This is a genomic window from Phreatobacter stygius (assembly GCF_005144885.1).
GTDB classification, from domain to species: Bacteria; Pseudomonadota; Alphaproteobacteria; order Rhizobiales; family Phreatobacteraceae; genus Phreatobacter; species Phreatobacter stygius.
In genome coordinates this window covers 55,378-508,394 of sequence record NZ_CP039690.1, presented here as the reverse complement: position 1 = coordinate 508,394, position 453,017 = coordinate 55,378, and the positions used below count along the sequence as shown (strand labels likewise).

At 67.0% G+C, this 453,017-nt stretch carries 418 protein-coding genes, 1 tRNA gene, 4 pseudogenes and 1 riboswitch (2 of these 424 only partly in view); of the genes and pseudogenes, 228 read left to right on the top strand and 195 right to left on the bottom strand.

The window, feature by feature from the left end:
• Positions 1 to 1,782, top strand: the 3' portion of a protein-coding gene (locus E8M01_RS02405; protein WP_170181740.1) for an FG-GAP-like repeat-containing protein. Its footprint begins 603 nt before the window's first position; 1,782 of the gene's 2,385 nt are visible here — the last part of the coding sequence; its start codon lies beyond the left edge, outside the window; the stop codon is at positions 1,780 to 1,782.
• Between the two features lie 426 nt (positions 1,783 to 2,208).
• Positions 2,209 to 2,862, top strand: a complete 654-nt coding sequence (locus E8M01_RS02400; RefSeq protein WP_170181739.1) for a D-glycero-alpha-D-manno-heptose-1,7-bisphosphate 7-phosphatase — start codon at positions 2,209 to 2,211, stop codon at positions 2,860 to 2,862.
• Between the two features lie 13 nt (positions 2,863 to 2,875).
• Here the strand turns inward: E8M01_RS02400 and E8M01_RS02395 are convergent, their stop codons facing one another.
• From E8M01_RS02395 to E8M01_RS02345, 11 genes are all read right to left on the bottom strand, one after another.
• Positions 2,876 to 3,538 carry a class I SAM-dependent methyltransferase gene (locus E8M01_RS02395; RefSeq protein ID WP_136958648.1) on the bottom strand — a complete coding sequence of 221 codons (663 nt, stop codon included), beginning with the start codon at positions 3,536 to 3,538 and terminating at the stop codon, positions 2,876 to 2,878.
• A 22-nt stretch (positions 3,539 to 3,560) separates the two neighbouring features.
• Positions 3,561 to 4,580: a phosphotransferase gene (locus tag E8M01_RS02390; RefSeq protein WP_136958647.1), complete on the bottom strand. Its 1,020-nt coding sequence runs from the start codon at positions 4,578 to 4,580 to the stop codon at positions 3,561 to 3,563.
• Positions 4,577 to 5,197: a hypothetical protein gene (locus tag E8M01_RS02385; RefSeq protein WP_246088571.1), complete on the bottom strand. Its 621-nt coding sequence runs from the start codon at positions 5,195 to 5,197 to the stop codon at positions 4,577 to 4,579. Before E8M01_RS02385 ends, E8M01_RS02390 begins: the two co-directional genes overlap by 4 nt.
• A gap of 14 nt (positions 5,198 to 5,211) precedes the next feature.
• A complete protein-coding gene (locus E8M01_RS02380; protein ID WP_136958646.1) occupies positions 5,212 to 6,252 on the bottom strand; it encodes a zinc-binding dehydrogenase in 1,041 nt (346 codons plus the stop codon).
• 26 nt (positions 6,253 to 6,278) lie between these two features.
• Entirely contained in the window at positions 6,279 to 7,202 is a 924-nt protein-coding gene (locus tag E8M01_RS02375; RefSeq protein WP_136958645.1) for a transketolase family protein, read from the bottom strand.
• Entirely contained in the window at positions 7,199 to 8,038 is an 840-nt protein-coding gene (locus tag E8M01_RS02370) for a transketolase (protein WP_136958644.1), read from the bottom strand. The genes E8M01_RS02375 and E8M01_RS02370 overlap by 4 nt, the downstream gene beginning before the upstream one ends.
• A 41-nt stretch (positions 8,039 to 8,079) precedes the next feature.
• Positions 8,080 to 9,075 carry a GDP-mannose 4,6-dehydratase gene (locus E8M01_RS02365; RefSeq protein ID WP_136958643.1) on the bottom strand — a complete coding sequence of 332 codons (996 nt, stop codon included), beginning with the start codon at positions 9,073 to 9,075 and terminating at the stop codon, positions 8,080 to 8,082.
• Positions 9,076 to 9,081: 6 nt separating this feature from the next.
• A complete protein-coding gene (locus tag E8M01_RS02360; RefSeq protein ID WP_136958642.1) occupies positions 9,082 to 9,687 on the bottom strand; it encodes an SIS domain-containing protein in 606 nt (201 codons plus the stop codon).
• Entirely contained in the window at positions 9,687 to 10,622 is a 936-nt protein-coding gene (locus E8M01_RS02355) for an NAD-dependent epimerase/dehydratase family protein (protein WP_136958641.1), read from the bottom strand. Before E8M01_RS02355 ends, E8M01_RS02360 begins: the two co-directional genes overlap by 1 nt.
• A gap of 81 nt (positions 10,623 to 10,703) precedes the next feature.
• Positions 10,704 to 11,450, bottom strand: coding sequence for a nucleotidyltransferase family protein (locus E8M01_RS02350; RefSeq protein ID WP_136958640.1), 747 nt, complete (start codon positions 11,448 to 11,450; stop codon positions 10,704 to 10,706).
• 25 nt (positions 11,451 to 11,475) lie between these two features.
• A complete protein-coding gene (locus tag E8M01_RS02345) occupies positions 11,476 to 12,960 on the bottom strand; it encodes a PfkB family carbohydrate kinase (protein WP_136964409.1) in 1,485 nt (494 codons plus the stop codon).
• A 448-nt stretch (positions 12,961 to 13,408) separates the two neighbouring features.
• Between E8M01_RS02345 and E8M01_RS02340 the strand changes: the two genes are divergently transcribed.
• The 3 genes from E8M01_RS02340 to E8M01_RS02330 all read left to right on the top strand — a co-directional run bounded on the left by E8M01_RS02340 (position 13,409) and on the right by E8M01_RS02330 (position 16,980).
• Positions 13,409 to 14,479 carry a glycosyltransferase family 2 protein gene (locus E8M01_RS02340; RefSeq protein WP_136958639.1) on the top strand — a complete coding sequence of 357 codons (1,071 nt, stop codon included), beginning with the start codon at positions 13,409 to 13,411 and terminating at the stop codon, positions 14,477 to 14,479.
• 133 nt (positions 14,480 to 14,612) lie between these two features.
• Positions 14,613 to 15,755 carry a TylF/MycF/NovP-related O-methyltransferase gene (locus tag E8M01_RS02335; protein ID WP_136958638.1) on the top strand — a complete coding sequence of 381 codons (1,143 nt, stop codon included), beginning with the start codon at positions 14,613 to 14,615 and terminating at the stop codon, positions 15,753 to 15,755.
• A 433-nt stretch (positions 15,756 to 16,188) separates the two neighbouring features.
• Positions 16,189 to 16,980 (top strand): class I SAM-dependent methyltransferase, encoded by a 792-nt coding sequence (locus tag E8M01_RS02330; protein ID WP_136958637.1) that lies wholly within the window; start codon positions 16,189 to 16,191, stop codon positions 16,978 to 16,980.
• A 21-nt stretch (positions 16,981 to 17,001) separates the two neighbouring features.
• Here the strand turns inward: E8M01_RS02330 and E8M01_RS02325 are convergent, their stop codons facing one another.
• From E8M01_RS02325 to E8M01_RS02310, 4 genes are all read right to left on the bottom strand, one after another.
• Positions 17,002 to 18,096, bottom strand: a complete 1,095-nt coding sequence (locus tag E8M01_RS02325) for an ABC transporter ATP-binding protein (RefSeq protein WP_136958636.1) — start codon at positions 18,094 to 18,096, stop codon at positions 17,002 to 17,004.
• Positions 18,097 to 18,108: 12 nt separating this feature from the next.
• Positions 18,109 to 18,975, bottom strand: a complete 867-nt coding sequence (locus E8M01_RS02320; RefSeq protein ID WP_136958635.1) for an ABC transporter permease — start codon at positions 18,973 to 18,975, stop codon at positions 18,109 to 18,111.
• A gap of 91 nt (positions 18,976 to 19,066) precedes the next feature.
• On the bottom strand, positions 19,067 to 20,272 hold the full coding sequence (locus E8M01_RS02315) for a methyltransferase domain-containing protein (RefSeq protein WP_136958634.1): 1,206 nt from the start codon (positions 20,270 to 20,272) through the stop codon (positions 19,067 to 19,069).
• Positions 20,273 to 20,413: 141 nt separating this feature from the next.
• A complete protein-coding gene (locus E8M01_RS02310; protein WP_170181738.1) occupies positions 20,414 to 20,923 on the bottom strand; it encodes a WbuC family cupin fold metalloprotein in 510 nt (169 codons plus the stop codon).
• 523 nt (positions 20,924 to 21,446) lie between these two features.
• Here E8M01_RS02310 and E8M01_RS02305 point away from each other — a divergent pair.
• The 4 genes from E8M01_RS02305 to E8M01_RS02290 all read left to right on the top strand — a co-directional run bounded on the left by E8M01_RS02305 (position 21,447) and on the right by E8M01_RS02290 (position 26,432).
• The gene (locus E8M01_RS02305; protein WP_136958632.1) at positions 21,447 to 23,399 is read left to right on the top strand and encodes a hypothetical protein; all 1,953 of its coding nucleotides are present in this window, start codon (positions 21,447 to 21,449) and stop codon (positions 23,397 to 23,399) included.
• Positions 23,400 to 23,548: 149 nt separating this feature from the next.
• Positions 23,549 to 24,427: a sugar nucleotide-binding protein gene (locus E8M01_RS02300; protein WP_170181737.1), complete on the top strand. Its 879-nt coding sequence runs from the start codon at positions 23,549 to 23,551 to the stop codon at positions 24,425 to 24,427.
• Between the two features lie 16 nt (positions 24,428 to 24,443).
• Complete coding sequence (locus tag E8M01_RS02295) at positions 24,444 to 25,709, top strand: class I SAM-dependent methyltransferase (RefSeq protein WP_136958630.1); 1,266 nt, start codon at positions 24,444 to 24,446, stop codon at positions 25,707 to 25,709.
• Positions 25,710 to 25,751: 42 nt separating this feature from the next.
• A complete protein-coding gene (locus tag E8M01_RS02290; RefSeq protein WP_136958629.1) occupies positions 25,752 to 26,432 on the top strand; it encodes a class I SAM-dependent methyltransferase in 681 nt (226 codons plus the stop codon).
• 489 nt (positions 26,433 to 26,921) lie between these two features.
• Here the strand turns inward: E8M01_RS02290 and E8M01_RS02285 are convergent, their stop codons facing one another.
• Positions 26,922 to 28,121: an IS256 family transposase gene (locus E8M01_RS02285; protein WP_136958628.1), complete on the bottom strand. Its 1,200-nt coding sequence runs from the start codon at positions 28,119 to 28,121 to the stop codon at positions 26,922 to 26,924.
• A 218-nt stretch (positions 28,122 to 28,339) separates the two neighbouring features.
• Between E8M01_RS02285 and E8M01_RS02280 the strand changes: the two genes are divergently transcribed.
• Positions 28,340 to 30,061, top strand: coding sequence for a type I secretion system permease/ATPase (locus E8M01_RS02280; RefSeq protein WP_170181736.1), 1,722 nt, complete (start codon positions 28,340 to 28,342; stop codon positions 30,059 to 30,061).
• Complete coding sequence (locus E8M01_RS02275; protein ID WP_246088569.1) at positions 30,058 to 31,395, top strand: HlyD family type I secretion periplasmic adaptor subunit; 1,338 nt, start codon at positions 30,058 to 30,060, stop codon at positions 31,393 to 31,395. Before E8M01_RS02280 ends, E8M01_RS02275 begins: the two co-directional genes overlap by 4 nt.
• Positions 31,396 to 31,420: 25 nt before the next feature.
• Here E8M01_RS02275 and E8M01_RS02270 read toward each other — a convergent pair whose 3' ends face one another.
• On the bottom strand, positions 31,421 to 33,373 hold the full coding sequence (locus E8M01_RS02270) for an SDR family NAD(P)-dependent oxidoreductase (RefSeq protein WP_170181735.1): 1,953 nt from the start codon (positions 33,371 to 33,373) through the stop codon (positions 31,421 to 31,423).
• 342 nt (positions 33,374 to 33,715) lie between these two features.
• Positions 33,716 to 34,051: a hypothetical protein gene (locus tag E8M01_RS02265; protein ID WP_136958625.1), complete on the bottom strand. Its 336-nt coding sequence runs from the start codon at positions 34,049 to 34,051 to the stop codon at positions 33,716 to 33,718.
• A 166-nt stretch (positions 34,052 to 34,217) separates the two neighbouring features.
• Here E8M01_RS02265 and E8M01_RS02260 point away from each other — a divergent pair, with 166 nt between their 5' ends.
• From E8M01_RS02260 to E8M01_RS02225, 8 genes are all read left to right on the top strand, one after another.
• Entirely contained in the window at positions 34,218 to 35,354 is a 1,137-nt protein-coding gene (locus E8M01_RS02260; protein ID WP_170181734.1) for a glycosyltransferase, read from the top strand.
• Between the two features lie 164 nt (positions 35,355 to 35,518).
• Entirely contained in the window at positions 35,519 to 36,331 is an 813-nt protein-coding gene (locus E8M01_RS02255; RefSeq protein ID WP_136958623.1) for an ABC transporter permease, read from the top strand.
• Positions 36,332 to 36,382: 51 nt separating this feature from the next.
• Positions 36,383 to 37,387 (top strand): ABC transporter substrate-binding protein, encoded by a 1,005-nt coding sequence (locus E8M01_RS02250; RefSeq protein ID WP_136958622.1) that lies wholly within the window; start codon positions 36,383 to 36,385, stop codon positions 37,385 to 37,387.
• Positions 37,388 to 37,626: 239 nt separating this feature from the next.
• Positions 37,627 to 38,442 carry an ABC transporter ATP-binding protein gene (locus E8M01_RS02245; protein ID WP_136958621.1) on the top strand — a complete coding sequence of 272 codons (816 nt, stop codon included), beginning with the start codon at positions 37,627 to 37,629 and terminating at the stop codon, positions 38,440 to 38,442.
• Position 38,443: 1 nt separating this feature from the next.
• A complete protein-coding gene (locus E8M01_RS02240) occupies positions 38,444 to 39,850 on the top strand; it encodes an enolase (protein WP_136958620.1) in 1,407 nt (468 codons plus the stop codon).
• The gene (locus tag E8M01_RS02235) at positions 39,847 to 40,998 is read left to right on the top strand and encodes a Gfo/Idh/MocA family protein (RefSeq protein WP_136958619.1); all 1,152 of its coding nucleotides are present in this window, start codon (positions 39,847 to 39,849) and stop codon (positions 40,996 to 40,998) included. The genes E8M01_RS02240 and E8M01_RS02235 overlap by 4 nt, the downstream gene beginning before the upstream one ends.
• Before the next feature lie 23 nt (positions 40,999 to 41,021).
• Entirely contained in the window at positions 41,022 to 42,203 is a 1,182-nt protein-coding gene (locus E8M01_RS02230) for a dihydrodipicolinate synthase family protein (protein ID WP_136958618.1), read from the top strand.
• 130 nt (positions 42,204 to 42,333) lie between these two features.
• Positions 42,334 to 43,200 carry a sugar phosphate isomerase/epimerase family protein gene (locus E8M01_RS02225; RefSeq protein WP_136958617.1) on the top strand — a complete coding sequence of 289 codons (867 nt, stop codon included), beginning with the start codon at positions 42,334 to 42,336 and terminating at the stop codon, positions 43,198 to 43,200.
• 310 nt (positions 43,201 to 43,510) lie between these two features.
• Here E8M01_RS02225 and E8M01_RS02220 read toward each other — a convergent pair whose 3' ends face one another.
• Positions 43,511 to 43,795 carry a GIY-YIG nuclease family protein gene (locus E8M01_RS02220; RefSeq protein WP_136958616.1) on the bottom strand — a complete coding sequence of 95 codons (285 nt, stop codon included), beginning with the start codon at positions 43,793 to 43,795 and terminating at the stop codon, positions 43,511 to 43,513.
• Positions 43,796 to 44,292: 497 nt separating this feature from the next.
• Here E8M01_RS02220 and E8M01_RS02215 point away from each other — a divergent pair, with 497 nt between their 5' ends.
• Positions 44,293 to 44,625 (top strand): GYD domain-containing protein, encoded by a 333-nt coding sequence (locus E8M01_RS02215; protein ID WP_136958615.1) that lies wholly within the window; start codon positions 44,293 to 44,295, stop codon positions 44,623 to 44,625.
• Between the two features lie 129 nt (positions 44,626 to 44,754).
• Here E8M01_RS02215 and E8M01_RS02210 read toward each other — a convergent pair whose 3' ends face one another.
• From E8M01_RS02210 to E8M01_RS02195, 4 genes are all read right to left on the bottom strand, one after another.
• Positions 44,755 to 45,411, bottom strand: coding sequence for an outer membrane protein (locus tag E8M01_RS02210; RefSeq protein WP_170181733.1), 657 nt, complete (start codon positions 45,409 to 45,411; stop codon positions 44,755 to 44,757).
• 554 nt (positions 45,412 to 45,965) lie between these two features.
• Positions 45,966 to 46,634: a TetR/AcrR family transcriptional regulator gene (locus tag E8M01_RS02205; protein ID WP_136958613.1), complete on the bottom strand. Its 669-nt coding sequence runs from the start codon at positions 46,632 to 46,634 to the stop codon at positions 45,966 to 45,968.
• 103 nt (positions 46,635 to 46,737) lie between these two features.
• On the bottom strand, positions 46,738 to 47,568 hold the full coding sequence (locus tag E8M01_RS02200; RefSeq protein WP_136958612.1) for a sugar phosphate isomerase/epimerase family protein: 831 nt from the start codon (positions 47,566 to 47,568) through the stop codon (positions 46,738 to 46,740).
• A gap of 79 nt (positions 47,569 to 47,647) precedes the next feature.
• Positions 47,648 to 48,631, bottom strand: a complete 984-nt coding sequence (locus E8M01_RS02195) for a Bug family tripartite tricarboxylate transporter substrate binding protein (protein WP_246088568.1) — start codon at positions 48,629 to 48,631, stop codon at positions 47,648 to 47,650.
• A 143-nt stretch (positions 48,632 to 48,774) separates the two neighbouring features.
• Here E8M01_RS02195 and E8M01_RS02190 point away from each other — a divergent pair, with 143 nt between their 5' ends.
• From E8M01_RS02190 to E8M01_RS02180, 3 genes are all read left to right on the top strand, one after another.
• A complete protein-coding gene (locus tag E8M01_RS02190) occupies positions 48,775 to 50,385 on the top strand; it encodes an LA2681 family HEPN domain-containing protein (RefSeq protein WP_136958611.1) in 1,611 nt (536 codons plus the stop codon).
• A 147-nt stretch (positions 50,386 to 50,532) separates the two neighbouring features.
• Positions 50,533 to 51,903 carry a DNA cytosine methyltransferase gene (locus tag E8M01_RS02185; protein ID WP_246088567.1) on the top strand — a complete coding sequence of 457 codons (1,371 nt, stop codon included), beginning with the start codon at positions 50,533 to 50,535 and terminating at the stop codon, positions 51,901 to 51,903.
• Positions 51,900 to 52,346, top strand: coding sequence for a very short patch repair endonuclease (locus tag E8M01_RS02180; protein ID WP_136958610.1), 447 nt, complete (start codon positions 51,900 to 51,902; stop codon positions 52,344 to 52,346). The genes E8M01_RS02185 and E8M01_RS02180 overlap by 4 nt, the downstream gene beginning before the upstream one ends.
• Here E8M01_RS02180 and E8M01_RS02175 read toward each other — a convergent pair.
• From E8M01_RS02175 to E8M01_RS02160, 4 genes are all read right to left on the bottom strand, one after another.
• Positions 52,293 to 53,141 carry a hypothetical protein gene (locus E8M01_RS02175; RefSeq protein WP_136958609.1) on the bottom strand — a complete coding sequence of 283 codons (849 nt, stop codon included), beginning with the start codon at positions 53,139 to 53,141 and terminating at the stop codon, positions 52,293 to 52,295. The genes E8M01_RS02180 and E8M01_RS02175 overlap by 54 nt on opposite strands.
• 174 nt (positions 53,142 to 53,315) lie before the next feature.
• Positions 53,316 to 53,858, bottom strand: coding sequence for a translation initiation factor 2 (locus E8M01_RS02170; RefSeq protein WP_136958608.1), 543 nt, complete (start codon positions 53,856 to 53,858; stop codon positions 53,316 to 53,318).
• Between the two features lie 356 nt (positions 53,859 to 54,214).
• Positions 54,215 to 55,021, bottom strand: coding sequence for a class I SAM-dependent methyltransferase (locus E8M01_RS02165; RefSeq protein ID WP_136958607.1), 807 nt, complete (start codon positions 55,019 to 55,021; stop codon positions 54,215 to 54,217).
• A gap of 81 nt (positions 55,022 to 55,102) precedes the next feature.
• Positions 55,103 to 55,438, bottom strand: coding sequence for a hypothetical protein (locus E8M01_RS02160; protein ID WP_136958606.1), 336 nt, complete (start codon positions 55,436 to 55,438; stop codon positions 55,103 to 55,105).
• Positions 55,439 to 55,677: 239 nt separating this feature from the next.
• Here E8M01_RS02160 and E8M01_RS02155 point away from each other — a divergent pair, with 239 nt between their 5' ends.
• A complete protein-coding gene (locus E8M01_RS02155; protein ID WP_136958605.1) occupies positions 55,678 to 55,947 on the top strand; it encodes a hypothetical protein in 270 nt (89 codons plus the stop codon).
• Positions 55,948 to 56,306: 359 nt separating this feature from the next.
• Here the strand turns inward: E8M01_RS02155 and E8M01_RS02150 are convergent, their stop codons facing one another.
• The 3 genes from E8M01_RS02150 to pdxR form a co-directional block, all read right to left on the bottom strand.
• Entirely contained in the window at positions 56,307 to 58,466 is a 2,160-nt protein-coding gene (locus E8M01_RS02150) for a xanthine dehydrogenase family protein molybdopterin-binding subunit (protein ID WP_136958604.1), read from the bottom strand.
• Between the two features lie 13 nt (positions 58,467 to 58,479).
• The gene (locus E8M01_RS02145; RefSeq protein WP_136958603.1) at positions 58,480 to 58,932 is read right to left on the bottom strand and encodes a (2Fe-2S)-binding protein; all 453 of its coding nucleotides are present in this window, start codon (positions 58,930 to 58,932) and stop codon (positions 58,480 to 58,482) included.
• Positions 58,933 to 59,233: 301 nt separating this feature from the next.
• Positions 59,234 to 60,715 (bottom strand): MocR-like pyridoxine biosynthesis transcription factor PdxR, encoded by a 1,482-nt coding sequence (gene pdxR, locus E8M01_RS02140; protein WP_136958602.1) that lies wholly within the window; start codon positions 60,713 to 60,715, stop codon positions 59,234 to 59,236.
• A gap of 100 nt (positions 60,716 to 60,815) precedes the next feature.
• Here pdxR and E8M01_RS02135 point away from each other — a divergent pair, with 100 nt between their 5' ends.
• Both E8M01_RS02135 and E8M01_RS02130 read left to right on the top strand, forming a co-directional pair.
• Positions 60,816 to 61,256 (top strand): ester cyclase, encoded by a 441-nt coding sequence (locus tag E8M01_RS02135; protein WP_136958601.1) that lies wholly within the window; start codon positions 60,816 to 60,818, stop codon positions 61,254 to 61,256.
• Positions 61,253 to 61,645: a DUF6463 family protein gene (locus E8M01_RS02130; protein WP_170181732.1), complete on the top strand. Its 393-nt coding sequence runs from the start codon at positions 61,253 to 61,255 to the stop codon at positions 61,643 to 61,645. Before E8M01_RS02135 ends, E8M01_RS02130 begins: the two co-directional genes overlap by 4 nt.
• A gap of 144 nt (positions 61,646 to 61,789) precedes the next feature.
• Here E8M01_RS02130 and galE read toward each other — a convergent pair whose 3' ends face one another.
• Entirely contained in the window at positions 61,790 to 62,776 is a 987-nt protein-coding gene (gene galE, locus E8M01_RS02125; protein ID WP_136958600.1) for a UDP-glucose 4-epimerase GalE, read from the bottom strand.
• 67 nt (positions 62,777 to 62,843) lie between these two features.
• On the bottom strand, positions 62,844 to 64,223 hold the full coding sequence (locus E8M01_RS02120; protein WP_136958599.1) for a UDP-glucose dehydrogenase family protein: 1,380 nt from the start codon (positions 64,221 to 64,223) through the stop codon (positions 62,844 to 62,846).
• 483 nt (positions 64,224 to 64,706) lie between these two features.
• On the opposite strand from E8M01_RS02120, the gene E8M01_RS02115 reads away from it, so the two are divergent.
• Entirely contained in the window at positions 64,707 to 65,906 is a 1,200-nt protein-coding gene (locus E8M01_RS02115) for an IS4 family transposase (RefSeq protein ID WP_136958598.1), read from the top strand.
• 37 nt (positions 65,907 to 65,943) lie between these two features.
• On the opposite strand, the gene E8M01_RS02110 is transcribed toward E8M01_RS02115, so the two are convergent.
• Complete coding sequence (locus E8M01_RS02110) at positions 65,944 to 66,927, bottom strand: Gfo/Idh/MocA family protein (protein ID WP_136958597.1); 984 nt, start codon at positions 66,925 to 66,927, stop codon at positions 65,944 to 65,946.
• A 269-nt stretch (positions 66,928 to 67,196) separates the two neighbouring features.
• Between E8M01_RS02110 and E8M01_RS02105 the strand changes: the two genes are divergently transcribed.
• Both E8M01_RS02105 and murJ read left to right on the top strand, forming a co-directional pair.
• Entirely contained in the window at positions 67,197 to 67,919 is a 723-nt protein-coding gene (locus E8M01_RS02105; protein ID WP_136958596.1) for a transaldolase, read from the top strand.
• A 106-nt stretch (positions 67,920 to 68,025) separates the two neighbouring features.
• Complete coding sequence (gene murJ / locus E8M01_RS02100; protein ID WP_136958595.1) at positions 68,026 to 69,579, top strand: murein biosynthesis integral membrane protein MurJ; 1,554 nt, start codon at positions 68,026 to 68,028, stop codon at positions 69,577 to 69,579.
• A gap of 148 nt (positions 69,580 to 69,727) precedes the next feature.
• Here murJ and E8M01_RS02095 read toward each other — a convergent pair whose 3' ends face one another.
• Positions 69,728 to 70,744 (bottom strand): hypothetical protein, encoded by a 1,017-nt coding sequence (locus E8M01_RS02095; protein WP_136958594.1) that lies wholly within the window; start codon positions 70,742 to 70,744, stop codon positions 69,728 to 69,730.
• Between the two features lie 122 nt (positions 70,745 to 70,866).
• Between E8M01_RS02095 and E8M01_RS02090 the strand changes: the two genes are divergently transcribed.
• Positions 70,867 to 73,449, top strand: a complete 2,583-nt coding sequence (locus tag E8M01_RS02090) for a YadA family autotransporter adhesin (protein WP_136958593.1) — start codon at positions 70,867 to 70,869, stop codon at positions 73,447 to 73,449.
• A gap of 168 nt (positions 73,450 to 73,617) precedes the next feature.
• Complete coding sequence (locus E8M01_RS02085; RefSeq protein ID WP_170181731.1) at positions 73,618 to 73,986, top strand: hypothetical protein; 369 nt, start codon at positions 73,618 to 73,620, stop codon at positions 73,984 to 73,986.
• Between the two features lie 105 nt (positions 73,987 to 74,091).
• Here E8M01_RS02085 and E8M01_RS02080 read toward each other — a convergent pair whose 3' ends face one another.
• On the bottom strand, positions 74,092 to 75,102 hold the full coding sequence (locus E8M01_RS02080) for a S1C family serine protease (RefSeq protein WP_136958592.1): 1,011 nt from the start codon (positions 75,100 to 75,102) through the stop codon (positions 74,092 to 74,094).
• Between the two features lie 170 nt (positions 75,103 to 75,272).
• On the opposite strand from E8M01_RS02080, the gene E8M01_RS02075 reads away from it, so the two are divergent.
• A complete protein-coding gene (locus E8M01_RS02075) occupies positions 75,273 to 77,591 on the top strand; it encodes a xanthine dehydrogenase family protein molybdopterin-binding subunit (protein ID WP_136958591.1) in 2,319 nt (772 codons plus the stop codon).
• A gap of 241 nt (positions 77,592 to 77,832) precedes the next feature.
• On the opposite strand, the gene E8M01_RS02070 is transcribed toward E8M01_RS02075, so the two are convergent.
• On the bottom strand, positions 77,833 to 78,729 hold the full coding sequence (locus tag E8M01_RS02070) for a LysR substrate-binding domain-containing protein (RefSeq protein ID WP_136958590.1): 897 nt from the start codon (positions 78,727 to 78,729) through the stop codon (positions 77,833 to 77,835).
• A 149-nt stretch (positions 78,730 to 78,878) separates the two neighbouring features.
• On the opposite strand from E8M01_RS02070, the gene E8M01_RS02065 reads away from it, so the two are divergent.
• Both E8M01_RS02065 and E8M01_RS02060 read left to right on the top strand, forming a co-directional pair.
• Positions 78,879 to 79,580, top strand: a complete 702-nt coding sequence (locus E8M01_RS02065) for an SDR family oxidoreductase (protein ID WP_136958589.1) — start codon at positions 78,879 to 78,881, stop codon at positions 79,578 to 79,580.
• Positions 79,581 to 79,955: 375 nt separating this feature from the next.
• Entirely contained in the window at positions 79,956 to 81,434 is a 1,479-nt protein-coding gene (locus E8M01_RS02060) for a sensor histidine kinase (protein WP_136958588.1), read from the top strand.
• Here the strand turns inward: E8M01_RS02060 and E8M01_RS02055 are convergent.
• Positions 81,431 to 82,126, bottom strand: a complete 696-nt coding sequence (locus tag E8M01_RS02055; protein WP_136958587.1) for a response regulator — start codon at positions 82,124 to 82,126, stop codon at positions 81,431 to 81,433. The two genes, E8M01_RS02060 and E8M01_RS02055, sit on opposite strands and share 4 nt — an antisense overlap.
• 422 nt (positions 82,127 to 82,548) lie before the next feature.
• Here E8M01_RS02055 and E8M01_RS35735 point away from each other — a divergent pair, with 422 nt between their 5' ends.
• Positions 82,549 to 89,913, top strand: coding sequence for a hypothetical protein (locus tag E8M01_RS35735; RefSeq protein WP_136958586.1), 7,365 nt, complete (start codon positions 82,549 to 82,551; stop codon positions 89,911 to 89,913).
• A gap of 358 nt (positions 89,914 to 90,271) precedes the next feature.
• On the opposite strand, the gene E8M01_RS02045 is transcribed toward E8M01_RS35735, so the two are convergent.
• Positions 90,272 to 90,676: a DoxX family protein gene (locus tag E8M01_RS02045; RefSeq protein ID WP_136958585.1), complete on the bottom strand. Its 405-nt coding sequence runs from the start codon at positions 90,674 to 90,676 to the stop codon at positions 90,272 to 90,274.
• Positions 90,677 to 90,808: 132 nt separating this feature from the next.
• Complete coding sequence (locus tag E8M01_RS02040) at positions 90,809 to 91,279, bottom strand: SRPBCC family protein (RefSeq protein ID WP_136958584.1); 471 nt, start codon at positions 91,277 to 91,279, stop codon at positions 90,809 to 90,811.
• A 173-nt stretch (positions 91,280 to 91,452) separates the two neighbouring features.
• Here E8M01_RS02040 and E8M01_RS02035 point away from each other — a divergent pair, with 173 nt between their 5' ends.
• The 5 genes from E8M01_RS02035 to E8M01_RS02015 all read left to right on the top strand — a co-directional run bounded on the left by E8M01_RS02035 (position 91,453) and on the right by E8M01_RS02015 (position 97,168).
• Positions 91,453 to 92,409 carry a DMT family transporter gene (locus E8M01_RS02035; RefSeq protein WP_136958583.1) on the top strand — a complete coding sequence of 319 codons (957 nt, stop codon included), beginning with the start codon at positions 91,453 to 91,455 and terminating at the stop codon, positions 92,407 to 92,409.
• Positions 92,410 to 92,435: 26 nt separating this feature from the next.
• Complete coding sequence (locus E8M01_RS02030; protein WP_136958582.1) at positions 92,436 to 92,858, top strand: hypothetical protein; 423 nt, start codon at positions 92,436 to 92,438, stop codon at positions 92,856 to 92,858.
• 115 nt (positions 92,859 to 92,973) lie between these two features.
• Positions 92,974 to 93,357: a hypothetical protein gene (locus tag E8M01_RS02025; protein ID WP_136958581.1), complete on the top strand. Its 384-nt coding sequence runs from the start codon at positions 92,974 to 92,976 to the stop codon at positions 93,355 to 93,357.
• A 92-nt stretch (positions 93,358 to 93,449) separates the two neighbouring features.
• Positions 93,450 to 95,690, top strand: a complete 2,241-nt coding sequence (locus E8M01_RS02020; RefSeq protein ID WP_136958580.1) for a TonB-dependent receptor — start codon at positions 93,450 to 93,452, stop codon at positions 95,688 to 95,690.
• 80 nt (positions 95,691 to 95,770) lie between these two features.
• On the top strand, positions 95,771 to 97,168 hold the full coding sequence (locus E8M01_RS02015; protein WP_246088566.1) for a PepSY-associated TM helix domain-containing protein: 1,398 nt from the start codon (positions 95,771 to 95,773) through the stop codon (positions 97,166 to 97,168).
• Positions 97,169 to 97,455: 287 nt separating this feature from the next.
• Here E8M01_RS02015 and E8M01_RS02010 read toward each other — a convergent pair whose 3' ends face one another.
• Positions 97,456 to 97,707 (bottom strand): hypothetical protein, encoded by a 252-nt coding sequence (locus tag E8M01_RS02010; protein WP_136958578.1) that lies wholly within the window; start codon positions 97,705 to 97,707, stop codon positions 97,456 to 97,458.
• Positions 97,708 to 97,731: 24 nt separating this feature from the next.
• The gene (locus E8M01_RS02005; RefSeq protein ID WP_136958577.1) at positions 97,732 to 97,896 is read right to left on the bottom strand and encodes a DUF3309 family protein; all 165 of its coding nucleotides are present in this window, start codon (positions 97,894 to 97,896) and stop codon (positions 97,732 to 97,734) included.
• 191 nt (positions 97,897 to 98,087) lie between these two features.
• On the opposite strand from E8M01_RS02005, the gene E8M01_RS02000 reads away from it, so the two are divergent.
• Positions 98,088 to 98,789 (top strand): CGNR zinc finger domain-containing protein, encoded by a 702-nt coding sequence (locus E8M01_RS02000; RefSeq protein ID WP_136958576.1) that lies wholly within the window; start codon positions 98,088 to 98,090, stop codon positions 98,787 to 98,789.
• 42 nt (positions 98,790 to 98,831) lie between these two features.
• Here the strand turns inward: E8M01_RS02000 and E8M01_RS01995 are convergent, their stop codons facing one another.
• Complete coding sequence (locus tag E8M01_RS01995; protein ID WP_136958575.1) at positions 98,832 to 99,473, bottom strand: TetR/AcrR family transcriptional regulator; 642 nt, start codon at positions 99,471 to 99,473, stop codon at positions 98,832 to 98,834.
• A 144-nt stretch (positions 99,474 to 99,617) separates the two neighbouring features.
• Here E8M01_RS01995 and E8M01_RS01990 point away from each other — a divergent pair, with 144 nt between their 5' ends.
• From E8M01_RS01990 to E8M01_RS01960, 7 genes are all read left to right on the top strand, one after another.
• Positions 99,618 to 100,802: an ABC transporter substrate-binding protein gene (locus E8M01_RS01990; protein ID WP_136958574.1), complete on the top strand. Its 1,185-nt coding sequence runs from the start codon at positions 99,618 to 99,620 to the stop codon at positions 100,800 to 100,802.
• A gap of 92 nt (positions 100,803 to 100,894) precedes the next feature.
• Positions 100,895 to 101,773, top strand: a complete 879-nt coding sequence (locus tag E8M01_RS01985) for a branched-chain amino acid ABC transporter permease (RefSeq protein WP_136958573.1) — start codon at positions 100,895 to 100,897, stop codon at positions 101,771 to 101,773.
• A gap of 4 nt (positions 101,774 to 101,777) precedes the next feature.
• Positions 101,778 to 102,848 carry a branched-chain amino acid ABC transporter permease gene (locus E8M01_RS01980; protein ID WP_136958572.1) on the top strand — a complete coding sequence of 357 codons (1,071 nt, stop codon included), beginning with the start codon at positions 101,778 to 101,780 and terminating at the stop codon, positions 102,846 to 102,848.
• A complete protein-coding gene (locus tag E8M01_RS01975) occupies positions 102,845 to 103,603 on the top strand; it encodes an ABC transporter ATP-binding protein (protein ID WP_425467696.1) in 759 nt (252 codons plus the stop codon). The genes E8M01_RS01980 and E8M01_RS01975 overlap by 4 nt, the downstream gene beginning before the upstream one ends.
• A gap of 12 nt (positions 103,604 to 103,615) precedes the next feature.
• The gene (locus E8M01_RS01970) at positions 103,616 to 104,389 is read left to right on the top strand and encodes an ABC transporter ATP-binding protein (protein WP_136958570.1); all 774 of its coding nucleotides are present in this window, start codon (positions 103,616 to 103,618) and stop codon (positions 104,387 to 104,389) included.
• A gap of 16 nt (positions 104,390 to 104,405) precedes the next feature.
• The gene (locus E8M01_RS01965) at positions 104,406 to 106,286 is read left to right on the top strand and encodes an AMP-dependent synthetase/ligase (RefSeq protein ID WP_136958569.1); all 1,881 of its coding nucleotides are present in this window, start codon (positions 104,406 to 104,408) and stop codon (positions 106,284 to 106,286) included.
• Positions 106,283 to 107,128, top strand: coding sequence for an SDR family oxidoreductase (locus E8M01_RS01960; protein ID WP_136958568.1), 846 nt, complete (start codon positions 106,283 to 106,285; stop codon positions 107,126 to 107,128). Before E8M01_RS01965 ends, E8M01_RS01960 begins: the two co-directional genes overlap by 4 nt.
• 50 nt (positions 107,129 to 107,178) lie before the next feature.
• On the opposite strand, the gene E8M01_RS01955 is transcribed toward E8M01_RS01960, so the two are convergent.
• Positions 107,179 to 107,415 carry an Lrp/AsnC ligand binding domain-containing protein gene (locus tag E8M01_RS01955; protein WP_136958567.1) on the bottom strand — a complete coding sequence of 79 codons (237 nt, stop codon included), beginning with the start codon at positions 107,413 to 107,415 and terminating at the stop codon, positions 107,179 to 107,181.
• A 110-nt stretch (positions 107,416 to 107,525) separates the two neighbouring features.
• A riboswitch (TPP riboswitch) is annotated at positions 107,526 to 107,631 on the top strand.
• A gap of 23 nt (positions 107,632 to 107,654) precedes the next feature.
• Here E8M01_RS01955 and thiM point away from each other — a divergent pair.
• The 3 genes from thiM to E8M01_RS01940 are packed head-to-tail and all read left to right on the top strand — an operon-like array spanning position 107,655 to position 110,317.
• Positions 107,655 to 108,407: a hydroxyethylthiazole kinase gene (gene thiM, locus E8M01_RS01950; RefSeq protein ID WP_136958566.1), complete on the top strand. Its 753-nt coding sequence runs from the start codon at positions 107,655 to 107,657 to the stop codon at positions 108,405 to 108,407.
• A 40-nt stretch (positions 108,408 to 108,447) separates the two neighbouring features.
• Positions 108,448 to 109,245 carry a bifunctional hydroxymethylpyrimidine kinase/phosphomethylpyrimidine kinase gene (gene thiD, locus E8M01_RS01945; protein ID WP_136958565.1) on the top strand — a complete coding sequence of 266 codons (798 nt, stop codon included), beginning with the start codon at positions 108,448 to 108,450 and terminating at the stop codon, positions 109,243 to 109,245.
• A gap of 4 nt (positions 109,246 to 109,249) precedes the next feature.
• Positions 109,250 to 110,317, top strand: a complete 1,068-nt coding sequence (locus E8M01_RS01940) for a TRAP transporter substrate-binding protein (protein ID WP_170181730.1) — start codon at positions 109,250 to 109,252, stop codon at positions 110,315 to 110,317.
• 515 nt (positions 110,318 to 110,832) lie between these two features.
• On the opposite strand, the pseudogene E8M01_RS01935 reads toward E8M01_RS01940, so the two are convergent.
• The 4 genes and pseudogenes from E8M01_RS01935 to E8M01_RS01920 all read right to left on the bottom strand — a co-directional run bounded on the left by E8M01_RS01935 (position 110,833) and on the right by E8M01_RS01920 (position 116,051).
• Positions 110,833 to 111,488: pseudogene (locus tag E8M01_RS01935) on the bottom strand (dihydrofolate reductase family protein).
• Positions 111,489 to 111,641: 153 nt separating this feature from the next.
• Entirely contained in the window at positions 111,642 to 114,101 is a 2,460-nt protein-coding gene (locus tag E8M01_RS01930) for a spermidine synthase family protein (RefSeq protein ID WP_136958563.1), read from the bottom strand.
• A gap of 178 nt (positions 114,102 to 114,279) precedes the next feature.
• Positions 114,280 to 115,242: a hypothetical protein gene (locus E8M01_RS01925; protein WP_136958562.1), complete on the bottom strand. Its 963-nt coding sequence runs from the start codon at positions 115,240 to 115,242 to the stop codon at positions 114,280 to 114,282.
• Positions 115,243 to 115,400: 158 nt separating this feature from the next.
• Positions 115,401 to 116,051 (bottom strand): CGNR zinc finger domain-containing protein, encoded by a 651-nt coding sequence (locus E8M01_RS01920; RefSeq protein ID WP_246088889.1) that lies wholly within the window; start codon positions 116,049 to 116,051, stop codon positions 115,401 to 115,403.
• A 124-nt stretch (positions 116,052 to 116,175) separates the two neighbouring features.
• Here E8M01_RS01920 and E8M01_RS01915 point away from each other — a divergent pair, with 124 nt between their 5' ends.
• The 4 genes from E8M01_RS01915 to E8M01_RS01900 all read left to right on the top strand — a co-directional run bounded on the left by E8M01_RS01915 (position 116,176) and on the right by E8M01_RS01900 (position 118,737).
• Positions 116,176 to 116,622 (top strand): VOC family protein, encoded by a 447-nt coding sequence (locus tag E8M01_RS01915; RefSeq protein ID WP_136958560.1) that lies wholly within the window; start codon positions 116,176 to 116,178, stop codon positions 116,620 to 116,622.
• Positions 116,623 to 116,683: 61 nt separating this feature from the next.
• Entirely contained in the window at positions 116,684 to 117,043 is a 360-nt protein-coding gene (locus E8M01_RS01910; RefSeq protein ID WP_136958559.1) for a hypothetical protein, read from the top strand.
• 198 nt (positions 117,044 to 117,241) lie between these two features.
• Positions 117,242 to 118,066 carry an MBL fold metallo-hydrolase gene (locus tag E8M01_RS01905; protein WP_136958558.1) on the top strand — a complete coding sequence of 275 codons (825 nt, stop codon included), beginning with the start codon at positions 117,242 to 117,244 and terminating at the stop codon, positions 118,064 to 118,066.
• Positions 118,067 to 118,185: 119 nt separating this feature from the next.
• Positions 118,186 to 118,737 carry an NAD(P)-dependent oxidoreductase gene (locus E8M01_RS01900; protein WP_215908845.1) on the top strand — a complete coding sequence of 184 codons (552 nt, stop codon included), beginning with the start codon at positions 118,186 to 118,188 and terminating at the stop codon, positions 118,735 to 118,737.
• Between the two features lie 513 nt (positions 118,738 to 119,250).
• On the opposite strand, the gene E8M01_RS01890 is transcribed toward E8M01_RS01900, so the two are convergent.
• The 4 genes from E8M01_RS01890 to E8M01_RS01875 all read right to left on the bottom strand — a co-directional run bounded on the left by E8M01_RS01890 (position 119,251) and on the right by E8M01_RS01875 (position 121,772).
• On the bottom strand, positions 119,251 to 119,724 hold the full coding sequence (locus tag E8M01_RS01890) for an SRPBCC family protein (RefSeq protein WP_136958557.1): 474 nt from the start codon (positions 119,722 to 119,724) through the stop codon (positions 119,251 to 119,253).
• Positions 119,721 to 120,059: an ArsR/SmtB family transcription factor gene (locus tag E8M01_RS01885; RefSeq protein ID WP_136958556.1), complete on the bottom strand. Its 339-nt coding sequence runs from the start codon at positions 120,057 to 120,059 to the stop codon at positions 119,721 to 119,723. The genes E8M01_RS01890 and E8M01_RS01885 overlap by 4 nt, the downstream gene beginning before the upstream one ends.
• Entirely contained in the window at positions 120,049 to 120,738 is a 690-nt protein-coding gene (locus E8M01_RS01880; protein ID WP_136958555.1) for a glutathione S-transferase family protein, read from the bottom strand. Before E8M01_RS01880 ends, E8M01_RS01885 begins: the two co-directional genes overlap by 11 nt.
• Positions 120,739 to 121,277: 539 nt before the next feature.
• A complete protein-coding gene (locus E8M01_RS01875; RefSeq protein WP_246088565.1) occupies positions 121,278 to 121,772 on the bottom strand; it encodes a P-loop NTPase family protein in 495 nt (164 codons plus the stop codon).
• Between the two features lie 257 nt (positions 121,773 to 122,029).
• On the opposite strand from E8M01_RS01875, the gene E8M01_RS01870 reads away from it, so the two are divergent.
• The 3 genes from E8M01_RS01870 (at position 122,030) to E8M01_RS01860 (ending at position 124,146) form a co-directional block, all read left to right on the top strand.
• Positions 122,030 to 123,019, top strand: a complete 990-nt coding sequence (locus tag E8M01_RS01870) for an AraC family transcriptional regulator (RefSeq protein ID WP_136958554.1) — start codon at positions 122,030 to 122,032, stop codon at positions 123,017 to 123,019.
• A gap of 129 nt (positions 123,020 to 123,148) precedes the next feature.
• Entirely contained in the window at positions 123,149 to 123,532 is a 384-nt protein-coding gene (locus tag E8M01_RS01865) for a rhodanese-like domain-containing protein (RefSeq protein ID WP_136964403.1), read from the top strand.
• Positions 123,533 to 123,786: 254 nt separating this feature from the next.
• Positions 123,787 to 124,146, top strand: coding sequence for an SPW repeat protein (locus tag E8M01_RS01860; protein ID WP_136958553.1), 360 nt, complete (start codon positions 123,787 to 123,789; stop codon positions 124,144 to 124,146).
• Positions 124,147 to 124,300: 154 nt separating this feature from the next.
• On the opposite strand, the gene E8M01_RS01855 is transcribed toward E8M01_RS01860, so the two are convergent.
• Complete coding sequence (locus tag E8M01_RS01855) at positions 124,301 to 125,887, bottom strand: ABC transporter substrate-binding protein (RefSeq protein ID WP_215908844.1); 1,587 nt, start codon at positions 125,885 to 125,887, stop codon at positions 124,301 to 124,303.
• Between the two features lie 817 nt (positions 125,888 to 126,704).
• The gene (locus E8M01_RS01850; RefSeq protein ID WP_136958552.1) at positions 126,705 to 127,529 is read right to left on the bottom strand and encodes an AraC family transcriptional regulator; all 825 of its coding nucleotides are present in this window, start codon (positions 127,527 to 127,529) and stop codon (positions 126,705 to 126,707) included.
• Between the two features lie 105 nt (positions 127,530 to 127,634).
• Between E8M01_RS01850 and E8M01_RS01845 the strand changes: the two genes are divergently transcribed.
• From E8M01_RS01845 to E8M01_RS01835, 3 genes are all read left to right on the top strand, one after another.
• A complete protein-coding gene (locus E8M01_RS01845) occupies positions 127,635 to 128,813 on the top strand; it encodes an amidohydrolase (protein ID WP_136958551.1) in 1,179 nt (392 codons plus the stop codon).
• Positions 128,810 to 129,940, top strand: coding sequence for an aminotransferase class I/II-fold pyridoxal phosphate-dependent enzyme (locus E8M01_RS01840; RefSeq protein ID WP_136958550.1), 1,131 nt, complete (start codon positions 128,810 to 128,812; stop codon positions 129,938 to 129,940). The genes E8M01_RS01845 and E8M01_RS01840 overlap by 4 nt, the downstream gene beginning before the upstream one ends.
• Positions 129,941 to 130,009: 69 nt before the next feature.
• Positions 130,010 to 130,618: an SGNH/GDSL hydrolase family protein gene (locus tag E8M01_RS01835; RefSeq protein ID WP_425467761.1), complete on the top strand. Its 609-nt coding sequence runs from the start codon at positions 130,010 to 130,012 to the stop codon at positions 130,616 to 130,618.
• Positions 130,619 to 130,630: 12 nt separating this feature from the next.
• Here E8M01_RS01835 and E8M01_RS01830 read toward each other — a convergent pair whose 3' ends face one another.
• The 3 genes from E8M01_RS01830 to E8M01_RS01820 all read right to left on the bottom strand — a co-directional run bounded on the left by E8M01_RS01830 (position 130,631) and on the right by E8M01_RS01820 (position 134,244).
• Positions 130,631 to 131,887 (bottom strand): DUF2778 domain-containing protein, encoded by a 1,257-nt coding sequence (locus tag E8M01_RS01830; protein WP_246088564.1) that lies wholly within the window; start codon positions 131,885 to 131,887, stop codon positions 130,631 to 130,633.
• Between the two features lie 480 nt (positions 131,888 to 132,367).
• Entirely contained in the window at positions 132,368 to 133,345 is a 978-nt protein-coding gene (locus E8M01_RS01825) for a peptidyl-alpha-hydroxyglycine alpha-amidating lyase family protein (protein ID WP_136958549.1), read from the bottom strand.
• Between the two features lie 14 nt (positions 133,346 to 133,359).
• Positions 133,360 to 134,244 carry a prephenate dehydrogenase/arogenate dehydrogenase family protein gene (locus E8M01_RS01820; protein ID WP_136958548.1) on the bottom strand — a complete coding sequence of 295 codons (885 nt, stop codon included), beginning with the start codon at positions 134,242 to 134,244 and terminating at the stop codon, positions 133,360 to 133,362.
• 614 nt (positions 134,245 to 134,858) lie between these two features.
• Here E8M01_RS01820 and E8M01_RS01815 point away from each other — a divergent pair.
• A complete protein-coding gene (locus tag E8M01_RS01815) occupies positions 134,859 to 135,839 on the top strand; it encodes an IS110 family RNA-guided transposase (protein WP_136958299.1) in 981 nt (326 codons plus the stop codon).
• A gap of 105 nt (positions 135,840 to 135,944) precedes the next feature.
• Here E8M01_RS01815 and E8M01_RS01810 read toward each other — a convergent pair whose 3' ends face one another.
• The 3 genes from E8M01_RS01810 to E8M01_RS35730 form a co-directional block, all read right to left on the bottom strand.
• Positions 135,945 to 137,201, bottom strand: a complete 1,257-nt coding sequence (locus E8M01_RS01810; protein WP_136958547.1) for an aminopeptidase — start codon at positions 137,199 to 137,201, stop codon at positions 135,945 to 135,947.
• Between the two features lie 293 nt (positions 137,202 to 137,494).
• A complete protein-coding gene (locus tag E8M01_RS01805) occupies positions 137,495 to 138,331 on the bottom strand; it encodes an EamA family transporter (protein ID WP_136958546.1) in 837 nt (278 codons plus the stop codon).
• Between the two features lie 172 nt (positions 138,332 to 138,503).
• The gene (locus tag E8M01_RS35730; protein ID WP_281287833.1) at positions 138,504 to 138,629 is read right to left on the bottom strand and encodes a hypothetical protein; all 126 of its coding nucleotides are present in this window, start codon (positions 138,627 to 138,629) and stop codon (positions 138,504 to 138,506) included.
• Here E8M01_RS35730 and E8M01_RS01800 point away from each other — a divergent pair.
• The 3 genes from E8M01_RS01800 (at position 138,619) to E8M01_RS01790 (ending at position 141,152) form a co-directional block, all read left to right on the top strand.
• Entirely contained in the window at positions 138,619 to 138,981 is a 363-nt protein-coding gene (locus E8M01_RS01800) for a hypothetical protein (protein WP_211596692.1), read from the top strand. The two genes, E8M01_RS35730 and E8M01_RS01800, sit on opposite strands and share 11 nt — an antisense overlap.
• 115 nt (positions 138,982 to 139,096) lie before the next feature.
• Positions 139,097 to 140,326 (top strand): serine hydrolase domain-containing protein, encoded by a 1,230-nt coding sequence (locus E8M01_RS01795; RefSeq protein WP_136964400.1) that lies wholly within the window; start codon positions 139,097 to 139,099, stop codon positions 140,324 to 140,326.
• Positions 140,327 to 140,447: 121 nt separating this feature from the next.
• Positions 140,448 to 141,152, top strand: coding sequence for a glutathione S-transferase N-terminal domain-containing protein (locus E8M01_RS01790; RefSeq protein ID WP_136958545.1), 705 nt, complete (start codon positions 140,448 to 140,450; stop codon positions 141,150 to 141,152).
• Between the two features lie 83 nt (positions 141,153 to 141,235).
• Here E8M01_RS01790 and E8M01_RS01785 read toward each other — a convergent pair whose 3' ends face one another.
• The 5 genes from E8M01_RS01785 to E8M01_RS01765 form a co-directional block, all read right to left on the bottom strand.
• The gene (locus tag E8M01_RS01785) at positions 141,236 to 141,739 is read right to left on the bottom strand and encodes a YciE/YciF ferroxidase family protein (protein ID WP_136958544.1); all 504 of its coding nucleotides are present in this window, start codon (positions 141,737 to 141,739) and stop codon (positions 141,236 to 141,238) included.
• 82 nt (positions 141,740 to 141,821) lie between these two features.
• The gene (locus E8M01_RS01780; protein WP_136958543.1) at positions 141,822 to 142,052 is read right to left on the bottom strand and encodes a hypothetical protein; all 231 of its coding nucleotides are present in this window, start codon (positions 142,050 to 142,052) and stop codon (positions 141,822 to 141,824) included.
• Between the two features lie 235 nt (positions 142,053 to 142,287).
• The gene (locus E8M01_RS01775) at positions 142,288 to 143,541 is read right to left on the bottom strand and encodes an RNA polymerase sigma factor (RefSeq protein ID WP_136964399.1); all 1,254 of its coding nucleotides are present in this window, start codon (positions 143,539 to 143,541) and stop codon (positions 142,288 to 142,290) included.
• Positions 143,541 to 143,897, bottom strand: coding sequence for a YciI family protein (locus E8M01_RS01770; RefSeq protein ID WP_136958542.1), 357 nt, complete (start codon positions 143,895 to 143,897; stop codon positions 143,541 to 143,543). Before E8M01_RS01770 ends, E8M01_RS01775 begins: the two co-directional genes overlap by 1 nt.
• A 355-nt stretch (positions 143,898 to 144,252) precedes the next feature.
• Positions 144,253 to 144,687 carry an Lrp/AsnC family transcriptional regulator gene (locus E8M01_RS01765; RefSeq protein WP_136958541.1) on the bottom strand — a complete coding sequence of 145 codons (435 nt, stop codon included), beginning with the start codon at positions 144,685 to 144,687 and terminating at the stop codon, positions 144,253 to 144,255.
• Positions 144,688 to 144,828: 141 nt separating this feature from the next.
• Here E8M01_RS01765 and E8M01_RS01760 point away from each other — a divergent pair, with 141 nt between their 5' ends.
• The 7 genes from E8M01_RS01760 (at position 144,829) to E8M01_RS01730 (ending at position 150,161) form a co-directional block, all read left to right on the top strand.
• Complete coding sequence (locus E8M01_RS01760) at positions 144,829 to 145,740, top strand: DMT family transporter (protein WP_136958540.1); 912 nt, start codon at positions 144,829 to 144,831, stop codon at positions 145,738 to 145,740.
• Between the two features lie 88 nt (positions 145,741 to 145,828).
• A complete protein-coding gene (locus tag E8M01_RS01755) occupies positions 145,829 to 146,638 on the top strand; it encodes an AraC family transcriptional regulator (protein WP_136958539.1) in 810 nt (269 codons plus the stop codon).
• Positions 146,639 to 146,725: 87 nt separating this feature from the next.
• Positions 146,726 to 147,613, top strand: coding sequence for a DMT family transporter (locus E8M01_RS01750; protein WP_136958538.1), 888 nt, complete (start codon positions 146,726 to 146,728; stop codon positions 147,611 to 147,613).
• 97 nt (positions 147,614 to 147,710) lie between these two features.
• The gene (locus E8M01_RS01745; protein WP_136958537.1) at positions 147,711 to 148,049 is read left to right on the top strand and encodes an ArsR/SmtB family transcription factor; all 339 of its coding nucleotides are present in this window, start codon (positions 147,711 to 147,713) and stop codon (positions 148,047 to 148,049) included.
• Positions 148,039 to 148,560: an SRPBCC domain-containing protein gene (locus E8M01_RS01740; protein WP_136958536.1), complete on the top strand. Its 522-nt coding sequence runs from the start codon at positions 148,039 to 148,041 to the stop codon at positions 148,558 to 148,560. Before E8M01_RS01745 ends, E8M01_RS01740 begins: the two co-directional genes overlap by 11 nt.
• Positions 148,561 to 148,618: 58 nt before the next feature.
• Positions 148,619 to 149,437: an alpha/beta fold hydrolase gene (locus E8M01_RS01735; protein WP_170181728.1), complete on the top strand. Its 819-nt coding sequence runs from the start codon at positions 148,619 to 148,621 to the stop codon at positions 149,435 to 149,437.
• Between the two features lie 109 nt (positions 149,438 to 149,546).
• On the top strand, positions 149,547 to 150,161 hold the full coding sequence (locus tag E8M01_RS01730; protein WP_136958534.1) for a helix-turn-helix domain-containing protein: 615 nt from the start codon (positions 149,547 to 149,549) through the stop codon (positions 150,159 to 150,161).
• A 336-nt stretch (positions 150,162 to 150,497) separates the two neighbouring features.
• Here the strand turns inward: E8M01_RS01730 and E8M01_RS01720 are convergent, their stop codons facing one another.
• On the bottom strand, positions 150,498 to 151,061 hold the full coding sequence (locus E8M01_RS01720) for a type II toxin-antitoxin system VapC family toxin (protein ID WP_136958532.1): 564 nt from the start codon (positions 151,059 to 151,061) through the stop codon (positions 150,498 to 150,500).
• A gap of 1 nt (position 151,062) precedes the next feature.
• Positions 151,063 to 151,695, bottom strand: coding sequence for a hypothetical protein (locus E8M01_RS35430; protein WP_246088563.1), 633 nt, complete (start codon positions 151,693 to 151,695; stop codon positions 151,063 to 151,065).
• Between the two features lie 470 nt (positions 151,696 to 152,165).
• Here E8M01_RS35430 and E8M01_RS01710 point away from each other — a divergent pair, with 470 nt between their 5' ends.
• Complete coding sequence (locus E8M01_RS01710; RefSeq protein ID WP_136958531.1) at positions 152,166 to 155,030, top strand: autotransporter outer membrane beta-barrel domain-containing protein; 2,865 nt, start codon at positions 152,166 to 152,168, stop codon at positions 155,028 to 155,030.
• 275 nt (positions 155,031 to 155,305) lie between these two features.
• Here E8M01_RS01710 and E8M01_RS01705 read toward each other — a convergent pair whose 3' ends face one another.
• Together E8M01_RS01705 and E8M01_RS01700 are read right to left on the bottom strand one after the other, a co-directional pair.
• A complete protein-coding gene (locus E8M01_RS01705; protein WP_136958530.1) occupies positions 155,306 to 156,151 on the bottom strand; it encodes a fumarylacetoacetate hydrolase family protein in 846 nt (281 codons plus the stop codon).
• Positions 156,152 to 156,268: 117 nt separating this feature from the next.
• Positions 156,269 to 157,423 (bottom strand): MGDG synthase family glycosyltransferase, encoded by a 1,155-nt coding sequence (locus tag E8M01_RS01700; RefSeq protein WP_136958529.1) that lies wholly within the window; start codon positions 157,421 to 157,423, stop codon positions 156,269 to 156,271.
• 190 nt (positions 157,424 to 157,613) lie between these two features.
• Here E8M01_RS01700 and E8M01_RS01695 point away from each other — a divergent pair, with 190 nt between their 5' ends.
• Both E8M01_RS01695 and E8M01_RS01690 read left to right on the top strand, forming a co-directional pair.
• A complete protein-coding gene (locus E8M01_RS01695) occupies positions 157,614 to 158,588 on the top strand; it encodes a threonine ammonia-lyase (RefSeq protein ID WP_136958528.1) in 975 nt (324 codons plus the stop codon).
• Between the two features lie 37 nt (positions 158,589 to 158,625).
• Positions 158,626 to 159,360, top strand: coding sequence for an aspartate dehydrogenase domain-containing protein (locus tag E8M01_RS01690; RefSeq protein WP_136958527.1), 735 nt, complete (start codon positions 158,626 to 158,628; stop codon positions 159,358 to 159,360).
• A gap of 46 nt (positions 159,361 to 159,406) precedes the next feature.
• Here the strand turns inward: E8M01_RS01690 and E8M01_RS01685 are convergent, their stop codons facing one another.
• Positions 159,407 to 160,306 carry a LysR family transcriptional regulator gene (locus E8M01_RS01685; RefSeq protein ID WP_136958526.1) on the bottom strand — a complete coding sequence of 300 codons (900 nt, stop codon included), beginning with the start codon at positions 160,304 to 160,306 and terminating at the stop codon, positions 159,407 to 159,409.
• 103 nt (positions 160,307 to 160,409) lie between these two features.
• Here E8M01_RS01685 and E8M01_RS01680 point away from each other — a divergent pair, with 103 nt between their 5' ends.
• The gene (locus tag E8M01_RS01680; RefSeq protein WP_136958525.1) at positions 160,410 to 161,399 is read left to right on the top strand and encodes a zinc-dependent alcohol dehydrogenase family protein; all 990 of its coding nucleotides are present in this window, start codon (positions 160,410 to 160,412) and stop codon (positions 161,397 to 161,399) included.
• A gap of 62 nt (positions 161,400 to 161,461) precedes the next feature.
• Here the strand turns inward: E8M01_RS01680 and E8M01_RS01675 are convergent, their stop codons facing one another.
• From E8M01_RS01675 to E8M01_RS01630, 10 genes are all read right to left on the bottom strand, one after another.
• Positions 161,462 to 164,851 (bottom strand): molybdopterin-dependent oxidoreductase, encoded by a 3,390-nt coding sequence (locus tag E8M01_RS01675; RefSeq protein ID WP_136958524.1) that lies wholly within the window; start codon positions 164,849 to 164,851, stop codon positions 161,462 to 161,464.
• A 30-nt stretch (positions 164,852 to 164,881) separates the two neighbouring features.
• Entirely contained in the window at positions 164,882 to 165,229 is a 348-nt protein-coding gene (locus E8M01_RS01670; protein ID WP_136958523.1) for a TIGR04076 family protein, read from the bottom strand.
• A 17-nt stretch (positions 165,230 to 165,246) separates the two neighbouring features.
• Entirely contained in the window at positions 165,247 to 166,299 is a 1,053-nt protein-coding gene (locus tag E8M01_RS01665) for an aldo/keto reductase (protein WP_136958522.1), read from the bottom strand.
• Positions 166,300 to 166,313: 14 nt separating this feature from the next.
• Positions 166,314 to 167,591: an ABC transporter substrate-binding protein gene (locus E8M01_RS01660; RefSeq protein WP_136958521.1), complete on the bottom strand. Its 1,278-nt coding sequence runs from the start codon at positions 167,589 to 167,591 to the stop codon at positions 166,314 to 166,316.
• Positions 167,588 to 168,565, bottom strand: coding sequence for a branched-chain amino acid ABC transporter permease (locus E8M01_RS01655; protein ID WP_136958520.1), 978 nt, complete (start codon positions 168,563 to 168,565; stop codon positions 167,588 to 167,590). The genes E8M01_RS01660 and E8M01_RS01655 overlap by 4 nt, the downstream gene beginning before the upstream one ends.
• Entirely contained in the window at positions 168,562 to 169,461 is a 900-nt protein-coding gene (locus E8M01_RS01650) for a branched-chain amino acid ABC transporter permease (RefSeq protein ID WP_246088562.1), read from the bottom strand. The genes E8M01_RS01655 and E8M01_RS01650 overlap by 4 nt, the downstream gene beginning before the upstream one ends.
• On the bottom strand, positions 169,458 to 170,225 hold the full coding sequence (locus tag E8M01_RS01645) for an ABC transporter ATP-binding protein (protein ID WP_246088561.1): 768 nt from the start codon (positions 170,223 to 170,225) through the stop codon (positions 169,458 to 169,460). The genes E8M01_RS01650 and E8M01_RS01645 overlap by 4 nt, the downstream gene beginning before the upstream one ends.
• Positions 170,222 to 170,977: an ABC transporter ATP-binding protein gene (locus tag E8M01_RS01640; protein ID WP_136958519.1), complete on the bottom strand. Its 756-nt coding sequence runs from the start codon at positions 170,975 to 170,977 to the stop codon at positions 170,222 to 170,224. Before E8M01_RS01640 ends, E8M01_RS01645 begins: the two co-directional genes overlap by 4 nt.
• Before the next feature lie 317 nt (positions 170,978 to 171,294).
• Positions 171,295 to 172,011, bottom strand: a complete 717-nt coding sequence (locus tag E8M01_RS01635; RefSeq protein WP_170181727.1) for a GntR family transcriptional regulator — start codon at positions 172,009 to 172,011, stop codon at positions 171,295 to 171,297.
• A 101-nt stretch (positions 172,012 to 172,112) separates the two neighbouring features.
• Positions 172,113 to 173,120: a protein phosphatase CheZ gene (locus tag E8M01_RS01630; RefSeq protein ID WP_136958517.1), complete on the bottom strand. Its 1,008-nt coding sequence runs from the start codon at positions 173,118 to 173,120 to the stop codon at positions 172,113 to 172,115.
• A gap of 137 nt (positions 173,121 to 173,257) precedes the next feature.
• Here E8M01_RS01630 and E8M01_RS01625 point away from each other — a divergent pair, with 137 nt between their 5' ends.
• Positions 173,258 to 174,409 (top strand): MFS transporter, encoded by a 1,152-nt coding sequence (locus tag E8M01_RS01625; RefSeq protein ID WP_170181726.1) that lies wholly within the window; start codon positions 173,258 to 173,260, stop codon positions 174,407 to 174,409.
• Here E8M01_RS01625 and dgcA read toward each other — a convergent pair.
• Positions 174,379 to 175,362 carry an N-acetyl-D-Glu racemase DgcA gene (gene dgcA, locus E8M01_RS01620; RefSeq protein ID WP_136958515.1) on the bottom strand — a complete coding sequence of 328 codons (984 nt, stop codon included), beginning with the start codon at positions 175,360 to 175,362 and terminating at the stop codon, positions 174,379 to 174,381. The genes E8M01_RS01625 and dgcA overlap by 31 nt on opposite strands.
• A 1-nt stretch (position 175,363) precedes the next feature.
• Complete coding sequence (gene dgcN / locus E8M01_RS01615; protein WP_136958514.1) at positions 175,364 to 176,419, bottom strand: N-acetyltransferase DgcN; 1,056 nt, start codon at positions 176,417 to 176,419, stop codon at positions 175,364 to 175,366.
• Between the two features lie 140 nt (positions 176,420 to 176,559).
• On the opposite strand from dgcN, the gene E8M01_RS01610 reads away from it, so the two are divergent.
• The 4 genes from E8M01_RS01610 (at position 176,560) to E8M01_RS01595 (ending at position 180,540) form a co-directional block, all read left to right on the top strand.
• A complete protein-coding gene (locus tag E8M01_RS01610; RefSeq protein ID WP_246088560.1) occupies positions 176,560 to 177,714 on the top strand; it encodes an MlaE family ABC transporter permease in 1,155 nt (384 codons plus the stop codon).
• Position 177,715: 1 nt separating this feature from the next.
• The gene (locus E8M01_RS01605; RefSeq protein ID WP_136958513.1) at positions 177,716 to 178,483 is read left to right on the top strand and encodes an ABC transporter ATP-binding protein; all 768 of its coding nucleotides are present in this window, start codon (positions 177,716 to 177,718) and stop codon (positions 178,481 to 178,483) included.
• A gap of 19 nt (positions 178,484 to 178,502) precedes the next feature.
• A complete protein-coding gene (locus E8M01_RS01600; protein ID WP_136958512.1) occupies positions 178,503 to 179,759 on the top strand; it encodes an MlaD family protein in 1,257 nt (418 codons plus the stop codon).
• A 217-nt stretch (positions 179,760 to 179,976) separates the two neighbouring features.
• Entirely contained in the window at positions 179,977 to 180,540 is a 564-nt protein-coding gene (locus tag E8M01_RS01595) for an ABC-type transport auxiliary lipoprotein family protein (RefSeq protein WP_136958511.1), read from the top strand.
• A 114-nt stretch (positions 180,541 to 180,654) separates the two neighbouring features.
• Here the strand turns inward: E8M01_RS01595 and E8M01_RS01590 are convergent, their stop codons facing one another.
• Together E8M01_RS01590 and E8M01_RS01585 are read right to left on the bottom strand one after the other, a co-directional pair.
• Entirely contained in the window at positions 180,655 to 181,764 is a 1,110-nt protein-coding gene (locus E8M01_RS01590) for an NHL repeat-containing protein (protein ID WP_136958510.1), read from the bottom strand.
• A 249-nt stretch (positions 181,765 to 182,013) separates the two neighbouring features.
• Positions 182,014 to 188,406: an apolipoprotein A-IV repeat region-like domain-containing protein gene (locus tag E8M01_RS01585; protein WP_136958509.1), complete on the bottom strand. Its 6,393-nt coding sequence runs from the start codon at positions 188,404 to 188,406 to the stop codon at positions 182,014 to 182,016.
• A gap of 1,324 nt (positions 188,407 to 189,730) precedes the next feature.
• Between E8M01_RS01585 and E8M01_RS01580 the strand changes: the two genes are divergently transcribed.
• From E8M01_RS01580 to E8M01_RS01535, 10 genes are all read left to right on the top strand, one after another.
• Positions 189,731 to 190,363, top strand: a complete 633-nt coding sequence (locus tag E8M01_RS01580; RefSeq protein WP_136958508.1) for a LysE family translocator — start codon at positions 189,731 to 189,733, stop codon at positions 190,361 to 190,363.
• A gap of 98 nt (positions 190,364 to 190,461) precedes the next feature.
• Entirely contained in the window at positions 190,462 to 190,740 is a 279-nt protein-coding gene (locus E8M01_RS01575) for a hypothetical protein (RefSeq protein WP_136958507.1), read from the top strand.
• A gap of 152 nt (positions 190,741 to 190,892) precedes the next feature.
• On the top strand, positions 190,893 to 191,249 hold the full coding sequence (locus E8M01_RS01570) for an Hpt domain-containing protein (protein WP_211596691.1): 357 nt from the start codon (positions 190,893 to 190,895) through the stop codon (positions 191,247 to 191,249).
• A 131-nt stretch (positions 191,250 to 191,380) separates the two neighbouring features.
• Entirely contained in the window at positions 191,381 to 191,701 is a 321-nt protein-coding gene (locus E8M01_RS01565; protein WP_136958506.1) for a 2Fe-2S iron-sulfur cluster-binding protein, read from the top strand.
• Between the two features lie 82 nt (positions 191,702 to 191,783).
• Positions 191,784 to 192,821 carry an NAD(P)/FAD-dependent oxidoreductase gene (locus E8M01_RS01560; RefSeq protein WP_136958505.1) on the top strand — a complete coding sequence of 346 codons (1,038 nt, stop codon included), beginning with the start codon at positions 191,784 to 191,786 and terminating at the stop codon, positions 192,819 to 192,821.
• A 699-nt stretch (positions 192,822 to 193,520) separates the two neighbouring features.
• Positions 193,521 to 194,390 (top strand): DMT family transporter, encoded by an 870-nt coding sequence (locus tag E8M01_RS01555; protein WP_170181724.1) that lies wholly within the window; start codon positions 193,521 to 193,523, stop codon positions 194,388 to 194,390.
• Positions 194,391 to 194,684: 294 nt separating this feature from the next.
• A complete protein-coding gene (locus E8M01_RS01550; RefSeq protein ID WP_136958503.1) occupies positions 194,685 to 195,209 on the top strand; it encodes a SixA phosphatase family protein in 525 nt (174 codons plus the stop codon).
• A gap of 1 nt (position 195,210) precedes the next feature.
• On the top strand, positions 195,211 to 196,650 hold the full coding sequence (locus E8M01_RS01545) for a YcjX family GTP-binding protein (RefSeq protein ID WP_136958502.1): 1,440 nt from the start codon (positions 195,211 to 195,213) through the stop codon (positions 196,648 to 196,650).
• Positions 196,647 to 197,657 carry a YcjF family protein gene (locus E8M01_RS01540; protein ID WP_136958501.1) on the top strand — a complete coding sequence of 337 codons (1,011 nt, stop codon included), beginning with the start codon at positions 196,647 to 196,649 and terminating at the stop codon, positions 197,655 to 197,657. The genes E8M01_RS01545 and E8M01_RS01540 overlap by 4 nt, the downstream gene beginning before the upstream one ends.
• Before the next feature lie 104 nt (positions 197,658 to 197,761).
• Positions 197,762 to 198,196, top strand: a complete 435-nt coding sequence (locus E8M01_RS01535) for a universal stress protein (protein ID WP_136958500.1) — start codon at positions 197,762 to 197,764, stop codon at positions 198,194 to 198,196.
• 64 nt (positions 198,197 to 198,260) lie between these two features.
• On the opposite strand, the gene E8M01_RS01530 is transcribed toward E8M01_RS01535, so the two are convergent.
• Positions 198,261 to 199,682 (bottom strand): APC family permease, encoded by a 1,422-nt coding sequence (locus tag E8M01_RS01530; RefSeq protein ID WP_136958499.1) that lies wholly within the window; start codon positions 199,680 to 199,682, stop codon positions 198,261 to 198,263.
• A 321-nt stretch (positions 199,683 to 200,003) separates the two neighbouring features.
• Between E8M01_RS01530 and E8M01_RS01525 the strand changes: the two genes are divergently transcribed.
• From E8M01_RS01525 to E8M01_RS01505, 5 genes are all read left to right on the top strand, one after another.
• Positions 200,004 to 200,234 (top strand): hypothetical protein, encoded by a 231-nt coding sequence (locus tag E8M01_RS01525; RefSeq protein WP_136958498.1) that lies wholly within the window; start codon positions 200,004 to 200,006, stop codon positions 200,232 to 200,234.
• A gap of 228 nt (positions 200,235 to 200,462) precedes the next feature.
• The gene (locus tag E8M01_RS01520) at positions 200,463 to 200,924 is read left to right on the top strand and encodes a VOC family protein (RefSeq protein WP_136958497.1); all 462 of its coding nucleotides are present in this window, start codon (positions 200,463 to 200,465) and stop codon (positions 200,922 to 200,924) included.
• 30 nt (positions 200,925 to 200,954) lie between these two features.
• Positions 200,955 to 201,494 carry a putative glycolipid-binding domain-containing protein gene (locus tag E8M01_RS01515; RefSeq protein WP_136958496.1) on the top strand — a complete coding sequence of 180 codons (540 nt, stop codon included), beginning with the start codon at positions 200,955 to 200,957 and terminating at the stop codon, positions 201,492 to 201,494.
• Positions 201,495 to 201,623: 129 nt separating this feature from the next.
• A complete protein-coding gene (locus E8M01_RS01510; RefSeq protein ID WP_136958495.1) occupies positions 201,624 to 202,235 on the top strand; it encodes a TetR/AcrR family transcriptional regulator in 612 nt (203 codons plus the stop codon).
• 60 nt (positions 202,236 to 202,295) lie between these two features.
• Positions 202,296 to 203,441, top strand: coding sequence for an MFS transporter (locus E8M01_RS01505; protein WP_425467760.1), 1,146 nt, complete (start codon positions 202,296 to 202,298; stop codon positions 203,439 to 203,441).
• Between the two features lie 189 nt (positions 203,442 to 203,630).
• Here the strand turns inward: E8M01_RS01505 and E8M01_RS01500 are convergent, their stop codons facing one another.
• The 4 genes from E8M01_RS01500 to E8M01_RS01485 all read right to left on the bottom strand — a co-directional run bounded on the left by E8M01_RS01500 (position 203,631) and on the right by E8M01_RS01485 (position 206,642).
• Complete coding sequence (locus tag E8M01_RS01500; protein WP_136958493.1) at positions 203,631 to 204,245, bottom strand: hypothetical protein; 615 nt, start codon at positions 204,243 to 204,245, stop codon at positions 203,631 to 203,633.
• Between the two features lie 353 nt (positions 204,246 to 204,598).
• Positions 204,599 to 205,774, bottom strand: coding sequence for a vWA domain-containing protein (locus tag E8M01_RS01495; RefSeq protein WP_136958492.1), 1,176 nt, complete (start codon positions 205,772 to 205,774; stop codon positions 204,599 to 204,601).
• A 53-nt stretch (positions 205,775 to 205,827) separates the two neighbouring features.
• Complete coding sequence (locus E8M01_RS01490; RefSeq protein WP_136958491.1) at positions 205,828 to 206,067, bottom strand: helix-turn-helix domain-containing protein; 240 nt, start codon at positions 206,065 to 206,067, stop codon at positions 205,828 to 205,830.
• A complete protein-coding gene (locus E8M01_RS01485) occupies positions 206,067 to 206,642 on the bottom strand; it encodes a DUF2975 domain-containing protein (protein WP_136958490.1) in 576 nt (191 codons plus the stop codon). Before E8M01_RS01485 ends, E8M01_RS01490 begins: the two co-directional genes overlap by 1 nt.
• Positions 206,643 to 206,716: 74 nt before the next feature.
• Here E8M01_RS01485 and E8M01_RS01480 point away from each other — a divergent pair, with 74 nt between their 5' ends.
• Complete coding sequence (locus E8M01_RS01480; RefSeq protein WP_246088559.1) at positions 206,717 to 207,385, top strand: hypothetical protein; 669 nt, start codon at positions 206,717 to 206,719, stop codon at positions 207,383 to 207,385.
• A gap of 253 nt (positions 207,386 to 207,638) precedes the next feature.
• On the opposite strand, the gene E8M01_RS01475 is transcribed toward E8M01_RS01480, so the two are convergent.
• Genes E8M01_RS01475 through E8M01_RS01465 form a run of 4 tightly spaced genes read right to left on the bottom strand, consistent with a single transcriptional unit; the run spans position 207,639 to position 209,491 of the window.
• A complete protein-coding gene (locus E8M01_RS01475) occupies positions 207,639 to 207,851 on the bottom strand; it encodes a hypothetical protein (protein ID WP_136958489.1) in 213 nt (70 codons plus the stop codon).
• Between the two features lie 21 nt (positions 207,852 to 207,872).
• Positions 207,873 to 208,046, bottom strand: a complete 174-nt coding sequence (locus E8M01_RS34935; protein ID WP_170181723.1) for a hypothetical protein — start codon at positions 208,044 to 208,046, stop codon at positions 207,873 to 207,875.
• A 45-nt stretch (positions 208,047 to 208,091) separates the two neighbouring features.
• Positions 208,092 to 208,643, bottom strand: coding sequence for a hypothetical protein (locus E8M01_RS01470; protein ID WP_136958488.1), 552 nt, complete (start codon positions 208,641 to 208,643; stop codon positions 208,092 to 208,094).
• Positions 208,643 to 209,491, bottom strand: coding sequence for an AAA family ATPase (locus E8M01_RS01465; RefSeq protein WP_136958487.1), 849 nt, complete (start codon positions 209,489 to 209,491; stop codon positions 208,643 to 208,645). The genes E8M01_RS01470 and E8M01_RS01465 overlap by 1 nt, the downstream gene beginning before the upstream one ends.
• 265 nt (positions 209,492 to 209,756) lie before the next feature.
• Here E8M01_RS01465 and E8M01_RS01460 point away from each other — a divergent pair, with 265 nt between their 5' ends.
• The 3 genes from E8M01_RS01460 to E8M01_RS01450 are packed head-to-tail and all read left to right on the top strand — an operon-like array spanning position 209,757 to position 214,655.
• The gene (locus E8M01_RS01460; protein ID WP_136958486.1) at positions 209,757 to 211,121 is read left to right on the top strand and encodes a flagellar hook protein FlgE; all 1,365 of its coding nucleotides are present in this window, start codon (positions 209,757 to 209,759) and stop codon (positions 211,119 to 211,121) included.
• 39 nt (positions 211,122 to 211,160) lie between these two features.
• On the top strand, positions 211,161 to 213,062 hold the full coding sequence (gene flgK / locus E8M01_RS01455) for a flagellar hook-associated protein FlgK (RefSeq protein ID WP_136958485.1): 1,902 nt from the start codon (positions 211,161 to 211,163) through the stop codon (positions 213,060 to 213,062).
• Positions 213,063 to 213,071: 9 nt separating this feature from the next.
• Positions 213,072 to 214,655: a hypothetical protein gene (locus tag E8M01_RS01450; RefSeq protein ID WP_136958484.1), complete on the top strand. Its 1,584-nt coding sequence runs from the start codon at positions 213,072 to 213,074 to the stop codon at positions 214,653 to 214,655.
• A gap of 87 nt (positions 214,656 to 214,742) precedes the next feature.
• Here E8M01_RS01450 and flaF read toward each other — a convergent pair whose 3' ends face one another.
• The 4 genes from flaF to E8M01_RS01430 all read right to left on the bottom strand — a co-directional run bounded on the left by flaF (position 214,743) and on the right by E8M01_RS01430 (position 217,794).
• On the bottom strand, positions 214,743 to 215,114 hold the full coding sequence (flaF, locus tag E8M01_RS01445) for a flagellar biosynthesis regulator FlaF (RefSeq protein WP_136958483.1): 372 nt from the start codon (positions 215,112 to 215,114) through the stop codon (positions 214,743 to 214,745).
• Complete coding sequence (gene flbT, locus E8M01_RS01440) at positions 215,077 to 215,490, bottom strand: flagellar biosynthesis repressor FlbT (protein WP_136958482.1); 414 nt, start codon at positions 215,488 to 215,490, stop codon at positions 215,077 to 215,079. Before flbT ends, flaF begins: the two co-directional genes overlap by 38 nt.
• A gap of 164 nt (positions 215,491 to 215,654) precedes the next feature.
• Complete coding sequence (locus tag E8M01_RS01435) at positions 215,655 to 216,902, bottom strand: flagellin N-terminal helical domain-containing protein (RefSeq protein WP_136958481.1); 1,248 nt, start codon at positions 216,900 to 216,902, stop codon at positions 215,655 to 215,657.
• 475 nt (positions 216,903 to 217,377) lie between these two features.
• A complete protein-coding gene (locus E8M01_RS01430) occupies positions 217,378 to 217,794 on the bottom strand; it encodes a hypothetical protein (RefSeq protein ID WP_136958480.1) in 417 nt (138 codons plus the stop codon).
• Between the two features lie 283 nt (positions 217,795 to 218,077).
• Here E8M01_RS01430 and E8M01_RS01425 point away from each other — a divergent pair, with 283 nt between their 5' ends.
• The 3 genes from E8M01_RS01425 to E8M01_RS01415 all read left to right on the top strand — a co-directional run bounded on the left by E8M01_RS01425 (position 218,078) and on the right by E8M01_RS01415 (position 222,978).
• Positions 218,078 to 219,616 carry a flagellin N-terminal helical domain-containing protein gene (locus tag E8M01_RS01425; RefSeq protein WP_170181722.1) on the top strand — a complete coding sequence of 513 codons (1,539 nt, stop codon included), beginning with the start codon at positions 218,078 to 218,080 and terminating at the stop codon, positions 219,614 to 219,616.
• Between the two features lie 205 nt (positions 219,617 to 219,821).
• Complete coding sequence (locus E8M01_RS01420) at positions 219,822 to 221,336, top strand: flagellin N-terminal helical domain-containing protein (protein ID WP_136958478.1); 1,515 nt, start codon at positions 219,822 to 219,824, stop codon at positions 221,334 to 221,336.
• Positions 221,337 to 221,547: 211 nt separating this feature from the next.
• Positions 221,548 to 222,978 (top strand): flagellin N-terminal helical domain-containing protein, encoded by a 1,431-nt coding sequence (locus tag E8M01_RS01415; protein WP_170181721.1) that lies wholly within the window; start codon positions 221,548 to 221,550, stop codon positions 222,976 to 222,978.
• Between the two features lie 311 nt (positions 222,979 to 223,289).
• Here the strand turns inward: E8M01_RS01415 and E8M01_RS01410 are convergent, their stop codons facing one another.
• From E8M01_RS01410 to E8M01_RS01395, 4 genes are all read right to left on the bottom strand, one after another.
• On the bottom strand, positions 223,290 to 223,736 hold the full coding sequence (locus E8M01_RS01410; protein WP_136958476.1) for a flagellar protein FlaG: 447 nt from the start codon (positions 223,734 to 223,736) through the stop codon (positions 223,290 to 223,292).
• A gap of 221 nt (positions 223,737 to 223,957) precedes the next feature.
• Positions 223,958 to 224,437, bottom strand: a complete 480-nt coding sequence (locus E8M01_RS01405; RefSeq protein WP_136958475.1) for a hypothetical protein — start codon at positions 224,435 to 224,437, stop codon at positions 223,958 to 223,960.
• Between the two features lie 83 nt (positions 224,438 to 224,520).
• Positions 224,521 to 224,856 carry a rod-binding protein gene (locus E8M01_RS01400; protein WP_136958474.1) on the bottom strand — a complete coding sequence of 112 codons (336 nt, stop codon included), beginning with the start codon at positions 224,854 to 224,856 and terminating at the stop codon, positions 224,521 to 224,523.
• Positions 224,856 to 225,959 carry a flagellar basal body P-ring protein FlgI gene (locus tag E8M01_RS01395; protein WP_136958473.1) on the bottom strand — a complete coding sequence of 368 codons (1,104 nt, stop codon included), beginning with the start codon at positions 225,957 to 225,959 and terminating at the stop codon, positions 224,856 to 224,858. The genes E8M01_RS01400 and E8M01_RS01395 overlap by 1 nt, the downstream gene beginning before the upstream one ends.
• A 121-nt stretch (positions 225,960 to 226,080) precedes the next feature.
• Here E8M01_RS01395 and E8M01_RS01390 point away from each other — a divergent pair, with 121 nt between their 5' ends.
• Both E8M01_RS01390 and dksA read left to right on the top strand, forming a co-directional pair.
• On the top strand, positions 226,081 to 226,644 hold the full coding sequence (locus E8M01_RS01390) for a flagellar assembly protein FliX (protein ID WP_136958472.1): 564 nt from the start codon (positions 226,081 to 226,083) through the stop codon (positions 226,642 to 226,644).
• A gap of 176 nt (positions 226,645 to 226,820) precedes the next feature.
• Complete coding sequence (dksA, locus tag E8M01_RS01385) at positions 226,821 to 227,237, top strand: RNA polymerase-binding protein DksA (RefSeq protein ID WP_136964393.1); 417 nt, start codon at positions 226,821 to 226,823, stop codon at positions 227,235 to 227,237.
• Between the two features lie 85 nt (positions 227,238 to 227,322).
• Here dksA and bioB read toward each other — a convergent pair whose 3' ends face one another.
• The 4 genes from bioB to hpf all read right to left on the bottom strand — a co-directional run bounded on the left by bioB (position 227,323) and on the right by hpf (position 230,548).
• Positions 227,323 to 228,354 carry a biotin synthase BioB gene (bioB, locus tag E8M01_RS01380; RefSeq protein ID WP_136958471.1) on the bottom strand — a complete coding sequence of 344 codons (1,032 nt, stop codon included), beginning with the start codon at positions 228,352 to 228,354 and terminating at the stop codon, positions 227,323 to 227,325.
• Positions 228,351 to 228,929: a biotin transporter BioY gene (locus tag E8M01_RS01375; protein ID WP_246088558.1), complete on the bottom strand. Its 579-nt coding sequence runs from the start codon at positions 228,927 to 228,929 to the stop codon at positions 228,351 to 228,353. The genes bioB and E8M01_RS01375 overlap by 4 nt, the downstream gene beginning before the upstream one ends.
• Positions 228,930 to 229,042: 113 nt before the next feature.
• Positions 229,043 to 229,711, bottom strand: a complete 669-nt coding sequence (locus E8M01_RS01370; RefSeq protein WP_136958470.1) for a GntR family transcriptional regulator — start codon at positions 229,709 to 229,711, stop codon at positions 229,043 to 229,045.
• A gap of 471 nt (positions 229,712 to 230,182) precedes the next feature.
• On the bottom strand, positions 230,183 to 230,548 hold the full coding sequence (gene hpf, locus E8M01_RS01365) for a ribosome hibernation-promoting factor, HPF/YfiA family (RefSeq protein WP_136958469.1): 366 nt from the start codon (positions 230,546 to 230,548) through the stop codon (positions 230,183 to 230,185).
• Between the two features lie 281 nt (positions 230,549 to 230,829).
• On the opposite strand from hpf, the gene E8M01_RS01360 reads away from it, so the two are divergent.
• The 7 genes from E8M01_RS01360 to E8M01_RS01330 all read left to right on the top strand — a co-directional run bounded on the left by E8M01_RS01360 (position 230,830) and on the right by E8M01_RS01330 (position 236,348).
• Positions 230,830 to 231,144 (top strand): ArsR/SmtB family transcription factor, encoded by a 315-nt coding sequence (locus E8M01_RS01360; protein WP_211596690.1) that lies wholly within the window; start codon positions 230,830 to 230,832, stop codon positions 231,142 to 231,144.
• Positions 231,141 to 231,545 (top strand): SRPBCC family protein, encoded by a 405-nt coding sequence (locus E8M01_RS01355; protein ID WP_136958468.1) that lies wholly within the window; start codon positions 231,141 to 231,143, stop codon positions 231,543 to 231,545. Before E8M01_RS01360 ends, E8M01_RS01355 begins: the two co-directional genes overlap by 4 nt.
• Before the next feature lie 41 nt (positions 231,546 to 231,586).
• The gene (locus E8M01_RS01350) at positions 231,587 to 232,213 is read left to right on the top strand and encodes an ATP-dependent Clp protease proteolytic subunit (RefSeq protein ID WP_136958467.1); all 627 of its coding nucleotides are present in this window, start codon (positions 231,587 to 231,589) and stop codon (positions 232,211 to 232,213) included.
• A gap of 146 nt (positions 232,214 to 232,359) precedes the next feature.
• Positions 232,360 to 232,842 carry a Rid family hydrolase gene (locus E8M01_RS01345; protein WP_215908842.1) on the top strand — a complete coding sequence of 161 codons (483 nt, stop codon included), beginning with the start codon at positions 232,360 to 232,362 and terminating at the stop codon, positions 232,840 to 232,842.
• A gap of 100 nt (positions 232,843 to 232,942) precedes the next feature.
• A complete protein-coding gene (locus tag E8M01_RS01340; RefSeq protein WP_246088557.1) occupies positions 232,943 to 233,587 on the top strand; it encodes a LysE family translocator in 645 nt (214 codons plus the stop codon).
• 50 nt (positions 233,588 to 233,637) lie between these two features.
• Positions 233,638 to 235,191: an IMP dehydrogenase gene (locus E8M01_RS01335; protein WP_136958466.1), complete on the top strand. Its 1,554-nt coding sequence runs from the start codon at positions 233,638 to 233,640 to the stop codon at positions 235,189 to 235,191.
• 89 nt (positions 235,192 to 235,280) lie between these two features.
• Positions 235,281 to 236,348 (top strand): aminoglycoside phosphotransferase, encoded by a 1,068-nt coding sequence (locus E8M01_RS01330; protein ID WP_136958465.1) that lies wholly within the window; start codon positions 235,281 to 235,283, stop codon positions 236,346 to 236,348.
• 62 nt (positions 236,349 to 236,410) lie between these two features.
• Here E8M01_RS01330 and E8M01_RS01325 read toward each other — a convergent pair whose 3' ends face one another.
• The 6 genes from E8M01_RS01325 to flgF all read right to left on the bottom strand — a co-directional run bounded on the left by E8M01_RS01325 (position 236,411) and on the right by flgF (position 241,912).
• Positions 236,411 to 237,142 carry a hypothetical protein gene (locus E8M01_RS01325; RefSeq protein ID WP_136958464.1) on the bottom strand — a complete coding sequence of 244 codons (732 nt, stop codon included), beginning with the start codon at positions 237,140 to 237,142 and terminating at the stop codon, positions 236,411 to 236,413.
• A gap of 126 nt (positions 237,143 to 237,268) precedes the next feature.
• Complete coding sequence (locus E8M01_RS01320) at positions 237,269 to 238,255, bottom strand: MBL fold metallo-hydrolase (RefSeq protein ID WP_246088556.1); 987 nt, start codon at positions 238,253 to 238,255, stop codon at positions 237,269 to 237,271.
• 243 nt (positions 238,256 to 238,498) lie between these two features.
• Positions 238,499 to 239,263 carry a flagellar basal body L-ring protein FlgH gene (gene flgH, locus E8M01_RS01315; protein ID WP_246088555.1) on the bottom strand — a complete coding sequence of 255 codons (765 nt, stop codon included), beginning with the start codon at positions 239,261 to 239,263 and terminating at the stop codon, positions 238,499 to 238,501.
• Between the two features lie 26 nt (positions 239,264 to 239,289).
• Positions 239,290 to 240,324, bottom strand: coding sequence for a flagellar basal body P-ring formation chaperone FlgA (gene flgA / locus E8M01_RS01310; protein WP_136958462.1), 1,035 nt, complete (start codon positions 240,322 to 240,324; stop codon positions 239,290 to 239,292).
• 7 nt (positions 240,325 to 240,331) lie between these two features.
• The gene (flgG, locus tag E8M01_RS01305) at positions 240,332 to 241,120 is read right to left on the bottom strand and encodes a flagellar basal-body rod protein FlgG (protein ID WP_136958461.1); all 789 of its coding nucleotides are present in this window, start codon (positions 241,118 to 241,120) and stop codon (positions 240,332 to 240,334) included.
• A gap of 12 nt (positions 241,121 to 241,132) precedes the next feature.
• The gene (gene flgF / locus E8M01_RS01300) at positions 241,133 to 241,912 is read right to left on the bottom strand and encodes a flagellar basal-body rod protein FlgF (protein WP_136958460.1); all 780 of its coding nucleotides are present in this window, start codon (positions 241,910 to 241,912) and stop codon (positions 241,133 to 241,135) included.
• 321 nt (positions 241,913 to 242,233) lie between these two features.
• On the opposite strand from flgF, the gene fliL reads away from it, so the two are divergent.
• The 5 genes from fliL (at position 242,234) to E8M01_RS01270 (ending at position 248,903) form a co-directional block, all read left to right on the top strand.
• Positions 242,234 to 242,737 carry a flagellar basal body-associated protein FliL gene (gene fliL, locus E8M01_RS01295; RefSeq protein WP_136958459.1) on the top strand — a complete coding sequence of 168 codons (504 nt, stop codon included), beginning with the start codon at positions 242,234 to 242,236 and terminating at the stop codon, positions 242,735 to 242,737.
• Positions 242,738 to 242,746: 9 nt separating this feature from the next.
• The gene (fliM, locus tag E8M01_RS01290; protein ID WP_136958458.1) at positions 242,747 to 243,904 is read left to right on the top strand and encodes a flagellar motor switch protein FliM; all 1,158 of its coding nucleotides are present in this window, start codon (positions 242,747 to 242,749) and stop codon (positions 243,902 to 243,904) included.
• Positions 243,904 to 244,395, top strand: coding sequence for a DUF6468 domain-containing protein (locus E8M01_RS01285; protein ID WP_136958457.1), 492 nt, complete (start codon positions 243,904 to 243,906; stop codon positions 244,393 to 244,395). Before fliM ends, E8M01_RS01285 begins: the two co-directional genes overlap by 1 nt.
• A gap of 10 nt (positions 244,396 to 244,405) precedes the next feature.
• Positions 244,406 to 245,143 carry a MotE family protein gene (locus tag E8M01_RS01280; protein WP_136958456.1) on the top strand — a complete coding sequence of 246 codons (738 nt, stop codon included), beginning with the start codon at positions 244,406 to 244,408 and terminating at the stop codon, positions 245,141 to 245,143.
• A gap of 127 nt (positions 245,144 to 245,270) precedes the next feature.
• Positions 245,271 to 248,903, top strand: a complete 3,633-nt coding sequence (locus tag E8M01_RS01270; protein ID WP_170181720.1) for a tetratricopeptide repeat protein — start codon at positions 245,271 to 245,273, stop codon at positions 248,901 to 248,903.
• On the opposite strand, the gene E8M01_RS01265 is transcribed toward E8M01_RS01270, so the two are convergent.
• Positions 248,900 to 249,610 (bottom strand): DUF2306 domain-containing protein, encoded by a 711-nt coding sequence (locus E8M01_RS01265; RefSeq protein ID WP_170181719.1) that lies wholly within the window; start codon positions 249,608 to 249,610, stop codon positions 248,900 to 248,902. The genes E8M01_RS01270 and E8M01_RS01265 overlap by 4 nt on opposite strands.
• Between E8M01_RS01265 and E8M01_RS34930 the strand changes: the two genes are divergently transcribed.
• Positions 249,609 to 250,061 carry a hypothetical protein gene (locus E8M01_RS34930; RefSeq protein ID WP_170181718.1) on the top strand — a complete coding sequence of 151 codons (453 nt, stop codon included), beginning with the start codon at positions 249,609 to 249,611 and terminating at the stop codon, positions 250,059 to 250,061. The genes E8M01_RS01265 and E8M01_RS34930 overlap by 2 nt on opposite strands.
• A 494-nt stretch (positions 250,062 to 250,555) precedes the next feature.
• Here the strand turns inward: E8M01_RS34930 and fliP are convergent, their stop codons facing one another.
• Both fliP and E8M01_RS01250 read right to left on the bottom strand, forming a co-directional pair.
• Positions 250,556 to 251,356 (bottom strand): flagellar type III secretion system pore protein FliP, encoded by an 801-nt coding sequence (gene fliP, locus E8M01_RS01255; RefSeq protein ID WP_136958451.1) that lies wholly within the window; start codon positions 251,354 to 251,356, stop codon positions 250,556 to 250,558.
• A 112-nt stretch (positions 251,357 to 251,468) separates the two neighbouring features.
• On the bottom strand, positions 251,469 to 252,776 hold the full coding sequence (locus tag E8M01_RS01250) for a flagellar biosynthetic protein FliO (protein WP_211596689.1): 1,308 nt from the start codon (positions 252,774 to 252,776) through the stop codon (positions 251,469 to 251,471).
• Between the two features lie 205 nt (positions 252,777 to 252,981).
• Between E8M01_RS01250 and flgB the strand changes: the two genes are divergently transcribed.
• The 7 genes from flgB (at position 252,982) to E8M01_RS01215 (ending at position 257,337) form a co-directional block, all read left to right on the top strand.
• Entirely contained in the window at positions 252,982 to 253,386 is a 405-nt protein-coding gene (gene flgB / locus E8M01_RS01245) for a flagellar basal body rod protein FlgB (protein ID WP_136958450.1), read from the top strand.
• A gap of 119 nt (positions 253,387 to 253,505) precedes the next feature.
• The gene (gene flgC, locus E8M01_RS01240) at positions 253,506 to 253,916 is read left to right on the top strand and encodes a flagellar basal body rod protein FlgC (RefSeq protein WP_136964386.1); all 411 of its coding nucleotides are present in this window, start codon (positions 253,506 to 253,508) and stop codon (positions 253,914 to 253,916) included.
• 2 nt (positions 253,917 to 253,918) lie between these two features.
• A complete protein-coding gene (fliE, locus tag E8M01_RS01235; protein WP_136958449.1) occupies positions 253,919 to 254,230 on the top strand; it encodes a flagellar hook-basal body complex protein FliE in 312 nt (103 codons plus the stop codon).
• A gap of 12 nt (positions 254,231 to 254,242) precedes the next feature.
• The gene (fliQ, locus tag E8M01_RS01230) at positions 254,243 to 254,509 is read left to right on the top strand and encodes a flagellar biosynthesis protein FliQ (protein WP_136958448.1); all 267 of its coding nucleotides are present in this window, start codon (positions 254,243 to 254,245) and stop codon (positions 254,507 to 254,509) included.
• A gap of 55 nt (positions 254,510 to 254,564) precedes the next feature.
• Positions 254,565 to 255,332 (top strand): flagellar biosynthetic protein FliR, encoded by a 768-nt coding sequence (gene fliR / locus E8M01_RS01225; RefSeq protein ID WP_136958447.1) that lies wholly within the window; start codon positions 254,565 to 254,567, stop codon positions 255,330 to 255,332.
• A gap of 3 nt (positions 255,333 to 255,335) precedes the next feature.
• Positions 255,336 to 256,406, top strand: a complete 1,071-nt coding sequence (gene flhB, locus E8M01_RS01220) for a flagellar biosynthesis protein FlhB (protein ID WP_136958446.1) — start codon at positions 255,336 to 255,338, stop codon at positions 256,404 to 256,406.
• A 217-nt stretch (positions 256,407 to 256,623) separates the two neighbouring features.
• Positions 256,624 to 257,337: an aspartate/glutamate racemase family protein gene (locus E8M01_RS01215; RefSeq protein ID WP_136958445.1), complete on the top strand. Its 714-nt coding sequence runs from the start codon at positions 256,624 to 256,626 to the stop codon at positions 257,335 to 257,337.
• A 3-nt stretch (positions 257,338 to 257,340) separates the two neighbouring features.
• Here the strand turns inward: E8M01_RS01215 and E8M01_RS01210 are convergent, their stop codons facing one another.
• Complete coding sequence (locus E8M01_RS01210) at positions 257,341 to 258,372, bottom strand: LLM class flavin-dependent oxidoreductase (RefSeq protein ID WP_136958444.1); 1,032 nt, start codon at positions 258,370 to 258,372, stop codon at positions 257,341 to 257,343.
• A 304-nt stretch (positions 258,373 to 258,676) separates the two neighbouring features.
• Here E8M01_RS01210 and cckA point away from each other — a divergent pair, with 304 nt between their 5' ends.
• Positions 258,677 to 261,331, top strand: coding sequence for a cell cycle histidine kinase CckA (cckA, locus tag E8M01_RS01205; protein ID WP_136958443.1), 2,655 nt, complete (start codon positions 258,677 to 258,679; stop codon positions 261,329 to 261,331).
• 70 nt (positions 261,332 to 261,401) lie between these two features.
• Here cckA and E8M01_RS01200 read toward each other — a convergent pair whose 3' ends face one another.
• The 3 genes from E8M01_RS01200 to E8M01_RS01190 all read right to left on the bottom strand — a co-directional run bounded on the left by E8M01_RS01200 (position 261,402) and on the right by E8M01_RS01190 (position 263,497).
• Positions 261,402 to 261,722 carry a hypothetical protein gene (locus E8M01_RS01200; protein ID WP_136958442.1) on the bottom strand — a complete coding sequence of 107 codons (321 nt, stop codon included), beginning with the start codon at positions 261,720 to 261,722 and terminating at the stop codon, positions 261,402 to 261,404.
• 65 nt (positions 261,723 to 261,787) lie between these two features.
• The gene (locus E8M01_RS01195) at positions 261,788 to 262,351 is read right to left on the bottom strand and encodes a hypothetical protein (protein WP_136958441.1); all 564 of its coding nucleotides are present in this window, start codon (positions 262,349 to 262,351) and stop codon (positions 261,788 to 261,790) included.
• 150 nt (positions 262,352 to 262,501) lie between these two features.
• On the bottom strand, positions 262,502 to 263,497 hold the full coding sequence (locus tag E8M01_RS01190) for an aldo/keto reductase (RefSeq protein WP_136958440.1): 996 nt from the start codon (positions 263,495 to 263,497) through the stop codon (positions 262,502 to 262,504).
• Between the two features lie 127 nt (positions 263,498 to 263,624).
• On the opposite strand from E8M01_RS01190, the gene E8M01_RS01185 reads away from it, so the two are divergent.
• The gene (locus tag E8M01_RS01185) at positions 263,625 to 264,524 is read left to right on the top strand and encodes a LysR family transcriptional regulator (RefSeq protein ID WP_136958439.1); all 900 of its coding nucleotides are present in this window, start codon (positions 263,625 to 263,627) and stop codon (positions 264,522 to 264,524) included.
• 151 nt (positions 264,525 to 264,675) lie between these two features.
• On the opposite strand, the gene E8M01_RS01180 is transcribed toward E8M01_RS01185, so the two are convergent.
• The 8 genes from E8M01_RS01180 to E8M01_RS01145 all read right to left on the bottom strand — a co-directional run bounded on the left by E8M01_RS01180 (position 264,676) and on the right by E8M01_RS01145 (position 274,578).
• On the bottom strand, positions 264,676 to 266,304 hold the full coding sequence (locus E8M01_RS01180) for a fumarate hydratase (RefSeq protein ID WP_136958438.1): 1,629 nt from the start codon (positions 266,302 to 266,304) through the stop codon (positions 264,676 to 264,678).
• An 83-nt stretch (positions 266,305 to 266,387) separates the two neighbouring features.
• Positions 266,388 to 267,314, bottom strand: a complete 927-nt coding sequence (locus E8M01_RS01175) for a 2-hydroxyacid dehydrogenase (RefSeq protein WP_136958437.1) — start codon at positions 267,312 to 267,314, stop codon at positions 266,388 to 266,390.
• A gap of 226 nt (positions 267,315 to 267,540) precedes the next feature.
• Complete coding sequence (locus tag E8M01_RS01170) at positions 267,541 to 268,869, bottom strand: NAD(P)/FAD-dependent oxidoreductase (protein ID WP_136958436.1); 1,329 nt, start codon at positions 268,867 to 268,869, stop codon at positions 267,541 to 267,543.
• A 51-nt stretch (positions 268,870 to 268,920) separates the two neighbouring features.
• On the bottom strand, positions 268,921 to 269,988 hold the full coding sequence (locus E8M01_RS01165) for an ABC transporter ATP-binding protein (protein WP_136958435.1): 1,068 nt from the start codon (positions 269,986 to 269,988) through the stop codon (positions 268,921 to 268,923).
• Complete coding sequence (locus tag E8M01_RS01160) at positions 269,985 to 271,037, bottom strand: ABC transporter ATP-binding protein (RefSeq protein ID WP_136958434.1); 1,053 nt, start codon at positions 271,035 to 271,037, stop codon at positions 269,985 to 269,987. Before E8M01_RS01160 ends, E8M01_RS01165 begins: the two co-directional genes overlap by 4 nt.
• Positions 271,034 to 271,909, bottom strand: coding sequence for an ABC transporter permease (locus E8M01_RS01155; RefSeq protein WP_136958433.1), 876 nt, complete (start codon positions 271,907 to 271,909; stop codon positions 271,034 to 271,036). The genes E8M01_RS01160 and E8M01_RS01155 overlap by 4 nt, the downstream gene beginning before the upstream one ends.
• A 23-nt stretch (positions 271,910 to 271,932) precedes the next feature.
• The gene (locus E8M01_RS01150; RefSeq protein WP_136958432.1) at positions 271,933 to 272,883 is read right to left on the bottom strand and encodes an ABC transporter permease; all 951 of its coding nucleotides are present in this window, start codon (positions 272,881 to 272,883) and stop codon (positions 271,933 to 271,935) included.
• A 27-nt stretch (positions 272,884 to 272,910) separates the two neighbouring features.
• The gene (locus E8M01_RS01145; RefSeq protein WP_136958431.1) at positions 272,911 to 274,578 is read right to left on the bottom strand and encodes a peptide ABC transporter substrate-binding protein; all 1,668 of its coding nucleotides are present in this window, start codon (positions 274,576 to 274,578) and stop codon (positions 272,911 to 272,913) included.
• A gap of 250 nt (positions 274,579 to 274,828) precedes the next feature.
• Between E8M01_RS01145 and E8M01_RS01140 the strand changes: the two genes are divergently transcribed.
• Together E8M01_RS01140 and E8M01_RS01135 are read left to right on the top strand one after the other, a co-directional pair.
• Positions 274,829 to 275,467, top strand: a complete 639-nt coding sequence (locus E8M01_RS01140) for a helix-turn-helix domain-containing protein (RefSeq protein WP_136958430.1) — start codon at positions 274,829 to 274,831, stop codon at positions 275,465 to 275,467.
• 445 nt (positions 275,468 to 275,912) lie between these two features.
• Positions 275,913 to 276,164, top strand: coding sequence for a hypothetical protein (locus E8M01_RS01135; protein ID WP_136958429.1), 252 nt, complete (start codon positions 275,913 to 275,915; stop codon positions 276,162 to 276,164).
• A gap of 165 nt (positions 276,165 to 276,329) precedes the next feature.
• On the opposite strand, the gene E8M01_RS01130 is transcribed toward E8M01_RS01135, so the two are convergent.
• Both E8M01_RS01130 and E8M01_RS01125 read right to left on the bottom strand, forming a co-directional pair.
• Positions 276,330 to 277,721 (bottom strand): DNA-processing protein DprA, encoded by a 1,392-nt coding sequence (locus E8M01_RS01130; protein ID WP_136958428.1) that lies wholly within the window; start codon positions 277,719 to 277,721, stop codon positions 276,330 to 276,332.
• Positions 277,718 to 279,946 (bottom strand): RecQ family ATP-dependent DNA helicase, encoded by a 2,229-nt coding sequence (locus tag E8M01_RS01125; protein ID WP_246088554.1) that lies wholly within the window; start codon positions 279,944 to 279,946, stop codon positions 277,718 to 277,720. The genes E8M01_RS01130 and E8M01_RS01125 overlap by 4 nt, the downstream gene beginning before the upstream one ends.
• A gap of 176 nt (positions 279,947 to 280,122) precedes the next feature.
• Between E8M01_RS01125 and E8M01_RS01120 the strand changes: the two genes are divergently transcribed.
• From E8M01_RS01120 to E8M01_RS01090, 7 genes are all read left to right on the top strand, one after another.
• Complete coding sequence (locus E8M01_RS01120) at positions 280,123 to 281,304, top strand: GGDEF domain-containing protein (RefSeq protein WP_136958427.1); 1,182 nt, start codon at positions 280,123 to 280,125, stop codon at positions 281,302 to 281,304.
• Positions 281,305 to 281,480: 176 nt separating this feature from the next.
• Positions 281,481 to 282,656: a GGDEF domain-containing protein gene (locus tag E8M01_RS01115; RefSeq protein WP_170181717.1), complete on the top strand. Its 1,176-nt coding sequence runs from the start codon at positions 281,481 to 281,483 to the stop codon at positions 282,654 to 282,656.
• A gap of 278 nt (positions 282,657 to 282,934) precedes the next feature.
• Complete coding sequence (locus tag E8M01_RS01110) at positions 282,935 to 283,459, top strand: hypothetical protein (RefSeq protein ID WP_136958425.1); 525 nt, start codon at positions 282,935 to 282,937, stop codon at positions 283,457 to 283,459.
• Between the two features lie 59 nt (positions 283,460 to 283,518).
• Positions 283,519 to 284,400, top strand: coding sequence for a DUF4097 family beta strand repeat-containing protein (locus tag E8M01_RS01105; protein ID WP_136958424.1), 882 nt, complete (start codon positions 283,519 to 283,521; stop codon positions 284,398 to 284,400).
• Between the two features lie 113 nt (positions 284,401 to 284,513).
• The gene (locus E8M01_RS01100; protein ID WP_136958423.1) at positions 284,514 to 285,464 is read left to right on the top strand and encodes an alpha/beta fold hydrolase; all 951 of its coding nucleotides are present in this window, start codon (positions 284,514 to 284,516) and stop codon (positions 285,462 to 285,464) included.
• A gap of 71 nt (positions 285,465 to 285,535) precedes the next feature.
• A complete protein-coding gene (locus E8M01_RS01095; RefSeq protein ID WP_136958422.1) occupies positions 285,536 to 286,333 on the top strand; it encodes an ABC transporter ATP-binding protein in 798 nt (265 codons plus the stop codon).
• Positions 286,334 to 286,342: 9 nt separating this feature from the next.
• Positions 286,343 to 287,104: an ABC transporter permease gene (locus tag E8M01_RS01090; protein ID WP_136958421.1), complete on the top strand. Its 762-nt coding sequence runs from the start codon at positions 286,343 to 286,345 to the stop codon at positions 287,102 to 287,104.
• Between the two features lie 23 nt (positions 287,105 to 287,127).
• On the opposite strand, the gene E8M01_RS35950 is transcribed toward E8M01_RS01090, so the two are convergent.
• Complete coding sequence (locus E8M01_RS35950; RefSeq protein WP_136958420.1) at positions 287,128 to 287,358, bottom strand: hypothetical protein; 231 nt, start codon at positions 287,356 to 287,358, stop codon at positions 287,128 to 287,130.
• 69 nt (positions 287,359 to 287,427) lie between these two features.
• On the opposite strand from E8M01_RS35950, the gene E8M01_RS01080 reads away from it, so the two are divergent.
• Positions 287,428 to 288,036, top strand: coding sequence for a glutathione S-transferase family protein (locus tag E8M01_RS01080; protein ID WP_136958419.1), 609 nt, complete (start codon positions 287,428 to 287,430; stop codon positions 288,034 to 288,036).
• Positions 288,037 to 288,077: 41 nt separating this feature from the next.
• Here the strand turns inward: E8M01_RS01080 and hpaH are convergent, their stop codons facing one another.
• The 3 genes from hpaH to E8M01_RS01065 form a co-directional block, all read right to left on the bottom strand.
• Entirely contained in the window at positions 288,078 to 288,860 is a 783-nt protein-coding gene (hpaH, locus tag E8M01_RS01075; RefSeq protein ID WP_136958418.1) for a 2-oxo-hept-4-ene-1,7-dioate hydratase, read from the bottom strand.
• A gap of 65 nt (positions 288,861 to 288,925) precedes the next feature.
• Positions 288,926 to 289,306: a carboxymuconolactone decarboxylase family protein gene (locus tag E8M01_RS01070; protein WP_170181716.1), complete on the bottom strand. Its 381-nt coding sequence runs from the start codon at positions 289,304 to 289,306 to the stop codon at positions 288,926 to 288,928.
• 32 nt (positions 289,307 to 289,338) lie between these two features.
• Positions 289,339 to 290,310, bottom strand: coding sequence for a Bug family tripartite tricarboxylate transporter substrate binding protein (locus E8M01_RS01065; RefSeq protein ID WP_136958416.1), 972 nt, complete (start codon positions 290,308 to 290,310; stop codon positions 289,339 to 289,341).
• A 167-nt stretch (positions 290,311 to 290,477) separates the two neighbouring features.
• Between E8M01_RS01065 and E8M01_RS01060 the strand changes: the two genes are divergently transcribed.
• Positions 290,478 to 291,383 carry an amidohydrolase family protein gene (locus E8M01_RS01060; protein WP_136958415.1) on the top strand — a complete coding sequence of 302 codons (906 nt, stop codon included), beginning with the start codon at positions 290,478 to 290,480 and terminating at the stop codon, positions 291,381 to 291,383.
• 4 nt (positions 291,384 to 291,387) lie between these two features.
• Positions 291,388 to 292,077, top strand: coding sequence for a GntR family transcriptional regulator (locus E8M01_RS01055; protein WP_246088553.1), 690 nt, complete (start codon positions 291,388 to 291,390; stop codon positions 292,075 to 292,077).
• Between the two features lie 22 nt (positions 292,078 to 292,099).
• On the opposite strand, the gene E8M01_RS01050 is transcribed toward E8M01_RS01055, so the two are convergent.
• Entirely contained in the window at positions 292,100 to 293,080 is a 981-nt protein-coding gene (locus tag E8M01_RS01050) for a quinone oxidoreductase family protein (protein WP_136958413.1), read from the bottom strand.
• Positions 293,081 to 293,233: 153 nt separating this feature from the next.
• Between E8M01_RS01050 and E8M01_RS01045 the strand changes: the two genes are divergently transcribed.
• Positions 293,234 to 293,545: an ArsR/SmtB family transcription factor gene (locus E8M01_RS01045; RefSeq protein WP_136958412.1), complete on the top strand. Its 312-nt coding sequence runs from the start codon at positions 293,234 to 293,236 to the stop codon at positions 293,543 to 293,545.
• 34 nt (positions 293,546 to 293,579) lie between these two features.
• On the opposite strand, the gene E8M01_RS01040 is transcribed toward E8M01_RS01045, so the two are convergent.
• The 5 genes from E8M01_RS01040 to E8M01_RS01020 all read right to left on the bottom strand — a co-directional run bounded on the left by E8M01_RS01040 (position 293,580) and on the right by E8M01_RS01020 (position 299,111).
• Positions 293,580 to 294,743 carry an amidohydrolase gene (locus E8M01_RS01040; RefSeq protein ID WP_136958411.1) on the bottom strand — a complete coding sequence of 388 codons (1,164 nt, stop codon included), beginning with the start codon at positions 294,741 to 294,743 and terminating at the stop codon, positions 293,580 to 293,582.
• Positions 294,744 to 294,785: 42 nt separating this feature from the next.
• The gene (locus tag E8M01_RS01035) at positions 294,786 to 295,778 is read right to left on the bottom strand and encodes a Bug family tripartite tricarboxylate transporter substrate binding protein (protein WP_136958410.1); all 993 of its coding nucleotides are present in this window, start codon (positions 295,776 to 295,778) and stop codon (positions 294,786 to 294,788) included.
• Between the two features lie 29 nt (positions 295,779 to 295,807).
• Entirely contained in the window at positions 295,808 to 296,581 is a 774-nt protein-coding gene (locus tag E8M01_RS01030) for a LamB/YcsF family protein (RefSeq protein WP_211596688.1), read from the bottom strand.
• Between the two features lie 72 nt (positions 296,582 to 296,653).
• Positions 296,654 to 297,892, bottom strand: coding sequence for a Zn-dependent hydrolase (locus tag E8M01_RS01025; protein ID WP_136958409.1), 1,239 nt, complete (start codon positions 297,890 to 297,892; stop codon positions 296,654 to 296,656).
• 31 nt (positions 297,893 to 297,923) lie between these two features.
• Positions 297,924 to 299,111, bottom strand: coding sequence for a diaminopropionate ammonia-lyase (locus E8M01_RS01020; protein WP_136958408.1), 1,188 nt, complete (start codon positions 299,109 to 299,111; stop codon positions 297,924 to 297,926).
• Positions 299,112 to 299,217: 106 nt separating this feature from the next.
• On the opposite strand from E8M01_RS01020, the gene E8M01_RS01015 reads away from it, so the two are divergent.
• From E8M01_RS01015 to E8M01_RS01005, 3 genes are all read left to right on the top strand, one after another.
• Positions 299,218 to 299,706 (top strand): Lrp/AsnC family transcriptional regulator, encoded by a 489-nt coding sequence (locus E8M01_RS01015; protein WP_211596687.1) that lies wholly within the window; start codon positions 299,218 to 299,220, stop codon positions 299,704 to 299,706.
• A 117-nt stretch (positions 299,707 to 299,823) separates the two neighbouring features.
• Positions 299,824 to 300,123 (top strand): hypothetical protein, encoded by a 300-nt coding sequence (locus tag E8M01_RS01010; protein ID WP_136958406.1) that lies wholly within the window; start codon positions 299,824 to 299,826, stop codon positions 300,121 to 300,123.
• The gene (locus tag E8M01_RS01005) at positions 300,120 to 300,566 is read left to right on the top strand and encodes a PIN domain-containing protein (protein WP_136958405.1); all 447 of its coding nucleotides are present in this window, start codon (positions 300,120 to 300,122) and stop codon (positions 300,564 to 300,566) included. The genes E8M01_RS01010 and E8M01_RS01005 overlap by 4 nt, the downstream gene beginning before the upstream one ends.
• 113 nt (positions 300,567 to 300,679) lie before the next feature.
• On the opposite strand, the gene E8M01_RS01000 is transcribed toward E8M01_RS01005, so the two are convergent.
• Positions 300,680 to 302,182 carry a flavin-containing monooxygenase gene (locus E8M01_RS01000; protein WP_136958404.1) on the bottom strand — a complete coding sequence of 501 codons (1,503 nt, stop codon included), beginning with the start codon at positions 302,180 to 302,182 and terminating at the stop codon, positions 300,680 to 300,682.
• 201 nt (positions 302,183 to 302,383) lie between these two features.
• Between E8M01_RS01000 and E8M01_RS00995 the strand changes: the two genes are divergently transcribed.
• Positions 302,384 to 302,863 (top strand): methyltransferase family protein, encoded by a 480-nt coding sequence (locus tag E8M01_RS00995; RefSeq protein ID WP_136958403.1) that lies wholly within the window; start codon positions 302,384 to 302,386, stop codon positions 302,861 to 302,863.
• A 9-nt stretch (positions 302,864 to 302,872) separates the two neighbouring features.
• Here E8M01_RS00995 and E8M01_RS00990 read toward each other — a convergent pair whose 3' ends face one another.
• Positions 302,873 to 303,913, bottom strand: a complete 1,041-nt coding sequence (locus tag E8M01_RS00990; protein WP_136958402.1) for a DmpA family aminopeptidase — start codon at positions 303,911 to 303,913, stop codon at positions 302,873 to 302,875.
• A gap of 236 nt (positions 303,914 to 304,149) precedes the next feature.
• Here E8M01_RS00990 and E8M01_RS00985 point away from each other — a divergent pair, with 236 nt between their 5' ends.
• A complete protein-coding gene (locus tag E8M01_RS00985; protein WP_136958401.1) occupies positions 304,150 to 304,701 on the top strand; it encodes an NADPH-dependent FMN reductase in 552 nt (183 codons plus the stop codon).
• A 25-nt stretch (positions 304,702 to 304,726) separates the two neighbouring features.
• Here E8M01_RS00985 and E8M01_RS35725 read toward each other — a convergent pair whose 3' ends face one another.
• Both E8M01_RS35725 and E8M01_RS35305 read right to left on the bottom strand, forming a co-directional pair.
• On the bottom strand, positions 304,727 to 309,304 hold the full coding sequence (locus E8M01_RS35725) for an autotransporter domain-containing protein (protein WP_211596686.1): 4,578 nt from the start codon (positions 309,302 to 309,304) through the stop codon (positions 304,727 to 304,729).
• A 137-nt stretch (positions 309,305 to 309,441) separates the two neighbouring features.
• Positions 309,442 to 310,551, bottom strand: a complete 1,110-nt coding sequence (locus tag E8M01_RS35305) for a helix-turn-helix domain-containing protein (protein WP_215908841.1) — start codon at positions 310,549 to 310,551, stop codon at positions 309,442 to 309,444.
• 222 nt (positions 310,552 to 310,773) lie between these two features.
• Between E8M01_RS35305 and E8M01_RS00955 the strand changes: the two genes are divergently transcribed.
• Positions 310,774 to 312,456 carry a c-type cytochrome gene (locus E8M01_RS00955; RefSeq protein ID WP_136958400.1) on the top strand — a complete coding sequence of 561 codons (1,683 nt, stop codon included), beginning with the start codon at positions 310,774 to 310,776 and terminating at the stop codon, positions 312,454 to 312,456.
• Here the strand turns inward: E8M01_RS00955 and E8M01_RS00950 are convergent.
• From E8M01_RS00950 to E8M01_RS00930, 5 genes are read right to left on the bottom strand one after another with little or no spacing between them, the layout of a single operon-like run.
• Positions 312,451 to 313,440, bottom strand: a complete 990-nt coding sequence (locus E8M01_RS00950) for a hypothetical protein (RefSeq protein WP_136958399.1) — start codon at positions 313,438 to 313,440, stop codon at positions 312,451 to 312,453. The genes E8M01_RS00955 and E8M01_RS00950 overlap by 6 nt on opposite strands.
• Positions 313,437 to 314,588 (bottom strand): GNAT family N-acetyltransferase, encoded by a 1,152-nt coding sequence (locus tag E8M01_RS00945; RefSeq protein ID WP_136958398.1) that lies wholly within the window; start codon positions 314,586 to 314,588, stop codon positions 313,437 to 313,439. The genes E8M01_RS00950 and E8M01_RS00945 overlap by 4 nt, the downstream gene beginning before the upstream one ends.
• Complete coding sequence (locus E8M01_RS00940; RefSeq protein WP_136958397.1) at positions 314,585 to 315,787, bottom strand: hypothetical protein; 1,203 nt, start codon at positions 315,785 to 315,787, stop codon at positions 314,585 to 314,587. The genes E8M01_RS00945 and E8M01_RS00940 overlap by 4 nt, the downstream gene beginning before the upstream one ends.
• A complete protein-coding gene (locus tag E8M01_RS00935; protein ID WP_136958396.1) occupies positions 315,787 to 316,665 on the bottom strand; it encodes a ThiF family adenylyltransferase in 879 nt (292 codons plus the stop codon). The genes E8M01_RS00940 and E8M01_RS00935 overlap by 1 nt, the downstream gene beginning before the upstream one ends.
• Positions 316,662 to 317,621: a hypothetical protein gene (locus E8M01_RS00930; RefSeq protein WP_136964381.1), complete on the bottom strand. Its 960-nt coding sequence runs from the start codon at positions 317,619 to 317,621 to the stop codon at positions 316,662 to 316,664. The genes E8M01_RS00935 and E8M01_RS00930 overlap by 4 nt, the downstream gene beginning before the upstream one ends.
• Positions 317,622 to 317,954: 333 nt before the next feature.
• Between E8M01_RS00930 and E8M01_RS00925 the strand changes: the two genes are divergently transcribed.
• Positions 317,955 to 319,328, top strand: coding sequence for a serine hydrolase (locus E8M01_RS00925; RefSeq protein WP_136958395.1), 1,374 nt, complete (start codon positions 317,955 to 317,957; stop codon positions 319,326 to 319,328).
• On the opposite strand, the pseudogene E8M01_RS00920 reads toward E8M01_RS00925, so the two are convergent.
• A pseudogene (locus tag E8M01_RS00920) lies at positions 319,325 to 319,605 on the bottom strand (CobW C-terminal domain-containing protein). The gene E8M01_RS00925 and the pseudogene E8M01_RS00920 sit on opposite strands and share 4 nt — an antisense overlap.
• 238 nt (positions 319,606 to 319,843) lie before the next feature.
• On the bottom strand, positions 319,844 to 320,095 hold the full coding sequence (locus tag E8M01_RS00915; RefSeq protein WP_136958393.1) for a hypothetical protein: 252 nt from the start codon (positions 320,093 to 320,095) through the stop codon (positions 319,844 to 319,846).
• A gap of 135 nt (positions 320,096 to 320,230) precedes the next feature.
• Here E8M01_RS00915 and gcvA point away from each other — a divergent pair, with 135 nt between their 5' ends.
• Positions 320,231 to 321,169 carry a transcriptional regulator GcvA gene (gene gcvA / locus E8M01_RS00910; RefSeq protein ID WP_136958392.1) on the top strand — a complete coding sequence of 313 codons (939 nt, stop codon included), beginning with the start codon at positions 320,231 to 320,233 and terminating at the stop codon, positions 321,167 to 321,169.
• Positions 321,170 to 321,175: 6 nt separating this feature from the next.
• Here gcvA and E8M01_RS00905 read toward each other — a convergent pair whose 3' ends face one another.
• Both E8M01_RS00905 and E8M01_RS00900 read right to left on the bottom strand, forming a co-directional pair.
• A complete protein-coding gene (locus E8M01_RS00905; RefSeq protein ID WP_136958391.1) occupies positions 321,176 to 322,120 on the bottom strand; it encodes a CobW family GTP-binding protein in 945 nt (314 codons plus the stop codon).
• Positions 322,121 to 322,123: 3 nt separating this feature from the next.
• The gene (locus E8M01_RS00900) at positions 322,124 to 323,662 is read right to left on the bottom strand and encodes an amidohydrolase family protein (protein WP_136958390.1); all 1,539 of its coding nucleotides are present in this window, start codon (positions 323,660 to 323,662) and stop codon (positions 322,124 to 322,126) included.
• Between the two features lie 201 nt (positions 323,663 to 323,863).
• On the opposite strand from E8M01_RS00900, the gene E8M01_RS00895 reads away from it, so the two are divergent.
• Together E8M01_RS00895 and E8M01_RS00890 are read left to right on the top strand one after the other, a co-directional pair.
• Positions 323,864 to 325,012: an Acg family FMN-binding oxidoreductase gene (locus E8M01_RS00895; RefSeq protein ID WP_136958389.1), complete on the top strand. Its 1,149-nt coding sequence runs from the start codon at positions 323,864 to 323,866 to the stop codon at positions 325,010 to 325,012.
• Entirely contained in the window at positions 325,009 to 325,464 is a 456-nt protein-coding gene (locus E8M01_RS00890; protein WP_136958388.1) for a MarR family winged helix-turn-helix transcriptional regulator, read from the top strand. Before E8M01_RS00895 ends, E8M01_RS00890 begins: the two co-directional genes overlap by 4 nt.
• A 105-nt stretch (positions 325,465 to 325,569) precedes the next feature.
• On the opposite strand, the gene E8M01_RS00885 is transcribed toward E8M01_RS00890, so the two are convergent.
• The gene (locus E8M01_RS00885) at positions 325,570 to 326,799 is read right to left on the bottom strand and encodes a glycosyltransferase (protein WP_136958387.1); all 1,230 of its coding nucleotides are present in this window, start codon (positions 326,797 to 326,799) and stop codon (positions 325,570 to 325,572) included.
• 373 nt (positions 326,800 to 327,172) lie between these two features.
• Between E8M01_RS00885 and E8M01_RS00880 the strand changes: the two genes are divergently transcribed.
• A complete protein-coding gene (locus tag E8M01_RS00880) occupies positions 327,173 to 328,270 on the top strand; it encodes a DNA alkylation repair protein (protein WP_136964380.1) in 1,098 nt (365 codons plus the stop codon).
• On the opposite strand, the gene E8M01_RS00875 is transcribed toward E8M01_RS00880, so the two are convergent.
• Positions 328,254 to 329,171 (bottom strand): AraC family transcriptional regulator, encoded by a 918-nt coding sequence (locus E8M01_RS00875; protein ID WP_136958386.1) that lies wholly within the window; start codon positions 329,169 to 329,171, stop codon positions 328,254 to 328,256. The genes E8M01_RS00880 and E8M01_RS00875 overlap by 17 nt on opposite strands.
• Before the next feature lie 48 nt (positions 329,172 to 329,219).
• Between E8M01_RS00875 and E8M01_RS00870 the strand changes: the two genes are divergently transcribed.
• The 5 genes and pseudogenes from E8M01_RS00870 to E8M01_RS35945 form a co-directional block, all read left to right on the top strand.
• Positions 329,220 to 329,834 (top strand): LysE family translocator, encoded by a 615-nt coding sequence (locus E8M01_RS00870; RefSeq protein ID WP_211596685.1) that lies wholly within the window; start codon positions 329,220 to 329,222, stop codon positions 329,832 to 329,834.
• Positions 329,835 to 330,044: 210 nt separating this feature from the next.
• Entirely contained in the window at positions 330,045 to 331,322 is a 1,278-nt protein-coding gene (locus tag E8M01_RS00865; RefSeq protein WP_215908839.1) for a M48 family metallopeptidase, read from the top strand.
• Between the two features lie 35 nt (positions 331,323 to 331,357).
• Positions 331,358 to 331,864, top strand: coding sequence for a DUF2975 domain-containing protein (locus tag E8M01_RS00860; protein WP_170181714.1), 507 nt, complete (start codon positions 331,358 to 331,360; stop codon positions 331,862 to 331,864).
• The gene (locus E8M01_RS00855; protein ID WP_136958383.1) at positions 331,865 to 332,107 is read left to right on the top strand and encodes a helix-turn-helix domain-containing protein; all 243 of its coding nucleotides are present in this window, start codon (positions 331,865 to 331,867) and stop codon (positions 332,105 to 332,107) included.
• A gap of 200 nt (positions 332,108 to 332,307) precedes the next feature.
• Positions 332,308 to 332,469 (top strand): annotated as a pseudogene (locus E8M01_RS35945) (DUF1330 domain-containing protein); the annotation flags it as partial.
• Between the two features lie 28 nt (positions 332,470 to 332,497).
• Here E8M01_RS35945 and E8M01_RS00845 read toward each other — a convergent pair.
• Positions 332,498 to 332,812: a cupin domain-containing protein gene (locus E8M01_RS00845; RefSeq protein WP_136958382.1), complete on the bottom strand. Its 315-nt coding sequence runs from the start codon at positions 332,810 to 332,812 to the stop codon at positions 332,498 to 332,500.
• A 131-nt stretch (positions 332,813 to 332,943) separates the two neighbouring features.
• On the opposite strand from E8M01_RS00845, the gene E8M01_RS00840 reads away from it, so the two are divergent.
• The 14 genes from E8M01_RS00840 to E8M01_RS00775 all read left to right on the top strand — a co-directional run bounded on the left by E8M01_RS00840 (position 332,944) and on the right by E8M01_RS00775 (position 347,527).
• Positions 332,944 to 333,993, top strand: a complete 1,050-nt coding sequence (locus E8M01_RS00840) for a LacI family DNA-binding transcriptional regulator (protein ID WP_136958381.1) — start codon at positions 332,944 to 332,946, stop codon at positions 333,991 to 333,993.
• 202 nt (positions 333,994 to 334,195) lie between these two features.
• Positions 334,196 to 335,677: an FAD-binding oxidoreductase gene (locus tag E8M01_RS00835; RefSeq protein ID WP_136958380.1), complete on the top strand. Its 1,482-nt coding sequence runs from the start codon at positions 334,196 to 334,198 to the stop codon at positions 335,675 to 335,677.
• Positions 335,670 to 337,187 carry a xylulokinase gene (xylB, locus tag E8M01_RS00830; protein ID WP_136958379.1) on the top strand — a complete coding sequence of 506 codons (1,518 nt, stop codon included), beginning with the start codon at positions 335,670 to 335,672 and terminating at the stop codon, positions 337,185 to 337,187. The genes E8M01_RS00835 and xylB overlap by 8 nt, the downstream gene beginning before the upstream one ends.
• Before the next feature lie 2 nt (positions 337,188 to 337,189).
• Positions 337,190 to 338,260 carry an ABC transporter ATP-binding protein gene (locus E8M01_RS00825; protein WP_136958378.1) on the top strand — a complete coding sequence of 357 codons (1,071 nt, stop codon included), beginning with the start codon at positions 337,190 to 337,192 and terminating at the stop codon, positions 338,258 to 338,260.
• 26 nt (positions 338,261 to 338,286) lie between these two features.
• Positions 338,287 to 339,603, top strand: a complete 1,317-nt coding sequence (locus tag E8M01_RS00820) for an ABC transporter substrate-binding protein (protein WP_215908838.1) — start codon at positions 338,287 to 338,289, stop codon at positions 339,601 to 339,603.
• Between the two features lie 55 nt (positions 339,604 to 339,658).
• Complete coding sequence (locus E8M01_RS00815; RefSeq protein WP_136958376.1) at positions 339,659 to 340,519, top strand: carbohydrate ABC transporter permease; 861 nt, start codon at positions 339,659 to 339,661, stop codon at positions 340,517 to 340,519.
• 5 nt (positions 340,520 to 340,524) lie between these two features.
• Positions 340,525 to 341,352 carry a carbohydrate ABC transporter permease gene (locus E8M01_RS00810; protein WP_136958375.1) on the top strand — a complete coding sequence of 276 codons (828 nt, stop codon included), beginning with the start codon at positions 340,525 to 340,527 and terminating at the stop codon, positions 341,350 to 341,352.
• A 7-nt stretch (positions 341,353 to 341,359) separates the two neighbouring features.
• Entirely contained in the window at positions 341,360 to 342,136 is a 777-nt protein-coding gene (locus E8M01_RS00805) for an SDR family NAD(P)-dependent oxidoreductase (RefSeq protein WP_136958374.1), read from the top strand.
• Positions 342,133 to 343,215, top strand: a complete 1,083-nt coding sequence (locus E8M01_RS00800) for a glycerol dehydrogenase (protein ID WP_136958373.1) — start codon at positions 342,133 to 342,135, stop codon at positions 343,213 to 343,215. Before E8M01_RS00805 ends, E8M01_RS00800 begins: the two co-directional genes overlap by 4 nt.
• A gap of 135 nt (positions 343,216 to 343,350) precedes the next feature.
• On the top strand, positions 343,351 to 343,887 hold the full coding sequence (locus E8M01_RS00795; protein ID WP_136958372.1) for a hypothetical protein: 537 nt from the start codon (positions 343,351 to 343,353) through the stop codon (positions 343,885 to 343,887).
• 104 nt (positions 343,888 to 343,991) lie between these two features.
• Positions 343,992 to 345,593 carry a sensor histidine kinase gene (locus E8M01_RS00790; RefSeq protein WP_170181713.1) on the top strand — a complete coding sequence of 534 codons (1,602 nt, stop codon included), beginning with the start codon at positions 343,992 to 343,994 and terminating at the stop codon, positions 345,591 to 345,593.
• Entirely contained in the window at positions 345,590 to 346,204 is a 615-nt protein-coding gene (locus E8M01_RS00785) for a response regulator transcription factor (protein ID WP_136958370.1), read from the top strand. The genes E8M01_RS00790 and E8M01_RS00785 overlap by 4 nt, the downstream gene beginning before the upstream one ends.
• A 109-nt stretch (positions 346,205 to 346,313) precedes the next feature.
• Positions 346,314 to 346,814 (top strand): GlcG/HbpS family heme-binding protein, encoded by a 501-nt coding sequence (locus E8M01_RS00780; protein WP_136958369.1) that lies wholly within the window; start codon positions 346,314 to 346,316, stop codon positions 346,812 to 346,814.
• 26 nt (positions 346,815 to 346,840) lie between these two features.
• Positions 346,841 to 347,527 (top strand): ankyrin repeat domain-containing protein, encoded by a 687-nt coding sequence (locus tag E8M01_RS00775; protein ID WP_136958368.1) that lies wholly within the window; start codon positions 346,841 to 346,843, stop codon positions 347,525 to 347,527.
• A 403-nt stretch (positions 347,528 to 347,930) separates the two neighbouring features.
• Here E8M01_RS00775 and E8M01_RS00770 read toward each other — a convergent pair whose 3' ends face one another.
• The 3 genes from E8M01_RS00770 to E8M01_RS00760 all read right to left on the bottom strand — a co-directional run bounded on the left by E8M01_RS00770 (position 347,931) and on the right by E8M01_RS00760 (position 353,512).
• The gene (locus E8M01_RS00770) at positions 347,931 to 351,116 is read right to left on the bottom strand and encodes an efflux RND transporter permease subunit (protein WP_136958367.1); all 3,186 of its coding nucleotides are present in this window, start codon (positions 351,114 to 351,116) and stop codon (positions 347,931 to 347,933) included.
• 110 nt (positions 351,117 to 351,226) lie between these two features.
• Entirely contained in the window at positions 351,227 to 352,381 is a 1,155-nt protein-coding gene (locus E8M01_RS00765; protein WP_136964378.1) for an efflux RND transporter periplasmic adaptor subunit, read from the bottom strand.
• A 288-nt stretch (positions 352,382 to 352,669) separates the two neighbouring features.
• On the bottom strand, positions 352,670 to 353,512 hold the full coding sequence (locus E8M01_RS00760) for an alpha/beta hydrolase (protein WP_136958366.1): 843 nt from the start codon (positions 353,510 to 353,512) through the stop codon (positions 352,670 to 352,672).
• Between the two features lie 209 nt (positions 353,513 to 353,721).
• Between E8M01_RS00760 and E8M01_RS00755 the strand changes: the two genes are divergently transcribed.
• A complete protein-coding gene (locus tag E8M01_RS00755; RefSeq protein WP_136958365.1) occupies positions 353,722 to 354,651 on the top strand; it encodes a LysR family transcriptional regulator in 930 nt (309 codons plus the stop codon).
• Between the two features lie 14 nt (positions 354,652 to 354,665).
• On the opposite strand, the gene E8M01_RS00750 is transcribed toward E8M01_RS00755, so the two are convergent.
• The gene (locus E8M01_RS00750) at positions 354,666 to 355,583 is read right to left on the bottom strand and encodes a DMT family transporter (protein WP_170181712.1); all 918 of its coding nucleotides are present in this window, start codon (positions 355,581 to 355,583) and stop codon (positions 354,666 to 354,668) included.
• Between the two features lie 296 nt (positions 355,584 to 355,879).
• On the opposite strand from E8M01_RS00750, the gene E8M01_RS00745 reads away from it, so the two are divergent.
• The 4 genes from E8M01_RS00745 (at position 355,880) to E8M01_RS00730 (ending at position 361,975) form a co-directional block, all read left to right on the top strand.
• Entirely contained in the window at positions 355,880 to 356,500 is a 621-nt protein-coding gene (locus E8M01_RS00745) for a hypothetical protein (RefSeq protein WP_136958363.1), read from the top strand.
• A gap of 156 nt (positions 356,501 to 356,656) precedes the next feature.
• Positions 356,657 to 357,736 carry a recombinase RecA gene (gene recA / locus E8M01_RS00740; protein WP_136958362.1) on the top strand — a complete coding sequence of 360 codons (1,080 nt, stop codon included), beginning with the start codon at positions 356,657 to 356,659 and terminating at the stop codon, positions 357,734 to 357,736.
• A gap of 241 nt (positions 357,737 to 357,977) precedes the next feature.
• Positions 357,978 to 360,635 carry an alanine--tRNA ligase gene (gene alaS / locus E8M01_RS00735; RefSeq protein ID WP_136958361.1) on the top strand — a complete coding sequence of 886 codons (2,658 nt, stop codon included), beginning with the start codon at positions 357,978 to 357,980 and terminating at the stop codon, positions 360,633 to 360,635.
• A 158-nt stretch (positions 360,636 to 360,793) separates the two neighbouring features.
• Complete coding sequence (locus E8M01_RS00730) at positions 360,794 to 361,975, top strand: cyclic nucleotide-gated ion channel (RefSeq protein WP_136958360.1); 1,182 nt, start codon at positions 360,794 to 360,796, stop codon at positions 361,973 to 361,975.
• 217 nt (positions 361,976 to 362,192) lie between these two features.
• On the opposite strand, the gene E8M01_RS00725 is transcribed toward E8M01_RS00730, so the two are convergent.
• The 4 genes from E8M01_RS00725 to E8M01_RS00710 form a co-directional block, all read right to left on the bottom strand.
• Positions 362,193 to 362,636: a GNAT family N-acetyltransferase gene (locus tag E8M01_RS00725; RefSeq protein ID WP_136958359.1), complete on the bottom strand. Its 444-nt coding sequence runs from the start codon at positions 362,634 to 362,636 to the stop codon at positions 362,193 to 362,195.
• A gap of 100 nt (positions 362,637 to 362,736) precedes the next feature.
• Positions 362,737 to 364,788 (bottom strand): prolyl oligopeptidase family serine peptidase, encoded by a 2,052-nt coding sequence (locus E8M01_RS00720; protein WP_246088552.1) that lies wholly within the window; start codon positions 364,786 to 364,788, stop codon positions 362,737 to 362,739.
• Positions 364,789 to 364,911: 123 nt separating this feature from the next.
• Entirely contained in the window at positions 364,912 to 365,415 is a 504-nt protein-coding gene (locus tag E8M01_RS00715; RefSeq protein ID WP_136958358.1) for a DUF3455 domain-containing protein, read from the bottom strand.
• 138 nt (positions 365,416 to 365,553) lie between these two features.
• A complete protein-coding gene (locus E8M01_RS00710) occupies positions 365,554 to 366,774 on the bottom strand; it encodes an NADP-dependent isocitrate dehydrogenase (RefSeq protein ID WP_136958357.1) in 1,221 nt (406 codons plus the stop codon).
• Positions 366,775 to 366,982: 208 nt separating this feature from the next.
• Here E8M01_RS00710 and E8M01_RS00705 point away from each other — a divergent pair, with 208 nt between their 5' ends.
• A complete protein-coding gene (locus E8M01_RS00705) occupies positions 366,983 to 368,182 on the top strand; it encodes a TrmH family RNA methyltransferase (RefSeq protein WP_136958356.1) in 1,200 nt (399 codons plus the stop codon).
• 319 nt (positions 368,183 to 368,501) lie between these two features.
• Positions 368,502 to 369,701 (top strand): Tad domain-containing protein, encoded by a 1,200-nt coding sequence (locus tag E8M01_RS00700; protein ID WP_170181711.1) that lies wholly within the window; start codon positions 368,502 to 368,504, stop codon positions 369,699 to 369,701.
• A gap of 140 nt (positions 369,702 to 369,841) precedes the next feature.
• Here the strand turns inward: E8M01_RS00700 and E8M01_RS00695 are convergent, their stop codons facing one another.
• Positions 369,842 to 370,162 carry a DUF1476 domain-containing protein gene (locus E8M01_RS00695; protein WP_136958354.1) on the bottom strand — a complete coding sequence of 107 codons (321 nt, stop codon included), beginning with the start codon at positions 370,160 to 370,162 and terminating at the stop codon, positions 369,842 to 369,844.
• A 266-nt stretch (positions 370,163 to 370,428) separates the two neighbouring features.
• Between E8M01_RS00695 and purC the strand changes: the two genes are divergently transcribed.
• From purC to E8M01_RS00640, 11 genes are all read left to right on the top strand, one after another.
• Positions 370,429 to 371,217, top strand: coding sequence for a phosphoribosylaminoimidazolesuccinocarboxamide synthase (purC, locus tag E8M01_RS00690; protein WP_136958353.1), 789 nt, complete (start codon positions 370,429 to 370,431; stop codon positions 371,215 to 371,217).
• A gap of 150 nt (positions 371,218 to 371,367) precedes the next feature.
• On the top strand, positions 371,368 to 371,994 hold the full coding sequence (locus E8M01_RS00685; protein WP_136958352.1) for a hypothetical protein: 627 nt from the start codon (positions 371,368 to 371,370) through the stop codon (positions 371,992 to 371,994).
• A gap of 115 nt (positions 371,995 to 372,109) precedes the next feature.
• Positions 372,110 to 372,658, top strand: a complete 549-nt coding sequence (locus E8M01_RS00680; protein WP_136958351.1) for a hypothetical protein — start codon at positions 372,110 to 372,112, stop codon at positions 372,656 to 372,658.
• A 115-nt stretch (positions 372,659 to 372,773) separates the two neighbouring features.
• Entirely contained in the window at positions 372,774 to 373,013 is a 240-nt protein-coding gene (purS, locus tag E8M01_RS00675) for a phosphoribosylformylglycinamidine synthase subunit PurS (protein ID WP_136958350.1), read from the top strand.
• Between the two features lie 81 nt (positions 373,014 to 373,094).
• Positions 373,095 to 373,793 carry a hypothetical protein gene (locus tag E8M01_RS00670; protein ID WP_136958349.1) on the top strand — a complete coding sequence of 233 codons (699 nt, stop codon included), beginning with the start codon at positions 373,095 to 373,097 and terminating at the stop codon, positions 373,791 to 373,793.
• A gap of 48 nt (positions 373,794 to 373,841) precedes the next feature.
• Complete coding sequence (gene purQ / locus E8M01_RS00665) at positions 373,842 to 374,540, top strand: phosphoribosylformylglycinamidine synthase subunit PurQ (protein ID WP_136958348.1); 699 nt, start codon at positions 373,842 to 373,844, stop codon at positions 374,538 to 374,540.
• A 202-nt stretch (positions 374,541 to 374,742) separates the two neighbouring features.
• The gene (gene purL, locus E8M01_RS00660) at positions 374,743 to 376,989 is read left to right on the top strand and encodes a phosphoribosylformylglycinamidine synthase subunit PurL (RefSeq protein WP_136958347.1); all 2,247 of its coding nucleotides are present in this window, start codon (positions 374,743 to 374,745) and stop codon (positions 376,987 to 376,989) included.
• 14 nt (positions 376,990 to 377,003) lie between these two features.
• Positions 377,004 to 377,237: a BolA family protein gene (locus E8M01_RS00655; protein ID WP_136958346.1), complete on the top strand. Its 234-nt coding sequence runs from the start codon at positions 377,004 to 377,006 to the stop codon at positions 377,235 to 377,237.
• 34 nt (positions 377,238 to 377,271) lie between these two features.
• Entirely contained in the window at positions 377,272 to 377,628 is a 357-nt protein-coding gene (gene grxD, locus E8M01_RS00650) for a Grx4 family monothiol glutaredoxin (protein WP_136958345.1), read from the top strand.
• A 275-nt stretch (positions 377,629 to 377,903) separates the two neighbouring features.
• Positions 377,904 to 379,100 carry a hypothetical protein gene (locus E8M01_RS00645; protein WP_136958344.1) on the top strand — a complete coding sequence of 399 codons (1,197 nt, stop codon included), beginning with the start codon at positions 377,904 to 377,906 and terminating at the stop codon, positions 379,098 to 379,100.
• A gap of 120 nt (positions 379,101 to 379,220) precedes the next feature.
• Positions 379,221 to 379,835: a glutathione S-transferase family protein gene (locus E8M01_RS00640; protein WP_136958343.1), complete on the top strand. Its 615-nt coding sequence runs from the start codon at positions 379,221 to 379,223 to the stop codon at positions 379,833 to 379,835.
• A 408-nt stretch (positions 379,836 to 380,243) separates the two neighbouring features.
• On the opposite strand, the gene rpsD is transcribed toward E8M01_RS00640, so the two are convergent.
• Both rpsD and murI read right to left on the bottom strand, forming a co-directional pair.
• The gene (rpsD, locus tag E8M01_RS00635; RefSeq protein WP_136958342.1) at positions 380,244 to 380,861 is read right to left on the bottom strand and encodes a 30S ribosomal protein S4; all 618 of its coding nucleotides are present in this window, start codon (positions 380,859 to 380,861) and stop codon (positions 380,244 to 380,246) included.
• A 169-nt stretch (positions 380,862 to 381,030) separates the two neighbouring features.
• Positions 381,031 to 381,873, bottom strand: coding sequence for a glutamate racemase (gene murI, locus E8M01_RS00630; RefSeq protein WP_136964376.1), 843 nt, complete (start codon positions 381,871 to 381,873; stop codon positions 381,031 to 381,033).
• 273 nt (positions 381,874 to 382,146) lie between these two features.
• Between murI and E8M01_RS00625 the strand changes: the two genes are divergently transcribed.
• Positions 382,147 to 382,926, top strand: coding sequence for an HpcH/HpaI aldolase family protein (locus E8M01_RS00625; RefSeq protein ID WP_136958341.1), 780 nt, complete (start codon positions 382,147 to 382,149; stop codon positions 382,924 to 382,926).
• Positions 382,927 to 382,945: 19 nt separating this feature from the next.
• Here E8M01_RS00625 and E8M01_RS00620 read toward each other — a convergent pair whose 3' ends face one another.
• From E8M01_RS00620 to rpe, 5 genes are all read right to left on the bottom strand, one after another.
• Positions 382,946 to 383,500, bottom strand: a complete 555-nt coding sequence (locus E8M01_RS00620; protein ID WP_136958340.1) for an RBBP9/YdeN family alpha/beta hydrolase — start codon at positions 383,498 to 383,500, stop codon at positions 382,946 to 382,948.
• Between the two features lie 4 nt (positions 383,501 to 383,504).
• Positions 383,505 to 384,812 (bottom strand): adenylosuccinate lyase, encoded by a 1,308-nt coding sequence (gene purB / locus E8M01_RS00615; RefSeq protein WP_136958339.1) that lies wholly within the window; start codon positions 384,810 to 384,812, stop codon positions 383,505 to 383,507.
• An 80-nt stretch (positions 384,813 to 384,892) separates the two neighbouring features.
• A complete protein-coding gene (locus tag E8M01_RS00610) occupies positions 384,893 to 385,597 on the bottom strand; it encodes a DUF2259 domain-containing protein (RefSeq protein ID WP_136958338.1) in 705 nt (234 codons plus the stop codon).
• A gap of 52 nt (positions 385,598 to 385,649) precedes the next feature.
• The gene (locus E8M01_RS00605; RefSeq protein ID WP_136958337.1) at positions 385,650 to 386,267 is read right to left on the bottom strand and encodes a hypothetical protein; all 618 of its coding nucleotides are present in this window, start codon (positions 386,265 to 386,267) and stop codon (positions 385,650 to 385,652) included.
• Between the two features lie 182 nt (positions 386,268 to 386,449).
• The gene (gene rpe, locus E8M01_RS00600) at positions 386,450 to 387,133 is read right to left on the bottom strand and encodes a ribulose-phosphate 3-epimerase (RefSeq protein ID WP_136958336.1); all 684 of its coding nucleotides are present in this window, start codon (positions 387,131 to 387,133) and stop codon (positions 386,450 to 386,452) included.
• 127 nt (positions 387,134 to 387,260) lie between these two features.
• On the opposite strand from rpe, the gene E8M01_RS00595 reads away from it, so the two are divergent.
• Both E8M01_RS00595 and E8M01_RS00590 read left to right on the top strand, forming a co-directional pair.
• Positions 387,261 to 388,508: an NAD(P)/FAD-dependent oxidoreductase gene (locus tag E8M01_RS00595; RefSeq protein WP_136958335.1), complete on the top strand. Its 1,248-nt coding sequence runs from the start codon at positions 387,261 to 387,263 to the stop codon at positions 388,506 to 388,508.
• A 92-nt stretch (positions 388,509 to 388,600) separates the two neighbouring features.
• Positions 388,601 to 389,296: a DJ-1/PfpI family protein gene (locus E8M01_RS00590; protein WP_136958334.1), complete on the top strand. Its 696-nt coding sequence runs from the start codon at positions 388,601 to 388,603 to the stop codon at positions 389,294 to 389,296.
• On the opposite strand, the gene E8M01_RS00585 is transcribed toward E8M01_RS00590, so the two are convergent.
• The gene (locus E8M01_RS00585) at positions 389,286 to 389,546 is read right to left on the bottom strand and encodes a hypothetical protein (protein ID WP_136958333.1); all 261 of its coding nucleotides are present in this window, start codon (positions 389,544 to 389,546) and stop codon (positions 389,286 to 389,288) included. The two genes, E8M01_RS00590 and E8M01_RS00585, sit on opposite strands and share 11 nt — an antisense overlap.
• A gap of 184 nt (positions 389,547 to 389,730) precedes the next feature.
• Here E8M01_RS00585 and E8M01_RS00580 point away from each other — a divergent pair, with 184 nt between their 5' ends.
• Positions 389,731 to 390,357 (top strand): LysE family translocator, encoded by a 627-nt coding sequence (locus tag E8M01_RS00580; protein WP_136958332.1) that lies wholly within the window; start codon positions 389,731 to 389,733, stop codon positions 390,355 to 390,357.
• Positions 390,358 to 390,392: 35 nt separating this feature from the next.
• Here the strand turns inward: E8M01_RS00580 and E8M01_RS00575 are convergent, their stop codons facing one another.
• Positions 390,393 to 391,067: a DsbA family protein gene (locus E8M01_RS00575; protein ID WP_136958331.1), complete on the bottom strand. Its 675-nt coding sequence runs from the start codon at positions 391,065 to 391,067 to the stop codon at positions 390,393 to 390,395.
• Entirely contained in the window at positions 391,064 to 392,062 is a 999-nt protein-coding gene (locus E8M01_RS00570) for a P1 family peptidase (protein ID WP_136964375.1), read from the bottom strand. The genes E8M01_RS00575 and E8M01_RS00570 overlap by 4 nt, the downstream gene beginning before the upstream one ends.
• Positions 392,063 to 392,235: 173 nt before the next feature.
• Between E8M01_RS00570 and E8M01_RS00565 the strand changes: the two genes are divergently transcribed.
• Entirely contained in the window at positions 392,236 to 392,967 is a 732-nt protein-coding gene (locus E8M01_RS00565; protein WP_136958330.1) for a cytochrome c biogenesis CcdA family protein, read from the top strand.
• Positions 392,968 to 393,103: 136 nt separating this feature from the next.
• Here E8M01_RS00565 and E8M01_RS00560 read toward each other — a convergent pair whose 3' ends face one another.
• From E8M01_RS00560 to E8M01_RS00535, 6 genes are all read right to left on the bottom strand, one after another.
• Positions 393,104 to 394,222: a branched-chain amino acid ABC transporter substrate-binding protein gene (locus tag E8M01_RS00560; RefSeq protein ID WP_136958329.1), complete on the bottom strand. Its 1,119-nt coding sequence runs from the start codon at positions 394,220 to 394,222 to the stop codon at positions 393,104 to 393,106.
• A gap of 130 nt (positions 394,223 to 394,352) precedes the next feature.
• The gene (locus tag E8M01_RS00555; protein WP_136958328.1) at positions 394,353 to 394,730 is read right to left on the bottom strand and encodes a DUF6867 family protein; all 378 of its coding nucleotides are present in this window, start codon (positions 394,728 to 394,730) and stop codon (positions 394,353 to 394,355) included.
• The gene (locus E8M01_RS00550; RefSeq protein ID WP_136958327.1) at positions 394,730 to 395,452 is read right to left on the bottom strand and encodes an ABC transporter ATP-binding protein; all 723 of its coding nucleotides are present in this window, start codon (positions 395,450 to 395,452) and stop codon (positions 394,730 to 394,732) included. The genes E8M01_RS00555 and E8M01_RS00550 overlap by 1 nt, the downstream gene beginning before the upstream one ends.
• Positions 395,449 to 396,306 (bottom strand): ABC transporter ATP-binding protein, encoded by an 858-nt coding sequence (locus E8M01_RS00545; protein WP_246088551.1) that lies wholly within the window; start codon positions 396,304 to 396,306, stop codon positions 395,449 to 395,451. The genes E8M01_RS00550 and E8M01_RS00545 overlap by 4 nt, the downstream gene beginning before the upstream one ends.
• An 8-nt stretch (positions 396,307 to 396,314) precedes the next feature.
• Complete coding sequence (gene livM / locus E8M01_RS00540; RefSeq protein WP_136958325.1) at positions 396,315 to 397,724, bottom strand: high-affinity branched-chain amino acid ABC transporter permease LivM; 1,410 nt, start codon at positions 397,722 to 397,724, stop codon at positions 396,315 to 396,317.
• Positions 397,725 to 397,728: 4 nt separating this feature from the next.
• Positions 397,729 to 398,646: an ABC transporter permease subunit gene (locus tag E8M01_RS00535; protein ID WP_136958324.1), complete on the bottom strand. Its 918-nt coding sequence runs from the start codon at positions 398,644 to 398,646 to the stop codon at positions 397,729 to 397,731.
• Positions 398,647 to 399,005: 359 nt separating this feature from the next.
• Between E8M01_RS00535 and E8M01_RS00530 the strand changes: the two genes are divergently transcribed.
• The 3 genes from E8M01_RS00530 to E8M01_RS00520 all read left to right on the top strand — a co-directional run bounded on the left by E8M01_RS00530 (position 399,006) and on the right by E8M01_RS00520 (position 400,916).
• Positions 399,006 to 399,509 carry a flavin reductase gene (locus tag E8M01_RS00530; protein WP_246088550.1) on the top strand — a complete coding sequence of 168 codons (504 nt, stop codon included), beginning with the start codon at positions 399,006 to 399,008 and terminating at the stop codon, positions 399,507 to 399,509.
• A gap of 157 nt (positions 399,510 to 399,666) precedes the next feature.
• Positions 399,667 to 399,948: a PepSY domain-containing protein gene (locus E8M01_RS00525; protein ID WP_136958323.1), complete on the top strand. Its 282-nt coding sequence runs from the start codon at positions 399,667 to 399,669 to the stop codon at positions 399,946 to 399,948.
• A 425-nt stretch (positions 399,949 to 400,373) separates the two neighbouring features.
• Positions 400,374 to 400,916 (top strand): hypothetical protein, encoded by a 543-nt coding sequence (locus E8M01_RS00520; protein WP_136958322.1) that lies wholly within the window; start codon positions 400,374 to 400,376, stop codon positions 400,914 to 400,916.
• A 23-nt stretch (positions 400,917 to 400,939) separates the two neighbouring features.
• On the opposite strand, the gene E8M01_RS00515 is transcribed toward E8M01_RS00520, so the two are convergent.
• From E8M01_RS00515 to pcaD, 3 genes are all read right to left on the bottom strand, one after another.
• Positions 400,940 to 401,524: a carboxymuconolactone decarboxylase family protein gene (locus E8M01_RS00515; protein WP_136958321.1), complete on the bottom strand. Its 585-nt coding sequence runs from the start codon at positions 401,522 to 401,524 to the stop codon at positions 400,940 to 400,942.
• Positions 401,525 to 401,659: 135 nt separating this feature from the next.
• Entirely contained in the window at positions 401,660 to 402,046 is a 387-nt protein-coding gene (pcaC, locus tag E8M01_RS00510) for a 4-carboxymuconolactone decarboxylase (RefSeq protein ID WP_136958320.1), read from the bottom strand.
• 14 nt (positions 402,047 to 402,060) lie between these two features.
• Positions 402,061 to 402,840, bottom strand: a complete 780-nt coding sequence (pcaD, locus tag E8M01_RS00505; protein ID WP_136958319.1) for a 3-oxoadipate enol-lactonase — start codon at positions 402,838 to 402,840, stop codon at positions 402,061 to 402,063.
• A 254-nt stretch (positions 402,841 to 403,094) separates the two neighbouring features.
• On the opposite strand from pcaD, the gene E8M01_RS00500 reads away from it, so the two are divergent.
• From E8M01_RS00500 to E8M01_RS00395, 22 genes and pseudogenes are all read left to right on the top strand, one after another.
• Positions 403,095 to 403,589, top strand: coding sequence for a (2Fe-2S)-binding protein (locus tag E8M01_RS00500; protein WP_136958318.1), 495 nt, complete (start codon positions 403,095 to 403,097; stop codon positions 403,587 to 403,589).
• 67 nt (positions 403,590 to 403,656) lie between these two features.
• On the top strand, positions 403,657 to 406,026 hold the full coding sequence (locus E8M01_RS00495; RefSeq protein WP_136958317.1) for a xanthine dehydrogenase family protein molybdopterin-binding subunit: 2,370 nt from the start codon (positions 403,657 to 403,659) through the stop codon (positions 406,024 to 406,026).
• A 17-nt stretch (positions 406,027 to 406,043) separates the two neighbouring features.
• A complete protein-coding gene (locus tag E8M01_RS00490; protein ID WP_136958316.1) occupies positions 406,044 to 406,838 on the top strand; it encodes an FAD binding domain-containing protein in 795 nt (264 codons plus the stop codon).
• Positions 406,839 to 407,098: 260 nt separating this feature from the next.
• Positions 407,099 to 407,947 carry a DUF3108 domain-containing protein gene (locus E8M01_RS00485; RefSeq protein WP_170181710.1) on the top strand — a complete coding sequence of 283 codons (849 nt, stop codon included), beginning with the start codon at positions 407,099 to 407,101 and terminating at the stop codon, positions 407,945 to 407,947.
• 55 nt (positions 407,948 to 408,002) lie between these two features.
• The gene (locus E8M01_RS00480) at positions 408,003 to 408,920 is read left to right on the top strand and encodes an AAA family ATPase (protein ID WP_136958314.1); all 918 of its coding nucleotides are present in this window, start codon (positions 408,003 to 408,005) and stop codon (positions 408,918 to 408,920) included.
• Complete coding sequence (locus E8M01_RS00475) at positions 408,917 to 409,423, top strand: hypothetical protein (protein WP_136958313.1); 507 nt, start codon at positions 408,917 to 408,919, stop codon at positions 409,421 to 409,423. Before E8M01_RS00480 ends, E8M01_RS00475 begins: the two co-directional genes overlap by 4 nt.
• A gap of 10 nt (positions 409,424 to 409,433) precedes the next feature.
• The gene (locus E8M01_RS00470) at positions 409,434 to 410,624 is read left to right on the top strand and encodes a vWA domain-containing protein (RefSeq protein ID WP_136958312.1); all 1,191 of its coding nucleotides are present in this window, start codon (positions 409,434 to 409,436) and stop codon (positions 410,622 to 410,624) included.
• Between the two features lie 163 nt (positions 410,625 to 410,787).
• Positions 410,788 to 411,972, top strand: a complete 1,185-nt coding sequence (locus tag E8M01_RS00465) for an FAD-dependent oxidoreductase (RefSeq protein WP_136958311.1) — start codon at positions 410,788 to 410,790, stop codon at positions 411,970 to 411,972.
• Positions 411,973 to 412,287: 315 nt separating this feature from the next.
• Positions 412,288 to 412,638, top strand: coding sequence for a GIY-YIG nuclease family protein (locus tag E8M01_RS00460; RefSeq protein ID WP_425467694.1), 351 nt, complete (start codon positions 412,288 to 412,290; stop codon positions 412,636 to 412,638).
• A 42-nt stretch (positions 412,639 to 412,680) separates the two neighbouring features.
• A complete protein-coding gene (locus E8M01_RS00455) occupies positions 412,681 to 413,880 on the top strand; it encodes an IS256 family transposase (protein ID WP_136958310.1) in 1,200 nt (399 codons plus the stop codon).
• A gap of 576 nt (positions 413,881 to 414,456) precedes the next feature.
• Positions 414,457 to 414,719, top strand: a pseudogene (locus E8M01_RS00450) (GIY-YIG nuclease family protein).
• A gap of 275 nt (positions 414,720 to 414,994) precedes the next feature.
• The gene (locus tag E8M01_RS00445) at positions 414,995 to 415,318 is read left to right on the top strand and encodes an XdhC family protein (RefSeq protein ID WP_136958309.1); all 324 of its coding nucleotides are present in this window, start codon (positions 414,995 to 414,997) and stop codon (positions 415,316 to 415,318) included.
• Positions 415,318 to 415,995 (top strand): XdhC family protein, encoded by a 678-nt coding sequence (locus E8M01_RS00440; RefSeq protein WP_136958308.1) that lies wholly within the window; start codon positions 415,318 to 415,320, stop codon positions 415,993 to 415,995. The genes E8M01_RS00445 and E8M01_RS00440 overlap by 1 nt, the downstream gene beginning before the upstream one ends.
• Positions 415,996 to 416,019: 24 nt before the next feature.
• Positions 416,020 to 417,630: an NTP transferase domain-containing protein gene (locus tag E8M01_RS00435; protein WP_136958307.1), complete on the top strand. Its 1,611-nt coding sequence runs from the start codon at positions 416,020 to 416,022 to the stop codon at positions 417,628 to 417,630.
• A gap of 307 nt (positions 417,631 to 417,937) precedes the next feature.
• On the top strand, positions 417,938 to 419,041 hold the full coding sequence (locus E8M01_RS00430) for a glycosyltransferase (RefSeq protein ID WP_136958306.1): 1,104 nt from the start codon (positions 417,938 to 417,940) through the stop codon (positions 419,039 to 419,041).
• Positions 419,007 to 420,596: a glycosyltransferase family 39 protein gene (locus tag E8M01_RS00425; RefSeq protein WP_136958305.1), complete on the top strand. Its 1,590-nt coding sequence runs from the start codon at positions 419,007 to 419,009 to the stop codon at positions 420,594 to 420,596. Before E8M01_RS00430 ends, E8M01_RS00425 begins: the two co-directional genes overlap by 35 nt.
• A 387-nt stretch (positions 420,597 to 420,983) precedes the next feature.
• Entirely contained in the window at positions 420,984 to 421,283 is a 300-nt protein-coding gene (locus E8M01_RS00420; protein ID WP_136958304.1) for an usg protein, read from the top strand.
• Between the two features lie 123 nt (positions 421,284 to 421,406).
• Entirely contained in the window at positions 421,407 to 421,982 is a 576-nt protein-coding gene (locus tag E8M01_RS00415) for an exopolysaccharide biosynthesis protein (protein WP_170181709.1), read from the top strand.
• Positions 421,983 to 422,024: 42 nt separating this feature from the next.
• Entirely contained in the window at positions 422,025 to 422,642 is a 618-nt protein-coding gene (locus E8M01_RS00410) for an exopolysaccharide biosynthesis protein (protein WP_170181708.1), read from the top strand.
• 68 nt (positions 422,643 to 422,710) lie between these two features.
• On the top strand, positions 422,711 to 422,959 hold the full coding sequence (locus E8M01_RS00405) for a zinc-finger domain-containing protein (protein WP_136958301.1): 249 nt from the start codon (positions 422,711 to 422,713) through the stop codon (positions 422,957 to 422,959).
• A 10-nt stretch (positions 422,960 to 422,969) separates the two neighbouring features.
• Positions 422,970 to 424,166 carry an FAD-dependent monooxygenase gene (locus E8M01_RS00400; RefSeq protein ID WP_136958300.1) on the top strand — a complete coding sequence of 399 codons (1,197 nt, stop codon included), beginning with the start codon at positions 422,970 to 422,972 and terminating at the stop codon, positions 424,164 to 424,166.
• Between the two features lie 426 nt (positions 424,167 to 424,592).
• The gene (locus tag E8M01_RS00395) at positions 424,593 to 425,573 is read left to right on the top strand and encodes an IS110 family RNA-guided transposase (RefSeq protein WP_136958299.1); all 981 of its coding nucleotides are present in this window, start codon (positions 424,593 to 424,595) and stop codon (positions 425,571 to 425,573) included.
• Positions 425,574 to 425,673: 100 nt separating this feature from the next.
• Here the strand turns inward: E8M01_RS00395 and E8M01_RS00390 are convergent, their stop codons facing one another.
• The 3 genes from E8M01_RS00390 to E8M01_RS00380 all read right to left on the bottom strand — a co-directional run bounded on the left by E8M01_RS00390 (position 425,674) and on the right by E8M01_RS00380 (position 428,640).
• A complete protein-coding gene (locus tag E8M01_RS00390) occupies positions 425,674 to 426,228 on the bottom strand; it encodes a DUF3617 domain-containing protein (RefSeq protein WP_136958298.1) in 555 nt (184 codons plus the stop codon).
• Positions 426,229 to 426,396: 168 nt separating this feature from the next.
• Positions 426,397 to 427,599: a GGDEF domain-containing protein gene (locus E8M01_RS00385; RefSeq protein WP_136958297.1), complete on the bottom strand. Its 1,203-nt coding sequence runs from the start codon at positions 427,597 to 427,599 to the stop codon at positions 426,397 to 426,399.
• Between the two features lie 123 nt (positions 427,600 to 427,722).
• On the bottom strand, positions 427,723 to 428,640 hold the full coding sequence (locus E8M01_RS00380; protein WP_136958296.1) for a LysR family transcriptional regulator: 918 nt from the start codon (positions 428,638 to 428,640) through the stop codon (positions 427,723 to 427,725).
• 123 nt (positions 428,641 to 428,763) lie between these two features.
• Here E8M01_RS00380 and wrbA point away from each other — a divergent pair, with 123 nt between their 5' ends.
• The 3 genes from wrbA to E8M01_RS00365 all read left to right on the top strand — a co-directional run bounded on the left by wrbA (position 428,764) and on the right by E8M01_RS00365 (position 431,164).
• The gene (wrbA, locus tag E8M01_RS00375; protein WP_136958295.1) at positions 428,764 to 429,360 is read left to right on the top strand and encodes an NAD(P)H:quinone oxidoreductase; all 597 of its coding nucleotides are present in this window, start codon (positions 428,764 to 428,766) and stop codon (positions 429,358 to 429,360) included.
• A gap of 227 nt (positions 429,361 to 429,587) precedes the next feature.
• Complete coding sequence (locus tag E8M01_RS00370; RefSeq protein ID WP_136958294.1) at positions 429,588 to 430,517, top strand: ring-cleaving dioxygenase; 930 nt, start codon at positions 429,588 to 429,590, stop codon at positions 430,515 to 430,517.
• Positions 430,517 to 431,164 (top strand): alpha/beta hydrolase, encoded by a 648-nt coding sequence (locus E8M01_RS00365; protein ID WP_136958293.1) that lies wholly within the window; start codon positions 430,517 to 430,519, stop codon positions 431,162 to 431,164. The genes E8M01_RS00370 and E8M01_RS00365 overlap by 1 nt, the downstream gene beginning before the upstream one ends.
• Before the next feature lie 34 nt (positions 431,165 to 431,198).
• Here the strand turns inward: E8M01_RS00365 and E8M01_RS00360 are convergent, their stop codons facing one another.
• Complete coding sequence (locus E8M01_RS00360; RefSeq protein WP_136958292.1) at positions 431,199 to 432,248, bottom strand: LLM class oxidoreductase; 1,050 nt, start codon at positions 432,246 to 432,248, stop codon at positions 431,199 to 431,201.
• A gap of 357 nt (positions 432,249 to 432,605) precedes the next feature.
• On the opposite strand from E8M01_RS00360, the gene E8M01_RS00355 reads away from it, so the two are divergent.
• Positions 432,606 to 433,160 carry a DUF4287 domain-containing protein gene (locus tag E8M01_RS00355; protein WP_136958291.1) on the top strand — a complete coding sequence of 185 codons (555 nt, stop codon included), beginning with the start codon at positions 432,606 to 432,608 and terminating at the stop codon, positions 433,158 to 433,160.
• Here the strand turns inward: E8M01_RS00355 and E8M01_RS00350 are convergent.
• Complete coding sequence (locus tag E8M01_RS00350; protein WP_136958290.1) at positions 433,142 to 434,695, bottom strand: MFS transporter; 1,554 nt, start codon at positions 434,693 to 434,695, stop codon at positions 433,142 to 433,144. The two genes, E8M01_RS00355 and E8M01_RS00350, sit on opposite strands and share 19 nt — an antisense overlap.
• A gap of 219 nt (positions 434,696 to 434,914) precedes the next feature.
• Here E8M01_RS00350 and E8M01_RS00345 point away from each other — a divergent pair, with 219 nt between their 5' ends.
• Entirely contained in the window at positions 434,915 to 435,772 is an 858-nt protein-coding gene (locus E8M01_RS00345) for a LysR family transcriptional regulator (RefSeq protein ID WP_170181707.1), read from the top strand.
• A 162-nt stretch (positions 435,773 to 435,934) separates the two neighbouring features.
• Here the strand turns inward: E8M01_RS00345 and E8M01_RS00340 are convergent.
• Together E8M01_RS00340 and E8M01_RS00335 are read right to left on the bottom strand one after the other, a co-directional pair.
• Positions 435,935 to 436,019: transfer RNA gene (locus E8M01_RS00340), tRNA-Leu, on the bottom strand.
• A 79-nt stretch (positions 436,020 to 436,098) separates the two neighbouring features.
• On the bottom strand, positions 436,099 to 439,650 hold the full coding sequence (locus E8M01_RS00335) for a S8 family peptidase (protein WP_246088885.1): 3,552 nt from the start codon (positions 439,648 to 439,650) through the stop codon (positions 436,099 to 436,101).
• Between the two features lie 1,048 nt (positions 439,651 to 440,698).
• On the opposite strand from E8M01_RS00335, the gene E8M01_RS00330 reads away from it, so the two are divergent.
• A complete protein-coding gene (locus E8M01_RS00330; RefSeq protein ID WP_170181705.1) occupies positions 440,699 to 443,737 on the top strand; it encodes an autotransporter outer membrane beta-barrel domain-containing protein in 3,039 nt (1,012 codons plus the stop codon).
• Between the two features lie 184 nt (positions 443,738 to 443,921).
• On the opposite strand, the gene E8M01_RS00325 is transcribed toward E8M01_RS00330, so the two are convergent.
• Positions 443,922 to 444,146 carry a hypothetical protein gene (locus E8M01_RS00325; RefSeq protein ID WP_136958286.1) on the bottom strand — a complete coding sequence of 75 codons (225 nt, stop codon included), beginning with the start codon at positions 444,144 to 444,146 and terminating at the stop codon, positions 443,922 to 443,924.
• Between the two features lie 178 nt (positions 444,147 to 444,324).
• Here E8M01_RS00325 and E8M01_RS34925 point away from each other — a divergent pair, with 178 nt between their 5' ends.
• The 3 genes from E8M01_RS34925 (at position 444,325) to E8M01_RS00315 (ending at position 445,676) form a co-directional block, all read left to right on the top strand.
• On the top strand, positions 444,325 to 444,489 hold the full coding sequence (locus E8M01_RS34925; RefSeq protein WP_170181704.1) for a hypothetical protein: 165 nt from the start codon (positions 444,325 to 444,327) through the stop codon (positions 444,487 to 444,489).
• A 59-nt stretch (positions 444,490 to 444,548) separates the two neighbouring features.
• Positions 444,549 to 444,902, top strand: coding sequence for a barstar family protein (locus tag E8M01_RS34920; RefSeq protein WP_170181703.1), 354 nt, complete (start codon positions 444,549 to 444,551; stop codon positions 444,900 to 444,902).
• 81 nt (positions 444,903 to 444,983) lie between these two features.
• On the top strand, positions 444,984 to 445,676 hold the full coding sequence (locus E8M01_RS00315; RefSeq protein ID WP_136958284.1) for a B3/B4 domain-containing protein: 693 nt from the start codon (positions 444,984 to 444,986) through the stop codon (positions 445,674 to 445,676).
• Between the two features lie 58 nt (positions 445,677 to 445,734).
• Here the strand turns inward: E8M01_RS00315 and gpt are convergent, their stop codons facing one another.
• From gpt to E8M01_RS00290, 5 genes are all read right to left on the bottom strand, one after another.
• Entirely contained in the window at positions 445,735 to 446,229 is a 495-nt protein-coding gene (gene gpt, locus E8M01_RS00310) for a xanthine phosphoribosyltransferase (RefSeq protein ID WP_136958283.1), read from the bottom strand.
• Positions 446,230 to 446,341: 112 nt separating this feature from the next.
• Complete coding sequence (locus E8M01_RS00305; RefSeq protein WP_136958282.1) at positions 446,342 to 447,106, bottom strand: competence/damage-inducible protein A; 765 nt, start codon at positions 447,104 to 447,106, stop codon at positions 446,342 to 446,344.
• Between the two features lie 85 nt (positions 447,107 to 447,191).
• Positions 447,192 to 448,019 carry a transglutaminase family protein gene (locus E8M01_RS00300; RefSeq protein WP_136958281.1) on the bottom strand — a complete coding sequence of 276 codons (828 nt, stop codon included), beginning with the start codon at positions 448,017 to 448,019 and terminating at the stop codon, positions 447,192 to 447,194.
• A gap of 120 nt (positions 448,020 to 448,139) precedes the next feature.
• Positions 448,140 to 449,084 (bottom strand): alpha-E domain-containing protein, encoded by a 945-nt coding sequence (locus E8M01_RS00295; RefSeq protein WP_136958280.1) that lies wholly within the window; start codon positions 449,082 to 449,084, stop codon positions 448,140 to 448,142.
• A gap of 9 nt (positions 449,085 to 449,093) precedes the next feature.
• Positions 449,094 to 450,521: a circularly permuted type 2 ATP-grasp protein gene (locus E8M01_RS00290; protein WP_136958279.1), complete on the bottom strand. Its 1,428-nt coding sequence runs from the start codon at positions 450,519 to 450,521 to the stop codon at positions 449,094 to 449,096.
• A gap of 195 nt (positions 450,522 to 450,716) precedes the next feature.
• Between E8M01_RS00290 and E8M01_RS00285 the strand changes: the two genes are divergently transcribed.
• The gene (locus tag E8M01_RS00285; RefSeq protein ID WP_136958278.1) at positions 450,717 to 451,472 is read left to right on the top strand and encodes a proteasome-type protease; all 756 of its coding nucleotides are present in this window, start codon (positions 450,717 to 450,719) and stop codon (positions 451,470 to 451,472) included.
• Positions 451,473 to 451,763: 291 nt separating this feature from the next.
• On the opposite strand, the gene E8M01_RS00280 is transcribed toward E8M01_RS00285, so the two are convergent.
• On the bottom strand, positions 451,764 to 453,017 hold the 3' portion of the coding sequence (locus tag E8M01_RS00280; RefSeq protein ID WP_170181702.1) for a glycoside hydrolase family 3 N-terminal domain-containing protein. The gene runs 990 nt beyond the window's last position; 1,254 of the gene's 2,244 nt are visible here — the last part of the coding sequence; its start codon lies beyond the right edge, outside the window; it ends in the stop codon at positions 451,764 to 451,766.

Below are 453,017 nucleotides of genomic sequence, written 5' to 3'. Positions count from 1 at the left end.
GTCATGACCTACCGCGCCTATCCCGGCGCGCCGCTGACCGGCTACACCAACGAGAGCTATGGCTTCGCCCAGACGCTGATGATGTATGACATCGCGGCGATCCAGGCCATGTATGGCGCCAATTTCACCACCAATGCCGGCAACTCGACCTATACGTTCTCGCCGACATCGGGCGAAATGTTCATCAACGGCGTCGGCCAGGGTGCGCCCGGCGGCAACCGCGTCTTCCTGACGATCTGGGACGGCAACGGCACCGACACCTTCGACTTTTCCAACTACACGAGCAACGAAACCATCGACCTGACACCCGGCGGCTGGTCGGTTCTGTCGTCGGCGCAACTCGCCGGTCTCGGCAACGGCCACGTGGCCCGCGGCAACGTGTTCAATGCGCTGCAGTATAATGGCGATGTCCGGTCCTTGATCGAGAATGCGATCGGTGGTTCGGGCAATGACACGATCACGGGGAATGCGGCGGATAATGTTTTGGATGGGAGGGCGGGGAATGACACACTGTATGGTGGGCTAGGAAACGACACGTTGTACGGAGGGCTCGGCAACGACGTCCTTGCTGGCGGCGCCGATAATCCTGTCCTAGCGGTCGCTGGAACGCCAGCGCAGGCCGGCCGGATGGGCGCCGAGTGGAACCCCCTGGGTACGGGCGATTTCAACGGAGACGGCGTTGGGGATCTGCTCTGGATCAGTTCTGGCGAGGCTGCGCTATGGACCTTTGCCAACGGGGCCCTGTCTCAGTTCAATCCTATAGGCGGGCGGATGGGAGCGGAATGGACCGCCATCGGCACCGGCGATTTCAACGGTGATGGCAAGGCTGACATCGTCTGGACGACCTCTGGCCAGATCGCGATCTGGCAGATGAATGGCGCCAGCCTTCAAGTCTTCGCTCTGTCGGCCGGTAAAATGGGGGCTGAATGGAGCGTCGCCGGCATCGGCGATTTCAATGGCGACGGAAAGTCCGACATCTTCTGGACCACCGGCTCTGGCGACGGCGCGATCTGGTTGATGAACGGAACCAGCTTGCAAGGCTTCGGCGCGACAACCAGCCGGATGACGTCGGCTTGGCATGTGGCAGCTATCGGCGACTTCTATGGCAACGGTCGCGACGATGTGGTTTGGCAGAATACATCCGGGACGATCGCGATGTGGGCGATGAACGGCGCCACCGTCGCAACGGCCACGGCGAGTTTTGGCCAAATGGGTGCCGAGTGGCGCTTGGCGGGCTCCGGTGACTTCAACAAAGACGGCAAGGATGACCTCGTCTGGGTCGACACCTCGAACAATGTTCAGATTTTGCAGATGAACGGGGCGCAGATCACCCAGTTTACCTCGCTGGCGTCGCAGCTCGGTGCGACATGGAATTTGAAGAGTGTCAGTGATCAGAATGGGGATGGGGTCTCGGATCTTCTCTGGACCGACACGACCGGGCGAACGGCAGTCTGGACGTTCGCCGCTGCTGGCGACATCATGACCGGTGGCCCCGGTTCCGATACCTTCGTCTTCAATGCGCTGAACGAAACTGGCAAGAAAATTACGGATTTCCAGGCGGGCGCCGGCGGTGACGTTCTGCAGTTGCACGGTCTTCTGGCTGCCACCGGCTATGCTGGTACGGATGGCCTGAACGACGGTGTTGTCAAATTTGCGCAGTCAGGCGCGGACACCCTGGTTCAAATCGACACCGATCCCACTAATCAACATCATTGGGTCACGGCTGTGACGCTTCAAAATGTCGTCGCAGCGACAATCATCCACAACAACATCATCGCATAGTCGTTGGGTTTTCTGTCTCGCCGAAAAAATGGGCCAGGGTTGCCCGGCTCGCAATGCGCCCGAGTGCTTCCGCTTGCCCCTGTCCCGTCGTCCCCGTCAGAGATCGTCTGACGAAGGACATCGTTCAAAACTGGCCTCTCTCTTTCGTCGGGATCGTCAAGCTACTCGACGCAACGAAGCTTTCTGGCAAGGCCATAGGTACCATTCGCGGCTAGGAACGCTTCGCGAATATTGCCATGCTCAGCGTGATTTTCAGTCCCTTGAGGGCTGGCATCGGACCGCAGCAGCGATTTCTAAGCGGGCTCCGTGCTACGCCGCCCGCCATCTGGTGTGTGCATTGCAAAGTCGGTTGACCTTCAGCGGGATCTGGCACACCAGCTTTGGCCGATCCATTTTTGCATTCCAATTCAAGGCACGGACACGCAATTGCATCCGCTCGAAAGCATCGGACTCTGGGCGCAGCAGCTCACTCCTGACTTGAAGCCGAATCGTCCTGCGCTCTTTCTGGATCGGGACGGTGTCGTGGTCGAGGAGGTGCACTTCCTGCGGCGCATCGAAGATGTGCGGCTCAGCTTCGGCGTTGCCGAGGCAATCGCGAGGGTTAATGCTGGCGGTATTCCGGTGGTGATTGTCACAAACCAATCCGGGATCGCCCGAGGCCATTTCGGATGGGAAGAGTTTGCCACCGTACAGGCGGAAATCATCAGACAGCTTGCCACGCGGGGCGCCAGACTTGATGCTGTCCTCGCCTGCGCCTACCACGGCAGCGGGATCCCACCATTCGATGTCGATGAATGCGACTGGCGCAAGCCGGGTCCCGGAATGCTTTTTGCGGCGCGCGATCGCATGGAGCTCGATCTTGCGCGGTCGGTGATCATTGGCGACCGTCTCTCCGACCTTGAAGCCGGGCGAAACGCCGGACTGCGATCCGGCACGCTGGTGCTGACAGGATATGGCGCGGAGAATGTCCGCGCCCTCGAAGACTGTCGCTTCGATTGGGCGCGGAATGGCTATGAGACCGCGATTGCCGAAGGCCCTGCCGCGGCGATCGAAGCCGCGCTGAGGCAAATGTCCGCCTAGCGGCAGGCGGGTGTTACTCGAACGTAATGAACTCGTGATCGCCGGTATATCCGGTCTTGCCGAAGATCCACTCCCATTCCTGTGGCGTGTGGAACGCGCGGCAGGTGAGCTGCCAATACATCAGGTTCATCTTCTCGCGCTCGTTGCGATAGGCCTCGACGCACAAATATTTGGCGCCACGGCTGACGCGTTCCATCTCGCCGAGGGCCGAGAAGAGGTCGTAAACGTACAGATTGTGCAGCGTATTGATCGAGATGACGAGGTCGAAATGACCGTCCGGGAAGGGAAGCTTCGCGGCGGTTCCCTCGACGATCTTGTCCTTCACGCTTTCCATCGCGTGTTCGATGGCGTAGCCGGAGACGTCGATCCCGTGGACTTCCACGCCGGGCACGGATTCCGTGAAGTCGTGCAGCAGGAAGCCCTTGCCGGCGCCGACATCGAGGATGCGCATGCCGGGCTTGATGCCATAGGCAGCCACCATGGCGTCGGCGACCTTCCGCCAGCGGCCGTCATAGCGGTATCCGCCATAGCCGGTCTGGCGGCTGCCGTCCCAATAGTCGTGGCCCCACTCCAGCGCGAGTTCGGAGACCTCTGCCTTGTCTCGCTCGGTCACCCGGGCAAGGTAGTCGCGCTTGGTAGACTTGTGGACCAGACTTACGAACTCTCGATACGACATGGTTCCTCACTGGGGTCGTTGATCAAAGCTGGGTGGCGACGAGGTCGAGCTGGCGGCGCGCGTTGTCGATCTGCTGTTGCGCGCGGATGGCGCGGTCCCCTTCATCCGCGAAGGCTCGCCGGCTGGCGCCGATCGGCAGAAACTCATTGAGGATGATGCACACCCACTTCAACCGGTAGGCGGGCAGCAGGGTGCGGCAGCGCCACAGGTCATCCCGGACAAGGCCGAGCGGGCCTGCTATCGCGGCGACGAAGGCATCGAAGGCGGCCGGCGGTACGGGAACTTCCGGCTGGCAGAAGAAATCGCAGACGAGTTTGGCGGGGTCGTCACGGCCGGCATATTCGAAATCGATAAAGCCTGCCCTGCCGGCCTCATCCAGCAGAGCATTGTGAAAACCGAAATCCGAGGGTGACACGCATACCGAGGCGATCGATGCATCAAGGGCTATGCCCTCCGCTTTCGCGCCTTCGCTTATGGCGCTACTCGCGCGCTGCCAAAGGGGGTGCAGCCGGTTCGCGACCAAAGAGGCGGCCTCGGCGGCGAATGGCGCATGCTCGTCGATCCCGTCCAGTCGGGCCACCCGCCGGTCGACGGTCGCCAGGTGATCGGCCATCGAAAAGCAAGCTTCCGATCCCGGAGCAAGGCGCTCCGGTTGGCACGGCTCGCCGTTAATGGCGATCACGAAGTCGGCGGCCTTGGCGACAACAGCCGCATCGATTTCGTCGGCCGCGATCTTCCGTCCTGGAACAAAGTCGTACAACGCAGCGTGGCGCGCCTTGTCGCGGGTCAGCGGACGGGGCACGTTCCGCACGCCGCGTTCCCAGACATAGTTCAGGAAGCTCCACTCGGCTCCCAGCCGGTCGCGCGGGTCCCGTGGGTCGGAATGGTAGAGCTTGAGGACAACGCAGCTCCCGTCTTCCATGGAGACGTGAAAGACGCGGTTGTTCCGGCCTCCGGCGAGACGGCGCAAAGCGGTCGGCCTGGTCAATCCCGCAGCGCTTGCCAAGGTCTCGGCGAGGCCGGCGAGTTCCTCATCGGTCACTTCGCAGGCCCCAGCACCGCCGTCGCGACTTCGTCCCAGCCGCGATAATTCTCGACGCCTGCATAGCTCGCCATTCGGCCGGAATGTGCGCCTTCGGGATCGAAGAGAATGCGCCGTGCGGTGGCGGGAAAGCCCGGCATGGTCAGGATTTCCGGAAGATCGTCGATGAAAACGTCGATCCCAAGCGCGGCCGCGCGCGCGACCTTCTCTTCCTTGGTCGGCTCGAAGAATATTCGGTCGTCGGGGATCCGCCCTGAACCGGAGAGCCCCCTGGCTGCGAGGAAGCCGTGTGCGGCGGCATGCATGTCGTATTTCGGTCCGAGAATCGGATGCCGCGTCTTGTGGCTGACCACGAAGAGCTCGTGCCGCTCGGCGAGCGCGCGCGAGACGAAGGTTTCGCAACCGGGATAGGTGGACGCCAGGTCCATCCTCGTGCCGTAGACATAGCCCTGCAGTTCGGTGAACTCGTCCTTGCGGCCGGCTCCGTTGAGATAGTCGCGAACGGCGGTCTTTCCTGTCCCCAGCCCCTGTGGAACGAGGTCGCGCTCCAGGGCTGCGGCGTGAAAGACGCCGTCATAGCATGCGATCGTGTTGTCGAAGTCGATGCCGATGCGCAAGAGAGTTCCCCCGCTCACCGCTTCCTCATGTCGATGAGCGGCCTACCGATCCGCCCGGCGCGCAGGTCGTCAAGGGCTTCGTTGACCTGTTCCAGACTGTAGGGAGCAGACAGGAGGTCGCGAACCGGGTAGCGCGTTCCGCTGATGAGCCGGCCGTAGCGGGCATAGTCGCGATCGGGAACGCTGTCGCCACCCCAGGTGCCCAAAAGGCTCTTGCCTTGGTTGAAGACCGAAGGGTTGATGGTCAGCGCAGCATCGTGGCGAGCATTGCCGATGACCACCGCCTTGCCGCCCTGCATGCGCGTGACGCCGATGGCCGTCTTCATGACATCCGGCGAGCCGGTCGCTTCCACGGCCAAGTCGACACCATGAGGTGTGATTGCCTTGATCTGCTGGGCGACGTCGCCCTCGTTCGGGTCGATCACGTGCGTAGCGCCGAACGCGCGCGCGAGATCACGGCGTGCCGCCTTCAGGTCCACGCCGATCACCGGCGAGGCACCGGCGATCGCAGCCGCCATGACAGCATTGAGGCCAATGCCGCCAGTGCCGAAGACGACGACGGAGTCGCCAGCCTTGACATTGAGGACATTATAGACCGAGCCCATTCCGGTTGGCGCGGCACAGCCGAGCAGGACCGCGACATCCATTGGCAGGCCGTCCGGCAGGTGCGTCAAGCGGTTCTCCGAGACCACGGCATGGCGCTGGAACGTGGTGACGCCGCCGGCATTGACCGGTTTGCCGTCCCAGTCATAAACGGCGCCTCCGGCTTCGATGCCGGACCCCTTGATCCAGGACAGCACGACCTGATCGCCGGGCTTGACCTTGGTCACGGCCGACCCGATCTCGATCACAGTGCCGGTGCCTTCGTGGCCGAGACAATGGGGCACCCACTTGTCTTCGCCCTTGTCACCGGCAACTTCCATCAGCTGCGTGCCACAGGCTCCGGAATAGGCGACCTCTACCAGCACCTGGCCGGGCTTGAGCGGTGGTGTCTCGATGGTTGCAATGACCAACGGTTCGCCGGTCTTCACGAGCAGGGCGGCTTCAGTCTTCATCTTATCCTCGCAACACGATCGGCCGTTCAGGCCAATCGCTCCATGATGCGGTGTGCGATCTGGTGACCGGTGAGGCCAAGCTGCTCGCGCGCATATTCCTGTTCGCCGGAACGCTTGAAGAACGCGTCGGGTGTGCCGACGCGCATCAGCTTGCGGGTGTCTTGGCCGTTGTCGATGGCCCATTCCGCCACCGCCGAACCGAAACCGCCGATCAGGCTGTGCTCTTCGATGGTCACGACGAGCTTGAAGCGGGCAAGCGCCTCTTCCAGGCAAGCCTCGTCGAGAGGCTTCACCGTGTGGAAGCTGACAACGCGCGTCGAACGCCCGGCATCGCCGAGCATCTTGGCCGCTTCCACGGCCTCCGCCAGCATGTTTCCGGTCGACAGAAGGCAGATCTCATCGCCCTCGCTGATGGTGATCGCCTTGCCGATCTCGAAGTCGACCAGCGGCCCCTTATGAATTGTCGGCTCACCCTTCTTGCCCATGCGGATATAGGCCGGCTTGTCCTGCTTGGCGACCGCGCGAATGGCCGCGCGAACCTCCCACTGATCCCCGGGGCAAATGACCTTCATGTTCGGCAGGGCACGCAGGAAGGCGATGTCTTCGCAAGCGTGGTGCGTGGGGCCAAGGCCGGCATAGGCAAGGCCGGCGCCGACGGCCACGATGGTCACGGGAACGTCGTGGTAACAAACATCGGTGCGTATCTGCTCCAGGCAGCGCGTCGTCACGAACGGCGTGATCGTGTAGGTGAACGGCCTGAGGCCGTTCATCGCCAAGCCGGCTGCAAGGCCCGTCATATTGGCTTCGGCCACGCCACAATTGAAGAAGCGGTCGGGCTGAGCGGCACGGAACTTGTCGAACAGCTTGTTGCCGATATCGCCGGAAAGCATGACGACGCGCGGATCGTCCATGCCCAGCTTGGTCAGTTCATCGGCGAAGGCGTTTCTCATATGAGACCAAGCTCCTTGTGCGCGGCTTCAACCTCGGCGGCGGTCGGGGCGCGATAATGCCAGTTGTTGTCGTCCTCCATGAAGGAGACGCCCTTGCCCTTGACGGTGTGGGCGACGATCGCGACAGGTTTGCCCGAACCGTTCGGAATATTGCTCAGCAGCTTGGCGAGCAGGCCGACGTCGTGACCGTCGATTTCGATCGCATCCCAGCCGAAGCTTTCCCACTTCTCGCGCAATGGCGCCAGCTGCAGGGTTTCGTTCGAGCGGGCCGTCGCTTGCCATTTGTTGTAGTCGACGATCACGCACAAATTCTCGAGCTTCTGGGCCGCCGCAAACATGGCCGCTTCCCAGACCGAGCCTTCATTGCATTCGCCGTCCGACAGCAGCGCATAGACACGATAGGGCTGCGCCTTGTTGATGCGCCCGGAAAGCGCAATGCCGCATCCGATGGGCAGGCCATGACCGAGCGAACCGGTCGCTGCCTCGATGCCGGGCAGGAGGTTGGCCGGCGGGTGCTCGGCCAGCTGGCCCCCGTCCTGGTTGTAGGTGTCGAGCTTCTCGACGGGAAAAAAGCCGCGGAATGCGAGCGTGGTATAGATCGCCATCGCCGCGTGACCCTTGGACAGGATGAAGCGGTCGCGGGTCGGATCATTGGGCTTGGACGGCTCGATGCGCAGCGCATGCCAATATGCCGCTGCAAGGACATCGCAGCACGAGAGCGAGGAAGCGAGATGAGCGGACTGAGCCTGATGGCTCATCAGCACCACGCGTCCGCGCAGTTCCGCGGCTTTGCGCCGCAGCATCTCGGCATTAGGTTCCCTGAGCACCATATTCATTTTCTGTTCCCCAATCCTGGGCGAAATCGGCAGGTATTGCCTTACGGCTTGTGCACATAGGCGGCGGGCAGCCCCGGTAGATCGGAACGGAAGCGCTCTGCCCAGGCAATGACGTCGTCCAGTCCCTGGCTGAGCGAGATCCGGTCCTGCCAGCCGAGCCCGGTTCTCAGCTTGAAGCTGTCCAGCATATAGGCCTGGTCCTTTCCAGGCCGGTCGGGACCGATCTCGACATATTCCGTAAAGGATTTGCCGAGACGGCCAAGGATCATCTCAACGAGCTGACGGATCGTGACCAACTCATATCCCGAAATGTGGTAGGTTTCCCCCACGTTTCCGGTCAGCGCGATCTTCAGCGTGGCATCCGATACATCGCGCATGTGGATGAACACGCGAACGGATTTGCCGCCACCGTCGAGCTTCAGCTGCTGCCCGGTCATCGCGGCATAGATCGTCCGCGGAATGATCCGATAGAGCTGCTGGCCGGGCCCGTAGACATTGGCCGCCCGGGTGGAAACGGCCGGCAGTTGATAGGTGTCGACGAAGGTCTTGAGCGACATATCGCCGGCCGCACGCGAAACCGCATAGGGCGTGGAGGGGTTGAACGGCGTGTCCTCGCGAACCCATCCCTCGGTCGAGCCGTAAACTTCCGGCGTCGTCACGTGGACGTAGCGATCCAGGAAATCGAGACCGCGCAGCAGGACATGCAGGCGAACCGTGGAGACGACATTGGTCATCATCCAGTCGTCGGGTCGGTCCCAGCTTTGGCCCACCATGCTCTGGGCGGCGAAGTTCACGACATGGGTGAAGCGTTCACGCCGCATCAGGGCTCCCAGCTTGTCCAGGTCGTGATTGATGTCGATCTGATCGAAGCGCACCGAGCCGCGGCGCTTCTCCCATTTGTAGGGCAGCATCGCGAGATGCGGCTCCGCGGACCGGCTGGTCGCGACCACATCATATCCCTGCTCCGCGAGATAGTCGCAGAAGCTGGCGCCCGAAAACGAATTCGAGCCGAGAACCAGGAGTTTTGGATCTGCCATGGTCGCCTACAGTCCCAGGTCGTCGCGCCAAGAATAAAGGTGCTGCATGAGCATGTGGCCCAGAATCATCTGGGCATCCTCGGCGAGTTGCATGTCATTGGTCTCGAAATGGACACTGACGTCGGCCAATTCCTTCGCCTTGCCGCCTGAGAAGCCGACAAGGGCATAGGAGCGCATGCCGATCCGCTTGGCCTCTTCCAGCGCCACCAGGATGTTGTTGGAATTGCCGCTTCCGGAAATGGCGATCAGCACATCCCCCGGGTTGGCCTGCACCGCGAGTTGATAGGCGAAGATCTGATCGTAACCCTCATCATTGGCGATGCATGTGACGATCGCAGGGTTCGCCAGAAGGGAGTGCACGCGAAGGCCGGAGCCCTTGCGCTTCGAGATCGGGTACATGAAGTCGTTGGCAAGGTGTACGGCGCTGCCGCCAGCGCCGCCGTTGCCGATCAAGAACACCTGCCGTCCCGTCTTCCAGCAATCCACGAGGTCGTCGGCAAGCGCCACGGCCCCGGTCCAGTCCTGCTTGGAGAGCAATTCCCCGAGACGCGCCGAATAGGCCTGGAAATGGCCCGCATGCGCGGCCTTGCCAGCCTGCCGCAGGTCCAACATCACAGGATCTCCTGCTGCATCCATTTCATGCGATGGAAACTTGGCGAATCCTGCCAGGCGCCCTGGCGCCAAAGGCCGACCAACTCCTTGATGGCGTCCTCGACCGTTTTCTTGGGCCGGAAGCCCGTGGCCAGCAATCGGTCGGAATTGACCCGGTAGGATCGCGGATCATTCGACGGCGTCACCACGATCTCGGCATCGACGTGCTTGGCGACCATCTCCGCGATCTCTCGGATGGTGATATTCTCGAAGCCGGCATTGAAGATGCCGAGATGCTCGGGGTGGTCGAGCAGGAAGATGTAGAGGTCGGTGATATCGTCCATATGGACGTTCGGCCGCGTCTGCTCGCCGCCGAAAACAGTGATTTTGCCGTTCTTCAGCGCCAGCATCGTGAGCATGTTGACGGAGACATCGTTGCGCATGGTCGGCGAGAAACCGCAGACGGTCGCCGGTCGCACGATCTGCACCACCATTTCTTCCTTGTAGGAAAGAAGGATGCGTTCCGCGCACATTTTGGTCTTGTTGTATTCGCTGATCGGAACGAGCTCCAGGTCTTCGGTGACCTGCTCTTCGTCCTTCACACCATAGACGCTGCCGGATGAGGCATAAATGAAGCGTTTGACGCCCTGGCGGACCGCCATATCGGCCAACCGCATGGTCGCGAGGCAGCTGACTTCCCACGTGAGCTTCGGATTAAGGTCACCGGCCGGGTCGTTCGCGATGGACGAGAGGTGAATAATTGCGTCGATGCCGGTGAGGTCATATTCCTCAGGGTTGCAGACGTCTCCTTTGACAACTGTAAGCATCGGATGGGGGCGAAGATTGTTCCCGAACCACTGGATGTCGAAAGCCACAACTTCGTGGCCCTTTTCGAGCAATTTTGGCACGAGAACAGTGCCCTTGTAACCGCATGCACCCGTCACGAACAGTTTCATAAGCACCTACTCCCAAGGCAACTCAAACGCGCCGCCGAGCGACAGCAGTAGAGATATGCCCACGGTCGAACTCGCTCGTTTTCAATTCGATGTCAACCAACCGGGGCCGGATTTATCGGCCGCGTCCCGATGTGGCCGATACTCTCTCTCTGCGGCCTTGAGGCTCGCGGGCGAGCCTATATCACGGTGATATCCTGAGGTCTCCACGGCCAGAGTCTCGCCGATGAATCTGGGGATGACTTCCGTGGAAAAGTCGACGATCGGCTTGCCCAGGCTCGCGATGAACTCGGCTATCTCGGGCTCGCAGATATAAACAGCCGCGTTGGCCAAATTGCCCGGAGGATCCGGAACTTTCTCGTGGAACGCTTGAAGCACGCAGGCGGCATCCAGCTCCAATACTCCGCAGGATCTCGGGTCGTCGGTCCTGAAGGCCAGCATGCTCATGGCGCACCCCTTCGGCCGATCCTCGTGACGGCGCCGGAACGTTGAAACGTCGAAGTCGGTGAGATTGTCCGCGTGGGCGAGCAGGAAAGGCGCGCCGTTCAGCCAGTCGCGATTCGCGAGGACCGTGCCGCCGGTCCCCAGGAGCTCCTCCTCGTGGACCAGATCGATCCGAGAGCGCCAAGGCGAGGCGGCTACATAGTCGCGCACCGGCAAGGCGAGCCAATGCGTGTTGATGAGCACGCGCTCGATTCCACCAGCAAAGAGATGCTCCAGCCAATAGCCGAGCAAGGGCTTGCCGTGCACAGGAACGAGGCACTTGGGCACGGTGAGGGTGAGTGGTCTCAGCCGTGTCCCGAGGCCGGCTGCAAGGAGCAATGCCCGCATCTTCCGTCTACTCCTCTGGATGCCGCTACTCGATATCGGGCTGGTCGAGTTCAATGAGAATGTCGCTGGCCTTCAAGGGCGAGTTTCCGACGCGGGAGATCTGGCAGGCGGCAGCTATGCCGCCCAGATAGGCGCTGCGCCAAATGTCTGCCCCGGTGCAAAGCGCGATGGAGGCTGCGGTGAAAAGGCTGTCGCCGGCTCCCGCGACATCCTTCGGGGCCTTATTCATCGCAGGGAGCCTGTCCGTTAGCGGCTGGCCGTCCTCGCCGCGGCCGAGAATCAGCATGCCCTCGCCGCCGAGCGTAATGATGACGCTCTCGGCCATCGCCTTTTCGTGCAGGTCCTGCGCGAGGAAAGCGAGGCCCGAGTTCGAGTCGTGGAGCGCCAGGCGCGCTTCGCGCTCGGTGGGCGTGACCAGCGCCATGCCGCGGAAGCGGGAGATGTCCGACATCTGCGACGATGCCTGGCTGTCGGCGGTCATGGGAATGCCGCGCTCTCTCGCCAGCTTGGTGACCTGGTCGACGAAGCGCTGGGGCAGGCAGCCGTAGTTGAAGTCGGAGAACATGATGAGGTCGGTATCGTTCAAGACTGCCGTCAACTGATCCAGCATCGTATCGCTGATCTCCGCGCTCACCGCGTGCTGCCGCAAATGGTTGACCCTCAACAGGGTCTTGTTATGGGCACGATAGCGCTGCTTGCGGGTCGTCGGTCTGGTCTCGTCTCGAAAAGCATGGACCTCGACATTCATGTCTTTCAAGGCTGCGCAGGCATAGTCCGCGGCGTCATCCGCGCCGAACACACTGAAGAAGCGGGTCTGCGCCCCGAGATTTCGCGCGTGTGCCGCAACGACACCGGCTCCGCCGACGAAAGTCTTGGTTTCGAGCGGCGTCACGACGATCGTCGGGTCCTCCTGGGACATGCCCAGCGGCTCGCAGGTAATGTAGTCGTCGATGATGATGTCGCCGATGACAGTGACGCGAACTTTCTCAAAATCTCCGAGCAGCCTGTGGAGGTCAGCCATTTCGAAGCGATGTCGGGCGTGAAAGTTCGGCGGCTTGTGAATGGTCGAAAAGACGGTATCGGTGTATTCTTTCTGCAGTAACTCCATCGAGGCGAACCGCATTTCGCCTGACGAGAAGATGAGCTTGCCGCCATAGCCCACGACAGCCTTGGCCTCGGGATTATTCAGTTGCTCGAATTCCTTGCCCTTGACCACGAAATCAGGCTTCAGGCGGGAAATGAACTGTGTTGGGCTTTCCGACAGGAGCACGGCATTCTGTACAAACGACAGCGCCAGAATACTCTCGATGCGCATCTCCCCGGGAACGGTCACTCCTGACGTGCCGTCCGGGTTGAGGCCTACGACAAGCACGTCGGCGAGATCCGACGCAAAGCGCAATAGCCGCAGATGTCCAGGATGAAGGATGTTGAAATTGCCGGAAACGAACGCCACGCGGCTGCCGTTCGGGACATTCAACCTGATTCGATCGGCGCTGGACTGCAATCGCATCACTCCGAATTGGCGAGAGGCCGGGCTATCGTCGGCCACGAACTCGTATTGCAGGTGCCTTCAAGAAGGGACCCGGTTGATTGGCTGCCCAATAGACGCTCTCCCTGTCAGCAACAAGGGGCTGGTCGATGGAAGATGCTCGTTCGGAGCCGCCCGCCCGACGTGCAGCGGTATTCAGGTCCGCTAGTCGTCCAGACTGCCAATATTCTGGCATTTTCTCGAGCCTGCGTGGATTGCCGAGTCGCTTCGATCGCTTATCCACGTTGCTAAGTCTCGGCCAGTCATCTACTAAGGCACCAATTAGGCATTGGCGGTCGTGGCGTACCTCACAGATCGTTTGCTGCGAAGCAGGCTGCGACGAAGTTTGTCGGTGGAACAGCGCAATGCGGGCTGAACGCGGGCTCGGTTTCACCGCTCGGTCGGTCGGACTATCGACGAGTGCGGTCCTATGACATCCGTAAGCGCGGAAGATGCTATCATCCTCTCGGTCGTCATTCCTAATTTCAACCACGGCGCCCATATCGGCGCGGCCGTTCGGGCTGCTGCGGAGCAAGTACCGCCTCCCGATGAGATCATAGTCGTCGATGATGGCTCGACTGATGACAGTCTTGGTGTCCTCGAGCGCCTGCGCAATAGTTACCCCCAGCTTCGCATCGTCGCCCTGCCGGAAAATGGCGGCGCCATCCGGGCCCTCAATCGCGGTTTGCAGGAGGCTCGCGGAGCCTGTGTCTATTTTGGCGCCGCCGACGACCTGACCAAGCCGGGCCTTTTCAAGGCCACGCTTGATCTGCTTGCGAGCTTCCCGGGCGCAGCCTTCGCCTGCGCCGAGGGTGAGGTCGTCGATATGGACACCGGGGAGATCAGCTGCCGCCCGCCGGTGCGTCCGTCGCTTCACCCGAAACATTTCACGCCCGCCGAGGTGGCGGGCCTTTTCGAGCGGTTTGACAACTGGATCGTGACCGGGGCTGCCGTGGTGCGTCGGGATCGAATCGTTGAGGCAGGCGGCTTCGACCCCGCGCTTGGCCCGATGGCAGACGGCTATGCGTTACGGCGGCTGGCCTTCCTCCATGGCTGTTGCTTTGCCCCCGTCACGGGCGTGATTTGGCAGATTCGCGCGACCGGACTGTCGCGAGGGCAGGCCGCCGATGCGGAGGGGGCCCTGAGGGGGCTCATCCTCGCACGCGAAATGATGCGCGCTGACCCTGCTTTCCCGGATTGGTATCCGGAGTCATTCGAACGGCGCTGGCGCTTCGCGGTTAGCCGCCTGGCTGTGCAGGCGCGGCCAATGAACTCAGAGGTGCTGGTGCAGATGGGCGGCCGCGGTCCCATCGGGCGGGTGGTCCTTGCCGCGGCCGCCTCCCTCAGTGGCCCGCTCGGCCGATTGGTCGCCCTCGCCTGGCTCACTCTCAGAGAGCGGCCGACCTCGTTCACCGGGCTCGCGACGACGTGGCTGTCCCGGCGGGGCTTTGCGCCGCGGTTGGGACGTCTGGCGTCGAGCGCGAAGCCGCGCATACCGTGACTCGCTTCACGCTGGCCCGGCCCAAGACCCGAAGCGCATTTGCGCCTCGCCGATCTGTCCAGGCCGGTCCCCTCGATCATGTCCGTGCGGCGACGCGCATTGGCCATCTCTCAACGACAGTTCAAGGTCCATCATGACCAACACTTCCAGCACTTCGGCAGACGACGACAGGATCCTCCACGAGGTCGCGGCTCTCCTGAGCGAGGGAAAGCCGGTCCCCATCGACATGGAGGAGCGCAGCCTGCGAATTCATCTGCGCGCCCACCCCACGCGTTCGGACCTTCTGCAGCGCCTTTGCGCTGTGCTTGCCGAGCAAGGAAGGCTGGTGCCGATCGATCTCGAGGAGCGTGCGCTGCTGGCGCTGATGGAGCTTGAGCCCGATCGGGCCGATCTGAAGGAGCGTCTCCGCATCGTCCAGGTGGGCCTCGGCAAGAAGCCGCCGCCGCCGCCCATCCTTGGTCTGGCCGGCGAAGAGGCTTCGCAGACCGATGTCGACTTCCAGTCCGAGGCGGAAAACTATGACCAGCGCTCGAAGTTCGGCGATTTCGACCCGGACTTCGCTCCCATCCTCGAGAGCGCGCGACGCTACACCATGACGTCGGTCGAGCGCATGTACGCGCTCTACAAGGCGATAGAATATATCGAAAGCGCCGCCATACCTGGTGCGATCGTGGAGTGTGGAGTTTGGCGCGGCGGCAGCATCATGGTTGCCCTGGCGGCCCTCAAGGCGCTCGGTCGCACCGAGCGCGACATCTATTTGTTCGACACTTTTGAAGGCTTGCCTCAGCCCGACGCGGCGAAGGATGTCGACATGTTCGGCAACCGCGCAATCGATGGCTGGCTGCCCCATTCTCGCGGTGAGACGCAGAGCAATTGGGCCTATGCGAGCCTCGACGACGTCCGCGCCAACGTTGCGCGGACAGGGTATCCGATGGAGCGGATCCATTTCGTCAAAGGCATGGTCGAGGATACCCTGCCGGCCGCGGCGCCGGAATCCATCGCGCTCCTACGTCTCGACACCGACTGGTACGCATCGACGCGGCACGAGATGATCCATCTTTTCCCGCGCTTGTGTGCAGGTGGCGTCCTGATCATCGATGACTACGGGCATTTCCTCGGGGCGCGGCAAGCCATCGACGAGTACATCGCCGAACAAAAGGTGCCGTTGTTGCTCAATCGCATCGACTATTCAGGGCGCTTGGGGATCAAAATAGCTTCGGAGGAAAGGCCTGTGCCGTCGAAATGGTCGTGGTTTCTCGGGAGAAGTGGTGGCTGACAATGGATTTTCCACGAGAGGTCCAGCCAATTTTGCGAATTTCGCCTTCCTCGTCGCGAGTTGGCGAAGAGCTATCGGGGTCTCGCGCTCTGCCCGCGTAAGAAGATGATCTTGTCGCTGAAGCCGGGGCGGGGTACGGTCTTCGGCGCTAGGTTTGCGGGGCGGAGTTCATCCGTGGTCTCTGATCTCCAACCGTAGCTGCTGCGGCCATTGTTGGCGGCGATGCCGGCCAGTTGGCGATCTTTTCGGAGTGGGCCCCCACCTCTCCAGGAACATGCTGGCAGTCGAGCAATCGAGGGCGATCGATAGCAGGCCCTCCGGGGATGTGTTATCAGCGCCCGCCCACGCCTGCCGCGATCGATACTGTGTTCGCCACCCACTCGCAATAAACGGAGTTATTACTATGGGAATTAGCATGGGGAGCGTTCACGTAATGGAGCGCTACGGATTGCTTTCAGCAGGGCGAAAGGTGCTGGATTACGGCAGCTCTAACCTTTACACCGCCACTGCGGAAGAAGTCGCGGCTTTCGTTCGGCGTCACAATCCCCGGCCGCGCGCCGACCTCGACACGTGGGCGGAACGATTTGCAGCGGGCTCGCTTGCCGATGCCTCCGGGAGCGCGCTCAACCAGTCCTTCGTCGGCGAGATGTTCGAGGAGGCCGGCATGGGTTACGACGCGATCGACATCGCGGTTGGGTATAAGACCACAGTCGTCGACCTGAACACCAGCCGCCTGCCCGAAAATATGGTCGGCGCCTACGACACGGTGCTCAATTTCGGTACGAGCGAGCACATTCTCAACCAGATGAACGTGTTTGCGACGATTCACGCCGCGACGAAGGAGGGCGGGCTGATCATGCACTCCGTGCCTAGCGTCGGCTTCGTCGATCACGGCTACTATTGCTATACGAGCCGATTTTTCTTCGATCTGGCGGGCTATAACCAATATGAAGTTGTCGATATGTGGTTTGATGGGCCGGTTTCAAACGAAAACATCTTCGCATCGGCCCGCCAGTATCAATCCTATTTTCCAGCCCTCACCAAGCGCCTCGAATTGATCGGGCAGGTCGAGCGCGAAACGGTGCTTGATCGGACAGGGATCCCGGTGATCGCCCTCCAGATCGTCTACCGGAAGCAAAAGAATGTCCCCTTCATGGGCACCGTGGAAACCAGCACTAGCGTGGGCTCCGTCCCCGCGGAGGTGCTCGGAAGCTACAACAGATGACAGGCGCCGTGGCGGCGCTGGTCAGTTTGGCAACGATGCCGTCTGCCGCGCCGCCTCGCGAGCAAGCGCACGAATGTCTTCGCCGATGTCATCGGCGGAGGCGGCGAGGATCGCGTCAAGGCGGTTTCTCAGGTCGAGGCGCGAAGGATCGTTTGCCAGAATAGCGAGAATCATTCGCACTTCGATCTGCGGCGCAACCGATCTACCCTGCATGGTAAGCACACTTACATAACGTTGCCACATGCCGGCATCATCGGGCGCGATGGTCAGAGCATGACGAAGTCCCTGTTCCTCCAGTTCCAGAGGCGGCCTCTCGCCACGACGCGCCATGTCGGTCGCCATCTCGTACGCACGTTTCAGTCCGTTCAAGTCGTCGGTCCGAGCGGCCTCGATCACCGAGGCGCGATAGGACGCTACGAGTGTCTCGGCCGGACCATCTGAGATAACGCGCCCGTGCTCCAACAGCAGACAGCGAGTGCACATGCTGGCTAGAAGCGCTTCAGAATGCGACGCGATGACGAGGATCGACGAACGGGTGATGAGCTCGTTCATCTTGCGCTCGGCCTTCTGCGCGAACTGCGCGTCGCCGGTCGCCAGGCCCTCATCGAGGAGAAGGATCTCGGGCTCGACCGCCGTGGCAATCGAGAAACCAAGGCGGGTCATCATGCCAGAAGAATAGATGCGCACCGGCAGGTCGATATAGTCGCCGAGTTCAGCGAAATCGATGATCTCATCCATTTTTGCAGCGATCTGGCGTCTGGTCAGGCCGAGATGCAGTCCGCACGTGATGAGGTTCTCGCGACCGGTGCCATCGATGTTGAGACCAGGAGTGGCGTTGAAAAGGGTTGATATCGTGCCGATGCTGGTGATCCGGCCGCGGGTCGGCGGATAGACTCCGGCTAGTAGCCGCAGCATGGTCGACTTGCCCGCACCGTTGTGACCCATCAGGCCGAGCCTGTCGCCTTCGCGCAATTCGAAGGATATGTCGCGAAGCGCCGTCACCATGCCGCGCTCGAGGTCGATCTGACCGCCCGTCCGTGACAAGCCTGCGCGGCGTCCTCGCGCCAGCGATACGCGGAACTCTACCCAAGCGCCTTCAACCGTCAGACGTGCCACGGGGATGTCCCTTCAGTACCAATAGGGTATGCGGTCGCGATGCCGACCGTAGGCCCATAGCGTCACTGCTGAGCCGGCAGCAAGCGTGCTCGCGACCCACACCCAGCTCACCAAAGGGGGCGTGATGCCGAGCAACGGTTCCCGTACGATGCGGACCATGTGAAACAAAGGATTCAACTCGGCAGCGAAGGCCAGTTGGGGGCCCAGCATTTCCTTGGGCCAGAAGACCGGCGTCACGAACAGCGCTATCTGCATCGCAGTCCCGGTGGCCGGGGCGAGATCCCGCCAGCGAAGGCACAGAAGCCCGGAAAGCAGGCTCATCCACACACCGTTCGCCGTCAGCAGCAGCAGCCCTGGAATCGCGAGGAGAGACGGCCACCCCGGCGAGTGTAGCGTGCCCACCATCACGAGGACATAGAGAAGAAAATGATGTGCGAACAAGAGCAACGCGCGCCAGACATGAGCGAAGGCGAAGGCAAAGAATGGGAAGCGCATGGATAGTGCAGTCGACTGGCCTGCGACCAGTATGCCCGTGCCTTCGGTGACAAACGATGCGATCAGGGCCCAGACGATCAGGCTTACAGTGACATAACGAAAATACTGCAAGGGATCTTGACGCAAAATCGTGCTCCAGACCACGCCCATCGTCAGTACGAACGCGGCAAGCCCGAGCGTGTGCCAGAATGGCCCGATCCAGGTGCGCCGGAAGCGCCAGACCACGTCGATCCACCCTGCATGCAGCCACACAGGCGCAAGCCGCACCGCCTCGGCTAGATCACGCAACGCGATGGCGAACGGGCCGCCGGGGGCCGGCGATACGAGCACCTTTTTGTCCGGACCCCTTTTCGTCTCGAGGTCGGGCATTGTGGGGATCGTCATATCGCTTTGTTCCTCAATGCTCCGGCGCCCCGATTGCCCGACTCAGGATCCGGCAACTGGGGCAAGACTGGCGGTGAAGGCTCGTTAGCCGCTACAACCCACCAGCGAAGACCGAACGCGGGCTGGCCCGGAAAATGGATCGGAACGTGCCGCCTGCGTGAACAAAAGCTTCATTGCGCGCTATGACAGCGTCCTCGTTGTTGATCGAAAGAGCAAGCAGCGCGAGGTTGATCCCCTTGTCCACGAGGGCCGCCGATGGAAGGATAGGCAGCCGCCCTCCGGGCAGAAATTTACCCTGCTTTTGTGGCGTGTCGTCCGCGACGAAATCGATGAGGTCAGCCACGCCCATATAGTTGGCGAACGCGCAGGCAAGGTGTCCGGCGCCGAAAAGTGCGATCGGCCCTCTCTCTGCCCTGAACCGCTCCAACGAGGCGCGCAGGGTGTGCCGTGCAGGCTGGTAGGCCTGGGCATAGCTCTCAAGCAGCCCAACCTGCGCGCGCGCAGCCGGGCTTTTGCGGATCGGGCCCGGGGTTCCCGTCTTGCGCGCGAGCTGCACAAGAGAGTTTTCGAACGGCAATTGATACACATCCGTGCGGATCGGCTCCAAGCCACCGATCGATAGCATTGGCTCGAACGTCTCCGGCGTCAAATAAAGCGAATGCTCCTCCCAGAGCATGCAGTAGTCGTGAAGCCTGAGGCTGGTGGTGCAGTCGGGTACTTCCACCATGACAATCCCGCCCGGCTTCACCAGCGCGGCGATACCCTGGATAAACGAACGCGGGTCCTCGGCATGCTCCATGATGTGCCTGACAATCAGGACATCGGCCGCACCCCGCCGCGCGGCGATTGTCGCCATGCGGTCCGGTGTCGTGAGCTTCTGCACGGTTTCGATATTGGCAGCCGGATTGGCGACGCCGAGATCCTCGTCGAGCTTCACGCGCCAGGTGTTCAGGAAGCCCTTCCGCCGGAAGCGCTCGACGGTGGTGTCATCCTTCGACGTCAGGGCTCCGATCACGCTGTTGGTGTTGACGCCGGGCAAAGCCAGGATCTGCTCGACCACGCCATCGAGGTGCTCTTCCGGCTCGCGCGCGAATAGCCAATCATAGGGCGGTACGAGCGCGTCGTGGGGAACAGGCTCCATGCTTTGGATCGTGCCGCAGTCTTCGCACTGTCCCAGCGCAAGACGGAAATCACGCTCCGGCGCATTCGATTCTTGAAGGAAGAATGTCGAGACGGGGTGACAACCGACGTCAAGCTGTTCCCGGACAGCCCCCGACGCACAAATCAGACAAGCCACGCTTAGCCTTCCAAATCTCTATCCGTTAACACCTGAATTCGACGGTGGGCGCGATGTATCGCATCTGGCGCGTCGGTGAAAGCTTCGATTTTGTATACCGTGCAGCCCGGCGTCGTCGGCTGCCTATGGTCGATGGGCGAATCAGATCGCTGGTTTGGCCAGATTGGCAAGGAAGGCGTGGCCGGCTACCGGATCCGTCTCGGGCGGCGCCCATGTCGCCGCTTCGGTCGCGGCGGGATCGAAGGGACCAATGGTCGTCTCGATGAAGGTCAGCCATTCCGACCTGAATCTCAGAGTATGGAACACCCTGTCGGGCATACGATAGAAAAAGCTGCCCCCGTCGGCGGCCGGCGACATGTTGATCGTCCGGGTCACATTTCCAGCTTCGTCGAACAGCAGAGCATCGCAAGCACCCTCCACAATGCCAAGGGTCTCGACCTTTCCGAAGTGCCGGTGAGGTCGCACGTAGGAACTGCGGTGCATGACGATCAACATTTCTTGCTGGGCTGAAGCTGCGTCCGCGTGGAAGCACAGTCGGCAGCGGCGCCGTGGCGACCTCGCGGCATTCTCGCGCAATAGCGTTATGGTGGCGCTGTCGACCGCAAGGAAGTCGCCATTGGAGTAGAAAACCTCCTGTGAAATCTGCTTCAAGCTCGTTTCCTTGTATTCGCTACACTTTGCATTTGTGATCTCCGGCTCTCGCAGCGGTAAATATACTCGCAATCCCGCGCCAATAAACATATTCCATCAGCTGACGTTGAATTCCCGCTACCGCGCCCGATGAGCATTTCGGGATCTGCGAGGGTGCCTATAAGACGGGCGTGCGCTTGGCAGGTGGGGCGCCGGGGCAGTGTGGTCTTGACCCGCGAGCAACCACCACGATACATCCCGTGTCGTCCTCAGAATTCCTCTGGCTCCGAAACGGCTGGTACTGAGCACCTGTGGGGCGCCCTAGAGAGGGCAGAGTGGGCCTCGATCAATTTGGGATTTCATCGTGAGCCTTGGAGCGCTGGACGTCTAGTCGGCGAAAGGGGCGCGGGTTTGACGAGCGCTTCCGCCCTATCTGTTGCCTTGTCTCAGGGCTTCGTGGTGGGCGGCATTGGAGCCGACGGGGCTGCAGCGCCGTCACGTGTTTAATTGCGGGATTGGGTTCCCTCAAGTCTGGACCAAAAATTTGACTGAACGATTGAAGGTTAAATTCCTCGCCGCGATTTGGGGCGCCAGATACATTGAGGAGTTCGCAAGGGTTTCGATCCCGTCCTATCTCGCCGAGGGTAATCTTCCTTACGTGGCGTCCGAGACGGATCTGGAAATCCTGATCATGACGTCGAGAGATAGCCGGGCGACATTCGACGAAGAGCCGGCTTTTTCCAGGCTTAGCGAGCTTTGTAACATTCGTTATATTTTTATCGACGACCTGATTTCGATCGGCGTCTATGGAGTGACTTTAACGCTGGCATTTGCCCGCGGCATACTCGACAGCGGTTCGGAGCAAACGAACACGCATTTCATCTTCATGAATTCCGATTTCGTCCTTTCCGACGGCGCCCTGCGCAAATTGGTGGGCGAACTCCAGAAGGGCAGGCGGTGCGTCATGGCGCCGTCCCTGAGGGCGGGCACGGAGAGCGTTCTCCCTGAATTGAGCGCAGCGATCGATCCGAAAGACGGCGTGCTTCGCATGTCGTCGCGGCAATTGGTCAAGCTCGCGTTTGACCATCTCCATCCAACAGTGATGGCCAAGACCGTCACGCAGGAATTGGTGACCTGCAAGACGCACAACCAGATCTATTGGCAGGTGGACCGCTCAACGCTTTTGGCCCGCTACCACTTGATTTTCATGTTGGCGATCAAGCCGGAAGTGCCATTGGGGAGCATCAATTCGTACTGCGATTACGGGTTTGTTCCAGAGTTGGTGCCGAGCGGAGAGTTCACCATTTTGGACGACTCCGACGACTTTTTCATGCTCGAGCTCCAATCGGTCGCGCAAGAAAGGGAGTTGCTTACCGGCGGTTCGTCAACGCCGCGGGAGATCGCGTCGGAGCTGTCGGTCTGGACGACGCGAGAGCATCGGCGTTTCGCCGAGGTTGATGTTCTGTTTCATGCGGAAGACCTGCCGGCCGACCTCGCGAGCGCTCGCACCGGGCTTTCTGATTTCATGGGGGTGATGCAGCGCGAGATGAGCACTACGCCGCTGGACCATGTCGATCACTTCTACTGGGTGTTCGGGGTTCAAGCGTGGGCGTCTCTCAGGTTCGGGGGGAACGCTGACAGCGACCTGCCTCTGGAGATTGCCAGACGATCTGAGCTGAGTGCTCCCTCCGCTGAGACCACAGCGGTCGCTCCGAAAGGCAGTCTCGTCGGCCGGACGAGAAGGGTTGCTGCCAGCCTGTATGCCAGCATGCTTGGACGGGCGCGGATGCTCGCGCAGCGTCGGCCGAATGTACCGATATGGCATTATCTGTGGCTCGATTGCCGGCTGGTGCTCGATTGGCTCGGCGGGGTATCGACGAGACCCGGCCAGCGCAACCTGCTGATCTGCAGTGAAGCTGGTTCTCTCGCCTCCTACTTTAGCAAATTGCCGACGTTCGACGTCGACCTGGGACTGGAGGCCTGGCTCGCTGAGAGCGGCGACGCCGGTACGGGCGGGCCCACCCATCCGGATGGGAGCTACGACAACGTTCTCATTCACATGTATCGATCGAATGTCCGCGAGATGCGAAAGATGCTGGAGAAGGCCGAGCGTCTGATCAAGCGCGACGGCACGCTGTCCGTCTATGTCGACCATGTGCAATCCGAGATCGATCCCAGCAATTTTTCTATCGAACTGGCTCAGTATGTGGATCAACTGCTGCCATCGGACTGGGTCGGCTATCGTGTATCGGCGCGGTTCGCTGGCGGTGCAACGAAGCGGCGGCTTCGGCTTGTGGAGAGGCGCCTTTTTCGGTACCTGTGGCCCTCATCCGTCTGGCGGCTGCCGCTTGTCGCGGCCGCTGTCCTGTCATGGTTCGGCGTCGCCGCCATGATGTCGGTCAGCAATCTGCGCAACAGGAATCTGACGAAGAAATGCCCACAATTCTGCAGCAGTTTTCTCGCATCTTTCAGTCGTCCCAGTAGACAGCCTCGCTAAATGAAGTTGCGGCGGCAGGCCGGCGTCCTGTGGCGCTGTCAGGGGGGCGATCACGAGCGCGATTTTGGTCGCGATGTGGCCCCGATGACATGCGGCTCAAACGTCAGGCGCGATTTCGACTCTCGTACCCAAGACAGGTTTGCCCACAGATGACGGATGAGGCGGGATTTCTGGTTGTCGGAGGAGACAGTCTCGTTGGCGGCGGCGTGACCGCTGCGCTCAGGCGCCGGGGACATTCTTTCTTCACGACGACACGTCGGCACAGCAACCTGACGGTCGGCCGGACCTTTCTCGATTTCGAGAGCACGGAACCGTTCAAGGCCCCGGACGGGGTCGGTTACGCCTTCGTTATCGCGGCTGCGACGAACTACGATCGTTGCGAGACGGACCCTATGGCACGGGTGATCAATGTCGAGCTCATTCCTCGCACGGTGGCTTCGTTGCTCGAGCAGGGCCTCTTTGTGACGTTCATCTCGACCAATTCGGTCTTTGGTGGCGAGCGCCCATGGCCCGGGGAAGACGATGCTCACGCGCCTCAGATCGCATACGCGCAGCAGAAATCGGACGGGGAGCTGGCGGTTCGCGCCGCCGCCGAACGACTGGGTGCCACGGATCGACTCAACATCGTGCGTCTGACGAAGATCATGAATGGGGCGGTGTCGCCGCTGCCGGCCTGGTTCGACGCCTGGCGGCGTGGCGAGCCTGTCCAGCCCTTTTCGGACTTGATCTTCGCGCCAATCTCCGTGCGGTTCGTTGGCGAAGCGCTCGTCACTATTGGCGAGAGGCGCGTATCGGGCAACCTGCACCTTTCGGGCGCGGAGAATGTCGACTATGTCACTTTCGCACATGCTCTTGCGCGTCGCGCCGGCGTCGATGCGGCGTTGATTTCGCCCTCGTCCGCGGCGGAGAAGGGCATCCACATCGCGTTCAAGCCGCGCTACAGCGGCCTTGGGATGACGAGGACGACACAACTGACCGGTATTGAGCCGCAAAAGCTCGACGATCTCATTGCAGATCTAGGCGACTAATCCGAGGACACCGATTATGACCGCGATTGTTACCCGTCGGACGAGCTGCCGTCTGTGCGATTCAAAGAACGTGGAACGAGTTGTCAATCTCGAGCCGATCCCGCTGTCGGAAAACTACACCACTGATCCCAGTGTTGCGGCGCAAGCTCCCAGATTTCCCATCGATGTCTACATGTGCGCCGATTGTGGCCACGTGCAGCAGCTGGACGTCATCGACCCGAAATTTCTCTGGGATTCCTATACATATTACTCCGGCGAAGCGAAGGGGATGCCCGAGCATTTCGGGCAGATGTCGGACAAGTTCATCCGCAAGGCCGAGCCGCCTGCGGGCGCGCTCGTCATCGATATCGGGAGCAATGACGGTTCGCTCTTGAAGCCTTTCAAGAATGCGGGCTACCGCGTCCTCGGCATCGACCCGGCCAAGGACGCCGCCCAGCGCGCGAACGATGCCGGCATTCCAACGATCACGTCGCTGATGACGCTCGATCTTGCAAAAAAAATCCGCGAAGAACATGGGCCGGCGCATATCATTTGTGCCTTCAATGTCTTCGCTCACGCCGACGATCTTGGCGAGATAGCGGAGTGCGTGCGCATCATGCTTGCGCCGGACGGCCTCTTCTTTTTCGAGGCGCAGTACCTTATGGATATTATCGATGGCGTGCTTATCGCTACGATCTTCCATGAGCACATGAGCCATCACTCTGTGAAACCCATGGTGCGGTTTCTTGACCAACATGGCCTGGAGCTGGTTGCCGCAGAGCGTGCACGGATCCAGCATGGCTCTCTGATCGGCACCGTGCAGCTCAAGGGTGGAGGCCGGCCGGTCGAGGCCTCGGTGCAGCAACTGGTGGCACTGGAGGATGAGCGCCGGTTGGACGATCTTGATGTCCTGCGTGCGTTCGACGCCAAGTTGAAGCAGTTGCGCGAACAAACCGCCGGCCTCGCATCCAAGTGGCGAAACGAGGGGAAGACGATTGCAGGATACGGAGCCGCGCGCAGTGGCCCCACCCTTATTGCACAGCTTGGCCTGGCCGGAACAATCGACTTCATTGTCGATGATCATCCGCAGAAGGTTGGAAAGCTTGCGTCTGGTGATGGCATCCCGATCGTTCCGACTGCAGAACTTCTAAAGCGTATGCCCGATTATGCAGTGATCCTTGCTTGGGTGCATTCGCAGAAGATCATCGAAAGTAACCAAGAATACCTAAACAATGGCGGACATTTCGTCGTCCTTTGTCCGGAGACGCGAGTCGTCGGCAGGGATGGAGATATCAAGCTCTAGATCAGAGCGCTGCTGCCACAAGAGTGTCGGAGATTCCACGAGATGGATAAAGCCAAGACCAAAGAAGCTCAATACCAGGTTATTGTCGAGGCGGCGACAGAGCGTGGTGTTGAGTCTATGGGGTTACGTAGCAGCGAGAGCTGGTATGAAGACCCGAAGCATATCGTGTTTCGCTTTTCGCGCTATAAATTCGTTTCGAAAATGCTGGCTGGTCGAAAGCATGCGCTTGAGGTTGGCTGTGGTGACGCGTTCGGCACGCGCATCGTGCAGGCGGAGGTCGATAAGCTTACGGGCATCGACTTCGATCCGGTGTTTATTGACGACGTCAAGTCGCGCATGGTGCCACGATGGACATTCGACGTGTTCGTCCACGATATGCTCGACGGCCCGGTTCCCGGTGAATTCGACGCAGTCTATGCCCTCGACGTGCTGGAGCATATCGAGCCAGAACAGGAGGAACTCTTCCTGCACAACTCTTTTGCGCCGCTCGATGTCGAAGGCGTCGGGATAATCGGGCTTCCGTCGCTGGAAAGCCAAGTCTATGCCTCTACACAGTCGAAAGCGGGGCATGTTAACTGCAAGACTGCGCCTGACCTAAAGCGCCTAATGCAAAAATATTTCTATAACGTATTCATGTTCAGCATGAATGACGAAGTGGTGCATACGGGTTTTCACAAGATGGCGCACTATATTTTTGCTGTCGGCGCTGGTAGGCGCAGGTAAGAGGAGCGCTCGATCGTATCGAGCCACACCTGCAATGCCTGATTTCGTGACCGTTGCTGTATGTTGACATCTGGAGTCGTCGACAGCCTCCAGGTTGTTGACGATTTTCCGTCAAATCGACAAAAATCAGAAAGAATAGGCCTGCGCGGTGGCGAGGCGCAGTTTTTTTGGGTCCGTGGGCATCATTTGACGCCGCCATTGAAATTTATCCGCTGCGTAGTAGTTCTGCTTGGCGGGGGCCGAGCGAATGCCGGGGCGGTCACATATTGCTCCGCCAGACGTAGGCGGTTCGGGTATCCGGTTGATATCGCGGAAGTTTTTTGCGGCGATTTCCTGTGAATTTGCCGATTGATCGTCTCGGCCACGACAGCTCCTTCTGCCTGTCGAACTAGGGCTATGGAGTCCTCGGCGACATCCCACCGGGGTCATGTCCCGTAGCGTGGTGTAGCTGGCGCAAGGCCCCACGATCACCGGCATAGGCCGGGCTGGTCAGGCTGCCACGGCTGGCAGGCCGACACTAGGATCATCGCTCAGGCCGGCCATGGTTTCCAGGGTCATGTAGCGGGCCCGCTGGACGGCCCATTCATCGTTCTGTTCGAGCAGGATCGCGCCGACGAGCCGGGCGATGGCGGCCTCGTTGGGGAAGATGCCGACCACCTCGGTCCTGCGCTTGATCTCGCCGTTGACGCGCTCCAGCGGATTGGTGCTGTGGAGCTTCGCCCGATGCTGCGTCGGGAAGGTCATATAGGCCAGCACGTCGGTCTCGGCGGTATCCATCAGAGCCGCCAGTTTCGGCACCGTTGGCCTGAGCTGGTCGGCGACCCGGCGCCATTGCTGGCTGGCGGCCGTTGCATTGTCTTGGGCGAAAGCGGTGGCGATGAAGGCTGAGACAACGCGCCGCCCGCTGCGGCCGGCATGGGCGAGCGCATTCCTCATGAAGTGCACGCGGCAGCGCTGCCAGGTCGCGGTGAGCACCTTGGAGACCGCCGCCTTGATGCCTTCGTGGCTGTCGGAGACGACGAGTTTTACGCCGCGCAGGCCGCGTCTGGCCAGTTTGCGCAAGAACGCCGTCCAGAAGGTCTCTGCCTCGGAGGGGCCGATATCCATGCCCAGCACCTCGCGCCGACCGTCGCCGCTTACACCGACCGCCACGATCACCGCCACCGAGACGATCCGGCCGGCCTGGCGGACCTTCACATAGGTCGCGTCGATCCACAGATAGGGCCAGTCGCCCTCGATCGGCCGGTCGAGGAAGGCATGGACGCGCTGGTCGATTTCCTCGCAGAGCCGGCTGACTTGGCTCTTCGAGATGCCGCTCATGCCCATCGCCTTGACCAGGTCATCGACCGAGCGGGTCGAGATACCCTGGATGTAAGCCTCTTGGATCACCGCGGTCAGCGCCTTCTCGGCCAGCCGGCGCGGCTCCAGAAAGCCCGGAAAGTAGGAGCCTTTGCGTAGCCTCGGGATGCGCAGCTCGACCGTGCCGGCGCGGGTCTCCCAATCCCGCTCGCGATAGCCATTGCGCTGGGCCAGGCGGTCCGGGCTCTTCTCGCCGAAGCCGGCGCCGGCAAGGCCGCTGACCTCGAGCTCCATCAGCCGCCCGGCGGCAAAGCCGATCATCTCGCGCAGCAAATCGGCGTCGGGGCTCTTCTCCAGCAGCCCGCGCAGGTTCATCATCTCGTCGGTCATCGGTGGATCTCTCGGTTCGGGGTTGGTCGTCGCAACCCAAACCTAACCGGCAACCGCCGATGACCACCCGTCAGTTACACCACCAATCGGGACACGACATCCCATCGGTGCCACTTGTGTGCATATTAGTGCCGGAAACATTCTCAAGGCTTCGCCGTCGCAGCCCCGCAACGCCACGCCAGCAGAAGGCCGGAGAGATCGAGAGCTTGAGCGCCGGGATGCCCTTGTTTCATCGCACCGCCACCACGACGGCAGATCCTGTTGGCGAAGCCCTGCGGGCCTGCCGTGGTCCGCTCTGGGCGGCGGCGCTGTTCTCCGGCGTGCTCAACGTGCTGATGCTCGCCGGCGCGCTCTACATGCTGCAGGTCTATGACCGGGTGCTGGGCAGCCGCAGCGTGCAGACCCTGGTCGGGCTCACCGTGCTGCTCGCCGGCGTCTTCCTGGTGCAGGCGGTGCTCGATGTCATCCGGCAGCGCCTGCTCACCCGGGTCGGTGTCGCGGTCGACCGCCGGCTGGCGGACCGGATCTACCAGATGATCCTGGCGATCCCGCTGAAGGCGGGGGCGGGGGCCGATGCGCTGCAGCCGAGCCGTGATCTCGACACCGTGCGCGCCTTCGTCTCAGGGCTCGGCCCGACGGCCTTTTTCGATCTGCCCTGGATGCCGGTCTTCGTCATCCTCTGCTTCCTGCTGCATCCGCTCATCGGCTGGGCCGTGCTCGGCGGCTGCGTGGTGCTGTTTGCCATGACCTGGCTCACCGAGCGCGCCACCCGCGCGCCGACGCAAACCTTTTCGCGCGAGGCGGCGGCGCGCGCGGCGATGGCCGAAACCTCCAGGCGCAATGCCGAAGCCGTCGCCGCCATGGGCATGCAGGCGGCGCTGTCAGGCCGTTATGCCGCGATCAATGGCCGCTACCTCGCCGCCAACGAGGCGGCGACCGATGCCGTCACGCTTTACGGCACGGTGTCGCGCACCTTCCGCATGGCCATGCAGTCGGGCATTCTCGGGCTCGGCGCCTTCCTGGTGCTGTCAGACCAGGCGACGGCCGGCGTGATGATCGCCTCGTCCATCCTCATGGGGCGGGCGCTGGCGCCGATCGAACTCGCGGTCGGCCATTGGAAGGCCTTCATCGCCGCGCGCCAAGCCTGGGCTCGGCTGCGCCATGCGATGCGGGCGCTGCCGCCCGCCGCCTTGCCCATGCCGCTCGCGTCGCCCAGGCAAATGTTGACGCTCGATCAGGTGTTCACCGGCGCTCCCGCTACACAGAACCCGATCATCCAGGGCATCTCGCTGTCGCTGCTCGCCGGCCAGGCGCTGGGTGTCATCGGGCCGTCGGCCTCGGGCAAGTCGACCCTGGCGCGCACGCTCGCCGGCGTCTGGGCGCCGCTGCGCGGCTCGATCCGGCTCGACGGCTCGGAACTGTCGCAATGGTCGGCCGAGGCGCGCGGCGATTTCATTGGCTATCTGCCCCAGGATATTGGCCTGTTCGACGGCACCATCGCCGAGAACATCGCGCGTTTCCGGCCCGGCGCCGATCCGGAGCAAGTGGTCGCGGCGGCACGCGTCGCCGGCGCCGACGGCATGATCCGCGGCCTGCCGGAAGGCTACGAGACCCGGATCGGTGATGGCGGCACGGCCTTGTCCGGCGGCCAGCGGCAACGGGTGGCGCTGGCCCGCGCGGTGTTCGGCGATCCCTTCCTCGTGTTGCTCGACGAGCCCAATGCCAATCTCGACATGGAGGGCGAGGCGGCCGTCACCCAGGCGATCCGTCATGTCCGCGAGCGCGGCGGCATCGCCATCGTCATTGCCCACAGGCCGAGCGCCATCGCGGCGGTGGATGTCGTCGCCGTGATGCGCGAGGGCCGGCTTGCCGCCTTCGGCCCGCGCGACGAGGTTTTGAAGCGGGTGCTGGCGCCGCCGCCGAAGGGGGCGAGATCATGACCGACGAGACGCAGAGACCCGGCGCGATGGATCATCGTCAGGCCACGCCGGAGACATCCATGCGCCGGCTGGTCATCGCCGGGCTGGTCATCGTCGTCGCGCTGGTCGGCGGCGTCGGCACCTGGGCCGCCACCGTGCCGCTCTCCGGAGCGGTGGTGGCCAGCGGCACCATTGTCGCCGATACCAATGTCAAGACGGTGCAGCATCCGACCGGCGGGGTGATCGGCGAGATCCACGTGCGCGACAGCGCGCGGGTCGGCGAAGGCGATCTGCTGGTCCGGCTCGACGATACGGTGACCCGGGCCAATCTGCAGGTCGTGGTCAAGCAGCTCAACGAGATGCAGGCGCGGCTGGCGCGATTGGAGGCCGAACGCGACGGCCTGCGCGAATTCGCCGTGCCGGCCGATCTGGCGGCCATCATGGGCCTGCCCGATGTGGCGCGTGCTGTCGCCAGCGAGAAGAGCCTGTTTCTGGCGCGGCTCGAGACCCGCGACGGCCAGGCCCGGCAGATGCGCGAGCGGATCGGCCAGATCCGCGAAGAGATCGCCGGCATCAGCGCCCAGGAGAAGGCCCGCCGCCGCCAGGTCGAGCTGATCGACCGCGAGGTCGCCGATGTCGGCGATCTCTACCGGCGCAACCTCGTGCCGCGCACCCGCATGGTCGAGCTGGAACGCGAGCAGGCGCGGCTCACCGGCGACGTCGGCCAGTTCGTCGCCGAGCGCGCCCGGGCCGAGGCGCGCATCACCGAGACCGAATTGCTGATCCTGCAGATCGGCCAGGATCTGCGCCGCGAGGTGTCGACCGAGCTGCGTGACGTGCAGGGGCGCATCGGCGAGTTCGTCGAGCGCCGGATCCAGGCGGAAGACACGCTGAAGCGGATCGAGATCCGCGCACCGCAAAGCGGCCTGGTGCATCAGCTCAACTATCACACCGTCGGCGGCGTCATTCCGCCGGGCCAGCCGATCATGCAGATCGTGCCCGGTGACGACCTCCTGGTCATCGAAATCCGCATCCAGCCGCAAGACATCGAAAAGGTCGCCATTGGCCAGCCGGCCCATATCCGCTTCAGCGCCTTGCCCCATGGCACCACGCCCGAAGTGCAGGGCAAGGTGACGCGCGTGTCGGCCGATGTCGTGCGTGAGCAGCAGACCAACGCGGTCTATTTCACCGCCCGCGTCGCGGTGCTGGATGGTGAGCTCGCCAAGATCGGCACCCATCGGCTGGTCTCGGGCATGCCAGCGGAAGTCTTTGTCCGCACCCAGGACCGCACGGCACTCGCCTATCTGATGAAACCGATCGCCGATCAGCTCAACCGCGCCTTCCGGGAGAATTGACGCGGGTGGCGAAGAGCGGTCGGGCTCAGACGGCCTGGCCGCGCGCCTGGCCAATCGCGATGACGTTTTTCGGCTTGCGGATCTCCGGTACCAGATCGGCCACCAGGTCGCGTACGGTCTCGTCGTCGCCCTGTTCGGCAGCGCTGGCGAGTTCTGCGATGATGGCATGCAGGCGCGGCAGCGGGATCGATTGGGATTCGGCGGCGACGATGCCGCGCACGCCAATATCGAATTGCGGCTCGCGATCTTCGAACAGGAATTCGGCCATGCGCTCGCCCGGCCGCTTGCCGGTATAGACGATCTGCATGCCGTGGTCGGGCTCGAAACCGGCGAGCCGGATCATCCGCCGGGCGAGATCATCGATCCTCACCGGCTGGCCCATGTTCAGCACCAGCACCGCGGACTGGCAGCCGGTGCCCTGGGCAGTGGTGACGCGCGCGGCCGTCCACAAGAGATCGGTCGCCTCGCGCTTGGTCATGAAATAGCGCACCATCGCCGGATCGGTGACCGTCACCGGGCCGCCCGCCTCGATCTGCGCGCGGAAGCGGGGCACCACCGAGCCGGCCGTGCCGATGACATTGCCGAAGCGCACCGCGACGAGCCGGGTGGCATGTCGCACATGTCCGCCGACCAGGGCCGGCGCCGCGTCGATCGACTGGGTGTAGAGTTCGGCGATCCGCTTGGTGGCGCCGAGGATCGAGGCCGGCTTGGTGGCCTTGTCGGTGGAGATCAGCACGAAGACGCCGACGCCCGCGGCGATCGCCGCATCCGCCGTGTTGACCGTGCCGAGCACATTGGTGCGCACCGCTTCGGCCACCTCGCGCTCCAGATGCGGCACGTGTTTCAGCGCCGCGGCATGGAACACCACGTCGGGAGCGAAGGCCTGGATCAGTTCGGCAATGCGCGCGCGGTCGCGGATGTCGCAAAGGCGGCCTTCGACCACCTCCGCCTTGTCTTCCAGCGTCAATTCGGCGCGCTCGAGCACGGCGTGCAGCGCCGCTTCCGAATGGTCGATCACCAGCACCCGGGCGGCGCCGATCTCGGCGCTGCGCAGCGCCAGCTCCGCGCCGATCGAGCCGCCGCCGCCGGTCACCACCACCCTCTTGCCCTGGACATAGGCCTGCAGCGGTTCCTCATCGACCTCGACCAGGGGCCGGATCAGGAGGTCGTCGTCGATCACCGCATGCAGTTTTGCCGGGCGCGCCATATCGGTCGAATGGGCGATGTCGAGCCGGATCGCCGGGATGCCGAGGCGCCGGAACGTGCCGACCACCTCTTCGATCTGGCGGACCTCCTTCAGCGCCTCCGGCGCGATCAGCGCTCGCTGGATGGCGATGCCGCGCTCGGCCGCGTCCCGGACGATGCCCTCCACGCTGTCGATCAGACCCCAGACCGGCACGCCGCGGACCACCTGGTGGACCTCCTGCGGCACCGTCGTGACGATGCCGAAAATGCGGATCGGGCCGGCAAGACCCGCTTCGGCGAGCTTGATGACGCCCTCGGCATCCGAGGCACGGCCGATCGCAATGGCCGCCAGCATGTCGGCATTGTGGACATTGGCGCGGCGCCAGTTGCGGAAGGCGCGGTAGGCGACGCGGGGACCGCCGAGCAGGATGATCTGCACCGACCAATAGATCGCCAGTGTCCGGCCGCCGAAAAATTTGTTGGCGTCGATATAGCGCGGCGAGATCATGTAGTCGGCGATCAGCAGCGTCGCGGTCAGGATCGAGACCGCCTTGAAGATGCCGAACAGGTCGAAAAGCGAGGCAAAGCGCCAGCGCGACGCGTAGAGCGAACAGATATAATAGACGAAAAGCGCGAAGGCGGCGAAGGCCAGCCCGGCGAATATCTCGAATCGACGCCCGAAATCAGGGATATGGGGTTCACCGCGCAGCGAGATGGCAAGAGCCAACGCCAGAAAGGTCACGCCGAAATCATGCAGCGCAACCCAATAGGTCTTGAACGGAATCTTCTTCAAATGACTGTTCACGGCGCTGAGGGTTTTGCGTGGGATGGCTTGGCGGAGTTCGATCCCGTGACATCGGCAGGCAAGCTGCACAAGCGCTACGACAAACCATCGTTTCCCCGGCCGGTCAAGTTTCCCGGGGCGGCTGGTCGTGGGAATTCCACGCTCGAATGGCCGCCCCATGCCTTCATGCCACAGGCACCCCGGGCGCGCCGGCCAGCGGATTCACACATTTCGAAACGGTAGTATTTCCAATGCCTTGCACGACAGAGCCGCGCGCAAGGCATTGAAAGGCCGCATGTTCTCGAGATGTGTGAATGTCGTAGCGCGCGCCGGGGAGTTGATGGTTCGGGATCAGGCTTGGGCCGCGCGCAGCGCACCGATCAGCGACCGTTCGAGTGTGGAAGCGACCTGGGCCTGTGACGCTTTCTCGGCGAACTCGGTGAGCATCTGCGCCGGCAGCCGGGGCGCCAGCGTCGACACCAGCTGGATCAGGTCCTCGAGGGTGGCGGCGAAATGGTCCTGCAGGTCCAGGCCCATGCCTGGTTCGCGCTTCATTCTGTCCGCCAGTTCCTGCGCGACGATGCGGGCCGATTCATCCAGGCCGGCGCCGGTCACGATGACGCTGTTAACGCAGAGCCGGACGAAGTAGGGAAGGCAACGTTCAACTTCTTCGGCGATTGTTGGCATAGGATTTCTTAAAATCGGGGCGCCCTTCGCCCGGGCCGCCTTGGCGATGCCGGCGAACCGGCGATTTGTCTCACTGGCTGAGGATAAAGGCAAGGAACATGGCGAAGGCGTGGCTCGATGGAACCTCTCCACAGGCGGCGGGGGTCTCGGGTTCCGGGACGCAGCCATGAGCGCGCCCAGGATTCTCGTCATCATCAACGAGGATTGGTTCTTCCGGTCGCATTTCCTGCCCTGGGGTGTGGCGGCGCGCGCGGCCGGCTTCGACGTCACGCTGCTTGCGGCGCGCGGCCCGGCTTCCGAACGGATCGAGGCCGAGGGCATTCATGTCGTCGCGGCCAAGGCGGCGCGCGCCGGGCTCGCGCCGAAAAACCTGGTGCCGGCGGCACGCCAGGCGATCGGGCTGATCGATCCCGGGCGGCCGACCATCGTCCATGCCTTCGGCCTGCATGGCATGGCGATCGCGGCACTCGCGCGCACCCTGTCCGGCCGATTTCCGACCGTGGTCAGCGTGACCGGCCTCGGCTTTCTCGCGGCGAACGGCCGGAAGCTCGCCGCCGGCGCGCTGGCTTTTGCCGCTCGCGCGGCGCTCGACGGGCCCGCCACGGTCTGGCTGACCGAGAACCCGTCGGACGGACCGGCCATGGGACTGTCGCGCGCGATCAAGGCGGGGCGGGTCGTCCAGCTCGGCGGCGCCGGCGTCGATGTCACCGCCTTCAGCCCGCGCGCGCCGCTGGCGCGGCCGCCGATGAAGCTGGCGCTGGTGGCGCGGATGATCCGCTCCAAGGGTGTCGACTTGGCGGTGGCGGCGGTGGCGCAAGCACGCGGCCAGGGTCTCGACGTGACGCTGACGCTGATCGGCGCCGGCGACCCGCGCAACCCGCGCGCCTATACGGCCGACGAGCTCGCGGGTTTTGCCGCGACGCCGGGCGTCACCATGCTCGGCGCGCGCGACGACGTCGCCAGGATCCTTGCCGAACACCACGCCTTCATTCTGCCGTCGCGTGGCGGCGAGGGGTTGCCGAAGGCGCTTTTGGAGGCGGCGGCGGGCGGGCTGCCGGCTGTTGTCACCGATGTCCCCGGTTGCCGTGAATTCGTCCGTGATGGCGAGACCGGCCTGGTTGTCCGGGCCGATGACGTCGCGGCTCTGGCGGAAGCCTTGCGGCGGCTCGCTTCGGCCGACGTCGACGCCATGGGCCTGAAGGCGCGCGCCCGCGTGGTCGACGGCTATTCGGTCGAGACGGTGGCCGAGACCGTTGTCGCGGCTTACCGGCGGCTTGTCGCCAAGGCCGGCGGCAGGGGGTGAGCCGCGCGTCCCATTGACAGCTTGCCCGGCCGGCGCCGGTGGCGTGACCGGAGCGGGTTTCGACCGCCGCCGCGGCTTGACAGCTTGCGCCTCCCGCAGGTAAGTAACTGGTGAGTTACACAAGAGCCCCGCCTCAGAGGGCCCGATGTCACCGGGAGCGGACGATGGCGGACACAGGCAAGCCGAACGCCTGGACCAGGGCGCTGAAGCGCGCCTCATGGCTCCGCCCCTTCGCGCTGCTCGTCATGCTGCTGGTGCTGTGGGACCTGGTGATCCGGCTCCTGGATATCCCGCCCTATCTGGTGCCGGCGCCCTGGGAGGTGGTGAAAACCTTCCGCACCGAAGGCGCCATGCTGATCGCCCAGTCCGTTCCCACGACGATCGCGACCCTTGGCGGCTTCGTGCTGTCGGCGCTGTTCGGCATTCCCACCGCCATGCTGATCGCCGGCTCGCGCACGGTCGAATCCTATTTTTATCCCCTGCTGGTGTTCTCCCAGTCGATCCCGAAGGTGGCGATCGCGCCCTTGTTCGTCGTCTGGTTCGGTTTCGGCATTGCGCCGAAGATCATCACCGCCTTCCTGCTCGGGTTCTTCCCCGTGGTGGTCGCCGGCGTCCAGGGCTTCAAGTCGCTCGACACCGAAATGCGCGACCTGGCGCGCTCGATGAAATGTTCGCGCTGGCAAATGTTCACCATGGTCAGCCTGCCGAACGCGCTGCCCGCCATCTTTTCCGGCCTGAAGGTCTCGGTGACGCTCGCCGTGGTCGGCGCGGTGGTCGGCGAATTCGTCGGCTCGAATTCCGGCATCGGTTTCGTGCTGCAGCGCTCGATCGGCAATTTCGAACTGCCGACCATGTTCGCGGCCCTCGTGCTGCTGGCGGTGATCGGCGTCATCCTGTTCTGGATCGTCGACCTCATCGAGCGCCTGGCTTTGCCCTGGCACGCGAGCCGGCGGCAGGACTTCCAGTTCACCGCCTGATCAAGCAAAGGCGGCCGCTCGAACGGTCCGCCAAACCGAGGGAGGAAGACCATGCATCGCCGTCATTTTCTCACAGGCCTCGCCGCCTCCGGCCTGGTCGCCAGCCCGGCGCTCGGGCAGTCGAGCCGCCCCGCCGACAAGGTGCAGTTCCTGCTCAACTGGTATCTCTACGGCGAACACGCGCCGTTCTTCCTCGGCAAGAAGCTCGGCCTGTTCGCCGCCGAAGGCATCGATCTCGAGATCATGGAAGGCCGCGGCTCGGCGGTGACGCTGCAGGCGGTCGCCGCCAGATCCGCGCTGTTCGGATATTCCGACATGTCGGCCATCGTGCGCGGCGCGGTGCGCGGCGCGCCGGTCATTTCCACCGGCGTGCTGCTGCAGAAGAACCCGGCCAGCGCCATGGGTTTTGCCGAAAAGAACATTCGCACCGCCGCCGACCTGAAGGGCAAGACGGTCGCCACCACGCCGGGCGATGCGCTCTCGCAGGTCTGGCCGGCCTTCCTGAAAAAGGCGGGCCTCACCGAGGCCGACGTCAAGATCGTCGCCGGCGACGCCCAGACCAAGCTCAATGCTGTCATTTCCGGCCAGGCCGACGTGCTGCTCGGTTATTCCCACGACCAGTCGATGAAGATCAAGGATGTCACCGGCAAGTCGGTCTATCCGATCATGTTCGCCGATTACGGGCTGAATTCGGTGGCGACCGGGGTCATCACCCATCGCGACACGCTGACCGCGAACCCGGACCTGGTGCGCCGCTTCATGAAGGCCGCGACGCTTGCAGCGGAGGCTGCCGAAAAGGCCCCGGCGGCAGCGGCCGAGGCCATGCTGGAGGCCGATCCGAAGGCCGGCAAGAAGGACACGCTGACCGAGGGCTTCACCATTTCGGCCGGGCTCTATCGCCTGACCCCGGACCAAAGGCCGTTCCAGACCCAGCCGAAGGCGGTCGCCGACACGGTCGATATCCTGGTCGAGTTCGGCGGTGTCGATCCGGTGGCGAAAACCCGGGTGCAGTCGTTCTACACCACCGATTTCCTGCCCGGGAGGGCGACGAATTAGAGAGGGGTGCGAGTGGCTTGCGCGGGGCTCGGTCGTCCTTCGAGGCTCGCGCAAGGGCGCTCGCACCTCAGGATGAGGGCGGTGAAGATCTGCACGTCCCTTGCTCATGAGGCGTCGCGTTCAGCGCGCATCCGGCGCCGCCCCTGCTGCAAAACACAACCTTCCTCATCCTAAGGTGCGAGCTCTTGCGAGCCTCGAAGGACGGCCAACCGAACTGCAAATCCCATGTGGACCTCGCGATGACCGCACCCAAGCTCCGCCTTGTCGATGAAGCGAAAACCGCCGGGCCGCCGGCGATCGCGATCGAAAAGCTGACCAAGACCTATCGCACGGCGGATGGCGACGTGCCCTCGCTGACCCCGATCGACCTCGACATCCGCGACGGCGAATTCGTCGCGGTGGTCGGTCCGTCGGGTTGTGGCAAGTCGACGCTTCTGAAGCTGATCGCCGGCCTGATCCAGCCATCCAGCGGCGGCGTCACGGTGGCCGGCAAGCCGGTGGTCGAACCGCCCGACGATGTCGGCATCGTGTTCCAGAACCCGGTGCTGCTCGCCTGGCGCAGCGTCATCCGCAACATCATGATGCCGGTGGAGGTCAGGCGCCTCGACCACGCGAGCCATCTCGCCCGCGCCCAAGCGCTGATCAAGACCGCCGGCCTCACCGGTTTCGAGAACAAATATCCCTGGCAGTTGTCGGGTGGCATGCAGCAGCGCGCGGCGATCTGCCGGGCGCTGGTCCATGATCCGAAGATCGTGCTGATGGACGAACCTTTTGGCGCGCTCGATGCGCTGACCCGCGAACGGATGAACCTGCAGCTGCAACGCATTCATCATGAGACCAGAAAGACCATTCTGCTGATCACCCATTCGATCCCGGAATCGGTGTTCCTGGCCGACCGGGTGGTGGTCATGACCGACCGGCCCGGTGCGATCGCGGCGATCTATGACGTGCCGCTGCCGCGCCCGCGCACCCTCGACATGATGGGCGCGCCTGTTTTCACCGAGCTCGCCAGACAGGTGCGTTCGCACTTCTACTCCCAGGGCAATATCGACTGACATGACGGCGCCGCTGATCCGCCTCCACGACATCGAAGCCTTCGAGCGCTGGACGCCGTTCGCCCGGCCGTTCCGTTTCGGCGCGGTGACGGTGGAGGGTGCGTGGCAGGCCTTCGTCAGGCTTGGCGTCGAGGTCGAAGGCGGCGCCCGGGCGACCGGCGCTTCGGCCGAGCTGATGCCGCCGAAATGGTTCGACAAACGAGCCGAGCGCAGCGCCGCCGCAACCGTCGCGGACCTGCGCGCCAGCCTCGCCCATGCGGTTTCGACCGGCTCGGAACCACGCCCGCCCGACACCGCCTTTGGCCTTCATGCCGCCCATCACGGCGCCCAGGGCGCCTGGGCGCACGCCTCCGACATTACCGCGCTCAGCGCCGGTTTCGGCGTGGCGCTGATCGACAAGGCCATTCTCGACGGGCTCGCCAAGGCGCTCGGCGCAAGCTTCGTCGAAATGCTCAACGGCAATGCCGTCGGGCTCGACACCAGGCTGACGCCGGATCTCGACCAGGCGGCGATCCACCGGATGCTCGCCGGCCTGAAACCGCACCCGTCGATCGCCATCCGCCACACCATCGGGCTGAACGACGAGATCGACGGGGAGGGCGGGCTGGCCGCCGAGCTCGACGCGTCGGACCTGCGCTTCTTCAAGATCAAACTGTCAGGCGATCCGGCGGCCGACCATCTCAGGCTCTCGGCCATAGCCGGCCTGATCGACCGTCGCGGCATCGATTACCAGGTCACGGTCGACGCCAATGAACAATATGCCCCGGCCGACCTGCTGGCCTTGTTCGCGCTGATCGAGGCCGACCCCAAGCTCGGCCGGTTCATCGGACGGCTGCTCCTGGTCGAACAGCCCTTTGACCGGCGGATCACCTTCGACAGTCCGCTCGACCCCCGGCTCGCCGCCCGCACCGTCATCATCGACGAGGCCGATGACGCTTATGACGCTTTCCCGCGCGCGCTGGCGCTCGGTTATCGCGGCGTCTCCGCGAAATCCTGCAAGGGCCTCTACAAGGCGCTGCTCAATGCCGCCCGCGTCGCGGTCGCGAATGCGCAAGCCGATGCGGCCGGCGCGCCCTTCGTGCTGTCGGCCGAAGACCTCACCTGCCAGCCGGGCCTCGCCGTGCAGCAGGACACCGCCCTGGTCGCGGCGCTCGGCCTGGGTCATGTCGAGCGCAACGGCCACCATTATGTCGATGGTTTCGGCCAGGCGCCGGCAAGCGAAGCCGAAGCCTTCCTGGCGGCTCACCCCGATCTCTACACGCGGGACCAAGGCCGCATCCGGCTCGCCGCCGCGCGCGGCCGGCTCGCCACCTCCTCGCTGTTCGGCCCGGGCTTCGCTTCCGGCGCCATGCCCGATTGGGCGTCTCTTTCACCACTTGCGAATTCAACTGAAGGACTACCCTCATGAGCACAAAGACCCTTGGTGTCGTGATGAACGGCGTCACCGGCCGCATGGGCACCAACCAGCACCTGGTGCGCTCGGTCGCCGCCATCCGGGCTGAGGGCGGCGTCACCATGTCCGATGGCTCGAAGGTGCAGCTCGACCCGATCCTGATCGGGCGCAATGCCGACAAGGTGGCGGCACTTGCCAAGGCCAATGGCGTGGAGCGCTGGGGCACCGATCTCGACGCGGCAATAGCCGATCCGAAAAACCAGATCTTCTTCGATGCGGCGACCACCCAGATGCGTCCGACGCTCTTGGAACAGGCGATCAATGCCGGCAAACATATCTATTGCGAGAAGCCGATCTCGACCAACCTGCCCGAGGCGCTGCGCATTTGCCGGCTCGCCCGCGACAAGGGCGTGAAGAACGGCACGGTGCAGGACAAGCTGTTCCTGCCCGGCCTGCAGAAGCTGAAAATGCTCCGGGATTCCGGCTTTTTCGGCCAGATGCTCTCGGTGCGCGGCGAGTTCGGCTACTGGGTGTTCGAAGGCGACTGGCAGGAGGCGCAGCGACCCTCGTGGAACTACCGCAACGAGGACGGCGGCGGCATGATCCTCGATATGGTCTGCCACTGGCGTTACGTGCTCGACAACCTGTTCGGCCAGGTGAAGTCGGTCTCCTGCCTCGGCGCCACCCATATCCCCGAGCGTGTCGACGAAAACGGGCGGCGCTACAAGGCGACCGCCGACGATGCGGCCTATGCCACCTTCGAGCTCGAAGGCGGCGTGATTGCGCATATGAACATGTCCTGGGCCACCCGCGTCTATCGCGACGACCTGGTCACCTTCAATGTCGACGGCACGCTTGGGTCGGCGGTCGCCGGGCTGCATGACTGCATGATCCAGCCGCGCGCCGCCACGCCCCGCCCGGTGTGGAACCCCGACCAGAAACAGGCCATCGACTTCCGCTCGACCTGGCAGAAGGTTCCCGACAACGTCCAGTACGACAACGGCTTCAAGGTCCAGTGGGAAATGTTCATTCGCCACGTGGTCGAGGACACGCCCTATTCCTACACGCTGGTGGAAGGCGCCAAGGGCGTGCAGCTGGTCGAATGCGCCTTGCAGAGCTGGAAGGAACGCCGCTGGGTCGACGTTCCCGCCCTGACCATTTGAACGCGAAAGAGGGAGACACGACCATGCTGGACAAACCGCACAGCCAGGCATCCGTTGTTCTGCCGACGGCCAGCCGCGGGCTCGAGCATTACAAGCTCTCGGCGCCGAAAAGCTTCCCGCGCACGGCGACGCCGCTCAACCGGGTGGCACTGGCCGCCGCCCACATGGTTGCCGATCCGCTCGCCGAGGTCGATCCCTGGCTGGGCGTTGCCATCGACTGGGACCGGACCATGGCCTATCGCGACTATCTCTGGGGCCTCGGCCTCGGCGTCGCCGAGGCCATGGACACCGCCCAGCGCGGCATGGGGCTCGACTGGCCGATGGCGCTGGAATTGATCCAGCGCTCGGTCAGGGCGGCGAAAGCCACCCCCGGCGCGGTGGTGTTTTCGGGTGCCGGCACCGATCATCTCGATCCGGCCGAGGCCGGTTCGCTCGACGACGTGATCAGGGCTTACGAAACCCAGTTCGAGGCCATCGAGGCGGCCGGCGGGCGGATCATCATGATGGCCTCGCGGGCGCTCGCCCGGGTCGCCAAGGGCCCGGCTGATTATGCCAGGGTTTATGACCGGATCCTCGGTCAGTCGGCTGAGCCGGTGATCATCCACTGGCTCGGCGACATGTTCGATCCGGCCCTGTCGGGTTATTGGGGCACCGCCGATCTCGACGCCGCCATGGATACGGCGGTCGGCGTGATCAATGCCAATGCGGCAAGAATAGACGGCGTCAAGGTCTCGCTCCTCGACAAGGACAAGGAGATCGCCATGCGCCGGCGCCTGGACAAACGGGTGCTGATGTATACCGGCGACGACTTCAATTATGCCGAGCTGATCGCCGGCGATGCACAAGGCTATTCCCACGCGCTGCTCGGCATTTTCGACGCCATCGCGCCGGCCGCCGCCGGTGCGTTGTCGGCACTCGCCGATGATGATCTCGAGACCTTCCACGCGATCTTCGCGCCGACCGTGCCGCTGTCGCGCCATATCTTCAAGGCGCCGACCCGCTTCTACAAGACCGGCGTGGTGTTTGTTGCCTATCTGAACGGGCACCAGGACCATTTCACCATGGTCGGCGGCCAGGAGAGCACACGCTCGACCCAGCATCTGGCTGAACTGTTCCGGCTCGCCGACAAGGCCGGCATCCTGCGCGATCCCGAACGGGCGGCCGCCCGCATGGCGGCGGTCATGGCGGTCAGGGGTGTCGGGTGAGCCCACCCTTCCCATGACCGAGCCTGTCCCGGCCATCCACGTCTTCTTGTCATGGCTCTCGAAATCGTGGATGCCCGGCCCAAGGCCGGGCATGACGCGATGAGGAGAGCCCCATTTTCCGGCGGCCTTCATGCGTGACTTTTCAGGCGATCACTCGCAGCTCTCCCTCAACACCGCGACGGTGCGCAAACAAGGCAATCTCCTCGACATCATCGAAGCTTGCGCCCGCCACCAGATCCGCGCGATCGCGCCCTGGCGCGACCAGGTGGCGCTGGTCGGGCTCGACGCCGCGGTGACGGCCGCAAAAGACGCCGGGCTGAAGCTCTCGGGTTATTGCCGGGGCGGCATGTTCCCGGCCGACGGCGCGCGCCGGCAGGAGGCGCGCGACGACAACCGCCGGGCGGTCGACGAGGCCAAGGCCTTCGGCGCGCCCTGCCTGGTGCTGGTGGTCGGCGGCCTGCCGCAATTTTCGCGCGCCGGTTCGGCCGTCTCGAAGGATCTCGGCGCGGCGCGCGCCCAGGTCGAGGACGGCATTGGCGAATTGCTCGACTATGCGCGTGGCGTCGGCATGCCGCTCGCCATCGAACCTTTGCATCCGATCTATGCCGCCGACCGGGCCTGCGTGAACACGCTTGCCCATGCGCTCGACATTTGCGACCGGCTCGATCCTGACATGACCGGCGCGCTGGGCGTGGCGGCGGATGTCTATCACGTCTGGTGGGACCCGAACCTCTATCGCGACATCAGGCGGGCAGGCGACAAGCGCCTGCTCGCCTTCCATGTCTGCGACTGGCTGGTGCCGACCCGCGACCTGCTGACCGACCGCGGCATGATGGGTGACGGGGTGATCGACATCCCCGCGATCCGCCGGGCGGTCGAGGCCGAGGGCTTTTCAGGCTTCTCCGAGGTCGAGATCTTCTCCGAACTCGACTGGTGGCAGCGCCCGATGGACGAGGTGCTGGAGACCTGTATCGCCAGGCACAAGACGGCGGTGTGAGGGGGCGAGTGGGAAATGGGGAATTGTGATGCCCGGTGCGCTCCTGAACCACCGACGTCACCCCCGGCCGAGCGCAGCGAGGGGAAGGGGGTCCAGGAGCCATCAGGCCGGGCCCTCGGCGCATGCGGTCAGATGGTCTCGCGGGCGCTGACGGCCGGGCTCTGCAACCCCTGGACCCCCTTCCCGTCGCTTCGCTCCGCCGGGGGTGACGTAGTGGTTCAGGTGCGCTCGGCCGGGGGTGACGTAGTGGTTCAGGTGGGCTTTGGCGAGGCCACGGCGAACCTCCTCGTGCAGCGCCATTCCACCCGCGCTACCCATTCAGCCTTTCGTACAAATCCTCCCAGTGCGGATTGTCCCGTTCGATCAGCTTGAGCTTCCAGGCCCGATTCCAGCCCTTGATCTGTTTCTCCCGGCCGATCGCCTCGACGATGCTGTCGTGCGGCTCCATCCAGACCAGCTTCACGACGCCGTATTTTCGCGTGAAGGCGGCGCCCGTGCCGGTGCGGTGCTGATAGGAGCGCCGCGCAATGTCGTTGGTCACGCCGACATAAAGCGTGCCGTTCCGGTCGCTGGCCATCATGTACACGTAATACATGGCCGGACGTGCCTCCGCCGCTGGCTGATCCGCCGGACATCATCCGGGTTCAGGTTGGGTGGAAGCAAGCTGGTTTTAGGCGCTCGCGGGTGGCTCGCGCCGAGCGAATCGACCCGCACCGACGTCCCCCCCCGGCGAGCCCAGGCGGAAGCCCTTGCTTCTGCCTGGGGCGAGGAAAGGGGGCCAGGAGTTGCAGAGCTCGTCCCTTGCCGTTGGGAAACCACCTCGCCCACTTGCGCCGAGAGCGCCGGTGAGGCCGCCCTGGACCCCCTTCCCGTCGCTTCGCTCCGCCGGGGGTGACGTCAGTGGTTCAGGTGCGTTCCGGTGCCGTCAGGCCCCCGCCATACCCCTAATTCGCATTTGATCAATGTAGATCTCGCGCGCACAGTAACCGGGCGCCGCAGCCGGGGAACATTGCCATCAAGACATGGCCGACGCCCAGCCCCCGCCCGGCGGCTTTCCACTGACACGCCGAACGGTAACCAGGGAGATTGAACATGGCACTCTACATGTATCAGGCTGCCTACACCGCAGAATCGATTGCCGCCCAGCTCAAGAATCCGCAGAACCGCGTCGAGGCCGTCGGCCGGGCGGTGTGCGAGGCCGTCGGAGGCAAGTTCATCGGCGGCTGGTATTGCTTCGGCGACTATGACATCACCCTCGTCGCCGACGTGCCGGACAATCAGAGCATGGCCGCCATCGCTCTGGGCATTGCCGCGGGGGGCGCCCTCAAGTCGGCGAAGACCACCGTGCTGATGTCCGGGGCCGAGGCGGTGGCCGGCATGAAGAAGGCGGAGGCGGTGGTCAAGATCTACAAACCCGCCCGATAGGCAGGCTGGCGGGCCGCGTTGGCGGTGGCCCTCGCGGCTCCGATTGGGCAATGGCATCGGCCGCGCGCTCGTCTTTCGCACCCCTTCGTCATGCCCGGGCTTGTCCCGGGCACCCACGTCTTATCCCCATCACAGCCGATATTTCACGCCGATCCGGAACGTGTGCGTCGAGACCGTCGTATTCAGGTTGACGCGCACGAGCGGGGCCACCGCCGGCGCCGGCACCGGCAGGCTGACCAGATCATTGAAGTGGCCACGCGTCTGGGCATAGCTGTAATCCGCCGTGACCGACCAGTTGCCGGCGAGCCGGTATTCGGCGCCAGCGCCGACAAAGGCGCCCCATAAGCGACCGGCCTTGGCGCCGAAATCGTGCCGGAAAAGATCGTTCCAAAAAGGCGCCACCTGGTACCAGATCGCCGTATCCGGAGCATTCTGCATGCTCTGGATGCCGCCTGTGACAAACAGCAAGATCCGGTCGGTGGCCAGGAAGCCGGCGCGCGCCCCGAAATAGGGGATATTGCCGGCAAGCCGCGAGCGGCTGAAGTCGATGCCGGCGATCGGGCCGCCGACAAAGCTGCCGAACTGGACATCGTAGCCGGCGCTAAACCCGAGGGTTCCGCCTGTCACGGCGCTCTGATTCTGATGCTGATGCCCTGACAATAGAGGGTCGACATAGATGAGGCGACTGCCGGTCGCGCCGACATCCCGCCGGACACCGGCCGTGACGCCCACCCACGGTCCGGTCCAGGACAACGGCTCGGCCGTTGCGGCGAGCGGGCTCGCCATGGCCGCGACCAGCGTCGTGACCCCGAGCAACCTCTTCCCCATGCGCATGCAAGCCCCCCGGCCCATTTCCTCTTGTGCGCGCTTATACAACGGCGCGTGGTTTGCGGGCAGTCGGATGATCGCCAGGGTAGCAATGCGGGATCGATATCTCAGGATCTCGGGAGGCCGAAGGGGACCTGTGCTTTCCGAGGTCGAGATTGTCTCAGGGCTCGACCGGTGGCAGCGGCTGATGGCGCGGTGTTTCGGACCTGCAACGCCGGGCGCAAGACGCTGGTGTGAGGGGCGCCTCCCTCGCCACTTCGTCATGCCCGGGCTTGTCCCGGGTAGCCACGCATCTCGTCGTCTCCGTCATCAAGTCGTGGATGGCCGGCCCAAAGGCCGGCCATGACGGATGGGGCGGGCCGAAGCCGGCGTGGCGCCACCCCGTCATGCCCGGCTTGTCCCAGATATCCTCGCATTCGACGGCCTTGCCTCGTCCTATCAAGGCGCCGGGTCAGCGGCCTAAGCGCCCAAGATCAAACACTTGGCCGCCACACCGGAATCAATCTCTCAACTCACGCCTTCACGCCGCGCAGCACGAAATCGACCACATGCGCCCGTCGCTCGGAAATCACATCCGGCTTTTCGAAGTCCGTGTCGAAGATCACCGACAGCGTGTAGATGTTGGAGAAGAAGAAATAACAGACCCCGGTAATGGTGATCCAGAGCTGCAGGGCATCCAGCCCCGGGCGGATCGTGCCCTTGTCGACGCCGGCCTTCAGGATGCCGTCGATGGCCGCGATGATCGGCGAGTTCATGGTGTTCACCCGGTCCGATTTCTTCAGCACCTTGGCGCGCTGGCGGTTTTCGGTGGCGAGCAGGTTGATGAAGGTGCGGTCGCGCACGAAACTGTCGAAGGTGAATTCGACAAAACGGGCCAGCGCATCGAGCGGCTCCAGCCGCTCCAGGTCGAGCCGGTGCTCGGCCGAGCGGGCCTGGTCATAGACCGCCTCGAGGACCGCCAGGTAGAGCTGCTCCTTCGACGAAAAATAGTGGTAGATCATGCGCTTGTTGATGCGCGCACGGTCCGCGATGTCGTCGGTCTTGGCGCCCTCGAACCCCTTGTTGGCGAATTCCCGGGTGGCGACATTGAGGATGCGGGCGCGCGTGCCGGCGCTGTCGCGCTTGCGCACCAGCCTGGGCGCCGCCGCGGCCTCGTCGGGCTTCACGTCGTCCTCGCGCATGCTGTCGGCCCTTCCTGGGTGTCGTCCGGCTTGAGCCGCCTTGCGGACCTGTCCGATTGCCGATTCGAGCGATCTCGCACAGTGGCACGGAGCAGGCGAAGCGTCATGCCATGGCTTCGAAAAGGCCCCTGACATAGCCGGCGGCGCGCGCCGCGCAGGCCGGGCCGTCGGGCTGGTAGATGAACGGCTCGATGGCGATGTCGCCGGCATAACCGGTGTCGGCCAGCGCCCGCAGCACGGCGAAAAACCGGTCGTCGCCTTCGCCCGGGCCCCGGCGGTTGCGGTCGTTCAGCTGGATATGGCCAATATGGCCCGTGGGCATCCAGCGCCGGATGAGATCGGCCACCGGTTCGGCCTCTTCCTGGCCCGCGGCGGAGGCATCGATCATGGTTTTGAAGGCGGGATTGCCGATCGCTTCCACCATCTCGACCGCCTCGGCCACCGTGGTGATGAAGCTGTTGTCGGGCCGCGCCAGCGGCTCCAGGCAATAGGTGAGGCCGCGGCTGGCGCAGGCCGGCGCGATCTCGGCGAAGATCTCGCGGGCAAAGGCGAAGGCCTCTTCCGCCGGCTGGCCGGGAACGGGCTTGCGTTGCGCCGGCGAGCCATGCACCAGCACCCGGCCACCGAGCGCTGCGCAGAGGTCGACGAGGCCCAGCATGACATCCAGCGTGCGCCGGCGGACGGCGGCGTCGGGTGAGGTGATGGAGAGCCCCTCGGGCGTCACCAGGAGCCAATGCAGGCCGGTGACGACAAGGCCATGGTCTTCGACGATGGTCCGCAGCCGCGTGGCCTCGGCCGGGGTGATCAGCTGCGGTTCGGCCGACAGGGTGAAGGGCGCGATTTCCAAGCCATCATAACCGACTTGGTTTGCGAAGGCGCATTGCTGGGCGAGATCCATCGGCCGCAGCACTTCGTTGCACAGGGATAGCCGCATGGGTGGTCTCGAATGTTCCGGTCGTGGCAACGGCCCGCTGCGGTGCAAGGCCCCCACCTTGCACCGCCGGCGGCTCCCCTCACTCGACCTTGATATTGGCGTCGCGGATGATCTGGCCCCATTTGGCGACATCGGCCGCATGGGTCGCGCGCAGCGCCGCGGGCGAACGCTGGGCGGCGGTGGGCGGCTCGGCGCCGAGCTGCAGGAAGCTCTGCCGCGCTCCCGGATCGTCGATCGCCTTCTGGATCGCCGCATTCAGCGCATTGACGATCTCGGCCGGGGTGGCCTTGGGCGCGAAGACCGAATTCCACACCACCATTTCGACGCCCGGCAAACCGGCTTCGGCTGACGTCGGCACATTCGGCAGCACCGCCGAGCGGGTCGGCGCCAGCACGGCGAGCGGCTTCACCGCGCCGGCCTGGATCTGGCCCATCAGGCTGGTGACCTGGTCGCAGAGATAGCCGATCTGGCCGGCCACCAGGTCCTGCAGCGCCGGCCCGGTGCCGCGATAGGGCACCAGCGTCGGCGTCACGCCGACCCGGTTGTTGTAGAGCACGCAGGCGAGATGCGAGGTCGAGCCGATGCCGGCATTGCCATTGTTGACGCTCTGGGCATTGGCCTTCAGATGCGCTGAGAAGTCCTGCAGCGTGGTGCCCGGGCTGCGGTTCGAGGCGACCAGCATGATCGGCGCCGAGGCGACGATGCCGACCGGCTCGAAATCGGTCAGCGGATCGAAGCCGAGGCGCGGATAGAGCGCCGGCGAGAAGCTCATGGTGCTCATCGGCCCCATCAGGATGGTGTAGCCGTCGGGCGCCGCGCGCGCCACGCGGGTGGCGCCGGTGGTGCCGGCGGCGCCTGCGACATTCTCGATCACCACCTGCTGGCCGAGCGTCTGCGACATGCGCTCGGCGACGATGCGCGCGACAATGTCGGTGGGCCCGCCGGGGGCAAAGGGCACGACCATGGTGATCGGCCGGTTCGGGAAGGTCTGCGCCCGGCTCTCGATCGTGCCGGCAAACAGGGTGGTAACGGCAGCGGCAAACGCCAGCCTGATCAGTGTCACGGGATCCTCCCATCGGATAACGCGGGCTTGACGCCCATCGGTCTCGCGAGGCGGGCCTGGGTGTGACGGCGGCCCGTTCTCACGCTTGGTAAGGACGATAGTCAGGAGGGGCGGGGAGCGTCAACCAAGTAAGTAACTGGTGAGTGGGTAAGGCGGGCGAGGGGATCGATATATCCCTGTCTCTGCGCAATTTCATCAAATTCGATCTGGACATCCCAGGGTTGCATATCGCAGGCTGTAAGCCGCTCATGGGAGCTGTCACTTTGAACTCTGATGAAATGAGCGATCTGGACAGGGAGATCAAGAGTCTTGCGCAGCAGATTGATAGCGCGCCTAAACTAAGTGATACTACAGTTCTAAAAGAATTGGATGAGCGTTGTGTGCGCATTTTGTCGATTGCCGACAGCCGCAACGCCTCAAGAATATGGTATTATCGCAGCAATATTTACAGTTCTCTTCAGAATTTAACTGACCCGCGAAGCTGGAAATGGCGACAACCTGATCGCGAGCGCCAGATCCTCTATCTTCGGCGCGCGCGTGCCGAACTCGGCTTTTCGGAGCTCTCCTCTTTGATTCGCGCGCAAATAACGACCAATCTTGCCAATAGCCTCAACAGCCTTGGCCGAGGCGTCGAGGCCATCGAAATCTACGAGATGGCCCTTGATCATCATCCAGATTTCGCGATGGCACTCGCCAACCGTGGCCGGGCTCTGATCGACTTGGCGCGGTGCCTTCGCGACTCTGGCTATGTCGCTCCAATTCTGCTCGCGGCCCATCACGATTTGACGGCGGCAGCTTCGCCGCAGGCCGTCTGGGACGGCCTTTACCCAGGCATGCGGGACAACTTCATTGTCAAGATACGCGAGATAGAAGCCGTCATGGACGTTTCGGCGGTACGCGCGGAGACCAGACTGGAAGGCCATAATTTGGGACGGTCGAATCGTGAGAAAGCATACAGGCGGTGGGCGCTAGACAATCGGTTGTTCTTGAGCCCGTTAAATGTTTTGGGCCCGCACACGATTGCGGCGACCGACCATTTCGGTCTTCCGGGTTATCGGGCCCCGAGAAACGACCCACCTCAGTTCGTGGCTTGGTATAATCAGCTTATGCAAGAGTACGTAGCCGCGCGGTTGTTCTTCTTTGAATCCACCGAGTTGCCAGCCAATCATTTTGCCGATCGCGAACTGGCGCTGGTTGATACGCTAGACAGCCCAGCCTTCGGTTTGTCACTCGAAAAGATGCGATCTGCGTTTCGCATCGCCTATAGTCTGCTCGATAAGGTCGCAGGCTTTATCAATGCGTATTTCCAGCTCGGTTTGAATCCGGAGCGCGTTAATCTTCGCGGCGTTTGGCTAAATCGAAACGGCAGGTCAATCCGATCCGAGTTTCTAGAGCGCCCGAACCTCGCCCTGCGGGGGCTATATTGGCTTGCTCTGGACGTCGTCGGCGAAAGGCCGACCGACGTGGACGCGATCACGCCGGAGGCATCCGAGCTGCACCGCCTTCGGAACGCACTGGAGCACCGCTGTCTTGTTCTTCGCGAGATCGACACCGCTCAGCGGTTCGGCGTCGTCGAGACCGAAACCGTCGAGGTGTTTCTTAGGCAAACGCTGAAGATGATGAAGCTGGCTCGCGCATCTTTGTTGTACCTCTCATTTGCCGTTCATCAGGAAGAGGAGGCGCGCGCGGAGGTGGATCAGCGTTCGGCTTTTGCTATCGACCTACCAGCATATAACGGCCGGCTTCAGATTTGATGGAGGGGTTTCGTTGGGGAAAATGGGGAATGCGGTATGTGTCACCGTAATTACAGAAGTCAGCTAAAGATACGGCATGAGCGTGGAAGGTCGGCACGGTGAATGCCCCTTCCCGGCCCAAAGTCGTTGTTCGCGTCGGACATTTTAATGCTGGCGGCGACCCGATGGGGCGCGCGGGTAGTGGAAAAAGATCGCCATCCTGAAATTCTCCTCTTCCATAGCCGGGAACAATATGGGAACATTTTCCTTAGCCTTCTCATACTCGATCCTCTCGCCCACAGTGGCGAAATCGATTCGGAACGGCTGACGAAGCAGAACGAAACGGGAAGGGACGGAATGAAAGTCGCGGGGCTCTTCGCGGGAATTGGCGGTCTTGAATCGGGATTGGCAGCGGCCGGCCATGAGTCGCTGATGCTCTGCGAGATCTGGGCGCCTGCCCGCGCGGTCTTGTCGGCTAGATTTCCAGACGTGCCGATCGAGACGGATGTTGTCGACCTCAAGGCGCTGCCCACGGAGACCGAAGTCGTCGTCGGCGGATTCCCCTGCCAGGACCTGAGCCAGGCGGGTATGACGGCCGGTATCGCCGGCAAGCGCTCAGGCCTCGTCGGTCATGTTTTCAGGCTGTTGGACCAACGCCCAGTGCCTTGGGTCGTGCTCGAGAACGTCTCCTTCATGCTCCACCTCGACAAGGGACGAGGGTTGCGAACGCTGATCGAGGCATTCGAGGAGCGGGGCTACCGGTGGGCCTATCGGGTGGTGAATTCTCTGGCCTTCCTGCCGCAGCGGCGGGAGCGCGTTCTCTTCGTCGCGACGACGACCGATGTCGATCCGGCCGCGGTTCTGTTCTCGAGCGATGCGGCAGCTCACGACCCCGATACGACGCTCTCGACGCATGCGCACGGCTTCTACTGGACGGAGGGCATCCGCGGCCTCGGCTGGGCGCCGGATGCGATCCCGACGCTCAAGAACGGCTCGACGGTCGGCATCGCTTCGCCGCCGGCGATCATGCTTCCGAGCGGCGAAGTGGTGACGCCCGACATTCGCGATGCCGAGCGGCTACAGGGATTCGAGGCCGGTTGGACAGAGCCGGCGACGACTGTCGGACGCGCTTCCTTGCGGTGGTCGCTCGTCGGCAATGCTGTGACGGTACCTGTCGCGAAGTGGCTCGGCGAACAGCTGGCGAACCCTGGCTCCTACGACGCGCATCGTGATCGCGATCTCGCAAGCGACGGGCGTTGGCCGAAGGCCGCACGCTTCGATGGCGATCGGCGGCGGGGAGTGGAGATCGGCAAGTTCCCCGTCTGGCGAGAACGCCCTGCGCTCGTGGAGTTCTTGCGTTTCGACGGGAAACCGCTGTCCGAGCGCGCCACGCGAGGATTTCTCTCGCGGACGGACCGAAGCACGCTCCGCTTCCTGCCCGATTTCCTGGAGCGGTTGCGCCGACACCTCGATTACATGGAAGGTGGAGGTGGCCTCTTTGCGCCGAGCTATGAGCTCTCGGCCGTCGCGGCCGAATGAGGCTGCCGAAGCCCGGCGATCCGAAACGCCGTGCGCTCATGGCGCGGGTTCGTCAACAGGGTACCGCGGCCGAACTTACTGTCGCCGCCGCACTCAGAAGCGCGGGACACGCCTACCGCCTCAATGTCAGGTCGCTTCCGGGATCGCCCGACTTCGCCAACCGCAAGCGGAAATGGGCGATCTTCGTCCACGGTTGCTTCTGGCATCAGCACACCGGATGCAAACGCGCGACGATTCCCAAAGCGAACGAAGCGTTCTGGCGGGACAAGTTCGGGGCCAACCGTCGTCGCGACGCCAGGGCGCTCCGGGCGCTGCGTGGCGTCGGATTTCGAGTCGCGATCGTCTGGGAGTGCGAGATCGCCGATGGCGAGGCGCTGGCCGCCAGACTGTCAAAGATCCTTGAATCGCGTCGCGTAGATATGCCCAAGCCGGTCGATCATTGAGGCGTAATGATAGATGTCACCGGGCTGCGGTGCCGGGGGCGCCCCGATGAGCTCCACTGGGGAGCCATCGTTCACACAATCGACGACAACGATCGATAAGGCATCATAGCCGGTCTCGCCGGTCTTCGACCGCTTGGGCAATTGACGGATCTTGTCGACGGCGAGGCTCGCGTCACGCGGCTGGTTGTGTGTGCTCCATTCGGGATCGGCCGCGCGGTTCTTCTTGTTGAGATCCGGGCTGAGATAGCGGCTCGCGATGTTGACCATGGCGAAGCCCGCGGCGATCGCCTGATCCGTCGCACCGTGCACAGTCAGATGCGAAGAGTTGAGTTCGTCGTAGAGACGGGGCAGGGCACGCTGGTGGGCGGTCATGCAAGCCTTGGCCTCGAGGGCCATGAGGACACTGCCGACCGGAGCTTGGTGCAACACCGGCAGCCCGGCGAGCTCCGTTCGTTCCTTTTCGGTGAGCTCGATCCCGTAGCCCTCTGCCATCGAGTGCAAGGTCCGATCTGAAGGCTTGCCGCCGGCGCCCGAAGCCGCGCACAGGACGAGATCCAGATTCTTCTTCCTATCGTGCACGAAGTCGCGCATCTCGTGATTGATACCGAAATGCACACGGCCGGTCTCGACGTGGCGGCGTAGTAGCGGGGCGGTTCGCAACAGATCGAAGACGATGCCCCAGCAGGCCACCTTGGAATGATGATCGCTGCGGGAATGGTATTGCCAGCGATTGCCGTAACGATCTTCACGTGTCGTCTTCGATAGTGTGCGGATGAGGATTTCCGGGCCGTACATGTCATTCCTGGTGGATGAATCGCCGATGCCTACCGACACAGCATTAAGGCCAAGATCAAAGTAAGTCGACGAACGGCGATGAGCTTGCGTCGTCTCCGGATTGACCACTACGCCGCAATCGGCGGCTGAGACAATCCAGCAGGCCCTGATTTCGCTGTCTAAGGGGGCTCGCTTTCACGGCCGCTGGCCGACAGGCACCGGCGCTGTCGTGGCCGCAACTATCGTCGGCGTCGCCGGCCCAGCCGCAGCGAAGGCGCCCGGCAACCCCGCCACCGGAACCCTCGCACGGGGCCTCGCCCTCTGCCGCTCGCGAGCAGGCACCTGCACCGCCGGCACCGGAATGATCGCCGCCAGCCTCCCGATCACCGGGTTGGGCGTGTGATCCAGCGCCGCGCCCGAGACGGCGTCGACGCCCATGCCGACGAGGCCGCCGAGCAGCAGGTTGCCGGCGAAGCTGGTGCCGCCTTCGCGCGAAACGGTTGTCTTGACGTCGATAATGGCCGGCTGGAAGCCGTCGCGGGTGAAGGTGACCTGGAATTCCTTGTTGCGGTCCATCGGCATGGTGCAGGGCGCGGTGCAGCTGTGGCCGAGCGAGGTGGTGACGACGGCGCCGCTGGGTTCGCTGGTGAAATGGACCTGATTGGTTGTGCCGCGGATGGCTGTGGCACAGCCGCCAAGCATCGTCGCGCCGAGCGCGACGGCCAAGAGTTTACGCATGAACACTTCCCCCCAAGCGTGCGTCTTTCGCGCTCCGCTACCGGAAGGTTAGCAAAGGATGAAGGGGGTGCGTCAAGAGGAAACGGGGAGGGCGGTTGTGCGTAGAACCGGGATTGACGTTGTGGGATTGGGGGCGGGGATGTACGTGCGCTCCTATGTTTCTGCTGAGCAGGGCGCGGGGGCTTCACCCGCGCTCTCGGCGCATGTCGTGGATATGATTTCGCAGGGTTGAAGTAGCATTCTGCAACTCCTGGACCCCCTTCCCGTCGCTTCGCTCCGCCGGGGGTGACGTAGTGGTGCACCAGCCCGGCCGGGTTCCCTTCACGGCTCGGGCCTCTTCACGGCGCCGCTTCCCGTCACGGCGCGGTTCCCTTCACCGCACGGGCCACCGCCACGTAGGAGCGGGCGCCGTCGGTTTCACCGTCGAGATAGGCCGCGCGGACCGCTTCGTGGAGCCTGGCATAGGCCGGCGCGTCGAGGGTCGCGACATAGTCGGCGACCGGCCCGTCCTTGCCGGTATAGGGCGCCCAATAATCGTCGAAAGAGGCGAAATCCATGCGGATGGTCAGTTCGGTGGCGCGGATGTCGGCGAAGCCGGCCTGGTGCCAGGCGGCGAGCAGTTCGCCCTGCCGGGTCATCGGGCGGGTCAGGTGGTGGGCGCGCCTGACCGCCGCGGCGGGATCGAGGGCGGCCGCGGTGTCGTAGAACATGCGGTTGGCGACGAAGCCGCCACGGGCGTCCCAGACGGCGGCCGCAACCGTGGCGCCGGGACGGGCGACGCGGCGCATCTCGGCGACCGCCCGGTCCGGCGTGGCGACGAAGTGCAGCATCAGCAGCGATAGGACCCGGTCGAAGGCGGCATCGGGAAAGGGCAGGGCGCAGGCGTCGGCCACCTGGAAGGAGAGCCGGGGATCGACATTCAGCCGCGCGGCGTGCGCGACATAGGGCGCGGCATAATCGACCCCGCAGATCTCGCCAAGGCCCGCTTGGCCCGCCAGCAGAAAGGCCAGGCTGCCGGTGCCGCAGCCGACATCCAGCACCCGCTCGCCGCCGGCGGTGCCGGCAAAGGCCAGGAAGGGCACCGCGAGCCGGCGGCTCCACCGGCCCATCAGCAGCTCATAACCGTCGCCATCGCTGGCTTGGAAGGTCGATGCAGGCTCCATGGCGCACCCGTCGATCCGAGGGGACGGATGGTACCATGAAGCGCGGCATCGGGTCATTGGCGGGCCCGCACCTCGTGGCCGTCAGCGCACTTCGCCCGGCGCCACCCAGAAGGTCCTGCCGTCATGGGTCACCTTGATGGCGCGGTCCGGGCCGGCCTCGACATAGGTGACGCGGGTGCCGGCGGCGATGGGCTGGCAGCGGACATAGAGGAAGCCGCGCGCCTCCTCCTGGTCGGCGGCGCTGATAGTCGGGCCCTTGGAGAGCTGCAGGCTGCGCCAGGCCATCATTTGCGCCACCGGCGCGGCGGTCGGGCAGCCATAGACGCCGGCGCCGATCTCGCCCTGGCGCTCCTGGGCGAGCGCCGGAACGGCGGCGAGGGCCGTGAGGCCAAGGGCGGCGAGAAGAGGGGTTTTCATCGAAGTCATGCCTTTTCGTCTGGTCGCGTGTCGGTCGGCGGCGCGGCCGCCGGGCGGGCTGTGTGCCGGGCGAAATCGGCAAAAAGGTGACGTAAGGGAATGTCGGGTATTTTTGAGCGGCCGCGAAGGCCGCGTTACCCCCTTCGCGCCCAAGATTGCCCATGCCTCTTGTGGTAAAATTGCCCGGTCCGGGGCGTTCTCGGCTCCGGTTTTTTAAGCAAACCAAGGGGAGGACGGGCATGACGACAGTGGTCGGGACCCACGCGGTGGGCAATATGGACACCTGGCTCGGCGGCGGGGAGAGCCGCAAGGCGGTGTTCGCGACATTCTGCTCGCGCTACCGGATTTTCCGGCACAGCGACGCCAGCAAGGTCTCGATCGTCTGGGAGGATGTCGACCTCGCCAAGATGCAGGCGACACTCGGCGCGGCCGAAACCGCGGCGGCCAAGGCCAAACATACCGTCATCGACCCGGTCGAGATCTATATCGAGATCGAAGGCAGCGCCTGATCCCGCGGCGGGCGTCCTGTCCAGGCCTGACCGCGCCCGCCCACCATGGCGGGCGCCGCCTCGTGATGGGCTAACGCACCTCGCCGGGCGCCGCCCAGAAGCTGCGGCCGATGGCGAATGGACTGATCCGGCCCAGGCCTGACCTCGCATGCCCAGCACTTCGTCCTGGCCGGGCTTGTACCGGCCATCCACGCATGTTTTGGGCCGAAGCAAGTCGTGGATGGCCGGGACAAGCCCGGCCAGGACGATGAGCGCTCCGCTAGCCCCGCCGGGGAGAGGCGAAGGTGCCGGGTCTCGTGCCAAGCAGCGCCCCGGTGGAGAGCCGGTGCCGCCGGCTCCACGCCGGCGACACCTTCAGCTCACGCCCCGGATTTCAAGAGCCCCGGATCGATCGGCAAGGTGCGGATGCGTTTGGCCGTGGCGGCGAAGATGGCATTGGTCACCGCCGGGCTGACGGCCGAGGTCGCCACCTCGCCGAGCCCGCCGGGGGCTTCGGTATTTTTCACCACATGGGTCTCGATGACCGGCACCTCGTCGATGCGCATCGGCCGGTAGCTGTCGAAATTGCCCTGTTCCACCCGGCCGTCCTTCAGCGTGATGGCGCCGTAAAGCGCGGCGGTGAGGCCGAACAGCGCGCCGCCCTGGACCTGGGCTTCCAGCGTGTCGGGATTGACCACGATGCCGCAATCGACGGCCGCGACGATGCGGTGCACCCGCACCTGGCCGTCGGGCGCCACCTCGACCTCGGCGACCAGCGCGAGATAACTGCCGAAGGCGAATTGCAGGGAGATGCCGCGGCCGCGCCTGGCCGGCAGAGCCGAACCCCAGCCGGCCTTTTCAGCCGCCAGGTTCAACACGGCCAGCGCCCGTGGATTGTGGCCGAGCAGGGCGCGGCGATAGGCCACCGGGTCCTGTTTCGCCGCGGCCGCCAGCTCGTCGATGAAGCTTTCGACCACGAAGACATTGTGGGTGGGGCCAACGCCACGCCACCAGGAGGTGGGAATGCCCGGCGGTTCGACCCGGACATAATCGACATGGATATTGGGGAAGGCATAGGGCGGCTCGGCCGCGCCCTCCACCGCGTCGGGGTCGAGGCCATTGACGAAGGCGGCCGGCACGTAGCGCGCCATGATGGATGAGCCGGAGACCCGGTGGGTCCAGGCCACCGGCTTGCCCTGGGCGTCCAGGCCGGCGGCCAGCCGGTCGTAATAATAGGGCCGGTACATGTCGTGCTGGATGTCTTCCTCGCGGCTCCAGACCACTTTCACCGGCCCTCGCACTGCCAAAGCGATCTTCACGGCGAGAATGGTGCCGTCGACATCGAGCCGGCGGCCGAAACCGCCGCCGAGCAGGTGGTTGTGCACGGTGATCCTGGCCGGCGGCAGGCCGGTGACGGCGGCCGCGGCGGCCACGGTGAAGGTCGGCACCTGCGTGCCGACCCAGATGTCGCAGGCGTCGGGGCGGACATGCACGGTGCAGTTCATCGGCTCCATCGTGGCATGCGCCAGGAAGGGCAATTGATAGATCGCCTCGATGCGTTGCGCGGCGCCGGCCAGCGCCTTGGCCGCATCGCCTTCGTTGCGCGCCACCGCGCCCGGCTGTTTCGAGGCCTCGTCGAGCTGGCGGATGATGTCGGCGCTGGAGAGCCTGGCATTCGGCCCGTCGTCCCACTGGATGGCGGCGGCCGCGAGCCCCTTCTTGGCGGCGCCCATATGGTCGGCGACGACAGCCACGGCCTCGTCGATGATGACGACCTGGCGCACGCCTTTGACCGCGCGGGCAGCGGCCTGGTTCACCGTTTTCGGCTTGCCGCCGAAGACCGGCGAGACGGCGATCGCCGCGATGCCCATGCCGGGCAGCTTGACGTCGATGCCGAAGGCGGCGCGGCCGGTGACCTTGTCGGGCGCATCCACGCGTTTCGCCGGCGTGCCGATCAAGGTGAAGTCTTTCGGCTGTTTCAAGGTGACGCTGGCCGGCGCCGGCACCGGCAGGGCCGCGGCGGCGGCCGCCAGTTCGCCATAACCGAGCCGGCGCGAGCCGCCGTCCGAGACGACGCCATGGCTGGCCTTGCAGGTCGCGGGGTCGACGCCCCATTCCTTGGCGGCGGCCGCGATCAGCAGGCCGCGGGCGGTGGCGCCGGCCTGGCGCAAGGGCGTCCAGAAGCCGCGGATCGAGGTGGAGCCGCCGGTCATCTGGGCGCCGAGCAAGGCATTGGCGTAGAGCTTGTCGTCGGGCGGGGCATGGGCGACGGTGACCTCGTCGAGATCGACCTCCAGCTCCTCGGCGATCAGCATGGCGAGCGAGGTATAGGTGCCCTGGCCCATCTCGATCATCGGCATGACCAGGGTGATGCCGCCCTGGTTGTCGATGCGGATGAAGGCATCGGGGGTGAAGTTCCGCTGGGGCTGGGCCAAGGCCGGGCCGAGGCCCGTGGGCAGGACGACGGCGACGACCAGGCCGGCGCCGGTTTTCAGGAGGGCGCGGCGGTCGAGAGCAGGGGCGAGTGTTGCGTTCGACATGGTGCTCTCCCCCTTAAGCGGCGGCTTGGTGAATGGCGGCGCGGATGCGCTGATAGGTGCCGCAGCGGCAGACATTGCTGGACATGGCGGCGTCGATCGCGGCATCGTCCGGTTTCGGCGTCTCGGCGAGCAGGGCCGCCGCCGCCATCAGCTGGCCCGACTGGCAATAACCGCATTGCACCACTTCGAGATCGAGCCAGGCTTTCTGGAGGGCTTTGCCCTGGGATGTCTCGCTCAAGGCCTCGATGGTGGTGACCTTGGCGGTGCCCAGGCTCTCCACCGGGGTGACGCAGGAGCGCGTCGCAACCCCGTCGACATGCACGGTGCAGGCGCCGCAGAGCGCCGCGCCGCAGCCGAATTTGGTGCCGGTCAGTCCAAGCACGTCGCGCAGCACCCAGAGCAGCGGCGTGTCGCCGTCGACATCGACGCTGTGGGCGGTTCCGTTGATGGTGAGGGTGATCGCCATGGCTGCCTCGCGGAGGTGTGGAGATTGGAAGCGCTCCAACATAGGACCATGATCGCCCGATGGCAGCGGGCGCCGGGTGATGCTCGCGAAGAGTTGTAGGGGCGGGGCGTTGCGGGGCGAGCTACGTCACCCCCGGCGAGCGAAGCGAGGGAAGGGGTCCAGCAGCCAACAAGGCGGCCCGCCCAGTGCATGTTCGTCGAGCTGGTTTCTCGACGTTGGGGGCAGGTGCCCTGCAACTCCTGGACCCCCTTCCCGTCGCCCGGGGGTGACGTCGGTGGTTCAGGTGCGAGCCTCGTCCGGCTCACTGCCGCGGCGCCGCCTCCAGCACACGGGCGAGGCCGGCGGCGGCGGCGCGGATCATGGCCGGCGGGGTGGTGGCGAAACCGAGGATCAGGCCGGGCGTTGCAGGCCCCTTGCGATCCTGGCGCCAGACCGACAGCGGGCGGGTCTCGATGCCGGCCGCGGCGGCGCGGCGGGTTATCGCGACATCGTCGCCATGGCGGAGGAGCCGGGCGGCAATATCGAGCCCGGCCTCGATCGGCGGCACGGCGACGAGGCCCGTCCAATAGTCGCGCGCCGCGGCGTTCAGGGCCTCGGCGCGTTCGCCATAGATGACCCGCATGCGCCTGACATGGCGGCCGAAATGGCCTTCGGTGATGAAATCGGCCAGCACGACCTGGGTCATCAGCGGCGCGTGGCGGGCGGTCAGCGAAAGCGCCGCGGCGAAGGGCTCGCGCAGCCGATCGGGCAGCACAACGAAGGCGAGCCGGAGGCCCGGAAACATCAGCTTGCTGAAGGTGCCGGCATAGATGACCTTGTCGGCGCGATCGAGGCTCTTCAGCGCGGCGAGCGGCCGGCCGGCGAAACGGTATTCGCCGTCATAATCATCCTCGAAGACGATGGCGCCGGTCTCGGCCGCCCAGGCGATGAGGCGCATGCGGCGGGCGAGGCTGAGCGGCACGCCGAGCGGCGCCTGGCGCGCCGGCGTGACATGGACGAAACGGGCAGACGGCGCGCGGGCGAGCGCGTCAGCGACATCCAGGCCTTCGGCATCGACGGAAACCGGCACCAGCACCGCACCGGCGGCGGCCAGCACCTGGGCGGCGGCGGGGTAGCCGGGGTCCTCGACGACGGCCTGGTCGCCGGGATCCAGCGTCAGGCGGGCGGCGAGATCCAGCGCTTGCTGGACGCTGCCGACCACCACGACATCGTCGGGCCCGCAGGCAAAACCGCGGCTTGCCGCGACATGGGCGGCAATCGCCTCGCGCAGCGGCCGGTAACCGCGCGGGTCGCCATCGGCCAGCAGGCCGCGCTGGTTGAGCCGCGACCGCCTGGCGGCAAGCCGGGTCCAGAGGCCCAAGGGAAAGGCTTCGAGATCCGGCTGGCCGGCGCGAAAGGCCTGGGTCCCGGCCGCCGGCGGGACCATGGGAAAGCGCGGGCGGGCCAGCGCCTCGCCGCGGGCCGACAGCCCCGGGTCGAGCGCCGGCACCGGCTGCGGCCGGCGGGCGCGCGGCGGTTCGGCGAGCCTTGCCGCCACCACCGTGCCGCGGCCAACCTGGCCCCGGACATACCCCTCGTCGGCGAGCTGGCCATAGGCCGCGACCACCGTGCCGCGCGAAACGCCGTGAAGGCGGGCCAGGTCCCGGCTTGCCGGCAGAAGCGCGCCGGCGATGAGCCGTCCGTCGAGAATGGCCCGGCGGATCTCCCGGGTGAGCCAGTCCTGGCGGGTGAGGCCGGCGCCGGGCGGCGCCAGCACCAGCATGCGGTCATCGGCCTGGCGCATGGACGGCTCCGGATTGGTCCAGTCAAAAATCTCTAAATGGATCTTCCTGACGAGCCAATATGGCCGATGATCCCGATGTCAGCCAGCCGGAGAACCACCCATGCAGACCGAACGAATGGCCCTGTTGAACGCCCATGTCGCCGCCGAGAATGCCCATCGCATGGCGGAAACGCTCGCCACCCTGCACCAGGACTGCCTGTTCGAGGACATGGCGACGGGCCAGGTGTTCCATGGCCGGGCTGGCGCGGAGGCCCATTACCGCCAGTGGTGGGACGCTTTCGGCCTGACCTTTTCGCGCGGCGCGGAAGACCGCGGCCATTGGACCGAGGACGGCAGCTATGTCGGGCAAGGCCGGTTCGAGGGCCGGCATGTCGGCACTTTCCTCGGCATTCCGCCGACCGGCAAGCTGGTCAGCTACCGGTTCTGCGTCTTTGTCGGGTTCCGCGACGGGCTGATGGCCGGCGAGCGGTTCTATTACGACCTCGCCGGCCTGTTGCGGCAGGTCGATGCCGCGGACTGGCGCCCGGAGGCGGCGGCATGATCCGCTGGAGCGCCCGGGCGATGATCGCGCTCGGCCTCCTGCATCTCGGTGTGCTCGGCCTCGATGCCGCGGCCGACATGCCGGGCTGGCTGAGGCTCGGGCTCTGGACGCTTGAGCACTGGCAGCCGCCGGCCGGCCAGCCGCGCCCGGTCCTCGACAGCAACCTGTCGTTCTGGACGACCGTCGGCAGTTTCGCCGTGCCGCTTTTGATCCTGGCGCAACTGGTGCTCTGGCTCGACCGGCGCGGCCTGCCGGTGCCGGCCTTCATTGGCTGGTCGCTGGCGGCCTGGCTGACGGTCGCCGCCCTGGTGATCGAGCCGAGCGGCTTTCCGGTCGGGGTGGCGGCGGCAGGCTGCCTGATTGTCGGGAGTGACCGGCAGGGGCGGTGAGGGGGTGCATCGACGGCGTCGAGCGTCCTACGTCATCCCCGGCGGAGCCCAGGCAGAAGCCCCTGCTTCTGCCTGGGCTCCGCCGGGGATGACGCACGCTGCTTCAGGCGCGCGCCGCGTTGGGCTCGCGGGGCCTTTGGCCCGCTATTTCGGGCCGTTGGCGAGCCGCCGCTCCCAGGCATAGGCGTGCTCGACGATCTCGCCGAGGTTTTCATGCGCGGGCACCCAGGCCAGCGTCGCCTTGACGCGCGAGGGATCGGCGACCACGGCCGCGGCATCGCCCGGCCGGCGCGGCGCATAATCGGTGCGGAACTGCACGCGGGTGACCTCGCGCACGGTGTCGATCACCTCCTGCACCGAATAGCCCCGGCCATAGCCACAATTGGCCACCATGCTGGTTCCGCCGGCCCTGAGATAGGCGAGCGCCGCGGAATGGGCGCGGACCAGGTCGGTGACGTGGATATAGTCGCGCACGCAGGTGCCGTCGGGGGTCGGATAATCCGTGCCGAAGACGTCCATCTTGTCGCGCAGGCCCAGGGCGGTCTGCACCGCCACCTTGATCAGATGGGTGGCGTTCGGCGTCGACTGGCCGGTGCGGCCTTTCGGGTCGGCGCCGGCGACGTTGAAATAACGCAGCACGACATAACGGATGTCATGGGCTGCCGCCGCGTCGCGCAGCATCCATTCGGTGATCAGCTTGGAGGTGCCATAGGGGCTTTCCGGCCGGGTCGCCGCGTCCTCGTTGACCGGCATGACCTCGGGCGTGCCATAGACCGCGGCGGTCGAGGAAAAGATGAAGTTCTTCACCCCGGTCGCCACCGCGGCGGCCATCACCGCGCGGGTCTTCACCGTGTTGGCGAGGTAATAACCGAGCGGGTCGGCAACCGAATCCGGCACGACGATGCGCGCGGCGAAATGGATGATGGCGTCGGCGCCGTGATGGCGGATCACCCGCTCGACGAAGTCCTGGTCGCCCATGTCGCCGACCACCAGGGTGGCGCGCTTGTCGACCGCCCAGGCAAAACCGGTGGACAGATTGTCGAGGACGATGACCGGCTCGCCGGCATCCAGCAGTTCGAGGACCATGTGGCTGCCGATATAACCGGCGCCGCCGGTGACGAGCACTGTCATGCGTTACTCCCGCTTGGCCACCCAGCCTGTCGTGGCGGCCCTTCCATCACCCGATAGCCATGAGAGGTCAAGAAACCGCCAAGAGCTTTTGTTGCATTGCAGCGAATGGCTGGTGCCCGGTCAGGGGCATGGCCTCGGGGCTGTCGCCGCGGCCGACCGAGACATAACGCAGCCCTGATCGTTCGGCCGCCAGCGGGTCGAACAGGTTGCGCAGGTCGACCAGCAAAGGGTTTTTCAGCACGCGGCCCAGCGCGCCGAGGTCGAGCGTGCTGAACTCGGCCCATTCGGTGACCAGCACGGCGAGATCGGCGCCTTCGGCCGCCTCGAGCGCGCTTGCCGCCATCACGACACCGGGCAGCAGCGGCGCGGCGTGGGCCATGCCGGCCGGGTCATAGGCGCGGATGCTGGCGCCGGCCTTGATCAGCCGCGGCAGGATGATGAGCGAAGCCGCCGAGCGCATGTCGTCGGTGTCGGGCTTGAAGGTGAGGCCGAGCACCGCAATGGACTTGCCCTGGACCGAGCCGCCGGCGGCGCGGATGATCTTGCGCACCATCTCGCCCTTGCGGGCATCGTTGACCGCAACCGCGGTCTCGACCGAACGCAGGGGCACGCCATGGTCCTGGGCGGTCTTCATCAAGGCCAGCATGTCCTTGGGGAAACAGGAACCGCCGAAACCCGGGCCGGCTTTGAGGAATTTCGCGCCGATGCGGCTGTCGAGCCCGATGCCGCGGGAGACATCCTCGACATCCGCGCCGACCTCCTCGCAGAGATTGGCGATCTCGTTGATGTAGGTGATCTTCAAGGCCAGGAAGCAGTTGGCGGCATATTTGATCAGTTCGGCGGTGCGCCGGTTGGTCGTCACCAGCGGGCTGCCGGCATCGGTGATCGGCGCGTAGAGCGCGGCCATGAGACCGAGCGCCCCGTCGTCCTCGCCGCCGACGACGATGCGGTCGGGCCGCATGAAATCGGCGATGGCGACGCCCTCGCGCAGGAATTCCGGATTGGACACGACGGCGACCCGCGCGTCAGGCGCGACCTCGCGGATGATCGCCTCGACCTCGTCGCCGGTGCCGACCGGCACGGTGGATTTGGTGACGACCAGTGTGAAGCCGGCCAAAGCCTGGGCGATCTCGGCGGCGACAGCATAGACGCTTGCAAGATCGGCATGGCCGTCGGCGGGGCGCGGCGGCGTGCCGACGCAAATGAACACGGCCTGCGACGTGGCGACCGCCGGGGCGAGGCTGGTTTCGAAGCTCAAGCGGCCGGCGGCGGCCGTCTCGGCGACCAGGCGGTCGAGCCCGGCCTCGTAGATCGGCATGACGCCACGCCTCAGCGCCGCGATCTTCGGCCCGTCGCGGTCGACCACCACGACGTCATGGCCAATGGCGGCCAGGCAGGCCCCGGTGACCAGACCGACATAACCGGCTCCGACAATGGTGATCTTCATGGCATCCGACCCCCGGCGCTGCCAGCGCTTCGCGGCGAGTCGGCCCGAAGGCTGGTCCGAAAGTCAGTGGCAGCAAGCCATGACAGGCAAACGACAGGGGGAGACGACGGTCCACTGACCCTCTCCCAGAGGGAGAGGGTGGCAGCGTCAGCTGCCGGGTGAGGGGGCGTCCATATCAGGATGGGGCTGTATGCGGCGTGAGCGTCGGCAGCAGGCCTTGGACCTTACGCCCCTCACCCGGCGCCTGACGGCGCCACCCTCTCCCTCTGGGCTACGACATTCACACATCGTGGGTTGCGAGGAGGATGCGGCTCTGATTCCTTGATCCGCAGCTAGCGGGAGGAAGCAGATGCAGGAGCATGGGCTGGGGCGGTTTGGCGACCGCCGGCTGGAAAAAGGGGGGTCTTTTTGCACCGCCGGCTGGTCGAGTGGGGTGGTCGTGGCATTCGGATTCGGCCGCTGGGCGGCAACCGGCGAGGCGAGATGCGCCTGACCCGTTTGCTGCGCAATCCGGCGGTGACGGTCGAAGAGATGGCGGCGACGGCGCAAGAGCGCACGGCGGAACGGTGTATCGGCCGGCCGGTGCTGGCGATCCAGGACACCACCAGCATCAAGTCGAGCGGCGGCGGTGGGCTTATGTTGCATGCGATGATCGCGGTGGATGCCGAGGACGGCGCCATCCTGGGGTTGGCGCATGCTCAATTCATGAGCCGCGACAAAGGCTTGCGTGGGGAGCGGAAATCCCGCCCATTGGCGGCGAAAGAGAGCCGGCGCTGGCTGGAAGGGGGCGAAGACGCGGCCAGGATCGGGGCGCTGGCTCGTAGCGTGACGGTGATCGCCGATCGCGAGGGCGATATCTTCGAGGCCTTTGCACGACGCCCGAAGGACATCGAGCTTCTGGTCAGGGCGGCCCAAGATCGCAGCCTCGGCGATGGCGGTCGGCTGTTTGCCACCGTGGATGCCTTGCCTGAGGCCGGCCGGACCCTGCTGGACCTGCCGGCCAAGCCCGGCCGCAAGGCGCGCCAGGCGCGACTGGCGGTCCGCTTCATGGCGGCGCAATTGGCACGTCCCAAGGCCGGCACACCAGGACTTGAGGCCCTGCCGGCGAGCGTCGGCATGACGCTGGTCGATATCCGCGAAGTCGATCCACCGGCGGGCGAGCCGGCGGTTCACTGGCGGCTCTTGATCTCGCGCGCGGTCCGCGACATCACCGAAGCCCTGGCGGTGGCCGAGCTCTACCGGCGTCGTTGGGCCATCGAGCAGTTGTTCCGCACCCTGAAGACCCAGGGCTACGACATCGAAGGCCTGCGCATCGCCGAGGATGTGCCCCGTCTCAAGCTGGTCATGGCAGCGCTGGTGGCCGCGGTCAGCGTCCAGCAACTCGTCCATGCTCGTGACGGCGCATCGCCTCAGACCCCGCTCAGGCCGCTCACCGATGCCTTCCAGCCGGAAGATCAGCCCTTGCTCGAGGCGCTCTCGGCCAAGCTGGAGGGCAAGACCCAGCGGCAGAAGAATCCACACCCCAAGGGCTCGCTCGCCTTTGCCGCCTGGGTTTGCGCAAGGCTCGGTGGCTGGACCGGATATTACGGCAAGCCTGGCCCGATGGTCATGCTACAGGGCTGGCTATCCTTCTACGATGCCAAGCAGGGATGGGACGCTCTCGCCCAGGCAAAAGATGTGTGAATCTAGTAGCCCTCTGGGAGAGGGTTAGTGGCGCCCCTTACCCCCTGAGCCCCGCAACCCGCTTGGGCTGCGACGCCGGGCGCTCGCCGAGGCAGCGCATGGCGATGTCGAGGCTGGCAAGGCCGTCGGCGCCGCCGACAACCGGCGCGGACTTGCTGCGCACGGCCTCAACAAAAGCGACCAGTTCGGCGCGCAGCGGCTCGGCATAAGCCACCGACAGGTGGCGCATGGAATAGCTGCCGTCGGGTTTGTAGTCGAAACACTCGGTGACCTGGCGGGTGATCAGGTCGCCGGTGATATATTTGTTGCGGGTGGCGACATGCACGGTGCGCGCCTTGAACGGCGTCAGCCAGTTCGTATTGATATGGGCGAGCACGCCGGACGCGGTGCGGAACTGCAACAGCGCGATGTCCTCGCGCGCCGCATGGATCGAATTGGTCTGCGGCTGGATCTCGGCGATTTCCGAACCGGTGAACCAGCGGATCAGGTCGATGTCGTGCACGGCGAGATCGATGACCACGCCGATATCCGACATGCGCGGCGGGAACGGCCCGACCCGGGTGATCTGGATCGACAGGATGTCCTCGCCGGCGAGCGCCTCCTTGATCGACTGGACCGCCGGGTTGAACCGCTCGACATGGCCGACCATCAAGGTCACGCCGGCCTTCGCCGCCGCGTCGATGATGCGGGTGCCTTCCTCGACCAACTGGGCGATCGGCTTTTCGACCAGCACATGGACGCCGCGGGCAATGGCTTGAAGCGCGATCGGCGTGTGCAGCTGGGTGGGAGCGGCAATGGTCAGCGCGTCGATGCCGGCATCGAGCAGGGCATCCAGGCTCGCAAAACCGCCGCAGCCGAGCCGGCTGGTGACGAATTCGACCTGTTCGACATCGGGATCGGCGACGCCGACCAGGGTGACGCCGGTGAGTTCGGAGAAGACCCGGGCGTGGTTCTTGCCCATCACGCCGCAGCCGATAACGCCTACGCGCAGCGATGCCCCGCCGTCCTGGATCTTGGTCATGCTGGTCGATTCCTTCGAAGATTCGCTTGCCGGGCAACGGCCTTCTGGCGGCACCCGTATACAGTTCGAGGCCAAGCCAGCGCAAATGGCCGGCCATCACGCTCGGTTACCGATTGCGTCCATCCAGATACAAATGGGCTGGCGGCCGATGACCGGCGGATTGCAATGGCCTCTGAGTGCGCCGCTCCGAACCCATCCAGCTTTCCGCGTTGGACAGGCGCGGCCCCGTTCCTTAAACACGTCGCCAACGACATCTCAAGGAGGCGGTCATGCCGGTGCTGGCGGATCTCAAGGTGAAACTCTACACCGACGGGGCGGAAAAGGCCTCGATCCTGGAAATGGTGCAGAAGCCGTGGATCCAGGGCTTCACCACCAACCCCTCGCTCCTGAAAAAGGCCGGCGTGGTCGATTATGCGGCCTATGCCAAAGACCTGGTGGCGGCGGTGCCGAACCATCACATTTCCTTCGAAGTGTTCTCCGACGACCTGAAGGAAATGGAAGCCCAGGCCCGCGTCATCGCCACCTGGGGCAAGAATGTCTATGTCAAGCTGCCGGTGACCAATACGGCGGGCGTGCCGCTCTACGACGTCATCCATAAGCTGTCGCACGAGGGCGTGAAGATCAATTTCACCGCGCTCTATACCGAAGCCCAGGTGAAGGCCTCGGTCGATGCGCTGCGCGGCGGCGCGCCGTCGATCATCTCGGTGTTCGCCGGCCGTCTCGGCGACGCCGGCCACGACTATATGCCGGTCATGAAATATGCGGTCGGGCTTGCCCGCGGCACCGACACGATCGAGGTCATCTGGGCCTCCACCCGCGAGGTCTGGAACGTGCTGGAGGCCGACCGCATCGGCTGCCACATCATCACCGCGCCGGCAGATATCCTGAAGAAGCTCGAAGGCCTCGGCCGGGCGCCGGAGGACATCTCGCTCGACACCGTCAAGGGGTTCCGCACGGACGCGCTGGCCGCGGGCCTGACGCTGCAGGTCTAGTCTCGCGCGGAGAGGTCGGTCGTCCTTCGAGCCTCGAAGGACGACCGACCTTGCTGCCCGCCGCCCCGATCCGAAACGATCTTCCTCCAACACACCGGAACCGTCCTTGATCAGGAGCATCTTCTCGGTCTCGGCCCTGACGCTGGTGAGCCGCGTCATCGGTTTCGTTCGCGACCTGATGCTCGCCAATTTTCTCGGCGCCAGCGCGATCTCCGACGCCTTCAACGTGGCGTTCCGGATCCCCAACCATTTCCGCTCGATCTTTGCCGAAGGCGCCTTCAACGCCGCCTTCGTGCCGGCTTTCGCCAAGGTCGCGGCGCAGCGCGGGCAGGACGCGGCGCTGGTCTTCGCCGACCGGATCTTCGCCTATCTGATGCTAGCGCAGCTGGTGCTTTTGGGGGCAGCCCTGGTGTTCATGCCCGCGGTGGTGTCGCTGCTGGCGCCGGGTTTCGTCGGCGACCCCGCGCGTTTCGGGCTTGCCGTCGAGCTGACCCGCATCACCTTTCCCTACCTCGCCTTCATCTCGCTGGTGGTGCTGCTCGGCGGCGTCCTGAACGCGGTCGGGCGGTTCGCGGCGCCGGCGGCGACCGCCATCCTGCTCAATCTCGCGATGATCGGCACGCTCCTGCTGTCGGGTTATTTCCCGACCGCCGGCCACGCGGTCGCCTGGGGCGTCCTGATCTCCGGCGTGCTGCAGTTCCTGCTGGTCGCGGCGGATGCCTTGCGCGCCAACGTCATGCTGGAATTCCGGCTGCCCAAGGTGACACCCGAGGTCAAGCAGTTCTGGACCACTTTCGTGCCGGCGGCGGCCGGTTCCGCCGGCAGCCAGATCGCCGTCTTCGCCGACACGATCATCGCGAGCTTCCTGGTCGAGGGCGCGATCACCTGGCTCTATTTCGCCGACCGGATGAACCAGCTGCCGATCGGCGTCATCGCGGTGGCGGTCGGCACCGTGCTCCTGTCGGAAATGAGCCGGCGGATCGCCGCCGGCGACGAGGCCGGCGCGCGCCACGCGCAGCTGCGCGCCATCGAGCTGACCCTGGTGTTCACGCTGCCGGCGGTCGCCGCCTTCATGATCCTGCCGGAAACGCTGATGGGCGCCCTGTTCGTCCACGGCAAGTTCACCGCCGCCGACGCCCTGCAATCGGCCCGCGCGCTCTCGGCCTATGCCTTCGGGCTCGCCGCCTTCGTGCTGATCCGCGCCTTCACGGTGACCTTCCATTCGCGCGGCGACACCCGCACGCCGGTCATTGCCATGGTCGTCGCCATCCTGATCAATATCGGGCTGAAGCTCGTGCTGATGCAGCCGCTCGGCCATGTCGGCCTGGCGCTGGCCACCGGCGTGGGGGCCTGGATCAATCTCATCCTGCTCGGCTGGTTCGCCAGGCGGCAGGGCCTGATCGGCCTGGACGACCGGGCCAAACGTGTGCTGCCGCGCCTGTTCATCGCCTTCGCCACGCTCTCAGCCGTGCTGCTCGGCGGCTCCTATGGCCTGAAAAGCCTGATCGGCACCGGCGGCGGCGCCGACCGCATCGCGCTGGTCGTGCTCATGGCGCTCGGCGCGCTCGCTTATGGCGGTGCGCTGATCGTGCTGTTCGGCCGCGAGTTCATCCCCGAGCTGAAGCGGTTGAGAAGGGGCGTGGGCGCCACCGAGGGGTAGGGGCAATTGGGCGATCGGCCGGGCTGACCTTCACCACTCCTCGGCGGGGAGAGGTGAAGGGGTGGTTCTGGTGCGAGCGCGTCGGCCGCGCTGAATGAGTGCGGCGTCGTCTATGGCGGCGCGCTGGTCGCGCTGTTCGGCAAGGACGTCATGGTCGGCCTGAAGCGACTGCGGCGTGGGGCGCAGGGCCGGCAGTTCGGGCGCGCTCGGCCAGAGCCTCGCGGCCGCAATCGGCCAGCATCAGAAACATCATCGCGAAGAAGCTCCTTGCCGCATCGGCGAGCACCGGACGGAAAACGATGAGCTCGTCGCCTGCGCCGACGCGCGCGATGAAACCCTGTGCCTCGGCGTCGCGCAGCAATTTGCGCATGTGGGGACGGGACACCGAGACGCGCCGGGCCAGCGCCGAGATGGAAGCGGTGACCGGACGGCTCGGCGGCACGGTGTCGTCCGCCTCGCCGGACGTGATGAGGCTGGTCAGGAGCACCATGCCGCCGCTGCGCTCGGCGAACAGCCCGAGCTCCGGCGCATGGGTGAGGAACCGGAAGCCTGCGCTGAAACGTGCGTGCATGGCGCCAAGCAGCGCGGCGACATAGGCCGGATCGTCGAGAGCGGCGACCAACCGGGGCCCGTCGGCAAAAAGCGGCGCCATGGCCCCGAAGTTGAACCTCCAGCGCTCCTGCATCAGCTGGACGAGCTTGTCGGTGGCGATGAGCCTTTGTCGCCGGCGATCCGTCTTGGCCGGATCGGGCGCCAGGTAGCCGGCAATCCGCATCAGCTGCAGCATCACTGCGGCGCGGCCTCGGCTGCAGATCTGTTGGGCGACCGCGATCTCCTTCATCGCGGTGGGCGTGATGCCGGAGGCAGGGTCGGCGGGGTCGCGCGTCATATGCAGATGCAGCGCGAAATAGCTGAAGAGCATGCGGCTGCGGTCGTCCACCAGCCAGTTGAGCAGGTGGCTTCCCCGATGAAGCCGGACGATGCCATCAGCCGATTGGCGCATGGCCTGGGCAAAGCCCGGATGGGCTGCGAGAGCCAGTCTCGCCTCGGCATTGGCGGCAGTCGAGACGATGGCCGGTCGTTCCTGCCTGGATGACGTCATGCCGTTCAAAATTGCCTGTCTGCCGAGGCGAGCGTCGCCGGATTTGTCGGGCGGCGCCAGCATGGCACGCTGCCTGCGGAAATTAGAACCAAATTTCTCCAGTTGTCTTGTCCGATCGGCGGTTTAGCTTCGCCCACAATCGTCGGCGGCGCGGTCTGCCGCGGCATCAGCCAGGGACCCCGGCCGTGTCCGTCGTTGTTCGCCCACGTCTTGTCGCTCTTCTGCTGTCCGGGGCCGCCGTCGGTCTGGCCTGGGCGCCGCAACGGGCCGCGGCGCAGTTCGTCTGCGCCGACGCGACCGCCTATGCCGGCGGGTCGACCGCGACGGCCATCTCTTCGGTTGCCTGCGGAACCAATAATATCGCATCCGGCAGCGCCGCCCTTGTCATCGGCACCAGCAGCCAGGCGACGGGCAGCAACAGCATAGCTCTCGGCGCCGGCGCCGCGGCGAGCGCCCAGAACAGCAGCGCCATCGGCTATCTCAGCACGGCCAGCGGTGTCAGCGGCCTGGCCTTCGGGGCGAACAGCCAGGCGAGCCAGGACTACAGCATGGCCTTCGGGGCGAGCAGCGTGGCGAGCGGCACCTATGGCTCGGCCTTCGGGACGAACAGCCGAGCGAGCGGCGCCTATGGCACGGCCGTCGGCTACCGCTCCGCCGCGACCGCCGTCACCAGCAGCGCCTTTGGTTACAACAGCCAGGCGAGCGGCTCCGACAGTTCCGCCATCGGCGCCGGGTCGGTCTCGACTGGCAGCGATGGCAGCGCCTTCGGCCATTCCAGCGTGGCGAGCGGCGCTGGAAGTTCCGCCATCGGTGCTTATGCGACCGCCTCGGGCACCACCAGCGGCGCCTTCGGCTATTCCAGCACGGTAACCGGGGACAACGGCACCGCCGTCGGCGCCTTCGCGTCGGTGTCCGGTACCAACGGCACGTCCATCGGCGCCTACGCTTCGGCGACCGGTAACAACAGCAGCGCCATCGGCTATGAGAGCACGGCCGGCGGCATCAACAGCAACGCCATCGGCTATTCCAGCACGGCCAGCGGAAACAACAGCATAGCGGTCGGCACCGATGCGTCGGCTACCGGCTCTTCCAGCCAGGCCTTCGGCACCTATGCATGGGCGAGCGGCAGCGTCAGTCTGGCGGTGGGCTACAACAGCGTGGCGTCGAACTCCCATACGGCCGCGGTCGGTTCCTGGGCGCAGGCGACCGGCGCCTATGGCAACGCCTTCGGCACCATGGCGACGGCGTCCGGCCACATGAGCCTGGCGGTGGGCTATAACAGCCTCGCGGCGGGCGCCAATGCGATGGCGATCGGCGCCTCCGCGTCGTCGCCCGGCACCAACAGCAGCGCCCTCGGCTACGCCAGCGCCGCGATCGGCGCCAACAGCGTCGCCCTCGGTGCAAATTCCAGGACGACCGGCAGCAGCAGTGTCGCCCTCGGCGCAGGCTCGGTCGCCGCGGAGGCGAACACGATCTCGGTCGGCTCGACCGGCAATGAGCGGCGCATCGTCAATGTCGCCGCCGGCACGCTCTCGGCGACCAGCACCGATGCGGTCAATGGCAGCCAGCTTTATGCCGCCAACAGCGCCCTGGCGCAGATGCTGGGCGTCTCGCTCACCGGCGGCGGCACCTTCGGCACGCCGGGCTACACGATCGGCGGCACCAGCTACACGAACCTTTCCACGGCCTTCGCGGCTGTTGATTCGACCCTGTCGAGCCACGGCACCTCGATCTCCAGCCTGCAGAGCACGGTGAGTTCCCTGACGGCGCTCGCCGCCTATGTGCGGGTCAATTCCTCGGCAGCAGCGGCCGTTGCCTCGGGCAGTGAGGCGGTGGCGATGGGTGGCGGCGCGCGCGCGGCCGGCAATGCCGCCACCGCGGTCGGCGCCAACAGCACGGCGAGCGGCGTCAATGCCTCCGCCTTCGGTGCTTCGGCCTCGGCATCCGGCCTCAACGCCACCGCGCTCGGCACCGGCGCGACGGCCTCTGGCGGGGCGGCCTTCGCCGGCGGCTCCGGCGCCCTTGCCAGCGGCGACCATGCGCTGGCGCTGGGCACCGGCGCCCAGGCAACCGAGGCCGGCGCCGTCGCCATCGGCCTTTCCGCTTCGTCGACGGGTACCAACGCCATCGCCATCGGCGCCGGCGCCTCGGCCACGGGTTCGGTCGCGGTCGGCGTGCAGGCGAGCGCGGCCAATGGCGGTTCCGCTTATGGCGACTATGCGACGGCCACCGCCACCGGCGCGACGGCGATCGGCCGCAGCGCCTCGGCGGCGGTGACCAACGGCACGGCGCTCGGTTCCGGCGCGAGCGTGACCGCGGCCAATGCCGTGGCGCTCGGCGCCGGCTCCGTCGCCAGCGCGGCGAATACGGTCTCGGTCGGCTCCTCCGGCAATGAGCGGCGCATCACCCATGTGGCCGCCGGGGTTACCGCCACCGATGCGGTGAATGTCAGCCAGCTCAATGCCGCGACCTCGGGCCTCCAGTCGCAGATCAGCGGCATGCAGGATCAGATCGCCACCAACCGGACCGAAGCACGGCGCGGCATCGCCGCGGCCTCGGCATTGGCCGTTGCCATGACGCCTTCGGCGCCCGGCAAGACCACCATCACCATGAATGTCGGCTTCTTCCGTGGCGAGACCGGCATCGGGCTTGCCGTGGCCCATCGGCTCAATCTCGATTTACCCTACAAGACGATCATCCATGGCAGCTACGCCAATGGCGGCGGCAACACCCATATCGGCCGCGTCGGCGCCGCCCTCGAATTCTGATCCCGGAGAGCTCCCATGGACGCCAGGACACTTTGGAAAAACAGGACACTTTGGAAAAACAGGACGCCTCGGAAAAACGGGATACCTTGGAAAAAGTGGCTAACGGCTGCCGGCTGCGCCCTCGCTCTTGCCGGTTTCGCCGCCGGGCCCGCCGTCGCTCAGCAGGCCATGCCGCCGCTGCAAGCGCCGCAGCCGGGCTTCCCGCCTCCGGTGCCCGTCGCCCAGCAACCGACGCCGCAGGTCCAGCCCAATCCCCAATGGGGGCAGATGCCGCGCATGCAGCTCGAGCGCCAGTTCGCCGGGCCGCTGCGCGACACCGTCATCCAGCGCTGGCGCGATCCGGCCGACGGCTCGATCTGCTACATCTATCTGCCGATCACCGCCGCGCATTCGCCGCCGGTCGGCGGCGGCTTCGTCCAATATGGGTCGAACACGATCGGCACGATCAGCTGCACGCCGGGGCCGGCCCCGCGCAGCGCCGTGGCGCCGGCGCGGCAGAATACAGCTGCGGCCGCGCGACCGGCGACGCAGCGCTGAGCTGAAGTGGCTCAGGCGCGGCGTGGGTGCGCCCGTGGGGCAGGGGCAACGAGCCCTCTCCGAAAGGGAGAGAGTTGATTTGTCGGTGCTTTTTGCGATCCGCCCCTACCGCTTCCGCTCGGTCGGGGTGACGCTGGCATAACCGATCTTGCCGCCGCGCAGATAGGTGACCTCGAGCGGCCGACCGATACGCGCCGAGACCATCAGCCGGATCACGTCGTCGGCGCCGGTCACCGGCGTGCCGTCGAGAAACAGCACCACGTCGCCGTCGCGCAGGCCCGCCTTGGCCGCCGGGCCGCCAGTGTCGACGGAAGCGATCATCGCGCCGCTCTCGACCGCGAGATTGAGCGCCAGCGCGACGCGGCGCGGGATCGCCACCTGCTGGGCGCCGACGCCGAGATAGGCGCGCCGGACATGGCCGTGGCGGATCAGCTCGCCGAGCACGACCTGCGCCGTGTTGGAGGCGACCGCGAAACAGATGCCCTGGGCGCCCATGATGACGGCGGTGTTGATGCCGACGACCTCACCGGTCGAGGCGACCAGCGGCCCGCCGGAATTGCCCGGGTTGAGCGCCGCGTCGGTCTGGATGACGTCGTCGATCAGCCGGCCGGTCTGGGCCCTGAGCGACCGGCCGAGCGCCGAGATGACGCCGGTCGTGACCGTCGATTCGAACCCTAAGGGGTTGCCGATGGCGACCACCAGCTGGCCGCGCTTCAAGGCCTTGGAATCGCCGAGCCGGGCGGCCGGCAGCAGAGCCGGGTCGTCGACCCGGACCAAGGCGAGGTCGGTGTCGGGATCGTCGCCGACCAGGCGCGCCGACAATTCGCGGCCGTCCTGGGTCGCGACCTTGATGGCGCGGGCGCCGCCGGCGACATGGCTGTTGGTGAGCAAAAGGCCGTCGGGCGCGATGATGACGCCCGAACCGGTGCCGGGGCGGCGACCATCCCGGCCGGTGACGGTCAGCTTGACCACCGCCGGGCCGACATCGTCGACCACCTTGATCACGGCATTGGAATAGGCGTCGAGCAGGGCGCCGTCGTCGATCGCGGCGGCAGGTGGTGACGAAACGCCCGGAGCGTCGTCGTCGAGGACGAAACGAGGGGAAACAGCGAGCATCGGGGCTCTCCTGAAGGGGTTGCGCAATCACATAGGAAAGCCGGGGCGCGGTTGCGAGAGGGGCCGGGGGCGAGGAGGACCACGCGTGCATTGCGCCGTTGCGTCAGGCAGGCCTTGCGCGATGCAGCATTGCCGTTCCATCCTGGACGCCTACCTCCCGGAGCTTATTCATGACGCCGACGAAATTCGGAATGGGTCAGGCGCTGACCCGCCTCGAGGATGCGCCGCTGCTGAAAGGCGAGGGGCGTTATGTCGCCGACCTCGTGCCGGAAGGCGCCCTGGTCGGTTATGTCGTGCGTGCGCCTTATGCCTTTGCCGATTTCACCATCACCGATACCTCGGCCGCGCGCGCCATGAAGGGCGTCAAGGCGATCTTCACGGCCGAGGACCTGACCGAGATCGGCCTGCTGCCGCTGATGTCGGTCGTGCCGACCAAGAACCGCAAGCCGATCGTCGCGCCGCCCTGGGAGGTGCTCTGCTCGAAGACCGTGCGCCATGGCGGCGACGGCATCGCCTTCGTGGTCGCCGATACGCTGGAGCGGGCGAAGGACGCGGCCGAGGCGATCGAGGTCGACTATAGTCCGCGGGCGCCGGCGATCGACGCGGTCGACGCCTTGAAGCCGGGTGCGCCGCAGGTCTGGCCGGACATCCCGGGCAATCTGGCGGCCGAAGTGGTGCTGGGCGACGAGGCGGCAACGGAAAAGGCCTTCGCCAAGGCGGCGCGCACGGTCAGCCTGACCATCGTCAACAACCGCCTGGTCACCAATTACATGGAGACCCGCGGCTGCCTGGTCGAATATGACGCCAAGGCCAAGAGCTATACGCTGACCATGGGCAGCCAGGGTTCGCATGGCGTGCAGGCGATCCTGGCCGACAAGATCTTCAAGATCCCGAAGGACCGGATCCGGGTCATCACGCCTGACGTCGGCGGCGGCTTCGGCACCAAGACCTTCATGTTCCGCGAATATCCCCTGTGCATGCTGGCGGCGCAGAAGCTGAAAAAGCCGGTCGCCTGGGTGCAGGACCGCGCCGAACATTTCATGGCCTGCTCGCAGGGCCGCGACAATGTCTCGACCGCCACCGCAGCGCTCGACAAGCGCGGCAAGATCCTGGCCGTCAAGGTCGACACCATTGCCGACATGGGCGCCTATCTCTCGCAATATTCGACCTTCATCCCCTATGTCGGGGCGCTGATGCTGGCTGGCGTCTACGCCATTCCGGCCATGTATGTGCACCTGACCTATGCCTATACCAACACCGTGCCGGTGGACGCCTATCGGGGCGCCGGCCGGCCGGAAGCGGCCTATCTGATCGAGCGGCTGATGGATCGGATCGCACTGGAAACCGGCCTGACGCCGGCCGAGGTGCGCCGGCGCAATTTCATCACGCCCGACCAGTTCCCGTGGAAGACGCCGGTTGGCCGGACCTATGATTCCGGCGAGTTCGACGGCCACATGACACGCGCCATGGACGTCGCCGGCTGGGACACCATCAAGGACCGGGTCAAGGCCGCGAAGAAGGCCGGCAAGGTGCGTGGCATCGGCATGGCCACCTATATCGAGGCCTGCGGCGGCGGAAACCCGGAAAATGCCTGGCTGACGCTGGAAAAGGACGGCGGCGTGACGCTCTTGATCGGCACCCAGTCGAACGGCCAGGGCCACAAGACCGCTTATGCCCAGCTCACCTCCCAGCATCTCGATATTCCGATCGACCGGATCACCGTGATCCAGGGCGACACCGCGCTGATCCCGACCGGCACCGGCACCGGCGGCTCGCGTTCGCTGCCGGTCGGCGGCGCCGCCGTCGATGTCGGCGCGCGCAAGCTCGTCGACGTCATCAAGGAGCTGGCGGCGGCCGAGATGGAGGTTGGCATCGGCGACCTCGAAATCTCGGGCGGCGAGGTGCGGGTGGTCGGCACCGACAAGGCGCTCGCCTATGACAAGATCGCCAATCTGCCCGGCGCCGGGGACAAGCTGAAGACCCACGGCACCTGGACGCCGCCGGAACCGACCTTTCCGAACGGCACCCATATCGCCGAGGTCGAGATCGATCCGGAGACCGGCCAAACGCAAGTCATCGCCTATACGGTGGTCGACGATTTCGGCGTGACCATCAACCCGACCATGCTGGCCGGCCAGGTCCATGGCGGCATCGTCCAGGGCATCGGCCAGGCGCTCCTGGAGCGCACGGTCTATGACAAGGAGAGCGGCCAGCTCCTGACCGCCTCGTTCATGGACTATGCCATGCCGCGCGCCGACCATATCCCGAACTTCCACTTCGAGACCCGCAACGTGCCCTGCGTGACCAATCTCCTCGGGGTCAAAGGCGCCGGCGAGGCCGGCACCATCGGCGCCTGTCCGGCGGTCATGAACGCGATGGTCGATGCGCTCTGGCGCGCCTATGGCATCAAGGAGATCGACATGCCGGCAACCCCTCAGCTGGTCTGGTCGACCATCCAGGACGCGACGGCCAAGACCCGGGCTGCCTGAGGGGGTTGGCGAGGCTAAATCAACCCTCTCCCTTTGGGAGAGGGTGCCCGCGTCAGCGGGCGGGTGCGGGGCGTAAGCGCCCCGAACTGACGCCACGGTGGGGCGAGCATGTCGCCTTATCCGGAGATGGACGACCCCTCACCCGGCGCCTGACGGCGCCACCCTCTCCCTTTGGGAGAGGGTTGATTCGGTTGCGCTTTTCGCGCCGGAAACGATCCTGGAGATCGATCGTGACAATGGCCTATTCTTCCATTTCCGCCGCATCGCCCCGGCATTCCGCGATCAGCCAGCGGCGAAAGCTCGCGACCTCCGGCCGCATGCGGGCAAGGCGCGGCACCAGCAGATAGAAGGCGCGTTCCGAGGCGACCCGGATATCCATGCCGAAAGGCGCGACGAGCCGGCCGAAGTGCAGGTCGTCGGCGACGAGGGCTGCCGGCGCCAGCGCCACGCCCTGGCCGTCGAGCGCCGCCGCCAAAGCGAGAGCGGTCTGGTTGAAGCGGCGCCCGACCGCGCGCGGCGCCGGGGCATTCGCAAGCTCCAGCCACAGCGGCCATGAATCATGGGCGTCGTGCAGCAGCATGGCGTCGGCGAGAGCGTCCGTGGTCGCCAATGTCGCGCCGACGACCGGGCTGCAGACCGGAAAGAGATCGTCGGCGAGCAGGCGCTCGACCTCCAGCGTCCGGTCGAATGGCGGGGCGGCGAGACGCACGGCCATGTCGGGCAGGCCCGCGGCGCCGAGCCGCTCGGTCACCTCCGAGGCCAGGACGCGCACCTCGACGTCGGGGGCGATGGCGGCGAAACGCCCGAGCCGTGGAATGAGCCAGCGGGCGGCGAAGGACGGCGTCACCGTCACCGTCACGCCGCGCCGCTCGTGCTGCCGCGCCGGCTCGATCGCGGCCATCGCGCCGCCGATCAGCACGAAGGCGCGCCGGATCTGCGGATGGAAGGCGCGTCCCGCCGGGGTCAGCGCAAGGCCTCTCGGCTCGCGCTCGAACAGCGCCACGCCGAGGCTTGCCTCCAGCGCGCGCACCTGTTGCGCCACGGCGCCATGGGTCACGCCGAGCTCTTCCGCGGCAAGGCGGATATTGAGATGGCGCGCGGCGGCATCGAAGGCGCGCAGGGTAGCGAGAGGCGGCATTCGCGACATGGCTTAAGCCTGTAGCAGTGCTACAGTCTCGCTGCACGAGGAATCCATGGTGCGGGCGGCCGCCGGCGGCTAAGACCCAAGGGCATAACGACCAGAAAACATCACGCCCAGAAAACACAACGACCAGGACAGGATCGGCCATGACAAAAAAGGTTGCCATCGTCACCGCGGGCGGCAGCGGCATGGGGGCTGCGACCGCGCGCCGCCTCGCCAGGGATGGTTTCGAGGTCGCGATCCTCTCGTCATCGGGCAAGGGCGAGGCGTTGGCCAAGGAGTTGGGCGGCATCGGCGTCACCGGGTCCAACCAGTCGAACGACGATCTGAAGCGCCTGGTCGAGGCCACCGTCGACCGCTGGGGGCGTGTCGACGTTCTGGTCAACAGTGCCGGCCACGGGCCGCGCGCGCCGATCCTCGACCTGTCGGATGAAGACTGGCACCGGGGCATGGAGGTCTATTTCCTGAGCGCGGTCCGACCGACCCGGCTGGTGACACCGATCATGCAGGCCCAGGGCGGCGGCTCCATCGTCAATATCTCGACCGCCTGGGCCTTCGAGCCGGATGCCATGTTCCCGACCTCGGCGGTGTCGCGAGCTGGCCTTGCCGCCTTCACCAAGATCTTCGTCGACACCTATGCGGCGGACAATATCCGCATGAACAACGTGCTGCCCGGCTGGATCGACAGCCTGCCGGCCACCGAGGAGCGGCGCCGGGGCGTGCCGCTGCAACGTTATGGCAAAAGCGACGAGATCGCCGGCACCATCGCTTTCCTGGTCTCGGCGGATGCCGGCTATATCACCGGCCAGAACATTCGCGTCGATGGCGGCATCACCCGGGCGATCTGAACGCTCGGGCGCTGCGGACCTTTGGGCGCGGGGACAGGGTGCGAGCGTTGTCTTGCCCATTTGCCTGGCTTGCGTGATCTCGACGCGCGTTGCCTGGCACCAGCAGACCTTGGGGTCGGCCGGAACCGCGACTTACGGTTCCGGTCGCATCGACCTTGGTCTGAGCCGACCGGGCGGCGGGTGCGCGCCGGGCCGAGCCCGGCCGGCCGAGGCGGCGGAAGCCTCAAGCGTTGGCGGGGCGCCGAATGTTTTCCAAAACTCGGGTTCAAGGACTGGCGTCGGCCGCCTAGAAGAGCGAGTATCGAATACGAGAGACTATGTCGCCTCGTCTCGTATTCGCGATTTCCGAATTCTGCGGCTTTTGGCGGATCTCACATGAGCGAGCCGAGAGATGCTGACATCGCCAACGAAACCGCATCGGGAGGCGGCGGTTCGGCGCGCAGTTCTGATCGGGCCGAGTACGGACTTTGGTCGCTCCTGAAGGCCGCCCTCCAACCCTGGAATGCGCTCGGTCTGGAGCATCAGTTCCTGATTGCCGCCACTCTGGCTGTCGGCCTGTCGATGGCGAGCCTGGGCTATTGGGTGGAACAGCGTGTCCGGTCGAGCTGGGTGCAGGGCATGGCGCAGATCGGGGCCCTGTCGGTGCAGGGCTATCTGGCGCGCCACGTTCAGATGCTCGACACGTCGCGTGTCCTTCCGCAAGAGAGCCGCGACGAGATCCAGTCCCTGCTGTCCCGCACCAGCCTGGGCACCGGCGTCGCCATCATCAAGATCTGGGGGCTCGACGGCAGCCTGATCTTCAGCACCCGGGCGTCCGATACGCATTCGGAGCTCGGCGCCAGAACCATCGAGCGGGTCAAGGCCGGCCAGGTCGTGGTTCATCCCTATTATGATGAAGTCACCGGCAGTTCCAGCTATATTGGAATCTATGCGCCATTGCGCAAAGAGGTCACGGGAGAGATCATCGCCATTGGCGAGTTCTATGAATATAGTAATTTTCTCGATCAAGAAATCAAGGACGTCAAATACGCTACGTGGCTCGTCATATTTCTTGCTTCATTCGTCATCGTGATTTTGTTGCAACTGATGATCAAGCGGGCGAGTTACCTTATCAGTGCCCAGCAGGATCTGCTCAGGGCAAATCTGGCGCGTGCGGGCGCGCTGGCGGAGCGCAACAATATCCTGCGGCGCGCCGCCGATCGCGCACGGCTGAACGCCACGGTCCTGAACGAAGCCTATCTCGCCAGCATCGGCGCGGACATTCACGACGGCCCGATCCAGATGCTGAGCCTGATGATGCTGAAATTGCCCGATACCGGCGTTCAGGCGGAAGAGCCGGGCGCGGCGGGCCGTACCACAGCCAGCGTCCGGGCGGATCTCGAGCCCCTGATTCAGCAGACGCTGGCCGACCTGCGCAACCTGTCGGCCGGCCTGGTGCTTCCCGAAGTCGAAAATCTGTCTGCCGCGGAGACGGTCCGGCTGGCGATCACGCGTCACGAGCATCAGACCGGCACGACGGTGATGCGTGATGTCGCGGACATGCCGCTGAATGTGCCGCGCGCGATCCGGGTCTGCGCCTATCGGATCGTGCAGGAGGGACTGACCAATGCCTACAAGCATGCCGGCGGCCACGGTCAAAGGGTCTCGGCGCGGCTCCAGGCCGGCATGCTCGAGATCGTGGTCGGCGACAGCGGCTCGGCGCCGCCGCCGCGGCCCTTGTCGTCGCCGGCGGCCGCCAAGCTCGGGTTGCGCGGCATGAAGAACCGCATCAAGGCGCTGCGCGGCAGCCTCGTCGTCCGCAGGCTGGCGGGCGGTGGAACCGAGATCCTGGCGAGCTTGCCGGTGCGGGTCTAGTCAGCGGCGTGATCCTGCCCGTGCGCCGGCGGCAGGTTGCCGTTGTCGAGGGCCGCGGGACGGAGCTTCTGCGCCGCGATGACAACCTCGACGCGGTTGCGGGCGTGCAGCTTGAGCATCAGGTTGGTCATATAGGCCTTGACCGTCTTCTCGCTGAGCGACAGGGCGGAGGCGATCTCCCGGTTCTGCTTGCCGCAAAGCAGCAGCTTGACGATCTGGTCCTCGCGGACGCTGAACTTGTTGTTCTGGTGCGCGGTCTTTTCCACCGCCCGGGTCTGCAAGGCGCCGATCACTTTCGCGGCGAAATAGGGCGTGATGAAAATCTCGCCCCGGCAGGCCGCGGCAATCGCCTCCATCAGGTCGTCGGCGGAACTGCCCTTCAGGACATAACCCCTGGCGCCGGCGTCCAGCGCCTTGAGGGCATGGTCGGTGCTGGTCGATGCCGTGAAGACGATGATCTTCATCTCGGGCGCGGCCTTGGCGGCCTCGGCGATGGCCTGGTAGGCGTCGCCCGGCATATTGAGATCGACGATCATGGCGTCGGGCCGGCTGGTGGCGATGATCGTGCGGATGTCGTCTGCGGACGAGCCGGTTGCGGCAAGCGAAAAACCATCGCGGCGGTGTATCAGGGCGGCAATGCCTTCCCGCAGAAGAGGGTGGTCGTCGACGACCGCAATTGCGATCTCCACCATCGTCTTCCCTCACTCACTGGCTTACGCGAAACAACGATATGCTGGCGCAAATGGCGGTATCTGTAAACCTCCTCCTGAATCGAATATGAACCCGGAACGACAAATGTGAATGATCGGATGGGCTTAGCTGGCGCGCCCGATGGCCGCCGAATTGTTCGATGGGCGCGCAGACGGGCGGTAATCGCCTGAAGGCTTGCGCATCGAAGCGCCAAGTCCCCGGCACGGCGTCCCCGGCGCGGCGCCCCTCTCGGCGGGATCGGCTCGGGATCCCGGGCGATCATGCGCGCGGACCGGCAGGGCTCACGACATTTTTGCCCGAGGGCGGTGCAGCCCTTGCGCTGGGTGAGAAGACCTGGCGCGCCGGAGTGCCCTAGCGTCACCGGCAATCAATGGGCGGTGGACGCGGACAGGGCATACCGGGCGTGGGTTCGAAGCGTGGGAAATCTCGGGGGGGCCGCGGCAAGCCGGCCCCGTCGACAGCGGCTGGCCGGGCACTCGGCCCGCTGACGGTCGCCCTTGGCTCGGCCGTCCTGCTCGGTGCCGCCCCGGCTTTCGCGCAGACCACCGGCGGCACTGGCGGCTCCGGCGCGGGAGGGCGTTATGACGCTGGAGCGACCGGTGGAGCTTACACGCTCGGCGGCGCCGGCGGGACACCGGGCGCGGCGGGCGTCACCGGAAACGGCGCCAACTGGTATGCCCCCGGCGCCGTAGTCCTGTTTCTCGGCAGCGGCGGCGGCGGTGGCGGCGGTGCCGGCGGCGGCATCGGCGGCACCGGCGGCTTCACCAATGCCGGATCGCCGAGCCCGGGCGCCCCGGATGTCATCATTCCCGGCGGCACGGCCGGCAATGCCGGCGGCGACAGCGTGCAGTTTGCGCCGGGCGGTGGCGGTGGCGGCAATGGCGGGTGGCATGGCTCGGTCATCAGCGGCGGCGCCGCCGACCTGTGGTCACCGACGGTCGCCGGCAATGGCGGCACTGGCGGGCGCGGCGGCCATATCGCCGGTACCAGCGCATCCACCGGAGCCACGGGCGGCGGCGGTGGCGGCGGTGGTGGCGCCGGTGGTTATGGCCTCGTCGGCGGCGCGGGGGCGGTGGTCACCTCGACCACGATCGTGCAGGGCGGCAATGGCGGCACCGGCGGCAATGGCGGCAACGCCTCGAACACTCAGCCGGAGGCGGCGTTCAGGATCGTCGGGGGCAATGGCGGCACCGGCGGCGACGGCGGCATCGGCGTCTATGGCTCCAATTTCACCTTCGTCAACAGTGGCACCGTTCAGGGGGGCAATGGCGGCAGTGGCGGCGCCGGCGGGTCCGGCCAATCGTCGCTCTATTCGTCCGTCGCCGGCGCCCAGGGGCAGGGCGGCGAGGGCGTCTATGGCTCCAACCTGACCATCATCACGTCAGGCGCGATCAATGGCGGTTATGGCAGCACCGGCCAGGCCAATGCGGTGACTTTTGCCGGCGGCAACAATGCGCTGGAACTGCGGAACGGCTACTCGTTCTCCGGCCAGGTCGCCGGCGACGGCAATGACCAGCTCCGGCTCGGCGGCGCCGACAACGGGCAGTTCAATTCGAACGCGATCGGCTCGCAATTCACCGGCTTCAGCTCGGTGCAGGTCAACGGCACGGGGACCTGGTTCGTCTACGGCACCAATTCGCTGGCCTGGTCGGTCAATGCGGGCGGCGGCCTGCAGACGGCGACCGGCCTCACGCTCAACCTCACCAACACCTTGAACAATAGCGGCACGGTCACGACCCAGGTGGCGAGCTCGATCTCGGTCACGGGCATCACCACCAATGCCGGCTCGATCCAGAATGGCGGCTCCTTTTCCGGCCGCATCGCCAATAGCGGTACGGTCACCAATAACGGCACCATGAATTCGCAGGTGAATTCCAACAGCGGGACGATCACCAATTCGCGCGACTGGACCGGCAACATCCTGGGCAATACCGGCACCATCACCAACAATTCCGGCTGGACCGGCAATGCCGTCAACAGTGCCGGCGGCACGCTGATCAATGCCGGAACGATGACCGGCACCGTCGGCAATAGCGGCACTTTCGACAATAGCGGCTGGGTCCAGGGCCGGCTCACCCAGTCGGCCGGCACGAGCACCAATAGCGGCACGCTCAGCGGCGGCGTCACCGTCACCGGCGGCAGCTTCACCCAGACCGCCGGCGGGGTCGGCGGCGGCCTGATCAACAGCGCCACGGTCAACACCAATGGAGGCTTCATCAACGGCGCGATCGCCAACAATGCCGGCGGCACGTTTAATGTCGGCGGCACGGTGACCAGCGACCAGACCTTCGCCAACGCCGCCGGGGCAACGCTCGCGGTTGGCGCAGCCGGCAATTACACGGTCGCCGGCCTCGTCACCAATAACGGCACCACCACGGTTGCCGCGGGCGGCGTGCTGACCGGCAATGCCGGCATCCGGAATGTCGGCACGCTGACCTCGAGCGGCACGGTGGCCGGCGGGCTGATCAATACCGGCACGGTCAATGCCAATGGCGGCGCGATCAACGGCGTCATCGCCAACAATGCCGGGACATTCAATGTCGGCGGCACGGTGACCAGCGACAACACCTTCACCAATGCCGCGGGGGCGACGCTGGCGGTCGGCGCGACCGGCAATTACACGGTGTCGGGGCTGGTCACCAATAACGGCACCACGACGGTCGCTTCGGGCGGCGCGCTGACCGGCAGCGCCGGCATCCGGAATGTCGGCACGCTGACCTCGAGCGGCACGGTCGCCGGCGGGTTGACCAATACCGGCACGGTCAATGCCAATGGCGGCGCCGTCAACGGTGTCATCGCCAACAATGCCGGGACGTTTAATGTCGGCGGCACGGTGACCAGCAACAACACCTTCACCAATGCCTCCGGCGCGACGCTCGCCGTCGGCGCTGCCGGCAATTACACGGTGTCTGGCCTCGTCACCAACAACGGCACGACGACGGTCGCCGCGGGCGGCACGCTGACCGGCAGCGCCGGCATCAGCAATTCGGGCATGCTGACCTCGAGCGGGATGGTCGCCGGCGGGTTGACCAATATCGGCACGGTCAACGCCAATGGCGGCGCGATCAACGGTGTCATCGCCAACAATGCCGGCACCTTCAGCGTCGGCGGCACGGTCACCAGCAACAACACGTTCACCAATGCCGTGGGCGCGACGCTCGCGGTGGGCGCGGCCGGCGCCTACACCGTGTCGGGGCTCGTCACCAACAATGGCACCACGACGGTCGCTTCGGGCGGCGCGCTGACCGGCAGCGCCGGCATCGGCAATACGGGAACGCTCACCACCAGCGGCACGCTGTCGGGCGGGTTGACCAATAGCGGCACGGTCAATGCCAATGGCGGCGCCATCAACGGCGCCATCGTCAACAGCGCGAGCTTCATCGTCGGCGGCACGGTGACCAGCGCCAACGGTTTCACCAACGCTATCGGGGCCACGCTGACGGTCAATGCCGGCGGCCATTACACGATCGGGTCGCTCAACAATGCCGGCACGGTCGTCAATAACGGCACGCTGACCGATGACCTCGACAATACCGGCAGTTTCACCAACAACCTGACGACCAATGCGATCGTCAACACCAATACCGGCACGATCACCAACAGCGTCACCGGCACCTGGACCGGCCAGGTCACCAGCAACGCCAATATCATCACCAATGCCGGGTCCTGGACCGGCAACATCCTGGCCAATACGGGCACGATCACCAACCAGGCCGGGGCGACCTGGACCGGCAACGCCACCAACAGCGCCGGCACGCTGACCAATGACGGCACCTGGACCGGGGCGGTGTCGAACGCGGCGAATTTCACCAACAGCGCCACCGGCACGGTGTCCGGGCTGTTCAGCAATATGGCGGGCACCGCGACCAATGCCGGGCAGCTGAACGGCGGGGCCAGCGTCTCCGGCGGCACGTTGACCAACAGCAATCTGATCGCCGGCACGGTGACCGTGTCGGGCACCGGCAGGGTTGCCAACAACGCCACGATATCCGGCGCGGTCAACAACGCCGCGACCTTCGACAACAATGCCGGCGGCACGGTGTCGGGGCTTTTGGCCAATACGGCGGGCACCACGACCAATGCCGGTGAGCTCAACGGCGGCGCCAGCGTCTCCGGCGGCACGCTGACCAACACCAACCTGATCGCCGGCACGGTGACCGTGTCGGGTACCGGCACGGTCGCCAACAACGCCACGATATCGGGCGCGGTCAACAACGCCGCGACTTTCGACAACAATGCCGGCGGCACGGTGTCGGGGCTTTTGACCAACACGGCGGGCACCACGACCAATGCCGGGCAACTCAACGGCGGCGCCAGCGTCTCCGGCGGCACGCTGACCAATAACAACCTGGTCGCCGGCACGGTGACCGTGTCGGGCACCGGCACGCTCACCAACAACGCTACGATTTCGGGCACCGTCGCCAATGCCGCGACCTTCGACAACAGGGCCGGCGGAACGGTGTCGGGGCTTTTGACCAACACGGCCGGCACCGCGACCAATGCCGGCCAGTTGAACGGCGGCGCCAGCATTTCCGGCGGCACGCTGACCAACACCAACCTGATCGCCGGCACCGTCACCGTGTCGGGCACCGGCACGGTCGGCAACAGCGCCACGATCACGGGAGCGGTGAACAATGCCGCGACCTTCGACAACCATGCCGGCGGCACGGTCTCCGGGCTCGTCACCACCAGCGCAGGCATCACCACCAATGCCGGCCAGCTCAACGGCGGTCTCGCCATCACCGGCGGCACCTTCACCCAGACCGGCGGCTCGGTGTCGGGCGGGCTGACCAATAGCGGCACGGTCAACGCCATCGGCGGGTCGATCGACGGCGTGATCGTCAACAGCGCCGCGTTTCATGTCTCGGGCACGGTGACCAGCGCCAACAGCTTCACCAACAATGCCCTGGGCACGCTGACGATCAATGCCGGCGGCAACTACACGACCGGCGGCCTCGCCAATGCCGGGACGGTGATCAATAACGGCACGCTGGCGGGCGCTCTCGGCAATAGCGGCAGCTTCACCAATACCCTGACGACCAACGCGATCGTCGACACCAATAGCGGGACGATCAGCAATTCGACCACGGGCACCTGGACCGGCCAGGTGACCGCCAATGCCAACAGCATCACCAATGCCGGGTCGTGGAACGGCAATGTCCTGGCCAATGCCGGCACGATCACCAACCAGGCCGGCGCGACCTGGACCGGCAATGCCGGCAATGGCGCCGGCACGCTCGCCAATGACGGAACCTGGACCGGTAGCGTGTCGAACGCCGGGACCTTCACCAATGGCGCCACCGGCACGGTGTCGGGACTTTTCACCAATACGGCGGGCACCGCGAGCAATGCCGGCCAATTGAATGGCGGCGTGACCGTCACCGGCGGCATGCTGACCAATTCCAGCCTGATTGCCGGTACGGCGACGGTGTCGGGCACCGGCACGCTCACCAACAACGCGACGATATCGGGCGCGGTCAACAATGCCGCCAGCTTCGACAACAAGGCCGGCGGCTCGGTCTCCGGGCTGGTGACCAACAGCGCGGGAACGGCGACCAATGCCGGCGCCCTCGGCGGCGGGGTGGTCGTCACGGGCGGCACCTTCACCCAGACCGGCGGTTCGGTCGCCGGCGGCCTGACCAACAGTGCCACCGTCCAGGCCAATGGCGGCGCCATCAATGGCGCGATCGTCAACAGCGCCGGCCTGTTCGCCATTGGCGGCCTGGTGACCAGCAACGCGACCTTCGCCAATGCATCGGCCGCGACCTTGGCGATCGCCGCCGCCGGGGCCTATGCGGTCACCGGGCTTGTCACCAATAACGGCAATGTCACGATCGCCGCCGGCGGCCTGCTGACCGGTGCTGCCGGCTTCAACAATGCGGGCACGCTGACGTCGAGCGGAACGCTGGCCGCTGGCCTGACCAATAGCGGCTCCGTCTACGCCGTCGACGGCGCCATCAACGGGGCGATCGTCAACAGCGCCGGCCTGTTCCAGGTCACCGGCACCGTCACCAGCAACGATGCCTTTGCCAATGCCTCGGGCGCCACGCTCAGCGTCGCCGCCGGTGGCCACTACACGGTCGGCGGAGCCTTCACGAGCAATGGCCTGGTCACGGTCAACGGGACGCTGATCGCGTCGAGCGGGCTCGACATCAACAATGGCGGGGTGATCGGCGGCGCCGGCACGCTGCCGACGACACGGGTGAACGCCGGCGGGATTCTCGCTCCCGGCAATTCCATCGGCACGATCACGGTATCGGGCAATCTCAGCTTTGCCGCCGGCGGCGGTTATCGCGTCGAGGTTTCGCCCACCAGTGCCGACCGGACCAATGTCACCGGCACCGCGACACTGGCCGGCACGGCGACCTTCCTGCCTCAGGCCGGCTCCTACACGATCAACGCACGCTACCTCATTCTCAATGCCGGCAGCGGCATCTCGGGCACGTTCAATGCGGCCGATTTCACCAGCGGTTTCGGGCTGACCATCAAGCCGAAGCTGATCTATGACGCCAATAACGTCTATCTGGAACTTGCCCCCAATTCGATCTCGCCGTTCCTGCCGGGTCATGCGGCGGGCAATTCGCGCAATGTCGCGGGCGCGATCGATACGGCGTTTGGCTCAGGCCTTGCCCCGGCACCCTTCGTCGGCCTGTTCAACCTGTCGGCGGCGGGCCTTGCCGCCGGCCTGTCGCAGCTTTCCGGGCAGATCGGCACCAGCGCGGCGGTGGCCGGCGCGCAGGACATGGGGCAGTTCCTCGACCTGATGCTCGACCCGTCGGTGGAGAGCCGGGCCGAGGCCGCGCCGAGCGCCAGCGGGCCGGCGCTGGCCTTCGCGGCGAGCCAGGCGGCGAGCTCGTTTGCGCTGATGACGGCCTATGCGAGCTTGCCGGGCCGCGGCCCGGCGCGGCCCGAGGACCGGCGCTGGTCGAGCTGGGGCACGGCCTATGCGGCGGCCGGTTCGTTCGCCGGCAATGCCGGGCTCGGCACCTCCGATCTCAGCGCCCGCACGGCAGGCGTCGCCGCCGGCGCCGACTATCGGCTCGATGGCGGCACGCTGCTCGGCTTCGCGATCTCCGGGTCTTCGCTGAACTACAACCTCGGCGGCGGCTTCGGCTCGGGCAAGGGCGAGGCCTTCAAGGCCGGCTTCTATGGCTCGACCCGGTTCGGCGACGGCTATGTCTCGGCATCCGCCGCTTATGGCCACTATGCGCTGTCGACCAGCCGCTCGGTGCCGCTCACCGGTGTCAGCGGCGACCTCACCGGCCATGTCGGCGCCGACAGTTTTGCCGGCCGGCTCGAAGCCGGCTACCGCATCGCGGCGACCGCCTCGGCCGGCATCACGCCGTTTGCCGCGCTGCAGGCGCAAAGCTTCCGCCTGGCCGGCTATAGCGAGACCGGCACGGCGGGCGCCAGCGCCTTCGCGCTGAGCTATGGCGCGCGCCGCTTCAACACGATCCGCAGCGAACTCGGCCTGCGTTTCGACACGCGCCTGGCGGTTTCGGAGCAGTCGATCCTGCTGCTGCGCGGCCACCTCGCCTGGCGCCACGAATTCTCCGGCGCGCCGGCGCTCAACGCGAGCTTCGACAGCCTGCCCGGCACCGGCTTCGTGGTCAGCGGCGTGGCCCTGCCGCGCGACGTGCTGGCGGCCTCGATCGGTTCGGAATGGCGCTTCGCCAATGGCTGGTCGGTCAGAGCCAAATTCTCCGGCGAATTCGCCAACCGGTCGCTGTCCTATGGCGGCAGCGGGACGCTGCGCTTCGTCTGGTGAGGCGACGGTCAATCCACAGGGCCGGGCTCAACTATAGTGTTATCGTATCAAGCTGAAACGCCCTGCACAAAGCTCCGTCGTCCTTCGAGGCTCGCTTCGCTCGCACCTCAGGATGAGGGTAGTAAGTGAATTGCACCAATCGCGCTGACGAAACCTGCACCTCTTCGAGCATTTGGCGCCGTCATTGCCGCGATATCCCACATTCCTCATCCTGAGGTGCGAGCGAAGCGAGCCTCGAAGGACGACAAACCTTTGTGCAGAGCGCTTCAACCTGCAGCCATTACGCATCAGGACGACCCGCGCGCGTCGCACGCGGGCCGTTTTGTTCGAAGCAAATGGCCCGGCTGCCGCCAGGCCGTCATGCATTGCGCGAACGCTGGGCGTCGAGGCTGATCGGCCCAGGACCGGCGAAGGTCAGGTAGAAGAAGACGAAACAGTAGAGGATGGCCAGGTTGCCGGCGTTCTGGATCGGAAAGAACGAGCGCGGGTGATGGCCGATGAAATAGGCGAAGGCCATTTCGCCGGCGACGATGAACGCGACCGGCCGGGTGAACAGGCCGAGGATCAAAAGGATGCCGCCGACGATCTCGAGCGCGCCGGCAAACCAGATCAGCGAGAACAGCGACGGGGCGCTCGGCGGCGCCATCGGGAAGCCGAGCAGCTTGACCAGGCCGTGCTGCAGGAACAACAGGCCGACGACGATCCGGAGCAGGCTCAGGACAGTGGGGGCCCAGGAATTGAGGGTCGAGGTCAGTCGGTCCATGGTCGATCTCTTGGGTTGGTTTCCGGTTTGACTTTGATTTGTCTGGCTCGACGCAGAATCGATCGCCATTGGCGATCTCTCGAAGACCTTAGCCTGAGCCCGAGCGAAAGCAACGCGACGGCCAAGAGCCGTTCAGCCGTTGAGGAAGGCGGCGAGTTTGTCCAGGGTCGAGCGGCAGTCCGCCTCATTGTCTTCGGGCCTGATGCCGCGCGGAATATTGTCGCAGCGAATGGTCACCCGGGTGCCGCCGGCCTCGGGCGTGAGCTGCGTCTCGACGATCATCTCGCCGGCAAATGACGGGTCCGGTGAAACGAACTCGACCGCCCAGACCACCTGCTCGCCCGGAACCAGCCTGGCAAAGCGGCCCTGGAACCGGTCGGTGGTGTCAGAGGTCTTGCCGCGCACGGCCGGCTCACCCCCGGAATAGACCAGCGACATGCTGAAGGCGCCGCCTTCACGCGGATCGAAGACGTGGACCACGCCGGTCATGGTGCCCGGCGGCAGCCAGCGCGCCAGCGCCTCCGGGTCGAGATAGGCCCGGTACACCGCCTCGCGCGGCGCGTTGATCAGTCTCGACACCGTTGTGCTCGCCAGATCGCCCATGGGCGGAGGATAGCAGGCGGGCCGGCAATGTCCCAGCGGGGCCGCGCGCGAAGCGTTGGCGGGATCAAAGCGAAAAATAGTCTCCGCAGGGCAATGCTGCGGATAAAACGCTCCTCATCGCCGAGCGAACATGGTTGAAGGAGGTCCGCTCACCGATCGGCCTTCCCCCCGCCATGCCTGTTCTCTCCCGCGCCGTCACGGGAATTCTGCTCAAAGTCCTGTCGACCATGGCGTTTACCTGCATGTCGACGCTCGTGCGCGTGGCGGGCAAGGAGGTGCCGGTCGGCCAGGTGGTGTTCTGCCGGTCGTTTTTCGCGCTGATCCCGCTGTTCATCATGCTGGCCTGGCGCGACGAGATCATGGATGCGTTCCGGGTCACCAGCGTCTCCTCGCATATCAAGCGCGGCGTCATCGGCGCCACCGGCATGTTTTCCGGTTTCGTCGGGCTGACCTTGCTGCCGCTCGCCGATTCCACCGCGATCAGCTATGCGGCGCCCCTGATGGTGGTGCCCTTGGCCGCCATCATCCTGGGCGAGCGGGTGCGCATCTATCGCTGGTCGGCGGTCGCCATCGGTTTCATCGGCGTGGTGGTCATCCTCTGGCCGCATCTCGACATCGAGGCGCTCCGCGCCATGTCGGATGGCCAGACGGTCGGCGCCATGTTCGCGCTCGGCGGCGCGGTCTGCGCGGCCTTTGCCACCATCCAGGTGCGCAAGCTGGTCTCGACCGAGACGACCGCGGCCATCGTCTTCACCTTCATGATGCTCTGCGCCGTGCTGGCGCTTTTGACCTGGCCGCTGGCCCATGTGCTGCCGATCGGCCAATGGATCGTGCCCAGCGTCTGGCAGGCGGTCATCCTGGTGGCGGTCGGCGTGTTCGGCGGGCTCGGCCAGATCCTGCTGACGGTGAGCTATCGCCACGCCGATACCTCGCTGATCGCGCCGTTCGAATATTTCTCGATGATCTGGGCCATCGTCATCGGCTATTTCGTGTTCCGCGACGTGCCCAGCGTCTATGTGCTGGCCGGCGGCGCGATCGTCGTCGCCTCGGGCATTTTCGTCATCTGGCGCGAGCACCAATTGGGGCTGGAACGGGCGCGCCAGCGCAAGGTCTCGACGCCGCAGGGATAGGGGTGTCGGAGGCTGGGGAGCAGTGCATGATCGGCCGTGGCATCGCCGGCGTCTTCATCGTGGCGACGGCCAGCCTCCTGGCCGCGTGTTCGCCCTGGGCGTCCGAGGCGGTGCTGCTGCGCAAGCCGTCGCCCGACGGCCAGCGCGAGGCCGTGCTGATGACTTGTCGCAACCCGAGCGACCCCTCCGCCCAGCGCCTGGTCGGGGCGGTGTTCAGGCGCGAGGCGGGCCAGGCGCCGGGCTGCAACGACCTCGCCGCCCCGGCGACCGCCAGCTGGTTCGATGCCTCCATGCAAGCGCTGCCGCCGGCAACCGGGGAAACCGTCGAATGGGTGGAGGGCCGCGCGGTGTTCACCCTGCGGCGCCGGATCATCATCAGCCAGACCCGGTTTCCCGGCGAGATGACCGCGCTCGAGGTGCAGGCGCTGGACCTGCCCGAGATCAGGTGATCGAGCCGCGCAGGGCCGGCGGGACCGCGATGCGGCGCCGCCGATCGCGCGCCTTGGCCCAGTGCCGCATTGCACGCAGACCAAAGCTCGGCTAGGACGCCCTTTGGGGGCAGGGATGACGGACTGGAAAGCCATCAGGCGGTTTTTGGTCGCGAATATCGCGATCTACGCGCTTGTCGCTCACAGTTTCCTCATGGCGCTGGCAGTGGTGCCGCGCCCGCTCGTCCAGGGCGATCTGTTTGCCGGCCCATTGATCCTCTGTTCGTCGCATGCCGACGCCGAGGCTCCCGCGCCGGCCGATCATCATCATCATCCGCCAACCCATTGCGCGCTCTGCGGCCTCGGGCATTGCGGTTTCGCCCAGCCCGGCGGCGGAGCGATCTTGCCTCCGGCCGCCGCCTTTTCCGGCTTGGTCGTGCTGGCGGCGGCCTCCGACCCGTTCAAGCCGCCGTCGCTGCCCGGCAATCACCGCGCCCGCGCGCCCCCGATCTTCATCTGAAACGACGCCAAGGCCGACGCCGGTGCCTGTCCCCTCGCGGGCGGGGGCTCGCGTCTGCCGCATCGCCACGTCTTCAGTGAAGAGATCCCGTCATGCATCTGTCTTTGCCGCCGGCTCGCGCGGCGCGGCGCTTTCGCGTCGCGACCTTGCTCGCGACCTTGTTCGCCCCATCAGCCATGATTCCAGCACTAGCCCAGGACCGCCCGAACCCCGTCCAGGCCGGCACCGGCCGCGACGCGGCGGCCAGCGGCGTCATCGAGCTGCAGACCATTACGGTCGAGGGCGCGGCCGATCCGTCGCATCTCGACGTCAGGAACGGCGCGGGCAGCCTTGTCGGCCTGACGCCGCGCGAGACGCCCGCCACGGTCAATATCGTCACCCAGAACGACATGCAGGAGAAAGGGCTTCGAAGCCTGGTCGAGACCTTCAACAGCGTGCCCGGCGTCACCGCCGGAAACCTGCCGGGCGAACCGGCCGTGATCTCGATGCGCGGCTTCTCGCGCGCCGCCACCGGTTATTCCATCGACGGCATGCGGGCGGTCGACCCGCTGGTGGTTTCGCGCAATTACGACACCTTCAATTTCGAGCGTGTCGAGATTCTCAAGGGCCCGGCATCGGTGATCCACGGCACCGGGGCGCTGGCCGGTTCGGTCAACCTGGTGACCAAACAGCCAAGGCTCGGAGACACTGGCGCCGAAGGCATGATGAGCTATGGCAGTTTCAATTCGCTGCGCGCCGGCATCGGCTTCAACACGCCGGTCGGGCCCAATGCAGCGGTGCGAACCACGCTCAGTTACGGCCAGTCCGACGGCTATATCAACGACACCCCGTCGCGCAATCTCGGCTTCACCTCGAGCGGCATCTTCACGCCGACCGACCGGCTGACCTTTTCCGGCTCGGTCAATTATTTCCACGACGAATTCAGAACGCCCTATCAGGGCATGCCGCTGATCGGGCGTTCGGTGGCGCGCAATCCCTCGGATCTGGTTTCGGCGCCCAACGGGCTCGTTATCGACAGGTCGCTGCGCAACCAGAACTACAATGTCCATGACGGCTTGATGCGGTCGGATACGCTGTGGCTGCGCGGCGGTGTCGAATACCGGCTGACCGACAACTGGACGATCAAGAACGAGGTGGGGTTGTTCCGGGCGGATCGCTACTGGGCGAATTCGGAGGACTTCACCTTCAACGCCGGCACCGGATGGCTCGATCGCAGCACGACCAAGATTACCCACGCCCATCAATTCTGGTCGGACCGTGTGGCCGCCGCGTTTGACGGTCAGGTCGGCGGCTTTCGCAACCGCTTCGCCGCAGGCTTCGAATATATCGATACGACCTTGGGTTCGCAGCGGCGGTTCGGCACGACCAGTTCGGTCGATCCGTTCAATCCGAACCGCGGACTGTTCCCGGCCGACACCGCGGCAAACTTCGCCACCCGGCAGAATTATGACAGCCACCTCAGGACGATCGCCGGCTTTGCCGAGAACGCCATCAATCTGACGCCGGACTGGCTGGCGCTTGCCAGCATCCGCTACGAGACGATGCGGCTGGACCGCCGGATCGACGATCTGAACACGGGCGTCACCACCCGCTTCAACAACAGCTTCCAGAACCTCTCCTGGCGGATCGGCACGGTCTATGATCTGACCAGCGGCACGGCGCTGTTCGCCCAGTACAACGAGGCGGCGGTGCCGGTCGCGACATTGCTGTTGAGCAATACGGTCAATGGCCGTTTCGAGCTCTCGACCGGACGTTCGCTCGAAGCCGGCATCAAATCGACCTTGTGGAACGGCCGTATCGTCGCGACCGCCTCGGTCTACCAGATCGAGCAGAACAATATCCTGACCCGCGATGCGGCCAACCCGGCGCTGACCGTGCAGGGTGGCAGCCAGCGGTCGCGTGGCATCGAGCTCGATGTTTCGGTGGCACTGACCGATCAGTGGAAGCTGGCGGCCAATGCGTCGTTCATCGACGCGCGCTTCACCGAACTGAGGAGTGTGGCGCGCGACCTCACCGGCAACCGGCCGACCAATGTGCCGGCGCAGTCGTTCACGGTCTCGACCAGCTACCGCTTCGAGACCGTGCCGCTGACGGTCGGCGCCTCGGCCCAGCATGTCGGATCATTCTATACCGACACCGCCAATACGATCCTGGTCAAAGGCCGCACGCTGTTCGACGCCTGGCTCGCTTATGACGTCGGGCGCGGCACCTTGCGGGTGCGCGGCCGCAACCTGACCAATGAATTTTATGCCGACTGGTCCGGCTATAGCGCCACCCAGGTCTATATCGGCGCGCCGCGCAGCGTCGACGTTTCCTACACCGTCAAATTCTGAGGACCGGATCGGGGCGGCCGGCGCGCAATCGCCAGCCAGCCGCCTCATCCGTCCGACGCCGATCTCGGGATCCCATGGCCATGACGCAAGCTGTCTCGTCGTCCGCCGCCCTCTACCGCACCGTCTGGCGCTGGCATTTCTATGCCGGGCTCGTCGTCGCGCCGTTCATGCTGATCCTGGCGGTGACCGGGGCGATCTATCTGTTCAACGACGAGATCAACGATATCGTCTACCGGCAGCAGCGCCTCGTGCCGCCATCCACCCAATCGGTGCCGCTCAGCCAGATGATCACCGCCGCGCTGGCCGACGATCCCGAAGCCAGGGCGACACGGATCGATACCCCGCGCGAAGCCGGCCGCAGCGCCGAGGTCTTCGTCACGCCGGCGACCGGCGCGCCCCGGCGGGTGTTCGTCGATCCCGGCACCGGGCAGGTGCTCGGTTCCTATGTCTATGCGCGAACCCTGGTGGGCTTCGCCGACCTTGCCCATGGCTCGCTGCTGCTCGGCGATTTCGGCGACGGCATCGTCGAACTGGCGGCCTGCTGGGGCTTCATCCTGATGGTGACCGGGCTCTATCTCTGGTGGCCGCGCGGCCAGCGCCGGCTCGGCGGCGTGGTCTTTCCGCGCTGGCGCCTCGGCGGACGGCGCTTCTGGAAAGACTGGCACGCGGTCATCGGCATGTGGACGGCGCTGCTGGTCATGTTCCTGATCCTCACCGGGCTGCCCTGGGCAACCGTCTGGGGCGATCTCCTGCGCCGCGGCACCGATCTCGCCGGCATCGGCTATCCCGTCAGCCATCGCCTGCACGGAGCGCTGCCCGGCAGCGCGGCCACCGTCAAGCAGGCAAGCACCGGCGCCGCGCCATGGACGATCGCCCATGCGCCGATGCCGCAGTCGGACCCGCACGCGCATCACGGCGGCCATGGCGCGCCCGCCGAGGCGGCGACAACCGCTGCCATCGGCATCGACGCCGCAGTGGCCATTCTCGCCCGCGAAGGCATGATGAGCCCTTACCGGCTGAGCCTGCCGCGGGATGCCAGGGGCGCCTTCGTCGCCTTCACCTATCCGGACCAGCCGGAGACCCAGCGCACGATCTCGATCGACCAATATTCCGGCCGGATCCTCGGCGATGTCGGCTTTGCCGATTATGGCTGGGCGGCGAAAGCGGTCGAGCTCGGCGTCCAGATCCACATGGGCAATTATTTCGGGCGGCTCAACCAGATCGTCATGCTGATCCCGTGCCTCGGCATCATCGTCCTGTCGGTGACCGGCCCGATCATGTGGTGGCGACGGCGGCCCAAGGGCAAGCTCGGCGCGCCCCGGGCGCTGGCGCCCGCCGGCATGCGCAGCGTCGCCCTGATCATCCTGGCACTCGGCCTGGTGTTTCCGCTTGCCGGCGCATCGCTGATCGTCGTGCTGACCGGCGAGCGGCTGGTCGGCTGGATCGCCGCGAGGCCACGATGGTCGGGAGCCGCCTGACCTGTCCGGCACGATGACACGCGTCGCATTCCGGGGCGAGTGGACACCAGGGATTGTTGAGGATCGTCTCCACGGCGCGTCTCGCTGAGACCGGCGACCGGCGGCACAAGGCCAAGCCATAGGGCAGGGGCCTGGTCGCCACGCCGCGATGGGCGAGCTCCTACGGTTCCTGCGCAACGGGCGGCGGCGATCAGCTCGCGCCGCAGTTCGAGGGGCCTGTCAGTTCCAGGGACCTGTCAGTTCCAGGGACCTGTCAGTTCCAGGGACTTGTCAGTTCCAGGGACTTGTCAGTTCCAGGGACTTGGCGGGCCATAAGAGCTTGGCACCTGCTGGCGGTCGATCAGCATGCGGTCGCGCGCCGACACCGCCGGGCGACGACCCCAGGAATCACGGCGGCTCCACGCCTCACGCCGCCAGCCACGCCGCCGGCGCGGCGAGCGCTCGTCATTGCGATAGCCGGGATATTGGGCGGCGGCCGGCGAGGCCACGGCCAGGGCCGCCGCCGCAAGGGCCAAAAACAGGGAACGCCGGTCAAACATCTGATGCTCCACGGGATCGAGGGCCTAGAGCCGGCCCGTCAGGACCAGGATCAGCACGATGATCAGCACGAGGCCGATGCCGCCGCCGCCATAAACGCCGGTACCGTAGAACGAACCGCCGCCCAGGCCGCTGAAGCCGCCCAGGAGCGCGATGATCAGAAGGATCAGCAGGATTGTTCCGACACTCATGGCGCGTTTCCTCGAGGGGTTGTCTCACCTGAAACACCTGATCATGGCTTCCGGTTCCATTCCTGCCTGCGAATTCAACGGCTTGGAGGGAGGCGGCCAGACCCGGTTCGGCGCCCGGGCCCGCGCCGGGGGCCGAGCGAGCGCCATCGGACGAGTTGCTAACTCTCTAGCGGGTTAGTAAGTTCTGCCCCATGCCAGTGCTCCCGACCCCATCGGCGGAACCTTCGGCCCGCCGCGGCGCGGATGCGAAGCTCTGCCTGGACTTCGTCAACACGGTCGCCTGGCGAAACTCCGGCAAGCCCGAGGAGCGGCTGCCATCGGCCGAGGCCCTGGTGGAGTGGTGCGCCAAGGCCGGCGTCCTCGATGCCGCGGGCGCGGCGGCCGCGGCGCGCAATCTTAGCGGTTCGCCGGACAAGGCCAGCGCGGTGCATCTGACCGCGCTGACCTTTCGCGAAGCGGCCTATGGGCTGTTCCGTGCGCGCGTCGACGGCCGGCCGGCGCCGCCGGCCGATGTCCAGGCGCTCAACGCGGTGATCGCCCTGATGCCGCAACGCCTGGCCCTGGTGCCGGACCGGGATGGCCTGGGCTGGCGCGACGCGACCCGGCCGGCGACGGCGCTGGATATTCTGGCACCCCTGGTCTGGTCGGCCGCCGACCTCTTGAGCGGGCCGCGCGCCGAGCGGGTCAAGCAGTGCGAAGACCCGAAAGGCTGTGGCTGGCTGTTCGTCGATGACAGCCGCACGGGAACCCGGCGCTGGTGCTCGATGGGCGACTGCGGCAACCGCGCCAAGGCGCGCCGGCACTATCACCGGGCCCGCGACGAAGAGGTCGCCGGAGGCGGCCGCGCCGCTCGCACGGAAAAGCCGGCCGGAACAAAGCGCGCCGCGCGCTGACACGACAGTGACGCCGGATCGGCCGGCTGCAGGCGTGCCGCGTCACGGCCGGGGCTGCGGCTCCAGCCCGGCGAAGACCTGCGCGACCACGGCCTTGGCCAGTTCGGCAGGGGCAAGCTCGCCATCCGCCCGGTGCCAGCGGCCGATGCCGTTGAGGCTGCCGAGCATGGTGAATGTCGCGATCTTCGGATCGCAGGGGCGGATCGAGCCGTCCTTGACGGCGTCTGCGACCAGCGCACGGATCCGCGCGTCGATCCTGCGGCGATGGAAATCGATGCTCTCGCGGCTCGGCTGGCTGAGCCCGTTGATCGAGACCCGGACGGCGCATTTGCCGAAGTCCTGGGTCATGATCTCGGCATAGGCCTGAAGCGCGTTGCGCAGCCGTTCGGCGCCGCTGCGGGTGGTCGTCTCGGCGGCCTTCAGGGTTGCCTCGATCATCTCGAAGCCGACCTCGAAACAGCCGACGAGCACCTCTTCCTTGTTCTTGAAGTAATAGTAGATGGTCGGCTTGGTGACGCCGAGCTGGCTCGCCACGTCGCTCATCTGCGTCTCGTTATAGCCCTTGTGGCAAAACAGCCGGGCGGCCTCGCGCAGCACCGCCTCCTTCTTCTGCCGGCGCTCGCGGTCCTTGTCCTCGGCGGACAGGAAGGGCGAGGCCCGCATCGGCAATGTCGACGTCCCCACGAAACAGCTCCTCGGACCGCGGCAGGCAGCGCGCCTGCCTAGCGGCTCCTCTGTCGAATGGCTACCCTTCTTAGCTTAACTTACCCGCTAGTAAAGAGACTGATCCATTGGTAGGTTTCAAAAAAATAACAGAGGGAGGACGTCATGACATCACGTTTGGCGACATCACGCTTGGCACGAACCGCGCTTGTCGCCGCCTTGGCATTGGCCGCCGGTCCCGCCGCGGCGCAGACCGCCGGCGTGACCGAAACCGAGATCCTGCTCGGCTCCTCGGTCGATCTCACCGGCCCGGTCGCGGCCATCGGCGTGCCCATGAAGGCCGGTTTCGAAATCGCCGCCGAAATGATCAACGAGGCGGGCGGCATTCATGGCCGCCGGGTCCGGGTGATCGTCGAGGACAATGGCTACGACCCCCGCCGGGCCATCCTGGCGGTGCAGAAGCTGGCGACCCGCGACCGCGTCTTCGGCATTATTGGCCTGCTCGGCTCGGCGATTACCCAGGTGGCCTTGCCGATCACCGCCGAGCGCGGCCTGCCGATGCTGTTTCCCGGCGCGCCGATCCGGGTGGTCTATGACCCGCCGCAACGCCTGGCGTTCGGCCTGGTCACCGGCTACGACATCCAGATGAGCGCGGCGACGAGCTATGCCCATGATGTGCTGGGCAGGCGGCGCTTCTGCATGATGTACCAGGATGACGAGTCCGGTGAGCAGGCGCTTGTCGGCGTCGAGCGCAAGCTTGCCGAGCTGAAGCTCGCCCTGGTCGAGAAGACCACCTACAAGCGCGGCGCGACCGATTTCAGCGCGCAGTTCGCCAGGATGCGCGCCGCCAATTGCGACGTCGTCATGCTGGGCACCATCACCCGCGAGACGGCCGGTGCTGCCCTCGAGCGCGAAAAGATCGGCTGGGACGTGCCGCTGTTCGCGCCGCAGGGCGGCGTGTCGCGGTCGGTGATCGCGCTCGGCGGCAAGGCGGTGGAGGGGCTTTACGGCTTCACCCCGTCGCTGCCGATCCCGCTGGTGGCGGATGATCCGAAGATCGCCGAGGCGATCCGGCGGTTCAAGGAGCGGACCGGACGGACCGACAATCCCGACGACTTCTTCCTGGTCAGCTATGCCGCGATGATGCTGTTCGCCGAAGGTGCGCGCAATGCCGGCCGGCAATTGACCGTCGACAGTTTCGTCGCGGGCATGGAGCAGGTGCGCGACGTCTCGGTCGGGCCCGGCTTCGGACGCATGACCTTCACGCCGCAGCAGCGCCTCGGCTCCAGCGCGACCTTCGCGCTGCAGGTGCGCAACGGCGCCTGGACCTTGATCCGGCAGATGAACTGACCGGCGGCCGAGACTTGAAGTCCGGCCCGGCATGGGCCGGGCTCCCACCATGCCATCCCCAGCCCCTTGATCCAACCGGCAGGCGGTGCCCCTTGGCCCAGTTCCTCCAGCAGATCGTGTCCGGCGTCTCGGTCGGATGCGTCTATGCGCTCATCGCGCTCGCCTTCGTGCTGATCTACAAGGCCACCGAAACCGTCAATTTCGCCGTTGGCGAGATGATGATGATCGGCGCCTTTCTCGGCTTCACCTTCGTCTCGATCTATGCGCTGCCGCTCTGGCTGGCGGCGATCGTAGCGATCGCCGCGACCGCGGGCCTTGCGGCCGTGCTGGAGCGCGTCTTCCTCAGGCCGATGGTCGGCGAGCCGGCCTTTGCGGTGCTGGTCGTCACCATTGGGCTCGGCCTGTGCATCCGCTCGGTGGCGCTGATGGTTCCGGCCTGGTCGGGCGAGACGGTCAGGATCACCACGCCGCTCAGCGGATCGGTGCTCCGGGTCGGATCCATCGTCATCTCCGCCGATCACCTGGCGGTCGTGGCGGCGACGGCGGCCATCGTCGGCGGCTTCTTCGTGTTCTTCCGGCGGACCCGCGCCGGTCTTGCCATGCAGGCGGTGTCGCAGAGCCAGCTGGCGGCGACCTATATGGGTGTCAGGACCCGCTCGATCTCGACCCTGGTCTGGGCGATCGCCGGGGCGATCACCGCCATTGCCGGCCTGCTGCTGGCGCCCATCGCCTTCATCCACGTCAATATGGGCCTGCTCGGCCTGAAGGCCGTCCCGGCCGCCATCATCGGCGGCTTCTCCAGCCTGCCCGGGGCGGTGGTCGGCGGCATCACGCTCGGCATCTGCGAAAGCCTGGCGGGCTTTTACCTGCCCGAGGGCTTCAGCGACATCGCCGGCTACATCCTGGTCCTGGTGGTGCTGGCGCTGCGCCCCGAGGGACTGTTCGGCGAAAAGATCCAGAAGCGGGTGTGAGCCAATGCGTTATGTCCTCAGGACCAGCTATCGCCAGGACACGCGCCTGTTCAAGGACGGACTGCCGCAATATGGCTGGTATCTCGCGATGCTGGCATGCGCGCTGGCCGCACCGGCCTTCCTCGGCATCCACCACGTCAGCCAGCTCACCTTCGTCCTGATCTTCGCGATCGCCGGCATCGGCTTCCAGATCATGCTCGGCTTCTGCGGCCTGATATCGCTGGGGCAGGCGGGGTTCCTGGCGATCGGCGCCTATGCCTGCGTGTTCCTGGAGCGCCGGGGCGTGCCCTTCGTCCTGGCGCTGCCGGCCGCGGCGCTGATCTCGGCCGCCGCCGGCGCGGCGCTGGGCGTGCCGGTGCTCAGGCTCAAGGGGCTCTACCTCGCGATGGCGACCATGTCGCTCGGCTTCATCATCGAGGAGGCCGCCGCCCGCTGGACGACGGTGACCGGCGGCAATGCCGGCATGATGGTTCCGCCGATCTCGGTGTTCGGTTATCGGCTCGGCAGCGACGTTCCGCTCTATTTCCTCTGCCTCGGCCTGTTGCTGGCATCGCTCTGGGTCGCCGCCAACCTGCTGCGCTCGCCGACCGGACGGGCCATGGTGGCGGTGCGCGACAGCCAGATCGCCGCCCAGTCGATGGGTGTCGAGGCGGCGCGCGTCAAGACCAAGGCCTTCGCGCTCAGCGCCTTCTTCACCGGCATCGCCGGCGCGCTGATGGCGCACAAGCTGAGCTTCATCAGCCCCGACCAGTTCACCCTGGCCATTTCCATCGAGCTCTTGATCATGATCCTGATCGGCGGCATCGGTTCGCTGCGCGGCGTGGTGTTCGGCGCCATCTTCCTGGTGGCCATGCCGGAGCTTTTGGCCGAGCTCGAACAGCTGCTGCCCGGCGGCAACCTGCCGGCGCTCAGGCCGCTCGCCTTCGGCCTGCTGCTCATCCTGGTCATGCTGTTCGAGCCGCGCGGCATCAACGGGCTGGTCGAGAAGGCGGTGGACTATGTCAAGCTGGTCCCGCTCTATCGCAAGGGCATGTTCGCCCGGCAGCGCAGCTTCGCCAAATCGGAGCGCTGGTGATGCTGCTGGAAGCGCGCAATCTGTCTGTCGCCTTCGGCGGCATCAAGGCTGTCGACGAGGTGAGTTTCGGCGTCGCGCCCGGCGAAATCTTCACCATCATCGGGCCGAACGGGGCCGGCAAGACGACGATCTTCAATCTGGTCAGCCGGATCTACAATCCGACCGGCGGCGACATCTTCTATGGCGGCCAGGCGATCACCCGCGTCGCGCCGCAAGCGGTCGCAAGGCTCGGCATCGCCCGGACGTTCCAGAACATCGAGCTGTTCGACCATGCTTCCGTGGTCGACAACATCCTGGTCGGCTGCCACGTGAAGGTCCGCAGCGGCATCCTGTCGGAACTGCTGTTCACACCGGGCGTGCGGCGCCAGGAGATGGAGTTCCGCCGCAAGGTCGAGGAGATCATCGAGTTCCTCGAGCTGGAACACCACCGCGACGCGCCGATCGCCTCGCTGTCCTACGGCATTCGCAAGGTGGTGGAGATCGGTCGCGCCCTGGCGCTCGGGCCGAAGCTCCTGCTGCTCGACGAGCCGTCCTCGGGCCTCAACCCGGAAGAGACCGAGGACATGGTGCACTGGATCCGCGACATCCGCGACGATCTCGGCGTCACCGTGATCATGGTCGAGCACGACATGACGCTGGTCCGGCGCGTCTCCGACCGTGTGCTGGCGCTGGAATCGGGCCGCGTGCTGGCGCTCGGCGATGCCGACCAGGTGATCTCCGACCCGCGGGTCGTGCGCGCCTATCTCGGCGACTGAGGGAGACCGACGATGACCTCAACCCTGCTGTCGCTGTCCAATGTCGAAACCTTCTACGGCCGCATCATGGCCGTCCGTGGGGTCAGCCTGGCGGTGCCGGAAGGCGCCATCGTGACCATTCTCGGATCGAACGGGGCGGGCAAGTCGACCATCCTCAAGACGATCTCCGGCATCATGGCGCCGCGCAAGGGCACGATCACCTTCCAGGACCAGCCGATCACCGGGCTTGAAGGCGCCGACGTGGTTCGCCGCGGCATTTCCCATGTGCCCGAGGGCCGCGAGATCTTCCCGTTCATGACGGTCCAGGAGAACATCCTGATGGGCGCCTACTTGCGCCACGACCGCGACGCGGTGGAGCGCGAGATCGCCGCCTGGTTCGAGACCTTTCCGATCCTCGGCGAACGGGCGCGCCAGCCGGCCGGGCTGTTGTCCGGCGGCCAGCAGCAGATGCTCGCCATCGCGCGCGCCATGATGAGCAAGCCCTCGCTGCTGTTGATGGACGAACCCTCGCTCGGCCTGTCGCCGCTGCTCACCAAGCAGATCTTCGCCATCATCGGCGACATCAACCGGCGGTTCGGCACGACCATCCTGCTGGTCGAGCAGAACGCCCGGCAGGCGCTGGCGACCGCCCATTTCGCCTATGTGCTGGAGCTCGGCCGCATCGTGCTGGAGGGCCCGGCGGCCGAGCTCATGGAGAACGCCGACGTCAAGGAGTTCTATCTCGGGCTCGCCGACCAGGGCGTGCGCGGCGAGCGGCGCTGGAAGCGCAAGAAGATGTGGCATTGAGCGGAGCGCGGCGACGATGAACGCAGTGGTGCACGAGAAACCGTCGGTGGCATTCGACGATCCCGCCTGGACCGCGGCGCCGCCGTTCCTGCGCAATTTCACCGACCTGTTCCTGGCTCGCGCCCAGGCCTCGGCGGATCGCCCGGCGCTCTACGAGAAACGCCTGGGGCTGTGGCAGGAAACCAGCTGGCGGGGTTATGCGGCGCGGGCGGCGGAGATCGGCCATGGGCTTCTGGCGCTCGGCCTCGGCAAGGGCGAGGTGGTCAGCGTGCTGGCGCAGAATTCGGTCGACTGGGTCACCGTCGACATGGGCACGCTCGGCCTCGGCGGCATCTGCAGCGGCATCTATCCGACCGATTCCCCGGCCCAGGTCGGCTACCTCCTGAAGGATTCCCGCACCCGGGTGGTGTTCGTCGAGGACGAGGAGCAGCTGGACAAGGTTCTGACCGGGCGGCCGGACTGCCCGGAGCTCGAGACCATCGTGGTCTCGGACATGAAGGGCCTGTCGCATTTCAGCGATCCGATGGTCATGTCGTTCGAGGCCTTCCTGGCGCTCGGGCGCGATCATCGGGCGGCCCATCCCGGCGCCTGGCACGAGGCCGCGGCCAGGCAGTCACCCGACGATCCCGCGATCATCGTCTACACCTCGGGCACGACCGGGCCGGCCAAGGGCGCGCTGGTGACCCACCGCAGCCTCCTGTTCATCTGCTACAGCGTGCGCCAGTGCTTCACCCGGGCCGAGGGCCATACGCTGCTGTCGTTCCTGCCGCTCTGCCACATGGCCGAGCGCATCTGCGGCTCCTACCTCCAGATCATGTGCGGCAACGTGCTCTACTTCGCCGAGAGCATGGAGACCGTGCCGGAGAACCTGCGCGAGGTGCAGCCGCATTTCGTGCTCGCCGTGCCGCGGATCTGGGAGAAGCTGCATTCGCAGGTGGTGGTCGGGCTGAAGGACGGCGTGAGGCTGCAGCGCTGGCTCTATCGGGTGCCGCTCGCCGCCGGCGAACGGATCGCGCTGGCCGCCGAGGCCGGCCGGCCCGCCGGGCGCGGCGACCGGCTGGTCTTCGCGGCCGGCGAATGGCTGATCCTGCGCAACCTGAAGCGGATGATGGGGCTGTCGCGGGCACGCAGCCTGCTGACCGGCGCGGCGCCGATCTCGCCCGACCTGATCCGCTGGTATCGCAGCATGGGCTTCAGGATGCAGGAGGCTTATGGCCAGACCGAATCGACCTGTTTCCTGACCGTGACGCCGGCCGATGTCGCCCGTCCCGGCACCGTCGGCAAGGCCATCCCGGGCTGCGAGATCAAGCTGTCGCCGGAAGGCGAGATCATCGCCCGCGGCCCCAACATCTTCCGCGAATATCTGAACAAGCCGGACAAGACCGCCGAGGCCATCGTCGATGGCTGGCTGCGCACCGGCGATGTCGGCCGCTTCGACGATCAGGGCCTGCTCAGGATCGTCGACCGGCTGAAGGACATCATCATCACCGCCGGCGGCAAGAACATCACCCCGTCGGAAATCGAAAACCAGCTGAAGTTCAGCTCCTATATTTCCGATGCCGTGGTCATCGGCGACCGCAAGCCCTATCTGACCTGCCTGGTCATGCTCGACCACGACAATGTCGCCAAGTTCGCCCAGGACAAGAGCATTCCGTTCTCGAACTTCGCCAGCCTGACGCGGGCGCCCGAGGTGGTTGCCCTGATCGAGGCCGAGATCGCCCGCGTCAACGGCCAGTTCGCCCGGGTCGAGCAGGTCAAGCAGTTCCGCATCATCGACCGCGTGCTGACGCCCGAGGACGAGGAGATCACCCCGACGATGAAGCTCAAGCGCAAGTTCGTGCACGAGAAATTCGCCGAGCTCATTGCCGGCATGTACCAGACGGCCAAACCCCAATGACCGAGCACGCAGCGGTTCACGGCGACCTGCTGCCGCGCGATCTGTTCGCGCGCCGGACGGTGTTCGTCACCGGCGGCGGCAGCGGCATCAATTTCGGCATCGCCCAGGCCTTCGCGCGGCACGGCGCGGCGGTCGCCATTTGCGGCCGCTCGCCGGAGCGGCTGGACGGCGCCCGGGTCGCCCTCGAAGCGCTCGGCGGAAAGGTCTTCGCCAGGACCGCCGATGTGCGCGATGCCGGCCAGCTGAAGGCCGCCATCGACGGCGCCGGCGAGACGCTCGGCGATATCGGCGTGCTGGTCTGCGGGGCGGCCGGCAATTTTCTCAGCCCCGCCGAGACGCTGTCACCGAACGGCTTTCGCACCGTCGTCGACATCGACCTCTGCGGCTCGTTCAATGCCGCGCGCCTGGCCTTCGACCAGTTGAAGCGCAGCCGCGGCTCGGTGGTCTTCATCACCGCGCCGATGGCCCACATGGCGCATGCCTATCAGGCCCATGTCGGCGCCGCCAAGGCGGGCGTCGAGATGCTGATGAAAAACCTGGCGCTGGAATGGGGGCCTTTCGGCATCCGGTCGAACAGCGTCGTTCCGGGCCTGGTCGGCGACACCGAAGGGCTGCGGCGCATTTCCGCCCCGGGCGACCATGCGCGTTATCTCGACCACATCCCGCTGCGGCGCATGGGCCTGGTCGAGGATGTCGCCCAGGCGGCGGTCTTCCTGGCCTCGCCTTTGGCGACCTATATCACCGGCACGTCGCTTGCGGTCGACGGCGGCCAGGGGCTGCCGGGCTCGGCCTTCTTCAACGCCAACGGCGCCGACCTCCTGGCCGCCAACCCGCGCGCCTGACCCAAGCCCGCGGCGATGCATGGCCTTCGCCGACCGGCGATCCCGCGGCTTCAGAACGCCTTGAAGGTGATGATCGTGTGGGTGTCCTGGATGCCCGGAATGATCTGCACCTTCTCATTGACGAAATGGCCGATGTCGACGCCGGTCTCGACATAAAACTTCACCAGCAGGTCGAAATTGCCGGCGGTCGAATAGATCTCGGACGCGATCTCGCGGTCGGCGAGCTGGGCGGCGACCTCGTAGGACTTGCCGAGCTGGCATTTGATCTGGACGAAAAAGGGGATCATGGCGTGCCTCGTTGCGGTCAGGGAGATTCCATGACGGACGGGATGTTCGCAAGGGCGCTGTGCGTGGTCCACCCTTGCACCCGGGTTCTGCTTGGCCTACCACGTCGGGAGTTGTCTCGTCGGGGTGCCCTCAAAGGGCTGAGAGACCGTTCAACGGTCAACCCGTCGTACCTGAACCGGGTCATGCCGGCGGAGGAAACCGAGATGGATATCAGGCTCGCCTTGAACGGGGGGCGGTGATGGCCGCAGCCGCACTGGCCTGGAATGCCGCAGCCCTGATCGACAAGATCCGGGCGCGCCGCCCGCGCATCCACTGCATCACCAATGGGGTTGCCCAGGGCTTCACCGCCAATGCCCTGCTGGCGATCGGTGCGGTGCCCTCGATGACCACCTCGCCGGAGGAGATCGGCGCCTTTGTCGGCGGCGCCGACGCGCTCCTGGTCAATCTCGGCACGCTCGACGAGGGCCGGCGCCAGGTGATCCGGCTGGCGATCGGGGCGGCCAAAGCCAAGGCGCTGCCCTGGGTGCTCGACCCGGTGTTCATCGAACGCTCGCCGAGCCGGGCCCTGTTCGCCCGCGAGATCGCGGCGGCCGGGCCGACCGTCATCCGCGGCAACGAGGCCGAGATCGCCGCCTTGAGCCAGGGCCGGCCGGTCGACGCTTTTGCGCTGGGCTTGAAGACCGTCGTCGCGGCGACCGGCGCGACCGACCATGTGATGGACGGCGCGCGCGTGGCCGGCACGCCCAACGGCCATCCGCTGATGGCCAAGGTGACCGCCATGGGCTGCGCCGGGGCGGCGATCATCGCGGCCTTCCTGGCGGTCGCCGAGGATCCGTTCGAGGCCTGCGCCTGCGGCCTGGTGGCGGTCGGCGTCGCCGGCGAGATCGCGGCGGAACAGGCAGCCGGCCCCGGCAGTTTTGCCGTCGCCTATCTCGATGCGCTGCACGGGCTGGAGTCCGGCAAGCTCGCCACCCGCGCGCGGGTCGTCTGACGCGCCGGAGCGAAGACCACTGTCCAAGGGAGGATCGGCCATGACGGCGATCGCGGTGACCATTGCGGGTTCGGATTCCGGCGGCAGCGCCGGCATCCAGGCCGACCTCAAGACCTTTTCCGCGCTCGGCGTCTATGGCGCCAGCGTGATCACCGCGCTGACCGCCCAGAACACCATGGGCGTGCAGGGCATTTTCGACGTGCCAGCGGATTTCATCGCGGCCCAGATCGATTCGGTGTTTTCCGATCTCGCCGTCAGGGCGGTGAAGATCGGCATGCTGTCGCAGCCGCAGGTGATCGAAACGGTCGCCGCCGGGCTGAAGCGCCACAACGCGGTGAATGTCGTGCTCGACCCGGTGATGGTGGCGGCCTCCGGCCATCGCCTGCTCAACCCCCAGGCGATCAGCGCGCTGAGCACCGTGCTGATCCCCGAGGTCATGCTGATCACGCCCAATCTCCTGGAGGCGGCCGCCCTGCTCGACCAGCCGGTCGCCATGGGCGAGGACGACATGCTGGCGCAAGGCCGGATGCTGATCGCCCGCGGCGCGCGCGCCGTGCTGATGAAGGGCGGCCACGGCACCGGGCCGACCAGTGTCGATCTCCTGGTGCTGCCCGACCGGGTGGCGCGGCTGGAAGCGCCGCGGATCGTCACCAAGAACAGCCACGGCACCGGCTGCACGCTGTCGTCGGCGATCGCCGCCGGCCTCGCCAAGGGTCTCGAACTCGGCCATGCCGTGGCCGAGGCCAAGGATTTCGTCACCAAGGCGATCGCCGCGGCCGACCGCCTCGAGGTTGGCCATGGCCATGGTCCAACCCATCATTTCCACGCCTGGTGGTGATCCGATGACCGTCGACCGCCGCCTGACCCTTGCCGCCGCCGCCGGGCTGATCGCCGCACCAACGCCAGCGCGCGCGCAAGCCGCGCGGCGCTGGCGCATGGTGACCTCCTGGCCGAAAAACCTGCCCGGCCCCGGCTTCTCCGCCCAGCGCATCGCCGAGCGCATCGCCACCCTGTCGGCTGGCCGCATCGAGGTTCAGGTCTTCGCGGCGGGCGAGCTGGTGCCGGCCTTCGCGGTGCAGGAGGCGGTCGGCAATGCCACCGTCGAGCTCGGCCATACCGCCTCGTTCTTCGGCATTGGCCGCGAGCCGGCCTCGGCCTTCTTCACCGCCATTCCCTTCGGCTTCACGCCGCCCGAACATGCTGCCTGGATCCTGCAGGGCGGCGGCCAGGAGCTCTGGGACGAGACCTCCCGGCGCTTCGGCTTCAAGCCGCTGATGGGTGGCAATACCGGGGTGTCGATGGGCGGCTGGTTCCGCCGCGAGCTGCACTCGGCCGAGGACGTCAAGGGCCTCAAGATCCGTATGGTGGGCTTGGGCGCCGAACTGTTCCAGCGGCTCGGTGCGACCGCGCTGGCCGTGCCGCCGGCCGATATCTATCCGGCGCTGGAGCGCGGTGTGGTCGATGCCGCCGAGTTCACCTCGCCCGGCGCCGATCTCCAGCTGGGGCTGTGGCGCATCGCGCCGTTCTATTACACGCCGGGTTTCAACAAGCCGAACGGTTCCAGCGAATTCCTGGTCAACAGGACGCTCTGGGACGGGCTCGAGCCCGAGCTCAAGGCGGTGGTCGAGGCCGCCTGCCTCGCCGAGCTGACGGTGGCGCTGGCCGAGATCGAGCGGCTCAACATGGAGGCGCTGGCGCTGATGGTGACGAGCCACGGCGTCAAGCTGCGCGGCTTCCCGGCCGACATGCTGGCGCTCGCCCGCCGCCACGCCGGCGACCTCGTGCGCGATCTTGGCACCCGCAGCCCGATGGCCCGCAAGGTGGCGGACAGCTACACCGCCTTCCAGGCGCGCATCACGCCCTGGACGCGGGTGTCGCTGCATGCGGCGCTGGGGGCAAGGGAGGCGTAGGGCGAGGCGGCGAGGACGAGCCCCTCGTCCTGCCGGCGATGCCATTTGTGGGGCGCCCGGTCGGGTCTGCGCGAACCTGAAGCGCACATGCCGCGCCCGGGTGGTTCGCGCTGCTGCCAAACCACTCTTCCCAATCACGTTTTCCGGGTCGGGCTGCGCGGCTTCGGAAGAGTAGGGCTCTCCGGACGGTCCGGTTCGCGCAACTGGCCAATTTTATCACGCCGCAGCAATATGTTAGGGCTGTGAGAGTCGCTCCTTCACGGGGGCGTGGATCGAAACACGCCGAAACGAATGGTTTTCGACGACAGGTCCAGTCGCTCCCTCACGGGGGCGTGGATCGAAACGTCTACGGGGCCGGGGACTGGAAGCTCGGCCACAGTCGCTCCCTTGCGGGGGCGTGGATCGAGACGCGATGGAGCGGAGAAACAGGGCTTGGTCGCGGGCTCGCTCCCTCGCGGGGGGAATCAAAACTTTCGTCCTCGTGGAGTTCGCAGAACGCGCCCTCTTCCGCCGCCTCACGCGCCATCCGCCGTCCGCTTCAGCACGACATGGGTGGCGTTGGCCGTCAGCACGTGTTCGGCGCAATGATAACCGAGCTTGCCGGCGTCGAGGCCGGCGAACAGGCTTTCGCCGGACCCGAGCAGGATCGGCGCGATGGCCAGGTGCAGCTCGTCGATGAGCCCGGCGCTCAGATATTGCCTTGTTGTCTCGACCCCGCCGCCGAGGCGCACGTCGCGGCCGCCGGCCGCGGCCCTGGCCTGGCGGAGCGCGGACTGGATGCCATCGGTGACGAAATGGAAGGTGGTGCCGCCGGCCATGGCGATCGGCGCGCGCGGATGATGGGTGAGCACAAAGACCGGCACGTGATAAGGCGGGTTGTCGCCCCACCAGCCTTTCCAGCTGTCGTCAGGCCAGTCGCCGCGGATCGGGCCGAACATGTTCCGCCGAGGATCCAGGCGCCGATAGTGTCGAAGCCGCGCGCCGCGAAGCGGTCGTCGAGATCGGTGGTGCCGCCGTCGGTGCCGAACATTTGCCGGAACGTGCGGGTTTCGAGCGCCCATGCGTGCAACGCCATGCCGCCGACCCCTAAGGGATTGGCGAGGTCCTGGCCGGGGCCGGCGCCATAACCGTCAAGCGAGATGGTGAAACTTTCGACACGCAGCCTGGTCACCGGCGGGCTCTCCTGGGCTCATCCAAAGTGATTGCAAAAAGCAACTGGTTGTTCTTTTTTGCTTGATTTTGACTTCGGCCGCAAGCCGTCTTTCGGCAGCAGGTCATGGATGCGCTAGCGTGCCCGCGTCGTGCCACGCCGCGCTTCGGCCGGTCAGGACAAGGATGGTTGCCCCTGGCGTGTTGGGGCAGCGTCCTTCCGCGCCGCCCGCACACATCTGACGAGAAGCAGGGCCGGCCCGGGCAGCAGCAGGTAGCAGACCGCGCCTGCCCGGAGCGTCGTATCGATGCCGAACTCGATGCTGGTCAACACGGCGACGCTCGCGGCGAGCACACCCGCCGCGCCGTTGATGCCCCAGAACCACGGGGTTGGCCTCTGGTCGATCATCGAGACCAGCCGCATGCCGGTGGGAAAGCCGAAGCCCATGAGGAAGCCGGCGGGTGCCAGAACCAGAACGGCCAGCCCGGCCCGTGACATCAGGCTTGCGCTCTCCAGATGGAGCAGGGCCCCGGGCAGCCAGGACGGCAGGGCGAGGAGATAGGCGCCTGTCAGCGCCGACCAGCCGATCAGCCGCAGGCTGCCGTCGAGCCGAAGGCGCTCGGATGCCAGGCTGCCGAGGCCGGTCGACAGGATCAGGCTGAACAGGACGACGCTGAGGGCATAGACCGGGTGGCCGAGGAAGACGCTGATGCGCTGGAGCAGGGCGATTTCGACCATCATGAAGCCGATGCCGATCAGCGCAAAATAGGCTGTTCCAGCGATGGTCAGCGTCGACGCCGCCCGGCTCACGGTGGACCGAAGCGGGATGATGATCGTCGCCGCGACCAGCACCGCCGAGATGACGATCAGCATGGCGAGCGTCAGGGTGGCGCTCAGGTTGCCGCCATAGACGCCCGGTCTGGACGCCACCGCCAGGATGTCCTGATCCAGCAGGCGATCGAGCCGCAATTGGTTGAAGAAGAACGGGCGAGCGTCGGTCGGCGCGCTCAGGTCCAGATAAGACGACTGCGTGGCGCGTTGCAGGCTGTCGCCGTCGGGCGCCGAGACGATGCTCTCGAGCAGCGGTGAGGCTGCTGGCGCCCGCGGGTCCAGCAGGACGGAAAAGGCGTAGGTCGCCGCGGCCGTCCTCAGGGCCTCCAGGGCCTGGTCCGACAGGGATGAACGCGACATGACAAGGGTCGCAACCAGGCCCGACGAGGCCATGAACATATGCCGCTTCGGCTCGGCCACACCGAGCGCTTGAAGGGTGGCAACCGCGAGGCTCACCATGCGGCCGGTCTCGTTGACCTCGCCGGGGGCATGCCAGCGGCTGACGGTAAACACGCCCTCAGGCGTCAGGCGCTCAAGGAAGATCCGCCAGGCCTCGACGGTATAGAGACCGTTCTCCGACAAGGTGAAGGCGCCGGCGCCGGTCGCGGCCCAGGTGTCGATCAGGCTCATCTGGATGATGTCGAAGGTGCGATCGGTGCGGGCGAACCAGCTGCGCGCCTCGTCGATCTCGAAGCCGATGCCGGGCAGGCGGCCGATGGCCGTGTAATTCGCGAAACGCCGCGTCAGCAGGTCGATGAAGATCGGGTTGATCTCCACCCCGACGACCTCGGAGAGACCGAACAGGCGCGCCGACAGCATGTCCCTGCCGCCGCCGACGCCGATCACCGCCCCGGTCCGCAGGGCAGGCAGCGCATAGGCGAGGTTGGTCACGTCGTAGCGCAGGAACGCAACTTCGTTGAGATTGCCGGTGAAGCGATAGACCGCCGTTCCGGCGCCGCCGTCGATGTTCATCCAGCGCTGGTCGATCTGGTGCGACGCGAACCGGGGGGACGGCCCCCAGAGCACCGGTGTCGCCGTCTCGCTTTGGCCGACCGTTATGCGCGAGAACGAGTTCCATTGCTCGTAGGCGGTCAACGCCGGCTGCTCGATGCCATCCTTGACGATCGTCGGCCGGATGCTTTCCGTTGCGCTGTTGGCGGCGGCGAGCGCCGCCAGGCAGCCCAGCACCACCCTGCGGTGGCGGAACAGCCTGGCCGCGATCGGTCGCCCAGGCGGAACCCCCTCGCGGCCCGGTCCGGCGAAAAACAGGCCCCCCACCGCGCCGAGGACGGCAATCCAGAGCACCGCCGAGGGACCGCTGACCAGATTGAGCAGGACCAGGGCGCCGAGACAGCCGAGAGCGGCGCCGAGCAGATCCACGCCATAGACGACGCCGATCGGATAGGGGCTGCGCGTCAGCGCCAGGCTGACGACGATGCCGGAGAAAAAGAACGGCAGCGAAAGCGCGACGGCGAACTCGGCCCAGACCACGAAGGACATGACCGAGGCGGGCAAGCTGGTGACGATGGTCAGTTGCACCAGCAGCGCAAAGACGGTCGCCAGGGCGAAGCTGAGCGACGCGACGCTCAGGTGATGGGACAATTGCTCGGGACGATAGGTCTCGGAGCGAAGGTAGACCCAGACAGCTCCGGCGGTGAGGCCGAACATCGCGATGCTGATGACGAAAAACGCCAGGTGATACCAGGACGTGACGGAGATGATCCGGGTTTCGACGATCTGCAGCATCAGGGTCGCTGCGGTGATCAGGCCGAGGCCCGCATAGAAGAGCAGCCGTTGCGCCATCGTCTGCAATCGCCGCCTCCATGTCACGGGGAGATCCGACGCGGAAGAACTGTCCCATAAATCGGCGGCGGCGTCAGCTTGGGCCGGGAGGCTGCCGCCGGGTCGGCTTCCTGAATGCCGGGATGACCAGGCCTCGGGCCCCGGCAGGCGCCGATCTGTCCATCGACGCGCGATCCGATTATTGGCTGCGCCGCGCCGGCCGCTCGGGCGTGAAGGCGCTGCCGTTCCAGGACAGACGCCGGCGACAGGGGTCGGCGCCCGATCGTCCACATGCGCTGCCGTGCAGGTCCAGGACCAGCACATTGCGTCCACTGTCCTGGGCGATCGACCAGCCGCGGACGTTGTCGTTATATGCGCGCCGATATGCCTCGCCATCCGACATGAAGATCATCAGCGTGCAACCGGCGGAACCACAATAAAACGACGCCGCTGCTGGACATTCAACGGCGCTGAAATCCAGAACGTAGTCCGGCCTGCCGTCGCCGTTGAAATCCGCCGTCCTCTGAAAGCCCGGCCTGAACCTGGCGCCGGCGCCGCAGTCCCGTCGGATTTCCGCGCGCGCCTGGGCAACCTGCGCGGGCGCCTGTGCCGTTGCGCCGGACGTGGCGCCTGACGGCGCGGCCTGAGCGGCGGCGGCCGGTTGTGGAACGGCTGCGACGTGATCGGGGAGCCGCTGCCCCGTCCTGCTGCACCGGATCGACGAGAGCCGCCACCGGGCGTCGCCAAAGGAGGCAATGTCGGCGATCTTCCAGCCATTGCCGACGCGGACAAAGTCATAACGGATATGGTTCGCCTTGCCGAAATTGGTGAAGCGCGCGTCGACACTCGCCTTATCCCCGTCGATCCGCTGTTCGAGCCTCAGCGTTCGCGCCACCTCGGCCTGGTCGAAATCCTGGCCATTGATGTGAAGCCCGAAGCCAATGCATTCGACACCCTCGCTGGCATCATCGGACGTGAACAGCCGCACCAGGGCCGGCTGGAAATAGCGCGCGCGGTTTTCGGGCGCCCGCAACCTTCCGATCGAGCTTCTGGCGCCGCCGCCGGCATAGATGCCACGGACGATGTCCTCGGGCGTCTCGGCGCGGGCCGCACCGGCGAAAATCAGCATCTGCGCGAGCACGACGGCCAGGACAATGCGCATGCGCGACCTCCAGGCCTTGCGCCAGTGGACCACCACCGGCGTCATTGCGTGATGGCAATGTCGATTGCGCCGTCATGCCGACTGCGCGCATGGGCTGCAATGGTAGATCAGGCCGGGTGGTCCCTCCATCACTCTTCCGGGGTAGAGGCGGCGGCCGCTTACGTGGACGCTGCCTTGACCGCGCGCTTGGCCTGGTAGGCGCGGCGCACGCGCTCGCGATTGCCGCAGGTTTCCGTCGAACACCAGATGCGCGAGCGGTTGTTGGTGTGGTCGATGAAGATCGCGTCGCAGTCGCTGGCCTGGCACTCGCCGAGCTTCGCGGTGTCGTCGGAGACGAGCAGGGCGGCGGTGGTCCAGAGCACCGGCCAGAGCGGTTCCTCCAGGTCCACGCCGGCCAGATCGAAGACGACCCGGTTGCCGCCGCTCTCGGTGCCGGCTCCTGCGGCCCTTAGGCGCAAGGCCGGGGCGAGCGGCAGACGCGACAGTTTGTCGTTCATCCGCGGGATCAGCGGCGCCGGATTGTCGCCGCTGCGCAACGCATGGGCGAGCATCCGGATATCGGCGCGCAGGGCCAGCGCATCGCGCCAGACGGCCTCGGCCGCCGCCGCCGATCGCCGCGCCTTGGCCGCCAGCCGGTCGTGCGCGGCTTCCGTCAGCGACCCGCGCGCCAGGCTCCAGCGCAGGATCGCCGCGTAATCGACGAACAGATCCTGTTCGCGTGCGGTGCCAGGCATATCGACCGAATTGATGAAGTCGAGACAGAGCGCGCCGCCGACGAAACGGTGCGGCCACGCGGCGGAGCTGGACATCGCCTTCACAGGAACCTCTTGCATTTTTCCGGCGTTGAGCTAATGGGTGTAGGCATTAGATACTAATGGCTACACACATTAGATATCTATCATCGCCGGTTTCGCCAACCAAGGAGTTTTCGCAATGACGGTTTCCCGAGCTTCGACCACGACGCCACGCGGGGTTTGCACGGTCGCCTATATGGCGGCGGACCACGACGGCGCGAAGAAATGGTATGCCGAGGTGGTCGGCGTCGCGCCCTATTTGGACAAGCCCGGTTATGCCGAATTCCGCTTCGGCGACTACCAGCACGAGCTCGGCATCATCGACGCCAAGTTCATCGGGGTGTTGGGCGGCGGCGAGGCCGCCGCTGCGCCGGTGCCGGGCGGCGCCATTGCCTATTGGCATGTCGACGACCTGCAAGCGACGCTCGACCGGCTGATCGCCATGGGCGCCAGGCCGTTCCATCCGCCGCGCGATTTCGGCGAGGGCTTCATCGGCGCCACCGTCATCGATCCCTTCGGCAATGTCTTCGGCATCATGCACAACCCGCATTACCTCGGCGTGCTCGCAAAGGCCGCCGGCAAGTAGGCGCCATGGGCCCGGTCCTCAGGGCCGGGCCCGTTTCCTTATCTTCGAGATGGAGAGCCCAATGACCAGCGAGACCCCAACCGGCGCCGTCGCGGTCGCGCGCCTCTGGCGCGGCCGGACCCGCCGCGATCGCGCGGACGCCTACGAGACCTATCTCTACGACGAAGGAGTGGCCGAGCTCGGACGACGCGCGCTCGGCGTCCAGATGTTGCGCCGGGAGGCCGGCGACGAGACCGAGTTCGTGGTCATGTCGTTCTGGGAAAGCGTCGCGGCGATGTCGCGTTTCGCCGGCGCCGATCCGACCCGGATCCGCCATCTCGACCGCGATGCCGAATACCTGATCGGCCTGCCGGACGCGGTCGAGGTGTTCGAGGTCAAATCGAGCAGCCTGCCCGGCGCGTTTCTGCGGCAGCGGGGATAGCGCCCGCTCGTCGGAACGCGGCGCAATGCCTTCAAGGTGATGAAATGATGCCGGTGCAGCCATTGTTCACCACAAGTGAAGAGTGACTGCGCCGGATCCTATATTGTCTCGCCACCGCCAAGGAATAACCTTCGCCCATCTCACGGGGCACCGGTTTCGAGCAAGCCGCCTGCGCCCCGTCACCCGGGGGCCAAGACCATGCCGAAGTTTCTCTGCAAAGCCTGCGGCGTCCAGCATCCGGAGAGCGCCACGCCGCCGGAGCATTGCTTCATCTGCGAGGACGACCGGCAATTCGTGCCGAAGGCCGGCCAGGAATGGGTCACGGCGGATGAGCTGGCGGTCGGCCGCTTCAACGCCTTCCGCAAGGTGGCGCCCGGGCTCTACGGCATCGTCACCATGCCGCAATTCGCCATTGGCCAGCGCGCCTTCCTGGCAATCACGCCGCATGGCAACGTGTTGTGGGACTGCATCAGCTTCCTGGACGCGGCGACAGCAGAGATCATCCGCGCCTTCGGCGGGATCCAGGCGGTGGCCATTTCCCACCCGCATTTCTACAGCGCCATGGCAACCTGGGGCCGGGCTTTCGATTGCCCGGTGCTGGTGCACGAGGCCGACCGGCAGTGGGTGGTGGAACCCGATCCCTGCCTGACCTTCTGGAAGGGCGAGACCATGGACGTGCTGCCCGGTGTTTCGCTGCACCGGATCGGCGGTCATTTCCCCGGCAGCACGGTGATGCATCTTCAGGAGCAGCGCCGCCTGCTGGCCGGCGACACGGTGCTGGTCACCTGGGACCGGCGGCACGTGTCGTTCATGTGGTCCTATCCGAATTACGCGCCGCTGCCGGCGGCCGAGGTCGAACGCATCGGCGGCCGTCTGCAGGCGCTCGATTTCGACGGCCTGCATTCGGCCTTCTGGGGCCGCGGCGACATCGAGCAGGACGCCAAGGCGGCAATCGAGCGCTCGGTCCAGCGGCACATCAACGGCCCCGGGGTGGCCATGGACCATCACGGCGATCTGGCCTGATCACACCCCGGCCAGGGTCGCCTTTCCGCCATCGCGGTGAACCGTCGCGGGCCAAGCGCCCGCAGGATGTGCCGCGCCGTTTTTCAACTCTTCAAAGGGAAAGTTTTTGGATCATGCGCTTGACAGTATTCGGAGGGACCGGCGGCGTCGGGTCCCGGGTGGTCGCGGAGGCGCTGTCGCGCGGCCATGAGGTGATCGCGGTCGCCCGCAAACCGGCGGGTCTCGCAGCGCTGCCGGCCGGCGCCGAGGGCCGTGTCGGCGACGCCTCCAGCGTTGACGACGTGGTGCGGCTGAGCCAGGGCCAGGACCTGGTGATCAGCGCGACCCGGCCGCAACCGGGCCACGAGAACGAGCTGGTTCAGGCGACCAAGGGCCTGCTGGCGGGCCTTGCCCAGACCGGCGTCCGGCTGCTGGCGGTTGGCGGCGCGGCGAGCCTCACCGTGCCGGGCGGCGGCGGCGCGACCGTCGTCGACGATCCCGATTTTCCGGCCAGCATCCGGGCTCTGGCGCTGGCCTGCGCCCGGCAACTCGAAACCTACCGGGCGGAGACCAAGGTCGACTGGGCCTATCTCAGTCCGCCGGCGCTGTTGGAACCCGGCACGCGCACCGGCCGCTATCGCCTGGGCGCGGACGAATTGCTGGTCGATGCCGCCGGTCATTCGGCGATCTAGATGGAAGATCTCGCGGTGGCGCTGCTCGACGAGGCGGAACGGCCGAGACATCACCGCGCGCGGTTCACCGTGGCCTATTGAGGGACGCCGGCGGCCTGCGCGACCGGCCCGTCCCGTCAGTTCATTCGGGGTTCACCTGAGATCGCCCTAGTGGGACCGGGCGACGCAGTGAATCGAAGGAACCGACATGAGCGAAAACACACTGTCCCGCAGGGGCTGGTTGCTGGCCGCGGTGGGCGGCCTGGCGGTCGTGACCGTCGGCGCCGTGGACGCGGAAGCGCGCGGTGGCCACGGCCATGGCCACGGACGCGGACATGGCCGCGGGCATGGCCAGGGCCATCGGCATGGCCACCGGCACGGATGGGGTGGCGGCTGGGTGCCGCCGGGACATCGGCGCCGGCACCGTCACGGCCCGCCGCCCGGCCGCGGCTGGCGGCGCTGGTCCAGCTGGTAAGGCATGATTGACAGCCGGCGGGCCGATGGTCCGCCGGCTTTGCCGCTTCAGGCCGCCGCTCAGGCCGAGGGCAGGTCCTGCGCCAGGTCCAGCGCGAGCCGGTCGAGCCCTTCGCCGGTGCCGCGCCGGCGCTCGTCCAGGTCGTGGTGGCCGTCGAGATAAGCGAGCTGCTCGGTCAGCCTGAGATGCGTCACGGCGCCCTCCGCCTCGAACTCCACCGTCACCAGCGAAGCCGAGAGATGACGGCCGCCGGCCTCGATCGTGTAGGCGAAGATGATGCGCGCCTCGGGCACGATTTCGAGGAAGGTCTTGTCGACCAGCTGGACCTTGCCGTCGGGCAGGACGGCGCGGTGGATCTCGCGGCCGCCGGGCCGGAAATCCAGGCTGTATTCGGTGGTTCCGGTCTCGGCGTGGCAGTCGGACCAGCGGCGCTTCGCCTCGGGATCGGCCCAGGCCCGGAACACCCGCGCGGGCGGCGCCGGGAAACGCCGGTCGAGGACGAAGCTGGTATGGGCGGCGGAACGCCTGGTCATGCGGTGTCTCCCTCGAGATAGGCTTCCAGCCGGTCGAACTGGCGGTTCCATTGCGCCTTGCGTTGCGCGACCCAGGCCTCCAGGCCGCTGAAGGCGTCGGGCATCATGCGATAGGTCCTGATCCGCCCGACCTTGTCGGATCCGACGATGCCGCCGGCCTCCAGCACGGCGAGGTGCTTCAGCGCCGAGGGCAAGGCAATGGCGAGCGGCCGCGCCAGCTCGGACACCGATGCCGGCCCGTGGCCGAGCTGGTCGATCATGGCGCGCCGGCTGCCGTCGGCGAGCGCGACGAACAGCCGGTCGAGCCGGGCTGCCGGCTGTGGCTCAGGCCGCATCGGACCTATCCTCCAGGAAGCGGGCCGGCATGGCGTGCCGGAGCGGGAAATAGGCAAAATAGGGCCGCGCCCCGGCAATGGCCCGGCGCACGGAGGGCCTGGCCATCAGCCGCTCGAAATAGCCGGCGAGCGTCGCCAGGCCGGGCGGAAACGGCAAGACGATGGCGGCATAGAACAGCGCCGGCGCGGCGGCGCAGTCGGCGAGCGTGAAGCTGTCGCCGGCGGCCCAGGTCCGGCCGCCGAGCCGGTCGTCGATCATGGCATAGGCCATGGTGAGCGCGGCGAGCGCTTCGGCCTCGGCGCGGGCATCGCGCTCGGCTTCGGGCCGGAGCTGCTGGGCGATGAAATGTTGCATCGGGGTCATGACATGGCAGTCGAACAGCCGGTCCCAGAGCCGGACCTCAAGTTGCGCCTCCGGCTCCTCGGGCAGCAGGCGGAGCTTGCCCGGATGCCGCCGGTCGAGATGTTCGATCATGATCGAGGTCTCGGGCACGATCCGGCCGGCATCCTCCAGAAGTGGGATCTTGGCGGTCGGCCACAGCGCCTGGAAGGCCGCCCTGGCCTCGGGGTCGCCGAGATCGACCAGGCGCGTCTCGAAGGCCGCGCCGTTCTCGTCGAGCGCGATCAACACCTTCCAGCAATAGGCCGACAAGGGATGGGAATGCAGCGTCAGGGTCATGGCACGTCTCAATAGTTTCCGTTTGAGCTAAGTGTCATGGTCCGCGTGGCGACGCAAGCAAAAACTTTCCGTTTGAGCTAAGTGTTGAAGGGAGAGTCCGGGGGGAAGCGTCAGGTTGGTCAGTCGCCCTTCGAGGCGCCGGACGAGAACCACCATCTTCACCTCGCCCCGCCGGGGCGGGCATTCACACAAGTCATAGGCAGGCCGGAGTTCGTCGACGCTGGAGCGCCACATGAAGACCACGGGCGGATAGCAAGTGGCTGATCGCGAAGGGATTGATCCGCCCCAGGCCCGACCTCGCAAGCCTCGCACGATGAGCGCCGTGAGATCGAGGCTGGCGCCGGGGCGAGGTGGAGGTGGTGGTTCTCGTGCGACGCCTCGAAAGATGCAGGGCCCATCCGTTTGCACCGGCCATCGTGAGATGTGTGCATCCGATAGCCCCGGCGGGGAGAGGCGAACGAATGGTGGCCCCGGCAGGGGACGTTTCGCGTGCCTCCCTAAATCGGTGAGGGAGTCGTTGAGGGGGCGTCGTATCGCGGTCAGCTTGCCTGAGCGAATGCGTCGAGATCCTCGATCGTCTTCAGTCGTGTGACCGATTTACCCTTCGCCTCGTGGTCGTCGCACAGCTTGCGCAAGCCGGGCATCCAATCGCGATCCATTGTCCAGATGATTTCGAAAAGTGGGCCTGTCGGCGGCACCTCGTTGATGCCACCGGGCGGATGGTCCAGCTTGCCGCTGGCCCAGGCGATCTGGCGTTCGGCCGCGCGCCAGAAATGAACCCAGAGGGGCAGATCGACCAGGATGATCTCGGTCGAACGCTCGATGCGGGCCGGAATCGATGCCAAGGCGCCGCCGCCATCGATCACCCAGTCATCGCCCTGGATGAACTCCGCGTGTTGCTTTTCATAGACATCGCCTGGCGTCACCGACCAATCGGCTTGCCAATAGAGCCGGTCGATCTCGACATGCCGTAGCCCCCGCTTCTTCGCGAGGTTTCGGGCAAGCGTCGACTTTCCGCCGGCGGTGTTGCCCAAAATGCTGATCCGAGGCACCGCCGTGACCCTCCCTGTGTCGGGGCTGAATTTCGCAGGCTGCCAGGCACGACCTCCGCAGCCGACCTCGGCCGAGAGTAGCAGTTTCGCGGCGGCGGCTGCCACCTCGCCTGGAGGCCCGCTCCCGATGCACAGGACGCACACAACGCGAACCGGTTGCCGTACGGCAAGCGCCGTGATCCATTCGGGCCTGTCGGAACAGGGCTGCCCGGATTCCGGCGCGACCATCCTGGATGCCCATGGCCCCCGTTCTGACCTGGTCGACCGACAGCCTGCCGGCGCGCGACCGCTTCGATGTCTGGCGCGAGGAGCGCGGCCGGCGGCTCTCCGGCGTCACCATCGAATTGCCGCCCGAGCGCCGCGCCGCCTTCAGTGGCGAGATCGCCACCCGGCCGCTCGACCGGGCGGTGCTCGCCGAGATGCGCGCCTCGGCCTATGTCGTCAGCCGTACGCCAGCCGACATCGCCCGCGTCGCCACCGACAGCCTGGTGATCTCGCATCAGCTCGCCGGCCCCGGCTGGTGCGAGACGCGCAACCGCCGGTCCTATGTCGAGGCCGGGACGATGAGCGTCGGCTATTCGGAGGTGCCCTATGCCGCAACCCCGAGCACGCAATCGCGCTTCCACTGCCGCGTCCTGCAAATCCCGCTGTCGGCCGATGCGCGGCTGGCCCGCCGGTCGCGCGGCTTGCTCAGGACCCCGCTGGTGGCGGGCCATCGTTATACGATGCTGCTGGCCTCGGCGTTCCAATGCCTGGTCGACGACGCTCCCGGCCTCGCGGCCGGCGAGGCCGGCCAGGCGGTGGACGATCTCGCCGAACTCGCCCTGCTGGCGGCCGGTGCCCCGGGGGCGGGCGCGCCCGAGAGCCGCGGGGTACTGAAAGGCGCCTATCTGCGGGCGGCGCGGCGGGTCATCCGCGACGGCCTTCACCGCCCCGATCTGTCCGCCGACACGGTGGCGGCGGCGCTCGGCGTCTCGGTCCGCCAGGTCCATGTCCTGTTCGAGCCGACGGGCGAAAGCCTGCACCGGACGGTCATCGCCATGCGGATCGCCGAGACCTGCCGGCTGCTGGCGGCAGCGCCCGACCGGCCGGTCGCGGCGATCGCCTTTGCCTGCGGTTTCGACAGCCTGGCGACCTTCTACCGCACCTTCAGGACGATCACCGGCAGCGCGCCGAACGACTATCGCAGGGCGATATCGGACGGCCCGCCGGCGCAGGCCGGCGACTGACGAGGCGCGGCGGCGATCCGGCCGGCATGACGCAGCGGAATTGATTTAAAACATCCGAAATCATTCGCTTTCGATTCGCCCATGACTGATCCGGCCTGTAGTCTCCGGCGCGCAATCAGGGAGATGACGATGGCGATCAGTGTAAAGGACATGATGGCGGCCGCGAATGCCGTAGTCCCGAAGATCACGCCCGACGAGGTTCGCCGATTGGTCTCGGACGAGAATGCGGTTGTTGTCGACGTCCGCGATGCAAACGAGGTGCAGGCCAGCGGAAAAGTGCCGGGTGCCCTCAATATTTCCCGGGGCATGCTGGAATTTCGCGCCGATGCCGAAACGCCCTACCACAACCCGGCGCTCGCCAAGGACCGGCCGGTGGTTCTCTATTGCGCCTCCGGCGGCCGCTCGGCGCTCAGCGGCAAGCTCTTGAAGGACATGGGCTACGAGAAGGTCTTCAACCTCGGCGGCTTCAAGGACTGGGCCGAGGCTGGCGGAGACGTCGAGAAGGTCGGCTGACGGCGTCCTGTCCGACACCCCGGCGCACCCGGCCGGCGGGACCGTTCCCGCCGGCTGATGCCGGTCCCGAGTGACCGTCCGCCGTCGTGATTTGCAGCCACGGCACGGTCAAAACGGGCGGCGACGGCCTCGCCCTGCGTCAGCTTGCTGCAACCCCTTGAATTTTCCCCAGAGTAATCCCAGGTCAAATAGAACCGCGTGCCTTGCGCGCGGGCATCATTGTTGTGGTTGATCTTCAGTCATGGAGGTAGGTCATGGCAAACACCTTGATGGAAGGCCGGCCCCCGGATTGGGCGAATCTCGGGTTGGCAGTTGCTCTGTTCATCTCGCCCTGGGTCGTCGGCTTCGCAACGATGGCCCCACCGACCTGGAACGCCTGGATCGTCGGCATCGCACTTGGTGCCATGGCGCTCGCGGCGCTCTCGGCCTTCGCCGCATGGGAGGAATGGGTGAATCTCGCGCTCGGCCTCTGGCTGATCGCGGCCCCCTGGGTCCTCGGCTTTGCGACGAACGTCAATGCCCAGTGGACACACCTGATCATCGGCGCGCTCGCCGCCGCGGTGTCGGCATGGGCATTGTGGGATAATCGCCAGCATCCGCATGCGCATGCCTGACGGCTTGCAGCATGTCAGCGGATCAAACCTGACGGATGAGTCCGGCTAAGGATTCATCCGTCTCTTGTCGTGATGCCGGCGGGCAATGGACGTCAACGCACCGTCTTCGATGCTGAGGACGATGCGTTTTGGCGTGACGCGCTTGCCGCTCTTCTCAGCGCTCGATGTTCCAGATCACGGGGAAGCCGAAGTCGATGACCCCTTTGAGCTCGGAGCGCCAAACGGCCGGGCTGCGGAACTGACCGGCGATCGGGAAGGTGGCGTCTTCGGTCGCGAGCTTCTGCAACTCGGCGGCCAGTGCCTTGCGCTTGTCCGGATCGCTCTCGGATTCGAAGCGCTCGAGAACCGGCGTGATCCTTTGGTCACAATAGCCCCAAGGCTGGCTGCCAGTGCAATTGTAGCCGATGCCCATATTGGATAGCGGGTCGGACATATCGAAGCCGGTATAGACCACCGGAATGACGCTCCATCCACCTTGGTCGAGCGGGTTTCGCTGAAACCAACGCTGGGCGATGGCGGCCCACTCCAGGCCCTGCACATCAACATTGAAGCCCGCCTGTTTCATGCGCTCGATGAGGACGCTGCCAAACGGGTTGAGCAGCGGACTGTCCAGCGGGTGCAGCAGGACGATCCGCTCGTTCTTGTAGCCGGCCTCGGCCAACAAAGCCTTGGCCTTCTCGATGCTCGGACTGCCGATGACGTTGCGGCCGGCCGTGCTCTCGAAGGGCGCGCCGCACATCAGCATGGACGTGCAGTCGGGCCGGCCGAGTTCGTTGCCAAAGCCTGCGCCGGCCAATATCTCGTTCCGATCAAGACACTGTTGGATCGCGCGTCGAATGAGAACGTTGTCCATGGGCGCCTGGAAATGATTGATCGACACCGCGTAGATCAATTCGGCACGGCCGCCGGCCTTGGCGAAGGTCAGATTGCGGTCGCGCTGCATGCGCGGGATCAGATCGACGGGAGCATATTCGAGATAGTCGACCTCACCGCGCGTCAGCGCCGCGTAGCGCACCGCGACTTCGGGCAGGGTCAGCATCTCGACGCGGTCGAGCTTCGGAATCTTGCCGCCGGCAAGGCCGTCAGCCGGCTCATTGCGGGGCACGTATTTCTCGTTTCGCCGGAAGGCTGCACGGTCGCCGGGCACCCACTCGTTGCGCAGGAAAATGAACGGGCCGGATCCGACGATCTCGGATACCTGTTGGGTCGGCGGCGTCGCACCGGCGATGCGGGCCGGCATGATCATCGGCACGTGCACGGACGGCTTGCCGAGCGCTTCGAGCACACCGCCGAATGGACGCGACAACGTCAACTTGAAGCCTTTCGGGCCGTCGGCAACGAGTTCCGCGGTCGCAGCGATCAGGCGGCGGCCGATCGGGTCGCGCGCGCCCCACCGTTTCAGCGAGGCAATCACGTCCTCCGAAGTCACCGGGGTGCCGTCATGGAATGCGAGCCCGTCGCGCAGTTTGAACGACCAGGAGAGCTTGTCGGCGCTGACCTCCCAACCTTCGAGCATCTGAGGCCGGTACTGGCCCTGGCCGTCCAGGGCAACCAGCGTGTCAAAGACGAGGTAACCGAAGTTACGCGTCACAAATGACGGTCCGGCAATGGGGTCGAGGTTTTGAAGGCCGACATTCACGACAAAGCGGAAGGGACGCTGCTGCGACTGCGCGCGGCCCAGATGCGGCGCAGCCATCACGGCGGCGGCCGCAGCGATGGCCTGTCGGCGGGACATGATCATGTTGGTGCTCCTCGATCACAGATGACTAGGGGTAGCGGACACAGTGAGAGCCCATGAGTGCTGGACGAGAGGCGCAATACAGACAGGCAACTGTGCTCAATCTTGCCGGGACCGCGGGATTGGACCCAGTGCATTGACGATTGCGGCTGCGCCTGACTGTATTGCTTGGCAATATCATCGTTTCGAATATGCTAGGGGCGGTGCTCAGAGACCGCAAGTCCAAAACACTGCGCCTGTCGGCTCATGCCTCACGCATCAGAGCCTGTCTGAATGGAGCCAACCGATCAGTCCTTGGCGGGCGTTGAGATGAGCTTGCCACGGACTGGCCAGCCACCTGACCGGCCTCCCTCTACCGCCCCAGCAGCACTTCGCTCACCTCGTCGGAAAACCGCTTCCGCTTGCCCGCGATCACCGCGCCGTCCGCGTCCTCTTCATCCGGCGTCGCGCGGGGGATGCCGTGGTCGAGGAGGGCGCGGGCGCAGCCGGCGATTATGGCGGGTGCCGGCGACGGTCAATCGGGTGTGTGCTTCGTATGGTGCTGCAGTCAGGTCGGCCGTCCTTCGAGGGTCGCTTCGCTCCCACCTCAGGATGAGGGCTGTAGAGATTTGCAGCGGCGGCGGTGCCGGATGCGCAACATGCCCAGCGCCTCATGAGCACCGCTGATGCAATGCACTTTCCCGTCCTCTTCCTGAGGTGCGAGCTCTTGCGAGCCTCGAAGGATGGCTAAACGACGTGCAGAGGCACATCGTTCGGCAGCTTGAACCAAGCCTCGAAGGACGGCTGACCGATGGGCAGTGCTCGTCAAAATCTTCAGCCGTTATCCGGCTTTCCTGAACATGCCCGGCGTCATGCCATGCATGGCGCGGAAGGTGCGCGAGAGATGGCTCTGGTCGGCGAAGCCCGCTTCGGCGGCGGCCTGGGCCAGGCTCGCGCCCTGTTCGATCAGGTGGTTGGCGTGGCGCAGCCGGCGGTCGCGGATGAAGGCCGCCGGGGTCAGGCCGGCGACCTTCTTGAAATCCCGGATGACCTGGAAGCGGGTGACGCCGGCAGCCAGCGCCAGCCGCTGCAGGTCGAGATCGGCGGCGAGGTTCCGCTCGATGACCTCTTGGTAGAGCGCCAGCCTGCGGCGCGAGCCGGAGCTCTCGACAGGCTCCGGCCGGCCATCGCCCTGGCCGTGACGCAGGATCAACTGGCGCAAGGCTGTCAGCATGGAGGTTTCGGCGCTGGCGGCGGCTGCCGCGGTCGAGCCCTGGTGGGCCAGCGCGAGCGCGCGGGCGAGCCCGGCATCGGCGATCACCTCGCGGGCGAACAGCGGCGGGCCGTGCTGGCCGAGTTCGCCGGCAACCTCGGTCATCAGCTGTAACGAGGGGTAAAACGTGCGGTAGGCCCAGCCGTCGTCGGCACCGGCCTCGCCGTCATGCCATTCCTCGGGATTGACCACGAGAACGGTGCCGGCCGGCGCGACCAGGTTTACTCTTCCGACGCTGACGCGCTCGCAGCCCCCGGTGATCAGCGCGATGACATAGGTCGGGTGGGTGTGGCGGTCATAGCGGTGCTGGCGGAAGCGCGCCTTGAGCAGGCCAAGGTCGCGGAAGCGCGGATGGCGCCAGAACTCCGTCGTTTCCTTTGGCCTGTCGGTCATCACCCTGGTCAATCTGGTTCAAGACGGCCGCAGGTCAAGTCGCCTAGGTTTGCGGCGAGCAGTTCCAAAAGCGCCCGGGCCGAGTGGGCCCGGCAGGAGACGACCATGCGCCATAATGACCCCGTCGCCGCCGTCACGCCAGAGGTGATCGCCTGGCGCCACGAGATCCACGCCAACCCCGAGCTCGGCTTTCGGGAACACGAGACGGCGCGTTTCGTCGCCGGGCAATTGCGTAGTTTCGGCCTGGAGGTGCATGAGGGCATTGGCGGCACCGGCGTGGTCGGCGTCCTGCGCAGCGGTTCGGGCCCACGCGCCATCGGGCTGCGCGCCGAACTCGACGCCCTGCCGGTGACCGAACGGACCGGCCTGACCTATGCCTCGAAAACCGATGGCGTCATGCATGCCTGCGGCCATGACGGCCATAGCGCCATGCTGCTCGGCGCGGCCAAACTGTTGAGCCAGTCGCCTGATTTCGACGGCACGGTCTATTTCCTGTTCCAGCCGGCGGAGGAAAACGAAGGCGGCAGCATGCGCATGATCGAGGACGGTCTGTTCCGGCGCTTTCCGGTGGAAACGGTTTATGCCGTGCACAATTGGCCGGGGCTCGCCTTCGGCACGATCGCCACGCGTGTCGGGCCCCAAATGGCGGCGGTCGACAATTTCGAATTGCGGTTCTCCGGCACCGGCGCCCATGTCGCCATGCCGCATCTCGGCGACGATCCGATCCTGGCGGCCGGCGCCTTCATCGGCGCGGTGCAGCGCATCGTCAGCCGGGCGGTCGATCCGCAGGTGCCGCTGGTGGTCAGCCTGACCCAGATCCATGGCGGCAATGTCGGCAATATCGTGCCGGGCGAGGTCTGGCTGCAGGGCACCTGCCGGTTCTTCGATCCGGCCTTGTCGGACACGTGCGAGAGGCTGATCGGCGAGATCGCTGAGGGCATCGCCGCCGCCCATGGCGTGACGAGCCGGCTCGACTACAAGCGCGGCTACCCGCCGCTGATCAACACGGCCGGGGCGGTGGCTGTCGCGGCGCAAGCGGCGGGCGCCGCGGTCGGCAGCGAGCAGGTCTCGACCGCATTCAGCCCGAGCCTCGGCTGCGAAGACTTCGCCTATATGATCGGCGCGGCCGGCGGCGCCTATGCCTGGATCGGCGCCGGCGCGGTCGGGCCGGGCGAGGGGCTGCACGGCGACCGCTATGTATTCAACGACGGCATCGTGCCGATCGTCCTGCGCTACTGGACGAGCCTGGTCGAGACCGCCCTGCCGAAGGCGCCGGCGGCATGAGCGGCCGCGCGGACCGGAGGGTCATCGAAAGCCGTCGCGACGGCCGCATCATCATGGATGGCGCCGACATCCTGATGCTCGGGTCGAACGACTATCTCGGCCTCTCCACCGATCAGCGGGTGCTGGCGGCAACCCATGAGGCGCTCGGGCGTTTTGGCACCGGCACCGGCATCTATCCGGTCTTCGCCACCACGCCGCTGCACGAGGCGCTCTGCGAAAGGCTCGCCGCCTTCCTCGGCGTCGAGGCGGTGGCGCTGTTCTCGTCGGGCGGGTCGGCCAATGCCGGCGTGCTGGCGACGCTCGCCGAGGCCGGCGACGTCATCATCTCCGACCGGCTCAATCACGCCAGCATCATCGACGGCTGCCGGCTGAGCCGCGCCGACGTCTTGCCTTATGCCAACCGCGACGTCGAGGACCTCCGCGCCGCGCTGAAAAAGGCGGGACCTGCCCGGCGCAAGCTCATCGTCACCGACGGCATTTTCAGCATGGAAGGCGGCGCCGCGCCCTTGGCCGAGATCCATGCGCTGGCCCTGGAGCATGACGCCCTGCTGGTGGTCGACGAGGCCCATGCGCTGGGTGTCGTCGGTCCCGAAGGCCGGGGCACGGCGCCCTTGCGCGGGCTCGGCAATGGCGCGCCCGGCCTGGTGCTCACCGGCTCGCTGTCCAAGGCGATGGGCGGCGCCAGCGGCGGTTTCGTCGCCGGCCCGCTTGCGCTGATCGAGCAACTCCGGCAGCGGAGCCGGAGCTGGATCTTCACCATGGGGCTGACCACGGCCAATGCGGCGACCGCGCTGGCGGCGCTCGAAATCTGCCGGACCGATCCGGCACCACGCGAGCGGCTCTGGGCCAATCTCGACCACCTCAGGGCCGCCTTCCGCTTTTACGGCCTTGCCTGTTTCGACAGCGACAGCGCGATCACCGCGCTGAAGGTTGGCGACGAGGCGCAGGCGCGACAGGTCTCCGACGCGCTGCTGCTGGCCGGTGTCTATGCGCCGGCGGTGGGCTTTCCGATCGTGGCGCGCGGCGAGGCGCGGCTTCGCATCCAGGTCAGTGCGGCCCATGCGACGGCCGATCTCGACGAGGCGGCCGCGGCGCTCGCCATCGTCATGGCCGGTGGCACGCCATGAGCCCCGACCTCTCCACCACGCGGGCCGCCGGACGATGAAACAGATCCTGGTCTATGGCGACAGCGTGACCTGGGGCATCATCCCGGCACGCGCAACCGGCTGGCCTTCGACAAGCGCTGGCCCATGGTGCTGGAGCGCGCGCTGACCGCTCGAGGGAGCGAAGTCCGGGTGATCGAGAACTGCCTCAATGGCCGGAAAACCGTCTGGGACGATCCGTTCCGGCCGGGCCGCAATGGCGCTGGGGGACTGGCCGAGGCGATCGAACTCAACGCGCCGCTCGCGCTGGTCGTCATCGCGCTCGGCACCAACGACTTCCAGGCGACCCACGACATCAGCGCCTGGATGTCGGCGCAGGGTGTCGGCCGGCTCGTCGACATCGTCAGGCAGGCGCCGATCGAACCCGGGCTGCCGCGGCCTGATATCCTGATCGTGGCGCCGCCGCGCATCGAAGAACCGAAAGGCGACAACATCTTCAAGTTTGTCGGCGCCGCACGGCGCTCGGAGGGGTTTGCCGGCCTGCTCCAGGCGGCGGCGGAAGCCAAGGCGGCCCATTTCTTCGACATGAACGGCGTCACCAGCGCGAGCCTGGTCGATGGCATCCATCTCGACGAGGACCAGCACATGGCGGTGGGCGAGGCGATGGCACCTGATGTCAGGAGGGTGCTGGAGATGGGGTGAGTGGCGTTGCCCTCAGCGCAGGCTCGCCACCACGATCAGGCGGCGGACCTCGCCCCGGAGATAGGCCTTCAGGAACCGGTCATAGTCCTTGAACGAGATGCAGCCGTTCGAGTCGCCGCGGGGTCCCAGCAAGTAGGTGTGGGCGAGCAGGCCGGCGCGGCCATGGATGGCGGCGCTGCCGCCGACCGGATTGAGGCGCAGCGCGCGGACGCCGTGGAACAGCCGTTCGCGTTCGGTCAGGGCATAGGTATGCGGCGGCGTCGGGCCGTGCATCCGGACATGGGCGTGGCGCGGATCGTCCATCTTGTCGCCGAGGCCGGAATGGGCCTCCAGCCGCTCGCCGTTCGGCAGGTAGACCGTGCGTGCGCTGATGTCGTAGATCGCGGTGCCCTGGGCGACCACCGGGCCCGGACCCGGCATGGCGCGGCCGAGCAGCCCGCCGCCGGAGGGACGCTCGAGCGCGGCGTCGCCGGTCGCGGCATAGGCCAGTTGCGGCCCCGACGCGGGTTGCGCGCCGAACAGCCGTTCGAAGAAGTTGCGGTTGTCGACCGGGGCCGCCGGGGCGGCGGCTGCCGCCGCCCGGGTGCGGCGCGATCCGAGCGGTGCCGCCATGCGCGGCGGTTCGGGCGCGGCCGGCGTCCTGAGCTCGGGCGGACGCGGGATCGGCATGGGCGCGCCGAGCACGACGTTCGGCCGCTGCGCCGGCGCCGGCACCGGCCGGGCGGTTTCGGGTGCCACGGGTTCGGCGGGCAGCGCCGCGACGATGGTGGGCGCATGGGCGAGTTCGGGCTCGTCGAACAGGGCGGGCAAGCTGGCCACCGCGGTCGGCGCGGGCGTGGCCGGCCGCATATGGGCCTGCAGGGGCAGGTTCTGGCCGATCGGGCGCGGCGGCGGCCCGAAGGCGGCGGCGGAATCGAGCAGCGGATCATGGCGGCGGATGGCGGCAAAGCCGAGCGAAGCGGTGGCCAGCGTCACGCCCGGATCCATCAGCGGGTCGTAGCGAACCACCGCCGTCCGCGCCGGCGCGGGCGGCGCGACACGATCGAGACCGGCCGACAGCAGGCCGGGCTGCCCAAGGTTCAAAAGGGGGACGCCGGAGGAGAGAAGCGTCGGCTGGCCGGGGTGGCGGAGGGAAACGGCAGCAATGCCGGCGACACCGGCGAGGCCCATGGCGACGGCCAGCAGCACCATGCCGGGCAAGCGGCGGCGCGGTCCGTGGCGGCTAGAGCGCGAAGCCAGGCCAGGGGACTGACGGGTGGTGTTACGCATACGCCGCGCTCTCGGGATACTCGGATACTCTTTCCCCGACCGGCACGCGCCGACCGTCGTTCCGCCGCGCTCGTCGACACGAACAGGGCGAACCGTCCCGCCGGACCGATCCTGGGTACAGGGAAGCCCTAATGACGTTCAGCTTCCATAAGACGCAGGCCTGGTTAATCCGGGGTGAATCAAAATCGTCTTTTTTGCCGACAATTGCGCTCCCGCTGCCACGCCTTCGCCCTGACGGCCTGGACAGGCCGGGGGCCAATCATCCGAAGATCGCGGCGCTTTTTGGGCTTGCCTGTGCCCGGGCTGCATCACAGGGCCGGCAGGTGGTGGTGGTGTGCCGCCCCCTTCCGGCGACCATCGGGCAAGCGCTTCGACAGGTTCAAGGCGCTGCGCGCCCATGTCCGGGGATGGGTAAGCTTCGAATGGCATTGCAGGTCGGGCAGTCGATGAGCGAGGCGCAGAAACGTCGATCAAAAGTCGCTAGGCGTTGACCGCCGCCGCCACCCGCGCGAATTTCTGGAAGCGGCGCAGTGCCGGCGGCTTGGGCTGATCCGGGAAAACCGCAAGCCAGTCTGTCGCCGCGACCTCGCCGACATAGAGGTCGCCGAGCGAGTCCAGCGCAATGCTGTGCGGCGAGACGAACTGGCCCGGTTCCAGCCCCGCGCCGGCGCCGCGATCGAGCCTCGAGACGAGCTTGCCGGACTGGTCGAGAATGCTGACGCGCGGCCCGAGATTGGGGGTCAGCCGGTTGACCGGCTGATAGGGCGCGAGCTCGCCGACGATGCAATGCGGGCAGGGGCCTGTGGTGATCGCCAAGCCGCTCGGCCGGTGCATGTTGTTGATCTGCGTCTCGTAGCGGCCATTGCCGTCGAACACCTGGACGCGGTGGTTCTCGCGGTCGGCGACATAGACCCAGCCGTCGGCGTCGCAGCAGATATTGTGGGGCAGGTTGAACTCGCCGGGGCCGCTGCCCGGCTGCCCCCAGGACAGGAGGTGGCGGCCGTCGGGCGCGAATTTATGGATCGCGGCATTGCCGTAACCGTCGGAGACGTAGATCTCGCCTTTGGGCGACAGCGCCGAATGGGTGCAGCGGCAGAATGGCCGGCCGCTCATGAAAGGCGCGGGCCGCTTCGGCTCGCCGATCGTCAGCAGGAGCTTGCCGTCGAGGCTGAACTTGCGGAGCGTGTGGTCGCCATTGTCGGTCAGGTAGAGGCAGTCGTCGGCACCGATATGGGCGCCGTGGGCATTGGAGAAGATGTCCTGGCCCCAGCTGTCGACGAGGCTGCCTTGGCGGTCGAGCACGACGACGGGATGGTCGCCCCGGTTGAACAGATAGACCCGGTCGCGCCGGTCGATGGCGATGCCGGCGACATCGCCGAGGCGGATCTCGTCCGGCAGCCTGGCCCAATCGGCTTGCGCTGCGAAGCTGAGCCCACCGGTCCCGAAGATCTCGCCCATGCCCGCCCCCAGCCTCACGCCGTGCCGTCCGCTGCGGCTTCGGCCTTGTTCAGCCAATGGTGGCGGCTGGGTCCGGTCGCTGTCAAAGCCGGGCTGCCCCGCGTCGCGTCCCCGGGCGACGGGCCGGCAGGCGCGCCGAGCTCGGCATCGAGTTCGGCGACCAGGTCGGAAAAGCGCCGACGCAGCGCCGCGGCGTAAGGATTGGACTGTTCGATCGCCTGGAACACTTCCGGGGCGTCATGGCGGACCATGTCGACCGCCTGCATGATCAGGTCGAAGGAACGGGTGGTCATGGCCGACGGCAGCGGCTCCATGCGCACCAGCACCTTGGCGATGAGATGGGTCAGGCCCTGGGCAACGGCCAGCTCGCGGTCATGGGCTTCCGGCGTCGTCTCGATGACGGTCAGGCCGAGCACGTCCGACAGGAAGGCGGTGACCTCGCCGCCGCGCCGGCCGCGGACCGGGCAGACAGCGATCTTCAGCCCGGCGATGCCGTGACGCGCGCTCTGCGGCCCGAACAGCGGATGGGTCGCGACGATGTCGACGTCGCCGGGCAGGCCCTCGGCCATGATGGCGGCCGGCAAGGTCTTCACCGACCCGACATCGAGCACCAGCGCGCCCGGCTGCAAATGCGGGCGGATGGCGGCGACGGTCTCGGCGATGCGGCTGACCGGCATGGCGAGCACGACGATCGGGCAGCCGGCGGCCGCGGCGAGGCCGCCGAGGCGGACATCAGGATGTTCGGCCGAGGCCCCCGGCGGCAGGGCCGGGTCATAAGCCGTCAGGTCGAGATGCGGCCTGAGATGGCGCGCCATCAATTGGCCGAAGGCGCCGAAGCCGATCAGGCCGAGGCTCCGGCGGCGCGGCGGGGGAAACGAAATTTCGGGATGTCGCGACATGGTCTGACCTCGGGAGAAAACTGCGAGGTCAGGGGCCTTCCGTCTGGATCAACCGCTGGCGACGCAGCGGTTGAAGGATGACGATACACCTCCCGCTACAAGGGCGGGGCGTAATAGAGACCGGTGGTGCGCGGGGTGTTCATCATGGGCCTGCTCATAAGCCAGGTCCGGCCGGCCGGTCAATGGCGGGAGGGGAAGTGGCGAATGGCGAGTGGCGAATGGCGAATAGGGCATGATGCGAAACGCTGCGCGCAAACCCTCTCCCGCGCCTTCGCGGGAGAGGGTGGCCGCGGAGCGGCCGGGTGAGGGTGGTTGCGTCGGTGCTGGACGTGCATTCCCGATCGAAATGAAGGGCCGGCCCTCTTCAGACCCTCACCCGGCGCCTCATAGCATCGAGCGAACGCGAGATGCGTTCGCACTCGCTATGCGCCGCCACCCTTGCATGTTTGCGGGACCGACTCAGCGCAGGCTGAGAGGTGCGTCGAGGCCGGTGGCCACCGGCCTCGACGCGGATGTCCGGGACCGTTTCACCCTTTGGCTCAGCACCGCGGGAGAGCATGGTCCGGCCGTCCTCTGGCTCTTGTCCTGAACAGATGCTGGGGAGGAAGTCCCGTATGCAAGGCAAGGAAGCGTCCAAACAAGAGACCGAAGGCAAGTCTACCGTGGGAATCGACGTCAGCAAGAGCTGGCTCGACATCCACGTTCTGCCCGGCGGGGAGACCCACCGTTTTGCCAATGCCGAGTTGGGCATCCGGCAGTTGAAGCGCTGGCTTCAGCGCTTTGATCTGGCGCTGGTCGTGGTCGAGGCGACCGGCAAGTGGCACCGCCAGGTTCGCCGAAGCCTGCATGCCTCGGGCGTGCCGGTTGCCGTGGTCGATCCTTATCGCGTGCGCATGTTCGCGCGTGCCACGGGCACCTTGGCCAAGACCGACCGGCTCGATGCCCGCGTGTTGGCCCTGTTCGCGCGGGCCATGAACCCGGCCCAGCGACCGCCGGCACCGGAAGCCCTCGATGCGCTCAATGAGTTGGTCAGCGCCCGCGATGCGGCCGTCGACGAACAGACAGCCCTCAAGAACCAGCGGCACGCGGTCACCGACAAGTTCCTGATCCGCCATCTCGCTCACCGTCTCACCCGGATCGCCAAGGCTATCGAAGCCATCGCCGGCGAGATCGCCAAACGCATCGCGGCCGATCCATGCCTGGCCAGACGCCACGACATTCTGATCTCGATCCCTTCGTTCGGCCCGGCGGTCGCCACGACCCTGGTGGCCGCCCTGACCGAGCTGGGGACCTGCAACATCAAACAGATCAGCCTGTTGGCGGGACTAGCCCCGATCGCCGATGATTCGGGTGAACGACAGGGCGTCCGCGTCATCTGGGGCGGACGCTCCCGGGTGCGCCGCGTTCTCTACCTGGCGGCGCTCTCGGCCACGCGCTGCAACGCCGACATGAAAAGTTTCCACGACCGCCTGATCGCCAAGGGCAAGAAGCCCAAATGCGCCCTCATCGCCGTGGCTCGAAAGCTCGTCGTCCTCGCCAACACCCTTATCGCTCAGGACCGCACTTGGGCCACTCACGCTCCAAAACAGGCTTGACCCGAAACACAGATGCTCTCCCGCAATCGGGCGAGGGTTTACGCGCGCGGCGCTCGCGGCTTCATCCCCATTCGCCATTCGCCATTCGCTAATCGCCACTCCCCGTCACGCCCATTCGCCCGTGCGGAACACCGGCACGCGGCGGCCGTCGCTGTGGACGCCGTCGATGTCGATCTCGCCCGAGCCGATCATCCAGTCGATGTGGATGAGGCTCTTGTTGCCGCCCTGGGCGGCGATCTGGCCGGGTGTCAGCCGGGCGCCGTCGACGAAACATTTCGAATAGCACTGGCCGAGCGCGATGTGGCAGGCGGCGTTTTCGTCGAACAGGGTGTTGAAGAACAGGAGCCCGCTTTTCGAGATCGGCGAGGAATGCGGCACCAGCGCCACTTCGCCGAGCCCGCGCGCGCCCTCGTCGGTGTCGAGCACCTTGTTCAGCACGGCTTCGCCGCGTGCCGCCTTGGCCTCGACGATGCGGCCGGCCTCGAAACGCACGGCGATCTGATCGATCAGCGTGCCCTGGTAGGACAGGGGCTTGGTGCTCGACACTTGGCCGTCGACCCGGCGGGCATGGGGCGTGGTGAAGACCTCTTCGGTCGGGATGTTCGGGTTGCAGGTGATGCCGTTCCTGGCGGTCGAGGCGCCGCCCTGCCATTCGTGGCCGTCGGCAAGGCCGACCGTCAGGTCGGTTCCCGGCCCGGTGAAATGCAGGGCGTGGAAACGCTGGCCGTTGAGCCATTGGGTGCGCTTGCGCAAGGCCGCATTATGGGCGGTCCAGGCGGCGACCGGATCGGCATTGTCGACCCGCGAGGCGGCAAAGATCGCGTCGGCGAGCCTGGTCACCGCGACCGCCTCGTCCTCGCCGGGGAAAACCTGGGCGGCCCAGGCGGCGCTCGGATAAGCGACGATGTTCCAGTTGATGTCGAAGCCGACGATCTTTTCGAGCGCCGGCTGATAGGCGAGCGAATTGGCCTTGTTGGCGCGTGCCACCTTGGCCGGGTCCTCGCCCGACAGCAGCATCGGATTGTCGCCGACAATGGCGAGCCGGGCGGTGTTGGCGGAAAAGGCCTTGGCGACACCGTCATAGAGCCAGCCGGCGGCGCGGTCGAAACTCTGGTCCCGGCCGTAACGATACCGCGCCAGCGTCACCTGTTCGTCGGAGATCAGCGGCGTGACCAGGCCGGCGCCGGCCCGGTAGGCATGTTCGGCAATGCGCCGGACCAGCGGCAGCGCCGCCACCGGCGCGGTCAGGAACAGGTCCTGGCCGGCCTCCAGCTGCAGGCCGACCTTGACCGCCACTTCGGCGAGCCTGTCGAGTTTCACCGGGTCGACCGATGCGGGGATGTCGTGCTGCTGCGTGGTCATGGGAATAGGCCTGCCGGATGGGGGATCGTCGGCCTATTTAGAGCATGATGGCCGGCGACGGAAACATCCGCGCGCCGCGTGCCCGCCCGTCCAAACCCGCATTGCGCGGGTTGCCTCAGAACCGGGCGGCCGCCGCCACATTGACGCGCCAGCGCCGGGCGAGCGGCCTGACGGCCGGCCCGGTCCTTGCCATTGATACCCGCGATCGCCGGCTCCCTGATGAACCCGAACCGCACGGAGGCTGTGATGCTGGAGACGACCGGCGGCCGTAGACCCGACGTGGCGGCCCGTCGTCAGCCCAACCGCAAGAGCGGCACCGCCGCGGCGGCGAGCAGCACGGCGACGATGCGGGTCGGCGTGAACGGTTCCTTCAGCCAGATCACCGCGATCAGGATGGCGAAGACGGCGCTGGTGTCGCGTAGCGCCGAGGCGGCGGCGATCGGCGCATGGCTCCAGACCCAGAGGATCAGGAGGTAGGACACCATGGCGGCGATCGCGACCGGTGCCGCCACCGCCCATTGCCCGTTGAGCTGTTGCCATGGCGGACCGGCATGGCGCCGCCGCCAGCACATGGCGGCGGCATTGGTCACCGACACGGCAAAGCCATAGGCCCAGGGCGAGCCCGCCGCGCGCACGCCTTGGGCGTCGCATATGATATAGGCGGCGGTGCCGAGGCCGGCCGCGAGCGTCCAGGCCAGCGCCCGTCCGGTGACCGCCTTGTCGCGCGCCGCGTCATAGCTGAGAGCTGCGAGGGACAGGGTGATGACCAGGATGCCGGCAAGCGCTGCGGGACCGATCCGGTCGCCCGCCAGTCCGGCCGCGAGCGGCACGACGAGCAGCACCGCCAGCGCGCGCACGATCGGATAGACGATGCCGAAGCCGCCGAGCTCGTAGGCGCGCAACAGCGCCTGGACGGTCAGGATGTTCATCACGGTCGAGGCGGCAATCCAGCCCCAGGCGGCCTGGGCCGGCAGGCCGGTCCAGACTAGGCCGGGCACCACCAGGATGGCGCCCAGGAGCATCTGCGCGGTCATCGCCTGGGCCGGATTGCGGCTGGACTTGATCGCGGCGTTCCAGCCGGCATGCAAGAGAGCGCTCGAGAGGGCGGCTATGACATGGGCAAATTCCATGGCTCAGCCGGCTGCTTGCCGGTCGAACCCGGCAGGTGAGGGCGTCGTTCCCAGGCCGTCGATGATCGCGCTCGTTGCCATGCCGATATGCTCGCAGATCCACTATATGAGATTTATTTTCCCTCATGCGGGATTCAACGTCAAGCCAGGCAGCGTGGTCGCCGACGCTGACCTATTCGTACCAGACCTTATCCGGCGCCAACCCTTCGACCAGCCGCAACGAGCGGTTCGACCCATTGTATTTCGAGGGTTCGCCGAGCTCCTGGTCGGCCGGCTCGAAGTCGTCGATGGTGTTCATCAATTCGAACCTCAACGCGCATCAGATCGCGCTCGAGCTGGCTCCAACCGACCGCGACGCGCTGACGCTGCGCTATTCGATCGTCAAGGCCAACGAATTGCGCAGTCCGATCCAGTTCGGCCAAGGTACGCGCCTGGAGGTGTCCAATGGCGTGCCGATCCTGGTCGCCGGGGTCACCAACAAGCATCTCGCCGATGATGTCTTCGTCGAATATACGCGCCAGGTGAACCCCAACACCTATCTGACCGCGGGCTTCAGCGTGTCCTTTCCCGGAGCGGGGATCGCCTCGATCGTGCCGTCCAAAACGCCGGCCTGGACAGGAGGTTTCGTCAATGTCGTCGTCAGCTATTGAAAGAAGATCCGCCGCCCGCGCTTTCGGCCGCCGGCTCGCGGTTGCCGGCATCGTCGCAACGGGGATCGCCGGCGCGCCGCCGCTGGCCGTGGCACAGGCCCCGCAGGAGCGGCAGATGTTGTCGGCCGAAAACTCGGACCCCGGCAGACTGGAGTGGATGGTGGGGTCGCCGCCGCCGGCCGACAAGATCATCCGTTTTTCCGATCCGGACTTCTTCAATTTCCCCCGGTCGCGCTGGGTCGTCTGCCACAATCGCCAGCTGATGCCGACGCTCGGCGTCAGCCGGGGCCTGGGCGCGCCGGTGCCGCTGGCGCGCCGGATCGACTGGACGATCGACGCGGTCAGGTTCACCCCGATCGGCGGTAGCCGCGAGATGACCTGGGCGCAGTCGCTCGAGGCCAATTACACCGACGGCATTGCCATCCTGCGCGACGGCGTGTTGGTCTTTGAGCGCTATTTCGGCTGCCTCGGCGAGGCCGGCCAGCACGCCGCCATGTCGGTGACCAAATCGCTGACCGGGCTGCTCGGCGAGATGCTGGTGGCCGAAGGCGTGATCGACGAGCGCGCCAGGGTCGACGCGATCGTGCCGGAGCTTGCCGGCAGCGGCTTCGGCGATGCGACGGTGAGGCAGGTGCTGGAGATGACCACCGGGCTTCGCTACAGCGAGGACTATGCCGACCCGCAGGCCGATGTCTGGCTGCATGCGGCGGCGGGCAATCCCTTGCCGAAACCATCAGGCTATGCCGGGCCGCGCAGCTATTTCGACTTCCTCCGCACGGTGCGCAAGGAGGGCGAGCACGGCGCGGCCTTCGGCTACCGGACCGTCAATACCGATACGCTTGGCTGGATCATTGCACGGGCGACCGGCAAATCGGTGGCGGCGCTTCTGTCGGAGCGGATCTGGAGCCGGATGGGGGCCGAGCAGGACGGCTATATTTCAGTGGATTCGATCGGCACGCCGTTCGCCGGCGGCGGCTTCAGCGCGGGCCTGCGCGACATGGCGCGGATCGGCCAGCTCATGCTGGACAATGGGGTGATCAACGGCCAGCGCCTGGTGCCGGAGGCGGCGATCACCCGGATTCGCGCCGGCGGCGACCGGGCCGCCTTCGAGAAGGCCGGCTATGCGCTGCTCAAGGGCTGGAGCTATCGCGGCATGTGGTGGATCACCCACAATGCCCACGGCGCCTTCATGGCGCGCGGCGTGCACGGCCAGTCGATCTATGTCGATCCCGCCGCGCGCATGGTCATCGCACGCTTCTCCTCGCATCCCCTGGCCGGCAATGCTGCCAATGACCCGATCACGCTGCCGGCCTTCGAGGCGGTGGCGAACCACCTGATGCGCTGACGGCGGGACCTGCCCGCCGGTCACATCCTCGTCAGTTGCGGGCCTCAGCCACGCGCGCGGATTGCACCTTGGCGGAGCCTCGCTATCGTCCCGGCCTCAGTTCACGCTCCAGGAGCCCGGGATGCCCGACCTTTCCGCCTTTCCGATCGCCACGCGCTGGCCGGCCGCCCATCCCGACCGGCTGCAGCTCTATTCGCTGCCGACGCCGAACGGCGTCAAGGTGTCGATCATGCTCGAGGAGATCGGCCTGCCTTACGAGCCGCATCTCGTCGATATCGGCAAGAATGAAAGCTGGACGCCGGAATTCCTGGCGCTGAACCCGAACGGCAAGATCCCGGCGATCATCGATCCCGACGGGCCCGGCGACAAACCGCTGGCCCTGTTCGAATCCGGCGCGATCCTCATCTATCTCGCCGAGAAGACCGGCAAGCTGCTGCCTGATGATGCCGCCCGGCGCTACGAGACCATCCAATGGGTGTTCTTCCAGATGGCGGCGGTCGGGCCGATGTTCGGCCAGGTCGGCTTCTTCCACAAGTTCGCCGGCCGGGACTATGCCGACAAGCGGCCGCTGGAGCGCTATGTCAACGAATCCAAGCGCCTGCTCGGCGTGCTCGAGACCCGGCTCGAAGGCCGGCAATGGATCATGGGCGACGACTATACGATCGCCGATATTTCCATGCTCGGCTGGGTGCGCAACCTGGTCGGCTTCTACGGCGCCGGCGAGCTCGTCGCCTATGACAGCTTCAAGCGGGTGCCGGCCTGGCTGGACCGCGGCCTTGCGCGGCCGGCGGTGCAGCGTGGGCTGGATAGTCCGAAGCGGGGCTGATCGCGGCCCGGGCTCTTTGGCGCCCGCCTCCGTGCCGAGGCGGGCTGCCTGTCAGGACGACGCCGCGCCCGGTGCCGGGCGGCTCAGGCGGCTGTTGCCGTGGCGCTCTTGTTGATCGAGGTTGCCGCGAGCTTGGTCAGGGCCATGTCGGTCTTCTCTTCCTCGGCCAAAGTGGCGCCGAAGAGCTTGGCCGCGTCGCTCTTGCCGAGCTGGTTCGCCCAGGCCTTGAGCGTACCGTAGCGGGCGATCTCGTAATGCTCGACCGCCTGGGCCGCAGCCACCAGGCCGGCATCGAGCGCCGGGCTGTCGTCATAGTCTTCGATGACCGCCTTGCCCTCCTCGATAATGCCGAGGATCGCGTCGCAGGTCTTGCCGCGCGGCGTCTGCCCGACGATCTCGAACACCTGCTCGAGGCGCTCGACATGGCCTTCGGTCTCGTCGCGGTGCTTTTCGAAGGCCGCCTTCAACTGCGTCGAGCGGGCCGCCTTGGCCATTTTGGGCAAGGCCTTGAGGATCTGTTTTTCGGCGTAATAGACGTCCTTCAACAGATCGAGAAACATGTCGTCCAGCGCGTGAATCTTTGCCATGGCGTCCTCCTGTGCAGGCTGAGGAGGAACGTCGGCCGTGCGGTGAAGTTCCGGCCGGTCGACAGGCTGGCGCGGCCAAGGCTCAGCTGGTGGTTCTCGCCGCGCTGCGGGCGGTCTCGGTGACCGCGGTGACATCGTGATTGCCGAGATCGATCTGCCGCACGATGGCCTCGGCAACGGCTTCGCGGGTCACATGGTCGTCCAGCGGTACGGCCAGTTCGGCGCAGACGCTCATATGGATCACCTGCATCATGGCGAGCACGTCGGGTGAATAGGAACCGTCCGCCTCGAGGTGAGCAAAGAGCTTGGTCATGTGAGGCCTCGGATGAAAAGAAGCTCGCCAGCATGCACGCCGCCAAGACTTCGGTACGCCGGCACGGCCTGTCAAGGTTTGCCGCTTCGCCCGCGCTCCCGCGATTTTTTGCATCGCCGGCGCATGGTGCGGGAACCACCCGCCGACGACTGCGTTGAAGCTGCAAGTCGCGTGGCTGATTGCCCCCCAACCCGGCTGTCGCGACCAGGCCGCCCGCTTTGCCGGGCGGCCTTTTTTATGTCCCGCCGTTGCACAAACGGTCGCGCTGGCCCTGCAGGTACAGGCGGACCGCCGGATCGGCGGCTAGGCCAATGGCGAGCGTCAGCGCCGCCTTGGCGTCGCCGCACCGGCCGGCGCGCGCGCAGAGATGGCCGCGCGCCGCCCAATAGGGTTGATAGTCGGCCATGCGCGGGTCGCCCGCCAGGCGATCGATCTCTTCGAGCGCCGCGGCGGGACCGTCGAGCTCGGCACGCGCCACGGCGCGGTTGAGGGCCACCACCGGCGACGGCGCCAGGGCGAACAGAAGGTCGTAGAGCGCCACGATGGCGCCCCAGCTCGCAACGCCGTGCAGGCGCCGTGCCGCGTGGGCCGACTGGATCGCCGCCTCGATCTGGTAGCGCCCGCTCGGGCCACCGGCATTGGCCTCGGCCAGCAGCATCTCGGCCTCTCGGACCCGGGCGATATCCCAGAGCCTGGTGTCCTGCGCGTCCAGCGGCACATAGGCGCCGCCAGTATCGCGCCGGGCCGGCCGCCGCGCCTCGGCTTGCAGCATCAGCGCCAGCATGCCCTTGGCCTCGGGTTGTTCAGGCAAAAGCGCGACGAGCACCCGGCCGAGCCAGATCGCTTCGTCGGCAAGTTGCGGTGTGCCGGGTTCGCCGGTCTCGGCCCAGCCCTTGGCATAGGCCGCATAAACGGCCTCCAGCACGGCATCGAGCCGGCCCGGCAGTTCCTCCTTGTCGGGGATGGCGAAGGCGATGCCGGCCTCGCGGAGCCTGGCCTTGGCGCGGACCAGCCGCTGACCCATGGTTGCCGGCGGCATCAGGAAGGCCGAAGCGATCGCGGCGGCGGTCAAGCCGAGAATGGTCTGCAGGATCAGCGGGGTGCGAATGCCCGGCTCGATCGCCGGATGGGCGCAGGCGAACATCAGCGCCAGGCGCCGGTCGGGGATGTCGCCCAGGCTTGCCGCAGCGGCTTCGATCTCGTCGGCGATCAGCATCAGATGTGGCGCGTGGACCGCGCTGGTCCGCCGGCGGCGCAAGGCATCGGCGCCGCGCCGGCGCGCCACGGTCAACAGCCAGGCATCGGGATTGGCCGGCACGCCGTCGGCGGGCCATTGCTGCAGTGCTGTCGCGAAGGCCTCCGCCAGCGCGTCCTCGGCGCCGGCGACATCGCGGGTGCGGGTGCTGAGAAAGGCGACGAGGCGGCCATAGCTCGCGCGTGCCGCCCGCTCGACGGCGCGGCGCGCCGGGTCGTCGGCCCGGACCGGCATCACGGGTAGCAATGGTCGATGATCTCACGGATCTCGATGCTGCCCCAGGTCGCCGCCGGACAGCGTGCGGCCCAGGTCCGCGCCATGTCGATATCGGCAGCCTCGATGATGAAATAACCACCGAACTGTTCGCGGGTCTCGGCATAGGGGCCGTCATGGACCTTCATCTCGCCGCCCTCCATGCGGATGGTGCAGGCTCGGTCGGTGCGTGCCAGCGGGGCGGTCGCGACGAAGGCCCCGGCCTTGGTGAGCGCCGCCTGGTAGGCGAACATCTGTTCCATGAACGGCCGCATCTCGTCCGGCGTGAACTTGGACCCCACGGCTTCGTCGGCGTAAAGCATCAGCAGATAGCGCATGTCGCTCGTCCTCGTGATGATGCCGGCACTGGTCACCCGGCGTCACGATGTCGGGTGAGCAAGGCATGATTTCGACAGGGCCTGCGAGAAAATCCGGGAACCGGCATGTTTTGTTCGAAGCACCTGGATGGTGTTGCACGGAGGTCAGCCGTCCTTCGAGGCTCGCTACGCTCGCTCCTCAGGATGAGGACTGTTGGGGATTTGCACGACTGTCGCTTATGAGACACGGTCCTCGTCGCGCAACTAGCACTGTCGCTGCTGCCATACACCACGTTCCTCATCCTGAGGTGCGAGCGCCCTTGCGCGAGCCTCGACGGACGGCCGACCGCAGCGCGAGGGACAGTATTCTCGTACCCTAAAGCGGCGGCAGGCGCCGCTTGACCGGCTGGGCCTTGACGATCGCCGTGCTGGTCTCGGCCTTGTCGGTGATGCGGTCGAGGATCCGGTCGAGCTCTTCGATCGACCGCAGGTGCAGCCGGGCGATGAAGCAGTCGTCGCCGGTCACCTTGTCGCATTCGGTGAATTCGGGGATCTCCCGGATCAGCTTCTGGACCGTGTGCAGCTTGCCCGGCAGCGGCTTGATGCGGACGATCGCCTGCAGGGTGTAGCCGAGCGCCTGCGGATCGATATCGACGGTGAAGGCGCGGATCACGCCGCGTTCTTCCAGCCGGCGCAGGCGGTCGGAAGCGCTCGGCGAGGACAACTCGACCCGTTGCGCCAGCTCCTTCAGCGAGATGCGGGCGTCATCGGCCAGGATTTCGACGATGCGCCGGTCGAGATCATCGAGCATGATTTTTCCAAAGGCCGATCGTCAAAACCGTCTCATATTGTAATGTCGATTTCGCCGATGACCTTATAAAGCCCATATAGATCCGGCAAGTCGCCAATTATGCTGCAGCCTCCGATGGATTTTGGACGCGACGAGGCTGCCATGACCGAGAAGCTGCGCGGCACCGCCGAGATGACCGCCGCCATGGCGATTTCCGGCACGATCGGATGGTTCGTCGTGGTCTCCGGCTTGCCGGTCATGGACGTCGTGTTCTGGCGCTGCGTGTTCGGCGCGGCGACCTTGCTGGTGGTCTGCGCCGCCATGGGACTGCTCCGGCGCGACATCATCACACCAGGCCAGGCGGGCCTCGCCGCGCTCGGCGGCCTCGCCATCGTCGCCAACTGGCTCCTGCTGTTCGCCGCCTATCCGCATGCCTCGATCTCGATCGCGACAGCGGTCTACAACACCCAGCCCTTCATGCTGGTCGGCCTCGGCGTGCTGGTCTTCGGCGAGCGGCCGACCGTCACCCAGCTCGGCTGGCTCGGCATCGCCTTTGCCGGAATGCTGGCGATCGTACAGGCCAAGCCCTCGGCCGCCGCGATCGGCGCGGATTATCTCACCGGCATCCTGCTGGCGCTCGGCGCCGCGTTCTTTTATGCGGTGGCGGCAATCGTCGCCAAGCGCCTCAAGGGGGTTCCGCCACACCTGATCACCTTGATCCAGGTGTCGGTCGGGATGGTCATGCTGCTGCCGCTCGCCAATCTGGCCGAACTGCCGGCGGGTGCCGCCACCTGGGGCGCGCTCGGCACGCTCGGCATCGTGCATACCGGCGTGGTCTTCGTGCTGCTTTACGGCGCGATCCAGAAGCTGCCGACCAACCTGACCGGCGCCCTGTCCTTCATCTATCCGGTGGTCGCGGTGCTGGTCGACCTGATCGCTTTCGGCCATCACCTGCAATGGCTGCAGGTCGCCGGCGCCAGCGCCATCCTGCTCGCCGCCGCGGGCATGACGCTCGGCTGGTCGCCGTTCAGCCGGCGGGTGCCGGGACAGGCCTGCGATTCAGCCGCCGGATAGGCGCGACCGGCCCTTTATTCGGTCGCAAAAGCCTGCGAGTTTCGCCGCTGGCCGCGGCGACAATGCGCGGCGTTTCGGGCGGCAGGCAATGACACGAGGCCGATTCAGGATGCTTCGCTGCGAGGGCGCCGGCGTCGAGGCGGTCGAGGCCGCGACGCGCCATGCCTTTCCCCGGCATTCGCACGAGCAATATGGCATTGGCCTGATCCACCAGGGCGGCCACAGATCCTATAGCGGCCGGGGCATGGTCGAGGCAGGCTCCGGCGACATCATCACGGTCAATCCCGGCGAGGTGCATGACGGCGCGCCGATCGGCGATGCCGGCCGGTCGTGGCGCATGCTCTATTTCGATCCGGCGGTCATTCGCCGGGCCGCCTCTGATATCAGCGAGGGCAGGGCGGAGGCTTGCGAGTTCGACCGGCCGGTGCTGCGCGATGCCGGGCTCGCCGCCGCCTTCGGGCATCTGTTCACCGCCATGACGGCCGGCGAGGACGATGCCGCCGGGATCGACCGGGAGGCGCTGCTGCTCGGGCTGCTCGCCGGGCTCATGGGCGAAGCGGCGGGCGGCGCGCCGCGTTCGGTGCCCGGGACGATCGAGCGGGCCCGTCGCCGGATCGACGATGCGCCGACCAGGCCGGTCAGCCTTGCCGACCTCGCCCGCGAAAGCGGGCTCAGCCGGTTCCAGGTCCTGCGCGGTTTCACCCGGGCCACCGGGCTGACGCCGCATGCCTATCTGGTGCAGCGCCGGATCGACCTGGCGCGCCGGCTGATCGCCGGCGGCACGGCGCTGGCGGAAGCCGCAGCCGCCAGCGGCTTCGCCGACCAGAGCCACATGACCCGCGTCTTCGTGCGGACCTATGGCGTCTCGCCCGGCGGTTATGCCGGCGCGCTGAGCTGAGCCGTCCTCAGCGCCCTGCAATCCCGTTCAAGACCAGCCGGGCCCGACCGGCTCATCTGCCGCCTTTCCGATGGAGACGGGCGGATCATGTCGCGGCAGGTTCAAGGTTATGTGTTTCTGGCGCTCGCCATGGTGCTGGTCGGCAGCACGGTGGTCGCCAGCAAGGTGATCGCGACGGGATTGCCGCCATTCACCGCGACCGCGCTGAGGTTCGCCGTGGCGCTGCCGGTCTTCGTCGCCCTGATGTCCGTCACCCGGACCCCTTGGCCGAAGCTCGACCGGCGCGACTGGCTGATCCTGCTCTTGCAGGCCAGTGCCGGCAGCGTCGGTTACACGGTGCTGCTGATCTGGGGCCTCGGGCTGACCTCGGCGACCGATGCCGGCGTGGTCACCGGCACCCTGCCGATCGTCGCCGCGGCGATCTCGATCGGGGTTCTCGGCGAGCGGCCGGACCGGCGATTGCTCGCCGCCATCGGGCTCGCCGCGATCGGGGTCTTGTCGATCACCGGCGCCGCGCCGGATGGCGGCGGCCATTCGCTGCTCGGCAATGCCCTGATCTTCGCCGCGGTGGTCGGCGAGGGCCTGTTCATCCTGCTCAACAAGCGCCTGCGCGCGGCGATCTCGCCACTTGCCCTGTCGGCGCTGCTGACCGGCATCGGCCTGGCGCTGTCGAGCGTCCCGGCGCTGATCGAACAGCCCTGGATGATGCCGGTCGCGCCGGAAGCGCTCGCCGCCGTCGCCTATTACGGGCTGGTGCCGACGGTTGGCGGATTTCTGCTCTGGTATGCCGGCGCTGCCCGGGTGAGCGGCGTCGAAGCCTCGCTGTTCACCGCGCTCGCGCCGGTCTCGGCGGTGCTGCTCGCCGTCGTCCTGCTCAATGAGACGATTGGCCTGGCGCAGGTCATCGGCATCGGCTGCGTGCTGGCGGCGGTCCTGACCATCGGCCTGCCGCGGCGAACCCAGGCATCGGTTTGAGACCGCATCAGCCTGACCGCGGCGGCTTGACAGGATCGGCCCTGCATTATATCGCTTATTAGCAATATAGCTTATCGGCAATATGAGATTTGCGGCCATGGAACAGCTTGATCGCGTCTTCGGAGCGCTCGCCGATCCGACGCGCCGCGCCATCCTGGCGCGCCTCGCCACCGGCGAGGCGACGGTCAACGAACTGGTCGCGCCTTTCGCATTGAGCCAGCCGACCATCTCGAAACATCTGAAGGTGCTGGAGACAGCCGGGCTGGTGTCGCGCGGCCGCAGCGCCCAGTTCCGGCCGGTGCGCCTGAATGCCGAGCCGCTGGCGGGCGCGGCCGAGTTTCTCGGCGAGTACCGGCGCTTCTGGGAACAGAGCCTCGACCGGCTCGAGGCCTACGCCAAGGAGCTCAAGCGCCAGGAGGACGGCGATGCCGGCTGAGACGATGGCGGACGAACCCGCAGCCGCACGCGAAGTCGTCATCACCAGGGTGTTCGACGTGCCCGCGCGCTTCCTGTTCGAGGCCTATAGCAAGGCCGAGCACCTGACCCAGTGGTTCGGCCCGGTCGGCTGGCCGCTGACCTTGTGCGAGATCGATTTCCGGGTCGGCGGGCGGTTCCGCTTCGCCATGACCGGGCCGAGCGGCAAGCAGAACACGCCCTTCGGCGGCGAATATCTCGAGATCGTGCCGAACCGGAAGATTGCCTATGACAACGGTTTCGAGCGCCCCAACGCCGGACGGATGATCGTCACCGTCAGCTTCGACGAGAAGGACGAGCGCACGACGCTGACCATCCATACGCTGTTCGACACGGTGGCGATGAAGAACGCCCATGTCGGCGGCGGCTATGTCCAGGGCACCGGTTCCGGCCTCGACCAGCTCGCCGTCGTGGCGGCCGCCATGCGGGTGCGGGCGAGCCTTCGGGACCGGCCTCTGGCCGCCGGCGGCTGATCGGCGCCGGCGCGCCACCGGCCGCCGGTTCCTCCTTGGACAGCAAAAGGGGTTTGCGATGACGGAAACGGCAGGCGGCAGCGGTTACGCGACGGTCGACGGCCTGAAGATCTATTATGAGCTGCATGGCGGCGCGCCGACCGGCGGCCGGACGCCAATGGTGCTCCTGCCCGGCGGGCTGATGGCGATCGATACCGCGCTTGTCGAAGATCTCATCCCGCGTTTCGCCAGGAGCCGGCCGGTCGTCGCCATCGAGCCGCAAGGCCACGGCCATACCGGGGATCGCGGCGGCCCCGTCACGATCGATCGGATGGTCGAGGACACCGCCGGCGTCCTGGCCCATCTCGGCGTCGGCCAGGCCGACTTCGTCGGCCATAGCCTGGGCGGGCTGATCGCGATCGGCCTGGCGATCCATCACCCGGCCAGAGTGCGCAGCGTCACAACGCTCGGCGCCTTCACCATGCTGGAGGGCATGCTGCCCGAACTGGTGAAGCTGCAGCGCGACCCGAGCCACCAGCCCTCGGCCGAGCTGATCCCGCTTTTGCCGACGGAAGCCGATTTCGCCGCCTGGCAGGAAAACTTCCGGCGCCATGCGCCGGATCCGACCGCCTGGGAGGCGGTGGTGGTCAAGCTCAACGCCATGCTGGCGGAGTGGCAGGGCTGGACCGCGGCCGAGCTCCGCGGCATTCGCGCGCGCTTCCTGGTCGCGATCGGCGACAACGACTTCACCCGGGTCGAGCACGCCGCCGAAATGGCGCGGCTGATCCCCGGTGCGCAGCTCGCCGTACTGCCCGGCACGACGCATATGAACATCATCACGCGCGGCGCTTGGCTCGAGCCGATGATCGACGCGCGGCTGGCCCATGACGCTGGCTGACGGCGATCGCCCGGGACGCGCATCTTGCACCGCAGCGACGCGCGCCGTAGGGTACTTTTCGCCGAACGATCGTTCGGAACAACGACCGAGAGCCTGATTTCCGAACGCCATGGCCGACCGCGATCCGAAAAAAGTCGAGCTGGATGCCGGCGCTCATGTGTTGTCAGGCAATCTCGGCCGGACGGTCCAGCGCCTGCGCAAGGCCTATAACCTGTCGCTTTCGGAATTGTCCGAGCAGTCCGGCGTGGCCAAGTCGATCATCAGCCAGATCGAGCGCAACGAGACCAATCCGACGCTGGCGACGATCTGGCGGCTGAGCCAGGCGCTCGACGTGTCGATCGAGCGGGTGCTGGCGACCGCAACCGAAGAGCCGTTCCTGGAAAAGCTGTCGAAGGGCGACACGCCGCTGCTCGTCTCCGACGACGGCAAGTGCCGGCTGTCGATCACCGGCTGGATCAAGACGGTGGAATGGCTGCAATGGTACGATTTCCATTGCGATCCGGGCGGCGTGCTGGAGAGCGAAGGCCATCAGCGCGGCTCGGTGGAAAGCCTGTCGGTGCTGGAAGGCGAATTCGTCGTCGAGGTCGGCGACCGGGTCGAGACGGTGAGGGCGGGAGAGAGCGTGCGCTACCGCTGCGACGGCCGCCATGTCATCCGCAATGTCGGCACCGAAACCGCCCATGCCACCATGGTCTGCATCCTCAAAGCCGCCGTGATGGATTGAGGCGGGCAGGGGGCTGACCCTCCCGGAGGGCTGTGGCATTCACAAGTCATCAGCAAGCCCGGGTCCGCCGACGCTGAAGCCCCACATGAAGGCCACCGGCGGATCGCAAGTGGCTGATCGCGAATGGATCGATCCGACCGAGGCCTGACCTCGCAAGCCTTGCACTTCGTCTTGGCCGGGCTTGTCCCGGCCATCCACGCATGTCTTGGGCCGAAGCAAGTCGTGGATGGCCGGGACAAGCCCGGCCAAGACGATGAGTGCTGCGGGCGCGAGATCTGTCTTCCCCGCCGCCGCCGCCGCCGCCCCGCCGCTCCCGGCCTGCGAGCGCCAACCAAGCTACAGCTTGCGATAGAACAGCACGCGTCCAGGGAGCAATTGCTGCAGCATGTCGAAATCTCCGACATTTGCGGTCAGCACCGTGAAGCCGAGCTTCTGTGCCTGAAGAAAGAGCACGCAGTCCTGCAGGGCGCGAAGCTTGTGATCGGTGGCATAACCCTGAAGCCGGCACAGCATGCCGGATAGCAGCGCCGCCTTGCCGAGCACGTCGGGGTCGGGAGCGAAAACCCGATGCGGAGGCATTGCCTCGATCTGCGCGCGAATCGCGTGGATCACCGTGGGCGTGCGCCGGTCGGCGGGATTGAGCACACCCACCGTATGCATCAATTCCTGTATGGCGACGGTCGAGTGATTGATCTGCCGCGCGTCGATCAGATCCTCGACGATCGCCGGCGACCGGCCTTGCATCTGATCGATGTAGACGCAGGTGTCCAGCAGCAGTGCCTGGCCGCCGACCGCGTCCTCATGGGCGAAAGCCAGTTCGCGGTCAGGGCGGCGGGTGAGCGCCTTCTCGGGATCGAACCGAGCCCAGCGGCGAGCTCCATCGAAGTCAAAACCCGCCACGTCAGAATCCGAGTTTCAGGTCCGGATCGACCTTGCCTCTCGACGCCCTGAAGACCTCGGCGAATTTGTCGTCGAGAGCAATGCTGGCCAGGGCGAATTCGATCAGATCGGTATCCGTTTCGATGCCCGTCTGCTTCTTCGCCTGAGCGACCAATTCGGTGCTGACCCTGCCGCCGATCCGGCCACTCTTGTCGCCCAGCAGCCCGGACTGCCCGGCAGCCTTCATGACGGCCTCGAAACGTGCCTTGCTGGCCGGCGAGCGTGCCGGTTTGGCCGGGCGTTCGCCAATGGCGACTTCACTGCCGCGCATCTGCTTGGCGCTGCCTGCGTCGGACTTGGCCGCCTTCGGACCGGCCTTGCTCCTTTTTGGGTTCGCCATCGCTGGGGCCCTCGGTTGGACAAAAAAACAGATCTGTTCAACATGGGCGTCGGCGCCGGCAGAATCAAGGCGGTCTCGGCCGCCGCGCGGATCGCGCGATACGCGGGATATCGCGCGCTCGCGCCATGTCCCGGCTGCCGCCCGCGCCCTTACTCGACCGGCCGGCGCGCCAGGCCCGGGGGAGCTGCTGCCAGGATCAGCGCGACGCTCGCCAGCAAGGCTATCGAGATCACGGCGAGCACGGCCGGCGCGCAACAATGTCCCAAGAGCGGCAGCAGGCCGATCGGAACGAAGGCGGAGATGATCCGGCCGACGCCTCATGCGCTGGAGGAGGCGGAAGTGCGCAGGTTGGTCGGGAAGAGCACGGCGCCGTAGAGGCCGACGCGATCACCGTCAACCGGCGCGGGGTTGGCGCCGGCGGCCGACACCGGTTTCGGACCTGTCGCTCGCCTGACGGGAGCGCGTCGCGGCCGGCAGAACCCTTGGGACCGACCGCGCCAACAATGGCAAGGGAGACACACCGTTGACCATTCTTGGCCACTGGAGCGGCGATGCGAATTGTCTTGTTGATCGCGCTGGAGAATTGACCATTCTGGCCGGGTTGAACCATCGGCCCGGGGCGTTTGACACCGGCGGGCCGCCGGCTCGGGTATGACGCAGGGCAGGTGGGGGCACCATTGGCATTTCCGGCATCGCGTCGCTCGACGCCGCACGCGTATCCCTTGATGGCGCGCGCACTGTTGTTCGCCACCACCGCCTTGACCGCACTCGCCGCGGCGCAGCCGTCGCGGGGCCAGGACGCCACCTGGCGGCAGAGCCCGGGGTCCAGTCAACTCACCGACGCGCCCAACTGGTCGAGCGGTGCGGTGCCGACAGGCACGGCGTCTTTCGGCCCGTCGGACACGACCGCGCTGACCCTGTCGAACAACATGACCATTGGCGGCTGGACCTTGGATGCCGGCGCTCCGGCCTATGTCGTCACCCTCGGCGCCAACCTGAATTTCACCGGCGCCGGAATCGTCGTCGATGGCGGCGACCTCGCCATCATCAACACCAACCGCATCGTTTTCCAAGGCAGCAGCAGCGCCGGCGGCGCCGGCATCGCCAACAATAGCGTCAGCGGCATGGCATTCTTCGACAGCAGCAGCGCCGGCGGCGCCGTCATCGCCAACAACGGCGGCATGACATTCTTCGACATCAGCTCGGCCGGCAGCGCGACCATCACCAGCACCAGCAACGGCAATCTCAATTTCTTCGACGGCAGCACGGCCGGCAACGCCACCATCGTCAACACCAACAACAGCGTTATTAGCTTCGTTTTCCACGGCAGCAGCAGCGCCGGCGGCGCCACCATCACCAACGCTGGCTACCTCGCTTTCCGCGACAGCAGCACCGCCGGCAGCGCCGCCATCACCAACACCAGCAGCCTGAATTTCTTCGGCACCAGCACGGCCGGCGGCGCCACCATCACCAACACCGGCGGTCTGTCGTTCTTCAACACCAGCAGCGCCGGCAGCGCCGCCATCACCAACAGCAGCCAGTTCTTTTTCTTGGGCGCAAGCACGGCCGGCAGCGCCGCCATCACCAACACCAGCCAGTTCTTTTTCTTCGGCGCAAGCACGGCCGGCAGTGCCGCCATCGCCAACAACGGCGAGCTCGCGTTCGCCGCCACCAGCACGGCTGGCAGCGCTACCATCACCAACACCGGCAGCCTGAATTTCTTCGACACCGGCACGGCCGGCAGCGCCACCATCGTCAACACCAACAAGAGCGTTACAGGCTTCGTTTTCCACCACAGCAGCAGCGCCGGCAGCGCCACCATCACCAACGCTGGCTACCTCGCTTTCCGCGACAGCAGCACGGCCGGCAGCGCCGCCATCGCCAACACCAGCGCGCTCGCGTTCGCCGCCACCAGCACGGCCGGCAACGCCGTCATCACCGGTGCGGGCTCGTTGTCTTTCGTTGATGGCAGCAGCACCGGGCATGCCGACATCACCAGCGGCGGTACAGTCACTCTCGCAACCACCAACACGACCGGCGCGGCAACCGTGACGATCCAGAGCGGCGGTTCACTCGGTGGTACCGGCGCGGTCGGCAACACCACGATCCAGTCGGGCGGCACGCTGGCGCCGGGCCAGCTCATCGTCAATGGCAGCCTGACGCTGAACGGCGGCGCGACCTATGCCTATGCAGTGGGAAGCCTGACGTCGGCCTCGGGCAGCGCGTCGCTCGCCGGAACGCTGCAACTCACCGGCAGCAGCGCCGGCTTCCAGAACCGGACCTATACCGTGCTGACCGCCGTGGGCGGCGTGTCCGGCACCTTCACGCTGGTCAGCCTCCCCGGCGTGAGCGGCCATATCCATCACGGCGCCAATGACGTGACGCTGGTGATCGACGCCTACAAGGCGGCGAACTGGCTCGCCGGCCAGGGCGGCCGCAACCCGGCCAATGTCGCCGCCGGGCTCGATGCCGGCATCGCGGCGGCCGGCGGCACGCCGCCGGCGGTCTTCAATGCGCTGCTCGGCCAATCGGGCGCCGGCCTCGTCGCCATGCTGAACGGGCTGTCGGGCGAGGCCGCCACCGGCACCCAGGCCAGCGCCATGTCGGTGTCGAGCCTGTTCCTCAACCTGATGCTCGACCCGATGGCCGGCGCCCGTGGCGCGACCGCTTCGGCGCCCGCTTCCTCGCTGATCGAGATGGCCGACCTGTCCGTCGGCCGTGCTCCGGCGGCCCAGGGCGGCGCCGGCTGGTCGGTCTGGACCAAGGCCTTCGGCCAAGCCGGCCGCACGGCCTCCGACGCCGGCCTTGGCGCCGCCGGCACGGCGTCGTCGGTGTTCGGCATTGCCGCCGGCGCCGACAAGCGGATCTCGGCCGATACGCTTGTCGGTTTTGCGCTGGCCGGCGGCGGCGCGTCCTTCGGCTTGGGTTCGCGCGGGCAGGGCAGTGGCGATTATTTCCAGGCCGGCCTCTACACCTCCACCCGGCTCGGCGAGGGCTATCTCTCGGCGGCGCTGGCCTATGGCTGGAACCGCTATGAGGTGTCCCGTTCGGTGAGTCTCGGCGGCGTTTCGGAGACCTATAGCTCGGCGCCGGTCGCCCATACCTTCGGCGGCCGGATCGAGGCCGGCCGGCGCTTCGGCACCCGGGCCTTTGCCTGGACGCCTTATGCCGCGCTCGAGGCGATCGGCTATTCGGCTTCAGGCTATCGCGAAGGTTTCGCCGCGCCGGCCACCGGCGTCTTTGCGCTCACCTATGGCGCCAGGACGACCGGGACCGTGCGCACGGAACTCGGGCTGCGCGCCGACAGCCTGACGCCGCTCGCGCCGGGCGCCGATCTCCTGACCTTCGGCCGGCTCGCCTACGGCTATCAGGCGAACACCCAGCGCTCGGTCGACGCAGCGTTCCAGACGCTCGCCAATTCCGGCTTCGCGGTGTTTGGCGCGCGCGCCTCGACCCATACGGCGCTGGCGACGCTCGGCATCGAGGCCAGGTTTGCCGGCGGCATGCGGGTGTCCGCTTCGCTCGACGGCGAGCTTGGCGACCGACACCGCTCCGTGCGGGCCAATCTCGGCTTGCGGCATAGCTGGTAGGGCGGGGGAGGCGGTGAAGGCCGCTTCCGTCGCTGCGCCGGCTGCCGGCGCGCGTTGTGGTTCGCGGGCGCATTCTTGCTTCGGCGGTCAGGCGGGCGGAGCCGTTTCATGGCTGAATAGTCCTATTTTTCAATCGGTTAGCGACCATTCTCCAGACGTTGATTCCGATTCAACGACTTCATGCGCTGAATCCATTGGAACCATCCGGCGCACAAAAAAACCCCGGCGCGAGCCGGGGTTCTTCATGTTCCGATTCAACGCGGGCGACGCTGACGTCACTTCCAGGCGATGACGTTCTGGGTCTGCACGCCGAGGCCCTCGATGCCAACCGTCATGGTGTCGCCGGCTTTCAGGAATTTCGGCGGCTTCATGCCGAGACCGACACCGGGCGGCGTGCCCGTGGTGATGACGTCGCCGGGTTCCAGCACCATGAATTCCGAGACGTAGGAGACGATGGTCCTGACGTCGAAGATCATGGTCTTGGTCGAGCCGGTCTGCATGCGCTCGCCGTTGACGTCGAGCCACATGCCGAGCTTCTGCACGTCGGCGACCTCGTCGACGGTGACCAGCCAGGGGCCGAGCGGACCGAAGGTCTCGCAGCCCTTGCCCTTCATCCACTGGCCGCCGCGCTCGATCTGATAGGCGCGCTCGGAGACGTCGTTGCAGATGCAGAAGCCGGCGACCACGGAGAGGGCATCCTGCTTGGAGACGTAGCGGGCGCGCTCGCCGATGACGATGGCGAGCTCGACCTCCCAGTCGGTCTTGACCGAACCCTTGGGCAGCATCACGTCGTCGTCCGGACCGACGATGCAGGACGGCGCCTTGTTGAACAGGATCGGTTCGGTCGGGATCGCCGCGCCGGTCTCGGCGGCATGGTCGGCATAGTTGAGGCCAACGGCGATGAAATTGCCGACGCCGCCGACGCAGGCGCCGATGCGCGGCCGCCCCGAGGCCACAGGAAGTTTCTGCCAATCCGCCTTGGCGATCTTGGCCAGTCCCTTGTTCGACAACGCCTCGCCGGCAATGTCGGGCACGATCTCCGAGAGGTCGCGGATCTTGCCTTCGGGGTCGACCAGGCCAGGCTTTTCTTTACCCATGGGTCCGAAGCGTACCAGTTTCACGACGTTGCCTCCCATACTTGATGCCGTCGGCGCGGATGATGACGAGCTCGCCGGATTGCGCAAGCGCGGCATCGCATCGGGGCCGTGCGCCAAAGCCCGTTGCCTCGCCGTTCCTGCTCAAGCTTTGGGCAGATCGGCCAGAATCGAGGCGACGATGTCGCGGGTCGCCTGGTCGCGGCCGAGCCCGCGCGCCTTGGCGGCCATCCCGGCGAGCCGCTGGCCGTCGCTGCCGAGCAGGGCCGCGGCCTGGCCGGCGAGGGCTTTCGGGTCCGGCTCGAACAGGCCGGCGCCGGCCTCGACGACATGGTCGACATTGGCCGCTTCCTGGCCGGGAATGAAACCATAGATCAGCATCGGCAGGCCGCGCACGCTGGCTTCCGCGATCGAGCCGGGGCCGGCCTTGGTGACCAGGAGGTCGCTCGCATGCATCAGGTCGGACATGCGGTCGACGAAACCGAGCGGCACGACCAGGACCGGCCAGGAGCGGCCGGCAAGGCGCGCCCGAAGCCTGTCGTTCTTGGCCGTGATGACAGCGATTTGAGCCGTGGCGCGGCCGCCGGTCGTCGCCAGCGCGGCGGCCATGGCCTCGACGATCGCCTCGATCGGACCGATGCCGCCGCCGCCGCCCATGACCAGCACCACCGGCAAGGCCGGGTCGAGGCCGAAGCTCAGCCGCGCGTCGGCGCGCGCCGGCGGCGCGAGGGCAAATTCGGCACGGATCGGCAAGCCATGGGTGTGCAGCCGGTGCTGCGGCAGGCCGCGGGCCAGCGCCACCGCTACCGCCTTGGCGGTCGGCAGGTAGATCGCGGCATTGCCGGGATGCAGCCAGAGCGGGTGAATGCCGCCGAGATCGGTGACCACGGTGACATAGCGGGTCGCCGGGGCGAGCCGGGCCAGCACCGGGATCATCAGGTCGTTGACCAGCGGGTGCACCGAGACGACCAGGTCCGGCTTGCAGTCGCGGATCAGCCGTTCGAGCTTGCTCTGCGACATGTACCGGACCAGGGCCGAGGACGAGCCGCCGACGGCGCGCCGGGCGGTGACCTTCCACATGGCCTGCCACAGGCGCGGCGCGCGGTTGACCAGCGTGTCATAGGTGCGCGGCAGGCGGCTGAACGGGAAGCTGATGTGATCGGTCAGGAGATCGACAATGGTGACGCGGGCCTGCGGGTCCTGGCGCAGGAATTCCGCCTCCAGCGCCCGCGCGCTGGCCAGATGCCCGCCACCGGTCCGGCTCATCAGGATCAGGATGTTGCGCGGTAAGGCGGCCATAGTGGCAGGGCCCTCACAGGCGGGCGTCGGCGTCGGATCGGGTTGCAGCACGGGTGGCCTCCGGCCCCGCTTCTAGCCTGGACGAGTTGATATGGCGAGGCCGGCCAAACCGACCGGCCGATGTCGTTAGGCACTTGCGGCGCCCCGGCAAGGGACATCATATGGGGGAAACCCAATCCGGAGAGCCGCCATGCCCGCCCTGCCGACCGCAGCCGATGTCGCCGATGCCGCGCGCCTGATCGCGCCGGTGGCCCGCCGCACGCCGCTTCTGAGCTTGCCGGAGCTCGACGCCATCACCGGCGCGCGGGTGTTCCTCAAGGCCGAGCCGCTGCAGCGCACCGGCTCGTTCAAGTTCCGCGGCGCCTATAACCGGCTGGCCCGGCTGACCGACCAGGAGCGCAGGGCCGGGGTGGTCGCCATGTCGTCCGGCAATCATGCGCAGGGGGTTGCCACCGCCGCCCAGCTCCTGGGCATGCCGGCGGTCATCGTGATGCCCAAGGACAGCCCGGCCCTGAAGCGCGAACGCACCGCCGCGGCCGGCGCCGAGATCGTGCTCTATGACCGCGAGAAGGAGGACCGGGTGGCGATCGCCCGGCAGCTCGCCGCCGATCGCGGCGCGACGCTGGTGCCGCCCTATGACGATTTCTACATCATGGCCGGGCAGGGCACGGTCGGGCGCGAGATCATCGAGGAACTGACCGCGCAGGGCTTGCTGCCGGATACCGTGCTGGTCTGCTGCTCGGGCGGCGGGCTGCTCGCCGGGGTGGCGCTGGCGGTGCACGACCGCGCCCCCAAGGCCAAGCTCTACAGCGTCGAGCCCGAGGATTTCGACGATCATGCGCGCTCGTTCGAGGCCGGCAAGCGGGTCGCCAATGTCAAGCTCGGCGGCTCGCTGTGCGACGGGCTGCTGGCCCAGACGCCGGGCGAGCTGACCTTCGCGGTCAATCAGCCGCATGTCGCCGGCGGCGTCACCGTGTCGGAGGACGAGGTGAAGCGCGCGGTCAATTTCGCCTTCCGCGAGCTGAAGCTGGTGGTCGAGCCGTCGGGTGCGGTGCCGCTGGCGGCGCTCTTGTCCGGGCGGCTGGATGTCCGCGGCCAGGTGGTCGCCGCGGTGGTGTCCGGCGGCAATGTCGATCCGGCCCTGTTCGCCAAACTGGTGGCGTGAGGCAAAGGCGCGGTACCCCCGGCGGTGACGTCGATCGATGGAAGCCAGACGCATTGGTGTCATCGGGGCTGGACGCATAGCGCGTCCGGTGCTCGCTTATCTCAGGACCTCGGCCCAATGGCGCCTGGGCCGGTGCCTGGTGCGTGAGGCGCGAGCCGCCGGGGTGCCCGAGGCGACCGCGGATCCGGAGCGGTTTTTCGCCGATCCGGCCGATCTGATCATCGAGGCCGCCGGTCCGGAGGCGCTGCGCCTTTATGGGGCGCGGGCGCTCGCCCTGGCCGATGTCTGGACGGTCAGCGCCAGCGCGCTCGCCGCGGCCGAGCTGTTCGCCAGCCTGGAGACCGCCGGCCGCACCCATGGTCACCGGCTGCGCTTGCTGCCGGGCGCGCTCGGCGGCCTCGACGGCGTCGCGGCGGCCGCGATCGACCCTGAGGCGCGTCTCCATGTCACGGCGTCGCGCCCGGGCATGGCGGGCGCGGCCGGTGAGGTTTTCGCCGGCCGGCTGGACGACGCCGTGCTGCGTCATGCCAACGAGATCAATATTGCCGTCGCGGCGGCGCTCGCCGGCCCGGGCGTCGGGAACGCCACGGTCAGGCTCGACGATCCCGGGCCGGGCGGCGCCCATGTGCTCGGGCTGTCGGTCGACAGCCGGTTCGGACGGTTCTCGGCCAGGGCCGAGATCGAGCCGGATCCGGCCAAGCACATGCACCCGGTGGCGGCCTGCATCATCGCGGCGCTCGAACGCGAAACGGCGACGATCTGGGCGGGTTAGACCGGAATTCGCGCAAGCTCGCTACGGCGGACCGCGGCCGCGCCGTTCAGGTCATGAACCTGGGCAAGGCCGCCGCCAGCGCATCGACGGCAAGGCGAACCTTCAGCGGCAGGTGCGGCGTCTGCGGCCATAGCGCATAACCGTCGTAGAGAAATTCCGGCTGGTCCGGCAGGACCACGACAAGCGCGCCGGCCTGGATGCGCTCGCGCACCAGCCAGGAGGGCAGCCAGGCGAGCCCCATGCCGGCGGCCGCCACATCGGCGATGGCATCGAGGTCGTCGAGCCGCAGCCGGTTCACCGGCGTGACCTCCAGCGGAGGCTGGCCCGGGCGCGGAAACAGCCAGGGGCGAATGCGGCCCGACCGGCGGTAGATGATGGCGTGGTGCTGGGGGAGATCCTCGACCTGCCCCGGCCGGCCATGCATGCCGAGATAGGCCGGCGCGGCGCAGACGACCATGCGCTGGCGCGCGACGCGCCGCGCGATCACCCCGGCCTTGTCGTCGAGATCACCGGTCCGGATGGCGAGATCATAGCCATCCTCGGCCAGATCGACGATGCGATCGCTGAACGACAGGTCCAGTTCCAGCGCCGGATATTGCCGCGCCAGCTCCAGCAGGACGGGGGTGACGCAGTGCCGGCCGAAATGCACGGGCATGGTGACGCGCAGCTTGCCGCGCGGTTCGGACAGCTGGTCGGTCGCCAGCGCATCCGCGGCCTCGGCCTCGGCGAGCACCACCCGGCAGCGGTCATAATAGGCGCGGCCGACATCGGTCAGGTTCTGGCGCCGGGTGGTCCGGTTGATCAGGCGCATGCCCAGGCGCTCTTCGAGAAACCGGACATGTTTGCCGACCATCGGCCCGGAGAGATCGAGTGCTGCGGCAGCCGCTGCGAACGAGCCGAGATCGATGGCCTTGACGAATACGGCCATGCTGGTCAGGCGATCCATATTCAAAACCCCTGGTTTCGACTGTCGAAGCTCTGAGGCCATTTATCTGATCTATGCCAGCCCCCATAGCTTATTCAGTTCAATTCATTTGGAGTTGTCGCCAATGGCGCGGGTTGTTCGCTTTCACCGGCATGGCGGTCCCGAGGTTCTGCGCATCGAGACCGTCGATCTTGCCCGGCCCGGCCGGGGCGAGGTGCGGATCCGCGTCAAGGCGCTGGGCCTCAACCGGGCCGAGGCCCTGCTGCGCTCGGGCTCTTACATCGAGACGCCGGTTCTGCCATCAGGTCTTGGCCTGGAGGCGGCGGGCCTCGTCGAGACGGTCGGTGAAGGCGTCGCCGGTTTCGCGCCGGGCGAGGCGGTCAGCATCGTGCCGCCGAGGTCGATGGTCCGTTGGCCTGCCTATGGCGATCTCGCGACGTTTCCGGCTGAACTGGTCGTCAGGCATCCGCCATCGCTCAGCTTTGAAGCCGCGGCCGCGGTCTGGATGCCCTATCTCACCGCTTATGGTGCGCTGATCGACATCGCCAGGCTCGGCGCGCAAGACCGTGTCGTCATCACCGCGGCATCGAGCAGCGTCGGGCTTGCCGCGATCCAGATCGCCAACAGGGTGGGCGCGACCACCATCGCGGTGACCCGGACATCGGCCAAGGCGCAGGCTTTGCGCGAGGCTGGCGCCGCGTATGTCATTGCCTCCGCGGAAGAAGACCTGGGGGGCCGGCTGACCGACATCGCGGGCCCCGAGGGCGTGCGCGTGGCGTTCGACCCGATCGGCGGCCCGATATTCGAGCCGCTGACGGCCGCGATGTCACGTGGCGGCGTGCTCATCGAATATGGTGGCCTGAGTCCCGAGCCGACACCCTTTCCGCTGTTCGCGGTGCTGGCCAAGAGCCTGACCTTGCGCGGCTATCTCGTCCACGAGATCACCGGCGATCCGGCGCGGCTGGAAGCCGCCAAGGCGTTCATCCTCGACGGGCTCGCGTCGGGTTCGCTCCGGCCGGTCATCGCCAGGACCTTTGCCTTCGAGGAGATCGTCGAGGCGCATCGTTTCCTGGAATCGAACGACCAGTTCGGCAAGATCGTCGTGACGGTCTGACCGGTCACGCGGCTTGCCGGTTGAGGGGTGGCGATGCGATGGGGCGAGCCGGCCGGTCCGCGTCAGGCGTCGAGGACGAGATCGGAAGCCGGCACCGCCTGGCATGACAGGCAGACACCCTCGTCGAGATCGGCGATGGCCACCTGGTGGGTCACCGCGCCGTCGAGCACGGTCAGCGCGCAGCTCTCGCATTGGCCGACGCGGCAGCCGGATGGCAGCGACAGGCCGAGCTCCTCGGCAAAGGCGAGCAGGTCGCCGCGTTCGGGCGACCAGATGGCCGTGCGCCCGGAGCGGGCGAAGGTGACGGCGAAGCGGCCGGCGTCGCCCACCGCCGTGGGGCGCGGCGGCGGCGACACGAACACTTCGCTGAAAATCTCGAAGGCCGGCACGCCGCGGCCGATCAACCCTTGGGTGATCTCGGCGATCATGCCGCCTGGCCCGCAGAGATAGAAGCGGGCGCGCCGCTCGATCAGGTCCTGGTCGATGCTCATGGCGTCGATCCGGCCGGCGGCGTCGCAAACATCATCCGGGCCCGGTTGGCTGAAATGGGTGACGAGACGGAGCGAGGGCAAGGCGCCCGCCAGCGTCGCGATCTCGGCGTGAAAGACGTGAAGCGCTGCGTTCCGGCTGCCATAGTGCAGCACCACCTCCGGCGCCGACGGCGCGCCTTGCAGCGCCCGGAGATAGCCGAGAAACGGCGTGATGCCGATGCCGGCCGCGATCAGCACGACGGAAAAGTCGGCGGCGGCCGGGATGATGAAATCGCCTGACGGCGCCCGCATGTCGATCCGGCTGCCGGCTGCTAGCGATGCGGCCGAGAAGGACGAGAAAAGCCCGGCCTGCCCGGCGCCGCGGATCGGCTTGATGGCGATGCGATAGCGCTCGGTGCCGTCGGGCCCGCTGGCGCCGCAGAGCGAATAGGAGCGCTCGACCGGGCCGCTGCCGGGAATGTCGAGCCCGACCGAAACGTGCTGGCCCGGCCGGAACGGCGGCAGCTGGCCGCCGCCGTCGCCGGCAAGTGCCAGTTCCACCACGCCGCCAGGTCCGTCCTGCCGCGCGACGACGCTGAGGGATCGCCGGCCGCGCCAGGGCGAGACGCGCGCGGTTTCCACCGGCCTGATGTCGCAGGCGAACGATTTGAGCGAGGGGGCGCCGCTCACCGGATCGGCATGATCGGCATCGATCAGCCGGTTGAAATTGCTGCCCTCATCCGAGAAGGGGTCGTAACCCGGCAAGCCGAGATCGGGCATCGAGCGCCACCAGCCGAAATCGGCGACCGCGACGTCGCGGGCGAGCGACCGGTCGATGGTCGCCCTGAAGCGAACGCTGGCCGAGCGCGTCGACACCTGGACCCAGTCGCCCTCGGCGATCGCCCTGGCCTCGGCGATGTTGTCGGCGAGCGCGACCATGGGCTCGCGCGCCCGCCGGCGCAGCGATGCCGCCTGGCGGTGCTGGCTATGGCAATAATAGGGGCTCTTGGCGCAGGTCAGGACGAAGGGACGTTCGATACCGGCCGCGAGGGGGGCGTTGACGGGATCGTCGAAATCCGGCAGCGGCGCCTGGCCGTTGCGCAGCATCTTCTCGGAATAGAGTTCGACCCGCGCCGTTTCGGTCGCGAAACCGCGGATGCCCTGGGGCCCGGCGTCGGCATGTTTGCGATAGCGGGTCTCGACCGGGCGCCGGATGCCGGCGGGATTGGCGCGGAGCGCCTCGAGTGTCAGGCCGAGCGGGGCGAGGCGGTGCCGCCAGCCCGCCTCGATGTCGCCGTCGAACATGCGATCGGCAAAACCGAGCCGGCGGGCGAGGTCGCAGACGATCTCGGCATCCGAACGGGACTGGCCGACAGGCGGGATCATGGCGGCACGAAGCTGGATGAGTTCCTGCGCCTCCTGGGTCACCTCGAAGCCGAGCTTCAGGCCCTCGCGTTCCCAGGGGCTGCCGACGGGCAGGAGAATGTCGGCTTGCTGGGCGGTCGGATTGTCGAAGAGATCGCAGTGGACGGCGAAATCGAGCGCCTGCAGGGCGTTACGGCCCATCATGGCGTCGCCGCGCGACAGCAGCATGTTGGCGCCGAAGGTCATCAGCGCGCGGACGCGATAAGGCCGGGCTTCGAGGATGGCGGTATAGAGCTCGCGCGCGGTGACCATGCCGAGCGCCGCCGGCCCGATCGGCCGATCCTTGGCGCCGAGCGCCTTCATGCGCTGGCTTTCGGCCAGCAGCGCCGGCTCGCTGATCGGATTGGCGGCGAGCGGGGTCGGTACGACATTGCCGCCCTTGGCGTCGAAACTGCCGGTCAAGGCATAAAGCGTCGCCATGGCGCGCGAGGTCTGGGTGGAGTTGGCGTGCTGGCCGATACCGGTCCAGGCGAAATGGGAGACGGCCCGGGCCTCTGCCATCGCATCCGCCAGGGCGACGATCTTGTCGGCGTCGACGCCGGTGATGCCGGCGACCCGTTCGACCGGAAATTCGGCGCAGCGCGCGGCATAGAGGTCGAAGGCCGGGCGGCAGGACATGCCGGCGACCTCGAAGGCACCCTCGAGCGCCAGGTCTTTCGCCCAGGCAGCTTCGGGGTCGCGCCGGCGATCATAGGCCACCACCTGGCCCGCCGCCTGGTCGAAGGCTGCAAAATGCGCGCTGTCGGCCGTCGGGTCGACATCGCGCATCCGGAGGAACCGTCCGGTGTCGGCGCGCACCAGCAGCGGCCCATTGGTCCAGGCGCGGACGAAATTCCGGTCGAAGCCGCCGGAGGCGATGACGAGGTGCGCAAGCCCCAGCGCCAGCGCGGCATCGGTGCCCGGGCGCACCGCCAGCCAATGATCGGCCTGGCCGGCATGGCCAGTCCGGCGCGGATCGATGACCGCGAGCCGGGCGCCGCGGCGCTGCGCCTCGGCGAGTTCGCCGGCCTCCGCCAGCCAGACGCTCGCGGGATTGTGGCCCCAGAGGATGATCAGGTCGGTATTGGCGTAGTCCGGCAGCGGCAAGGGGACGCCGAAGGTGAAGCCGTGGGCGACATCCTTCTGCCAGTTGCAGATCTCGGTGGCGGTGCAGACATTGGGGCTGCCGAACAGCTGGATGAAGCGTTCGATCCATTCCAGGCTGTCGACGATCGGGGTGGCGCTCGGCGAGGTCACGGCGAAGGCGACGGCCTCGGCGCCATGGCGCTGCTTGATGTCACCGAGCCGCGTCGCGATCTCGCCGAGCGCCGCGTCCCAGGAGATCGGCACCCAGCCGGGATCGGCCGAGCCCTTGGGCGTGGTGCGCCGGAGCGGCTGGGTCAGCCGCCGCGACGAATGGGCGAGCTCCGGCGCCGCCCGGCCCTTGGCGCAGACCGCACGTCCGGTCGGATGGCCGGGCAGCGGCGCGACCTTGATCAGCCGGCCGTTGTCGACGGTATTGAGCGTTCCGCAGCGCGAGCGGCAAAGCGTGCAATAGCCGGGGATCTCGACTGCCATGGGCTGCCGCCGTTCCAGTGATGGCCCAATCTACATCGGATCGAGCGGCACCTTGGTATATTCGCTATGCCGATAGGTCTTGGGGGCCAGCCGCGTAATGCGGAAGGCTGCGCCGCAATTGGGGTCGGTGCAGCCGATATCGCCATCCGTCGACATCCAGTCGCAGCGCTGGGTCGGCCGCTGCTTGGCCATCAGGAAGGGCAAGACGGCCAGCATGGCGTAATAACCGAAGGTTGGCCTGTCCTGAGGAAACTCCATGACGCCGCCGCGCAGGAAGAAATAGTCGCCTTCCTTGTGCCGGCAGACCATTGGCCGCGACGTGTCGCGGTGGACGACCTCCACCTTGAGGTCGAAGAGCTCGAAGGCATCGTCGCTCATGGCTGTCTCCGGCGCCGTCAGCGGGCACCGACCCCCTTGGTGTTCTGGTTGGTCCACATGATGCTGCTGTGCCGGCCGCCCGGCACGCGCTCGAGGCTGTAGCAATCGCCCTCCGGGCCGGAGGCCTTGGCGACCACCGTAGCGATCGCCGCCTTGTCGGCGTCGTCGAGATCAAGCGATGCCACCGCCACGAGATCGGCCAGGTGCGCCGCGGTGCGCGCGCCGACAATGGCGGTCGCCACCTGCGGCTTGTCCAACACATAGCGTGTCGCCACCGCCGACAGGCTGACGCCGTGTTTGGCGCCGATCGCGGCGAGCGTGCGCAACATGTCCTGGAACAGCGACCAGGAGCCGAACTCGTCGATGATCAACCGGTATTTGACCAGCGACCGGTTGGCCAATGGCGGCTCCGGCTCGGCGGCGCCGAGCCAGCGCTCCGACAGGAAGCCGCCGGCGATCACCCCGTAACACTGCAGCGCCATGCCGTGCTTCTCGGCGAGATCAGCCATGCCATGTTCGGGCCGGCGGTCGAGCACGGAATATTGCAGCTGGTTGCTGGCCACCGTCACGCCGCTGGCGATGATCTCCTCCAGCCGCGGGCAGTCGAAATTGGTGGTGCCGACCTGCCAGATCTTGCCCTTGGCCTGCATATCGCTCAGCCAGCCCATGGCCTCGACATATCCCGGCACGTCATAGTCCCACCAATGGAACTGGACGAGATCGAGCCGTTCGACGCCGAGGCGGGCGAGCGCCCGGTCGACCAGGAAGGCGATGTCGGCATATTTCAGCACCGGCAGCAGGTCGCGGTCCGGCACCACCTTGGTCTGCACCGTCAGGAGCCGGGCGAGGTCCGGATGGCGCTTGCGAAACGCGCCGATCAGTTCCTCGACGCCGACATAGTGGTCGGCGCAGTCGAAATTGGTGAACCCGGCCTCGACGAAACGCCGCATGTCGTCGATGGCCTGGTCCTTCTCGACCGCGTCGCCATGACGCTCGGCCAATTGCCAATTGCCCTTGGTGATGCGCGAGACGTCGTAGCCTGGCGCCAGTTCGATACGTTCCGCGGCCACCTGATCACTCCTGCTCAAAAGCCGATACGCTTGAAGAAGGCGGCCATCTCGTCGAGCGCGATGACACGCTCGGTGACCAGCCGGCCGCCTTCGATCTTCCAGATCAGCGCCGGGCCGGAGACGTCGCCGTTCTTGTCGAACTGGAACGGCCCGGTGGCGCCGACATAACGGATGCGGGTGCCGGCCTTCAGGAGCTCCAGGGCGCGGCGGATGCCGTCGACGCCGGGCAGAACCTCGGTGCCGGCGGGATCGGTGACCTGGCGCATCTGGTCGCGGATCGCGGTGCCGTCGAGGGTCGCCGCCGCCTGCATGGCGAGCGCGGTGACGACGACGGAATCATAGACGGTGTGCAGGCCGGGTCCGACCGGCGGACGGCCGAACTTGGCCTGATAGGCGGCGTTGAAGGCATCGACCGAGGGGCCGGCGACCTGGGCATTGTCGATGCCGGCGGCGCGGCCGAGGAAACGCTCGCCGACCGCCTTGATGAAGTCGTCCGAGCGCAGCGTGTTGTGCAGGATCATGGTCTGCGGCCCGCCGAGCGAGATCCATTCGCGGGCAATGGTGGCGCCGTCCTGCGACAGTGCGAGCAGCACCAGGGCGTCGGGTTTCAGGGCCAATGCCTGGTTGACCTCGGCGCGGTAGGACGGCTGGTTCTCGTTATAGGCGAAGGCGCCGGCGACGCTGCCGCCCATGGCCTCGAACGCCTTCTTGAAGTCGTTCTGCAAGGTCAGGCCGAAATCATTGTTCACATAGATGACCGCGACCCTCTTGTAGCTGCGGTCGGTCGCCGCCACCGCATGGGCGACGCCCATCACCCGCGAGGTCGGGATGGTGCGGAAGAAATAGCCGTCGGTCCGGCCCTGCTCGGCCATGGCGGTGAGGGTTGGGGTCACCGCGCAGCACGAGACCAGGGGAATGCGGGCGGCCGTCGTGACCGAGGAGACGATCGGCAGCGCGATGCCGCTGCCGACCACGCCGACGATCGCCGGCACCTTCTGGACGTCGACCAGGAAGCGCGCGGCCTCCAGGCCGACGGTCGGCTGGCCGGTATCGTCGCGCAGGATGAGCTCGACCGGGCAGCCCTTGATGCCGCCGGCGGCATTGACGTGTTCGATCGCCAGTTGCGCGGTGTCGGCGATCGGCTTGCCGATCGGCCCCTGCGGGCCGGTCAGCGGAATGATCGCGCCGATGCGGACCGGGCAGCTGACGGCCGGGGCCTGGGCCTGGGCCGGCCCGGCGGCAAGGCCCGCCAGCAGCAAGGCGGACAGGGCCAATGTCAGTTTCGTCTTCATGTCCGTCTCCCGTTCTGTTTCAGGCTGCGAAGTTTCCGGCGGGTGAGCGCGCCGGGGCGCGCATCCGAGCCGATCAGGCCATTGGGCCTGAGGATCAAAGTGCCGATCAGCAAGGTGCCGATCATGATGGCCTGGATGGCGCCGCCCTGGGTCTGCAGGCGGGTCGGCAGGAATGATACCACCGCGACGCCGGACAGGCTCCACAGCGCCCAGACCAGGAAGGCGCCGACAATGGCGCCGCGATTGCTGCCGCTGCCGCCGACGATCAGCATGGCCCAGACCTGGAAGGTCATGATCGGCAGGAAGTCGAAGGGGCTGACATAACCGATGAACGAGGCATAAAGCGCGCCGGCGAGCCCCATGAAGGCCGCGCCGATGACGAAGGCGGTGAGCCGGAAAGCCTCGACCGACTTGCCGAGCGAAGCCGCAGCGGTCTCGTCGTCGCGGATGGCGCGCAGCACCCGTCCCCAGGGCGAGCGCACCAGGCGTTCGAGCGCGACATAGGACAGGATCATCGCGCCGCCCGCCATGGCGAGATAGATGGCGGCGAAGCTGAGCGGCGGCAGGAAGGCGAAGGGCCGCGGCACGCCCGGCATGCCGCGGCCGCCGCCGGTGACGGGGTCGAGGTTCATCAGCAGGAGCTGGATGGTGGCGGCGATGCCGAAGGTGGCGAGCGCCAGATAGTCGGTGCGCAGCCGGATCGTCGCGAGCCCGATGACGGTGGCGATCACGACGGTCGCCGCCATGCTGGCGATGAGCGCGAGCGGGAAGGGCAACTGGATGCCGCTGACGAATTCCGGATTGGCCGGCACGGTCAGGATCGCCTGGGTATAGGCGCCGACCGCGATGAAGCCGACGACGCCGGCATTGAACTGGCCGCACTGGCCCCATTGCAGGTTGAGCCCGAGCGTCGCGATGGCGAAGATCGAGGCAATGGTCGCGAAGAAGATGAAATAGGAGAGCAGCCCGGTCATCGGCTTTGCCCGAACAGGCCCTGGGGCCGGATGAAGAAACAGGCGAGCATGATCAGGAACGGCACGATGGCCTTGTAGGCGGTGGGCAGGACCAGGGTGGAGAGGTTTTCGGCAATGCCGACGAACAGCCCGCCGATGACCGCGCCTGGAATGCTGCCGACGCCGCCGAGCACGGCGGCGGTGAACAGCGGCAAGAGCAGGTTCGCGCCCATTTCGGGACGCAGTTGCACGGTGAGGCCGAACAGCGTGCCGCCGAGCGCGCCGAGCACGCCGGTGATCAGCCAGGTGACACGGATCGCCGCCTTCGGACTGATCGCGCAGGTCTGCGCCAAGCCTGGGTTTTCGGCGACCGCCCGCATGGCGAGGCCGTGGCGGGTATGGTTGAGCACCCACCAGAGCGCGCCGAGCGCCAAAACGGCGGCGGCCAGCACCACCACCTGGTCGGGCATCAGCCTGATGTCGCCGGGCAGCAGGATCGCCATCTGCAGTTCGCGCGAATAATATTCCGGCTGCGGCCCGAAGATCAGCAGCACCAGGTTGCGCACCACCAGCGCCAGCCCGAAAGAGGCGAAGATCAGCACCAGCGGCCCGGCGCTGCGCCGGCGCAGCGGCGCGAACACCAGGGCATCGCCGACAAGCGCGGCAAGCCCGGTCGCGGCCAGCGAGACCAGCAGCGCCAGGCCGATATAGGCGCCGAACGAGAAGGGGTCGATCGGCACTCCGGTTCCGCCCATGGCGAGCACCACGGCCAGCGTCGCATAGGCGCCAACGGTGAGCAGTTCGGCATAGGCGAAATTGGCGAAGCGCAGGATGGCGAGGCCCAGCGTGATGCCGATCGCGCCGAGCGACAGGATGGCGCCGGTCATGATGCCGTCGACGATGAGCTGGGCGATCACGCGGCAACCCTCCCGCCCATGAAGACCCTGCGCAGATCCGGATCATTGGCCAGCGCCTGCGCCGGCCCGGCCATGGCGACCCGGCCTTCGACCAGCACGATGCCGCGGTCGGCGGCGGCGAGGCCGGCCTTGACGTTCTGCTCGACCATCAGCACGGCGACGCCTTCGGCGGCGATCGCCCGCACCGCGGCGAAGATCTCGGTGGTGATCTTCGGCGACAGGCCGGCGCTCGGCTCGTCCAGCAACAGCACGCGCGGATGCATGATCAGCGCGCGGGCGATCGCCAGCATCTGGCGCTGGCCGCCGGACAGTTCGCCGCCATAGGCGCGGCGGCGCTGAACCAGGTCGGGAAAGCGGTGATAGGCCGCGCCAATGCGCTCGCGGACCAGCGAACCACGCAGCCGGTGGGCACCGGCCCTGAGGTTCTCGTCCACCGTCAGGCCGGTGAAGACGTTTTGCAACTGCGGCACATAGCCGAGGCCGGCGGCGGCGAGGTCCTCGGCGGCGACACCGGCGACCGAAACCCCCGACAGCGTGACCTGGCCTGAGAAAATGCCGACGAGGCCGGCGATCGCCTTCATCAGTGTCGACTTGCCGGCGCCGTTCGGGCCGAGCAGCGCCACCACCTCGCCCGAGGCCACCGTCAGCGCCGCGCCGCGCACGATCGGCAGGTCGCGGTGATAACCGGCGGAGAGGGCTTCGACGCTGAGCGCCGGCGCGCTTGGTTCGGCCATGGTCTTTGTGGGCACGGTCTCGGTGGTCATGGCGCGTCGCCGAGATAGGCGTCGATGACGCGTGGATCGGAGCGCACGGTCGCCGCGTCGCCGGTTGTCAGCACGCGGCCCTGGGCCATCACCACGACGGGATCGCAGATGCGGGTCACCAGGTCGATATTGTGCTCGATGATGACGAAGCCGATGCCGCGCCGGTGGATGTCCTGGATCCGCTCGACGATCACCTGCAGGAGCGCCGGATTGACCCCGGCCGCCGGTTCGTCGAGCAGGATCATCTTCGGGTCACCCATCAGCACGCGCGCCAGTTCGAGCAGTTTCTGCTGGCCGCCCGACAGGATACGTGCCGGCTGGTCGGCGAGCGCGCCGAGCGTGACGAAATCGAGCAGTTCGCGGGCGCGTTCGCGCAACGCCAGCTCGCGCCGGCGCACCCGGCCGGGGACGATCCAGTTGTCGTAGAAGCGCTCGCCCGGCCGCTCGTCGGGCACGACCATCAGGTTTTCCAGGACGCTCAGCTCGCCGAAGGGCCGGGGGATCTGGAAGGTACGGGCGAGGCCACGATGGAACATGGCGTGGGCCGGCAAGCCGTCGACGCGTTCGCCGGCGAGCCGGATCTCGCCGGCCTGGGGTTTCAGCGTGCCGGCGAGCAGATTGAACAGCGTGGTCTTGCCAGCGCCGTTCGGCCCGATCAGGGCGGTGATGGCAGTGGAGGCAAAATTCAGCGACACGCCGTCGACCGCCTTCAAGGCCCCGAAGGTGACGGCGATGTCGCGAACCTCAAGCATGCCGCGCGCCCGATCGGCCGACGGTCGTCGCGTCGAAAGAGGCTCCTGCCTGGCTATGGCACCGCGGTTGCCGCACGTCGTCGTCCCTGCTCGTGGCAATCTTTGATCAAAGATTGGTCCGGTTCGCAATGTCACACAAGCCTATTCTTGTGCCGTTCCAGCGCAAGTTTCGGGCACGGCCTCGCATCGGCATCGTGGGCAGGGGTTGATCCGCCGGGGCGGCGGGACGGCGCTAGGGCCTGATCGCCCCGGATCGAAGCACTGAATCGAGGACAGGCCGTCCTCCGCGGGTCGCTTCACTTCGAAACGATTGCATTCTAGGCGCGGCGCGGCTTGGCGGTGCCCGGCTTGTCGAGCAGGGTCCTGACGATGTCGAAGGAGCGGCCGATATCGCGCTCGACGGCCGCGCGCACCGCCATGACGTCGCGCTCCTTCAGCGCCACGATGATGGCCCGGTGGTGGTCGGTCGCCCGGTCGTCGGCGGCATAAAAGGCGTCCGCCGCCTGCCGCATATGCGGGCCGAACTGCAGCCACAGGCTCTCGATGATCGGCGGCAATATGGCCGATCCCGACATGCGATAGAGCGCGAAATGAAATTCGAGGTTCTGCGCCACCGAAGCCTCGATCCCTGAGGTCGTCAGTTCGCGGACCTCGGCCTCGACGATGGCGTCCAGCGTGGCGATGTCGGCGCGGGTGACCCGGGCGGCCGCGAGCTCGGCGGCCAGGCCTTCGATGGCGAAGCGGACGCGTTGCAGATCATCGAGCTTGGCGTGGTCGGCGCGCGGCACGCGGGCGCTGCGGTTGGGCAAGGCCTCGAGGGCCTTTTCGGCGACCAGCTGGCGCACGGCCTCGCGCACCGGCTGCAGGCTGGTGCCCAGCGCATTGGCGAGATCGTTCAGCTTCAGCGCCTGGCCAGGCCGGAAGCGGCCGAGCATGACCAGCCGGCGCAACTGGGCATGAACCTGCGCCCGGACCGTGCCGCGATCGAAGTGGACGATCGGTGTCGGCTCGGGCGCTGCGTTCACGGGTGGCACGATCGGCCTCCGGGTGGGCGGGATATCGGGCATGTCGACGTCATCGATGATCTCGTTCAACCGGGCCAAGGCACCGGCTCGCGCGTCGAGCCGGGCTCGGCTCAGCTCATCACCGCAACCTTTTCGACGAAGCTCAGCTTCTCGATATCCTCGATCGAGGGCAGGCCTTCCGGCGCCTTGCCGCCGGTGCCGGCACCGGCGCGGGCAGGCCGCGGGCTCGGCGCCAGCGGCGTGTCGGCGGTCGACAGCGCCGCCGCCGCGGTGGCGCGCGCCGCGACGGGAACGTCATGCGGCGCGACCGGCGCGGCCGCGACCGAAGGCGCCGCCTGGACGACCGAAGAGGCCGCCGGACGGACGACGGAAGACGTCGCCGGGCGGACGGCAAGGGCCGCCGCGGGCTGTTCGAACAGGCCGTCGTCCATCATCAGGTCGACATCGTCCTGGGCCAGGCCCTCGCCGGGCCGGGCCGGGCCGTTCAGCAGCGACGGCTCACCGGCCTTGGCCGGCAAGGGCGCTGCGGCGACACCGGCATCGCCCCAGATGCCCATCATCGAATCGATCCGGTCCTCCAGGAAGCGCAGCACCCCGATCACCTTGCGGGTGCGCTGGCCGGTCACGTCCTGGAACGAGCAGGCGGCGTAGATATCGGTCGCCTTGGTGTCGATGAGGTCGCAGACCTCGCCCTCGGCGCCCATCTCGCGCAGCGTCCAGGCGATTTCCTGGATGGTTTCGGCCGCGCTCAGGATATCGCCGGTGGCCGTCGCGGTCGCCTGGACGATGGCGTCGAGCTCGACGGAGGCTTCCTCGAAACGGCCGCCTTCGACGCCTTCGGGCTTGATCGCGGCGATTTCCGTCTTGGTGCGGGCGATCGCGCCGGCCATCTCGCGGATGTCCATGCGGATGCGGTCGATCTCGGGCGCGGGACGCGCCGCGCCCATCACCTTTTCCAGCTTGCCGATGGCATCGAGCACTTCCGCCGTGTCGGCGGCGCGGTGGCGCCTGGCATATTCGGCGAGAAACCAGCGGCCGCGGGCGGTCTCCATCACCGCCGCCGCGATGGCGTCGTAATCGTCGAGCCGGGCGGGCAGTGTTTTCGTATCGTCACTCATGCCGATTTGCGCTCTCGCGGGACGGGCGTGGACAGTCTAGAAAGAATGCTGACACGCGAATCTCCTGCGAAATCTTAATGCGCTCCGAGCCGCAAGCAAAATCAAACGATTCGAAGCTATTTGCGACCCGTTTGGCGTTGTTTTACGCCGCTTTGTTCGTTGGTTTCGGGCTGCACCAGCCGTTTTTCCCGATCTGGCTGCGCGCCAAGGGGCTTTCCGACGGCGAGATCGGCCTGGTGCTGGCCTCGGCGCTGATGATCCGGCTGGTCGCCACGCCCGTCATCACCTATTTCGCCGATCGTGGCGGCATCCTGTCGATCGCCGTGGTGATCTGCGCCAGCGCCACCACGGTCGCCTATGTCGGCGTCGGCCTCGCCGAAGGTTTCGGCATGATCCTGATCAGCGTGCTCATCGCCCATTTCGTCTGGAGCCCGCTGATGCCGCTGTCGGACGCCTATGGGCTGGCCGGCGTCGCCAAGCGGTCGCTCGACTATGGCCGGATCCGGGTCTGGGGCTCGGTCGCCTTCATGGCGGCCAATGTGGTTGGCGGCCTGCTGCTGCTGCGGGTGGCGCCGGTGAACATCGTCTGGATGATCTGCCTGAGCTTCCTCTTGCTGCTGGCGGCGAGCATCGGCCTGGTCGCCGACCGGCGCGAGGCGACCACCGGGCCGAAGGGGCCGAGCTATTTCAACGGCCGCTTCGTGCTCGTCATCATGGCGGCAGCCGCCCTGCAGTCGAGCCACGCGGTCTATTACACCTTCTCGTCGATCCACTGGAAGGAGCACATGGGCTATTCGGCGGCGACCGTCGGCCTGCTCTGGGCGGTGGCGGTGGGCGCCGAGATCCTGATCTTCTGGCTCGCCAGCCGGTTCACCCGGGGCTGGCGTCCGACCACCTATCTGATCATCGGGGCGGCCTCCAGCATGGCCCGCTGGGGGGTGATGGCGCTCGACCCGCCGCTGGTCATCCTGGCGCCGCTGCAGGTGCTGCATGGCGGCGGCTTCGGCCTGGTCCATCTCGGCACCATGGTCTATCTCGCCGACCGGCTGCCGCCGCATGCCCGCGCCAGCGGCCAGGGCACGGTGTCGATCGCCATGGGTGCGACCATGGCCGGCTCGACCCTGCTCGCCGGCTATTTCTACGCGCGCATCGGGGCCGGCGCCTATTTCGCCATGGCGGCGCTGTGCCTGGCCGGGCTGATCATCACGCTGGTGGCGCGGTCACTGCCGCTGCCACCGCGGGCTCCCGTTTTCCAGCCTCAGCCCCAGAGGGAAGACGCCGGCGGATAGACGGTGGCGCCGTCGTAACGCAGGCCCTCGGGCCGGTCCTCGCGCAGCAGCAGCGGGCCGTCGAGGTCGACCAGGAAAGCGCGCTGCGCCACCAGCGTCGCTGGCGCCATCGACAGGGATGTGCCGACCATGCAGCCGGTCATGATCTTGAAACCGAGCTTCTCGGCGTCGTCGGCGAGCAGGAAGGCTTCGGTCAGCCCGCCGGTCTTGTCGAGCTTGATATTGATCGCGTCATATTTGCCGACCAGCGAGGCCAGGGTCTTGCGGTCGTGCACGCTTTCGTCGGCGCAGATCGGGATCGGCCGCCTGATGCCGGCGAGTGCGCCGTCGTCGGCGGCCGGCAAGGGCTGCTCGACCATGGCAATGCGGAAACGTTCGCAAACCGCCAGATTGGCGGCGAGATTGGCCGGGGTCCAGGCCTCGTTGGCATCGATCACCAGGGTCGCGTCCGGCACGGCGGCGCGAATGGCGGCCAGCCGGTCGGCATCGCCGTCACCGCCGAGCTTGATCTTCAGGTGGCTGCGGCCGCAATGGGCGGCCGACTGGGCCATTTCCTCGGGCGAGCCGAGCGAGATCGTATAGACCGTGGTGAGCGGCTTCGGCGGGGCAATGCCGGCCAGCTCCCAGGCGCGCTTGCCAGCAAGCTTGGCCTCGAGATCCCACAACGCGCAATCGATGGCGTTGCGCGCCGCCCCGGGCTTCATCGCGGCGAGCAAGCCCTGGCGGTCGAGGCCGTTGTCGATCGGGTCGATCATCGCCTCGATCTCGGCGGCGACCCCGTCCACGGTCTCGCCGTAACGCGGGTAGGGCACGCATTCGCCGCGCCCGACCGCCGAGCCCTGCCGGATCTCGCAGACCGCGACGACGGCCTCGGTGCGCGAGCCGCGCGAGATGGTGAAGGTGCCGGCGATCGGCCAGCGTTCGGTCGAGACGGCGAGATCGCGCGAGGCCATGTCAGCGAGCCCTCCGGGCGGTCGAACGGGCTTTCGGCTTCGGCTCCGGTTCGCCATAGAGCTCGGCGACGGCGTCGACCAGCGGCTCGACGCCGAACCGCACCGGGTCGGTGGCCGGCAGTTCATACTCACGCGACAGCCGGTCGAGCACGCTGAAGGCGGCGTCCTCGCCGAGGTGTTCGGTATTGACCGAAAGCCCGACGCAGGTGATCGCCGGATTGGTCAGCTTGCCGAGCGCAATGGTCAGGTCGATGACCTCGCCGATCGACGGGATCGGCGTATCGACGCCGCGCATGGTGCGCCGGGTCGGCTCGTGGCAGACGATGAAGGCATCCGGCTGGGCGCCGTGCAGGAGGCCGAGCGTGACGCCGGCAAAGGAGGGGTGGAACAGCGAACCCTGGCCCTCGACCACGTCCCAGTGCATCGGATCGGCATCCGGGGTGAGCCATTCGGCGGCGCCGGCAATGAAATCGGCGACGACGGCGTCGACCGCCACGCCACGCCCGGAAATGAAGATGCCGGTCTGGCCGGTGGCGCGGAAATCGGCGTCGAAACCGCGGTCGCGCATGCCTTTTTCCATGGCGAGCGCGGTGTATTTCTTGCCGACCGAGCAGTCCGTGCCCACCATCAGCAGGCGCTTGCCCGACCGGAGATTGCCCTTGCCGGTCGGGAAGGTCTGGGTCGGATGACGGACGTCGAACAGCTTGGCGCCGTGCTTCTTGGCGGCGGCGGCGATCTTCGGCGTGTCGCCGAGGCGGGTGTGCAGGCCGGTGGCGACATCCATGCCGGCCTCGATGGCGGCCACGATACTATCGATCCAGTGCGGCGCCAGGACGCCGCCGGCATTGACCACGCCGACCACCAGGGTCTTGGCGCCGGCCTTGGCGGCTTCCGCTATGGTCTTGTCGGGCAGGCCGGTATCGGCTTTGCAGCCTTCCAGGCGCAATTGGCCGACACACCAGTCGCGGCGCCAGTCGACGATACCTTGCGCGGTCTTCGCGGCGAGCTGGTCGTGAACATCCCCCAGGAACAGGAGATAAGGCTTGGCGATTTCCATGGCGGCGATCCGAAGCGGTTTGGGATTGGCAGGGCGCCTCGACGGAACCCGGCGCCTCCTTTATGGAGAGGAGTGGCGCGCGTGCCAAGCCGGTCGCGCGCATGCGCCTCAATCAAAATCGAGCCTGGCGAAATCGAGCCGTGACAGTCTCAACCGCCGTACCAGCCGCCCAGCTGACCAGCCAGGTCGAGGCCAGCAGGCTGACGATCACGCTGGCCGGCTGCTGGACCGCCGAGACCGCCGGTGCGCTGGAAGATGACGCCAAGAGCCTTTTGACCAAAAGCGGCACGCCGGCCGCGGTGGTGATGGATTTTTCCGCGGTCGAACGGCTCGATACGTTGGGCGGCACCCTGGCGCACACGATCGAGAAGGGCTTTGCCGACAAGGGCGTTCCGGTCGAGCGGGTCGGTCTGTCGGAGGCCGCGACGGTGATCTATGGCGAGGTGGCCGAGGGCCTGTCGGCGCCGCTGCCCGCACGCCCCGTGCTGCCGCCGCCGGTGATCCAGGCGCTGCAGAAGGTCGGCGAGCAGGCGGTCGGCGCCCGTGACGACTTCATGGCGCTGCTGTCGTTCCTCGGTGAGGTGGTGATGGCGGTCGGCAGCCTGTTCACCGGCACCGGCCGGTTCCGCGTGCCGGCGGTGATCACCCAGCTCGACCATATCGCCTTTCGCGCCGTGCCGATCATCATGCTGATCACCTTCGTCATTGGTGCGATCATCGCCCAGCAGGGCATCTTCTTTTTCCGCCGCTTCGGCGCCGACAGCTATGTGGTCGATCTCGTCTCGATCCTGACCATGCGCGAGATTGGCGTGCTGATCGTCTCGATCATGGTGGCCGGCCGGACCGGCTCGGCCTTCACGGCCGAGATCGGCTCGATGAAAATGCGCGAGGAGATCGACGCGCTGCGCGTCATGGGGCTGAACCCGATCGAGGTGCTGGTGCTGCCGCGCCTCATCGCGTTGATCATCGGCCTGCCGCTCCTGACCATCATCGGCGACCTCTCGGCGCTGATGGGCGGGGCCATCGTGTCACAGGTCTATGGCCAGTTGCCGATCGAGCTGTTCTTCAGCCGGATGCAGGAAGAGGTTGGCCGGCGGCACATCTGGATCGGGCTCGCCAAGGCGCCGTTCATGGCCTTGATCATTGGCCTGGTCGCCTGTGTCGAGGGTCTGCGCGTGCAGGGCTCGGCCGAGAGCCTGGGCCGGCAGACCACCGCATCCGTGGTCAAGGCGATCTTCCTGGTCATCGTGGTCGATGCGGTTTTCGCGGTCTTTTTCGCAGCGATCGATCAATGACATGACCAGTGAAGTGATCATCTCCGTGCGCGATCTGGCGGTCGGCTTTAACCACCGGCTGATCATCGACGGGCTCGACCTCGACGTCCGGCGCGGCGAGGTGCTGGGCGTGGTCGGCGGTTCGGGCACGGGCAAGTCGGTGCTGACCCGCTGCATCATCGGCCTGGTGCCGAAGCGGCGTGGCAAGATCGCGGTGTTCGGCGAGGACCTGGATGATGCGACCGCCGCCGAGCACAAGGCGATCGAGCGGCGCTGGGGCGTGCTGTTCCAGCATGGCGCGCTGTTCTCGTCGCTGACGGTGAAACAGAACATCCAGGTGCCCTTGCGGGAATATCTCAAGCTGTCCGAACCGCTGATGGACGAGATCGCCCGGCTGAAGATCGCGCTGGTCGGCCTGAACCCGGATGCGGCGGAAAAATACCCCTCGGAACTCTCCGGCGGCATGATCAAGCGCGCGGCGCTGGCCCGCGCCCTGGCGCTCGACCCGGAGATCGTCTTCCTCGACGAGCCGACCTCCGGCCTCGATCCGATCGGCGCCGGCGAGTTCGATACGCTGATCAAGACCCTGCGCGACACTTTGGGGCTGACGGTGTATATGGTCACCCATGATCTCGATAGTCTGGCGCGAATCTGCGATCGAATCGCGGCTCTCGCCGACGGCAAGGTGATCGTGACAGGGACGATGGCGGACATGCTCCGCCAGACCCATCCCTGGCTCAAGAGCTATTTTGGCGGCGAGCGGGCGCGCGCCGCCAGGATTTCAGGCTGACAACGAGGCGCGGGCGCGCATGGAGACCAAGGCCAATACCACGCTGATCGGCGCCTTCACGCTTGTCGTGCTGGTGATCTTCGGCCTGTTTCTCTGGTGGTTCCTGCGTGCCGGCGACAGCACCAACCGGGTGCAGTACCAGGTGATCTTCTCCGGGCCGGTGGCCGGCCTGAACCGCGGCGCCAATGTCTTCTTCAACGGTATCCGGGTCGGCGAGGTCCGCACCATCAGGGTCGATCCGGCCGATCCGCGCCAGGTCATCGGCACCATCGCGGTGGCCGCCGATACCCCGATCCGCAGCAATACCCGGGTCAGCCTGGATGTCGCGATGCTGTCGGGCGTCGCTGCCCTGTCGCTGACCGGCGGTTCGGCCGATGCGCCGCCGCTGGCGCCGCCGGCCGAGGGCCAGCTGCCGGTGCTGCGCGCCGACCCCTCGGCGATCCAGGACCTGCTGCAGGGCGCGCGGCAGATCATGACCAATGCCGACAATCTGGTGCGCCGGCTCGACGACACCATCGCCGCCGGCCAGGGCGGCTTCGACCGCAGCCTGCGCAATGTCGAGCGCTTCACCCAGGCGCTCGGCGACAACGCCGACAATGTCGGCGCGCTCCTGAAGGATTCCGGCGACGCGGCCAGGCAGATCGCGGCGCTGACCAAGCGGCTCGACGCCGTCACCAGCCAGATCGAGGTGATGCTGCAGGGGATCGAGCCCGGCCGGGTCGGCGCGATCCTGCGCAATGTCGACGAACTGACCCGCGGGCTCGCCGGCCAGACCGATTCCTTCGCCGAGCTGATCCGCGACGCCAGGACCGCCGCCGGCGCGATGAGCCGGACGCTGACCGCGCTCGACGGCGACCGGATCAACCGGGCGCTGGCCAATATCGACCGGTTCACCCAGACGCTCGGCGACAATTCGGCCAATGTCGACCAGATCGCCAAGAATGCCGCGGAGGTCTCGGCCAAGCTCAACGGCATGGCCGATCGGGTCGACGCTTTGCTGCGCGGTTTCGAGGGCAATGGAACCAGCAACATGTTCGCCGAGTTCACCAATACGGCGAAAGCGGTGAGGACACTGGCCGAGCGCCTGGACAGCCGGACGGCGCAATTGACCACGTCGATCTCCGGCTTCACGGATCGGACGATCCGGGATATCCAGTCGCTGTCGGCCGATGGCCGGCGCACGCTGTCGGAGCTCGAACGGACATTGCGTTCGCTCGAGCGCAACCCACAACGTTTCATCTTCGGTGGCTCAGGCGTGCCGGAGTACCGGCGTTAGAGTACCGCAGCTGAGCTTTTTTCCGGTTCCTGGAATCGGCAGGACGCTTTAGCGTGTCAGCTTGTCGTCATGTCTTGCACGCGCCCGCGCAGCGTCACTATTGACGGGCCGGGGCCCACGTCGCTTGAAATGCTCGGGAAGAACAAGCGCCCGCGCCGAACGCGGACAGGGAATGAGGTTGGGATTGAGTCAGCGGCGCGGACAGTTTCGGATCGGGATGGCCTTGGCCGTCGCGCTCGCCGTGTCGGGTTGCGCCTCCAGCAACGCGCCGCAGACCTATGACCTGACGGCGCCGACCAGCTTTCCGACGCGGCCGGGCGCCCAGCGCGGCCAGCTCATGGTGGTCGAACCGAAGGCCATTGCCAGCCTCGATACCGAGCGCATCGCGGTGCGCGGGGCGGGTGGCGCGGTGTCCTATCTGACTGACGGCGCCTGGGCCGACCGCCTGCCCAAGCTGTTGCAGGCACGCATCATCCGGGCCTTCGAAAACGCCAATCATCTGCGTTCCGTCGGCCGGCCGGGCGACCGCCTGGCGTCGGACTTCCAGCTGTTGAGTGAAATCCGCTCGTTCGAGGTGGTGGTCGGCGCCGGTGGCGAGGTGGTGGTCGAGGTCTCGGTCAAGCTGGTCAACGACCGCTCCGGCCGGATCCTGGCCGGCCAGGTGTTCTCCGGCCGCGCGGCGGTCGGAGCCATCGACGCGGCAACCGTCTCGGCCGCTTTCGACCGGGCGCTGCAGACCGTGCTGCGCGACGTCGTGGTCTGGGCTTCGGCGCGGGTTTGAGGGGTTAGGGCTTCACGCGGAGAGAAAGCGCTGAACCAACCCTCTCCCAAGGGAGAGGTTCGATTCTGTGGCGCTTTTCACCTTCTGGCCGCGTCCTGAGAATTCTCCCCACCCCTACTGCGCCGCCCGCCGGCGCAACACCATGTCGCCGCGCAGGAGGAAGCGCTGGGCGCGCTTGGCGTTGTCGACCTCGGTGGTGAAGATATTGCCGCGTGAATCCAGCGCGACGTTGTGGATCCAGTGGAACTCGCCGGCATTGCGGCCGCTGCGGCCGAAGGCGCCGACGACAGTGCCGCTGGAGCGTTCGAGGATGCGGACCTCGTTATTGGCGCCATCGGCATTGATCAGGAAGGTCTCGTTCGCATCGGGAAACAGTTCGAGGTCCCAGACCGAGCCATTGGCGAGCGTTCGCCGCTCGACGAAGAACTCGCGCACGAAAGTGCCGTCGCGCTGGAACACCTGGACGCGGTTGTTGATCCGGTCGCAGACATAGACGAGCCCGTCGCGCGACAGCCTGACACAATGGACGGGATTGCCGAATTGAGGGGAGGGCGGCGCGTCCGGGCTGAACGCCGGCAGCCTGAGATCGGTCGGCGGCCGGCCATAGGCCCCCCACATGCGCTTGAAGGCGCCGGTCTCGCTGTCGAAGACGATGATGCGATGGTTGAAATAGCCGTCGGCGATATAGATCTCGCTGGCCGCGACATCGACCGTCATGTTGGCGGGCCGGCCGAGGCGGGCAGTGTCGGTCGAATTGGTCTGAGGTCCGCTCCGGCCGATCTGCAGCACGAACTTGCCGTCGCGGGTGAATTTCAGCACATGCCCGTCATTCTCGCCATTGCCGGCGATCCAGACAAAACCCTTGCCGTCGATATGGATGCCATGCTCGTTCTGCGGCCAGTTGTAACCTTCGCCAGGCCCGCCCCAGGAGCGCAGCAGCGTCCCCGACTGGTCGAATTCCAGCACCGGCGGCGCCGGCCGGCAGCATTTCGAGCGCGGCGGATCGAGGGCGGCGGCACGCTCGTCGTCGGTCAGGGTGCGCGGCCGCTGCAAGACCCAGACATGGTCATCGCCATCGACCGCGACACCGGCCGCCTGGCCCATGAGCCAGTTGTTCGGCAATGACTTCGGCCAGGCCGCGTCGACCTGGTAGCTCGGCGTCTCGGCGGCCTGCGCCAGGCTCGCGACAAGCACCAGAGCCGCCGCTGCGATCCATCTCCGCATCACATCCTCCCCGGCTTCGTCCTCGCGGGCGTTTCGACGCCGCTTCGTATCGGCAACGATACGCCGCCTGTCCGGCCTGTCGCCGGCGTTTCGGAATGGCTGATCCGTGAGGGCGGAAGCCTTCGAAGGTCGCAGGCCGGCGGAGCGACCAGCCATGGGCTGATGTCTTCAGCAGCCGTCCTGGCCCGGCGCCTCAACAAAAAGGGCGCCTCGCGGCGCCCTTTTGTCTGTCCTCGGGGTCGATCCGGCTCAGTCGAACCGGCCGCTCGAATGGGCCAGCAGGGTGAACACCTTGCCGGTTTCCGAGGTCAGGTAGGTGCGGGCGAGCGAGCCGTCGCGATCGTTGCGGTCGACATCGCCGAGCAGCCGCTGGAACTCGTCGATATAGCGGTCGACGGTGTCGCGGAACTCGCTGTCGCGGCGATAGCGGCGGCGCAGGTCGTCGAAGGTCTGCTGGCCCTGGGTGGTGTAGAGCCGGCGCGAGAACACATTGCGTTCGCCCCGGCGCCAGCGCTCCCAGAGGTCGACGACCGCGTCGTGATCGACCATCCGGGCGATGTCCGAGGACAGGGCGTCGAGATTGTCGAGGGCGGCAGGCGCCGGGGGCCGGCGCGAGGCCGGGCGCAGCGGCTCGCCGTCGCTGTCGTCGGTCGAGGCGCGGGCGAGCAGGTCCGACAGCCAGCCGCGATCGGCCGGACCGCGCACCGGCTCGGTGCGGGCAGGGGCCTCGCGGCGGGTTTCAGCAGCGCGCGGCCGCGGCGTTTCGGGCTTGGGCTGTTCGGCCCTCGGCACTTCCGCTCGGGAGATTTCGGCGCGCGGCAGCTCGGTAACGCCGGCGCCGCGCAGCGGCATGACCGGCAAGGGCACCGGCTCGGCGCGGCGCGACGGCGACGAGGAGATCGGCGCGGGATCGGCCACGTCATAGGCCCGGCCGGACTTGGCGACGATGTCGTTCAGTTCGGCCAGCGCCTTGATCTGCTCGGCGACCACGCGGCGCATGGCCGCGGCGTTTTCCTGGGTCTCGCGCGGGATCTCGACCATGCCACGGGACAGCTCGCTGCGGGTCGCAGCCAGCTCGGCCTGGATCTCGGCCGCCATGCCCTTCATGCCCGAGGTGAGCGCGGCGAAGCGCTCGGCCGCGTCATGGAACAGGGCGTTCATGTCGCCGGTCGCCTGGTCATAGGCCGAGCGCAAGGCGTGGGTGGTGCGCTCGCGCTCCTTGCCGGTGGCCAGCCGCAAGGCATCGGCCTGTTCGTGGATCGCCTGGGTGGTCTGGCCGGTGGATTCGACCAGCACCCGGCCGATCTCGCGGGCCCGGTTCTCGGCGGCGCCGAGATTGTCGTCGAGCAGGCCGGAGAAGCTCTTGATCAGGTTGTCCATGTCCTCGGTCTTGCTCGCGAGGTGGCTGACCAGGTGCTCCAGCACGCCGCGCCGCTCGTCGAGCGACGTGTCGAGCCGGTCCTGCATCTTGTCGACCTGCTCGGCGGCGCTGGTCAGCACGGCGGCCTGGGTGTCGAGCCGCTCGGTCAGCGCCGAGACGTCCTGCAGCACCGTGCTGGCAACGGTCGAGAGCTGGCTGATCTGGCCGTTGAGCAGCTGGGTCGAGGTTTCCGCCGTCGTCGAGGCGGTGTCGACGGAGTTGCGGAACTCGTCGATGCGCTTGCCGAGCTGGCGGTTGATCGAGCCGAGATTGGTCTCGGCCTGGCTCGACAGTTCGCGCAGCACGATGTTCGACTCGGCGAGCTTGCTCAAGAGGCCGCCGATCTCGCCGCGCAGCTGCTCGTTGGTGGTGGTCAGCGCCGCGATCGATTCACGCGCGCCTTCGTCCACGGTGGTGCGGAAGGCGGTCGAGGAATCGGTCAGCGTGCGCGCCGCCTGCTCGCTCGAATCGGTGATCGAGCGGGTGACCTCGATGCCGGTTTCCGACAGAGCCTGGGTGATCTCGGCGCCCTTCTGGCCAAGCACCTCGGCAATGGTGGCGCCGCGGTTTTCCAGAGCCCGCACCACGATGTCGCCGACGCGGCTGACCTCGGAGGTGATGGTCTGGCCGTTTTCGCCAATGCGCGAGACGAGATTGCTGCCGCGTTCGTCGAGCAGCGAGGCAAGCTCGGTCGAGCGGGCACCCAGCACCGCGTTGATCTCGTTGACGCGGGTCGACAGGCCCAGCGTGATGTCGCTGGAAATGGTCGACAGCGTCCGCTCGACCTCTTCGGCATTGGAGCGCAGCGTCGAGGACACCGCCTCGACCTTGGCGGCGAGCTTTTCGGCGATCGAGGTGCCGCGCTCGTCGAGCGATTGCGACACGGTCTCGAGCCGGCCGACCACGACCTCTTCGAACCGGGCAACCCGGGTGTCGAGGGTCTCGGCCACCTCCTGCGCGCGGCTGCCGAGCGTGCGGTTGATCTCGTCGGCCTTGTCGCTGAGGGTCGCGGTGATCTGATCGGCCTTGCCGGTGAGGGTGTAGGTGACCTCGTCCGACTTGTCGCTCAGCGTCCGGGTGATCTCGCTCGACTTGGCGGTGAGGTTGTCGGCGATCTCGGCCGACTTGCTGGCCAGCGTCTGGGCGATCTCGTCGGAGCGGGAGGTGATGTTGTAGGCGATCTCGTCCGACTTGACGGCGAGATGTTCGACAATGGCGTCGGACTTGGACGTCAGGTTCTGGGCGATCTCGTCCGACTTGATGGCCAGATGCAGCGCGATGGCGTCCGAGCGGGTCGTCAGGTTGTTGGCGATCTCGTCGGACTTCGAGGTGAGGTGCCGGGCGATCTGATCCGACTTGGCGGTCAGGTTCTGGGCAATCTCGTCCGACTTGGTGGTCAGGTTCTGAGCGATCTGCTCGGATTTCTCGGTGATGCTCTGGGTGATCTCGTCGGACTTGCTGGCGAGATTATAGGTGATCTCGGCCGACTTGTTCTCGAGCGCCTCGGTGACGCTGCGGCCGCCGTCGCCCAGCACCTTGGCAAGTTCGAGCGTGCGGCTGGCGAGCGTCGAATTGAACGCCTGGGCGCGGTTGTCGAGCGCCTGGTCGATGCGGGCGAGCCGTCCGTCCAGCGCCTCGGTGATCTCGGTGCTCTTGCTCGCCACCCGGTCGGCGAATTCACGCGTGTCGTTGAGGATCCGGTCGGCCAGTTCGCCGCCCTTGCCGGCAATGGTCGCCTCGAGCGCCCCGACATGGTTGGTCAGCTTGTGGTCGAGCAGGGCGACATGGGTCGCCACCGACTCGCCGAGCGTGGTGGCGTGACCGGCGACCCGCATCTCGAATTCCGAGGTGTGGCGGCCGATCGCGTCCTCGAGCGAGGTGGCGTGCGACGAAACCAGCTCGCGCAGACCGGAGGTGTGCCGGCCAATGGTGTCCTCGAGCGTCGCGGCGTGGCCGGCAACCCTGGATTCGAACCCCTGGCTGTGGCGGCCGATGGCCTCTTCCATGCTCGCGGCCTGGCTGGAGACCCGCTCCTCGAAGCCGGTGCTGTGGCGGATGATCGCGTCCTCGATATTGGCGGCGTGCGAGAGCACGCGCTCCTCGAAGCCGGAACTGTGCCGGATGATCGCGTCTTCCATATTGCCGGTATAGCCGGCGATGCGCTGCTCGAAGCCGGCGCTGTGGCGGCCGATCGCCTCGTCCAGGTTCGCCGCATGGGCGGCAACCCTGGATTCGAATCCGGAGCTGTGACGGTTGATCGCATCTTCCAGCGTCACCACGTTCTGGGCGATGCGGGTGATGATGGCTTCGCCATGCTCGCCGACCGCCGACGACACGGCACTGGCCGCGGTCTGCAACTGGCTGGTCAGATCGTCGCTCTTGGCGGCCAGAATGGCGGCGACGTCCTTGCCGATGGCGCCGAGGCGATTGCTGAGGTCGGTGCCCTGGGTGGCGAAGGCCGAGAGCACGTCGGTGCCGGCGAGCTCGATCTCCGACTTCAGGCCGGTGGTGCGCTCGGAAATGGCGGTCGTGACGGTTTCGCCGGCGCGGAACAGCGCCAGTTGCACGTCCTGGGCCTTTTCGGTGAGGGTCTCGACCACCTGAATGCCGACATCGCCAATGGCGAACTTGGCTTCGCTGGTGCGCTGCGCGATCGCGTCGGCGATCAGCTGGCCGGTGACCGACAGGCGCTTGTCGAGCTCGTCGCCCTGGACGGTGACGGTGGAATGCAGCCGGTCGCCGGTCTCGGCGATGCGCTGAACCAGCGTGTCGCCCCGCTCGCCGAAGATATTGCCGGTTTCGGCGATCCGCGCCACCAGCGCATCGCCCCGTTCGCCGAAAGTATGGGTGATCTGGCCGCTGGTCGATTCCAGCTTGTCGATGACGCTGGCAACCGTGACCTGCAACTGGTCGCCGGTGTCGGAGATGCGGCTGACGAGCGCCTCGCCGCGCTGGCCGAAGGTCTCGGCAATATGGCCGCTGGTCGCTTCGAGCTTGTCGACCACGTCGGCGACGGTGGTCTGCAGCCGGTCGCCGGTCTCGGCGACGCGGGCGACGAGCACGTCGCCGCGCTGGCCGATGGTTTCGGCGATCTGGCCGCTGGTCGCTTCGAGCTTGTCGGTGACGTCGGTGACGGCGGTGTGCACCCGGGCGCCGGTTTCGGCGATCCGGAAGGCGATCGCTTCGCCGCGCTGGCCGATGGTTTCGGCGACCTGTCCGCTGGTCGTTTCGAGCCGGTCGACGACGTCGATGACGGTGGCTTGCAACCGGTCGCCGGTTTCGGCGATGCGCGTGGCGAGCAGGTCGCCGCGCTGGCCGATGCTCTCGGCGATATGGCCGCCGGTCTGTTCGAGCTTGACGACCACGTCGGTGACGGTGGTCTGCAGCCGGTCGCCGGTTTCTGCGATGCGGGAGACGAGCACGTCGCCGCGCTGGCCGAGGGTTTCGGCGATATGGCCACCGGTCAGCTCGAGCTTGTCGACCACGTCGGTGACGGTGACCTGCAGGCGGTCGCCGGTCTCGGCGATGCGGGCGGCAAAGGCGTCGCCGCGCTGGCTGATGCTGTCGGCGACGAAGCCGCCGGTCGATTCGAGCTTGTCGACAACCTCGCCGCCGCGGATCGACAGTTCGCTGACGATGGTCTCGCCGGTGTCCTTCAGCCGGGTGGTGACCTCGTTGCCGCGGGTCGAGAGTTCGAACACCAGCGTTTCGCCGGCTTCCTTCAGGCGCGAGGTGACGTCGCTGCCGCGCACCGAGAGTTCGTTGACCAGGGTTTCGCCGGTCTCCTTGAGGAGCGAGGTGACCTCGCCGCTCTGGCTCGACAATTCGGCGACCAGGCTGTGGCCGGTCTCGCGCAGCAGCGAGGTGACCTCGCCGCCGCGGCTCGACAGTTCGGCGACCAGGGCGTCGCCGGTATCCTTCAGCCGGACCGACACTTCGCCGCCGCGGCTCGACAGCTCGGTGACCAGGGCTTCGGCGGAGTCCTTCAGCCGCGTCGCCACTTCGTCGGCGCGCGAGGCAATGGCATGGGTGATGTCGGCACTGGTCGCGGCCAGGTGCTCGGTCATCGTCGTGCCGGTTTCCGACAGCTTGGCGGCCATGGTCGAGCCGGTCTCGGCCATCGCGATGGTGACGCTGTTGCCGGTGTCGGTCAGCACCGTGGTGACCCGGTCGCCGGTGGTCGACAGGGCCCGGGTAACGTCGTCGCTGGTCGCCGCCAGGCGCTCGACGATGTCGGAGCCGCGCACGTGGATCTGGTCGATCATGTGATCGCCGGCGCGGCCGAGCGCCACCGTGATCGCCTCGGCCTTGTCGGCCAGGCTGCCGGTGACGCGCAGGCCGCTTTCGTCGATCCGGCGCGACAGGTTGTCGCCGGCTTCGGCCATCTGCGAGGCGAGGTGCTCGTGGGCGCCGGTGATGGCGCCGCGGACGCGCTCGGAATTGGAGACGATCGCCTCGCGCTGGGTGACCAGTTCCTCGATCAGGTTGCGGATGCGCAGTTCATTGTCGTTATAGGCGCGCTCGAGCGAGGCGACCTCGTTATGGACAAGCGATTCCAGCTCGTTGGCGCGCGCCAGCGCCCGCTCGACGCCGTCGCCCATGGCGGCGACCTCGCGGCGGATGGCCTGGCCGACCGAGACGACGGATTCACGCGCGATGGTTTCCGGCTCGGCCAGGCGAATGGCGACTTCGCTCATGCCGCGCGCGACGATGCGCATTTCCTGGGTGCGGCGGATCAGCCCGCCCATGACGAAGAAGAAGACGACCGGCAGGACCAGCGCGGTGAGGAAGGTGAGGACGGTGGGGGAGGCGAAGTCGACGCTGGCGCCGGCGAGCAGGCGCGAACCGAGGAACAGGCCGAGCCCGGTCCAGGCGATCGACATGAAGAAAGCGATCCAGAGCGGTGTCGCGGAGGCGCGCCTGGACAGACGCTCGAGCAATTGGGCGATGTCGCGCCGGTCGTCATTGGCGGCGGCCTGGCTCGGCGCCACCACGCTGTCGGCGCGTTTGGTGTCGGCAAACAGATCGTCGTCGACCTTGACCGGCGAGGCCGATGCCTTGGCGTTCTCGGCCGACCGGGTCGCCGGCTGGACCTTGGAGGGTTCCTGAACCGCCGGCTTCGTCGTGCCCTTGGCCTCCTCGGTCGCGAGGTTCAGCGCATCCTGGATCGCCGCAAGAGCCGCTTCAGCCGGATCCTGGATCTTCTTGGGAGTGTTCGCCATGGTCGTCGCCCGCGTCCTCATACTCTCGCAGACAGGCCCCCGACAGCCTTCGTGTCACGGCCCAAGTGCCTCTCGGACGCAACACGACGACCGGCGGGACAACAGTCCGCCGCACCAATAATCTACCGATGAGATCTTCGGAAAGATACCGCGACACCCCAGCGTTTCTCAAACATCGTTAACGCCTTGTTCACCATGTTTTTAGCCAAGTACTTGAAATGGCTTGGTTGATGGAATCCCACCCGGCCAAACGTTCCTTTTGTGTTCGTTAACCTGTGGATCAATCAGGGCGAACCGCCCGCTATCCGCGGCCGCGCCGATCGCCGCCGCCTCCCGGCAAGCGAGGACGCCGCGCGATTTCCGAAGCCCGCCGGCCTCGGCTGCGGAGGCCGGCGTTTCCGGTGGCCGGCGCGCGGCGCGCGATCGCCGGTCGCGCCCTCAAGGCCAAGAGCGCGCCACCGCAGCACCATGCCGGTCCAGGTCGTTGTCAACCTTGGCGGTGGCTTGCCCGATCGCCGGCACATCCCGAGACCGGGAAGCCCAGGGATCAAAGCCAGGCGGCAAACCGGGTCCCGTCGCGGGCTTCGGAGCACCGGCCGAAGACCGGCCTTCGACCTCCGGCATCGGCTGACCGGCGCGGCATTTTCATGCCACATTCCCTTGCGAAAGGTTGCCCTTGATCCGTGTTGAGGAAGCGCGGATTTCAAGCATGGAGAAAGCAGTTGAACTATAAATCAGCAATCTTCCCTAAGGTCGTTGTAATTGCCGTTGGCCTTTTTTCTGCGGGAAATGCCTCCGCCGGGGGCGTTCGGGCGGCCGATAACGAACCGCCGGCAGGTCTGTCGCAGCGGCTGGCCCAAAGTCCACTGCCGGCCTGCATTCTCTATTCGTCGTCTCGTTTGACGCCCGAGGGACTGATGCGGTGCTCCTATCAATGCGGCGATCGCATCGTGATCCGCAGTTCCTACAATTCCTGCCCGTCGAGCGTCGCGCGACCGGCGGAGAGATGACGGCGATGCCGTCAGGCCACACCGGGGACTGGTTGCTCCGGCGCTTCGGTGAGGCGCCGCCGCGCCGGTCCACTGTGACCTGTTGAGCAAGATGATGGGTTTGATGACGGCGGGCAGGGTGGCTCCTTGCCTGTCGTTTGGCGGCCTTTCGAAGGTCACACCGGAACCTCCGCCTCGACCTCGCCCCGCCGGGGAGAGGTGAGGCGGGGAGCCTGTTCGCCGGCGGCAGCCAGGAGCGCAGTCCGGGCGGGCAACCTTGATGCCGCGCGGGAATCTGATAATCGGAAATTCCGGCTCATGCGAAGGACAACGCTATGCCGGATGTCTCCACCCTGATGATTTTTGCCGCCGCCGCCGTGGTGCTCACCGCCACGCCCGGGCCCGACATGCTGCTCATGGCCTCGCGCAGCGTTAGCCAAGGGCGGGCCGCCGGCTTCCTCACCTATGCCGGCATCGCGCTTGGCACCTATTGCCATGCGCTCGCCGCCGGGCTCGGGCTGGCGCAGCTCTTTCTCGCCGTGCCGGTGGCCTATGACATCGTGCGCGCCGTGGGCTCAGCCTATCTGCTTTATCTCGCCTGGAAGACGATCCGGTCGGGCGAGGCCGGGTTTGCGCCGTCATCGGGCCTGATGCGGCTGTCCAAGGCGCGCATTCTCGCCGAGGCGCTGGCGACCAACCTGCTCAATCCGAAAATGGTGCTCTTCGTGCTGGCACTGTTTCCCCAGTTCATGCGCCCGGAGGCGGGGGCGATGGTTTTGCAGGCGCTGATGCTTGCGACGATGCTGAACGGCGTCGGCCTTGTGGTGAACGGCGTGGTCATCCTGTTGAGCGATCGCATCCGGATCGGCCTTGGCACAACGGGCCGTTTCCGCTGGCTGCCGCGATATCTGCTGGCCACCGTCTTTGCCGGATTGGCCTGCCGCCTGGCCCTCGGCGGCCGGGACTGACCGTTGCAGGGCTTGCCGCGACGGTGATCCCCGTGGCGCGGTCTGGCCGAACGTGCCACGATCCGGTCGAGAGTGTTCCCTGGATGGCTTGTTTCGCCATGATCGAGAAGTCGACCAAGTCCGTGAGCGCGCCGCCCGCGTCCCGTCCGAGCGAGGCGCAACGCCGCTGGCTGGCCCGCGGCATCGGCCAGCCCGGCGGCAAGTTGCCGCTTTTCGACACGCTCGGGCGCGAGGTGCCGCATTCAACCATCCGGGCCTGTATCGAGGCCGGCTGGGCCGAACCGTGGTTTGCCAACCCGCTCAAGCCGGACTGGCTGGTGTGCAAGCTGACCGATGCCGGCCGCCGCCTGATTGGTTCAAAATCAGCGAAAAATTGACGGAGATTCACCTCCTATCAACCGAATGTCCGGGTTTCACCAGTATTGAGCCCTGGTTTTAACCCCGCCTTGCCGTTCCCATCCGATGATCGGGCGACATGACGCGAGAAGGGCTCGACCTTCTCCCGGACAGGCAGGACACCAGAACCACCATGACCGATGATCCTTCCGGGCACAGCAGCCCCGTCGATCTCGCGCATCTTGCCCGCCAGACCTTCGGCGACCGCGATCTTGAACTGGAGGTGCTGGCGCTGTTCGAACGCCAGTCCCGGGCGATGATCGAACGGTTGCGCCAGGCCACCACGGCCAAGGACTGGGCCTATGCCGCCCATACCCTGATCGGTTCGGCCCGCGGCATCGGCGCCTTCGCCGTGGCGGAAGCGGCGGAAGCCGTCGAGGGCGCCAAGCTCGACTACCTGTCGAGCCAGGCGATCGCCGAACTCGAGCGCCTGGAGGCCGAGGTCGCCGAGGCCAATGCCTTCATCGCCGAGCTGCGCAAGGTGGCCTGATCAGGCGTGCGAGCCGGCCCCCTGGCAAAAGCCCGACCTTTTCGCTATCTCAACGGCACGTCGGGACCGCCGCGGATGATGCGGCGGTTTCGCGTTTGAGCGACCATTCCAGCCGCAAGGGCCGAGCCATCATGCCTCAGATTACCTTCATCGATCATGCTGGCGAGAAGCGCCCGGTTTCCGGCGACGTCGGCGCGACCGTGATGGAAGCGGCGATCAAGAACGGCGTGCCGGGCGTGGTGGCGGAATGTGGCGGCGCCTGTGCCTGCGCGACCTGCCATGTCTATGTCGACGACCAATGGACGGCAATTGTCGGCGAGCCCTCCCATATGGAGGAGGATATGCTCGATTTCGCTTTCGACGTGCGGCCGAATTCGCGGCTGTCCTGCCAGATCAAGATCACCGATCAACTGGACGGCCTGATCGTGACCACGCCGGAACGGCAGGGCTGACCGGCGTAGCCCGGCTTTCGCCGCGGGCCGGCTTCGCGCTAGAGACTGCACGGCTTGGACTGGACCTCATCCGGGATAACCCATGACCCGCCCCATCGAGACCGATTGTCTGATCATCGGCGCCGGCCCGGTCGGCCTGTTCGCGGTGTTCGAGCTCGGCCTCGTCGATGTGAAGGCGCATCTGGTCGACATTCTGCCGAAGGTCGGCGGGCAATGTTCCGAGCTCTATCCGGAGAAGCCGATCTACGACATCCCCGGCTTTGCCTCGGTCAGCGGGCAGGGGCTGGTCGACAACCTGATGAAGCAGATCGAACCGTTCGGCGCCGAATATCATCTCGGCCAGCAGGTCGACGCGATCGAGGTGCTGGGCTCGGCCGAAAAGCCCTTGTTCCGGGTCACCACCGACGCCGACCAGGTGTTCGAGGCGAAGACCATCGCGATCGCCGCCGGCGGCGGCTCGTTCCAGCCCAAGCGCCCGCCGGTTCCCGGCATCGAGAGCTATGAAGGCGGGTCGGTGTTCTATTCCGTGCGCAGAATGGAGCAGTTCCGCGACCGCGACGTGCTGATCGTCGGCGGCGGCGACAGTGCGCTCGACTGGACCTTGAGCCTTGAGCCGGTCGCCCGCTCGCTGACCTTGATGCATCGGCGCGACGAGTTCCGCGCCGTGCCCCATTCGGTCGACCAGATGCGCGCCCTGGTCGCGGCGGGCAAGATGAACCTCGTGTTCGGCCAGATGACCGGGCTCGAAGGCGATGGCCGGACGCTCTCGGCGGTGTCGTGCCGGGGGGCCGACAACCAGCCGTTCCAGGTCGCCTGCAACATGCTGCTGCCGTTCTTCGGGCTGACCATGAAGCTCGGCCCGATCGCCGACTGGGGCTTGAATCTCCACGAAAACCTGATCGCGGTGGATACCGAGAAGTTCGAGACCTCGACGCCGGGCATTTTTGCCATTGGCGACATCAACTGGTATCCGGGCAAGCTGAAGCTGATCCTGTCGGGGTTCCACGAGGCGGCGCTGTTTGCCCAGAAGGTGCACCGCTACGTCTATCCGGAGCGGCGCCTGACGTTCCAATACACCACCTCGTCGTCGAGCCTGCAGAAGAAGCTCGGGGTGGCTTGAAGGGGGGCTGAGCGCGGTGCGTTCGAATGGCGCTGCCGTCCGGTCGGCTTGCTTTGAGATGCGCTCTGGAACCACCGCCTTCACCTCTCCCCGGCCGGTCGGGACAGGGGGCGAGGGGCCTTCCGAAGAAGCACCGTGCAAGGCGCATACGGCCTTGTGCTGAAACGGCAATTCCCCCTCTCCCGGCCTTCGCTACGCGACGGCCGACCTCTCCCCGCCGGGGCTACCGGATTCACACATCTCGACAATCCATGTCTTGGCGCGGTGTTTCTCGCTTCGTCATGGCCGTGCTTGTCACGGCCATCCACGTCCTCCGCGGTCAAGGCAATGCGTGGATGGCCGGCACAAGGCCGGCCATGACGAAAAAGGACGGCGCATGCGCTATCCGTGGTTCTCGTGCGAAGCCTTGAGAGGTGGCGAATTCAGGCCCCTTTGAGAGATGTGTGAATGTCGTAGCCCCGCCGGGGTGAGGTGAAGGCGGTGGTTCTTGCGTGAGCTTCGGCCTTCGATAGGCTCAGGACGAGGGGACCGCTGACCGTTGCGCAAGTCAATGGCCGTCCCCGCACACACCATCGCTCGCAAATAGCATCGCCCCACTGGTCAACCGGAGGACGGCGCAGGGGCGGCATGTCCGCGCGGCCTCTTGGCTGGTCGCGAAAATCGCCTAAACACTGGAGGCCAAGGAGCGAAACAACCGCCATGCCCCCAGCCACGGCTGAGCGCCCGCTCGCCGCGATTGCCGCCCAGCTCGTCTGCTTCACCTTCATTTCGGCCAACGACGTCATCGTCAAGCTGATCGTCGCGGAATTGCCGAGCTGGCAAATCATTGCAGTCAGGAGCGGCTTCGGCCTGGCCCTGCTGGCGCCCGCCATCCTCTGGCGCCTGGCCGATGGCTCGGGCCGGCTCGTCACCCGCCGGATCGGCGCCCATGTCCTGCGCGCCGGCCTCTCGGCGGTCTCGATCGTCACCTATTTCGAGGCCTTGCGTGAGCTCGACCTGCCGGTCGCCACCACCATCCTGTTCGTCACGCCGTTCTTCGTCGTCGCCCTGTCCGGCCTGGCGCTGCGCGAGCGCGTGCCGGCCAATCGCTGGATCGCCGTGGTGATCGGTTTTGCCGGCGCGCTGGTCATCATCAAGCCGGACACGAGCGGCATATCCATGGCCGCGCTCCTGGTGGTGGTCTCGGCCGCCACCTGGGCCGCCACCATGGTCGCCATGCGCGACATGACCCGCACCGAGAGCAGCCTGGCGATCATCGTCTATTTCAACCTGTTCCTGGTCATCATCGCCGGCAGCCTCGCCTGGCCGCTGTGGCAGCCGCTGTCCTGGCGGATCATGGCGATCATCGCTTGCGTCGCGGCGATCCAGCTGATCGCCCAGCAGTTCATGATGGTGGCCTTCCGTTTGGCCTCGGCCTCGGTCACCGCACCGCTGCAATATGTCCAGCTGATCTGGTCGGTGCTGGCCGGCTGGTTCATCTTCGGCGTGATCCCGGCGCTGAACGTCTTCGCCGGCGCGGCGATCATCGTGGCGAGCGGGCTCTACCTGATCCTGAGCGAGCGGAGGTAGAGGGGGCGAGTGGCGAATGGCGAATGGCTGCCGGCGGCGCGATCAATCCGCTCGCACGTGAACCGCTGGCCCTTCACCTCTCCCCGCCGGGGCGAGGTGAGGGGGGCTCACGTGCATGGTTCGGAAAGCCGTGTTGAGCCTGGTTCCGGGGTGCGAGCTCAAATTCGAGCGCAAGCTCCCTCGGACGGCACTCTTGGCCGGCCTCGATATCCGGGTCCCACCCTGCCGCGACACACCGCCGCTTGTTTCGGCCGGGGTGATCGCGCACATATCAGGTCAGTTCAGAGGACCCTCATGCATCGGCTGATCCTGTTGCGTCACGCCAAATCGGACTGGCCGGCAGGCGTGGCCGACCACGAACGCCCGCTCAATGGCCGCGGCCGCCGTGGCGCGCCGCTGATCGGCGGCGCCATGGCCGAGCGGGGTTATGTGCCGGAGCGGGCGCTGGTCTCCAGCGCCCGGCGCACCCAGGAGACCTGGGCGCTGGCCAAGGCGGCCGGGCGGACGCTGCCGGAGGGCAGCGAGGATGCGCGGCTCTACCATGCCTCGGTCGGCATGCTCATGGCGGTCATCGGCCAGACCCCGGAAGAGATCAAAAGCCTGGCGCTGGTCGGCCATAATCCGGGCCTGGAGGCACTGGCGGGGAGCCTGGTGGCCGAGGGGCCGCTGATCGAACGCCAGCGGGTCTCGACCAAATATCCGACCGGGGGTCTCGCGGTGATCGACTGCGATATCGCCGCATGGCGCGACATCCGGCCGAAATGTGGCACGCTCATCGCCTTCATCAGCCCGCGCGACCTCGACGCCGGGGCGGAATGACATGGCCTGGACCGGCTTTCTGAACGAGTCCCGGCTCGCCGCCCGCTCGATCGCCGCCTATGCCACCGACTGGGTCAGCCCGACCTTGCGGCTCGGCGTCACCGGCCTGTCGCGCTCCGGCAAGACGGTGTTCATCACCGCCCTGGTGCACGGCTTGCTGACCGCGTCGCGCTGGCCGGTGTTCGAAGCGCAGGCGCAAGGTCGGATCGCCCGGGTGCGGCTGGAACCGCAGCCCGACGACGGCATTCAGCGTTTTGCCTATGAGGACCACCTGGCGAGCCTGACCGGGCCCGACCGGGTCTGGCCCGAAGGCACCAAGCGGATCAGCGAGATCCGGCTCGCCATCGATTTCGCCTCCAATTCCGGCCTGATGCGCGGCACCGAGAAGACGCTGACGCTGGATATCGTCGATTATCCCGGCGAATGGCTGCTCGACCTGCCGCTGCTCGCCCAGTCCTATGGCGAATGGTCGCGCCGCAGCCTGGAGGCGGCCGGCAATCCGCCGCGCAAGGGCCTGTCGGGCGCCTGGCTGGCGGCGCTGGCTGAGGTCGACCCGTTCGCCCGCGCCGACGAGACGACCGCGCGCCGGCTCGCCGAGCTGTTCACCAGCTACCTGAAGGCTTGCCGCGACGAGCGGGTGTCGCTGTCGACCTTGCCGCCCGGGCGCTTCCTGCTGCCGGGCGAGATGGAGGGCTCGCCGGCGCTGACCTTCGCGCCGATGGAGCTCGGTGGCCGCGAGCCGCCCGGCGACAGCCTGGCGGCGCTGATGGAGAAGCGCTTCGAGAGCTACAAACGCCTCGTCGTGATGCCGTTCTACGCCAATCATTTCGCCACGCTCGACCGGCAGATCGTGCTGGTCGATGCGCTGGCCGCGCTGAATGCCGGCCCGCCGGCGCTGGCCGACCTGGAACTGGCGCTGGCCGACGTGCTGACCGCGTTCCGGCCGGGCCGCAACTCCTTCGTCTCGGCGATCCTGGCGCGACGCATCGACAAGATCCTGTTCGCCGCGACCAAGGCCGACCATTTGCACCAGGTCAGCCACGACCGGCTGGAGGCACTGCTCGGCCGGCTGACCGAGCGGGCGATCAAGCGCGCCGAATTCGCCGGCGCCCAGGTCGACGCGGTGGCGCTGGCGTCGCTGCGCGCCACCCGCGAGACGACGGTCAACCGGCGCGGCGAAGCGCTCGCCTGTATCGTCGGCACGCCCTTGCCCGGCGAGACCGCGGGCAACGAGACGTTCGACGGCCGGTCCGAAATCGCGGTGTTTCCGGGCGAGCTGCCGGCCGATCCGGCTGCTCTGTTCACCGGTCCGACGGCCTTCGACGGCGAGGACTACCGGTTCGTGCGGTTCCGCCCACCGCCGGCCGATCCGCTCCGGCCGCTGCCGCATATCCGCCTCGACCGCGCGGTGGAATTCCTGATCGGAGACCGGCTGACATGAGCGGCGCCCCGAAAAAGCCGGCGGCCTTCCGCCTGGACCAGGCCGATGTCGAGATCGCCGCGCCGTCGGATGCGCCGGTGCCTCACCATTCCGGCCCGGCGGTGGAGGCCATCCTGCCGCCGCCGGCAGCCCCGCCGCCGGCCAGCCGCTGGGTCAAGCTGTTCTGGACCGGCCTCGGCGCCCTTTTGTCGCTCGCCTTCGGCTTGGCGGTGTCGCGGCTGGTCGAGGATCTCTTCGCACGGGCCGCCTGGCTCGGCTGGGGCGGGGTCGCGGCGGTGGCGCTGTTCGCGCTTGCCGGCCTCGTCCTGCTGATCCGGGAACTGGCTTCGCTCAGCCGGCTAAACCGTTTCGACCGGCTGCGCGAGCGGGCCGAAAAGGCGCTGGCGGAGAAAGACGACCGGGCCTGCGCCGTGGTCGCCGACGACCTGATCGCGGCGCTGTCGTCCAACCCGCGCACGGCGCGCGGCCGGGCCTTGTTCGGCGAGGCCATTCTGGGCGGCATCATCGACGGGCCGCAGCGGCTCAGGATCGTCGAACGCGAGGTGCTGGAGCCGCTCGATCGCGAGGCGATCCGGCTGGTGGCGGAAGCCGCCCGGCGGGTCTCGATCGTCACGGCGGTCAGCCCGCGGGCGGCGGTCGACCTCGCCGTGGTGTTCGGCTCGGCGATCCAGCTGGTGCGCCGGCTCGCCGAACTCTATGGCGGCCGTCCCGGCACCTTCGGCATGTTCAAGCTGACCCGCCATGTGATGACCCATATGGCGCTGACCGGCGGCATGGCGGCCGGCGATACCGTGCTCGACCAGATCCTCGGCGCGGGCCTTGCCTCGAAACTCTCGGCCAAGCTCGGCGAGGGCGTGCTCAACGGCCTGTTGACCGCGCGGCTTGGCGTTACGGCCATCGCCGTGACGCGGCCCTTGCCCTATATTCAATCGCCACGGCCGGATCTGCGCGATCTCGCCGGCGATGCGCTGACCTTCTCGGCGACCAAGGCCGAGCGGGAACGATAAGGCGGCTCGACGGTTGGATCGACGGTGTGGCTGATCAAGGGCTTGGCTCACGGCGGGCAGAACCTGCCGGCGCGGGGCCCGGCCGTCAGACCGAGGAGACCTCGATGTTCAAGACTGTGCTCTGTCCTGTCGACGTCAACGAATCCGGCCTCGAGGCGCGGGCCATCGCCACCGCGGTGCCGATGGTCAAGGCCAATGGCGGCACGCTGACGCTGCTCGCCGTGGTGCTGGATTCGCCCGTCATGGCGGCCGAATATCTGCCGCCGGATTTTCGCGAGAACCAGGTCCGCGAGGCCCAGGACGCGCTGACCAGGCTCGCCCGCGAGACCGGCCTGCCGGCCGAGCAGGTCCAGGTCCGGATCCGGCACGGCCGGCCCTATCACGAGATCCTGGAAGAGGCGCGCGCCACCCATGTCGACCTGATCGTCATGGCATCGCACCGGCCGGGTCTGTCGACCTATCTGCTCGGGTCGAACTCGACCTATGTGGTGCGCCATGCCGCCTGTTCGGTGATGGTCATTCGCGACCAGGCGGCGTAGCGGCGGAAGGCGTTCGGAAGGCGGGTGCCGTGGCCCTCATGCGCTAGCATGAGGGCCAGAGGTGTCAGTTGACCGGGCCGCCGCGGCCAAGCGTTTCCATGTCCGGTTCGCTCGGTTTGACGCCGGCGGCGCGGTTGACCAGGACGGTGACGATCCACAACACGATGCCGATGCCGAGCAACACGCCGGCGATGCGGTACTGCACGGGATCGCGGCCGGTCCAGGGGCCGGTCAGGAAGGCGCAGGACAAGGCGCCGAGCACCGGCAGGATGGTCGGTGAGCGGAAGTGCTTATGCTCGACCGGATCGCGGCGCAGGATCAGCACGGCAATGTTGACGACGGTGAAGACGGCAAGCAGCAGCAGCGCCGTGGTGCCGCCGAGCGCCGGCACTTCGCCGACGAAGGTGATCAGCGCGAAGGCGAGCAGGGTGGTGAAGGCGATGGCCACATAGGGCGTGCGCCGGCTGGGATGGACCCGGCCGAGCAGCGGCGGCAGGACATGCTCGCGGCTCATGCCATAGACCAGCCGGCTGGCCATCAGCATGTTGATCAGGGCGCTGTTGGCGACCGCGAACATGGTGATGAAGCCGAAGATGCCGAGCGGGAAATTCGGCGCACCGGCCTGGACCACCTTCAGGAGCGGCGTTTCGCCCTCGCCGAGCTGTTCGGGCGGCACCAGGGTGATCGCCGAGATCGACACCAGGACATAGATCGCCCCGGTGATGATCAGGCCGGTGAGCAGCACGACCGGAAAATGGCGCGTCGGATCCTTGCATTCCTCGGCCATGTTGACCGAGTCCTCGAACCCGACCATGGCGAAGAAGGCGAGCGTCGTGGCGGCGATGACCGGCCAGACCATGCTGCCGTCGACGCCGGTCTTGAACTGCATGACGCGCGATACGTCGCCCTGTCCGGCGCTGATCGCCCAGAGGCCGATGAAGATGATGATCAACAGGCCGGTCAGCTCGACGCAGGTCAGCACCACATTGGCCTTCACGCTTTCGCCGACGCCGCGGAAATTGACCGCCGCGCAGGCCGCCATGAAGGCCAGCCCGACCAGCGTAACGCCGACCGTGGTCAGGTTGAGCCCGAAGGCATTGGACATGTTGGCGGCAAAGGCCCGGGAGGCGGTCGAGGCCGAGGTGATGCCCGAACACATGACCGCGAAGGCGACGATGAAGGTGATGAAGTGGATGCCGAAGGCCTTGTGGGTATAGAGCGCGGCGCCGGCGGCCTTCGGATATTTGGTGACCAGTTCGAGATAGCTGAAGGCGGTGATGACCGCGACCACGAAGGCCACCAGGAAGGGCAGCCAGACGACGCCGCCGACCTGTTTGGCGACCTGGCCGGTCAGCGCATAGATGCCGGTGCCGAGAATGTCACCGACGATGAAGAGCAGGAGAAGCCAAGGGCCCATGACCCTGTGCAGGCTGGGCTCGACCGCAACCGGAGGCTGGTCGGCGGCATTCGCAGAAACGTCGGTCATCGGAATGTCCTTCCAATTCCACGCGCATCGACGGTTTCATGAAAGGCCCATTCCGGACGGCCTGTCAAAGCGGCAGGCGCAACCTGAGCGGGAAGCAGGATTGACGCCATCGGGCGGCGGCCAGGCGGAGCAGGCTCCGATCGCGGACCTGGCCGAATCGCGGCGGATGTGCCGATCGCGCGTGAACCTGTCCCGAGGCTGACAGGGCGCGTCCGGGCGCCGTTCAAGGCCAATGGGCCAAAGCCGCGGAACTTGCGAACAATTCGCGTGTTGATCGATCGATCTGGTGCGGCCGGTTCCCTCTTGCAGGAGGAGGCGATCATGACATTGATCTGGCTCGGTGCGCTGCTGTTCGTCGGTGGCGTGCTTTATCTTGCGTACGAGGTGCTCTGGCAGGGACCGCTCAGCGCGTTGCGCCGGTCACGTGCCGCAGGGGCCGGCGATACGCTGGAGCCGCGGCGGGGCGGTTCATACGGAACCACCTGGCCGGGCTTTGCCCTTCTGGCGGCCGGGGCTGCGCTGCTGCTGGGCGCGGCGGTCGGCGCGTCCTGAGCGCCAGGGCCGCCGCTTGAGGCGCCGGGCATCGGCTTCGAACTGCACGGCGAAGCGTGGCAGGCGTTCCAGGCCATGCTCGGCGATTGAACCTCACCATCAGGCTGTGGACTTCGCCGGCCGAACCGATCCGGCTATGCTCGGATCGTCGGCAGGTGCGCAATGGCTATCCGGGCCACTGTTCCGTCGACGCGTCCGAGCCGCATGAGACCGGGACGGTGAAGACCCATGATCGTGCCGATCAAGAGCCTTTATGAAGCCCATCTGACGGTGAGCGACCTCGACCGCTCGATCGCCTTCTACCGCGATACCCTCGGTCTGCCGCTGGCCTTCATCATTGACGCGCGCAACGTCGCCTTCTTCTGGGTGCCGAAGCCCGACACCGCCATGCTGGGGCTCTGGTCGATCGGCTCGGCGCCGCTGTCGATGCGGCTGCACATCGCCTTTTCGGTCGACCTGGCCGATGTCGAAAAATCGGTGGCTTTGCTCAGGGCGAAGGGGTTGACGCCGCATGACGGCGGCAACCGGCTGATCGACGAGCCGGTGGTGCTGGCGTGGATGCCCGCGGCGAGCGTCTATTTCACCGATCCCGACGGACATTCGCTGGAATTCATCGCGCTGCTGCCGGAGCCGCCGCGGCCCGATCTCGGCCGCGTCATGTTGTCGGAATGGCGCGGCATCCACGGGTGAGCGGCATCCACGGGTGACTTGGAGGACGACATGATCAGGCGCTGGCGCCGGCTCGACGAGCCGGGTCTGGAGGTCTGCCGCCTGCGGCCGACCAGCGACGGGGTGCTGGTGACAGCCTCGCTGGTCCATGCCGGCGCGATGCCTTTCGGCCTGAATTACCGCTGGCAACTCGACGGCGACTGGCGGACCCGCAGCCTGCATCTCGACCTCGCGGCCGATGACATCGGCTCGCTGTCGATCGAGCGGGCGGGCGCTGCCGCCTGGCGGGTCGACGGCGCGGCACGGCCCGACCTTGACGGCTGCGCCGAGCTCGACCTGTCGGCGACGCCGTTCTGCAACACCCTGGCGATCCGCCGGATGGCGGGTGCCACCGGCGAACTGACGACGGCCTATGTCGCGGCGCCCGGCCTGACGGTGACGCCGTCGAGGCAGCGTTACCAGGCGCTGGGGACAGACCGCTGGTGTTATGTCGATCTCGGCGTTTTCAAGGGTTTCGAGGCGGTGGTCGAGGTTGACGGCGACGGGCTGGTGTCGCGTTACGAAGGCTTGTTCGAGGCCTTGCCGGACTAGCCCGCGGGGTCCCCGGCTCATCACGCCAGGCAGGCGCAAGGCCCACAGGCAAACGGCCCTTGGATCGGGTCGGTGGCCGAATTGACTCCATACCAACTGGTGGGTATGGTCCGAGAGGAAGAAGCGATCATGGCGCAAGAGCAGCATCCGTCAAAAGCCAGGTTGATCGCGGCGGCGCTGAACGTGGTGCGCGCCAAGGGCTACAACGCCACCCGGGTCGAGGACATCTGCGCCGCGGCAGGTGTCACCAAGGGCAGTTTCTTCCATCATTTCGCCAGCAAGGACGACCTGGCGCTGGCCGCCGCCGAGGCCTGGGGAACTTGCGCGGAGGGGCTGTTCGCGGCAGCGGAATTCGCCGCGGCGCCGGATCCGCTGGAGCGGCTGCTCGGCTATCTCGCGCTGCGCAAGGCCCTGATGACCGGCGAACTGGCCGACTGGACCTGCTTTGCCGGCACGGTCGTCCAGGAGACCTATGCCACCCATCCCGACCTGCGCGACGCTTGCGCGCGCGGCATGACCGACCATTCGGCCGTGCTCGCCGAGGTGGTTGAGGCCGCCATCCGGCAGCATCGCGTCGAAGCGTCGTGGACCGCCCTCAGCCTCGCCCTGCATATCCAGACGGTCATCCAGGGCGCCTTCATCCTGGCCAAGGCCCAGGGCCAGGCGCAGGCCGCGCGCGACAGCATCGATCATCTGGCCCGCTATGTCGAACTGGTGATCCGCGGTCCGCAACAAGCCTAGTTCCAGGGGAGCCGCATCGTGCCGTCATATCGTTGGGTGATCGTCGCCGCTGGCGCCTTGATGACATGTGTCGCCATCGGCGCGATGTTTTCGCTGGCCGTGTTTCTCGAGCCGATGTCGGCGCAAACCGGATGGGGCCGTGCCGGCATTTCCGGCGCCATGACCATCGACTTCCTGGTCATGGGCGTCGCCGGCTTCGGCTGGGGCGCGGCCAGTGATCGCTACGGCCCGAGGATCGTGGTGCTGGCCGGGGCGGTCCTGCTCGGCGCCGGGCTGGTGCTGGCAAGCCAGGCCACCTCGCTCCTGGGCTTCCAGTTCGCTTACGGCGTCGTGCTCGGCCTTGCGGCCGGGGCCTTCTTCGCACCGATGATCGCGACGGTGACGTCCTGGTTCGACACCGGCCGAGGCCTCGCGGTATCGCTCGTTTCGGCGGGCATGGGCGTGGCGCCGATGACGATCTCGCCGCTCGCCGGCTGGCTGGTCTCGCATTATGACTGGCGTACCGCCATGGCGACCATCGGTGTCATGGCCTGGGTGCTGCTGATCCCGGCGGCCCTGCTGGTCCGCCTGCCGCCCGCGCCGGCGGCCAGCGAAGCCGAGGCGCCCGATACCGGGCCGGACATGTCGCTTGCCGACGCATTGAAGTCGCCGCAATTCCTGGTGCTCGGCGCGACCTTCTTCCTGTGCTGCGCCGCCCATTCCGGGCCGATCTTCCACACCATGAGTTATGCCATGTTCTGCGGCATCTCGACCATGGCGGCGGTCAGCATCTACAGCCTCGAGGGGCTGGCCGGCCTCGGCGGCCGCCTGCTGCTCGGCGTTCTCGCCGACAGGGTCGGCGTCAAGCAGGTGCTGGTCGCCGGCCTGCTGGTCCAGGCGGTGGCCATCGCGGCCTATGTCTTCGTCAGCCAGCTCAGCGGCTTCTACCTGCTGTCGGTCATTTTCGGCACGGCCTATGGCGGCGTCATGCCGCTTTATGCGGTGCTCGCCCGCGACCATTTCGGCCAGCGGATCATGGGCGCGGTTTTCGGCGCGGCGACGATGCTCTCCAGCCTCGGCATGGCGATCGGCCCGCTCGCCGGCGGCTGGATCTTCGATGCCTTCAACGCCTATCGCTGGCTCTATGTCGGCTCGGGCCTCGTTGCCCTCGCCGCGGTGGCGCTGGCCCTGGCCTTTCCACCGCTGCGCCGCGCGCAAGCGGCCTGACGCCCGGCCGGACTGCCGGACCGCTCCTTGGTCCGGTGGTCAGGCGGTCGCCGGCCGCCGCGCCGGCACGTCCGCGGGGGGCGGTGTCTCGCAGCGGTCACGCCGTCGCCGCGCGGAACGTCACCATCAGCGGCAAGTTGGCGGAATTCCGGGACGCTCCTGGCCGGCCGCGTGGGCACCTGTTTCCCCTCAGGGCAGCAGGGCCGCCGGCGGATCCTGTGGGTCGATGGTGACGGGCTTGTTGCGGATCAGCCATTGGGCCATCTGCCAGGCCATGTAGCCGGCCACCACCAGCACCGCGCCGGCGAGTGCCCAGGTCAGCGTCTTGACCGCCTCGATGCCGACGACGATGGCGGCGCCGGCGAGCACCAGGCTGAACAGGCCGACCAGCCCGTAGCGCCAGGCCGGCTCGCCGCCGAGGAAACGCGCCTTGGGCGAGGCTTTGGCGATGCGCGGCAGCAGTTCGCGCACGAAGGCGGCGAAGGCCTCGTCGTTGGTCTCGACCTCCATCAGGCCGCGATAGCTGAGATTGGCGAACCAGACGGATTTGCCGAGCCGCTGGCTGACCTCGACCCGGAACCGCCGCGTGTAGAGATTGGCCGGGCGATAGACGATGCGCACCTCGCCGATCTGGTGCAGCGGCAGCCGGCCCTCGATCTTGCCGTCGCTCCAGGCCAGCGCGTCGGGCTCGAGCGTGAAGGTGATCTCGGCGCCGACCAGTTTCGGCCGGTGGCGGAAGAACGGCTGGCCCCTGGCGTCACGCCAGAGGGCATCGGCGGGTGCTGTGGCGATCGGCTCGGTCATGGGTCTGGGGTCTAGGGGGCGGGCGGGACCGAGTCCAGTATTCGTCGTCGTGCGAGAGCTCAAGGCCGGCAAAGGAGAGGACAGAAAGGAGATTGCGGGCGAACCCCTGACGTCACCCCCGGCGAGCGAAGCGAGGGAAGGGGGTCCAGGAGTCGACAATCCGCCCTCTCCGCGCATGCGTTCCGGTGATTTCGCGACGTTGGAGTGGGAGCTCTGCAGCTCCTGGACCCCCTTCCCTCGCTTCGCTCGCCGGGGGTGACGTAGAAGCCCGTGGGATGGCCTGGTCAGAGAGTGTGCACGTCAGTGTCGTGTCGACTTCCGGTGGCCTGTTTCGCTCGTCGTTCCGCGTGGCCCTACCGCACCAGTTCCTTCATTGCCTTGTCGAGGCCGGAGAGGGTGAGCGGGAACATGCGCTGCTCCATCAGGTCGCGGACCATGCCGACCGAATGGGTATAGTCCCAGTGCTTCTGCTGGACCGGGTTCAGCCAGACCATCGAGGGATAGACGGCGGAAATCCGCTTCAGCCAGGTGACCCCGGCCTCCTCGTTGAAATGTTCCACCGAGCCGCCCGGCTGGGCGATCTCATAGGGGCTCATCGAGGCGTCGCCGACAAAGATCACCTTGTAGTCGTTGCCATATTTATGCAGCACGTCCCAGGTCGGCACGGTCTCGTCGAAGCGCCTGGAGTTCTTCTTCCAGACCTTCTCGTAAAGGCAGTTGTGGAAGTAGAAATATTCCATGTGCTTGAACTCGGCCTTGGCGGCCGAGAACAGCTCCTCGCAGAGCTGGATGTGCCAGTCCATCGAGCCGCCGACGTCGAAGAAGATCAGCACCTTGATGGAATTGCGCCGCTCGGGCCGCATCTGCACGTCGAGGAAGCCGTGGCGGGCGGTCTCGCGAATGGTGCCGTCGAGGTCGAGCTCGTCGGGCGAGCCGGTGCGGGCGAATTTGCGCAGGCGGCGCAGCGCGATCTTGATGTTGCGGGTGCCGAGCTCGACCGTGTCGTCGTAATCCTTGAACTCGCGCTTGTCCCAGACCTTGACCGCGCGGAAATTGCGGTTGCCGTCCTGGCCGATGCGAATGCCTTCCGGGTTATAGCCATAGGCGCCGAAGGGCGAGGTGCCGCCGGTGCCGATCCACTTGTTGCCGCCCTGGTGGCGGCCCTTCTGTTCGGCGAGCCGCTGCTTCAGCGTCTCCATCAGCTTGTCCCAGCCGCCCAGCGCCTCGATCTGTTTCTTTTCCTCCTCGGTCAGAAACTTCTCGGTGAGCTTGCGCAGCCATTCCTCGGGGATCTCGGCCTCGATCCCCTCGACCACCGTTTCCAGCCCCTTGAAGGTGGCGCCGAACACCTTGTCGAACTTGTCGATATTGCGCTCGTCCTTCACCAGGGTGGCGCGCGACAGGTAATAAAAATCCTCCGGCGAGCGCTCGATGACATCGGCGTCGAGCGCCTCCATCAGCGTCAGATATTCCCGCACGGTGACCGGCACGCCGGCCTTTTTCAGGTCGTGGAAGAAGGTGATGAACATGGCACGAGTTTAAGCATGGAAATGCCGGCCGTCACCCGTGTCGAAAGCTAGAGCTAGTCCTTGCCGACGAGCGCCGCGCGCGGGTCGTCGGGCGCGACATATTCCAGGATGTCGCCGGGCTGGCAGTCGAGCGCGACGCAGATCGCGTCGAGCGTCTCGAAACGCATGCCCTTCACCTTGCCGGACTTCAGAAGCGAGACATTGGCTTCGGTAATGCCGACCCGGGTGGCGAGTTCCTTCGAGCGCATCTTGCGGCGCGCCAGCATGACATCGAGATTGACCAGGATCGGCATCAGACGAAGCTCGCATTTTCCTCGGCGATTCGGGCAGCCTCGCCGAGCGTCCAGCCAATCGCGACGAGCAGGCCACCGACGATCGCCCAGAGGATGTCGTCGAGCCCGATCGTGATCGCGATCACCTTCTGTCCCTGCGGATTGGCGAGCGTCAGGATCACGCCGGCCGCGGCGCGCCAGAGCGGCGAGAGCAGGCCCTTGATCACCAGGATCAAACCGATGCGCCGGACGCGGGTGGCCACCAGATCGGAGAAGCTGATGCCGGTGGCGAAACCGGAAAACACCGCGCGTGCCTGCAGCAGCAGGTAGATCAACAGGGCGAGCGGCGGCGCCGACAGCGCGATGCCGGCGAGCTGAACCGCCGGGGTGACCGCGACCGGGTGGCCAGCGAGGCCAATATGGGGCGCCAGGATGCCCCTGACGAGCTCAGGGTCGAGCCAGACCCAGAGCGAGCCGACGACCGCGATCGCCATGCAGACAAGCGTCGCTCCCGACATGATGCGAGCCCAGCGCGCGCGCCGGTCGGCGATGGCCCTGAGACCGGCAATGTTCCTGTTGTCGACAATGTGGGTCACGCAATGGCTCCGTTTGACTCGATATTTTATTTCTGTAATACGATAATTAATCGCCGTCAAATTGGAATTGAAACATGTTTGTGCCGCCCGCGTCGACGACCTCCATCCTGCTGGCCGTGGCGCTGGCGCTGTCCGGCGGTTTGGGCCTGTTGTTGCCGCGCCTGTCGCGGGCCTTCGTCCTGATGGTCGTTTCGCTGGGGCTCTCGGGCTGTTTCGGCGTGCCGGTGTCGAGCCTGCCGCGGCTGATGCGGCTCGATTTCCTGACCATGGATTTCAACGAGGTGCGCGCCGGCTTGCGGCTGCCGGCCATGCTGGCGCTGCGTCCGGGCGACGCCACGATGTCCATCAAGACCAGGGCCGAGGGCCGGCCCGAGACGGTCGACCGTTTCGTGCTGGTGGAAACGACGGCGCCGGCCGAACGGGCCGGGCTCGCCGGCCAGGCCCGGCCGGGCTTCGCGCTCAGCGTCTGGCGGGTCGACCCGAACGACGTGCCACGGCTGGCGGCGATCCAGGCGCTGGGACGCGACTCCAGGACCAGCGGTCCGCGCATCAGGGGCAGCGTCGAGATCCGGGTCGCGGGCGGCTGCGCCCGGTCGGCGATCCCCGACGGCCCGGTCAGGATATCGAGTTTTCTCAAGCCGGCGCGCGAGGAGAGCTTCATCACCCTGACCGAGGATACCGACCTCAGGGCTGCGATCGCCGCGGCGGATTGGCAGGACAAGGTGCCGCGCTGCGCGGGGTGAGGGGGAGGGGCTGGTCCTCTACGTCACCCCCGGCGAGCGAAGCGAGGGAAGGGGGTCCAGGAGCCAACAGACTGCACCCTTAGCGCATGTGTTTGGGAGATTTCGCGGTGGTCGGCGAAGCGCCTTGCAACTCCTGGACCCCCTTCCCTCGCTGCGCTCGCCGGGGGTGACGTAGAGGTTCAAGCGGGGTCTGGTCTGGTGTCGTTCGCTCGCTCCGGCGCGGCGCAGCGAGCCCGTGGGGCGGTCTTATGCCTCAGTCGCTGCCACCGCCGCCGCCGCTGTCACCACCGCCGCCGCCATCGGAGGACGAGGACGAGGACGAGGACGAACTGCTGTCGCTGCCGCCGGCGCTCGCCGAGGCGCCGTCGCTGTCCGACGTGTCGCCGCTGGCGCGGCCGAACAGCACTGCCATCAGGGCCGCGCCGCCGCCGATGACCGCAATGACAAGGCCGAGGGTCGAGCTCATGGCGCTGTCCTCGCCGGCGGCTCAGCGTCCGCCGGGCTTGCCGCGTTGGCCGGTTCGATCCTTGGCCGCCGCGCCCACATCGACACGGCTGTCGACATAGGCGAAGAGGCCAATGAGACCGGTGGTGATCAAGGTAACGCCGAGTGTGATCGTGTTCATGCCCGGCATGGTGCCGGGGGTCTGTTTCCGCGGCATGTCGCCGGGCGCCGGCCTCCGCGGCCGGACGAAACACTCAAACGATCAGAGCGGCTCCCAGGCCCCCGATGGCGCCCGGCAGAGCCGCTGTTCGTCGAGCGTCACCGGCGGCGGCGCGCCGACAAAGGCTGCGACCGGACCGTCGAACACAACAAGCGTGGCCGAGACGATCCGGCAGGCGCGGTTGCCGCCGGTTTCCGGATAGACCGACAAGGTCATGTCGCGGCGAAGCCCGGTGCGGCTACGCCAATTGGTGTCGAGGCCGCGGCTGCTGGCGCCGGTGGCCTGGACGAGGGTGCGGATCTCACCGACATCTTCGTCGGTGAGCGCCAGGATCGCCGGGCAACCCTCGGTTTCGGGCGTCACGGTGCGGCTGATGGCGGTGACCGAGCCGCCGATGAACAGGCCGCCACCGCCGGCCTGGCTCGACTGGGTGCCGCCGGACTGGGTCAGCCGGCAGCGGGCGACCTGACGTTCGATCGCCCAGGGCGAGGCGGGCGGCTGCGGGCCCGGCGGGGTCGCCTCGGTCGCCAGCTGCGCACAGCCGGCGAGACCGAGGATTGCCGCGACGAGGGCAGGCCGCACCAGCCCCTGCATCAGCCTCTCCTGGCGAGGAAGGCCAGGCGCTCGAACAGATGCACGTCCTGTTCGTTCTTCAACAGCGCGCCATGGAGCGGCGGGATCGACTTGCGCGGATCCTTCTCGCGCAGGGTTTCCGGGCTCATGTCCTCGACCATCAGCAGCTTCAGCCAGTCGAGCAGCTCGGAGGTCGAGGGCTTCTTCTTCAGGCCGGGCACGTCGCGCACCTCGTAGAAGATGCGCAGCGCCTCGGACACCAGCTTCTGCTTGATGCCGGGGAAATGGACATCGACGATGCGCGCCATGGTCTCGGCATCGGGGAACTTGATGTAGTGGAAGAAGCAGCGGCGCAGGAAGGCGTCCGGCAGTTCCTTCTCGTTGTTGGAGGTGATGATCACCACCGGCCGCTGCGCCGCCTTCACCGTCTCGCCGGTCTCGTAGACGAAGAATTCCATCCGATCGAGCTCCTGCAGGAGGTCGTTGGGGAATTCGATATCGGCCTTGTCGATCTCGTCGATCAGCAGCACCGGCCGGACGTCGGCGGTGAAGCCTTCCCACAATTTGCCGCGCCGGATGTAGTTGGCGATGTCCTTGACCCGCTCGTCGCCGAGCTGGCTGTCGCGCAGCCTGGACACCGCGTCATATTCGTAGAGGCCCTGCTGGGCCTTGGTGGTCGACTTGACATGCCATTCGATCAGCGGCGCGCCGATCGCCTTGGCGATCTCGATGGCGAGCACGGTCTTGCCGGTGCCAGGCTCGCCCTTCACCAAGAGCGGACGCTCGAGCGTGATCGCGGCATTGACCGCCACCTTCAGATCGTCGGTCGCGACATAGTCGCTGGTGCCCTCGAAACGCCGGGACGTCATGGATGCTCCTTGAAACCAAAATCAGCGTCAATCTGCTTCAGGCCGGCAGGGTAGGGGGCGAGGCCTGCAGCCGCAAGCACCCGGCAGAATTTGCCGGACCGGCAACCGATCTTGCCGGGCGGGCTCAAATCAACCTCCGGTTAACCAGCTAAGACATTGAAATCTCTCGCACCTGCCTTGGCATGGCCGCTGCAGAGCCAGGGCCGACAGCGATGCAAGTGCAGCGCGGCAGGGTATCGGCCGTTTGGCCCGGGGGAGGAATGTCATGGGTATCTTCGGTGCGATGACCACGGCGGTCAGCGGTCTCGCCGCGCAGTCCTACGCGCTCGAGAATATCTCCGGCAATATCGCCAATTCGCAGACCTCGGGCTTCAAACGGATCGATACCAGTTTTGTCGACCTGATCCCCGACGGCGCGCCGAAGCGCGAACTGGCCGGCTCGGTGACCGCGCAGTCGCGCGCCACCAACACGATCCAAGGCCAGGTCCAGGCGAGCGGAGTGAATACCAACCTGGCGATCAATGGCAGCGGCTATTTCATCGTCCAGCAGTCGACCGGTTCGCTCGACAACCAGCCGGTGTTCTCCAATGTTAATTATTACACCCGGCGCGGCGATTTCACCGTCGATGCCAATGGCTACATGGTCAACGGCGCCGGTTATTACCTGCGCGGCCTGAAACTCGACCCGACCACCGGCAACCCGTCGGGCAGCTCGCCGACCGCGATCCAGATCACCAATGACGTGATCCCGGCCAAGTCGACCTCGGCGATCAATTACCGCGCGAGCCTGCCCTCGGTGCCGGCCACCGCCCGCTACCAGGCCTCCGTGGCGGGGAGCGAACTGATCGACCCGACGCTGACCGCTGGCGCGGCGAGCTATGGCAGTGTTCCGGGCGACGCCGCGAAATTTGTCGCGTCCTCGGTTTCCGGCGGTTCGATCACCGCCTACGACCCGCTCGGCAATCCGGTCAACGTCCAGGTGCGCTGGACCAAGACCGCCAATGCTTCGGCCGGTCCGCCGGCGGTCGAGGCGACCTGGAACGCCTATTACCAGTCGAATTCCGGTGCCGGCACCGAGGCCTGGACCCGCATCGGCAGTGATTTCACCTTTAATGGCACCGGTCAGATGACCGCGCCGACGACCAGCCCGACGATCTCGAACCTGACCGTCAACGGCGTCAATGTCGGCAATGTCAAACTCGACATCGGCAGCAACGGCATCTCCCAGTATGCCCGCACCGACGGCTCGGTGCTGGTCACCACGATCGACCAGAACGGCTATTCGGCCGGTAAGCTCGCCAATGTGACGATCACCGATACCGGCCGGGTGCGCGGCAACTACACCAATGGCCAGGCGCTCGACCTGTTCCAGATCCCGCTTGCCACCTTCCAGGGCGAGAACAGCCTGAAGCGCATGGATGGCGGCGCCTTCGGCGAGACCGCCGAATCCGGCTCACCCATTCTTGGCGGCGGCGGCAAGATCTCGTCGAACAGCCTCGAGGGCTCGAATGTCGATATCTCCGAGGAGTTCACCAAGCTGATCGTGACGCAGCAGGCCTATGCCTCGAACACGCGCATCGTCACCACGGCGAACGCGATGCTCCAGGAAACCATCAACATGATCCGCTGAACGCGGATCTTGATATCTGGCGTCAAGGAGTGACGGGACATGGCCCTGTCGAGTGCCCTCAACAACGCGTTGTCCGGATTGCGGTTCACCTCGACCGCGATGAGCCTGACCGGCGCCAATATCGCCAATGCCGGAAACTCGACCTATACCCGCAAGACCATCGACCCGATCTCGATGCTGTCGGGCACCGGCATCGGCGGGGTCGAGGCCGGCAGCGTCCGGCGTGAATTCGACGCCTTCGTCCAGCGCCAGCTGATCTCCGAACGGTCGAACGGCTATTACGCCTCGACCCGGGCGAATTTCATGGGCCGGCTCGACCAGGCCTTCGGCGCGCCGGGTTCGGCGCGCGCGCTCGACACGGTGATGAACAATTTCTCCACCGCGTTCCAGACCCTGCAGACCTCGCCGGAAAGCGCCACCGCGCGCGCCGGCGTGATCAATTCGGCGACCGTGCTGACCCAGTCGCTGCGGTCGCTCAGCAGCACCATCCAGGGCATGCGCCAGGATGCCGAACAGGGCCTGGCGGACGCGACCAAGGCGCTCAACGGGCTGCTCGGCGACCTGCAGTCGATGAACGAGACCTTGCGCACCACCAGCACCTCGGACGCCTCGCGCGCCGGGCTCCTGGACCGGCGCGACGACCTGGTCGACCAGATCTCGCAATATGTCGACGTGCGTGTGGCCTATGATTCCAGCGACGGCGTGCAGCTTTATGGCGGCAACGGCTTCGTGCTGCTCAGCGGCACGTCGCCGACCCTGAATTTCGACGCCCGCGGCCTGATCGGCCCGGCCAATCAATATGATCCGGATCCGGCCAAGCGCTCGGTCGGCACCATTACCGCGGCGATCGGCGGCTCGACCGTCGACCTGGTCGCCCAGGGCGTGTTCAAGTCCGGCAAGATCGGCGCGCTCCTGGAACTGCGCGACAAGTCGCTGGTGGCGGCCCAGGACCAGCTCGACCAGATCGCCGGCGGCCTGGCCCAGGCGCTCGGAACCTCGTCGAGCTCCAGCGCGGTGACCGTTCCGGGCCCGGGCCCGACCACCGGTTTCGACACGCCGCTCGGGCCCGGCCTGTCGGATGGCGACACCGTGACGGTGGAAGCCACCGTCAACGGGGTGAAGCAGAAATTCACCTTCAAGCGGGTCGACGACGCCGCGGTGCCGATCACCGACGGCATGTCGGCCGATCCGAACGACAAGGTGTTCCGGCTGACCGGCAATTCGGCCGCCGGCCACGCCAGCCAGATGCAGGCGGCGATCGACAGCTGGGCGGCCGGCGCCGGCGCGCCGGCGGGCGCCTTCGCGGTGTCGGTGTCGGGCGGCAATCTGCGCGTGCTGGCCGACCCGACGGTCGCCGGCGGCGCCTCGGTCGGCCAGGCCAAGGCCAATGTCACCGCCCAGTCGATCAATGGCGGCGCGCCCGCCTTGCCGTTCTTCATCGACAATACCGCGCCCGGCGGGCTCTATACCGACCGGATCACCGCCTCGGGGTCGCAGATCACCGGGCTTGCCGGCCGGATCGACATCAATGCCGCGCTGAAGGCCGATCCGAGCGGCCTGGTGGTGATGCAGACCAGCCCCCGGACCCAGGATTCGGACGCGACGCGGCCGAACTTCCTGAGCAACGCGCTGAACAGCGCCACCCGCTATTTCTCACCCGAGGCCGGCATCGGCTCGGCCGGGACGCCGTTCCAGGGCTCGCTCCTGTCCTATACCCGCAACGTCATTTCGACCCAGAGCAACGAGGCGGCGGTCGCCAAGCAGCTCAACGAAGGCCAGCAGGTGGTGATCAGCCAGTTGCAGGCCCGCTACGACGCCAGCTCCGCCGTCAATATCGATACCGAGATGTCGATGCTGATCCAGCTCCAGACCGCCTATGGCGCCAATGCGCGCGTCATGTCGGCGGTCAAGGAGATGTTCGACATTCTCCGGCAGATGTGAGGACCGACCATGGCCATCCGCACTTCCGGCATCATTCCGGGCTTCGGCGGGACCGATTTCCTGCAGATGAAGAACCAGCTTGCCGAGCTGCAGCGCCAGCTCGGCTCGGGCAAGAAGTCGGAGACCTATGCCGGCCTCGGGCTCGACCGTTCGCTGGCTCTGAGCTTCCAGGGCTCGCGCAGCCAGGTCGCGTCCTACCAGCAGAACATCTCGCTGGTGCAGACCCGCATCAAGATCATGGATACCGCGCTGAGCGGCGTGCAGAAGACGGTCGCCAGCACCAAGACCTCGCTGACCTCGATCGACTTCACGCTCGCCTCGGGCCGCACCGTCGGGCAATTGGCGGCGAGCAACAGCCTGGATGCGGTCATCGGCATGCTCAACAGCGACGATGGCGGGCGCTACCTGTTCGGCGGCCGCCAGACCGGCACGCCGCCGGTGCTCGACAGCGCCGCGATCATGGCCGGACAAGGCACCAAGGACGGCTTCAAGCAGGCCCTGCTCGAGCGCATGCAGGCTGATCTCGGCTCGTCGGCGGCCTCGCCCGAGCGCGACGCCGGCGCCACCGGCCGGCTGACCCTGTCGGGCGCCGCGGCGAGCCCGATCACGCTTGCCGAGGACGGCGCCCATGCCTTCGGGCTGAAGCTCGACAATGTCACCGGCGCGGTCGGCGGCGCCACCGCGACCATGACGGCAGGACCGCCGGCCTCGCTGTCGATCGCCACCGGCGCCGGCACCGCCAAGGCCGGCGAGAACCTGACCATCGGCTTCAAGCTGCCCGACGGCTCGACCGAGCGGATCACCCTGACGGCGGTCGCCGCCGACAGCCCGACGGTCGGCCCCGGCCAGTTCCGCATTGGCGCGACCCAGACCGAGACGCTCGCCAATATGCGCGGCGCGCTGGGCGATGGCCTGGCCAAGCTGGTCTCGACCGGCCTCGCCGCGGCTTCCGCAACGGAGGCCGGCGAGGATTTTTTCAAGGGCGAGACCAATGCCGCGGTCCTGGCCGGCCCGCCGGCGGTGCAACCGGGCGTCGCCAAGCGGCTGGTGCCGGGCGTCTCCGGCACCATGGCCGATGCGGTCGCCTTCGACACGCCCGCCAACGCCGAGAACCGCACACTGCGCTGGTATCAGGGCGACCGGATCTCCGGGGATCCCAGGGCGACCGCGGCGGCCCAGGTCGATACCGCGGTGTCGGTGACCTATGGCGCGCGCGCCGACGAGGAGGCCCTGCGCGCGACCATCCAGAATCTCGCGGTGGCGAGCGCGGTGACCTTCCAGAACGACGACACGCTGGCGAAAGAGCGCTACCAGGCGCTGGCCAGCCGGGTCGCCAGTGGGCTGTCGGGCCAGGGCGCGGCGCAGACCGTCACCTCGATCCAGATCGAGATCGCCTCGGCCAATTCCAATGCCGACGCGGCCAAGGCGCGGCACAAGGAAACCGACGCCATGCTGACCGGGCTGCTGAGCGATGTGACCGGGGTCAACAATGAGGAACTCGCCGCCCAGATCGTGGCGCTGCAGACCATGATGCAGGCGAGCTACCAGACCAGCTCGATGCTGTCGAAGCTGACCCTGGTCAATTATCTCTGAGGCGAGTGGCGAGTGGCGAATGGGGCCGCGCGCCACCAAACTAACCCTCTCCCTTTGGGAGAGGGTCAGTTGAGGGCGCACCTTCTCTCACCCCCGTCCCGATAGCCCCGCCGCCAGGTTGCGGTTGATCGACACCAGCACGGCGAGCTTCTCGGGCGCCGGTTCGATCTCGATATCCAGGCTGCGGCTGAAGATGAACATGCCGAGATTGGCGATGTTGTTCTTGATCGGCAGCGGCAGGGGATTGTCCGCCTTGGTCGCCGAGGTGGTCAGCACGGTCCACAGCTTGCGATTATAATTCAGCGCCTGGCTCAGCTCGCCATTGGCGCCGGGCCACTGGTCCTTCAGCGTCTGGATGCGGGCAGCGGCCTTCAGAAGGAGGCTTGCTTCCAGTTCGCGCGGGTTGGCCGTCGCGGTGATTCTAGCCGTCGACGCGTACGCCGCTGCTCCGTGATGCATGACCCAGCAGTGCCCCTTCGTACTCGATCAGACCCTTGGTGGCCTTTAGAGCCTTGTAGAGGGAACCGGTTAATATGTGATTGTTGATTTCGGTAATGTATGGACGCGTTGAAGGCGCTGCTTCCAGCACGTCGTTGACCATCTCGAAATACATCTCGTGATGCTTGATCGGGTCGCGCGACAGGTACATCAGCTGGACGACCAGGTAGATCTTCTTGCACGGCGTATCCGCCGTCTCCATGGTCATCACGTCTTTTTCGCGCAGGATCGGCGCCTCGCCCTCGATGGTCAGGCGCGTGCGTTGATCGTCGTTGGTGATGACGCTGTCGCCGAGAATGAATTTCTCGCCAGCTTTCAATTCCACCTTGAGCGCCATCCGGCCTCTCCGTGTGCGATTCGGAACAAGGCAAGAGCTTATCACATGCGCGACGGCGACGGGGCGCGCTGCGCCGATGCCCGCCCGACGCGGTGAACGGCGCCTGAAAAAGCGAAAAGGCGGGGAGGTCCCCGCCATTCGGCCGGCTGGAAGAAAGGGTACCTTTAGCTGAACAGTCTCAGCACGCCCTGGTCGGCCTGGTTGGCCAGCGACAGGGCCTGGGTCGACAATTGCTGGCGGGTCTGCAGCGCCAGCATGTTGGCGCCTTCCTCGTTCATGTCGGCGAGCGTCAGGTTGTCGGCGCCGGTCTTCAGCGTATTGGCCATTTCCTGGGTGAACTTCTGGCGGATCTGCACCAGTGCCAGGTTGGAGCCGAAGGCGCTCGACTGGGCCCTCAGCTTGTTCATCGCAAAGGTCAGGTCGGCGAGGGCATCGTTGATGTCCTTGTCGGTCTGGAAATTGTTCGAGGCCGGCTTGATGGCGAGATCGCGGTCGGTGGAAATGCGCGCGCCGGTGATGGTCAGCGACGACGACTGCTTCTCATTGAACATTGCCTGCAGCGTGTCGGCATTGAGCAGGTTGACGCCGTTATAACCGGCATCCTTGGCCAGCTGGTCGATCTGGCGGCGCAGCTCGCCGAACTGCACGGAAATGTCGGTGCGGGTCTGGTTGGCCTTGCCCGCCGGCTGGCTCGAATTGGTCGCGTCGAAGCCGATGCCGGCGAGCGCCGCGGCCACTGCCGGGGCAGTGGAGGTGCCCGATGGCGTCACCGTGATCTGCAGCGGCTGGACGCCGGTCGCTTCCATCAGCAGGCGACCGTCGGGGGTGAGCGAAGCCCGCGCATCGGCGCCGGTCCCGGTGCCGATCAGGACGCCGGCGCCGGTGGCCGCAGCCGCGCTGGTGTTGTTGTTGATGGCGTTGACGAGATCGCCGACCGTCATGCCGGCGGCAATGGTCAGCGTGGTGGCATTGACCGTGGTGCCGGTGGACAGGGTGATCGTGTCGCCGACCGTGAAGCCGTAGGAGGAGAGGCTGGTCTGGGCGGTCAGGGCGGTCGGCACACCGGCGAGCTTCGGCGTCACGCCGTTGAGGCGGGCTTGCGTCGAGGCCGACCCTTGCGCCTGGCGGGCGATGGCCTGGGCGTTCTCGACCACCTTGATGATCGAACGGATGCCGTTATCGGCGGCCTGCAGGGTCTGCACCGCGTTGCCGATGCCGTCGAGCAGGTTGGTGATATCGGCGGCGCGGCCGTTGAGCTGGCTCGCCGAGAAATAATTGCCGGGATTGTCGAGCGCGGTGTTGACGCGCTTGCCGGTGGACAGGCGGTTCTGCGTCTGGTCGCGGAGGCCAGCGGTATCGATCAGCGACAGCAGGTTGCTGCGAATGCCTTTCGATAGAACGATGTCGCTCATGAGATGCCCCCGGTCGCGGTGCGGCGAATCTATCGCGCGCCATCCACGGAGCACTCTTACCCGTTAATCTTACTCAAAAGTTAATGCTGGCCGTTTCGGCGAAAAAACATCGGGAATTGAAGGGCTTAAGTTGGCGGCCTGTGACTGCTGCGACACGGCAATAGTTAACCGGCAGGATTTGCCGGGCGGCAAGGAAGGAGGGGTGAGTGGAGTGTCGGCCCTGAAGCGCGCGGCAGGCCGAAGCGCCGCCGAACCAACCCTCTCCCATTGGGAGAGGGTGCCGGCGGAGCCGGCGGGTGAGGGGCGTAAGCGTGGAGAACTGAGGCCAACGCGCGCGCTACGTGCCGCCCTGTCCGGACATGGACGACCCCTCACCCGGCGCCTGACGGCGCCACCCTCTCCCTCTGGGAGAGGGTTGTTTCAGTTGAGCTTTTTCTCGGGGTGGCTGTCGGCCGGCCCGCGACCGGCAATCGCCTCAGGCGATCATGTTGACCTTGGCGCCGGCCTTGGCTTCGGCTTCCTTGGCCTGCCGGCGCTTGATGACCCCGGCGACATAGTTTTCCTGGGCAATGGCGTCGTCGCTCTTGCCGCCATTGGCGGCGTTCTGCAGTGCCTCTTCAGGCGAGCCGCCCATTCCGCCGCCGAACAGCGCATTGGCGTTCATCGAGGCCGTCGTATCGGTCGAGCCGCCGAGAATGGCATTGAGCGAACCGCCGCCGCCCGCGCCGGCGAGCACGGAAGCCACCGAATTCGCCTGGCCGTTCAGCGAGTTCATCAACTGACTGGTCGCGCCCATGGAATCGCTGATCGCCGAAGCACGCTTCGAGCTCCAGACCTGCGACTGCTGGTAGGGCGAGAGATCGTAGAAACCGCTCGATCCGATCACGGCCATGGCAAGGACCATCCTTTTTCGGCGCGCCGAGGAAAGACCCTAATGCCGTCGGGCTTAAGCGAAGGTTAGCGCAATGGTTCCGCGCGCGGGCGTGTGATTTTCCTTAAGAGGTCGGTTCGAGAGGCCCGGTTCGGCCAGGGTCCAAGCGGTTCCATCCGGCCATCCCGCTGCTTTCAAACATGTTTCGTTAACCATGCGGATTAACGCGGTCTTAGAAATCCGCCGCCGATAAAACGGATGCTCTCAAGAACGAGAGCATTTCGATCCCATGGAGGGAATCACTATGGCTATTACGCTTTCGTCTGGCGTCCGCTCGAACCTGCTCAACCTGCAGAACACCGCGGACCTGAAGAACATCACCCAGACGCGCCTCTCGACCGGCAAGAAGGTCAACTCCGCTCTCGACAATCCGTCCAACTTCTTCACGGCTTCGTCGCTGTCGTCGCGTGCCAGCGATCTGTCGAACCTGCTCGACGGCATGGCGAACGGCATCCAGACGATCCAGGCGGCCAATAACGGCCTGTCCTCGATCACCACCACCCTGCAGTCGATGCAGTCGACCCTCAACCAGGCTCGTCAGGACAAGTCGTTCCAGACCCAGTCCTACGAGATCGACGCAACCGCGATCGGCACCGCGACGGTCAAGAACCTCAACCTGTCGGGCGGTTCGATCGGGCCGGCTGGCGGCGCAGGTGTCGATATCGCGTTGAACACGACCGGTGCTGGCAGTGCCGCTACCGCCGCCGTTCGCACTGGCGCCGGCGCCACGGCCAACGTCGACCTGAGCGGCGGTGGCGACTCCGTCGCCTTCACGCTGAACGGCACCGCGATCTCGATCAACGCGGCTAAACTTAATACCGCTGGTGGTGCCGCCGGTGTGGGTTCGCTGGCGAACTTCGCAACGGCCATCAACACCGAGTTGACCGCCGCTTCGAACACGTCGGTTACAGCATCCGTTTCCGGCGGCCAGATCGTGTTCACCAGCGCGGCCACTGGTGCGGCCGCCAACGTCACGGTTTCGGGCTACGCTGCTACCACCTCCGGTGCGACCGCGACGGGCATCAGCAACGGCACGAACAACGGCGCGGCCGCGGTTGCGCCGGGTGCCGTGAAGACCGTCGATCAACTTGTTACCGCCATCAACGGCACGACCGCGCTCACCGGCAAGGTGGTCGCTTCCAACGACAACGGCAAGCTGCGTATCCAGAACCTGTCGACCCAGGATCTGACCACCAAGGGTGCCGGTGGCGGCAAGGTCGACGGCGTTGTCGGTTCGACCAGCACGGTCGCCGGCAACAGCGTGCGTACCTCGCTGTCCAAGCAGTTCAACGACCTGCGTGACCAGCTCACCAAGTTCGGCGACGACGCTTCCTTCAACGGCGTCAACCTGCTGCGCGGCGACAACCTGAAGCTGAACCTGAACGAAACCGGCACCAGCTTCATCAACGTCCAGACCAAGGACAAGACGGGCAATGCGACCTCGGTCGACAACACCTTCCTGAAGGTGGACTCCACCGTTGCCGCCGACCTCGACAGCGACTCGACGATCGACGGCAAGCTCGACGTGATCAAGGACGCCCTGTCCTCGATCCGTTCGGTCTCCTCGTCTCTCGGCAGCCAGCTGTCTTCGGTGCAGAACCGCAAGGACTTCACCAAGCAGATGATCAACACGCTGCAGGTCGGTTCCGACAACCTGACGCTCGCCGACACCAACGAGGAAGGCGCGAACCTTCTGGCGCTCAACACCCGCCAGTCGCTGCAGACCACCTCGCTGTCCTTCGCCTCGCAGGCGGACCAGGCGGTTCTCCAGTTCCTCCGCTAAGTCCTCTAGGGCTTGACGGGAGACCTCCAGCGGCGGCGCTTCGGCGCCGCCGTTTCTTTTTGGCGTCAAGAAGAGTGCCTCGCGCTTGCGGTTATTTTGCGCGGCAACCTTCCGCAGCGTCAGTATTAACGCAGTCTTAGAAGTTCATCTGCAATAAATCGAAAGCTCTCGAGAACGAGAGTGCCGTCCCACGAAGGGAAATGAAGTGGCCTCGAATATCACGCTTTCGTCTGGCGTCCGCTCGAACCTGCTCAACCTGCAGAGCACCGCGGACCTGAAGAACGTCACGCAGACGCGCCTGTCGACCGGCAAGAAGGTCAATTCGGCGCTCGACAATCCCTCGAATTTTTTCACCGCCTCGTCGCTCTCGTCGCGCGCCAGCGACCTGTCGAACCTGCTCGACGGCATGGCCAACGGCATCCAGACGATTCAGGCGGCCAATAACGGCCTGACCTCGATCACCACGACGCTGCAATCGATGCAGTCGACGCTGAACCAGGCGCGCCAGGACAAGTCGTTCCAGACCCAGTCCTACGAGATCGACGCAACCGCGATCGGCACGGCCGCGGTGAAGAACCTGAACCTCTCGGGCGGTTCGATCGGACCGGCCGGCGGGGCCGGTGTCGATATCGCTCTGAACACCGCAAATGTTGCCGCAACGCCGGCCACGCTGACCGGCTCGGGGATGTTGGGAACCATTGGCCCCGGTGGCGCGGGATCGTTCACGATTTCGGCCAACGGCCTCAACGGCGGTGCCGCGGTAAACGTGACGCTTCTTGCGGCCGACGATGCCGCGACCGTCGCCGGCCGGATCAACACCGCTCTCGGCGCGGCTTCCGGCGGCGCGGCCGGCATTAGCGCCGATGGTTCCAGCGGCCAGGTCATTTTCACCAGCGCCTCCGGCAACAACATCACGCTTGCCGGCAGCCCGCCAACGTTGACGAACGCTGGCTTCGCCCCGGGCAACCGCGCGTCGACCAACGGTGTCGTCGCAAGCACAGGTGCGGTGAAGACGGTTGATCAATTGGTGACGTCGATCAACGGCACCACAGCGCTGACCGGCAAGGTGGTTGCCTCCAACGACAACGGCAAGCTGCGTGTCCAGAACCTGTCGACCCAGGATCTGACCACCAAGGGCGCCGGTGGCGGCAAGGTCGACGGCGTTGTCGGCTCGACCAGCACGGTTGCCGGCAACAGCGTCCGTACCTCGCTCTCCAAGCAGTTCAACGACCTGCGTGACCAGCTCACCAAGTTCGGCGACGACGCCTCCTTTAACGGTGTCAATCTGCTGCGCGGCGACAACCTGAAGCTGAACCTGAACGAAACCGGCACCAGCTTCATCAACGTCCAGACCAAGGACAAGGCGGGCAACGCCGCGTCCGTCGACAACACCTTCCTGAAGGTGGACACGACGGTGGCCAAGGATCTGGACAGCGACAGCGCGATCGACGGCAAGCTCGACATCATCAAGGACGCGCTGTCCTCGATCCGCTCGGTCTCGTCGTCGCTGGGCAGCCAGCTGTCCTCGGTGCAGAACCGCAAGGACTTCACCAAGAACATGATCAACACACTGCAGGTTGGTTCCGACAACCTGACGCTCGCCGACACCAACGAGGAAGGTGCGAACCTTCTGGCGCTCAACACCCGCCAGTCGCTGCAGACCACTTCACTGTCGTTTGCCTCGCAGGCGGACCAGGCAGTCCTTCAGTTCCTCCGCTAGGCCCTTGAGGGCCTGACGGAGACGTCCGACGACGGCGCTTCGGCGCCGCCGTTTCTTGAGCCGATGTCCGGCCGCGCTTGAACCCTTATCAAGCGCGCCGCGCAGCGCGTTGAAAAAGGCGTCGTGGTTAACGCCTCATTAGGAGCCCATCGGTAACGTGGCCATCGCTCTCAAGAAAGAGAGCACCGCTATCCCATGAAGGGAAAACATGATGGCTACCAGCATTACGCTTTCCGCCGGCGTCCGCTCGAACCTGCTCAACCTGCAGAGCACCGCCGAGCTCAAGAACGTCGTCCAGACCCGCCTGTCGACCGGCAAGAAGGTCAATTCGGCGCTCGAAAGCCCGACCAATTTTTTCACCGCTTCGTCGCTCTCGTCGCGCGCCAGCGACCTGTCGAACCTGCTCGACGGCATGGCCAATGGCATCCAGACGATCCAGGCCGCGAATAACGGCCTGACCTCGATCACCACGGCGCTGCAGTCGATGCAGTCGACCCTCAATCAGGCGCGCCAGGACAAGTCGTTCCAGAGCCAGTCCTATGACGTCGACGCCGGCCTCATCGGCACGGCGGCTGCCAAGAACCTGACCTTGTCGGGCGGCGCGATCGGCACGACCGGTATCGACGTCAAGCTGCAGAGCCTGGTGCGCACCGGCAATGCCAGCGCCGCGGTGACCGCGCCGACCGCCGGCGACATCGACGTGACCATCGGCACGGTGACCAAGACGGTGACGCTCGCCAATGGCGACGACATCACCGCTCAGATCGGCAAGATCAATGCGGCCTTCGGCAGCACGGTGGCGGCCAATGTCGGCGGCCGGATCGCGCTGACCGACGCGAGCGGCACGGCGGCGACGGTTGCCGACAGCACCGGCAACGTCAACGGCACGGCCGCGGCGGTGTTCGGTGCAGCGCCGGTCACCAGCTACGCCCCGAAATCCGTCGACCAGCTGGTCAGCGCGATCAACGCCACGCTCGGGCTGACCGGCAAGGTCACCGCCTCGAACGACAACGGCCGGCTGCGCCTGCAGAATATCTCGACCCAGGAAATGGACGTCAAAGGTGTCACCGGCGGCAGGATCGACGGTTCGGCGAGCTCGGCCAAGATCGCCGGCAACAGCGTGCGCACCTCGCTTGCCCGCCAGTTCAACGAGCTGCGCGACCAGATCACCAAATTCGGCGACGACGCCTCGTTCAACGGCGTCAACCTGTTGCGCGGCGACAACTTGAAGCTGACCCTGAACGAGACCGGCACCAGCTTCATCAATGTCCAAGCCCGCGACAAGGCCGGCATGGCCACCGCGATCGACAACGCCTTCCTGAAGACCGATGCGGTGACCGCGCCGGAATTCGACACCGACGCGGTGCTCGACGCCAAGCTCGACATCATCAAGGACGCGCTGGCCGCGATCCGCTCGATCTCGTCGTCCTTCGGCAGCCAGCTCTCCTCGGTGCAGAACCGCAAGGATTTCACCAAGCAGATGATCAACACGCTGCAGGTCGGCGCCGACAACCTGACGCTCGCCGACACCAATGAGGAAGGCGCCAACCTGCTCGCGCTCAACACCCGCCAGTCGCTGCAGACCACCTCGCTGTCGTTCGCCTCGCAGGCCGATCAGGCCGTGCTGCAGTTCCTGAAGTAAGGTTTGGGCGAGGTGTGAGATTTTGGCGGCGGCGAACCGGCTCAATCGATGGCCGGGACGTTCTCTACGTCACCCCCGGCGCCCGAGCGGAGCGAGGGCGGGAAGGGGGTCCAGGGGCCAAAAGGCCGAGCTTTCAGCGCAAGTCGTTGAGGCGATCTCGCAGCGTCGAGGGATAAGCCCTGCAACCCCTGGATCCCCTTCCCCTCGCTTCGCTCGGCCGGGGATGACATCGGGGTTCCTGTGCGGCGCTTGGGGCGTGGCGGATCGCCGATCAACTCAACAAACCGATGGTCCACAATGGCGTCCCCGCCTCACGCGACCTTTTCGACCCGGGCGTGCTCGTTGGCGCCGGCGAGCTTGGCTTCGTCCTTGCGCTGCATTTCGCGGGCATAGGCGCGCAGCTTGAGGATCAGCTCGTCGGGATATTGGTTGATCACCTTGCCGGTGTCGGTATCGACGGTGCGATAGACCAGCGTGCCGGCGTCGTCGTCCTTGTCGATGCGGTTCTGCAGGGATTCGCGGATACTGTCGGCGATGCGCTGCATGCGCGCCTTGCGGTCGGCCAGCGTCCGTTCGTCGCGCGCCGCGCCGTCGCCCGGGCGGCGGTCATTGGCACCGGCGGTGGCGCCGGTCGATACCGGCTGGGCCACGCGCTGGCCATGCGGCAGCTCGGTCCGCACCGCTTCGCGATACAGAGCCGTTTCCGGCCGCCCGACGTAAACCGATCCGACGGCCGGCCGTGAGGACCCGATGTCCATGGCCGGTACTCCCTAACGGAAGGCGCCAGAATTGGTGCTTCCGTTGGGGGAACTTAGCGCATGCCGCTGAATCCCAGGTAAGCTTGTATAGTAAAGATTGCCGATATCTTTCGTCAAATTGTCCCGGAAATCGGCCGGTTTCTTTAACCTTGCAGGGGCGGTTGCGCCGGTGCTGCGTGCCGACCTCTTATGGCCCGGGGCGATGTCGCTGGCGTGACGGCTCAGAGCTGGCGCGATACGGTCAGCGGCGCGCCGGCGCGCGGCCGCTGGCCGGCCGCCTTGCCATTGGCGCCATAACCCGACGGCGCCCGTTTGGCCTCGACCGCGGTGGCGACCGTGCGAATGATGCCTTCGGCGACGGCATGGGCGGTGGCGAGCACGGCCAGATTGATCTCGAGCGCCTGTTGCAGGGCGTCATTGTCGGCCTGCAGCTTGCCGATATGGTCCGAGGCCGCGTGGCGGACGAAGGCGGCATTGGCCTTCAGGCAGTCGAGCTCGGCCATGTAGCGGCGCGACAGCTCGCTCTTGGCGGCGGCGACCGGGGCTGCGCGGCCGACCTTGGCGTCGCGAACCAGCGCGGTCTCTTCGGCGAGCAGGCTGTTCAGTTCGGCAATGGTCTTTTCCAGGCGCTGGATCAGCGCCACGGCTTCGGCGCGCGTGGTCAGGACGGCAATGGCTTTCGGGGCGATGGCGGCTGACATGCTGTGGGGTTCTCGTGTTGTCCTAGGGGTTTCTGCCCCAGGGTTCAGACGTTGGGTTCAGGCGTTGGGTTCAGGCTTTTGGTTCAGGATCTCGGCACGGGCGGCAGGCGGCGAGGGGCCGCTTCCTGCGCGCCGATCAGTTCGCGGTAGATGTTGGGGGCAAGGCCGATGCCGCCCTGGGCGGTGATCGAGCGCGAATATTCGTCGAGCAGCATGCCGCGCCAGGGCTCGCTCTCCTTGCCGCCGAGCGGCGCTTCGCCGCCGAGCCCGTTGAACATCTGGCCGAGCATGGTGTTGAGGAAGACCTGCTCGAAGTTCTGGGCGTTGTTCCAGGCCTTGGCCTCGCGGGAGCCGGGCACGCGGGCGGCGGCCGGCGTCACCGGGCTGATGGCGGCGGGGGCGGGGGTGTAGCTGCGCATCAGTGCACCTCGATCTCGGCCTGCAGGGCGCCGGCCGATTTGATCGCCTGGAGAATGGCGATCAGGTCGCGCGGGCCGATGCCCAGCGCATTCAGTCCGTCGACCAGTTCCTGCAGCGACACGCCCTCGGAGACGACAGCGAGGCCGCGGCCGTCCTCCTGGGCCTGGATCTGGGTCTGCGGGGTGACCACGGTGCGGCCGCGGGCCAGCGGATTGGGCTGGCTCACCTGGGGGCGTTCGGAAATGGTCACGGTCAGGTTGCCCTGGGCCACCGCGACGGTCGAGACGCGCACGTCCTTGCCCATGACGATGATGCCGGAGGCTTCGTCGATCACCACCTTGGCGACCTGGTCGGGCTGCACGCGCAATTGCTCGATCTCGGTCAGCAGCGCGACGATATTGCCCTCGAACCGCGCCGGCACCTTCAGGTTGATGGTGCCTGGATCGGTCGGCTCGGCGGTCGGCGCGCCGATGAAATCATTGATCGCGGCGGCGATGCGGCGGGCGGTGGTGAGGTCGGGATTGCGCAGCGCCAGGCGGATCGAGGCCATGCGGTTGATCGCAAAGGTCACTTCGCGCTCGACGATGGCGCCGTTGGAGACGCGCCCGACGGTCGGCACGCCGCGGGTGACGCGGGCCGCCTGGCCTTCGGCCTGGAAACCGGAGATCGCCACCGCGCCCTGGCCGACCGCATAGACCTCGCCATCGGCGCCGACCAGCGGCGTGACCAGCAATTCGCCGCCCTGCAGCGAACGGGCATCGCCCATGGCGGAGACCTTGACGTCGATGCGGGTGCCCTGGGTGGAGAAGGGCGGCAGGTTGGCGGTGACCATGACGGCCGCGACATTGGCGGTGCGCAGGTTCATGCCGCGGGTGTTGACGCCGAGCCGCTCCATCATCGACTGGATCGACTGGCGGGTGAAGGGCGAGTTGTTCAGCGTGTCGCCGGTGCCGTTCAGGCCAACCACCAGGCCGTAACCGATCAGCTGGTTTTCCCGGATGCCCTCGACGTCGACCAGGTCCTTGATCCGCGAGGTATTGGCGCTCGCCGGCATCGCGGCGGCGGCAATCAGCATCACGGCGACGACGAAACGGCGGAACATGGGGTGACCTCGGGGCCTCTTGGCGCGTCCCTCGCACGTCGCGTGCCAAATCCGATATTGGATTTATGTCATTGGAAACGCGCCGCTATTTCATTCGTGAGTGAAGCGGGTGAGGCTGGTCGTGGCTGCCGCCCGGCAGCTTTTGCCGGGCATTAACGACCTCTTAACCGCAAATCGGCTTTTCTTAACGACATCGAAAGAGGTGTTGCCTCTTCGTGAAGAGCTCGTCTCTGGGGGGGAGAAGATGCGCATCCCGACGACGCCGCCGCTGGGCGCTGTCCAGTCGACGCAGGTTGCCGCGCGTACCGATCGTCCCCGATCCGCATTCGAACTGCCAGGCGGCGCGAAAAGCGACACGCCGCGGGCCGAGGCCGCGCGGCCGGGCATGGCCGCAGCCGGGCTCGAGACCTTGCTTGCCGTGCAGGGCATGATGCCCGACGACCGGCGCGAGAAACGCCGGCGGGCGATGAAGCGCGGCCATGATGCGCTCGGCCTGCTCGACGACCTGAAGCTGGCGCTCCTGTCCGGCGAGCCGATGCCGGCGGTGCTCCTGAAGCTGCGCGGCCTGACCGCGGCGAAACTCGAGGCTTCGGGCGATGACGGGCTCGACGGCGTGCTCGCCGAGATCGACCTGAGGGCCCAGGTCGAGATCGCCAAGCGTGAGGCGGCGCGGGCCGTATCCTGAGGGTCAATGGATCGATATCCGGACCCGGAAAATCCCCGATATATCAACCGCGCTTGTGAACCACGCCGGGGCGTGACGGTTCGATGACCGGTTTTGCGGTTGTCTGCCCCCTGGGCCAATGCTATGAGGCGCCCCGAAACGCGTCTAATAGTCGCGATTCATTGAGGGGTTCGTTGATGACTTTGGTGTTGGAAGCGGATTACCGCCCCACGGATACGGAGCCGTTCATGAACGAACGGCAACGCGAATATTTCCGCAAAAAGCTCCTGGCATGGAAAGACGACATCCTGCGCGAAGCCAAGGAAACGCTTCAAAACCTGCAGGACGAAAACCAGAATCACCCTGACATCGCCGATCGTGCTTCCTCGGAAACCGACCGGGCGATCGAACTCAGGGCGCGCGACCGGCAGCGCAAGCTGATCGCCAAGATCGACGCGGCGATCTCCCGGATCGACGACAACACCTACGGCTTCTGCGAGGAGACCGGCGAACCGATCTCGCTGAAGCGGCTGGAAGCCCGGCCGATCGCGACCCTGTCGCTGGAAGCGCAGGAACGCCACGAACGGCGCGAGCGGGTCTACCGCGACGAATAACCGATAACCAAGCCCTTCCGGCCAGGCGGCCGGAAGGGCTTCATTTTTTCGTTCCGCAACATCTTGCATCTCATACCCGCGCGGTTCAGCCGGCGCGGGCTTCGGCATGGGCCGGCGGGGCAGGGCGAGCGCCGTCGCCGCCGGGCCTGGCGCCGAGGGCCTGCAGCAGCGCCGCGTCCTCGCCGGTATCGGCATTGGGCGTGATCAGCAGCGTCTCGCCGTAGAACATCGAATTGGCGCCGGCGACGAAGCACAGGATCTGCGCTTCGCGGTTGAGATTGGCGCGCCCGGCCGACAGCCGCACGATCGACCGCGGCATGGTCAGCCGGGCGGTCGCCACCATGCGCACCAGTTCGAGCGGGTCGATGCGCCGGCGCTTGCCGAGCGGCGTGCCCGGCACCGGCACCAGGGCGTTGATCGGCACGCTTTCGGGGTGCGGCGCGAAGCCGGCCAGGACCTGCAGCATGGAGGCCCGGTCGCGCGCCGTCTCGCCCATGCCGATAATGCCACCGCAGCAGAGCGCGATGCCCTCCGCCCGGACGGTTGCGAGCGTCTTCAGCCGATCCTCATAGGTCCGGGTGGTGATGATGCTCGGGTAATATTCCGGGCTGGTGTCGAGGTTGTGGTTATAGGCGGTGAGGCCGGCCTCGGCGAGCCGGCGGGCCTGGTGCGGCTGCAGCATGCCGAGCGTGACGCAGGCTTCCATGCCGAGCGCCCGCACGCCCCTGACCATGGCAAGCACGGCGTCGAACTCGCGGCCGTCGCGCACCTGGCGCCAGGCCGCGCCCATGCAGAACCGCTCGGCGCCGGCGGCCTTGGCGGTGGCGGCCAACGCGACGACGCTGTCCGGGTCCATCAGGCGGTCGCGGCTCAGCTCGACCTCGCGGTGAAACGCCGATTGCGGGCAATAGGCGCAATCCTCCGGACAGCCGCCGGTCTTGATGCTGAGCAGGCTGGCGCGCTGCACGGCGTTCGGGTCGTGGTGCCGGCGATGCACCGCATTGGCGCGGCCGACCAGTTCGAGCAGCGGCAGCTCGTGCAGGGCGAGGATTTCGTCGGTGGTCCAGTCGTGACGAGTCGTGGAGTCTTGGCGGCTGGTGCCGTCGGCCGCGGTCATGACCGCACCTGCGCAAAGCGGCCGGCAAGCCTGATGACCAGCGGCGCGGCGGCCGCGACGATGCCGATCTTGACGAGGTCGCCCAGGATGAACGGACTGAGGCCGAGCGCCAGCAGGCGACCCGCGGGCACCGACAGGGCGAGCCAGGCAAGGCCGCAGCCATAGACCAGCGCCAGGCCGGCCAGCATGGCGCCGATCCGCCCGAGGGTGGCGCGGCCGGCCGCCAGGACGCCGACCAACGGGGTCGCCAGCAAATAGCCGAGGAGATAGCCGCCGGTTGGGCCGGCCATATAGGTTAACCCGACGCCACGGGCCGGCGAGCCGGAAAAGACCGGCAGGCCGCTGGCGCCGGCCGCCAGGTAGGCCACAAAGATCGCGGTGGCCTGGCGCGGGCCGAAGGCCACGGCGAAGGCCATGACGGCGAGCGTGTGGAGGGTCATCGGCACCGGCCAGAACGGGATCTGGACCTTGGCGCTGAGCGTCATCAGGGCGACGCCGGCCACGGTGACAAGCCCGAAGCGCAAGGCCGCGGGCAGGCGCTGGCGGGCGCCGAGCATCAGGGATGGGCTGGTCATGAGAGCTCCTTCAGAGGGACAGGATCAAAATTATCTATAATTTCGATTCTGTATCTCTAAACTAATCCTCATAATCTATGACAGGGCAACTCTATCATTGGGATGAGGGCGGCTCAGCCGACAATGGCGAAGCCGTTGCGGGTCGTGCCGGAGGCCGAGGTGACCGGTTTCTGGCCGATCCACTGGACGTGGCGGGCGAGCACGGCGGTGGCCGCCTCGATCTGGCCCTGGCGCAGGGCGACCAGGATCGCCCGGTGGTCGTGATCGGTCCTGACCTCCCAGTCGGAGCGCCAGGTGGCGAACAGGAAACGGGCGCTGGCGGCGTGCAGGTCGTCAATGGCGGCGAGCAGGCGCGGCATGCCGCAAGGTGCCAGAATCAACCGGTGGAAGCTGCGATTGGCCTCTTCCCAGGAGCGGACGTCGCGGGACTTGTCGCCGGCGCGGGTGGCCTCCTCGGCGCGGTCGAGAATGGCCGATGTCAGGTGCGGCGCGGCATGGCGGAGCGCCAGCACCTCGAGCGCCGCCCGCATTTCGGCAACCTCCCTGACCTCGCCGAGGTCGAAGCTCGCCACCCTGACGCCACGCCGCGGCTCGCTGACGGCGAGCCCCTGCGCCTCGAGGCGGCGGAAGGCCTCGCGCACCGGCACATGGCTGGCGCCGAACTCCTCGGCGACATGGTCCTGGCGCAGGCGGGCGCCGGGTTCCAGCAGGCCTGAGATGATGCGCTCGGCCAAAGTCCGGCTGATGCGAAGGGCGATGGTCTCGTCTTTGTCCTTGGGCATGGATTATAGATAATTTTTCCGGAGAGCTCTGTCGAGCCGGCGCGAGCCCGCGGCGGAAGCGGCGTTGGCGACGGCGCGCGGATCTCAGTGGCTGCCGACGGAGCCGCCTTGCTTGCGTGGCCTGGGTGCGCGTCTGGCGCCGATGGCGGCGCGATGAGCGTGGCGGATAGGGCCAATCACTGGGCAGTTGCGCAGCCCCGCATGGTCAGGCTGCCAGAGATCGCAAACCCGATGAGGGGCAGCGGGATGGCGATCCGCGTCAACGGCCAGAGCCAGATCCAGACCTTCAGGAGCGGGATCGAGGCGATCGCGAAGACGAGGCAGCATGCGAAAGCGGCATGACGATTGAAGATGGACACGGACATGGTTGCCGGCCCGCGCGGAACGCACCGGGATGCCCTTTTGGAAAAGGGCATCCACAACCGCATGATCGAGGCGGCTTGATCAAGCCCGGCGCCTCGCGCCGCCGGCTCAGATCCGGGGGTTTTCGAAGGGGATCGTCAGCTTGTTCGGCCGGCCGGGCCGGGTGTCCCGAAGCTCGCGCTTCTTGCGGCGCAACTGCTTCGCCGCCTTGTCGAGCGCCATGTCGAAGGCCTGGTAGCAGTCCGGCGCCAGGCTCGAGGCCGAGATCATCTTGAGCGAACCCATCTGCACGTTGAATGTGCTGCGGATGGACGGGCCTTCATGGCTGAAATAGACCGAAGCCGCGGTCAACTCTCCGAAGTATTTGCGGGCAACACGAGTGATGGATTCGCGTACGTGTTGGGGCAGGGCGCTTCCGAGCTCGACGTCTGCGCTTTTGACCAAGATGACGCGATCGATATCGTCTAATTTCATCTAGACCTCCATCACTTCAAAGGCATTCCACAGCGATACGGAGCAGGTAAACCGCCGTACACGAGCCGAATATCTGCCCTTCTACAATATAGAGTCGATCCGGGTGTTTGCATCCCCCTTGCGCCGAAAAGTCACGTGCCCGTCATGATGCCGCGTCCGGCGGCCGCATGGCAATCCCATCAGGCTCCACGATTGTGTCGAGAACGGGCTGGATGGCGCCCCCATTTCGCCCGGCCTGTCGCGGGCTTGTGAATCACATAAGTCTGTGCCTATGTATTGGCATGTCCGATGCCGAGATCTTCCGAGCGCTTGCCGACCCGACCCGCCGCGCGGTTTTCGAGCGGCTGGCCGACGGCGAAAAAAACGCCACCGAATTGCGCGCCGGCTCCGGCATATCCCAGCCGGCGATGTCGCAACATCTGGGCGTGCTGCGCCAGGCCGGCCTGGTGGTCGAGCGGCGCCAGGGTCGCCATGTCAATTACCGGGTCAATCCGGACGGGTTGGCGCAGATGTTCGAATGGCTCCAGCGCTACCGCGCCTTCTGGCCGGAGCGCGTCGAGGCGCTGAAACAGCTTCTGAAGGAAATGGACCAATGAAGCAGCCGAGCGAGACGCATGAAGACCCGGCCGCGCTGAGCTTCGAAGTCGAGCTGGAGGCGCCGCTCGCCAAGGTCTGGCGGGCGCTGACCGTGCCGGAACTGGTCGAGCGCTGGCTGCCGGCGCGGCCGGCCGGGCCGAGGCCCGGGACGGAGGCGACGCAGCGGCCGCCGGCGGTCCGCCTCGACGTGCTGGATTGCGAGCCCGGCCAGTGGATCCGCTACCGCTGGCGCGAGGCCGGCGGCGGGCTGCCCGACAGTGTCGTGACCTTCCGGCTCGACGCCAACGCGGCAGGCGGCACGACGCTCGGCATCGTCCATGTGGTCGGGGTGCCGGTCCAGGCCTTGGCGCCCGCCGGCGCGGCGAACAGCAACACGCCGCTGATGCTGCGCGCCGCCTGACGCCGTTTCAGTCTTTCAGTTCGATCGAGGAGTGGTTCGCCATGCGCGACATGATGCAGCTTGTCCCGATGGTCGTCGAGCAGTCCAGCCGCGGCGAGAGGTCGTTCGACATCTATTCGCGCCTGCTGCGCGAACGCATCGTCTTCCTGAACGGCGAGGTGCAGGACGGCATGGCGGCGCTGATCTGCGCGCAATTGCTGTTCCTGGAATCGGAAAACCCGAAAAAGCCGATCTCGATGTATATCAACTCGCCCGGCGGGGTGATCACCAGCGGCCTGGCGATCTACGACACCATGCAGTTCATCAAGAGCCCGGTGGCGACGCTGTGCATGGGCACGGCCCGCTCGATGGGGTCGTTCCTGCTGATGGCCGGCGAGCCCGGCCATCGCGCCGCCCTGCCCAATGCCAGCCTGCACGTCCACCAGCCGCTCGGCGGCTATCAGGGCCAGGCCTCCGACATCCTGATCCATGCCGAGGAGATGCTGCAGACCAAGAAGCGGGTCACCAGCCTCTATGCCCGCCATTGCGGGCGCTCCTACGAGGAGGTCGAAAAGACCCTCGACCGCGACCATTTCATGAGCGCCGAGGAGGCCAAGGCCTGGGGGCTGGTCGACACGGTCATCGCCTCGCGCGACGAGGCCGAGGCGCTCGGCGCCAGCGCCAGGTGACGTCCGTGACGGCCGCCTCATCGGCACGGTCAGGCGCTTGAATTCCTTCATCGCTCCATTTATGTAATTTTGGCTACATAAATGGAGCGCAGGGCGGTCCGGTCAAGGGTGACCGGCCGGCTGCGCGACGGTTGGGATCAAAGGTCATGGCAATGGACAATCAGACGACACAGGCGATGCGTCACATCGCGACGGCGACCGGCAAGGTCGTCGTGCCGGCCGATCTGCAGGCCGATGTCGACCAGTTTCATTATGCGCCGGCCCGCCGTGTCGGCGACTTCGTCTATCTCTCGGGCATCGTCGCCTGCAACCGGCAGCCGGCGCCAATGAGCGGGCAAGCCTTCCGCGACGAGCTGCGCCAGGTGTTCCGGCAGATCGAAAACCTGCTCGCCGCCTGCGACGCGGTGATGGCCGACGTCATCGAGCTGCAGATGTTCCACGTCTTCGGCAGCGGCCGGCTGGCGCTCGACAAGGCAGGGCAATTGGCGGCCATTGCCGGCGTGCGCGACGAATTCTTCTCAAGCCCCTATCCCGTCGCGGTGGAACTGGCGGTGGCCGACCTGAACCCGGATGGCGGCCTGGTGGAGATCAAGACGGTCGCCTTCGCGCCGCTCCCGCGGCATGGCTGATATCGGGCGGGCCCGGCTGGCGCCGGGCGGCGGCCTCGCGGCATGATGGGCTTGGCGTGCCGGTCTCACGCACTGTCACGCCGGCAAGGAGACCCCGAGAATGGCGAGCATCACGATGGAGCAGGTCCAACAGATCGCGCTGGTCTATGCGGCCTATGTGATCGCGACCGCCAGCCCGGGGCCGAGCAACATGGCGATCATGGGGGTGGCGATGAGCCGCGGGCGCGTGCCGGCACTGGTGCTGGCGGCCGGCGTCATCTCGGGCTCGATATTCTGGGCGGGGCTCGCCGCGACCGGCATCTCGGCGATCCTGGCGAGCTATGCCAATGCCCTGACCGCCATCAAGATCGCCGGCGGCCTCTATCTGATCTATCTCGGGTGGAAATCGGCGCGCGCCGCGTTTTCGGCGTCGAAGCCGGCGGCCGTTGCCGAGCCGGCGGCCGGGCGGCCCGATTTCGGCCGGCTCTACCGGCGCGGCCTGCTGATGCATCTCAGCAATCCGAAAGCCGTGCTGGCCTGGATCGCCATCATGTCGCTCGGCCTGAAACCGGACGCGCCGTCCAGCACCTTGCCGATGATCGTCGGCGGCTGCGCGCTGCTCGGCATCGTGGTGTTCGGCGGCTATGCGCTTGCCTTCTCGACCCGGCCGATGGTCCGCCTGTACCAACGGGCGCGCCGGGGGATCGAGGGCACGCTCGCGCTGTTTTTCGGCCTGGCCGGGGTTCGCCTGCTGATGTCGCGCTGACCGCGCCGGACGGCGATTGACATGCCACCGGCGGCACAATATTCGACGACATGGCATATATATACGACCATCCGAGCCGGACCTTCGGCGAATATCTGCTCATCCCGAACCTGACAGCCAGGGATTGCTTGCCCGAACGGGTGAGCCTGCTGGCGCCGGTGGTGCGCTTCAAGGCCGACCCCGGCGGCGGCCTGCCCGAGGCCAGCCTCTCCCCGCTGACGATCAATGTTCCGGTGACCAGCGCGCTCATGCAGTCGGTCTCGGGCGACGAGCTGTCGATCGCGCTGGCGCGCTGCGGCGGCCTGTCCTTCGTGTTCGGCTCCCAGGCCATCGAAGACCAGGTGGCCATGGTCGGCCGCGTGAAGAACTACAAGGCCGGGTTCGTGGTCAGCGATTCAAACCTGGACCCGCAGGCGACCTTTGCCGATGTGGTGGCGCTGACCGAGCGGACCGGCCATTCGACCATCGCCATCACCGAGGACGGCACGGCCACCGGCAAGCTGGCCGGCATCATCACCAGCCGCGACTATCGCCGCGGCAAGACCGCGCCGACGACGCCGGTCACCGAGATCATGACGCCGCGCGCCGCCATCCATTGCGCCGAGATCGGCATCGACCTGCCGGCGGCCAACGACCTGATCTGGAAACACAAGGTCAATTGCCTGCCGGTGGTCGATGCGGAGCAGCGCCTGCGCTACCTGATCTTCCGCAAGGACTACGACGCCCACAAGGAACACCCGCTGGAAAATGTCGACCGGGACAAGCGGCTGATCGTCGGCGCCGGCATCAACACGCGCGACTATCGGGACCGGGTTCCAGCCCTGCTGGCGGCCGGCGCCGACGTGCTGTGCATCGATTCGTCCGACGGCTATTCGGAATGGCAGGCGGACGCGATCGCCTTCATCAAGTCGAGCTATCCGGGTCAGGGTTATGTCGGCGCCGGCAATGTCGTCGACCGCGAGGGGTTCCTCTATCTCGCCGAGGCCGGGGCCGACTTCGTCAAGGTCGGCATCGGCGGCGGCTCGATCTGCATCACGCGCGAGCAGAAGGGCATTGGCCGCGGCCAGGCCTCGGCGGTGATCGAAGTGGCCAAGGCGCGCGACGACTATTTCCGCAAGACCGGCATCTATGTGCCGGTCTGTTCCGACGGCGGCATCAGCCAGGACTATCACATCACCCTGGCGCTCGCGATGGGCGCCGATTTCGTCATGCTCGGCCGCTACTTCGCGCGTTTCGACGAGGCGCCCGGCCGCAAGGTGCAGATCAACAACCAGTTCATGAAGGAATATTGGGGCGAGGGCAGCAATCGCGCGCGCAACTGGCAACGCTATGACCATGGCAGCGGCGATGACCTGGCCCGGAAAAAGAAGCTGATGTTCGAGGAGGGCGTCGACAGCTACGTGCCCTATGCCGGCAAGCTCCGCGACAATCTCGAGGCGAGCCTCGCCAAGATCAGGTCAACCCTGTGCAATTGCGGCGCGCTCAGCTTGCGCGAGTTCTACCAGCGCGCCCGGCTGACGGTGGCCTCCGCGGTGAGCATCCGCGAGGGTGGCGCCCATGACGTCATCTTGAAGGATGTCCACGGCGAGGCGGCCGAGAGCTAGGCCCGGGCCGGGACAGCCTGCTGCCATCCCGCGTTTGCGCTCGTTACGCGGTGCGTTAGGATGAGCGCTGGCTGTCAAGGCGGTCCGGCATGACGACGCACGCGTTACCCAAAGCCGCCGAGGCCGAACAGCTGACCGAAGCGCTGCGCCGATCCGGCGTGCTGGGCAAGGGCCGGGTCGCCGATGTCGTGGTCGAACGATCCTTCGCAACCATCCTTTCGCATATTTTCCAGTTGCGCCTGACCTATGAGGCAGCGGAGGCCGGCGCGCCCGGCTCGCTCATCCTGAAGGCCGGTCTCATCGACCGCCCCGGCGGTCCATGGCCCGGCGGCCGGCAGGAGGTCGCGTTCTACCAGGCGGTCGCGCCGGCGACGCCCGCGGGCCTGGTGCCGCGTTGCTTCGATGCTCATGCGGACCCGGACAGCGGCGCGTGGCACCTCCTGCTCGAGGACCTGACCGAGACCCATATCGCCGCGACGCAGTGGCCGCTGCCCCCGACATCAGGGCAATGCGAGCGCATTGTCCGGACGCGGGCGCACTTCCAGGCCGCGTGGTGGGACGATCCGCGTTTGGGCGCAAGTGTGGGCGCCTGGGACGACGCCGGCGCCATCGATCAGGCGATGCAGCGCCTGGCGGAGCGGTTCGCGCGCTTCGCCGACGATCTCGGCGACCGGCTTTCGGCCGAGCGGCGCGCGCTCTATGAGCGATTGCTGGCGGCCGGGCCGCGCCTGATGGCCCGCTATCAGACGCGTCGCCACATGACGATCGTTCAGGGCGACGCGCATGTCTGGAACTGCTTCCTGGCACGGGCCGGCGGGCTCGACGATGCCCGGCTGTTCGACTGGGACAGCTGGCGGGTCGATGTCGGCTCGGATGACCTCGCCTATATGATGGCGGTCCATTGGTATCCCGAGCTCAGGCAAAGGCTCGAACATCACCTGCTGGACTGTTTTCACGACGAGCTGACGACGCGCGGCGTGCAGGGCTATGACCGGCGCGCGCTGCAGGATGATTACCGCCTGTCGGTGCTCTGGCAGGTCACCACGCCGATCTGGCAGCACGCGAGCAAGATCCCGCCGGTGATCTGGTGGAACAATCTCGAGCGCATCCACCTCGCGGTCGACGATCTCCACTGTCACGACCTGCTGGCCGGCTGAGCTGGTCCGGTTGCGCCCAACCGCAGCGGCCGGGCAGCCGGCTCAGATCACCGCGCCCGGCCTCACCAGCTGATATAGATGTCGCCGCGATCGGCGGTCCACATGGCGATCGCCCGGCCCTGGTCGATGGCGTCCTTGGTGGCGCCGGTCGGGTTCTGCGACGTGGTGCCCCAGACGTCGTAACCGCCACCGACCGCGCTCGGCGTGAAGCTGTGCTGCGACCGGAAATTGAGGTCGGCGACGTCGGCGGCCTTCTGGATCTTCAGCGTGCCGCTGTCGACCGCCCGTCGCAGCGCTTGCATGGATTCCGCCGGAAAGCCCTTTTGCTCATAGAGATCGGCGAGACCCTTCAAGGAGCTGTTGAGGCCGCTCGCCTCCAGGAATTGCGCGTCCGACCTGGTCGGGTCGCCATAAGGCGCGCCAGCCTGCCACGGCGTCGCGCCGCTTGCTTCGGTGGCCGGGCGAGCCGAGGCGGCATCGAACAGGCGCGCGGCATCATCGGTGACGGGCGCGCGCGCCGGGTTCGCCGCCTTGCCCTCCCGTGTCGCCGCGACCTGGCTCGCCAGCCGGTCGGCGACGATCTGGTCGGCCTGGCTCTTCGCCAGCAACGCCTTGGCGCGGCCGGACATCTCGACGACGACGGCGGGCGCCGGCTTGCCGCCCGCGCCGTTGATGGTCTCGACGGCCGACGCCTTCGATTGTGCTGCCGCTGCCGGGGTTCGTGCGCCGCGACCGGTTGCGAGCATCGAGAGCAGATCATCACCTTGAGCAATACCGGTGCCGATCGTCGTCATCAGGCATTCCTCGGGTCATTGTCGCCGGCGCATTAGGAACCGTCATGCTTAACGAGTCGTTACGCGGCACGGCAGGACCCGATGTCCCGGCGGGGCCGCCGGGACCGCAAGGTTGCCGGCCTGCGTTCAGATCGGCCGCCAGGAGACCGGCACGAAACGATAGGCGTCGCCGTCGCGCACGACATTGCCGATGCCGGGGAAGGGCAGGTGCATGCCGGCCACCGTGATGCGGTCGGTGGCGGTCATGTCGAACATCCGCTTGCGCGAGGCAGCCGCGGTGTTCTGGTCGCTGTCGAAGGCGATCGACCAGTCCGGCTTGGCGAACTGGAACGCCGCGGCATGGACGATGTCGCCCCAGACCAGTAATTGCTGGTTGCCCGAGGCAATGCGGTAGCCGGTATGGCCGGGCGTGTGGCCGGGGGCCGCCACCGCGGTGATGCCGGGCACCACCTCGCCGTCGGCGCTGATCCGGCGCAGGCGATTGCTGTCGGCATAAGGTTTCACCGCGGCCTGGGCCATCTGGAAGAAGGCCTGCACGTCCTTCGGGGCCTGGCTCATGATCGCCTGGTCGGTCCAGAAGCCATATTCGGCGCCGGCCACCACCACTTCGGCATTGGGGAAGAACGGCTTGCCGTCAGGCGTGATCAGGCCGTTGACGTGATCGGGATGCATATGGGTCACCAGCACGACATCGACCTGGTCCGGCGTCACCCCCGAGGCCGCGAGGTTTTTCGGCATCAGGCCGAGGGTTGGCCCCATGGCGGTGGCCGTGCCGGTGTCGATCATCACCAGCCGGTCGCCGGTGTTGATGAGGTAGGTGTTGACCGGCGAGTTGACATGCGGTGCGCGCGGCAAGGCGGCACGGTCGAGCAGCGGGCCGGTTTCGCCATCGGTCGCCTTGGGGAACAGCGCCTGCGGCAGGTCGAGATGGCCGTCGAGGATCGCGGTCACCTCGATGGTGCCGACCTTCATCCGGTAGAGGCCGGGAACCTGCGTGCCGGCGAGCGGCGCGCGGGCCAGCGCCGGGCCGGCGGCAAGTGTCACGAGGCCGGTGCCCGCGGCCTTCAAAAAGCCGCGGCGATCGAAGCTTGGCATGCCGTCGGTGATGGTCATTGTCGCCTCCCTGGATGGAATTGGAGCCGGAGCCTAGTCGCTCGGCGGTGACAGGCATTTCACAAACCGGTGAGCGTTCGGCCAAGCATGAAAAATCGAACGCCGCCCGTGTGGGAGCACGGGCGGCGCCGGTTGGCCGTATCGCCTGGGGAGCGGGGACGGCTTGGGGAGTTGCCGTGACGCCTGGGGAGCGGGACGGCTGGGAAAAGGCGGATCAGATGGACCTGTGCGGGCGCTCGATCCTCACCAGGGCAGGAGGACGTCGAGCGCCTGCTGACCGTAGCGCGGCTGCTGGACATCGGTGATCTGGCCGCGGCCGCCATAACCGATGCGGGCATGGGCGATCTTGGCGGAATCGATGGTGTTGTCGCTTTCGATGTCCTCGGGCCGGACGATGCCGGCGACGATCAGTTCGCGCACCTCGAAATTGACCCGGATCTCCTGCTTGCCTTCCAGCACCAGGTTGCCGTTGGGCAGGATCTGGGTGACCACCGCCGCGACATTGGTGACGAGTTGCTCGGAGCGGTTGATGGTGCCCTTGCCGTCGCTGCCGCTCTGGCTGTTGAGGGTCAGGAGGTTGGCCGGATCGGCGCCGCCGCGGCGGATGCCGTTTTCCAGGCCGAACATGTTGGCCGCGCCGAAACCTTCGGTATTGGCGCGGGTCCGGTTGGTCTCGTTCGACAGGTTGGCCTGGTCGGTGATCTTGACCTTGATGGTCATGATGTCGCCGACCCGCTGGGCGCGCTGGTCGCGGAAGAAGGCGCGCGAGCCGTTGCGCCAGAGCGAGTTGGGATTGTGCGAGACCGGTACCGGCTCCGGCATGGGCATGGAGACCGGCCGGTAGCCCGACTGGGTCTGCGGATTGCTGATCGCCGAGAGCGCCGGCTGCTGGCCGATATTGCGCAGCCGGTCCGGCGCGCCGCAGGCGGCGGTCGATAGGGCGGCCGCGGCGGCGAGCGCGAGGCGGGCGGTGCGGAGTTGAGCGGTACGGAGTTGAGCGGTACGCATGGCTGATCCTGGCGCGAACGCGGTCATCACTGGGTGGACGTGCGTGGCTGGGTGGGGACGCTGGGCTGGCTGGGCGTGGCGGCCGAGAGCGTGGTGATCGACGGCCGCTGGACGACGGTGACCCGGTTGAGCCCCGAAACGGTCGCCTGCATGGTCTTGCGGGTGGCCAGATTCTGGACCTGGACGATGTCGCCTTCGGCGCCGGCCTCCATGGCCTTGCCGCGAATGGTCAGCGACAGGCCGGCAACCTCGTAGATGATCAGGACATTGCCGTTGCGCTCGACGATTTCGGGTTTCATCAGGTCGGTGGCGCGGAACGGGCGCTCGGCCTGCAACGGCCGCCGCGCCGCCTGGCCAACCGCCTGGGTGAGGCTGGAAATGGCATCGCCCGGCACGCCGTTCAGCTCGTTGCGCGGCCGCCGCTCGACCGTGAGGTCGGTGGTCTTGATCACCTCGCCGCGCCCGATGGCGCGGGCCGGCACGACATATTCGACGAGTTCGGCGGCCTGGCCGGTGACCCGGAAGCCGCCGCCGCGTTCGGCCAGCGCCGAGCCATGGACGCCGAGCAGCGCTTCGAAACGGCCGGTGCGCGGATCGTGATCGATGCGCGCCACCGAGAGCTCGCCGCGGACATTGGGCTCCACCGCGATCGGCCGGATGCCGCGGTCGAAGGTGACGGCGATGCGGGCGGAATCGCCAATGCCGAGCGAGCGGGCAATGGCCGCGGCGATGCGCTCCTCCATGTCGGCGAGCGGCACGACGCGGGCGGCGCGGGTGACCGAGACGTCGGTCTGGTCGCCGGTCTCGATGCGGGCAAGCCCCATGCGCTTGGCGGCATCCAGGATGCGCCAGGCCGGCACCGAGCCGGTATGGCCCATGTCGGGCGAACGGAACACCGCGACGTCGCTGAACCGGCCGGCATTGTCGACGAGATCGCCGAGCCGGACGAGCTCGCTCGTGATGGTGACACTGGCTCTGAGCGTCGGCGGCGCTTCGGCGAGCGCCGCGACCGGGCCGATCAGGCCGAGGATCAGGGGGATCGACAGGTGCGCGATTTTCATGACCACCTCACCGCATGATCTGCGAGGTCGATTGCAGCATCTGGTCGGCGGCCGAGATGATGCGGGCGTTCATTTCATAAGCGCGCTGGGCGGCGATCAGGTCGGAGATCTCGGAGACCGCCGTGACGTTCGACTGTTCGAGGTTCTTCTGCAGGAGCGAGCCCATGCCGTCGACATTGGGTGCCGTGGTGGTCGGCTGGCCGGAGGCGGCGGTTTCCAGGAACAGGTTGTCGCCGATCGATTCCAGGCCGGCCTTGTTGACGAAGCGCGACAGCTGGATGGTGCCGACCGTCTGCGGCGCCACCTGGTTCTGCAAGGTCACCTGGACGGTGCCCGAGGGATTGATGGTGACGCCGCGGGCGGTGGTCGGGATGGTGATGCCGGGATCGACCAGATTGCCGTCGACGGTGACCAATTGGCCCTGGTCGTTGAGCTCGAACGAGCCGTCGCGGGTATAGGCGGTGCGGCCGTCGGGCAATTGGACGCGGAAATAGCCTTCGCCGCGGATGGCGACGTCGTAGTCTTTCTCGGTCGGCAGGATATTGCCCTGGCTCATCACCCGCGAGGTCGCGGCCGGCTTGACGCCGGAGCCGATGGCGATGCCGACCGGCAGCACATTGCCCTGCTGCGAGTTCTGCATGCCGGCGCGGCGCTGCTGGTCGTAGAGCATGTCCTGGAACTCGGCCCGCTGGCGCTTGAAGCCGGTGGTCCGCATGTTCGCGATATTGTTGGAGATCACCTGGACGGTGAGCTCCTGGGCCATCATGCCGGTGGCGGCGGTGTGGAGGGCGCGCATGGGTCAGGCTCCTCAGCTTGTCGGGTTGCCGAGCGAGCGGATCGCATCGCGGCGGAGTTGGTCGTGGCGCTCGATGCTGGAGGCGAGCGCGGTATAGGCGCGCGTCACCTCGATCATCCGGGACATTTCGAGCACCGGGGTGACGTTGGACTTTTCGATATAGCCCTGGCGCAGGTCGACATTGGCCGGCGGCAGGTTGGCGACCTGGGCGCCGCCCCTGAGCGTGAACAGGTTGTCGCCGGCCTTTTCCATGGCGCGCGGCGTATTGCCGTCGACCACGCGCAACCGGCCGCGCTGGCCGGCCGGCTGGTTGGTGGCGTTGTTGCCGATCACGCTGATCGTGCCGTCGCGGGTGATCGTGATGCCGGTATCGGACTGGTCGAAGGCGATCGGGCCGTTGTCGCCGAGCACCTGGTAGCCCTGCTTGGTGACCAGCTGGCCCTGGGCGTTGATCTCGAACGAGCCGTTGCGGGTGTAGCGCTCGCCGTCCGGGGTCTGGACGACGAAATAACCGCGTCCGCCGAGCCCGACATCCAGCGAATTGCCGGTCGACTCCATTGGTCCCTGGCCGAGATTGGTCGCGGTGGCGCGGTCCCAGACGAACGACATCCGCCGGTCGGCGCCGCGCTGAAAGGTGTCGTCGCGGGCGGTCGGTGAGATGAACTCCTGGAACACGACCTCGTCGCCCTTGAACCCGGTGGTGTTCAAGTTCGCGAGATTATTGGCAATGACGTCCAGCTCCCGCTGCAGGGCGACCTGCCGCGAGAGGCCGACGAGAGAGATATTCTCCATCGGGCCAGTCCCAGATTTTGGCCGGCGCGTTCATCGCCTCTCCCAAGGCTTTGACGTGCGGGCTGCTCCCCAGATCGGGCGCTTGAAGCCGTTCTCCCAAACGGCTCGGCGCCCATCACAGCCTTCGCAGGAGCCGTGCCAACTGGCCTGTTCAAGCAATATCAACCACTTATCGTGATATTTGGGTAACCATGAGCCCGGCAGAAAGCGCCGGAGCGGCCCGAACGACCCGGCAAATCTTGCCGCCCGTTAACGAAAATAAACGTCCCGTTAACCATTACGACGACATCGTCCAGGAAGTGAGTCTGGCGGGCGCAAGTCATGGCAATGAAACCGAAAAAGGCCGATGCCGCCGTCGAAGACGGCGACGAGGGCGAGGCCGCGGCCGGCGGCTCGAAGAAGAAGATCATGCTGATCGCCGGCGCGGCGGCACTGGTCATCGCCGGCGGCGGCGGCTGGTATTTCGTCATGAAGCCGCGCGCCGAGGCGCGCAATGCCGAGCTGTCGCAAGCCCCGACGCCGGTGACCTTCCTCGACCTGCCGGAAATGACCGTCAACCTGTCGGTCGGCCAGGACCGCGCGCAATATCTGCGCGTCCGGGTGGCGCTCGAGGTCGCCGACGCCAAGACCGCCGACCAGATCAAGCCGGTCATGCCGCGGGTCATCGATGCCTTCCAGCTCTATCTGCGTGAGGTCAGGCCTTCGGATATCGAGGGGTCGGCGGGCATTTTCCGCCTGCGCGACGAACTGACCCGCAGGGTCAATACCGCAGTCCATCCGGCCCGCGTGAACGCCGTCCTGTTCCGCGAAATCATCGTCCAGTGAAACGCTAACATGGCCGCCAACGACATCGACCAGGACGCCCTTGCCGCCGAATGGGGCATGGCGCTCGAAGAGCAGGGCGCCACCGGCACGGATGCGGCCGAAGACTGGGCGACGCTCGGCGAAGACGGCGTTGCCCATGCCGGTGCCGCCAAGGGCGGCGCCGAGCGCATCCTCAATCAGGAGGAGATCGACAACCTCCTCGGCTTCTCGGTCGAGGACCTGGCGCTCACCGACAATGGCGGCATCCGCGCCATCATCGACTCGGCCATGGTCGCCTACGAGCGCCTGCCGATGCTCGACATCGTGTTCGACCGCCTGGTGCGGCTGCTCACGACATCGCTGCGCAACTTCACCTCCGACAATGTCGAAGTCTCGCTCGACCGTATTCACGCGGTGCGTTTTGCCGACTACCTGAACTCGATCCCGCTGCCGGCCATCCTGACCATCTTCAAGGCCGAGGAATGGGACAATTTCGGCATTGCCACCATCGATTCCAGCCTGATCTATTCGATCATCGACGTGCTGCTCGGCGGCCGCCGCGGGGTCACGGCGATCCGCGTCGAGGGCCGGCCCTACACGACCATCGAGATGGGCCTGGTCAAGCGCATGGTCGAGGTCATCCTGGCCGACGCCGAGGTCGCGTTCCGGCCGATCTCGCCGGTCAATTTCCGCATCGACCGGCTCGAGACCAATCCGCGTTTCGCGGCGATCTCCCGGCCGAACAATGCCGCCATCCTGGTGCGCCTGCGCATCGACATGGAGGAGCGCGGCGGCTCGGTCGAGATCCTGCTGCCCTATGCCACCATCGAGCCGATCCGCGACCGGCTGATGCAGACCTTCGTCGGCGAGAAGCTCGGCCGCGATCCGGTCTGGGAAGGCCATTTGTCGACCGAGATCTTCCAGGCCCGGACCGCGGTCGAAGCGGTGCTCTACGAGGCCGACCTGCCGCTGCGCCAGTTGATGAACCTGAAGGTCGGCGACACCCTGGTGCTCGACATGAAACCGGATGCGCTGGTCAAGGTCCGCTGCGGCGACCAGATCTTGACCGAGGGGCGCATGGGCCGGGTCGGCGACCGGGTGGCGGTGCGCGTGCAGCGGCCGCTGCGGCGCGCCAAGACGACCTTGACGCAGTTCCAGCAGATTACTTCGGGGGGCCAGGAGCTATGATGTCCAGCTTCGTCGTTTCGCTGATCGTCGAACTGATGGTGTCCGGCCTGCTGGCGGTGACCATCGGCTACTGTGTCCTGCTCAACAAGCGGCTGTTGCGCCTGCGCTCGGACGAACAATCGCTGAAGGCGACCATTGCCGAACTGATCACCGCGACCGAGATCGCCGAGCGCGCCATCCAGGGGCTCAAGCTGACCGTGCGCGAATGCGACAGCACGCTCGGCGAAAGGCTGCGCACCGCCGAACGTTTCGTCGCCGAGATCGAGCGCGAGGTGAAGTCCGGCCAGGAGGTGGTCGAGCGGGTCGCGCGGATCACCGCGGCGGCGCGCACCGCGGCGGTCGTGCGCGACAACGCCCCCCGGGTCGAGCCGGTGGTGCCGGCGATGGTCGGTGGGCGCGAGCCGGGCACGATCCCCGGGCATGCCAGCGCGGCATCGACACTGGCCGCGGCCAATGCCTTCGCGGCCCGCGTCGGCACCCGGGCGGCGTGAGGCTCTCGAGATGAAGCAATTGCGCCTCCTGCCGATCGTCACCGTTGCCATAGGCAGCCTCCTGTTCCTCAAGGCGGTGGGGCTGATCAGCGGCGATGCCGGCCCGTCGGGGCCACGGCTCGTGCGCGCCCAGGACGGTCCGGGTCTGGGGGCGATCCCAGGGCCCGACAGCATGCTGGTGACCGGTGCGGTGCCGGCGCCGCAGCCGAGCCCGGCGCCGGTTCCGCCGCCGCAGCAACATCAGCCGACCAATCTCGCCTTGCCGCAGCCGCCGCAGGTGTCGGCCTCCGAGCGGGCGATCCTCGAACGCCTGCAGGAACGCCGCCAGGAGCTGGACGGCCGCCAGCGCGAGCTCGACATGCGGGAAAGCCTGGTCCGCGCCGCCGAACGCCGGCTGGAGCAGCGCGCCAACGAGCTGAAGGAGCTGGAGAGCCGCATCGCCGGCCTGGAGCAGCGCCGGGACGAGGCCGAACAGCAGCGTTTCCGCGGTTTCGTCAGCATGTACGAGACCATGCGGGCCAAGGACGCGGCGCGGATCTTCGATACGCTCGAGCTGACCGTCATGGTCGAGGTGGCGCGCGCCATGCGGCCGCCGAAGCTTGCCGACATCCTGGCCCAGATGCAGGCGGCCCCGGCCCAGCGGCTGACCATCGAGCTCGCCCGCCGGCCCGGCCAGACCGCCGCCGCCGATCCACGCCAGGTGCCAGCCAGCGAATTGCCGAAAATCGAAGGCCGGCCAACGCGCTGACCGATTTATCGGCGATTGGCGAAACGGCCTGTTAACAGCCAAAAAGCGATGATGCGCTCGACCGGTCGCACGAAGTAGCCGGACGCCGGGGTCGTGTGGCTGGCGAAGCGTAGCGAGTAGCGAACCCATGGATGGGAACGCGGAGTGCATCGGGGGCTGGGCGAGGGGTGGTGTAACAACCGCCCTGGCCGGCTTTTGTGCGCTCGGCCTCGGCCTCGTTCAGCCGGCGCTGCGGCCGGCCCAGGCCCAGGCCCAGACTGCGCCGGCCCAGACCTCATCGCCCCAGACCTCGCAACCCGCGACGCCGGCGCTTGCCGCCCGGGCCGACATTTCGGCCACCGTCGCCAATGGCTTCGCCCGTATCGTCTTCGGTTTCAATCAGCAGGTGCCGGCCGAGGTCAAGGTCAGCGGCGGCGTGCTGATCGTCACCTTCAGCCGGCCGGTCGCGGTGCAGACCGGCGCGCTGTCCAGCCGGCTTGCCGGCTATGTCACGGCGGTGCGGCGCGATCCCGACGGTCGGTCGCTGCGCTTCGCGCTCGATCAGCGCGTCACGGTCAATTCGATGGAAGCGGGCGAGCGGCTGTTCGTCGACATGCTGCCCGACAGCTGGCGCGGACCGCCGCCGGCCTTGCCGGCCGAGGTGGTCGAAGACCTGACCCGCCGGGCCCGCGACGCCGAGCGGCGGGCACAGCTCGCCGAGACCCAGCGCGCCGCGCGGGTCATGCCGCCGGTGATCGTCCGGGTCGGCAATCACCCGACCTTCACCCGTTTCGTGCTGACCTTGCCCGAGCCGGTCGGGGTGGCGCTGGATCGCGCCGGCGACCGGCTGAGCCTGAAGGTCGGCAAGCCCTTCACCTCCGACCTGCGCCAGACCCGCGAGGGCCTGCCGCATTTCGTCTCCGACATCGAGGCGACCACCAATAACGACGAACTGGTCATCCGCATGACCGTTTCGCCCGATGCCGACGTCAGGGCCTTCCGCGAGGAGGGGACCTATGTGGTCGATGTCAGCATGCGTGATCCGCGCGCCGGCGCCGGCGCCGTGCCGGTGGCGCGCAACGACCAGCGCCCGCCGGCCGGGGCCGCGGTGACCAACCTGCCGGGCAGCGGCCTGTCGACGCCGTCGGGCCTGCCGATCCCGATCCTGGATCCGGCCGCGCCGGCGCCGCGATTGGCGACAGGCCGCAACGAGGTTCGCCCGCCTGTCGTCGCCGAGGTCATTCCGGCGCCGGCGCCGGCCGGCGTCGAGACCGCGCCGGTGCCGCCGCTCGCCGCCGAACCGGCCGCTCCGGCCCGCCCGGTCGCGCCGCCGGCCGCCGCGGCTCCCGCCCGCACCGGACCGGTCATGCTGCAGGCCCGCCGGGCCGGCGGCACCATTCGCATCCTCGTGCCGTTCAATCAGGAAACGCCGGGCGCGGTGTTCCAGCGCGGCGATACGCTGTGGCTGGTGTTCGATGCGCGCGAGCAGATCGACCTTGCCGGCCTGCAGGCCGACGCCATCGGCGCCTTCACCTCGGTCGATGCCTCGCGCTCGCGCGGCGGCACGGCGATCCGCATTGGCCTCGACAAGCAGAGCCTGGCCTCGACCGGCCGCGACGGCGCCGCCTGGATCGTGACGCTGGCCGACGCCGTGCTGGAGCCGCCCCGCCCGGTGGCGCTGCTGCGGGCGACCGGCACCGGCGACCGGCTGATCGCATCGGCTGAATTCGCCGGCGCCGGCTCGGTGCACCGGCTGAGCGATCCGCTGGCCGGCGACCAGCTCATCGTGGTCACCGGCTCGGGGCCGGCGCGCTCGTTCCTGCGCAACCACGAGATGGTCGAATTCAATGCGCTGGCCGGCAGCCACGGCCTGGTGTTCCAGCCGCTGGCCGACGACCTGGCGGTGACTATCGAGGGCGACCGCGTCACGGTCGGCCGGCCCCGCGGCCTGGTCCTGACCGCCGAGAATGCCCGGCCGCAGCCGCCGATCCGCTCGGTCCGGCGGCCGCGCGCCATCGCCTTCGATCTGGAATTGTGGGCGCTCGACGAAAAGGCGCCATTCCGCGAGCGCGAGGCCGACCTGGTCACCGCGGCGGCCAGCGTGCACGACACCCAGCGCACGCCGCGACGGCTCGATCTGGTGCGTTTCTACATGGCCCAGCAGCGCTGGCCGGAAGCCCGCGCGGTGCTCGAGACGATCCTGCGCCAGGATCGCCGGGTGGCCGAGGACGGCTCGATTCAGGGCCTGCGCGGCGTCGTCTCGGTGATGCTGCACCGGCCGGCCGATGCCTTGCGCGACCTGGCTCATCCGGCGATCTCGGCCTCGCCCGACATCGCGTCCTGGCGAGCGACGGCACTGGCGCTCGACGGCCGCGCGCGTGAAGCCCATGAAGCCTTCGAGGCCGCGGAGACGCCGGTCGGCACCTTGCCGGCACCGTTCGCCCGCAACATCCTGACCGGCGCCATCGGGGCGGCGCTCGATACCGGCGCGGTCGACCGGGCGGCGAGGCGTCTCGACGAATTGCAGGAGCTCGGCGTTCCCGCTTCCGCCGAACAGCAATTCGCGCTGCTGCGCGGCCGGGTCGCCGAGGCCCAGGGTCAGGAGCGCGAGGCGCTGGGCGCCTATGCGCGCGCCGGCCGCGGGCCCGACGAACCGGTCAGGGCGGATGCCGACCAGCGGCAACTGGCGCTGCGCTACCGGCTCGGCGAGATCGACGGCAAGGCGACCACCGAAGAGCTGGAAGTGATGAGCTACGCCTGGCGTGGCGACGATGTCGAGGCGCGCACGCTGGCGTTGCTGGCCAAGCTCTATGCCGAGCAGGGGCGGTTCCGCGACGCCTTCTCGACCATGCGCAACGCCATGCGGGTGTTCCCGCGGTCGGAATCGGTGCGCGGCATGCAGGACGATGTGGCGCGCCATTTCGAAGCGCTGTTCCTCGACGGCAACGCCGATGCGATGAAGCCGGTGGACGCGCTGGCGCTCTATTACGACTTCCGCGACATGACGCCCCAGGGCCGCCGCGGCGACGAGATCATCCGGCGGCTGGCCGATCGCCTGGCCAATATGGACCTGCTCGACCAGGCCGCTTCCCTGCTGCAGCACCAGGTCGACCGGCGGCTGACCGGCGCGGCGCGCTCGCAGGTCGCCGCGCGCCTTGCCGTGGTGCATCTGATGAACCGCAAGCCCGCCGCCGCCCTGCAGGCGCTGCGGACCACCCGGCTTGCCGACCTGCCCGAGGAGCTGCGGGTGCAGCGCTATCTCCTGGAGGCGCGTGCGCTCGCCGATGCCGGCCGGCCGGACCAGGCGCTCGAGCTGCTCGGCGAAGTCAAGAGCCTGGAATCGGAAATGCTGCGCGCCGACATCCTGTGGTCGGCGCAGCGCTATCGCGAATCCGCCGAACAGAGCGAGAAATGGGTCTCGGCCCGGCGCACCGGCGGCGCGGCGCTCAACGACGACGAGCGCCGGCATCTGTTGCGCGCAGCCATCGGTTATGCGCTGAGCGACGAGACGCTCGGCCTCGACCGGCTGCGTGGCCGCTGGCGGCCGCTGATGACCGCCACGGTCGATGCCCGCGCCTTCGACGTGGTGACCGCGCCAATCGAGGCGCGCGGCGTCGAATATCGCGAGATCGCCCGGTCGATCGCCGACCGCGATACGCTCGATGCCTTCCTGCAGAACTACCGCGAGCGCTATCCGTCGGAAGCGCCGGGCCAGCAGCGCCGTCCGGGAACCCCCGCGCCCGGGTCGGCGGAGGCCAACCGGGCACCGCGCCAGGGCTAGATCCGGGCTCGACCGGGCCAGCGGCCAAGGCCCATGACCGCCGCGACCGCGGTGAGCGGCAGCAGCCAGGACGCCCAGACGACGACCGCATAAGCCGTATCGAAGGACCAGTCGGCGTGGGGCATCAGCACCTCGCGCACCAGCACCATGGCCGGCCGCAGCCAGATCGCCGCCGAGGTGACCGCGGCCACGGCGACCATCGCGCGGGCATGCCAGTGAACCCGGCGCCGGCGGATCGCGACAAAGCCAAGCGACATGAGGACCAGCCAGGTCACCGCCTGGGCGATGAAACCGGCCACCGCCATGGCCGAGGCGAGACCGGACAGCGCCACCGGTATGGCGGAGGTGCCGGCGATCAGGATGGCGATGCCGGCCGCGCGGCCGACGATCCGGTGAAGGGCCGGCCGGCGGCGGACGAGCAGGGCGACCGGCACCAGGACGAGAGCGGCCGCGGCGGCGGCCATATGCAAACGGAACAGGCCGGGCAGCCGCTCGTCCACCACGGCCAGTTCATACGGCAGCGCCAGCCAGCCGGCGGCGGTCATGACAGCGACCGCGCCGAGCGGTAGAACGAGGACAGCGACAATGACCGCGAGGACGATCCGCTTGACCATGAAGCGCGCTGGCGCCCGGGCTTTCGATCCATCGACCGGCAGGCTCAGGGGCGGGGTCGCCGCGGCAATGGGGGCGGTCGCTGGCGCGCTCATGCTGCAGCTTACCATTGCCCGCGCCGAGCCGGCCAGGACTGCGCCCTGGACCGAGCCGGCGGCCTCGGAAGAGCTGGCCGGACGCTGGTCCAGCGGCAAATATGGCTTCGTCGTGGACCTGACCCGCTGCGGCGAGGGCTGGTGCGGCATCCGGGTCGGACCGGGCTCGACCTGCGGCGACCTCGCCATGCGGCTCAGCGCCAGCCCGGGCACGCCCGATTCCGGGCCGTTCGGCAGACAGGTCACCGGTCACTTCGACCGGCGCATCGGCGCCGACCGGCATGCGGTGCGCGGCCATGTCTACCGGCTGATGCCACAGGGTACGCTGACCCTGTCGCTGGTCGGCGAGCCTGGCGATCGCCTGCAGCTGATGCGCCGGACCTTCCCCTACCAGGACGTGCTCAGCCGGACCGGCGGTCCGGTCTGCCGCAGCGAGCCCAGGACATCCTGACGATTTGATTTAAGGGGATGTGGCGAGAGCCTTGATGGCGCGGGGCTTTTGAGGCCGGGCGTGGAGCGGGCGATCAACCCTCTCCCAATGGGCTACTGCATTCGCACATCTCGAAACGGCAGTATTTCCAATGCCTTGCACGACGGGAAAGCCGTCCTTCGAGGCTCGCAAGAGCTCGCACCTCCACGCAAAAGCGAAGCTTTTGCGTCGGGATGAGGAGCGTAGGGTTTGGCATCAAGGGCGGCGCCTGGCGCGCGCGTCGCCGTCCGATTTTCACCTGCAACATCAACGCAATACACCACACCCCCTGATCCCCGCGCAAAAGCTCGCTTTTGCGCTGGAGGTGCGAGCGCCCTTGCGCGAGCCTCGAAGGACGACTGAGCCCCGTGCAAGGCATTGAAAGGCCGCATGTTCTGGAGATGTGTGAATGTCGTAGCCCGTTCGGGAGCGGGTTGATTCATTGATGCTTCTGCCGGACGCTACCCGAAGCGCCGCTAAGTCCCGAAGCTGCGGACGAGGCTGCCGGCGACCAGGTTCCAGCCGTCGACCAGCACGAAAAAGATCAGCTTGAACGGCAGCGAGACGGTCACCGGCGGCAGCATCATCATGCCCATGGACATCAGCACCGAGGCGACGACGAGATCGATCACCAGGAAGGGCACGAACAGCAGGAAGGCGATCTCGAAGGCGCGGCGGAGTTCGGAAATCATGAAGGACGGCACCAGCACGCGAAACGACACCTCCTGGGGCGTCGCCGGCACCGGCTCGTTGGACAGTTCCTGGAACAGCGCCAGGTCCTTCTCGCGGACATGTTTCAGCATGAACTCGCGAAACGGCGCGGAGCCGCGCTCGAACGCCTGGCGGATCTCGATCTGGTTGTCCATCAGGGGTTTCAGGCCGGTGTCGTAGCTCTGCTGGAACACCGGCGCCATGACGAAGCCGGTGAGAAACAGGGACAGGCCGACGATCACCGCATTGGGCGGCGCGGTCTGGGTGCCGATGGCGGTGCGCAGCAGCGACAGCACCACCGAGATGCGCACGAAGCTGGTCACCATGATCAGGATCGAGGGGGCCACCGACAGGACGGTGATCAGCCCGATCAGCTGGATGACCCGTTCGTTGACGCCGGCGCCCTGGCCGAGATTGATCGAGACGTCCTGGGCCTGGGCGGTGCGGGCGGCCAGCACGACGAGGCCAAGGGCCAGCAAGGACACCAGGGAGGTGAGCACAACGGACTTCGGCACGCCGATGCGGCGCGCCGTGCCCGGGGTCTGTGCTGTCGATTGAGGCTGCATCGCTTCCCGCGCCCACGCGAATCGTTGGCGTGAGCTTAACAGGTGCTGCGACGGGTCTCGCGCCGGGTTCGGTCGCGCGCGGCCGGTTTTACCGGATTCAATCCTGTCGGCGTCAGGTCTTGGGTGGCGCCGGACCGCGGCCGAGCAGCGCCGCCATTTCCTCTTCCAGGCTGTCGAAGACCGATTTCTCCGACGCCGTGAGTGCCTTGGGCGGCGTGCTTGCCGGAGCCGGTGCCTGCGCCGGGGCAGCTGCCGGAGCCGGAGCCGGAGCCGAGGCTGGAGGCGTCGAGGCGCGCGACGGTGCCGCGGGTTGCGGCGGCGCCGCGCCAGCCGCGTTGGCCAATTTCGGTTCGGCCGGACGGGCTTCGGCCGGCCGCTGGTCGGCCGCACGCGGCTCGGTCGGCCGTTGTTCGTTTGGCCGCTGCGCCATGACCGAGGTCGGCACGATCGGTTTGCGCAGCGCTGCTTCCAGGCGCGCGGCAATGTCGTCCGGCGGTGCGGCCGACGGTCTGGCCGGCGGGGCAGGAGGCGTGGGCGGTGCCTTGATGGTTGGCGTCGCGACCGAGGCCGGGGGCGTCGCCGGCGCGTCGGTCCGCTGGACATTGGCGGGTCTGAGCGGCAGCGGCGGCGTCGCGATCGGCTGTGCCGCGGCGGCAACCGGGGACGCCGCTCTCGGCGGTTCCATCCGGGCCGGTTCGGGCCGCGGCGGGGGCGGCGGTGCCGGGCGAGCCGGCTCGAGCCTTGATGGTTCGACGCGGCTCGGCTCGACCCGGGTCGTTTCGACCCGGCTCGGCTGGATCGCCGGTGCCGGTACGGGCGCCGGGGCGGGCTGCGCGACCGGCGGCGCCGGTCTCGGTTCGGGCCTTGGTTCCGGTCTTGGCTCGGGTCTTGGCTCCGGCCTTGCCTCAGGCCTGGGCTCGGGCCTTGCTTCAGGCCTTGGCGGCGGCGCCGGATTGTCGAGATTGACCGGCCGCGGCGGCGCCGGCGGCTCGCCGGCGGCCTGGCGGGCAGCCTCGCGCATGGTGAGCCGCGACGGCGCCTCGCCTGGTGGCAGCGGCAGCGGCAGTTCGTTGACCGGTGCCGCGGCGGCCTCGCGCAGCGCGCTCGCCTGCACCGGCACGCCGCGCACGATATTGTTCTCGATCACCACGTCGGTCGGTCCGCCGAGCAGGATCAGGTGTTCGACATTGTCGCGCCGGATCAGCACCAGCTTCCGGCGGGCGTCGACATCGGCATAGTCGAGCACCGCGAGGCGCGGCTGGCGGCCGCGCGCCGACGATCCGATGCCAAGGCCCCGGCCGCGGATCAGCCGGATCACCCAGGTCATCAGCCCGATCAGCACCAGGACCACAGCGAAGGCGACTATGAACGTCGCCGCGAGCGGCGCATTGGGACCGAGAAGATTGGATATGAAATTCATCAGAACCGATCCCATGCATGCCGGCGGCGGGCGCAATCAGGCCCGTTAAGTCTATGTTGAGGTTAACGAGCCCGGCAAGGCTTGCCGGCTTCGACCTCACCGGATGGTTAATCCACGGTGACAAAAGTTAATAGCGCCTTTCGCTTAACGTGTCGTTAACCACGCACTCGGCATTCTTTGCCCATCGACAGGGCTGGAGATTCCCGTGGCGGCGGCCGATATCCCGATCTTTTCCATGCTCAGAGATCGCATGCGCTGGCATCAGGACCGCCAGAAGCTGCTCGCTGAAAATGTCGCCAATGCGGAGACGCCGGGTTACCGGGCGCGCGACCTGCGCTCGCCGAGCTTCGACGAGCTCGTCCAGGGCAATGCCGGGTCGGGCATCGGCACGCTGCGCACCAACGAGCGCCATATCACCGGTTCGGTCCAGGGCGGTTCGCGATTCCAGGTCCGGCGCGACACCGGCGTGGTCACCACGCCCGACGGCAACCGGGTCAACCTCGAAGACGAGATGCTGAAGGTCGCCCAGAACCAGATGGACTACCAGGCCGTCACCGGCCTCTACCAGCGCTCGCTCGGACTGATCCGGACGGCGCTCGGCAAACGCTAGAAAGCGGCTCCGTCACGACGGAAACCGCTCGCTTATCCCTGTTTCACCGCATTGTCTTGGCCGTTGCGAAGCGGTCTTCGCCGCGCACGAAAATGCCTCGGGAGCACTGATCGATGTCCATGGATTTCCTCAGGTCGATCCGCATCGCCACTGGCGGCATGCGCGCCCAGGCCGGCCGCATGCGCGTGGTGTCGGAAAACATCGCCAATGCCAATTCGACCGCCGACACGGCCGGCGGCGATCCCTATCGGCGCAAGGTGCCGACATTCCGCACCTCGTTCGACCGCGAATTGCAGGCGACCACCGTCCAGCTCGGACCGGTCCGGCAGCCGCAGGGCGAGTTTCAGACCCGATTCGACCCCAACCATCCGGCCGCCGACGCCCGCGGCATGGTCAAGGTTCCCAACGTCAACTCGCTGGTCGAGGCGATGGACATGCGCGAGGCCCAGCGCAGCTACGAGGCCAATCTCAACGTCGTCACCTCGACGCGCCGCATGCTGCAGCGCACCATCGATCTTCTGAAAGCTTGATCATGTCGACATCCTCGATCGCGGCCAATGCCTATGCCAGCGCCGCGCGGCTGTTCTCGCCGGCCGGTGGCCCGCGGCCGGCAGGCCAGGGCGGAACCGGCGGTTTCGGCGCCGTGCTGAATTCGGCCATCCAGCATCTCGACCAGACGACGCGCACCACCGACCAGCGCTCGCAACAGATGGCCGCCGGCCGGGCCGACCTGATCGACGTGGTCACCGCCGTGTCGGAAACCGAAGTGGCGATCGAGGCGCTGGTCTCGGTGCGCGACAAGGTGGTGCAGGCCTATGACGAAATCATGCGGATGCAGATCTGAAGGCGCGCGACAATGACCCCCGCTGATATTCTCGACGTCGCGCGCGACGGCATTCTCACCGTCATCCTGGTCTCGGCGCCGCTGATGATCGTCGGCCTGGTGGTCGGCGTCGCGGTCTCGCTGGTCCAGGCGCTGACCCAGATCCAGGAGCAGACGCTGGTCTTCGTGCCGAAGATCATCGCGATCTTCGCCACCATGCTGCTGGCCCTGCCGTTCATGGGCGACCTGATGGCCGGCTGCATGACGCGGGTGATGGCCAAGGTGGTCAGCGGCGGGTGAATCAGGTCTGATCCCGCTGATATCGAGGGGACCGGCTGAAGAGGAGGCTCACCCGATGACCTTCTCTTTCGCACCCGACTTCGCGGTGATCTTCGTCCTGATGTTCGCGCGCGTCGGCACCATGATGATGCTAATGCCGGGGCTGGGCGAACGGGCCATGCCGATGCGGGCCAGGCTCGGCGTCGCCGTGCTCCTGACCATGACCCTGTTTCCGCTGCACCGGCTGCTCTATGCCGTCGACCTGGCGCGCCCGGCAGTGGTGGTCATGCTGCTGTTCCAGGAACTCGCCATCGGCTTCACGCTCGGCATGGCCGGCCGCATCGCGGTGTCGGCCCTGCAGACCGCCGGCGTGGTCATCGCCAATGCCATGGGGCTGGGCTTTGCCATGCAAGTCGACCCGACCCAGGGCCAGCAGGGCGCGGTCATCGGCACCTTCCTGACCATGGTCGGTGTGGCGATCGTGTTTGCCGCCGACCTGCATCACCTTGTCATCGCGGCGATATCGAGCAGTTTCACCGTGCTGCGGCCGGGCGTGCTGCCGGTCTCGGGCGATGCCGCGCTGTTCCTGGTCGGCGTCCTGTCGAAGGCCTTCCTGGTGGCGATCCAGCTTTCCGCGCCATTCCTGGTGTTCTCGCTGGTGTTCAATATCGGTCTCGGCGTCCTGTCCAAGCTGATGCCGCAGATGCAGGTGTTCTTCGTCGGCATGCCGATCTCGATCGGCGTCGGTTTCCTCATCCTGATGCTGGTGGTTGGCGTCATGATGGTCCACTACACCGGCCATCTGGAAAACCTGCTCAACGAACTCGCGGTCGACCGGAGATGAGCGGTGGCTGAGGGCGACGACGACAAGGACCAGAAAACACAGGATCCGACCCAGAAGAAGCTCGACGACGCCCTGCAGAAGGGCGACGTGGCGAAGAGCCAGGATCTGGTCTCCTGGTTCATGCTGTTCGCGGCCACCCTGATGGTCGCCGTCACCGCCATCGGCTCTGCCGGCAATCTCGCCAATCCCCTGAAGAACCTGATGGCCAATGCCGACCTGGTCACGGTCGACCGGGCCGGGCTGATGCGCCTGCTCATCACCATGGCGCTGGCGGTGGCCACCGCCATTGGCCTGCCGCTCGTCGGCCTGTTCCTCGCCGGCATCGCCGGCAATGTGATCCAGCACCGGCTGGTGTTGTCGGGCGAGAGCCTGAAGCCGAAATTTTCCAAGATCTCGCCGATGGCCGGCTTCAAGCGGATCTTCGGCAAGGAGGCCTTCGTCAATTTCCTCAAGGGCCTCGCCAAGATCACCATTGTCGGCTCGGTCATGTTCGCCGTGCTGTGGCCCGAGCGCCAGATGATCGACGCGCTGGTGCGGATGGATGTCGAGGCGCTGCTGCCGCATACGCTGAGGATCGTGCTGAGCGTGCTCTATGCCGTGGTGGCGATCCTGGCGGTGCTGGCGGCGGGCGATTATTTCTACCAGTACCGCAGCTGGTACCAGCGCCAGCGCATGACCTTCCAGGAGCTGAAGGACGAGTTCAAGCAGTCCGACGGCAATCCCGAGATCAAGGGCAAGCTCCGGCAGATCCGCCGCGAGCGCTCGCGCAAGCGCATGATGGCCAATGTGCCGAAGGCGACGGTCGTGATCACCAACCCGACCCACTTCGCCGTGGCGCTGCGCTACGAGACCGGCATGGCGGCACCGGTCTGCGTCGCCAAGGGCGCCGACCTGATCGCCTTGAAGATCCGCGAACTGGCGACGACCCACGACGTGCCCATCGTCGAAAACCCGCCGCTGGCGCGCGCCCTGCACGCCACAATCGAGATCGACCAGGAGGTGCCGGAAGAGCACTACAAGGCGGTCGCCGAGGTGATCGGCTACGTCATGCGGCTGAAGGGCATGCTGCGCTGAGGCGAGGCGGGCCAGCCGCTACGGCGGCGCGGCGTTGAGATCGGCGCCGTGTCACCTGCGACCCCAAGGAACATGCCTATCGGCTCAAGGCCAATGCAGGCTAGGCGCTCAACAGCATCAGCCGTTGCCTTGGCCGGGCCGGGCAGGCCATGCTGGAGCGATCGGCAAAGGGCATCACCGCCCGGCTTGGCCATCACATCGCAGACAAGGCTTTCGCGTGCCGCAACAAGGCGTCATCGGACTGATCGGCGGCATGAGCTGGGAAAGCTCGGCCGAATATTACCGCATCATCAATCAGGCGGTGCGCGAGCGGCTGGGCGGGCTCAGGTCGGCGCGCTGCCTGATGTGGTCGTTCGATTTCGGTGAGATCGAGGCGCTGCAGCATGCCGGCCGCTGGGACGATGCGGCGGCGCTGATGATCGACGCCGCGCAACGGCTGGAGCGCGGCGGCGCCGACTTTTTCCTGATCTGCACCAATACCATGCACCGGATGGCCGATGAGGTCGCGGCCGCCGTCGGCATACCGCTTCTGCATATTGCCGATCCGACCGCCGAGCGGATCAAGGCGCGTGGCATCACGCGGGTCGGCCTGCTCGGCACGGCCTTCACCATGGAACAGGCGTTCTACAAGGGCCGCCTCACGGAGCGCTTCGGCCTCGACGTGCTGGTGCCCGACGTGGAGGACCGGGCCGTCGTCCACCGGATCATCTACGAGGAACTGGTGCAGGGCAGGGTCGAGCCGGCCTCGCGCGCCGCTTACAAGGCGGTGATCGCGCGGCTGATCGGCCGCGGCGCCGAGGCGGTGATCCTCGGCTGCACCGAAATCATGCTGCTGGTGAAACCGGAAGACAGTGCCGTGCCGCTGTTCGACACCACCGGCATCCATGCCGAAGCGGCGGTCGAGCGTGCCCTGGCAAGCCCGCCCGCCTAACACTCAAGCGAGCATGTCGCGCACCAGCGGCATCACCTTGCTGCCATAGAGCTCGATGCTGCGCATGAGTTTGTCATGCGGCAGCGGGCCGGCGCTGTATTTGAGCTGGAAACGCCCAATGCCGAGCGCCTTGGCGGTGGCGGCGATCTTGCGCGCGACGGTCTCGGGCGAGCCGACATAAAGTGACCCCTGATCGGCCTCCTGGTCGAATTCGCCCTGGCCCATCGGCGGCCAGCCGCGCTCGGCGCCGATCCGGTCGCGCATCTGCTTGTAGCTCGGCCAGAGTTCGGTGCGGGCCTGGTCGTCGGTGTCGGCGACATAACCCGGCGAATGGACGCCGATCGGCTGGACCGGCGTGTCGAGTTGATTGAGCGCGCGGTGGTAGAGATCGACATAGGGTTTGAACCGCTTGGGGTCGCCGCCAATGATCGCAAGCATCAAAGGCAGGCCGTAGCGGGCGGCGCGAATGACCGATTCCGGACTGCCGCCGACGCCGATCCAGGTTTTCAGTGTTCCGGCCTCAACGGGTGGGAAAACCCGCTGGTTGGTCAGCGCGGGCCGAGTGGTGCCCTGCCAGGTGACGGTCTCCTGGCTGATCAGCGCCGCGAACAGGTCGAGCTTTTCCTCGAACAGCGTCTCGTATTGGTCGAGCGCGTAGCCGAACAGGGGAAAGGACTCGGTGAACGAACCGCGCCCGAGAATGACCTCGGCCCGGCCGCTCGCCGCCGCGTCGAGCGTCGCGAAGCGCTGAAAGACCCGGATCGGGTCATCGGAACTGAGCACGGTCACGGCCGAGCCGAGACGGATCCGGCTGGTGCGTCCGGCGATCGCGGCCAGCACGACCTCGGGCGCTGAAATGGCGAAGTCGGCGCGGTGATGCTCGCCGACGCCGAAAAAGTCGACGCCCAGCCGATCGGCAAGCACGGCTTCCTCAATGACGTTGCGGATGACCTGGGCATGCGGCAGGAGGCGGCCATCGGCGCCGCTGGTGACGTCGCCGAAAGTGTCCAGCCCGAGTTCGAGATGCGGTGCCATGCGGTTCCCTGTCGCGATGGGTGGCGAAACATCGGCACTGCCCATGGCGGCGCGTGGCGGGCGCCTTTCGCGCAATCAAGCGCCGGGGCGATACCAGTCGTCGCCGGCGCGACAGGCCAACAGCGCCGATATAGGAACGCGGGCGGCGGCCCGACAGGCTTGCGGTTGCAGCCCCGCCCCGCGTTCGCGGCCAAAGTTTGGACGCGGTGCTCTTGCTAGTTCGACCGGGAACCTGCACCACTACGCTCAGATCAGGGGCTTGCCCGGATTCTCTCTCTTGGCTCCCAGAACGGCACGTTACGCCATGGCTATCGCCGAAAAGAGTGCTCGCCCGAAGGCGGGTACCACATCGCAGAAAGCGACCGTTCCGCGCGCGGTCGACCGTGCCGATCGATCCGGTTCGACCACGATGGTACTGGCCGTGGCGCTGGTCCTGGTCGGCGCCGCGCTGTTCTTCCTGGCGATCGGACGGGAGAATGCCTATCCCTATGTCATCGGTCTCCTGGCGCTGCTGTCGGTCGTCGGGGTGTTCGCGCTGTTTGCTTATGCGGCCGGCATCCTGCGTTTCGCGACCGAGGAAAGCCGCAACGATTTCACCAAGTCGATGGTCGACAGCACGCCCGATGCGGCCGTCGTCACCGAGCCGTCCGGCCGGGTGCTCTACGCCAATCCGAGCTATCTGGAACTGACCGGCGCCAGCGGCGAGCATGACGTGCGCGGCGTCGAACGCGCCTTCTCGAGCGCGCCGGATGTTTCCGAGGCGATCTACCGGCTGTCGCAGGCGGCCCGCGAAGGCCGCCGCCACCAGGAGGAGGTGCGCCAGCCCGACGCCGAGAGCGCCCGCTGGTTCCGCCTGCGCGTCCGCCCGCTGGTCCGCGACGGGCTGCCGGCGCCGCGCGGCATGAACAAGGCGACCGTCTGGACGGTGGAGGACATCACCCGCGACCGGCAAAACGCCGAGAGCGCCTTCGAAACCCTGCAGAAGGCCATCGATTTCCTCGATCACGCGCCCGCCGGCTTCTTCTCGATGGAGCCGAACGGCGAGATCGCCTATATGAACGCCACGCTTGCCGGCTGGCTCGATCATGATCTGGCCGAGGTCGGGCCGGGCGGCCTGGCGCTGGCCGATATCCTGGCGGCCGATGGCGCGGCCCTGCTCAGGACGGTGACGCCGGCGCCGGGCGAGGTGCGCACCGCCACATTCGATCTCGACCTTAAGAAGCGCGGCGGCGAGGCCCTGCCGGTCCGGCTCCTGCACAAGGTGGCTTTCTCGGGCGACGGCACCGCCGGTTCGTCGCGCACCCTGGTGATCCACCGCGGCCGCGGCAGCGATACCGGCGACAGCCTGCGCGCCGCGGAGGTGCGCTTCGCACGCTTCTTCAACAATTCGCCTCTGGGCATCTCGACCGTCGACAAGGCGGGCCATGTCGGCCGGTCCAACCCGATCTTCGCCAGACTGTCGGCCGAATTGCTGCCGGCCGGCGAGGTCGGGCCGCGGTCGATCCTGTCGCTGGTCAAGGACAGTTCCCGGCCGGGCCTGTCGCAGGCGATCGGCGAGGCGGCCGAGGGGCGTGGCGACCTGGTGCCGGTCGACGGCGCGCTACAGGGCGATGCCAACCGTTTCGCCCGTTTTTTCGTGGCTCCGGTCGACGATCCCGACCAGCCGGGCGAGGCGGCGATCGTCTATGCGGTGGAGACCACCGAGCTCAGGCAATTGCAGGAGCAGTTCGCCCAGTCGCAGAAGATGAACGCGGTCGGCCAGCTCGCCGGCGGCGTGGCGCATGACTTCAACAACGTGCTGCAGGCGATCATCGGCCATGCCGACCTGCTGCTGATGAACCACAAGCCGGCCGATCCGTCGTTCAACGACATCACCCAGATCAAGCAGAACGCCAACCGGGCGGCCAGCCTGGTGCGCCAGCTCCTGGCCTTCTCGCGCAAGCAGACGCTGCGGCCGCAGGTGGTGCAGCTCGGCGACGTGCTGTCGGACCTGTCCATGCTGCTGCGCCGCTCGCTCGGCGAGCGGGTTGGCCTCGACATGGTGCATGGCCGCGATCTCTGGCCGATCCGCGCCGATGTCACCCAGCTCGAGCAGGTGATCCTCAATCTGGCGGTCAATGCCCGCGACGCCATGCCCGATGGCGGCAAGCTGACGATCAAGACCTTGAACGTGCCGGCCGCCGAGATCCGCCGCTACGACAGCAAGGATCACCCGGTGGAAGTGCCGGCGACCGATTGCGTGCTGATCGAGGTGGCCGACACCGGCACCGGCATTCCCGAGGAGATCGTCCAGAAGATCTTCGACCCGTTCTTCTCGACCAAGGATGTCGGCAAGGGCACCGGGCTCGGCCTGTCGACCGTCTACGGCATCGTCAAGCAGTCGGGCGGCTATATCTTCGTCGATACCGCGGTCGGCAAGGGCACGACGTTCCGCATCTTCCTGCCGCGCCATGTCGCGGAGGCCGAGGATGCGCCGTCCGCCATCGCCGCCGCCCCGCCGGCCGCCATGCTGGTGGCCGGCAAGATCGAGGCGCCGGCCAAGGATGCCGCCCCGCTGCCGCGGACCCCGGCGCCGCCGCGCGACGACACCGGCGCCGGCACCATCCTGCTGGTCGAGGACGAGGATGCGGTCCGGGCCTTTGCCTCGCGCGCGCTCGCCTCGCGCGGCTATACGGTGCTCGAGGCGGCCTCCGGCGTCGAGGCGCTGGAGGTGATGGCAGGCGCCGGCGGATCGGTCGATCTTGTCGTCTCCGACGTGGTCATGCCGGAAATGAACGGACCGACCTTGCTGGTCGAATTGCGCAAGGCCAATCCCGACCTGAAGGTGATCTTCGTCTCCGGTTATGCCGAGGACGCCTTCAAGAAGGACCTGCCCGAGGGCTCCCATTTCACCTTCCTGCCCAAGCCGTTCTCGCTCAAGCAGCTGATCGAGGCGGTGAAGGAACAGATCAAGGCGTGACGGCGAGAGCTCGTCGGCTCTTTGCAGATCGGCTTGGCCGCCCTTCGAGAGCCGGTCCAATGCGACTGGCTTATGGACAGTTCCGCGCGATGACCTCGCGCCAGTCGGTGATCGAGCCGACCATTTGCCCGACATTTTCAGCCCGCGCCCGGCCGGTGCTGCAACGCTCGTGGACCGACGCCGCCTGGGTCAAGGCGCGCAGGTGATCGCGGATGACGTTGCAGCGCTGGCTCATCGGCAGGTCGCGCGTTTCGTTGAGCCGGATCAGAGCGTGGCGGAGCCGGGTGTCGGTCGCCGAGAGATCGCGGGCGCAGAATGCCTCGGACGGCGAGGCCGCGGCCAGGCCCGGCATGACGGCGGCCAGGACGAACGCCAGCGTTTTCAAATGCATGTGCGGGTTTTCAACTGTTTGCGCAGCGTTTCGGATCCAGCAGTTTCACGGTCCAAGCGGCCGGATCAGCGGCAGCTCGACGACACCACGCCGCGCCATTCGGCGGCGGTCTGGCGGATCAGGTTCACCTTGGTCCGGCGCTCCAGGCCCGCGGTGCAGCGGTCGGTCGCGGCGGCGGCGCGCGACAGCGACGCCAGGTGATCACGCAAGGCGGCGCATTGCAGGCTCATGTCCTGCTCGTCCAGCGCCTCGAACCTGGCGAGCGTGGCGTTCATCTCGGCTTCGACCACAACCAGCTCGTCATGGCACGGGCGCGCCGCGAGCGGCATGGACTGCAGCGATGCGGTCTGGGCGGTGGCCGGCGGGGCGGTGACGTCAACGGCTTCGGTGTTGCGCGGAATGAGCGGCTGCGGCGCGGTCTCAGTCATCGTCTGGCTCTGCAGCAAAGACGAGGGCAAGGCGGCGATCTGCAGCGTGCCGCCCTGGGCCGCGACCGGCCAGGCGGTGAGCACCATGGCGAAGAACGCGATAATGGTCGCGAAAACCAGCGAGCTGGCGATCAGCGCCAGGGTCTGGGCATCGGCGGAAGCGGGCTTTGCTGCGGCAAAAGTGGCGTTCGACCTGGGCATGGCGTGTCCCTCTGGCATGACTGGCACAATTGCCGGCCGCTGTTTCGCCAGGATTGCGAGACAGCCGTTGCTCTGTTTCCTGGAGGTTACAGGGCAGCGGCTGCCACCGTTTACGCACTTACCTGTTTACGCACTCAGGCCTCCAACGGTTCACCGGCCGACAAGTTCCAGGGCGGCGTCGGTGTAACGCTTGCCGGCGATCGCTTCGGCCGGCATCGCCTCGGCGATGGCCTGAAGCGTCGCCGGGCTGAGCGTGACCTCGGCGGCGGCGGCGTTCTGCTCGAGATGGGCGATGCGGCGCGCGCCCGGGATCGGCACGATGGTGTCGCCCTGATGCAGCACCCAGGCCAGCGCCAATTGGGCGGCGGTGATGCCGAGCCCGCCGGCGAGCCCGTTCAACCGATCGACGAGCACGAGGTTGCGTTCGAGATTGCCGTCCTGGAAGCGCGGCAGGCCGCGGCGGAAGTCGTCATCGCCGAGCGCCGCGCGGTCGCGGATGGCCCCGGTCAGAAAGCCGCGTCCGAGCGGGCTGAAGGGCACGAGGCCGATGCCGAGTTCGCGGCAGACCGGCAGTACCTCGTCTTCCGGCTCGCGGCTCCACAGCGAATACTCGTTCTGGACCGCGGCGATCGGATGGACGGCATGGGCGCGCCGGATGGTCGCGGGGCCGGCCTCCGACAGGCCGAGCGCCCGCACCTTGCCTTCACGCACCAGGTCCGCCATGGCGCCGACGGTGTCCTCGATCGGTACGGTGGGATCGACGCGGTGCTGGTAATAGAGGTCGATGACCTCGATGCCGAGCCGCTTCAGCGAGGCCTCGGCGACGGCCTTGACGTGTTCAGGCCGGCTGTCGACGCCAACCATGCGGGCGGGGCCGGTGCCTTCGTCGGCGATCCTGAAGCCGAACTTGGTGGCGATGACCACCTGATCACGCACGGGGCCGAGCGCCTTGCCGACCAGGATCTCATTGTCGAAGGGGCCATAGACCTCGGCGGTGTCGAACAAAGTGACGCCGAGGTCGACGGCGCGGCGCAGCGTCGCGATGGCGTCCTTCTCGTCCTGTCCGCCATAAGCGAAACTCATGCCCATGCAGCCGAGGCCAACGGACGACACGGAAAGTTCGGATCCAAGCTTGCGCTGTTTCATGGTGATTCACTCCGGGTGGTTGGCTCGCCAGCCCGGGATGGGGCCGGCTTGCGACCAGGAGATAGACAGTTGAGCTGATCGTTATAATTGGCCTTGGAATGCACGGGCTGTTCGATATTGTTCACCAATGGCCCGCACCGACCTTGCCGCCCTGACCGTCTTTGCCAGCGTCGCCGCCAACAGCAGCTTCCGCGGCGCGGCGACCGCGCTCGGCGTGTCGCCTTCCGCCGTCAGCCATGCGGTCAGTGGCCTGGAGGCCGAGCTCGGCGTCAGGCTTTTGGCGCGCACCACCCGCAGCGTGGCGCTGACCGAGGCCGGCGCCCGGCTGGTCGCGCGGCTTGCGCCCGCGCTCGAGGAGATCGAGGCGGCGCTCGAGGATACGGTCGCCACCGGCGGCCGCCCGGCCGGGCGGCTCAAGCTGACGGTGCCGCTGCAGGCAGCCGAACTGCTGATCGCGCCGCAGACCACACGTTTCGCCGAAGCCTATCCGGATATCACGCTGGAGCTCCTGGTCCAGGACGGTTTCGTCGACCTGGTCACGGCAGGGTTCGATGCCGGTCTCCGGCTCGGTGAAAGCCTGGAACAGGACATGATCGCGGTTCGGATCGGGCCGGACATGCGCATGGCGGCGGTGGCGAGCCCGGCCTATTTCGCCCGCTTCCCTCGGCCGCAACATCCGGCCGACCTCCGCCAGCACGTCTGCATCGGCCGCCGCTTCACCGGCGGCGGGCTCTATCGCTGGGAGTTCGAAAAGGACGGCCAGCCGCTCGAGATCGCCGTCGACGGCCGGCTGGTGTTCAACGAGGGCCGGCTGATCAGCGCAGCCGCGCTGGCCGGTGCCGGCCTTGCCTATGTCATGGAGGCGATGGTCGCCGAGGAGATCGCATCGGGCCGGCTGGTGCGGGTGCTCGACGACTGGTGCCCGCCATTTCCGGGCTTTTTTCTCTATTACCCGTCACGTCGCCAGATGCGCCCGGCATTGAGGGCCTTCATCGATTTTTTCACGAGAGGGGCGAATAGCGAATAGCGAATAGCGAGTGGCGAATAGCGAGTGGGGAATGGCGAATGGCCGGGGCCGCGCATAAACCCTCGCCCGCGTCTTCGCGGGAGAGGGCTTACGCGCACTGCGCTTTTCGCACCTTCTCCACTCGCCACTCGCTATTCGCCACTCCCCCACTTCACCCCAGATTCAGTTCCTTGAAGAAGTCATTGCCCTTGTCGTCGATGACGATGAAGGCGGGGAAATCCTCGACCTCGATCTTCCAGATCGCCTCCATGCCGAGCTCGGGATATTCGAGCACCTCGACCTTCTTGATGCAGTCTTGCGCAAGGCGCGCCGCCGGGCCGCCGATGGAGCCGAGATAGAAGCCGCCATGCTTGGCGCAGGCCTCGCGCACGTCGCGCGAGCGGTTGCCCTTGGCGAGCATGACCATGGAGCCGCCGGCGGCCTGGAACTGGTCGACGAAGCCGTCCATGCGGCCAGCTGTGGTCGGGCCGAACGAGCCGGAGGCGAAACCCTTCGGGGTCTTGGCAGGGCCGGCGTAATAGACCGGGTGATCCCTGAGATATTGCGGCATGGGTTCGCCGGCATCGAGCCGCTCGCGGATCTTGGCGTGCGCCATGTCGCGGGCGACGATCATCGGGCCGGTCAGCGAGACGCGGGTCTTGATCGGGTGTTTCGACAAGGTCTCCAGGACCTCCGACATCGGCCGGGTCAGGTCGATGCGCACGACCTCGCCGCCGAGCGCCTCGGTGTCGATCTCGGGCAGATATTTCGCCGGATTGTGTTCCAGCTCCTCGACGAAGACGCCGTCGCGGGTGATCTTGCCCATGGCCTGGCGGTCGGCCGAGCAGGATACCGCAATGGCGATCGGCAGAGAGGCGCCATGGCGCGGCATGCGGATGACGCGCACGTCGTGGCAGAAATATTTGCCGCCGAACTGGGCGCCGACCCCCATGGCCTGGGTCAGCCCATGGATTTCCGCTTCCATGCCGATATCGCGGAAGGCATGGGCGAATTCCGAACCCGTGGTCGGCAGGCCGTCGAGATAACGGGCCGACGCCAGCTTGGCGGTCTTCATCGTGTGTTCGGCCGACAGGCCGCCAATGACGATGGCGAGGTGATAGGGCGGGCAGGCGGCGGTGCCCAGCGTCAGGATCTTCTCGTGCAGGAACTTGACCATGCGGTCATGGGTGAGGATCGAGGGCGGCGCCTGGAACAGGAAGCTCTTGTTGGCCGAGCCGCCGCCCTTGGCCATGAACAGGAACTTGTAGGCGTCGTCGCCCTCGGCATAGATCTCGATCTGCGCCGGCAGGTTGTTCCGGGTGTTCCGCTCTTCGAACATCGAGATCGGCGCGAGCTGCGAATAGCGCAGGTTCTTCTTCTCATAGGCATCGAGCACGCCCTGGCCGACGGCCGCCTCGTCCTCGCCTAAAGTCCAGATGCGCCGGCCCTTCTTGCCCATGATGATGGCGGTGCCGGTGTCCTGGCACATGGGCAGCACGCCGCCGGCGGCGATATTGGCGTTCTTCAGCAGGTCGTAAGCGACAAATTTGTCGTTGGAGGTCGATTCCGGATCGTCGATGATCTTGACCAGCTGGGCGAGGTGGCCCGGGCGCAACAGATGGTTGATGTCGATGAAGGCGGTTTCCGACAGCAGCCGGATCGCCTCGCGATCGACCACCACGACCTCTTCGCCCAGCACCTTTTCGACCCGCACGCCCTCGGCGGTCAGCTTGCGATAGGGCGTTTCGTCCTTGCCGAGCGGAAACAGCGAATAGGAGCCGGCGGTGAGCGGAGCGTTCATGGTGAGATCCTCGGTCGATGCGGGCTACATAAGCCATCGGCGAGGTCTTTTGAAGCGGTTCTAAGGTGTGAGCCTCGGCTGCCTCAGTAGCCGCTGGCCCTGTCGACCAGGCCGGGCATGGGCTGGCCGGCCTGGTGGCGGGTTATGGTGTCGAGGACAAAATCGACCGCCGTCTCGGGGCGGGTCATGCTGGCGATATGCGGGGTCAGCAGGATCTTCGGATGGGTCCAGAAGCCGTGGCCTTGCGGCAGCGGCTCGAGTTCGGTGACATCGAGCACCGCCGCCGAGAGCTGGCCGGAGGCGAGCGCCGCCAGCAGATCGGCTTCGACGAGATGGCCGCCGCGGCCGCAATTGACCAGGGCCGCACCGGCAGGCAGCGCCGAAAACAGCCTGGCGTTCAGGATGCCGCGGGTGGCCTCCGTCAAGGGCAGCAGGCAAACCAGGATATCGACCTGGCCGAGGAAGGCGTCGAGCTCGGTTTCGCCGGTGTAGCAGGCGACGCCGTCGATGGCGCGCGGCGAGCGGTTCCAGCCTGACAGCGGAAAGCCGAAGGCCCTGAGCTTGTCGAGCGCCGCCTGGCCGAGCTGGCCGAGCCCCATGATGCCGACCCGGCGGCTGGCGGCCGAACGGACCTGGATCTCCTGCCAGACCTGGCGCTTCTGCTGGTCGATGAAGGGCACGAGGTCGCGGTGCAGGCCGAGCACGGCGAGCGTGACGTATTCGGCCATGCTTTCGGCAATGCCGGGTTCGAGCATGCGGATCACCGGCAGGGCCGGCGGCAGCAACGAGAAGTCGAACTGGTCGACGCCGGCGCCAACCGAGAACACCAGCTCCAGATTGGGGAAGGTCTCCATGATCCGCTCCGGCGGCTGCCAGGCGGCGAGATAGCGGATGGCCGCGGGGTCGCCGACATCGGGCCAGACCCGGAAGGCCATGCCGGGGGCGCGTTCGGCGAAGAGTTTCGCCCAGACCGCGCCGCGCGCGGCATTGGCCTTGTAGAGGACGGTCATGGCTGTGCTTCCGGTCGGGAGTTCAAAGAGGTATGAGCTTCTGTTCGCTTGGAAGGTGATGTTGCAGTCCGGTCAGTCGTCCTTCGAGGCTCGCAAGAGCTCGCACCTCAGCATGAGGAGAGTGGAGATTGGCATCAGGGGCGGTGCCGGATGCGCCGCAGCCGTCACGCTTCATGAGCAACGTTGATGCAGCTCACCCAACCTCCTCATCCTGCAATCAAGTCCTTTAAAACAGCCCCACCGGCGCCAGCGGCCGGCCGTCGATCAGGCGCTTGTAGTCATAGGCGCTGGCATCGACATAAGGCGTGTCGCCGGCGACGATGTCGGCGGCGAGCCGGCCAGCGCCCGGACCGATGCCGAAGCCATGGCCCGAGAAGCCGGTGGCGAGCGTCAGGCCCGGCAGCTTTTCGACGCCTGAGATGACCGGCACGGTGTCGGGGGTCGAATCGATGGTGCCGCCCCAGGCCTCGGCAATGGTGATGCCGGCGAGCGCCGGATTGGAGGCGACGAAACCGGCCAGCGCGGTCTCGACCAGTTGCATGTCGGGCGCCGGATCGCGCACGCGCTCGGCCTCGAAGGGCGAGGGCTTGTCGAAGCTCCACTTGCTGTCGCGCGTCAGCTGCTCGAAGAAGGCCGCGCCGAAGCGCAGCTTCAGGCCCTTGCGGCGCTCCAGGAAGGTCGGCCAGAAGGCTTTGGCATAACGCAGGATATCGGGCGTCAGCTGCACCGTGCCGCGGCCGCGCAGCGCCAGGGTGAAGCCGCCGTCGAGCCGCCGGCGGACGCAATAATCCGTGGTGCCGAGCGCACCCATGGTGATCTCGGGCGCCGGTGTGGTGCGGCAGGCGGTGGCATCGACCAGGCCGATCGGCAGGTCGATGCCGTGGCGGCGGCAGAACAGCGACGACCAGGCGCCGCCGGCAAGCAGCACGGACCGGGTGCGGATGCGGCCCTTTTCGGTGACGACGGCGCTGACCCGGCCGCCCTCGGTTTCCATGCCGCGGGCGGCGCAGTCCTGGTGCAAGGTGACGCCGTGCTTGCGGGCGGCGGCGGCCAGCGCCGGCACCGCCATGGACGGTTCGGCGCGGCCGTCGCTCGGCGTGTAGAGCCCGGCGGTCCATTTTTCGGTATTGCCCGGCAGCTTGGCGTTGATCTCGGCCGGCGTCAGCACGGTCGAATGGACCTGCTCGTCGCGGGCGATCGCCGCCCAGCGCTCCCAGGCGGCGGCTTCCGCCGGATCCTTGGTCATGAACAGCACGCCGGTGCGGCGGAAGCCGGCATCCTGGCCGGCATCGGCCTGCATGTCGTCCCACAGCCTCAGCGCCTCGCGCGCCAGCGGGATTTCGGCACGCGCCCGACCCTGCTGGCGGCACCAGCCCCAGTTGCGGCTCGACTGCTCGGCGCCGACATGGCCCTTCTCGACGAGGGCGACCGAATGGCCCTTCTTGGCCAGATGGTAGGCGGCGGAGACGCCAATGACGCCGCCGCCGATGACCACCACGTCGGCAGCCTCCGGCAGGCGCTCGTCGCTGGCGATGCGGTTAAGGGGCGGGGACATGGGGTGCACTCCTGAATGCGCTCAGCGTTGCTTCGGTCATCATGCCGGCGGTCAGGCCGGGACGTCGACGGCGGAACCGGAAACCGAGGCCTGCAAGACGATGTCGTCACGGATGCAGGCGGAGAAATGGCCGGGCGTGACCTGGCGCAACGGCGGCACCGCCACCGCGCAGGCGTCTTGGGCATAACGGCAGCGGGTGCGGAAGGCGCAGCCGGACGGCGGGTCGAGCGGGCTCGGGATATCGCCGGTCAGGATGATCCGGCCACGCCGGATCTCGGGATCGGGAATGGGGGCCGCCGAGAACAAGGCCTCGGTATAGGGATGGCGCGGCGCCTCGAACAGGATGCGGGTCGGCGCGATCTCGACCAGACGGCCGAGATACATCACCGCGATACGGTCGGAGATATGGCCGACCACCGCCAGGTCGTGGGCGATGAACAGGATGGTCAGGCCGAACATCTCCTTCAGCTCCAGGAGCAGGTTGACCACCTGCGCCTGGATCGAGACGTCGAGCGCCGAGACCGGCTCGTCGGCGACCAAGAGGCTCGGCCTGAGGATCAGCGCGCGGGCGATGCCGACCCGCTGGCGCTGGCCGCCCGACAGTTCATGCGGGTGGCGCTCGGCGAAATGGGCGGAAAGGCCAACCAGTTGCAGCGTCTCGGCGACCTTGGCCGCGCGCTCGTCACGGCTGAAGCCGCCGTGGATGGCGAGCGGGGCTGCCACGATCTCGCCAATGGTCATGCGCGGATTGAGCGAGGCGAAGGGGTCCTGGAACACCAGCTGCATGCGCCGGCGCAGCGGCCGGAGCTGACGGCGCGACATATGGGTGATGTCGGTGCCTTCGAAATCGATCTTGCCGCCGGTCGGTTCGGTCAGCCGCAGCACGGTGCGGCCGACGGTCGTCTTGCCCGAACCGGACTCGCCGACCAAGCTCAGGACCTCGCCCGGGCGCATGGTGAAGGAGACGTCGTCGACGGCCTTGACCTGGCGTGCGCCGCGGCCGAACAGGCCGCCGCCGACCGGGAACCATTTCTTGAGGTTGGCGACCTCCAGGATCGGGGTCTGGCCGTTGCCGGCGCGGATCGGATCGTCGCCGCTCAAATTCTTACCGGTGTTCATGACACGGCCTCCGGCGCCAGCTCGCGCCAGCGCAGGCAGCGCACCCGCCGGCTGCCGCCGGCCTCGTCCAGCTCCGGCGTCTCGACATCGCAGCGGCCGTCGACCCGGTCGGAACAACGCGGATGGAAGGCGCAGCCGGAGGGCGGAAAGCGCGGGTCCGGCACGTTGCCGGGAATGGCGGCGAGCGTGCTGGCGCGCCGGCCGGCAAGGTCGAGCCGCGGCACCGAGCGGAGCAGGCCCGAGGTATAGGGCATCAAGGGACGCTTGAACAAAGGCCGGACATCGGCCTGTTCGACCACCCGGCCGGAATACATCACCATGACCCGGTCGGCGATCTCGGCGACCACGCCGAGATTGTGGGTGATGAACATGACCGCCATGCCGGTGGTGTCCTGCAACCGGCGGATCAGGTCGAGGATCTGCGCCTGGATGGTCACGTCGAGCGCGGTGGTCGGCTCGTCGGCGATCAGGATCGAAGGTTCGCCCGACAGCGCCATGGCGATCATGACGCGCTGGCGCATGCCGCCGGAGAGCTGGTGCGGATAGGCCGACAGCCGCTGGCGCGGGGCAGGGATGCCAACCAGGTCGAGCAGGCGGCAGGCCTCGTCTTCCGCCGCGCGGCGGTCCATCGGCCGGTGCAGGCGGACGGCCTCGGTGATCTGGCCGCCAATGGTCTTGACCGGATTGAGCGAGGTCATCGGTTCCTGGAACACCATGGCGATGTCCTTGCCGCGAACCCCACGCATGGCCTCCTCGTTGATGGCCAGGAGATCGCGGGTGGTGCCGTCGGCGCCGGCCAGCCGGATCGCGCCGGTGACCCGGCAGCCCGACGATTTCGGCAGCAGGCCCATGACGGCGAGACTGGTGACGCTCTTGCCCGAGCCGGATTCGCCGACCACGGCCAGCGTTTCGCCACGCTTGAGCGTCAGCGACACGCCCGAGACGGCGGCGAATTCGCCGTGGTCGGTGCGGAAGCGCACCGCGAGGTTGTCGACCTCGAGCAGGGGCTTTTGCGCCGGCGCGGGACTGCGGTCCTGATGCTCGCTCATCGGATGTCCATCCGCGGATCGAGCGCATCGCGCAGGCCATCGCCGATGAAATTGAAGCTGGTCACCGCCAGCGTGATGGCGATGCCCGGCAGGATCGCCAGCCAGGGCGCGCTGGTCAGATAGATCTGCGCGTTGTTCAGCATATTGCCCCAGCTCGCCACCGGCGGCTGGATGCCGTAGCCGAGATAGCTGACATAGGATTCGAGCAGGATCGCCTTGGCGACATTCAACGTCGCGGCGACCACGATCGGCGCCATGGCATTGGGCACCAGTTCGCGGAACATGGTGCGCATGTCGGAAGATCCCATGGCCTCGGCGGCAACAGCGAAATCGCGCTCGCGCAGCGACCGGATCTGGCCCTCGACAATGCGCGCGACGTTCATCCAGGCGGTGGCGGCGATCAGCAATGTGGTGGAGAGCACGCCGGGTTCGATCAGGGCGGCCAGCGCCAGGAGCAGGAAGATCGCCGGGAAGCACAGGACCGCGTCGACGAAACGCATCAGCACCGCGCCGATCCAGCCGCCGTAAAAACCGGCGATGGTGCCGACCACGATGCCGATGGCCATGGCGATCGCCATGGCGACGAAGCCGATGGCGAGCGAGATGCGCCCGCCCATCATCAGGCGCGCCAGGATATCGCGGCCGAGCTCGTCGGTGCCGAGCACATGGGCGCCGGAGAACGGCGGCGCGAAGCGCTGCATGATGTCGATGAAGGTGTCGTCGAACGGCAGCAGCCAGGGCCCGAACACCGAGCCGAGCGCCAGGATGCAAATGGTGACGGCGCCGGCCATGGCGAGCTTGTGCCGGCGGAACCGGCGCCAGGCGGCGCTGCCCGAGGTCGGCGGGGCGAACTGGACGGCCGTGTCGGTCATGTCGGGGGATCCTGCCATGGCTCTCAGCCCACCCGGATGCGCGGATCGACCGCGGCATAGAGCATGTCGGCGAGGAACGAGCCGATCAGCACCATGACGGCCGAAAACATCAGGATGCCCATGACCACCGGATAGTCGCGGTAGGCAATGGAATCGAGGAAGAGGCGGCCCATGCCGGGCCAGGTGAACACCGTCTCGGTGACCAGCGCGCCGCCGAGCAGGGTGGGGAATTGCAGGCCGGCGACCGTGATCATCGGCAACAGTGCGTTGCGCAGCGCATGGCCGGACAGCACGCGCCATTCCGGCAGGCCTTTGGCGCGCGCCGTGCGGATATAGTCCTGGCCAATGACGTCGAGCATGGAGGAGCGCATGAAGCGCGCCCAGATGGCGGTCTCGACCAGGGCCAGCACGATGGCCGGCGCGATCAGGTGGTGGATCAGGTCGAGCAAGGAGGCATCGCCCACCGTGTGGCGATTGCCGGCCGGCAGCCAGCCGAGCTCGACCGAGAAGATATAGATCGCCACCAGGCCGAACCAGAAGGTCGGGATCGACAGGGCGATCATGGCGCCGACGGTGGCGAGCGTGTCGAACAGCGAATAGCGCCTGATGGCACCCAGGATGCCGACCCAGCAGCCGAGCAGGATGGCGATCAGGGTGGCGGTCGCCATCAGCTCGATGGTGGCACCGAGATGCGAGCCGATGACTTTCAGCACCGGTTCGCCGTCGCGGAACGAATTGCCCCAGTCGCCGCGCAGCATGCGCCAGAGCCAGTCGGCATATTGCACCGGCAGCGGCCGGTCGAGGCCGAGCTGGCTGGCGATGCGGTCGAGATCCTCCTGGCTCATCTGCGAGGAGAGCGCGAATTGCGACAGCGGTCCGCCCGGCGCCAGATGCAGGATGGCGAAGCCGATCATCGAGACCAGCAGCAGGAGGACGACCGCCTGTCCCAGGCGCTGAAGCGCGAACTTGGCCATGTCAGGGCTTTCCCGGGGAGCCGGCCGTCAGGCCCAGAACCATTCGCGAATGTTCCAGCAATTGGACGAGCAGTTGATATTGGGGGCAAACCCCTGCAGCCCGTCCTTGATGCCCTCGGAAATCACCGCCTGGAACAAAGGCAGGATGGCCAGATCATTGCGGATGATCTTCTGCATCTCGCCATAGGTGGTCTTGCGCGAGGCCTGGTCGAACTGGGTGGCGCCCTGGGCGAGCAGCCGATCGACGGTCGGATTGCTGTATTGATAGGTGTTGAAGCCGCGGCCACCCTTGGCGGGAATGGCGCCCGAGCCGAAGCGCGGGGTGACGTCGGGATCGCTGCCCAGCATGAAATTGACCGAGACCAGCACCGAATTAAATTTCGACTGCTGCCAGAACTCGCCCCAGATGACGGCGGCCGGCATGTTGTTGATGCGCATGCCGGCGCCGATGGCGCGCCAGTCCTGCATCAGCAATTGCTGGGTCTGCTCGCGCACGGCATTGCCCGAGGTGGTGGAATTGGTGAATTCGAGCTTCACCCCGTCCTTCTCGCGGATGCCGCCGGCGCCGCGCTTCCAGCCGGCGGCGTCGAGCATGGCATTGGCCTTGGCCGGATCATGGGCATGGGCCGGCAATCCTGCCTGGAACGACCAGGCCTGCTGCGGCACGAAGGTTTCGGTCTGCACCGGCAGGCCGTAGTTCAAGGCGTCGATCAGCGCCTTCTTGTTGATGGCGAAATAGAGCGCCTCGCGCACCGTGCGGTCGGCGAGCGCGCCGAATTCCAGGTTCGGCGCGATATGTTCGACGGAAGCCGTCGGCGATACCGTGACCTTGCGGCCGCGCAGGCCTTGGGCCTCCTTGACGAAATTCGGCAGGATGCCCTGGATGCCGGTGTAATCGACCTGGCCGGTGCGGAACTGGGTGTAGAGCACGGTGAGATCGGGGATATATTTGAACACCAGCCGTTCCACGAAGGGGCCGCGCAGGTGATAGCCGGTATGGGCGTTGAGCAGGATGTGGTCGCCGGCGACCCGCGTGCCCCAGCGGAACGGGCCGGTGCCGACAGGCGCGTTGTTGAACGGCGCGGTATTCGGATCGGCGGCCTTTTCCAGGATGTGCTTGGGCACCAGGAAAGTCAGCGCCAGGATCGACAGATAGGGCGAATAGGCGCTCTCCATCCGCCAGTGGATCTCGTCGGGCGCCACCACCTTGATGTCTTTCACCAGGCTGTGGCCGACGCGGTTGCGCACGCGGAAATTCGGGTTGTTGATGAGATCCAGGCTGTATTTGACGTCGTCCGCGGTGAACGGCGTGCCGTCATGCCATTTGACGTCGGTGCGCAGCTTGATCTTCCAGGTCAGGCCGTCGGCCGACAGGCCGCCATTCTCGAGCGAGGGCACCTCCTTCGCCAGGTCCGGCACGAAATGGCCTTGCGGATCGATGTACCAGAGCGGCGAGAACAGGTTCCACCACACCCCCTGGTCGACCTCGATGCCGGGCATCAGCGGATTGAAGACGGTCGGCTCCTGCGACAGGGCCGCGACCACCTGGCCGCGCGGCTTGTCCGGCGGATTGGCCGGCCGGCCTGGCTGCGCCAGCGCCGATGGCGGGGTGGCGAGCCCGGCCGCGGCGCCCGCGCCGATTGCCAAAAGCCCACGCCTGGTCGGTTGACCGAAAGGCCCGAAATCGCTTGCCATGTTCCGCCTCCGTCTGCCGCGCGCACGCTTCCCGCGGCTCACACGGCTCGGCCCGGATGATCCGGGCCGAGATGTGGCCGACGTGATGCGTATCTTCAGCAGTTTTGAATTATGTGATAGTAAGTTCAACATGGCTAAACACCACTGTCAATGCCATCGTGTTCGGACAGGGATGTGCTAGGGGCCATGATCTCAGCGCGTGGCTCGGGCCCGACCCTGTCGGGCGCGGGCCGGCTATCGGGAGGTTTTAATGAGCGTTCGAAGCGCCCGCGGGGGCGCGGCAGTGCCGGGCAAGGATGCCGCTCCGGAGGACGCCGGCGATCAGCGCCTGGGCGAGACCGTCCGGCTGCTGCGCCAGCGCGCCGGCCTGTCGATCCAGGACGTGGCCAAGAGCACGGGCCTGTCCACCGGCATGATCAGCCAGCTCGAACGGGCGCTGGCGACGCCGTCGATCCGCACGCTCAGGCTCCTGTCGATCGCGCTCGCCGTGCCGATCTCCTATTTCTTCGAGCCGCATGCGACCGACGAGACGTCGCGCTACATCGTGCGCAAGAACGACCGGCGGCTGTTGCGACTGACCGCCAGCGGCGTGCTGAAGGAAGCGCTGACGCCGGAGGAAAAGGGCGAGCTGGAGTTTTATGAACTCACCCTCAATCCCGGCGGCTCGTCGGGCACCGATTTCTTCCAGCATACCGGTGAGAAGGCCGGTTATGTGCTGGCCGGCCGGTTGCGCCTCTGGCTCAACCACGAGGCTCACGAGCTCGATGCCGGCGACAGTTTCCGCTTTCCGAGCACCGTGCCGCATATGTTCGACAACCCGTCGCAGACGGTGGCCCGGATCATCTGGGTGACGACCTTGGGCGCGGCGGTGAAACCCGACGCCGGGTGAGTGGGCGAGTGGCGAATAGCGAGTGGGGAATGGAGGGGCGCCAATCGGCTGCCGGCACGCACTCTACGTCATCCGGGCGACTGAGCGAAGCGAAGGAGCGGAAGGGGATCCAGGAGTCGACAGGCGAGGCTATCCGCCGGCGACACGAGGACTGATGAAGCGCCATCGGTTGTCCAAGCCGCCCCTGGCCCCCTTTCGCTCGCTTCGCTCGCCCGGGGGTGACGTCGAGGTTCACGTGTCCCATCGACGATGGAAGCGTCCGTCGCCGCGGCGGTTGTCGAAAAGCGCCTCGATCGCTTGTCGTTTCAACGCGGCGCGCCCTGAACGGCATCGGACCGCGTGCCAGCCTGGGCTCACGTCGACGCCCGGAGCGGTTGATGCCGACAGGGTCGGCTGCTACCCGGTCGGCGCGCAGCTCTCCGCTGCTTCTCCGACAGGGCATGGCATGAAAAAACTCGGGCTTATTCTTGTCGCCTTCGTCATTGGTTTTGGCGGCCTGATCGGCAAGCGTTATTACGATTGGGCGACCAAATCGGAGAGCCCGTTCGACGAGGTCGGCATCGAGCTCAACCGCTACATGCCGGCGCCGATCCAGGCCTGGGGCTGCGAGCAGCTGAGGCTCAGGTTCGAGGGCAAGACCATGCCGCCCTGGGGCTGCAACGACGCGGCCAATCCGAGGCAGTGGCGCCGGTCCTGAGGCAGGGACGCCTGCCGGCCTCGCCGGACATGAGCACGTCGCCGGCGCGGCCGAAATCGCAGATCGTGCGGGAGTTCCTCAAGGTGCTGAACGGGGAGCGCAATCTGACGGGGACGTGAGGCGGGGGCTCATCCAGTTCTGATGCAGCTCGCGCTGCTTTTTTTCTCACCCAAACAGTCGAGACTGTTTCGCAACGTAGATGTTTGGCTTTTGCTTTTCGATGCTTCCTTCGTCGACAAGGCGATTCAGCCATGTCTTGGCTTGGCGGACGGAGACCTCAAGAGCTTCCGCGACCTCCATGTCACTCATAGGAACGACTAGAAGGTCCCGAAGAACTTCACGTGCCACCGCAAATAGAGCATCCGCTGGCCTGATTTCTTTCGAAGCCAGCGCCTTGGAACTGTCCGACTCGGCTCTCGTTTCCGGTGTTTGCACTGGTGGCTCGTCGGCGGGCGGATCTTCTCGGAAAACGCCAACGGACGGCGGATGCTCCGTAGCTTCAGGCACGGAGCGCGGATCAAGCGCAACAGCCTGCGGGGTCTCAGGAGCCAGAGCTGTCGTGCTGTCTTTCGGAAACAAGGAGAGGGCAGACTGTGCTCCACCAAGAGCATTAGGCATCGTCTCCTCAAGGATTGCCTTGAGCGCGCTCACATCTTGAGGGTTTGGCCAAGCGATAGCGCCCATCTTACGCAAGGCATCGATGCCCGTGGAATTCTCTCCGGCTGATCTCACGTAGACGGGAACCATCCGAAGCTTATCCAGCTGCTCGGTCGCCCCGGCCCAGGTACCGCCCTTGTTGACGTCGGAATTTATCACCAGAGCAGCATCAGCAAGCGCATAGATATACTTATTGCGCTGCATCGCGTTGCCGACATTGAATCCGGCACTCGGGTCGTAGGGCGAAATCAGTACCAGTTGGCCATTGATGAGCCTATTGCGATTCTCGCGGTTCATCGCGGCCTTTTCCAGGCTGTCGGCAAGAACGCCGATGGCCCTGCCGCCCTGGTTGAGGGCACCGAGCATTGCCGCTTGATCGACACCCCTGGCTCCGCCGGAAACGAGCGTCGCGTCTGCATCAGCAACTAGTCGGCCGACGCTCGCCGTATAGCCGATCAGCTCGTCATTCACGTTGCGAGATCCGACAACAGCCAGTCCGCCCGTATCCAGCAGACTTATGTCGCCACAACCGTACAGCACGGCTGGCGCGTCTTCTCTCAGTCGAGTCTTCAGGCGCCGAGGATAGTGGGCATCGGCGCGACTTGCGACCCAGATCGCCCTGGTTTGCCAGCGTTCGAAGACCTGACTCAACAAGAACCCTCGAGCCAACAAGTCCTGAAGACGAGCGGGATCGATCACGGGTTGGCAAGCGCCAATTAAGTCCGCGGCATCCAGAGACAACAGATCCGCCGGCTGGCGCTTCATTTCCCAGAGGTGCCGGGCCAGTCGTTTGTACTCGCCGGCAGACAGCAGCTCGGGCGCCGCCCGGCTGCGTCCAGCGATTAACGGTGCTGTCAGCAGCAAGATGGCCTGGGCGTTGGGCGAAAGGGCCTGGGTCATTGGTCGTGTCCCGTTTGCGACAGCGCAATCGGCCAAACCACGCCGCTGCCGTTCTTGCGCAAAAGCCACGCGGACACAGTTAGCGTCCAGCGCGAGTCCACCATATCGTCGATCAGGAGCACCGGACCGTGAGGAACGGGCTGACCGCCAAGAGCGATGGAGCCGTCGATGTTGCGTGCTTGCTGAGTGCTGTTGGCCATCGATTTCTGCTCTGGCCTGTCGTCGCTCTTCGTGAGGACCACATGAAACGGTAGCCCCAGTGCCGCAGCCAAGCGGTTGGCGAAATCCGGCACGAGCTTGGCATGACGCAGCGATGGAACGGAGGTGACCCAGGTGGGAGTGGGTTGAGGGTTCCACTGGCGGAACATGTCGGCACAAGCCGTCACGAGGGCATCGGCAAAGTGGCCATCACGATATTTGCCTTGTCTCACGAGCCCCCCCCAGCCGGCATCACCCCAGATGCACAGGGCCTTGCCCGTCTCGGCCCGCAGGGTCTCCTGAATTCTCCCGGCCAGCTGATATTGCGGCATGCCCCCGGGGGGCCACTGGAGGCGGGGCTCGATCGGTAGATTGGTTCGGCGCAGAAACGCGACAGCTTCCTGAATCAGTGGGGCTTCCACATTCGTTGGCAAGGGGGGCAGGGCAGGCGGGTTGGCAGTATTTGGGTTGCCATCGAGGGCCTCGATGAGAAACCCCATGTGCTTGCCGAAGGGCAGGCTGACGTAGTCGCGCATCTGCTGTTGCTCGTCGCGACGTAGTGCGGTGAGCCGCTCGGCGCGCCGCCAGAACTCCTCGCTCAGCCTTGCGGCTGTGAGTTGCCACTTGCTTGCTTGCCTGGCGATGGGGGAGGGTGCTTCCAGCGAGAGCAGCGCAATCGTCTTTTCGACACGGCCCTTGCTCAAATTGACGCGGCCAAGAAGTTCGGGGACAGACAGCCCGTTGGCCGCTGCGTCGAGCGCCTCAAGCACCTGGCCCACCTCTTCGCGCGTCGGGAAGGCGCTCTGGATGAACCAGTCATTGATCTCGGCCTCTTCTTCGCCGCTCAGCAACACGCCATAGGCGGCGTCGAGCGCGCGTCCGGCACGTCCGACCTGCTGGTAATAGGCGACGACCGAGCCGGGCATCTGATAGTGAATAACGAATGCCAGATCGGGTTTATCATAGCCCATCCCGAGCGCCGTGGTTGCGACCAGAGCCTTCAACTGATTGTTGAGTAGTGCCTGCTCGAGTCCTTCCCGGCGATCGCCTGATTGGCCCGTATAGGCTTCGACGTTGAAGTCTCGCGTCTTCAGCCAGTCGGCAACTTGGTGCGCGTCGCGCACGGTCAACGTGTAGATGATACCGTGGCCCGGAAGGACGCTGAGCTGTTGGGCCAACCAGGCCAAGCGCTCGGCCTGGCTACGCAAGCGTATAGTTTGCAGTGACAGCGACCTGCGGTTCAGATCGCCGCGCGATACCGCCAGCTGCGGTCCTAGTACGGCAGCGAGATCGTCCATCACCCGGTTGTTGGCGGTGGCGGTGGTGGCCAGAAGTCGCAGGTTCGCCGGCAAGGTCCTGACGATACGTTCTAACAAGCGATAATGGGGACGGAAGTCGTGGCCCCAGTCGGAGATGCAATGGGCCTCGTCGATCACCAGGAGCGAGATCCTAGAGGCGATGCCGGCCAGCACCTCGGTGCGGAAGCGCTCATTGGCGAGCCGCTCGGGCGAGATCAGCAGGATATCGATCTCGCCACGACCAAGTTGCGCTTCAACGTCATCCCAATCGGCTGGATTGTCGGAATTGATGGTGGCGGCCCGCACGCCCATGCGCTCAGCGGCGGCGATCTGGTTGCGCATCAGAGCGAGCAAGGGCGAGATCAGCAAAGCCGGGCCGTGGCCAGCCTCGCGCAGCAGTTTGGTGGCGATGAAATAGACGAAGCTCTTGCCCCAGCCGGTTTTCTGCACCACCAACAGGCGCCCCTGACCGTCGACGACGTGGCGAATGGCCACCTCCTGGCCATCGCGGAAGACAGCATCTGACCGTCCCGAGCCGATTTGCAGAAGTTCCAAAGCCCGTGCGGCATCGTATGTCACGCGAATATTCCCTTGGGGGCCGGCGGGCGATTGTCCGGCGTTGGCGTGGTGTTTTGCGCGCCGCCGCCGGTTGGTCGAGTCGTCTGCGGCGAAGATATGCGACGAGACCTTGATAGCGAAATCCAGTGGAAGCGCGAATGTCTCGTCCAAGTAAGGGCGGCGGGCGCCGCGGGGCCCTGCGATGCCGGCATCGGGTTTGATTTACCATAGGTCAGCAAGCGGGCCCGGCCTTAACCAATGATCAGAATGATCCGAACAATTGTGACGATCAAAGCCGGTCGTGCGAGAACCCGTACGGCCGGCCGGACTTGACCGGGAACCCGCCGATGCTGTCGCTCCATTCGACGACGTTGCTGCAATCGCTTGTCGCGGTGACCCTTTGCACCGGCACGCTGCTGCTCATCTCGTCGCGGCAGAACCGCTCGGAAACCTCGCTGTTCTACTGGGGCGTGGCCAATCTCGTGGGATCGGCAGGGCTGGTGCTGCTCGGGCTGCGCGGCGTCGCGTCGGACCGGCTGAGCATCGACGCCGCCAATGCCATGCTGTTCCTCAGCTACATGCTGAACTGGGCGGGCATGCGCCGGTTCTGCAACCGCAGCATCGTGTGGCCATGCATGGCCGCGCCGTCGATCGTCTGGCTGGCGCTCTGCCAATGGCCGGCGTTCTACGCGAGCGTCGAATGGCGTGTCGCGGTCAATTCCGCGATGATGGGGCTGATCGCACTGGCGAGCGCCGGAACCTTGTGGAACCTGAAAGGCGAGCGCCTGGTCTCGCGGTTTCCGGCGGTTGCCTGGCTGATGATCCATGCCTCGATCTTCCTGGTGCGCATTCCCTTCGCGCTGTCGACGCCCGTGCCGCCTGGCCATCAGATCATGGCCTCGCCGTCGATGACGCTGATGTTGTTCGAGGCGCTGTTTCACGCCAGCATCATGTCGTTCCTGCAGCTGTCCATGGCCAAGGACCGGGCCGAGAACCGCTATCGCATGGCGGCCGAGACCGACGTGCTGACCGGCTTGCCCAACCGCCGGGCGTTTTTTGAACGGGCCGAACGGGCGGTCGCCGCGGCGACGGCCGGCGGGCGCCCGGCCGCGGTGCTGGTCATCGACATCGACCGGTTCAAGACGATCAACGATACCTTCGGCCACGCCGGAGGCGACCGCGTGCTGGTGGCGGTCGCGGCGGTGATCCGCGCGCATCTGAGGCCCGACGACGCGTTCGGACGTCTGGGTGGTGAAGAGTTCGGCTGTCTTCTGGCCGATACCTCGCCGACATCCGCTTTCGTCGTCGCCGAGGGCCTGCGGCACCGGATCGCCGGCCTCGATATTCCAGGCGGAAGCGACGGGCGGCCGATCCGGGTCTCCGCCAGCATCGGCGTCTCGGCGCTCGACAGCCGTGCGATCAGCCTGAGCCAATTGCTCGACGAGGCCGATGCCGGGCTCTACGAGGCCAAAAGGCGGGGCCGGGACCGGGTGATGGCCGCCGATGGCGGCCTGCGCCGGGCCAGCTGAGCGGTGCGGCGAGCGCCAGCCGCGGCCCCTGTTCCGGTGCTGCCCCGGCGATTGATTTACCATAGGTCAGGGCGACGCGCCGGCCTTAACCATTGGTCAGAATGATCCGAATGATTGTAGCGATCGAAGGCCGGTCGCATGACAGTCGCGTGGGCGACCCGGCAGGAACCGTGTCGATGCCGCCGCTTGACCCAACGACCTTGCTGCTCGCCCTCGTGGTGGTGACCTTCAGCACCGGCGTGCTTCTGCTGATCTCGTCGCGGCAGGACCGGTCGCAGACCTCGCTCGCCCTGTGGGGCGTCGCCAAGCTCATCGGCGCGATCGCCCTGGCCCTGATCGGGCTGCGCGGCGTCGCCGACCAGAGCCTCACCGTCGATCTCGCCAATGCCTTGCTGCTGCTCGGCCATCTGATCAATTTTGCCGGCGTGCGCCGCTTCTGTCACCGCCCGGTGTCCTGGCCATGGCTGCTGGCCCCCTTGGTGGTCTGGCTGGCGCTGTGCCAATGGCCAGCCTTCCATGCCAGCGTCGAATGGCGGATCGCGGTCAACAGCGCGATCATGGGGCTGATCACGCTCGCCGGCGCCGGCACGTTGTGGAAGCTCAAGGGCGAGCGCCTGGTGTCGCGCTATCCGGCCATCGGCTGGCTGGTGATCCATGCGCTGGCCTTCTTCGTGCGCGTGCCCATCGTGCTGATCATCCCGATGCCCGGCATCAACCAGGTCACCGGGTCGCCAGCCGTGACGCTGATGCTGTTCGAAGCGCTTTTCCATGCGACCATCATGGCGTTCCTGCAGCTCTCCATGGCCAAGGATCGCGCCGAGAACCGCTATCGGACCGCCGCCGAGACCGACGTGCTGACCGGCCTGCCCAATCGCCGGGCCTTTTTCGAACGGGCCGAATGCGGCGTCGCCCATGCGGTCTCGAACGGGCGCCCGGCCGCCGTGCTGGTCATCGACATCGACCGGTTCAAGACGATCAACGATACCTTCGGCCATGCCGGCGGCGACCGCGTGCTGGTGGCGGTCGCCGAGGCGATCCGCGCGCATCTCAGGCCGAGCGACAGGTTCGGCCGTGTCGGCGGCGAGGAGTTCGGCTGCCTCCTGACCGAGACCTCGCAGGCAGCCGCCTTCGTCGTTGCCGAGGGCCTGCGCCACCGGATCGCCAATCTCGACATTCGCAGCGACGGGGCCCCGATCCGGGTCTCCGTCAGCATCGGCGTCTCGGTGATCCAGGGCCGTGCGGTGACCTTGAGCCAGTTGCTCGACGAGGCCGACACCGGGCTTTACGAGGCCAAGCGCTCGGGTCGCGACCGGGTCATCGCCGCCGAGAGCGGGTTTCGCCGCGCGAGCTGAGGCGCCGGCCGATACCATCATCATCGATGGTCTGCGCGACATCACTCGCGCGGGACGTTGCCCGGGGCGGGCGGCGGCCGCCGCTTGCCGCCTGAACGCGTCGTCCTCATGCCATCGAACAGCCTCCGGCAGCCCAGGATGATCGAGCCCCAGGGGCCACCGATATTGGTCGATCGGCCCGACCTCGCCCGACTGTGCGACAAGGCCGTCGTCATGGTGACGTCTGATTGGCGCGCTTGTCGCTTGACATGACGTCTATCTGACGTCAATATGGCGTCATGAACCTGACGCCATACATAGACGATCTCCGCCATCAACTGGCCGTCGCCGCGGAGGCTGGCGGTGAAGAGGCCAGGGCGCTGGCCGAGCGCCTGACCGCGCCACTCGAAGCAGCGGCGCGGCTGGTCCTGCTGGAAGCGCTGTCGGCGGCGGCGAGCGAGATCACCCGCGAGCTCGCGCCGGGTTCGGTCGATTTGCGGCTGCGTGGGCGTGAGCCGGCGTTCGTCGTGACGCCGGCGCCGGCCGGCCATCTTTCCGATGAGGTCGCCGAGGGCAGGTCCGAGAGCGCCCCGCCGTCTGGCCCGCCAGCGACGGCAGAGGCCGACGATGGCGGGACGTCGCGGATAACGCTGCGTCTGTCCGAACAGCTCAAGCTTCGGGTCGAGGAGGCCGCCGTTCGAGAGGGGTTGTCGGCCAATGCCTGGCTGGTGCGCGCCGTCGCCACGGCCATCGAGACCAAGGCTCGCGGTCCCGCGCAGCACGGCGCACGCGGCGGCGAGCGCTACACCGGCTGGGTCCGCTAGCGCGCACGCTGCTTTCAATCGCCTGGAACACCGACACCTTCAGCGGAGGCTGCATCGTCATGCCGATTTTTCCGACACCCGACCCGATCACCGTCACCATTGATCTGTTCGTCGCCGACGTCAGGATCACCGCCAGCGAGCGCGCCGACACCAGTGTCGAGGTGCGGCCGAGAGACCAGGGCAGAAGCGCCGACGTCAAGGCGGTGGAGCGGATCCAGCTGGAACATTCCGACGGCCGGCTGCTGATCAAAGGGCCGAGACGATATTTCCACCTCGGTATCGGCAGGCGTGAGGCGGTCGATGTGACGATCGAGCTGCCGGCCGGCTCTCACCTCTTTGGCGAGGTCGGCTTGGGCGGGTTCCGGGCCGAGGGCCGGCTCGGAGAATGCCGTATCAAGACCGGCAGCGGCGACATCAACCTCGAGCGGACCGGCGCGCTGAGCCTCGACACCGGCATTGGCAACATCGTCGCCGGCCATGCAGCCGGCGACGCCCATATCGCCACCGGGACCGGAGCCGTATCGATCGGCGGGATCGACGGCAAGGCAGCGATCAAGAACTCCAACGGTGCGACCAAGATCGGCGAGATTACCGGCTATCTGCAGCTGAGCGCCGCCAACGGCGATATTTCGGTCGGTCGGGCACATGCCGCGGTGGTGGCCAAGACCGCCAACGGCAACGTTCGGGTCGACGAGATCATGCGCGGCTCGGTCGTGCTTGAGACCGCTTGCGGAGAAGTGGAGGTCGGCATCCGGGAGGGGACCGCCGTCTGGCTCGACGTCAGCTCGAAGCGCGGCACCGTTCGCAACTCCCTGGAGGCCCATGACGGCCCGGCGCAATCCGACGAGACGGCCGAGGTCCGTGCGCGCACGGCTTACGGCGACATCGTGATCCGCCGATCGGCCAAACTGATCTCCCAGGCCGGGGGGCCGACGCCATGATCGGCTGGCTCGGCTCTCACCCGTCGGCCCGGGCGGAGGGGGCCGCGCGGGTCACGGCGAACCTCGCAACGACAGCGATGCCGGCGCCGATCGACGGTTTCAGGACCACCGCCATGTTGAGACGCACCTTCATCATCAATGCCGCCGCCGCTGGCCTGTCGCTCGGCGCGCCGCGCCTCGGCCGCGCCGAGACGGCGCCGCGCCTGGCGCTCGCGCCGGAGACCACGCCCACGACCGGCCCGGCTCCGGCGACCGGATATGTCTCGGTCAACGGCCTGAAGCTTTATTACGAAAGCCACGGCAGCGGCGAGCCGCTGGTGCTGCTGCATGGCGGGCTCGGCACCATCGGCATGCTGTTCGGGCAGCTTCTGCCGGTGCTCGCCCGGACCCGGCAGGTCATCGCCGTCGAACTGCAGGCCCATGGCCATACCGCCGATATCGACCGGCCGTTGAGCTATGAGGCCATGGCCGACGATATCGCCGCGCTGATTAGGCAGCTCGGGCTCGATACCGCCGACCTTTTCGGCTTTTCGCTTGGCGGCGGCGTGGCCCTGCAGGCCGCCATTCGGCACCCGGAGGTGGTGCGCAAGCTGGTGGTGGCCTCGACGCCCTACCGGCGCGACGGCTGGTTTCCCGAGGTGCTGGCCGGCATGGCCGCGCTGACGTGGGACAAGGCCGCGGCGATGACCGGCAGCCTGATGCACCAGTTCTATGTCGAGGTCGCACCAAAACCCGAGGACTGGCCGGTGCTGGTCGCCAAGACCGGCCAGTTGCTGGCCAGGGACTATGACTGGTCGGCGGCGGTCGCAGCCATCACGGCGCCGGTGCTGATCCTGGTTGGCGATTGCGATCTCGTCCGCACCGAGCACGCGGTCGAGATGTTCCGGCTGCTCGGCGGCGGCGCCGGCGGCGGGCTCGGTGGCGGATCCGCCGCGGGACTTGGCGGCCTGTCCCATAGCCGGCTCGCCGTGCTGCCGGACACCACCCATTTCAGCATGCTGACCTGCGGCGACCTGGTCGCGGCGATCACCCAACCGTTCCTCGACGCACCGATGGCGCTCTGACGCCGGGTGTCAGCGCTCGGCCGAGCGCTCGCGGGCAATCAACCGTAACGACACAGAGAACGGATGTTCAGATGACAGCCAATCAGGTCCAGGGGCCCGCGATCCACGTGCAGGGCCTGGAGAAGTCGTACAAGACGCTGAAGGTTCTGCGCGGCGTGGACTTCGAGGTGGCGCGAGGCAGCATTTTTGCCCTGCTCGGCGCGAACGGGGCGGGCAAGACCACGGTCGTGAAAATCCTGTCCACGCTGCTCAAGGCCGACGCGGGGACCGCAAGCGTCAACGGCTTCGATGTCGGCACGCAGGCTGCGGACGTGCGGCAGTCCATCAGCCTCACCGGGCAGTTCGCGGCCGTCGACGAAATCCTCAGCGGGCGGGAGAACCTCGTGCTGGTCGCCCAGTTGCGGCACCTTGAGGACCCGGGCACGATCGCGGATGACCTGCTCGATCGTTTCTCGCTGACCGACGCGGCCGCGCGCAAGGTGTCAACCTATTCGGGTGGCATGCGCCGCCGCCTCGACATCGCGATGAGCCTCATCGGGACTCCGCAGGTCATCTTCCTCGACGAGCCGACAACCGGGCTCGACCCCCAGGCGCGCATCGAGGTGTGGCAGATCGTCAAGGAACTCGCCGAGCACGGCACGACGGTGCTGCTCACGACGCAATATCTGGACGAGGCCGAGCAACTCGCCGACCGGATCGCGATTCTGCACGAGGGGCGGATCATCGTGAACGGCAGCCTGACTGAGCTCAAACAGCTGCTGCCGCCCGCCAAGGTCGAATATGTCGAGAAGCAGCCGACGCTCGAGGACGTCTTCCTCGCCATTGTCGGCGACGCCGGCCATGACCACGGCGTCGGCACGGACAGGTAAGGACCAACGATGACCAAGCATTTCTTCAGCGACACCGCCGTCCTGCTGGGACGATCCCTGCGCCACATCACGCGCAGCCTGGACACCATCATCACGACCGCGATCATGCCGATCGCCATGCTGCTGCTGTTCGTCTACGTGTTCGGCGGTGCGATCAACACAGGGTCGGAGTCCTATGTGAACTACCTGCTGCCCGGCATTCTGCTCATCACGGTTGCTTCGGGCATCGCCTACACCGCATTCCGGCTCTTCCTGGATATGAAGAGCGGCATCTTCGAGCGCTTCCAGTCCATGCCGATCGCACGATCGTCCGTTCTGTGGGCGCACGTGCTGACCTCGCTGGTCGCCAATCTGATCTCGCTCGTGGTCGTCCTGCTCGTCGCCCTCCTCATCGGCTTCCGCTCGGGGGCGGGCGTGCTGGCGTGGCTCGCGGTCGCCGGCATCCTGATCCTGTTCATCCTGGCGTTGACCTGGATCGCCGTCATCGCCGGTCTCTCCGCAAAGTCCGCTGATGGCGCAGGTGCGTTCTCCTACCCGCTCATCTTCCTGCCGTTCATCAGCTCGGCATTCGTGCCCACCGACACCATGCCCGGCCCGCTGCGCACCTTCGCCGAGCATCAGCCGGTGACGGCCATCGTCAACGCGATCCGCCACCTGTTCGCCCAGCAGCCGGTCGGCACCGACATCTGGATCGCGCTGGCCTGGTGTGTCGGCATCCTCATCGTCGCGTACAGCTTCGCCATGGTCACTTACCGCCGCAGGGTCGCCTAGACCATTCGACACCTCAGCGGCACCTATCCATCCCGGGTGATGTCGCTGGCGCATTCCTCTGGCGTGAAATCGGCGAGCAACTGGCCGATCCGGCCCCAGAGGGCATCGAAGGCGCGTCCGGCTGCCATCCGCAGCAGGGTCTTCAGCTTGGCCAAGGCGAGCGCGGCCGGATTCAGGCCGGGGGAGTAGGGCGGCAGGAAGATCAGCCGGGCGCTCTGCTGACAGCGTGGTGGCAGCAGGACTGCTGACAGCATGGTGGCAGCAGCGGTTCGCTAGGCAAGGGGCACGCACAGCCCTGCGGATCACCGAACCTGGAGAAAACCATGCTGACCCTGCACCACGCCCCGCAATCGCGCTCCTCGGTCGTCGTCTGGCTGCTCGAGGAGCTCGGCGTGGACTACAAAATCAACTACTGCACGATCCGCCGGCAAGACGGCTCGGGCGGGTGGGACGCGAGCAATCCCCATCCCGATGGCAAGGTGCCGGCCCTGGTGCACGACGGCGCGCTGGTCACCGAAATGGCGGCTGTCGTGCTGTACCTGACCGACCTCCTGCCAGGAGCGGAACTCGGGCCGCAGGCGGGCGAGGCCGATCGGGGAGCCTATCTGACCTGGCTGGCGTGGTACGCGGGAGAATTGCAGCCCGCCTTGATGGCCAGGTTTCAAGCGGCAGCGGAAACCGGCGAACAGGCCGAGGCGGCCTTCGCGGCAGCGATCGCCCGGGTCGTCGGGGCGCTCGATCGGGGGCCATATCTGATGGGCGAGCGCTTCACCGCTGCAGACGTTCTGATCGGCAGCACATTGGGCTGGGCCCGGCAATTTGCGCCTCCCAGCGCGGCGCTGGACGCCTGGCTTGCGCGGATCGCCGACCGCCCGGCGGCCAAGCGGGCCGCCGAGAAAGACGGGGCGATCGAAGTGGTACAGGGCGTCTAGGGCGGGCTGCCAGGATCAGACCTGGCAGCCGTCCCCGCGGCTCAGACGAACTGCACGGCGACGCCGCCGAGCGGGCCGAAATCGGCATGCAGGGTGTCGCCCTTGGCGGCCCAGACCGGCCGGGTGAACGAGCCTGACAGCATGAGGTGGCCGGGTTCCAGCACGGTGCCGAAGCGGCCGACCTTGTTGGCGAGCCAGGCGATCGCCATGGCGGGATGGCCGAGCACGCCGGCGGCAATGCCGGTCTCCTCGATTTCCGAATTGCGGTAGAACACCGCGCCGACCCAGCGCAGGTCGACCGCATCCGGGCGGACCGGCCGGCCGCCAAGAACGATCCCGGCGGCGGCGCCGTTATCGGCCACCGTGTCGGTGATCTGGCGCGGGTTCTGCACCCGCGCATCGATGATCTCGATCGACGGGATGACCCATTCGGTGGCGCGCAAGACGTCGACGAGGCCAATGCCCGGGCCTTTCAGCGGCTCCTTCAGGACGAAGGTCAGCTCCGGCTCGACCCTCGGCACGCAATAGTCGTCGAAGCGCACCTTGGCGCCGTCGTTCAGCAGCATGGTGTCGAGCAGGTGGCCATAGTCCGGCTCGTCGATGCCGGAGGATTGCTGCATGGCCTTCGAGGTCAGGCCGATCTTGTGGCCGATCAGCTTCGCGCCGCCGGCGATCTTGCGCTCAGTGACCAGACTCGAAATGGCGTAGGAATCCTCAATCGCGATCTCTGGCCAGGTCTTCGACAATTGCAGCGCGGGGGTGCGCGTCCGTTCGGCCTCGATGAGGATATCGGCGGCCCTGTGACGGTCGGCATCGGACAGCATGATCTGATTTTCCTTAAGCGATCAGAAGAGGTTGTGGCGGGCAGTTGAATCCGTTTGGCAGCCGGTCACGGCGTCTCGGGGAACAGCCCGTCGAGGATCTCGCCGGCGAGATTGAAGGCGGCGACCCCGCGGAACAGCGCGGCGATGCCGGCGGCGGCATGCAATTCCTCGAGGCTCGCGCCGGCCTTGATCGCGGCGCGGCCATGGTTGGCCGCGGCTTCCGAGGTCTGGGTCAAGAGGATCGCAAAGGACATCAGCTGCACGGTCTTCTGGTCGAGCGCGTCGGGCGTCAGCGCCGCGATGCGCCAGTCCTCCAGCGCCGCCACCAGCGGCGGATCGACCCTCAGGCCGAGCTTCAGCCGCTTGGCGATCTTGGGCGGGGTGAAGCCGAGCATGTCGGTGTAGCGGCCTTCGAGCTCGCCGAGAGTAGGGGCTTTGCGGGTCATGTCGTCTCCCGTTTCGGTTGAGGCGAGGGGCTTCAGTCGACCTTGACGGCGGCCGAGCGGACGATGCCGGCCCATTTGGTGGTCTCGGTCCTGAGGTATTCGCCAAAGGCCGCGCCGAACAGCGCGCCCGGCTCGGCGCCGAGTTCGGCGAATTTCGCCACGGTTTCCGGCTCGCGCAGGATCGTGGTGACGGTATCGACCAGTACCTTCATCACCTCGGGCGGCGTCTTGGCCGGCGCCGACAGGCCGAACCAGGCGGAAGCATCGAAACCGGCGACACCGGCCTCGATCATGGTCGGCAGTTCCGGGTAGAGCGGCGAGCGGGCGGCGCCGGCCACCGCCAGCGCACGAATCTTGCCGCCGGCAACCTGCGGCCTGACCGCCGGCAAGTTGTCGAACAGGATCGGAATATGCCCGGCAATGAGGTCGCTCATCGCCGGCGCGGCGCCACGATAGGGCACGTGGGCAATGTTGATGCCGGCCAGCGTCTTCAAGAGTTCGCCGGCGAGATGGTTGGTCGTGCCATTGCCCGACGAGCCGAACAAAAGCTTGCCCGGCTGGGCCTTGGCGAGTGCGATCAGCTCGGCGACCGTGGTCGCGCCAACCTGCGGATTGACCGCCAGGACGATCGGCACATTGGCGACCAGCGCCACCGGCGCCAGGTCGTCGAGCGGCTTGAACGCCAGATTGGCATAAAGCGCGGGGTTGATGACCAGCGGACCGGGCGCAGTGACCAGCAAGGTATAGCCGTCGGGATCGGCGCGGACGACCGCCTCGGTGCCGATATTGCCACCGGCGCCCGGGCGGTTCTCGATGACCACGGGCTGTTTCCAGATCTCCGACAGGCGTTGCCCGATGAGGCGGGCGATGACGTCGTTCGAGCCGCCGGCCGGGAAGGGAACGATGATCCTGACCGCCCGGTCCGGGAAGGCGGCGGCGGCCGGTCCGGCGGCCAGACCCATCATCGCGAAAGCCGTCAGGCCTAAGAGAACCCGGCGCAGCATGTTGTCTCCTTTAATCATCGATTATTTTGAAATCATCGATTTTTCTGTTACACGTTCGGACGCTCGCGTCAAATCGGCGGCAGCACATCTGGCCGGCATGGCGAGGCGAGCCGCGCTGGACCGGCCGGGCCGCGACGCGCGACAACAAGGTGACGAGCAAACGAGACATGACCGCAGAGACAGGCGCGCAACGTCCAAACGACGGCTATGCCGGGCCCGACCGGGCGACCCGGCGGCCGGTCTTCGCCATGCCGCCCGGCACCTGCGATTGCCATGTCCATGTTTTCGGCCCGCAAGCCGAGTTTCCGTTCAGCCCCGAGCGCAGCTACACGCCGGAGGACTGCACCTTCGAGGATCTCGAACGGCTGCATCGGACGCTCGGCATCGACCGCGCGGTCATCGTGCATGGCGGGGCGCATGGCACCGACAACCGGGTGACCCTGGCAGCGCTTGCCCGCAGGCCGGATCGCTTGCGCGGTGTCGCGGTGATCCCCTCCGGCCTGCCGCGCGGCGAACTCGAAGACATGCACCGTCTGGGCATGCGCGGCGCCCGCATGTCGACGGTGGTCAGCGGCGGCGCTTCGTTCGATCACCTCGAACGGCTTTCCGACGAGACCTTCGATCTCGGCTGGCATCTGGTGCTGCATTTCCACCGCGCCGAGGAACTGCGCGACGTCGCGCCCCGGCTGATGAAGGTGCGAAGCCGCTTCATGCTCGACCACATGGCGCGCATCAGCGCCGCCGAGGGCATTGCGTCGCCGGCCTTCACCGCGCTGATGCGCCTCCTCGACACCGGCCGCGGCTGGGTCAAGCTCGCCAGCCTCTACCGGCTCTCCGCCGAACCCTATCCGCATCGCGACATGCTGCCGATGATCGAACGGGTGGTCGCCCACCGGCCGGACCGGCTGGTGTGGGGCAGCAACTGGCCGCATCCGATCTGCCCGGTGCCGATGCCCAATGACGGCGACCTCGTCGATCTCGTGCCGCTCTGGCTGCCGGATCAGGCGACACGGCAGCGCGTCCTGGTGGATAATCCCGCCGAACTCTATGGATTCGGGACCAGCCCGCGATGAGGCCATGATCGATAGCCGCCTGCTCGACGCCAGCGAAACCGGCGCGACGACCTTGTCGTCGAGCCTGGTGGCGCGGCTGCGCGCCGCGATCATGCGCGGCGACCTGATGCCGGGAACCAAGCTGGTGCTCGACCGCATGCGCGCGGCCTATGGTGTCAGCCTCAGCCCGTTGCGCGAGGCGCTGTGCCGGCTGGAGAGCGAGGGCCTGGTGGCGATCGAGGACCAGCGCGGCTACCGCGTCGCGCCGGTGTCGCTGGACAATCTCGCCGAGGTGATCCGCCTGCGCGTCGAGTTCGAATGCCTGGCGGCGAAAGAAGCCATCCTGCACGGCGACACCGCCTGGGAAGGCCGGATTCTTTCGACCCTGCACCAGCTCAATCGCTGCAAGCGCGGTGTGCGCTCAGCCGAGGAGCAGGAGCAATGGGAGGTCGCCCACCGGGCCTTCCATGCCGAACTGATCGCCGCCGCGCGCATGCCGCTGCTCGGCCAGTTCTGCCAGACACTGCATGACCAGAGCGACCGCTATCGGCGGATCTTCCTGAAGAGCCACGAACCGGACCGTAACGTGCCGGCCGAGCACGAGGCGATCGCGGAAGCGATGATCGCGCGCCGCGCCGGCGACGCGACCCGGCTGCTGCGCGACCATATCGAGCGCACCGGCCGCAACATTCAGAAGGCGTTGCGGGCGGGATAGGGGGCGGCTCGCAGCTCGGGCCTCAGGGCGTGATCAGGATCGCGCCCGTCGTGGCCCGGCTTTCGGCCGCCTGATGGGCTTTCGCGATGTCGTCGAGCCCGAAGCGTGCGCCGATATCGATCTTGACCTTGCCGGCGACGATCGCGGCGAACAGGTCGGCGGCATTGGCGCGGAAGGTCGCGGGGTCGGCATTGTGCGGGAAGACCGAGGGGCGGGTCAGGAACAGGCAGCCCTTCTTGTTGAGCAGATCGGGGCTGATCGCCGGCGCCGGGCCGGAGGCGGCGCCATAGGAGACCACCAGGCCGAAGGGCGCCGTGCAATCGAGCGATTTCAACAGCGTGTCCTTGCCGACCGCGTCATAGACGACACGCGCCTTGCGCCCGCCGGTCGCCGCCAGCAAGGCCTCGACCCAGTCGTCGCGGGAATAGTCGATGGCGATGTCGCAGCCGGCTTGCCGGGCGACCGCACATTTGGCGGCCGAGCCGGCGGTTCCGACCACGGTGGCGCCGAGCGCCTTGGCCCAGCGGGTGAGGATCTGGCCGACGCCGCCCGCCGCCGAATGCACCAGGATGAGTTCGCCAGCCTGGACCGGGTGGGTCCTGCGGATGAGATATTGCGCCGTCATGCCCTTGAACAGCAGGGTTGCCGCGGCCTCGTCGCTGATCTCCGATGGCAGCACCACCAGCTTGTCGGCCGGCACGTTGCGCCTGTCGGCATAGGCTCCGACGCCGGCATTCATATAGGCGACCCGGTCGCCGACCTTGACCGAGGCGACGCCCGGCCCGATCGCCTCGACGGTGCCGGCGGCCTCGAAGCCGAGACCGGTCGGCAACGGCAGCGGATAGACGCCGCTGCGCTGATAGACGTCGATATAGTTGAAGCCGATTGCCGTCTGGCGGAGCTGCGCCTCGCCAGGGCCCGGGACCGCGAGGTCCGATGTCGCGACTTGCATCACCTCGGCCGCGCCGAATTCCGTGAGCTGGACGGCTCTCGCCTTGGTCATGGTCGCGTCCTTCGTGTCATCCGAGCCTCGCCACCGCCGGCGATCGAGGCCATGGCCATCGTGGGGAAATCAGGTTAGGTATGTCACCAGTCGTACCTGCATATGAGCCTGGATCGAGGTACGATGCAAGTCGTACCTTTGGCGGAAACCGACATGCCTGACCCGGAAGGGCACCCCTCAGCCGAGGAAATGCAGCTCGGCACGATCTTCTCGGCGCTGGCCGATCCGCTCAGGCGGGGGATCGTGCGGCTGCTGGCGGCCGAGCCGCCGGGCAGCGAACGCGCCTGCGGTTCCTTCGGCCTGCCGGTCACCAAGGCGACGCGCACCCACCATTTCCGCGTCTTGCGCGAGGCGGGCCTGATCTTTCAGACCGACCTCGGCAACCGCAAGACCACCCGGCTCAGGCGCGCGGAGCTCGACGCGCGGTTTCCGGGCCTGATCGACCTCCTGGTCGCCAACGGCTGACGGCGCCGGAGCCCCAAATGACGCCTTGAGACGATCAGGTCGGCGCCAACCGCTGCCGCGCGATCGCCGCGTGAAAGCGGGCGCCGTGGAGCAGGCCGGCGTCGTTGAAATCGTAACCCGGATTGTGCAGCGGCGCGGACCGTTCGCCATTGCCGACCAAGACGAAGCAGCCGGGCACGTGGTCGAGGAAGCGGGCGAAATCCTCCGAGCCGGTCATCGGCTCGCCGGCGGTGCTGACATGGCCGGCTTCGAACACCGTCCGGGCGGCCGCGAAGGCCGCCTCCGCCAGGGCCGCGTCGTTCAACAGCGGCACGAATTCGCGGGTATAGGTCACCGCGGCCGCGACGTTGTAGCCAAGCGCCGTTCCGGCGGCGATGACACGCATCTGCTTTTCGATCTCGGCGCTGATTTCGGGGTGGAAACTGCGCGCATCGCCCAGGATGCGCGCCAGCCCCGGCAAGGCGTTGCGGGTGCCGTCGGTGATCAGCTCGGTGACCGAGACGACGCCGATATCGGTCGGGCTCAGGCGGCGCGAGACGATGGTCTGCAGGCTGGTGACCAGCGCGCAGGCGGCGACCAGCACCTCGTTGCCATGATGCGGCCGGGCGGCGTGGCCGCCGACGCCGGTCAGGACGATCTCGAAATTGTCCTCGGCCGACATGATCGGCCCGGCGCGGGTCTGGAAATGCCCGACCGGCAGCCCGGGCATATTGTGCAGGCCATAGATCTCGTCGAAGGGAAAACGCTCCATCAGCCCGTCGGCCAGCATGGCGAGCGCGCCCTTGCCCCATTCCTCGGCGGGCTGGAAGACGAAATGCACGGTGCCGTCGAAGCCGCCATCGGCGGCCAGCATCCAGGCGGCGCCGAGCAGCATGGCGGTGTGACCGTCATGGCCGCAGGCGTGCATCGTGCCGGCCACCTGCGAGCGATAGGCCAGGCCTCCCTGTTCGGCGATGCGCAGGGCGTCCATGTCGGCGCGCAGCGCGATTGCCCGGTTGCCCGTCCCGCGTTTCAGCGTGCCGACCACGCCGGTGCCGCCGACGCCCTCGGTCACCGCGTCGAGGCCGAAGTCCCGGAGCTTGGCGGCGACAAAGGCCGCGGTGCGTTTTTCCTCGAAGCCAAACTCCGGATGGGCGTGCAGGTCGCGCCGCCAGGCCGTCATGTCGCGTTCGAGCAGGCCGAGGTCCAAGGTCGCCATAGGTCAGTCACTCCCTTCGGTTCGCCGCCGGCCGCCGATGCGTCAGCGGGTCAGTCGATCGCCGAGCTCGGTCTGGTAGGCGCGATAACGCTCGACCTCGCCCTTGAGATAGTCGCCGGTCTCCGCGGGCGTTGCCGGCGGATAGGTCTCGATGCCGGCGCTCAGCAGCCGCTGACGGACGCCCGGATCGGAGATCGCGTCGTTGATCGCCGCATTGAGGCGGGCGACGACGTCGGGCGGCATGCCGCGCGGCCCGATCATGATGACCCAGGAGGTCATCGTGCTGTTCGGAAAGCCGAGACGCTCGAGCAGCGGCACATTGGCGACCGCCGGGGTGGCGCTGGGCGCTGCCAGCGCCACCGCGCGCACCGCGCCGCCTTCGATCAGCGCGACCGCCGAGGCGAGCACCGCCACGCCGAAGTCGACCTCGCCCTTGTAGAGCGCCTCCATCATCGGGGCGCCGCCACGATAGGGAATGTGCAGCGCGGCGAGATCCCCGGCGCGCTTGAGATAGAGTTCGGCGCCGAACTGGGAGATGCCGGCATTGCCCGACGACGCGTAATTGGCGGTGCCGGCATGGCTGCGCAAATGGGCATTGAGCGCGGCGATGGTGGTGAACGGCCGGTTCGCCGGCACCACCAGCACGAGCGGCGACTGGCCGACCAGGGCGATCGGCACGAAATCGGTCAGCGAATCGTAGCGAGCGTTCTGCGGGAAGGCGATGGGGTTGATGGCGAAGGCGCCGGGATCGGAGAGCATGATGGCATAACCGTCGGGGGTTGCCCGCGCCGTCGCGGCGGCGGCGACCGAACCGCCGGCGCCCGGACGGTTTTCCACGATGACCGGTGTGCGCAGCGACTGGCTCATGCGTTCCGCCAGGATCCGCGCCGCGACATCGCTCGTGCCGCCGGCCGAAAAGCCGACCATGATGCTGATCGGCCGGTTGGGATATTGCGCCAAGGCCATGCCGGTTGCCGCGAGCAGGATCGCCGCGGACCAGACGAAAGCGGAAAGCACGGTTTTTGTCGCTGCCATGGGTCGGGTCCTCGGTCGCGGGGAAGGGGTCAGTTCAGCATTTCCGGGATGGTCACGATGCGGCAGCCGGCCGCCTCCAGGCCTTGTCGGACGTGGCGCGCCAGCGCCACGGCGGTCGGCTCGTCGCCGTGAACACAGATCGTCTCGGCCGCGACCGCGACACGGCTGCCCTGGCGCGACACGACATGGCCGTCCCTGACCATTGCCAGGCATTGGGCGAGCGCCACCGCCGGGTCCTCGTAGACCGAGCCCGGAATGGATCGCGGCGTCAGGTTGCCGTCCTGTTCATATTGCCGGTCGGCGAAACCTTCGCGGGCGAGTTTCAGGCCGAGCTTGCGCGCCGCCTTCTCCATCTCCGAGCCGGTGAGCGCGACATAGATCAGCTCGGCATCGACGACCTGGATGGCCCGGCCGATCGCCAGGGCATAGTCCTCGCGCACCGCCGCCATGTTGTTGAGCGCGCCGTGCGGCTTCAGATGGGTCACGGCCAGGCCGGCATAACGCGCCATCGCCTTCAACGCGCCGATCTGGTAGGCGACCATCAATTCGAGGTCCTTGGGATCCATGTCGATCTTCCGGCGGCCGAAACCCCAGAGATCGTTGAAGCCTGAATGGACGCCGATGCTGACCGCTTCGGTCTTCGCCAGGGTGACGAGCCGATGCATGGAATTGGCATCGCCGGCGTGAAAGCCGCAAGCGACATTGGCCGACCTGATGATCGTCATGAGCTCCGCGTCATTGCCGATATCATAGGCGCCGAAGCCCTCGGCGATATCGGCATTCAGGTTGATCTTCATGGTCATGGAGCCGAATTTCCCCCTCGGTGGATCGTTCTCTGGTCAAGTCTGCGGCGTCCCGGTCCGGGCAAGCAAGGCTCATTCCGCGGCCGCCAGCCGGGCGACCACATCGAGCAGGACAGTGGCGCCGGCGATCAGGTCGGCGTCATTGGTCCGTTCGCGCGGGCTGTGGCTGATGCCGCCGATGCTCGGTACGAAGATCATCGCCGACGGCGCGACGCGGGCGATCATCTGGGCGTCGTGGCCGGCGCCGGAGGTCATGCGCCTCGCCGCGAGGCCGTGCGTCCTGGCGGCGTCTTCGATCAGTTCGACAATGGTCCGGTCGAAGGCGACGGGCGCGAAGCGCGCCAGCCGCTCGACCGTGATGGTCACCTGCTCGGCCGCGGCCAGCTCGTCGAGATAGCCTGAGAGCGCCGCCTCCGCCGCCGTGAGGCGCTGTTCGTCGGGATCGCGCAGGTCGACGGTGAAACCGGCGCGCGACGGGATGACGTTGATGGCATCAGGCTCGAAGCGCATGCAGCCGACGGTCGCGACCGTCGGGCTGTTCGAGCCCCGGGCCTCATCGCGCAGGAAGGTGATGACGCGCGCCGCGGCATGACCGGCATCGCGGCGCATCGACATGGGCGTCGTGCCGGCATGATTGGCCTCGCCGTCGATGGTGACACGCTGCCAGGAGATCCCTTGCAGGTTTTCCACCGCGCCGATCCTCAAACCCTCGCGCTCGAGCACCGGGCCCTGCTCGATATGCAGCTCGACATAGGCATGGGGTTTGAGAAAGCCGGGCTCTTGCGCGCCGGCATAACCGATGCGGGCGAGTTCGGCGCCGAGCTGCGTTCCATCGGTGCCGGATATCGCCAAGGCCGCCTCGGTCGACAGCCCGCCGGCATGGACCAGCGAGCCCAGCATGTCAGGGGCGTAACGCACGCCTTCCTCATTGGTGAAGGCGGCGACCGCGATCGGCCGGGCCGGGATAAAACCGGCGGCCTGCAGCGCCTCGATCACGGCGAGACCGGAGAGCACGCCGTAGCAGCCGTCAAAAATGCCGGCATCGATGACGGTGTCGATATGCGAGCCGATCAGGATGGGCTTCTTGTCGGCGTTGTCGGTGCTGGCCCAGATGCCGAAGATATTGCCGACGCGGTCGATTGCGACCGCAAGTCCGGCCTGCCTGAGCCAGGCGACGAACCGGTCGCGGCCGGCCTTGTCGGCGTCGGAGCCGGCGAGCCGGGTGAGCCTGCCGTCACCGTCGCGACCGATCTCGCCGAGCTCCCGGATCCGGCCGATCAGGCGTTCCGCGTCGATCGACAGCGCTGTCATGGCCGGGCTCCCCTTGTCTCAGGTTCTTGTCTCAGGTTCTTGCCGCCGGTGACCGCGCCGGAACCAGCTGAGCATAACGCTCGGGATCGGTCGCGCCTTCGGTGATGATGACGAAGACGCGGGACTTGGCATCGAGGCCGAGCGTCGTCCTGATCGCGGGATCCGCGGCGGCGCGGATCAGGCCGGCAAGGCCGACGCCGCCGCTTTCGCCCGCCACGACGACAGGGTCGTTGCCGGCCGGCCGGGCGAGGCGGTTCATCACCGCCACCGCATCGTCCTCGTCGACCGTCATGAACCCATCCGCGGCGCGCGCCAGCACCCGCCAGGCGACCAGCGAGGGCTCGTAACATTCGAGCATGGCCATCACCGTTGGCTCGCCATGGGCGATCTTGACGGGATGGCCGGCCTTGGCGGTCTCGAACAGACAGGCGGCGCGCGCCGGCTCGACCACCACGACCGTCGGCCTGGCGTCGCCGAGCACGATGGCGAGATGGCCGGCCACCGCAGCGGCGATGCCACCGACGCCGGCCTGGACGAAGACATGGGTCGGCGGTTGGTCAAGCCCGCGCAGCGCCTCGCGCATGATCGCCGTATAGCCCTGCATCACCAGGCCTGGAATGCGCTCATAGCCCGGCCAGGACGTGTCGGAGACGGTGGTCCAGCCTTTCTCCGCTGCGACCCGCGCGGCTTCGGCAACCGACTCGTCATAGGTGCCCTCGACCCGGATCATCTCGGCGCCGAAGCGGGCGATCGCCGCGACCCGGGCATCGCTGACGCCGGCATGGACGAAGATCGCGGCTTTCGCACCGACGAGCGCGGCGCCCTGCGCCACCGAGCGGCCGTGATTGCCGTCGGTCGCGCAGGCAAATGTCATGGCTTGGGCGATGGCCCTGATCTCCGGCCCCTGCAGCTCGGCGACATCGACCGGCCGCCCGAGCCGGCGGCTCGCCTCTTCGAGCACCAGGCGAATGACCGCATAGGACCCGCCCAGCGCCTTGAAGCTGCCGAGGCCGAGGCGAAAGCCCTCGTCCTTGAGGTGGATGGCGCCAAGGCCGAGCTCGGTCGCGAGCGCGTCGAGCGCGCGCAACGGCGTCTCGGCATGGTTGTCGCGAAACCCGAGGAAGCGTTCGACCTCGGTGGCCGCGGCGACGCCCAGCGTTTCCGCGTCCACCGGGGCGAGGGGCTTCTGGTGGTCGGGGTGCCGGTTGAGATAAAACATCGCCGTCCTCGCGCCTCGGAAACGCTGAAAACATATTGCGCGGCAGACGAAATGAGCGCTGCAATTGGGGCCGCCAAATGCAAGTTTGTTTCGTCCGGAGCGATCCTTGGCCCAGACACAGTCCGCTTCGGTCGCACTCGACCGGTTCGACCTCGCCATTCTCGCCATCCTGCAGCGCGACAACACCACGCCGCAGCGGGTGATCGGCGCGGCGGTCAATCTGTCGGCGCCGGCGGTCCAGCGCCGGATCAAACGCATGGAGGAGGCCGGTGTCATCAGGGCCAATGTCGCGCTGGTCGATCCGGCCCAGGTCGGTCAGCCGATCACCATTTTCGTCGAGGTCGAGGTGATCAGTGAAACCGCCGCGCTGATCGACGCGGCCAAGCGGGAGTTCACCGCCGCGCCGGAAGTGCAGCAGTGCTATTACGTCACCGGCGAGGCCGACTTCATCCTGATCATCGTGGTGCCGACCATGGGCGACTACGAGGCCCTGACGCGCCGGCTGTTCTTCGGCAATAACAACGTCAAGCGGTTCCGCACCTTCGTCGCCATGGACCGGGTGAAGGTCGGGCTGGCCGTGCCGCTGGTGGGATGAGGGGCGGGGGGAACCCATTCCCTCGGCGCGACCGGGCCAGGTCGAGCGGGATATCGGCGCTCGCCTTGCGGAACAAGCCTTCTCTGGCTATATTACTGGAAATAGTGAGAACACGGGATGAACAGCTCCCAGAAGCGTGCAATCCAGAACTATCGCGCTCGACTCGGCGCGCGGGGCCTCGCGCGCTTCGAAGTGCTCGGGCTCGACGGCGACCGTGACCTTATCCGATCGCTGGCGCGTCGCCTCGCTGAAGACGGTCCGGATGCCATGGAGATCCGCGCGACCGTGACCCGGACCCTGTCCGGCAAGCCGCCTAAGACCGGCGGTATTCTCGCTGCGCTCCGGCGCTCTCCCTTGGTCGGCGGTGATCTTGATCTTAGCCGTCCCCATGTCGAAGGGCGCAAGGTCGATCTGTGACGCGGTATCTTCTCGACACCAACGTCATCAGCAATGTCATCAAGCCGGAGCCATCCGAGGCCCTGCTTGCATGGTTGGGCGCGCAGAAGGATGACGACCTCTTCATCGCTTCACTGACCGTAGCCGAGATCCAGCGCGGCATCCTGGAGAAGCCACCGGGCCGCAAGCGCCGGGCACTGGAGGCATGGTTCGCCGGACCGGAAGGCCCGCAAGCCCTCTTTGCCGGCCGCGTCCTGCCATTCGACGAACGCGCGGGTCTGATCTGGGCGCGCCTGATGGCCGATGGCAAGACGGCCGGCCGGCCGCGCAGCAGCCTCGACATGATCATCGCGTCCATTGCCGCCGCCAATGACTGCGTCGTCGTGACGGACAATACCAGGGATTTCGCGGAGATCGATTTCATCAATCCGCTGCGGAATGACGCCGATGCGCCCGCGGTCTAGCCAAGGCTATCCGCAGGCGATCGAACGGAAAGCACTGATCGGCTTCCGGCGGCCAAAGCGACCCGGCCTGAGGTCATGGCTCGGCGGAACCATCGGATCGGGCAACCGCCGCCTCATTTGAACACGAAGGCCGGATCGGCGAAGTCGATGGCGGGGAACTGGTCCTTTTCGGCCCAATAGTCCTGGCTGTGCTGCCAGTCGGGCTTGTCGCCGCGTTTCGGCAGGAGATGCATGCCGCGCATCAGATAGCCCGGATTGAAGTCTTCCGGGTCGGTCCAGGGCAGGATCGGCATGTCCTGGTCTTCGGCGCGCAAGGCCGGCTGGACCTCGCTGACGCCGGTCGCCTGCATGTGGTTGAGCAGCCGGCAGACGAAGTCGGCGACCAGGTCCACCCGCAAGGTCCAGCTGGCGCGGAAATATCCGAAGATCCAGGCGAGATTGGGCACGCCGGTGAACATCATGCCGCGATAGGTGACCGTATCGGTGAAGTCGAGGGCCTGGCCGCCAATCGAGAAATCGATGGCGCCGGGGCCGCTCAGGTGGAAACCCGTGGCGGTGACGATGATGTCGGCGGTGAGCGTCTTGCCGGATTTCAGGAGGATGCCGGCTTCGGTGAAACGCTCGATTTCGTCGGTCACGACCGAGGTCTGGCCGGAGCGAATGGTGGCGAACAGATCGCCGTTCGGGACAAAGGCGATGCGCTGGCGCCAGGGCCGGTAGCGTGGCGTGAAATGCGGGTCGACCGCCGCCTCCGGCCCGAGATGTGCCCGGACATCGGCCAGCATGTCCGCCTTCACCGCTTCGGGTTCGGCGAGGCAGCGGCGGGTGAAGGCGGCCTGCTCGTAGAGGATCTTCTTGCGGACGATCTCGTGGATCCACTCTTCCTTGATGTCCAATTGCCGGAGCTCGTCGGCGATCGGGATGGCGTTGCGGCCGGTGCGGTAAAAGGTCGGCGAGCGCTGCAGGATGGTGACATGGGCGCAATCGCCTGCAATGGCCGGCACCAGCGTCGCAGCCGTTGCGCCCGAGCCGATCACCAGCACCTGCTTGCCGGTATAATCCAGGTCGTCGGGCCAGGTCTGGGGATGAACGATCTGGCCCTTGAACGCGGCCATGCCGTCCCAGTCAGGCGTATAGCCCTCGGCGTGGCGATAATAACCCTGGCACATCCAGAGGAAATTCGCGGCAAAAAGCAGCCTTTCGCCGGTATCGGTCCTGACCGCCACGATGGTCCAGCGCTTGTCGTCGGGCGACCAGTCGGCCGAAACGATGGCGTGGCGATAGCGGATATGCGCCGCGAGCCCGTTCTCAGCGATGACCTCGCCCATGTAACGGCGGATCTCGGCGGCGGTGGCGATCGGCGGGCCGGTCCAGGGCTTGAACCGGTAGCCGAGCGTATAGAGATCGCTGTCGGAACGGATGCCCGGAAAGCGGTGGGTGAGCCAGGTCCCGCCGAAGCTCTCCTGCGATTCCAGGACGACGAAGCGTCGATCGGGGCATTGCCGGGTCAGGTGATAGGCGGCGCCGACCCCTGACAGCCCGGCGCCGACGACAACGACGTCGAAGGTTTCGAGCGGTGGCGTTGCCTCATTGTCCGGCACGTTGATCATGCTCATGGCTGCGATCTTCTCTCTCGTGCGTACACCGGCATTATTGCAGAGGCGGCACGGGTTGGAAGATCAAATGCGCTCGGCGAGGGGATCGGCGAAAGCGTTGGCCGGCCGGCGCTGTGCCCGACCGTTCCGGGCAAGCGTGTGCCACCTTGTGCGACGTCAGTGGGTCATCAATCTGTGGCATGATCAAACGCGGAGGACGCCATGGCCGATCGCGATCACGACAATCCCGGGCTGCCGGTGCTGCCACCGGTCCTGCCGGCCGCGGCCCTGGCCCTGGCCATCGTCCTGGACTGGCTGCCGCCGCATATCCTAGCGCCGCCGGTCGGCTTCAACCTGCAGGTGATCGCCGGCGCGGTCATTCTGGCCGCCGCCTTGTGGTTCGGCATCAGTGCCGTCAGGCTGTTCGGCAAGGCCGGAACCAATGTCATTCCGACCCAGCCGACACTGACCATCGTCACCGGCGGGCCCTACCGGTTCTCGCGCAACCCGATGTATCTCGGCATGGTGCTGGCTCTCTTGGGGCTCAGCCTGATCTTCTCGCTCGAATGGGGCGTGATCCTCACCCCGGTGTTGTGGCTGGCGCTCGACCGGCTGATCGTGGTGCGCGAGGAGGCCTATCTCCGGCGCAAGTTCGGCGCGACCTATGAGGCGCTGCTCGACCGGACGCGCCGCTGGCTTTGAGGGCCGGGGTCAGGATGGCGCGCGGAGCACGTCGGCCAGGGACGGCCGCCAATGGCCGTCGCGGCCCGATGTCGCCGGTGCCGCCAGCAGCGCGTTGATGACGGCCTCCTGGGTCGCTTCGGCCGCAGCGCGAAACGGCAGGTCGATGCGGTTCTCGTTCAGCGCCACCAGCGCGACCAGGTCGGCGCGATCGTGATGGCCGATGCGCCCGGCGGTGGTGAAGGCGACGGCGATATCGCCGCTGCCATTGCCCCAGAAGGCGCCGAGCCGGGCGAGCCCGGCACCGCAACGCCGGGCGATGCGCGCGAGTTGGCGCGATTCCAGGGGAATGTCGGTGGCCAGCACCAGGATGACCGAGCCGCGCTCGGGCTCACCCGGCGCCGGGCCCGCCGGCGGCAGCGGGCGGCGGCCGTCGGGCAGGACGAGGTCGCCGGCATTGCCGAAATTGGCCAGCGCCAGCACGCCGACCGTATAGCCGCGGCCGTCGAGGCTGACGAGGCGCGAGGCGGTGCCGATGCCGCCCTTGAAACCGAAGGCGCTCATGCCGGTGCCGGCGCCGACCGCGCCTTCCTCGACCGGGCCGGTCCTGGCCGCGTCGAGGGCCTGGAACGCATCGGCCTCGGTCAGCGCCCGCGCCCGGATGTCGGACAGCCAGCCGTCATTGCATTCGAGCACGACCGGGTTCACCGTTCCGGTGTCGCGGCCGATATCGCCATTGGCGGCGAGCGCGCGGGTGACCAGCGCATTGAAGCCGGTGCCGACCGACAGCGTGTTGCCGAGCAGGATCGGCGTTTCGATCTGACCGAGTTCGGCGACCTGGACCAGGCCGGCGCTCTTGCCGAAGCCGTTGATGATGTCGAGACCGGCACGCACCTTGTCGCGGAACAGGTCGCCTGGATGCGGCAGGATCGCGGTGAAACCGGTCAGGAGATCGCCGTCACGCAAGGTGTGATGGCCGACCTTGACGCCCTCGACATCGGTGATGGCGTTGAGGGGACCCGGCGGCAGCGCGCCGCAGATGAGACCGAGAGAACGGGCGCGCGCGATCATGGCAACAGCTTCTTCCGGATGACTGCGAGCCGGGCGTGCGTGGCCGGCCGGAGGCGCTTATCGCCGATATCGCGCCGCGCCGCCATCGTCGCGACGCCGGGCCGCCGACGGCTTGCATGGCGGCAATCGCAGTTCGGCCCGAAGGCAAACGACAAGGCGGCGGGCAAGGGCTAAAGTCCGGGTGCTTGTCCAAGTCTCTCTCTCTCTTGCACCCCGCTTTTGATGGGAAGGCTCTCATGACCCAGTACAAGATAGCCGTCGTGGTCGGCAGCCTGAGGCGCGATTCGCTCAACCGCAAATTGGCCACCGCCATCGCCAAACTGGCGCCGCCGACCTTCTCGTTCCATCAGGTCGAGATCGGCGACCTGCCGCTCTACAATCAGGACGACGACGGCAACCAGGCGCCAGCAGTCAAGCGGCTGAAGGCGGAGATCTCGGGCTCCCAGGGCCTGTTGTTCGTCACCGCCGAATATAACCGCTCGATGCCCGGCGTCCTGAAAAACGCCATTGACCACGCCTCGCGGCCCTATGGCCACAATGCCTGGGCCGGCAAGCCGGCCGGTGTGATCGGCATTTCCGTTGGCTCGCTGGGCACGGCCATGGCGCAGCAGCATCTGCGCAACGTGCTCGCCTATCTGGATGTGCCGACGCTCGGGCAGCCGGAGGCCTTCGTCCAGGCCAAGGCCGATCTGTTCACCGCGTCGGGCGATGCCGGCGACGGCATCAAGGCCTTCCTGCAAGGCTGGATGGACAAATACGTCGCCTGGGTGACGCGGCTCGCCGTCTGAGGCATCGCCCGGCTTTCGCGCGCTCCTAGAACCTCCAGCTGAGATTGCCCTTGAGCCCGTGGTCGGTGATGCCGCGGGCGATCTGGCCGCCATAGGACAGGCCAATGGTGACGGCGGGGGAGACCGCCAGGTCGAGGCCGGCCTCGACCACCAGGGCATCCCTGGCAATGGGCAGGCCGGCGACGCCGAAAGGCGAGCCGCCGGAAAAGGCCAGCGTCGCCTCCGGCCTGACATCGCCGAAGGCGTGGCGCCAGCCCAGCGTGCCGCGCGCCGCCAGGACGGCGGAGCCGGCCAGAGCGAAGCTCGTCGCGGCACGCAGGCCAGAGGTGACGTAAGTCGCGCCCATGCTGCCGGCGCCGGCGCTCAATGCCGCCGCCCCGCCGCTCTCCTTGATGGCGTCGGTATCGAGACGCACGGCGGCGAGATTGACGAAGGGCTCGAGTGCCGCCGCGCCGAGGTCGAGCCGGTAGCCAAGCTCGCCGAAGACCTGCGCGGTGCGCGCCTGATAGCGCGCGGTCGCGACATCGCCGAAGCCTGAAAAGGCGACGGTCCGGCGGGTCTCCAACTGGTGCCACGTAGAGGCGGCGCCGAGCCGGATGCCGAGCGCGCCCCATTGGCCGCCGCCATAAAGCGCGAGATGGTAGCCGTCGCTGCCGGCGCCCGACAGCCGCCCGTTGATGCCGAGGGACGACCGGCCATAACCGCCGGCAAGACCCAGCCGGATATCCGGACCGACGGGCATGTCGGCGCCAACAAGGAAGCCGCCAACCGAACGGGACAGCGCCGCGGCATTGCCGTCACCGCTCCGATGGCCCCAGGCGCCATAGGCCTGGCTCCACAAGGCGACGTCGCTGCCCGGCGTCAGCAAGGCCATCTGCTGCGGGCCGGCGGCCAGGGCGGGCGCGCCCGCGGCGGCGGTGGCCTGGCGCAGGCGGTCGGTCACCGCCTCGCGAACGAAACGGCTGTCGTCGAGAAGCACTCCCCTGATGCCGGCATGGAGCTCGCCCGACAGCATGTCGAAGGCGGCACGCGCGCCGGCTGCGCTCGCCTGCTGCACCACCGCGTCATAGAGCGCGTTGCCGGAGCCGCGCGCCTCCACGGCCGTGGCGGTCGCGACCTGGTTGCGGGTGACGCCGACGGTCGGGAAGGCCACCTGGTTGCGGGCGACATCGAGATAGACGTCGTTTGAGCCATAGGCGAGCAAGAGATCGACGAAGGGCAGGTTCTGGGTCAGATCGGCGAATTGGCCGGTAATGCCACCCTGGGCGGTCAGGATGGTATGGCGCCGGCCGGGCAGATAGGCGCCCGGCGCCTTGGTCACGGCCACCGTGCCGCCGGCCAGCGTCGCCATGCCGCTCGCGGCGATCCGGTCGCTCTGGCCGGCCGGGTCGATCTCGACCTGGTAGATCGAGCCGGCGGCGAAGCCGATATTGCCCTGAACCTGCAAGGTGCCGATCGAATTGCCCGGCGCGACCGTGCCGCCGGCATTGACCATCAGTCCACCGACCGTGCCGATGCCGCCGAGGCTCGCGCCGCTATTGACGGTGACGAAGCCAGCGATGCTGGCGCCGGCATGGCCGGCGTCGCCGACCACCAGCCGGCCGGCAGTGACTGTCGTGCTGCCGGCAAAGCTGTTCTGGCCGTTCAAGGTCAGCGTGCCGGCGCCGGTCTTGGTCAGGGCGCCGCCGGCCAGGGACTGGTCGACGGTGAAGGTGTTTGCGCCGTCGGCGATGTCGAAGCCGCCGCCATTGGCGCCCCAGACGATGGTCCTGGCCGTGCTGGTGAAGCCGGTGCCGGTCACCCGCAGCGTGCCACCGTTGAAGGTCAGGCTGCTGCCTGCCGCGCCGAGGCTTGCGTCGGAGGCAACCGACAGGCTGCCTTGCGACAAGGTCCAGGGCGTTACGGCGGAGGTCGCGCCGGTCAGCGTCCAGGTGCCCGAGCCGGTCTTTTCGAAGGCCTGGAAGCCGCGATACTGGCCAGCGGCACCGACCGCCGAGACGTCGAAGCTGCCATCGGCCGTGCCGCCCAAGGCCAGCGTGTTGCCGACGCCGGCGGTGGCGTCGACGACCCCGTTGATGCGCGATCCGGCCCAGAGCTCCAGCCGGTTGGTGCCGCCGGTGAAGACGATGGCGGCGGCCTGTGTGGTGCCGTCGCCGGCAAGGCCGCCTGATATCGTGCCGCTGTTGACGATGTTGATGAACGATCCGGTGATGCCGATACCGCCCGTGCCGGCCGCGCCATTCAAGCCCGCGACCGGCCCAAGACCGGCGGCGCCGCCGGCGCCTCCCGAAATCGTGCCGCTGTTGACGATGGTCAGATGGGAGCCGTCGATGCCGGCGCCACCGACGGCGCCACTGCCGCCAGCGCCGATCGGCGCATTGCCGCCGGCACCGCCGGCGCCGCCCGACACGGTTCCGGCATTGACGATGCTGAGCGCCGAGCCCTGGATCGCGGCGCCGCCACGGCCGCCATTGGCTCCCCCGTAAATGTGCCCGTTCGTGCCGCCGATGCCGCCGGTGCCGCCTGAGATGGTGCCGGTGACGCGATTGACGATGGCCAGGCTCGTACCGTCGATGCCCGCGCCGCCGATACCGGCAGCGCCGGCCGTGGTGGCCAGGCCGCCTTCGCCGCCAGTGCCGCCACGGATGGCTCCGGCATTGTCGAGCGATCCGCCCGCCATCACCACGGCGGTACCGCCCGCGCCGGCCGCGCCGCCGCTATAATAGGCCGACGCTCCGCCCATGCCGCCATTGCCGCCGGTGACCATTGCGCCCGCTTCATTGCTGAAGCTTGCGCCGGGCGCTTCGAACAATGCGCCGATGCCGCCGTCGCCACCGCCGCCGGCCATGCCGAAATCGGTGCCGCCGCCATGGCCGCCATGGCCGCCGCTGATGCTGCTGGTGTTGCGTGACAAACCCGCGCCGGTGACGACGGCGCCATAACCGCCGGCGCCGCCGCCGCCGCCGCCGTTGCCGTCGTTGATACCGGTCGGGATGGTGCCGCCATTGCCGCCATGGCCGCCGCGCAGCGGCGACAGATTGATGAGGAGCGGAACACCGGCGCCGGTGCCGTGATAACCGCCACCACCGCCGCCGGCGCCGTAATTGACATTGGCGCCAGCCGCGCCGTCGAGGTTCAGCGCCGTGCCGCCGGTGCCGCCCGCGCCGCCGGTGCCGGTGCCGCCGGCGCCACCACCGCCACCACCGGCCCCGCCGCCGGCTGCGCCGCCGCCACCACCGCCGCCGACGATGAGGAACGGGGCGAGTTGCCCCGCGCCGCCGTTGCCGCCGGCGTAACCGGTGCCGCCGGCGCCGCCGGTCCAGGGATAGCCGATGCCGATCACCATCACGCCGCCGCCGGCGCCGCCATCGGCGCGTGCCGGCATGGCCGGCATCAGCGCCGCCGCGCCCGACAGCATGGTGCCGGCGAGCAGGATGCGCGCCTGTGCGCCGAAGGCCGGGTGGGCGGGCCGCGTCGGCGCAATCGAGGCCTGTGCTTCCTGCCGCCGGTCGGTCCGCGACCGGAGCCGTCGCCCGGCATGGGCCTCGATCAGCTGGGCATAGGCCGCGCCGGCATGGTCAGGCGAGCAGGCCTGCCGGCGAGGCCAGGCTGGGCGAGCCCGAGCACTGGCCTGGTCGAGGAAACGCGCCGCCGCGTCGACCGATGGTGCCAGCGGATCGAGCAGGCAGGCGGACCCGCCGAACAATTCGCGATGAACCGGCAGGTCGGACAGGATCAGCGGCGTGCCGTGGCAGGCGGCCTCCGCCGCCGGCATGTTGAAGCCTTCGAAACGCGACAGCGACAGAAAGGCGAGGGCGCTGCCATAGAGCCGGTCGAGCGCGCTCCGCTCGACATGGCCGAGATGGACGACGCGCTCGCGCAAGGGCGCGGGCAGGCCCGCCAGATGGCGCTGGAACGCCTGGCGCCCGTGGCCGGTGACCAGAAGCCTCAGATCGTCCCGGCGCGCGGCGAGGCCGGCGAACAGGCCGAGCAGGCCGTCGATATTCTTGTGCGGATGATGGTCGCCATGGGCGACCGCCAGCAGGACGGGTGCTGCCCTGTCGCCGGTGCCCGGGCCGGGCGTGGCGACCACCGGATTGTAGATGACCCGGTGGCGCCGCGGCGCGCCGAAACGGCCGATGAACTGGTCGCGGGTGGTCTTGCTGACGAAGACGATCGCGTCGGCATTGGCGCGGGTCGCGGCGAAAGCCTGATGCAGCCAGGCGAGATGTGAGGGCTCGAACAAGTCCGGCAAGAAGGCGAATTGCACATCGTGCACGACATTGATGATGGTCGGCCCGGCGGCATGCCGGCCGCGGGCGATCGGCGAATGGAAGTTCGGGAACACGAAGATGCCGTCCGGATCGGCCTTGGCGAGCCGCGCGGCGACATGTTTTTCACGATCGAGATAGGCCAGGCCCGTGCCGGAGTGCATCATGGCCCGGCCGGCGGCGATGTGGCGGACCGAGATGAGCCGCGCGCCGAATCGCTGCTTCAGTTGTCCGAACAAGGTCTGTGAGAATTCGACCACCCCGCCGATCGAGGGATAATCATGGACGATGTCGAAATAGTAGATCGGACGCGGCGTGGTCGTCCTGGTCACTGGCATCGCCTGCACTCCCGCCCGGATGGGTGAGGCGGCGATCCGGGGCGGACCAGTCGTAGCCGAGGGCGGCTGGCCGGGCTTTGCCTGACGTCGCAGGGCAACATGCCCGTCGTCTCAGGTCAGCGCAGGCCGGATCATGTCTGGCCGGGGCGCATGTGCGGCATGGCGCCGGTCAGTTGGGTGACCCAGCGGATCGCCTCGTCGTCAGTCCTGAGCAAGGCGCCGCCATTGCCGGGCAGCGCGCCGCCGATGGTCCGGCCGGCGAGCCCGCGGGCGTCGCCCGGCGTGATGCCGAATTGCCGGCGGAAGGCGCGGATAAAGGTGGCGTCGCTGCTGAAATGGCATTCGAGCGCGATGTCGATGATCCGCCACGACCGGAAGGCCGGCGAGATCAGCATGGCGAAGGCGCGGTGCAGGCGGCGCTTTTGGATATAGTTCGCCGGACTGTCCGGCGTGAACAGGCGGTAGAGGCTGGCGCGGGACAGCTCGAAGGCGAGGCACAGGCTGTCGACCGTCAGCGATGCGGCCCCGAGATTGTCCTCGACATGCCGCCGGATGCGCGACAGCAAGGCTTCCTGCGATGCGGCGACGGTCGGCGCGTCGGCATCGCGACGGCCGGCGAGACCACCCACCGCCAGATGCACCAGCGACTGGATGGCGGCCTGGCTCTCGGCCTGGGTCAGGCCCGCGGCGCATTGCCGGAGCATCAGCATGTGCTCGCCGGTCAGCCGTCCGAAAGCGCTTTCGCGGGGCAGGATGGCGAGCGCCGGAATAGCCTGGGCCGCGCCGAACACCGAGGCCAGCAGCATGCGCGGCAGCATGAAGCTCAGGAGATGCACGCGGCCGTCGTCGGCGGTCATCTCGCGCGTCCGGCTCGGCTTGGCCATGTCGATGAGGCAGACGTCGCCGGATCGTTGGATCGACGTGTGGTCACCGGCCAGGAACTCGGCGCCGCCGGCGATATGCAAGGTCAGCTGGAGATGGTCGATGCCGCGCGCGACATGGCGCGGGGTCCGGTCGTAACGCAGCGCGCTCGACCGGCTCTCGAACAGGACCGCGTTGCCGAGATGCCAGGTCGAGGTGGCGACATGGAATTCCTGCGGCTCGCCGAGCACGGTGACGTCGCAGATGTCGGTGGTCAGCTGGCGGAAACGCTGGAGCGCCTCGTCCGGCGTGCCGAGCTCGGCGGTCGAGAACAGCAAAGGCTGCGGCGTGGCACCGGGGGCGGCGTCTTGCATGGTCATGGCTGCATGGTCATGGGATGCGATCGAGGCTCCGAACAGCCGCAAGCCGGACCTGCCGCCGCCCGGTTGTTTCAGTCTGCTTCGCCGTGGCCCTTGGTAGCCGGTCGCCGCCGTCGCGGCAATTGGCCCACGCGCCGCCTTACCCAAGGACCGCCTTGCCCAAGGGCCGCGCCAGCGCCTATTGAATGTCCTCGGATCTGAGCATGAGAGTTCCCTGGCGCCGTGACCTGGATCAAGGACAAGAGCCGCGGCAAGGTCGCAAAGGGTCTGCTCGCCGGCATCGCCGTGGTCATTGTCATCGCAGCCTGGGCCTTTTGGGAGCTGTCGCGCGCCGCGCCCGCGCGCTCGACCAGCCTGCCGGCCCGCCTCGCCGATGATCCCGTCTCGCGTGGCGAAATGCAGTTCGCCCATGGCGATCTTGGCGTCCTCGATCTCGACACGCTGGAGACATCGGCGCTGCCCTGGACGGTGCTGAGCGCGGCGTTGGCGCTGGACCTGGCCGAGGGCGACGCCGACCGGGTCTCGGCGGCGCTGGTCGAGCAGGCCTTTCGCGCGGTCGGCTTTCTTTACCCCGAACGGCCGGCGGGCGAAGGGGCCGCGGACGGCTTGCCGCGCGCGCCGCTCGGCCTGACGCTTGGGCGGGTCGAGCGCTCGATGCCGCCCTTGCGGGTGACCGCGGCCAATCTCGGCTGTGCCTCCTGCCATGCCGGCGTCACCTATGGCCCCGATGGCCGGCCGGCACCGCAGCGCCCGGCGCTCGGCATGCCCAACAGCTCGCTCGATCTGGAGGCCTATGCGCAGACCGTCTATCGGGCGCTGAAACGGGCCTTCGCCGACGAGGCCATGCTGTGGCGGGCGATCGACCGGCTTCATCCCGGCCTCACCTGGCGCGAGCGGCTGAGCCTGCGCTGGCTGGTGCTGCCGCGAGCAAGAGCGCGCATGGCGGAACTCGGCAGGGACGGCGACCAGCCGCTGCCCTTTGCCAACGGCGCCCCGGGCCTGACCAATGGGGTCGCCGCGCTGAAGTTCCGGCTCGGCGAGGTCGAGGGTTATCGCCTGGCCGGCGCCGGTTATGTCTCGATCCCCGATCTTGCCGACCGCAGCTTCCGCTCGGCCCTGCTCGCCGACGGTGCCTATGCGCCGGTCGGCAAGCCTCGCTTCGTTCCACGCTCGGCCGACGAGGCGGCACGCGCCGACCCGGGCGAGCTCGCCAGCATCGGCTCGTTTTTCACCGTGCCGAGCATGGGCATGGCGCCGGAGCGGGCGGAAGCCGCCATTCCCGCCTTCACCGATATCGCCCGGTTCCTGGCGACCTATCGGCCGCAGCGCTTTCCCGGCGCGATCGACCGCGCCCGCCTGCCGCTCGGCCAGGCGACCTATGCGCGGGCCTGCGCCGCATGCCACGGCAGTTATGACGGCGATCTGGACCGGCCGCGCCTGGTCAGCTTCCCCAATTGGGCCGGGGATGTCGGCACCGATATGAGCCGTGCGCGCGCCTTTGACGGCTCGCTCGCCGCGCGGGTCAACGGCACGGTCTATCGGCGCCACATGACCGCCGCGGCGACCGGCAAGCTGGCCGCGCCGCTGCTGAGCGGGGTCTGGGCGACCGCCCCCTATCTGACCAACGGATCGGTGCCGACGCTGTGGCACCTGCTGGAACCGGCGACGCGACCCGAGCGGTTCATGGTCGGCGGCCACCGGCTCGACTTCGTCCGCGTCGGCCTGGCCTTGGCGCCAGACGCGAGCGGCCTCTGGCGCGACCTCGGCGACTACCAGCCGTTTTCCCGCGGGGTCGAGATCGACACGCGCAAGCCCGGCTTCTCCAACCGCGGCCACGACCGGGAGGTCGCCGATCTCACCGCCGAGGAACGCCAGGCGCTGATCGACTATCTGAAGCTGTTATGACGCCGGCCTGATCAGCGCCTCGACCGGCAGCCGGGCATGGCCGATCCGCCGTGGCCGGGCGGGAACGCCGATGCGGAACACATTGACCAGCCGCCGGCCGGCCGGCAGCGGATGGGCGGCGCGCAAGGCGGCATTGGCCTCCGGCCAGTCGGCCAGCACCGAGACCGGGCAGCCGGCGAGCCAGGCGCGATAGAAGGCGCGGCCGGTGACCAGCGGATCCTCGCCCTCGGCACGGTGGAACAGTGCCATGGCGGCGGCCGAACCGGCCTTGCCGGCCTCTGCCGTGACCGGTCCGGCAAGGCCCAGGCGGTCGAGCAGCGGAAACAGGGGCCCGAGGACAAGTCCGGCGCCGAAGGCCTCGATGCGGCCGAGCGCCATGGCCTCGGCATTGAGGCCGTCGCGGTCATGGTCGGGATGGGCCCTGGAGAGCCGCATCCAGTGCGTGAGCTCGCGCCGATGGGCCTGGTCGCGGAGAAAGAACAGGCCGGCGCGATCGGCCAGCATGGCAATGCGCCTGACGGCCTGGGGTTCGGTCACCATCAGGAGATCGGACTGGTTGCCGGCGAGCCGCGCCAGCGCCGCGCGCGTCGTGTCGTCGGCCGGCGTGAAGCCGCCGCGCCAGCTCGCCCGCGCGGCAACATGGCTTGCGAGCGGGTCCGGGCTTGCCGAAGGGTCTTGGGTGCCAGCGGCCGCGGCGATCCGGGCGATTGGCCCGGCGGCGCCCGTCGGAGCCACGGTCAGCTCGGCGATGGCCAGGCCGGCCCGGCCGAGCGCCAGGGCCAGGCCTTCCAGGAAAGCGCCATGCGACAGCCTGACGTCGTGGCCGGTCGGATCGGCGGCGGGCAGCCGGCGCGCCGGGTCGTCCTGCAGCAGGATCGCACCGGCGTCGAGCGAGACCCGCGTCGGCTGGATGTTGTGGACGCTCGGCGCCAGCCGCGCCTCGGCGACCAGCCGGCGAAGCAGATCGGGTTCAACAGCGATCACGCGGCCTCCGGCGGGCTGGCAGGCGCAAGGGGCGGGGCGAACAGGGGTTTGGCGAACAGGTGCAGCCGGTGCAGCGGCCGGGCGCCGAGCTTGTCCATTTGCCTCAGGCTGGCGCCGTTGACGTCGGCAATCCAGGTCGTGCCGAGCCGGTCGTAACCAATGGCCTTCATGGCGCTTGCGACCTTGAACAGCATGGCGCCGTTGATGCCGCGGCCATGCATGGCGCGCGACACCGACTGGTAGATCAGCACGGCCCGCCGGTTGGTGAGGCGCTGCTTGACCAGATGCCAGGCGAAGCCGAGGCCCATGCGCCCGCCGACCGCCTTGACCAGCGGATTGAGGTCAGGAATGACCAGGATCACGCCGACCGGCTGGCCGCGGTAATGGGCAACGCAGGAAATGCGCTTGTCGATCACCCACATCATGTCGCCGGCCTGGAACAGATATTCGGCCGGGCTGGTCGGCACGAACATCGGATTGTCGGCGAAGCCGTCGTTCAGCACGGTGCGCGCCTCGGCGAGCCGCGTCCTGAAGCTTTTCCGGTCGATCGGCATCCAGGCGAAATCCGGGTCGGCGAAGATCGCCGCCTGGGCCGGTCCGAGCAGCGCCGCGGGGTCGAGCGCCGTCAGGTCGGTCTCGAAGGTGGTCATCGGAAAGGTCGCGGAATAACCGTTGGTGCCGAGCAGCCGCGCGATATGCGGCGGGCTATGGACCATGTCGGAATAGGGCTGCCGCTCGAAACCCTCGGTGACGACACCGATCTGCTGCATGGCGGTCAGGTTGAAATTGCCTGCCATCTCGGTCATGCCGGCGGCCCGGCCCCAATCCTCCGCGGCCGTCAAAAGCGCCGCGGCGACCTCCGGATCATCGGCGCAGTCGAAGAAGCCGAACTGCGCGCGGCGCGTGCCGTGCCTGATGTTCGAGGCCTGATGCAGGCTCGCGCCGATGCGTCCGACCGGCCGGCCGTCGCGCCAGGCGACGAACAGCTCGAACCGGCCATGCCCTTCGGTGACCAGCGGGTTCCTGGCCGGATCGAACATGCGGTCGAAGTCAGACCACATGGGCGGCACGTAGGGCGAGCTCGCCGGATAGACTTCTGCCGTGACGGCGAAGGCGGCGGCCCGGTCGCCCCGGGTGATGCGGATCATCTGCCGGCCCCGGGGGCCGCGGCGATCAGCCGGCCGGCGAGCAGCATGGCCGTCTCGGTCGCCTGGTCGGCCATGACCAGCGGCACGTGCAGCGCGACGAGGTCGAGCGGATCGCGGCCGATGACGATGAGGTGGCTCGCCCCATGGGTCGCCATCAGCGCCGCCAGCCGCTCGGTCGCCGGGTCGTCCGCCGGCCGCGACCAGGGCCGGTCGGCGCGGCGGATGACGATGCGGTTGGCGAGCGCCTGGCGCAGGATCGGCGGGTCGAAATCGGCGAGTGCCGCTTCCGACAGGCGCCGGGCGCCCTCGAAGGGCGGGTGGCGGGCGATCTCCGCGATCAGGCCGTCGCGGGTCTCGGCTTCGGCATTGGCGATGCGATCGAGGAGACCCGGGGAGCCAGCGGCGAGAAGGGCTCTGGCGGTATCGACCAGCAGGCCGATCACCAGGGTGCCGGCGAGCGTCACGGCAGCCAGGCGCAGGGTCTCGCCGGCATCGCCGCCGGGCACCAGGGCGGACAAGGCGAGGCCGAGCAGCAGGCCGGCGGCGATGCGCAGCGCCAGGACGGCGGCATGGCCGCGCCGGGCTTCGCTCGCGGTGTCGGCGACCAGGGCGAAGGTGACCAGCAGCAGCGCGCCGAGCGCGCCGGCGCGCACCGGAATGGCCGGAAAGAAGGCGCGGAAATCCGAGAGGATGAAGGGCAGCATGCAGAAGGCGGCAATGCCGAGCCGTCCGACGCTACGGTTCTCGGCTTCCGACAGCGAGGCGCGGTCGCGGGTGACCAGCAGGACGCCGCAGGCGCCGAAGGTGGCGAGCTGGAACAGGGCCAGCGTGATTTCGACGGTGTCGCCGAGGGCGGCCGGGGCGAACAGGCCGGCCGGCGCCAGCACGAGCCCGCCGGCGAGCACCGCGAGCTTGAGCGCGCGCGGGGCATGGCGGCGCAACATGCCCTCGATCACCACCACGGCTCCGAGCGGGATGAAGGCGGCGCAGGCGACCGCCCATTGCTCGAGCCAAAGGCTGCCAACCAGCCAGCCGGCGCCGCGCAGCAGGAAGACCAGCGCGACCAGGCCGAGCACAAGGCTGAACCGGCGTGTCAGCGGCCCGTGGCGATCGCGGGCACGGAAAATGAGGACGGCGACGGCCAGCCCCATGGCGCCGCAGATATTGACGGCCGAGTCGGCAGCCAGGACCGGATCCATCAGGTCCCCACCATGCGGCGCAGCGCCCGCCGCACCAGCGGCCGGAGCAGTGCCGCGACAAAAGCCGGCAGCGGACGCTCGACCTTCGGCCCATGCGGATTGAAGAACCAGCCGCGGCAATCGGTACCGCTCGGCTTGGCCAGCACCAGGGCAATGACCTCATAGGCCATCAGCATGCCTGTTGTGACGACCATGGGGGCAAACGACATCCGGCTGCGCCGGCCTGCGGCAACCTCGGCCGCGATGGCGAGGTCGACATGCCGGCGCGACGAGGAGTGCAGCATGACATGTTCGATCTCGGCCAGCATGGCGGCCCGCCGGTCGGCCTCGCCGATGGCGCGCCAGGCCTTGCCCAGGGTCGGATAGCCGAGCCGCTCCTCGGGCCTGGGGTCCGTCGGCCGCACCACGGTCACCGAGGGCAGGGGCGACATATAGGCGTCGATCACGGTCGCGCCGGCTTCTCTCGCCGTGCGGTAGAGGTGAATGCCGGCGGGGATGTCGTCCATGCCGTTGACGATGATCGGCGAGCGGGCCGCGATCTCGGGCAGCCGGTCGACCCATTCGGCGCCGAGCACCTCGATCTCGATCTCCGGGTTGATGGCGCGCGCCGCGGCGGCCGCGCTCTCAGCCTTGGGCGCGCCGATGGTCGCGGCATTGGCGAAGACCTGGCGATTGAGGTTGGAGACCTCGAACACGTCGATATCGGCGATGACGAAGCGGCCGATGCCGGCGCGGACCAGCGCCATGAAGGCGGCTCCGCCCATGCCGCCGACGCCGCAGACGAAGACCGTGGCGGCCCGCAGGCGCTGCTGCTCCGCCTCGGTGACGAAGCCGATATTGCGGGTGGTGAACCGCCTATAGTCGAAATCCGCCATCATGCCTTGCTGTCCTTGGCCGGCCTCAGCGTGCCGAAACTCCTGCCGGTGTCGAGCCAGTGCAGCACCGGCAGGATCAGGCGCTGAAGCAGGAGGAACAGGCCGGCGCCGGCGACCGCCGGCAGCGAGCCCCGCGGCAATTGGCCGATCAGGTAGCGGCGGGCCGCCGGCAGGTCGATCCTGGCCAATTGCAGCACGTCGTCGCCGCGGCCATAGTCCAAGAGGCCAGCGCAAAAGGCGTTGTAGCGTTCCTCGCGGTGCTTGGCCGCTTCCGCGAAGGTCTTTTTCAGGTCGTCCGAACCGCCGGTATAGGCATTGGTGATGACCGAGCGGGCCTCGTCGAAACCGGCCTCCGGGCCGACGCCGAAGACCGCGCGATGGCGGCGCATGATCTGCCGGGCAAGGCTCAGGTGGGTGAAGCTCTGGCGGGTGCCGGGGTCGGGCGAGGGAAAGGCGTCGGAAAAGGTCTCGCAGACCATGCCGACCACGGCCGGCACCTGCGTGACATTGGAGATCCAGCGGGTGCGCAGGCCGCCGCGCAGGAACAGGATCAGCACGGTGAGGCCGTAGAGCACGCCGGACAGGCCTTTGCCGCGCACGCCGGGATCGACCATGACCAGGCCGAGATGCATCACCTCCTGCCGGTCGCCGTCGATGTCCGTCTCCATCAGGGCAAGCGCGTTGAAGGCGATCGGCTGGCCGGTCGCCGTGTCGGCGATCAGCGTGATGATGGTCGAGGCGAGGCGCTGCCGGTCGCCGGAAAAGACGCCATAGGTGAGCTCGCCGGCCGACAGGGTGCGCGCCGCGACCTGTCGCAGCTTGTCGACGAGCTCCGCCAGTTCGGCATCGTCGAGGATGGCGCCGGGACGTCCGACGATGCGTGTCGTCAGGCCGCTATGGATCGACAGCGTGAGGTCGAGCCGCGGCGACGTCAGGCTTTTCCACCAGGCCCTCAGCATGTTCACGGCTTGACGATCCCATGCTGGCGATTGCGAACGGGGCTTGGCCCGATTGCGGGTTGGCCGGGGCTGGCGCGACGTTTCCAAGTTCTGCGACGCCGGCGCGGCGGCCGTCAAGGCGTGTGGCTCAGGCGATGCCCTTGCCTGCGGCCCCTTGCCACGGTGCGGCGGATCGCAATGCCGCTGCAATCATTCGCGGCGACCATCGCGCCGCGGCTCCGCGCCTGGATTCCCGGGCTATCACGCAGGGTCGCACCAATCGCCCGGCGCGCGGCGAGACCCGACTTGTCCGTGGCGGCGACCCGCCAGCTGTTATCAGGAGGACCGTTTCCCATGGCATCGGCCAGCGCAGCGCAGGCTTCGACCCCGCATCACAGTCCTTCGGACGCCGACATCCAGGCGATTCTCACCGAGCGCATCGACGTGCAGAAGCAGAGCCTCGGCATGGTCGTTGGCCTGGTCGCGCCCGACGGCCGCCGCCGCATCGTCGCCCATGGCGTGATGGCAAGCGACGACGCCCGCCCGGTTGGCGCCGACACGCTCTACGAGATCGGCTCGGTGACCAAGGTCTTCACCGCGCTGCTGCTGGCCGACATGGTCAGGCGCGGCGAGGCGGCGCTGGCCGACCCGCTCGCCAAATATCTCCCCGGCGGGGTCGCCTCGCCGGAACGCGGCGGGCGACCGATCACGCTTGCCGATCTGGCGACCCACACCTCCGGCCTGCCGGGCCTGCCGGAGGACTTCGCGCCGCAGGACCCGGGCAATCCCTATGCCGACTATTCGGTGGCGGCGCTCTATGCCTTCCTGTCCGGCCATGTGCTGACGCGCGACATCGGCACGCAATATGCCTATTCCAATCTCGGCTACGGCCTGCTCGGCCAGGCCTTGGCCAGGCGGGCCGGCCTGGACTACGAGGCCCTGGTTCATGCCCGCATCGCCGCGCCGCTCGGCATGACCAGCACCATGGCGACGGTCACCGGCGAGGCCAGGACACGATTTGCCGGTGCCCACAATCCGCGCCTGAAGCGCGTGCAGCATTGGGACCTGCCGACGCTTGCCGGCGCCGGCGCCCTGCGCTCGACCGCCCGCGACCTCCTGAATTTCCTGGAGGCGATCCTCGGCCATCGGGAGACGCCGCTTTCGCCGGCCGTCACGGCGATGCTGGCGTTTCGCCGGCCGATGGGCATCGCCGATGTCGAGACCGGCCTCGGCTGGGTGATCGCCAAAAGCGGCGGCCAGACGAGCGGCGACGAGATGATCTGGCACAATGGCGGCACCGGCGGCCACCAGTCCTTCATCGGTTACCTGGCCAGGGCGCGGACCGGCGTCGTCGTCCTGTCCAATACCTCCAATCTTGTCGGGGTCCACGATATCGGCCAGCACCTGCTCAACCGCGATCTGCCGCTGGCGCCGCCGGTGAGGCCGCGTGTGGCCGTGGCGGTGGCGCCCGATGTGCTGGAAAGCTATGCCGGTCGCTACCAGCTGGACCCGGCCCTCGTCCTGACGGTGACCCACGAGGCTGGCCGGCTATTCGTCCAGGCGACCGGCCAGCCCAAGGTGGAAGTGCTCGCCGAGAGCGCCACCGATTTCTTCACCGACGAGATCGACGCCCAGCTGTCGTTCGACACCGACAGCCAGGGCCGAGCGGTCCAGGCAGTACTGCATCAGGGCGGCCAGGACATGCCGGCGCCCAGGCTGGCCAGCTAAACCTCGCGCTCGACACAGGCCTCCAGCATGGCCCGGGTCGCGTCGGCGTCGAGCTTGCCGTTCTCGGCGATCAGCACGAGGCGCACCAGCGGCGCGCCGTCGCGGCCTGCCGGAGCCGGGCCGAGCGTGGCGCGCTCGCCGACCAGCTGGAACAGTAGCGGCCGGCCTGTTCGCGGAAGGCGACGAAACCCTTGGCGCGAACCAGGTGAGGGCTGAGCTTGCCGATAGCGGCCTGGAAGCGCGGTAGCGACAGCGGCGCATCGGCGGTCCAGCTCATGGTTTCGAAGCGCGGTGTCGAAAAGCCGTGGGCGCGGCCGGCCTGGCCCGGCTCGCGCGGCGCCTGCGGCTCGCCGGCAAAAGGCCAGTTCCGGCGCGATCCGCCCCTCGGTCACGTCGAAGATCACCCGCGCCGGCCGGAGCGCGGCCAGCAAGGCACGGGCGCGAACCAGTTCGTCCGGCGTCACCAGGTCGGCCTTGTTGAGCGCGACGATGTCGGCCGCCGCGATCTGCGCCCGTCACCAGCAGCCGCGCCGCGAGGTCGCGCCCATCATGCGCCGGGCGATCTCGCGCTCGATGCCGTCGGTGAGCCGGCCGCCGGAGCGCATGACCAGATTTTCGATGGCCCGCTCCGTGGTGCTTTGGCTGGATTCGGTGATCCTGCCGCCCAGCCGCGCCAGCAGGTGGCCGAGGCTCGCCAGCAGGCCGCGCGGGCGCAGGGCCGTGGTGTCGTCGTGAGGGTCGAAACTGGAATGGGTCACGTAGGCCATGATGCTGGCTCCGGGTTGGGTCTGGCGCCCGGCGTCCGGCAAATGCCGGGGCAGGACGCTCGATGACGCCATGATTGACGCCGAAACACCGCCGTGACAAAGGATGAGGTCTCAGCCGATAGTTGAGGTAATCTCATGCATGGGCCGATGCCGCCGCTCAACGCGCTGCGTGCCTTCGAAGCCGCGGCCAGGCATCTGAGCCTGACCAAGGCGGCGAAAGAATTGCATGTGACGGCGGGCGCACTGAGCCACCAGATCCGCGGGCTCGAAGATCTGCTCGGCCTGAAACTGTTCGAACGGCGGGTGCGGGCGATCGCGCTGACCCGCGCCGGAAAACAGCTCTATCCGGGCTTGCAGACCGGCTTCAACCAGATCCGCGAGGCGGTCGCGGGCCTGGAAACCCCCGGCGACGAGCGTGTGCTGGTGGTCAGCACGCCGACCGGCTTCGCCGCCAAATGGCTGGCGCCTCGGCTGCACCGCTTCGCGGCCGCCCATCCCGACATCGACGTGCGGATTTCCTCAACCATGGCGCTCGCCGATTTCCGCACCGATGGGGTCGATATCGCCATTCGCATGCTGCGCACCGATGCTCCGCCGGATGCCGAGCTGTCGGTCGAAAAACTCGTCGACCTCAACTTCGTGCCGGTGTGCAGCCCCAAGCTGCTGGCCGCCCACGGCCCCTTCGACACGCCGGCGGCGCTCGGCGGCTTGCCGCTGATCCATGACGACTATCGCGCGGGACTGCCGGGCTGGCCCGAATGGTTCGAAGCGGCTGGCGTGACCGGCGTCGATGTCGACCGCGGGCTGCGTTTCAGCAGCCCCGACCACGCGCTGGATGTGACCATCGAAGGCGGCGGCCTGTTCCTGGCGCATGACGTGCTGGCCTATGACGAGTTGCGCACCGGGCGGCTGGTGATCGCCTATGGCCTCGTCTTGCGCACCGGCCGCGCCTATCATTTCGTCTGTCCCCGGCGGAAGCAGGGCCTGACCAACGTGAAGGCCTTTCACGCGTGGATCAGCCGCGAGGTCGCGGCGGTCGACTGGTGCCGATCGGGGGGAGCCGGTTCGCTCTGAACGCGGCTAGACCTCGCGCTCGATGCAGGCCTCCAGCATGGCGCGGGTCGCGTCGGCGTCGAGCTTGCCGTTCTCGGCGATCAGCACGAGGCGCACCAGCGGCGCGCCGTCGCGGCCTGCTGGTGCCGGGCCGAGCGTGGCGCGCTCGCCGACCAGCTGGAACAGCAGCGGCCGGCCGGCCTGTTCGCGGAAGGCGACGAAGCCCTTGGCGCGAACCAGGTGAGGGCTGAGCTTGCCGATAGCGGCCTGGAAACGCGGTAGCGACAGCGGCGCATCGGCGGTCCAGCTCATGGTTTCGAAGCGCGGTGTCGAAAAGCCGTGGGCGCGGCCGGCCTGGCCCGGCTCGCGCGGCGCCTGCGGCTCGCCGGCAAAGGCCAGTTCCGGCGCGATCCGCCCCTCGGTCACGTCGAAGATCACCCGCGCCGGCCGGAGCGCGGCCAGCAAGGCACGGGCGCGAACCAGTTCGTCCGGCGTCACCAGGTCGGCCTTGTTGAGCGCGACGATGTCGGCCGCCGCGATCTGCGCCCGGCACAAGGCGTCGTCGAGCAGGTCGGGCTTGTCGGTCAGCGCCCGGGCATCGGCAAGCGCGATCACCGCTTCCAGCGCGGCCTCGCGCCAGATCACCGGATCGAGCAGGCTCGTGACGATCTCGGCCGGGTCGGAGACGCCGCTGGTTTCGATGATGATGCCGTCGGGCGGCGGGTCGCGGCGCATGAGCCGGCCAAGGGTGCGCAGGAGGTCGCCCTGCAGCGAGCAGCAGATACAGCCATTGGCGAGGCTGACCACGCCGTCGGCGGCACCGGCGATCAGGTCGGCGTCGATATTGATCGCGCCGAAATCATTGACCACCGCGGCGAGCCGCCGCCCATCGGCGGCGCTCAACAGGTGGTTGATCAGCGTGGTCTTGCCGGCGCCCAGGAAACCGGTGACCAGGATAACCGGAATGGCCATGGGTCAGCTGGCGGTTTTGACCGGGCGCCGCACCGGCCGGCCGGGTCTCGCCTGGGTGACGAGTTCGCCGCCCGATATCACCGCCTCGCCATTGACCAGGACATGGCGCATGCCTTCGGCGGCCCGGTTCATCGCCTTGAACTCGGCGCGGTCGGTCAGCGTGTCGTAATCGAACACCACGATATCGGCATCGCAGCCGACCTGCAGGCGGCCCTTCTTGCGCATGACCGGGGTGCTCTCCTCCAGGATGCGCGCCGGGATGAGCGTGCATTTGGCGAGGCCGTCGATCAGCGACAGCGCCCGGCGCTCGCGCACCCATTGGCGCAGGAAGCGGGTGAAGGTGCCGGACGAGCGCGGATGCGACGAGGCGTCCGCCGGCAGCGGCCAGGCATCGCCCTCGTAGAACGAGCCGTCGGCGAGCGACCAGGGCATGGCGTCGGAGGCAATGGCGCCACCGGGAAACAGGATGGAGACGTCGAGCAGGTCGCGATGGCGCTGATTGGCCTCGATGTCGAGGAAGTGCCAGAGCACCAGGGAACCCGGGTCCTGGGCCTGGGCCTGCAGGATTTCGTCGCGGTTGGAAAAGCTGCGGCCGGTATCGACCATCTCGATCGCGCCATAGCCGCTGCCGGTGCGTTCGACAAAGGCCGGATCGGCGAAGAAGGCGGCACCCAGCACGGTCGAGCCGGTGCCATAGGGATAGGCTTCCACGGTGACTTTCAGGCCCTGGTCCTGCGCTTTTTTCACCAGCCTGGCGGCGCGCTCGACGTCCTGCAGGCTGGTGCTGTTGAAATGGCAGATGTGCATATGGGCGCCGGTCGAGCCGGCATAACCGATGAGCCGGGTATAGGCTTCGATCGAGCTCCTGGGATCGACGTTCGAGGCATAGGCCACATGGGTATAGGTCGGCACCGCATGGGCGGCGGCCAGGCTTGCCACCTCCGAGAGTTCCTTGACGCCGGCGCCCGGCGCATAGGCGTTGAGAATGCCGATGCCGATGCCGCCCTCGTCGAGACCCTGGGTCAGGCGGGCGACGATCTCGGCGATCTCCTTGTCGGTCGCGACATTGTCGACCCAGCGCTTGTCGTGGGAGTTGCGCGACATGAAGCCGAGTTCCGGTTCCGGATCGGCGCCGATCATCGCGGCGATGCGAGCGAACACCCAGTTGGCGGCGGTGCCGTAGTTCAGCACGCGGCGCTTGCGGGCCTGATCGTCATACCAGCGGGCGACCGGCAGGACGCCGGCTTCCAGTTCGAGCGAGGTGGTTACCCCGTCGAAGGCCTGCATGCGGTCGGCGGCGATCGACTGGCCATGGGCGTGCAGGTCGATGAAACCTGGCGCCACCACCAGGCCGGAGGCATCGATGGCGCGGGCGGTCTCGGCCGCAATCGTGCCGATAGCCGCGATACGGCCGCCGCTGAGCGCGACGTCGCCCGTCATATCGAGGCCGGTCTCGGGATCGACCAACCGGCCGCCGCGGATCACGAGGTCATAGGGGCCGGGCTGGTTGGCTTGCGCCGAAGGCAATGTCGTCTCGTTCATCGGAAAGGCTTGGCTCCAGGTCGGGGGAGGGCGTCGCAGGGGCGGCGAGAGCTCCGGCGATCCTAGGGGAATGTCTCGGGCCAAGTCGACAGGGCCATCCGGGAGGCAGCGTCCCGGAGACCGCGCAGGCAGCCCATTGACAGCGGCGATTTGGTTAGATATCGAATTATGTAGTTCGATATCTAACCAAAGAGAAAGATCATGAACCGCCGCATCTTTTTCCTGTCCACCGCTTCAGCCGGCCTCGTCGCCGCGACCGGCATCGCCGCCTTCGCCCTGACGCGTACGCCGCACCGTGCGCTGCAGCCTTGGGCCGAGGCCGGCGCGTTCCGGTCCGACCCGCGCCGCTTCGTCGTCGAACATGCCGTGCTGGCGCCCAATCCGCACAACCGCCAGCCATGGATCGTCGAACTCACCGGGTCGGACAGCATGACGCTCTGGTGCGATCTCGCCCGCAGGCTGCCGCAGACCGATCCGTTCGACCGGCAAATCACCATTGGCCTCGGCTGTTTCACCGAACTCGCCAGCATTGCGGCGACGGCGATCGGCTATCGCCTGGAGGTGACCGCGTTTCCCGAGGGCGAGCCGGGCGCGCGGCTCGACCAGCGGCCGGTGGCGTTTCTGCGGCTGGTGCGCGCCGATCCGGTTGCCGCCGATCCGCTGTTCGCCCGCATCAAGGCGCGCCGCTCGACCAAGCAGCCCTACGACATGGCGCGCGGCGTGCCGGAGGCGGCGATGCGCGACCTGGCGGCGCTGTCTTCTCCTCTCGCCACGGTCGCGACCGTCAGCGATCCCGGGCGGGTTGGCCGGGTCCGGGCGCTCACCTGGGAAGCTTGGGGCATTGAGGCGCGGACGAAGCACACCCATCTGGAAAGTGTCGAGCTGATGCGCATCGGCCGCCGGGAAATCGAGGCCAATCCCGATGGTATCTCGCTCGGCGGACCTCTGCTGGAGGGACTGTCGGTTTTCGGCCAGCTGTCGCGGGCGCAGCTCGCCGACCCCGGCTCCACTGCCTTCAGGCTGGGCGAGGACATGTATCGCGCCATGCTCGCCGGCACGCCGGCCTATCTGACCGTGACGGCGCCGGACGACGGCCGGACCGGCGCCTTCGCCGCCGGGCGGACCTATCTGCGTGCCAACCTGACCGCCGCGGCGTTGGGGCTGTCGCTGCACCCGGTCAGCCAGGCCCTGCAGGAGTTTGCCGAAATGACCACAACCCGCGCGGCGATCGAGGCGATGCTCGACACGGCCGCGCCGCGACGGCTGCACATGCTGGCCCGTTTGGGTTACGGTCCTGAGGTTCCGCAGACGCCGCGCTGGGCGGCGGCGACCCGCATCCGGCCCGCATGACCACAGTTCCGACCACCGCCACCGATCTCGCCTTCCGCGTGTTCAACGAGATCGGCATCATCAGCCAGCTCTCGACCACCGCCTTCGAGCGGGCGATGCCCGATGGCATGACGCTCGCCCAGTTCACCGTGCTCAACCATTTCGTCCGGCTGGGCGGGCGCCGGCGCCCGTCCGACCTGGCGCGCGCCTTCCAGCTGACCAAGGCGACCATGAGTTCGACCCTGCAGCGGCTGGAAGCCAAGGCGCTGGTCGTCATCGCCGCCGATGCCAGTGACGGCCGCGGCCGCCTGGTCGAGATCACCGGGGCCGGCCGCGCCATGCATGCCGATTGCATCCAACGGCTGGGGCCGATGCTCGTGGCGCTCGTGGCGGCGATCGGCGAGGCGCCGTTCGCCGCCGCCATCGATCCGCTGGTGCGGCTGCGCCAGGAGCTTGACGGCATGCGCGACTGAACCGGACAGTCGCGCATCAACGGGCCAGTGCCGGAGACTGCGGCGCCAGTCTTGCACAACGGTTGGCCGTCCTGCGACCGACCGTTGTGCAAAGGATGTTACCACTCACCGTCCGCGCGCCGCCACGAGGTGGCCGAGATGGGTCGCGACTTCGAACACCGCGCAATTATAGGGCACGTTGGTCCGTATGTTCCGCTTATAGCTCTCGATGTCGTTCAGCAGGCGCTGGACCGCGCCGACGATCTGCTTTTCGAAACTCTTCACGGCAATGCCGACGCTCATGTCCAGGATCCAGTCCACGTTGGGACGTTCCTGCGGCATGGTGTTGGCGTTGCGCTCGACGATGACGGGGCAGCCCATGTGGATGGCCTCGCTGATGCTGCCCGGGCCGGGTTTGCCGATGACAAAATCGGCCAGGCGCATGTAGTCGGCGACATTGGAGACGAAGCCGACGGCATGGCAGCCGGCGCGGCCCCGCAAGGCGTCGTGGAGCTTCTTGTTGTTGCCGCACATGACGATGGTCTGGATCTCGAGCCCGGCCTTTTCGAGCCGGTTGAGAATGGCGAGGGACGCGGTGAGCGAGCCGTTGCCGCCGAACATGATGAGGCCGGTGGCGCGATCGGGCGACAGGCCGAGCGCGGAGTGGCTGAGGCGCGCCGCGTCGGGCTGATCGTAGAACGAGCCCTTCAGCATCATGCCGGAGACCTCGATGAGGTTTGCCGCCGGGTAGAAGCCCGAGGCCTTGGCCTGCTCGACGGCTTTCTGGGTGCCGCAGATCATCACCTGGTCCTGGTCCTCCATCCAGAAATTCGGCGGACAGTCGACCATGTCGGTCATGATCGTGACGAAGGGCACATCGGGGTGGACGTCCTTCAAGGCGCGAAACATGACGCCGTTGAAATTCGGGATGACCGAGACGACGAGGTCGGGCTTGTCATGACCCGGCTCGCGCCAGTGCTGGCGCAGGATCTCCTCCAGCTCGAGGGCGAAAAGCCTGATGAAGGCCTGGAGGATAGGCAGGATGGCGCCGAGGCCGCGGGTCGAGCCGTGTTTCAGGGCGGTGTTGTAGACGTCCTGCGCCTGGACCGGCTCGAGCGCCAGCTTGGGCGCGATCTGCCCGAGGATGCGCTGCAGCGGCCGGGTGATTCTGCGGGTGATCCGGTGGATCGGGTCGATCGGCTCGAGCAGCTTCTGCAGGTCGACCGGCTTGACCTGCCAGCCGGGATAACGTTCGGCGAGCACGTCCTTGAGCGCGTTCATGGCGCTGCGATGGCCGCCGCCCGCGTCCATGTAGAAGATCTCAAGCACTGCATTCGGCTTGGTCATCGTGGTCATGGCCCGAGGCGAGAGACTGGACCCGCCGCGCGATGCGGCCTGTCCATCTTGCCATACCGTCCGGCGATTTAGCCGGGTCAGTATTTCTCCATTGGGGCTGATCAGATGTTCTTGACAGAATGACGACAGCCCCGGCCGCGTCGGCTTGCCGAGCCCGCTTGCAAGGGGTGCTGGGCGCGACCATAGTCGGCTTTCCGCCTGTTCCTTGCTGGCCTTGGCCGTGCCGCGCGCGCGTTCCGGCCAGCGGCCGGGACCGCTGCCGGCCGGGCCGGCGATGCCATGCCAATCGCCTTCCGGCCGCGACAAGACCGCGCCGATGGCGTTTCATGCAGGCCGATTCGATCCGCTGAAATCGGGGCCCGGCATGACCGACGTGACGACCGAGAGCGCGCCCGCGCTGAAAGAGATCTTCAACCGGCAGCGCCTGCAACATCTGGCGACCGAGACGGCCGGCATCGATCCGTCTTTCGACGCCAAGGCTTTCCTGCGCCTGGCCTCGGCCAATCTCGACGATTTGAGCATCATGCAGCGGCTGCGGCAGATCGCCGAGACGTTCCACCAGGTCCTGGCCGGTCCGTTCGAGGCCAATCTCCGCGTGCTCCATGCCCTCGCGCCACGGATCAACCACGGTTTCGCGTCGATCGTGCTGCCCGAATATGTCGCGCTCTACGGCGCCGACCATTTCGATGCCTCGATGACGGCACTGCACTATTTCACCCGTTTCGGGTCGTCGGAATTCGCCATCCGGCATTTCCTGCAACGCGACCTTAAGCGCACCCTGGCGGTGATGGAGCGCTGGTCGCAGGACGACAACGAGCATGTCCGGCGGCTGGCGAGCGAAGGCTGCCGGCCGCGGCTGCCCTGGTCGTTCCAGCTGAAGCCCTTGATGGCCGATCCGCGCCCGGTGGCGGCGATCCTCGACAATCTCAAGGCCGACGACAGTCTCTATGTGCGCAAATCGGTCGCCAACCACCTGAACGACATCACCAAGGACAATCCGGACTGGGTGCTCGCCACAATCGCCGGCTGGCCGCGCGACAACGCCAGAACGACCTGGATCGCCAAACAGGCGCTCCGGACACTGATCAAGCGCGGCGACCAGCGGGCGCTCGACCTGGTCGGCGCGGCGCGCGGCGCGGCGGTGCGGGTGGAGGCTTTCGCGGTGACGCCGGCGCGGCTGTCGCTCGGCGAGCGCCTGACGCTGTCGGCACGGCTCGTCTCGACCGCGGCCGAGCCGCAGAAGCTGATCGTCGACTATGCCGTCCACTACGTCAAAAAGAGCGGGGCCGCCTCGGCCAAGGTGTTCAAGCTGAGGGAAATCCTGCTCGAACCGTCAGGTGAATGCACGCTTTCGATCAGCCAGGTCATCCGCGATTTCACCACGCGCAAGCACCATGCCGGCCATCACCGGCTGGAATTGCTGGTCAACGGCCAGAGCCTGGCTGAAGGCGGCTTCACGCTAGAGCCGTGAACCGCGATGCGGGTGCTGCAACTAGGCCGGACGCCCGCAGCAGGCCGGCCCAGGTGGCGGGCGTCAGTCCATAGGCGCGCTTGAACTGCCGCGACATGTGGCTCTGGTCCGCGAAACCGGCGGTCAGGGCGGCGTCTGCGAGACCTGAGCCGCGCGCCACCAGCGAACGGACCTGGCCGAGCTGCCGCATGGTGCGGAGGCCGGAGGGGCTGGTGCCGAAGGCTGAGCGGAACTGGCGGGCCAGCGTCCAGCGGTCCAAGCCGGAGATACCTTCCAGCTTTTCGGAGGACAGCCGGACCGCCGGGTTTTCGAGGATCATGTCGCGAACCCGTGCGAGCGATGCCAGAGGCAGCGGGGGCTCGGCGGCGCGGCCCGGCATGGCCAGGGCCTGCAGCATGTCGGCGATGCCGACCGCGATCGCGACCCGCGCGACCTCGTCCAAGGGATCGCCGGCGGTCCAGATCGATCGTATGAGGCTCGCGTGCCGCGCGGACAACCGGATCACCGGGTCGGCAATGAAAGGCAACGGCTTGCCGCCGAGCGCATGCTGAACCAGGCAGGGATCGATGTGGAGGATCCGGTAGCTGAAACCGTGCTCGGTGCCGGCGCCGCCGGCATGGGTCTCGTCGGGGTGCAGGATGTGGCATTGGCCGGCGGGGCAGTGCCGCCTTTCGCCTCGGTAGCTGAATGTGTGGACGCCCGAAACGGTCAGGCCGATGGCATAGGTGTCGTGACGGTGCGGCGAGAAGGCCTGGCCCACGAGACGTGCCGCGAACCGCGTGATCCCGCTGCCGCCCCGGCCGATCCGGATGCCGGCTTTCGCCGCGCCGCGGCCGGGCCCGGCGTTTTCGCACAAACCTTCAAGACGCGGGCCGCCCGCCTGGCCTAGCTTTCCCGGCATCGTGCCACGATGACGGGGATTTCAACGATGGGCCAGGGACTTCCGGCAATGACGATCTGGCAGCCGCTGGCGACGCTGATTCTCGCCTCGCTGGTGGTGATGGGCAGCCCGGGACCGGCGACGATCAGCGTCACGGCGGTCGGCGCGGCTTTCGGGTTTCGCCGCTCGCTCGCCTATCTCTCGGGCATCGTTCTCGGCGCGATCGCCGTGCTGCTGGCGGTCGCGGCCGGCGTCGTCTCGATGCTGATGTCGCAGCCGCGGCTGGCGCCGGTGCTGATCGGCCTCTCGGCGGTCTATATCGTCTATCTCGCCGTCAAGATCGCCACCGCGCCACCCTTGTCGGCCGAGAACGGCCAGGCCCGCACGCCATCCCTTGCCGGCGGTTTCCTGCTCGCCGTCGCCAATCCCAAGGCCTATGTGGCGATCGCCGCGGTCTATGCCGGCTCGGCCTTCGCCGGCGCGCCGCCGATCGCCGAAGCCGCCCTCAAGATCGCCGTGCTGACGATCATGATCGTGCTCATTCACACCGGCTGGCTGATCGCCGGCGCGTCGTTCGCGCGGCTCTTGCATCACCCGAGGGTGTCGCGGGTGGTCAACATCCTGTTCGCGGTGGTGCTGCTGGCGAGCGCGGTGATGGCGGTGTGGGGGCAGTGGGGCAGGTAGGGGCAGGCTCGCGAGAGGGGCGAGGACCTCGCAGACGCCTGGGGGGAAGTCTCGGACGGCATGCGACCAGGCTGGTGCGACCATTGGATGATCTCAGTGCCACTCTCATTTGGTCATTGAATTTATATAAGAGTTAAATTATCAATATGAGAGTTAAATTATTTCCTGCAGCTGCCAGGCTTGGCGCGGGGATAGTGGGAAGATGTGGCGATGCAGATCGGCCGGACGGGATTTGCGCTGGCCGTGACAGCCATGGTGCCGGGGCTGGCGCTGGCCGCGAATGGCGCCGCGTCAATGGAGGTCGAGGCCGCGACCCGTGCCTATCTCGACACGTTGCAGGGCACGGCGCGCGCCACATCGGACGCATATTTCGAGGGCGGATACTGGCTGCTGATCTGGGGCACGCTCGTCACGCTGCTGGCCAAGTGGCTGATGTTGCGCACCGGGCTTTCGGCGCGTTTTCGTGATTGGGCCGAGCGGGCGACGCCGCGTCGCTGGCTGGTGCCGGCGCTCTACGCCGCACCCTATGCCGTCGCCAGCGCGCTGATCGTCTTTCCCTGGTCGTTCTACACCGGCTTCGTCCGCGAGAAGCGTTATGACCTCATGAGCCAGAGCCTTGCCGGCTGGCTTGGCCAGCAGGCCATCGGCCTCGGCATCGCGGTGGCCGTCGGCGCGCTGCTGATGACGGTGATCTTCGCGGTAATCCGCCGTGCGCCGAGACGCTGGTGGCTGTGGGGCGCGGCCGCGCTGGCGCTGTTCACGAGCCTCGGCACGCTGATCGCACCCGTCTTCATCGCGCCGCTGTTCAACACTTATGCCGAACTACCGGCCGGGCCGGTGCGCGATCGCATCGTCGCGATGGCGCGGGCGAGCCATGTTCCGGCCGCGCATATCTATCTGTTCGACCAGTCGCGGCAGGACAAGCGCATCTCCGCCAATGTCTCGGGGCTGGGCCCGACGATCCGCATCTCGCTCAACGACAATCTGCTCAACCAGGCCAGCGAGGCGGAGACGGCGGCGGTCATGGCGCACGAACTCGGACATTATGTGCTCGGCCATGCCTGGCAGTTGATCGGCCTGCTGGCGCTGGTCTTCCTCGCCGGGTTCTGGCTGCTCTATCGGCTGGCGCCGGCGATATTGGCGCGCTGGGGCGGGACATGGGGGGTGCGCGATGTCGGCGATCCCGCCGTGGCGCCGCTGTTCTCGGCGCTGGCCGTCGTTTTCTTCCTGGTCATGATGCCGGTGATGAATACGCTGGTCCGCGCGCAGGAGAGCCAGGCCGACCTGTTCGGCCTCGCCACGGCTTGCGAACCTGACGGTTTCGCCAGCATCGCGATGAAACTCTCCGACTATCGCAAGATCGAGCCCGGGCGAATCGAGGAGTTCCTGTTTTTCGACCACCCGTCGGGCGCGACGCGGGTGCGGATGGCCATGCAGTGGAAGGCCGACAATCGGGTGAGGCCGGCGACATGCAGCCCCTTACGATGATGCCCGTTCATCCCTTCCAGAAGGAGACCCGAGCCATGTCCGCGATGTCTGGCGCCGATCCGAAACGCGATCATTTCCAGCGCCGCAATCGCCAGTTCTCCATCGGCGCGACCCTGGTGATCCTGGCGATCGGCGCGATCATGGCGGTGACATTGGTCGCGATGCTGCTGCAAGGCAGCGTGATGCGGGTTCAAGCCATTACGCGCGTCGCTCTGATCTGGTCGCCGGCCCTGTTCTACCTGTGGGCACTATGGACGCTCAGGGGCTTGTTCCAGACTCTTGCGCGCGGCGGGCCAAGCTTTCAGCCCGCCGTGACCCGGGCACTCGCAAAGGTCGGCTGGGCACTGACGCTCGGATCGGTGGCGTCGCTTGTCATGGGGCCGATCCAGATGATGGTGTTGCAGCATCGCATGACCGGCTGGTTTGCGAGCTTCAATGTCCCCGCGCTGACTTTGGGCGTGGTCGGGCTCGCCCTGATCGTCCTGGCCCATATGTTCCGCCGGGCGGCACGGGTCGAGGCCGTTCTCGACGGGTTCATCTAGATGCCGGTCCGTGTGACGCTTGACGCCGTGCTCGGCGCGCGCGGCCTCACCGCCAAGGTCGTGGCCGAACGGATCCGCATCAGCGAGACGCAATTGTCGCTGTTCCGATCCGGCAAGGTGCGCGGCATAAGGTTCTCGACCCTGTCCAAGTTGTGCCTCGTGCTCGACTGCGAATTGGCCGACCTGCTGCGCTATGACCGTGATGCGGGCGACCTTCTGGCCATCGATGACGACAAGGATTGAGATCGCCGTCGCCCGCGCCGGGCCATGGCCGGTCATACCGTCGCGCCGCGATCCCGCGCTCGCCGGCATACCGGTGCTATTCTCGACGCGAGGAGAACGACATGCCGGCCCATGTGATAGTGACGATGGCGATCCGGGATCCCGAGGCCTGTCGGAAATATACCGATCTCACGCCGCCCCTGGTGTAGCGGCATGGCGGCCGGTTCCTGACCCGCGCCGACGCGGTGACGACCGCCGAGGGCGAGCCGTGCAGCGAGCGCATGGGGGTTCTGGAATTTCCCGGAAAGCAGCATGTCGAAGCCTGGCTGAACGACCTGGACTATGTTGCCGCCTGGCAGTTCCGTTCTGCCGCATCGACCGGCCGGCTGTTGATCCAGGAGTCGGGGGTCATCAGCCCAAGTGGATGGCGAGCCAGACGGTCGGTTCGTCAGGGGGTGTCCAGAGCACGCGATGGCGACGACGCGCCGGGATCAGCAGATGATCGCCCGGACGAAGATCGCGTTCGCCGTCGCCCTCGATCCAGAGGCGGGCCGCGCCCTTGACCAGCAGGACCCATTCGTCGTGCTCCTGGTCATAGGGCTGGTCGGCCGGGGTCGACTGCCCCGTCGAAACGATCCGCTCGATCCGCAGGCCGTCACGCGCGAGCAGTTCGGTGAACAGTTCCGCATCGGCCTGGCGGGGGAGGTCGTCGAAGAGATTGCTCACGCGTCTTCATCCTCGTCCTTGGGCCGGGGCAGCCTGCCGCGCCGGCCCGGATCACGTCGCGTCACGTCTCCATCCAGTTCCCAAGTCTACCCTGTTCCCAAGCGCCGCCTCATGCCATATCGATCACCAATATGGCGCGACCGACGCTTTCCGATGTGGCCCGCCTGGCCGGCGTGGATGTCTCGACCGCTTCGCGCGTGCTGCGCGGCGAGGCGGCGCAGCGCATCCGTGAGGAGACCCGCGAGCGCATCGTCCAGGTGGCGCGCGAGCTCGACTACCGGGCCAATGCTTTCGCCCGCGGCCTGCGCACGGCGCGCTCCTCGACGCTCGGCATCGTGGTGCCGCAGCTCGACAACCCGGTGTTCGCCGCGGCGATCCAGGGCGCCGAGGCCGCCGCCGCCGAACACGGCTTTTCGCTGCTGATCGCCCATCGTGCGCCGGGCGCGCGCGATGCCGGGGTCTATAAGCGGCTGAGCGAGGGCAACCGGGTCGACGGGCTCCTGGTCGCGAGCCTCGACGACGACGACGTGCTGCTGAGCGAGCTCGAAGCGACCGAGACCGATTATGTGCTGCTCAACCGGACGCTCGCCGGGGCGCGTTATTCCGTGGTGCTCGACAGCCGGGCCGCCACCCGCATCGCGCTCGACCACCTGGTCAGCCTCGGTCACCGGCGTATCGCCCATCTCGCCGGCCGGCCCGGCGGGTTCAACGCCGGCGAGCGCCTGGCCGGTTATCGCGAGGGCCTTGCCGCCCATGGCATCGGTTTCGATCCGGACCTGGTGGCGGTGGCCGGCTATACCGCGGAGGGCGGTGCTGCGGCCATGCGCCAGCTGATCGACCGGAAGCCGACCGCCGTGCTGGCGGCAACGCTGGTCTCGGCCGCCGGCGCCATGGCGGTGCTGCACGAGGCCGGCTGGCGCATCCCGCAGGACGTTTCGGTGATCGGCCTGCATGACGCCGATGTCGCCACCATGCTCTATCCGGCGCTGACCACGGTGCGCATGCCGACCGAGCGGATGGGCCGGCTCGCCACCGAATTGCTGGTGCGGCTGGTGGCGGGCGAGAGCCCTGAGGGCGTCGCGCCCTTGGCGCCTGAGGGGTTGGTGGTGAGAGCCTCGACCGGGCCGGTTGCCGGGTTGGGCGGCAGCTTGCGCGCACCGTCAGGCGAAAAGCGCCGATGAATCAACCCTCGCCCGCGTCTTCGCGGGAGAGGGTTGGTTGACCCCGTGCTTCCCCCCGAAAATCACCACCCCCCGCAATTGCCGCTTGACGACGTCAGCCGTTTTCGACAGTCTTGAACAAACGATTGTGCAAAACGCACGACAGCATCAAGGGAGGGTGCAGAATGAGCTCGTCGCTTCGCGCCTCCACATGGAGGTGTTCATGACCGAACGTTCGATATCAGCCGCGCGCGACCAGGATGTGGTTGCCGCCGACATGGTTCAGGCCTTCGCGGCGATCGTCGGCGCGACCCATGTGCTCTCGGCTTTCGACGACCGTTTGCCTTATGCCCGCGACCGGCTGCCCTTCGCCGTGTTCCGCGAACGCGCCGGCCTGCTGGCGGGCGCCGTGCCGCAACTGGTGGTGCGGCCGGCCGATGCCGGCGAGGTCGCCAGGGTGGTGCGGCTCGCGAAAGAGCAGGGCATCCGCCTGATCCCTTATGGCAATGGCTCGGGCGTGCTCGGCGGCGCCATCCCGCTCGGCGGCGAGGTGATGCTGGACCTGCGCCGGCTCGACGGCATCGTCTCGATCAATCCGGTCGACGCCATGGTGACGGTGCGCGCCGGCATGAATGGCTGGGCTTTCGAACAGGCGCTGAACGCCGCCGGGTTCACCACCGGCCACCTGCCGCAATCGATCGAGATCTCCACCGTCGGCGGCTGGGCCGCCTGCCGGGGCGGCGGCCAGGCGAGCAGCCGTTATGGCAAGATCGAAGACATCGTCACCGGCCTGAAGGCGGTGCTGCCGGATGGCACGCTCCTGGAGGTTCGGCCGGTGGCGCGCCGCTCGGTCGGGCCGTCGATCCGCGACCTGCTGGTCGGCAGCGAAGGCGCTTTCGGCGTCATCACCGAACTGACGCTGAGGATCTGGCGGAAGCCCGAGGTCGAGCGCGGCGTCGTGCTGGCCTTCCCGACGCTGCAGGCTTCGTTCGACGCGGCGCGGGCGATCATGCAGGCCGAGCTCAGGCCGAGCATCGTCCGGCTCTACGACGCGGTGGAAAGCGCCGAGCGCACCGCCGATCTCGCCCAGTTCAAGGCAAAGCCGATCCTCGCCGTGCTGGCCTTTGCCGGCGCCGAACCGCTGGTCACGACCGAACGGGAGATGGCGCTGACGATCGCCGCGGAGTTCGGCGGCGAACCCGCGCCAAGCGGTCCCTATGACCACTGGATCGCCAATCGCTACGTCGCCTATTCGCAGAAATGGCACGCGGCCGGCTATTTCAACGACACCATCGAGGTGACCGGCAACTGGTCGGTGCTGCCGGAGCTCTATGACAGCATCGCCAAGGCCGTGCGCGCGATCTATCCGGCGGTGCATTTTGGCGCGCACTGGTCGCATGTCTATCCGGAAGGCGCCTGCCAATACATGACCATCCGCCTGCCGCCCATGCCGGAAGCCGACGCACTTCCGCTGCATGCGAAACTCTGGGAAACCATCGAGAGCCTGACCCTCGATCTCGGCGGTTCGATCGCCCACCATCACGGTGTCGGGCTGTTCCGCAATCCGTGGATCCGGCGCGAGCTCGGCTCGGGTCTCGACCTCTTGCAAACCATCAAGGACGCGCTCGATCCGGGCAACCTGCTCAATCCCGGCAAGCTGGGTCTCAGGCCCGCACAAGGCGCGGTGGATATCCGCAATGTCTAAGCCCGATCCCATTCTCATCGGCATCGATCTCGGCGCCGGTTCGCTGAAGGTCAGCGCCATCAGGGCCGATGGCAGCCTGGTGGCCGAGGCTGGCGCGCCGGTCGCGACCGCCACGCCGCATCCCGGCTGGAGCGAGCAGGACCCGTTCGACTGGTGGCGCGCGGTGATCGCCGCCGTGCCGCCGGTGGCGGAGGCGGCCTGCAAGGCCGGTTCGATCGCGGCGATCTCGTTTTCCGCCGGCGCCCATACCCAGGTGCTCGAAGATGCCGAGGGCCAGGTGATCCGCCCGGCGATCCTGTGGAACGACCAGCGGAGCCGGGCCGAGACCCAGGAGCTGCGCGACCTTGCCGACCAGCGCATTCTGGATATCGGCGCCAACCGGGCCAATCCGACCTGGACCTTGCCGCAGATGTTGTGGGTCAGGCGTCAGGAACCCGAGGCTTTCGCCCGGGTGAAGCGGCTTTATCTCGCCAAGGACTGGCTGCGCTCGCGTTTCACCGGCACTTTCGAGACCGACACGATCGACGCCTTGGGCACGCTGATGCTGGATGCCCACAAGGGTGTCTGGTCGGATGAGCTCTGCGCCATGATCGGCTGGCCGATGGACACGTTGCCGCCGATCGTTCAGCCGCGCGCCGTCGTCGGCGGGGTGACGGCGGAGGCCGCGCGCCTCACCGGCCTCCCCGAGGGCACGCCTGTCGTCTGCGGCACCTCGGATACGGCGGCCGAAACCTTCGGCGCCGGCATGGTCCGCGAAGGGCTCGGCGTGGTGAAGCTCGCGACCGCGGCCACCGTCAACGTTCTCTCGAAGACGGCGCGGCCGGACTTCGCGCTGATCAATTATTTCCACGTCGTGCCCGACCATTGGTATGTCATCGCCGCGACCAATTCCTGCGCCTCGGCGCATAAATGGCTGCGCGACACCTTCTTCAAGCGGCCGGGCGAAGAGGGCGGCCCGGTGTTCGACCATATGGACCGGCTGGCCGCGGCGGTCGCGCCCGGTTCCGAAGGGCTGTTCTTCCATCCCTATCTGAATGGCGAGCGCAGCCCCCATTGGGACCCGCTGCTGCGTGCCGATTTTGTCGGCGCCGGCTTCAACCATGGGCCCGGCCATTTCGTCCGGGCGCTTTACGAGGGCGTCGCCTATTCGCTGCGCGACTGCCTGGAGGTGCTGCGCGAGCGCGACCTCGGTTTCACCACCGCGCGGCTGACCGGTGGTGGTGCCAGAAGCCCGCTCTGGCGTCAGATCGTCGCCGATGTCTTGAACGTGACGGTCGAATTGCCGGCGGTCGCCGACGCCTCTTTCGGCGCGGCTTTGCTGGCCGGTGTCGGGGTTGGCGTCTTCGCCGACGAGCAGGCGGCGGCCAAGGCGGTCGGCATCGTCGCCACCCACAGGCCGGATCCGGCGCGCTCCGCGGTCTATGACCGGGGTTTTCCCATTTATCGCGACATTCAGCGGGCCTTGGCGCCGCTCAATCATCGCATCCACGATTTCGTCGGGGGGCGCTGAACATGGCCAAGGTCAGTCTGAACAGCGTGCGCAAGGCCTATGGCGGCGTGGTCGCCGTGCATGGTTTCGATCTCGACATCCAGGACGGCGAATTCGTCGTGTTCCTCGGGCCGTCGGGCTGCGGCAAGTCGACCACGCTCAGGATGATCGCGGGCCTGGAGGAGATCACCTCGGGCACCATCCATATCGGGGCGCGTGACGTCACCGGGCTCGAACCGAAGGACCGGAACATCGCCATGGTGTTCCAGAACTACGCGCTCTATCCGCACAAGACGATCTACGAAAATCTCGCCTTCGGGCTGCGCATCCGGCGGATGGATCCGGCCGAGATCGATGCCCGCGTGCGCAAGGCCGCGGCCATGCTGGGCCTCGACGAATATCTGGCGCGCAAACCCAAGCAGCTGTCCGGTGGGCAAATGCAACGCGTGGCGCTCGGCCGCGCCTTGGTGCGCAACCCGGACGTCTTCCTGCTCGACGAGCCCTTGTCCAACCTCGACGCCAAGCTGCGGGTGCGCATGCGCGAGGAGATCGCGCGCCTCCACCAGGAGGTCGGCACCAGCATGGTCTATGTCACCCACGACCAGGTCGAGGCGATGACGCTCGCCAACCGCATCGTCATCATGCGCGACGGCCATGTCCAGCAGGTCGGCCAGCCGTTGCAGGTCTATGACCGGCCGGCCAATCTGTTCGTCGCCGGCTTCATCGGCTCGCCCGAGATGAACCTGATCGAGGGCCGCATCGAGAATGGCGGCTTCGTGTCGGGCGGACTGAGCGTCGGGCTTGGGCACGGCGTGGCGGCCGGCGAGGGCACCGAGGTGGTGCTCGGCATCCGGCCCGAACATGTCACCGTCGCGGATGCGCCCGGCGCCGTCCCCTTCAACATCCACGTGCTCGAACAGCTGGGCGCCCAGACCCTGTCGATCGGCGAAGCCAATGGCGTGCGCCTGCGCGTTTTGACCGAGCGCTCCGACACGCTGAGCGCCCGCCAAAGCCTTGCCATCGGCTTCCAGCCGCATCGGCTGCACCTGTTTTCGAAGTCCACCGGCGAGCGGCTCGACGCTCTCCGTTCATAACGGACGTAAAAAAGGGAGGAATGACCATGACCAGAAGGACAGAGCCCGGCGGGCTCGATCGGCGCAGGCTGATCACGGCCGCGGGCGCGACCGCCGCGGCGACGATGTTGGGTGCACCCGTCGTGCGCGCCCAGGGCAAGAAGACGCTCAGGTTCCTCAACACCGAGACCTCGATCGACAGCATCCGCGCATTGCGCGTTGCCTGCGCCGAATATGAGCGCCAGTTCGGCACCCGCGTCGTGGTCGACAGCGTGCCGCTGGATGATGCCTTCACCAAGGTGACGACCTCGCTGCGCGGCGGCCAGCCCTATGACATCGCCACCTTCGCCTTTGTCGGCCATGTGCTGATCCTGGCCTCCGAAGGCCAGCTGATGCCGCTGACCGAACTGACCTCGAAGCGGCAATGGGGTCCGAAGATCCTGTTTCCGATCAAGAACGAGGTCTATTGGTACCCCTACGACTACAATCTCGCCTGGATCTATTACCGCAAGGATCTCTACGAGGCGAAGGGCCTGAGCGTGCCGAAGACCTGGGCCGACATGCTCAAGAATTCGCAGGCGCTGACCGCCGACGGCCGCTCCGGCGCGCTGTTCCCGATCGGCTCGAACGGCGCGACCAACTGGCTCTCGCCCGGCTTCATGTGGGCCGAAGGCGTCAAGCTGTTCGACGACAAGTGGAACGTCATCATCGACAATGCCGAGATGGCGCCGAAGGTGACGCGTTACCTCGACTTCTTCGCCGAGCTCTACAAGACCATGCCGAGCGGTTCGAGCCAGGCAAGTTTCGGCGAGGTCTTGAGCAATTTCTCGTCCGACAAGCTCGGCCACACCGCCTATGCCGGGCGCATCATCGAGGCGCTGGAACGCAACTCGCCGGCGCTGGCCAGCAAATATGGCATCATGCCCTATATGGACAGCAAGGGCGCGGCCAAGGCGGTCAACCACGGCTATGACGGCTGGGTGGTGCTGAAGACCGGCAATTCCGACGAGTCGATGAAGTTCATGTCCTGGTTCACCGAGAACCACTACATTAACTTCCTGCACACGGCGCCCTTGCACTTCCAGCCGCCGCGGCTCGACGTCTACGAGGACGAGCGCTGGCGCGCCCACCCCTTGATCGAGAAGCACAAGGACGCGGTCGAGACGATGCGCGGCTTCATCACCGACAAATCGATGATCCTCACCTCGATCGACACCGAAGGGCCGGAGCCGGACCTGCGGCCGGGCAAGGTGTTCGAGGCCTTCGTCGTGCCGGAAATGCTGCAGAACCGCGTGCTGAAGAACATGTCCTCGGCCGATGCCCTGAAGGCGGCGGCGGAGAAGATGCGCAAAGTCGTCGCGTGATCTTGGACGCGACCCGGTCAGCGCCTGCTGGCCGGGTTCCTTGCGAGGGCAGGCCGTGAATTCCAAAGCAACGATCTATTCTTTCCTGGGCATTGGCCTGGTGGTGACGCTGGTGCTGATCGTGGCGCCGGTCACCTATGCCATCAGCCTGTCGTTCTACCGGATGGATTCCTTCATCGGCACGCCGCAATGGGTTGGCCTCGACAACTACATCGCCGTCGTCCGCCTGCCGGAATTCTGGAACGCGCTGAAGAACGGGCTGATCTATTCGCTCGGCTCGATCGTGCTGCAACTGGTGCTCGGCATCGGCTTCGCGCTGGTGCTGAACGAGGTGTTTCCCGGCCGCAACTTCGTCCGCGGCCTGTCGATCCTGCCCTATCTCCTGCCGACCGTGGTGGTGGTGCTGACGTTCAAATGGATGGTCGACGGTTCGATCGGCATCGTCACCGCGGGCATTGCCGCGCTCGGCCTGCCGCCGGTCAACTGGTTCGAGAGCCCGGGCGCCGCCATGGCCTCGGTGATCTTCGTCAGCGTCTGGATGTGGACACCCTTCGTCACCACCTGCTTCCTGGCGGCGCTGCAGACCGTTCCGGCCTCGCTCTACGAGGCCGCCCGGGTCGACGGCACCACCGCGATCCAGCGCTTCTTCCACATCACGCTGCCCATGCTGAAACCGATCCTGACGGTGATCGTGCTGTTGCGCGCCATCTGGATGTTCAACAAGTTCGACGTGATCTGGCTGTTGACCCGCGGCGGACCGGTCAGCTCGACCGAGCACCTGGCGATCCTGTCCTATCGCCACGCCTTCTCGCTGTTCGACATTGGCGGTGGGGCGGCGATCGCCACCATCTCGTTCCTGATCCTGTCGGCGGTGGTCTTCGTCTATTTCCGCCTGTTCCCGCTCGAAACGGATTGACCGCCATGACCAGGTCCTTGCCCGCCCGCCTGGGTCTCTTAGCCGCCGCCGTCGTCATCTCCGTTTATTCGGCCTTTCCGATCTACTGGATGGTGGTGTCGAGCCTGCGCGAACCAACCAGCCTCCTGCACCGGATCTCGCTGATGCCGGGGCCGTTCACGTTCGAATATTACCGGAACCTCCTGGAGCTGACCGACTACCCCGCCCATTTCGTCAACAGCGTGGTGGTCGCGGTCATCACCGTGGTCGTCACCATGATCTTCTCGGTGATGATCGCCTATGCGGTGACCCGCCACCGCATCCGCGGCAAGAAGCTGATCGTCGGCGCCATGCTCTACGCCTATATGTTCCCGCCGCTCTTGATCGCCATTCCGATGTTCGCGATCTTCGCCAAGCTGGGCTTGAGCGACAGCCTGACCGGCCTGATCGCCTCGCATCTGACGCTCACCTTGCCGCTCGGCGTCTGGTTCCTCTGGGGCTTCTTCAAGAACATGCCGTTCGAACTGGAAGAGGCGGCCATGGTCGACGGCTGCACCCGGCTCGGCGCCTTCCTGCGCGTCGTGCTGCCCTTGTCGCTGCCGGGCTTGATCACGGTGGCGATCTTCTCGTTCCTGTTGTCCTGGACCGACTACACCTTCGCGCTGATCATGATCGGCTCGGATGCCAACAAGACGCTGCCGGTGGGGCTGTCCTCGATGGTCGGCTCGTTCGACCTGCGCTGGGGCGAGATCATGGCCGGCTCGACGCTCATCGCTTTGCCGCTGTTCGGCGCTTTCGCGCTGCTCAGCCAATATTTCATCCAGGGCCTCGGTGCCGGCGCCGTCAAGGGGTGAACTGACAATGGATTTCGGACTGAAGGACAAGGTGGCGCTGGTCACCGGTGCGGCCCGCGGTATCGGCAAGGCGGAAGCCCTGGCGCTCGCGGCGGAAGGCTGCGCCATCGCCATCAACGATATCGATGCGGCCGCCGCCGAGCGCACGGTCGGGGAGTTGCGGGAGGCGGGGACCCGGGCGGTCGCCTGTATCGGCGACGTCTCCGAGCCCGAAGGCGCCGAGAAGGTGGTGCGCCAGGCCGCCGCCGAGCTCGGCGGCCTGGCGATCCTGGTCAACAATGCCGGCGCCGGGGGCCGCCATCTCGGTGCCATGGCCGAGGACATGCAAATAGAGGATTTCGACATCATCCTGCGCACCCACCTGCGCTCGACCTTTCTCTGCAGCAAATATGCCGTGCCGCTGATGCGTGAGCGCGGTTTCGGCCGGGTGGTCAACACCTCCTCAATGAACGTCACTGGCGGCGGCCGGCCAGGGGTGACCAATTATTCCGCCGCCAAGGCCGGTGTCATCGGTTTCACCCGGACGCTCGCCAAGGAGGTCGGCGCCGGCGGCATCACCGTCAATGCCATCGCGCCCGGTTATGTCGAGACCGAGCTGATCGCCGGCTTCTCGCCCGAGAAGCGCCAGGTGATCACCGGCCAGAATCCGCTCGGCCGGTTCTGCCAGCCGGACGAGGTCGGCGCGCTGATCGCCTTCCTGTGTTCTGAGCAGGCCGCCTTCATCAATGGCGCGCTGATCTGCATGGATGGCGGCAAACGCGATTTCCACTGGGAGGAAGCATGACCATCCGGGCCTTCGGTGCGCCGCACCGCTATATCCAGGGGCCGGGCGCGCTCGATCAACTGGGCCCCATGCTGGCGATCTATGGCCGGCGCGCCTTCGTGGTCGCCGACCGGATCGTCGCCGGCCTGCTGAAGGACCGGCTGACGGCGGCGACCGCTGACCATCTCGAAGCCATCACCTTCGGCGATTTCGGCGGCGAATGCACGGCGGCCGAGATCGACCGGATGACGGCGGCGGCAACAGCGGCCGGTTCCGACGTGGTCATCGGGCTCGGCGGCGGCAAGGCGATCGATACCGCCAAGGGGGTGAGGATCGCGCGCGGCGGCGGGCTGATCATCATGCCGACCATCGCCTCGAACGATTCCCCGACCAGCCGGCTGGCCATCCTCTACACCGCCGACCATGTGCTGAGCGAAGTCCGACTGATGGCCACCAATCCGGATGCCGTCATCGTCGATACCGAGATCATCGTCCAGGCGCCGGTGCGCTTCTTCGTGGCCGGCATCGGCGATGCCCTGACCAAAAAATTCGAGGCCGAGCAGTGCTATCGCACCGGCGGGCTGAATTTCTATAAGGCCCGCCCGCCGGAACTGGCTCTTGCGATCGCCGACCGCTGCTATCAGGTGATCCGCGCGCAGGGCGAAAAGGCCACCGCCGATGTGCGCGCCAGGACCGCGACGGAAGCGGTCGAGAGCGTGGTCGAGGCGACCATCCTGATGAGCGGGCTCGGTTTCGAGAGCGGCGGGCTGTCGCTCGCCCATTCGCTGACCCGCGGCTTTTCAGCGATCCCCGAGCTTGCGGCGGCGTTGCATGGCGAACAGGTCGCCTATGGCCTGCTGGCGCAATTGGTGGTGGAGCGGCGGCCGGCTGATTTTCTGAGCGATTTCAGAGGCTTCTACCAGCGTCTTGGCTTGCCGCTGAAGCTCGCCGATCTCGGCTTCACCGGCGATCGCGGGGCGGCGCTCAGGACCATCGCGGAGCGGACCATCGCGGAAGCGCCCTATATCCGGCAGATCGAGGCGGAGCTGGACGTGGCGAAGCTGACGGCTGCGCTGGAGCAGGTGGAAGCGGCGATTTGAGGATCGATCGATGTGCGGGCCGTCGATAGTACGCTTGACGGATCTGCAACCGTTGCGTTTATTTCGGATTGGACCGTGAGGCTGTCGTCGAGGTGCGGTCGCCAGCGCGGTCTGACGGCCAGGGTTATAAAACCGATGAAAATTGTACTTCTGGCAGGCCTTGCTCTCGCCCTCACGGGCTCATCCAGCCTCGCGCAGGCGCCGAGGGCCGCCATCGGAGATACCGCCCGGCAGACATTCTTTATTTGCTCACGGGCCGGCTGCACGGCGACGGTGACGAGCGTTCGCGGCCGGGACACCAATGCCGCCGCGGCGACGGCTCGGATGAGGGAAGCTGATGCGATCACCTTCTGCACGGAATATGTGCGTCCGAACTGGGTAGAAGAGGGCGGGCTGCGTGGGCTGCAATCCTGCGTGCGGGACACGATGAAAGAAGATGGCGGGCGCGAACATCGCATTTCCGCCGATTGCGGTGCGGGCATTCTCGCCACTCCGCGTGGCGACCGCTGGCGGCTCACGGCGGCGGCGAAAGCCGGCTCGACCGACCCGCACGAGCATTGGGAGCCGGTCAATCGGGCGCGCCAGGACAACGAGCGCAGCCCTTTCGAGACGAACACCAGCCAGTTCGCATTCCTGTGCCCAGCCGAGGCGCGTCGCTACAAGCTGGAGTGAGGGATATCGCGCAGGCGCGCCCGGCCTTTCTCCCTCTCTCGATTTGATTGTTCTCTCCCGCTATGCCTTGTTCTGCCGTTCATCATCCGGGGGCGGGAGGGCCTTTGACCGAGACTGCGAACCGCGACATGGCCGTGGAGCCGACCCAGGGCGGGCGATCGGCCTGGCGCTGGCTTGCCGGCTGGGCGGTGGCCTCGCTGATCGCGGCGGGGCTCGCGACCTATGCTCATGTCCAGGCGCTCGATGGTCAGATGCAGGCCGTGGGCCAGACCCTGCACCGGGTGATCTCGCAGCGTGCCGACCAGCATGATGCGCTGCTGACCAGCATCGGCGCCGTCGTCCGCGTGCCCGGGCCGTTGCGCAGCGATCTCGTCGCGGTGCTCGCCGAGAGCGTCCAGCGCTTCTATCCGCGCGTCCGCACCATCGCGGTGGTCGAGATCGGCGCCGAACCCAAGGTCTTGTTCTCGACCCATCCCGACGATGCCATCAATCCGCCCGCAGGCGCGGTCGCGGCGAGGCTTGCAACCGAACCGCCGGGGCGCAGCGTCGTGCTGCCGGGCGCGGCCGGCTCCGGCTTCTACCACGTGGTCAAGCGCGCCGGCTCGGAGCCGCTGGCGCTGCTGCTGACCGTCGATGCGGCGAGGCTGATCGAAGCCGAGCCCGGCATGGTCACGGCGGCGGTTGGCCTGACCGCGGAGGACGGCACGGCGATCGTCGCCCCGATTCCGGCTGGCGGCGCGGTCGCCGGCTGGCGCGGCCCGGTGCTGGACTTCCAGAAGGTCCTCGGCAGCCAGAGCCAGCCGCTCACCCTGTCGCTGACGCGCAATCTTGGCCTGGCCGAGACGGTGCCATTCAGCACCATCGCGGCGATCGCGGCGGCGCTCGGCCTCGTCGCCTGGCTCGGCCACCGTGTCGTGACCGAGCGGCGCAAGGCCGAGGCGGCGCGCCGGCACGCCAGCCTGAGCGCCGACGAGGCCAGGTTCGCCCAGGCGACCCGGGTCAATGCCATGGGCGAACTCGCCTCCGGCATCGCGCATGAACTGGCGCAGCCGATCGCCGCCATTCTCAGCCAGTCCCAGGCCGGCGCACGTCTCGTCCGCAGCGAACCGCTCGACCGCCAGGCGGTGATCCAGGCGCTGGAGGCCAATGCCCGGCTCGCCAAGCGCGCCGGCGCCATTCTCGACCGGCTGCGCGACTATGTCCGGCCCGGCGCGCCGGAACGGCAGCCGACGAATGCGGGCGAACTCGTCGGCCATGTCGTGGCGCTGATCCGCGGCGACGTCGCAGGCCGCGGCGTGCACCTGAGCGTCGGGCCGCTCGCCGCCGATGCCAGCGTGCTGGTCGAGCCGATCGCCGTCGAGCAGGCCTTGCACAATCTCGTCCGCAACGCCGCCGAGGCGGTCGAGGCTTTGGCCCCCGAGCGCCGGCGCATCGATATCTCCACCGGTTTCGACGGCGGCATGGTCGAGATTGTGGTCGAGGACCGGGGACCGGGCCTCGCGCCCGAACTTCTGGCCCGGCTGTTCGAACCGTTCCGCAGCACCAAGCCGAACGGCATGGGACTGGGCCTGGCGCTGTCGCAGCGTCTGGTCGAGGCCAATGGCGGGCGGATCGCCGGGGGCAACCGGCCGGACGGCGGTGCACGCTTCACCATTGCCCTGCCGCTCCACCGGGCCGAGCCGCAGCGGCGCGAGGCCGCGGAATGAGCGCCAGATTCACCGTTTACCTGGTCGATGACGACGGCGACGTGCGCGAGGCTTTGGGCTTCCTCTTGCGCACCGCCGGTTACAAGGTCGAAACCTTCCCCGATGCCATGGCCTTCCTGCGCCAGGGGCCGCCCGGCCATGCCGGCTGCATCATCATGGATGTCCGGATGCCCGGCATGTCCGGCCTGCAACTCCTGGAACAGCTGGCGCGAGACGGCGATCCCCGGCCGGTGGTCGTCATGACCGGCCATGCCGACGTCAATGCCTGCCGGCGTGCCTTCAAGGGCGGTGCCATCGACTTCCTGACCAAGCCGGTCGACGAGAACGCCCTGATCGAGGCGATCGAGGGCATGCGCGCCAGGGCCGAGACCCAGAGCGCCAAGGCTGCGGAGGCGGCGGAAGCGCGCGCCCTCCTGGCGCGGCTGACGCCGAGGGAACGCGAGGTGCTGGACATGGTCTCGCGCGGCTTCGCCACCAAGGAGATCGCCGAAACCCTGGCGCTGTCGCCGCGCACCGTCGACACCCACCGGGCGCATCTGGCCGAAAAGCTCGGCACCACCTCGGTCGCCGAAATGGTCCGGCTGATGTTGGAGGACGCCGCCTCTCGGTAGCGCTACGGATGCCCCTCGGTCGCCGCCCCGATCCACGGTGCCGGGCGCGCGTGGCATCTCCGGTGCCGAAGGCGGCCAGCGGGCTTCGCCTCGGAACCGGAGATAGCTCATGTCGATTTCGCGCCTGTCGATGACCTCCTGCCTCGCCGCCGCCGGCCTGATGCTGGCAACCGCCGCCGGCGCCCAGGTGCCGAGCGAGCGCAACATGCCGCTCGGCCTCGCCCAGGAGATCGCCCAGGCGACGGTCGCCGCCTGCGCCGCCAAGAATTTCAACGTCACCGCCACCGTGGTCGATCGCGCCGGCCTGGTGCGCGCCATGCTGCGCGCCGACCGCGCCGGGCCGCATACCATCGATGCGAGCCGCGCCAAGGCCTATACCGCCGCGTCCGCCCGCAATGCCACCGGCGCCATGGCGGAAGCCGCCGAGCGCAATCCGGCGGCGCGCCATCTCGCCTCGATCCAGGGGTTCCTGCTGCTCGGCGGCGGCGTGCCGGTGAAGGTCGGCGACGAGGTGATCGGTGCGGTCGGCGTCGGCGGTGCACCGGGCGGCCATATCGACGAAGAATGCGCCAATGCCGGCATCGAGGCGGTCAAGGCCCGGCTGCGCTGATCGGCTGTGGCCAAGGGGAGGGCAGCATGCGCCTGACATCCGTGACTGCCCTCCTGGCCGGCCTGGCGCTCGGCGCCATGACCGGAACCGCCGCGGCGCAGACGCCGCCCTCGGCTGCCGAGGTCGCCGCCTATCGGGGCCTGCATGCGGCTGCCGCCGGCGGCGATGCAGCGGCGATCCGGCGGCTGAAACAGGCCGGCGCCGATGCCAATGCGCGCGATGCCGCCGGCCGCACGCCGCTGCATGTCGCGGCCTTTCTGGCCAGGCACGAGGCGATGCGCGCCCTGGTCGAGGCCGGCGCCGATCCGCGCGCGCTGGAGCACCGGCACTATGACATCGTCACCATCGCCGCCGTCGCCGACGATGTCGCGACGCTGAAGCTGGCGCTCGCGCTCGGCGCCGATGCGCGCGCCATCACCAGTCCTTATGACGGCACGGCGCTGATCGCCGCCGCCCATCTCGGCCATGACGGCGTGGTCCGCGACCTGATCAAGGCCGGCGCGCCGCTCGACCATGTCAACAATCTCGGCTGGACCGCCTTGATCGAGGCGGTGATCCTCGGCCGCGGCGGGCCGCGCCATGTCGCCACCGTCAAGGCGCTGGTCGAGGCCGGCGCCAGGCGCGACCTCGCCGACCGCCAGGGCCGCACGCCGCTCGATCTGGCACGGGCCAGGGGTTATCAGGCGATGGTCGAGATCCTCGAGCGGCGGTAGAGGCAGGGGGATGCCCGTCGCCGATCCGGCTCCGGTTGCCCACGGCTTCGTGGGAGAGAGTTCGCGCGCACCACGCGTTTGGCTTCATCCCCATTCGCCAGTCGCCATTCACGCTCCCGGCCAATCGAGCGCAGGGAAGGAAAGGGATCCAGGAGTTGCAGGGGGCGGAACCGACAGGTGGCAAAACCACTCGCGCCGGTTCCGTCGCCCGCGGGCTGTCACGACCGATGAGGCGGCATCAGTCGTTCAAGCCGCTCCTGGACCCCTTCCCATCGCTGGGCTCGCGGGGCGGCCGCGAGAGCGGCTGCCACTGAGCGGGGCTTCATCGTTCCGGTCCGGAGCGCTCCTATGAGGATGAATCACAGGAGCGCTCCAAGCTGTTGAACTGTCGTCCGGTTCCGCCTCAGGCGGCGCTGGCGTCGGCGGCCGCGTGCGGCACCGCGCCATGCAGCTTGAGCTGCCGGTTGCCGCTCAGCGCGCGCAGCAGCACGTAGAAGACCGGCGTCAGGAACAGGCCGAACAGGGTGACGCCGAGCATGCCGGCGAACACCGCGACGCCCATGGCCTGGCGCATTTCCGCGCCGGCGCCGGTCGAGGTGACCAGAGGCAGCACGCCCATGATGAAGGCGAGCGAGGTCATCAGGATCGGCCGGAGCCGGAGCCGGCTCGCCTCGATCGCCGCCTGGACCGGCGTTCGCCCGCCGAATTCCAGTTCCCTGGCGAATTCGACGATCAGGATGGCGTTTTTCGCTGATAGTCCGACCAGCACGATCAGCCCGATCTGGGTGAACACGTTGTTGTCGCCATTGGTCAGCCAGACGCCGGTCATGGCGGCCAAGAGCCCCATTGGCACGATCATGATGATCGAGAGCGGCAAGGTCAGGCTTTCATATTGGGCGGCGAGCACCAGGAAGACCAGGAAGATCGCCAGCGGGAACACCAGGAAGGCCGAGTTGCCGGCGAGGATCTCCTGATAGGTCAGGTCGGTCCATTCGAAGCTGATGCCGCGCGGCAGCGTCTCCTGGGCAATGCGCTGGACCACCGCCTGGGCTTCGCCGGTGGAGAAGCCGGGCGCCGCGCCGCCATTGATGTCGGCGGTGGCGAAGCCGTTATAACGCATGGCGCGTTCCGGCCCGGCGCTGGCATTGACCTTGAGCACGGCGGCGAGCGGGATCATCTGGCCGCTGCCCGAACGCACCTGCAACTGCCCGACATCGTCGGCCCGCGCGCGATATTGCGCGTCGGCCTGGACCCGCACCGAATAGGTGCGGCCGAAGCGGTTGAAGTCGTTGACGTAAAGCGAGCCGAGATAGATCTGCATGGTGTCGAACACGTCGGTCAGGCCGACGCCGAGCTGGCGTATCTTGGTCCTGTCGATATCGGCATAGAGCTGCGGCACGTTGATCTGGAACGACGAGAACAGCCCGGCGAGTTCCGGCGCGGCTCGCGCCTTGGCGAGGAAGGCCTTGGTCGCCTCGTCGAGCACGCCATAGCCCAGGCCGGCGCGGTCCTCGATCTGCAGCTTGAAGCCGCCGATCGTGCCGAGCCCGGCCACCGGCGGCGGCGGGAACATGGCGATGAAGGCCTCCTGGATGGCGGCGAACTTGCCGTTCAGCTGCATGGCGATGGCGCCGCCGCTGAGCGCCGGACTGCGCCGCTCCTCGAAGGGCTTCAATGTGACGAAGACGATGCCGGAATTGGACGAGTTGGTGAAGCCGTTGATCGACAGGCCGGGGAAGGCGATCGCGCTTTCGACGCCCGCCTGCTTCAGGGCGATATCGCTCATCCGGCGGATCACCTCTTCGGTGCGGTCCAGCGTTGCGCCGTCGGGCAATTGGGCGAAACCGACCAGATATTGCTTGTCCTGGCCGGGCACGAAGCCGCCCGGTACCGCGCGGAACAAGACGAAGGTCATGCCGACCATGACGAGGTAGAAGCCCATCATCAGCGCCTTGCGCGAAACGATCCGGCCCACCCCGCCGCTATAGGCTGCCGAACCGCGTGCGAAGGCCCGGTTGAAACCGCGGAACAGCCAGCCGAAGACGAATTCGAGCGCGCGGGTCAGCCAATCCTTCGGCGCGTCGTGGCTCCTGAGCAGCAGGGCGGCGAGCGCCGGCGACAGGGTCAAGGAATTGATCGCCGAGATGACGGTGGAGATCGCAATGGTCAGGGCGAACTGCTTGTAGAACTGGCCGGTGAGGCCAGTGATGAAGGCGAGCGGCACGAACACTGCGATCAGCACCAGGGCGATCGCGATGATCGGCCCGGAGACCTCGCGCATGGCCCGATAGGTGGCCTCGCGTGGCGACAGGCCTTCCTCGATATTGCGCTCGACATTTTCGACCACGACGATGGCGTCGTCGACGACGATGCCGATCGCCAGAACCAGGCCGAACAGGGTCAGCGCGTTGATCGAAAAGCCGAAGACATACATCACCGCGAAGGTGCCGATGATCGACACCGGCACGGCGATCAGCGGAATGATCGAGGCGCGCCAGGTCTGCAGGAACAGGATCACCACCAGGACGACCAGCAGGATCGCCTCGAGCAGGGTGTGGATCACCGCGTCGATGGAAGCCCGGACGAACTGGGTCGGGTCGTAGGCGACGCGGAAATCGACGCCGTCGGGCATGAAACGCTTGATCTCGGCCATGGTGCTGCGCACGTCGTCGGAGATCTGCAGGGCGTTCGAGCCGGGCGCCTGGAAGATGCCGATGCCCACCGCCGCCTTGTTGTCCAGGAGCGAGCGCAGGGCATATTCCGAGGCGCCGAGTTCGAGCCGGGCGATGTCGCGCAGCCGGGTGACCTCGCCATTGGCGCCGGTCTTGACGATGATCTCGCCGAACTCCTCTTCGGTCGCCAGGCGGCCCTGGGCATTGATCGAGAGCTGCAGGTCGAGGCCGGGCAGGCTCGGCGAGGCGCCGACCACGCCGGCGGCGGCCTGGACGTTCTGGGCGCGGATCTCGCGCACCACGTCGCCGGCCGACAGGCCGCGCTCGGCGACCTTCTGGGGGTCGAGCCAGACGCGCATGGAATAGTCGCCGCCGCCGAACAGCTGAACCTGGCCGACGCCATTGATGCGCGCCAGCCGGTCCTTGACGTTGAGGACGGCGTAGTTGCGCAGATAGGTCATGTCGTAGCGGTCGTCGGGCGACAGAAGATGCACGACCATGGTCAGGTCGGGCGAGCTCTTGACCGTGGTGACGCCGAGACGGCGGACCTCTTCGGGCAGGCGCGGCTCGGCCTGCGAGACACGGTTCTGGACGAGCTGCTGGGCCTTGTCCGGGTCGGCGCCGAGGCGGAAGGTGACGGTCAGCGTCATCAGGCCGTCGGTGGTCGCCTGGCTGGACATGTAGAGCATGCCCTCGACGCCGTTGATGGCCTCCTCGATGGGGGTCGCCACCGTCTCGGCGATGACCCGCGGATTGGCGCCGGGATATTGGGCGCGCACCACCACCGAAGGCGGCGCAACCTCCGGATATTCGGAGATCGGCATGACTCTGAGGGCCATCAGGCCGGCGAGGAAGATGAGGATCGACAGGACGCCGGCGAAGATCGGGCGGTCGATGAAAAATTTGGACAGATTCATGGCGTCCTCCCACGATGGGGAAAGCAAAAGGTCAGCTCGTCAGCCGGATGGCTGCGAGGCGGCCGGCCCGCGGGCCGGCCACAGATCAGTTCGAAACGTCGGTCAGAGGCTCAGCGCTGGGCGACCCGCGCATCCATGGCGACCGCCTCGGGTGCGACGCGGTCGCCGGGGCGAATGCGCTGCAGGCCGTTGACGACGATGCGTTCGCCGGGTTTCAGGCCGCTGGTGACGGTCCTCAGGCCGTCGGCCGCACCGCCCAGAACCACCTCGCGATAGGTCGCCTTGTTGTCGGCATCGACCACCAGGACGAACTTCTTGTCCTGGTCGGTGCCAACCGCACGCTCGGAGATCAGCAAGGTCGGCTCGGCGCGCGCCTGGCCCATGCGCAGACGGGCGAACTGGCCCGGCATCAGGGCGCCGTCCGGATTGTCGAAGACGGCGCGCATGCGCACCGTGCCGGTGCGGGCGTCGACCTGGTTGTCGAGCAGTTGCAGCCGGCCGCGTACCCTTTCGGTGGCGCGCGTCGCGGTGAACATCTCGACCGGGATGCGCTCGAGTTCGCCGGCGACGTTGCCACCCGAACCGAGCGAGTTGAGCGCCCGGGCCACCGCCTGTTCGTCGGCGTTGAAACTGGCATAGATCGGATTGACCGAAACCAGCGTGGTCAGCATGGGCGCGCCGGGGCCGGCGGTGATGAGATTGCCAATGGTGATTTCCAGCCGGCCGACGCGGCCGGCGACCGGCGCGCGGACTTCCGTGTAGCTCAGGTTGAGCCTGGCCGACTGCAGTGCCGCCTGGGCGGCGCGCAGATTGGCCTCGCCCTCGCGATAGGCATTGGTGCGCTGGTCGAGGTCGCGCACCGAGACGACGCGCGAATCGAGCAATTGCTGGCCGCGGGCGAGTTCACTCTTGGCCAGCGCCACCCGGGCTTCCGCCGCGGTGACCTGGGCCTCGGCGCGATCGACCTCGGCCGCGAAGGGCGCGGGATCGATGGTGATCAACAGGTCGCCCCGGTTGACCAGCGCGCCTTCGCGGAAATGCACTGATTGCACCGCGCCGGCGACACGGGAGCGGACATCGACCCGCTCCACCGCCTCCAGCCTGCCGGAGAACTCGTCCCAGGCAATCGAATCGCGCGGTTCGACGGTTGCAACCGACACCGGCGTCGCCGGTGCGGCGGCGGCCGGCTGCGGATCCTGGGCGCGGGCCTTCTGGCTCGGCGCGCCAAACACCGCGACGCCGGCGGCAAGCACGCCGGCAACCATCAGGCCGGCGGCGATCTTGCCGCCGAGGCTGGTGCGCTTCGGCGCCGGCGCCTGCGGCTCGTCGACACAGATCGCGGCATGCAGCCTGGCGGTCGCCGGATCGAGCGTGGCTTCGGTAGAAAGGTTCGAGGTGGAAAGGATTTCTGTGGAAACGGCGGGGGTCTTGGCGGTCAAAATATCGGTCACGGTCATCTCCGGGAATGCGGATCGGTCACTCGGTCGGTCACGAAGAAAGACGTTTCGAAGGGCAGGCATTCGACACGTCGATTGAGAAAATTTTCGTCAGGGTCAGGCCCGGACGGGCAGGGGGGCAGAAGCCGAAGCCCGCCGGTGGGCGGTTTCGGCGAAGAACAGAGCGAAACGCTGCCTGAGTTCGGAAACCCAGGGCGCCTTGAGATCGCCGCAGCCGCCGAGCGCGCAGGGCCAGCCGGTCGGCGCGGCCAGGACGTCGCGTTCGGCGGAGACGCCGCAGAGGTCGAGCCGGTCGGCGTAGCGCAGGCTTTCGTCGCGCATCGGATCGTCCTCGGCGGTCAGCACCAGGGCCGGTGCGAGATCGCCGAGCCGCGACGAGCCGAGCGGCGCGGCATAGGGATGGGCGGCCTTGTCGGCCGAACCGAGATAGCCTTGCCAGCCGTCGGCCCATTTGCAGCCGACCGGTCCGGCATCGGCATCTCGGATCGAGCCGCTGGCCAGGCAAGGGTCGAGCATGGGCGACAGCAGGATCTGGCCGGCGAGCGGCGGCGACTGCTGGTCGCGCGCCATCAAGGCCAGGGCCGAGGCGATGTTGCCACCCGATTCCTCGCCGGCGACGTAAAGCCGCGACGACTTGGCGGCCAGCGCGGCGCGGTTGTCGTAGAGATGGACCAGCGCCCGGTAGCTGGCCTCCAGCGCGTAGGGGAAGGGATTGCCCGGCGCGAGCGGGTAGTCGAGCGACACGACCACCGCGCCGGCTTCGGCCAGCAAGGTCGAAATCACCGCGCCGTCGTCGAGCGTGCCGCCGACGAAGGCGCCGCCATGCAGGTGAAGCACCAGGGGTGCGGCACGCTCCGCCCGGCCGCCGCGGTAGATGCGCACGCGCATCGGATCCGCCGTGCCGTTCAGAATGGTGTCGTTGGTCCTGGTGATGGTCATGTGTGTCGAAAAGCCTCTTCGCCAGCACGTCGGGGTGCCAAAATCCGGCGGGCCGGGATGGCCCCGTCATGCTGCGATGCACACGAGGTAGGAACGCTTGTGCGGCCAATAAATAGGCCTAAAATGACTTCATTATTTCTATTGGTGAATAATAGCTCGAAAATGCCGCTCGCTTCGGCAAGGGCCTTCGCGCGCGCGAGGAGATGAGAATGGATCAGCTGGCGGCCATGCGCGCCTTCGTCCGGGTCGTCGAGACCGGCAATTTCACCCGTGCGGCCGAGGCGCTCGACACGCCCAAGCCGACGATTACCAAACTGGTCCAGTCATTGGAGGGCCATGTCCGCACCAAGCTGCTGAACCGGACCACCCGGCGGGTGACGGTGACGCCAGACGGGGCGGCCTATTACGAGCGGGTGGTGCGGCTGATCGCCGATATCGACGAGCTCGACGCCAGCATGACCATGTCGCAGGCGAGCCTGCAGGGTCGCCTGAGGGTCGATGTCGGCACGGCGGCGGCCTCGCTGATCATCCTGCCGGCGCTGCCGGATTTCCACGCCCGCTATCCGGAGATCCAGATCGATCTCGGCGTCTCCGACCGGCCGGCCGACCTGATCGCCGAGGGCGTCGACTGCGTGGTCCGCGCCGGCACCATCACCGACCAGTCGCTGGTCGCCCGGCGCATCGCCGAGATCCACATGATGAACTGCGCGGCGCCGTCCTATCTCGCGCGTCATGGCGAACCACGCCATCCGCTCGATCTCGAGAAGGACCATCACGTGATCGGCTTCATGCATCTGCGCACCGGCCGCGTCGAGACCTACGACTTCGCGTCCAATGGCGAACAGCACGAGATCAGGGCGCGTTATGTCGTCGCGGTCAATGAAGGCAATGCCTTCATGGCGGCAGCGCTCGCCGGCCTCGGCATTGCCCAGGTGCCGGTGTTCATGGCCTATCCCTATCTGCTGGACGGCCGGTTGAAGCCGGTGCTGACGGAATGGGCGACCGGCGTCTATCCGCTGCACGTGGTCTATCCGCCGAACCGGCATCTGAGCAACAAGCTGCGGGTGTTCGTCGACTGGATCGCCGACCTGTTCGCCAGGGACGGCCTGCTGAAAAAGCGTGGCGCGCCGGAGGGGTGAGGGCCGGCCCTGCCTCAGCGCGGCAGGCGCATGCGGATGAAGCCGCCCTGAGCCAGCAATCCACCGGCGATGATCAGCGCGCCGCCCAGCAGCGAACCGATCGAGGGCCAGGTTGCGAACATCACGGCGTCCATGAGCATGGCCCAGAGCAGGCCGAAGAACTGCCAGGGCGCCAGCCGCGAGGCCTCGCTGCGGCGCAGCGCCGCCGCGATGCTGGCGAGCGCCGTCGTCTGGACGAGCGTGAAGAGGACCACCACGCCGAAGGCCTCCCACCCGATCGTGCGCCAGAACCAGATCATGGTGCCGGAGAGGAGGATGACGCCGACGAGCGCCACCTGCATCGCGGTGTCGACGCTGGAGGCGACAGCCCGCAACCGGCGCACCAGCAGCTGATAGACGGCATAGGCCGTGGCGGCGCCGAGCGACGCCGCGATGCCGAGCGAAGCCGCGCTCGCATCCGGCCTGACGATCAAAAGCATTCCGGCAAAGCCCAGGGCGGCGCCGAGCCCGCGGCCGAGGGAAATCCGCTCGCGCAGGACGAGGCCGCCAAGCGCGGTCAGCAGAAGCGGCGCGGTGAAGCCGAGGGCGGAGGCGGCGGTCACCGGCATCATGCTGTAGGCCAGCACAGCCAGCACGTTCGAGCCGACGAGTGCCGCGGCGGCGGCCCGCTGTTCCCAGGCGCGCTGCGGCCGCCACAGACGGGCCCAGGTCACGCCACTGTCCGGCCAGGGCATGGCGGCGAGGCTGACGGCCAGGACCAGGGCGCAGCGCAGGAACGTCACCTGCAGGGCGGTGAGCCCATGGGTGTTGACCAGGGCCTTCGACAGCGAATAGCCGAAGACATAGAGCAGCCCGGAGAGCAGCACGAAGCCGATGGCGAGCACCGCGGAAGCATCCGGCGGCCGTTCGGTCTTCGCTGTCTCAACCGTCACTCGATCGCTCCACGCGCCCGACGGTACAATGCGCCGCCCGGTGATCCCGGGTACGGGCCGATAGCTGCGACGCCAAGGGAAATCCGCGCGATGACCGGCCAGGCATGGCAGCCGCGCGGCGCGGGCAGTCAAAAAATCACATTGATCTTGTGCGTGAACGCGCGGGACTATGACGGTTTCTGGCGGATCGAGACATTTGCCCGCGGGATGCGGCGGCTCGGGCATTGCAGGCATGGTCCGGCCCGGTGCGCGTCGCTGGCGCTCCGAGACGCGCGGACAGGGGCCGATGTGACGTGATGCCGGCGTTCGGTCAGATGGCGATCGGGTCCCGGCAACTGGAGCGGGGACGCGAGATCTCTTTCGTCGCGAATGGGGCGATGTCTATGAAGCCTTGGATCATCCTCGCCCCGATGGCCGCCTGGCTTGCTTGCCAGGTCGCGACGGAACCCGCACATGCGCAGCCATCGGCGCCTGCCGACAACCGCCCGAAGATCAATACCCTGCGGGAGATCGGCCCGGCGCTGCGCGCCTGCTTCAGCACGCCGCAGGTGACGCGGTCCTACACGGTCACGATCAGAATGAGCTTCAACCGCCGGGGAAGCCTGATCGGCAGGCCTGCCGTGACCTATTCGGCGTTCGAGGCCGGCGGCGACCGGGAACAGGTTGCCGCTGCCATTACCGAGGCTCTCCGCAGATGCACGCCACTGCCTTTCACGGATTCACTGGGAAACGCCGTCGCTGGCCGGATCTTCACATTCGTGTTCAGCCAGGCCGCGCGAACGCGGGCGGCGCGCTTTCGCGCCCCTCCACTCGAGGGCTCTCTTGCGTCAGTCATACCCGCACCGACAGGGTATTCCCGGCACTGCCGCGCGACCGCCGCGAAGCTTCCATCGGGCCTTGCCGTCCGTCAGGCTTGAAGTCGTTCTCGGCCGAACCGGCGTGGTCGAGCTTCCGCCCGATCGCCAATTTTCCGGGAGAACAAAAAAAGAACTTGTTGTTAAGAACAAACCGTGTACGGTCGATTCATCGACGGAATCCCGCCATACCCCTTGCCGCACGAAGGAGCTCAAGCCATGAGTCAGGCCGCACTGCGACTCGTTGAAGGTTCTTCCATGGATAAAACCAAAGCGCTCGACGCCGCCCTGTCCCAGATCGAGCGGGCCTTCGGCAAGGGTTCGATCATGCGGCTCGGCAAGAGCGACAAGTCGATCGAGATCGATACGATTTCGACGGGGTCGCTGGGGCTCGACATCGCGCTCGGCATCGGCGGCCTGCCGCGCGGCCGGGTCATCGAGATCTACGGGCCGGAATCGTCGGGCAAGACGACGCTGGCGCTGCACACCATTGCCGAGGGCCAGAAGCGCGGCGGCACCTGCGCCTTCATCGACGCGGAACATGCGCTCGACCCGGTCTATGCCCGCAAGCTCGGGGTCAATCTCGACGAATTGCTGATCTCCCAGCCGGATACCGGCGAACAGGCGCTGGAGATCTGCGACACGCTGGTGCGCTCGGGTGCGATCGACATCGTGGTGATCGATTCGGTGGCGGCGCTCACCCCGCGCGCCGAGCTCGAAGGCGAGATGGGCGACAACCAGCCGGGCATGCAGGCCCGCCTGATGAGCCAGGCGCTGCGCAAGCTGACCGCCTCGATCTCGAAATCCAACACCATGGTCATCTTCATCAACCAGATCCGCATGAAGATCGGCGTGATGTACGGCTCGCCGGAAGTCACCACCGGCGGCAATGCCCTGAAGTTCTACGCCTCCATGCGCCTCGACATCCGCCGCATCGGCGCGATCAAGGAGCGCGAGGAGGTGGTCGGCAACCAGACCCGCGTCAAGGTGGTGAAGAACAAGCTGGCGCCGCCGTTCAAGCAGGTCGAGTTCGACATCATGTATGGCGAAGGCGTGTCGAAGATGGGCGAGCTGATCGACCTCGGCGTCAAGGCCGGCGTGGTCGAAAAGTCAGGCGCCTGGTTCTCTTATGACAGCCAGCGGCTCGGCCAGGGCCGCGAGAACGCCAAGTCCTTCCTGAAGCAGAACCCCGACATGGCGGGCAAGATCGAAGCGGCGATCCGGCAGAATTCCGGGCTGATCGCCGAGAAGATCTTGGGCGAGGTCGAGCCGGATGCCGACGGCGAAGAGCCGGTGTGACGGCGCGCCGCCATTCGTCTGATCGAGATCAAGGCCGGGTTCATCCCGGCCTTTTTTCATGGCCGCCACGGCCGCTTTGACGACGCATCGGCCGGTCGCGGCGGCGGTTCGGGAGGCCTGCCATGGCGCCGGCAGCGAGCCATGATGAAATCCGGGTTCCCACTGGGCGCGAAAATGCTCTAGAAACACCGGCCAATGCGACATCGGACGGCGCTTCCCGTCCCAACACTCAGTTCGGGCCATGACCGGCGTCAACCAGATCCGCAAGACCTTTCTCGATTTCTTTGCCAAGAACGGCCATGCGGTCGTCGACAGTTCGCCGCTCGTGCCGCGCAACGATCCGACGCTGATGTTCGCCAATTCCGGCATGGTGCAGTTCAAGAACGTCTTCACCGGCGTCGAGAAGCGGCCCTATTCGCGCGCCACCTCGGCGCAGAAATGCGTGCGCGCCGGCGGCAAGCACAATGATCTCGACAATGTCGGCTATACCGCCCGCCATCACACTTTTTTCGAGATGCTCGGCAATTTCTCCTTCGGCGACTATTTCAAGGACCACGCGATCGAACTCGCCTGGAACCTGATCACCAAGGAATTCGAACTGCCGGTCGAGCGCCTGCTGGTCACCGTCTTTTCCGAGGACGACGACGCCTTCCAGCTGTGGAAGAAGATCGCCGGCCTGCCGGATTCGAAGATCATCCGGATCCCGACCTCGGACAATTTCTGGCGCATGGGCGATACCGGCCCGTGCGGCCCGTGTTCGGAAATCTTCTACGACCATGGCGACACGATCTGGGGCGGCCCGCCGGGCTCGGCCGACCAGGACGGCGACCGCTTCATCGAGATCTGGAACCTGGTGTTCATGCAATACGAGGATCAGCCGGGCGGCGAGCGCATCGTGCTGCCCAGGCCCTCGATCGACACCGGCATGGGGCTGGAGCGCATGTCGGCAGTGCTCCAGGGCACCCATGACAATTACGAGATCGACCTGATGCGGGCGCTGATCGGGGCCAGCGCCGTTGCCACCGGCGTCGAGCCGGATGGCGAGCACAAGGTCTCGCACCGGGTCATCGCCGATCACCTCAGGACCTCGTCCTTCCTGGTCGCCGAGGGCGTGCTGCCGTCCAACGAGGGCCGCGGTTATGTCGCGCGCCGGATCATGCGCCGCGCCATGCGCCATGCCTCGCTGCTCGGCGCCAAGGAGCCCTTGCTGCACAAGCTGGTGCCGGTGCTGGTGCGCGAGATGGGCCAGGCCTATCCGGAGCTGGTGCGCGCCGAGAGCCTGATCGCCGAGACGCTCGAGCTCGAGGAGACCCGCTTCCGCAAGACGCTGGAGCGCGGCCTGACCATTCTCGACGACGAATCCAAGGCGCTGGGCGAGGGCGCGGTGTTCTCCGGCGATACCGCCTTCACGCTCTACGACACCTATGGCTTCCCGCTCGACCTGACGCAGGACGCGCTGCGGCCGCGCGGCATCGTGGTCGACACGACGGCCTTCGACGCCGCCATGAAACTGCAGAAGGACAAGGCGCGCGCGGCCTGGGCCGGTTCCGGCGAAACCGCCACCGACACGGTCTGGTTCGGCATCAAGGACAAGACCGGTGCCACCGAGTTCCTCGGTTACGACACCGAGACGGCCGAGGGCCAGGTTCTCGCCGTGCTCAAGGACGGCGCCGAAGTGGCTGAGCTGAAGTCCGGCGAGGCCGGCCTGGTCATTCTCAACCAGACGCCGTTCTACGGCGAATCCGGCGGCCAGCAGGGCGACCGCGGGCTGATGACGGCCGAGGGCCTGCGCGTGCGCGTCACCGACACGCAGAAGAAGCTCGGCGACCTGTTCATCCACGCCGTGATGGTGGAGGAGGGCAGGCTGAAGCCGGGCCAGGCGCTGCAGCTCGAGGTCGACCATGCCCGCCGCGGCGCGATCCGCGCCAATCACTCGGCGACCCATCTCCTGCACGAGGCGCTGCGTCAGGTGCTCGGCGACCATGTCGCGCAGAAGGGCTCGCTGGTGGCGCCCGACCGCCTGCGGTTCGATTTCTCCCATCCGAAGCCGATCAGCGACGAGGAGCTTGCCCGGGTCGAAGACATCGCCAACCGCGTGCTGCTGGAAAACGCGCCGGTGGTTACCCGGCTGATGGGTGTCGACGACGCCATCGCCTCCGGCGCCCGCGCGCTGTTCGGCGAGAAATATGGCGACGAGGTCCGGGTGGTCTCGATGGGGCTGACGCCCGAGGGCTCGAACGCGTCGGGCTGGTCGGTCGAGCTGTGCGGCGGCACCCATGTGGCGCGCACCGGCGACATCGGCCTGATCTCGGTGGTTGGCGAAAGCGCGGTCGCGGCCGGCGTGCGCCGTCTCGAGGCGATGACCGGCGATGTCGCCCGGCACCATCTCGGCCAGCAGGCCAGGAAGCTCGACATGGTGGCCGGCCTGATGAAGGCGCCGGTCGCCGATATCGAGGCGAGGCTCGAAAGCCTGATCGAGGACCGCAAGCGGCTCGAGCGCGAATTGTCGGACGCCAAGAAGAAGCTCGCCATGGGCGGCGGGGGCTCGGATGGCGGATCCAACATCAAGGACGTCGCGGGGGTGAAATTTTTCCGTTTGTCGGTATCCGTCGATGCGAAGGATCTGAAAGGTCTGGTCGACGAGGCCAAGGCGAAGGTCGGCTCCGGAGTCGTCGCGATCGCCAACAGCACGGCCGACGGCAAGGGCGGGATCGTGGTTGGCGTGACGCCGGATCTCACGTCGCGCTTCAATGCCGTCGATCTGGTCAAGCTCGGTTCCGAGGCTCTCGGCGGCAAGGGCGGCGGCGGCCGGCCGGACATGGCCCAGGCCGGTGGCCCGGACGGGTCCAAGACCGAAGAAGCTCTTGCCGCGATCGAGGCCGCGCTCGCCGCGGCCTGACGCCCTGGACCCGTTGCCCTGGACCCGTTGCCCTGACTTGGCCGCCCTGACTTGGCCGCCCTGACTTGGGCGTCTTGACTTGGCCGTCTTGACCCTTGGGCATGCCTGCGGGCACCCTTCCGGCCGGCGTTGAGCGCCTTGACCGGAGGGACGGGCGGATGGATGGCATTTCGCTTCGGCGGAAGGTCTATGAGGCGCTGGACCGGGGCATGGTCGGCAACGGCGTCACCGACGCCGTGCACGGGGTGCTTATTGGCCTGATCCTGGTCAATGTCCTGGCGGCGGTGCTCGAATCGGTGCCGGCGCTGGCAGCGGCCCATGCCACGCTGTTCAAGGCGATCGAAATCGTCTCGGTCGCGGTCTTCACCGTCGAATATGCCGCGCGGCTGTGGAGCGCTGTGGAGCACGCGCCGCTCGCCGGCCAGTCGGGGCTCAGGGCGCGGCTCGGCATTGCCGCGTCGCCCGCCATGATCATCGATCTCGTGGCGATCCTGCCGTTCTATCTGAGCCTCGCCGTCGACATCGACCTGCGTTTCCTGCTGCTGTTGCGGCTGCTGCGCTTCCTCAAGCTCGCCCGCTATTCGCCGGGCTTCACCAGCCTGATCGACGCGGTGTGGAACGAGCGGCGGGCGCTCGGCGCGTCGCTGCTGATCTTCCTCAGCGCACTCTTGTTCGCCGCCTCCGCCATGCGGCTGGCCGAGCACGAGGCCCAGCCGGACAAGTTCGGCACCATTCCGGATGCCATGTGGTGGGCGGTGATCACGCTGACCACCGTCGGTTACGGCGACGTCTATCCCATCACGACGGCCGGCAAGATGGTCGCCGGCGTCACCGCCATGCTCGGCATCGCCATGCTGGCGCTGCCCTGCGGCATCATTGCCACCGCCTTTGCGCGCGAAATCCAGCGGCGCGATTTCGTGGTGACCTGGAGCATGGTCGCCGGTGTGCCGCTGTTTTCAGGGCTGGACGCAACCGCGGTCGCCGACATCATGCGCGCGCTCAGGAGCGAGACCTTCGAGCCGGGCGAAGTCATCTGCCGGCGCGGCGAGCCGGCCCATTCCATGTTCGTGGTGGCCGAGGGCGAGGTGCTGGTCGAGGCCGACGCCGGACGCACGGTGATCGGGCCCGGCCAGTGTTTCGGCGAGGCGGCGGCGTTCGAACGCGCCACCCGCGGCGCCACCTTGCGGGCGCGCAACTGGGTCAAGGTGCTGTCGCTCGATACCGCCGACCTGCATCACCTGATGCAGGAAAATCCGGCCATCGGCGTGGTCATCCGGGCGGTCATCGAGGAATGGCGCGCGCCGGCCGGGGTTGGCTCTACGTCATCCCCGGCCGACTGAGCGAAGCGAAGGAGGGGAAGGGGATCCAGGAGCCGCAGGGCTGAACAGCGAAGCCGCGAAATCTCCGGGACGGAAGCGCCAGCCGACAGGTTTGTGCGCCGAAAGCACGGCCTGTCGACTCCTGGATCCCCTCCCCCCGCTTCGCTCGGCCGGGGATGACGTAAAGGACGCGGAAACCGGCAGGGGCGGCCCGGTCGAGCCGCCCTGGTTCGTCCGTTCAGAGGATCTTGCGATATTGGATGAAGCCGGATTTGTCGGCGATCCGGTCATAGAGCAGCATGGCGTGGTCATTGGTTTCGTGGGTCAGCCAATGCACCCGGCTGGCGCCCTGGTCCTTGGCATAGGCATAGACCGCCTCGATCAGCGCCCGGCCGGCGCCGCTGCCGCGCACGGCCGGATCGACGAACAGGTCCTGCAGGTAGCAATAGTCGCCAACCGTCCAGGTCGAGCGATGCAGGATGGTGTGGACAATGCCGATCATGCGGTCGCCGTCGAAGGCGCCGAAGGCCCGCATCGGCTCGCCGGCGTCATGGAAGCGCTGCCAGGTGGCATCGGTCGTCGCTTGCGGAATGTCGGTCTTGTAGAAGATCTGGTAGCCGCGCCAGAGCGGCTCCCAGGCGGCGCGGTCGGCCGGCGTCAGCGGACGGATGGTGACAGGCATGGGCTTTTCCTCCTGGGCCCTCCCATGCCGTGTTTTGCCGCTCCCCGTCCATCGCCGAAAAGTGATTGCAGGAATGAGCGCCGCTGATCGCCGCGGCGGCTCAGCCCGTGCGCTCCGCCGCAATGGTATGGCGGAGAAACGAGAAGCCGAGCGCCGTGGTCGCGGCGATGGTTGCCGAATCGACCGCGCCGCTATGGCCGCCGGCCACCGTCTCGCGCAGCCGGACCGGGGCGCCGGCCTGTTTCAGCCGCGCCACCATCTTGCGCGCGTGGCCTGGATGGACCCGGTCGTCGGTGCGGTTGGTGGTGATCAGGGTCGGCGGATAGGACCTGTCCTCGCGGACCAGATGATAAGGCGAGAAGTCGCGGATGAAGGCCCATTCGGCCAGGTCGTCCGGATCGCCATATTCGGCGATCCAGCTCTGGCCGGCGAGCAGCCTGGTGTAGCGTGCCATGTCGAGGAGCGGCACCTCGCACCAGATCGCACCGAACAATTCGGGATAGCGCGTCAGCATATTGCCGACCAGAAGGCCGCCATTGCTGCCGCCGCGAGCGGCGAGCCGCGCGGGCGTGGTGACGCCGGTCTCGGCCAGATGGCGGGCGACACTGGCGAAATCGTCATGCGAGACATGTTTGGTGGCGCGCCTGGCCGCCTGATGCCAGCGCGCGCCGAACTCGCCGCCGCCCCGGATATTGGCGACCGCCAGCAAGTGGCCGCGTTCGAGCCAGAGCTTGCCGGCAAGGCTCGGATAAGCCGGCGTGACGGCGATCTCGAAGCCGCCATAACCGCTGAGCAGGGTCGGGCGCGGGGTGGTGGAGCCAAGGTCGCGCCCGACCAGGAAATAGGGGATCTGCGTGCCGTCCTGCGCCGTCGCGTGCTGTTGCCGGACCTCGATGCCCTTGGCGTCGAAGCGGTGCGGCGCCTGCTTGAGCACGGCCGGCGCGCCGGCGCCGGTCCATAACGACAGGGTCGGCGGGCGATCGAAGGCCATGGTGGTGAGTATGATATCGGTGCCGAGATCGGGATCGTCTTCGCCGCCGAGGGGCGCGATCGAAATCGCCGCATTGTCGGCGAGCCCGGCCATCGGCGTTTCGACCCACGTGCCGCCTTCGGGACGGGCGAGCGCCACGCGGCTGCGCACCTGGTCGAGAATGTCGAGCACCACGCCATGGCGGGTCTCGACCCACTGCTGCAGCGCGCGGGTCGGCGTCGGCGCGAAGACGATGTCGAAGGCGCGGCTTCCGTCGATGAATTGCGCGAGATCGAAGGCCGCCAGGGCGCCGGCCGGGATGATCGCGCCGTCAACCGCCCAGTCGCGTTTCGGCTGGACGAGCAGGCGGCGCGCATAGATCGACAGCGAGATTTCCTCGGGCAGATCCAGCCGCATGCGGGCCTGGCCCCGCCGCTCGATGAAGGTCTCGGTCCGGGTGAAGTCGATCATGCGGGTGAACGACACATATTGGTGGCCCGGGCGATGCTGAACGTAAAACCAGGCGGCGACGTCCTGTTCCTCGACCGAAAAGATCGTCTCGGCGGTCTCCAGGGGGTCGCCGCGCCGCCAGCGCCTGACCGTCCGGCCATAACCGGCCCGGGTGATGTTGGCGGCGCCGATCGCTGCCGAAACCAGCAGCGTATCGGCATCCTGCCAGCTCGCCTGGCCCTTCGATTCCGGGATCAGGAAGCCGCCCTCGACGAAACGCCTGATGCCGAGGTCGAATTCACGGGTCTCGGCGGCGTCCGAGCCGTCGGGCGACAGGCGGACCAGCGCCCGCGTGCGGTCGGGCGACAGCACCGCGCCGCCGAAGGCCCAGGGCCGGGCTTCGGCCGCGCCGAGCGCGTCCAGGTCGATGAGCACGTCCCAGTCGGGCTGGTCGGTGCGATAGCTGTCCAGCGTCGTGCGCCGCCACAGGCCGCGCTTGTGGCTCTCGTCCTGCCAGAGATTGTAGAGATGGTCGCCGACCCGCCCGACAAACGGGATCTTGTCCTGGGCATTCAGGATGGTCAGGGCGGTCGCGACGTCGGCTTCATAGGCGGCGCCGCGGAAGGCCTGGTCGGTCAGGCGGTTTTCCTGGTCGACCCAGGCAGTCGCCGGCTCGCCATGGATGTCTTCGAGCCAGAGGAAAGGATCGTTGCCGCCACCGGGAAAGTTCATGCCGTGATCCATCGCGCTGCGAGACACAGAAAACCCGGCATGTCGCCGGGCCCATCATTCGATCAGATGATGTGGGCCGGGCACCGGCCAGGCGCAACCCCGACCGGCCGAACCGGTCCCGGATCAGCGGCGGCGCAGGAACACGTAGTCGGAGGTATAGGGCACGCTGCGGAAGCTGCCGGCCCGCTCGCAAGCGCCGGTGGCGACGCCGCCAACGGTCTTCAGCCGCTGGACCGAGCTTGCATCCGACAGGGCGCCGGTGCCGCGACGCTCGACGACGCTGAGCTTGAGGATCGGGATGTCGTTCGGCCGCGTGCCGGGCGCCCGGCCCGAAACCCGCCCTTCGACCAGACTGCCATCGGCAAATTCCCAGCGCGGGCCGGCATAGTGCCGTCCAACGGTCTGGCCGTCTCGGATGAGGGTCGCGACCGGCTCGCGGAATTGCCAGGTCAGCTGGCCCGACGCCCCGGCCTTGCATTCATAGACCTGCACGCCCTCGGCATGGACGGTGGTGATCTCGACTTCGTTTTGATCCGCGCCCACTTCCGCGGGCAAGGTCTGGGCGATCGCAGGTCCGGCGAGGGCGAGGCTCGCGCCGGCCAGCAGCAATTGACGAAAACGGTTCATGGCAGTTCTTTCACGGTCATGCGCCCAAAAGCCCGGCGGATGTCACCACCCGCCGGGTTTCGTCGTCAAGGCGTGAACGGGCTCAGGTCCCGGACGTCAGTTCCGGAACTTGAGCTCCGGAACTTGGGCCCCCGGACCTCAGGCCCATTTGCCCATGGCCGCCGACAGGTTGTCGGAGACCTTGTCGAGGAAGCCGGTGGTCGACAGCCACTTCTGGTCGGCGCCGACCAGCAGCGCCAGGTCCTTGGTCATGTCGCCGGCTTCCACCGTATCGACGCAGACCTTTTCCAGCTCGTCGGCGAAACGCTTCAGCTGGGCGTTGTCGTCGAGCTTGGCGCGGTGCGCGAGGCCGCGGGTCCAGGCGAAGATCGAGGCGATCGAATTGGTCGAGGTTTCCTTGCCCTTCTGGTGCTCGCGGTAATGGCGGGTCACCGTGCCGTGGGCGGCCTCGGCCTCGACGGTCTTGCCGTCGGGGGTCAGCAGCACCGAGGTCATCAGGCCGAGCGAACCGAAGCCCTGGGCGACGATGTCGGACTGCACGTCGCCGTCATAGTTCTTGCAGGCCCAGACGTAACCGCCCGACCATTTCAGCGAGGCTGCCACCATGTCGTCGATCAGGCGGTGCTCGTAGGTGATCTTGCGCTTGTCGAACTCGGCCTTGAATTCGGCGTCGAAGATCTCCTGGAAGATGTCCTTGAAGCGCCCGTCATAGACCTTGAGAATGGTGTTCTTGGTCGACAGATAGACCGGATAGTTGCGCTGCAGGCCGTAATTGAACGAGGCCCGGGCGAAATCCTTGATCGACTCGTCGAGGTTGTACATGGCCAGCGCGACGCCGGCGCCCGGCGACTTGAACACCTCGCGCTCGATGACGCTGCCGTCCTCGCCGACGAATTTGATGGTCAGCGTGCCCTTGCCGGGGAACTTGAAGTCGGTGGCGCGGTACTGGTCGCCGAAGGCATGGCGGCCGACGATGATCGGCTGGGTCCAGCCGGGCACTAGGCGCGGCACGTTCTTGCAGATGATCGGCTCGCGGAAGATGACGCCGCCGAGGATGTTGCGGATGGTGCCGTTCGGCGACTTCCACATGTCCTTCAGGCCGAATTCCTTCACGCGCGCTTCGTCCGGCGTGATGGTGGCGCATTTGACGCCGACGCCATGCTTCTTGATGGCATTGGCCGAGTCGACGGTGACCTGATCATTGGTCGCGTCGCGATGCTCGACGCTGAGATCGTAATATTCGAGATTCACATCCAGATAGGGGTGGATGAGCTTCTTCTTGATGAGGTCCCAGATGATGCGGGTCATCTCGTCGCCGTCGAGTTCGACAACTGTACCCGCGACCTTGATCTTCGACATGGGTCGGCCTTGAGAGCGCATAGCGGAGGAGGACTCAGCCACGGTGCATCCGGACATGCGCCCGAAAGATCCAGCGCTCCCGTGACTGGCGCGTGCCTCTTAGCAGAGCTTGGCGACGGGTATAAGGGCCTACAAAGTCGGAGACGCCGCGACAGGCCGGCCATTCCCGTCTATAGGCTCGCGCCGCCCGTCCGTTCGAAAGACCTCAATGCCCGGTATCGACATCACCCGCCTCGCCCAGGAAAAGGGCAGTCCCGTCATCATTCTCGTCGAGCCGCAAATGGCCGAGAATATCGGCACGACCGCGCGCGCCATGGCGAATTTCGGCATGGCGCGGCTGAGACTGGTTGCGCCGCGCGACGGCTGGCCGAACGGCAGGGCCTATCCGGCGGCTTCGGGCGCCAACAAGATCCTCGACGAGGTCGAGCTGTTCGCGACGCTTGACGACGCGATCGCCGACCTGACGCTCGCCTATGCCGCGACCGCGCGCATGCATGGCCAGGTCAAGCCGGTGGTCGGCCCGCGCGAGGCGGTGACCGCCATGCGGCCCCGGATCGCCGGCGGCGAGACCGTCGGGGTGATCTTCGGGCGCGAGCGCAACGGCCTGCTCGCCGAGGAGGTGGCGCTGGCCGACGCCATCCTGACCTATCCGGTCAATCCGGACTTTTCCTCGCTGAATCTCGCGCAAGCCGTGCTGGTGCTGGGTTACGAGTGGTTCACCCAGGCCCATGACGCGGCCTTGCCCTTCGCCATGATGGAACGGTCCAAGCCGGCCGCGAAGGCGCAGTTCGCCGCCTTCTACGCCATGCTCGAACGCGAGCTCGACCGGGTCGATTTTTTCCGTCCGGCGGAGAAGCGCGACAGCATGGTGGTCAACCTGCGCAACATCATCCAGCGGATGAACCCGTCGCGCCAGGACCTGGCGACGCTGCACGGCGCGATTTCGGGGATTGCCGAGGGCGCTCGCGGGCCGGCACGCTCCGGCTCGCTCGACAAGGACGGCGCCGAGACGCTGCGCTCCATGCTGGAACGGGCCGCCACCGACAAGAGCGGCGCCACCGCGCCGGTGCGCGGCATCGCCCGGCTGCTCAGGCGCAACCCGACGGAGGCCGAGCGGCTGTTGTGGGAGGCGATGATGAAGGACCGGCGCTTCGCCGGACGCGGCTTCCGGCGCGCCGTGCCGATCGGTCCGCATGTCGTCGACATCGTTTCGTTCGACCTGCGCTTGGTGATCGATTTCGAACCGCTGACCCAAAGCGAGGCGGCCGCGGCGAGCCGGGCCGAGAAGCGCCAGTGGCTGGCCGAGCGCGGCTACCAGGTGGTGATCCTGCCGGCGCGCGAGGTCGAGGCCGACCTTGCCGCGGCGCTCGACCGGCTGGCCGAGATCGTGCCACGCGGGGAGGGGTAGGTTTTCGGGTCTCTTGTTACGTTGCGTAAACCATTCGCATGACCTTTCACGAATAGTGCCAAATTTAAGCGAATTGACCGGTTTTTCGACGATCGGATTACGAGGTTCTTAAAGGGCTTTTGGCTAGGACGACGGGGTATTCGCCATTGGTTTTCGTTCCCCGGATCGTCCCGACATGTCCCTCTTCGGCCCCTTCTTCGGCGCTTGGCGTGCATGTTTCCCTGGCGATCGCGGCCCGGCCGCGCTTGCCCCGACACCTGGCCCGGCGCGCCCGCCGGCGGGATGCCTCCGGCGTTTCCGGGGCGATTCACGCGGCAATGTGGCGGTCATCTTCGCCGTTGCGATCGTGCCGATCATGGCGATGATCGGCGCGGCGGTCGATTACAGCCGGGGGGCTGCCGCCCGCGCCAAGCTGCAGGCCGCGGTCGACGCTGCGACCCTGACCGCCGCCCGCAATGCCGGGCGCATGTCGGATGCGGACCTGAAGAAGGCAGTGGAGCGTGCGCTCCAGGGCAACATGATCGGCGAGACCACCACCACGCTCGGCGCGGTGCGGGTGACCAAGGTCGGCAGCAGCGTCCGCGTCGAGGTCGATTCATCGATGCAGACCTCGATCTGGGGCGTTGTCGGCATCAACAGCCTGGACGTGAATGTCGTGTCGCAGGTGCGCTGGAACACGCCGAACATCGAAATCGCGCTGGTGCTCGACAATACCGGCTCGATGAGCTCGAACAACAAGATGACCGAGCTGAAGAAGGCTGTCCTCCAGTTCCTCAAGGACATGGAGGATATCCGCCTGACCACCGAACAGGTGCGCATCTCGATCGTGCCGTTCGACACCCTGGTCAATATCGGCACCGGCACCATCGGCACCACCTTCCGCAACTCGAACTGGATCCGCTTCGATACGACGGACCTGCCGACGGCCCTGCGGACGACGCAGCAGAACTGGCGGGGTTGCCTGACCGATCGCGATCAGCCGAACGACGTCAACGACGCGACGCCGAACAGCACCGCGACGCGCTACCGGGCCGCCGATTGCGCCAACGATGCGCTCGCTCAGATGAACCCGCTGACCTCGAATTTCGATACGCTGCGTACGGTCATCGGCAAGATGTCGCCTTCCGGCAATACCAATATCACCATTGGCATGCAGCTGGGCCTTGCGACGCTTTCGACGGGCGCTCCGTTCACCGAGACGGCCAGTGCCGATCCAGAAGTGAAGCGCTTCATGGTCCTGCTGACCGATGGCGAAAATACCCAGAACCGGTTCAGCAACTCGTCGTCGGCGATCGATGCCCGCGCCAAACTGATGTGCGACGCGATCAAGCTTCCCGCCAACCGCATCACCCTGTTCACGGTGCGGGTCATCGACGGCGACGAAGCTCTGCTGAAGGCCTGCGCCTCGCCTCCGGTCGACAACATGTCGTTCTATTTTTCGGTGACCTCGGCGGTTGGCATCAACGCGGCGTTCAAGTCCATTTCCGACCTGATCACCCGCTTGCGCCTGTCGGTGTGAACCTCCGCGCCCCGCCCGGCCGGGGCGAACCAGCGATCGGCAAGCGCAATGGCGCTTGGACGCAATGGCCCTTCGACGACGGCATGGCGCGTACCGGCCGGCCGGCCGGCAGCGCCAGCCGGTCGGTCTGCGCGGGCCGTTCAGGCGGCCTTGATCTGGGCGATGGCGGTTGCCATCAGCTCGTCCATGGTCCGGCGGATCTGATGCTCGGACTGAACCACCCCAGCCTTGTCGAGATCGGCCTTGACCTTGCGCAGCACGTCGTGATCGCCGATTTCCTCGAAATCCGACTGGACCACTTCCCTCGCATAGGCGTCGGCCTCGGCGCCGGTCTTGCCCAGCTTCTCGGCGACCCACAGGCCGAGCAGCTTGTTGCGCCGGGCGGTCGCCTTGAAGCGCAATTCCTCGTCGTGAGCGAATCGCTTTTCGAACTCATCCTCGCGTTTGTCGAAAGTGCTCATGGCGCAGTGGTCTCTTGCTTTGACATCGGAATGGTTATGGGGCTGACCCCGACGGGCTTGCATATAGGCGCGGCCTCCCCACTTTGGCGATAGCATAAGGCGTCGCAGGTCGCGAATTCCGGACCGGTGGCGTCGTTGTGCTGCGCCGCACGATCGGATAGGAGAGACTAGCGGGCAAAAGCGCCCGCGCTATCGATTCCCTCGATCGCGACCAGCGCTCGCCCGTCCCGCTGCGGGTAACCGGCAGCCCGGAGCCCCGGAGAGAGATGGACTTCCTCAAGCCACGGTATATCCCAATGAGCCGCCGACGCCGCATCTACGAAGGCAAGGCTAAGGTCTTGTACGAGGGGCCCGAACCAGGAACGCTGATCCAGCACTTCAAGGACGATGCCACCGCCTTCAATGCCAAGAAGCATGAGGTGATCGACGGCAAGGGCGTGCTGAACAACCGCATCTCCGAATATATCTTCCTCAAGCTGAACGATATCGGCGTGCCGACCCATTTCATCCGCCGGCTCAACATGCGCGAGCAGTTGATCCGCGAGGTGGAGATCATTCCGCTCGAGGTGGTGGTGCGCAATGTCGCCGCCGGCTCGCTGTCGACCCGGCTCGGCATCGAGGAGGGCACGCAGCTGCCCCGCTCGATCATCGAGTTTTATTACAAAAACGACGCGCTGAACGACCCGCTGGTCTCGGAAGAGCACATCACGGCCTTCGGCTGGGCGACGCCCCAGGAGATCGACGACATCATCGCGCTGGCCATCCGGGTCAACGACTTCCTGTCCGGGCTGTTCCTGGGCGCCGGCATCCGCCTCGTCGATTTCAAGATCGAATGCGGGCGGCTGTGGGAAAACGACCTGATGCGGATCGTCGTCGCCGACGAGATCTCGCCGGATTCGTGCAGGCTCTGGGACATCAAGTCGAGCGACAAGATGGACAAGGACCGGTTCCGCAAGGACATGGGCGGCCTGATCGAAGCCTATACCGAGGTTGCCCGGCGGCTCGGCGTGATGGGCGAGAACGAACGGGCCACCGGCCCGGTCCTGGTGCAGTAACGCCGGCCGTGCGGCTGGCCTGAACGACCATCGAACGGGGACCACACCCGATTTCTTAAACACCGGCCGTGCAGGCCATGGCCGGTGCAAGGAATGCGGGCTGGAGGTCCCCGTTTTAATGTCCGGCCCAGAGGGTTTTCGAGACTGGCAATGGGTTTTGGCGCGCTTCGGCCGGCAATGCGTGCGGCGGCAACCGGTGCCGCCGCCCTGTTGCTGCTTGCCTCCTGCGCCTATGCGCCGGTGGCCATCGAGGGCCTGGCGCCGGTCGAGATCGGCAGCGACCGCAGCGACAATCCCTGGATGTTCGTGCCGGTCGGCATCTGGCTCACCCGCGACACGGTCGAGCCGCGCGCGGTCGGCATGTGCGAGACCGCGGCCTGTCCGAGCAAGGTGGCGGTTGCCGTTTTCGAGGCGCGCGGCGCCGAGGCGCGCAGCCTGACGCGCAGCCTGCGCAACCCCTCCGAGGTCGCCCGCATCGTGGTCTCGGGCAACCAGACCCGGCGCAGGCTGGTGGCCGAGGCGAACCGCTCGGTGCCGGCCGAGATCGCCGCCCGGCGCATGCCGAAACGGGTCGACGCCCGGGCCCAGCGGCTGCGCCATCGCGGCTTCAGCGGCTTCACGCTGACCATCCGGCGTACCGAAGGCACGGAGCGGGTCGCCCATGCGGCGGTGCTGGCGCGGGCCCGGCGCGATCGCTTGAGGGTGGTCGTGGTGGTCGGCGAACGGCCGGGCGCGGTCGAGGCGACGGTCAAGGCGGCCGCCGAGGCCAATCTCTGAGCCGCCCCCGGCTGTTTCAGCGGCCGCGACCGCGCGTGATAAAATCGAAACGCGCGCCGGGCACGTGTCGCCCGGGTCCGGGCCGTCCGCCTGGGCCGCGTTTCCGGAGATCATGATGCGCCGCGCCCTGCTTTCAATCCTTGCCGCCGCCAGCCTGGCCGTTTCCGGCCTCGTCTCCGCCGGCACGGCCTCCGCCCAGGGTGTCGCCATGTCGGTCGACGGCTGGGCGCGCAGCGAGGCGGCGACCGGCACGGTCTTCTATCGCTGCACGGCGGTGGCCAGTTGCGGCCAGGGCGCGACGGTCAGCTATCGCAAACAGGCCGACGGACCGCTGTCGAGCCTTGCGACCTATCGAACCCAGAATGAGACCGTCGACCGGAACCTGATCGAACGCAGCGCCGGCCGCGTGCTGAGCATCGACATCCTGGAGGTCATCGAAACCGAGGTGGCCGGCGCCAAGGTGCAGACCGCCGTCAAAGTGATCACCCAGGCCGGCGGCCAGCGCGAATATCTGACCAGCACGCGGTTCTCCGATGGCCAGCGCCACTACAGCCTCGTGTCGTCGGGGCCCGACGAGCGTGTCGTCAGGGCCAATCTGGCGGTGTTCCTGCCGGTGGTGATGCTGGCTGCCCAGATCGGCGGCAAGCCGGCGCCGGCGCGCTGAGCGTCACGCCGGCCGATCGGTTTTTGAGACGAATGGTCGGGCGATCGCATTGATCCGGCGCGCGCCACGGTTTAGAGGGACCTGATCCTGCCGAGCCGCCGAGGAGTGCCAAGCGATGAAGGCCCGCGTCACCGTCACGCTGAAGACCGGCGTCCTGGATCCCCAAGGCAAGGCCATCGAGGGCGCGCTGAAGAGCCTCGGCGTCGACGGCATCGACAGCGTCCGCCAGGGCAAGGTGTTCGACCTGGAGCTCGGTGGCGCCGACAAGGCCGCCGCCGAGGCGGCGATCAAGGCGGCCTGCGACAAGCTGCTGGCCAATACGGTGGTGGAAAACTACCGGATCGAAATCTTGTGAATCGCTGATGGCGCCCGGGTGCGGTCCGTGCCAATCGCCATGGACGGAAACCGCGCCCGGGGCGGACAACCGGGGCTCGTCATGGGGCGCAACAGAGCCGTGAAATCGTCGCTTCTCGCCGTCCTCCTGGCGGTTTCGCTCGGGGCCTGCGCCCGGACCGGCGCCCAGACCGGGTTCCGCGCCGCAGACCCCGACACGCCGGTCGCGCTGGGGGCGTCGCGCATTTCCGAGCGGCCGATCGACCCGGACAAGTGGCTGATCCGCTCGGGCGCGCTCAGCCGGCCGAATCGGCCGCCGCAGCAGGTGACCTTCCACATCTGCCGGCAATTGTCCTGCCCGAGCCCGGCCTTCGCGGTGGTCTCCTACACGCCGACCCAGACCCGCGCACCCGACCGCGGCGCGCTCGAACGCATCGCCACCGAGCAGATGCCCGGCCGCAACGAGCTGAACGAACTGGTCGCCTCGGCGCGCGGCGACGGCGCCGTCCACCGGATCATCCTGAGCCGGGTCGCGACCTTCAAGGGCCAGCCGGGCATCGCGGTGGAAATCGAGCGCCGGCGCGACGCCCAATCCCCGGTCATCTATCAGGTCGGCGGCTTTGCCTTTGCCGGCAATCTGATGATTTCGGTCCAGTCGTTCTCGACCGACCGGGCGCTGGCCCGGCGCAACCGCGACCAGATCCTGGACCGGATCGAGATCCGCGAGGGGCCGCGCCCGGACGGGCCGGCGGCTCCGGCCCGGCAGGTGATCCAGGCGGGCGCGCCGGCACCACGTCTTTGACGCCAGCGCGCGGGTCGGGTAGGGGTCCGCGATGAAGGAGACTTCCCGATGAAAGCCGCCGTCATCGTCTTCCCCGGCTCCAATCGCGAGCGCGACATCGCCTATGCGCTGGAGCTGACCTCCGGCGTCAAGCCGGCCATGGTCTGGCATGGCGATAGCGCGCTGCCCGCGGGCACCGACCTGGTGGTTCTGCCCGGCGGCTTCTCCTATGGCGACTATCTGCGCTGCGGCGCGATCGCGGCGCGCGCGGCCATCATGGATGCGGTTCGCGCCCATGCCGCCAAGGGCGGGCTGGTGCTGGGCGTCTGCAACGGCTTCCAGATCCTGTGCGAGGCAGGGCTTCTGCCCGGCGTGCTGATGCGCAATTCCTCGCTGAAATTCATCGCCAGGAACGTCCATCTGAGGGTCGAGCGGTCGAACACGCCGTTCACCCGCCGCTACAATGCCGGCGCGGTGATCGAAGTGCCGGTGGCCCATGGCGAGGGCAATTACATTGCCGACGACGAGACCCTGAAGCGGCTGGAGGCCGAGGGCCGGGTGCTGTTCCGCTATAGCGACGCGGCCGGCACGGTCTCGCAGTCGTCCAACATCAACGGCGCGATGAACGCCATTGCCGGCATCGTCTCCGACAATGGCCGGGTGCTGGGCATGATGCCGCATCCGGAGAATCATGTGGATCCGTCGATCGGCTCGACCGATGGCCGGGCGCTGTTCGAGAGCCTGGCCGAGGCGCTGGAAACGGCCTGAGTTGCCGGCGCGCGAGGCTTGCGGGCCGCGCGGCGTCCGGGCCAGGAAATTGCGGGCAGGCTCTTCCAGCGTGGCATGGCAGACCGTTTCGCCGTTGCGAAATGGACCTTGGACGGTTACTTGCATCGCTTGAGCCGGCGACAGGACGGGCGACGCCAAGGTCCGCTGCCGGCATGAGCTTGGCCCCGCGGCGGAAGACGGCATGAACCCGAACGAACCCAAGATCATTCCGGAACCCAAGAACTTGCCCGAACCGAAGATCACCCCCGAGCTGGTGGCGAGCCACGGCCTGAAGCCGGAGGAGTATCAGCGCATCCTGACGCTGATCGGCCGCGAGCCGACCTTCACCGAGCTCGGCATCTTCTCGGCCATGTGGAACGAGCACTGCTCCTACAAGTCGAGCCGCCTGCACCTGAAGACCCTGCCGACCAAGGCGCCCTGGGTGATCCAGGGGCCGGGCGAGAATGCCGGCGTGATCGATATCGGCGACGGTCTTGCCGCCGTGTTCAAGATGGAGAGCCACAACCACCCGAGCTATATCGAGCCCTATCAGGGCGCGGGCACGGGGGTCGGCGGCATCCTGCGCGACGTCTTCACCATGGGCGCCCGGCCGATCGCGGCCCTGAACGCGCTGCGTTTCGGCGATCCCGACCATCCCAAGACCCGCCATCTGGTGTCGGGCGTGGTCGCCGGCGTCGGCGGCTATGGCAATTCGTTCGGCGTGCCGACGGTCGGCGGCCTGGTCGGCTTCCACACCCGTTATGACGGCAATTGCCTGGTCAATGCCATGGCGGTCGGGCTCGCCCGCACCGATGGCATCTTCTACGCCAAGGCGACCGGGGTGGGCATGCCGATCGTCTATCTCGGCTCCAAGACCGGCCGCGACGGCATTCACGGCGCCACCATGGCCTCGGCCGAATTCGGCGAGGGCGCCGAGGAAAAGCGCCCGACCGTCCAGGTCGGCGACCCCTTCGCCGAGAAGCTTCTGCTCGAAGCCTGCCTCGAGATCATGGCGAGCGACTGCGTCAACGCGATCCAGGACATGGGTGCTGCGGGGCTCACCTGCTCGGCGGTCGAAATGGGCGCCAAGGGCGATCTCGGCGTCGAGCTGCACCTGGAGAACGTGCCGACCCGCGAAGCCGGCATGACGGCCTATGAAATGATGCTGTCGGAAAGCCAGGAGCGCATGCTCATGGTGCTGAAGCCCGAGAAGGAAGAAGAGGCCAAGGCCATCTTCCGCAAATGGGGACTGGATTTCGCGGTCATCGGCCACACCACCGACACGCTGCGTTTCGTGGTCAAGCACCATGGCGAGGTCAAGGCCGACCTGCCGATCAAGGAGCTCGGCGACGAGGCGCCGCTCTATGACCGGCCGCATGTGCCGACCGCGCCGCTCGCGGTGATCGAGCCGGAGAGCATCACGCCGCCGCTGTCGAACGGGGCGGCACTCGTCAAGCTGCTCGGCATGCCGGATCTCGCCTCCAAGCGCTGGGTCTACGAGCAATATGACTCGATCATCCTCGGCAACACCGTCCAGCGCCCGGGCGGCGATGCCGCGGTGGTGCGCGTCGAGCACGGCCCGAAGGGGCTCGCCATGACCGCCGACGTGACGCCGCGCTATTGCGAGGCCGATCCGTTCGAGGGCGGCAAGCAGGCGGTGGCGGAAGCCTATCGCAACATCTCGGCGGTCGGCGCCACGCCGCTGGCGGTGACCGACAACCTGAATTTCGGCAATCCCGAACGGCCTGAAATCATGGGCCAGCTGGTCGGCTGCATCCGCGGCATCGGCGAGGCTTGCCGGGCGCTCGACTTCCCGGTCGTCTCGGGCAATGTCTCGCTCTACAACGAGACCTTCGGCCGGGCCATCCTGCCGACCCCGACGATCGGCGCCGTCGGCGTCATCGACGATTTTTCCAGGAGCGTCGGCATCGCGCCGCAGGCCGAAGGCGACGAGGTTTTCGTGCTCGGCAATACCGATGGCTGGCTCGGCCAGTCGGTCTATCTGCGGGACATCCTGGGCCGCGAGGAGGGGGCGCCGCCGCCGGTCGATCTGGCACTCGAACGCCGCCATGGCGAATTCGTCCGCGGGCTGATCGCCGTGGGGCTCCTGACCGCCTGCCACGACGTCTCGGACGGCGGCCTGCTGGTGGCGCTGGCCGAGATGGCGATGGCCGCCAAGACCGGCATCGCGCTCGAGACCGTGCCCGACGACGTGCCGGCGCATGGCTTCTGGTTCGGCGAGGATCAGGCCCGTTATGTGCTGACCGTCAGGGCCGGCGACATGGACAAGCTGGCGGCGCGCGCGGCCGGCGCGGGCGTCATGCTGACGCGGCTCGGCAAGACCGGCGGGGCCGCGTTGACCCTCCCGGGGGAGCCTCCCATATTGACCAAGGACTTGGCGGCGACGTTCGAGTCGTGGCTGCCGGCCTATATGGGCCAGGCGGCCTGAGCGGAGGAACGACGATGCCGATGGCAGCCGCCGATATCGAGCAGATGATCAAGGAAGCGCTGCCCGACGCTACCGTGGAGATCAAGGACCTTGCCGGCGATGGCGACCATTACGCCGCCACCGTCGTGTCGGAGAGCTTTCGCGGCAAATCGCGGGTGCAGCAGCATCAGATCGTCTATGCCGCGCTGAAGGGCAAGATGGGCGGCGTGCTGCATGCCCTTGCGTTGACGACCAGCGCACCCCATTGATTGGCATAAGCCTATCGTCGAGCGAGAGAACGCCATGACCACGGAAGCCCAGACCAACCCGGCACATGCCAAGATCGACGCCGAATTGAACAGCAGCGACGTCGTGCTGTTCATGAAGGGCACCCCGCAGTTTCCGATGTGCGGGTTCTCCGGCCAGGTCGTTCAGATCCTCGACTATCTCGGGGTTCCCTATAAGGGCGTCAACGTGCTCGATGCCGACGATATCCGCCAGGGCATCAAGGACTATTCGAACTGGCCGACGATCCCGCAGCTTTACGTCAAGCGCGAGTTCATCGGCGGCTGCGACATCACCCGCGAGATGTTCCAGTCCGGCGAGCTGCTCGAACTGATGAAGAGCAAGGGCATTCCGGTTCGCGACTTGACGAGCTGACTTGGTGAGTTGACTTGGTGAGTTGATTTGGCGAGCTGACGCGGCAAAGCCGACGAGCGGCTCGGCTTGGCCCACCGGTTTTCCGGCCTGCTGCGGCGGTCCAAAGGGCCGCCGTTAAGTCTTTGCCAAGAAGTTGCCACAATCGATTGCGACACGAGCTAGAACGGAGGCACCGCGAGAGGGCCTCCTCTCCGTCGCGCGCCGCTGGCCGGCGCTTCGCAAAGCCCAGGATCGCGCACAAGGCGCGGTCGTAAGCCCGAGAGCGCCCGACAGACATGTCCATTCCCCTGTTCCGATCGCAAGTCGTCGCCGTGACATTGGGCCTTTCGATAGGGGCCACCTCGGCGGCGCTGGCGCAGCAGGGCCTGGGCTTTCAGGCCGGACATTCGGCCGGCGTCGGAGCGCCGCTCAATCTCCTGTCGCCGAGTTTCATCGCGCCGACGCCGCGCAACGCCCTGCCGTCGGCGGGTGCCGGTCTCAGCCCGGCGCAGGCCGAGACGGCCGCGCTGGCCGCGCCGCTGCCTTTGCCGCGCCCGGCCGCGGCGCCGCGGCCGGTGATCACACAGGCCTCGGCGCCGGCAGCGGTCGCCGCCGGCCTGGCCTCGCTGCCGCTACCCCAGTCGCAGCCCCAGTCGCAGCCCCAGTCGCAGCCCCTTCGCGACGAATCGGCTGCCGCCCCGCAAGCCCCGGCCTGGCCGACCACACAAGGCTGGTCCGACGACGAACCGCGCGACCGCATCATCATTCCCGGCGCCTTCGCGCGTTCGGCCGCGCGTGCGGCCGAGACCCAGGAGGCAGCGGCTCCGGCCTTGCCCGCCGCCGTGGTCGCCTTCGCGGCGCCCGTGCCGCTGGCCCGGCCAGCCGGCGAGGCGGCGATCGCTGCGGCCGTGTCGACTGCCGGCGGGGCAGGCGCCCCGGCACTGGCCTCGACCACCGCGAACCCGGTCGTGCTGGCCTCTCACGGCAGCGCCACGACCATGGTGATCCCGGCGGCACCCGCGGGCGCCGCTCCCGGCATGGCGCTGCCGCCGGTCGTTTCGACGCCGACACCGGCGCGTGGGCCGGTGCTGGCGTCGCTGCCACCTGACGGCGGCGGCCGCGACTGGCCGCGCTTCCTGCCCGGCACCGCCGGGGTCGAGCGCAATACCGGTCTCGCCGGCGAGCGGGTGATGCCCGATCCGGGCGTGGCGCTGGCCTGCCTGCCACCGCCGGTCCGGCGCGCGCTGAACGATGTCGCCATGCGCTTCGGGCCGATCCTGGTGCGCTCGACCCACCGCGGCAACGGCCGCTTCGTGCGCACCGACGACTGGCGCGGCTCCTACCACAGGGATTGCCGGGCGGCCGATTTCCGGGTCAGCGGCAATGGCGCGGCGGTGATTGCCTTCCTGCGCATGCGGCCCGATCTCGGTGGCGTGAAGCGCTATCGTAACGGCCTGATCCATATCGACGACGGTCCGCGCCGCTCCTGGTGAGGGCGCCGGCGCGACCGGCGAGCGGAGATCGATCAAATCCGGTGATCCACCGATCAGATCACTCCATTTGCGCGCAGCACCATTCTCGATCACTTTCTGCCGCAACGGCAGGAGGCTCCTATGTTGCTCGTCGGCATGCTCGACAGTCCCTATGTGCGGCGCTCGGCGATCGCCGCCACGCTGCTCGGCGTCACATTCGAACATCAGTCGGTTTCGGTGTTCCGGCACATGGACCGGTTCCGTGCCATCAATCCCTTGATCAAGGCGCCGTCGCTGGTCACCGACGACGGCACGGTGCTGATGGAATCGCAGCTGATCATCCAGCACCTCGAGGATGTCTCCGGCAAATCGCTGCGGCCGGTGGTGCCGACGGCACGCATCGCCGATCTCCGCGCGACCGGTCTTGCCATCGTCACCTGCGAGAAGGCGATCGGCATCGAATATGAGCGCAAACGCCCCGAGGCGGTCCGTTATCAGCCCTGGCTCGACCGCGTGCGCGACCAGTTGCAGGAGGCCTTGGCCGCGCTCGACATGATCGCCTGTGACCAGTGGAAGACCGGCCCCGGGCCCTGGAGCCCTGGCGCGATCGGCGCCGCGGTCGCCTGGGGCTTCATCCGCTTCACCATTCCAGACGTCGTGCCGGCCGATGCCTTCCCGGCGCTGGCGGCCCATGCCGCGCGCTGCGAGGCGACAGAGGTGTTCAAGCACTGGCCGATCGACCGGGAGACGCCGTGAGGGTGGAGGGGGCCGGTCGATGGCGCCGTGACGCACTCTGCGCCTGGGGCCTTATCCTGCGAGAGGGGGTAGATTGCGTCGCCAATATGCGCTGGGCGTCCAACTTACACACTACGTCATCCCCGGCCGAGCGAAGCAAGGGGAAGGGGATCCAGGGGGCCGCTTGGCCGCGCTTTCAACGCGTGATCGGGCGCGGAGAGCGCTCCGCGTCGGGGATTTCGCAGCGTCGTCGTTTCAGCCCTTCAACTCCTGGATCCCCTTCCCCTCGCTTCGCTCGGCCGGGGATGACGTAGCGTTTTTCCGGCAGCCGGTTGGGCCGTTTCGCCGTCGCTTCGGGCGTCCTCGCGCCCGCAACGAAAAAGGCCGCTCCGAAGAGCGGCCTTTTGCAGTCTCGGTCGCTGAAACCAATCAGCGCGAATAGAACTCGACGACCAGCGAGGGTTCCATCTGGACCGCGTAGGGCACTTCCGACAGGGTCGGAATGCGCGCCAGCGTGGCCGACATCTTGCCGTGGTCGACGCTCAGGTAGTCGGGAACGTCGCGCTCGCCGGACTGGACGGCTTCCAGCACCAGGATGAGCTGGCGGGAGGCTTCCTTGACCTCGATCACATCGCCGACCTTGACCTTGTAGGACGGGATGTTGACGCGGCGACCATTGACCTTGATGTGGCCGTGGTTGACGAACTGGCGGGCGGCGAACACGGTCGGCACGAACTTGGCGCGGTAGATCACCGCGTCGAGACGGCGCTCGAGCAGGCCGATCAGGTTCTCGCCGGTATCGCCCTTCACCCGCACGGCCTCGGTATAGGTCGCGTGGAACTGCTTCTCGGAGATGTTGCCGTAATAGCCCTTGAGCTTCTGCTTGGCCTTCAGCTGGGTGCCGAAGTCCGAGAGCTTGCTCTTGCGGCGCTGGCCGTGCTGGCCCGGGCCATATTCGCGGCGGTTGACCGGGCTCTTCGGACGACCCCAGATGTTCTGGCCCATCCGGCGGTCAATTTTATACTTGGCGGCGTGACGCTTCGACATCGCGTGTCCCTTGTCGTTATCAATCGATAGGAGACGCGCCCTCCTCTTGTCCCCTGGGGGGACACGACAGACCAGGCCGAAGCCCGATCGCGGGTGCGCAAAATTCCCACGGGTCGCCCGAGAGCGATCCGTCGAGAAGCGGCGTGCTTACAGAGGCCGGCCGCTCATGTCAATGAAGCGGCAGCGGATCGATGAGCGTTTCGCCGATGCCGAAGCCGGAAAAGACCGCTGCGAGCGCGCCGCGGGCGGCGCCGTCGGTCAACAGCGCGACAGCCGGCGCCGCCTTCGCCGCCGGCCGGGCCGGTCCGAGCAATTGCACGACGCGCCGGGCAATGGCCGGCGCCGGGTCGATCCAGGTCACGGCAAAGGGCGCGACGCGGCGGAACGTCTCGACCAGCAGCGGGTAATGGGTGCAGGCCAGCACCACGGTGTCGGTGCGCCTGTCGCCCTCGACAACGAAACAGGGCGCGATCTCGGCCGCGATCGCCGGTTCGTCGGCGGGCTCGCCGCGCATGACCGCTTCGGCAAGGCTTGCCAGATGCACGGAGCCGACCAGCGTCACGGTGCAGCCGAGCCCGAATTCGGCGATCAGCGACCGGGTGTAGTCGCGGGCGACCGTGCCGGGGGTGGCGAGCACGCTGACCAGGCGCGAGGCCGATTGCTCGCAGGCCGGCTTGATCGCCGGCACCGTGCCGACAAAGGGTAGCGCGAAGCGCTGGCGCAGGTGCGGCATGACCAGTGTCGACGCCGTGTTGCAGGCGATGACAACGCAATCCGGCTGGTGGGTGGCGATCAGCCGTTCCATGACGGCGAGAACCCTTGATATCAGATGGTCTTCCGACAGTCGGCCATAAGGAAAGGCCGCGTCGTCGGCGCAATAGACGAAGCGCGCGTCGGGCCTGAGCCTGACGATCTCGCGGTGGACGGTGAGCCCGCCGAGCCCGGAATCGAACACCAGGATGGTCGGCGCGCGGGTCAAGATGTCGGCGCTTGGCTTGATCGTCTGGTGCATGCCGGCAAACGGATCAAAAGTCCTGGAGTCGAAGGTGATACGCATCACGAACCTTCACGCGACAATTGGCCGGATTTTGGTGGAAAAGCGTTAAGTTTTCGCCAGCGTGCCGGTGACCCGATGCGCGCCGCGCCGGTTCCGGCGGCTCTGGTCCAAGGCATCCCAGATGCGCGCTATCTCGGCGTTGACGGAGCGCGCCAATCCCGGCCACTTAATCGTTGAAAATCCGGTCATCGAAGACCCGGTGGTTTGCCATTCAACTTGGAGGATCCGATGCACCAGACGCCGAAGCCCTATACGCTTGCCGAACGCCTGCGCGCCGGCGAGAGCCTGTTCACCGCCTGGCTCAGCATGCCCGAGCCGCTGATCGCCGACGCAATCGCGCGGGAAGGCTTCGACGCCGTCACCTTCGACATGCAGCACTCCTCGATCGACCTGATGGGCGCCATGCGCGGCATCTCGGCGGTCAACCATGCCGGCAAGCCGGCGGGCGTCAGGGTCGCGCTGGAGGATTTCGGTGGTGCGGCCCGGCTGCTCGACGTCGGCGCGGAAATCATCATCGCGCCGATGATCAATTCGGTCGCCGACGCCAAGCGTTTCGCCTCCGCGACCAAATACCCGCCGCTCGGCGACCGCTCCTGGGGTGGCAACCGGTTCCAGCAGCTCACCGGCCTGGGTCCGCAGGAATACCTGCAGAAGGCCAATACGATGACCGTGACGCTCGCCATGATCGAGACCACGGCGGCGCTTGCCGCGGTCGACGATATCCTGGCCGTGCCCGGTATCGACGGCGTCTTCGCCGGCCCCTCGGACCTATCGATCACCCTGCTCAAGGGCGCGAAGCTCGACCCCAACAACGAGGTCGTGGTCGACGCCTTCGACAAGATCATGACGGCGGCGAAAAAGGCCGGCAAGCTCACCGGCTGTTATGCGCCGAGCTTCGAAAAAGCCAAGGAGCTGGCGAGCCAAGGCTGGGGCTTCATCACGCTGGTCAACGACGCCATCATCATCCGCGGTGGTGCTCAAGCCGCCCTGAAGGTGGTGCGCGGCTGATCCGCGCGCGCCCGGCGGTTCAGCCGAGCGCCTTCATGAAGCCGGCGAACCGCATCAGACCCTCCGGCCACGGTCCGTGGCCGGACGCGGTGTTGATGTGGCCGGCTTCGCCCGCGTCCGACAGAGCCGAACCCCAGGAGTAACCGAAATCCTCGGCGCGCGCGTAAGCGCAATGCGGGTCGTTGCGGCTGGCGACCAGGACCGAGGGGAAGGGCAGGGGATCGCGCGGGATCGGTGCGAAGGCCCGGTCGACGTCGGGAATATCGGCGCCCTGTTCGATGTCGGGCATGCTGACCAGGAAGGCGCCGTGCACGACGCCTCTCGGGAACAGCGGCGCCGCATGCGCCACCGTGATGACGCCAAGCGAATGGGCGACCAGCACGACGGGCCGCGTGCAGGAGGCGACCGCGGTGGCGAGACTGTCGACCCAGCGCGCTTTTTCAGGCTTGTGCCAATCGCCGAGATTGACCCGATGCGCGGTCGGCAGCTTGGCCTCCCAGCGCGACTGCCAGTGGTCTTCGCCGGAATTGGTGTAGCCGGGAACGATCAGGATATCGGCGTCGGCAGTGCGCATCGGATCAGCTTGCTCCGAATACCCGGCTGAAGATCGTGTCGACGTGTTTCAGGTGGTAACCGAGGTCGAACTTCTCCTCGAGCTCGGCCTCGCTCAACGCCTTGCGGACATCGGCGTCGGCCTTCAGCAGCGTCAGGAAGTCGCCTTCGCCGCGCCAGACCGGCATGGCGTTGCGCTGGACCAGCCGATAGGCATCCTCGCGCGACACGCCCTTCTGGGTCAGCGCCAGCAGCACGCGCTGGGAGTGGACGAGGCCGCCGAGCCGGTCGAGGTTCTTCTGCATGTTGGCCGGATAGACCAGGAGCTTGTCGATGACGCCGGTGAGGCGGACCAGCGCGAAGTCGAGCGTCACGGTGGCATCCGGGCCGATCATCCGCTCGACCGAGGAATGCGAGATGTCGCGCTCGTGCCAGAGCGCGACGTTTTCCATTGCCGGCATGGCCATGCCGCGGACGAGGCGGGCAAGGCCGGTGAGATTTTCGGTGAGCACCGGATTGCGCTTGTGCGGCATGGCCGACGAGCCCTTCTGGCCCTCGGAGAAGAATTCCTCGGCCTCCAGCACCTCCGAACGCTGCAGGTGGCGGATCTCGACGGCCAGCCGCTCGACGGACGACGCGACCACGCCAAGGGTCGCAAAGAACATGGCGTGGCGGTCGCGCGGGATCACCTGGGTGGAGACCGGCTCGACCTTCAGTCCCATCGCCTTGGCGACATGGTCTTCGACGCGCGGATCGATCTGCGCGAAGGTGCCGACCGCACCGGAAATGGCGCAGGTGCGCACCTCCTCGCGCGCCGCCTCCAGGCGGGCGAGCGAACGGTCGAACTCGGCATAGGCTTGCGCCAGCTTCAGGCCGAAGGTGGTCGGCTCGGCATGGATGCCGTGCGAACGGCCGATGGTCGGCGTGAGCTTGTGCTCGAAGGCGCGCCGCTTCAGCGCCGCCAGCAGGGCCTTGGTGTCGGCGATCAGGAGATCGGCGGCGCGCACCAGCTGGACGTTGAAACAGGTGTCGAGCACATCGGACGAGGTCATGCCCTGGTGGACGAAGCGCGAATCCGGCCCGATGAACTCGCCGAGATGGGTCAGGAAGGCGATGACGTCGTGCTTGACCTCGCGCTCGATGGCGTCGATCCGCTCGACATCGAAGGTAACGTCCTTGGCGCGCGCCCAGATATTGGCGGCAGCCTCCTTCGGGATCACGCCGAGCTCGGCCAGCGCATCGCAGGCATGGGCCTCGATCTCGAACCAGATGCGGAACTTGGTCTGCGGCTCCCAGATGGCGGTCATCTCGGAACGGGAATAGCGCGGGATCATCGCGGGGCCTCGGCGGAAAAAGGGGTCGTGCGCGGTCTAGCAGGCGGGCGGCATCGCCGCAAATGCGGGCGCGCGCCGTCTCAGGGGCCAAGCCTCGCCGCCACCGCGAGATGGCGGCCGTCGGGGGTCTCGAACCCCTTGGCCAGGACCAGGATCAGGACGACCAGGACCGGCGGCGCATTGGTCCCGACCGGGGGATGATAGGTCACGACATCGGCGATGCGGTAGCCGAAGGGCAGGCCCCGGTTTGGCGGGATCGCCCGGTCCTCGTGCAGGGTGCGGGCGGTCTCGCCGGTCTTCAGCACCAGCCGAAAGCCCTTGGTCTCGTCGTAAGGCGACGGCGAGGGCAGGTCATATTCGGCAAGCTCGAGAGTGAGCGGCGGGTCGACCGGCGGATGCACGATCCGCGGCACGAAGGCGACGCGGTGCGGATCGGCCGAGATCTCGGAGATCGGATTGCTGGCGACCAGCTCGCCGCGCGGCGATATGCCTGACAGCAGCGGCCTGGCGCGGGCGGCTGCCGCGGCGCGCGCCTGGGCTATGGTCCTGGTCTCGTCCTCGAGGCGGACGCGCACCGGCGTGCCCGGCACCCAGGTGTCACGCGCGGTATCGACGACATAGATGGTGGCATAGGGAAAACCGCTTCCGTCCGCGGTGCCATATTCCTCGAAGGCGAACCGGCTGCCGTCGGCGTTGAAGCCGAGCAGGGAACGGCTGGCGATGTCGCCGGCCGCCGCCGCGGCAGGCGCCAGAACCGCACAAAGCAGCATCAGCAAGCGGATCATCGGGCGCTCCCCACCGGAGACGCAGCCTGGCAGGCGCCGGGCGATCCGGCAATCAGCGCCGGTGGGCGCGCCAGAACAGCCCGGCGACCATCACCGGCAGCAGCGCTCCCCAGGGCCACCAGAGCCGGAAGGCGGTCGAGACATAAAGCGTGAAGGCATAACCAAGGCCGAAGACGTGATGCCAAAGGGTCATCTCGCCGTCCGGGTCCTCGGAGATCGCCAGAGAGCGGGAATGAACGGCGAAGACGATGCCGGGCGCGATCAGCATGGTGGCGGCGGCGCCGATCAGGGCAAAGCCGAGCCAGAGTGCGAAGGGGGCGCCGTCGAAGCGGCGACGCAGCCCTTCCAGGGCGCGCCAGAACAGCGCCATGCCGGGAAACAGCGGCAAGGCCTGCAGGCAGACCACCGACAGGCTGCGCCAGGAGGGCGCGTGTCCGGCCCGGATCGACAGTGTCGCAGCGGCGGCGATCGCCACCAGCATGACCCAGAAGCCGACCCTGAAGGCGCGCCGCCACGGGCCGTCGTCGCGCGCGGGGGCCGGTTTGACGGCCCGGCGCGGGGCGGCGGCGGCGGTGGTTGCCGCACGTGGACGCCTTGGCCGGCGGACCGGGGCTTCGCCGGCCTCGTCCGCACCGTCGACTTGAACTTTCGCTGCCTGAGTCGTCGCCATGACACCGAGCTTACCGGCGAGCGGTTGACGGGGTCTGAATCACGTTGGGGGCAGGGGGGTGAAGTCGCTGTCGGGCGAGGCAAGCCCGGCCAGGACGAGAATTGCCTGGGGGCTCGTGGACGACAATGATCCTTGGGCTCAGAGGCGCTCGTGACCCCGGACGGCACGAGCGCCCCACCGCCTTAGACCATGGTGCCGCGAGCGCCGTCGGCGGCGGTGCGGATCGCCTCGATATGGGCGGCGTAATGCGCCGGCCCGCCCTTGAACACCGCGGAGCCGGCGACCAGCACGTCGGCGCCGGCGGCGGCGACCAGCGGCGCGGTCTGCGGCGTGATCCCGCCGTCGATCTCGATGACGATGTCGCGGCCGGCGATCATCTGCCGGATCCGGGCGACCTTCTGAACCTGCGAGGCGATGAAGGCCTGGCCGCCGAAGCCTGGGTTGACCGTCATGACCAGGATCAGGTCGGTGAGGTCGAGCACATGGTCGAGCACGTTCTCGGGCGTCGCCGGATTGAGCGAGACGCCGGCCTTCTTGCCGAGATTGCGGATCGCCTGCAGCGAGCGGTGCAGATGCGGCCCGGCCTCGGCATGGACGGTGACGATGTCGGAGCCGGCCTTGGCGAAGGCCTCCAGATAGGGATCGGCCGGCTGGATCATCAGGTGCACGTCGAACACCTTGCTGGTGTGCGGGCGCATGGCCTTGATGACATCGGGTCCGAACGAGATGTTCGGAACGAAATGACCGTCCATCACGTCGAGGTGGATCCAGTCGGCGCCGGCGGCGTCGACCGCGCGCACCTCCTCGCCGAGTTTGGAAAAGTCGGCGGCCAGGATCGAGGGGGCGATCAGGATGGGATTGGTCATCGCAGTCTCCGTGTCGTGTCGCCGGTACCATGCGACAAGGTGCCCGGGCAATGAGGAGCTGGCCTGCGCTTGTCTGGCGCATGGCGAAACGGCACTGTGACGACCGCATTGAAATGATGGTCGGGCAATGACTGCAATCCATGATGTCTTGGTTCTGGGCGCCGGCATGGTCGGCGTTTCCGCGGCGCTCGAGGCGCGCCGCCGGGGTCTGTCGGTGGTGCTGGTCGACCGGCGCGGGCCGGGCGAGGAAACGAGCTATGGCAATTCCGGGGTGATCGATGGCGGCAACCTCTATCCGGTGGCCATGCCGCGCGACCTGCCGACCCTGTTCAAACATGCGCTGAACCGCCAGACCGCATCCCATTACCATCTCGCGGCGCTGCCGAGGGTGGCTGGCTGGATGTTCGACTATTGGCGCTGGTCGGCGGTCGACAAGCTGGAGGAGACGGCGCGTGTCATGCGGCCGTTCTTCGCCGAGGCGGTCGGCAGCCATCGCGAATTCGCCAAGATCGCCGGTGCCGAGCGCTTCTTCCGCCAGGACGGCTGGCTGGAGCTCTACCGCCTGCAGTCGAGCCTCGACGCCCAGGAGCGCCGGCTGAAGCTTGCCAAGGAATACGGCCTGAACAGCACCAAGCTGAGCATGGGCGAGACGCTGGAGCTGGAGCCGCATCTGAAGGGCGCCTTCGCCGGCGCGATCTGGCAGCAGGATTCCGATACGGTGTCGAGCCCGGGCGGCGTCACCAAGGCCTATGCCGAGGCCTTCGTCGCGGCCGGCGGCCGGCTCGCCAAGGGCGACGCCATGACGCTCGCCAAGGTGCCCGAGGGCTTCGCGGTGGATACCGACGAGGGCCGCGTGCTCGCCCGTCAGGCGGTGGTGGCGCTGGGCATCTGGTCGAAGGATCTGGTCGCCAAATTCGGCTACTCGGTGCCGCTGGCCGCCAAGCGCGGCTATCACCGGCACTATCAGCCGAAGGGCAATGCCTTCCTGTCCCGGCAGGTCTGCGACGAGGATGTCGGTTATGTGCTCTGCCCGATGGAACAGGGGATAAGGCTGACCACCGGGGTCGAGATCGCGCTTGCCGAGGCGCCGAAGACGCCGGTGCAGGTCGAGCGCGCCTTCCGCGCCGCCAGCGACCTGTTCGACCTGGGCGAGCCGGTGGAGGCCGAACCCTGGATGGGCCGCCGGCCGGCAACGCCGGATTCGCGGCCGATCATCGGGCCGGCACCCGGCCATGAGGGGTTGTGGTTCGCCTTCGGCCACGGCCATTGGGGGTTCACCCTTGGCCCGGCGACCGCCAAGGCGCTGCTCTCGGCCATGTCCGGCGAGCCGCCGCATGTCGACCTGACGCCTTATCGGATGGGCCGCTGGGGCTGAATACCAGGGTCCGGTGCGAACCGGGCCGGCCTTCGCTCCGGGCTGCCGGCTGCCACGGTTCAACCGGTTCGTCGCCTACGGGAGTTTCACCCATGCATGTCGTGATGCTCGCCTTTCCGCGCATGACCCAGCTCGACCTGACCGGGCCGTTCGAGGTGTTCACCCGGTTCAAGGAGTTGCAGGTCGACCTGGTCTGGAAGACGGCCGGGCCGGTCACCGACGCCTCGGGTCTTCGCCTCGTCCCGTCCAAGACCTTCGCCGACTGTCCGCCGGCCGACATCCTGTTCGTGCCGGGCGGGCCGGGCCAGATGGCGCTGATGGAAGACCAGGAGACCCTGGACTTCCTGCGTGGCCAGGCGAAAGGGGCAAGCTGGATCACCTCGGTCTGCACCGGCTCGCTGGTGCTGGCGGCGGCAGGCCTCTTGACCGGCTATCGCGCCACCAGCCATTGGGCCTCGATCGACCAGCTCACCCTGTTCGATGTCGAAGCTGTGTGCCAGCGCGTGGTGGTCGACCGCAACCGGGTGACCGGTGCCGGCGTCACCTCGGGCATCGATTTCGGCCTGACCTTGACCGCCATGCTGTTCGGCGAAGAGCGGGCGCGGGCAGCCCAGCTCGGCATGGAATATGACCCGGAGCCGCCCTTTGCCGGCGGCACGCCGTCGACCGCGCCGGCCGCGACAGTCAGCGCGGTCACCGCTGTCCTGGCGCCGTTCCTGGCGGAGCGGGTGGCGATATCGAAACGCGCGGCGGCGGCGCTGAAGGCGAGCGTGGACGTCAAGCCTTGAAGTCGAAGATCCGGCCGGGACCGGTCGAGGGCTTGGGACCGGCATTGGCCCGGACCTCTTCGACGGCGGCCTCCGGATGGGCGATCAGCGCATCGAAGGCTTCTTCGGGCATGACCGCCCGGCCGACGCTCGCGGCAAGCTCTTCGGCCTTGGCCGGGTCGTTGGTCGGGTTCTGGGGGTCGAACCCGTGCCGGGCGAGGGCCGCGTCCTCGCTGGTGACGCATGCATAGCCATTGATGATCGGGATCATGGCGACACGCTCCCTTTAGTACAATCCTGTAATGTAGGTTTCCGCCCTTGCCATTACCCTAAATCGGGCCGGCCGGCGGACCGGTTGTTGGCTTGATGGTTAGCAACATCTTGCCCGAACCGATCGGGCTGTCTCGACAACCGGCACGGCCCATGGCTTAGTCTGGCCTGACGGGAGACCCATCATGACCATCGAAGCCTGGCTCGCCTTTACCGCCGCATCCACCATCCTGCTGCTGATCCCGGGGCCGACGGTTCTGCTGGTCGTCTCCTACGCGCTCGGCCAGGGCTGGCGCACCGCCTTGCCCATGGCGGTCGGGGTGGCGCTCGGCGATTTCACCGCCATGACGCTGTCCATGCTCGGTGTCGGTGCGCTGCTGGCGACGTCGGCCACCGTGTTCACCGTGCTGAAATGGATCGGCGCCGCCTATCTCATCTGGCTCGGCATCAAGCTCTGGCGCGCCGGCGGCGCGCTGCAGGCGGAACCGCGCCATGATGCGGTGTCGGCCGCGAAAATGCTCGGCCATGCCTGGCTGGTGACCGCGCTGAACCCGAAAAGCATCACCTTCTTCGTCGCCTTCCTGCCGCAGTTCCTCGATCCGAAGGTCGATTTCCTCACCCAGATGCTGGTGTTCGAGACGACCTTCCTCGTGCTCGCCTTCGCCAATGCCTTCGGCTACGCGCTGGTCGCGGCCAAGGCGCGCGGCCTGGTGGCGAATGCCCGGGCCATCGGCCTGTTCAACCGGGTCGGCGGCTCGCTGCTGATCGGCGCGGGCGTGGCAACCGTCGGCTTGCGCGCCGGGCAGAACTGACGGCCGAGGCGTCAAGGTCGAGGCGTTCTTGGGCGTCAGGCCGCGCGGATCGCCGCCAGGAGATCGTCGAAACCACCGAACAGGGCGTTCGAGCGCAGCATGCGCCGGCCGCTTGCGTCGGTGACGACAAGGGTCGGCACACCCTGAGCGCCCAAAGCGGCCATCATCTGGCGGGCCTTGTTGGTGCGCGCGCGGTTGGCGGCAACCAGCGCGTCGCTTGGCGTCGCGATCAGGCCGGCGGCCGCGTCGAGGCCGGCCTCGCGCAGGATTTCGGCGAGCCGGGCGGGCGAGACGATGTCGCGGCCATCGACATAACGCGCTTCCTGGATCGCGTTCAGCGCGTCGCGCTCGGCGTCCGGCGCGGTCAGCGACACGGCGGTGAGCGCCAGGGTCGCCGGCCCGGAATCGAACATTTGCGGCCGGGCATTCAAGGCTGGTGCGTTCAGCACCTTCTGCCGGTAGGCCTCGGTGAAGCGCTGGCCGCTGAGGCGTTCGATGCGCTGGTCGTTGGACCAGGCATAGGCGGCGAAGCCCTGGTCCATCGGCCTCGCGCCATCACCGGAAAACAGCCCGGTCGGAGCGAGCTCGACCGTGATGCCGGGCGTCGCGGCGAGCTGCCGCACCATGGGCGCGGCGCCGTAACACCAGCCGCAGAGCGGATCGAACAGATAGGTGACGTGCAGGCTGTCGGGCGCGCTCGGGTCGGTCATGACGATGCTCCGAATTCAGCGCGCCATGCCGGCAAGGCGCCGGGCACGGCGAGCGCGGTCGCCTCGTGGACGGCGCGCGCCACGGCGCGGGCGAGCACGCTGGCGGCGGTCGCGCCGATCAGCGCCATATCGCGCGGGATATCGGCGAGCGGCTGCTTGCCGGTGGCGGCGGCGAACACCGTGTCGCCGTCGAGCGGCGTATGGATCGGCCGGATCGCGCGGCCGAGCCCGTCCTGCGCCATGACGGCGAGGTGGCGGGCTTCCGCCTTGGTCAGGACGGCGTCGGTAGCGACCAGCGCGATGGTGGTATTGGCCGCCGTCGTGCCCTTGAGCTTGATCCGGTTGGCGTCCGCTGGCCAGGGCGAGGGCAGGCCGCGGCCGCCGAACTCGCCGTGCTGTTCGTCGGTGGCGGCCCAGAAATGCCCTGTCGATCCGATGGTGACGCTGCCGAGCGCATTGACCGCGACCAGCGCGCCGACCCGGTGGCCCGAGGGCGACAGGGCGGAGGCAGTGCCGAGCCCGCCCTTGAGGTCGGCGGTATTGGCACCGGTGCCGGCGCCGACGGTGCCCATGGCGACCGGGCCGGCGCGTGCCGCCTCCGCAGCGCTGAAGCCGAGCTCGCGATAGGGCCCATAGCGGCCCCATGACTTGTCGCCACCGTTCAACAGGTCGAACAGGATAGCGCCGGGCACGATCGGCACCCGCGTCGCGCCAATGGCGAAGCCGCGGCCCTGGGCGACCAGCCAGGCGCCGATGCCGGCGGCGGCCTCCAGTCCGAAGGCCGAGCCGCCCGACAGCGCGATGGCGTCGACGGCCTGGACGGTCCTTTCCGGATCCAACAGGTCGGTTTCGCGCGTGCCGGGCGCGCCGCCGCGCACATCGACGCTGCAAACGGCCGGTTGGTCGAAGATGATGGCGGTGACGCCGGTGGCGCGCACGAGGTCGGTGGCATGGCCGACGGTGAGCCCGGCGACGTCGGTAATGGCGTTCAGCACGATGATGGTGATCCGGTGATTGTCTTCACGAACGATCACGCCTGTGCGATCAGCTGAAGTCAACGCTTCCGATTGGCCGAAGAGGGCGATAGACGAGAAGGCATCCGGCGATGGCGCATCTGGCCTTTGCCGCGGCATCGCATGGATGCGGCAGACGTGTTGGCGGAACCTGAATGCCTGATGTGACCATCACCGCGGCATTGATCGCGGGCCTTGTCAGTTTCCTGTCGCCCTGCGTCTTGCCGCTGGTGCCGCCTTATCTGGTCTATCTGACCGGGGCGACGCTCGACGACCTCGCCGAAATCGACACCGGCCGCGCGCTGGTCAAGCGCGCGGTATCGCTGGCGCTGGTCTTCGTTGCCGGTTTCACCACGGTCTTCGTGCTGCTCGGTGCCTCGGCCTCGATGATCGGGCAGGTGGTGCGGGTCCATTCGGGGACGCTCGCCAGCGTTGCCGGCGTCGCCATCATCATCATGGGCCTGCATTTCCTCGGCCTGTTCCGCATTCCGCTGCTCTATCGGCAGGCCAAGGTCGACGTCGTGCCGCGGGCCGGTCCGGTCGGCGCCTATGTCATGGGGCTTGCCTTCGCCTTCGGCTGGACGCCCTGCATCGGCCCGGTGCTGGCGGCGATCCTGGCGGTGGCGGCTTCCGAAATGACCGTGTATCGCGGCGCGCTGCTGCTGGCGGCCTATTCGGTCGGCCTCGGCATTCCCTTTGTCCTGGCGGCGCTGGCGATCCGCCGGTTCCTCGGCTTCGCCGCGGCGGTCAAGAAGCGGCTGCGCGCCATCGAAATGGTGATGGGCGGGCTGCTGGTCGCCACCGGCATCGCCTTCCTCACCGGCGGAATGGCGACCGCAGCTTTCTGGTTGCTCGAGACTTTTCCGGCGCTTGCCGCGATCGGGTGAGGGGATTTCGATCGAGACCCCGCTGCGCTGCCGGTCTGCAACGCGTCTCGTCCGCCCCATGAAAAACCCCGCCCGGATTGCTCCGGGCGGGGCGGCGTCCCCTCTGGACGGGAGGCCTTGAGGCCTCGGATTCGGCTCAGTTCTCGGTATAGGTGATCTTGCCGTCCGCGCCGCGGCGCCACGTATAGGTGACGTAGTCGGCGCGGGTGATGTCACCCTTCTTGTCGTAGGAAATATCGCCGATCACGGTCTTGAACACCACGCCGGAGCGCATGTACTCGGCGACCTTCTTCGGATCCAGCGAGTTGGTGGCAATTGCCGCCTGCTGGAAGATCTGCACGGCCGCGTAGCTGTAGAGCGTATAGGCCTGCGGCTCGAACCTGCGGCCGGTGCGGAAGCGCTCGACGATGGCGCGGGCTTCCGGACGGTTGCGCGGGTCCGGCGGGAAGGTCATCAGCGTGCCGATGGCGCCGGGACCGGCAATGGCGGCGAATTCATCGTCGGCAATGCCGTCGCCCGACATGAGCGGCGCCTGGACGCCCTGGTCGCGCATCTGGCGAACGATCAGGCCGCCTTCGGTGTGCAGGCCGCCCCAATAGACGATGTCGACACCGGCGGCCTTCAGCTTGGAGATCAGCGCCGAGAAGTCCTTTTCGCCGGTATTGACGCCTTCATAGATCACTTCGCGGATCCCAGCGGCGTTGAGCGCCTTCTGGGTCTCGTCGGCGAGACCTTTGCCATAAGTCGTCTTGTCGTGGACGATGGCGATCTTCTTGCCCTGGTAGTTGCGGACGAGATAGGCGGCGGCGACCGCGCCCTGCTGGTCGTCGCGGCCGCAGGTGCGGAACGCGTTCCACAGACCGCGCTCGGTGATCCGCGGGTTGGTGGCGGACGGCGTGATGAAGACCATGCCGTTCTCGGCATAGACTTCAGAAGCCGGCATGGTGACGCCGGAGTTGAAGTGACCGATCACGAATTTTATGCCGTCGCCGACGAATTTATTGGCGACGTTGACGCCCTGGCGGGGATCGGACACGTCATCGCCGACCGACAAGGTGATGCGCTGACCGAGAATGCCGCCAGCGGCATTGATGTCCTCAACGGCCTGTTCCGTGCCCTGGCGCAGCTGGGCGCCAAAGGCCGCGTTGGGACCGGTAATGGGACCTGCGACCCCGAGACGGATCTGTGCCTGGGCGGGTATCGCCAGGGCCAGACCCAGGCCGAGCGTCAGCCCGGCTAGGAACTTATTGGTCATCTCTCATCCTTCCCTTAGAGAGTTGAAGCTTGGTGGACGTCCCAGTCGAGGACGGAAGACGCCGCCCTTGGCGAGATCGAACACCCTTTCACGTGAATTGTCAGCCGTTCGTTGGTGTTCTCTGCTGTCATCAGGAACCTTCCGGACGGGAAGACAGAGGGGCCGGCCGCCTGGTCCAGGAAAGCGGTCCGGAACGTTCGTAGAGCCACCAATATTGCGACGACATCTGGCGGGCGCGGGTGGCGCGCCAGGCGATGATGCCGATCGCGATGAGGATGACGGTGTCGACCAGGTAGTAGCGCAGCGACAGGAGCGTGCCGTGGAACAGCGCGAAATGGATGAAGCGGATGACCAGCCCGAGGATCAGCAGATAGAGCACGGTCTGGGGAATGCCGCGCCAGGTTTCGGCGCAGGCCTTGCCGGTCATCCAGGCGCCCCAGCCGCCCATCAGGATGGTGACCAGCAGGAACAGCCAGATCGAGGGTTCTTCGTAGAGAATGCCCTGCATCAGTGCCGTCCTCCCTCGAGATAGGCGGCGCGGACCTCTTCGCGCGCCAGGAGTTCGGCGCCGGTGCCCGACAGGGTGACGGCGCCATTGACCATGACATAACCGCGATGGGCGAGCTTCAGGGCGTGATAGGCGTTCTGTTCGACCAGGAAGACGGTCAGCCCCTCCAGGCGGTTCAGCTCGCGGATGGCGTTGAAGATGCCGGCGACGATCAAGGGCGCCAGGCCGAGCGAGGGCTCGTCGAGCAGCAAGAGCTTGGGCCGGCTCATCAGGGCACGAGCGATCGCCAGCATTTGCTGCTCGCCACCCGACAGCGTGCCGCCGCGCTGGTCGCGCCGTTCCTTCAGGCGCGGAAACAGGGCGAAGACCTTGTCGAGATCCTCGGCGAAACAGGCCGGGTCCGACAGCGAGGCGCCCATCTGCAGGTTCTCGTAGACCGACATGCGCGCGAAGATGCGTCGTCCCTCGGGCGACTGGGCGATGCGCCGGCGCATGATCTCGTGGGTCGGCATGCGCGTGATGTCGACGCCGTCATAAACGATCGAGCCGCGGCGCGCCTGCGGGCTGCCGCAAATGGTCATCATCAGCGTCGACTTGCCGGCGCCGTTGGCGCCGATCAGCGTGACGATTTCGCCCGGCTCGACATCGATGTCGACGCCCTTCAAAGCCTGGATCGAACCGTAGAAGGTCTCGACCCCGCGCACCGAGAGCAGCGCGGTCATAGTCCAACCTCCGCTTCGACCTTCTCGACTTCGCTGTCGTCGACGCCGAGATAGGCGGCGATGACCTTCGGATCCTCGCGCACCTCGGCGGGCGAGCCGTCGGAGATCTTGCGGCCATAGTCGAGCACCACGACGTGGTCGGAAATTTCCATCACCACACTCATGTCATGTTCGATCAACAGCAGAGAGGTGCCGTGCTCCTTGCGGATGAAGCGCAGCAGCTTGTTCAGCTCCAGCGATTCGCGGGGATTGAGGCCGGCCGCTGGTTCGTCGAGGCACAACAGCACCGGCTCGGTGCACATGGCGCGGGCGATCTCCAGGCGCCGCTGGGCGCCGTAGGGCAGGTCGCCGGCGGGATCATCGGCGCGCGCGGTCAGCCCGGCATGCTCGAGCCAATAGGCCGCCTTGGCGATGGCCTCCTTTTCTGCGCGGCCATAGCCCGGCAGGCCCAGGATGCCGCCGATCGAGAACAGCGAGGCACGCATGAGCGGGTTGTGCTGGGCGACCAGCATGTTCTCCAGCACGGTCATGCCGGCGAATAGCCGGATGTTCTGGAAGGTGCGCGCCACCTTGGCCTGGCGCGAGATCATGAAGTCCGGCATCTGCTCGAGCAGGTAATCGCCGGATACCGGGTTCTTCAGGGTGATCTGCCCCTCGGTCGGCTTGTAGAAGCCGGTGATGCAGTTGAACACCGTGGTCTTGCCGGCGCCGTTCGGGCCGATCACCGCCGTGATCTCGCCGCGCCGCGCCTCGAACGAGAGGTCGCCGACGGCAACCAGGCCGCCGAAGCGCATGGTCAGATGCTCGACGGTGAGGATCGGATCGCTGGCCGGATTGCTGATGGGATCACTCATGGGATCACTCATCCATGGCCTTCCTTGACGAGATCGCTGGAAATCTTGCGTCGCGACTTCAGGAAGGCGGTCGGCATGCGCGTCGAGACGAAGCCGCGCGGCTTCCAGATCATGATGGCGACCATGGCGAGCCCGAAGATCAGCATGCGATATTGCGCGGGGTCGAAATCATTGCCGAAAATCAGTTTCATCCAGTCGAGCTCGCGCAGCAGTTCGGTGCCGCCGATCATGGCGACCGCGGCGATCGCCGTGCCGATCAGCGAGCCCATGCCGCCGAGCACGACAATGGCCAGGATCGTCGCCGATTCCAGGAAGGTGAAGCTTTCCGGCGAGATGAAGCCCTGGCGAGCGGCGAAGAACGAGCCGGCGAAGCCGCCGAACATGGCGCCGATGGCAAAGGCGGTCAGCTTGGTGTTGACCGTGTTGATGCCGAGCGAACGGCAGGCGATCTCGTCCTCGCGCAGCGCCTCCCAGGCCCGGCCGACCGGCAAACGGCGCAGCCGGGTCGAGACCCACGCGGTCAGAAGCGCCAGGCAGAGGATGACGTAATAGAGGAAGATGGTTCGATAGACGGGAGAGAATTCGAGCCCGAAGACGGCGGCGAAGCCCGTGTCGGACGCATTGAACGGAATGCCGAAGAAGGAGGGCCGGGGGATCGTCGATATGCCCTCGTAGCCGTTGGAGAAGTCCTTCCAGTTGACCAGCACCATCCGGATGATCTCGCCGAAGGCCAGCGTCACGATGGCGAGATAGTCGCCGCGCAGTCTGAGCACGGGAAAGCCGAGCAGCACGCCCCAGAAGGCGGCGAGCATGCCGGCGATGGGCAGGCAGATCCAGAACGCCCAGACGCCGAGCTGCGGGAAGGTCGCCGGGATCACCTGGGTCGCCAACAGCGCATAGGCATAGGCGCCGACGGCGTAGAACGCGACATAACCGAGGTCGAGCAGGCCGGCGAGGCCGACCACGACGTTCAGCCCCCAGGCGAGCATGATGTAGATCAGGATCTGAACGCCGAAATTGTCGATCCATTTCAGCGCGCCCGAGCCGCCGGTGACCCCGTAGATCATCATGGGGTAGACGAACAGGACAAGCAGGGCGGCCGGCGGCAGGCCCTTGGAGACGGCAGCCGGCCATACAAAGGCGGGCTTCGCCGTCGGCGTATCGGCCCGGCGGCGTTGATAGGCCGAAATGAGGAAGCGGCCGGCTGCGACGGTGAGCACGATGCTGGCCAGAAGCCCCCAGCGGGTCTCCAGGATCAGCCGGTTCTGCATGTCCACGACGGTCTTGAAACCGATCAGCGGGCCAAAGACACCGAGCGCGATCAGCCCGGCGAACAGGCCGTCCTTGATCGCGCCGGCAAAGTCGCGGGCAGGGGAAGCGACGGCGGCGGCGACGGGCTGCGAGGGGGCGATGGTCACGCGGTCACACCTTCTCGACGTCGGGGCGGCCGAGAATGCCCTGGGGCAGGAAGATCAGCACCACGGCAAGGATGGAAAAGGCCGCCACATCCTTGTATTCGACCGAAAAATAGGCCGACCAGAAGGTCTCGATCAGACCGATCAGCAGCCCGCCCAGCACCGCTCCGGGCAAGGAACCGATGCCGCCGAGCACCGCGGCGGTGAAGGCCTTGACGCCCGGCGTGAAGCCGTCGGCGAAATTCACCACGCCGTAATAGACGAGGTAGAGCGTGCCGGCGACGGCGGCCAGCGCGGCACCCATGACGAAGGTCACCGAGATGGTGCGGTCGACATCGACGCCGAGCAGCGCCGCCATCTTGCGGTCCTGCTCGCAGGCCCGTTGCGCGCGGCCGAGCGGGGTCTTGGCGACCACCCACCAGAACACCATGAGCAGGACGGCGGTGGTGATCGCGATCATGATCTGCTTGTAAGATAGCGTCACCGCATAGGTGCCGTTGTCGAACAGGATGATCACCGTGTTGAGGATGGGATCGACCGCCTTGTTGCGCGGGCCCTGGGCGACCTGGACGAAATTCATCAGGACGATCGACATGCCGATCGCGGAGATCAGCGGGGCGAGCCGGAACGAACCGCGCAGCGGCCGGTAGGCGATCCGCTCGATGGTCCAGCTGATCAGGGAGGTGAAGACCATGGCGATGATCAGCACGATCAGCAGCGCCAGGATGATCGAGCCGACGCCGAGCCAGGTGGTGATCACCATCAGCGCGATCAGCGCGATGAAGGACGACACCATGAACACGTCGCCATGGGCGAAGTTCACCATGCCGATGATGCCGAAGACCATCGTGTAGCCAATGGCGATTAGGCCATAGATCGATCCGAGCGTAAGCCCGTTAATCAGCTGCTGGAAGAAGACTTCCATGCCGACACCATCCCATTGCTTTTTCCCCTCGGCGCAAACGATGCGCCGCGGCTGCGCCTTCTGCCCCTCCGCGACTGTCGCGCGGTTCGGTTGGAAGACCAGCCTGATGAAATGGGTAGCAAGCGCTCTGCCGGGCGACAATGGCTGTCGTGCGTTTTTCTCGGCCGGCAGGGGATAGGTCCGGGCCAAAACCGGCCCGACCGCCCATTCCTGCTGGGTTTGACGGCCAACGGCTTATCCGAAGGGTTAACCGCCCTCATGTCAGTATTGTCCCCGCCGCGATTGGCGAACGGTTGCCGAGCGCCTATATCCGGCCGAGATTTGAGGTGTCGACGATGGAAGGCGGAACGAACCGCAGCATGATTGTGCCGGGCGCGAGCATTACGCCGGAAACTTATCGCGACGGCATGGCCTCGGTCGCCGGGCATGTCCATCTGGTGACCACCGCCGGGCCGTCGGGCACCAGCGGCTTCACCGCCATCGCGGTCGCCTCGGTTTCGGATGATCCGCCGACCCTGCTGGTCTGTCTCAACCGCAAGTCCGCCAATGGCGGCCTGATCGAGGCCAATGGCGTGTTCGCGGTCAATGCGCTCGCCGCCGGGGCCGAGGTGCTGGCCGAGACCTTTGCCGGCCGGCGCGGGCTGGCCGGCGCGGCGCGGTTCAAGGAAGGCCTGTGGTCGCAGCTCGTCACCGGCTCGCCGACCCTCGACACGGCGCTGGTGACCTTCGATTGCCGGGTCATCGAGGTCAAGCCGATCGCCACCCACGCGATCTTCATCGGCCAGGTCGAGGCGCTCCGCGTTGGTCCCGGCGGTCCGGCGCTGGCCTATTTCGGCCGCGGCTACCGGTCGATTCCGCGCTGAACGATCGCGCCGGGCGCCAGTCCCACGCCTGATGGCGTCGGCCGGAGCCCGGCTGTCTGAACACAAAAAGTCCCGAACCTGATCGATCCTTCGCCGCTTTCGGACGTTAGGGAGACGCAAACCCTCGATCCCAAGCGCCAAATCCAAGGAGACGATCATGCTGCTGAACAAGCTGCACCTCGCCCTCGTGGTGACCATGCTGAATGTCGCGCCGCTGCCTCTGTCCGCGGCGCGCGCCGGCGACCGGCTGCCGACGCCGGAGGAGCGCAGGCAAATCGAACAGATCCTGCGCGGCGAGGGTTTCACCCAATGGGGCGAGATCGATTACGGCAACGGCCAGTTCGAGGTGGCCAAGGCGGTCGCCCGCGACGGCCAGCGATACGACCTGAAGCTCAGCCAGGTCGATTTCTCGATCGTCTCGCGCGACCGCGACGAGTGATCGGCGTTGGCGGGGTCACGCCGGCTTTCGGCGAGGTCCGGTCAGCCCGGCCAACGCTCCCGGGGCCAATCGCGCGCCGTGTGGATCACCCGCAGAGGGATCACCGCCTCGCCTCCGCGCTTGGCGCGAGAGCAAAGGCCATCCCATCGGGCAGGCCGCCGATCGAGCGCTCACAGCCGCCCGGCACGCGTCCCGGCCGGCCGGTCGCGGCGTCGCCCAGGCACGCGCCGATCGACCTGATGCGGTCGGCAACCCGCCTGGCCGCGGCCGGATTTTCCTTGCCCCGCCGCCCGCCGAGCCCGCGCTGGTCACCGTCCCGGCTCGGCTCTTAAGGTAAATAAAGGGTTTCGGTTGTGTGCCGAAGCCGGCGCCGGCCATGATCGCGCCATCTGACGAGCGGGCAAGCCCCGCCGCGAGAGGGCGCCATGGATCGCATCGCCGGGCATTGCCACAACCGATTGACCAGCGGGCTCACCGCGTTCTGGGGCTCGCTGTTCGTCGTCGACGGCCTCCTGCGGTGGCTGCCGCCGACCATGATCGGGCCGTTGCACGGGTACGGCGCCGACATCTTGCCCCATGCCGTCAGGATCTTTTCCGGGCTCAACTGGCCGCTCGCCAAGATCGGCCTGATGGAGCCCTTCGTCGGCGCTTGGGAGATCACCATCGCGATGTTCCTGCTCGCCGCGCTTTATGAGATGGCGACCGGCGACAGCGCCGACATCCTGCCGGGCTCGGCCATGCTGATCCTGGGACTGGCCATGGCGCTGACCTCGCTTGCCATCGTCTTCGTCGCGGCAGTCCAGGCGCATTGCGCCGGCCCGGTCGCGATGGCGCTCTGGCCGATGGCCGGCGGGCTGGCGCTGAGCCTGGTCGCGGCGGTGGCGGAGCGCCTCGACGCCGAAAAGCTGCTGCGCTGGGAGCTCGCCCGCCAGGATAGCGTACCGATGTTCCCGTTCGGCCGGCGCTGACCGGCAGGTCAAAACGCCCGGTCTCAGGAGGCCTTGCCGACGGTCATGGCCGCGCGAAACTCCGCGTCGCTGTCGATGAAGGCAGCCTCGGGACCGGCGCCCACGGCGTCGAAGAACCGGCTGACGAAACATCGAAAGGCGGCGCAAAGGGCAATGTCGCAGATCTGCTGATCGGTGAATCCGTGCGATTGCAGCCGGCCGATATCATGTTGCGAAATCTTCGATGCATCGGTCGTGACCTGCTCGGCATAGGCCAGCATCTCGACATCCCGGTCCGACAGGCCCGCGGTGCGGAAGTCGCGCTGGACGGCCATGACCGCTTCTTTCGACCCGAGGTCACCGATCAGCTGCTTGCCGTAGACATAGGAGCAATAGGTCGACGGCACATGTTTTGCCGCGACCAGCGTGATCAGGCGCCATTCCCGCGGGCCGAGCGAGAAGCCGGAGCGGATCTTGTCGAGAAACTCGGTATAGGCCGGCAGCAGGTCGGGGCGCGTGGTGAAGCACTGCGCGGCGGCCATGACGAAACCCATCTGCGCCTTCTGCGCCGCGTAGATCTCGGCAACCCTGCCGGTTGCTTCGGCCTCGGCGATGGTTTGCAAGAACATCGGATTCTCCGCGTGAGGGCCCCACGACGAGCGCAACATTAAGCTCGCCGAACCTGGCATTGTTCGCAGGGTTTTTGGCTCGCAGGGTTCTTGCGCAATTTTGCCGCTTCCGCCGAAAGGGCGCGGGCTTGCCGCTCAGGTCTTGATGCCCATTTCGGCGAAGACCTCCTTGGCCTCCTTGACCGCGGTATTGGCGGCGGGAACGCCGGCATAGATGGCGATCTGCAGCAGCACTTCCTTGATCTCGTCGGTGGTCACGCCATTGGCGAAGGAGGCGCGGCAATGCAGCCGGAACTCTTCCCACCGGCCCATCGAGGCGGTCATGGCGAGCACCAGATAGCTGCGGGTCTTGTGGTCGAGGCCGGGCCTGGTCCAGATCTCGCCCCAGGCATAGCGGGTGATCAGGTCCTGGAACTCGGTGGTGAAGCTGTCGCGGGCGGCGAGCGAACGGTCGACATGGGCATCGCCCAGTACCGCGCGGCGCACCTTGAGGCCGGCCTCGAAGCGCTCTTTCTCGTCCATGGCGTTGGTGTCTCTCAGCTCTTCAGGAAATCGGTGACCGTGGCGGTGAATGCCTTGTCCTGCTCGATATTCGACAGGTGCGCGGCGTCGAGCTCGACATATTTCGCCTTGGGGATGGCGGCGGCGATCTCGCGGCCGCGCTCGGGCGGCGTCGAGCCGTCATGGGTGCCCGAAATGACCAGCACGGGATTGCCGATCGACCGGATCGCCTCGCGCTGGTCCATGTCGCGGATGGCGGCGGAGGCGGCGGCATAACCTTCCGCCGGGGTCGTCTCGAGCATCTCGACGACGCGGGCGACGGCCTTGCCGTCGGCCGCCTGGAACCGCTTGGTGAACCAGCGGTCGACAATGGTCGGGATCAGCGGCTTCAGCCCCTGGCTCTTCACGATGGCGATGCGCTGGTTCCACATGTCGGCGGTCGGCATCGACGCGGCGGTGTTGCACAGGACGATCTTGCCGAAGCGCCGGCCATGATGGGTGCCGGCCCACATGCCGCTCATGCCGCCCATCGACAGGCCGCACCAGTCGGCCTTGTCGATGTTCAAATGATCGAGCAATTCGACGGCGTCCCGGGTCAGCCGGGCGAAACTGGTCGGGCCGGCCTTCAGGTCGCTCTCGCCGTGGCCGCGCTTGTCGTAGCGCACCACCCGATAGAGGCTGGAAAAGGCCGGCATTTGCGGATCCCACATCTCCAGGCGGGTGCCGAGCGAGTTCGACAGCAGGAGCGCCGGCCCGGCCCCGCCGGTGTCCTCATAGCGCAGCGACAGGCCGTCGGAGGTGGTGAAGCGCGGCATCCGTCTCTCCCTTGGGAAAATGCTTTGGCGAGACACTAGGCCGGCTGCCGCGCGCAGGGAAAGGGGGAGACATGCATGCCTTGCAACCACTCCCGGGCCAAGGCCCGGCCGTGACAGCTTGACGTCCCGTTAAGAACGGGTCCAAACTGCAAATCACGCTGAAAACACTCAGTTTCTGGCGGTGAAAAACAACGGTCATAACAAAAAACGGCCGAAATCGCCTTTACCCGACCGTTTTGTGAGGAGGAACGCCCATGCCGACGGTGACCATGACGGTCAACGGACGCTCGGTTTCGGCCGACGTCGACCCGCGTACGCTGCTCGTCCAATTCCTGCGCGAAAATCTGCACCTGACCGGCACCCATGTCGGCTGCGACACGTCGCAATGCGGCGCCTGCGTGGTCCATGTCGACGGCAAGGCGGTGAAGTCCTGCACGACGTTTGCCCTGCAATGCGAGGGCGCCACCGTTCTGACCATCGAGGGGCTGGCCCAGGACGGCAAGCTGCACCCGATGCAGGAGGCCTTCCGCGAGCACCATGGCCTGCAATGCGGCTTCTGCACGCCCGGCATGATCATGTCGGCGATCGACATCGTGAACCGCAAGGGCGCGGTGGACGAGCACACCATTCGCGAGGAGCTGGAAGGCAATATCTGCCGCTGCACCGGCTATCACAACATCGTCAAGTCGGTTCAGGCCGGCGCCCAGGCGATGACGGGCAAGACACCGGTCCGACAAGCCGCCGAATAACGGCGCGCGACCGTTCTCGCATTTCCGTCTGATAGTTCCGTCTCGAGCGATCCCCAGGGAGGGCGCCATGACTGTGACCGGCATTGGTGCGGCTGTACGCCGCAAAGAAGATTTCCGTTTCATCACCGGCAAGGGCCAATATACCGACGACATCAACCGTCCGGGCCAGACGCAGGCCTATTTCCTGCGCTCGCCGCATGCCCACGCGACCTTGAAGAAAATCGACACCGCCAAGGCCCGGGCCATGCCGGGCGTGGTGGCGATCTTCACCGGCGAGGACATCGCGGCCGACAAGATCGGCGGGCTGATCTGCGGCTGGATGATCCATTCCAAGGACGGCACGCCGATGCGGGCAGGGCCGCATCCGGTGCTCGCCCAGGGCAAGGTGCGTTATGTCGGCGACCACGTCGCGGTGGTCATCGCCGAGACGCTGGCGCAAGCCAAGGACGCGGCCGAGGCGATCGTCGTCGATTACGGCGTGCTGCCGGCCAATGCCGACGCCGCCAGGGCGCAGGACAAGGGCGCCCCGGAGGTCCATTCGGAAGCCCCGGCCAATACGGTCTATGACTGGCATATCGGCGACAAGGCGGCGACCGACGCGGCTTTCGCCAAGGCCAAACACGTCACCAAGCTCGACATCATCAACAACCGCCTGGTGCCCAATGCGATGGAGCCCAGGGCGGCGATCGGCGACTACGATGCCGGCAACGACGCGCTGACGCTCTATACCACCAGCCAGAACCCGCATGTGGCGCGCCTGGTGCTGTCCGCCTTCATCGGCATTGCGCCCGAGCACAAGCTCAGGGTGATCGCGCCGGATGTCGGCGGCGGCTTCGGGTCGAAGATCTTCATCTATGCCGAGGAGACGGTTTGCGTCTGGGCCGCGCGCAAGGTCAACCGGCCGGTCAAGTGGACGGCCGACAGGACCGAGGAGTTCCTGGCCATCGCCCATGGCCGCGACCACGTGACCCGGGCCGAGCTTGCCACCGACGCCGAAGGCAAGATCACCGGCCTGCGGGTCAAGACGATCGCCAATATGGGCGCCTATCTCTCGACCTTCGCCTCGTCGGTGCCGACCTATCTCTACGCGACCCTGCTGTCCGGCCAATATGCCATTCCGGCCATCTATGCCGAGGTCGATGCGGTCTATACCAACACCGCGCCGGTCGACGCCTATCGCGGCGCCGGACGGCCGGAAGCGACCTTCGTGGTCGAGCGCCTGGTCGAGGTCACGGCACGCGAGATCGGCATGGACCCGGCCGCCTTCCGCAAGCGGAATTTCATCGCCAAATTCCCGCACCAGACGCCGGTCATCATGATGTACGACGTCGGCGACTACAAAGCCTCGCTCTTGAAGGCGATGGACATGGCCGACGTGAAGGGGTTCGGCAAGCGCAAGCGGGAGGCGGCCAAGCGCGGCAAGCTCCGGGGCCTGGGCTATTCCACCTATATCGAGGCCTGCGGCATCGCGCCGTCACAGGCGGTCGGTTCGCTTGGCGCCGGCGTCGGCTTGTGGGAATCGGCCGAGGTCCGGGTCAATCCGGTCGGCACCGTCGAGGTCCTGACCGGCTCTCACAGCCATGGCCAGGGTCACGAGACGACCTTCGCCCAGCTCGTCTCGCACCGCCTGGGCATTCCGATCGACAATGTCTCGATCGTCCATGGCGATACCGACAAGGTGCAGTTCGGCATGGGCACCTATGGCTCGCGCTCCGGCGCGGTCGGCATGTCGGCGATATCCAAGGCGCTCGACAAGATCGAGGCCAAGGCCAAGAAGGTCGCGGCCCATGTGCTGGAAGCGGCCGAAGCCGATATCGACTTCAAGGACGGCCAGTTCACCGTCAAGGGCACCGACAAGTCGGTGGATTTCGGCACGGTGGCGCTGAATGCCTATATCGCCCACAAGTTCAATCCGCAGGAGCTGGAACCGGGCCTGAAGGAAGGGTCGTTCTACGATCCGACCAATTTCACCTTTCCGGCCGGCTGCCATATCTGCGAGATCGAGGTCGATACCGAGACCGGCGTTTCGACCATTGCCAAATGGACGGCGGTGGACGATTTCGGCAATGTCATCAACCCGATGATCGTCGAAGGCCAGGTCCATGGCGGCATCGCCCAGGGCGTCGGCCAGGCGCTGCTGGAAGGCACGGTCTATACCAAGGACGGGCAGCTGATCACCGCCTCGTTCATGGACTATGCCATGCCGCGGGCGCACGACCTGCCGTCCTTCGACGTCGGCATGACGGTGACACCGTGCCCGTCCAATCCCTTGGGCATCAAGGGTTGCGGCGAGGCCGGCGCGATCGCCTCTCCACCGGCGGTCATCAACGCACTCACCGACGCGCTCGGCACGGAAGATATCCCGATGCCGGCGACACCGCTCGCGGTGTGGAACGTCATCCAGAAACTGGCAAAGACGGCCAAGGCGGCCGAGTAAGGTTCAGGGGGAGCACGATGTATCCTTTCAAGTACCACAAGGCCGCCACGGTTCGTGGCGCCGTCTCGCTGCTCAAGAAGGCGGAGGAGCCGAAGCTGCTCGCCGGCGGGCAGACGCTGATCCCGACCATGAAGCAGCGGCTGGCCAGCCCGAAGGCGATCATCGACCTGGCCGGAGCCGGCCTTTCCGGCATCGAGCAGAAGGGCCGCACCATCGTCATCGGCGCGATGACGACCCATGCCGAGGTGGCCAGTTCGGCCGCCGTGCAGGCGACGATCCCGGCGCTCGCCCGTCTCGCCGGCAATATCGGCGACCCGCAGGTGCGCCACAAAGGCACCATTGGCGGGTCGGTGGCCAACAATGATCCGGCCGCCGACTATCCGGCGGCGCTGATCGCGCTTGGCGCGACCGTGCACACCAACAAGCGCAAGCTGCCGGCGGAGGAGTTCTTCGCCGGGCTGTTCTCGACCGTGCTGGACGAGGACGAGATCATCACCAAGATCGCTTTCCCGGCGCCGGGCAAGGCGGCCTATGTCAAGTTTCCGAACCCCGCCTCGCGTTATGCCATCGTCGGCGTTTTCGTCGCCAAGAAGGGCCGTTCGGTACGCGTCGCGGTGACCGGCGCGGGCAATAACGGCGTGTTCCGCCATGCCGCCATGGAGGAGGCGCTGTCGAAGCGCTTCAACGCCAAGTCGCTCGAAGGCATCGCAACGGAAGCCAAGGACCTGAACGGCGACATTCATGCCTCCGCCGACTATCGCGCGCATCTGGTCGGCGTCATGGCGCGCCGGGCGGTGGCCGCGGCGGCCTGACCACCAGGATCAGGGCATTGGCGGCCGGGGTGGCGCAAGCTGCCCCGGCCGTTGCCGTTTCCGGGTTTGGTCGAAGCGGGTCTGGCCGAAGCGGACTTGGTGTTTTCCCGTAGCCTGCCGCAAAATCGCCAACAGCCGCGGCGAACCTGATTCCGTTGCGCCGGGTTTGTTGTGCACGATGTCTTGCGCACCATGTTTTGCGCATCATGATTTTCGGACCGACGGGCCCGCCTGCGCCCGTATCGCCGCGGGGCAAAAAGATGACGACACGGCTGACCACCACAGGGCTCTTGCAGGTCTCCGGCCTGGCGCTTGCGCTCGGGACCGGAGCGCCGGCGCCGGCATTGGCCATCAACGGCCAGGTTTCGGCGGAATATGCCGTGTCGTTCTTGGGATTGCCGATCGGCACCGGCACGATGGTTTCGTCGACCGACGGCACGACCTATCGCACGACGCTGAACGCCCGGGTGACCGGCGTGGCGGCGATGTTCGCCGGCGGTTCGGGCACGGCGACGGCGACCGGGCGGATCGCCGGCGCCGCGGCCATTCCGGCGAGTTTCAACATCGAGGTCCATTCCGGCGGCAAGGTCGAAACCACCCGGATCGCCATGGCCGAGGGCAATGTCCGCTCGGTGGTGCGCAATCCCGACAAGCCGCCGCATACCCGCGCGACACCGGTCACCGCCGAGCATCTGCGCGGTGTCGTCGACCCCCTGTCGGCGGGCATCTTCATTGCCGGCGGCACCGGCCCGGTGACCGGCGCGGCGGCTTGCGAGCGGCGCTCGCGCATCTATAACGGCGTGGTCCGCTTCGACCTGATCTATGCCTTTGTCGGCACGCGCCAGGTCGAGATTGCCGGCTACAAGGGCGATGCCGCCATTTGCAGCGTCCGCTTCGAGCCGGTTGCCGGCTATCGCACCGACCGTTCCGACATCCAGGCGGCGCGGCGACGCTCGGCCGAAATCACGCTGGTGCCGATACAGGGGTCGCGCACGCTGATCCCGGCGCGCATCTCGCTGACCACGGGTTATGGCACCGGCGTCGCGCAGGCGACCAAGCTCGACCTCAATCCCGGCCTGCCGGTAGCGCGGCGCGCCTCTGCGGATTGACCCCTCGCGCCGGGCGCAGGCTGCGTTATTGTGGGCGCGCAGCCGGAGTGCCTAAGTGACCGTTCATTCTCCTTCAGCCTTGCCCACCTCGATCGACGAAACCCTGGCCTTGCTGAAACGCGGCCATTATGTCGCCGATCGTTCGCTCGCCACCGTCCTGTTCCTTGCCCTGAAAATGGGTCGGCCGCTGCTGCTCGAGGGCGAGGCGGGGGTCGGCAAGACCGAGATCGCCAAGGTCCTGGCGGCAACGCTCGGCCGCGGCCTGATCCGGCTGCAATGTTACGAGGGGCTCGACGTCTCGGCGGCGGTCTATGAGTGGAACTATGCCGCCCAGATGATCGCCATCCGGGTGGCCGAAGCCGAGGGCACGGTCGACAAGGAAAGCCTCACCGCCGGCATCTTCTCCGAGCGCTATCTGGTCAAGCGGCCGCTGTTGCAGGCGCTCGAGCCGGATCCGCGCGGCGCACCGGTGCTGCTGATCGACGAACTCGACCGGACCGACGAGGCCTTCGAGGCTTTCCTCCTGGAAGTGCTGTCGGACTACCAGGTGACGGTGCCCGAGCTCGGGACCATCAGGGCGCCGCACGCGCCGATCGTCATCGTCACCTCCAACCGGACCCGCGAGATCCATGACGCGTTGAAACGCCGCTGCCTCTATCACTGGGTCGACTATCCCGATGCGACGCGCGAGCTGGCGATCCTCAAGGCCAAGGCGCCGGGCGCGCCGGAGCGGTTGACTAAGGACATCGTGGCTTTCGTCCAGCGGCTGAGGAAGACCGACCTGTTCAAGGTGCCGGGTGTCGCCGAAACCATCGACTGGGCCACCGCGCTGACCGAGCTCGACGCCGTCGGGCTGGATCCGCAAGGGGTCACCGACACGCTCGGCGTGCTGCTCAAATACCAGGACGACATCGTCAAGATGCAGGGCGGCGAAGCCAAGGCCATCCTCGACGAGGTCAGGGCAGGGCGGTGACGTCGGTTTTGCGCTGGATCGGCGAGCCCGGCGAGCGGCCCTGGCTCAAGGCCATCAGCATCGGCGCGGCGCTGCTCGCCGTCCCGCTCGCCTGGTGGAGCGTCTTGTGGCTGACGCCCTATCGGCCGCCGGTGCCGGAGGCCTCGCCGCTGACGATCGTGATCATCCTGCTCGCCGCGGTGATTGCCTCGCCTCTGCTCGAAACCGCGGTACTGGCCATGGTCCATTGGCTCGCGGTCGACAAGCTGCGGCTGGCCGTGCCGCTCTTCGTGGCTGTTCTCGCGGCGATCGCGGTGGCCGCCCATATGCCGATCACCCTGGCGCGTGCGCCGGTGACCGCCGTGCTGTTCCTGGTCTTCGCCTGGCAATATGCCGGCTGGTTCGCGCGGTCCGGCCGGCGCTGGTTTGCGCTCGGCGCGGTGGCGCTGACCCATGCGGTCTATAATCTCGGCTCGATCGGCCTGTCGCCGGTCTGGGCCTTTCTCCTGAGACCCTCTGCTTGAAGGCGTGACCATGGCTCATGCGCTGACCGAGAACATCGCCCATTTCGCCCGGGCTTTGCGGGTCGCCGGCCTGCCGGTCGGGCCCGGCACGGTGATCGACGCCGTTCACGCGGTGGAAGCCGCCGGCATCGGTTCGCGCGAGGATTTCTACTGGACGCTGCACTCGGTGTTCGTCGGCAAACACGAACATTCGATCATCTTCCATGACGGCTTTGAGATCTTCTGGAAGCGGCGGCACCTGATGGAAAAACTGCTGCAGGTGCTGATGCCGGTGGCGCATGCGCCGCAGGCCAAACCCGACCCGGTGTCGCTGCGCCTGCAGGAGGCTTTCTTCAAGGACACCGAAGCCACGCCGGTGGAGCGGCCGGAGCTCGAGGTGGACGCCCGTTTCACGGTCTCCGATGTCGAGGTGCTGCAGCAGAAAGACTTCGCCCAGATGACGGCGGCCGAGATTTCCGAGGCGCAGCGGCGCGTCGCGGCCCTGGTCCTGCCCGACGATGCCGTGCCGACGCGCCGGCTGGCGCCCGATCCGCGTGGCCATCGCATCGATTTCCGGCGCACGCTGCGCCGTTCGATCGGGCAGGGCGGCGCGATCATCGATCTCGCCATGCGCGGAGCCAAAGACAAGCATCCGCCGCTGGTGGTGCTCTGCGACATCTCGGGCTCGATGAGCCAGTACACTCGGGTGATGCTGCATTTCATTCACGCCCTGATGGACCGGCGGCGGCACGTCCATGCCTTCGTGTTCGGCACCCGGCTGACCAATATCACCCGCGCCCTGAAGGCCAAGGACCCGGACGAGGCGCTGGCGGCCACCACCTCGGCCGTGCAAGACTGGTCGGGCGGCACGCGCATCGCGCCGTCGCTGCACGCCTTCAACAAGCTCTGGTCGCGCCGGGTGCTGTCGGGTGGCGCCGTCGTGCTGCTGGTCACCGACGGGCTGGAGCGTGATGTCTCGGGGGATCTGGCGCGCGAGGCCGACCGGCTGCACCGGTCGTGCCGGCGGCTGGTCTGGCTCAACCCGCTGCTGCGGTTCGATGGTTTCGAAGCCAAGGCGCAGGGGATCCGCGCGCTGCTGCCGCATGTCGACGAGTTCCGCACCGTCCACAATATCGCCGCCGTCGCCGACCTGGTGACCGCGCTCGACGCGCGCCGGGTGGATCGCTCGCATGATCCGCGCCTGTGGCTCAAGGCGGCGTGAGGGCCGGGCCGGGAGCGAGCATTGCCGCAGCATTGCGCAAGATCGGGCCGCTTCGCATGGTCACCATGCGCGGGCGCCTCACCCGATGTCTGGCCTTCGAGATGCCCTGCGGCTAGACACGCTGCTCGGCGCGGGGCGTGACAAGGATTGACCGAGGATCGATATGCAACGCCGTCATTTCCTTTATGGGGCCGGGGCCGCCGTCGTCGCGCTGTCCGGTGGTGCCGCCGCCGATGAAAGCCTGCCATCGTCGGCCCGTGCGCCGGCGCAACCGATCTCCTTCGCGCCGCCGCCGCCATTGGTGCCGATCCGGGCGCGCGCCGACCGCATCGTCGCGATCAATGTCTGCTCGCGGCCGTTTCGCGCGCAAGGCCCGCGCATCGAGGCCGAACGGATCGGCCGCAAGACGGTGGTGCACAATTACGGCCATGGCGGCAGCGGCTGGTCCCTGTCCTGGGGCTCGGCGGCGCTGGCCGTGCGCCTGGCCCAGGTGACCCGCGAAACCAGGATCGCGGTGATCGGCTGCGGCGCGATCGGCCTGACCACGGCACTGGTCGCGCAACGCGCCGGCCTGCACGTGCGCATCTACGCCAAGGAGCGGCCGCCCGAGACGCGATCGTTCAACGCCACCGGCGTATGGTCGCCGGATTCGCGCATCTGCACGGTGGAACACGCGACACCGGAGTTCGAGCGGCGCTGGGAAGACATGGCGCGCCTGTCGTTCCGGACCTATCAGACCCTGCTTGGCCTCGCCGACAGCCCGATCGAATGGCGCGACGGCTACATGTTGTCCGACACGCCGTTCGACCAGCCGGCCGGCCATGGCGACGAGCGCGAGCCGCCTTATCCGGATCTGGAGCGGCGCCTGCTCGCCGACATCCGCGGGCCGATGCAGGCCCTGGAACCGGGGCAGCATCCCTTCCAGGTGCCCCATGCGCGGCGCTATTCCCAGATGATCTTCAACATCACCGCCTATGCGCGGCTGCTGCTGGACGACTTCCTGCGGCTCGGCGGCGAAATCGAAACCCGCGCTTTCGAAAGCCCGCGCCAGTTCGCCGACCTGCGCGAGAAGACGCTGGTCAATTGCACGGGTTATGGCGCGCGCGCCCTGCTCGGCGACGAGACGATCGTGCCGGTGCGCGGCCAGACCGCGCGGCTGATCCCGCAGCCGCAGGTCAATTACGGCGTGCTCTACCGCAATCACAATCTCTATGTCGTGCCGCGCCGGGACGGCATTCTGGTGCAGGCCCAGGCCGATGGTGATTTCGGCAATGCCGACACGACGGTGGATCGGGCGGCATCCGAGGCGGCGGTGGCGCGGCTGGCCGGGCTGTTTGCGACGAAGTAGGGACGGCGGGATTGTTTGGGCTCCTGGCAGCGCGGCTTGTGCCGGCTCATGCCGGGCCCATGCCGGGTGGCCGTCAGCTTCGGCGGCCAATTGGGCCGAATTCGTGGATGGCCGGGACAAGCCCGGCCAAGACGAGGATTGCTCCCCGGGAGCATGCAGGGTCGGTCGCCACGCCCCCGTGGCCCAGCACGGCGTGAGCTCAACACCTCGTCATGGCCGGGCTTGTCCCGGCCACCCACGACTTGTCTGCTTCGAAACAACCGGTTCTTATCTCGCTTTGGTTTTACTCAACCATTGCGAGAAGGCGCGCCTCCCGTGCCGAGGGCCTATGGCGGCTGGGTCTATATCATGACGAACCGGCCCAACGGCACGCTCTATACCGGCGTGGCGAGCGACCTTTCCCGCCGCGCCTGGGAGCATCGCGAGGGTGCAATGCCTGGGTTCACGCGTCGCTACGGCTTGAAGATGCTGGTCTTTTTCGAGCGGTTCGAGGATATCAGGGACGCCATACAGCGCGAGAAGAACATCAAGCACTGGCCGCGCGCCTGGAAGGTCCGGCTGATCCTCGCGGAAAACCCGGATTGGGTCGATCTCGATGACCAACTCGGCGGTCGTGTCCCGACTGGTGGTGTAACTGACGGGTGGTCATCGGCGGTTGCCGGTTAGGTTTGGGTTGCGACGACCAACCCCGAACCGAGAGATCCACCGATGACCGACGAGATGATGAACCTGCGCGGGCTGCTGGAGAAGAGCCCCGACGCCGATTTGCTGCGCGAGATGATCGGCTTTGCCGCCGGGCGGCTGATGGAGCTTGAGGTCAGCGGCCTTGCCGGCGCCGGCTTCGGCGAGAAGAGCCCGGACCGCCTGGCCCAGCGCAATGGCTATCGCGAGCGGGATTGGGAGACCCGCGCCGGCACGGTCGAGCTGCGCATCCCGAGGCTACGCAAAGGCTCCTACTTTCCGGGCTTTCTGGAGCCGCGCCGGCTGGCCGAGAAGGCGCTGACCGCGGTGATCCAGGAGGCTTACATCCAGGGCATCTCGACCCGCTCGGTCGATGACCTGGTCAAGGCGATGGGCATGAGCGGCATCTCGAAGAGCCAAGTCAGCCGGCTCTGCGAGGAAATCGACCAGCGCGTCCATGCGTTCCTCGACCGGCCGATCGAGGGCGACTGGCCCTATCTGTGGATCGACGCGACCTATGTGAAGGTCCGCCAGGCCGGCCGGATTGTCTCGGTGGCGGTGATCGTGGCGGTCGGTGTAAGCGGCGACGGTCGGCGCGAGGTGCTGGGCATGGATATCGGCCCCTCCGAGGCAGAGACGTTCTGGACGGCGTTCTTGCGCAAACTGGCCAGACGCGGCCTGCGCGGCGTAAAACTCGTCGTCTCCGACAGCCACGAAGGCATCAAGGCGGCGGTCTCCAAGGTGCTCACCGCGACCTGGCAGCGCTGCCGCGTGCACTTCATGAGGAATGCGCTCGCCCATGCCGGCCGCAGCGGGCGGCGCGTTGTCTCAGCCTTCATCGCCACCGCCTTCGCCCAGAACGATGCCGCCGCCGCCAGCCAGCAATGGCGCCGGGTCGCCGACCAGCTCAGGCCAACGGTGCCGAAACTGGCGGCTCTGATGGATACCGCCGAGACCGACGTGCTGGCCTATATGACCTTCCCGACGCAACATCGGGCGAAGCTCCACAGCACCAATCCGCTGGAGCGCGTCAACGGCGAGATCAAGCGCAGGACCGAGGTGGTCGGCATCTTCCCCAACGAGGCCGCCATCGCCCGGCTCGTCGGCGCGATCCTGCTCGAACAGAACGATGAATGGGCCGTCCAGCGGGCCCGCTACATGACCCTGGAAACCATGGCCGGCCTGAGCGATGATCCTAGTGTCGGCCTGCCAGCCGTGGCAGCCTGACCAGCCCGGCCTATGCCGGCGATCGTGGGGCCTTGCGCCAGCTACACCACGCTACGGGACATGACCAACTCGGCTGAATTCGTGGATGGCCGGGACAAGCCCGGCCAAGACGAGAGCCGTTGCCCTGGAAATGTGCCGGGGAACGACCGGTCGAAGGGCCCGCGCGGGGACCCAAGATGGCGTGAGCTCAACGCATCGTCTTGCCCGGGCTTGTCCCTGATATCCACGACTTGTGCCGGCGGATCCTCGCGGAAGGCCCGGATCGGGTTGATCTCGATGACCAGCTCGGCTGAAGGCGCGGATGGCCAACCTGGCTGAATTCGTGGATGGCCGGGACAAGCCCGGCCAAGACGAGGGTGGCTCCCTGGGGACGCGCGCGGCATTGACCGGTCGCAGGGCCTGCGCGGTGACGCAAGATAGCGTGAGCTCAACACATCGTCCTGGCCGGGCTTGTCCCGGCCACCCACGACTTGTCTGCATCGAAACAACCGGTTCTTATCTCGCTTTGGTTTTACTCAACCATTGCGAGAAGGCGCGCCTCCCGTGCCAAGGGCCTATGGTGGCTGGGTCTACATCATGACGAACCGGCCCAACGGCACGCTCTATACCGGCGTGAAGAGCGATCTTTCGCGTCGCGCATGGGAGCATCGCGAGGGCGCAATGCCTGGGTTCACGCGTCGCTATGGCTTGAAGATGCTGGTCTTTTTCGAGCGGTTCGAGGATATCAGGGATGCCATTCAGCGCGAGAGAAACATCAAGCACTGGCCGCGCGCCTGGAAGGTCCGGCTGATCCTCGCGGAAACCCGGATTGGGTCGATCTCTATGACCAACTCGGCTGAATTCGTGGATGGCCGGGACAAGCCCGGCCAAGACGAGAATAATCTGCAGGGAGACGTGTGCGGGGAAATGGCGCGCTCCATATCGGCGCGACGAGCGGCCTGTCGCGTCGCGCATGGGAGCATCGCGAAGGTCCGACTGATCCTTGCGGAAAACCCGGATTGGACCGATCTCTATGGTCGACTGACCTGACGCGCGGATGGCCGGGACAAGCCCGGCCAAGACGAGGCGTGAAGACGACGCACCACGACGACGTGAACTGGATAGGGAGGCCGTCATGCTCACATCCGACGACGACATTCTGGCCCAGGCCGAAACCTGGGCGAAAGCCGGCAAGGGGGTTGCGGTCGCGACCGTCGTGGAGACCTGGGGGTCGGCGCCGCGGCCGGTCGGCTCGCATCTGGTGATCGATGAGGACGGCACCTTTCTCGGCTCGGTTTCGGGCGGCTGCGTCGAAGGCGAGGTGGTGACCGAGGCGCTCGACGTGATCGGTTCGGGCAAGCCGCGCCTACTCGAATTCGGCGTCGCCGACGAGACGGCCTGGCGCTCCGGACTATCCTGCGGCGGACGCATCGCCGTCTATGTCGAGAAGGTCGGCTGATGGACCTGAAACTCCTGTCGGCCTTGAATGCCGCGCGCCGGGCCCGCAAGGCCGCCGTGCTGGTGACCGATCTCGACGGCGGCCCGGCGCGGATCGTCACCGAGGATGTGCTGGCCGGCGACAGGCTGGAAGAACCGATCCGCGCCGCGCTGCGGTCGGGCCGCAGCGGCGTGGTCGGCGAGACCAGAACCTTCCTGACCGTGCAGGTGCCGCCGGCCCAGATGGTGGTGATCGGGGCGGTTCATATCAGCCAGGCCCTGGTGCCGCTGGCGCGTTTGCTCGGCTACGATCCCGTCATCGTCGACCCGCGCACCGCCTTTGCCACCAAGGAGCGGTTTCCCGACGTGACCGTCCATGCCGAATGGCCCGATGTCGCGCTGCCGCCGCTCAATGTCGACCGCTATACCGCCTTCATCGCGCTGACCCATGACCCGAAGATCGACGATCCCGCGCTGATCCATGCTTTCGAACGCGACTGCTTCTATATCGGCGCGCTGGGCTCGCGGAAGACCCATGCCAAGCGAGTCGAACGGCTTGGCGCGCAAGGTGTCTCGGCCGAGGCCATGGCGCGCATCAAGGCGCCGGTGGGGCTGGCGATCGGCGCCATCACGCCGGCCGAGATCGCGGTCTCGATCATGGCCGAGGTGACCCAGGCCTGGCGCCAGGGCATTGCCTGAGATGGATGCGACAGGGGCGACGTCATGAAGTTCGGTCCCGTGCCGGTCGACGAGGCGCTCGGCGGCGTGGTCGCTCACGCGGTCAGGTCGAACGGGCTTGTCCTGAAGAAGGGCACGCGGATCGGCGCGGCCGAAATCGCCGCCCTGCATGCGGCTGGCGCCGCCAGCGTCACCGTGGCACTGGCCGAACCTGACGATGTCGCCGAGGACGAGGCGGCGGCGCGGATCGCTGCCGCGGTCGGCGGACGCGGGGTCAGGGTCGATCCGGCCTTCACCGGCCGCGCCAATCTGTTCGCCGAACATGCCGGCGTCCTGCTGGTCGATCGGTCCGGTGTCGATCAGGTCAACCGCCTCGATGACGCCATCACCTTCGCGACGCTCGGCGCATTTGCCGCCGTCGAGCCGGGCGAGATGATCGCCACCGTCAAGATCATTCCTTATGCGGCGCCGGCCGCCGCGGTGACGCGCGCGGCCGCGGCGCGATCGCTGGTGCGCGTCGCGCCGTTCGTCCGCAGCCGTGTCGCGGTCATCTCGACGCTGCTCCCGGGTCTTGCCGACAAGGTGATCGAGAAGACGCTCAGGGTGACCGAAGACCGCCTGAAGCCGGCGGGCGCGACCATCGTTTCGGAGCGGCGGATCGCCCATGAGGCGGCGGCGCTGAGGGCTGCCTTGCAGGCCGGTGCGACCGAGGACATCGACCTCGTCCTGGTGTTTGGCGCTTCGGCCATCGCCGACCGTCGCGACGTGATTCCGGCGGCGCTCGAACAGGCGGGCGGCGAGATCGAGCATCTGGGCATGCCGGTCGATCCGGGCAATCTCCTGATGGTCGGCCGGCTCGGCGCCGTGCCGGTGCTGGGCGCGCCGGGCTGCGCCCGCTCGCCGAAGGAGAACGGCTTCGACTGGGTGCTGACCCGGCTGCTCGCCGGCCTGCCGGTGACGAAAGCGGATATTACCGGCATGGGGGTCGGAGGGCTTCTGATGGAAATCGTGTCGCGTCCGCAGCCGCGCGAGGGCGAACCGGAGCTGCCGGCGGCGCCACGCATCGCCGCCCTGGTGCTGGCGGCGGGCCGATCGACCCGCATGGGCGGGCCGAACAAGCTCCTGGCAACGCTCGAGGGCACGCCGCTGGTCCGCCATGCCGCCAAGGCGGCGCTCGGCGCCGGGCTCGCCGAGATCGTGGTGGTCACCGGCCACCAAGCGGATGCCGTGGAAGCTTCGCTCGACGATCTCGGCGTGCGTTTCGTGCACAATCCCGATTTCGCCGAGGGCTTGTCGACCTCGCTCAAGACCGGGCTTGCAGCGCTTGGGCCCGACATCGACGCGGTGGTGGTGATGCTCGGCGACATGCCGCGCATCTCGCCCGAACTGGTCGGCCGGCTGGTCGACGGTTTCGCGCCGGCCGAGGGCCTCCATGTCGTGGTGCCGACAGCCAATGGCCGCCGCGGCAACCCGGTGCTGTGGGGCCGGCGCTTCTTTGCCGAGCTCGGCAGGGTTACCGGCGACCAGGGCGGTCGGGCCGTTCTGGTCGCCAATCCGGAAGCCGTCGCCGAGGTCGAAGCGGGCACCGACAGCGTGCATCTCGACTTCGACACCCAGGAAGCGCTGGCCGCGGCCGGCGGCGAGATCGCGCCCTGATAGGCGGGTCATCGACCGTTCCGCGCAAAAAAAGGCCTCGAACTGAGGGTTCGAGGCCAATGTGTCGCTCCGTGGACGCGGAGTAAACCTGAGGCAAGATCGGACGCCGGGCACGACGTCATTGCCGCTCAACCATGGCGGGAGCGGTCTTGGGTGACAACAAAAGCCCCATCTTTACCCTACCGGTTGACCCTAACGATCGGCTTGCGCAACCGCGCCAATTGGAACCATCCCGGCATCTGCGGGCCGCGATCGTCGCGCCGCCGCTTGACCCCATCGACGGGCGAGGGCTATCACCCGCGGCCAGATGACTGATTTCCCCGCTATCGCCATCGCCCCCGAGCTGACCGTCGTGGTGCCGAGCTATAACGAGCGCGACAACGTGCCCGAGCTCGCCGCCCGGCTCGATCGTGTGCTCGCAGGCATTGCCTGGGAGATGATCGTCGTCGACGACGACAGCCCGGATGGAACGTCCCGCGTGGTCAAGGACCTGGCGCGCCGCGACCCGCGCATCCGCTGCATCCGGCGGGTCGGCCGGCGCGGCCTGGCCGGCGCCTGCATCGAGGGCATGCTGGCGTCTTCGGCGCCGGTGGTCGCGGTCATGGATGCCGATCTGCAGCATGACGAGACGATCCTGCCCGCCATGCTCGACCATATCCGTGCCGGCAAGGACCTGGTGGTCGCCAGCCGCAATATCGAGGGCGGCTCGAAGACCGAAGGCCTGTCGCCGATCCGCCGCGCCATTTCCGATCTCGGCCGGCGCCTGTCGGCGATGATCCTGAAGGCGCCGCTGTCGGATCCGATGTCGGGCTTCTTCATGATCAAGCGCGACCTGGTCGAACAGGTCGCGCCGAAGCTTGCCACCGCCGGCTTCAAGATCCTGGCCGATATCGCGGCGTCGGTGTCGTCGCGGCCGAGCTTCGCCGAAGTGCCCTATGTGTTCCGCGAGCGGGTCCATGGCGAGAGCAAGCTCGACGCCAAGGTGGCGCTCGACTATCTCGGTTTCATCCTCAACAAGCTGTCGGGCGGCCTCATCCCGCTGCGCTTCATCTTCTTCGCGCTGGTCGGCTCGACCGGCCTCGTCGTCCACATGGTGTCGCTCTACCTGGCGCTGGGCGCCGGCCTGCAGTTCGAATGGGCGCAGACACTGGCGACCTTCGTCGCCATGACCTCCAACTTCCTGATCAACAACGAGATCACCTATCGCGACGGCCGGCTCAAGGGATCGCGTTTCCTGGTTGGCCTGGTGCTGTTCTATGGTGTCTGCAGCCTCGGCGCTTTCGCCAATGTCGGGGTTGCGAGCTGGCTCTACGCCGAGGCGGCGGAATGGTGGCTCGCCGGCATTGCCGGTGCGCTGATGGGCGCGGTGTTCAATTATGCTGCCTCATCAGCCATTGTCTGGCGCCGCTGATCCCAGCCCGTTCGGGCCGCGCCCGCTCGGCGCCGGCAGTCTCGGCGCCGGCAGTCTCGGCGCCGTCCTGGCGCTGGTCGCGGTCCTGACGCTGATCCGGCTCTGGGCCGCGGGCCGGCTCGGGCTTGCGGCGGATGAGACCTATTACTGGATCTGGTCGAAACACCTCTCCTTCGGCTATTTCGACCATCCGCCCGCCGTGGCGCTGCTGATCCGCGCCTCGACCGCGGTGTTCGGCGACACCGCTTTCGGCGTGCGCTGGCTCTCGGTTCTGCTCGGCGCCGCCGCCAGTCTCGGCGTCTGGCGCCTGGTCATCAGGCTGACCGACGACCACGTGGCGGCGCTGGCCGGGGCGGGCCTGGTGCAGGCAACCCTGTTCCTCGGCGCCGGTGCCATGCTGGTCACGCCGGACACGCCGCTGGTGCTGTTCTGGACGATTGCTCTGCTGGCGCTGGCCGAGCTCTGGCGCACCGGCCAGGGCGCCTGGTGGCTGGCGGTGGGCCTGGCGGTGGGCCTGGCCTTCATCTCGAAATACAGCGCCGTGTTTCTCGGCCTGGGCATTCTCATCTGGCTCGCCTGGGTGCCGGAGCTCCGGCGCTGGTTCACCTCGCCCTGGCCCTATGCCGGCGGCCTGGCGTGCCTCGCCGTCATGGCGCCGGTCGTCGCCTGGAACCTGATGCAGGGCGGCGCGTCGCTGACCAAGCAGTTCGGCCGTGCCGTGCCGCAGGCCTTCGACCCGCGTTTCGTGCCGGAATTTTTCGCCGGGCAGGCGGCCTTGCTGACGCCGCTGGTCGGCATCCTGGTGCTCTACGGCCTGTTCGTCGTCTTGGGCCGGGCCTGGCGCGAGCGCGAGGCCGGCGCGACGCTGATCGTCGCCACCACGGTTCCGCTGATCCTCTATCTCCTCTGGTACGGCCTGTTCGGCCGGGTCCAGGGCAATTGGACCGCTTGCCTGCTGCCGGCCTCGATCGCCGCCGCCGTCATCGGTGTCAGGGCGTTTCCGGCCCAGGGCGTGCTGGCGGCGATCCTGCGTGTCTCGCTCCGCTTCAGCATCGTGGTCGGGGTTGGCCTCGGCCTGTTCGTCGTCGCCCATGCGGTCTGGCGCATCGTGCCGCTGACCCCGGACCCGACGGCCCAATTGTTCGGCTGGCGCGATGCGGTCGCCGGCATCGAGCGCGCGGCGGCCGAGAAGGGCGCCGGCACCATTGGCACCGCCTCCTATACGATGACCGGTGAATTGCGCTTCCATGGCAGCGGCCAGCCGCCGGTGGTGCAGCTCAACGAGCGGCTGCGTTTCGCCATGGAACCCGCACCTGACGTCGCGCGGCTGCGCACCCGGCCGATCCTGGTGGTCGCCGAAAGCCGGCGCGACGGCGAAGTCCACGCCGCGCTCGGCCGCCGGTTTCGCCATGTCGCGCGGGCCGGCAGCGTCGAGCGGCATTGGCGCGCGCCGCTCTGGTCCTTCGCGGCCGGTTCTTATGTCGACACCCTGTCGCTGTTCCTGGTCGCCGACCCGATCGGCGAGGGCTTTCCGGATATCGGCACGCCCTATTGACCGGCCTTGCGGTTCGGCTGGTCGCCCTCCGCGCCGGGGCGATCACCGTCCCCGAAGGGGGGCGGCCGGTCTTTCACGTTTCTGATCCGAAATGTGCTTCAAGTGACTGGTCTTGCTCATTGTCTTGCGCTGCAACCGGTTCGCGCCTCGCCCGCCGGAGGTGCGCCGCCGGCTTGCCGCCGGATATTCGCTGGCTCCGGCGGCGGCCGACAGCACCAACTGGCCGGTTCATCCGTATCCAGATGAAGGCATGGCCGAATGTGTCGTTAAGCCCGCGGTAACCATATCGGTCGCTCAATTCGATGAACCGGGAGGGTTCGAGAGGCGACAGACGACAACAGACCGGCCAATCGACAGTGCATGCGTTTTCGCATCTTGGAGGCTGTCATGCTTCATTCCGCAGCGCGCCCGGCCCCTGCCGTCGACGGCGATTTCTTGCGCCAGATCGAAGGTTACGCCCTGACCACGGCCGAAATCCTCTACCGCATGCCGGATCATCCGCTGCTGCTGCAGGCCTATATCTGGCAGGATTACGATCAGGCGCCGCATTTCCCGGTGCTGCAGCGTTTCCTGGCGTTCTGGCAGCACAATCTGGAGGGCCGGCTGCACACGGTGAGGGTGGCCTCGGCCAGGCTGATCCGGCCTTGCGAATTGGCCGTCGCGCGGACCCTGACACATCTGCATTGACCGATCTCAGCCTTCGGCATGGAAACTTGCCGCGCGACCCCTTATGGTCCGGCCGAATTTCGAGGACCAGAACCGATCGTGACCAGCGCGCCCGAAAAGACGTCGCAAATTATCTCCTCTCTCATGTCGGCTCAGGCGTCGACCCATTCCGAGATCCTGTCGACCATCACCATCGGCGACCTCCTGGCCGCCTTGCGCAACCGCGCCTTCGGCCTGTCGCTGATCCTGTTCGGCCTGCCCAACCTGCTGCCGATCCCGGGATTGCCGATCATTACCGGCCTGGTTCTGGTGCTGCTGGCGCTGCAGATCGTCGTCGGCCGCGACGTGCCCTGGCTGCCCGACCGGATCGCCCGGACGGCGCTGCCGCGGGAAAAGCTGACCGCCGTGATGAACCGGACCATGCCGCTCCTGACCAAGCTCGAGACGCTGACGCGGCCGCGGCTCGGGCTGGCGGCAGGGCCGACCGCGCGGCGCGCCGTCGGTGTTGCCGTGCTGGTGCTGGCGGTCCTGCTGGTTCTGGTGCCGATCCCGTGGATCGGTTCGATGCCGCAAGGGCTTGCGCTCTGCGTCTTCGGGCTTGGGCTGACCGAGCGCGACGGCGTGCTGGTGGTCTGCGGCTTCATTCTGGCGGCGATCGCCACCGCCATCGGCGCCGGCATCGGCTACACGGTGTTCGCCGGGGCGCAGGCGATCTTCTGATAGCGCGACCTTGGACCCCAACCGCCGCCGGAGATTTTGCGCGTGGACCTGAATGCCGATCAAGCCACCGTCCGGACCTCCGAGGTGTTTCGCGGGCTGACCCGCCTCGGCGAGGGCGAGACCATTCCGCTGGGAGCCCTGACCCAGGCGCTCGGCGACCGGGCCTTTGGCCTTCTGGTGCTGATCTTCGCGCTGCCCAACATCATTCCGATGATCCCTGGCGTCTCGACCATATCGGGCGTGGTCATTGCCATTGTCGGCCTGCAGATGCTGATCGGCCGGCATGATCCCTGGCTGCCGGCCTTCATCGCCGACCGGGGCCTGCCGCGCGCCGAGACCGCCAAGATGATCGAGCGGGCGATTCCCTGGGTCGAAAAACTCGAATCCCTGGCCCGGCCGCGGGCGCTGTTCATGACCCGCGGCGTGATGCGCATGCTGATCGGCGCGATGTTCGTGATGCTCGGCGTGGTGCTTGCCCTGCCGCTGTCGTGGATCGGCAATTTCCCGCCCGGCGTGGCCCTGCTGATCATGTCCGTGGGGTTCCTGGAGGAGGACGGGCTGCTGGTCGGCGCGGCCCATATCCTGGGCCTGCTGGCGACCTTGCTGGTCGTGGTCATTGTCGGCGGCGTGATCGCCGGCGCGGCCTGGCTGATCGGTTGAGGCTTGACCAGCTGTCGCGCGCCGGGTTTATGGTCCCGCGTCTGCCCATTGCCGAGAGGATTTGACCCATGGCCGATCATGTCGTGCCCCATTTCGCCAACGACCAGGGCGTCGCGGTCATCCATGTCGGCGTGAAGGAATTCAAATGCATGGGCGCGCGCGCGCCGTTCGACCATCCGCATGTGTTCCTCGACATGGGTTCGGACGGCGAGATCATCTGCCCCTATTGCTCGACCCTCTACAAATTCGATTCCAACCTGCACGCCAACCAGACGACGCCGGCGGGCGCCTTCGTGCAGACCCTGGCGGACGCCTGATCGCGCGCCGATGGCCACCGCTCCGGCCGGGCGCCGCACGGTCATCATCGCCGGCGCCGGGATCGGCGGCCTGACCGCAGCGCTGTTGCTGTCGCGGGGCGGTTTTCGCGTCCAGCTCCTGGAGCGTGCCGCGGTTTTCGAGGCGATCGGCGCCGGTATCCAGATCACCCCCAATGCCAGCCGGATCCTCGTCGACCTCGGGCTGGGCAAGGCGCTGGCCGAGGTTGCCGTGACCCCCGAGGGCATGGATGTGCGGGCCGGCGGCAATGGCCGGCTGCTGGCGTCGGCCGACCTCGGAGCGGCGATCGCCGCGCGTTATGGCGCGCCCTGGTGGATGGTGCATCGCGCCGACCTGCAGGCGGCGCTGGTGGCCGCCGTGCATGACGACCCGCATGTCACGGTTGCCATGGGCCGGACCGTCGAGACCGTGGCGCGTGACGGCGACGGCGTCGCGGTCACCGCCGTGGGCGTCGGCGAACGGAGCACCCATCGTGGCGCGGCTCTGATCGGCACCGACGGCCTCTGGTCGGCGACACGTGAACTGTTCGGCGACGGCAAGCCGCCGGCCTATGGCGGCCGCACCGCCTGGCGCGCGCTTTTGCCGCGCAGCGCCGTGCCCGAGGGCATTTCGGATCGCCGGCTGGGGCTCTGGCTCGGCCCGGGCGCCCATCTCGTGCATTACCCGGTGCGCGCCGGCGCGGCGCTCAACCTGGTCGCGGTGGTCAGCGATCCCGAACCCCGCACCGGCTGGAGCGGGACCGGCGACCGGCTGGCGCTGATCGCCCGGTTTCGCGGCTGGACCAGCCAGGCGCAGGCGCTGGTGGCCGCGCCGCAGGCCTGGACGACCTGGTCGCTCGCCGACCGCGCGCCCTGGTTCGGGCAAGGACAGGGGCCGCTGACCCTGCTCGGCGACGCCGCCCATCCGATGCTGCCGTTCCTCGCCCAGGGCGGGGCCATGGCGATCGAGGATGCCGCGGTGCTGGCCAAGGCGCTGGCGGCGCGTCCGGACGACCTCGACGGGGGCTTCCGCGCCTATGAACAGGCGCGCGCCCGCCGGGTCGCTGCGGTCCAGCGTGGCGCCCGCGCCAATGGCCGGATCTATCACCTCGAAGGCCCGATGGGCTGGGCACGCGACACCGCGATGCGTGTGCTCGGCGGCCGCCAGCTCGTCGCCGGTTATGACTGGATCTACCGTTTCCGGGCTTGAGCGGGGCAGAGCGAGTGGCGAATGGCGAGTGGCGAATGGGGATGATGCGACACGCGCGGTGAAACCAACCCTCCCGCAAGCGGGCGAGGGTTTACGCGCGTCAACCCTCGCCCGCGTCTTCGCGGGAGAGGGTGGCCGCGGAGCGGCCGGGTGAGGGTGGTTGCGTCGGTGCGTGAGGTGCATTTCGGTTGTAAGTGATTGATGGGGTGTGGAATTTGAGACCCTCACCCGGCGCCTAACGGCGCCACCCTTGCATGTTTGCGGGACCGACTCAGCGCAGGCTGAGAGGTGCGTCGAGGCCGGTGGCCACCGGCCTCGACGCGGATGTCCGGGACCGTTTCACCCTTTGGCTCAGCACCGCGGGAGAGCATGGTCCGGCCGTCCTCTGGCTCTTGTCCTGAACAGATGCTGGGGAGGAAGTCCCGTATGCAAGGCAAGGAAGCGTCCAAACAAGAGACCGAAGGCAAGTCTACCGTGGGAATCGACGTCAGCAAGAGCTGGCTCGACATCCACGTTCTGCCCGGCGGGGAGACCCACCGTTTTGCCAATGCCGAGTTGGGCATCCGGCAGTTGAAGCGCTGGCTTCAGCGCTTTGATCTGGCGCTGGTCGTGGTCGAGGCGACCGGCAAGTGGCACCGCCAGGTTCGCCGAAGCCTGCATGCCTCGGGCGTGCCGGTTGCCGTGGTCGATCCTTATCGCGTGCGCATGTTCGCGCGTGCCACGGGCACCTTGGCCAAGACCGACCGGCTCGATGCCCGCGTGTTGGCCCTGTTCGCGCGGGCCATGAACCCGGCCCAGCGACCGCCGGCACCGGAAGCCCTCGATGCGCTCAATGAGTTGGTCAGCGCCCGCGATGCGGCCGTCGACGAACAGACAGCCCTCAAGAACCAGCGGCACGCGGTCACCGACAAGTTCCTGATCCGCCATCTCGCTCACCGTCTCACCCGGATCGCCAAGGCTATCGAAGCCATCGCCGGCGAGATCGCCAAACGCATCGCGGCCGATCCATGCCTGGCCAGACGCCACGACATTCTGATCTCGATCCCTTCGTTCGGCCCGGCGGTCGCCACGACCCTGGTGGCCGCCCTGACCGAGCTGGGGACCTGCAACATCAAACAGATCAGCCTGTTGGCGGGACTAGCCCCGATCGCCGATGATTCGGGTGAACGACAGGGCGTCCGCGTCATCTGGGGCGGACGCTCCCGGGTGCGCCGCGTTCTCTACCTGGCGGCGCTCTCGGCCACGCGCTGCAACGCCGACATGAAAAGTTTCCACGACCGCCTGATCGCCAAGGGCAAGAAGCCCAAATGCGCCCTCATCGCCGTGGCTCGAAAGCTCGTCGTCCTCGCCAACACCCTTATCGCTCAGGACCGCACTTGGGCCACTCACGCTCCAAAACAGGCTTGACCCGAAACACAGATGCTCTCCCGCAAGCGGGCGAGGGTTTACGCGCGCTACGCGTTTCGCTTCCTCGCCATTCGCTACTCGCCATTCGCCACTCGCCCCCTCAGCGCGTCGGCGTCGCCGGCTGCTGCTGGCCAGGCGCCATGCCCGGCAGGCTGCGGATGTTCATCTTCTGGCCGCCCGGCATGAGGATGTCGCCCGGCACCATGCCGTCGGTGCAGGTGGCGCCGGCCCAGCGCGCCTCCTGGACGGTTGTCGTCGTCTGCGGATTGGGCTGATTCGGGGTTTGCACGGTGGCGCTGCTGCGCACCGAGTAGCTGGCCTGGAAGTCGCCCGATATCACCGTGCTCGAGGTGATGCGCATCGGGCCCATCTGGCAGATCGAATCGATCACGATGCCCGAGGCATCGCGCCGCATGTCACGCTTCTCGCAGTTCTGCGCCAGCATGTTCATGCCGGCCTGCATCATCTGCCGGTCGCTGGCCGGATCGACGCAGGTCTTGACGACCATTTCCGGCATTCCCGGCACCTGCGCGGCTCCCATGCGGATTTCCCACTGGCCGGTGCGGCGGGCCGGAAATTCGACGGTGGCCTGGGCCAGGGCGGGGCTGATCGAGGCGACGACGAAGGGCAGGGCGAGAAGCGGAATGGCGCGCATGTCAGATCTCTGGTTGATGGCGGGGAGGGCGGAGCCCGTGAAGCGAAGACCAGACGGTCTGTGGCCACCCTAGCCCAGGCCAGGGCGCCAGGACGAGGTGCGACAGGTTGACGTTCCACGGCATCCGGGACGTTCCGGAGGGCCGCGGCCTGGCGACGGGCCGGCCAATCAGGCGGCCGCCGCTGCGGCTTCCGGCTCTACCGCAGAGATGATGACGCGATTGCGACCTTCGGCCTTGGCCCGGTAGAGCATGGTATCGGCGCGCTGGAGCAAGGCCGACAGGTCGGCAGCCGAGGTCGCCGAAAAGGCCAGCCCGATACTGGTGGTCAGCCGCACCTCGCTTCTTGCGGCGGGCACCGCCAGCGCGGCGGCGGCGGCGCGCATGCGCTCGGCGACGATCTCGGCCTGGTCGAGCGAGACGCGCGGCAGCACGACGGCGAACTCCTCGCCGCCATAACGGCACAGGAGGTCGGACGGCCTGAGGCAGTGGGCGGCGGCGGCGGCGAAATGCGCCAGCACCAGGTCACCGGCGGCATGGCCGTGGGTGTCGTTGATCGTCTTGAAGAAATCGAGATCGAGCAGCAGCACGGCCACCGGTGCGCGCTCGAAGGCCAGGCGGCGCAGGATCAGCTCGGCCTGGCGGGCGAATTCGCGCCGGTTCAACACATCGGTCAGCGCGTCGCGGGTGGCCAGGCGATAGAGCGCGATGTCGGACTGCTCCTTGCCGAGCGCCACCAGGCTGAAGGTCAGGATGACGATCAGCAGCAGCACCACGGTGGCGGCGACCTCAGGCCCGAAAACGCTCAGGAAGACCGGGTCGTCCTGGCCGAGCAGCACCAGCGCCGTGGCACGGGCCGCATAGAACAGCCCGCTGGCGGCGCAAGCCACCGCCAGCACCACGTGGTTCAGCAGCCGGGTGCCGTTGGCCCGCCAGAATTCGTGTGCCGCGACGAGCGCATAGGCCGCGACGACCAGAAGGAAGCTGACCGCGCCGCTCCAGGCATCGAATGACGGCGTGCTCAGAAGCGTGCCGCCGGCCATGAGCCAGGGGCCGGCGACGCCGACCGCCGCCAGCGGCGGACGGCCGTTGAAGCTGCGGGCGCCGACCCAGATCAGCGCCGTGGCGGTGCCGGCAAGGCCATTGCCGACGACATAGGCCCAGGCCAGCGCCGGGCTCTGCGCCGCCGCGATATAGGTGAACGAGGCCAATGTCGCCGCGCCGAAGGCGAGGCTCCACCAGCGCCCGGACCGGACGTCGCCGCGCCTGACGGCATCGAGCACGAACATCGCGCCCGTGGTGACGGTGACCAGGAGGGAGATGAAGAGCAGCGTGGTCAGATCGAGGTGCAGGCCCGTCGAGCCGCTTGCCATGGTGGAATTCCCGCAGGTCGGACCCAACGAACAGGCCGGGATTCTGCGGGCTTCTGCAAGGGAGCAAGCCGCCTGGGCGGTATGCCGATATGTGGCGCGCCGGCGCGCGTGGCGAATCTGGCGTCAGGCCGCTGCGCTGGCCCTGTCCCAGGCCGGCTGGCCGCCGAAACGTTCGACCAGGAAGTCGATGAACAACCGGACCTTGACCGAGAGGTGGCGGGTCGGCGGATAGATCGCGTAGAGCGCCAGATCGGGCGCCTTGTAGTCGGTCAGGATAGCGGTCAGCCGGCCGGCCTGGAGGTCCGGGCCGACCAGGAAGGTCGGCAGGAGCGCGATGCCGCGGCCCTTGATCGCCGCGTCGCCGAGCACCTCGCCATTGTTGGAACAGAGGTTCCACGAGACCTGGATCCAATGGTCGCCGTCCGGCCCGGAGAGCTTCCACTGGGTGCCGGTGGCGAGATGATCATAGGTGAGACAGTCGTGGTCGCGCAGGTCGTTCGGGTGCTGCGGCGTGCCGCGCCGCGCCAGGTAGTCGGGCGCCGCGCAGACCACGCGCCGGGCCGGCACGATCTTGCGGGCGATCAGGCTGGACGAGGCGAGATCGGCGATCCTGAGCGTGACGTCGAAGCCCTCCTGGACCGGATCGACGAAGTGATCGCCGAGGATGAGCTGGATGGTCAGCTCGGGATAGAGCCCCATGAAATCGGCAATGGCCTGGCCGAGATGCAGCGTGCCGAAGGACATGGGCGCATTGACCCTGAGCATGCCGCGCGGCTCGACCTGGGCCTGGGTCACCGCCATGTCCGCCTCTTCCAGGTCGGCGAGAATGGCCAGGCAGCGGCGGTAATAGGCCTGGCCGTTGTCGGTCGGGCTGACGCTGCGGGTGGTCCGGTTGAGCAGCTGGACCCCGAGCTCGCGCTCCAGCTCGATGACATATTTGCTGATCGCCGAGCGCGACAGCCGCAATTCGCGGCCGGCCTCGGAGAAATTGCCGTGCTCGACCACCTTGGTGAAGGCTTTGATGCTGCTGAGCTTGTCCATGGCCTCACCGGGAATGGGTCAGCAATTGTCGCCAGATTGAAGACGCTATTGCCATGAATTAAGAGATTGTCGTCAAAGCGTAGCATGTCAATAGTCGCCGCGGAATTCAACGCGGAGACAGTGATGACCAAGGTTCTGGTGCTCTATTATTCGTCCTACGGCCATATCGAAACCATGGCTCGGGCCGTGGCCGAAGGGGTGCGCGAGGCGGGCGCGGAAGCGACCATCAAGCGGGTGCCGGAACTGGTGCCGGAAGAGATCGCGCGCAAATCCGGCTTCAAGCTCGACCAGGCCGCGCCGATCGCCAGCATCGACGACCTGCCGAACTATGACGCCATCATTTTCGGCACCGGCACGCGCTTCGGCAACATGACCGCGCAGATGAAGAACTTCCTCGACCAGGCCGGCGGCCTGTGGGCGCGGGGCAAGCTGACCGGCAAGGTCGGTTCGGTGTTCACCGCGTCGGCGACCCAGCACGGCGGCCAGGAATCGACCATCCTCACCTTCCACCCGGTGCTCCTGCATCTCGGCATGGTGATCGTCGGGCTGCCCTATGCTTTCCAGGGCCAGATGGGCGTCACCGAGGTGATGGGCAATTCGCCTTATGGCGCCTCCACCATCGCCGCCGGCGACGGCAGCCGGCAGCCCTCCAGGATCGAGCTCGACGGCGCCCGCTACCAGGGCCGCCATGTCGCCGGGATCGCCGCCAAACTCCGCTGAGCGCCGGTTCCTCCCGATCATCCGCCGATACGAAGGCGTCCCTGGTTTCCCAGGGGCGCCTTTTTCGTGCGCGCGGAGTAGGCTGCTCGACGGCTCGCCAGATTTTGTCGCTGTTTCATAGACAGTGTCTGCAAAACTGATGGAATTGTCTTCTCCTGGGCTCGGATCAATATGTCCGCAGAGACAGCATTGACCCGTCGCACCCGACGGAAGAGGAGGACCCACTCATGTCTGGCATTCATCACGTCACGGCGATTTCGGGCTCGGCCCATCGCAACCTGGACTTCTACGTCCGTAGCCTTGGCCTGCGCTTCGTCAAGAAGACGGTCAATTTCGACGATCCCGGCACCTATCACCTCTATTACGGCGACGAGGCCGGCCATCCCGGCACGATCCTGACCTTCTTCCCCTGGGAGCATGCCGGTCCCGGGCGGGCCGGCGTCGGCCTGACCGACGAGACGCGGTTCCGCGTGCCGGCGGGTTCGATCGATTTCTGGGCCCGCCGTCTCGCCGAGAAGGGCGTCGCCCATGACGCCGTGGCCGAGCGTTTCGGCGAGCCGGTGCTGGCTTTCGCCGATCCCGACGGCATGCGGCTGGCGCTGGCCGGCGTCACCGGCGCGGAAACCGAAGCGGGCTGGGCCCGCGACGACATTCCGGCCGACCATGCCATCAGGGGCTTCCACGGGGTCACCCTGGCGATCGAAACGGCGGCGGCCACCGGCGCGGTGCTGACCGACGTCTTCGGTTTCAGCGAGGCCGGCCGCGACGGCGCCCTGATCCGCTTCCGCGGCAGCGAGGCGGCCGGCGGCATCGTCGACATCAGGCAGGTTGAGGGCGGCGCGCGCGGCGCCATGGGCCGCGGCGCGGTGCATCACGTCGCGTTTCGCGCCGCCGATGATGCCGCGCAGGCCGAGATGGCACGCAAGCTCGGCGCCCGGCACGGCCTGCAGGTGACCGAGCAGAAGGACCGGCAATATTTCCGCTCGGTCTATTTCCGCGAACCCGGCGGCGTGATCTTCGAGATCGCCACCGATGTCCCGGGCTTCACCGTCGACGAGCCCCTGGCGACGCTCGGCCAGGACCTGAAACTGCCGCGCTTCCTGGAAGCCCGCCGTGGCGAGCTCGAAAAGATCCTGCTGCCCCTGGAGACCGCCTGATGGCCACCGACCAGAGCCTTTCGATCGCACGTGCGGGCGCGCCATTGTCGCGCGCCCGCGCCGCCATGATCCTGCTGCACGGCCGCGGCGCCAGCGCCGAGGGCATGCTGTCGCTGGCGGAGGTGTTCGCCCAGCCGGACCTTGCCTATCTGGCGCCGCAGGCGCCGGGCCACAGCTGGTACCCGCAATCCTTCCTGGCGCCGTTGGCCCAGAACGAGCCGTCGCTGACGCGCGCGCTCGGCATTGTCGGAACGACCGTTGAGGCGCTTGCCGGGGAGGGGTTCGCGCCGGAGCGCATCATCCTCGCCGGCTTCTCGCAGGGCGGCTGCCTGGCGCTGGAATATGCCGCGCGCAATGCCCGCCACTTCGGCGGCGTGGCCGGCCTGAGCGCCGGCCTGATCGGCCCTGAGGGGACGCCGCGCGACTATGCGGGAACGCTCGGCGGCACGCCGGTGTTCCTCGGCTGCAGCGATGTCGACAGCCACATCCCGCTCGGCCGGGTCAAGGAGACCAGCAAGGTGCTGGCCGGCCTCGGCGCGACCGTCACCGAACGGATCTATCCGGGCATGGGCCATACCATCAACGACGACGAGATCGGCCAGGTTCGCCGCCTGATCGCCGGCCTGTTGCGCGACGAGGGGGAGTGATTTCGGGGCGAGGGTGGCCATTCCTCGCCGACGATCACCATTTCTGCGTCAGTGGCGGCGGGCCCGGATGCGACGGGAACAGCGGCAGCACCTCTTCCGCCAGCTCCTGGATGATCTCGGCTGCCGGCCGCGCGGCGAACTGAATGCCGAGAGCGCCATGGTTCACGCCGGCCGCGCGCCATTCGCCGAGAAGGTCGATCAGCGCCTTGCGGCCGGTCTTCAGAACGTAACCACCCTGAAGCGGCGTCCTGGGAAAGTTCGGATCTTCGGCGAGGTCGAGCCATTCATTGGTCAGGTGGGGCCGGAAACCGCCATCCGGGATGAGCGCGCGCCAGGCCCGGATCTTATCGGACAGCTGCCGCGGCCCTTCCGGCGTGTGGGTCGACTGCGGATAGGTCAGCCAGCCATCGGCATGGTCGCCAACCCATGACAGGTCCTGCCGGCTCGAGCCGGTGACGATGAGCGGTATGCGCCCGGCCGCCGGTTTGGGCAGGAGATCGACGCCATCCATGGTGCCGAGCGGCGAGTGGACCGAGGGACGATCGCCCCCGATCAATTGCCGGAAATAGGTGACGGTTGCCGCGAAGCGGTCTCCGCGCGTATCGATATCGATGCCATAGGCCGGAAACTCGACGGGCCGATCACCGGATGCGATGCCCAGCACGAGGCGTCCGCCCGACAGACGATCGATGGTGGTTGCCATCTTGGCGAGATCGATCGGGTGGCGCAGCGAAAAGATCGCGCTGCCGGTTGCCAGCGCCACCCGCTCGGTCCGGGCAGCCAGATAGGCGAGGTAGGTGAAAGGGTCGAAGACCTGTCCCGCATCACCGAAGCCCGGATCAAAAAGCGGCACGTCGCGAACCCAGACGGCCGCGAAGCCGCGCCGGTCGACGTCGGCGACAAGATCGGCCTGATCCGCCAGCACGCGCATGTCGCCGCGGAAGAAGCGCAAGGGCAGGAAGATGCCAAGGGTGAGCTGATCGGGAGCAAACATCCGGCGATAGCCGGGATGGCCTGCGAAGGCGTCGAAGGACGCGCCACCGGCACGTTGTCCGGCCGTGGGCGTCTTGGTCGCGAGGGTCATGAGAGATGGTGTTCCTTGGCTGCTGTGTCAGGCACGGGTCCGGCGCCAAGTGCGCAACGGATCCATCGTCCATTCGGGGCGAGGAGGGCTAAATATCGCCAATGCCCTCGATCAACAGAATGACCGGTAATTCAAAGCGATAGAAACGCTGTCTTCTGCCTGTAGAGTTTAGCGGGTCTATAGTCATGGCCCAATTCCCGACGGCACGAGAGTGGCGCGCACGGCTTGTCAGCGGTGTCTCGGATTGCCTCGACCGGCGGCCCGCAAGCCGCCATCATTCTCGCCGAGACGACCGGCAACGGGCTTCGCGCCGGCCAGCGGCCGCGGTACGTTGCCGATCGTCTTTCGGAGAATCCCATGTCATTTCAGGCCTATCTCGACACCATCAAAGCCAAGACCGGCAAGGGGCCTGACGATTTCAGGGCGCTGGCGGCGGAAAAGGGCCTCGCCAGCGCCAAGGCCGCCGATATCGTTGCCTGGCTGGCGCAGGATTTCGGGCTCGGCCGTGGCCACGCGATGGCGATCTACGCGCTCTTGAAAGCCAATGGCGGACCGCGGGCCGCGCCCGATGACCGGCTCGCCAAGCTGTTCGCCGGCGGCAAGGCCGTCTGGCAATCGCAGTTCGACGCGCTGCTGCGGCAGGTTCAGGCCTTCGGCGACGATGTCGCGGTGGCACCGACCGACAGCTATGCCAGCCTGGTGCGGGGCAAGAAGAAGTTCGCCATCGTGCAACCCTCGGCCGGACACATGGACATCGGCATCAAGCGCAAGGGCGCTGACGCGACCGAACGTTTCGCCGCCGCCGGCTCATGGAACAGCATGGTCACCCACCGCGTGCGCATTGCGGATGCAGCCGAGGTCGATGCCGAGCTGATCGAGTGGTTGCGCCGCGCCTATGACGAGGCCCGCTGAGACGGCGTCGGCGCGCCGGCCGGCGCCGCGGGGCCGAAGGCGATGAAACTCAGCGCCGCCAGCAGCCAGATGCCGATGCCGCCGAACAGCAGCACCCAGCCGAAACCATGAACCAGGGCCTGGTGGACGATGGTCGCGCTGGTGCCGAGGGACGACGGATCGGGCGCGGCCTGGGTCGCGGCGGTGACGCTGCCGGCGGCGATACGCTCCGCGAGCGGCCGCAATTGCGCCGCGTCGAGGGACGGCAGCGCGCCGCGCAGGTGAGACAGAACGCCCTCGACCAGGATGAAGCCCATCAGGGCGATGTTGACGGCGAGCGAGATCATCCGGGCGCTCATGTCGATGCCGGAGGCCATGCCGGCGCGCTCGCCGGGCACCGAGGCCGTGGTGGTGTTGGTGACCGGCGTGTTGGTCAGGCCGAGCCCGACGCCCGAGAGCAGGCAGCCGGGCAGCATGGTCAGCCAGCTCGCCTGGTCGGCGGCGCTGCCGAACCACATCAGGATGAAACCGAGGCCGATCGTGAACAGACCCGCGGGAATGGTGAGGCCGGGCCGGTAACGCAGCGCCAGGCGCTCGCCCAGCGGCGGCACGACCAGGGTGGGAAGCGTATAGGCCAGCAGCGCCAGCCCGGCGGCGACGCTGTCATAACCGAGGCCGGCCTGGAAATAGATCGGCAGGTAGATCATGAACGGCCAGAAGCTGAAATTCATGCCGACCGAGCCGATCAGCGCGCCCGAGAAGCTGCGGATGCGGAACACCGAAAAATCGAACATCGGGCGCGGGTTGAGCGTCTCGGCGACGACGAAGGCGACCAGGCTCGCGGCGGCGAGGCCGATGATCGCCAGGGCCGAAGGACTGGCGAAGCCGAGATCCGGTCCCTGGGTGATGAAATAGGCGAGGCAGAAGACCGCGACCGACAGGGTGGCGATGCCGGCGACATCGAGGCGCTCGGCTTTCGGGTCTTTCGATTCGCCGACGCCGGCCATGGCGAGGGCGAGCGTCACCAGCGCCAGCACGCCGTGGACGAGGAAGACCCATTGCCAGTTCGACACCGCGACGATGGCGCCGCCGATGATCGGGCCGAAACCGAGGCCAATGCCGAAAATGATGCCCCACCAGCCGAAGGCGGTGCCGCGCTGCCGGCCGGCCGGGAACTGGTGGGACAGGATGGCGACCTGGCAGATCAGCATCGCGCCGCCGCTCATGCCCTGCAGGAAGCGGCCGGCGATCAGCACGGCGGCATCCTGCGCCAGCCCGCAGATCAGCGAGGTGATGCCGAAGGCGACGATGCCGATCATGAAGATCAGCTTGCGGCCATAACGGTCGGCCAGCGTGCCGGTCGCCATCAGCACCGTGGTGCAGGCGATGGTATAGGCATTCATGATCCACTGGAGCTGCTTGAAGTCGGCATGTAGCACCTGTTCGAGCGTCGGCAGGATCGCCGGGATGCTGGAGATTTCGAGGCCGAACATCAGGGCCGAGAGGGAGACGGCGGCCAGAGCGATCGTGCTGCGGCCGGTGGAGGCATGGGTCATGGGTCGGGTCTTTCGGCGTCGAGACGGGCAGGCGCGACATCCGGAGACGGCCGGACAGGGCGCGCGGCATTGCCGGCGCTCAGGGGATGTCCGGTTGTCGGGATGCCCGGCTTTGGGCCGGTCCGCCTGTTGCTTGGGTTAAGGCAACATAGTCCGGCCTTGATCATATCTGAATTGGATGGTTGGATATTTCAGAGATAACGGTTTTGGATATTTGACATGGCGTCTCTCGATGTCGATGCCGTCAAGGCCTTCGTGGCGATCGCCGATCTGCAGAGTTTCACCCGTGCCGCCGAGGCGTTGGGGACGACGCAAGGCGCGATCAGCGTCAAGCTGAAGCGGCTCGAAGACCGGCTCGGCCACCGGCTGATCGAACGCACGCCGCGGCTGGTCCGCCTGTCGGCGCGCGGCGCGGTGTTCCTCGACGCCGCTCGCGACTTCCTGGCGGCCCATGAGCGCGCGCTCGCCGGCCTTGCCTCGTCGCGCCGGCGTTTCGCGCTCGGCATCGCCGCCCATGTCATGGGGCCGGAAGTGCCGACCTTGCTGGCCCGGCTGCATGCGCACGACCCGGCACTGACCATCGAGGTCAGGCTCGACAGCTCGCGTGTCCTGCTGGATGCCTTCGACCGGGGCGAACTCGACGCGACGATCATCCGCCGCGACGACGACCGGCGCGACGGCGAGGTGCTCGGGCCGGAACATTTCGGCTGGTTCGCGACCCCGGGTTTCGAACATCGCCAGGGCGAGCCGCTGCGCCTGGCCGCGCTGGCGCCGGCCTGCGGCGTGCGCGACATTGCCACCCGCGCGCTCGATGCCGCCGGCATCCCCTGGACCGAGGTGTTTCTCGGCGGCGGGTCGTCGGCCGTCATGGCTGCCGTCTCGGCCGGCCTGGCGGTCTCGGTGTTCTCCTGCCGCGTCGTGCCGCCCGGCACGGTCGATGTCGGCGAGCGGTTCAGGCTTCCGGAACTGCCGTCATCGGAGATCGTGCTGCATTCGACGCTGTCGGATGCCAAGTCGCGCGATGCGCTGCGCACGCTTGCCGCGGCCTTCCGGGAGCACCGGGCATCGGCCGGATGAGGCGCGGCAAGGAGCCTTGCCAATGAAGAAAGGCCGGGCCGGAGCGCCGCCGGACCGGCCTATGAGGAGCGGTTCAAGGATGGCAGCCTGGCTTGCTCCGGGCATGACCGGCACGGGGCGGGCGCGGGCAGGCCGGCGCTGCGCGGGCGGCGATCGAAACTGTGGTGCGCACGGCCGGACTCGAACCGGCACGCCCGAAGGCGCAAGATTTTAAGTCTCGTGTGTCTACCGATTCCACCACGTGCGCTCCAATCGCCCTCTAGAACATTCCGCCGGGCTTTGGAAACGGAGAAATGCGGCTGACGCGTTTCGGAAGGGCAGGAGCCTCACCAGCGCAGGCGCGCGCCGATCCGGCCCTGATGGGACGTGCCGTCGCCGCGGAATTCGCCGTTATAGCCGGCATAGACCTGCAACCGGTCGGAACGGCTCGCCGCGATCTGGACGCCGACCAGCGCGGCGTCGCGGCCGAGGCTGGCATCCTTGGTGGTGAAGGTTTGCCCGAGGAGCGTGGCGGATGTCGCGGCCGAGGGATCCTTGAAGTCGTGACCCCAGGCCAGGCGCAGTTCGGGACGCCAGGTCACGCCATGCGCGCCAGTGACCGACAGGCCGGCGCTGAGACCGAGCTGCGCCAGGGCGCGCGACGGCCGGTCGGCGAGCACGGTGAGATTGAAGCCGCCGGCGCCGGTTTCACCGAAGGCACCCCGGTTGATGTCGGCATAAGCAAAGCCGGCGAAGGGCTTGAGGAAGGCCGAGCCGAGCGCGGTCGCGACCGAGAAGCGGTAGCCGATCTCAGCCGTCGCCAGCAGGCCGAAGCCCTGGGTCGCGCCGCGCGCGGCGAGCCGGATGCCCTGGATGTTGAGGCTGCGATCGGCGGACATTTCGGTCCAGCCACCACCGAAGGCGGCGTCGGCCTCGAAGCGGCCGAGCGTCCAGGAGCCGTAGACCGCGGCGGCAAAGGTGTTGGAGGTGCCGGTGAAACCCGTGCTGCGGGTCTTGTCATTGGCATAGAAGCCGCTGACGCCGACGAGCAAAGACGGCGAGATGAGCCGGTCGACACCGATCACGATGCCGCCGCCGGAACTCGACCAGCCGGACCCGAGCCGGTCGGCGCCGGCCTGCGTGGTATTGCCGAAGGCCTGGCCCCAGAGGCTCCAGCCGGTGGCCGAAGCCCCCGCGCCATCGCCATCGGCAGAGGCGGGCGCCGCCGACGGCAGGCCCGCGGACATTTCGAGCCGATTGCCGCCCATGAAGCCGAAGGACGGCGCGAAGGCCGCGTGCGAACTGCCACTGCGCAGGCCGTCGCGCCGCTGCTGCAGCATGGCGCCGAAGCCGAGCGTGGTCTTAAGCACGCTGCTGGTCATGCCGCCATAACCCCGGCCGGACATCTCGTCGAACGCGCTCTGCAGCCCGGCGGGCGCAAGGCCGTAGATGAGATCGTAGACATGCAGTTCGCTGCCGCTCATGGCCGCGCCCGGCGCCGGGCGACCCCGGTCGAGGGCGCCGGCGACCGCCGACTGACGGGCGCTGAGCGAAATGCCGTTCTGGGCCAGATTGGCGAACGAGGCCGGCGTCACCGCGGCGACCACGGATGTCGGATAATAGAGCACGTCGAGCCGGCTGTTGACCGGCAGGCCGGTCAGGCCCTGGGCGTCCGGCTCGACCTCGACATCGCCGAACCGGCCGGTCACGCGCGCGCCGGCTTCGGCGCGAACCACGGTGAACTTGCTACCGATGGTCGGGACATAGGAGTTGGTGGCGCCGCCTTCGATGCCGCGGAACCGCGCCTGGAAGGTGCCGCCGGCGGCGAAGGAGTGACCGGCGCCGAGCACGAACAGGGTGTCGTAGCTGCCCGGCCCGCCGGTGTCGGCGGCGCCGTCGATATCGACCTGATAGATGCCGGTTTGCCCCATCGCGACATTGCCGGTGATGAACAGTTCGCCGGGCGAGTGGCCGGGCTTCAGCGTGCCATGGACCGTGACATTGCCGAAGATCTCGCCGAAGCCGCCGAGGTGGCCGTTGGCAAAGACGGTGATGGTGGGCGACCGCAAGGTGCCGTCGACCGAGAGCTGGCCATTGCGCACGTCGACGGCGCCGAACTGCGCTTCGCCGGCGATCTGCAACTGGCCATAGGGCGCAGGGGCGTGGCTCGATCGCGGGCCGGCGGCGGCCGCGGCATTGTCGATCGTCAGGGTTCCGGTGGTCGATACCGGCGCCGTCCAGGTTTCGATCTGGCCGGCGGCAACCGTGGTCGTCCTGGAAGCGGTTGGCCCGATCGCCGGTGAGCCGGCGAGCGCCCGGTCGAGCCGGACCAGGCCATGGCCGTAGATCGCGTCGATGCCGGGGGCGCCGAGGTCCTGGGCGGTCGCAAACATCAGGCGAACGATCTCGGCGGCGGAATAGTCTGGATAGGCCTCCATCAGCACGGCGATGACGCCGGAGACATGGGGCGCGGCCATGGACGTGCCGGTCATGTAGCCGTAGGTCGCACCATTGGGAGCGGTGAAGACCGGATCCTTGTTGCCGCGCTGGACGGTCGACAAGGTCTCGTTGGCGCTCGGCGGCTCGGCGCCGGTACCGCCACCCGGCGCTGAGATGCACCAGGCCGCGGTGACGCCGCAGCGGTTGGAGTCCTCCGAGATCGTCAGGTCGATGCCGAGATTGGCAACCGCCACGATGCGGCCGGGCAGGCCCGGGGAATTGGCCACGGAGAAATCATAGTTGCGTCCGCCGTCATTGTAGATGCCGGCGCGGGCATTGGCCGGCGTGATGAAGGGGAAGAGCGCAATGCCGCTCGGGTTGACATTGCCGTCATTGCCATTGGCCATGACCAGCACCTTGCCGGCCGCCAGGACGGAACGAACCGCCTGCCATTCGGTGTCCAAGGTGTCGGTGTCCCAGACGGCTCCGCGCTTCACCGTCGGGCCGTAGCTGCCATTGATCACGCGCACATCTGACATGGCGGCAATGAGCATGAGGGCCCGGTCCGGACCGTCGTCGTCGCCCAGGCTCTTCATCACCAGGAGATTGGCGCCCGGCGCGACGCCGACCATGCCGTGGCCGTCGAGGCCGGCCGCGATGCTGCCGGCGACATGGGTGCCGTGGCCGGCGTCGTCCAGGATGGCGTGGCTGCCGGTCGCGCTGTCGACCGTGTTCCGGCTGCGCGTGTCGAGCCGGCCGGCGAATTCGGGGTGAAGATAGCTGAAGCCGGTGCCCGCACCATTGAACGTGGCGTCGAGGCCGGTGTCGATCACCGCCACCGTGACGCCGCGGCCGGTCAATCCCTTGCCCGGCAGGGCGGTGCCGTCGGGGCGGGTGGTGGCGTTCAGCGCGGTGCCCTGGCCGACGGCGAGATTGCCCCAATTGGCGGCGAACTCGCGTTTCTGATCGGCCGTGTAGCTGCCATCGAGGCCGGTGCGCGTGGCCATCCAGGGCTGTTCGGTCCGAGGCGTGGCGGTGACCGTGCCATTGTCGGTCAGGTAGGGAAAGGTCGCCGGCGCCGCGCGCGCGCCAACCGGGCCCGGCGCCGACGCGGTCGTCGCGACGGCGGCGCTGGCGAAGCGGGTGGCCGTTGCTGGCGCGAGCGGGTCGGCCCGGCCGGTGCCGCTGCGTTCGGCGAGCAGGCGGCCGATCTCGGCGGCCCGGTCGATCTCCGCGCTCATCAGCGGCGACACCGCCACGGCGGCGGCGGTCAGCCGATCCCGGCTGGCGGGATTGAGCCTGATCTGCTCGATCAGGCCCGAGAGCAGGGCGCGACCCTCGGCGCGCGCCCGGCGCGCCGTGGCGGGTGGCAGGGCGTGAGGCGATGGCGCCGAAACCACGGGGCGGGCTGCGGCGCGGGCCGGCCGGTCGTCCGCGCCAGCGCGGCCGGCCAGGATCACGGCCAAAGCGGAACCGAGAAGCAGCGATGAGACACTGGCACAGCGCCCGCGTCGAGCCAGCGCGCCAAGATGCGTTACCAACACAATTCCCCCCGGAACATGCACGTCACGCGTGAACGCGTCCCACGATTCCATCGCCAGTTCAAACCCCATTGCCGGCGATCTGGGTTGCGCCGGCTGCGGCCTTCGGTCGCGGGCCATCGCGGGGTTCCGAGGCGATCGCTTCAAGTCGAGAGATCGTGTGAACCGACCCGCGTCGCTGCCCTTAGGCGAGTTTATCCGCGTTTCGGGTGCGGCAAGGTGCCCCGGTCTTCTGCGCTGAATGAGACGACGCGCTCGCGCGACGTGCGTAGCGTGCGGCGGCGCATCGGCTCGTTGTCGTCCTGCGCGGGGCAAGCGGGGGGCATGGCATGCGGGTTGGGTATGGTTCGCCGATGCGCCTTTCGGGCGCGCGGGCGCTGATCCAGGTTCTGCTGGCAACGACGGCGCTGACCGCGACATCGTCCGCCGCAATGGCGCAGACCGATGGTTAGGGCGGCATCGACAGGGCCACAACGACCGGCGACTGTTCGGCGGCGACCAACTAGGGCGCATCCCCGAGCGGAACCTTTGTGTTCAGCGCTCCCCCTCGCTACGCGGACAGCGACGCCGGCATCGTCAGTTACGTCAACTCTGGTAATTTTGCCGATATCGTGTGGATATCGCGGCGCGTTACAGTCCTTCCGCTAAACGATATTGAGATTTTCCAAGATGCCGATTGCGACCACGCGATGTTTTATTCGACAGACTTGTGAAAAGCGCAGCCGACCGTCTTGACATTCGGCATGCAGAACATTCGATTGTGGTACCAGAGTAATTCAACCCCGGGGAGTGCATGATGAGCCATGTTGTGTATGGGCTGAAGTCCCCGGTCGTCGCTTCCTTGGTCGCTGCCGCGAGCGTTCTCGCCCTTCTCACCAGCCCCGCTGTCGCGCAGTCGGTCTGGCAGGGTTCGACATCGGATTGGGGGACTGCTTCCAACTGGTCGACAAACGCCGTTCCGAGCTCGGTGACCGACGTCGTGATCGGCAGTGGCGGGGTGGTCAGCCCCGTGATCGCGAGTGGCGCCGCCGCGGCCAATATCGTCAAGATCGGCGCCGCCGGCGCGGGCGCGACTCTGGGCGTCTCGCCGGGATCAACCTTCACCCACCATTCCGCGACGCTCGGCGACCTCGCCGGCCAGACCGGCGGCGTCACGGTCAGCGGAGCCGGCACGACGTGGAACAGCCAATACCTCTATACCGGATTCCGCGGGACGGGTGTGTTCACGCTATCAGGCGGAGCCGCCGCCAATGTCTCTTCCTTCGTGCAGACCGGCACTTTCGCCGGCTCGTCCGGCACCGTGACGGTCACCGGCGCAGGGACAGCGTGGAATGCGGCCAACGGTCACATCACCGGTGATTCAGGGCAGGGCGTGCTGAACGTCCTCAACGGCGCCCATGCGAACGAGCGGGCTACCACGCTTGGCGACAAGGCGACCGGCAACGGAACCGCGACCGTCGACGCCAGCTTCTTGAATGTCGAGCTTACCCTTGTGGTCGGTAATTATGGCACGGGCCATCTGGGGATTTCGAACGGCGGCGATGTGCAGGCCGGCACTTATTTTGTCGTCGGCTGGCAGGCCGGTGGCGTGGGGTCGCTGACCGTCGACGGCGCCGGCAGCTCGCTGAATGTCATGGCGCCCATCACAAATTCGGTCGTGGGTTGGGGGGGCAGCGGGTCCGTCCTCATCTCGAACGGCGGCACTGTCAGTGCCTTGGGTGGCGTGCTCGGCCGGCTGGCCTCCGGCAGCGGCACCTTGCGGGTGACTGGCGCCAACTCCCTGTGGAACGACACGCTCTATCTGCTCGTCGGCTATGGCGGCGGCGGCACGTTGACGGTCGACAACGGCGGCATGGTGCGCGTCAGTGGCGGCACCGGGCGCATCTTCATCGCCAACCTGGCCGGCTCGAACGGCACGGTCAATATCGGTGCCGCGTCGGGGTCGGCAGCCCAGGCCGCCGGCACCCTCGACGTGGCAGAACTGCGGTTCGGGGCCGGTACCGGCCGGCTCGTCCTCAACCACATCGAGAGCAACTACGTGCTCGCCCCCGCCATCACCGGCAACGGCACGGTGCTGGTGGAGAATGGCACGACCGTGCTCGCCGGTGCGAATACCTACTCGGGTTCGACGTTGATCCGCTCGGGAACGCTGGAGCTTGGGTCGGCGACCGCCGCCGGCACCAGCGTCATCGAGCTTGGCGGCGGCTCCGGCAGCCCAACCCTGCGCTTCGGCGGGAGCTATGCCGTCGCCAATGCCATGACCATGGCCGCGGGCGGCGGCACGATCGACACGGCGAGCAATTCGATTGTCATGTCGGGCGCGTTGGGTGGCGCCGGAGGCTTCACCAAGACCGGCACGGGCAGCCTCACATTGACCGGTACCGGCACCTATGCCGGCCCCACCACGGTCAATGGCGGCCTTTTGGTCGTGAATGGCGCGATTGGCGGCTCCGGCGTCACGGTGAGCGCTGGAGCCACGCTCGGCGGCACCGGCACGATCAATGCGGCGACGGCGATCACCGGCGGCACGCTGCAGGCTGGAAACCTGACGATCAATGGCGCGCTCAGCCTTAGCTCCGCTTCCGTCTACGCCTTCACACCGTCCAGCCTGACGACGGTCAACGGATCGGCAACCCTGGGCGGAGCAGCGCTGCCGTTCGTGACCACGAGTTTCCAGGCCCAGACCCACACCGTCCTGACGGCCTCGGGGGGCGTCAACGGCACGTTCACGCTCGCGGGAACAGGTGGCTCCACCGCCAGCGTGATCTATGGGGCCAACGACGTCACGCTGACGGTCAACGGCTATCGCGCGGCCGCATCGTTGATTGGGACCGGTAGCGTCAACGTGCAGAACGTCGCGACCGGCATCGACCGGGCGCTGAATGGTGGCACGGTGCCCGCCGCCGCCTGGAATGCCCTTATCGGCCTCGCCGGCGCCCCCCTCGCGAGCCAGTTGAACGCGCTGACCGGCGAGGCCGGCACGGGCGCTGTTTCCAGCGGCATCACCGGCGCCTCGACCTTCCTCAACATCATGCTCGACCCGATGGCCGGCGCGCGCGGCGCCATGGCGGATGCCCCCGGCTCCTCGCTCATCGAGATGGCCGATATCGCCTCCGCCCGCGCGCCCGCCGCGCGGGTCGAGGCCGGCTGGTCGATCTGGACCAAGGCCTATGGCCAGTCGGAACGCACCGCCTCCGACACAGGCCTTGGCGCGGCCGGAACGGCCTCCTCGCTCTATGGTGTCGCGGCCGGCGCCGACCGGCTGATCTCGCCCGGCCTGCTGGTCGGCTTTGCGCTCGCCGGCGGCGGCACGAGCTTCGGGCTCGGCGCGCTCGGTTCGGGCACCGGCGACTTCGCCCAGCTCGGCGCCTATGCCTCCATGCGGCTCGGGCCCGGCTATGTGTCCGCGGCGCTCGCCTATGGCTGGAACCGCTTCGACGTGACGCGCAACGTCGCCGCCCTCGGCCTCACCGAGACCTACCGCTCCGGCCCGGTCGGCCACACGTTCGGCGGCCGGATCGAGACCGGACGGCGCTTCGCGGTCGGCGGCTTCGGCCTCGGCCGCCTCGGCCTGACCCCCTATGCCGCCGCCGAGGCCATCGCCTATGTTGCGCCGGGTTACCGGGAAAACTGGACCGCGCCCGCCACCGGCGCCTTCGCGCTCGCCTATGTCGGCCGCACCACCGCGACGCTGCGGGGCGAGTTCGGCGCCCGGGCCGATGCCCTCGTCGCCGCCGGCGAGACCGGCGACCTCATCGCCTTCTCGCGCCTCGCCTATGCCGTCCAGTCCAACACCCAGCGCGGGGCTGCGGCCCAGTTCCAGACGCTTGCCGGCTCGACCTTCACCGTCTTCGGCGCGCGCGCCTCGACCCATACGGCGCTCGCCACGATCGGCGCGGAGGCGCGCTTCCGGCAGGGCACCCGCGTCTCCCTCGCCCTCGACGGTGAACTCGGCGAGCGCCACCGCTCCATCCGCGGCAGCGTCGGATTGCGGCAGAGCTGGTGAGGGGCTGCCGAAGCCGGCTTGCGCGCACACCGCAGCACAGAGCGGATTGATGTTGAGGTTCGGCGACGCTTGGGGACGCTGCCATGTGAGACGAAAAGGCGGCGGATCTCCGCTGAGACTTCCGCTGGAGGCGCTTCATTCCCGGTGATCGCAGGCGGTGCCTGCGGCAGGGCCGGCGCCGCCATCACGATGGAAGCCGGCCGCTCTCCGCGGTGGACCGGGCCGTCACCGTATCGAGACGGTTCTGGCGCTCGTCTGTCCAGAGCCGCGCGCCGCTCGCGCCATCGAGCGAGATGGTCGGAGAGATCCGAGCCTCGGCCGGCGACGGCTCGAATAGGAGGGCTCGTTTGGAGGAGCGCCGCGCGGCCGCGCCAACCGCGTCGATGACCCGGCGATCATCGACGATCATTGCTTGGTCCTGAGCCTTGAGACCGGCTCCGGGTGCGAGAGTGGCAATCATATGGTCATCAACGCACAGCGTCAGGCGATCGCTTCAAGTCGAGAGATCGTGTGAACCAGCCGTTCAATGGACAGCGCTAATCTGTGAATGGGTGAGGGAGGATCGGTTCCGGAGATTAGATTTGACCATGACCTCGACGCGTATTGTGATGTTCTTCATGGTCATTCTCGTGCTCATCAACCCGCCCATGGTGCTCGGGCTGTTCGGCACCGAAGGCCGCCGCGTCGGCGTGGCCATCGAGGATGGGCTCGGCACGGCGAGCCTCAGGATCGCCATGTGGGGCCGGCGTTAGCGCGGCTCGTCATCGGCGGCGCGTTCCGCCATGGTCTTGCCGGCCGGAGGACCGACGCCATGCGCCGGATCGCGCTCGACGCCAGCGAATGGCGAACCGAAGACGATGTCTATTCCGCTGTTCTGGCGGCGCTCCAGGCGCCCGGCTGGCATGGCCGCAACCTGGATGCGCTGTGGGATACGGTGACCGAAGGCGCCGCGCAGCGGCTCGGGCCGGACCCGGCATGCCTTATCAACGGCGTCCAGCCGCCGTTTCACATCGTGGTCAGCCATGCCGGCGGTCGCCCCGAGCCGGTTCGGACCCTCTTGTCGAACATCGGCCGGCTGTTCGCAGAGGCCAGGGCGAAGCGGGGCATCGAGGTGTCGATCGCGTTCCAGGATTGCGCTTCGCCCTGCAATTCCGTTCAAGACTGAAGGAGACGCGGGCGCTTTGCTGCGCCGCGCGGCATGGCCGGCAATGGCCGCTTCCGATCCACGCGCCGGCGAGGTTAGCCCATGCATTTCGGCCATTCACCTGAGATCTGGACGGCATTTCCCGAGCTCGCCGCCGGCGCATTGTTCGCCGCCGGGATTGGCCGGGATGTTTCGGTCGAAAGTCGCATCGGCAAGTTCAACACGACAGCGCAATCACGCCTCGCCGCGGGGCCGGAAAGCGAACTGCCGGAGATCCAGGCCTGGCGGCGGGCCTTTTCGAAGATGGGGCTGAAGCCGACGCAATATCGCTGCGCCTCGGAGCAACTGCTCAGGCGCTTCCGGCAGGACAAGGCGCTGCCGCGGATCCATCCGCTGATCGACCTGTGCAACGCGGTCTCGATGGCCTTTGCCATTCCGATCGCCGTGTTCGATGTCGCCCACATCGCCGATCATCTCGAGGTTCGCCATGCCGGCGGCCAGGAGACCTATCTGACCTTCGCCGGCGAAATCGAGCATCCCGAAGCCGGGGAGGTCATTTTCGCCGACGGTGCCGACAGGGCTCATGCCCGGCGCTGGACCAACCGGCAGAGCGGCACGTCGGCGGTTCGCGACGACACCAAGGCCGTGCTGATCGTCGCGGAGGCGCTGCACGCCTCGGCGGGGCAGGATGTCGGCAAGCTGATGGCGGCGCTGGCGGACGAGCTCGACGCCATCTGGTCGAGCGCGCCAAAGATCGCGGTCCTCGGCCCAGCGTCACCCCGTCTGGAGTTCTGAGCCGGCCATGGCTTCGCGCGCCGGTCTCGATCGCGGCGAGACCAAGGCTTGCTGGCGGTCAGGCGCCGTCGCGGATCGGCGGCTGGAACGTATAGCCCATGTCCCAGGGGAAATAGATCCAGGTGTCCTGCGACACCTCGGTGACGAAGGTGTCGACCAGCGGGCGCCCTTGCGGCTTGGCATAGACGGTGGCGATATGGGCCTTGGGCAGCATGTCGCGCACCACCTTGGCGGTCTTGCCGGTGTCGACGAGGTCGTCGACCACCAGGATGCCTTCGCCGCGATCGGCCAGCAGGTCCGGCGCGATGGTCTTGATGACCTGCAGCTGACCCTGGTTCTGGTAGTCGTGGTAGCTGGCGATGCAGACCGTCTCGATCAGCCGGATGCCGATCTCGCGCGTCACGATGGCTGCCGGCACCAGGCCGCCGCGGGTGATGCAGACGATCGCCCGGAACGGCCCCTGGCCGGCGAGGCGCCAGGCCAGCGCCCGGGCATCGCGGTGGAACTGATCCCAGGAAACGGGAAAGGCTTTGTCTGGGTTCGGCGTGGCCATGGAGAACTCCGCACGGTCGGCGCGTGATCAAGGGACGGGCACACTAGCCACGTCGCGGGGCGTGACAAGCGCGCCGGCGCCGATTCCGCCGGAAATCCACCGCTGTCGGCGCTCAAGCCCCCCTGGTGATGAGGATTTCGGAGCCGGCCGGCTTGTAGGCGGCGACCATGGCGGTCACCGCGGCCTCGGCCGGCGCCAGCAAGGCCGGGTCCTTGGCGCGCAGGACGAGGCGGGTATAGAAGCCCTTGTCGTTCATCATCGGGTAGCTGCCCATGATGACGCCGGGATGGGCCTTGGCGATGACGCCATAGGGCGTGCCGATATCGCCTTCCTTCAGGCCGGCCGCCTCGATGGTCACCTGCAGCATCTTGGCGCCGGTCTTCAGCTTCGGCGCCACGGCGTCGAGCATGACCTGCATGATCGCCGGCACGCCGGCCATGGTGATGACATTGCCGAGCATGAAGCCGGGCGCCTTGGAGACCGAATTTTCGACGATGTCGGCGCCGGCCGGGATGCGCGCCATCCTGAGCCGCGCCTCGTTCAGGTCCTTTTCCGGGATCCGCTCCAGCAGCAGGGCGCGGGCGCGCGGGTCGACATCGATCGACACGCCGAAAGCCTTGGCGACCGCGTCGGCGGTGATGTCGTCATGGGTCGGGCCGATGCCGCCTGTGGTGAAGACATAATTGAATTTGGCGCGCAGCGTGTTCAGCGCGGCAACGATCTCGTCCTCCTCGTCGGGAACGACGCGGACTTCTTTCGTGTCGATGCCGATAGCGGTCAGATATTCGGCGATATAGCCGATATTCTTGTCCTTGGTCCGGCCGGACAGGATCTCGTCGCCAATGACGAGGATGGCGGCTGTGACGGTCTCGGGCATGCGGGTCTCCGGCAGGCTGGCGTTCGGGCGGTGGCCGCTCTGTCTTACGCCCGCGCCGGCACGACTGCACGTTCAAGATTGCGCGTCAGCTCTGGACCTGACGCGCGGCCTGGTCGACCTGCACCTTGACCGACAGGTGCTCGCCGTCGCCGCCATAACGGGTGCCGCGCACCGGGGCGGCGTTGAGATAGTCGAGGCCGGCGGCGATGCGGATATGGGCTTCCGTCGGGCAGACATTGTTGGCGGGATCGAAGCTGACCCAGCCGAGGCCGTCGACATAAGCTTCGGCCCAGGCATGTCCCGCTTCCTGGTCGACGGTGCCGTCGTCATGCAGGAAATAGCCGCCGATATAGCGCGCCGGGATCGCCAGGTGGCGGGCCGCGGCGATGAAGATATGGGCGAAGTCCTGGCAGACGCCGCGCTTCAAGTGGAATGCTTCCGCCGCGGTGGTGGCGGAATGGGTCGGGTCCTTGTCGAACTGCATGTCCTCGTAAAGCCCGTCCATCAGGGCATGGAGGGTGGCGAGCCTCTCGCCGCCGGCGGCGGCCTGGCGTTCGGTGGCATAGCCGCGCACCGCGTCGTCGGCACGGGTCAGGTCGGTCTCGCGCAGGAACAGGCCGGGCGGGAAGCGCTCGACCGAGCCGCGCACGACGCCGGCCGTGTCGGTGGTCTCGACCAGGCCTTCGACCCTGACCGCCAGCCGCTCGATCGGGCCGGTCGCCGAAAAGGTATGGGTGATGTTGCCGAAGGCGTCCTCATGGGCGTCCAGGCGGCAGTCCTGGTCGACCTCGATGCGCCATTTCGCGACATGCTGGCCGCTGAAATTGCGCGGCGTCAGGCGCAGCGTCTGGATCACCGCCTGGGCCGGCGTGCCATAGCTGTAGATGGTCTCATGTGCGATGCGGATGCGCATGATCGGGGCCTTGCTGGTCGATTCTCGAGGGGACGGGTCGAAGGATGGGACCGCCGCCCTGCCTGTCAATATGCGCTGGCCGGATATGAACAGGCGCGGCGGCCGGCGCCGCGCGCGCCCTCAGGTCAGGTATTGCTGGGTGATCGCGGCGCCAAGCCGGTTGTTGTCGGCAATGAAGTCGGACACGAACTCGTGCAGGCCCGACTGGAAGACGTCGTCGATGCGGGCGTTTTCGAGCTTGGTGCGGATGGCGCGGGCCGCTCGCTGGGCCGGGCCCTGGCGGCCATAAGCGAGCGAGAGACTGTCGAGATTGCGCACCAGGCTCTCGTAACAGGCGGCGAGCGAGCGCGGCATCTGGTCGTTGAGGATCAGCAGATCGGCGACCAGCCAGGGTTTGAGGCTCTCCTTGTAGACCCAGTGATAGGCGGTCAGTGCCGACACCGCGCGCAGGATCGCCGACCATTGGAAATAGTCGAGCGAGCCGCCGATATGTTCGGCGTCGGGCAGCAGCACATGATATTTGACGTCGAGGATGCGGGCGGTGTTGTCGGCACGTTCGATCATCACGCCCAGCCGCGAGAACCAGTAGCCGTCGCTCCGGAGCATGGTCCGGTAGGCCGAGCCGTCGAAGCGCAGGCCGGTTTCCTTGACGAAGGACAGGAAGCCGCCGAGCTGTTCGTCCTGCTTCAGGTTGCTCGCGCGGTATTTGCCGAGATCGAGCCAGGCCGAATTGATCGCGTCCCACATGTCCATGGTCAGCGCGGTGCGCACCGAGCGGGCATTGGTGCGGGCGACCTCGAAACAGGAGCGGATCGAGGAGGGATTGTCCGGCGAAAAGGCCAGGAAATCGATCACCGTCTCGCGCGTCGCCTTGTCGTAGTTCTGGTAGAACAGCGGCGCGCAGCCGGCGGTGGCGACCGCCGATTCCCATTCATTCGACGAGCCGGCATAGGCCGAGGGCAGATTGGCGAGCCTGGTCGAGGCTTCGATGATGCGGGCGAGATATTCGGCGCGCTCGACATAGCGGGCGAGCCAGAACAGGTTATCGGCGGTGCGGGACAGCATCCTGAGACCTCAGCAATCCAATACCCAGGTGTCCTTGGTGCCACCGCCCTGGCTGGAATTGACCACGAGCGAGCCCTGTTTCAGCGCGACGCGGGTCAATCCCCCCGGCACGATGCGCACCTTGTCGCGACCGGTCAGCACGAAGGGCCTGAGGTCGACATGGCGCGGCGCGACGCCTTCCTCGACCAGCGTCGGACAGGTCGACAGCGCCAAGGTCGGCTGGGCGATGAAGTTCTCCGGGTCCTTCTTGAGCTTCTGGCGGAAGATCTCGATCTCGGCGCTGGTCGCCTTCGGCCCGATCAGCATGCCGTAGCCGCCGGACCCATGGACTTCCTTGACCACCAGGTCTTTCAGGTTGTCGAGCACGTAGCCGAGCCCGTCGGCCTCACGGCAGCGGAAGGTCGGCACGTTCTTCAGGATCGGCTCCTCGCCGAGATAGAATTTCACGATCTCCGGCATGTAGCTGTAGACCGCCTTGTCGTCGGCAACCCCGGTGCCGACCGCATTGGCGAGCGTCACATTGCCGTGGTGATAGGCCGAGATCAGGCCGGGCACGCCGAGCGCCGAATCGGGCCGGAAGGTGAGCGGGTCGAGGAACTCGTCGTCGAGGCGGCGATAGATCACGTCGACCCGCTTCGGCCCCTGGGTGGTGCGCATGTAGACGATGTCGCCCTTGACGAAGAGGTCGCGGCCCTCGACCAGTTCGACGCCCAGCTTGTCGGCGAGGAACGTGTGCTCGTAATAGGCCGAGTTGAACTGGCCGGGCGTCAGCAGCACACAGGTCGGGTCGGCGGAAGCCGAAATGGGTGCCACCGATTTCAAGGTCGCCAGCAGGTCGTCGGTATAGTTCTCGACCGGCGCCACGCGGTGCTGGGCGAACAGTTCCGGGAACAGCCGGAACATGACCTCGCGGTTCTCCAGCATGTAGGAGACGCCCGAGGGGGTACGGGCATTGTCCTCGAGCACGTAGAAGGTGTCGCCGTCGACGCGCACGATGTCGATGCCGGCAATCATCACATAGATGCCATGGGGCACCGGCTGCTGGTTCATCTCCGGACGGAACGCCGGATTGCGGTAGACCAGGTCTTCCGGAACGATGCCGGCTCGCAAGATCTCGCGCCGGCCATAGACGTCATTGAGGAAGGCGTTGATCGCCTTGACCCGCTGGGTCAGGCCACCCGACAGCGTCGCCCACTCGGCATAGGTCAGCACCCGCGGCACAACATCGAAAGGGATCAGCCGCTCGGTCGATTCCGCGTCGCCATAGACGGCAAAGGTGATGCCGATGCGCCGGAACAGCGCTTCCGCCTCGCGGGCCCGGGTTTCGAGCAGGCCCTCAGGGACCGATTTCAGCCAATGCGCCAGAGTTTCGTAGGCCGGACGGACGCCACCGCCCGCAATGTTCATTTCGTCAAAGGCCGCTACGTCATCCGGCATACGCAGTTGATCCCCTCTGGAAGACGAAGCAGCGCCTTTCTCTGACGGACCGGTCTGAATGCTTCGACGACCAAGCTAGCGGTAAAATACCGCCGGAGGGAAGGGGCCTTTCGCATCTGCACAGCGAACGGCCTCCGGCGGGCGGTTGCGTGGGCAAGGCCCGCCGGTTATGCCGATCGCGATTGGAGAACCCCGATGACCTATTGCTGCGGCATTCTGGTGCGCGACGGTCTGGTGATGATCGCCGACACCCGCACCAATGCTGGCCTCGACAATATCTCGACCTTCCGCAAGCTGCAGGTGTTCGAGAAGCCGGGCGAGCGGGCGATCGCGCTCGCCTCCGCCGGCAACCTGTCGATCACCCAGTCGGTGCTTGGCTTCCTCAACGAGGGCCTGCGCAACGAGGAGACCGGCGAGATCGAGACGATCATGAACGCGCCGACCATGTTCCAGGCGGCACAGCGGGTCGGCCGGGCGATCCGCATGGTGCGTTCGCTCGACGGTCCCGGCCTCGACCAGGACGGCATCAAGTTCGAGGCGTCGTTCCTGTTCGGCGGCCAGATCAGCCAGCGGCGGCTGCGCCTGTTCATGATCTATGCTGCGGGCAATTGCATCGAATGCACGGTCGACACGCCCTATCTGCAGATCGGCGAGCACAAATATGGCAAGCCGATCCTCGACCGCGCGATCAAATACGACACCACCCTCAACGACGCCCTGAAGATCGGCCTGGTGTCGATGGATTCGACCATGCGCTCCAATCTCGGCGTCGGCATGCCGATCGACATCGCGGTGATGCCGCGCGGCGAGGCGAAGGTCGAGACCAATTACCGGATCGAGCCGGGCGAGCCCTATTTCCACGACCTGCGCGAGCGCTGGTCGGCGGCGCTGCGCAAGGCCCATATGGATATTCCGCCGCCGCCCTATTCGGGGTCGAATGTGGGCAAGTGAGTGGGCGAATGGCGAGCGGCGAATAGCGAGTAGGGAAGGCGTCAGCCCGGCGAAGAGGGCTGCGCGAACCCTCGCCCGCGCCTTCGCGGGAGAGGGTGGCCGCGGAGCGGCCGGGTGAGGGTGGTTGCGTCACCGCGCGCCGTGCATTTCCGCCGGAAATGATGGGTCGGGTGCTGCTTTAGACCCTCACCCGGCGCCTGACGGCGCCACCCTCTCCCGCTCGCGGGAGAGGGTTTACGCGCACTTCGCTCGCCGCATCATCCCCATTCGCCATTCGCCATTCCCCATTCGCTAGTCGTTATTCGCCACTCGCCCTCTCACCGTCACGGTCGCGGTCAGTTCGGCGCGCGAATCGGTGCCGACGAAGACGTCGTAGAGGCCGGGCTCGAGATGGCGCCGGCCCTGGTCGTCATGGAAGCCGAGGGCTTCCACCGGCACGGCGAAGCGCACGGTCTGGCTGGCGCCGGCGCCAAGCGTCACCTTGTCGAAGGCCCGCAATTGCCGGAGCGGGCGCGAGCGCGAGCCGACGCGCTGGCGCAGATAGACCTGCACCACTTCGCGCCCGTCGCGGCTGCCGACATTGGCGAGCCGGACCGAGCCGGCAATCGTGCCGTTCAGCGGCACGCTGGCGCTGTCGAGCGTCAGCGCGTCAAGCGTGAAGCGGGTGTAGGAGAGGCCGAAACCGAAGGGAAACAGCGGTTCGTTGCGCTCGTCGACGAAGGAGGTCTCGTAGCGCTCGCCCTTGCGCAGCGGCCGGCCGGTCGGCAACTGGTCGTAATAGACCGGGATCTGGCCAACCGAACGCGGCATGCTCATCGGCAGCTTGCCGCTCGGGTTGACCCGGCCGGTCAGCACTTCGCCAATGGCGACACGGCCCTGTGATCCCAGATGGAAGCTCTGGATGATCGCCGGCACGCGCGCCGCGATATCAGTCAGGACCAGCGGCCGCGCGGTCTTCAGCACCAGCACCACCGGCTTGCCGGTGGCGATGAGGTCGTCGAGCAGCTGGCCCTGGACGCCGGGCAGGTCGAGCCTGGTGCGTGAGGCGCTTTCGCCCATGAACTCGCATTCCTCGCCGAGCACGGCGACGATCAGGTCGGCCTCGCGGGCGGCGCGGAGGGTGGCTTCGCGATCGGCGAATTCGGTGCCGCAAATGGTGGTCAGCCCGGCCTGGGCGGTGATCTTCACATCCGGTCCGAGCTGGCGGGCCAGCTCGCCCTGGACGGTCGGGCGGCGGATGCGCGGCAGGCCGACATTGTCGCCATATTGCCAGTCGTCATCGATCATGCCGAGCGCGCCGATGACGGCGATCGACCGGACGTCGGGACGGATCGGCAGGATGTCGCCGTCGTTCTTCAGCAGCACCATGGCCTCGCGCGCGACCTCGAGGGCCGCCTCGCGCGCCGGCTGGGTGGTGATCTGGCCAGCCGTTGCCGCCGGGTCGACCGGTGGGGCGTCGAACAGGCCCATATGGAACTTGACCCGGAGGATCCGCCGGACCGCCTCGTCGATGGCGGCCACCGGCACCCGTTCGGCGCGCACCTC

Coding starts and splice junctions, on each gene's coding strand:
- E8M01_RS01130 (WP_136958428.1), bottom strand. CDS start 277,721: ATGACCCAGGCCCTTTCGCCCAACGCCCAGGCCATCTTGCTGCTGACA.
- gcvA (WP_136958392.1), top strand. CDS start 320,231: ATGCATGGGCCGATGCCGCCGCTCAACGCGCTGCGTGCCTTCGAAGCC.
- E8M01_RS00930 (WP_136964381.1), bottom strand. CDS start 317,621: ATGCTGAGGGCCTGGTGGAAAAGCCTGACGTCGCCGCGGCTCGACCTC.
- E8M01_RS00555 (WP_136958328.1), bottom strand. CDS start 394,730: ATGCAGGGCATTCTCTACGAAGAACCCTCGATCTGGCTGTTCCTGCTG.
- E8M01_RS00710 (WP_136958357.1), bottom strand. CDS start 366,774: ATGTCGAAGATCAAGGTCGCGGGTACAGTTGTCGAACTCGACGGCGAC.
- E8M01_RS01685 (WP_136958526.1), bottom strand. CDS start 160,306: ATGGATCGCCTGACCAGCATGGCCGTATTCGTCAAGGCCATCGATCTC.
- E8M01_RS00585 (WP_136958333.1), bottom strand. CDS start 389,546: ATGATCCCGATCATCAATGGCTATGCATGCGTCACCAGCGAGGACGCG.
- E8M01_RS00565 (WP_136958330.1), top strand. CDS start 392,236: ATGCCTGATGTGACCATCACCGCGGCATTGATCGCGGGCCTTGTCAGT.
- E8M01_RS01790 (WP_136958545.1), top strand. CDS start 140,448: ATGCCCGACCTTTCCGCCTTTCCGATCGCCACGCGCTGGCCGGCCGCC.
- E8M01_RS01150 (WP_136958432.1), bottom strand. CDS start 272,883: ATGGCCAAGTTCGCGCTTCAGCGCCTGGGACAGGCGGTCGTCCTCCTG.
- E8M01_RS00715 (WP_136958358.1), bottom strand. CDS start 365,415: ATGAACCGTTTTCGTCAATTGCTGCTGGCCGGCGCGAGCCTCGCCCTC.
- E8M01_RS00995 (WP_136958403.1), top strand. CDS start 302,384: ATGGCCGATCGCGATCACGACAATCCCGGGCTGCCGGTGCTGCCACCG.
- E8M01_RS02085 (WP_170181731.1), top strand. CDS start 73,618: ATGCCGCCGCTGCAAGCGCCGCAGCCGGGCTTCCCGCCTCCGGTGCCC.
- E8M01_RS00360 (WP_136958292.1), bottom strand. CDS start 432,248: ATGACCCTCGCGACCAAGACGCCCACGGCCGGACAACGTGCCGGTGGC.
- E8M01_RS00295 (WP_136958280.1), bottom strand. CDS start 449,084: ATGCTGTCCCGCACCGCCGATAACCTGTTCTGGCTCGCCCGCTATGTC.
- E8M01_RS00765 (WP_136964378.1), bottom strand. CDS start 352,381: ATGGTTGCCGGCGTGCTTGCCGCCGGCGTCGCGGTGTTTGGCGCGCCG.
- E8M01_RS01280 (WP_136958456.1), top strand. CDS start 244,406: ATGAAGCAATTGCGCCTCCTGCCGATCGTCACCGTTGCCATAGGCAGC.
- E8M01_RS00825 (WP_136958378.1), top strand. CDS start 337,190: ATGGCCAAGGTCAGTCTGAACAGCGTGCGCAAGGCCTATGGCGGCGTG.
- E8M01_RS01570 (WP_211596691.1), top strand. CDS start 190,893: ATGACCGATGATCCTTCCGGGCACAGCAGCCCCGTCGATCTCGCGCAT.
- E8M01_RS00345 (WP_170181707.1), top strand. CDS start 434,915: ATGGCGTCTCTCGATGTCGATGCCGTCAAGGCCTTCGTGGCGATCGCC.
- E8M01_RS00870 (WP_211596685.1), top strand. CDS start 329,220: ATGACGATCTGGCAGCCGCTGGCGACGCTGATTCTCGCCTCGCTGGTG.
- E8M01_RS00560 (WP_136958329.1), bottom strand. CDS start 394,222: ATGACCAATAAGTTCCTAGCCGGGCTGACGCTCGGCCTGGGTCTGGCC.
- E8M01_RS02360 (WP_136958642.1), bottom strand. CDS start 9,687: ATGTTGGACCTGCGGCAGGCTGGCAAGGCCGCGCATGCGGGCCATTTC.
- E8M01_RS01345 (WP_215908842.1), top strand. CDS start 232,360: ATGGCAATGGACAATCAGACGACACAGGCGATGCGTCACATCGCGACG.
- E8M01_RS00730 (WP_136958360.1), top strand. CDS start 360,794: ATGGATGGCATTTCGCTTCGGCGGAAGGTCTATGAGGCGCTGGACCGG.
- E8M01_RS00355 (WP_136958291.1), top strand. CDS start 432,606: ATGTCATTTCAGGCCTATCTCGACACCATCAAAGCCAAGACCGGCAAG.
- hpaH (WP_136958418.1), bottom strand. CDS start 288,860: ATGCTGTCCGATGCCGACCGTCACAGGGCCGCCGATATCCTCATCGAG.
- E8M01_RS01120 (WP_136958427.1), top strand. CDS start 280,123: ATGCTGTCGCTCCATTCGACGACGTTGCTGCAATCGCTTGTCGCGGTG.
- E8M01_RS01055 (WP_246088553.1), top strand. CDS start 291,388: ATGATCGATAGCCGCCTGCTCGACGCCAGCGAAACCGGCGCGACGACC.
- E8M01_RS00670 (WP_136958349.1), top strand. CDS start 373,095: ATGGGGCGCAACAGAGCCGTGAAATCGTCGCTTCTCGCCGTCCTCCTG.
- E8M01_RS01010 (WP_136958406.1), top strand. CDS start 299,824: ATGAACAGCTCCCAGAAGCGTGCAATCCAGAACTATCGCGCTCGACTC.
- E8M01_RS00745 (WP_136958363.1), top strand. CDS start 355,880: ATGCCGGCGTTCGGTCAGATGGCGATCGGGTCCCGGCAACTGGAGCGG.
- E8M01_RS01765 (WP_136958541.1), bottom strand. CDS start 144,687: ATGCTCGATGATCTCGACCGGCGCATCGTCGAAATCCTGGCCGATGAC.
- E8M01_RS01845 (WP_136958551.1), top strand. CDS start 127,635: ATGCGCCATAATGACCCCGTCGCCGCCGTCACGCCAGAGGTGATCGCC.
- E8M01_RS02375 (WP_136958645.1), bottom strand. CDS start 7,202: ATGAGAAACGCCTTCGCCGATGAACTGACCAAGCTGGGCATGGACGAT.
- E8M01_RS00395 (WP_136958299.1), top strand. CDS start 424,593: ATGCAAGGCAAGGAAGCGTCCAAACAAGAGACCGAAGGCAAGTCTACC.
- E8M01_RS01325 (WP_136958464.1), bottom strand. CDS start 237,142: ATGACGACGATCGGCACCGGTATTGCTCAAGGTGATGATCTGCTCTCG.
- E8M01_RS02290 (WP_136958629.1), top strand. CDS start 25,752: ATGGATAAAGCCAAGACCAAAGAAGCTCAATACCAGGTTATTGTCGAG.
- E8M01_RS01515 (WP_136958496.1), top strand. CDS start 200,955: ATGATCAGGCGCTGGCGCCGGCTCGACGAGCCGGGTCTGGAGGTCTGC.
- E8M01_RS02005 (WP_136958577.1), bottom strand. CDS start 97,896: ATGAGTGTCGGAACAATCCTGCTGATCCTTCTGATCATCGCGCTCCTG.
- E8M01_RS02165 (WP_136958607.1), bottom strand. CDS start 55,021: ATGGAGCCTGCATCGACCTTCCAAGCCAGCGATGGCGACGGTTATGAG.
- E8M01_RS00685 (WP_136958352.1), top strand. CDS start 371,368: ATGGGTTTTGGCGCGCTTCGGCCGGCAATGCGTGCGGCGGCAACCGGT.
- E8M01_RS01990 (WP_136958574.1), top strand. CDS start 99,618: ATGACATCACGTTTGGCGACATCACGCTTGGCACGAACCGCGCTTGTC.
- E8M01_RS02075 (WP_136958591.1), top strand. CDS start 75,273: ATGACGCCGACGAAATTCGGAATGGGTCAGGCGCTGACCCGCCTCGAG.
- E8M01_RS00855 (WP_136958383.1), top strand. CDS start 331,865: ATGCCGGTCCGTGTGACGCTTGACGCCGTGCTCGGCGCGCGCGGCCTC.
- E8M01_RS01760 (WP_136958540.1), top strand. CDS start 144,829: ATGACCGAGAAGCTGCGCGGCACCGCCGAGATGACCGCCGCCATGGCG.
- cckA (WP_136958443.1), top strand. CDS start 258,677: ATGGCTATCGCCGAAAAGAGTGCTCGCCCGAAGGCGGGTACCACATCG.
- E8M01_RS34925 (WP_170181704.1), top strand. CDS start 444,325: ATGACCTCGACGCGTATTGTGATGTTCTTCATGGTCATTCTCGTGCTC.
- purB (WP_136958339.1), bottom strand. CDS start 384,812: ATGATCCCGCGCTATTCCCGTTCCGAGATGACCGCCATCTGGGAGCCG.
- galE (WP_136958600.1), bottom strand. CDS start 62,776: ATGACAGTGCTCGTCACCGGCGGCGCCGGTTATATCGGCAGCCACATG.
- E8M01_RS01020 (WP_136958408.1), bottom strand. CDS start 299,111: ATGTTTTATCTCAACCGGCACCCCGACCACCAGAAGCCCCTCGCCCCG.
- E8M01_RS00500 (WP_136958318.1), top strand. CDS start 403,095: ATGCCGACGGTGACCATGACGGTCAACGGACGCTCGGTTTCGGCCGAC.
- E8M01_RS01550 (WP_136958503.1), top strand. CDS start 194,685: ATGCATCGGCTGATCCTGTTGCGTCACGCCAAATCGGACTGGCCGGCA.
- E8M01_RS01140 (WP_136958430.1), top strand. CDS start 274,829: ATGAGCGTTCGAAGCGCCCGCGGGGGCGCGGCAGTGCCGGGCAAGGAT.
- E8M01_RS00495 (WP_136958317.1), top strand. CDS start 403,657: ATGACTGTGACCGGCATTGGTGCGGCTGTACGCCGCAAAGAAGATTTC.
- E8M01_RS00550 (WP_136958327.1), bottom strand. CDS start 395,452: ATGACCGCGCTGCTCTCGGTGCGCGGGGTCGAGACCTTCTACGGTTCG.
- flgC (WP_136964386.1), top strand. CDS start 253,506: ATGGATTTCCTCAGGTCGATCCGCATCGCCACTGGCGGCATGCGCGCC.
- E8M01_RS00390 (WP_136958298.1), bottom strand. CDS start 426,228: ATGCGCGCCATTCCGCTTCTCGCCCTGCCCTTCGTCGTCGCCTCGATC.
- E8M01_RS00925 (WP_136958395.1), top strand. CDS start 317,955: ATGGCATCGGCCAGCGCAGCGCAGGCTTCGACCCCGCATCACAGTCCT.
- E8M01_RS01645 (WP_246088561.1), bottom strand. CDS start 170,225: ATGACCACCGAGACCGTGCCCACAAAGACCATGGCCGAACCAAGCGCG.
- E8M01_RS00575 (WP_136958331.1), bottom strand. CDS start 391,067: ATGACCGACCCGAGCGCGCCCGACAGCCTGCACGTCACCTATCTGTTC.
- E8M01_RS00945 (WP_136958398.1), bottom strand. CDS start 314,588: ATGATCCGCATCACCCGGGGCGACCGGGCCGCCGCCTTCGCCGTCACG.
- E8M01_RS02020 (WP_136958580.1), top strand. CDS start 93,450: ATGCATCTGTCTTTGCCGCCGGCTCGCGCGGCGCGGCGCTTTCGCGTC.
- E8M01_RS01920 (WP_246088889.1), bottom strand. CDS start 116,051: ATGTCCAGCTCCGCCGCGTGGCCGCACCGTTTCGTCGGCGGCGCGCTC.
- E8M01_RS01350 (WP_136958467.1), top strand. CDS start 231,587: ATGCGCGACATGATGCAGCTTGTCCCGATGGTCGTCGAGCAGTCCAGC.
- E8M01_RS00590 (WP_136958334.1), top strand. CDS start 388,601: ATGCATGTCGTGATGCTCGCCTTTCCGCGCATGACCCAGCTCGACCTG.
- E8M01_RS00515 (WP_136958321.1), bottom strand. CDS start 401,524: ATGTTCTTGCAAACCATCGCCGAGGCCGAAGCAACCGGCAGGGTTGCC.
- E8M01_RS01575 (WP_136958507.1), top strand. CDS start 190,462: ATGATCGAGAAGTCGACCAAGTCCGTGAGCGCGCCGCCCGCGTCCCGT.
- E8M01_RS01870 (WP_136958554.1), top strand. CDS start 122,030: ATGGCCCCCGTTCTGACCTGGTCGACCGACAGCCTGCCGGCGCGCGAC.
- E8M01_RS01045 (WP_136958412.1), top strand. CDS start 293,234: ATGCCTGACCCGGAAGGGCACCCCTCAGCCGAGGAAATGCAGCTCGGC.
- E8M01_RS02175 (WP_136958609.1), bottom strand. CDS start 53,141: ATGTACGGCCCGGAAATCCTCATCCGCACACTATCGAAGACGACACGT.
- E8M01_RS01850 (WP_136958552.1), bottom strand. CDS start 127,529: ATGACCGACAGGCCAAAGGAAACGACGGAGTTCTGGCGCCATCCGCGC.
- E8M01_RS00640 (WP_136958343.1), top strand. CDS start 379,221: ATGTTGCTCGTCGGCATGCTCGACAGTCCCTATGTGCGGCGCTCGGCG.
- E8M01_RS35305 (WP_215908841.1), bottom strand. CDS start 310,551: ATGACCATGCAAGACGCCGCCCCCGGTGCCACGCCGCAGCCTTTGCTG.
- E8M01_RS01525 (WP_136958498.1), top strand. CDS start 200,004: ATGACATTGATCTGGCTCGGTGCGCTGCTGTTCGTCGGTGGCGTGCTT.
- E8M01_RS01580 (WP_136958508.1), top strand. CDS start 189,731: ATGCCGGATGTCTCCACCCTGATGATTTTTGCCGCCGCCGCCGTGGTG.
- E8M01_RS01585 (WP_136958509.1), bottom strand. CDS start 188,406: ATGGCGAACACTCCCAAGAAGATCCAGGATCCGGCTGAAGCGGCTCTT.
- E8M01_RS00435 (WP_136958307.1), top strand. CDS start 416,020: ATGAAGTTCGGTCCCGTGCCGGTCGACGAGGCGCTCGGCGGCGTGGTC.
- E8M01_RS01520 (WP_136958497.1), top strand. CDS start 200,463: ATGATCGTGCCGATCAAGAGCCTTTATGAAGCCCATCTGACGGTGAGC.
- E8M01_RS01565 (WP_136958506.1), top strand. CDS start 191,381: ATGCCTCAGATTACCTTCATCGATCATGCTGGCGAGAAGCGCCCGGTT.
- E8M01_RS01165 (WP_136958435.1), bottom strand. CDS start 269,988: ATGAACACCGGTAAGAATTTGAGCGGCGACGATCCGATCCGCGCCGGC.
- murI (WP_136964376.1), bottom strand. CDS start 381,873: ATGCACCAGACGATCAAGCCAAGCGCCGACATCTTGACCCGCGCGCCG.
- E8M01_RS02370 (WP_136958644.1), bottom strand. CDS start 8,038: ATGAATATGGTGCTCAGGGAACCTAATGCCGAGATGCTGCGGCGCAAA.
- E8M01_RS00490 (WP_136958316.1), top strand. CDS start 406,044: ATGTATCCTTTCAAGTACCACAAGGCCGCCACGGTTCGTGGCGCCGTC.
- E8M01_RS01500 (WP_136958493.1), bottom strand. CDS start 204,245: ATGACCGAGCCGATCGCCACAGCACCCGCCGATGCCCTCTGGCGTGAC.
- pcaD (WP_136958319.1), bottom strand. CDS start 402,840: ATGCCGCGCTTCACCACCTCCGACGGCCTGTCGCTGCGCTATGAGGAC.
- E8M01_RS02240 (WP_136958620.1), top strand. CDS start 38,444: ATGACGGCGCCGCTGATCCGCCTCCACGACATCGAAGCCTTCGAGCGC.
- E8M01_RS00610 (WP_136958338.1), bottom strand. CDS start 385,597: ATGATCCGCTTGCTGATGCTGCTTTGTGCGGTTCTGGCGCCTGCCGCG.
- E8M01_RS02065 (WP_136958589.1), top strand. CDS start 78,879: ATGACAAAAAAGGTTGCCATCGTCACCGCGGGCGGCAGCGGCATGGGG.
- E8M01_RS00810 (WP_136958375.1), top strand. CDS start 340,525: ATGACCAGGTCCTTGCCCGCCCGCCTGGGTCTCTTAGCCGCCGCCGTC.
- E8M01_RS01745 (WP_136958537.1), top strand. CDS start 147,711: ATGGAACAGCTTGATCGCGTCTTCGGAGCGCTCGCCGATCCGACGCGC.
- E8M01_RS02225 (WP_136958617.1), top strand. CDS start 42,334: ATGCGTGACTTTTCAGGCGATCACTCGCAGCTCTCCCTCAACACCGCG.
- E8M01_RS02155 (WP_136958605.1), top strand. CDS start 55,678: ATGACGACAGTGGTCGGGACCCACGCGGTGGGCAATATGGACACCTGG.
- E8M01_RS01190 (WP_136958440.1), bottom strand. CDS start 263,497: ATGAAACAGCGCAAGCTTGGATCCGAACTTTCCGTGTCGTCCGTTGGC.
- E8M01_RS01880 (WP_136958555.1), bottom strand. CDS start 120,738: ATGACCCTGACGCTGCATTCCCATCCCTTGTCGGCCTATTGCTGGAAG.
- E8M01_RS01810 (WP_136958547.1), bottom strand. CDS start 137,201: ATGACCACGCAGCAGCACGACATCCCCGCATCGGTCGACCCGGTGAAA.
- E8M01_RS01930 (WP_136958563.1), bottom strand. CDS start 114,101: ATGGCGCAACGGCTGCTCTTCTATGCGGGCCTCGGCCTGATCACCGCA.
- E8M01_RS01490 (WP_136958491.1), bottom strand. CDS start 206,067: ATGCCGATCCTGGTCAATCTCGATGTCATGCTGGCGCGCCGCAAGATG.
- E8M01_RS01600 (WP_136958512.1), top strand. CDS start 178,503: ATGGAGACCAAGGCCAATACCACGCTGATCGGCGCCTTCACGCTTGTC.
- E8M01_RS00655 (WP_136958346.1), top strand. CDS start 377,004: ATGCCGATGGCAGCCGCCGATATCGAGCAGATGATCAAGGAAGCGCTG.
- E8M01_RS00465 (WP_136958311.1), top strand. CDS start 410,788: ATGCAACGCCGTCATTTCCTTTATGGGGCCGGGGCCGCCGTCGTCGCG.
- E8M01_RS00905 (WP_136958391.1), bottom strand. CDS start 322,120: ATGGCCATTCCGGTTATCCTGGTCACCGGTTTCCTGGGCGCCGGCAAG.
- flgH (WP_246088555.1), bottom strand. CDS start 239,263: ATGCGTACCGCTCAACTCCGTACCGCTCAACTCCGCACCGCCCGCCTC.
- E8M01_RS00470 (WP_136958312.1), top strand. CDS start 409,434: ATGGCTCATGCGCTGACCGAGAACATCGCCCATTTCGCCCGGGCTTTG.
- E8M01_RS00400 (WP_136958300.1), top strand. CDS start 422,970: ATGGCCACCGCTCCGGCCGGGCGCCGCACGGTCATCATCGCCGGCGCC.
- E8M01_RS01115 (WP_170181717.1), top strand. CDS start 281,481: ATGCCGCCGCTTGACCCAACGACCTTGCTGCTCGCCCTCGTGGTGGTG.
- E8M01_RS01755 (WP_136958539.1), top strand. CDS start 145,829: ATGACACGAGGCCGATTCAGGATGCTTCGCTGCGAGGGCGCCGGCGTC.
- E8M01_RS01330 (WP_136958465.1), top strand. CDS start 235,281: ATGACGACGCACGCGTTACCCAAAGCCGCCGAGGCCGAACAGCTGACC.
- flgG (WP_136958461.1), bottom strand. CDS start 241,120: ATGCGCGCCCTCCACACCGCCGCCACCGGCATGATGGCCCAGGAGCTC.
- E8M01_RS00370 (WP_136958294.1), top strand. CDS start 429,588: ATGTCTGGCATTCATCACGTCACGGCGATTTCGGGCTCGGCCCATCGC.
- E8M01_RS01670 (WP_136958523.1), bottom strand. CDS start 165,229: ATGAGCGACGATGCCTTCGAGCTCTTCGACCTCAAGGTGGAGGTCGTC.
- E8M01_RS02330 (WP_136958637.1), top strand. CDS start 16,189: ATGGAGCGCTACGGATTGCTTTCAGCAGGGCGAAAGGTGCTGGATTAC.
- E8M01_RS01415 (WP_170181721.1), top strand. CDS start 221,548: ATGGCTACCAGCATTACGCTTTCCGCCGGCGTCCGCTCGAACCTGCTC.
- E8M01_RS01730 (WP_136958534.1), top strand. CDS start 149,547: ATGGCCGACCGCGATCCGAAAAAAGTCGAGCTGGATGCCGGCGCTCAT.
- E8M01_RS02010 (WP_136958578.1), bottom strand. CDS start 97,707: ATGTTTGACCGGCGTTCCCTGTTTTTGGCCCTTGCGGCGGCGGCCCTG.
- E8M01_RS01535 (WP_136958500.1), top strand. CDS start 197,762: ATGTTCAAGACTGTGCTCTGTCCTGTCGACGTCAACGAATCCGGCCTC.
- flgK (WP_136958485.1), top strand. CDS start 211,161: ATGGCCCTGTCGAGTGCCCTCAACAACGCGTTGTCCGGATTGCGGTTC.
- E8M01_RS02150 (WP_136958604.1), bottom strand. CDS start 58,466: ATGTCGAACGCAACACTCGCCCCTGCTCTCGACCGCCGCGCCCTCCTG.
- E8M01_RS00990 (WP_136958402.1), bottom strand. CDS start 303,913: ATGATCGCGCGCGCCCGTTCTCTCGGTCTCATCTGCGGCGCGCTGCCG.
- E8M01_RS34935 (WP_170181723.1), bottom strand. CDS start 208,046: ATGCCGCGGAAACAGACCCCCGGCACCATGCCGGGCATGAACACGATC.
- E8M01_RS01505 (WP_425467760.1), top strand. CDS start 202,296: ATGACATGTGTCGCCATCGGCGCGATGTTTTCGCTGGCCGTGTTTCTC.
- E8M01_RS00865 (WP_215908839.1), top strand. CDS start 330,045: ATGCAGATCGGCCGGACGGGATTTGCGCTGGCCGTGACAGCCATGGTG.
- E8M01_RS02345 (WP_136964409.1), bottom strand. CDS start 12,960: ATGCGATTGCAGTCCAGCGCCGATCGAATCAGGTTGAATGTCCCGAAC.
- E8M01_RS01785 (WP_136958544.1), bottom strand. CDS start 141,739: ATGGCAAAGATTCACGCGCTGGACGACATGTTTCTCGATCTGTTGAAG.
- E8M01_RS01540 (WP_136958501.1), top strand. CDS start 196,647: ATGAGCGGCGCCCCGAAAAAGCCGGCGGCCTTCCGCCTGGACCAGGCC.
- E8M01_RS35730 (WP_281287833.1), bottom strand. CDS start 138,629: ATGAACACCATCGACGACTTCGAGCCGGCCGACCAGGAGCTCGGCGAA.
- E8M01_RS01035 (WP_136958410.1), bottom strand. CDS start 295,778: ATGGCAGCGACAAAAACCGTGCTTTCCGCTTTCGTCTGGTCCGCGGCG.
- E8M01_RS00545 (WP_246088551.1), bottom strand. CDS start 396,306: ATGAGTGATCCCATCAGCAATCCGGCCAGCGATCCGATCCTCACCGTC.
- E8M01_RS02230 (WP_136958618.1), top strand. CDS start 41,022: ATGCTGGACAAACCGCACAGCCAGGCATCCGTTGTTCTGCCGACGGCC.
- E8M01_RS01925 (WP_136958562.1), bottom strand. CDS start 115,242: ATGCGCATTGTCCTGGCCGTCGTGCTCGCGCAGATGCTGATTTTCGCC.
- E8M01_RS01270 (WP_170181720.1), top strand. CDS start 245,271: ATGGATGGGAACGCGGAGTGCATCGGGGGCTGGGCGAGGGGTGGTGTA.
- E8M01_RS01375 (WP_246088558.1), bottom strand. CDS start 228,929: ATGACCAGCCCATCCCTGATGCTCGGCGCCCGCCAGCGCCTGCCCGCG.
- E8M01_RS01675 (WP_136958524.1), bottom strand. CDS start 164,851: ATGGCAGTCGAGATCCCCGGCTATTGCACGCTTTGCCGCTCGCGCTGC.
- purQ (WP_136958348.1), top strand. CDS start 373,842: ATGAAAGCCGCCGTCATCGTCTTCCCCGGCTCCAATCGCGAGCGCGAC.
- E8M01_RS02015 (WP_246088566.1), top strand. CDS start 95,771: ATGACGCAAGCTGTCTCGTCGTCCGCCGCCCTCTACCGCACCGTCTGG.
- E8M01_RS01100 (WP_136958423.1), top strand. CDS start 284,514: ATGTTGAGACGCACCTTCATCATCAATGCCGCCGCCGCTGGCCTGTCG.
- E8M01_RS01070 (WP_170181716.1), bottom strand. CDS start 289,306: ATGACCCGCAAAGCCCCTACTCTCGGCGAGCTCGAAGGCCGCTACACC.
- E8M01_RS01980 (WP_136958572.1), top strand. CDS start 101,778: ATGCGTTATGTCCTCAGGACCAGCTATCGCCAGGACACGCGCCTGTTC.
- E8M01_RS01180 (WP_136958438.1), bottom strand. CDS start 266,304: ATGAACGCTCCGCTCACCGCCGGCTCCTATTCGCTGTTTCCGCTCGGC.
- E8M01_RS02025 (WP_136958581.1), top strand. CDS start 92,974: ATGACGGACTGGAAAGCCATCAGGCGGTTTTTGGTCGCGAATATCGCG.
- E8M01_RS01805 (WP_136958546.1), bottom strand. CDS start 138,331: ATGGAATTTGCCCATGTCATAGCCGCCCTCTCGAGCGCTCTCTTGCAT.
- E8M01_RS01060 (WP_136958415.1), top strand. CDS start 290,478: ATGACCGCAGAGACAGGCGCGCAACGTCCAAACGACGGCTATGCCGGG.
- E8M01_RS00455 (WP_136958310.1), top strand. CDS start 412,681: ATGACCGACGAGATGATGAACCTGCGCGGGCTGCTGGAGAAGAGCCCC.
- E8M01_RS01435 (WP_136958481.1), bottom strand. CDS start 216,902: ATGAGCGACATCGTTCTATCGAAAGGCATTCGCAGCAACCTGCTGTCG.
- E8M01_RS01890 (WP_136958557.1), bottom strand. CDS start 119,724: ATGACCAGGCGTTCCGCCGCCCATACCAGCTTCGTCCTCGACCGGCGT.
- E8M01_RS01915 (WP_136958560.1), top strand. CDS start 116,176: ATGACGGTTTCCCGAGCTTCGACCACGACGCCACGCGGGGTTTGCACG.
- E8M01_RS01825 (WP_136958549.1), bottom strand. CDS start 133,345: ATGGGCGAGATCTTCGGGACCGGTGGGCTCAGCTTCGCAGCGCAAGCC.
- E8M01_RS01640 (WP_136958519.1), bottom strand. CDS start 170,977: ATGCTTGAGGTTCGCGACATCGCCGTCACCTTCGGGGCCTTGAAGGCG.
- E8M01_RS01885 (WP_136958556.1), bottom strand. CDS start 120,059: ATGCGGCCTGAGCCACAGCCGGCAGCCCGGCTCGACCGGCTGTTCGTC.
- E8M01_RS02055 (WP_136958587.1), bottom strand. CDS start 82,126: ATGGTGGAGATCGCAATTGCGGTCGTCGACGACCACCCTCTTCTGCGG.
- rpsD (WP_136958342.1), bottom strand. CDS start 380,861: ATGTCGAAGCGTCACGCCGCCAAGTATAAAATTGACCGCCGGATGGGC.
- E8M01_RS00385 (WP_136958297.1), bottom strand. CDS start 427,599: ATGGCAAGCGGCTCGACGGGCCTGCACCTCGATCTGACCACGCTGCTC.
- E8M01_RS01560 (WP_136958505.1), top strand. CDS start 191,784: ATGACCCGCCCCATCGAGACCGATTGTCTGATCATCGGCGCCGGCCCG.
- E8M01_RS00305 (WP_136958282.1), bottom strand. CDS start 447,106: ATGCCCGAGACCGTCACAGCCGCCATCCTCGTCATTGGCGACGAGATC.
- E8M01_RS01465 (WP_136958487.1), bottom strand. CDS start 209,491: ATGACGTCCCGGCGTTTCGAGGGCACCAGCGACTATGTCGCGACCGAC.
- E8M01_RS01395 (WP_136958473.1), bottom strand. CDS start 225,959: ATGTTCCGCCGTTTCGTCGTCGCCGTGATGCTGATTGCCGCCGCCGCG.
- E8M01_RS01555 (WP_170181724.1), top strand. CDS start 193,521: ATGCCCCCAGCCACGGCTGAGCGCCCGCTCGCCGCGATTGCCGCCCAG.
- E8M01_RS00695 (WP_136958354.1), bottom strand. CDS start 370,162: ATGAGCACTTTCGACAAACGCGAGGATGAGTTCGAAAAGCGATTCGCT.
- alaS (WP_136958361.1), top strand. CDS start 357,978: ATGACCGGCGTCAACCAGATCCGCAAGACCTTTCTCGATTTCTTTGCC.
- E8M01_RS01145 (WP_136958431.1), bottom strand. CDS start 274,578: ATGGCAAGCGATTTCGGGCCTTTCGGTCAACCGACCAGGCGTGGGCTT.
- E8M01_RS00840 (WP_136958381.1), top strand. CDS start 332,944: ATGGCGCGACCGACGCTTTCCGATGTGGCCCGCCTGGCCGGCGTGGAT.
- flbT (WP_136958482.1), bottom strand. CDS start 215,490: ATGGCGCTCAAGGTGGAATTGAAAGCTGGCGAGAAATTCATTCTCGGC.
- E8M01_RS00775 (WP_136958368.1), top strand. CDS start 346,841: ATGCGCCTGACATCCGTGACTGCCCTCCTGGCCGGCCTGGCGCTCGGC.
- fliE (WP_136958449.1), top strand. CDS start 253,919: ATGTCGACATCCTCGATCGCGGCCAATGCCTATGCCAGCGCCGCGCGG.
- E8M01_RS01110 (WP_136958425.1), top strand. CDS start 282,935: ATGAACCTGACGCCATACATAGACGATCTCCGCCATCAACTGGCCGTC.
- E8M01_RS02285 (WP_136958628.1), bottom strand. CDS start 28,121: ATGACCGACGAGATGATGAACCTGCGCGGGCTGCTGGAGAAGAGCCCC.
- E8M01_RS02145 (WP_136958603.1), bottom strand. CDS start 58,932: ATGGCGATCACCCTCACCATCAACGGAACCGCCCACAGCGTCGATGTC.
- E8M01_RS01830 (WP_246088564.1), bottom strand. CDS start 131,887: ATGCGTAACACCACCCGTCAGTCCCCTGGCCTGGCTTCGCGCTCTAGC.
- E8M01_RS02040 (WP_136958584.1), bottom strand. CDS start 91,279: ATGGGCGATCTGGCGAGCACAACGGTGTCGAGACTGATCAACGCGCCG.
- E8M01_RS35950 (WP_136958420.1), bottom strand. CDS start 287,358: ATGCTGTCAGCAGTCCTGCTGCCACCACGCTGTCAGCAGAGCGCCCGG.
- E8M01_RS34930 (WP_170181718.1), top strand. CDS start 249,609: ATGCTGCAGCTTACCATTGCCCGCGCCGAGCCGGCCAGGACTGCGCCC.
- E8M01_RS02105 (WP_136958596.1), top strand. CDS start 67,197: ATGCCGGTGCTGGCGGATCTCAAGGTGAAACTCTACACCGACGGGGCG.
- E8M01_RS01735 (WP_170181728.1), top strand. CDS start 148,619: ATGACGGAAACGGCAGGCGGCAGCGGTTACGCGACGGTCGACGGCCTG.
- E8M01_RS00725 (WP_136958359.1), bottom strand. CDS start 362,636: ATGCCTGTCACCATCCGTCCGCTGACGCCGGCCGACCGCGCCGCCTGG.
- E8M01_RS02235 (WP_136958619.1), top strand. CDS start 39,847: ATGAGCACAAAGACCCTTGGTGTCGTGATGAACGGCGTCACCGGCCGC.
- E8M01_RS01800 (WP_211596692.1), top strand. CDS start 138,619: ATGGTGTTCATCAATTCGAACCTCAACGCGCATCAGATCGCGCTCGAG.
- E8M01_RS02080 (WP_136958592.1), bottom strand. CDS start 75,102: ATGCTCGCTGTTTCCCCTCGTTTCGTCCTCGACGACGACGCTCCGGGC.
- E8M01_RS02115 (WP_136958598.1), top strand. CDS start 64,707: ATGCGCCTGACCCGTTTGCTGCGCAATCCGGCGGTGACGGTCGAAGAG.
- E8M01_RS02030 (WP_136958582.1), top strand. CDS start 92,436: ATGATCGGCCGTGGCATCGCCGGCGTCTTCATCGTGGCGACGGCCAGC.
- E8M01_RS00580 (WP_136958332.1), top strand. CDS start 389,731: ATGACCATCGAAGCCTGGCTCGCCTTTACCGCCGCATCCACCATCCTG.
- E8M01_RS00875 (WP_136958386.1), bottom strand. CDS start 329,171: ATGCCGGGAAAGCTAGGCCAGGCGGGCGGCCCGCGTCTTGAAGGTTTG.
- E8M01_RS00425 (WP_136958305.1), top strand. CDS start 419,007: ATGCTGCCTCATCAGCCATTGTCTGGCGCCGCTGATCCCAGCCCGTTC.
- E8M01_RS00350 (WP_136958290.1), bottom strand. CDS start 434,695: ATGACCCATGCCTCCACCGGCCGCAGCACGATCGCTCTGGCCGCCGTC.
- E8M01_RS02205 (WP_136958613.1), bottom strand. CDS start 46,634: ATGCGCGAGGACGACGTGAAGCCCGACGAGGCCGCGGCGGCGCCCAGG.
- E8M01_RS01770 (WP_136958542.1), bottom strand. CDS start 143,897: ATGCGCTATCTGCTGATGCTTTACGCCGACGAAGCCGTGGGGTCCAAG.
- E8M01_RS01335 (WP_136958466.1), top strand. CDS start 233,638: ATGGCATATATATACGACCATCCGAGCCGGACCTTCGGCGAATATCTG.
- E8M01_RS02135 (WP_136958601.1), top strand. CDS start 60,816: ATGCAGACCGAACGAATGGCCCTGTTGAACGCCCATGTCGCCGCCGAG.
- E8M01_RS02160 (WP_136958606.1), bottom strand. CDS start 55,438: ATGAAAACCCCTCTTCTCGCCGCCCTTGGCCTCACGGCCCTCGCCGCC.
- E8M01_RS00530 (WP_246088550.1), top strand. CDS start 399,006: ATGATTGTGCCGGGCGCGAGCATTACGCCGGAAACTTATCGCGACGGC.
- purS (WP_136958350.1), top strand. CDS start 372,774: ATGAAGGCCCGCGTCACCGTCACGCTGAAGACCGGCGTCCTGGATCCC.
- E8M01_RS00820 (WP_215908838.1), top strand. CDS start 338,287: ATGACCAGAAGGACAGAGCCCGGCGGGCTCGATCGGCGCAGGCTGATC.
- fliR (WP_136958447.1), top strand. CDS start 254,565: ATGACCTTCTCTTTCGCACCCGACTTCGCGGTGATCTTCGTCCTGATG.
- E8M01_RS01970 (WP_136958570.1), top strand. CDS start 103,616: ATGACCTCAACCCTGCTGTCGCTGTCCAATGTCGAAACCTTCTACGGC.
- E8M01_RS00795 (WP_136958372.1), top strand. CDS start 343,351: ATGAAAATTGTACTTCTGGCAGGCCTTGCTCTCGCCCTCACGGGCTCA.
- E8M01_RS00520 (WP_136958322.1), top strand. CDS start 400,374: ATGGATCGCATCGCCGGGCATTGCCACAACCGATTGACCAGCGGGCTC.
- E8M01_RS02280 (WP_170181736.1), top strand. CDS start 28,340: ATGCCCTTGTTTCATCGCACCGCCACCACGACGGCAGATCCTGTTGGC.
- E8M01_RS01660 (WP_136958521.1), bottom strand. CDS start 167,591: ATGAAGACGAAACTGACATTGGCCCTGTCCGCCTTGCTGCTGGCGGGC.
- E8M01_RS00525 (WP_136958323.1), top strand. CDS start 399,667: ATGCTGCTGAACAAGCTGCACCTCGCCCTCGTGGTGACCATGCTGAAT.
- E8M01_RS00620 (WP_136958340.1), bottom strand. CDS start 383,500: ATGCGCACTGCCGACGCCGATATCCTGATCGTTCCCGGCTACACCAAT.
- pcaC (WP_136958320.1), bottom strand. CDS start 402,046: ATGGACGAGAAAGAGCGCTTCGAGGCCGGCCTCAAGGTGCGCCGCGCG.
- E8M01_RS00915 (WP_136958393.1), bottom strand. CDS start 320,095: ATGGCCTACGTGACCCATTCCAGTTTCGACCCTCACGACGACACCACG.
- E8M01_RS02120 (WP_136958599.1), bottom strand. CDS start 64,223: ATGAAGATCACCATTGTCGGAGCCGGTTATGTCGGTCTGGTCACCGGG.
- E8M01_RS01210 (WP_136958444.1), bottom strand. CDS start 258,372: ATGGCACCGCATCTCGAACTCGGGCTGGACACTTTCGGCGACGTCACC.
- E8M01_RS01340 (WP_246088557.1), top strand. CDS start 232,943: ATGGCGAGCATCACGATGGAGCAGGTCCAACAGATCGCGCTGGTCTAT.
- E8M01_RS00365 (WP_136958293.1), top strand. CDS start 430,517: ATGGCCACCGACCAGAGCCTTTCGATCGCACGTGCGGGCGCGCCATTG.
- E8M01_RS00885 (WP_136958387.1), bottom strand. CDS start 326,799: ATGACCACGATGACCAAGCCGAATGCAGTGCTTGAGATCTTCTACATG.
- E8M01_RS00935 (WP_136958396.1), bottom strand. CDS start 316,665: ATGATGGCGGATTTCGACTATAGGCGGTTCACCACCCGCAATATCGGC.
- E8M01_RS00835 (WP_136958380.1), top strand. CDS start 334,196: ATGACCGAACGTTCGATATCAGCCGCGCGCGACCAGGATGTGGTTGCC.
- E8M01_RS01050 (WP_136958413.1), bottom strand. CDS start 293,080: ATGACCAAGGCGAGAGCCGTCCAGCTCACGGAATTCGGCGCGGCCGAG.
- E8M01_RS01170 (WP_136958436.1), bottom strand. CDS start 268,869: ATGTCCCCGCCCCTTAACCGCATCGCCAGCGACGAGCGCCTGCCGGAG.
- E8M01_RS00755 (WP_136958365.1), top strand. CDS start 353,722: ATGGATCAGCTGGCGGCCATGCGCGCCTTCGTCCGGGTCGTCGAGACC.
- E8M01_RS00760 (WP_136958366.1), bottom strand. CDS start 353,512: ATGACCATCACCAGGACCAACGACACCATTCTGAACGGCACGGCGGAT.
- E8M01_RS02365 (WP_136958643.1), bottom strand. CDS start 9,075: ATGGCAGATCCAAAACTCCTGGTTCTCGGCTCGAATTCGTTTTCGGGC.
- E8M01_RS01530 (WP_136958499.1), bottom strand. CDS start 199,682: ATGACCGACGTTTCTGCGAATGCCGCCGACCAGCCTCCGGTTGCGGTC.
- rpe (WP_136958336.1), bottom strand. CDS start 387,133: ATGACCAATCCCATCCTGATCGCCCCCTCGATCCTGGCCGCCGACTTT.
- E8M01_RS01175 (WP_136958437.1), bottom strand. CDS start 267,314: ATGACCGTCCTCTACAAGGCCAATGCCGCGCGCGGCGCGGTCTGGGCG.
- E8M01_RS00605 (WP_136958337.1), bottom strand. CDS start 386,267: ATGGCGACGACTCAGGCAGCGAAAGTTCAAGTCGACGGTGCGGACGAG.
- E8M01_RS00940 (WP_136958397.1), bottom strand. CDS start 315,787: ATGGATCCGGTCCTGGCTGCCGACTCGGCCGTCAATATCTGCGGCGCC.
- dgcN (WP_136958514.1), bottom strand. CDS start 176,419: ATGGAAATCGCCAAGCCTTATCTCCTGTTCCTGGGGGATGTTCACGAC.
- E8M01_RS02260 (WP_170181734.1), top strand. CDS start 34,218: ATGAGCGCGCCCAGGATTCTCGTCATCATCAACGAGGATTGGTTCTTC.
- gpt (WP_136958283.1), bottom strand. CDS start 446,229: ATGGCCACGCCGAACCCAGACAAAGCCTTTCCCGTTTCCTGGGATCAG.
- E8M01_RS00625 (WP_136958341.1), top strand. CDS start 382,147: ATGCACCAGACGCCGAAGCCCTATACGCTTGCCGAACGCCTGCGCGCC.
- E8M01_RS00720 (WP_246088552.1), bottom strand. CDS start 364,788: ATGAACTTTCCCGGTGGCGGCAACGATCCTTTCCTCTGGCTCGAAGAC.
- E8M01_RS01605 (WP_136958513.1), top strand. CDS start 177,716: ATGACCAGTGAAGTGATCATCTCCGTGCGCGATCTGGCGGTCGGCTTT.
- E8M01_RS01820 (WP_136958548.1), bottom strand. CDS start 134,244: ATGTCGCGACATCCCGAAATTTCGTTTCCCCCGCCGCGCCGCCGGAGC.
- E8M01_RS01690 (WP_136958527.1), top strand. CDS start 158,626: ATGGAAGCCAGACGCATTGGTGTCATCGGGGCTGGACGCATAGCGCGT.
- E8M01_RS00420 (WP_136958304.1), top strand. CDS start 420,984: ATGCTTCATTCCGCAGCGCGCCCGGCCCCTGCCGTCGACGGCGATTTC.
- E8M01_RS00900 (WP_136958390.1), bottom strand. CDS start 323,662: ATGAACGAGACGACATTGCCTTCGGCGCAAGCCAACCAGCCCGGCCCC.
- E8M01_RS02170 (WP_136958608.1), bottom strand. CDS start 53,858: ATGCGTAAACTCTTGGCCGTCGCGCTCGGCGCGACGATGCTTGGCGGC.
- E8M01_RS00985 (WP_136958401.1), top strand. CDS start 304,150: ATGACCCAGTACAAGATAGCCGTCGTGGTCGGCAGCCTGAGGCGCGAT.
- E8M01_RS01105 (WP_136958424.1), top strand. CDS start 283,519: ATGCCGATTTTTCCGACACCCGACCCGATCACCGTCACCATTGATCTG.
- E8M01_RS00890 (WP_136958388.1), top strand. CDS start 325,009: ATGACCACAGTTCCGACCACCGCCACCGATCTCGCCTTCCGCGTGTTC.
- E8M01_RS01320 (WP_246088556.1), bottom strand. CDS start 238,255: ATGACCATCACCGACGGCATGCCAAGCTTCGATCGCCGCGGCTTTTTG.
- E8M01_RS00680 (WP_136958351.1), top strand. CDS start 372,110: ATGCGCCGCGCCCTGCTTTCAATCCTTGCCGCCGCCAGCCTGGCCGTT.
- E8M01_RS02200 (WP_136958612.1), bottom strand. CDS start 47,568: ATGCGGCTATCCCTGTGCAACGAAGTGCTGCGGCCGATGGATCTCGCC.
- E8M01_RS00800 (WP_136958373.1), top strand. CDS start 342,133: ATGACCATCCGGGCCTTCGGTGCGCCGCACCGCTATATCCAGGGGCCG.
- E8M01_RS01630 (WP_136958517.1), bottom strand. CDS start 173,120: ATGAGTGACGATACGAAAACACTGCCCGCCCGGCTCGACGATTACGAC.
- purC (WP_136958353.1), top strand. CDS start 370,429: ATGGACTTCCTCAAGCCACGGTATATCCCAATGAGCCGCCGACGCCGC.
- E8M01_RS01700 (WP_136958529.1), bottom strand. CDS start 157,423: ATGGCCGCCTTACCGCGCAACATCCTGATCCTGATGAGCCGGACCGGT.
- E8M01_RS01400 (WP_136958474.1), bottom strand. CDS start 224,856: ATGCGCAGCTACACCCCCGCCCCCGCCGCCATCAGCCCGGTGACGCCG.
- E8M01_RS01750 (WP_136958538.1), top strand. CDS start 146,726: ATGTCGCGGCAGGTTCAAGGTTATGTGTTTCTGGCGCTCGCCATGGTG.
- E8M01_RS01510 (WP_136958495.1), top strand. CDS start 201,624: ATGGCGCAAGAGCAGCATCCGTCAAAAGCCAGGTTGATCGCGGCGGCG.
- E8M01_RS02095 (WP_136958594.1), bottom strand. CDS start 70,744: ATGCTGGCGCCGCCCGACAAATCCGGCGACGCTCGCCTCGGCAGACAG.
- E8M01_RS00535 (WP_136958324.1), bottom strand. CDS start 398,646: ATGGAAGTCTTCTTCCAGCAGCTGATTAACGGGCTTACGCTCGGATCG.
- pdxR (WP_136958602.1), bottom strand. CDS start 60,715: ATGCGCCAGGCCGATGACCGCATGCTGGTGCTGGCGCCGCCCGGCGCC.
- E8M01_RS02295 (WP_136958630.1), top strand. CDS start 24,444: ATGACCGCGATTGTTACCCGTCGGACGAGCTGCCGTCTGTGCGATTCA.
- E8M01_RS02070 (WP_136958590.1), bottom strand. CDS start 78,729: ATGCCGCCTCTCGCTACCCTGCGCGCCTTCGATGCCGCCGCGCGCCAT.
- E8M01_RS01470 (WP_136958488.1), bottom strand. CDS start 208,643: ATGCAGGGGCTGGTGCGGCCTGCCCTCGTCGCGGCAATCCTCGGTCTC.
- E8M01_RS01065 (WP_136958416.1), bottom strand. CDS start 290,310: ATGCTGCGCCGGGTTCTCTTAGGCCTGACGGCTTTCGCGATGATGGGT.
- E8M01_RS01855 (WP_215908844.1), bottom strand. CDS start 125,887: ATGATCATGTCCCGCCGACAGGCCATCGCTGCGGCCGCCGCCGTGATG.
- E8M01_RS00285 (WP_136958278.1), top strand. CDS start 450,717: ATGACCTATTGCTGCGGCATTCTGGTGCGCGACGGTCTGGTGATGATC.
- xylB (WP_136958379.1), top strand. CDS start 335,670: ATGTCTAAGCCCGATCCCATTCTCATCGGCATCGATCTCGGCGCCGGT.
- E8M01_RS01860 (WP_136958553.1), top strand. CDS start 123,787: ATGGCAAACACCTTGATGGAAGGCCGGCCCCCGGATTGGGCGAATCTC.
- E8M01_RS00485 (WP_170181710.1), top strand. CDS start 407,099: ATGACGACACGGCTGACCACCACAGGGCTCTTGCAGGTCTCCGGCCTG.
- E8M01_RS01910 (WP_136958559.1), top strand. CDS start 116,684: ATGACCAGCGAGACCCCAACCGGCGCCGTCGCGGTCGCGCGCCTCTGG.
- E8M01_RS02265 (WP_136958625.1), bottom strand. CDS start 34,051: ATGCCAACAATCGCCGAAGAAGTTGAACGTTGCCTTCCCTACTTCGTC.
- fliP (WP_136958451.1), bottom strand. CDS start 251,356: ATGCAGCCTCAATCGACAGCACAGACCCCGGGCACGGCGCGCCGCATC.
- E8M01_RS34920 (WP_170181703.1), top strand. CDS start 444,549: ATGCGCCGGATCGCGCTCGACGCCAGCGAATGGCGAACCGAAGACGAT.
- E8M01_RS00300 (WP_136958281.1), bottom strand. CDS start 448,019: ATGCGCATCCGCATCGCACATGAGACCATCTACAGCTATGGCACGCCG.
- E8M01_RS02395 (WP_136958648.1), bottom strand. CDS start 3,538: ATGTCGTATCGAGAGTTCGTAAGTCTGGTCCACAAGTCTACCAAGCGC.
- E8M01_RS00645 (WP_136958344.1), top strand. CDS start 377,904: ATGTCCATTCCCCTGTTCCGATCGCAAGTCGTCGCCGTGACATTGGGC.
- E8M01_RS02045 (WP_136958585.1), bottom strand. CDS start 90,676: ATGGACCGACTGACCTCGACCCTCAATTCCTGGGCCCCCACTGTCCTG.
- E8M01_RS01795 (WP_136964400.1), top strand. CDS start 139,097: ATGTTGTCGGCCGAAAACTCGGACCCCGGCAGACTGGAGTGGATGGTG.
- E8M01_RS01680 (WP_136958525.1), top strand. CDS start 160,410: ATGGCGCGGGTTGTTCGCTTTCACCGGCATGGCGGTCCCGAGGTTCTG.
- E8M01_RS01040 (WP_136958411.1), bottom strand. CDS start 294,743: ATGGCGACCTTGGACCTCGGCCTGCTCGAACGCGACATGACGGCCTGG.
- E8M01_RS02180 (WP_136958610.1), top strand. CDS start 51,900: ATGAGGCTGCCGAAGCCCGGCGATCCGAAACGCCGTGCGCTCATGGCG.
- E8M01_RS02275 (WP_246088569.1), top strand. CDS start 30,058: ATGACCGACGAGACGCAGAGACCCGGCGCGATGGATCATCGTCAGGCC.
- E8M01_RS02355 (WP_136958641.1), bottom strand. CDS start 10,622: ATGAAACTGTTCGTGACGGGTGCATGCGGTTACAAGGGCACTGTTCTC.
- E8M01_RS02130 (WP_170181732.1), top strand. CDS start 61,253: ATGATCCGCTGGAGCGCCCGGGCGATGATCGCGCTCGGCCTCCTGCAT.
- E8M01_RS01940 (WP_170181730.1), top strand. CDS start 109,250: ATGACCGTCGACCGCCGCCTGACCCTTGCCGCCGCCGCCGGGCTGATC.
- E8M01_RS01095 (WP_136958422.1), top strand. CDS start 285,536: ATGACAGCCAATCAGGTCCAGGGGCCCGCGATCCACGTGCAGGGCCTG.
- E8M01_RS01185 (WP_136958439.1), top strand. CDS start 263,625: ATGGCCCGCACCGACCTTGCCGCCCTGACCGTCTTTGCCAGCGTCGCC.
- recA (WP_136958362.1), top strand. CDS start 356,657: ATGAGTCAGGCCGCACTGCGACTCGTTGAAGGTTCTTCCATGGATAAA.
- flgA (WP_136958462.1), bottom strand. CDS start 240,324: ATGAAAATCGCGCACCTGTCGATCCCCCTGATCCTCGGCCTGATCGGC.
- E8M01_RS02185 (WP_246088567.1), top strand. CDS start 50,533: ATGCTGGCGGCGACCCGATGGGGCGCGCGGGTAGTGGAAAAAGATCGC.
- E8M01_RS01965 (WP_136958569.1), top strand. CDS start 104,406: ATGAACGCAGTGGTGCACGAGAAACCGTCGGTGGCATTCGACGATCCC.
- E8M01_RS01840 (WP_136958550.1), top strand. CDS start 128,810: ATGAGCGGCCGCGCGGACCGGAGGGTCATCGAAAGCCGTCGCGACGGC.
- E8M01_RS01475 (WP_136958489.1), bottom strand. CDS start 207,851: ATGAGCTCGACCCTCGGCCTTGTCATTGCGGTCATCGGCGGCGGCGCG.
- E8M01_RS02220 (WP_136958616.1), bottom strand. CDS start 43,795: ATGTATTACGTGTACATGATGGCCAGCGACCGGAACGGCACGCTTTAT.
- E8M01_RS00445 (WP_136958309.1), top strand. CDS start 414,995: ATGCTCACATCCGACGACGACATTCTGGCCCAGGCCGAAACCTGGGCG.
- hpf (WP_136958469.1), bottom strand. CDS start 230,548: ATGAAATTAGACGATATCGATCGCGTCATCTTGGTCAAAAGCGCAGAC.
- E8M01_RS02320 (WP_136958635.1), bottom strand. CDS start 18,975: ATGACGATCCCCACAATGCCCGACCTCGAGACGAAAAGGGGTCCGGAC.
- E8M01_RS00805 (WP_136958374.1), top strand. CDS start 341,360: ATGGATTTCGGACTGAAGGACAAGGTGGCGCTGGTCACCGGTGCGGCC.
- E8M01_RS01410 (WP_136958476.1), bottom strand. CDS start 223,736: ATGGACATCGGGTCCTCACGGCCGGCCGTCGGATCGGTTTACGTCGGG.
- E8M01_RS01780 (WP_136958543.1), bottom strand. CDS start 142,052: ATGACCAAGCTCTTTGCTCACCTCGAGGCGGACGGTTCCTATTCACCC.
- E8M01_RS01155 (WP_136958433.1), bottom strand. CDS start 271,909: ATGACCGACACGGCCGTCCAGTTCGCCCCGCCGACCTCGGGCAGCGCC.
- E8M01_RS01545 (WP_136958502.1), top strand. CDS start 195,211: ATGGCCTGGACCGGCTTTCTGAACGAGTCCCGGCTCGCCGCCCGCTCG.
- E8M01_RS00325 (WP_136958286.1), bottom strand. CDS start 444,146: ATGATCGTCGATGATCGCCGGGTCATCGACGCGGTTGGCGCGGCCGCG.
- E8M01_RS01250 (WP_211596689.1), bottom strand. CDS start 252,776: ATGAATTTCATATCCAATCTTCTCGGTCCCAATGCGCCGCTCGCGGCG.
- E8M01_RS00430 (WP_136958306.1), top strand. CDS start 417,938: ATGACTGATTTCCCCGCTATCGCCATCGCCCCCGAGCTGACCGTCGTG.
- E8M01_RS02250 (WP_136958622.1), top strand. CDS start 36,383: ATGCATCGCCGTCATTTTCTCACAGGCCTCGCCGCCTCCGGCCTGGTC.
- E8M01_RS01200 (WP_136958442.1), bottom strand. CDS start 261,722: ATGCATTTGAAAACGCTGGCGTTCGTCCTGGCCGCCGTCATGCCGGGC.
- E8M01_RS01160 (WP_136958434.1), bottom strand. CDS start 271,037: ATGAGCGAGCATCAGGACCGCAGTCCCGCGCCGGCGCAAAAGCCCCTG.
- E8M01_RS01090 (WP_136958421.1), top strand. CDS start 286,343: ATGACCAAGCATTTCTTCAGCGACACCGCCGTCCTGCTGGGACGATCC.
- E8M01_RS02380 (WP_136958646.1), bottom strand. CDS start 6,252: ATGAAGACTGAAGCCGCCCTGCTCGTGAAGACCGGCGAACCGTTGGTC.
- wrbA (WP_136958295.1), top strand. CDS start 428,764: ATGACCAAGGTTCTGGTGCTCTATTATTCGTCCTACGGCCATATCGAA.
- E8M01_RS01285 (WP_136958457.1), top strand. CDS start 243,904: ATGTCCAGCTTCGTCGTTTCGCTGATCGTCGAACTGATGGTGTCCGGC.
- E8M01_RS01740 (WP_136958536.1), top strand. CDS start 148,039: ATGCCGGCTGAGACGATGGCGGACGAACCCGCAGCCGCACGCGAAGTC.
- E8M01_RS01815 (WP_136958299.1), top strand. CDS start 134,859: ATGCAAGGCAAGGAAGCGTCCAAACAAGAGACCGAAGGCAAGTCTACC.
- E8M01_RS01655 (WP_136958520.1), bottom strand. CDS start 168,565: ATGACCGGGCTGCTCTCCTATTTCATCTTCTTCGCGACCATTGCCTCG.
- E8M01_RS01460 (WP_136958486.1), top strand. CDS start 209,757: ATGGGTATCTTCGGTGCGATGACCACGGCGGTCAGCGGTCTCGCCGCG.
- E8M01_RS01195 (WP_136958441.1), bottom strand. CDS start 262,351: ATGCCCAGGTCGAACGCCACTTTTGCCGCAGCAAAGCCCGCTTCCGCC.
- E8M01_RS01355 (WP_136958468.1), top strand. CDS start 231,141: ATGAAGCAGCCGAGCGAGACGCATGAAGACCCGGCCGCGCTGAGCTTC.
- E8M01_RS00290 (WP_136958279.1), bottom strand. CDS start 450,521: ATGCCGGATGACGTAGCGGCCTTTGACGAAATGAACATTGCGGGCGGT.
- E8M01_RS02350 (WP_136958640.1), bottom strand. CDS start 11,450: ATGCGGGCATTGCTCCTTGCAGCCGGCCTCGGGACACGGCTGAGACCA.
- E8M01_RS01405 (WP_136958475.1), bottom strand. CDS start 224,437: ATGTCAGCCGCCATCGCCCCGAAAGCCATTGCCGTCCTGACCACGCGC.
- E8M01_RS02340 (WP_136958639.1), top strand. CDS start 13,409: ATGACATCCGTAAGCGCGGAAGATGCTATCATCCTCTCGGTCGTCATT.
- E8M01_RS02215 (WP_136958615.1), top strand. CDS start 44,293: ATGGCACTCTACATGTATCAGGCTGCCTACACCGCAGAATCGATTGCC.
- E8M01_RS00770 (WP_136958367.1), bottom strand. CDS start 351,116: ATGAATCTGTCCAAATTTTTCATCGACCGCCCGATCTTCGCCGGCGTC.
- E8M01_RS00895 (WP_136958389.1), top strand. CDS start 323,864: ATGAACCGCCGCATCTTTTTCCTGTCCACCGCTTCAGCCGGCCTCGTC.
- E8M01_RS01030 (WP_211596688.1), bottom strand. CDS start 296,581: ATGACCATGAAGATCAACCTGAATGCCGATATCGCCGAGGGCTTCGGC.
- fliM (WP_136958458.1), top strand. CDS start 242,747: ATGGCCGCCAACGACATCGACCAGGACGCCCTTGCCGCCGAATGGGGC.
- fliL (WP_136958459.1), top strand. CDS start 242,234: ATGGCAATGAAACCGAAAAAGGCCGATGCCGCCGTCGAAGACGGCGAC.
- E8M01_RS02210 (WP_170181733.1), bottom strand. CDS start 45,411: ATGGCGAGCCCGCTCGCCGCAACGGCCGAGCCGTTGTCCTGGACCGGA.
- E8M01_RS02000 (WP_136958576.1), top strand. CDS start 98,088: ATGCCAGTGCTCCCGACCCCATCGGCGGAACCTTCGGCCCGCCGCGGC.
- thiM (WP_136958566.1), top strand. CDS start 107,655: ATGGCCGCAGCCGCACTGGCCTGGAATGCCGCAGCCCTGATCGACAAG.
- E8M01_RS02255 (WP_136958623.1), top strand. CDS start 35,519: ATGGCGGACACAGGCAAGCCGAACGCCTGGACCAGGGCGCTGAAGCGC.
- E8M01_RS01000 (WP_136958404.1), bottom strand. CDS start 302,182: ATGAGCATGATCAACGTGCCGGACAATGAGGCAACGCCACCGCTCGAA.
- dgcA (WP_136958515.1), bottom strand. CDS start 175,362: ATGGCCTCGCGCGATCTCGCCGTCTCGACCGAACGCTGGCCGATCGCC.
- E8M01_RS01865 (WP_136964403.1), top strand. CDS start 123,149: ATGGCGATCAGTGTAAAGGACATGATGGCGGCCGCGAATGCCGTAGTC.
- flaF (WP_136958483.1), bottom strand. CDS start 215,114: ATGCATCACGGAGCAGCGGCGTACGCGTCGACGGCTAGAATCACCGCG.
- E8M01_RS02335 (WP_136958638.1), top strand. CDS start 14,613: ATGACCAACACTTCCAGCACTTCGGCAGACGACGACAGGATCCTCCAC.
- E8M01_RS01710 (WP_136958531.1), top strand. CDS start 152,166: ATGGCGCGCGCACTGTTGTTCGCCACCACCGCCTTGACCGCACTCGCC.
- E8M01_RS02060 (WP_136958588.1), top strand. CDS start 79,956: ATGAGCGAGCCGAGAGATGCTGACATCGCCAACGAAACCGCATCGGGA.
- E8M01_RS01695 (WP_136958528.1), top strand. CDS start 157,614: ATGCCCGCCCTGCCGACCGCAGCCGATGTCGCCGATGCCGCGCGCCTG.
- E8M01_RS01135 (WP_136958429.1), top strand. CDS start 275,913: ATGAAAAAACTCGGGCTTATTCTTGTCGCCTTCGTCATTGGTTTTGGC.
- E8M01_RS00315 (WP_136958284.1), top strand. CDS start 444,984: ATGCATTTCGGCCATTCACCTGAGATCTGGACGGCATTTCCCGAGCTC.
- E8M01_RS01955 (WP_136958567.1), bottom strand. CDS start 107,415: ATGATCCCCTTTTTCGTCCAGATCAAATGCCAGCTCGGCAAGTCCTAC.
- E8M01_RS01025 (WP_136958409.1), bottom strand. CDS start 297,892: ATGACAGCGCTGTCGATCGACGCGGAACGCCTGATCGGCCGGATCCGG.
- E8M01_RS01495 (WP_136958492.1), bottom strand. CDS start 205,774: ATGTTCATCACCTTCTTCCACGACCTGAAAAAGGCCGGCGTGCCGGTC.
- grxD (WP_136958345.1), top strand. CDS start 377,272: ATGACCACGGAAGCCCAGACCAACCCGGCACATGCCAAGATCGACGCC.
- E8M01_RS00595 (WP_136958335.1), top strand. CDS start 387,261: ATGACTGCAATCCATGATGTCTTGGTTCTGGGCGCCGGCATGGTCGGC.
- E8M01_RS00415 (WP_170181709.1), top strand. CDS start 421,407: ATGTCGGCTCAGGCGTCGACCCATTCCGAGATCCTGTCGACCATCACC.
- E8M01_RS00705 (WP_136958356.1), top strand. CDS start 366,983: ATGCCCGGTATCGACATCACCCGCCTCGCCCAGGAAAAGGGCAGTCCC.
- E8M01_RS02300 (WP_170181737.1), top strand. CDS start 23,549: ATGACGGATGAGGCGGGATTTCTGGTTGTCGGAGGAGACAGTCTCGTT.
- E8M01_RS01430 (WP_136958480.1), bottom strand. CDS start 217,794: ATGGCCGTGATCGGATCGAGCGGTTTCTACGATCTCTCGCCCTACCAG.
- E8M01_RS01450 (WP_136958484.1), top strand. CDS start 213,072: ATGGCCATCCGCACTTCCGGCATCATTCCGGGCTTCGGCGGGACCGAT.
- E8M01_RS00405 (WP_136958301.1), top strand. CDS start 422,711: ATGGCCGATCATGTCGTGCCCCATTTCGCCAACGACCAGGGCGTCGCG.
- E8M01_RS01360 (WP_211596690.1), top strand. CDS start 230,830: ATGTCCGATGCCGAGATCTTCCGAGCGCTTGCCGACCCGACCCGCCGC.
- E8M01_RS00440 (WP_136958308.1), top strand. CDS start 415,318: ATGGACCTGAAACTCCTGTCGGCCTTGAATGCCGCGCGCCGGGCCCGC.
- E8M01_RS00380 (WP_136958296.1), bottom strand. CDS start 428,640: ATGGACAAGCTCAGCAGCATCAAAGCCTTCACCAAGGTGGTCGAGCAC.
- E8M01_RS01370 (WP_136958470.1), bottom strand. CDS start 229,711: ATGCCCAAGGACAAAGACGAGACCATCGCCCTTCGCATCAGCCGGACT.
- E8M01_RS01905 (WP_136958558.1), top strand. CDS start 117,242: ATGCCGAAGTTTCTCTGCAAAGCCTGCGGCGTCCAGCATCCGGAGAGC.
- E8M01_RS01080 (WP_136958419.1), top strand. CDS start 287,428: ATGCTGACCCTGCACCACGCCCCGCAATCGCGCTCCTCGGTCGTCGTC.
- E8M01_RS01775 (WP_136964399.1), bottom strand. CDS start 143,541: ATGCCGGTCCGGGCCGACGACCCGGCGCGCCGCGCCGTCGAGCGGGCG.
- E8M01_RS00785 (WP_136958370.1), top strand. CDS start 345,590: ATGAGCGCCAGATTCACCGTTTACCTGGTCGATGACGACGGCGACGTG.
- E8M01_RS01265 (WP_170181719.1), bottom strand. CDS start 249,610: ATGAGCGCGCCAGCGACCGCCCCCATTGCCGCGGCGACCCCGCCCCTG.
- fliQ (WP_136958448.1), top strand. CDS start 254,243: ATGACCCCCGCTGATATTCTCGACGTCGCGCGCGACGGCATTCTCACC.
- E8M01_RS00860 (WP_170181714.1), top strand. CDS start 331,358: ATGTCCGCGATGTCTGGCGCCGATCCGAAACGCGATCATTTCCAGCGC.
- E8M01_RS01595 (WP_136958511.1), top strand. CDS start 179,977: ATGGCCTTGGCCGTCGCGCTCGCCGTGTCGGGTTGCGCCTCCAGCAAC.
- E8M01_RS02035 (WP_136958583.1), top strand. CDS start 91,453: ATGCCTGTTCTCTCCCGCGCCGTCACGGGAATTCTGCTCAAAGTCCTG.
- bioB (WP_136958471.1), bottom strand. CDS start 228,354: ATGACCGCGGCCGACGGCACCAGCCGCCAAGACTCCACGACTCGTCAC.
- E8M01_RS01480 (WP_246088559.1), top strand. CDS start 206,717: ATGTTTGTGCCGCCCGCGTCGACGACCTCCATCCTGCTGGCCGTGGCG.
- dksA (WP_136964393.1), top strand. CDS start 226,821: ATGACTTTGGTGTTGGAAGCGGATTACCGCCCCACGGATACGGAGCCG.
- flgF (WP_136958460.1), bottom strand. CDS start 241,912: ATGGAGAATATCTCTCTCGTCGGCCTCTCGCGGCAGGTCGCCCTGCAG.
- E8M01_RS01425 (WP_170181722.1), top strand. CDS start 218,078: ATGGCTATTACGCTTTCGTCTGGCGTCCGCTCGAACCTGCTCAACCTG.
- E8M01_RS01960 (WP_136958568.1), top strand. CDS start 106,283: ATGACCGAGCACGCAGCGGTTCACGGCGACCTGCTGCCGCGCGATCTG.
- E8M01_RS02110 (WP_136958597.1), bottom strand. CDS start 66,927: ATGACCAAGATCCAGGACGGCGGGGCATCGCTGCGCGTAGGCGTTATC.
- thiD (WP_136958565.1), top strand. CDS start 108,448: ATGACGGCGATCGCGGTGACCATTGCGGGTTCGGATTCCGGCGGCAGC.
- purL (WP_136958347.1), top strand. CDS start 374,743: ATGAACCCGAACGAACCCAAGATCATTCCGGAACCCAAGAACTTGCCC.
- E8M01_RS02245 (WP_136958621.1), top strand. CDS start 37,627: ATGACCGCACCCAAGCTCCGCCTTGTCGATGAAGCGAAAACCGCCGGG.
- E8M01_RS00780 (WP_136958369.1), top strand. CDS start 346,314: ATGTCGATTTCGCGCCTGTCGATGACCTCCTGCCTCGCCGCCGCCGGC.
- E8M01_RS01590 (WP_136958510.1), bottom strand. CDS start 181,764: ATGCGGAGATGGATCGCAGCGGCGGCTCTGGTGCTTGTCGCGAGCCTG.